This window comes from Derxia lacustris, from assembly GCF_002105195.1.
In the GTDB taxonomy this organism is placed as follows: domain Bacteria; phylum Pseudomonadota; class Gammaproteobacteria; order Burkholderiales; family Burkholderiaceae_E; genus Derxia; species Derxia lacustris.
Map to the genome: position 1 here is coordinate 1 of NZ_MUHU01000008.1, position 454983 is coordinate 454983.

At 69.9% G+C, this 454983-nt stretch carries 388 protein-coding genes, 4 tRNA genes, 1 other RNA gene, 2 pseudogenes and 2 riboswitches (1 of these 397 only partly in view); of the genes and pseudogenes, 232 read left to right on the top strand and 163 right to left on the bottom strand.

The window, feature by feature from the left end:
* From B9P64_RS06825 to B9P64_RS06845, 5 genes are all read right to left on the bottom strand, one after another.
* Positions 1 to 1071: NAD(P)/FAD-dependent oxidoreductase (locus B9P64_RS06825; RefSeq protein ID WP_139826181.1), on the bottom strand; the 1071-nt coding region annotated here is incomplete at its 3' end.
* A gap of 109 nt (positions 1072 to 1180) precedes the next feature.
* Positions 1181 to 1789: a HutD/Ves family protein gene (locus tag B9P64_RS06830; RefSeq protein WP_085315477.1), complete on the bottom strand. Its 609-nt coding sequence runs from the start codon at positions 1787 to 1789 to the stop codon at positions 1181 to 1183.
* Between the two features lie 25 nt (positions 1790 to 1814).
* The gene (locus B9P64_RS06835) at positions 1815 to 2759 is read right to left on the bottom strand and encodes an electron transfer flavoprotein subunit alpha/FixB family protein (protein WP_085315478.1); all 945 of its coding nucleotides are present in this window, start codon (positions 2757 to 2759) and stop codon (positions 1815 to 1817) included.
* 12 nt (positions 2760 to 2771) lie between these two features.
* Entirely contained in the window at positions 2772 to 3527 is a 756-nt protein-coding gene (locus B9P64_RS06840) for an electron transfer flavoprotein subunit beta/FixA family protein (RefSeq protein WP_085315479.1), read from the bottom strand.
* A 24-nt stretch (positions 3528 to 3551) separates the two neighbouring features.
* A complete protein-coding gene (locus B9P64_RS06845; RefSeq protein WP_085315480.1) occupies positions 3552 to 4736 on the bottom strand; it encodes an NAD(P)/FAD-dependent oxidoreductase in 1185 nt (394 codons plus the stop codon).
* 219 nt (positions 4737 to 4955) lie between these two features.
* Between B9P64_RS06845 and folE2 the strand changes: the two genes are divergently transcribed.
* Complete coding sequence (gene folE2 / locus B9P64_RS06850) at positions 4956 to 5759, top strand: GTP cyclohydrolase FolE2 (protein ID WP_085315481.1); 804 nt, start codon at positions 4956 to 4958, stop codon at positions 5757 to 5759.
* A gap of 17 nt (positions 5760 to 5776) precedes the next feature.
* Positions 5777 to 6169 (top strand): cupin domain-containing protein, encoded by a 393-nt coding sequence (locus B9P64_RS06855; protein WP_085315482.1) that lies wholly within the window; start codon positions 5777 to 5779, stop codon positions 6167 to 6169.
* Here B9P64_RS06855 and narL read toward each other — a convergent pair.
* Both narL and B9P64_RS06865 read right to left on the bottom strand, forming a co-directional pair.
* Positions 6159 to 6806 carry a two-component system response regulator NarL gene (gene narL / locus B9P64_RS06860; protein ID WP_085315483.1) on the bottom strand — a complete coding sequence of 216 codons (648 nt, stop codon included), beginning with the start codon at positions 6804 to 6806 and terminating at the stop codon, positions 6159 to 6161. The two genes, B9P64_RS06855 and narL, sit on opposite strands and share 11 nt — an antisense overlap.
* Positions 6803 to 8278, bottom strand: a complete 1476-nt coding sequence (locus tag B9P64_RS06865) for an ATP-binding protein (RefSeq protein WP_217808657.1) — start codon at positions 8276 to 8278, stop codon at positions 6803 to 6805. Before B9P64_RS06865 ends, narL begins: the two co-directional genes overlap by 4 nt.
* Between B9P64_RS06865 and B9P64_RS06870 the strand changes: the two genes are divergently transcribed.
* On the top strand, positions 8268 to 9806 hold the full coding sequence (locus tag B9P64_RS06870) for a PAS domain-containing protein (RefSeq protein WP_217808658.1): 1539 nt from the start codon (positions 8268 to 8270) through the stop codon (positions 9804 to 9806). The genes B9P64_RS06865 and B9P64_RS06870 overlap by 11 nt on opposite strands.
* Before the next feature lie 15 nt (positions 9807 to 9821).
* Here B9P64_RS06870 and B9P64_RS06875 read toward each other — a convergent pair whose 3' ends face one another.
* The 4 genes from B9P64_RS06875 to B9P64_RS06890 are packed head-to-tail and all read right to left on the bottom strand — an operon-like array spanning position 9822 to position 13545.
* A complete protein-coding gene (locus B9P64_RS06875) occupies positions 9822 to 10862 on the bottom strand; it encodes a heme-dependent oxidative N-demethylase family protein (RefSeq protein WP_085315484.1) in 1041 nt (346 codons plus the stop codon).
* Between the two features lie 10 nt (positions 10863 to 10872).
* Positions 10873 to 11829: a PDR/VanB family oxidoreductase gene (locus tag B9P64_RS06880; protein ID WP_085315485.1), complete on the bottom strand. Its 957-nt coding sequence runs from the start codon at positions 11827 to 11829 to the stop codon at positions 10873 to 10875.
* Positions 11826 to 12416, bottom strand: coding sequence for a dimethylamine monooxygenase subunit DmmA family protein (locus B9P64_RS06885; protein WP_085315486.1), 591 nt, complete (start codon positions 12414 to 12416; stop codon positions 11826 to 11828). Before B9P64_RS06885 ends, B9P64_RS06880 begins: the two co-directional genes overlap by 4 nt.
* Before the next feature lie 10 nt (positions 12417 to 12426).
* The gene (locus B9P64_RS06890; RefSeq protein ID WP_085315487.1) at positions 12427 to 13545 is read right to left on the bottom strand and encodes an aminomethyltransferase family protein; all 1119 of its coding nucleotides are present in this window, start codon (positions 13543 to 13545) and stop codon (positions 12427 to 12429) included.
* Between the two features lie 232 nt (positions 13546 to 13777).
* Between B9P64_RS06890 and B9P64_RS06895 the strand changes: the two genes are divergently transcribed.
* From B9P64_RS06895 to B9P64_RS06915, 5 genes are all read left to right on the top strand, one after another.
* On the top strand, positions 13778 to 15142 hold the full coding sequence (locus B9P64_RS06895; protein WP_085315488.1) for an NAD(P)-binding domain-containing protein: 1365 nt from the start codon (positions 13778 to 13780) through the stop codon (positions 15140 to 15142).
* Positions 15135 to 17516, top strand: a complete 2382-nt coding sequence (locus B9P64_RS06900) for a DUF1989 domain-containing protein (protein WP_085315489.1) — start codon at positions 15135 to 15137, stop codon at positions 17514 to 17516. The genes B9P64_RS06895 and B9P64_RS06900 overlap by 8 nt, the downstream gene beginning before the upstream one ends.
* 106 nt (positions 17517 to 17622) lie before the next feature.
* Positions 17623 to 18393, top strand: a complete 771-nt coding sequence (locus B9P64_RS06905; RefSeq protein ID WP_085315490.1) for a TorF family putative porin — start codon at positions 17623 to 17625, stop codon at positions 18391 to 18393.
* Positions 18394 to 18707: 314 nt separating this feature from the next.
* A complete protein-coding gene (locus tag B9P64_RS06910) occupies positions 18708 to 20084 on the top strand; it encodes an ammonium transporter (protein WP_085315988.1) in 1377 nt (458 codons plus the stop codon).
* Positions 20085 to 20100: 16 nt separating this feature from the next.
* Entirely contained in the window at positions 20101 to 20439 is a 339-nt protein-coding gene (locus tag B9P64_RS06915; protein ID WP_085315491.1) for a P-II family nitrogen regulator, read from the top strand.
* A 103-nt stretch (positions 20440 to 20542) separates the two neighbouring features.
* Here the strand turns inward: B9P64_RS06915 and B9P64_RS06920 are convergent, their stop codons facing one another.
* The gene (locus tag B9P64_RS06920) at positions 20543 to 21622 is read right to left on the bottom strand and encodes a sigma-54-dependent Fis family transcriptional regulator (protein ID WP_407919678.1); all 1080 of its coding nucleotides are present in this window, start codon (positions 21620 to 21622) and stop codon (positions 20543 to 20545) included.
* Between the two features lie 210 nt (positions 21623 to 21832).
* Between B9P64_RS06920 and B9P64_RS06925 the strand changes: the two genes are divergently transcribed.
* From B9P64_RS06925 to B9P64_RS06955, 7 genes are all read left to right on the top strand, one after another.
* Positions 21833 to 22864, top strand: coding sequence for a LysR family transcriptional regulator (locus tag B9P64_RS06925; RefSeq protein WP_085315493.1), 1032 nt, complete (start codon positions 21833 to 21835; stop codon positions 22862 to 22864).
* Positions 22865 to 22895: 31 nt separating this feature from the next.
* The gene (gene hutG, locus B9P64_RS06930) at positions 22896 to 23693 is read left to right on the top strand and encodes an N-formylglutamate deformylase (RefSeq protein ID WP_085315989.1); all 798 of its coding nucleotides are present in this window, start codon (positions 22896 to 22898) and stop codon (positions 23691 to 23693) included.
* A 147-nt stretch (positions 23694 to 23840) separates the two neighbouring features.
* Positions 23841 to 24929, top strand: a complete 1089-nt coding sequence (locus tag B9P64_RS06935) for a hypothetical protein (RefSeq protein WP_085315494.1) — start codon at positions 23841 to 23843, stop codon at positions 24927 to 24929.
* Between the two features lie 11 nt (positions 24930 to 24940).
* Complete coding sequence (locus B9P64_RS06940) at positions 24941 to 25336, top strand: type 2 periplasmic-binding domain-containing protein (protein ID WP_085315495.1); 396 nt, start codon at positions 24941 to 24943, stop codon at positions 25334 to 25336.
* Between the two features lie 20 nt (positions 25337 to 25356).
* The gene (locus B9P64_RS06945; protein WP_085315496.1) at positions 25357 to 27657 is read left to right on the top strand and encodes a putative bifunctional diguanylate cyclase/phosphodiesterase; all 2301 of its coding nucleotides are present in this window, start codon (positions 25357 to 25359) and stop codon (positions 27655 to 27657) included.
* Positions 27658 to 27762: 105 nt separating this feature from the next.
* Positions 27763 to 29397, top strand: a complete 1635-nt coding sequence (locus B9P64_RS06950; RefSeq protein ID WP_085315497.1) for a response regulator — start codon at positions 27763 to 27765, stop codon at positions 29395 to 29397.
* A 152-nt stretch (positions 29398 to 29549) separates the two neighbouring features.
* A complete protein-coding gene (locus B9P64_RS06955) occupies positions 29550 to 31184 on the top strand; it encodes a response regulator (protein WP_085315498.1) in 1635 nt (544 codons plus the stop codon).
* A gap of 38 nt (positions 31185 to 31222) precedes the next feature.
* On the opposite strand, the gene B9P64_RS06960 is transcribed toward B9P64_RS06955, so the two are convergent.
* The 5 genes from B9P64_RS06960 to B9P64_RS06980 all read right to left on the bottom strand — a co-directional run bounded on the left by B9P64_RS06960 (position 31223) and on the right by B9P64_RS06980 (position 37078).
* Positions 31223 to 33961: a DEAD/DEAH box helicase gene (locus B9P64_RS06960; protein ID WP_085315499.1), complete on the bottom strand. Its 2739-nt coding sequence runs from the start codon at positions 33959 to 33961 to the stop codon at positions 31223 to 31225.
* Complete coding sequence (locus B9P64_RS06965; protein ID WP_085315500.1) at positions 33958 to 34176, bottom strand: hypothetical protein; 219 nt, start codon at positions 34174 to 34176, stop codon at positions 33958 to 33960. The genes B9P64_RS06960 and B9P64_RS06965 overlap by 4 nt, the downstream gene beginning before the upstream one ends.
* Before the next feature lie 2 nt (positions 34177 to 34178).
* Positions 34179 to 34697: an AAA family ATPase gene (locus B9P64_RS06970; protein WP_085315501.1), complete on the bottom strand. Its 519-nt coding sequence runs from the start codon at positions 34695 to 34697 to the stop codon at positions 34179 to 34181.
* Between the two features lie 2 nt (positions 34698 to 34699).
* Positions 34700 to 36388, bottom strand: a complete 1689-nt coding sequence (locus tag B9P64_RS06975; RefSeq protein ID WP_235839917.1) for a site-specific DNA-methyltransferase — start codon at positions 36386 to 36388, stop codon at positions 34700 to 34702.
* 84 nt (positions 36389 to 36472) lie between these two features.
* Entirely contained in the window at positions 36473 to 37078 is a 606-nt protein-coding gene (locus B9P64_RS06980) for a helix-turn-helix domain-containing protein (protein WP_085315503.1), read from the bottom strand.
* A gap of 169 nt (positions 37079 to 37247) precedes the next feature.
* Here B9P64_RS06980 and glnT point away from each other — a divergent pair, with 169 nt between their 5' ends.
* From glnT to B9P64_RS07000, 4 genes are read left to right on the top strand one after another with little or no spacing between them, the layout of a single operon-like run.
* Entirely contained in the window at positions 37248 to 38645 is a 1398-nt protein-coding gene (glnT, locus tag B9P64_RS06985) for a type III glutamate--ammonia ligase (protein WP_085315504.1), read from the top strand.
* A gap of 17 nt (positions 38646 to 38662) precedes the next feature.
* A complete protein-coding gene (locus B9P64_RS06990; RefSeq protein ID WP_085315505.1) occupies positions 38663 to 39568 on the top strand; it encodes a class II glutamine amidotransferase in 906 nt (301 codons plus the stop codon).
* On the top strand, positions 39556 to 40251 hold the full coding sequence (locus B9P64_RS06995) for a protein glxC (RefSeq protein WP_085315506.1): 696 nt from the start codon (positions 39556 to 39558) through the stop codon (positions 40249 to 40251). The genes B9P64_RS06990 and B9P64_RS06995 overlap by 13 nt, the downstream gene beginning before the upstream one ends.
* Positions 40252 to 40272: 21 nt before the next feature.
* Positions 40273 to 41637, top strand: a complete 1365-nt coding sequence (locus B9P64_RS07000) for an FMN-binding glutamate synthase family protein (protein WP_085315507.1) — start codon at positions 40273 to 40275, stop codon at positions 41635 to 41637.
* Between the two features lie 81 nt (positions 41638 to 41718).
* Here B9P64_RS07000 and B9P64_RS07005 read toward each other — a convergent pair whose 3' ends face one another.
* From B9P64_RS07005 to B9P64_RS07040, 8 genes are all read right to left on the bottom strand, one after another.
* Positions 41719 to 42528, bottom strand: a complete 810-nt coding sequence (locus tag B9P64_RS07005) for a CHAP domain-containing protein (RefSeq protein ID WP_217808659.1) — start codon at positions 42526 to 42528, stop codon at positions 41719 to 41721.
* 130 nt (positions 42529 to 42658) lie between these two features.
* Positions 42659 to 43504: an alpha/beta fold hydrolase gene (locus B9P64_RS07010; RefSeq protein WP_085315508.1), complete on the bottom strand. Its 846-nt coding sequence runs from the start codon at positions 43502 to 43504 to the stop codon at positions 42659 to 42661.
* The gene (locus B9P64_RS07015) at positions 43501 to 45945 is read right to left on the bottom strand and encodes an efflux RND transporter permease subunit (RefSeq protein WP_085315509.1); all 2445 of its coding nucleotides are present in this window, start codon (positions 45943 to 45945) and stop codon (positions 43501 to 43503) included. Before B9P64_RS07015 ends, B9P64_RS07010 begins: the two co-directional genes overlap by 4 nt.
* Before the next feature lie 14 nt (positions 45946 to 45959).
* A complete protein-coding gene (locus tag B9P64_RS07020; RefSeq protein ID WP_085315510.1) occupies positions 45960 to 47030 on the bottom strand; it encodes a WD40/YVTN/BNR-like repeat-containing protein in 1071 nt (356 codons plus the stop codon).
* Positions 47027 to 48382, bottom strand: coding sequence for a DUF1329 domain-containing protein (locus B9P64_RS07025; protein ID WP_085315511.1), 1356 nt, complete (start codon positions 48380 to 48382; stop codon positions 47027 to 47029). Before B9P64_RS07025 ends, B9P64_RS07020 begins: the two co-directional genes overlap by 4 nt.
* A 19-nt stretch (positions 48383 to 48401) precedes the next feature.
* Positions 48402 to 50135: a DUF1302 domain-containing protein gene (locus B9P64_RS07030; protein ID WP_085315512.1), complete on the bottom strand. Its 1734-nt coding sequence runs from the start codon at positions 50133 to 50135 to the stop codon at positions 48402 to 48404.
* A 97-nt stretch (positions 50136 to 50232) separates the two neighbouring features.
* On the bottom strand, positions 50233 to 51000 hold the full coding sequence (locus B9P64_RS07035) for a coniferyl-alcohol dehydrogenase (RefSeq protein WP_085315513.1): 768 nt from the start codon (positions 50998 to 51000) through the stop codon (positions 50233 to 50235).
* Between the two features lie 13 nt (positions 51001 to 51013).
* Positions 51014 to 52492 (bottom strand): aldehyde dehydrogenase family protein, encoded by a 1479-nt coding sequence (locus tag B9P64_RS07040; protein ID WP_085315514.1) that lies wholly within the window; start codon positions 52490 to 52492, stop codon positions 51014 to 51016.
* 261 nt (positions 52493 to 52753) lie between these two features.
* On the opposite strand from B9P64_RS07040, the gene B9P64_RS07045 reads away from it, so the two are divergent.
* Both B9P64_RS07045 and B9P64_RS07050 read left to right on the top strand, forming a co-directional pair.
* Positions 52754 to 54550 carry a sigma-54-dependent Fis family transcriptional regulator gene (locus B9P64_RS07045; RefSeq protein ID WP_085315515.1) on the top strand — a complete coding sequence of 599 codons (1797 nt, stop codon included), beginning with the start codon at positions 52754 to 52756 and terminating at the stop codon, positions 54548 to 54550.
* Positions 54551 to 54607: 57 nt separating this feature from the next.
* Positions 54608 to 55054: a Fur family transcriptional regulator gene (locus B9P64_RS07050; RefSeq protein WP_176256756.1), complete on the top strand. Its 447-nt coding sequence runs from the start codon at positions 54608 to 54610 to the stop codon at positions 55052 to 55054.
* Positions 55055 to 55066: 12 nt separating this feature from the next.
* Here the strand turns inward: B9P64_RS07050 and B9P64_RS07055 are convergent, their stop codons facing one another.
* The 5 genes from B9P64_RS07055 to B9P64_RS07075 all read right to left on the bottom strand — a co-directional run bounded on the left by B9P64_RS07055 (position 55067) and on the right by B9P64_RS07075 (position 57443).
* Positions 55067 to 55735 carry a DUF1826 domain-containing protein gene (locus B9P64_RS07055; RefSeq protein WP_085315517.1) on the bottom strand — a complete coding sequence of 223 codons (669 nt, stop codon included), beginning with the start codon at positions 55733 to 55735 and terminating at the stop codon, positions 55067 to 55069.
* A gap of 138 nt (positions 55736 to 55873) precedes the next feature.
* On the bottom strand, positions 55874 to 56254 hold the full coding sequence (locus tag B9P64_RS07060) for a type II toxin-antitoxin system VapC family toxin (protein ID WP_085315518.1): 381 nt from the start codon (positions 56252 to 56254) through the stop codon (positions 55874 to 55876).
* On the bottom strand, positions 56251 to 56451 hold the full coding sequence (locus B9P64_RS07065) for a type II toxin-antitoxin system VapB family antitoxin (RefSeq protein ID WP_085315519.1): 201 nt from the start codon (positions 56449 to 56451) through the stop codon (positions 56251 to 56253). The genes B9P64_RS07060 and B9P64_RS07065 overlap by 4 nt, the downstream gene beginning before the upstream one ends.
* A gap of 69 nt (positions 56452 to 56520) precedes the next feature.
* Entirely contained in the window at positions 56521 to 56682 is a 162-nt protein-coding gene (locus B9P64_RS07070; RefSeq protein ID WP_085315520.1) for a DUF2256 domain-containing protein, read from the bottom strand.
* Positions 56679 to 57443 (bottom strand): SDR family NAD(P)-dependent oxidoreductase, encoded by a 765-nt coding sequence (locus B9P64_RS07075; RefSeq protein WP_139826182.1) that lies wholly within the window; start codon positions 57441 to 57443, stop codon positions 56679 to 56681. The genes B9P64_RS07070 and B9P64_RS07075 overlap by 4 nt, the downstream gene beginning before the upstream one ends.
* 289 nt (positions 57444 to 57732) lie before the next feature.
* Here B9P64_RS07075 and B9P64_RS07080 point away from each other — a divergent pair, with 289 nt between their 5' ends.
* The 8 genes from B9P64_RS07080 to B9P64_RS07115 all read left to right on the top strand — a co-directional run bounded on the left by B9P64_RS07080 (position 57733) and on the right by B9P64_RS07115 (position 66560).
* Positions 57733 to 58629, top strand: a complete 897-nt coding sequence (locus tag B9P64_RS07080) for a glutamate/aspartate ABC transporter substrate-binding protein (RefSeq protein WP_085315522.1) — start codon at positions 57733 to 57735, stop codon at positions 58627 to 58629.
* A gap of 71 nt (positions 58630 to 58700) precedes the next feature.
* Positions 58701 to 59768 (top strand): type II asparaginase, encoded by a 1068-nt coding sequence (locus B9P64_RS07085; protein ID WP_085315523.1) that lies wholly within the window; start codon positions 58701 to 58703, stop codon positions 59766 to 59768.
* Positions 59769 to 59772: 4 nt separating this feature from the next.
* The gene (locus tag B9P64_RS07090; protein ID WP_085315524.1) at positions 59773 to 60513 is read left to right on the top strand and encodes an amino acid ABC transporter permease; all 741 of its coding nucleotides are present in this window, start codon (positions 59773 to 59775) and stop codon (positions 60511 to 60513) included.
* A gap of 11 nt (positions 60514 to 60524) precedes the next feature.
* Entirely contained in the window at positions 60525 to 61208 is a 684-nt protein-coding gene (locus tag B9P64_RS07095) for an ABC transporter permease subunit (RefSeq protein WP_085315525.1), read from the top strand.
* A gap of 17 nt (positions 61209 to 61225) precedes the next feature.
* Positions 61226 to 61954, top strand: coding sequence for an amino acid ABC transporter ATP-binding protein (locus B9P64_RS07100; RefSeq protein WP_085315991.1), 729 nt, complete (start codon positions 61226 to 61228; stop codon positions 61952 to 61954).
* 8 nt (positions 61955 to 61962) lie between these two features.
* Positions 61963 to 63279 (top strand): Glu/Leu/Phe/Val family dehydrogenase, encoded by a 1317-nt coding sequence (locus B9P64_RS07105; RefSeq protein WP_085315526.1) that lies wholly within the window; start codon positions 61963 to 61965, stop codon positions 63277 to 63279.
* Between the two features lie 16 nt (positions 63280 to 63295).
* A complete protein-coding gene (locus B9P64_RS07110) occupies positions 63296 to 65224 on the top strand; it encodes an ATP-binding protein (RefSeq protein WP_235839918.1) in 1929 nt (642 codons plus the stop codon).
* Positions 65217 to 66560 carry a sigma-54-dependent transcriptional regulator gene (locus B9P64_RS07115; protein ID WP_085315527.1) on the top strand — a complete coding sequence of 448 codons (1344 nt, stop codon included), beginning with the start codon at positions 65217 to 65219 and terminating at the stop codon, positions 66558 to 66560. The genes B9P64_RS07110 and B9P64_RS07115 overlap by 8 nt, the downstream gene beginning before the upstream one ends.
* A 12-nt stretch (positions 66561 to 66572) precedes the next feature.
* Here the strand turns inward: B9P64_RS07115 and B9P64_RS07120 are convergent, their stop codons facing one another.
* Both B9P64_RS07120 and B9P64_RS07125 read right to left on the bottom strand, forming a co-directional pair.
* Positions 66573 to 67484, bottom strand: coding sequence for an MBL fold metallo-hydrolase (locus tag B9P64_RS07120; RefSeq protein WP_176256757.1), 912 nt, complete (start codon positions 67482 to 67484; stop codon positions 66573 to 66575).
* A 237-nt stretch (positions 67485 to 67721) separates the two neighbouring features.
* The gene (locus tag B9P64_RS07125) at positions 67722 to 68375 is read right to left on the bottom strand and encodes a BON domain-containing protein (RefSeq protein ID WP_085315529.1); all 654 of its coding nucleotides are present in this window, start codon (positions 68373 to 68375) and stop codon (positions 67722 to 67724) included.
* 168 nt (positions 68376 to 68543) lie between these two features.
* On the opposite strand from B9P64_RS07125, the gene B9P64_RS07130 reads away from it, so the two are divergent.
* Positions 68544 to 68831: an AtpZ/AtpI family protein gene (locus tag B9P64_RS07130; RefSeq protein WP_085315993.1), complete on the top strand. Its 288-nt coding sequence runs from the start codon at positions 68544 to 68546 to the stop codon at positions 68829 to 68831.
* A 34-nt stretch (positions 68832 to 68865) separates the two neighbouring features.
* On the opposite strand, the gene B9P64_RS07135 is transcribed toward B9P64_RS07130, so the two are convergent.
* Positions 68866 to 70338: a bifunctional enoyl-CoA hydratase/phosphate acetyltransferase gene (locus B9P64_RS07135; RefSeq protein ID WP_176256758.1), complete on the bottom strand. Its 1473-nt coding sequence runs from the start codon at positions 70336 to 70338 to the stop codon at positions 68866 to 68868.
* A 222-nt stretch (positions 70339 to 70560) separates the two neighbouring features.
* Between B9P64_RS07135 and B9P64_RS07140 the strand changes: the two genes are divergently transcribed.
* Positions 70561 to 71289: a Crp/Fnr family transcriptional regulator gene (locus B9P64_RS07140; protein ID WP_085315530.1), complete on the top strand. Its 729-nt coding sequence runs from the start codon at positions 70561 to 70563 to the stop codon at positions 71287 to 71289.
* Between the two features lie 7 nt (positions 71290 to 71296).
* Here the strand turns inward: B9P64_RS07140 and B9P64_RS07145 are convergent, their stop codons facing one another.
* The 9 genes from B9P64_RS07145 to B9P64_RS07185 are packed head-to-tail and all read right to left on the bottom strand — an operon-like array spanning position 71297 to position 80126.
* A complete protein-coding gene (locus B9P64_RS07145) occupies positions 71297 to 73405 on the bottom strand; it encodes a methylmalonyl-CoA mutase family protein (RefSeq protein WP_085315531.1) in 2109 nt (702 codons plus the stop codon).
* Positions 73402 to 74289, bottom strand: a complete 888-nt coding sequence (locus tag B9P64_RS07150; protein ID WP_085315532.1) for a Pnap_2097 family protein — start codon at positions 74287 to 74289, stop codon at positions 73402 to 73404. The genes B9P64_RS07145 and B9P64_RS07150 overlap by 4 nt, the downstream gene beginning before the upstream one ends.
* Positions 74286 to 75584 carry an MSMEG_0569 family flavin-dependent oxidoreductase gene (locus tag B9P64_RS07155; RefSeq protein WP_085315533.1) on the bottom strand — a complete coding sequence of 433 codons (1299 nt, stop codon included), beginning with the start codon at positions 75582 to 75584 and terminating at the stop codon, positions 74286 to 74288. Before B9P64_RS07155 ends, B9P64_RS07150 begins: the two co-directional genes overlap by 4 nt.
* Positions 75585 to 75616: 32 nt before the next feature.
* Entirely contained in the window at positions 75617 to 75901 is a 285-nt protein-coding gene (locus tag B9P64_RS07160; protein WP_085315534.1) for an MSMEG_0570 family nitrogen starvation response protein, read from the bottom strand.
* A gap of 23 nt (positions 75902 to 75924) precedes the next feature.
* Entirely contained in the window at positions 75925 to 76929 is a 1005-nt protein-coding gene (locus B9P64_RS07165) for a sll0787 family AIR synthase-like protein (protein ID WP_085315535.1), read from the bottom strand.
* Complete coding sequence (locus tag B9P64_RS07170; protein WP_085315536.1) at positions 76926 to 77525, bottom strand: MSMEG_0567/Sll0786 family nitrogen starvation N-acetyltransferase; 600 nt, start codon at positions 77523 to 77525, stop codon at positions 76926 to 76928. Before B9P64_RS07170 ends, B9P64_RS07165 begins: the two co-directional genes overlap by 4 nt.
* Before the next feature lies 1 nt (position 77526).
* Positions 77527 to 78636: an MSMEG_0568 family radical SAM protein gene (locus B9P64_RS07175; RefSeq protein ID WP_176256759.1), complete on the bottom strand. Its 1110-nt coding sequence runs from the start codon at positions 78634 to 78636 to the stop codon at positions 77527 to 77529.
* Positions 78560 to 79633 (bottom strand): Nit6803 family nitrilase, encoded by a 1074-nt coding sequence (locus tag B9P64_RS07180; RefSeq protein WP_085315537.1) that lies wholly within the window; start codon positions 79631 to 79633, stop codon positions 78560 to 78562. The genes B9P64_RS07175 and B9P64_RS07180 overlap by 77 nt, the downstream gene beginning before the upstream one ends.
* A gap of 10 nt (positions 79634 to 79643) precedes the next feature.
* Entirely contained in the window at positions 79644 to 80126 is a 483-nt protein-coding gene (locus B9P64_RS07185) for an MSMEG_0572/Sll0783 family nitrogen starvation response protein (RefSeq protein ID WP_085315538.1), read from the bottom strand.
* Between the two features lie 380 nt (positions 80127 to 80506).
* On the opposite strand from B9P64_RS07185, the gene B9P64_RS07190 reads away from it, so the two are divergent.
* Entirely contained in the window at positions 80507 to 81895 is a 1389-nt protein-coding gene (locus B9P64_RS07190; protein ID WP_085315539.1) for an aminotransferase-like domain-containing protein, read from the top strand.
* Positions 81896 to 81904: 9 nt separating this feature from the next.
* Here B9P64_RS07190 and ccoG read toward each other — a convergent pair whose 3' ends face one another.
* From ccoG to B9P64_RS07210, 4 genes are all read right to left on the bottom strand, one after another.
* A complete protein-coding gene (ccoG, locus tag B9P64_RS07195) occupies positions 81905 to 83344 on the bottom strand; it encodes a cytochrome c oxidase accessory protein CcoG (RefSeq protein WP_085315540.1) in 1440 nt (479 codons plus the stop codon).
* Between the two features lie 117 nt (positions 83345 to 83461).
* Positions 83462 to 84880: an aminotransferase-like domain-containing protein gene (locus B9P64_RS07200; protein ID WP_085315541.1), complete on the bottom strand. Its 1419-nt coding sequence runs from the start codon at positions 84878 to 84880 to the stop codon at positions 83462 to 83464.
* Positions 84881 to 84944: 64 nt separating this feature from the next.
* Positions 84945 to 85664 (bottom strand): LrgB family protein, encoded by a 720-nt coding sequence (locus tag B9P64_RS07205; RefSeq protein WP_085315542.1) that lies wholly within the window; start codon positions 85662 to 85664, stop codon positions 84945 to 84947.
* Positions 85661 to 86020: a CidA/LrgA family protein gene (locus B9P64_RS07210; RefSeq protein ID WP_176256760.1), complete on the bottom strand. Its 360-nt coding sequence runs from the start codon at positions 86018 to 86020 to the stop codon at positions 85661 to 85663. The genes B9P64_RS07205 and B9P64_RS07210 overlap by 4 nt, the downstream gene beginning before the upstream one ends.
* 222 nt (positions 86021 to 86242) lie before the next feature.
* Here B9P64_RS07210 and B9P64_RS07215 point away from each other — a divergent pair, with 222 nt between their 5' ends.
* The 4 genes from B9P64_RS07215 to B9P64_RS07230 all read left to right on the top strand — a co-directional run bounded on the left by B9P64_RS07215 (position 86243) and on the right by B9P64_RS07230 (position 89891).
* Complete coding sequence (locus B9P64_RS07215) at positions 86243 to 87952, top strand: nitrite/sulfite reductase (RefSeq protein ID WP_085315545.1); 1710 nt, start codon at positions 86243 to 86245, stop codon at positions 87950 to 87952.
* Positions 87945 to 88433, top strand: a complete 489-nt coding sequence (locus B9P64_RS07220; protein ID WP_085315547.1) for a DUF934 domain-containing protein — start codon at positions 87945 to 87947, stop codon at positions 88431 to 88433. Before B9P64_RS07215 ends, B9P64_RS07220 begins: the two co-directional genes overlap by 8 nt.
* Before the next feature lie 85 nt (positions 88434 to 88518).
* Positions 88519 to 89211 (top strand): Crp/Fnr family transcriptional regulator, encoded by a 693-nt coding sequence (locus B9P64_RS07225; RefSeq protein ID WP_085315549.1) that lies wholly within the window; start codon positions 88519 to 88521, stop codon positions 89209 to 89211.
* A gap of 104 nt (positions 89212 to 89315) precedes the next feature.
* Complete coding sequence (locus B9P64_RS07230; protein WP_085315550.1) at positions 89316 to 89891, top strand: transposase; 576 nt, start codon at positions 89316 to 89318, stop codon at positions 89889 to 89891.
* 29 nt (positions 89892 to 89920) lie between these two features.
* Here B9P64_RS07230 and B9P64_RS07235 read toward each other — a convergent pair whose 3' ends face one another.
* Complete coding sequence (locus B9P64_RS07235; RefSeq protein ID WP_217808660.1) at positions 89921 to 90799, bottom strand: OmpA family protein; 879 nt, start codon at positions 90797 to 90799, stop codon at positions 89921 to 89923.
* A gap of 4 nt (positions 90800 to 90803) precedes the next feature.
* The gene (locus B9P64_RS07240; RefSeq protein ID WP_139826184.1) at positions 90804 to 91184 is read right to left on the bottom strand and encodes a DUF4398 domain-containing protein; all 381 of its coding nucleotides are present in this window, start codon (positions 91182 to 91184) and stop codon (positions 90804 to 90806) included.
* Between the two features lie 203 nt (positions 91185 to 91387).
* On the opposite strand from B9P64_RS07240, the gene B9P64_RS29060 reads away from it, so the two are divergent.
* Positions 91388 to 91522, top strand: a complete 135-nt coding sequence (locus tag B9P64_RS29060; protein ID WP_268877139.1) for a hypothetical protein — start codon at positions 91388 to 91390, stop codon at positions 91520 to 91522.
* 16 nt (positions 91523 to 91538) lie between these two features.
* Here B9P64_RS29060 and B9P64_RS07245 read toward each other — a convergent pair whose 3' ends face one another.
* Positions 91539 to 99980, bottom strand: coding sequence for a GH36-type glycosyl hydrolase domain-containing protein (locus B9P64_RS07245; protein ID WP_085315555.1), 8442 nt, complete (start codon positions 99978 to 99980; stop codon positions 91539 to 91541).
* A gap of 367 nt (positions 99981 to 100347) precedes the next feature.
* Here B9P64_RS07245 and B9P64_RS07250 point away from each other — a divergent pair, with 367 nt between their 5' ends.
* The 3 genes from B9P64_RS07250 to B9P64_RS07260 are packed head-to-tail and all read left to right on the top strand — an operon-like array spanning position 100348 to position 103827.
* Complete coding sequence (locus B9P64_RS07250) at positions 100348 to 100752, top strand: hypothetical protein (protein WP_085315557.1); 405 nt, start codon at positions 100348 to 100350, stop codon at positions 100750 to 100752.
* Positions 100749 to 102227, top strand: coding sequence for an ATPase domain-containing protein (locus B9P64_RS07255; protein ID WP_085315559.1), 1479 nt, complete (start codon positions 100749 to 100751; stop codon positions 102225 to 102227). Before B9P64_RS07250 ends, B9P64_RS07255 begins: the two co-directional genes overlap by 4 nt.
* A gap of 1 nt (position 102228) precedes the next feature.
* Positions 102229 to 103827 carry a diguanylate cyclase domain-containing protein gene (locus tag B9P64_RS07260; protein ID WP_085315561.1) on the top strand — a complete coding sequence of 533 codons (1599 nt, stop codon included), beginning with the start codon at positions 102229 to 102231 and terminating at the stop codon, positions 103825 to 103827.
* Positions 103828 to 103906: 79 nt separating this feature from the next.
* On the opposite strand, the gene B9P64_RS07265 is transcribed toward B9P64_RS07260, so the two are convergent.
* Positions 103907 to 105334 carry an MFS transporter gene (locus tag B9P64_RS07265; RefSeq protein WP_085315563.1) on the bottom strand — a complete coding sequence of 476 codons (1428 nt, stop codon included), beginning with the start codon at positions 105332 to 105334 and terminating at the stop codon, positions 103907 to 103909.
* Positions 105335 to 105498: 164 nt separating this feature from the next.
* Between B9P64_RS07265 and fabI the strand changes: the two genes are divergently transcribed.
* The 8 genes from fabI to B9P64_RS07305 all read left to right on the top strand — a co-directional run bounded on the left by fabI (position 105499) and on the right by B9P64_RS07305 (position 115074).
* Positions 105499 to 106263: an enoyl-ACP reductase FabI gene (gene fabI, locus B9P64_RS07270; protein ID WP_085315564.1), complete on the top strand. Its 765-nt coding sequence runs from the start codon at positions 105499 to 105501 to the stop codon at positions 106261 to 106263.
* Positions 106264 to 106291: 28 nt separating this feature from the next.
* A complete protein-coding gene (locus B9P64_RS07275; RefSeq protein WP_176256762.1) occupies positions 106292 to 109069 on the top strand; it encodes a DUF3141 domain-containing protein in 2778 nt (925 codons plus the stop codon).
* Positions 109066 to 110514 (top strand): bifunctional enoyl-CoA hydratase/phosphate acetyltransferase, encoded by a 1449-nt coding sequence (locus B9P64_RS07280; RefSeq protein WP_085315567.1) that lies wholly within the window; start codon positions 109066 to 109068, stop codon positions 110512 to 110514. The genes B9P64_RS07275 and B9P64_RS07280 overlap by 4 nt, the downstream gene beginning before the upstream one ends.
* On the top strand, positions 110511 to 111770 hold the full coding sequence (locus B9P64_RS07285; RefSeq protein ID WP_085315569.1) for an acetate/propionate family kinase: 1260 nt from the start codon (positions 110511 to 110513) through the stop codon (positions 111768 to 111770). Before B9P64_RS07280 ends, B9P64_RS07285 begins: the two co-directional genes overlap by 4 nt.
* A gap of 28 nt (positions 111771 to 111798) precedes the next feature.
* On the top strand, positions 111799 to 112458 hold the full coding sequence (locus tag B9P64_RS07290; protein ID WP_085315571.1) for a CoA transferase subunit A: 660 nt from the start codon (positions 111799 to 111801) through the stop codon (positions 112456 to 112458).
* 30 nt (positions 112459 to 112488) lie between these two features.
* Positions 112489 to 113145: a 3-oxoacid CoA-transferase subunit B gene (locus B9P64_RS07295; RefSeq protein WP_085315995.1), complete on the top strand. Its 657-nt coding sequence runs from the start codon at positions 112489 to 112491 to the stop codon at positions 113143 to 113145.
* A gap of 40 nt (positions 113146 to 113185) precedes the next feature.
* Positions 113186 to 114400: a CorA family divalent cation transporter gene (locus B9P64_RS07300; protein WP_176256763.1), complete on the top strand. Its 1215-nt coding sequence runs from the start codon at positions 113186 to 113188 to the stop codon at positions 114398 to 114400.
* A 95-nt stretch (positions 114401 to 114495) separates the two neighbouring features.
* Positions 114496 to 115074 (top strand): beta-class carbonic anhydrase, encoded by a 579-nt coding sequence (locus tag B9P64_RS07305; RefSeq protein WP_085315575.1) that lies wholly within the window; start codon positions 114496 to 114498, stop codon positions 115072 to 115074.
* Here the strand turns inward: B9P64_RS07305 and B9P64_RS07310 are convergent.
* On the bottom strand, positions 115071 to 116108 hold the full coding sequence (locus tag B9P64_RS07310; protein ID WP_085315577.1) for a zinc-dependent alcohol dehydrogenase family protein: 1038 nt from the start codon (positions 116106 to 116108) through the stop codon (positions 115071 to 115073). The two genes, B9P64_RS07305 and B9P64_RS07310, sit on opposite strands and share 4 nt — an antisense overlap.
* Before the next feature lie 132 nt (positions 116109 to 116240).
* A complete protein-coding gene (locus B9P64_RS07315; protein WP_085315578.1) occupies positions 116241 to 116879 on the bottom strand; it encodes a class I SAM-dependent methyltransferase in 639 nt (212 codons plus the stop codon).
* A 181-nt stretch (positions 116880 to 117060) separates the two neighbouring features.
* On the opposite strand from B9P64_RS07315, the gene B9P64_RS07320 reads away from it, so the two are divergent.
* The 3 genes from B9P64_RS07320 to B9P64_RS07330 are packed head-to-tail and all read left to right on the top strand — an operon-like array spanning position 117061 to position 120267.
* Entirely contained in the window at positions 117061 to 118899 is a 1839-nt protein-coding gene (locus B9P64_RS07320; protein ID WP_085315579.1) for a PQQ-dependent dehydrogenase, methanol/ethanol family, read from the top strand.
* Entirely contained in the window at positions 118896 to 119798 is a 903-nt protein-coding gene (locus tag B9P64_RS07325) for a quinoprotein dehydrogenase-associated putative ABC transporter substrate-binding protein (RefSeq protein WP_235839919.1), read from the top strand. Before B9P64_RS07320 ends, B9P64_RS07325 begins: the two co-directional genes overlap by 4 nt.
* Position 119799: 1 nt before the next feature.
* The gene (locus B9P64_RS07330) at positions 119800 to 120267 is read left to right on the top strand and encodes a c-type cytochrome (RefSeq protein ID WP_085315581.1); all 468 of its coding nucleotides are present in this window, start codon (positions 119800 to 119802) and stop codon (positions 120265 to 120267) included.
* A 255-nt stretch (positions 120268 to 120522) separates the two neighbouring features.
* Here B9P64_RS07330 and ssrA read toward each other — a convergent pair.
* The 4 genes from ssrA to ompA all read right to left on the bottom strand — a co-directional run bounded on the left by ssrA (position 120523) and on the right by ompA (position 123021).
* Positions 120523 to 120886, bottom strand: a transfer-messenger RNA (tmRNA) gene (ssrA, locus tag B9P64_RS07335).
* A 46-nt stretch (positions 120887 to 120932) separates the two neighbouring features.
* Positions 120933 to 121601, bottom strand: coding sequence for a phosphoglycolate phosphatase (gene gph, locus B9P64_RS07340; protein ID WP_085315582.1), 669 nt, complete (start codon positions 121599 to 121601; stop codon positions 120933 to 120935).
* Positions 121598 to 122296 (bottom strand): bifunctional 2-polyprenyl-6-hydroxyphenol methylase/3-demethylubiquinol 3-O-methyltransferase UbiG, encoded by a 699-nt coding sequence (gene ubiG / locus B9P64_RS07345; RefSeq protein ID WP_085315584.1) that lies wholly within the window; start codon positions 122294 to 122296, stop codon positions 121598 to 121600. The genes gph and ubiG overlap by 4 nt, the downstream gene beginning before the upstream one ends.
* 71 nt (positions 122297 to 122367) lie before the next feature.
* Positions 122368 to 123021 carry an outer membrane protein OmpA gene (gene ompA / locus B9P64_RS07350; RefSeq protein ID WP_085315585.1) on the bottom strand — a complete coding sequence of 218 codons (654 nt, stop codon included), beginning with the start codon at positions 123019 to 123021 and terminating at the stop codon, positions 122368 to 122370.
* Positions 123022 to 123451: 430 nt separating this feature from the next.
* Between ompA and gyrA the strand changes: the two genes are divergently transcribed.
* The 14 genes from gyrA to B9P64_RS07415 all read left to right on the top strand — a co-directional run bounded on the left by gyrA (position 123452) and on the right by B9P64_RS07415 (position 138382).
* Complete coding sequence (gene gyrA / locus B9P64_RS07355) at positions 123452 to 126067, top strand: DNA gyrase subunit A (RefSeq protein WP_085315587.1); 2616 nt, start codon at positions 123452 to 123454, stop codon at positions 126065 to 126067.
* Complete coding sequence (locus B9P64_RS07360) at positions 126064 to 126759, top strand: hypothetical protein (protein ID WP_085315590.1); 696 nt, start codon at positions 126064 to 126066, stop codon at positions 126757 to 126759. Before gyrA ends, B9P64_RS07360 begins: the two co-directional genes overlap by 4 nt.
* Positions 126756 to 127856, top strand: coding sequence for a 3-phosphoserine/phosphohydroxythreonine transaminase (serC, locus tag B9P64_RS07365; protein ID WP_085315593.1), 1101 nt, complete (start codon positions 126756 to 126758; stop codon positions 127854 to 127856). Before B9P64_RS07360 ends, serC begins: the two co-directional genes overlap by 4 nt.
* Positions 127857 to 127863: 7 nt before the next feature.
* Positions 127864 to 128973, top strand: coding sequence for a prephenate dehydratase (gene pheA / locus B9P64_RS07370; protein WP_085315595.1), 1110 nt, complete (start codon positions 127864 to 127866; stop codon positions 128971 to 128973).
* A gap of 1 nt (position 128974) precedes the next feature.
* Positions 128975 to 130096: a histidinol-phosphate transaminase gene (gene hisC, locus B9P64_RS07375; RefSeq protein WP_085315597.1), complete on the top strand. Its 1122-nt coding sequence runs from the start codon at positions 128975 to 128977 to the stop codon at positions 130094 to 130096.
* A 102-nt stretch (positions 130097 to 130198) separates the two neighbouring features.
* Positions 130199 to 131068, top strand: coding sequence for a prephenate dehydrogenase (locus B9P64_RS07380; RefSeq protein ID WP_085315598.1), 870 nt, complete (start codon positions 130199 to 130201; stop codon positions 131066 to 131068).
* 12 nt (positions 131069 to 131080) lie between these two features.
* Positions 131081 to 132415, top strand: a complete 1335-nt coding sequence (gene aroA / locus B9P64_RS24255; RefSeq protein ID WP_139826186.1) for a 3-phosphoshikimate 1-carboxyvinyltransferase — start codon at positions 131081 to 131083, stop codon at positions 132413 to 132415.
* Positions 132412 to 133122: a (d)CMP kinase gene (gene cmk / locus B9P64_RS07385; RefSeq protein WP_139826187.1), complete on the top strand. Its 711-nt coding sequence runs from the start codon at positions 132412 to 132414 to the stop codon at positions 133120 to 133122. Before aroA ends, cmk begins: the two co-directional genes overlap by 4 nt.
* Before the next feature lie 173 nt (positions 133123 to 133295).
* On the top strand, positions 133296 to 134990 hold the full coding sequence (rpsA, locus tag B9P64_RS07390) for a 30S ribosomal protein S1 (RefSeq protein WP_085315602.1): 1695 nt from the start codon (positions 133296 to 133298) through the stop codon (positions 134988 to 134990).
* A gap of 68 nt (positions 134991 to 135058) precedes the next feature.
* The gene (locus B9P64_RS07395) at positions 135059 to 135385 is read left to right on the top strand and encodes an integration host factor subunit beta (protein WP_085315604.1); all 327 of its coding nucleotides are present in this window, start codon (positions 135059 to 135061) and stop codon (positions 135383 to 135385) included.
* Between the two features lie 56 nt (positions 135386 to 135441).
* Positions 135442 to 135726, top strand: coding sequence for a LapA family protein (locus B9P64_RS07400; protein WP_085315605.1), 285 nt, complete (start codon positions 135442 to 135444; stop codon positions 135724 to 135726).
* Between the two features lie 13 nt (positions 135727 to 135739).
* Positions 135740 to 136924 (top strand): lipopolysaccharide assembly protein LapB, encoded by a 1185-nt coding sequence (gene lapB / locus B9P64_RS07405; protein ID WP_085315606.1) that lies wholly within the window; start codon positions 135740 to 135742, stop codon positions 136922 to 136924.
* A gap of 48 nt (positions 136925 to 136972) precedes the next feature.
* Positions 136973 to 137971 carry an ADP-glyceromanno-heptose 6-epimerase gene (gene rfaD, locus B9P64_RS07410; protein ID WP_085315607.1) on the top strand — a complete coding sequence of 333 codons (999 nt, stop codon included), beginning with the start codon at positions 136973 to 136975 and terminating at the stop codon, positions 137969 to 137971.
* A 21-nt stretch (positions 137972 to 137992) separates the two neighbouring features.
* Positions 137993 to 138382 carry a ComEA family DNA-binding protein gene (locus tag B9P64_RS07415; protein WP_085315608.1) on the top strand — a complete coding sequence of 130 codons (390 nt, stop codon included), beginning with the start codon at positions 137993 to 137995 and terminating at the stop codon, positions 138380 to 138382.
* Here B9P64_RS07415 and rnhA read toward each other — a convergent pair.
* On the bottom strand, positions 138379 to 138828 hold the full coding sequence (gene rnhA, locus B9P64_RS07420) for a ribonuclease HI (protein WP_085315997.1): 450 nt from the start codon (positions 138826 to 138828) through the stop codon (positions 138379 to 138381). The two genes, B9P64_RS07415 and rnhA, sit on opposite strands and share 4 nt — an antisense overlap.
* Before the next feature lie 45 nt (positions 138829 to 138873).
* Complete coding sequence (locus B9P64_RS07425) at positions 138874 to 139800, bottom strand: class I SAM-dependent methyltransferase (RefSeq protein WP_235839920.1); 927 nt, start codon at positions 139798 to 139800, stop codon at positions 138874 to 138876.
* Here B9P64_RS07425 and gloB point away from each other — a divergent pair.
* Together gloB and B9P64_RS07435 are read left to right on the top strand one after the other, a co-directional pair.
* The gene (gene gloB / locus B9P64_RS07430) at positions 139799 to 140599 is read left to right on the top strand and encodes a hydroxyacylglutathione hydrolase (protein WP_085315611.1); all 801 of its coding nucleotides are present in this window, start codon (positions 139799 to 139801) and stop codon (positions 140597 to 140599) included. The genes B9P64_RS07425 and gloB overlap by 2 nt on opposite strands.
* A gap of 242 nt (positions 140600 to 140841) precedes the next feature.
* Positions 140842 to 142575, top strand: a complete 1734-nt coding sequence (locus tag B9P64_RS07435; RefSeq protein ID WP_235839921.1) for a transglycosylase SLT domain-containing protein — start codon at positions 140842 to 140844, stop codon at positions 142573 to 142575.
* Positions 142576 to 142634: 59 nt separating this feature from the next.
* Here B9P64_RS07435 and B9P64_RS07440 read toward each other — a convergent pair whose 3' ends face one another.
* Complete coding sequence (locus B9P64_RS07440; protein ID WP_085315613.1) at positions 142635 to 144218, bottom strand: helicase HerA-like domain-containing protein; 1584 nt, start codon at positions 144216 to 144218, stop codon at positions 142635 to 142637.
* Positions 144219 to 144354: 136 nt separating this feature from the next.
* Between B9P64_RS07440 and B9P64_RS07445 the strand changes: the two genes are divergently transcribed.
* The 13 genes and pseudogenes from B9P64_RS07445 (at position 144355) to msbA (ending at position 160493) form a co-directional block, all read left to right on the top strand.
* Entirely contained in the window at positions 144355 to 145080 is a 726-nt protein-coding gene (locus B9P64_RS07445; protein WP_085315614.1) for a YebC/PmpR family DNA-binding transcriptional regulator, read from the top strand.
* Positions 145081 to 145083: 3 nt separating this feature from the next.
* Entirely contained in the window at positions 145084 to 146355 is a 1272-nt protein-coding gene (gene purD, locus B9P64_RS07450) for a phosphoribosylamine--glycine ligase (protein WP_085315615.1), read from the top strand.
* On the top strand, positions 146352 to 147266 hold the full coding sequence (gene hemF / locus B9P64_RS07455) for an oxygen-dependent coproporphyrinogen oxidase (RefSeq protein ID WP_085315616.1): 915 nt from the start codon (positions 146352 to 146354) through the stop codon (positions 147264 to 147266). Before purD ends, hemF begins: the two co-directional genes overlap by 4 nt.
* 73 nt (positions 147267 to 147339) lie before the next feature.
* Entirely contained in the window at positions 147340 to 148242 is a 903-nt protein-coding gene (gene cysM / locus B9P64_RS07460) for a cysteine synthase CysM (protein ID WP_085315617.1), read from the top strand.
* 147 nt (positions 148243 to 148389) lie between these two features.
* Positions 148390 to 148464 (top strand): annotated as a pseudogene (locus B9P64_RS30635) (prepilin-type N-terminal cleavage/methylation domain-containing protein); the annotation flags it as partial.
* A 57-nt stretch (positions 148465 to 148521) separates the two neighbouring features.
* Positions 148522 to 148956, top strand: a complete 435-nt coding sequence (locus B9P64_RS07465; RefSeq protein ID WP_235839922.1) for a GspH/FimT family protein — start codon at positions 148522 to 148524, stop codon at positions 148954 to 148956.
* The gene (gene pilV, locus B9P64_RS07470) at positions 148944 to 149495 is read left to right on the top strand and encodes a type IV pilus modification protein PilV (RefSeq protein ID WP_085315618.1); all 552 of its coding nucleotides are present in this window, start codon (positions 148944 to 148946) and stop codon (positions 149493 to 149495) included. Before B9P64_RS07465 ends, pilV begins: the two co-directional genes overlap by 13 nt.
* Before the next feature lie 47 nt (positions 149496 to 149542).
* The gene (locus B9P64_RS07475; protein WP_217808661.1) at positions 149543 to 150385 is read left to right on the top strand and encodes a PilW family protein; all 843 of its coding nucleotides are present in this window, start codon (positions 149543 to 149545) and stop codon (positions 150383 to 150385) included.
* A complete protein-coding gene (locus tag B9P64_RS07480; RefSeq protein ID WP_085315620.1) occupies positions 150382 to 150891 on the top strand; it encodes a pilus assembly PilX family protein in 510 nt (169 codons plus the stop codon). Before B9P64_RS07475 ends, B9P64_RS07480 begins: the two co-directional genes overlap by 4 nt.
* A 6-nt stretch (positions 150892 to 150897) precedes the next feature.
* A complete protein-coding gene (locus B9P64_RS07485) occupies positions 150898 to 154665 on the top strand; it encodes a pilus assembly protein (RefSeq protein ID WP_085316000.1) in 3768 nt (1255 codons plus the stop codon).
* The gene (locus tag B9P64_RS07490) at positions 154662 to 155105 is read left to right on the top strand and encodes a type IV pilin protein (RefSeq protein ID WP_085316001.1); all 444 of its coding nucleotides are present in this window, start codon (positions 154662 to 154664) and stop codon (positions 155103 to 155105) included. The genes B9P64_RS07485 and B9P64_RS07490 overlap by 4 nt, the downstream gene beginning before the upstream one ends.
* Before the next feature lie 42 nt (positions 155106 to 155147).
* Positions 155148 to 158663 carry a DNA polymerase III subunit alpha gene (gene dnaE, locus B9P64_RS07495; RefSeq protein ID WP_085315621.1) on the top strand — a complete coding sequence of 1172 codons (3516 nt, stop codon included), beginning with the start codon at positions 155148 to 155150 and terminating at the stop codon, positions 158661 to 158663.
* Positions 158664 to 158714: 51 nt separating this feature from the next.
* Positions 158715 to 160493, top strand: a complete 1779-nt coding sequence (gene msbA, locus B9P64_RS07500) for a lipid A export permease/ATP-binding protein MsbA (RefSeq protein ID WP_085315622.1) — start codon at positions 158715 to 158717, stop codon at positions 160491 to 160493.
* On the opposite strand, the gene B9P64_RS07505 is transcribed toward msbA, so the two are convergent.
* The 9 genes from B9P64_RS07505 to nadD all read right to left on the bottom strand — a co-directional run bounded on the left by B9P64_RS07505 (position 160427) and on the right by nadD (position 169831).
* On the bottom strand, positions 160427 to 161554 hold the full coding sequence (locus B9P64_RS07505) for a glycosyltransferase family 9 protein (RefSeq protein WP_139826188.1): 1128 nt from the start codon (positions 161552 to 161554) through the stop codon (positions 160427 to 160429). The genes msbA and B9P64_RS07505 overlap by 67 nt on opposite strands.
* Positions 161555 to 161651: 97 nt before the next feature.
* Complete coding sequence (locus tag B9P64_RS07510) at positions 161652 to 162425, bottom strand: glycosyltransferase family 2 protein (protein WP_085315624.1); 774 nt, start codon at positions 162423 to 162425, stop codon at positions 161652 to 161654.
* The gene (locus B9P64_RS07515; RefSeq protein ID WP_085315625.1) at positions 162413 to 164722 is read right to left on the bottom strand and encodes an O-antigen ligase family protein; all 2310 of its coding nucleotides are present in this window, start codon (positions 164720 to 164722) and stop codon (positions 162413 to 162415) included. The genes B9P64_RS07510 and B9P64_RS07515 overlap by 13 nt, the downstream gene beginning before the upstream one ends.
* The gene (locus B9P64_RS07520) at positions 164701 to 165771 is read right to left on the bottom strand and encodes a glycosyltransferase family 4 protein (RefSeq protein ID WP_085315626.1); all 1071 of its coding nucleotides are present in this window, start codon (positions 165769 to 165771) and stop codon (positions 164701 to 164703) included. The genes B9P64_RS07515 and B9P64_RS07520 overlap by 22 nt, the downstream gene beginning before the upstream one ends.
* 19 nt (positions 165772 to 165790) lie before the next feature.
* Entirely contained in the window at positions 165791 to 167296 is a 1506-nt protein-coding gene (gene rng / locus B9P64_RS07525; protein ID WP_085315627.1) for a ribonuclease G, read from the bottom strand.
* Positions 167293 to 167940: a Maf family protein gene (locus B9P64_RS07530; protein ID WP_085316002.1), complete on the bottom strand. Its 648-nt coding sequence runs from the start codon at positions 167938 to 167940 to the stop codon at positions 167293 to 167295. Before B9P64_RS07530 ends, rng begins: the two co-directional genes overlap by 4 nt.
* Before the next feature lie 15 nt (positions 167941 to 167955).
* Positions 167956 to 168426, bottom strand: a complete 471-nt coding sequence (gene rlmH / locus B9P64_RS07535; RefSeq protein ID WP_085315628.1) for a 23S rRNA (pseudouridine(1915)-N(3))-methyltransferase RlmH — start codon at positions 168424 to 168426, stop codon at positions 167956 to 167958.
* Positions 168427 to 168431: 5 nt separating this feature from the next.
* Positions 168432 to 169184, bottom strand: coding sequence for a ribosome silencing factor (gene rsfS / locus B9P64_RS07540; protein WP_085315629.1), 753 nt, complete (start codon positions 169182 to 169184; stop codon positions 168432 to 168434).
* Entirely contained in the window at positions 169181 to 169831 is a 651-nt protein-coding gene (nadD, locus tag B9P64_RS07545) for a nicotinate (nicotinamide) nucleotide adenylyltransferase (RefSeq protein WP_085315630.1), read from the bottom strand. Before nadD ends, rsfS begins: the two co-directional genes overlap by 4 nt.
* Before the next feature lie 207 nt (positions 169832 to 170038).
* On the opposite strand from nadD, the gene dnaQ reads away from it, so the two are divergent.
* From dnaQ to B9P64_RS07600, 11 genes are all read left to right on the top strand, one after another.
* Complete coding sequence (gene dnaQ, locus B9P64_RS07550; RefSeq protein WP_085315631.1) at positions 170039 to 170740, top strand: DNA polymerase III subunit epsilon; 702 nt, start codon at positions 170039 to 170041, stop codon at positions 170738 to 170740.
* 31 nt (positions 170741 to 170771) lie between these two features.
* Positions 170772 to 170846 (top strand) — tRNA-Val (locus B9P64_RS07555).
* A 128-nt stretch (positions 170847 to 170974) separates the two neighbouring features.
* Positions 170975 to 173110 (top strand): 3-hydroxyacyl-CoA dehydrogenase NAD-binding domain-containing protein, encoded by a 2136-nt coding sequence (locus B9P64_RS07560; RefSeq protein ID WP_085315632.1) that lies wholly within the window; start codon positions 170975 to 170977, stop codon positions 173108 to 173110.
* Between the two features lie 256 nt (positions 173111 to 173366).
* Positions 173367 to 174620 (top strand): urea ABC transporter substrate-binding protein, encoded by a 1254-nt coding sequence (gene urtA / locus B9P64_RS07565; RefSeq protein WP_085315633.1) that lies wholly within the window; start codon positions 173367 to 173369, stop codon positions 174618 to 174620.
* 175 nt (positions 174621 to 174795) lie between these two features.
* Positions 174796 to 176415 carry an urea ABC transporter permease subunit UrtB gene (gene urtB, locus B9P64_RS07570; RefSeq protein ID WP_085315634.1) on the top strand — a complete coding sequence of 540 codons (1620 nt, stop codon included), beginning with the start codon at positions 174796 to 174798 and terminating at the stop codon, positions 176413 to 176415.
* Positions 176412 to 177533, top strand: a complete 1122-nt coding sequence (gene urtC / locus B9P64_RS07575) for an urea ABC transporter permease subunit UrtC (protein WP_085315635.1) — start codon at positions 176412 to 176414, stop codon at positions 177531 to 177533. Before urtB ends, urtC begins: the two co-directional genes overlap by 4 nt.
* Before the next feature lie 50 nt (positions 177534 to 177583).
* A complete protein-coding gene (urtD, locus tag B9P64_RS07580) occupies positions 177584 to 178426 on the top strand; it encodes an urea ABC transporter ATP-binding protein UrtD (protein WP_176256782.1) in 843 nt (280 codons plus the stop codon).
* A gap of 1 nt (position 178427) precedes the next feature.
* The gene (locus tag B9P64_RS07585) at positions 178428 to 179081 is read left to right on the top strand and encodes a LysE family translocator (protein WP_085315636.1); all 654 of its coding nucleotides are present in this window, start codon (positions 178428 to 178430) and stop codon (positions 179079 to 179081) included.
* Positions 179082 to 179096: 15 nt separating this feature from the next.
* The gene (urtE, locus tag B9P64_RS07590) at positions 179097 to 179795 is read left to right on the top strand and encodes an urea ABC transporter ATP-binding subunit UrtE (protein ID WP_085315637.1); all 699 of its coding nucleotides are present in this window, start codon (positions 179097 to 179099) and stop codon (positions 179793 to 179795) included.
* Positions 179795 to 180631 carry an urease accessory protein UreD gene (locus B9P64_RS07595; RefSeq protein ID WP_085315638.1) on the top strand — a complete coding sequence of 279 codons (837 nt, stop codon included), beginning with the start codon at positions 179795 to 179797 and terminating at the stop codon, positions 180629 to 180631. The genes urtE and B9P64_RS07595 overlap by 1 nt, the downstream gene beginning before the upstream one ends.
* Before the next feature lie 99 nt (positions 180632 to 180730).
* Complete coding sequence (locus B9P64_RS07600; RefSeq protein ID WP_085315639.1) at positions 180731 to 181153, top strand: polyhydroxyalkanoate granule-associated phasin; 423 nt, start codon at positions 180731 to 180733, stop codon at positions 181151 to 181153.
* 18 nt (positions 181154 to 181171) lie between these two features.
* Here B9P64_RS07600 and B9P64_RS07605 read toward each other — a convergent pair whose 3' ends face one another.
* Genes B9P64_RS07605 through lexA form a run of 3 tightly spaced genes read right to left on the bottom strand, consistent with a single transcriptional unit; the run spans position 181172 to position 184206 of the window.
* Positions 181172 to 182752: a Y-family DNA polymerase gene (locus B9P64_RS07605; RefSeq protein ID WP_085315640.1), complete on the bottom strand. Its 1581-nt coding sequence runs from the start codon at positions 182750 to 182752 to the stop codon at positions 181172 to 181174.
* Positions 182712 to 183521, bottom strand: a complete 810-nt coding sequence (gene imuA / locus B9P64_RS07610; RefSeq protein ID WP_139826190.1) for a translesion DNA synthesis-associated protein ImuA — start codon at positions 183519 to 183521, stop codon at positions 182712 to 182714. The genes B9P64_RS07605 and imuA overlap by 41 nt, the downstream gene beginning before the upstream one ends.
* A gap of 7 nt (positions 183522 to 183528) precedes the next feature.
* On the bottom strand, positions 183529 to 184206 hold the full coding sequence (gene lexA, locus B9P64_RS07615) for a transcriptional repressor LexA (RefSeq protein WP_085315641.1): 678 nt from the start codon (positions 184204 to 184206) through the stop codon (positions 183529 to 183531).
* A 194-nt stretch (positions 184207 to 184400) separates the two neighbouring features.
* On the opposite strand from lexA, the gene B9P64_RS07620 reads away from it, so the two are divergent.
* The 11 genes from B9P64_RS07620 to B9P64_RS07670 all read left to right on the top strand — a co-directional run bounded on the left by B9P64_RS07620 (position 184401) and on the right by B9P64_RS07670 (position 195397).
* Positions 184401 to 184487, top strand: a tRNA-Leu gene (locus B9P64_RS07620).
* A gap of 87 nt (positions 184488 to 184574) precedes the next feature.
* On the top strand, positions 184575 to 185888 hold the full coding sequence (tig, locus tag B9P64_RS07625; protein ID WP_085315642.1) for a trigger factor: 1314 nt from the start codon (positions 184575 to 184577) through the stop codon (positions 185886 to 185888).
* A 49-nt stretch (positions 185889 to 185937) separates the two neighbouring features.
* Positions 185938 to 186552 (top strand): ATP-dependent Clp endopeptidase proteolytic subunit ClpP, encoded by a 615-nt coding sequence (gene clpP / locus B9P64_RS07630; RefSeq protein WP_085315643.1) that lies wholly within the window; start codon positions 185938 to 185940, stop codon positions 186550 to 186552.
* Positions 186553 to 186589: 37 nt separating this feature from the next.
* A complete protein-coding gene (gene clpX, locus B9P64_RS07635) occupies positions 186590 to 187855 on the top strand; it encodes an ATP-dependent Clp protease ATP-binding subunit ClpX (protein ID WP_085315644.1) in 1266 nt (421 codons plus the stop codon).
* Positions 187856 to 188007: 152 nt separating this feature from the next.
* Positions 188008 to 190452 (top strand): endopeptidase La, encoded by a 2445-nt coding sequence (lon, locus tag B9P64_RS07640; RefSeq protein WP_085315645.1) that lies wholly within the window; start codon positions 188008 to 188010, stop codon positions 190450 to 190452.
* A 106-nt stretch (positions 190453 to 190558) separates the two neighbouring features.
* Complete coding sequence (locus B9P64_RS07645) at positions 190559 to 190831, top strand: HU family DNA-binding protein (RefSeq protein ID WP_085315646.1); 273 nt, start codon at positions 190559 to 190561, stop codon at positions 190829 to 190831.
* Positions 190832 to 190870: 39 nt separating this feature from the next.
* Positions 190871 to 190946: transfer RNA gene (locus B9P64_RS07650), tRNA-Val, on the top strand.
* A gap of 28 nt (positions 190947 to 190974) precedes the next feature.
* Positions 190975 to 191051, top strand: a tRNA-Asp gene (locus tag B9P64_RS07655).
* A 56-nt stretch (positions 191052 to 191107) separates the two neighbouring features.
* Entirely contained in the window at positions 191108 to 192997 is a 1890-nt protein-coding gene (locus B9P64_RS07660; protein WP_176256765.1) for a SurA N-terminal domain-containing protein, read from the top strand.
* A gap of 241 nt (positions 192998 to 193238) precedes the next feature.
* The gene (gene aceA, locus B9P64_RS07665; RefSeq protein ID WP_085315648.1) at positions 193239 to 194528 is read left to right on the top strand and encodes an isocitrate lyase; all 1290 of its coding nucleotides are present in this window, start codon (positions 193239 to 193241) and stop codon (positions 194526 to 194528) included.
* Between the two features lie 101 nt (positions 194529 to 194629).
* Positions 194630 to 195397, top strand: a complete 768-nt coding sequence (locus B9P64_RS07670) for a sulfite exporter TauE/SafE family protein (protein WP_085316005.1) — start codon at positions 194630 to 194632, stop codon at positions 195395 to 195397.
* A 28-nt stretch (positions 195398 to 195425) separates the two neighbouring features.
* Here the strand turns inward: B9P64_RS07670 and putA are convergent, their stop codons facing one another.
* From putA to B9P64_RS07710, 8 genes are all read right to left on the bottom strand, one after another.
* The gene (gene putA / locus B9P64_RS07675; protein ID WP_085315649.1) at positions 195426 to 198638 is read right to left on the bottom strand and encodes a bifunctional proline dehydrogenase/L-glutamate gamma-semialdehyde dehydrogenase PutA; all 3213 of its coding nucleotides are present in this window, start codon (positions 198636 to 198638) and stop codon (positions 195426 to 195428) included.
* 149 nt (positions 198639 to 198787) lie between these two features.
* Positions 198788 to 200095 carry a DcaP family trimeric outer membrane transporter gene (locus tag B9P64_RS07680; protein WP_085315650.1) on the bottom strand — a complete coding sequence of 436 codons (1308 nt, stop codon included), beginning with the start codon at positions 200093 to 200095 and terminating at the stop codon, positions 198788 to 198790.
* A gap of 182 nt (positions 200096 to 200277) precedes the next feature.
* Positions 200278 to 201588, bottom strand: coding sequence for a 4-aminobutyrate--2-oxoglutarate transaminase (gene gabT, locus B9P64_RS07685; RefSeq protein ID WP_085315651.1), 1311 nt, complete (start codon positions 201586 to 201588; stop codon positions 200278 to 200280).
* Positions 201589 to 201628: 40 nt separating this feature from the next.
* A complete protein-coding gene (locus tag B9P64_RS07690; RefSeq protein WP_085315652.1) occupies positions 201629 to 203083 on the bottom strand; it encodes an NAD-dependent succinate-semialdehyde dehydrogenase in 1455 nt (484 codons plus the stop codon).
* Between the two features lie 139 nt (positions 203084 to 203222).
* The gene (locus B9P64_RS07695; RefSeq protein ID WP_085315653.1) at positions 203223 to 204062 is read right to left on the bottom strand and encodes an ABC transporter permease; all 840 of its coding nucleotides are present in this window, start codon (positions 204060 to 204062) and stop codon (positions 203223 to 203225) included.
* Positions 204063 to 204071: 9 nt separating this feature from the next.
* On the bottom strand, positions 204072 to 205349 hold the full coding sequence (locus B9P64_RS07700) for an ABC transporter permease (RefSeq protein WP_407919682.1): 1278 nt from the start codon (positions 205347 to 205349) through the stop codon (positions 204072 to 204074).
* Positions 205350 to 205407: 58 nt separating this feature from the next.
* Positions 205408 to 206439, bottom strand: a complete 1032-nt coding sequence (locus tag B9P64_RS07705) for an ABC transporter substrate-binding protein (RefSeq protein ID WP_085315654.1) — start codon at positions 206437 to 206439, stop codon at positions 205408 to 205410.
* Positions 206440 to 206527: 88 nt separating this feature from the next.
* Positions 206528 to 207625: an ABC transporter ATP-binding protein gene (locus B9P64_RS07710; RefSeq protein ID WP_085315655.1), complete on the bottom strand. Its 1098-nt coding sequence runs from the start codon at positions 207623 to 207625 to the stop codon at positions 206528 to 206530.
* 145 nt (positions 207626 to 207770) lie between these two features.
* Between B9P64_RS07710 and pdxR the strand changes: the two genes are divergently transcribed.
* The 5 genes from pdxR (at position 207771) to ureC (ending at position 212731) form a co-directional block, all read left to right on the top strand.
* A complete protein-coding gene (pdxR, locus tag B9P64_RS07715; RefSeq protein ID WP_085315656.1) occupies positions 207771 to 209273 on the top strand; it encodes a MocR-like pyridoxine biosynthesis transcription factor PdxR in 1503 nt (500 codons plus the stop codon).
* A gap of 147 nt (positions 209274 to 209420) precedes the next feature.
* Positions 209421 to 209723: an urease subunit gamma gene (locus B9P64_RS07720; protein WP_085315657.1), complete on the top strand. Its 303-nt coding sequence runs from the start codon at positions 209421 to 209423 to the stop codon at positions 209721 to 209723.
* Positions 209724 to 209743: 20 nt separating this feature from the next.
* Positions 209744 to 210064, top strand: a complete 321-nt coding sequence (locus B9P64_RS07725) for an urease subunit beta (RefSeq protein ID WP_085315658.1) — start codon at positions 209744 to 209746, stop codon at positions 210062 to 210064.
* Positions 210061 to 210999 carry a GAF domain-containing protein gene (locus B9P64_RS07730; protein WP_085315659.1) on the top strand — a complete coding sequence of 313 codons (939 nt, stop codon included), beginning with the start codon at positions 210061 to 210063 and terminating at the stop codon, positions 210997 to 210999. Before B9P64_RS07725 ends, B9P64_RS07730 begins: the two co-directional genes overlap by 4 nt.
* A 25-nt stretch (positions 211000 to 211024) precedes the next feature.
* Entirely contained in the window at positions 211025 to 212731 is a 1707-nt protein-coding gene (gene ureC / locus B9P64_RS07735; protein WP_085315660.1) for an urease subunit alpha, read from the top strand.
* Between the two features lie 84 nt (positions 212732 to 212815).
* On the opposite strand, the gene B9P64_RS07740 is transcribed toward ureC, so the two are convergent.
* A complete protein-coding gene (locus tag B9P64_RS07740; protein WP_176256766.1) occupies positions 212816 to 213349 on the bottom strand; it encodes an NYN domain-containing protein in 534 nt (177 codons plus the stop codon).
* Positions 213350 to 213503: 154 nt separating this feature from the next.
* Here B9P64_RS07740 and B9P64_RS07745 point away from each other — a divergent pair, with 154 nt between their 5' ends.
* Together B9P64_RS07745 and B9P64_RS07750 are read left to right on the top strand one after the other, a co-directional pair.
* Positions 213504 to 213764, top strand: coding sequence for an antitoxin (locus B9P64_RS07745; protein WP_085315662.1), 261 nt, complete (start codon positions 213504 to 213506; stop codon positions 213762 to 213764).
* Positions 213761 to 214177, top strand: coding sequence for a type II toxin-antitoxin system VapC family toxin (locus B9P64_RS07750; RefSeq protein ID WP_085315663.1), 417 nt, complete (start codon positions 213761 to 213763; stop codon positions 214175 to 214177). Before B9P64_RS07745 ends, B9P64_RS07750 begins: the two co-directional genes overlap by 4 nt.
* A 165-nt stretch (positions 214178 to 214342) precedes the next feature.
* Here the strand turns inward: B9P64_RS07750 and B9P64_RS07755 are convergent, their stop codons facing one another.
* Positions 214343 to 214750 (bottom strand): desulfoferrodoxin family protein, encoded by a 408-nt coding sequence (locus B9P64_RS07755; RefSeq protein ID WP_085315664.1) that lies wholly within the window; start codon positions 214748 to 214750, stop codon positions 214343 to 214345.
* A 288-nt stretch (positions 214751 to 215038) separates the two neighbouring features.
* Between B9P64_RS07755 and B9P64_RS07760 the strand changes: the two genes are divergently transcribed.
* Together B9P64_RS07760 and bfr are read left to right on the top strand one after the other, a co-directional pair.
* Entirely contained in the window at positions 215039 to 216553 is a 1515-nt protein-coding gene (locus B9P64_RS07760; RefSeq protein ID WP_085315665.1) for an AAA family ATPase, read from the top strand.
* A 140-nt stretch (positions 216554 to 216693) separates the two neighbouring features.
* Positions 216694 to 217173: a bacterioferritin gene (gene bfr / locus B9P64_RS07765; RefSeq protein WP_028311062.1), complete on the top strand. Its 480-nt coding sequence runs from the start codon at positions 216694 to 216696 to the stop codon at positions 217171 to 217173.
* Between the two features lie 82 nt (positions 217174 to 217255).
* Here the strand turns inward: bfr and B9P64_RS07770 are convergent, their stop codons facing one another.
* Entirely contained in the window at positions 217256 to 217786 is a 531-nt protein-coding gene (locus tag B9P64_RS07770; RefSeq protein ID WP_235839923.1) for a DUF3016 domain-containing protein, read from the bottom strand.
* A gap of 184 nt (positions 217787 to 217970) precedes the next feature.
* A riboswitch (cobalamin riboswitch) is annotated at positions 217971 to 218215 on the top strand.
* A gap of 66 nt (positions 218216 to 218281) precedes the next feature.
* On the opposite strand from B9P64_RS07770, the gene B9P64_RS07775 reads away from it, so the two are divergent.
* Positions 218282 to 220180, top strand: coding sequence for a TonB-dependent receptor domain-containing protein (locus tag B9P64_RS07775; protein WP_028311063.1), 1899 nt, complete (start codon positions 218282 to 218284; stop codon positions 220178 to 220180).
* Positions 220181 to 220274: 94 nt separating this feature from the next.
* Here the strand turns inward: B9P64_RS07775 and B9P64_RS07780 are convergent, their stop codons facing one another.
* The gene (locus tag B9P64_RS07780; protein ID WP_028311064.1) at positions 220275 to 220694 is read right to left on the bottom strand and encodes a hypothetical protein; all 420 of its coding nucleotides are present in this window, start codon (positions 220692 to 220694) and stop codon (positions 220275 to 220277) included.
* A 204-nt stretch (positions 220695 to 220898) separates the two neighbouring features.
* Between B9P64_RS07780 and B9P64_RS07785 the strand changes: the two genes are divergently transcribed.
* Complete coding sequence (locus B9P64_RS07785) at positions 220899 to 221423, top strand: DNA-deoxyinosine glycosylase (RefSeq protein WP_034410984.1); 525 nt, start codon at positions 220899 to 220901, stop codon at positions 221421 to 221423.
* Positions 221424 to 221508: 85 nt separating this feature from the next.
* Here the strand turns inward: B9P64_RS07785 and B9P64_RS07790 are convergent, their stop codons facing one another.
* From B9P64_RS07790 to B9P64_RS07800, 3 genes are all read right to left on the bottom strand, one after another.
* Positions 221509 to 223122, bottom strand: a complete 1614-nt coding sequence (locus B9P64_RS07790) for a PEP/pyruvate-binding domain-containing protein (protein ID WP_028311066.1) — start codon at positions 223120 to 223122, stop codon at positions 221509 to 221511.
* Positions 223119 to 225152, bottom strand: coding sequence for a hypothetical protein (locus B9P64_RS07795; protein WP_028311067.1), 2034 nt, complete (start codon positions 225150 to 225152; stop codon positions 223119 to 223121). Before B9P64_RS07795 ends, B9P64_RS07790 begins: the two co-directional genes overlap by 4 nt.
* A 113-nt stretch (positions 225153 to 225265) precedes the next feature.
* The gene (locus tag B9P64_RS07800; RefSeq protein WP_028311068.1) at positions 225266 to 225478 is read right to left on the bottom strand and encodes a hypothetical protein; all 213 of its coding nucleotides are present in this window, start codon (positions 225476 to 225478) and stop codon (positions 225266 to 225268) included.
* A gap of 262 nt (positions 225479 to 225740) precedes the next feature.
* Between B9P64_RS07800 and B9P64_RS07805 the strand changes: the two genes are divergently transcribed.
* Both B9P64_RS07805 and B9P64_RS07810 read left to right on the top strand, forming a co-directional pair.
* Positions 225741 to 226769, top strand: coding sequence for a transporter (locus B9P64_RS07805; RefSeq protein ID WP_034410986.1), 1029 nt, complete (start codon positions 225741 to 225743; stop codon positions 226767 to 226769).
* Positions 226770 to 226901: 132 nt separating this feature from the next.
* Positions 226902 to 227717 (top strand): class I SAM-dependent methyltransferase, encoded by an 816-nt coding sequence (locus B9P64_RS07810; RefSeq protein ID WP_139826193.1) that lies wholly within the window; start codon positions 226902 to 226904, stop codon positions 227715 to 227717.
* Between the two features lie 24 nt (positions 227718 to 227741).
* Here the strand turns inward: B9P64_RS07810 and B9P64_RS25620 are convergent, their stop codons facing one another.
* Positions 227742 to 228848 (bottom strand): acyltransferase family protein, encoded by a 1107-nt coding sequence (locus B9P64_RS25620; RefSeq protein WP_176256767.1) that lies wholly within the window; start codon positions 228846 to 228848, stop codon positions 227742 to 227744.
* 252 nt (positions 228849 to 229100) lie between these two features.
* Between B9P64_RS25620 and B9P64_RS07820 the strand changes: the two genes are divergently transcribed.
* The 3 genes from B9P64_RS07820 to B9P64_RS07830 all read left to right on the top strand — a co-directional run bounded on the left by B9P64_RS07820 (position 229101) and on the right by B9P64_RS07830 (position 232043).
* Entirely contained in the window at positions 229101 to 229826 is a 726-nt protein-coding gene (locus tag B9P64_RS07820) for a response regulator (protein WP_085315667.1), read from the top strand.
* Positions 229823 to 231082, top strand: coding sequence for an ATP-binding protein (locus B9P64_RS07825; RefSeq protein ID WP_235839924.1), 1260 nt, complete (start codon positions 229823 to 229825; stop codon positions 231080 to 231082). The genes B9P64_RS07820 and B9P64_RS07825 overlap by 4 nt, the downstream gene beginning before the upstream one ends.
* A 79-nt stretch (positions 231083 to 231161) precedes the next feature.
* Complete coding sequence (locus B9P64_RS07830) at positions 231162 to 232043, top strand: EF-hand domain-containing protein (RefSeq protein WP_085315668.1); 882 nt, start codon at positions 231162 to 231164, stop codon at positions 232041 to 232043.
* Positions 232044 to 232084: 41 nt separating this feature from the next.
* Positions 232085 to 232231, top strand: a riboswitch (FMN riboswitch).
* On the opposite strand, the gene B9P64_RS25625 is transcribed toward B9P64_RS07830, so the two are convergent.
* Positions 232205 to 232360 carry a hypothetical protein gene (locus tag B9P64_RS25625; protein WP_176256768.1) on the bottom strand — a complete coding sequence of 52 codons (156 nt, stop codon included), beginning with the start codon at positions 232358 to 232360 and terminating at the stop codon, positions 232205 to 232207. Its footprint overlaps the riboswitch before it by 27 nt.
* Here B9P64_RS25625 and ribB point away from each other — a divergent pair.
* On the top strand, positions 232359 to 233033 hold the full coding sequence (gene ribB / locus B9P64_RS07835) for a 3,4-dihydroxy-2-butanone-4-phosphate synthase (RefSeq protein WP_085315669.1): 675 nt from the start codon (positions 232359 to 232361) through the stop codon (positions 233031 to 233033). The genes B9P64_RS25625 and ribB overlap by 2 nt on opposite strands.
* 15 nt (positions 233034 to 233048) lie before the next feature.
* Here the strand turns inward: ribB and B9P64_RS07840 are convergent, their stop codons facing one another.
* Positions 233049 to 233834 carry a glycerophosphodiester phosphodiesterase family protein gene (locus B9P64_RS07840; RefSeq protein WP_085315670.1) on the bottom strand — a complete coding sequence of 262 codons (786 nt, stop codon included), beginning with the start codon at positions 233832 to 233834 and terminating at the stop codon, positions 233049 to 233051.
* The gene (glpK, locus tag B9P64_RS07845; protein ID WP_085315671.1) at positions 233834 to 235303 is read right to left on the bottom strand and encodes a glycerol kinase GlpK; all 1470 of its coding nucleotides are present in this window, start codon (positions 235301 to 235303) and stop codon (positions 233834 to 233836) included. Before glpK ends, B9P64_RS07840 begins: the two co-directional genes overlap by 1 nt.
* 242 nt (positions 235304 to 235545) lie before the next feature.
* On the opposite strand from glpK, the gene alaS reads away from it, so the two are divergent.
* The 4 genes from alaS to B9P64_RS07865 all read left to right on the top strand — a co-directional run bounded on the left by alaS (position 235546) and on the right by B9P64_RS07865 (position 239652).
* Positions 235546 to 238173 carry an alanine--tRNA ligase gene (alaS, locus tag B9P64_RS07850; RefSeq protein WP_085315672.1) on the top strand — a complete coding sequence of 876 codons (2628 nt, stop codon included), beginning with the start codon at positions 235546 to 235548 and terminating at the stop codon, positions 238171 to 238173.
* A gap of 16 nt (positions 238174 to 238189) precedes the next feature.
* The gene (locus B9P64_RS07855) at positions 238190 to 238729 is read left to right on the top strand and encodes a GNAT family N-acetyltransferase (protein ID WP_085315673.1); all 540 of its coding nucleotides are present in this window, start codon (positions 238190 to 238192) and stop codon (positions 238727 to 238729) included.
* A complete protein-coding gene (locus B9P64_RS07860; protein WP_085315674.1) occupies positions 238726 to 239286 on the top strand; it encodes an NUDIX domain-containing protein in 561 nt (186 codons plus the stop codon). The genes B9P64_RS07855 and B9P64_RS07860 overlap by 4 nt, the downstream gene beginning before the upstream one ends.
* Positions 239287 to 239382: 96 nt before the next feature.
* Positions 239383 to 239652: a sulfurtransferase TusA family protein gene (locus B9P64_RS07865; protein ID WP_085316008.1), complete on the top strand. Its 270-nt coding sequence runs from the start codon at positions 239383 to 239385 to the stop codon at positions 239650 to 239652.
* A 42-nt stretch (positions 239653 to 239694) separates the two neighbouring features.
* Here B9P64_RS07865 and B9P64_RS07870 read toward each other — a convergent pair whose 3' ends face one another.
* Entirely contained in the window at positions 239695 to 241089 is a 1395-nt protein-coding gene (locus tag B9P64_RS07870) for an APC family permease (RefSeq protein ID WP_085315675.1), read from the bottom strand.
* A 172-nt stretch (positions 241090 to 241261) separates the two neighbouring features.
* On the opposite strand from B9P64_RS07870, the gene B9P64_RS07875 reads away from it, so the two are divergent.
* The 6 genes from B9P64_RS07875 (at position 241262) to B9P64_RS07900 (ending at position 248432) form a co-directional block, all read left to right on the top strand.
* A complete protein-coding gene (locus B9P64_RS07875) occupies positions 241262 to 242503 on the top strand; it encodes an SAM-dependent methyltransferase (RefSeq protein WP_085315676.1) in 1242 nt (413 codons plus the stop codon).
* A 127-nt stretch (positions 242504 to 242630) separates the two neighbouring features.
* Entirely contained in the window at positions 242631 to 243671 is a 1041-nt protein-coding gene (locus B9P64_RS07880; RefSeq protein ID WP_085316009.1) for a zinc-dependent alcohol dehydrogenase family protein, read from the top strand.
* A gap of 119 nt (positions 243672 to 243790) precedes the next feature.
* Positions 243791 to 245911 (top strand): hypothetical protein, encoded by a 2121-nt coding sequence (locus tag B9P64_RS07885; RefSeq protein ID WP_085315677.1) that lies wholly within the window; start codon positions 243791 to 243793, stop codon positions 245909 to 245911.
* A gap of 173 nt (positions 245912 to 246084) precedes the next feature.
* Positions 246085 to 246642: a cytochrome b gene (locus B9P64_RS07890; protein ID WP_176256769.1), complete on the top strand. Its 558-nt coding sequence runs from the start codon at positions 246085 to 246087 to the stop codon at positions 246640 to 246642.
* A gap of 51 nt (positions 246643 to 246693) precedes the next feature.
* Positions 246694 to 248034, top strand: coding sequence for a hypothetical protein (locus tag B9P64_RS07895; RefSeq protein ID WP_085315679.1), 1341 nt, complete (start codon positions 246694 to 246696; stop codon positions 248032 to 248034).
* A complete protein-coding gene (locus B9P64_RS07900; protein WP_235839925.1) occupies positions 248019 to 248432 on the top strand; it encodes a c-type cytochrome in 414 nt (137 codons plus the stop codon). The genes B9P64_RS07895 and B9P64_RS07900 overlap by 16 nt, the downstream gene beginning before the upstream one ends.
* A gap of 82 nt (positions 248433 to 248514) precedes the next feature.
* Here the strand turns inward: B9P64_RS07900 and lplT are convergent, their stop codons facing one another.
* Positions 248515 to 249678, bottom strand: coding sequence for a lysophospholipid transporter LplT (gene lplT / locus B9P64_RS07905; protein WP_085315680.1), 1164 nt, complete (start codon positions 249676 to 249678; stop codon positions 248515 to 248517).
* On the bottom strand, positions 249675 to 251861 hold the full coding sequence (gene aas, locus B9P64_RS07910; protein WP_085315681.1) for a bifunctional acyl-ACP--phospholipid O-acyltransferase/long-chain-fatty-acid--ACP ligase: 2187 nt from the start codon (positions 251859 to 251861) through the stop codon (positions 249675 to 249677). The genes lplT and aas overlap by 4 nt, the downstream gene beginning before the upstream one ends.
* Before the next feature lie 195 nt (positions 251862 to 252056).
* On the opposite strand from aas, the gene B9P64_RS07915 reads away from it, so the two are divergent.
* The gene (locus B9P64_RS07915; protein WP_085315682.1) at positions 252057 to 252515 is read left to right on the top strand and encodes a cupin domain-containing protein; all 459 of its coding nucleotides are present in this window, start codon (positions 252057 to 252059) and stop codon (positions 252513 to 252515) included.
* 21 nt (positions 252516 to 252536) lie between these two features.
* On the opposite strand, the gene B9P64_RS07920 is transcribed toward B9P64_RS07915, so the two are convergent.
* From B9P64_RS07920 to B9P64_RS07935, 4 genes are all read right to left on the bottom strand, one after another.
* A complete protein-coding gene (locus tag B9P64_RS07920; protein WP_085315683.1) occupies positions 252537 to 255689 on the bottom strand; it encodes a DUF2339 domain-containing protein in 3153 nt (1050 codons plus the stop codon).
* Between the two features lie 99 nt (positions 255690 to 255788).
* On the bottom strand, positions 255789 to 256115 hold the full coding sequence (locus B9P64_RS24260; RefSeq protein ID WP_211238058.1) for an EF-hand domain-containing protein: 327 nt from the start codon (positions 256113 to 256115) through the stop codon (positions 255789 to 255791).
* Complete coding sequence (locus B9P64_RS07930; RefSeq protein ID WP_028311083.1) at positions 256112 to 256939, bottom strand: sterol desaturase family protein; 828 nt, start codon at positions 256937 to 256939, stop codon at positions 256112 to 256114. Before B9P64_RS07930 ends, B9P64_RS24260 begins: the two co-directional genes overlap by 4 nt.
* Before the next feature lie 8 nt (positions 256940 to 256947).
* A complete protein-coding gene (locus B9P64_RS07935; RefSeq protein WP_051378364.1) occupies positions 256948 to 257493 on the bottom strand; it encodes a hypothetical protein in 546 nt (181 codons plus the stop codon).
* Between the two features lie 195 nt (positions 257494 to 257688).
* Between B9P64_RS07935 and B9P64_RS07940 the strand changes: the two genes are divergently transcribed.
* Both B9P64_RS07940 and B9P64_RS29860 read left to right on the top strand, forming a co-directional pair.
* On the top strand, positions 257689 to 258474 hold the full coding sequence (locus B9P64_RS07940) for a response regulator (RefSeq protein ID WP_051378365.1): 786 nt from the start codon (positions 257689 to 257691) through the stop codon (positions 258472 to 258474).
* Between the two features lie 476 nt (positions 258475 to 258950).
* Positions 258951 to 259781: pseudogene (locus B9P64_RS29860) on the top strand (HAMP domain-containing protein); the annotation flags it as partial.
* A 182-nt stretch (positions 259782 to 259963) separates the two neighbouring features.
* Here B9P64_RS29860 and B9P64_RS27965 read toward each other — a convergent pair.
* The 7 genes from B9P64_RS27965 to B9P64_RS07980 form a co-directional block, all read right to left on the bottom strand.
* A complete protein-coding gene (locus B9P64_RS27965) occupies positions 259964 to 260404 on the bottom strand; it encodes a cupin domain-containing protein (RefSeq protein WP_085315685.1) in 441 nt (146 codons plus the stop codon).
* Positions 260405 to 260467: 63 nt separating this feature from the next.
* Positions 260468 to 261901 (bottom strand): efflux transporter outer membrane subunit, encoded by a 1434-nt coding sequence (locus tag B9P64_RS07955; RefSeq protein WP_217808662.1) that lies wholly within the window; start codon positions 261899 to 261901, stop codon positions 260468 to 260470.
* Entirely contained in the window at positions 261898 to 263010 is a 1113-nt protein-coding gene (locus tag B9P64_RS07960; protein ID WP_139826195.1) for an HlyD family secretion protein, read from the bottom strand. The genes B9P64_RS07955 and B9P64_RS07960 overlap by 4 nt, the downstream gene beginning before the upstream one ends.
* Entirely contained in the window at positions 263007 to 264650 is a 1644-nt protein-coding gene (locus B9P64_RS07965) for an MFS transporter (protein ID WP_085315686.1), read from the bottom strand. The genes B9P64_RS07960 and B9P64_RS07965 overlap by 4 nt, the downstream gene beginning before the upstream one ends.
* A 110-nt stretch (positions 264651 to 264760) precedes the next feature.
* Positions 264761 to 265855 carry an AraC family transcriptional regulator gene (locus tag B9P64_RS07970; RefSeq protein WP_085315687.1) on the bottom strand — a complete coding sequence of 365 codons (1095 nt, stop codon included), beginning with the start codon at positions 265853 to 265855 and terminating at the stop codon, positions 264761 to 264763.
* Between the two features lie 91 nt (positions 265856 to 265946).
* The gene (locus B9P64_RS07975) at positions 265947 to 269276 is read right to left on the bottom strand and encodes an error-prone DNA polymerase (RefSeq protein ID WP_139826196.1); all 3330 of its coding nucleotides are present in this window, start codon (positions 269274 to 269276) and stop codon (positions 265947 to 265949) included.
* Between the two features lie 7 nt (positions 269277 to 269283).
* On the bottom strand, positions 269284 to 269781 hold the full coding sequence (locus B9P64_RS07980; RefSeq protein WP_425387926.1) for a phage integrase N-terminal SAM-like domain-containing protein: 498 nt from the start codon (positions 269779 to 269781) through the stop codon (positions 269284 to 269286).
* A 370-nt stretch (positions 269782 to 270151) separates the two neighbouring features.
* Between B9P64_RS07980 and B9P64_RS24265 the strand changes: the two genes are divergently transcribed.
* The 10 genes from B9P64_RS24265 to B9P64_RS08020 all read left to right on the top strand — a co-directional run bounded on the left by B9P64_RS24265 (position 270152) and on the right by B9P64_RS08020 (position 280559).
* Positions 270152 to 270712, top strand: coding sequence for a hypothetical protein (locus B9P64_RS24265; protein ID WP_139826197.1), 561 nt, complete (start codon positions 270152 to 270154; stop codon positions 270710 to 270712).
* Positions 270713 to 270819: 107 nt separating this feature from the next.
* The gene (locus B9P64_RS07985; RefSeq protein WP_084544889.1) at positions 270820 to 271374 is read left to right on the top strand and encodes an NYN domain-containing protein; all 555 of its coding nucleotides are present in this window, start codon (positions 270820 to 270822) and stop codon (positions 271372 to 271374) included.
* A gap of 324 nt (positions 271375 to 271698) precedes the next feature.
* Entirely contained in the window at positions 271699 to 272178 is a 480-nt protein-coding gene (locus tag B9P64_RS07990) for a toll/interleukin-1 receptor domain-containing protein (protein ID WP_235839926.1), read from the top strand.
* Between the two features lie 677 nt (positions 272179 to 272855).
* Complete coding sequence (locus tag B9P64_RS24270) at positions 272856 to 273659, top strand: hypothetical protein (protein ID WP_139826198.1); 804 nt, start codon at positions 272856 to 272858, stop codon at positions 273657 to 273659.
* 109 nt (positions 273660 to 273768) lie between these two features.
* Positions 273769 to 274674, top strand: coding sequence for a hypothetical protein (locus B9P64_RS07995; protein ID WP_028311086.1), 906 nt, complete (start codon positions 273769 to 273771; stop codon positions 274672 to 274674).
* Positions 274675 to 274740: 66 nt separating this feature from the next.
* Positions 274741 to 275298, top strand: a complete 558-nt coding sequence (locus tag B9P64_RS08000) for an ECF-type sigma factor (RefSeq protein ID WP_028311087.1) — start codon at positions 274741 to 274743, stop codon at positions 275296 to 275298.
* A 31-nt stretch (positions 275299 to 275329) separates the two neighbouring features.
* Positions 275330 to 277990: a serine/threonine-protein kinase gene (locus B9P64_RS08005; RefSeq protein ID WP_028311088.1), complete on the top strand. Its 2661-nt coding sequence runs from the start codon at positions 275330 to 275332 to the stop codon at positions 277988 to 277990.
* A 34-nt stretch (positions 277991 to 278024) separates the two neighbouring features.
* Positions 278025 to 278441: a hypothetical protein gene (locus B9P64_RS08010; RefSeq protein ID WP_028311089.1), complete on the top strand. Its 417-nt coding sequence runs from the start codon at positions 278025 to 278027 to the stop codon at positions 278439 to 278441.
* Positions 278422 to 279579: a hypothetical protein gene (locus tag B9P64_RS08015; protein WP_028311090.1), complete on the top strand. Its 1158-nt coding sequence runs from the start codon at positions 278422 to 278424 to the stop codon at positions 279577 to 279579. Before B9P64_RS08010 ends, B9P64_RS08015 begins: the two co-directional genes overlap by 20 nt.
* A complete protein-coding gene (locus tag B9P64_RS08020; protein WP_028311091.1) occupies positions 279576 to 280559 on the top strand; it encodes a hypothetical protein in 984 nt (327 codons plus the stop codon). The genes B9P64_RS08015 and B9P64_RS08020 overlap by 4 nt, the downstream gene beginning before the upstream one ends.
* Positions 280560 to 280746: 187 nt before the next feature.
* Here the strand turns inward: B9P64_RS08020 and B9P64_RS08025 are convergent, their stop codons facing one another.
* Positions 280747 to 280938, bottom strand: coding sequence for a YgaP family membrane protein (locus B9P64_RS08025; RefSeq protein WP_028311092.1), 192 nt, complete (start codon positions 280936 to 280938; stop codon positions 280747 to 280749).
* 52 nt (positions 280939 to 280990) lie between these two features.
* Positions 280991 to 281884: an MBL fold metallo-hydrolase gene (locus tag B9P64_RS08030; RefSeq protein WP_085315689.1), complete on the bottom strand. Its 894-nt coding sequence runs from the start codon at positions 281882 to 281884 to the stop codon at positions 280991 to 280993.
* A gap of 92 nt (positions 281885 to 281976) precedes the next feature.
* On the opposite strand from B9P64_RS08030, the gene B9P64_RS08035 reads away from it, so the two are divergent.
* Both B9P64_RS08035 and B9P64_RS08040 read left to right on the top strand, forming a co-directional pair.
* Entirely contained in the window at positions 281977 to 282351 is a 375-nt protein-coding gene (locus B9P64_RS08035; RefSeq protein ID WP_085315690.1) for an ArsR/SmtB family transcription factor, read from the top strand.
* Positions 282344 to 283153 (top strand): sulfite exporter TauE/SafE family protein, encoded by an 810-nt coding sequence (locus tag B9P64_RS08040; protein WP_268877140.1) that lies wholly within the window; start codon positions 282344 to 282346, stop codon positions 283151 to 283153. Before B9P64_RS08035 ends, B9P64_RS08040 begins: the two co-directional genes overlap by 8 nt.
* A gap of 2 nt (positions 283154 to 283155) precedes the next feature.
* On the opposite strand, the gene B9P64_RS08045 is transcribed toward B9P64_RS08040, so the two are convergent.
* Positions 283156 to 284061, bottom strand: a complete 906-nt coding sequence (locus B9P64_RS08045) for a LysR family transcriptional regulator (protein ID WP_085315692.1) — start codon at positions 284059 to 284061, stop codon at positions 283156 to 283158.
* A 101-nt stretch (positions 284062 to 284162) separates the two neighbouring features.
* On the opposite strand from B9P64_RS08045, the gene B9P64_RS08050 reads away from it, so the two are divergent.
* The 7 genes from B9P64_RS08050 (at position 284163) to B9P64_RS08080 (ending at position 291193) form a co-directional block, all read left to right on the top strand.
* Complete coding sequence (locus B9P64_RS08050) at positions 284163 to 284954, top strand: NAD(P)H-dependent oxidoreductase (protein WP_085315693.1); 792 nt, start codon at positions 284163 to 284165, stop codon at positions 284952 to 284954.
* Between the two features lie 84 nt (positions 284955 to 285038).
* Entirely contained in the window at positions 285039 to 285857 is an 819-nt protein-coding gene (locus B9P64_RS08055; RefSeq protein ID WP_085316013.1) for a FadR/GntR family transcriptional regulator, read from the top strand.
* Complete coding sequence (locus tag B9P64_RS08060) at positions 285854 to 287344, top strand: FAD-linked oxidase C-terminal domain-containing protein (RefSeq protein ID WP_085315694.1); 1491 nt, start codon at positions 285854 to 285856, stop codon at positions 287342 to 287344. Before B9P64_RS08055 ends, B9P64_RS08060 begins: the two co-directional genes overlap by 4 nt.
* A gap of 1 nt (position 287345) precedes the next feature.
* On the top strand, positions 287346 to 288485 hold the full coding sequence (glcE, locus tag B9P64_RS08065) for a glycolate oxidase subunit GlcE (protein ID WP_085315695.1): 1140 nt from the start codon (positions 287346 to 287348) through the stop codon (positions 288483 to 288485).
* 1 nt (position 288486) lies between these two features.
* Complete coding sequence (gene glcF / locus B9P64_RS08070) at positions 288487 to 289734, top strand: glycolate oxidase subunit GlcF (RefSeq protein WP_085315696.1); 1248 nt, start codon at positions 288487 to 288489, stop codon at positions 289732 to 289734.
* Positions 289735 to 289862: 128 nt separating this feature from the next.
* Positions 289863 to 290699 (top strand): fumarylacetoacetate hydrolase family protein, encoded by an 837-nt coding sequence (locus tag B9P64_RS08075; protein WP_085315697.1) that lies wholly within the window; start codon positions 289863 to 289865, stop codon positions 290697 to 290699.
* A 23-nt stretch (positions 290700 to 290722) separates the two neighbouring features.
* Entirely contained in the window at positions 290723 to 291193 is a 471-nt protein-coding gene (locus tag B9P64_RS08080) for a GNAT family N-acetyltransferase (protein ID WP_085315698.1), read from the top strand.
* Between the two features lie 8 nt (positions 291194 to 291201).
* Here the strand turns inward: B9P64_RS08080 and B9P64_RS08085 are convergent, their stop codons facing one another.
* The 3 genes from B9P64_RS08085 to B9P64_RS08095 all read right to left on the bottom strand — a co-directional run bounded on the left by B9P64_RS08085 (position 291202) and on the right by B9P64_RS08095 (position 294630).
* On the bottom strand, positions 291202 to 292269 hold the full coding sequence (locus B9P64_RS08085) for a formylglycine-generating enzyme family protein (protein ID WP_407919683.1): 1068 nt from the start codon (positions 292267 to 292269) through the stop codon (positions 291202 to 291204).
* Between the two features lie 11 nt (positions 292270 to 292280).
* A complete protein-coding gene (locus B9P64_RS08090; RefSeq protein WP_085315700.1) occupies positions 292281 to 293957 on the bottom strand; it encodes an arylsulfatase in 1677 nt (558 codons plus the stop codon).
* Positions 293958 to 294126: 169 nt separating this feature from the next.
* Complete coding sequence (locus B9P64_RS08095; RefSeq protein ID WP_085315701.1) at positions 294127 to 294630, bottom strand: SgcJ/EcaC family oxidoreductase; 504 nt, start codon at positions 294628 to 294630, stop codon at positions 294127 to 294129.
* A gap of 160 nt (positions 294631 to 294790) precedes the next feature.
* On the opposite strand from B9P64_RS08095, the gene B9P64_RS08100 reads away from it, so the two are divergent.
* The 3 genes from B9P64_RS08100 to B9P64_RS08110 are packed head-to-tail and all read left to right on the top strand — an operon-like array spanning position 294791 to position 299572.
* Positions 294791 to 296011 carry an efflux RND transporter periplasmic adaptor subunit gene (locus B9P64_RS08100; RefSeq protein ID WP_085315702.1) on the top strand — a complete coding sequence of 407 codons (1221 nt, stop codon included), beginning with the start codon at positions 294791 to 294793 and terminating at the stop codon, positions 296009 to 296011.
* A gap of 8 nt (positions 296012 to 296019) precedes the next feature.
* Complete coding sequence (locus B9P64_RS08105; RefSeq protein WP_085315703.1) at positions 296020 to 298053, top strand: MacB family efflux pump subunit; 2034 nt, start codon at positions 296020 to 296022, stop codon at positions 298051 to 298053.
* Positions 298054 to 298057: 4 nt separating this feature from the next.
* Positions 298058 to 299572 (top strand): efflux transporter outer membrane subunit, encoded by a 1515-nt coding sequence (locus B9P64_RS08110; protein WP_085315704.1) that lies wholly within the window; start codon positions 298058 to 298060, stop codon positions 299570 to 299572.
* 5 nt (positions 299573 to 299577) lie between these two features.
* Here the strand turns inward: B9P64_RS08110 and B9P64_RS08115 are convergent, their stop codons facing one another.
* The 3 genes from B9P64_RS08115 to B9P64_RS08125 form a co-directional block, all read right to left on the bottom strand.
* A complete protein-coding gene (locus B9P64_RS08115; RefSeq protein ID WP_085315705.1) occupies positions 299578 to 300375 on the bottom strand; it encodes a hypothetical protein in 798 nt (265 codons plus the stop codon).
* A complete protein-coding gene (locus tag B9P64_RS08120; RefSeq protein WP_139826199.1) occupies positions 300372 to 301922 on the bottom strand; it encodes a methyl-accepting chemotaxis protein in 1551 nt (516 codons plus the stop codon). The genes B9P64_RS08115 and B9P64_RS08120 overlap by 4 nt, the downstream gene beginning before the upstream one ends.
* A gap of 216 nt (positions 301923 to 302138) precedes the next feature.
* On the bottom strand, positions 302139 to 306956 hold the full coding sequence (locus B9P64_RS08125; protein WP_085315707.1) for an SIR2 family NAD-dependent protein deacylase: 4818 nt from the start codon (positions 306954 to 306956) through the stop codon (positions 302139 to 302141).
* A gap of 240 nt (positions 306957 to 307196) precedes the next feature.
* On the opposite strand from B9P64_RS08125, the gene B9P64_RS08130 reads away from it, so the two are divergent.
* From B9P64_RS08130 to fae (B9P64_RS08165), 8 genes are all read left to right on the top strand, one after another.
* Positions 307197 to 307568, top strand: coding sequence for a 4a-hydroxytetrahydrobiopterin dehydratase (locus B9P64_RS08130; protein WP_085315708.1), 372 nt, complete (start codon positions 307197 to 307199; stop codon positions 307566 to 307568).
* A complete protein-coding gene (locus tag B9P64_RS08135; RefSeq protein ID WP_235839927.1) occupies positions 307565 to 308668 on the top strand; it encodes a beta-ribofuranosylaminobenzene 5'-phosphate synthase family protein in 1104 nt (367 codons plus the stop codon). Before B9P64_RS08130 ends, B9P64_RS08135 begins: the two co-directional genes overlap by 4 nt.
* 125 nt (positions 308669 to 308793) lie before the next feature.
* On the top strand, positions 308794 to 309657 hold the full coding sequence (locus B9P64_RS08140) for an NAD(P)-dependent methylenetetrahydromethanopterin dehydrogenase (RefSeq protein ID WP_235839928.1): 864 nt from the start codon (positions 308794 to 308796) through the stop codon (positions 309655 to 309657).
* 32 nt (positions 309658 to 309689) lie between these two features.
* A complete protein-coding gene (locus tag B9P64_RS08145; protein ID WP_085315710.1) occupies positions 309690 to 310838 on the top strand; it encodes an ATP-grasp domain-containing protein in 1149 nt (382 codons plus the stop codon).
* Positions 310831 to 311835: a methenyltetrahydromethanopterin cyclohydrolase gene (gene mch, locus B9P64_RS08150; RefSeq protein WP_085315711.1), complete on the top strand. Its 1005-nt coding sequence runs from the start codon at positions 310831 to 310833 to the stop codon at positions 311833 to 311835. The genes B9P64_RS08145 and mch overlap by 8 nt, the downstream gene beginning before the upstream one ends.
* Complete coding sequence (locus B9P64_RS08155) at positions 311835 to 312803, top strand: ATP-grasp domain-containing protein (protein ID WP_085315712.1); 969 nt, start codon at positions 311835 to 311837, stop codon at positions 312801 to 312803. The genes mch and B9P64_RS08155 overlap by 1 nt, the downstream gene beginning before the upstream one ends.
* Positions 312800 to 313708, top strand: coding sequence for a triphosphoribosyl-dephospho-CoA synthase (locus tag B9P64_RS08160; protein ID WP_085315713.1), 909 nt, complete (start codon positions 312800 to 312802; stop codon positions 313706 to 313708). Before B9P64_RS08155 ends, B9P64_RS08160 begins: the two co-directional genes overlap by 4 nt.
* A gap of 54 nt (positions 313709 to 313762) precedes the next feature.
* Positions 313763 to 314272, top strand: coding sequence for a formaldehyde-activating enzyme (gene fae, locus B9P64_RS08165; protein WP_085315714.1), 510 nt, complete (start codon positions 313763 to 313765; stop codon positions 314270 to 314272).
* A 122-nt stretch (positions 314273 to 314394) separates the two neighbouring features.
* Here fae (B9P64_RS08165) and B9P64_RS08170 read toward each other — a convergent pair whose 3' ends face one another.
* On the bottom strand, positions 314395 to 314910 hold the full coding sequence (locus B9P64_RS08170; RefSeq protein WP_085315715.1) for a dihydroneopterin aldolase: 516 nt from the start codon (positions 314908 to 314910) through the stop codon (positions 314395 to 314397).
* A gap of 128 nt (positions 314911 to 315038) precedes the next feature.
* Between B9P64_RS08170 and B9P64_RS08175 the strand changes: the two genes are divergently transcribed.
* From B9P64_RS08175 to B9P64_RS08210, 8 genes are all read left to right on the top strand, one after another.
* Positions 315039 to 317174 carry a sigma-54-dependent Fis family transcriptional regulator gene (locus B9P64_RS08175; protein WP_085315716.1) on the top strand — a complete coding sequence of 712 codons (2136 nt, stop codon included), beginning with the start codon at positions 315039 to 315041 and terminating at the stop codon, positions 317172 to 317174.
* Positions 317175 to 317290: 116 nt separating this feature from the next.
* A complete protein-coding gene (locus B9P64_RS08180; protein ID WP_407919679.1) occupies positions 317291 to 317908 on the top strand; it encodes a flavoprotein in 618 nt (205 codons plus the stop codon).
* Positions 317887 to 319287, top strand: a complete 1401-nt coding sequence (locus B9P64_RS08185; RefSeq protein WP_085315718.1) for a DUF6513 domain-containing protein — start codon at positions 317887 to 317889, stop codon at positions 319285 to 319287. The genes B9P64_RS08180 and B9P64_RS08185 overlap by 22 nt, the downstream gene beginning before the upstream one ends.
* Positions 319288 to 319869 carry a DUF447 domain-containing protein gene (locus tag B9P64_RS08190; RefSeq protein WP_085315719.1) on the top strand — a complete coding sequence of 194 codons (582 nt, stop codon included), beginning with the start codon at positions 319288 to 319290 and terminating at the stop codon, positions 319867 to 319869.
* Positions 319869 to 320633: a (5-formylfuran-3-yl)methyl phosphate synthase gene (locus tag B9P64_RS08195; RefSeq protein WP_085315720.1), complete on the top strand. Its 765-nt coding sequence runs from the start codon at positions 319869 to 319871 to the stop codon at positions 320631 to 320633. The genes B9P64_RS08190 and B9P64_RS08195 overlap by 1 nt, the downstream gene beginning before the upstream one ends.
* A gap of 267 nt (positions 320634 to 320900) precedes the next feature.
* On the top strand, positions 320901 to 321788 hold the full coding sequence (locus B9P64_RS08200) for a glycine betaine ABC transporter substrate-binding protein (RefSeq protein ID WP_085315721.1): 888 nt from the start codon (positions 320901 to 320903) through the stop codon (positions 321786 to 321788).
* 27 nt (positions 321789 to 321815) lie between these two features.
* Positions 321816 to 322781 carry a porin gene (locus B9P64_RS08205; RefSeq protein WP_085315722.1) on the top strand — a complete coding sequence of 322 codons (966 nt, stop codon included), beginning with the start codon at positions 321816 to 321818 and terminating at the stop codon, positions 322779 to 322781.
* Positions 322782 to 322954: 173 nt separating this feature from the next.
* Complete coding sequence (locus tag B9P64_RS08210) at positions 322955 to 323446, top strand: SRPBCC family protein (protein WP_085315723.1); 492 nt, start codon at positions 322955 to 322957, stop codon at positions 323444 to 323446.
* 4 nt (positions 323447 to 323450) lie between these two features.
* On the opposite strand, the gene B9P64_RS08215 is transcribed toward B9P64_RS08210, so the two are convergent.
* The 3 genes from B9P64_RS08215 to B9P64_RS08225 form a co-directional block, all read right to left on the bottom strand.
* Positions 323451 to 324158 carry an amino acid kinase family protein gene (locus B9P64_RS08215; RefSeq protein ID WP_139826201.1) on the bottom strand — a complete coding sequence of 236 codons (708 nt, stop codon included), beginning with the start codon at positions 324156 to 324158 and terminating at the stop codon, positions 323451 to 323453.
* Complete coding sequence (locus B9P64_RS08220) at positions 324155 to 325282, bottom strand: hydantoinase/oxoprolinase family protein (protein ID WP_139826231.1); 1128 nt, start codon at positions 325280 to 325282, stop codon at positions 324155 to 324157. Before B9P64_RS08220 ends, B9P64_RS08215 begins: the two co-directional genes overlap by 4 nt.
* Positions 325283 to 325376: 94 nt before the next feature.
* The gene (locus B9P64_RS08225) at positions 325377 to 326429 is read right to left on the bottom strand and encodes an ATP-grasp domain-containing protein (protein WP_085315724.1); all 1053 of its coding nucleotides are present in this window, start codon (positions 326427 to 326429) and stop codon (positions 325377 to 325379) included.
* Between B9P64_RS08225 and B9P64_RS08230 the strand changes: the two genes are divergently transcribed.
* The 15 genes from B9P64_RS08230 (at position 326430) to B9P64_RS08295 (ending at position 343645) form a co-directional block, all read left to right on the top strand.
* A complete protein-coding gene (locus B9P64_RS08230) occupies positions 326430 to 327137 on the top strand; it encodes a HisA/HisF-related TIM barrel protein (protein WP_085315725.1) in 708 nt (235 codons plus the stop codon).
* A gap of 138 nt (positions 327138 to 327275) precedes the next feature.
* A complete protein-coding gene (locus tag B9P64_RS08235) occupies positions 327276 to 328640 on the top strand; it encodes a molybdopterin-binding domain-containing protein (RefSeq protein ID WP_085315726.1) in 1365 nt (454 codons plus the stop codon).
* Complete coding sequence (locus tag B9P64_RS08240; RefSeq protein WP_085315727.1) at positions 328637 to 330331, top strand: formylmethanofuran dehydrogenase subunit A; 1695 nt, start codon at positions 328637 to 328639, stop codon at positions 330329 to 330331. Before B9P64_RS08235 ends, B9P64_RS08240 begins: the two co-directional genes overlap by 4 nt.
* Before the next feature lie 17 nt (positions 330332 to 330348).
* Complete coding sequence (gene fhcD, locus B9P64_RS08245) at positions 330349 to 331263, top strand: formylmethanofuran--tetrahydromethanopterin N-formyltransferase (protein WP_085315728.1); 915 nt, start codon at positions 330349 to 330351, stop codon at positions 331261 to 331263.
* The gene (locus B9P64_RS08250; protein WP_085315729.1) at positions 331260 to 332075 is read left to right on the top strand and encodes a formylmethanofuran dehydrogenase subunit C; all 816 of its coding nucleotides are present in this window, start codon (positions 331260 to 331262) and stop codon (positions 332073 to 332075) included. Before fhcD ends, B9P64_RS08250 begins: the two co-directional genes overlap by 4 nt.
* Positions 332076 to 332238: 163 nt before the next feature.
* Complete coding sequence (gene fae, locus B9P64_RS08255) at positions 332239 to 332769, top strand: formaldehyde-activating enzyme (protein ID WP_085315730.1); 531 nt, start codon at positions 332239 to 332241, stop codon at positions 332767 to 332769.
* Between the two features lie 23 nt (positions 332770 to 332792).
* Positions 332793 to 334727, top strand: coding sequence for an aminodeoxychorismate synthase component I (pabB, locus tag B9P64_RS08260; RefSeq protein WP_085315731.1), 1935 nt, complete (start codon positions 332793 to 332795; stop codon positions 334725 to 334727).
* A complete protein-coding gene (locus tag B9P64_RS08265; protein WP_085315732.1) occupies positions 334703 to 335758 on the top strand; it encodes an AAA family ATPase in 1056 nt (351 codons plus the stop codon). The genes pabB and B9P64_RS08265 overlap by 25 nt, the downstream gene beginning before the upstream one ends.
* 12 nt (positions 335759 to 335770) lie before the next feature.
* Positions 335771 to 336601, top strand: coding sequence for a DUF58 domain-containing protein (locus B9P64_RS08270; protein ID WP_085315733.1), 831 nt, complete (start codon positions 335771 to 335773; stop codon positions 336599 to 336601).
* Positions 336580 to 337473: a hypothetical protein gene (locus B9P64_RS08275; RefSeq protein ID WP_139826202.1), complete on the top strand. Its 894-nt coding sequence runs from the start codon at positions 336580 to 336582 to the stop codon at positions 337471 to 337473. Before B9P64_RS08270 ends, B9P64_RS08275 begins: the two co-directional genes overlap by 22 nt.
* A complete protein-coding gene (locus B9P64_RS08280) occupies positions 337470 to 338546 on the top strand; it encodes a vWA domain-containing protein (protein ID WP_085315735.1) in 1077 nt (358 codons plus the stop codon). Before B9P64_RS08275 ends, B9P64_RS08280 begins: the two co-directional genes overlap by 4 nt.
* A complete protein-coding gene (locus B9P64_RS24275; protein ID WP_139826203.1) occupies positions 338543 to 339181 on the top strand; it encodes a tetratricopeptide repeat protein in 639 nt (212 codons plus the stop codon). The genes B9P64_RS08280 and B9P64_RS24275 overlap by 4 nt, the downstream gene beginning before the upstream one ends.
* Positions 339178 to 340125 carry a VWA domain-containing protein gene (locus B9P64_RS24280; protein ID WP_139826204.1) on the top strand — a complete coding sequence of 316 codons (948 nt, stop codon included), beginning with the start codon at positions 339178 to 339180 and terminating at the stop codon, positions 340123 to 340125. The genes B9P64_RS24275 and B9P64_RS24280 overlap by 4 nt, the downstream gene beginning before the upstream one ends.
* Before the next feature lie 461 nt (positions 340126 to 340586).
* The gene (locus B9P64_RS08290) at positions 340587 to 341930 is read left to right on the top strand and encodes a polysaccharide pyruvyl transferase family protein (RefSeq protein ID WP_176256771.1); all 1344 of its coding nucleotides are present in this window, start codon (positions 340587 to 340589) and stop codon (positions 341928 to 341930) included.
* A gap of 95 nt (positions 341931 to 342025) precedes the next feature.
* Entirely contained in the window at positions 342026 to 343645 is a 1620-nt protein-coding gene (locus B9P64_RS08295; RefSeq protein WP_085315738.1) for a GMC family oxidoreductase, read from the top strand.
* Between the two features lie 62 nt (positions 343646 to 343707).
* Here B9P64_RS08295 and B9P64_RS08300 read toward each other — a convergent pair whose 3' ends face one another.
* Positions 343708 to 344682, bottom strand: coding sequence for a LacI family DNA-binding transcriptional regulator (locus B9P64_RS08300; RefSeq protein ID WP_085315739.1), 975 nt, complete (start codon positions 344680 to 344682; stop codon positions 343708 to 343710).
* Between the two features lie 202 nt (positions 344683 to 344884).
* Here B9P64_RS08300 and hemC point away from each other — a divergent pair, with 202 nt between their 5' ends.
* The 8 genes from hemC to B9P64_RS08340 all read left to right on the top strand — a co-directional run bounded on the left by hemC (position 344885) and on the right by B9P64_RS08340 (position 356370).
* On the top strand, positions 344885 to 345847 hold the full coding sequence (gene hemC, locus B9P64_RS08305; RefSeq protein WP_085315740.1) for a hydroxymethylbilane synthase: 963 nt from the start codon (positions 344885 to 344887) through the stop codon (positions 345845 to 345847).
* Positions 345848 to 345893: 46 nt separating this feature from the next.
* Positions 345894 to 346691: a uroporphyrinogen-III synthase gene (locus B9P64_RS08310; protein WP_085315741.1), complete on the top strand. Its 798-nt coding sequence runs from the start codon at positions 345894 to 345896 to the stop codon at positions 346689 to 346691.
* Positions 346692 to 346697: 6 nt separating this feature from the next.
* Positions 346698 to 347783 (top strand): uroporphyrinogen-III C-methyltransferase, encoded by a 1086-nt coding sequence (locus B9P64_RS08315; RefSeq protein ID WP_085315742.1) that lies wholly within the window; start codon positions 346698 to 346700, stop codon positions 347781 to 347783.
* Positions 347784 to 347790: 7 nt separating this feature from the next.
* Complete coding sequence (locus B9P64_RS08320; protein WP_085315743.1) at positions 347791 to 348999, top strand: heme biosynthesis HemY N-terminal domain-containing protein; 1209 nt, start codon at positions 347791 to 347793, stop codon at positions 348997 to 348999.
* Between the two features lie 321 nt (positions 349000 to 349320).
* The gene (locus B9P64_RS08325; protein WP_176256772.1) at positions 349321 to 351201 is read left to right on the top strand and encodes a DUF1800 domain-containing protein; all 1881 of its coding nucleotides are present in this window, start codon (positions 349321 to 349323) and stop codon (positions 351199 to 351201) included.
* A 13-nt stretch (positions 351202 to 351214) separates the two neighbouring features.
* Positions 351215 to 352660, top strand: a complete 1446-nt coding sequence (locus B9P64_RS08330) for a DUF1501 domain-containing protein (protein WP_085315745.1) — start codon at positions 351215 to 351217, stop codon at positions 352658 to 352660.
* 438 nt (positions 352661 to 353098) lie between these two features.
* Positions 353099 to 354925, top strand: a complete 1827-nt coding sequence (locus B9P64_RS08335; protein ID WP_085315746.1) for a DUF1800 domain-containing protein — start codon at positions 353099 to 353101, stop codon at positions 354923 to 354925.
* Between the two features lie 11 nt (positions 354926 to 354936).
* Positions 354937 to 356370, top strand: coding sequence for a DUF1501 domain-containing protein (locus B9P64_RS08340; RefSeq protein ID WP_085315747.1), 1434 nt, complete (start codon positions 354937 to 354939; stop codon positions 356368 to 356370).
* Here B9P64_RS08340 and B9P64_RS24285 read toward each other — a convergent pair.
* Positions 356357 to 357064, bottom strand: a complete 708-nt coding sequence (locus B9P64_RS24285) for a hypothetical protein (RefSeq protein WP_139826206.1) — start codon at positions 357062 to 357064, stop codon at positions 356357 to 356359. The genes B9P64_RS08340 and B9P64_RS24285 overlap by 14 nt on opposite strands.
* A gap of 240 nt (positions 357065 to 357304) precedes the next feature.
* Between B9P64_RS24285 and B9P64_RS08345 the strand changes: the two genes are divergently transcribed.
* The 6 genes from B9P64_RS08345 (at position 357305) to B9P64_RS08370 (ending at position 367619) form a co-directional block, all read left to right on the top strand.
* Positions 357305 to 359263 (top strand): DUF1800 domain-containing protein, encoded by a 1959-nt coding sequence (locus B9P64_RS08345; protein WP_139826207.1) that lies wholly within the window; start codon positions 357305 to 357307, stop codon positions 359261 to 359263.
* Positions 359264 to 359275: 12 nt separating this feature from the next.
* Positions 359276 to 360712 (top strand): DUF1501 domain-containing protein, encoded by a 1437-nt coding sequence (locus B9P64_RS08350; protein WP_085315749.1) that lies wholly within the window; start codon positions 359276 to 359278, stop codon positions 360710 to 360712.
* A gap of 175 nt (positions 360713 to 360887) precedes the next feature.
* Positions 360888 to 362702 (top strand): DUF1800 family protein, encoded by a 1815-nt coding sequence (locus tag B9P64_RS08355; RefSeq protein ID WP_085315750.1) that lies wholly within the window; start codon positions 360888 to 360890, stop codon positions 362700 to 362702.
* Between the two features lie 13 nt (positions 362703 to 362715).
* Positions 362716 to 364194, top strand: a complete 1479-nt coding sequence (locus tag B9P64_RS08360) for a DUF1501 domain-containing protein (RefSeq protein ID WP_085315751.1) — start codon at positions 362716 to 362718, stop codon at positions 364192 to 364194.
* A gap of 151 nt (positions 364195 to 364345) precedes the next feature.
* Positions 364346 to 366115 carry a DUF1800 domain-containing protein gene (locus tag B9P64_RS08365; RefSeq protein ID WP_085315752.1) on the top strand — a complete coding sequence of 590 codons (1770 nt, stop codon included), beginning with the start codon at positions 364346 to 364348 and terminating at the stop codon, positions 366113 to 366115.
* A 10-nt stretch (positions 366116 to 366125) separates the two neighbouring features.
* Positions 366126 to 367619 carry a DUF1501 domain-containing protein gene (locus tag B9P64_RS08370; RefSeq protein WP_085315753.1) on the top strand — a complete coding sequence of 498 codons (1494 nt, stop codon included), beginning with the start codon at positions 366126 to 366128 and terminating at the stop codon, positions 367617 to 367619.
* A 40-nt stretch (positions 367620 to 367659) separates the two neighbouring features.
* Here the strand turns inward: B9P64_RS08370 and B9P64_RS08375 are convergent, their stop codons facing one another.
* Positions 367660 to 373878, bottom strand: coding sequence for an excinuclease ABC subunit UvrA (locus B9P64_RS08375; protein ID WP_139826208.1), 6219 nt, complete (start codon positions 373876 to 373878; stop codon positions 367660 to 367662).
* Positions 373879 to 374031: 153 nt separating this feature from the next.
* Between B9P64_RS08375 and B9P64_RS08380 the strand changes: the two genes are divergently transcribed.
* Entirely contained in the window at positions 374032 to 375012 is a 981-nt protein-coding gene (locus tag B9P64_RS08380; protein ID WP_085315755.1) for a helix-turn-helix transcriptional regulator, read from the top strand.
* Entirely contained in the window at positions 375009 to 376169 is a 1161-nt protein-coding gene (locus B9P64_RS08385; RefSeq protein ID WP_085315756.1) for a helix-turn-helix transcriptional regulator, read from the top strand. Before B9P64_RS08380 ends, B9P64_RS08385 begins: the two co-directional genes overlap by 4 nt.
* Before the next feature lie 18 nt (positions 376170 to 376187).
* Here the strand turns inward: B9P64_RS08385 and B9P64_RS08390 are convergent, their stop codons facing one another.
* Together B9P64_RS08390 and B9P64_RS08395 are read right to left on the bottom strand one after the other, a co-directional pair.
* On the bottom strand, positions 376188 to 376454 hold the full coding sequence (locus B9P64_RS08390; protein ID WP_085315757.1) for a hypothetical protein: 267 nt from the start codon (positions 376452 to 376454) through the stop codon (positions 376188 to 376190).
* A gap of 25 nt (positions 376455 to 376479) precedes the next feature.
* Positions 376480 to 377289 carry a hypothetical protein gene (locus tag B9P64_RS08395; RefSeq protein WP_085315758.1) on the bottom strand — a complete coding sequence of 270 codons (810 nt, stop codon included), beginning with the start codon at positions 377287 to 377289 and terminating at the stop codon, positions 376480 to 376482.
* A gap of 123 nt (positions 377290 to 377412) precedes the next feature.
* Between B9P64_RS08395 and B9P64_RS08400 the strand changes: the two genes are divergently transcribed.
* Complete coding sequence (locus B9P64_RS08400) at positions 377413 to 377637, top strand: hypothetical protein (RefSeq protein WP_085315759.1); 225 nt, start codon at positions 377413 to 377415, stop codon at positions 377635 to 377637.
* Position 377638: 1 nt separating this feature from the next.
* Here the strand turns inward: B9P64_RS08400 and B9P64_RS08405 are convergent, their stop codons facing one another.
* Together B9P64_RS08405 and hisC (B9P64_RS08410) are read right to left on the bottom strand one after the other, a co-directional pair.
* A complete protein-coding gene (locus B9P64_RS08405) occupies positions 377639 to 377980 on the bottom strand; it encodes a low molecular weight protein tyrosine phosphatase family protein (protein ID WP_085315760.1) in 342 nt (113 codons plus the stop codon).
* A 19-nt stretch (positions 377981 to 377999) separates the two neighbouring features.
* Positions 378000 to 379064, bottom strand: coding sequence for a histidinol-phosphate transaminase (gene hisC, locus B9P64_RS08410; protein WP_085316017.1), 1065 nt, complete (start codon positions 379062 to 379064; stop codon positions 378000 to 378002).
* Positions 379065 to 379307: 243 nt separating this feature from the next.
* Between hisC (B9P64_RS08410) and B9P64_RS29065 the strand changes: the two genes are divergently transcribed.
* The 4 genes from B9P64_RS29065 (at position 379308) to B9P64_RS08425 (ending at position 382259) form a co-directional block, all read left to right on the top strand.
* Positions 379308 to 379436: a hypothetical protein gene (locus tag B9P64_RS29065; protein ID WP_268877142.1), complete on the top strand. Its 129-nt coding sequence runs from the start codon at positions 379308 to 379310 to the stop codon at positions 379434 to 379436.
* Positions 379437 to 379670: 234 nt separating this feature from the next.
* Positions 379671 to 380315 (top strand): Spy/CpxP family protein refolding chaperone, encoded by a 645-nt coding sequence (locus tag B9P64_RS08415; protein ID WP_085315761.1) that lies wholly within the window; start codon positions 379671 to 379673, stop codon positions 380313 to 380315.
* A complete protein-coding gene (locus tag B9P64_RS08420; protein ID WP_085315762.1) occupies positions 380312 to 381055 on the top strand; it encodes a response regulator in 744 nt (247 codons plus the stop codon). Before B9P64_RS08415 ends, B9P64_RS08420 begins: the two co-directional genes overlap by 4 nt.
* Positions 381045 to 382259: a HAMP domain-containing sensor histidine kinase gene (locus B9P64_RS08425; protein WP_085315763.1), complete on the top strand. Its 1215-nt coding sequence runs from the start codon at positions 381045 to 381047 to the stop codon at positions 382257 to 382259. Before B9P64_RS08420 ends, B9P64_RS08425 begins: the two co-directional genes overlap by 11 nt.
* A gap of 22 nt (positions 382260 to 382281) precedes the next feature.
* On the opposite strand, the gene B9P64_RS08430 is transcribed toward B9P64_RS08425, so the two are convergent.
* The 20 genes from B9P64_RS08430 to B9P64_RS08525 form a co-directional block, all read right to left on the bottom strand.
* Entirely contained in the window at positions 382282 to 382968 is a 687-nt protein-coding gene (locus B9P64_RS08430; RefSeq protein ID WP_085315764.1) for an HAD family hydrolase, read from the bottom strand.
* Positions 382969 to 383056: 88 nt separating this feature from the next.
* Entirely contained in the window at positions 383057 to 384571 is a 1515-nt protein-coding gene (locus B9P64_RS08435; protein ID WP_085315765.1) for an oligosaccharide flippase family protein, read from the bottom strand.
* Between the two features lie 179 nt (positions 384572 to 384750).
* Positions 384751 to 384969 carry a TOBE domain-containing protein gene (locus tag B9P64_RS08440; RefSeq protein ID WP_085315766.1) on the bottom strand — a complete coding sequence of 73 codons (219 nt, stop codon included), beginning with the start codon at positions 384967 to 384969 and terminating at the stop codon, positions 384751 to 384753.
* Positions 384970 to 385015: 46 nt separating this feature from the next.
* A complete protein-coding gene (locus B9P64_RS08445; RefSeq protein WP_085315767.1) occupies positions 385016 to 385861 on the bottom strand; it encodes an ATP-binding cassette domain-containing protein in 846 nt (281 codons plus the stop codon).
* Complete coding sequence (locus B9P64_RS08450) at positions 385858 to 387336, bottom strand: LLM class flavin-dependent oxidoreductase (RefSeq protein ID WP_085315768.1); 1479 nt, start codon at positions 387334 to 387336, stop codon at positions 385858 to 385860. Before B9P64_RS08450 ends, B9P64_RS08445 begins: the two co-directional genes overlap by 4 nt.
* Positions 387333 to 388205: a MetQ/NlpA family ABC transporter substrate-binding protein gene (locus tag B9P64_RS08455; protein WP_085315769.1), complete on the bottom strand. Its 873-nt coding sequence runs from the start codon at positions 388203 to 388205 to the stop codon at positions 387333 to 387335. The genes B9P64_RS08450 and B9P64_RS08455 overlap by 4 nt, the downstream gene beginning before the upstream one ends.
* 105 nt (positions 388206 to 388310) lie before the next feature.
* Positions 388311 to 388976 (bottom strand): methionine ABC transporter permease, encoded by a 666-nt coding sequence (locus B9P64_RS08460; protein ID WP_085315770.1) that lies wholly within the window; start codon positions 388974 to 388976, stop codon positions 388311 to 388313.
* 11 nt (positions 388977 to 388987) lie between these two features.
* Entirely contained in the window at positions 388988 to 389767 is a 780-nt protein-coding gene (locus tag B9P64_RS08465) for a methionine ABC transporter ATP-binding protein (protein WP_085315771.1), read from the bottom strand.
* Positions 389768 to 389808: 41 nt separating this feature from the next.
* A complete protein-coding gene (locus B9P64_RS08470; RefSeq protein WP_139826209.1) occupies positions 389809 to 391071 on the bottom strand; it encodes an acyl-CoA dehydrogenase family protein in 1263 nt (420 codons plus the stop codon).
* 19 nt (positions 391072 to 391090) lie between these two features.
* Positions 391091 to 391855 (bottom strand): ABC transporter ATP-binding protein, encoded by a 765-nt coding sequence (locus tag B9P64_RS08475; RefSeq protein ID WP_407919680.1) that lies wholly within the window; start codon positions 391853 to 391855, stop codon positions 391091 to 391093.
* On the bottom strand, positions 391836 to 392630 hold the full coding sequence (locus B9P64_RS08480; protein WP_235839929.1) for an ABC transporter permease: 795 nt from the start codon (positions 392628 to 392630) through the stop codon (positions 391836 to 391838). Before B9P64_RS08480 ends, B9P64_RS08475 begins: the two co-directional genes overlap by 20 nt.
* 97 nt (positions 392631 to 392727) lie before the next feature.
* Positions 392728 to 393717, bottom strand: a complete 990-nt coding sequence (locus B9P64_RS08485; RefSeq protein WP_085315773.1) for an aliphatic sulfonate ABC transporter substrate-binding protein — start codon at positions 393715 to 393717, stop codon at positions 392728 to 392730.
* 27 nt (positions 393718 to 393744) lie between these two features.
* A complete protein-coding gene (ssuC, locus tag B9P64_RS08490; protein WP_139826233.1) occupies positions 393745 to 394536 on the bottom strand; it encodes an aliphatic sulfonate ABC transporter permease SsuC in 792 nt (263 codons plus the stop codon).
* 201 nt (positions 394537 to 394737) lie between these two features.
* Positions 394738 to 395922, bottom strand: a complete 1185-nt coding sequence (gene ssuD, locus B9P64_RS08495; RefSeq protein WP_085315774.1) for an FMNH2-dependent alkanesulfonate monooxygenase — start codon at positions 395920 to 395922, stop codon at positions 394738 to 394740.
* Between the two features lie 75 nt (positions 395923 to 395997).
* The gene (locus B9P64_RS08500; RefSeq protein ID WP_085315775.1) at positions 395998 to 396975 is read right to left on the bottom strand and encodes a sulfonate ABC transporter substrate-binding protein; all 978 of its coding nucleotides are present in this window, start codon (positions 396973 to 396975) and stop codon (positions 395998 to 396000) included.
* 7 nt (positions 396976 to 396982) lie between these two features.
* Positions 396983 to 397936, bottom strand: a complete 954-nt coding sequence (locus B9P64_RS08505; protein ID WP_085315776.1) for a sulfonate ABC transporter substrate-binding protein — start codon at positions 397934 to 397936, stop codon at positions 396983 to 396985.
* 41 nt (positions 397937 to 397977) lie between these two features.
* Positions 397978 to 398565 (bottom strand): NADPH-dependent FMN reductase, encoded by a 588-nt coding sequence (gene ssuE, locus B9P64_RS08510; protein WP_085315777.1) that lies wholly within the window; start codon positions 398563 to 398565, stop codon positions 397978 to 397980.
* A 222-nt stretch (positions 398566 to 398787) separates the two neighbouring features.
* The gene (locus B9P64_RS08515; RefSeq protein ID WP_085315778.1) at positions 398788 to 399231 is read right to left on the bottom strand and encodes a hypothetical protein; all 444 of its coding nucleotides are present in this window, start codon (positions 399229 to 399231) and stop codon (positions 398788 to 398790) included.
* An 81-nt stretch (positions 399232 to 399312) separates the two neighbouring features.
* Entirely contained in the window at positions 399313 to 401094 is a 1782-nt protein-coding gene (locus B9P64_RS08520; RefSeq protein ID WP_085315779.1) for a CHASE2 domain-containing protein, read from the bottom strand.
* Positions 401095 to 401098: 4 nt separating this feature from the next.
* Positions 401099 to 402778, bottom strand: coding sequence for a FecR family protein (locus tag B9P64_RS08525; protein ID WP_085315780.1), 1680 nt, complete (start codon positions 402776 to 402778; stop codon positions 401099 to 401101).
* A gap of 258 nt (positions 402779 to 403036) precedes the next feature.
* Here B9P64_RS08525 and B9P64_RS08530 point away from each other — a divergent pair, with 258 nt between their 5' ends.
* A complete protein-coding gene (locus B9P64_RS08530) occupies positions 403037 to 403339 on the top strand; it encodes a hypothetical protein (protein ID WP_085315781.1) in 303 nt (100 codons plus the stop codon).
* Positions 403340 to 403462: 123 nt separating this feature from the next.
* On the opposite strand, the gene B9P64_RS08535 is transcribed toward B9P64_RS08530, so the two are convergent.
* Complete coding sequence (locus B9P64_RS08535) at positions 403463 to 404881, bottom strand: DEAD/DEAH box helicase (RefSeq protein ID WP_085315782.1); 1419 nt, start codon at positions 404879 to 404881, stop codon at positions 403463 to 403465.
* A gap of 279 nt (positions 404882 to 405160) precedes the next feature.
* Positions 405161 to 405916, bottom strand: coding sequence for a YkgJ family cysteine cluster protein (locus B9P64_RS08540; protein ID WP_085315783.1), 756 nt, complete (start codon positions 405914 to 405916; stop codon positions 405161 to 405163).
* A gap of 410 nt (positions 405917 to 406326) precedes the next feature.
* On the opposite strand from B9P64_RS08540, the gene B9P64_RS08545 reads away from it, so the two are divergent.
* From B9P64_RS08545 to B9P64_RS08565, 5 genes are all read left to right on the top strand, one after another.
* Positions 406327 to 406650: a DUF485 domain-containing protein gene (locus B9P64_RS08545; RefSeq protein WP_085315784.1), complete on the top strand. Its 324-nt coding sequence runs from the start codon at positions 406327 to 406329 to the stop codon at positions 406648 to 406650.
* Positions 406647 to 408308 carry a cation acetate symporter gene (locus B9P64_RS08550; RefSeq protein ID WP_085315785.1) on the top strand — a complete coding sequence of 554 codons (1662 nt, stop codon included), beginning with the start codon at positions 406647 to 406649 and terminating at the stop codon, positions 408306 to 408308. The genes B9P64_RS08545 and B9P64_RS08550 overlap by 4 nt, the downstream gene beginning before the upstream one ends.
* Positions 408309 to 408456: 148 nt before the next feature.
* Positions 408457 to 408633, top strand: coding sequence for a DUF3149 domain-containing protein (locus tag B9P64_RS08555; protein WP_085315786.1), 177 nt, complete (start codon positions 408457 to 408459; stop codon positions 408631 to 408633).
* A gap of 62 nt (positions 408634 to 408695) precedes the next feature.
* On the top strand, positions 408696 to 409082 hold the full coding sequence (gene gloA2, locus B9P64_RS08560; protein ID WP_217808668.1) for an SMU1112c/YaeR family gloxylase I-like metalloprotein: 387 nt from the start codon (positions 408696 to 408698) through the stop codon (positions 409080 to 409082).
* Between the two features lie 3 nt (positions 409083 to 409085).
* Complete coding sequence (locus B9P64_RS08565) at positions 409086 to 410648, top strand: carbamoyltransferase C-terminal domain-containing protein (RefSeq protein WP_085315788.1); 1563 nt, start codon at positions 409086 to 409088, stop codon at positions 410646 to 410648.
* A 66-nt stretch (positions 410649 to 410714) separates the two neighbouring features.
* On the opposite strand, the gene B9P64_RS08570 is transcribed toward B9P64_RS08565, so the two are convergent.
* From B9P64_RS08570 to B9P64_RS08580, 3 genes are all read right to left on the bottom strand, one after another.
* The gene (locus B9P64_RS08570; protein ID WP_085315789.1) at positions 410715 to 412634 is read right to left on the bottom strand and encodes a PhoH family protein; all 1920 of its coding nucleotides are present in this window, start codon (positions 412632 to 412634) and stop codon (positions 410715 to 410717) included.
* A 278-nt stretch (positions 412635 to 412912) separates the two neighbouring features.
* Positions 412913 to 413389 carry a peroxiredoxin gene (locus tag B9P64_RS08575; protein WP_085315790.1) on the bottom strand — a complete coding sequence of 159 codons (477 nt, stop codon included), beginning with the start codon at positions 413387 to 413389 and terminating at the stop codon, positions 412913 to 412915.
* A 67-nt stretch (positions 413390 to 413456) separates the two neighbouring features.
* Positions 413457 to 413828, bottom strand: a complete 372-nt coding sequence (locus B9P64_RS08580) for an Mth938-like domain-containing protein (RefSeq protein WP_085315791.1) — start codon at positions 413826 to 413828, stop codon at positions 413457 to 413459.
* A gap of 146 nt (positions 413829 to 413974) precedes the next feature.
* Between B9P64_RS08580 and alaC the strand changes: the two genes are divergently transcribed.
* From alaC to moaE, 9 genes are read left to right on the top strand one after another with little or no spacing between them, the layout of a single operon-like run.
* Entirely contained in the window at positions 413975 to 415174 is a 1200-nt protein-coding gene (gene alaC / locus B9P64_RS08585) for an alanine transaminase (RefSeq protein WP_085315792.1), read from the top strand.
* Positions 415174 to 415641: a GNAT family N-acetyltransferase gene (locus tag B9P64_RS08590; RefSeq protein WP_139826210.1), complete on the top strand. Its 468-nt coding sequence runs from the start codon at positions 415174 to 415176 to the stop codon at positions 415639 to 415641. Before alaC ends, B9P64_RS08590 begins: the two co-directional genes overlap by 1 nt.
* A complete protein-coding gene (locus B9P64_RS08595) occupies positions 415638 to 416948 on the top strand; it encodes a homoserine dehydrogenase (protein WP_085315793.1) in 1311 nt (436 codons plus the stop codon). The genes B9P64_RS08590 and B9P64_RS08595 overlap by 4 nt, the downstream gene beginning before the upstream one ends.
* A gap of 1 nt (position 416949) precedes the next feature.
* Positions 416950 to 417585: a bifunctional nicotinamidase/pyrazinamidase gene (pncA, locus tag B9P64_RS08600; protein WP_085315794.1), complete on the top strand. Its 636-nt coding sequence runs from the start codon at positions 416950 to 416952 to the stop codon at positions 417583 to 417585.
* A 22-nt stretch (positions 417586 to 417607) separates the two neighbouring features.
* The gene (locus B9P64_RS08605) at positions 417608 to 417799 is read left to right on the top strand and encodes a YqaE/Pmp3 family membrane protein (RefSeq protein WP_085315795.1); all 192 of its coding nucleotides are present in this window, start codon (positions 417608 to 417610) and stop codon (positions 417797 to 417799) included.
* A 4-nt stretch (positions 417800 to 417803) separates the two neighbouring features.
* The gene (thrC, locus tag B9P64_RS08610; protein ID WP_085315796.1) at positions 417804 to 419252 is read left to right on the top strand and encodes a threonine synthase; all 1449 of its coding nucleotides are present in this window, start codon (positions 417804 to 417806) and stop codon (positions 419250 to 419252) included.
* A complete protein-coding gene (gene mobB / locus B9P64_RS08615; protein ID WP_217808669.1) occupies positions 419249 to 419791 on the top strand; it encodes a molybdopterin-guanine dinucleotide biosynthesis protein B in 543 nt (180 codons plus the stop codon). Before thrC ends, mobB begins: the two co-directional genes overlap by 4 nt.
* Positions 419792 to 419798: 7 nt before the next feature.
* Entirely contained in the window at positions 419799 to 420062 is a 264-nt protein-coding gene (gene moaD / locus B9P64_RS08620) for a molybdopterin converting factor subunit 1 (protein WP_085315798.1), read from the top strand.
* A 25-nt stretch (positions 420063 to 420087) separates the two neighbouring features.
* Entirely contained in the window at positions 420088 to 420543 is a 456-nt protein-coding gene (gene moaE, locus B9P64_RS08625) for a molybdopterin synthase catalytic subunit MoaE (RefSeq protein WP_085315799.1), read from the top strand.
* Positions 420544 to 420555: 12 nt separating this feature from the next.
* Here moaE and B9P64_RS08630 read toward each other — a convergent pair whose 3' ends face one another.
* Positions 420556 to 422073: a CoA-acylating methylmalonate-semialdehyde dehydrogenase gene (locus B9P64_RS08630; RefSeq protein WP_085315800.1), complete on the bottom strand. Its 1518-nt coding sequence runs from the start codon at positions 422071 to 422073 to the stop codon at positions 420556 to 420558.
* A 164-nt stretch (positions 422074 to 422237) separates the two neighbouring features.
* On the opposite strand from B9P64_RS08630, the gene B9P64_RS08635 reads away from it, so the two are divergent.
* Complete coding sequence (locus B9P64_RS08635) at positions 422238 to 423179, top strand: LysR family transcriptional regulator (protein ID WP_085316022.1); 942 nt, start codon at positions 422238 to 422240, stop codon at positions 423177 to 423179.
* 6 nt (positions 423180 to 423185) lie between these two features.
* On the opposite strand, the gene B9P64_RS08640 is transcribed toward B9P64_RS08635, so the two are convergent.
* Complete coding sequence (locus B9P64_RS08640; RefSeq protein ID WP_085315801.1) at positions 423186 to 423593, bottom strand: ribonuclease HepT family protein; 408 nt, start codon at positions 423591 to 423593, stop codon at positions 423186 to 423188.
* A complete protein-coding gene (locus B9P64_RS08645) occupies positions 423590 to 425575 on the bottom strand; it encodes a peptidase U32 family protein (RefSeq protein WP_085315802.1) in 1986 nt (661 codons plus the stop codon). Before B9P64_RS08645 ends, B9P64_RS08640 begins: the two co-directional genes overlap by 4 nt.
* 145 nt (positions 425576 to 425720) lie before the next feature.
* Between B9P64_RS08645 and ppk2 the strand changes: the two genes are divergently transcribed.
* The 4 genes from ppk2 to B9P64_RS08665 all read left to right on the top strand — a co-directional run bounded on the left by ppk2 (position 425721) and on the right by B9P64_RS08665 (position 437265).
* Positions 425721 to 426650, top strand: a complete 930-nt coding sequence (gene ppk2, locus B9P64_RS08650) for a polyphosphate kinase 2 (protein WP_085315803.1) — start codon at positions 425721 to 425723, stop codon at positions 426648 to 426650.
* A complete protein-coding gene (locus tag B9P64_RS08655; protein ID WP_085315804.1) occupies positions 426650 to 427366 on the top strand; it encodes a hypothetical protein in 717 nt (238 codons plus the stop codon). Before ppk2 ends, B9P64_RS08655 begins: the two co-directional genes overlap by 1 nt.
* 38 nt (positions 427367 to 427404) lie before the next feature.
* Entirely contained in the window at positions 427405 to 429012 is a 1608-nt protein-coding gene (locus tag B9P64_RS08660) for a peptide chain release factor 3 (RefSeq protein ID WP_085315805.1), read from the top strand.
* A gap of 306 nt (positions 429013 to 429318) precedes the next feature.
* Positions 429319 to 437265: a type I polyketide synthase gene (locus B9P64_RS08665; protein ID WP_085315806.1), complete on the top strand. Its 7947-nt coding sequence runs from the start codon at positions 429319 to 429321 to the stop codon at positions 437263 to 437265.
* A gap of 43 nt (positions 437266 to 437308) precedes the next feature.
* Here the strand turns inward: B9P64_RS08665 and B9P64_RS08670 are convergent, their stop codons facing one another.
* From B9P64_RS08670 to B9P64_RS08700, 7 genes are all read right to left on the bottom strand, one after another.
* On the bottom strand, positions 437309 to 438205 hold the full coding sequence (locus B9P64_RS08670; RefSeq protein WP_085315807.1) for an OmpA family protein: 897 nt from the start codon (positions 438203 to 438205) through the stop codon (positions 437309 to 437311).
* A 17-nt stretch (positions 438206 to 438222) separates the two neighbouring features.
* On the bottom strand, positions 438223 to 438606 hold the full coding sequence (locus B9P64_RS08675) for a DUF4398 domain-containing protein (RefSeq protein WP_085315808.1): 384 nt from the start codon (positions 438604 to 438606) through the stop codon (positions 438223 to 438225).
* A gap of 248 nt (positions 438607 to 438854) precedes the next feature.
* A complete protein-coding gene (locus tag B9P64_RS08680; protein ID WP_085315809.1) occupies positions 438855 to 441359 on the bottom strand; it encodes an esterase-like activity of phytase family protein in 2505 nt (834 codons plus the stop codon).
* A gap of 116 nt (positions 441360 to 441475) precedes the next feature.
* Positions 441476 to 442072 (bottom strand): hypothetical protein, encoded by a 597-nt coding sequence (locus tag B9P64_RS08685; RefSeq protein ID WP_139826211.1) that lies wholly within the window; start codon positions 442070 to 442072, stop codon positions 441476 to 441478.
* 14 nt (positions 442073 to 442086) lie between these two features.
* Positions 442087 to 442614 (bottom strand): hypothetical protein, encoded by a 528-nt coding sequence (locus B9P64_RS08690; protein WP_085315811.1) that lies wholly within the window; start codon positions 442612 to 442614, stop codon positions 442087 to 442089.
* Between the two features lie 27 nt (positions 442615 to 442641).
* Complete coding sequence (locus B9P64_RS08695) at positions 442642 to 443508, bottom strand: hypothetical protein (protein ID WP_085315812.1); 867 nt, start codon at positions 443506 to 443508, stop codon at positions 442642 to 442644.
* A gap of 193 nt (positions 443509 to 443701) precedes the next feature.
* A complete protein-coding gene (locus B9P64_RS08700; RefSeq protein ID WP_139826212.1) occupies positions 443702 to 445252 on the bottom strand; it encodes a methyl-accepting chemotaxis protein in 1551 nt (516 codons plus the stop codon).
* Positions 445253 to 445539: 287 nt separating this feature from the next.
* On the opposite strand from B9P64_RS08700, the gene clpB reads away from it, so the two are divergent.
* Together clpB and B9P64_RS08710 are read left to right on the top strand one after the other, a co-directional pair.
* Positions 445540 to 448128 carry an ATP-dependent chaperone ClpB gene (clpB, locus tag B9P64_RS08705; RefSeq protein WP_085315814.1) on the top strand — a complete coding sequence of 863 codons (2589 nt, stop codon included), beginning with the start codon at positions 445540 to 445542 and terminating at the stop codon, positions 448126 to 448128.
* Positions 448129 to 448144: 16 nt separating this feature from the next.
* The gene (locus tag B9P64_RS08710) at positions 448145 to 448810 is read left to right on the top strand and encodes a DUF1345 domain-containing protein (protein ID WP_085315815.1); all 666 of its coding nucleotides are present in this window, start codon (positions 448145 to 448147) and stop codon (positions 448808 to 448810) included.
* A 7-nt stretch (positions 448811 to 448817) separates the two neighbouring features.
* Here B9P64_RS08710 and B9P64_RS08715 read toward each other — a convergent pair whose 3' ends face one another.
* Positions 448818 to 449108, bottom strand: coding sequence for a hypothetical protein (locus tag B9P64_RS08715; RefSeq protein WP_085315816.1), 291 nt, complete (start codon positions 449106 to 449108; stop codon positions 448818 to 448820).
* Positions 449109 to 449415: 307 nt separating this feature from the next.
* Here B9P64_RS08715 and B9P64_RS08720 point away from each other — a divergent pair, with 307 nt between their 5' ends.
* Positions 449416 to 450609, top strand: a complete 1194-nt coding sequence (locus B9P64_RS08720) for a DUF3734 domain-containing protein (protein WP_085315817.1) — start codon at positions 449416 to 449418, stop codon at positions 450607 to 450609.
* A gap of 10 nt (positions 450610 to 450619) precedes the next feature.
* On the opposite strand, the gene mobA is transcribed toward B9P64_RS08720, so the two are convergent.
* Positions 450620 to 451201, bottom strand: coding sequence for a molybdenum cofactor guanylyltransferase MobA (mobA, locus tag B9P64_RS08725; protein WP_085315818.1), 582 nt, complete (start codon positions 451199 to 451201; stop codon positions 450620 to 450622).
* An 87-nt stretch (positions 451202 to 451288) separates the two neighbouring features.
* On the opposite strand from mobA, the gene B9P64_RS08730 reads away from it, so the two are divergent.
* Entirely contained in the window at positions 451289 to 451765 is a 477-nt protein-coding gene (locus B9P64_RS08730) for a DUF1178 family protein (RefSeq protein WP_085315819.1), read from the top strand.
* Between the two features lie 169 nt (positions 451766 to 451934).
* Positions 451935 to 452222: a hypothetical protein gene (locus B9P64_RS08735; protein ID WP_085315820.1), complete on the top strand. Its 288-nt coding sequence runs from the start codon at positions 451935 to 451937 to the stop codon at positions 452220 to 452222.
* Between the two features lie 134 nt (positions 452223 to 452356).
* On the opposite strand, the gene B9P64_RS25630 is transcribed toward B9P64_RS08735, so the two are convergent.
* Positions 452357 to 452527, bottom strand: a complete 171-nt coding sequence (locus B9P64_RS25630; protein ID WP_176256773.1) for a hypothetical protein — start codon at positions 452525 to 452527, stop codon at positions 452357 to 452359.
* A gap of 236 nt (positions 452528 to 452763) precedes the next feature.
* Between B9P64_RS25630 and B9P64_RS08740 the strand changes: the two genes are divergently transcribed.
* On the top strand, positions 452764 to 454746 hold the full coding sequence (locus tag B9P64_RS08740) for a type IV pilus assembly protein FimV (RefSeq protein ID WP_085315821.1): 1983 nt from the start codon (positions 452764 to 452766) through the stop codon (positions 454744 to 454746).
* A 57-nt stretch (positions 454747 to 454803) separates the two neighbouring features.
* Here the strand turns inward: B9P64_RS08740 and B9P64_RS08745 are convergent, their stop codons facing one another.
* On the bottom strand, positions 454804 to 454983 hold the end of the coding sequence (locus B9P64_RS08745; RefSeq protein WP_085315822.1) for an arylesterase. The gene runs 456 nt beyond the window's last position; 180 of the gene's 636 nt are visible here — the last part of the coding sequence; its start codon lies off the right edge, out of view; its stop codon occupies positions 454804 to 454806.

A 454983-nucleotide genomic window follows, 5' to 3' on the forward strand; every position in this document is an offset into this window, starting at 1 on the left:
GGCGGCGAGCATGCCGCTCTTGATCGCCGCATGGCTGCCCTTGATGCGGCTCGCGTTCAGAAAGCCCGCGTCGCAGCCGACCAGCACGCCGCCCGGAAAGGCGAGTTTGGGCAGGCTCAGCAGCCCGCCGGCGGTGATGGCGCGCGCGCCATAGCCGATGCGCCGCGCGCCTTCAAAAAAGCCGCGAATCGCCGGATGCGTCTTGAAGCGCTGGAACTCCTCGAAGGGGCTGAGCCAGGGGTTCTCGTAATCGAGCCCGACCACGAAGCCGACCATCACCTTGTTGCCGCCCGCGTGATACAGGAACGAGCCGCCGTAGGTGTCGGCATCGAGCGGCCAGCCGGCCGAGTGGATGACGAGGCCGGGCTGGTGCTTGCCCGGGTCGATCTCCCACAGCTCCTTCAGGCCGATGCCATAGCTCTGCGGATCGCGGCCGGCGTCGAGCTTGTACTTGGCGATCACCTGCTTGCCGAGCTGGCCGCGCGCGCCCTCGGCGAACACGGTGTACTTGGCGCGCAGTTCCATGCCGAGCTGGAAGTCGGCCTTGGGATTGCCGGCCTTGTCGAGGCCGAGGTTGCCGGTCGCCACGCCCGTGACCGCGCCCTTGGCGTCGTAGAGCACTTCGGTCGCGGCGAAGCCGGGGAAGATTTCCACGCCCAGTTCCTCGGCCTGCGCTGCAAGCCATTGCACGACCGCGCCCAGGCTGACGATGTAGTTGCCTTCGTTGTGGAAGCAGTCGGGCAGCAGCGGGCTGGCGTGGGCGCCGGTTTCCGTGAGGAAGAGGAAGCGGTCCTCGGTCACGGGCTGGTCGAGCGGGGCGCCGCGCTGCTGCCAGTCGGGGATGAGCTCGGTCAGCGCGACCGGGTCCATGATCGCGCCCGACAGGATGTGGGCGCCGGGCTCGGCGCCTTTTTCCAGCACCACGACCGAGAGTTCGCGGCCGGCTTCCGCCGCGCGCTGCTTGAGGCGGATGGCGGTGGCGAGGCCCGCCGGGCCGGCGCCGACGATGACCACGTCGTAGTCCATCGATTCGCGGGGGCCGTGTTGGGCGATGAGCTGGCTGCTGTCCATGGTGCGGGCGGGAAGGGCGGTTGCGGGGCGGCCTGCGGCGCGGCGGCCGCATGGCGGGCAGGGGGAATGAAACGGGCCGGCCGGGCGGCGGCCGGCGCTCAGGCTGAGTTCAGGCGGGCTGGATGCGCGCGGCGACGAGCAGCGCGCCGGGCGCGACCGGCAGCAGCAGCTGGCGCGCGGCGCCGGGCGCAATCACCAGCCCGGTGCCCGGGCCGAGCCGGGCCGCGTCGCCCTGCCAGCGGCCGGCGATGGCGTGGACGATCCAGCTGCTGCCGGGCTGAGAGGCGAACGGCCGGTCGCGCAGCACGTCCACGCGCACGCGCGCCGCGCCGCGCCGGGTCATGAAGTTGAGCAGCCGCGCCGGGCCGCTGCCGAGCCGCGCGCGGATCGTGGTCTCGCCGGCAAACGCATGGGTCGCGCCGAGCGAGTCGAAACGCAGCGCGGCGTCGGGCGCATGCAGGCAGAGGCCGGGGCCGGCGAGCAGCACGGCTTCGCGGTCGATGCCGGCAAAGTGCGAGAAGGCGCCGTCCTCGAGGATGTCGGCGATGCTGGCGCGCCAGTCGGGTTCGGCGTCGTCGGCGTCGGGCGCGCCGAACCGGCCGGCGGCCACGGTGCGGGTGATGCCGCCGCCGTTGCGCCAGGGCTCCTCGCGCAGGTCGGCGAGGTCGTAGCTGCGGACGTGATCGAGGCTGGGCGGCATGGCGAGGGCGGTGGTCATGGCGGCGGAGGCGGGCGGGTTGGCGTCAGGCCGCGAGCTGCGGCAGTTCGGCGGCGAGGCGCGGCAGCACCTCGAAGATGTCGCCAACGAGGCCGATGTCGGCGATCTGGAAGATCGGCGCGTCGGGGTCCTTGTTGACCGCGACGATGATCTTGGCGTCCTTGATGCCGGCGATGTGCTGGATCGCGCCCGAGATGCCGAAGGCGAGATAGACCTCGGGCGCCACGGTCTTGCCGGTCTGGCCCACCTGGATGGCGTTGGGCGCAAAGCCCGCATCGACCGCCGCGCGCGACGCGCCGACGGCACCGTTGACCCGGTCGGCCACGGCCTCGACCAGCTTCATCTGCTCGGCCGAGCCGACGCCGCGCCCGCCCGCCGCGACGATGCGCGCGCGGGTCAGATCGGGCCGGTCGCCGCCGGCAAGGTCCTGGCCCACGAGGCGGGCGCGGCGCGGCGCGGCGACGGCATCGAGCGCCTCGACCGGCGCGGGCGCGGCGGCAGCGCCGGCCGGCGCGAAGGCCGAGGGCCGCACCGTCAGCAGCAGTCGGGCTTGCGCGGGCTTCACCTCGGCGACCACGCCGCCCGCATACATCGGCCGCACGAAGCGGTCGGGCGCGGGGATGGCGGTCACGTCGGCGAGAAAGCCGGCCTCGGCCAAGGCTGCTGCGCGCGGCAGCGCCGAGCGGGCCAGCATGTCGTGGCGCGCGAGCACTGCGCCGTATTCACCGGCGAGCGCGGCGAGTTGCGCGGCGAGGTCTTCGGCATGCACGACGGCCAGTTGCGGCGCATCGACGGCGCGCACGCGGGCGACGCCTTCGATCAGCGCGGCCTGCGCGGCGATGGCGGCAATGCCGCTGCCGAGCACGAGCACATCGATGCTGGCGCCGAGCTGGCGCGCGGCAGTGACGACGCGCGCGGTGGCGTCGTCGAGTTGCCGGCCGTCATGGGCGGCGATGACGAGGGTGGTCATGAAGTTCTCCAGTCAGGCGGCGCGCAGCGCGGGCAGTTCGCGCAGGCGGGCGATGAGTTCGTCGGTCGAGGCCACGCGGATGCCGGGCAGGCGCTGCGGCGGTTCGGCCATGCCGACCACGTCGCTGAACACGGCGGCGCTGCCGCCGAGGTCGCTGGCGAGCGCTGTGGCGATGGGCGCCTTCTTGGCCTTCATCATCCCGGGCAGGGTGATGTGGCGCGGGTCGCAGAGGCGCAGGTCGACGCTGAGCACGGCGGGCAGTTCAAGCTCGAAGCGGTCGATGCCGGCATCGCCGTCGCAGCTGAGCTTGAGCGTGCTGCCGTCGGCTGCAAGCGCATTCACCGACACCGCCTGCGGCCAGCCGAGCAGGCCGGCGAGCATCGGGCCGGTGCTGCCCAGATCGTCGTCGATGGCCTGCTTGCCGCAGAGCACCAGATCGACGCCTTCGCGCTCGACCAGCGCCTTGAGCAGCCGCGCTTCGGCGAGCGCGTCGGGCGCGCCGTCGGTTTCCACGCGCAGCGCGGCGTCGGCACCGAGCGCGAGCGCATTGCGCAGCACGTCGGCCACCACGGCCGGACCGAAGGCCACGACCGTCACCTTAGTGGCGATGCCCTGCTCGCGCAGCCGCACCGCCTGCTCGACAGCCACTTCGTCGAACGGGTTGCTCGACATCTTGACGCCGGCGGTTTCGACGCCCGAGCCGTCGGCCTTGACGCGCACCTTCACGTTGTAATCGATGACCCGCTTGACGGGGACGAGGATGTGCATGGAAGTCTCCGTTGAAATGCAGGTTCAGCTGACCGCGCCCGAGCCGTACTTGCCGACCAGCAGGTTGCCGGTGCGGAAGCGCTCAAGCGAGTAGGGGTCGAGCGACACGTCGGTCGGCAGGCCGAGCGCGCATTGCGCCAGCACCCGGCCCACGCCCGGCGACAGCTTGAAACCGTGGCCCGAGAAGCCGTAGCCAACGACCAGCCCGTCGATGCCGTTGAGGCGGCCGAGCACCGGATTCCAGTCGGGCGTCACGTCGTAGACGCCGGTCCAGGACGAGGCGAGGCCGGCGGTCTCGTAGGCCGGGAAACGGTCGGCCACCTGGGCGCCGATCTCCAGGATGTAGTCCATGTCGATCTCGCCCTGCTCGTTGTCGGGCTCGGCCAGCGTCTCGCCGGTGATGCCTTCGCTGACGAGCATCTGCGCGCCGCCGTAGCTGCGGCAATACAGCATGCCGGGCGAGCCCAGATCCTTGTAAACCGGCATCTGGAAGGTGTATTTGGCTTCGCACTCCAGCGCGAGCGCGGCATGGCGCTCGGCGCGCACCGGCGTCTCGATGCCGGTCCAGCGCTCGATGTCGCGCGACCAGATGTTCTGCGTGCTCACGACCGTGTTGCTCAGGAAAGTGCCGGCCGAGGTTTCCACTCCGGTCACGCGACCGTTGGCGGTGAGCAGCTTCGTCACCTCGACGCCTTCCATGATCTTCACGCCGAGCTTGCGGGCGGCGCGGGCAAAGCTGGTGGCGACGAGGTAGGCGTCGGCAAAGCCGGCTTCGGGCTCGTAGCCGATGAGGGCGGCGTCGTCGAAGCGCGCGATCGGCAGCAGCTCGGCGGCCTGGGCGGCATCGAGATAGTCGATGGTGATGCCCTTGTCTTCCTGGCCCTTGAGCGAGGCGCGCAGCGGTTCCAGCTTGGCGCTGTCGGGCGAGGCGATGAGATAGCCGCATTTGACGATGCCGCTCGCCGCATCCTCGTCGCCGGTGTAGGCGGCCAGATCGGTGAAGGCGGTCCACGAGCGGCGGGCCAGCTCGACGTTCTCGGCGACCGAATAGTGGGTGCGCAGGATGCCGCTCGATTGCGAGGTGGTGCCGTTGCCGATCTGGGTGCGGTCGAGCACCAGCACGCGCTTCGCACCGAGGTGGGCGAGGTGCCAGGCCACCGAGCTGCCGATCACGCCGGCGCCAATCACGATCGCGTCATAGCTGTCCATCGAATGTCTTTCCGTGGGTGGGTTTTCGATGGAACGCAGTCTGCGAGGCGGTCGGCACCGCGCCGGTTAGCTTCAGGAATTCTGACGCTATGGTTTGGAAAATGCGGCCTTGCGCGGCGCGGCGGAGGCGGGTCGCACCATGCGTCGGCGGATGAATCCGCGCCTTGCGCGCGCCGCTGCCCACCTGCGCCACGACCGTCCCGACGAAAGCCCGCCGCCATGAACCAGCCCGCCGACCTTTCCCTTCACGCCGCCATGCCCGATGTGCAGTCGGCGCGCGACGAGCGCCGGCTGGCGATTGCCCGCGTGGGTGTGAAGGCGCTGCGTCATCCGGCGGTCGTCGCCATCGCGGGCGCGCTGCAACCGGTGGTCGCCACCTGGGAGCTGGATGTGGCGCTGCCGGCCGACGTGAAGGGCACGCACATGTCGCGCTTCGTCGCCTGGCTCGACGGCCGGCGCGACCAGCCGCTCGCGCCCGAGACGCTGCCGCGCGAACTCGACGACCTGCTCGCGCTGCTCGATGCCGACGAGGGCCGCTTCGAGGCCGCATTCACCTTCTTCGTGCGCAAGACCGCGCCGGTATCCGGCGTGACGAGCCTGCTCGACCATCAGGCGCGCTGGATCGTCGAGCGCCGCGCGGGCGCGACGCGGCTGTGGGCCGAGGTGCTGGCGCCGGTCAAGTCGCTCTGCCCCTGCTCGAAGGAAATCTCGGCCTACGGCGCGCACAACCAGCGCTCGCACGTCACCGTGCGCGCCGAGCTGCTCGCGCCGCTGGAGTTGACCGAACTCGTGCGCTACGCCGAGGAAAGCGCGTCGAGCGAAATCTGGCCGCTGCTCAAGCGCGCCGACGAAAAGTGGATCACCGAGCGTGCCTACGACAACCCGAGGTTCGTCGAGGACCTGGTGCGCGAAGTGGCGCTGCGGCTCGATGCCGACGCGCGCATCGGCGCCTACCGCGTCGAGGTCGAGAACTTCGAGTCGATCCACAACCATTCGGCCTTCGCCGTGATCGAGCGCGGCTGAGCCCGCAGGAGCACCGCATGCCCCCGACCTTGCCCGACCTGTTCCACAGCGGCAGCAGCAACCCCGCCGACGGCTGGACGCCGCTGCGCTACACGCTTGACGGCGCCGAGCATGAATTCGGCGAATACACGCTGCTGCGCGAGCGCGGCTCGGAAGGCAGCGTGCTGCAGGTGGGCGTGTGGCGCTGCGACAAGCCCGGCGACACGCCCTTCGCCTCGGAAGACGGCGACGAAACCTTTCTGCTGCTCGAAGGCGAACTGACGATCACCGAGGTCGCGAGCGGCCGGCGCCACCACTACCGCACCGGCGACATCTGCACCTGGACCAAGGGCACGCGCACCGTCTGGACCCTGACGGTGCCGGTGCGCAAGATGTTCGTCATCGCCGATCCGGCAAGCGTCAGCCCGTGATCGGCTGCCGGAAATGCGGGTTCTGCAGCGCCCACACGGCAGCCTCCAGCCGGCTCTTCACATTCAGCTTGCGCAGCAGATGCTTGATGTGAACCTTGACCGTCGCATCGGCAATGCCGAGCACGCGTGCGATTTCCTTGTTGCTGCGGCCGTCGGCCAGCAGCCCGAGGATTTCGCGCTCGCGGTCGGTCAGGTCGCTCGCATCGACCTTGGGCGGCGCGTTGAGCGCCTCGGTCAGCAGGCCCGCAAGGCTGCCCTCGATCACCATCTGGCCCAGCACCGCCTGCTTGATGCGCGCGCTCAGTTCCTCGGGCTCCAGGTCTTTCAGCAGATAGCCGTCGGCGCCGGCGCGCATCGCCTCCAGCACGTCCTGGCCGTCGTCGCTGACGGTCAGCATCACGCAGCGCGAGCGCAGCTTGCGGGCCTTGAGCGCGCGCAGCGTCTCGATGCCGTTCATCTGCTTCATGTTGAGGTCGATGAGGATGAGCGCCGGCTGCAACTGCTCGGCCAGCGCGATGCCGGTGGCGCCGTCGCCGGCCTCGCCGACGAGTTCAAGTTCGGGGTCGGCTCGCACCAGTTGCGCCACGCCGCTGCGGAACAGCGGATGGTCGTCGATGAGCAGGATGCCGGCGGTCATCGCGGCGCTCCCATCGGCTCGGCCGGCAGGCGCTGCGGCACAAAGCTGAGCCGCACGCGGGTGCCGCCGCCGTCGCGGGCTTCGATGCCGACCTCGCCGTCGAGCGAGCGGGCGCGTTCTTTCATGATGCTCATTCCGTAATGGTTGCCCTCGGGAGCAGCGGCGGGCAGGCCGCGACCGTCGTCCTCGACCGTGACCGTGCAGCGGTGGTCGGGACCATAGCGCACGGCCACCCACGCATGCTCGGCGCCGGCATGCCGCACGATGTTGGACAGCGCCTCGCGCACCACCTGCATCACATGGAATTCCTCGTTGATTTCGAGCGGGCAGCGGTCGAGTTCGTGCTCGAAGGCGATGGCGATTCCGCTGCGCTGGCCAAACTCGTCGATGGTGTCCTGCACCGCTTCGCGCAGGCCGCCCGGACCCATGCTCACGCGGAAGGCGGCGATCAGTTCGCGCACCTCGCGGTAGGCGGTGCTCAGGCCGCCGCGCAGGTCGAGCGCGGCCTGGCGCACGCCGGCCGGCACGGCGTCGTCGTCGAGCGCGCGTTGCAGTTGCGCGACCTGGATCTTCATGTAGGCCAGAGACTGCGCGAGCGAGTCGTGCAGCTCGCCGGCGATGGCGCTGCGCTCTTCCATCAGCGCCACGCGGCGTTCCTCATGGCTGCGGCAGACGCCGGCGATGGCCAGCGCGCAGAGCGTGGCGAAGCATTCGGCGAGCTGCACCTGGGCCTCGCCGACCACGGCGTCGGGCGCGAATTCGGCGCTGAGGCTGGCGGGCGGCAGGCCGGCGCTGGTCACCGGCACCAGCAGCGTGCGCAGCGGCAGATCGGGGCCGGGCGGGATGAGCCGCGCGCCGACCTCGCCGCGCGCGTCGCCGGGCAGCGGCAGGGCCAGCGCCGGCTCGCCGTGGGTGCAGAGCAGCGCGCCGGCGCCGAGCAGCTGGCGCGTGTCGGCCGGCAGACGCAGCGCCACGCCGCGCGCGCCGAGCGCGGTTTCGAGCATGGCGAGGGCGCGCAGCAGGACCGGCTCGTTCACGTCGCCGGCGCGCAGCAGGCGGCCGGCTTCGCGCAGGCAGCGCAGCGCGGCGGGTTCGGCATCGGCGACGGGCGTGGGCGGCGCGGCGGCGCGGGCGCGGCCGGCCAGCGCCTCGGGCGCGCGGCGCAGGATGAGCGCGAAGCCGCCCGCCAGCAGCGCGAGGCAGCCGGCTTGCAGCGCGAGCATCGTCCGGCCCCGGCCGCCCAGCGTGCCGGCCTCGACGGCGAGCGCGTCGCACAGCGCGAGCGCAGCGGCGCCGGCCGGCGCGCTGGCACATTGCGCGCCGAGCGCATCGAGCGTGGTGCGCGCCTGCTGCTGCACCTCGACACTGCCCCAGAACATCAGCAGCGCGGCAAGGCTGCAAGCGCCGAGCACGGCGGCCAGTGCGGCCAGCCGGGGCTGGCGATCATGAAAACGAAGAACGGTGGAGATCACGACGATGGCGCTCTACATGTTGTCGGCCTGGATGCTGGCATGGTGCTTCATCTGGCTCGTGGGTTCATGGCATGCGGGCCAGGGTTTTGCGCTGGCCGCGCTCGCGGTGTTTGCGGTGACGACGCCGCTGCTGTTCCTGCGCCGGCGTCGGCCAGCAACGGCGGTGGCCGATGCGCCGCCGTGCCCGGCGCCCGATGCGGTCTGCGCGGTACGCACCGAGGCCGCGCTGCCCGGCGTGCTCGACCAGCTGCATCTGGTGCTGTTCCGCGCTGAAGCCGACGGCCGGCTTGCCTACGTGAACCGCGCCTGGGAAGCGATGTCGGGCCGCGCGGTCGCCGACACGCTGGGCCGCTCGCTTGCCGCCTTCGTGCATCCGTCCGAGGCGGCCAGCATCGAGCGCGGCCTGCTGGCGGTGGCGCGCGGCGAGCAGGATGCGCTCGGCTGCGAACTGCGGCTGGTGGACGCCGGCGGCAAGCCCCTGCGCGCGCTGCTGCGCGCCCAGCCCTGCCTCGCGCCCGGTGGCGCAATCACCGGCCTGGTCGGCACGCTTGAGGAAGTGAGCCGCCGGCGCGGCGCCGACAACCGCAACGGCAACGCGCGCCATCAGGTCAACACGCTGCTCGCCAACGTGCCGGGCATGGTCTACCGCTGCCGCAACGACCCGTCGTGGACGATGGAATTCGTCAGCGACGGCTGCCTCGAACTCACCGGCTACGAGCCCTGGGAACTGCTCGAAAGCCGCCGCATCTCCTACGGCGACCTGATCCATCCCGAGGACCGCGAATTCGTCTGGACCCAGGTGCAGGCGCATGTCGCGCGGCGCGAGGCCTACCAGATCGCCTACCGCATCGAGGACGCTGCCGGCCGTGAACGCTGGGTCTGGGAGCAGGGGCGCGGCGTGTTCTCCGCCCACGGCGAACTGCTCGCGATCGAAGGCTTTGTCACCGACGTGAGCGAGCGGCGCGGCGCCGAGGAGCGCGCGCGCCGGCGCATCTGGTTCGAGGCGCGCACCGGCATGACCGGGCGGCCGATCTTCGAGGCGCTGCTGCCGTGGACGCTGCAATTCGCGCAGCTGTCGGGCCACCCCTGCGCGCTGCTCTGCGTGCATCTGCTCGGCGTCGAGGCGCTGACCGAGCGCCACGGCCATGAGCGCGCCGAACAGGTGCTGACGGCCGTCGCGCGCCGCTTCACGCCGGCCACGGGCGCCGGCGCGGTCAGCTGCTATCTGGGCAACCATCAGTTCGCGGTGCTGGTCGCCGACTTCCGCAGCGTGGGCATTGCGCGCGCCGCCGGTGGCGAGGCGCGCGAGCTGATCCCGGCGGTATCGCGCTACGCGGCGCGGTTGGCCGAGGCGCTGGCCGCGCCGGTGCGCGTGGACGGCGCGCGGCATGCGGTGGAGATTGCCGTGGGCATCGCGATGAGCGACGCGCGCTATGCGGGCGCCGACGCGATGCTGGCGGCGGCCGAGCAGGCCGCCTTGCAGGCCAGGGCCATCGGCCCCGGTACCTGCGAGTTTGCCGACGAGTGAGCCGGCGGACGCCATTTACTCGGCGGCGGTGCCTGCCGGCAGCGCGCGGCCATCGTCGAACTGCGCGAGCCAGTCCACGGCCAGCGGCCGGAAGCGCGTGAGGCCCTTGTATTCGACCAGCGGCGCCGGCAGCGAACCCAGCACGCGATGCAGCCGCGCGGCCCAGTTCGGCTTGGTGGCCAGCTCTTCCAGGCTGGCCAGATAGCAGCGGATGCTGAACAGCATGCCGTTGCTGCGCGGCAGCCGGAACAGCGCCTGCAACTCCACCCGTAGATGCACCTTGCCGGCCACGTTTTCGGGCGTGACGCTGGCGCGGTCCGTGCCCCATTCGGGGAAGGTTTCCGGCGCGGTATCGAGGCGCGGATTGATCGTCATGGTCCAGTTGAGCCGGCGCACCGGCTTGCCCTGCTGGAGCATGAGCAGGTACTTGAGCGCGCGGTCGAACACGCCCATCTCATGCGCCAGCGGCACCGGGCCGTGCCATTGCTGGAAGCTCATGCCCACGTCGAAGGCGAGCGACCAGTCGGCCTGCGAGGTGACCATGCCGGCGTCGGCAAACAGGTTGCCGTCGCGCTGGTCCATCACCACGAAATCGCCCTGGGCCTGGCGCGTGATGTACTCGAACGGGCCGCAGGGCAGGGTGCTCGCATCGCCAAACACGAAGGCCTGCTCGATGCCGAGCGGGCGGTTGGTCCAGGTCCATCGGCTGCCGTCGCGGGCCAGCGCGAAGTGCTGCGGATAGTCGCGCGCGAGCGATTCCATCAGCAGCTCCAGCGTGTCCCATTCGGCCTCGATCATGTGCGGCAGGCTGGCGCAACGGCCGGGGTCGCGCTCCAGCGTGATCGCGCGGTCGCGCACCTCGGCGAGGTAGTGCTCGTCGATGTCGAAGGCACGCTCGAACACCGAGCCCGGCGCGCCCGGCAGATGCGGCTCGATGTTGACCGAGTACATGTACTCGTCCTGCGGGAACGGGAACGGAAAGCGCCGGATCGCCTCGGGCGAGTTGCGATAGCTGTAGTCGTCGCGGAAGGTTTCCTGCTTGAACGCGAGGGTCATGGACTTTCCTTCAGAGATCGAGGGTGAGGCAGCCGCCCTTGAGGCGGGACACGCAGGGCATGATCTTCTTGCCGGCGGCGCGGTCGTCGGCGCCGAGCCACAGGTCGTGATGCAGCAGTTCGCCGTCGGCGGCGAGCACGACGGTTTCGCACTGGCCGCAGGCGCCGCCGCGGCACAGCGAGGTGACGGCGGCGCCGGCAGCTTCGAGCGCATCGAGCAGCGAGGTATCGGCGGCCACGGTGATGCGGCTGCCGCTGCGCGCGAGCAGCACGTCGAAGGGCTCGCCGCCGGCCGGCGCCAGAAATTGCTCGGAATGCAGCGAGCCTGCGGGCCAGCCGAGCGCATGGCCGGCGGCGAGCGCCGCCTCGACCATCGGCGCCGGGCCGCAGATGTAGAAGTGCGTGCCGAGCGGCTGGTCGGCGAGCAGCTCGGTGAAGTCGATGACATCGCCGGCGCTCGCGTCGTGGTGAAACACGCGGCCGGGCGCGAGCGCTTCCAGCTCGTCGGCAAACACCGCGTACTCCGGCGCGCGCCAGGCGTAATGCACCTCGAAATCGGCGCCGGCGCGCGCCAGTTGCCGCGCCTGCGACAGGATCGGCGTGATGCCGATGCCGCCGGCCACCAGCAGATGCCGGCGCGCCGTGCGCACCAGCGCAAAAAGATTCATCGGAGCTGCGACTTCAAGCCGCATGCCGACCGCCGCATGCTCATGCAGCCAGGCCGAGCCGCCGCGCGACGGCGTCTGCTTGCGCACGGCAATGCGCCACCAGTCGCGCTGTTCCGGGTCGCCGAGCAGCGAGTACGGATTGCGCTGGATGCGCCCGTTGACGGGAATCGACACGACCACATGGCTGCCGCCCGAGAACACCGGGAAGGGCTGGCCGTCGGCGCGCGCGAGGCTGATCTCGCGGATGCCCGGCGCAAGGTCGCGCAGGGCGGTGATGGTCACGGCAAGGGTGTCGCTCATGGGTAAAGCCGCTCCACGGCCGGCAGTTGACCGGGCTCCTCGGCGTCGGCCTGGAAGCCCATGTAGGCGCCGAGCCGGCGCGAGAAATGGTCGCGCACGAACAGCGTGCGGCCGCAGCCGGCGCAGGGCGCGAGGTTGGTGTGGACCGCCGGCGTGACCGTCTTGCAGTGCACGCAGTAGACCGGCCGCGCGAGCGTGCCGCAGCGGTGGCGGCGGATTTCGGCTTCGCCGAGGCCGGCGGCGTTGGCGATCTGCGCCGCCGCCCAGATCAGCGGCTCGCTGCCGACCAGATACAGGCGCAGGCCCATCGATGCGCCGGCGAGCAGGTCGCGCAGCAGGCCGAGCGCGGCGGTCTGGTCGGGCGCGGGATGGACGGCGGCATCGGGCGTGGCGCTGGCGAGCGCATGCCAGGCGGCGTCGCCGTCATGGCGCAGCACGATCAGGTCGAGCGCGGCGGGCGCATTCGCCGCCAGCTGCGCGGCGAGTGCCGCATCGGCGGCGCCGGCCAGCAGCAGATGGCGCCGGCCGCTCGCGTCCCAGTCGAGCGCGGGCCAGACCGGCTGGCTCTTGATGGAATAAGCCGACATGGGCGCCTCGTCAGCCGAGCTTTTCGGGATGGGTGCGCAGGCGCATCGGGTCGTAGAACGGCGTGCGCACGACCATCGCCTTGAAGCTGCCGGCCGCGCCCTTCACCGTGAGCCGCGTGCCGAGGTTGGCATGCGACGGCTTGAGATGGACCAGCGCCAGCGATTGCATGAGATAGCGGCTGTAGCTGCCCGAGGTCACTACGCCAACCTGCCTGTCGCCATCGAGGATCACGGCGCCGCCCTCGATGGCCGCCGAGTGCTCGACGATCATGCCGGCCTGCTTCACGCGTTCGCGGCCCTTGAGCGCCAGCACCGCCGGCTTGCCGATGTAGTCGCCGGCCTTGTCCAGGTCGATGGCCCAGTCCATGTTGACTTCCCAGGGCGTGGTGTCGCCTTCGGGCATCTCGAACGGGAAGAACAGCAGCGCGCCTTCCATGCGCGTGAGTTCCAGCGTGTTCCACGACGCCGGGATCACGCCGAAGGGCTTGCCCGCGTCGAGGATGGCGTCCCACAAAAACACGGCATCGGCGGCGGCGCAATACACCTCGTAGCCGCGCTCGCCCGAGTAGCCGCCCCGGCCGAGGACGACGTTGCGGCCGAACAGCGTGGTCTCGGTGTGCGTGAAGTAGCGCAGCTCGGCCAGCTTGAACGGCGTGTGCGGCGCCAGCACGTCGAGCGACACCGGGCCTTGCAGCGACAGGATGTGAACGTCACGGTCGGCCTCGACGCTCACGTTGCGGCCCTCGGCCAGCTGCGCCAGCGTCACCGGCGTGGCGCCGCTGCCATGCGACAGGCGGAAGCGGTCGGCGGCGTCGCGGATCACCATGATGTCGTCGACCAGCGCGCCGGCTTCGTTCACTTCGGCGGCGAGGCGCGCGGTGCCGGGCTTCATCTTGGTGATGTCGATGGTCACGAGCTTGTCGAGCACAGCCTCGGCATCGGGGCCGCTGACGTTGACGATGTTGAGCGCCGACACGTCGTAGAGCGCGGCACGGCTGCGCGTGGCGATCACTTCGTCATGCGCGTCGGTGGCATAGCTCCAGGGCAGCGGCATGCCGTTCCAGGTGTCGCCGTCGAGCTTCGAGCCGAGCTGGCGGTGGCGTTCGTTCAGGATCGAGTTTCGGTTCATCCGCAATACCTCTTTGGCGTGCTTTGGGAGATGACCGAATGCTGGGCGCGCGGGCAGGCCGCGCCAATCCTCACGAGGCAGTACCACCAAGGGAGTAGCCGGCCGACTACCCCCAAGGAGGTAACCACTCATGACGATTGCGGGTGAGGCGGGCGGGAAGAAAACTGGTTTCGAGGCGCCGTGCAATGCGCGGCGCATGACCGCAGTCATCGACACCAGGAGAACAACCCAAATGACCAAGAAGCGAGTTGCAGTGATCGGCGCCGGCCCCTCCGGCACGGCCCAGTTGCGGGCCTTCCAGTCGGCCGCCGCCAAGGGCGCGGAGATTCCGGAAATCGTCTGTTTCGAGAAGAGCAGCGACTGGGGCGGCCTGTGGAACTACACCTGGCGCACCGGCCTCGACGAGAACGGCGAGCCGGTTCATTGCAGCATGTACCGCTACCTGTGGTCCAACGGCCCGAAGGAATGTCTGGAGTTTGCCGACTACAGCTTCGACGAGCATTTCGGCAAGGGCATCGGCTCCTACCCGCCGCGCGCCGTGCTGTGGGACTACATCAAGGGCCGGGTCGAGAAGGCCAATGTGCGCGGCTGGGTCCGCTTCGAGACGCCGGTGCGCATGGTGAGCTACGACGCGGCGAGCGAGCAGTTCACCGTGACCGCGCACGACCTGAAGAACGACGTGATGACGAGCGAGCAGTTCGATTACGTCATCTGCGCCAGCGGCCATTTCTCGACGCCGCATGTGCCTTACTTCGACGGTCTCGACACCTTCAACGGCCGCGTGCTGCATGCGCACGACTTCCGCGACGCGCTCGAATTCAAGGGCAAGGATCTGCTGCTGATCGGCCGCAGCTACTCGGCCGAGGACATCGGCTCGCAATGCTGGAAGTACGGCGCCAACAGCATCACGACCAGCTATCGCAGCAAGCCGATGAGCTTCCACTTCCCCGACAACTGGGAACAGAAGCCGCTGCTGACCCGGGTGGAGAACAAGACCGCCTACTTCAAGGACGGCAGCTCCAAAGAAGTGGACGCAATCATTCTTTGCACCGGCTACAAGCACTACTTCCCCTTCCTGCCGGAAGACCTGCGCCTCAAGACCGACAACCGCCTGTGGCCGCTCGGCCTGTACAAGGGCGTGGTCTGGGAGAACAACCCCAAGTTCTTCTACCTGGGCATGCAGGACCAGTTCTTCACCTTCAACATGTTCGACGCCCAGGCCTGGTATGTGCGCGACATCGTCCTTGGCCGCATCTCGCTGCCGCCGGCCGACACCATGGCCGCCAACAGCGCGGCCTGGCGCCAGCGCGAAGAGGGCCTGACCAACGACGAATCGATGATCCGGTTCCAGGCCGATTACGTGAAGGAGCTGATCGCCGCGACCGACTATCCGATGTTCGACATCGAGGGCGTGATCCAGACCTTCCTGGTCTGGGAGCAGCACAAGCACGAAAACATCATGACCTTCCGCGACCACAGCTACCGGTCGCTCATCACCGGCAAGCAGTCGCCGCTGCATCACACGCCGTGGAAGGACGCGCTCGACGATTCGCTCGAAGCCTATCTGGCCAACGGCGAGAGCCAGGCCAATGGCTGAGGCCGACGCCACCGCGCGCGGCCGGCTCGCGGCGCCGCTCGCGAGCCGCATCCTCCAGCCCGGGCTGGCGGCGCGCGCGGCCGGCACCGAACGTCACCGCGTTGCAGGACGCGGTTCGCTTGTCGTCGCGGTCCAGGCTGGCGACCGGCTGGCCCTCACGGATGTCGAGGGCGGCCAGGTCTGCGAGCTGATGTTCTGTGCCGGCGACGGGCGCTTCGACGCGGCGGCTTTCGGGGCTGCGGACGGTGCGGTCGTGGCCCGGCCCGACGGCTTTCTCGCGCTGATGGCCGAGGGCGATGCCGGCGCGCGCCGCACGCTGGCCGCGCTCGCGCGGCGCGGCATTGCGCTGGCCGAGGCGAGCGGGCTGCGCCTGTTCGGCGCCGGCTCGCGCGCAGGTGCGCAGGCGAGCTTCACCGTGCAGCGCGCGGGCATCGTCATCGTGGCGACGCCGGCGCCGCGCATGGACTTTGTCGCTGGCGACACCGCCACGCCGGTCGCGCTGACCCTCGTGCGCGCCGCCTCCGAAACGTCGGCCGGCGTCATCGCGCTGCCCGAGCCGCTCGCCGATCCGCTGTTCGAGCAGCGCATCGCGCCCGGCACTGCCCACGCCTATGTCGTGAAGGCCGGCGAGTTCATCCAGGTGCTCGACGTGGCCGGCCGGCAATGCTCGGACTTCCAGGCCTTTGCGCTCGCCAAGGTGGAGCGCGGCCTCGATCGCGGGCTCGACGCGACGATGACGCGCACGCTGCTCGGCCAGCTCTATCCGCAGCCCGGCCTGCCGTCGAAGGGGTTCGACCGCGACCAGCAGCCGCTGATCGAAGTGGTGCAGGACACGGTCGGCCGGCATGACGCCTTCGCCAACGCCTGCGGTGCGCGCTACTACGACGACATGGGCTATCCCGGCCATGTGAATTGCAGCGACAACTTCAACGTAGCGCTCGCGCCTTACGGCATCGCGCCGCGCAAGGGCTGGGAAGCGCTCAACTTTTTCTACAACACCTTCCTCGACCACAACCATCAGCTGCATCTCGATGAACCGTGGTCGCGCCCCGGCGATTACGTGCTGCTGCGCGCGCTGACCGATCTGGTCTGCGTCACCTCGTCCTGCCCCGACGACATCGACCCGGCCAACGGCTGGAACCCGACCGACATCCATGTGCGCACCTACGCGCCGCGCGAGAACTTTTCGCGCGCCATCGCCCATCGCATGACACCCGACGCCGACCCCAAGCTCACGCGCGAATCCCCGTTCCACGCGCGCACCTCCGCGCTGACGCGCCACTTCGTCGACTACCGCGGCTGGTGGCTGCCGACGTGCTTTGCAGGGGAGGGCGCGGTGGCCGAGTACTGGGCCTGCCGCGAAGCCGTCGCCGTCATCGATCTGTCGGCGATGCGCAAGTTCGAGATCACCGGCCCCGACGCCGAAGCCCTGCTGCAATGGACGCTGGTGAAGGACGTGAGCAAGCTCGGCGCCGGCAAGGTGGCGCATGTGGCGCTCTGCCATGCCAACGGCAATGTGCTCGACGACGCGCTGCTCTACCGCATCTGCCAGAACAATTTCCGGCTGGTGTGCAGCGAGGATGCGGTCGGCCCCTGGCTGCGCAAGCAGGCCGAGGAAAAGGGCTATCAGGCCTGGGCGCGCGAATCGACCGAGCAGCTCTGCAACCTGGCCGTGCAAGGCCCGCGTGCGCGCGAGCTGATGCGCCAGATCGTCTGGACCGCGCCCGCGCAGCCGAGCATCGACGAGCTGAAATGGCTGCGCTTCGTGCCGGCGCGCATCGGCGGCTACGAGGGCGCGCCCATCGTGCTGTCGCGCACCGGCTACACCGGCGAGCTGGGCTACGAAATCTTCTGCCACCCGCGCGACGCCGAAGCCGTGTGGGACGCGATCTGGCAGGCCGGCCAGCCGCTCGGCCTGAAAGCCATGGGCCTCGATGCGCTCGACCTGCTGCGCATCGAAGCGGGCCTGGCCGCCGCCGGCAATGAATTCGACGAGCGCACCGACGGCTGGGAAGGCTGGGTCGGCGATGCGATCTCGCTCGACAAGCCGACCGACTTCATCGGCCGCGCGGTGCTGGAAGAACGCGCCGCGCATCCGCGCAAGCAGATCGTCGGCATCCAGCTGGAAGGCAGCGATGCCATCGGCCACGGCGACGAGCTGTTCATCGGCCGCGTGCCGGTCGGCGTGGTGACCAGCGGCATGCGCTCGCCGCTGCTCGGCCGCTCGATCGGCATCGCGCGTATCGACGTGCAGCACGCCGCGCCCGGCACGGCGGTGGAAGTCGGAAAGCTCGACGGCCACCAGAAGCGCCTGCCCGCGCACATCACCGCGCTGCCGCACTACGACCCCGAACGGCTGCGTCCGCGCGCCTGAGTCCGGCCCGCCCGCGCCTGTGCGCGCGGCGGGCCACGCCCCGAGTTCTTGCAGCAACCGTCGCGGCCGGCGCGCCGCGCCTTCAACCACTCCAACAGGAGCACTCATGTTCCGTATCACCTCTCGCGGCCTTGTCGGGGCCAGCCTTGCCGCTTCGGCGCTGCTGCCGCTCGCGGCCTTTGCCGAAGAAGCCCCCGCCGCCGAAGCCTCGCCGCTGACGCTCACGGCCAATGTGGCGCTGGTATCCAACTATGTGTTCCGCGGCATCAGCTACACCCAGGACGGCGCGGCCGTGCAGGGCGGCTTCGACGCCGTGCATTCGAGCGGCCTGTATCTGGGCGTGTGGGGCAGCAACGTGAGCAGCAAGGCGCTCACCGACGCCTCGGCCGAGTTCGACATCTACGGCGGCTATGCCGGCAGCGCGGCCGACATTGCGTATGACGTGGGCCTGCTGCAATTCACCTATCCGCAAGGCCGCTTTGCCGGCCAGAGCTACAACACGCTCGAAGCCTATGCGGGCGCCACCTGGAGCGTGCTCAACCTCAAGTACTCGCGCACCCTGACCAACTACTTCGGCTTCAACGACGCGTCGATGGGCGCCGGCGACTCGAAGGGCTCGCAATACGTCGAGGCCAATCTCGCCTACGAGGTGCTGGCCGGCTACACCGCGCAAGCCCACGTCGGCCATCAGAAGGTGAAGGGCTACGGCCAGTACGACTTCACCGACTACAAGCTCGGCGTCGCCGCCGATCTGGGCTCGGGCTGGGTCGCGGGTCTGGCCTGGGCCGATACCAACGGCAAGTCGGCGCTCTACCGCATCGGCAGCGTCGATACCGCCGGCCCGAAGTGGATCGCCTCGCTCAAGCGGACGTTCTGAGTTCGCCAGTCGAAATCGCATCCCAGAGCCGGCGCAAGCCACGCACCGCCACGGCCATCGGCCGCACAGCCTGCGTGCGTCGCCCGCCAGCGCCGCCCCACCCAGGCGCCTCGAAGGCGCCGCAACCGGCCTCGGTCGCGGTGAGTAGAAGGTTTACTTAAACGAACCTTTAATTCTCATCAAGAAACCACGGCACGGCAATTGCAAACGCTGGCAAGGCTTTCGGGACGACCGACAACGATGCGCGTGCCGCCACTCCGGCGGCCGCGCCACCAAGACATCCCTTCCTCTCGACGATCGACATGGAGCGCGAAATGAACCTTCCCTCACGACTGTGGCGCGGCCTGACCGCCGCGCTGCTCTCGACCGCCTCGCTGGCGGCGCTGGCGCAGGACGCGGTGGAGCAAGCCGCCGACGCCGCAGCGCCCGCCGCCACGGCTGCCGCTGCTGCCGTCACGCCGGTGCTCAACAGCGGCGACACGGCCTTCGTGGCCTGCTGCGCGCTGTTCGTGCTGCTGCTGCTGATTCCGGGTCTGGCGCTGTTCTACGGCGGCCTGGCGCGCAGCAAGAATGTGCTGTCGATCCTGATGCAGATCTTCTCGGGCTCGGCGCTGATCTCGCTGCTGTTCGCCATCTACGGTTACAGCTTCATCTTTGTGGATGGCGGCTCGCTGCAAAGCCTGATCGGCGGCTCGGCCAAGGTCTTTCTGGCCAGCATCAACAACGATGCGCTCCAGGGAACCATTCCTGAATGGCTCTATGTGTTCTTCATGCTGCTGTTCGCGGCCATCACGCCGGTCATCATCTGCGGCGCGTTTGCCGAGCGGATCAAGTTCTCGGCGGTGCTGGTGTTTCTGGCGATGTGGTTCACGCTCAACTACGTGCCGCAGGCGCACATGGCCTGGGCCGGCGGCTGGATCTTCCAGCTCGGCGCGCTCGACTTTGCCGGCGGCAATGTGGTGCATGTGAACGTCGGCGCGGCCTCGCTGGTCGCGGCCTGGCTGGTCGGTCGGCGCAAGGGCTTCGGCACGCCGGGTCTGGCGCCGCACAACATGACCATGACCATGACCGGCGGCTCGATCGTCTGGGTCGGCTGGCTGGGCTTCTGCGGCGGCTGCGCCTATGCGGCCAGCGGCTTCGCGATGCTGGTGGTGCTCAACAACATGCTCGCGGCCTGCGCCGGCGCCATGTCGTGGATGCTGGTCGAGTGGTTCCATCGCGGCAAGCCGAGCCTGCTCGGCGCGGTGTCGGGCGCGATCTCGGGGCTGGTGGCGATCACGCCGGCCTGCGGCTATGTCGGCCCGATGGGCGCCATTGCCTGCGGCCTGCTGGTGGCGCCGGTCTGCGTCTGGGCGGTCGAGAAGCTCAAGCCGATGATGGGTCTGGACGACTCGTTCGACGTGTTCGGCGTGCACGGCGTGGGCGGCATCGTGGGCAGCGCGCTGTCGGTGATCTTTGCGCTGCCGGCGCTCGGCGGCGTGGGCTTTGCCGAAGGCCGGGATTTTGCGAGCCAGCTCGGCGTGAATCTGGGCGTGACGGCCTTCACTTTCGTGTATTCGGTGGTGGCCAGCTGGGTCTCGTTCAAAATCGCGGCCATGGTGTGCGGCGGCCTGCGTGTCGACGAGGAACAAGAGGTTGACGGTCTTGACCTTTCCTCGCACGGCGAGGTCGGCTACAAGTACTCCAACTGATCCAACCGGAGAGCTCATGAAACTGATTACTGCCATCGTCAAGCCGTTCAAGCTCGATGAAGTGCGTGAAGCAATGCAAAAGGCCGGCGTCAACGGCGTCACGGTCACCGAGGTGAAGGGTTTTGGCCGCCAGAAGGGCCATACCGAGATCTATCGCGGTGCCGAGTACGTGGTCGACTTCCTGCCCAAGACCAAGATCGAGGCCGCCGTGCCCGAGGCGCTGGTCGATGCGGTCATCGAGGCGGTCACCAAGGCCGCGCATACCGGCAAGATCGGCGACGGCAAGATCTTCGTGAGCGAGCTGGAGCAGGTGATCCGCATCCGCACCGGCGAAGCCGGCGAAGGCGCGCTGTGACGGCGTAAGGCGCAGGCCGGCGCAGGACTGGCCGGCTTGCAAACAAGAAGGGCGCCCGGTTGCACGACCGGGCGCCCTTTTTTCGTGGGCGGCGCGCGGCCGCTCAGTCGGGATCGAGCGCGATGCCGAGCCGCTTCATGCGGCGGTAGAGCGTGTTGCGGCTCACGCCCGCCAGCCGCGCCACGCGGGTCAGGTTCCAGCGCTGCTCGCGGATCAGGTCGAGCAGCGTGTCGCGCTCCTCGGCGGCGATGGCGGCTTCGGCGAGCGGCAGCTGGGCGCGCGCCTGCGCGGCCGAGAACGGCGTGCTGCGCAGCGCCGGCAGATGTTCCACATCCACGGTGCTGCCGTCGCAGAGGGCGGCGGCGGCGCGCAGCACATGGCGCATCTGGCGCAGATTGCCGGGCCAGGCGTGGTTCATCAGCAGCGCCTCGGCGGCCGGCGTTAGCGCCAGCGGCGCGCCGGCTTCCTCGGCCAGCATGCGGTCGATGAGCTCGCGCCGGTCGGCCCGTTCGCGCAGCGGCGGCAGCACGATTTCCACGCCGTTGAGGCGGTAGTACAGGTCTTCGCGGAAGCTGCCTTCGGCGACCAGCCGGGCCAGCTCGCGATGGCTGGCGCTCACCAGCTGAAAGCTCACGGGAATCGATTCCTCGCTGCCGAGCGGCGTGACGCGGCGCTCGTCGAGCACGCGCAGCAGCCGGGCTTGCAGCGCCAGCGGCATGTCGCCGATCTCGTCGAGGAACAGGGTGCCGCCGTGGGCCTGCACGATCTTGCCGCGCCGGCCGTTGCGGTCGGCGCCGGTAAAGGCGCCGGCGCGGTAGCCGAACAGTTCGGATTCGATCAGTCCGTCGGGCAGGCCGGCGCAGTTGATGGCGATGAAGGCGCGGCCCGCGGCGGCGCTGTCGGCATGCACGCCGCGCGCGAACACCTCCTTGCCGGCGCCGGTTTCGCCGCGCAGCAGCAGCGGCGTGCCGCGCGAGATCACCCGCAGCGCGGTGCGCAGCTGGGCCGCGATGACCGGGTCGACCGGCGGGTCGGGCGGGTCGGCGGGCGGCAGGGCGGTTGGTCCGGTGGCGTGGATGGCGGGCGGCACGGCGGCGCGGCCGGGGGCGCGCGGGCCGGCGGTGGCGCCTGCGGCGGGGAGGTCGTCGGCGCGGCGGCGCACGGAACAGAGGGTCGGGCTCATGGGCTTCCCGTTCTTGTGGTCGGCGCGACGGCGGCTGCCGGCGCGGAGGAGGCCGGCCGATTCTGTGGCGCCCGGCGCGGTCTGGGTATCGCCGCGAATGAGTAAGCCTTTGGGAGTAGCGCCGGCCGGCTGACTGCGCGAACGCTTATCCAATGCTTCAGAATCGGTGCATCTTTTGCCGCGCCCGAGGGCGCTCGTCAGGATGCCGCCATGTCCGCCAATCCCGCTCGCCCGCCCGTTTCCGATGCCGTGCCGAGGCGCCATCGCGCGCTGCCCGATCTGCATGCGCTCGAAGCCTTCGTCACCGTCTGCGAGGCCGGCTCGATGGCGCTCGCGGCCCAGCGCCTGGGCGTGAGCCAGAGCGCGGTGAGCCAGCTGGTGAAGGCGCTGGAGACCGAATGCGGCACCCTGCTGTTCGACCGCGAGGTGCGGCCGGCGCGGCCCACGCATGCCGGCCGCTCGCTGCTCGACCGCGCGAGCGCGCTGCTGGAGCAGGCGCGCGCGCTGGTCGAGCAGGTGCGGGCCAGCGCGCGCCAGGACCATGCGCAGATCCGGCTTGGCTGCGTCGACAGCTTTGCCGCCACGGTCGGCCCGGCGCTGATCCGCGCGCTGGCCGGCTCGGCCCGGCAGCTGCAACTGTGGTCGGGCCTCACGCCGGGCCTCGCGGCGCAGTTGCAGGCGCGCGAGCTGGATCTGGTGATCTGCACCGACATCCGCATCGACGACACCCGCATCAGCCAGCGGCTGCTGTTCTCCGAAGCCTTCGTGGCGGTGTTCCCGCGCGAGCACGTCCTGCCCGACGCGCCGCCGGCGCTGCGCGATCTGCCGCGCCTCGCCGGCGAGCTGCCGCTGATCCGCTACACCCAGCGCTCGGTCATGGGCCAGCAGGTCGACCGCTTCCTGCGCCATGCGCGCATCGACGCGCCGCGCCGCTTCGAGTTCGACGCGACCGATCCGATGCTCAGCCTCGTGGCCGCCGGCCTCGGCTGGGCCATCAGCACGCCGCTCTGCCTGTGGCAGTCGCGCCAGTACCTCGACAGCGTGACCGTGCTGCCGCTGCCGCCCACGCGCCTGGGCCAGCGCGATTTCTTCCTGCTGGCGCGCGATGCCGAATGGGCCGGCCTCGACGACGAGGTGATGCGGGTCGCGCGCAGCGTGCTGCGCAACGAGACCGCGCCGGCCATCCATCGCGCCATGCCGGCGCTGCCGCCCGACGCCATCACCTGGCCCGATGCCGGCTGACGCCGATCCCTTTCCCGAACCCGATCCCGCCATGACCACCGTCGACACGCCCATCTACCGCCTCAGGCGCGGCACCCGCCCGCTGCTCATCTCCATCCCGCATCTGGGCACGACGCTGCCCGACGAGGTGCGCGCCCAGCTCACCGCCGAAGGCCCGGTCGTGGCCGACACCGACTGGCATCTCGACACGCTCTATGCCTTTGCCGAGGCGCTCGGCTGCTCGGTGCTCGGCGCGCGTGTCTCGCGCTATGCCATCGACCTCAACCGCCCGGCCGACGGCCAGAGCCTCTACCCGGGCCAGACCACCACCGGCCTGTGCCCGACCGAAACCTTTCACGGCGTGCCGCTGTACGCGCCCGGCGCCGAGCCCGACGCCGCCGAAACCGCACGCCGGCTCGACGCCTACTGGAAGCCCTATCACGCGGCGCTGGCCGACGAGATCGCGCGCCTCAAGGCGGAGCACGGCCGCGTCGTGCTGTGGGAGGCGCATTCCATCGCCTCGGTGCTGCCGCGCCTGTTCGACGGCAAGCTGCCCGACTTCAACTTCGGCACCGCCGACGGCAAGAGCTGCGCGCCCGAGGTTATCGGCGCGGTGCTGGCGGCCATCGAGGCTGCGCCGTTCACGCGGGTGCATAACGGCCGCTTCAAGGGCGGCCACATCACCCGCGCCTATGGCGATCCGGCCGGCGGCGTGCACGCCATCCAGCTGGAGATGTGCCAGAGCCTCTACATGAACGAGGACGCGCCGTTTGCGTACCGGCCCGATCTGGCGGCGCAAGTGCAGCCCTGGCTCGAAAGAATGATCGACGCGGCGCTCGCCGCCGTCTGAACGCCCGGGGGCGATTCAAGCCCGCAGCCGGCGCGCCGTAATGGGAGTCAGGCGCGCCACGGTCTGCCACCGCCGAATCCGGCCGGTGGCGCCGCCGCGCCGCACCTGAAACCGCGAACTCGCGCCCCCGGCGCGGAGACTCCCCGCATGAAATCCCTGGTTCGCAAGGCCGCGCTCGGCCTTGCACTGGCCGGCCTCGCCGCGCTGGCGCATGCCGCCGACGACGATTCGCATTGGAAATTCAGCGGCTTCGGCACGCTCGGCGCCGTCGTCACCAATACCGACGAAGCCCAGTTCCGCACCAGTCCGCGCCAGCCGAACGGCGCCGACCGCAGGCCCGACCTCGGTGTCGACAGCCGGCTCGGCCTGCAAGCCAGTGCCGCGCTCGACGAAACCTTTTCGGCCGTGGGCCAGCTGCTGACCAGCCGGCGCGACGGCGACGAGCGGGTGCAGGTCGAATGGCTGTTCGCCCAGGCCGCCGTCGCGCCCTGGCTCGACCTGCGCATCGGCCGCATGGTGCTGCCGGCCTTCCTCGTCTCGGACTCGCGCAATGTCGGCTATGCCTCGCACTGGGTGCGCGCGCCGGGCGATGTCTACGGCATCTACCCGGCCACTTCCTATGACGGCGTGCAGGCCGAGCTGCGCGGCGACTGGCGCGACAGCCACATCACGCTGCAAGCCTCGGGCGGCAAGAGCCGGGGCCGCGCCTTCCTGCTGGGCCAGAGCCTGGAGGGCGAATCCGACGGGCTGCGCTCGCTGAACCTGGTCGTCGAGCGCGGCAACTGGACGCTGCGCGCCGGCCGGACCTGTGCCGATGCGCACCTGCGCTACACGCAGACCCAGCAGCTGAGCTATGCCGACCACTTCTCGGGCCTCGGTCTTGCGCGCGACGACGGCCGGCTGCTGCTCCAGGCCGAACTGGTCTGGCGCCGCACCAGCGATCGCGGCCTCGACAGCAACAACGGCTATGTCACCGGCGGCTACCGGTTCGGGCCGTGGATGCCGTATGCGACGGTCAGCCGCAACATCTATCTCGGCCGGTGGTTCGGCGACCGGCCCAGCATCAGCAACCATGCCGCCGGCCTGCGCTGGGATGGCTGGCGCAATGCGGCGCTGAAGACCCAGCTCGAATCGGCGCACAGCGACGGGGCGACCTTCGCGCACGCCAGCCCGGCCTTCATGACCGGCCACGGCCACGCCACGGTGCTGACCGTGCTGGTCGACTTCGTGTTCTGAGGCGGCCGGCCATGTTCAAGTCACTGTTGCTGACCGCCTGCCTGCTGGCCGTCGGCATGGCCCGGGCCGGCGAGATCGCGGTCATCGTCAATCCCGCCGCGCCCGAGTTCACGCGCGAGCAGATCGCCGACATCTACCTGGGCCGCGACCGCGGCCAGCAGCCGCTCGACCAGCCCGAGCCGGCCGCGCTGCGCACCGAGTTCTACCAGCGCCTCGCCGGCCGCGACCTGGCGCAGATGAAGGCGCTGTGGTCGCGCATCGTCTTCACCGGCCGTGGTCAGCCGCCGCGCGAGCAGGCCGATTCGGCCGCCGTGAAGCGCGCCGTCGCGGCCAATCCGCGCGCCATCGGCTACATCGAGAAATCGGCCGTCGATCCGAGCGTGAAGGTCGCGCTCATCCTCAATTGAGTCGGCGCCAGGAGCAGTCCATGAACATCAAGCCTCTGTGGTCCGGCACGCTGCCGCACCTGCCGGGCCGGCTGACCGAGCCGCTCTGGCTGTTTCCGGCCATTGCGCTGCTGATGCTGGCGGTGATCTGGGGCGCGGCCTTGCGGCTGGTCGCGGCCGAGCGCACGGCGGCCGAGCGCAGCGCGCTGCAATCCAGCCTCGAACTCGCCGATACCTACGAGGCGCAGGCGTTGCGGGCGCTGCGCGAGATCGACCAGACGCTCAAGCTGGTGCAGTACGCCCATGAGAGCGGCGCGCGCCAGCTGGCGCTGCACAGGCTGGACGAGCGCGGACTGCTGCCGCCCGATCTGCTGTTCTCCGTGAGCATTGCCGATCGCAGCGGCGCGGTCGTCGCCAGCACCCATGCCTCGGGGCGGCGCGGCCAGGTCGATGCGGCCCAGCTCGCCGCCACCCGCGCCGGCGACGGCCTGACCGTGAGCCTGCCTCAGCCCGGGCTGGCGGCCGGCGAATGGACGCTGCATTTCGCGCGCCGGCTGCTGGCCCGCGACGGCAGCTTCGACGGCACGGTCACGGTCTCGGTCGACGCGGCCTATTTCGTGAGCGGCTATGACGCCGCCCGGCTCGGCGCGCATGGCGTGCTGGCGCTGCTCGGCACCGACGGCGTGTTCCGCGTGCGCCGCAGCGGCGAGGCGGTCGCGGCCGGCGACCGGACCGATCCGGCCGCGCTGCTGCTGGCCACCGACGCGGCCCGGGTCGCGCCCAGCCCCTGGGACGGCGTGCCGCGCTACACCCGCGCGCATGAGCTTTACGGCTTTCCGCTCGCCATCGTGGTCGGTCTGGCCGAGGACGAGCAGCTGACCGCCGCGCATGCCGCGCGCCATGTCTACCTGGCCCGGGCCGGTGCGGCCAGCGCGGTGCTGCTGGCGGTCGTCGGCCTGCTCGGCCGGCTCAGCCGGCAGCTGGCGCGGGCGCGCCAGGCGGCGGTGCAGGAGCACATCGCGCATGCCGAGCGGGTCGAATACCTCGCCTATCACGACAGCCTGACCGGCCTGCCCAACCGCAGCCTGTTCAGTCGGCTGCTCGGCCAGGGCATTGCCGAGGCGCGCCGCTACGAGCGCCAGCTGGCGGTGCTGTTCCTCGATCTCGACCATTTCAAGCAGATCAACGACACGCTCGGCCACGACGCCGGCGACGATCTGCTCAAGGAAGTGGCGCTGCGGCTGCGCGGCTGCCTGCGCGAGAGCGACACGGTGGCGCGGCTGGGCGGCGACGAGTTCGTGGTGCTGCTGCCGGTGGTCGAGCACGACCAGCAGATCGCCACCGTGGCGCAGAACATCCTCACCGCCGTGGCCCGGCCCTTCGTGCTGATCGGCCAGGAGTTCCGCATCTCGGCCAGCGTCGGCGTGGCGCGCTTTCCGCTCGACGGGCTCGACGAGCAATCGCTGACCAAGCATGCCGACAGCGCCATGTACCAGGCCAAGGAAGACGGCAAGAACAACTTCCAGTTCTATTCCGAGGCGCGCAGCGCCAATGCGCTGCAGCGCGTGTCGCTCGAAGCCAGCCTGCGCCGGGCGCTGGAGCGCGGCGAGTTCGTGCTGCACTACCAGGCCAAGCGCGACGCCCGCAGCGGCGCCATCACCGGCACCGAGGCGCTGCTGCGCTGGCAGCATCCCGATCTGGGGCTGGTGGCGCCGATGCAGTTCATCCCGGTGGCCGAGGCGACCGGGCTCATCGTGCCGATCGGCCGCTGGGTGCTGCGCAGCGCCTGCGCGCAGAACATGGCCTGGCAGCGCGCCGGGCTGCCGGCGCTGCGCATGGCGGTCAATCTCACCGCGCGCCAGTTCTTCGACGACCGCCTGATCGGCGAGCTGAACGCGGTGCTGGCCGAGACCGGCATGGCGCCCGAGCTGCTGGAGCTGGAGGTCGCCGAAAGCCTGCTGATGCACGACGTCGGCCGCAGCGTCGGCATCCTCAACCACCTGCGCAAGCTCGGCGTGCGCATCGCCATCGACGATTTCGGCGTCGGCTATTCGTCGCTGTCGGCGCTCAAGCAGTTTCCGATCGACAGCATCAAGATCGACCGTTCCTTCATGCGCGACGCTGGCGCCGTGCCCGAGGACCGCGCGCTCACCGAGGCCATCATCGCCATGGGCCGCACGCTCAGCCTGAGCGTGGTGGCCCAGGGCATCGAGACGCGCGAGCAGGCCGACTTCCTGCGCGCCAACGGCTGCAACGAGTTCCAGGGCTATTTCGTGAACCGGCCGATGCAGGCCGAGGACTTCGCCGCGCTGCTCGGCGCGCGCGCCGGCGTCGCCGCCTGAGACGCGGCCGCCGCGTCAACGCCGCACTTGGCCGGCTGATCGAGCGATTCAGCGCGCCGGGCGCTTGCTAGCTTCGGGGCGATCCTTTTTTCGCGATCCGCCCCGATGCCTCCTGCCGACCTCAAGCTCCCCGACTGCCAGGTACTCGTCATCGACGACAGCCGCATCGCGCGCCAGGTTTGCGAAACCCTGCTGCACGACCTGGGCGTGCGCCGCATCACCAGCGTGGGCCGCATGTCGGAAGCCCGCCGCGCCGTCGAGCGCGAGCGCTACGACCTGGTGCTGTGCGACTACCACTTCGACGGCGACGACAGCAACGGGCAGGACCTGCTCGAAGACTGGCGCCGCAACCGCGTGCTGTCCTTCATGACCGTGTTCATCATGATCACCGGTGAATCGAAGTACCAGCATGTGGCCGAGGCCATCGAGACCGCGCTCGACGACTATCTGCTCAAGCCCTTCACCGGCAACACCCTGGCCGAGCGGGTGGCGATGGCCTACCGGCGCCGGCTGGCGCTGGCGCCGGTCTACCACGCCATCGAGCAGCGCGATTACGCCAGGGCGGCCAACCAGTGCTGCGCGGTGGTGGAGGGGGACGGGCCCTATCGGATGTATGCGGCGCGGCTGTGCGTCGAGCTGCTGATCCGCGCCGGCCGCCATGCCGATGCGCGCCGGCTGCTGGAGGAACTCAATCGCGGCCAGATCCTGCCGTGGGCGCGGCTGGCGCTGATCGCGCTCGATGCCGACGAGGACGATCTGGCGCGCAGCCGCCGCGCGCTCGAAGGCGTGGTCACCGACCATCCCGACTTCGCCGATGCGCGCGACCAGCTGGCGCGGGTGCAGTTCGAGCTCGGCGACGTGACCGGCGCGCTCGCGAGCATGAAGCGCGCGGTCGAGCTCACGCCGAGCAATCCGGCGCGGCTGCAAAAGCTCGGCTGGCTCGCCTTCCTGCTCGGCGATACCGAACTGGCGCGCGAAAAGCTCGCGCGCGCCTGGCGCGCCGGCCGCCAGTCGCGCAGCTTCGATCCGCACACGCTGCTGCTGCACATGCTGCTGCTGTTCGAGGCCGGCGAACTGCGCGAGCTGCGCCGGCTGCGCGAACCCTGGCAGCGGCTGCTGCGGCGCTGCGGCGACAGCCCGCGGCTGGCGCGCATGGACCGGCTGGTGGAAGTGCTGACCTGCTTTGCCGGCGGCCAGTTCGAGGCCGGCACGGCCCGGCTCGGCGAGCTGGCCGACTGCCTGCGCCAGCCCGACGCCGACTTCGAATTCGCCTGCGACTTCCTGGCGCTGCTGGTACGCGTGAGCGCGCCCGGCATCGAGCTGCCGCGGGCCGCGCGCTGGGTCGAGCTGATCGGCTACCGCTACAGCTCGTCGCGCGCCAGCACCGCCGCGCTCGGCCTGCTGGTGGCGCGCGACGAAACCCTGGTGCAGCTGCTGCGCACCGCCCACGGCGTGGTCACCCGGCGCTGCCAGGACGCCATGGCCTGCCTGGTCAAGGGCTCGCCCCAGACCAGCGTCGAGATGCTGTTCGACTGCGGCCGGCGCACCCACAACCTCAAGCCGCTCGACATGGCGCGACGTGTGGCGGCGCGCCACATGGCCGAGCTGCCGGCGCTGGCCGAACTCGATGCCGCCATCGCCCGTTTCCGGGAGCGCAACTGCGCCGCCACGCCGCGCAGCGACCTCGGCCTGCCGACCGTCACGCGCAAGATCGTCGCCGGCGCCGTGCTCGACGACTGAGTCGGGCCGAGCCCGCCCCGCCGGCACGACCGGCGGCAGCCGGGCCGGCGGCGCGCGGGACTGGGCGGCAACCGCGCCGCTGTTCGGCCCAATCGCCCGGCCGCCGCGCGACTAGCTTGGCAAGCCCGACGCTCCCGACATGGCGAGGTTGCATGGCTGCTCCCGATCTCAAGTTCGACGAATGCCAGGTCCTCGTCATCGACGACAGCCGCATCGCGCGCCAGGTCTGCGAGACCCTGCTGCGCGACATCGGCCTCAAGCGCGTGACCGCCGTCGGCAAGATGTCCGACGCCCGCCGCGCGGTCGAGCGCGAGCGCTACGACCTGGTCATCTGCGACTACCACTTCGAGGGCGAGGACGGCACCGGGCAAGACCTGCTGGAGGACTGGCGCCGCAACCGCGCGCTGTCCTTCATGACCGTCTTCATCATGATTACCGGCGAGTCCAAGTACCAGCGCGTCGCCGAAGCCATCGAGACCGCGCTCGACGACTACCTGCTCAAGCCCTTCACCGCCAACACGCTCGCCGAGCGGGTCGCCATCGCCTACCGCCGCAAGCTCGCGCTGGCCCCGGTCTACCGCGCCATCGAGGCGCGCGACTACGCAACCGCCGCCACGCTGTGCGAAGCCATCATGCAGAAGGACGGGCCCTATCGCGTCTACGCGACCCGGCTCTGCGTCGAGCTCTACATCCGGCTCGGCCGCCCGGCCGACGCGCGCCGCCTGCTGGAAGACGTGTGCCGGGTGCAGGCCTTGCCCTGGGCCAGGCTCGGCATCGTCACGCTCGACATGGAGGACGGCGACCTGCCGCGCGCGCGCCGGGTGCTCGAAAGCCTGGTCGCCGAGCATCCCGAATTCGTCGACGCCTATGACGTGCTGGCGCGGGCCCAGTTCGAGCAGGGCGACGTGGCCGGCGCCATGGCCACCATGCGCCAGGCGGTCGAGATCACGCCGAGCAATCCGGCCCGGCTCCAGAAGCTCGGCTGGCTCGCCTTCCTGTCCGACGACACCGCCACCGCGCGCGAGGCGCTGAGCCATGCCTACCGCGCCGGGCGCCAGTCGCGCAGCTTCGACTGGCACACGCTGGTGCTGCTCATGCTGGTGCTGTTCGACGCCGGCGACCTGCGCGAGATGCGCCGCATCCGCGAGCAATGGCAGCGCCTGGTGCGCAGCCAGGGCGACAGCCCGCGCGTGCGCCGCATGGACCAGTTCGTCGAAGTGGTCTTCTGCTTCGCCAACCGCCAGTTCGGCCCCGGCGTGGCCCAGCTGCGCGAGCTGGCCGAGCAGCTGCGCCGGCCCGAGGCCGACTTCGAATTCGCCTGCGACATCGCGGCGCTGCTGGCCCGCGTGACCACCGCCGAGATCGTGCTGCCCGACGCCCAGCGCTGGGTCGAGCTGATCGGCTTTCGCTACTGCTCGACGCGCTCGACCACCGAGGCGCTGGCCCAGCTGATGCGCCGGCATGCGAAGTACTCGCAGCTCATGCGCGGCGCCCATGCCAGCGTGGTCAAGCGCTGCCAGGAGGCGATGGCCTGCCTGGTCCAGGGCTCGCCGGCCACCACGGTCGAAATGCTGTTCGACTGCGGCCGCCGCACGCTCAACCCGAGGCCGCTGTCGATGGCCCGGCTGGTGGCCGCCAAGCACATGGCCGAAGTGCCGGCGCTGGCCGAACTCGATGCCGCGATCGCCAGGTTCCAGCACCGGCATTGCGGCAACGGCCCGCGCGTCGATCTGGGCGTGCAGGGCGGCGTGCGCAAGGTGGTGGCGGGGGCGGTGCTGGAGGATTGAGGGGTTAGCTGGCGGTCTTCATCTGGCAAGCGAACCGGTCAGCCAACTTTGAGCTGAGCGTCGATCCAGTCCCAACGCCGATTCGTCACCATCACGAAGCGACAGCGGCCGTCCGACAGATTGGCCCACAGCCCGCCGATGAGTCGGTCGTCCTCGGCGCTGGCCCAGCGGTCGGCGCCCTTGTATTCCACCGCGAGTACCGGGCCGGTCGCACCGTCGCGGTCAGGCAACTGGCATAGGAAGTCGGGATAGAACCGGCCGTCGGCCTTTTGCAAAAAGAACGAACTGCCTTCACGCCGCACGAGATTGCGAATCCAGAACTTGATTCGCCCTTGCTGCGCCAGCCTTTCAAGTTCCACTGCGCATTCGAATTCTTCCTTGCTGTCGAAGTCGCCGATGCGGCCGTGGAAATGGTTCTTGAAATCAGCCGGGCCAAATAGCGAGGTGCGCGGGTCGTAATCACGCGCTGGCGCATAAGCCTGCTTGTTGAATTCAAAGCCGTACTGGTCGGTGACTGCTACGCGGTTTGCGGCGTCATTGCCGAACAGCGTTTCCTGAAAGGCCTGGGTCACGGCCAGCCGCCGCAACTGGCGAATACGCCGCTCAAGCAAATCGCGCAGCAAGAATTTCTGCACGTTGGCGCGGGCAAGCGTGAATTCGGACTGCCGCAGCAATTCGCTTAACCACGCGGCGACAAAGCTTTGCTTGCTCGCGTGCGTGAGCGACGGCTCGGGCAGATTGCGGCAAAGCCAGGTGGCCAGCTTCACCGCGTCCCAGTTATCGGGCGTGTAGGCAAGTTCAAGGTCACGCTGCAAATCAGCGATAAAGCCGGGCACGATCTTGCCGCTGACAGCATCGATGTCGAGCGAGCCGCCCTGCGCGGCCTTCATGCCAGCGCCGAGCAGAGAAAGATCGTCAGCCGTGGGCTTGGCGTCGTAGGGCGACAGCTCCCACGGGTAGTCGAGCACTTCGGGGTCATCGAACAGCAGCAATTCGCCCTGCACGCGCAAGGCCAGTCGCGGCACTGAAAAGCGCTCGCCTTTTTCGGCAGGCGTGCGGAAGTATTCGATGGCCGTGGTGCGACTTTCCACGCCGGCCGTTGCAATTGCAGTCACTGCGGCAGGCGTGGTCACGGTCTGCTGCAAAGCCTCGGTTTCCGCTTCGTCGAGCGGCACGGTAATGGTCAGCGTAGCTGCCTTGGCATTCCATTCGACCTTGTCTCGGATCGATTTCGGCAAGGTTTTGAGATCGGGTTTTTCGGGTAAAGGCACAACTACCGGCCGCACCACTGCCTTGCCGTCCAGTCCCTCCAGATCGAGTCGGCTTTGCTCTTCACGCGCGGCCACGACAAAGCTTTTGATGTCGCGTCGTTCAAAGCCGGCACCTTCCACCAGACGTTCACGCAAGGCGCTTGCGGTTTCGGTAAAGCTTCGCGACGCCACAAACGCATAAGAGCGATTGAGCGCTGCCGTGGGCCGATGACTCGCGCCCGGCTGGCGCAGCACGCGCCCGAGCAACTGCTCGACTGAAGTAGCCGAGTGCAATGCGGCCATGCTTATCAGCACGTACGCAAAAGGGCAGTCCCAACCCTCGGCAAGCGCCTTCTGCGTGATGACGTACTGCACCGGGCAGCGCGGGTCAGCAATGCCAAGTGCGAATTCGGCCTCGATCTTTTCGATGCCGCGCTCTTCTCCAGTGGCAATGACGATGGCTTCGGCCGGCACGTTCTGGTTGCGGATCAATTCATCGCGAATCCGCTCCACATCGATGGTTTCCACGCCAGCGCGGCGCGGTTCGGCCTGAATAAGTGCAATCGGCCGCAAATAGGCTGCACCAGCGCGAGATTCTTCTAATGCTTGGGCTTGCAAGCTGTCGCGCTGCGCAACACCAAGCGCCAGGCATTTCTGCCAGTCCGGCTCGGTTTCGAGCACGACCGGCAGCTTGATCATTTCCTCGGCTTTCAATTCCGCTGCCGACACGCTGTGCAGCACATTGCTCGGCGTGCGCTCAAGGTCGGGTGTGGCGGTCAGTTCCATTACGCCGCAGGGCCGAAAGCGGGCCAGCATTTCAAAACCCAGTTCGGTGCGGCTGTTGTGGGCTTCATCCACGATCACGAATGGGCGCCGCAGCCGTAGCACATTGACGAGCGAGTAGGGCGTGATTCGGTCGGCGCCATCGCCTTCAGTGAGCAAGCCAGCGCGTTCCTCTGGCGTGAGTTGCTCGAAGTGATGCATCAGCGCGCCGCTCGATTGATAGACCTTGCGGCATTCCTCGTCCTCCACCTGAAACGCTTGTCGCGTGGCGACGATGACCACGGTGGATGTATCGAGCGTTGCCCGCGTGAGGCTCTTGGCTTCGTCGAGATCCATTACCGCGACCGGCCCGGCCTCGCGCAAAGCCAAGTGATATGGATGCTCGCGGTCTCTCAGTGCGCGCAGCGTCTGCTCACGGATCGGCTTGCTCGGCACCAGCCACAAAACGACGCTGTGCTCGCTGCGCAGCAAATGTGTATTAGCCATTGCCACGCTGCGTGCCGCCAGCCAAGTTTTGCCGCCGCCGGTAGGCACGCGCAGGCAGAAATAAGGCATATCGGCCGGAAAGCCCTTGAGCGGGCGATACGGAAGGCTCTGTCCAGTCAGCTGTTCAGTCGTGGCCGCAAAGGCCACGGCAGGAGTTGCGTATTCGTGGACCGCGCGGAAATAGGCTTCGACGCTGTCGAGCACGCCGCCGCCATTGGCCGGGTCGTACTGGTACTTCTTGGGGCTGAAAGAGGTCATGCCTTGTCCAGATAACTCACTGTCGGTGCGTGCGCGGCCGGGACGGCTTGTGTCGGCGTGGGCTCGATTTCAGTCACCACGCCATTGCGGCTCACGACCACGCGAGTGCCGGTCTGTGCCGCCAATTCGCGCGCGCGGCGGGCGGCGCGCTGCATGGCCACCATCGACAGGCGCAGATCGGCGTCGTGCGCGGTTTCGATCGGTTGCGGATTCATGGTTATTCCTTCCAGTCGAGCAGGGCTGGCGCATCGCCCGCGTTGTCGTACAAGGCCCAGGCATCGACCTTGGGCGCGTATAGCCGCTCGAAATTGCTGCGGCCGGTTTCAAATCGTCGGCGAATCACCGGCTCGGGAATGTGATGCCCGCCTTGTCGCACGCGCTCGGCAACGCGGGCGATAGCTTCTTCCGCGCTGTCGAGCTGCAAGAAGATGAGCTTTACGCGATAGCCAGCCGTTTGCCATTGCTCGATGAAACGCAGATAGCTGCGACCGGAAAGCGTCGTCTCGAAGGCGAAACTTTCACGTGCGGTGAAATGGCGGTCGAGTTCCTTGAGCATCAGCCGGCCGGCTTGAATGGCTGCCGTTTCTGGCGCAAATGGCGCAAGGCCGGCGGCAATCAGATCGGCATTCACGAATACAGGACAACCGGCTTCGTTGGGCAGGAATTCCCGCGCGAAGGTCGTTTTGCCGGCGCCATTGGGCCCGGCAATGATGATGACGCGCAGGTCTTCGTTCATTTTCAAACGTCCAATGCGTAAGGCGTTTGCTTGAAGGTGATGTTTTCACGCGCCGCCCGACTGCCCATGCGATTGGCAGCGGCGTAAATCACTTTTGGGCCATCGAACGTTGGCAAGGCATGGAAAACCGTACCGGTAAGCACATTGCCGCCGCCGACCGATAAATCCTTGAGAATGCCGTTGTAAAGCAGATAGATCGCGCGGCCTTCGTGAATGCCGATCAGTGAGGAATCGGCGCTGCCGGTATAACCGGTGCCGGTTTCCGCAAACCAGACGAATTCCGCGAGTTGTGCGAAGCGAACGTCGGTGCGGATTTGACCGTCGGCGTCAAAGAGCGGTTCTTGCGAGAGGCGGCAGAATTGGAAGCCGCTATCAAGTCCGTCAATTACATCCCCTTTTGGGGTGGTATATCCGAACGCCGCTTTCTCCAGTCGCACCCTGGTTATGTTGTCAGCAATCTCACGACTCATTTCAACCATAATGAAACGGCGATTTCCAGCGTCGGATAAGTTCTGACGCATAACTGCGTGACCGGTTGTTCCGGAGCCGGCAAAACTATCAAGAATTAAGGCGTCCGGGTCATTTATGATGTTTAAAATTCTCTCGATTAACTCGATTGGTTTTGGCGTGTCAAAAAGGTCTGTCGTACCAAAAATATCCCGAAGCATAGCCTTTGCCTGGCGCATTGTCGGTAAGTCTGCCCAAATACTCGGGTAGGGGCGTGCTGGCTCATTCGGAGCAAATTCGCGCGTGTATGGCTCCCAAACTGACTTATCTTGTCGAAGTCTCTTTTTCCAAATCAATGTGTCTTGTTTCTTATGTTTGGCAATGCCAGTTTTTCCCATTGACCAGCAAGCCTCTTCACCGTTTTCGTGAATTGGATACACGTCGGTACCATCGGGTGCGAGAATTGGAAAAAACATGGTTGGTCGATCTTTGCGAAGGCTATTTCTTCCATTTTTCTTTAAGAGGCGATCTCTAAATTTTCTGCCGTTTTCATCTGTTTTTCCATAGGCATCAATAATCCCAGGGGCGGACATGGGTGCGAGCGAAATTAGTTCCTTGCATTTTGCGTAACTTAAAATCAATTCGTGATCCGGTGTGAGCGCAACCTTATTATCGTTTGGGCTATCAACTTTTTTCCAAATGAAGCTGGTAATAAAATTTTTGCCACCAAAAATTTCGTCCATAAGCAAACGAAGCGTCGCTGCTTCGTTGTCATCGATGGAGATGAAAATTACTCCGTCATCTTTTAAGAATTGTTTTAACAACACCAGTCGCGGATACATCATGCAAAGCCACCGATCATGTCGATCCAGCGTCTCACCTTCCTTGCCCACGGTTTCGCCTAGCCAGCGCCGAATCTCTGGACTGTTCACATTGTCGTTGTAAGCCCAGTCCTTGTTTCCGGTGTTATACGGTGGATCAATATAAATGCACTTCACTTTGCCGGCGTAACGCGGCAGTAATGCCTTAAGCGCGTGAAGATTGTCGCCCTGAACAATAAGATTGCCGTTGTCTTTGTCGCCGCAAGAAAGTTCATCCACCGGTTCAAGTAAACGAAATGGCACATCCTTGTGGTGCTTGACGACGGCGTCCTTGCCGATCCAGTTCAGCGTGGGCATTGGTAATCCAGTTTCTGCTTTGCGTGCAATTGGCAATGGCCGCAGCTTGTTCAAGCGTGCGGCCATGCGAGTTTATATTTGCCTGTAAGGCAAGGGAATGGCTTCAATTATACAGAATTGAAATTGCCCCAATCGGCGGGGCAAATTGAATCAATCACTTTCGATCTTCGGATAAACGATCACCGACAAAAACCTGATCGGAAACCGGTGCAGCTTTTCCGGCCCGTGCGGCACCGTCCCCTGGAAGGTCAGCGAATCCCCCGGCTCCAGCCGGTAGGTCTGCTGCCCGCAGCGATATTCCAGCTCGCCTTCCAGCATGTAGATGAACTCCGAGCCCGGGTGATGGAAGGTCGGATAGCGCTGCGAGTCGTCGTCCATCGTGATGAGGAAGGGCTCGAACAGCTTCACCGGCCCCTGGTCGTAGCTGAGCAGGTGATAGGTGTGGCCGCTCTTGGTGCCGCGCCTCACCACTTCCATGCCCATGCCCTTCTTGATGTGCTGGGCCGACGCGCCGGCCGCGTCGTAGCGACTGAACAGCATGGCCATCGACACGCCCAGCGCCCGCGCGATGCGGGCCAGCGTGTCGAGGCTGGCGGTGGTCTGGCCGGTCTCGATCTTCGACAGCATTCCGCGGCTCACGCCGGTCTGCTCCGACAGCTGGGCAATGGTCAGTTCGTGCCGCTTGCGCAGGTCGCGGATGGTGGCGCCCACATCGTTTTCGAGCGAAGGGGTGTGCAGCTCAGGCGTCTTGTCCATGTGCGCTCCGTGTTCATGAAGTCGGGAATTCAGCGTAAGTAGCGCTGAAGTTTATATTCATTAGAAGAACACTTGTTGCCTACACGGAAACTCAAACCTATTCTCTCGGGCATGGCGGGTCGCTTGATTCGCCACCTCCTTTCCATCCGCCGTCCCGAGGATCGCTTCGATGCAAAACCCGTCAGATACCGCCGCCGGCAGCCTGCCGCCCGGCACGCTGGTCGAAGTCCCGCGCTTCGAGAACGCCGAGGCCGCCAAGGCCTGGTTCGGCGCCCGCAACATCGCCTATGTGCTCGCGCAGTTCGTCGATATCCACGGCGTGGCCAAGGCCAAGGCCGTGCCGGTCGCGCATCTCGAATCGGTGCTCAAGGGCGGCGCGGGCTTTGCCGGCTTTGCCATCTGGGGCGTCGGCATCGAGCCGCACGGTCCCGACTTCATGGCGGTCGGCGATCTCAAGACGATGGTGCCGGTGCCGTGGCAGCCGGGCCTCGCGCGCATCGTTTGCGAAGGCAATGTCGAGGGCAAGCCCTGGCCCTGCGACAGCCGCGTGACCCTGCGCAGCCAGATCGACCGCCTGACCGCGCGCGGCTGGACGCTGTTCACCGGCCTCGAACCCGAGTTCTCACTGCTCCGCCGCAGCGTCACCGGCAAGCTCGAAGCCTGCGATCCGAGCGACACGCTGGCCAAGCCCTGCTACGACTACAAGGGCCTGTCGCGCACCCGCGCCTATCTCGAAAAGCTGTCCAACTGCCTGCGCTCGGTCGGCATCGACGTCTATCAGATCGACCATGAGGACGCGAACGGCCAGTTCGAGATCAACTACACCTATACCGACGCGCTCACGTCCTGCGACCACTACGTCTTCTTCAAGATGGCCGCGAGCGAGATCGCCAACGAGTTCGGCCTGATCTGCTCGTTCATGCCCAAGCCGTTCGCGCATCTGCCGGGCAACGGCATGCACATGCATCTGAGCATCGGCGACGGCAAGCGCAACCTGTTCGAGGACAAGGCCGACGCGCGCGGGCTTGAGCTGTCGGAGCTGGCCTATCACTTCCTCGGCGGCCTGCTGGCGCATGCGCCGGCGCTCACCGCCATCTGCGCGCCCACGGTCAACTCGTACAAGCGGCTCGTGGTCGGCCGCTCGCTCACCGGTGCCACCTGGGCGCCGGCCTACATCAGCTACGGCGACAACAACCGCTCGACGATGGTGCGCATCCCCAAGGGCCGGCTGGAGCTGCGCCTGCCGGACGGCTCGTGCAACCCGTACCTGGCGACGGCTGCGGTCATCGCCGCCGGCCTCGACGGCGTCGAGCGCCGGCTCGATCCGGGCGCGCCGCGCAACGTCAACCTCTACACCTGGAGCGAGGCGCAGCTGAAGGAAGCCGGCATCGGGCTGCTGCCGCAGAACCTGAGCCTCGCGCTCGACGCCTTCGAGGGCGACGAAGTGATCCGGGGCGCGCTCGGCCCGGTCGGCAATGAATTTCTCAAGCTCAAGCGCATGGAATGGCTGGAGTACATGCGCCACGTCTCCGACTGGGAGATCAAGAGCTACCTCGAATTTTTCTGAACTGAAGGAACACGACCATGTGTGGAATCGTCGGACTCCTGGTGAAGAAGCCCGCCCTGCGCGAACAGCTTGGTGCCCTGATGGTGCCGATGCTGATCGGCATGACGGAGCGCGGCCCCGACTCGGCCGGCCTCGCTGTCTTCACCGACCCGCTCGCGGACACGCGCCGCAAGCTCAGCCTCTACTCGGGCATGACCGAAGCCGGCAGCGACTACGACTGGACGGCGCTGGTCGCCGCGCTCCAGACCGTGGCGCCCGATGCGCGCGCCGAGATCAAGGCCAACCATGCAGTGCTCAGCTTCAGCGGCGTGGCCGCGCCCGTGGCTGCCGCCATCAAGGCGCATGACGCGAAGCTGGCCGTGCTGTCGGCCGGCCGCAGCATCGAGCTGTACAAGGACATCGGCACGCCGGCCCAGGTGGCCGAGCGCTACGGCTTTGGCGGCCTGACCGGCAGCCATCTGGTGGGCCATACCCGCATGGCGACCGAATCGGCCGTGACGCCCGACCGCGCCCATCCGTTCACCGCCGGCGAAGACTTCTGCCTGGTGCACAACGGCTCGCTGAGCAATCCCAACGGCATCCGCCGCAAGCTGGAGCCGCGCGGCATCCACTTCGAGACCGACAACGACACCGAAGCCGCCTGCCGCTTTCTGGAATGGCGCCTGCGCGAAGGCGACGAGCTGAAGGAAGCGCTGCAAAAGGGCTTCGAGGAGCTGGACGGCTTCTTCACCTTTCTGATGGGCACGAGCACCGAGCTGGCCCTGATCCGCGACCCCTTTGCCTGCAAGCCCGCCGTGGTGGCCGAGACCGACGACTACGTCGCCATCGCCTCCGAATTCCGTTCGCTCGCCCACCTGCCGGGCATCAAGCACGCCAAGGTCTTCGAACCCGCGCCCGAGGAGATGTACGTATGGAAAGCCTGACCTTCGACCTGGCCTCGTCGCCGGTCACCGAACTCAACGGTTTTCTGCACAAGCGTGCCGCCGCCGAAGGTGTACGCCGCGTGCAGGTTCAGAACCCGGACGGCGCGCACAACATCGCCGTCGGCCTCGATGCCGAGCTTGAAGTGGTGGTGCAGGGCCATGCCGGCTACTACGCCGGCGGCATGAACAAGACCGCCACCGTCATCGTCGAAGGCAGCGTCGGCACCGGCGTGGCCGAGAACATGATGAGCGGCAAGGTGCATGTGAAAGGCTTTGCCTCCAACGGCGCGGGCGCCTCGGCGCATGGCGGCCTGCTGGTGATCGAGGGCGACGCCGGCCTGCGCTGCGGCATCTCGCTCAAGGGCGGCGACATCGTGGTCGGCGGCTCGGTCGGCAGCTTCTCGGCCTTCATGGCCCAGGCCGGCCGCATGGTCATCTGCGGCGATGCCGGCGATGCGCTCGGCGACTCGCTCTACGAAGCCGTGCTGTACGTCAAGGGCACGGTCAAGTCGCTCGGCGCCGACGCGCGCTACGAAGACATGACCGATGTCGACATCGCCGCCGTGACCGGCCTGCTGGCCGACGCCGGCCTGGGCGGCCAGCACGACGCGCGCGACTTCCGCCGCATCGCCTCGGCGCGCAGCCTCTATCACTGGAACGCTGACGCGAACCAGGAATACTGATCAACCCCCGGAGCACATCGCATGGACAGCAAACCGGTTCATTTCAAGAAGGTCTCGCGCGAGGAATCCTGGGGTTACGACCGCAAGACGCTCGACTACATCCAGCACGCCAGCGCGACCGGCCTGTACGAGATCCGCGGTCTGGGCGCCAAGCGCAAGTTGCCGCACTTCGACGATCTGGTCTTCCTCGGCGCCTCGATGTCGCGCTACCCGCTTGAGGGCTACCGCGAGAAGTGCAGCACCAAGACCATCCTCGGCACCCGCTTCGCCAAGAAGCCGATCGAGCTCGACATTCCCATCACCGTGGCCGGCATGAGCTTTGGCGCGCTGTCGGCCAATGTGAAGGAAGCCCTCGGCCGCGCCGCGACCGAACTGGGCACCAGCACCACCACCGGCGACGGCGGCATGACGCGCGAGGAGCGCGAATCGTCGAAGACGCTGGTCTATCAATGCCTGCCGTCGCGCTACGGCTTCAACCCCGACGATCTGCGCCGCGCCGACGCCATCGAAGTGGTGATCGGCCAGGGCGCCAAGCCGGGCGGCGGCGGCATGCTGCTGGGCCAGAAGGTGAACCCGCGCGTCGCCAAGATGCGCACGCTGCCCGAGGGCGTGGACCAGCGCTCGGCCTGCCGCCATCCCGACTGGACCGGTCCCGACGATCTGCTCATCAAGATCAACGAGCTGCGCGAAATCACCGACTGGGAAAAGCCCATCTACGTGAAGGTCGGCGCGACCCGCACCTTCCATGACGTGAAGCTGGCGGTGCACGCCGGCGCCGACGTGATCGTGGTCGACGGCATGCAGGGCGGCACCGCCGCCACGCAGACCTGCTTCATCGAGCATGTGGGCATCCCCACGCTGGCGGCGGTACGCGCGGCGGTCGATGCGCTCGAAGACCTGAACATGAAGGATCAGGTGCAGCTGATCGTGTCGGGCGGCATCCGCACCGGCGCCGACGTGGCCAAGGCGCTGGCGATGGGCGCGGATGCGGTGGCCATCGGGCAGGGCGTGCTGATGGCGCTCGGCTGCAACAGCGACACCTATGTGCACAACGGCGAGCATGTCTCGGCGCTGGCCGAATACGAGGCGCTCGGCACGCAACCGGGCTTCTGCCACCACTGCCATACCGGCAAGTGCCCGGTCGGCGTGACCACGCAGGACGCGATCCTTGAACAACGGCTTGAACCGCTGACCGGCGCCAAGCGCCTGAAGAACTACTTCAAGACGCTGAACATGGAGCTGACCACGATTGCACGCGCTTGCGGCAAGCAGAACGTGCATCACCTGGAGCGCGAGGATCTGGTTGCGCTGACGATCGAGGCGGCGGCGATGGCGCGGCTGCCGCTGGCCGGGACGGACTGGATTCCGGGGTTCAACGGCTACTGAGTTTTCTCCGCCGACGGGCCGGTTTTGCGGCCCGCCTGGCTTGGCCGGCGTCTGTGCAAGCGGGCGCCGGCTTTTTCGTTTTCAGCGGTCCGAGTAGTCGATATAGCCCTTGGAGATCGTGCTCACCTTGCGCACCAGCCGATAGACGCCGCCGCCTTCGTTGGTACCGCTGGCATCGGTGTTGCCCTCGATGGTGTGCAGCAGGCCGCCCTGGACTCGCTCGATGAAGCCGGTGTGTCCATTGACGCCGTTTTTGTCGAGCACGAACAGCATGCCGGGCCGCAGGAGCGCTGGATTGGCGACCGCATCCTCGGCCAGGATGCGCCGCGCGCCCTTGCTTGGCGCGCGGTTCCAGTGATCGAGGCAGCCGGCGGTCCGGACCATAGGGTTGGAGCGGGACGCCGCCTTTGCCGCCTCATCGAAGCACCAGTAGGTGAAGGCGCAGCACCACGCATATCCGGGTGTAGACCCGGCGCGCTTCAGGAACTCGTCAACCTCGGGGCCGCGGTTGGAATTGACGGGTACTTCGCGTACTCGCCGGTCGGCTGCGCGACCCGCGATCGCGAGTACCGCGCCCAGGAACGGATCGGTGGCGGTGTCGATCACCGGCACGGCCGGCGCATCGGCTGATCCGAACAGCGCTTCCCAGGTCAGTGAGCCGACCTGCCCGTCGACGACCAGCGGATGCCCGCTCGTGTCGACATGCCGCGTCTGGAACAGCTCGATGGCCTGTTCCATCTTCGGTCCGAAGTTGGGGTTGTCGGGATCGAGCCTTTGCTCGGGATCGTTGTCGAGCACAAGACGTTCGTTGAGCTTGAGCTTGAGGGCTCGGACCAGGGCGGCGTCGGTTTCGCCAAGGACGATGACACGACCGGGATAGGACACAGACATCACGGGCTCCGTTGCTGGTAAGGGGCCGCCATTGGCGCAGAAGCTGAGCGGCGCCGGCGGAGTTGCCAGATTGATGTCCTAGCCAGGGTGTGATCGAACTTTCCTGAGCCAGCACGCCGGGCCGCTCGCCTCACCCGTCCAATCCGTTCAGAAACCCGCCCAGCTCCCCCGCAAACCGCAGATCGAAGCCGCGCGTGCCGTGCGTCACATGGCCGCAGCCCGCATAGCGCACGACGCGCGCCGCCGGATTGCTCGCCGCAAACCGCAGCTCATGGCCATTGAGAAACGCGGCGCCCTGCGTACCGTCGGCCTGCACGACCAGCGCCGGGCAGCCGAGCGGCCGGGCAGTGTCGAGCGCCGCGAACAGGCGCTCCACGCCGGCGCAGCAGGCCGGGTCGAGCCGCTGCAATGCCGACGCATGGCTGAGCAGCTGGCGCGCGTCATGCCAGTCGGCACCGACGCCGCCGGCCGGGCTCGGGCCCTGCGCCAGCGCGCCGAGCCAGACATCGAGCGGCGCATTGCCGGCGCGCAGCTGGCCGACCATGCCCATCAGCCCGGCAAACATCGGCCCGAAGCCAGAGCGCTCGAACTCGGCCGGCTCGCCCAGATACCAGGGCGGGTCTTCGAGCAGCACGCCGCGAATGCCGAGCGCCGGCTCCTGTGCCAGCGCGCCGGCAATGCAGCCGCCGAGCGAATGGCCGACCAGCACCGTCGGCTTGCCGATGGCGGCCAGCACCGCGCGCACATCGCTCAGGTGGTCGGCAAAGCCGTAGCTGGCGGCGCGGCCCGAGTGGCCGTGGCCGCGCAGGTCCAGCGTCCAGCAGCGGTAGCGGTCGCTGAGGTGGGCGAGGGTTTCGTCCCAGGTGTCGCGGCTCATGGTCAGGCCGTGCAGCAGCAGCACCGGCGCGCCGTCGAGCGGACCGTGGACGGACAGGGCGAGCGACTGGTCGCCGTTGTGCAGGGTCAGATCGGTCATTGCGCGGGCTCCTCGCGGATGGGGTTCACGTTGGCGGCCGGCGCGGTACCGGCGCGGGCCTTGGCGCTGCCTTGCGGCAGCAGAAAGCACGCAAGCGCCGGCAGCAGCACCAGCGCGCCGACCATGTTCCAGACGAACATGAAGGCCAGCAGCACGCCCATGTCGGCCTGGAACTGGATCGGCGACACGGCCCAGGTGCCGACCGCCAGCGCCAGCGTGAGGCCGGTGAGCAGCACGACCCGGCCGGTGAACTTGAGCGCGTGGTGATAAGCATCGGACAGGCTGTCGCCGGCGCGCAGCCGGGCCAGCAGCACCGACAGCACATAGAGCGCGTAGTCCACGCCGATGCCCACGCCGAGCGCGATCACCGGCAGCGTCGCCACCTTCACGCCCATGTTCAGGCCGACCATCAGCGCCTCGCACAGCACCGAGGTGAGCACCAGCGGCAGCACCGCGCAGACCACCGCGCGCCACGACCGGAAGCTGACGTAGCACAGCAGCAGCACCGCGCCGTACACCCACAGCAGCATCTCGCGCATGGCCTGGCCGACCACGATGTTGGTGGCCGCCGCAATGCCGGCCGAACCGGCCGCCAGCATGAAGCGCGCCTCGCCGGCCGGCTGCTCGGCGATGAAGGCTTCGGTCGCCTCGACCACGCGGCTCAGCGTCGCGGCCTTGTGGTCGCTCAGGTAGACGTACAGCGACAGGAAGGAGCAGCCCTGGTTGAACAGCTCGCGCGGTGCACGGGTTTGCACGCCGCCCAGCGCCGCATCGTTGGGGATGAGCTCGAACCACTTCAGATGGCCTTCGTTGTAGCCGACCATCGCGAGCCTGGACAGCGCGGCCATCGAGTTGCTGCTCTCCACGCCGGGCAGCTGCTCCAGCCGCCAGGCCAGGCTGTCGAGCCGGTCGAGCGTGGCATAGCGGGTGCACTGGTCCTCGGGCGTGGACACCATCACCACCAGGGTGTCGGCGCTGGCGGCGTAGTGGGCCGCGAGGTAGTCGTTGTCGCGGTTGTAGCGCGAGTCGGCACGCAGCTCGGGCGCGCCCCGGTCGAGGTCGCCGATCTGCAAATGCTGGCTGACCGCATGGCCGCCGATGGCCAGCAGCAGGCCGCCGGCCAGTGCCGCCAGCGCCGGGCCGCGCCGGGTAAACCGGTCGAGCTGGCGCCACAGCCAGGCGCGCGGCGCATCGGGTTCGGCGGCTTCGTCGCGCAGGCTGCGCAGGGCGGCGGCCGGGCTCACGCCCACATAGCTGAGCAGGATCGGCAGCAGCACGAGGTTGGTGAAGATCAGCACCGCCACGCCGATGCTGGCGACGGCGGCCAGATCCTGGATCACCTCGATGCGGATGATGGCCAGCACCGCAAAGCCGACCGCATCGCAGAGCAGCGCGGTGAGCCCGGCCATGAACAGCCGGCGGAAGGTGTAGCGCGCCGCCACCGCGCGATGGGTGCCGCGGCCGATGTCCTGCATGATCCCGTTCATCTTCTGGGCGCCGTGGCTCATGCCGATGGCAAACACCAGGAAGGGCACCAGCACCGAGTAGGGATCGAGCGCATAGCCGGCCAGCGCCAGCAGGCCGAACTGCCACAGCACCGCCACCAGCGAGCAGGCCACCACCAGCGCGGTCGAGCGCCAGCAGCGCGTGTACGCATAGAGCACGCCGCTGCAAATCGCGATGGCCGCGACGAAGAACGCCAGCATCTGGCGCATGCCGTCGATCAGGTCGCCCATCACCTTGGCAAAGCCGGTGATGTGGATGCGGATGCCGTCCTGCTCGTACTTGGCGCGCAGCGCTTCGAGCTGGCGGCCGAGCGCGCCGTAGTCGAGCGCCTGGCCGTCGGCCGGATTGCGGTCGAGCAGCGGCACGAAGACGAGGCTCGACTTGAAATCGGGCGCCACGATCTGGCCGATCTCGCCCGAGCGCTCGACATTGGCGCGCACCTCGGCCAGCGCCTCGGCCGAGCCGTCGTAGTTGTCGCCCATCACCACATTGCCGTCGAGTCCGTCCTCGGTCACCGCGACCCAGCGCGTGTTGCTGGTCCAGAGCGATTTCATGAACGGCCGGTCGACGCCGGGCAGCAGATAGAGCTCGTCGTTGAGCCGGCGCAGCGTGTCGAGATAGCCGGCGTCGAAGATCGAGTCGCCGCTGGTTTCCACCGCGATGCGCAGCGCATTGCCCTGACCGGCCAGCTCGGCCTTGTGGGCCAGATAGTTGGCGATGTACGGGTGCTGTGCCGGCAGGGTTTTTTCAAAGCTGGCGTTCAGCCGCAGCTGCATGGCCTGCCAGCCGAACAGCGCCGTGAGCAGCAGGCAGAGCGCCAGCACCCAGGGCCGATGGTTGAACAGCAGGCGCTCGGGCAGCGAGCCGGAGCGGGTGTCGAAGTCTTCGAGCCGGGCCACCACGGGCTGGGCATCGAGTGAGGTGTCGGCATGCATGGCGGGGTTCCGGATCAGGGCGCGGCAAGGCGGCGCATGCCGCGCAGGCTGGCGATGGAAAGTCGGCCGTCGGCGGTGGCGGCGAGGCCGGCGGCCGGCACCGCCGCGCCTTCGGGCAGGCGGCGGAAGCTGCGGCCGTCGTCATGGCTGGCGAGCAGATCGCCGGCCTGGCTCAGCAGCAGCAGGCTGCCGTCGTCGCGCTCGATGCCGGCGCCGATCGAGACCGCAAGTCCGGTCTCGACCTTCTGCCAGCTGGCGCCCAGGTCGTCGCTGCGGAACACGTTGCCGCGCAGGCCGCAGGCCAGCAGGCTGCCGGCGCGCGTGGTCAGCAGCGCAAAGAAGCTGCCCTTGTAGGGCGAGGCCAGCGCGACAAAGCTGGCGCCGCCATCGTCCGAGCGCAGCAGCAGGCCCTGCTCGCCGGCGATGAACACCTGCCGGCCCAGGCTGCGCACCGCATACAGATGCAGGTTGCGCGGATTGGGCAGGCGCGGGCTCAGCGGCTGCCAGCTCGCGCCGCCGTCGGTGCTCATCACCGCGAGGTTGTAGGCGCCGACCGCAAAGCCGTGACCGTCGGCGTTGAAGTCGAGGTCGAAGAAGGGCTTGTCCGGGCCTTCGTCGAGCAGGCTGCGGGCGCTGCGCTGGGCGCGCTCGTCGCCGCCGGCCAGCGCGCCGGCCACCAGCTCGGCGGCGCGCACGCCATCGAGCTGGAGCGTCCAGCTCTCGCCGCCGTCCTCGCTGCGCAGCAGGCTGCCCAGATGGCCGGTGGCCCAGCCGTGGCGCGCATCGACAAAGCGCAGCGCGGTCAGGCTGGTGCGCACCGGCACGCGGGCCTGGCGCCAGCTCGCGCCGTCGTTGTCCGACAGCAGCACGATGCCGCGCTCGCCGGCCGCCACCAGCCGGTTGCCGGCGCGGGTCACGGCCAGCGTGGCGGCGCCGGCGGCGCGGGCGCTGGCGAGCGCCGGTTCGGTCAGCGCGGCCGGCGTGTCGGCGGCGCCGGCGCCGGCCGGGGCCAGCAGCGCCGACAGCGCCAGCGCCAGACCGCGCAGCAGCGGCGCGGCGCGCCGTGCAAGCGTTTGCGGCCTCACCGTGCGCCCTCGTTGGCGAGTTCCTCGGGGCTGAAGAAGCTGCGGGGCAGCGGCGGCACGGCGCGGAACTGGTTGCTCAGTTCGTTGCCGGCCATGTTCAGGTAGTAGGCGCCGGTTTGCAGGTCATAGCCGCCCCAGCTCACATGCCCGACCAGCGCCGGCAGCTCGGGCGCCAGCAGCGTCAGCGTGTAGCTGGTGCGCCAGAGCTCGCCCTTGGCATCCCAGCCGTCGAACAGCACGATCTGCCAGCTGTCCTCGTCGATGTAGTACTTGCGCCTGGGCACCACATGGCGCTTGCCGGCGGCGAGCGTGGCTTCCACCTCCCACACCCGGTGCAGCTCCCAGCGCAGCAGCGCCGGGTTGAGCGTGTTGGGCGTGACCAGGTCGGCCACCTTGGCGGCGGCAGCGCGGTTGTTGTTGTAGGGGATGTAGAGCTCGCGCTTGCCGATCAGCTTGAGCTCGTGCTTGTCGAGCGGCCCGAACAGCATGAAAGCCTCGTCGAACAGCCCGATGCCCGAGGTGACCGAATCGGGCGTGTCATAGGCCACCGACGGCGCCTTGCGCACCCGGCGCTGGCCGACCAGGTATTGCCACAGCCCGCGCGGCTTGCTCGCGTTGATGTTGTCGAGCGCGAGGATGGCCTCGCCCGCCTTCGAGCCCGGCTCGCCGGTCAGGAACTTGCCCAGGCTGTGCATGCCGTCGAACTTCTCCAGGCTGCCGGACGGGTCGTAGTACTGCTTGCTGAAGCTCTGCACCCCGCCCGAGGCCATGGCGCGGCGGCCGTCGGCCGTCACCACCCACACGCGCACCTGCGCCTGCGTCGAGGTGCCGAGCCAGGCCAGCCGATGGTTCTGGATCACCTCATAGCCGTCCTTGGGGATCGGGAAGGGGATGCCGCCATAGGCGTTCTCGGTGCCCTGGCCGTCGTCGACCAGCTTCGCCCGCGTGGCATTGCGCAGCGTGTTGTCGTAGACCCATTGCGGCGCGGCGGCGCTGCGGCGCGTGGGATAGACCTCGATGCGGAAGTCGGGGTACTTGGCCATCAGCGCCTTCACGCCGTCGCTCAGCTTGTCGGCGTGCTGGGCCATGTTCCTGGCGTTGACGGTCAGCAGCGGCTTGTCGGCGGCAAACGGATCGGGCCGGGTTTCGCCGGGCTTCCAGGCCGGGTCGACCTTGGTGTAGCCGCCGTCCCAGGCCGGGATGCTGCCGTCCTTGTTGCCGGCGCGTTCGGCGCCGAGCGGGGTGAGCGTGGTCTTGAGGCGGGCGGCTTCCTCGGCCGACACGGCGGCCAGCGCCGGCGTGGCGATGAAGCAGGCGGCAACGAGCGCCGCGAGGAGTGGCTTGCGGTTCATGCGGTTCTCCGGGGGCGCATCAGAAGGTGCGCGAAAGGCTGAAGGCGACGAAGGCGCGGTCGCGCAGCGACTGGCCAAAGCTGAGCTGGCGCGGCGAGCCGCTGCCGGTCACCAGCGTCTGCGTGTAGGTGGCGGCCTTGCCGAAGTAGTCGGTGACGGTGAGCGAGGCGTTCCAGGCGTTCTGGTATTTGCCCTTCACGCCCAGGCTGATGTCGCCGGCATTCGAGGCGCCACCGGCAAAGTTGCCGACCGCCGACGAGCGGCCGCCGAAGTTGTAGCCAAGCGCCACCGGCAGCGAGATGTCGAGCGCCGGCAGCACCTGGAAGTACTGCGGCTCGAACAGCAGGCGCGCGGCGAAGGCGTCCTTGGTGGTGTGCGGATCGAGCCCGCCGATGCCGGCGCTGCTGCCGCCCGGCCCGACCGCAAAGATGTCCCGGGTGACGGACAGCCGGCGGTTGTAGGCCAGCTCGCCGAGCAGCGAGCCGCCCTGCCAGAGCGCGCCGGGCTGGAGCACGTAAATGCCCGAGGCCTGCAAATGCCCGGTGCGGCCCACGGCATAGCAGGGCTTGTCCTTGCCGCCGCAACTGGTCACCGGGCCCAGGCCCAGCACCGCCGGATCGCTGGTGAGCGGCGCATTGGTCCGCACCGAGCCTTCGACCGCCCAGTTGAGCTGGCCGACCGACGAGGTGACGCTGGCGCCGAAGGTGCGGATGTTCTCCGCATAGGCCAGATGCACATCGCCGTTGACGAAGTCGAATACCGGCACCGCCGGCGTCTTGTCGTGGTACTGCGCGGCATAGAAGCCGAACTGGTAGTCGCTGTCCTCGGGCGCCCAGCGCAGCTGCACGCCGAACTGGCCCGAGTCCTTGGGTTGCAGATCGCGCTCGCGGCGGTAGCCGAGCAGCACCGGATTGCCGTTGGCATCGTTGCCGAAGTTGACCGTGCCGGTGCCGACATAGTCCTGGTTCGAGAAATAGCTGCCCACGCCCGGGATGCGGCTTGGCCGCCACTTGAGCTGGTAATAGGCGCCGAGCGTCACGCCCTCGGCCACCTGCAGCGAGCCGGAAATCTGCTCCACCGGCAGCAGCACTTCCTTGAACTGCCAGCCCGGCACCGAGGCGATCTTGGCCACGTCGACCGGGCCTTGCGCATTGGCAATGCCGTTCTGGCCAAAGAACAGGCTCTCGCCCCATTGCAGCGAATGCTTGCCGACGCGCACCGTGCCGCGCATGTCGCCGAGGTTGCCCTTGGCATAGACAAAGCCGTCGAGCAGTTGCGAGCCCTGGCCATGCTGGCGCCGGGTGTCGGGCAGGAACTGGTTGGGCGCCTGGTCGCCGAAATTGCTGGCGCTCGAAATCACCGTGCCGGTCGGCACGCCGGCGGCATAGATCTCGGTGCCGCGATAGTCGTTGCCGTTCAGGTAGACGCTGTCGCGCCAGGTCGTGCCGCTCAGGCGCGCGCCCAGGTTGGGCGTCGATACATCGAGTTCGGCCAGCAGGTCGAAGCGGTTCGAGACGATGCCGCGCCTGAAGTTGTGATCGCCGTCGTCCTCGTTGACCGTGCCCGGGTCGGCCGCCACATCCAGCCGGCTCAATGCCGCCGACGGATTGCGCAGCCGCCAGGCGGTGCTGTACTTGGGCGTGAGGTCGAGCCTGACCTTGAGGTCGGGATCGGGGGTCTCGATGTCGAACGCCTGGACGGCGGGCGCGAAGGCCATGGCCACGGCTGTGGCCACGGCAAGTTGCCGTGTCATGTGGGTCTCCTCTTTCCTCTTTGGTCTGGTACGGACGGCTTGGCCGTCTCTTGTGTGTCAGCCGCCGTTGTGGCGGCTGCAATGGCTTGCAGCGGTGTCAGACGTAGGTCGATGCCAGGCCGCCGTCGACGGGCAGGTTCACGCCGCTGATCCAGCGCGCCGCATCGCTGCACAGAAAGGCGATGGCGGGCGCGATCTCGTCGCTGAAGGCCGGCCGGCGCATGCGCGCCGAGTCGCGCTCGACCCGCTCGGCGCCCAGCATCTGCACAAAGTCGCCGAGGATCGGCGTGAACACCGGGCCCGGCGCGACGCTGTTCATGCGCACGCCGCGCTCCAGAAACAGCGGCTGCGACTGGGTCAGCGTCCAGACGATCAGCGCCTCCTTGAAGTACTGGTAGCAGTGCTCCTGGGCCACCGGATGCTCGTCGAGCCAGCGCAGGCCGGCGCCAAAGCCGCGCGTGGCGGCGAGGGCACGGTGCTGTTCCAGCCGCAGCGGCCATTCATGGCCCAGCACCGAGGCCACGTTGACCACCGCGCCGCCCTCGGGCATGCGCGGCAGCAGCGCCTGCACCAGATGGCGCAGGCCCAGGAAGTTGACCCGCGCCAGCAGATCGACCGGCGCGGTGCCGGGCACGCCGGCGATGTTGGCCAGCGCATCGATGCGCTCGGGCAGGGCGCGCACGGCGGCGTCGATGGCGGCCTCCTCGGCCAGATCGACGCGCACGAAGCCGTCGAGCGTGAGCGTCGGCTCGTTGCGGTCGAGGCCGATCACGCGCGCGCCCGACAGTCGCGCCAGCCTGGCGAAATCGGCACCGATGCCCGAGCAGCAGCCGGTCACGACCACGGTCTTGCCTTGCAGATTCATGTTGGCGCTCCGGTCAGAACGGGAAGGCGGGCAGGGCGTCGCGCACGGTCAGCCATTGCCAGCGCGTGTACTCGTCGATGTCGGCCGGGCCGCCCACGGCGCTGCCGTTGCCGCCGATGCCGGGGCCGCCAAACGGATTGATCGCGTCGTCGTTCACGGTCTGGTCGTTGATGTGGACCATGCCGGCATTGAGCTGGCGGCCAATGGCCAGCGCCCGGCCCAGATCGCGGCCGATGACGGCGGCCGCCAGACCGCCGGCGCCGGCGTTGGCCAGCGTCACCGCCTCGGCATCGCTGGCAAAGGCGATGAGCGATGCGACCGGCCCGAACGGCTCCTCGTCGAAGGCGGCAATGCCCGGGCCGACGCCGGACAGCACGGTCGGCCGGTAGCACAGGCCCTCGTGCGTGCCACCGGCGTCGAGCCGTGCGCCCTGGGCCACCGAGTTCTTCACGATGGCGTCGAAATGCGCGAGCTGCTTCGCATCGACGATGGCGCCGAGCGCGGTGCGGCCGGTCGAGCCGTCGCCGACCGGCAGCCGTTCGGCCTTGGCCACCAGCCGGTCGCGCAGCGCGTCGGCGATGGACGCATGCACCAGCACCCGGTTGGCGGCCATGCAGATCTGGCCCTGATGGAACCAGCAGGCAAACGCCACCGCGCTGGCGGCGGCGTCGAGGTCGGCGTCTTCGAGCACGATGAGGCTGTTGGCGCCGCCGAGTTCGAGCGACAGCTTCTTGAGATGGCGCCCGCCCAGCTCGCCAATGCGCCGGCCCACGGCGGGCGAGCCGGTGAAGGCGATCATCGGCACGCGCGCATCCACGACCAGCGCTTCGCCGGCCTCGACATCGCCCGGAATCATCTGCAACAGGCCGGCGGGCAGGCCGGCGCGATGCAGCACCTCGGCCAGGATCGCGCCGCCCGAGACCGGCGTGCGCGTGTCGGGCTTGAGCACCACCGCATTGCCCAGCGCCAGCGCCGGCGCCACCGAGCGGATGCCCAGCACCAGCGGAAAGTTGAACGGCGAGATCACGCCGATCACGCCGCGCGGCACCCGCTGCGCGATCGACATGCGGCCCTGCGCGCTCGGCAGCACCTCGCCATGCCCGCGCAGCGCCAGGCCGGCGGCCACGTTGCAGAACACCGCCGCCTCGCGCACTTCATGCGCGCCCTTGGCGAGGATGCCGCCGGTCTCGCGCGCGACCGCCAGCGCGAGTTCGTCGGCATGCAGCTCGAACAGCCGGGCGGCGCGCAGCAGCACATTGGCGCGTTCGCGCGGCCCGGTGGCGGCCCAGGCGGCCTGCGCGGCGTGGGCGCGCGCGATGGCGTCACGCATGTCCTCGGCATTGGCCACGGCGCTGTCGGCCAGCGGCGCGCCGGTGGCGGGTTCGGTGACGGCGCGGCGGCCGCCACGGGCGGCAATCCACTGCGCGCCGTCGAACAGGCGGCCGCCGTGGACGGCGGGGTCCAGCAGGCAGGGAGTCTCGGCGATACCCATTCGGGGTCTCCTGATTCAGCAATTGATCGAGCCGGCTTGCGGCAGGCTCTACATCGCAATCGCTGCGCCGGAGCGCGCCGCCGGCAGCCCGGGCAAGGGCCGCCAATAGCGGCATTCCGAAGGAGGATTAAGGAGTTTCCCCAGGGCCCGGTGCGAGCGGCAGCCGGCACCGGTCGTCGGGTGCAACCCTCGACCCGGGTTGATGAATTGATGAACTCGCGCCGACACTGGCCGCCTCGGACTTCGCCATTCCATCGATCGATGACTTCAGCCGCCCCCCGCATTTCCCTTGCCGACGTATCGCGTGCCACCGGCGCGCTGATGCGGCGCGGCGAGGCCCAGCCCGCCGGCATGGCCGACCGGCCCCAGCTTTCCGACATCACCGAATGCCTGTTCTTCAGTCCCGGCGACGGCCGCATCTGGCTCAACGACCAGCGCATGGTGCTGATGCACACGGCGTCGTTCGGCGCGCTGCGGCGCGAGCTGATCGAGACGCTCGGGCTGGAGCGCGCGCGCGGCCTGCTCACGCGCACCGGCTATGCCTCGGGCACGCGCGATGCGCGGCTGGTGCGCGAGCGCTGGCCCGACTCGGATCTGGTGGCGACCTTCATGGCCGGCGTGCGGCTGCATGCGCTCGAAGGCGTGGTCAAGGTCGAGCCGGTCGAGTTCGACATCGACCCCGAGCGCGGCCACTACTACGGCGAATTCGTCTGGCACCACAGCACCGAGGACGATGCCCAGATCGAGGCCTATGGCGTGGGCACCGAGCCGGCCTGCTGGATGCAGCTCGGCTATGCGATGGGCTATGTGACGGCGGTGCTCGGCAAGCTGGTGGTGTTCCGCGAGGTCGAGTGCCGCTCGATGGGCGCGAGCCTGTGCCGCGTGATCGGCAAGGCGGCCGAGGACTGGGGCGACGTGAGCGAAGACCTGCGCTATCTCAACGCCGAGGACTTCCTGGAGACCCGCACCCACGGCAATGCGCCGCGCGCCGTGCTTGGCCCCGATGCGGTGCCGCCGACCGAAGGCGACGGCATGGTCGGCGTGTCGTCGGCCTTCAAGGCCGCCTGCCACATGCTGTCGCGGGTGGCGCCGACCCGGGCCACGGTGCTGTTCACCGGCGAATCGGGCGTGGGCAAGGAGCGCTTTGCGGCCACGCTGCATCGCATCGGGCCGCGCCGCGACCAGCCCTTCGTGGCGGTGAACTGCGCCGCCATCCCCGAGAGCCTGGCCGAGGCCGAGCTGTTTGGCGTGGAGCGTGGCGCCTACACCGGCGCCACCGCCTCGCGGCCCGGCCGCTTCGAGCGCGCCCACGGCGGCACGCTGTTCCTGGACGAAGTGGGCACGCTGAGCATGACCAGCCAGGGCAAGCTGCTGCGCGCCCTGCAGCAGGGCGAGATCGAGCGCGTGGGCGGCGTGCAAACCATTGCAGTCGATGTGCGCGTGGTGGCGGCCACCAATGTGGACCTGCGCGCCGAGGTGCAGGCCGGGCGCTTTCGCGAAGACCTGTTCTACCGGCTCGACGTGTACCCGATCCATCTGCCGCCGCTGCGCGAACGGCGCGAGGACATCCCGCTGCTGCTCAGCCACTTTCTGCATGTGTACACGCGCATGCACGGCAAGCGCCTGAACGGCTATGCGCCGCGCGCGGTGAAGATGCTTCTGGGCTACGGCTTTCCGGGCAACATCCGCGAGCTTCAGAACATGGTCGAGCGCGGCGTCATCAGCGCCGACGACGGCGGCGTGATCGAGCTGGCGCACATGCTGCGCCGCGAGCAGCTCGGCGATGCGGGGCTGCTGTCGGTCGGGCAGGGCGGCGCGCTGGCAGCCGGTGGCGATGCGGCCGCAGCGGCGGCGCCGGCGCCCGAGCCCAGCCTGTTCGACCGGCTTGCCGATGCGGCCTCGGGCAGCATCGACATCGAGGCGATGGAGCACCGGCTCATGCGCGAAGCCGTGGCGCGCGCCGACGGGAATCTGGCGGCGGCGGCGCGGCTGCTCGGGCTGACGCGGGCGCAGCTGGCGTATCGCATGCGCAGCGTGGCGGGGCGCGATGGCGCCTGAGGCGCGCGCTGCCTGCTGCGCTACGCTAGCCGGACCATGACCCGCTCACCCGCTCCCTTGCCCGCTGCCCGCGCCGACGACGACCCGGCCGAACTGCTGCGCGCCCACGGCCTGCGCGCCACGCGCGGCTCGCTCGCGGTGTTCGACTGCCTGCGCGGCAGCGATGGCGCACTCACGCCCGACGAGGTGTTCGAAGGCTGCCGCGCCAGCGGTGCCGACGGCATCGACCGCGTGACCGTCTACCGCGCGCTCGACCGGCTGGCCCAGGCTGGCCTGTGCGACAAGGTGATCGGCGCCGACCGTACCGGCCGTTATCTGGCGCGCGGCACGGCGGTCGGCCCGCTGTTCGAATGCGCGAGCTGCCATCGCATCGTGCCCATCGCCGACGACCGCGCCACCCGCAGCGCGCTGCGCCAGCTCGAACGCCAGCTTGAGCGCCAGGGCCTTCAGGCGCCCGACGCGGCGCTCATGATCCGCGGCACCTGTACCGATTGCCGCAGCTGACGCCGGCGCGGCTCAGAACACCGAATCGATCACCAGCAGCACGCGCGGTGCATCTTCGGCCGCGACCGGCGGTGAGCGATGCAGCACGCCCGGTGCGCGTCGGCCTTCGGCATCGACCCAGGCCGCGCCCTTGAGCAGGGCCACCGTGCCGCGCGCAATCTCGTGCACGCCGGCCGGATCGAGGATGACGCCCGATGTTTCGTCGTCGCTGCCCTGGGCATGCAGCGCCAGCCGGCTGCGGTCGGCGCAGCCCTCGTCGAGCCATTGCGTACCGGCGCCGCGATAGGTGCACAGCAGCCGCAGCCCCACGAAATCGGTGTGAAAGCGCGAGCACATGATGCGATGCAGGACTTCGAGCCGCAGCCGCAGGCGGCGTGCGCACACCAGCCCGGCGAACAGTGCCATCAGCGCTTCAATGTCGGCGGCGAGGGCGTCGCGGCCTTCGGCGGCGGGCAGCAGATCGGGCGGCAGCGGCTCGCCCGCGTCGAGATCGAGCGTCCAGCCACGCCGCAGCAGTCCGGCGGCGGCCGCGCGCTGGAGATAGGCGTCGATGGCCGGATCGGGCGCGCGCGGCAGGAGCGTCAGCGCGTCGGGCCCGGCGATGGCGGTGAACAGCCTGTCGGTCAGGCCATGCAGCGGCGGTGCGGCTGCGGCGACGGCTGCGGAAGGGATGGCGTGCATGCGGGCTGGGGCCGGCAGGCGCCGGCGCTAATGCAAACGGGTTGCACTTTACGTTAATGCAAACGGTTTGCAAATGCGGCGGCTTGGTCAGTCGCCTCGGCTCACGCGCGTGGCGGTATGCCGGTGGATGAGCTGTGGCTAATGCGCCAGCACGTCGAACCTCACCCCGAAGCGCGACGCCAGCCCTGCCAGCCGTCGGTCGAGCGTCCAAAGCTCGGCGCCGGGCGTGATGAGCGTCGACGCCAGCAGCGTGAGATCGACCAGCCCGCAGCCCAGGCCGTAAAGCTGCTCGCGCTCGACGAAGGCGATGACCTCGCCAAGGCTGGCTTGCTGCGCCTGCCGGAGATCGCCGAGATCGGCGAGCGTCTGCACGCGGCGCGGCGGCGTGCCGCAGGCGAGTTCGCCGAGCACCATCGGATGGATCAGCAGCGCATCGCGTTCGAGCAGATCGGCGAGTGCGCTGCTGGCGCGCCGGAAGTGGTCGACCCAGACCGAGGTGTCGACGAGCACGCGCTTCATTCGTCGTCGCCGCGCTGGCGCGGGATGTCCGGCATCTCGGCTGCGCTGCCGCCGAGGGCGGACAGGCGTCGGGCGGCCTGCACGCGAACGAAGGTCTTGACGGCTTCGCGGAACAGATCGGCCTTGTCCATGTCGGGGTCGGCCACTTCGAGTGCCCGCTCGTAAAGGGCGTCGTCGATGGTCACAGTGGTTCTCATGCGGGCTCCGTGCATCAAAGGTGGTGCGACTGTGCATCCATTTTGACGCTTCCGCGCCGATTGCTCCAGTCAACCGCCACGCCGCTTCCGGCAAGCCTCCGAGCAAACCTTCACCGCCTCCCAATTCCTAGCCCAGGCCTTGCGCCAAACCATCGCCCGCCCGCACACCGCGCAAGGCTTGCTCGGCAAGGCCTGCTTGTTGCCCCTGAACCCGCGCTTCGCCTCGCTCACGCCTTCGGCAGCGGATGCAGGCTGCCTTGCCCGCCGCTCACCTGCAGCACCTGTCCGGTGATGTGCGCCGCCGCGTCGCTGAGCAAGAAGCCGATGGTCGCCGCCACCTCGCCCGGCTCGCCGATGCGCCCGCTCGGGATCAGCGCCGCGCTGCGCGCCTCGGCTGCGGGCGTGGCAATGAAGCGCTGCGTCAGCGTCGACCGCGTGAGCCCGGGCGCGACCACGTTCACGCGCACGCCCTTGTCGGCATAGCTGGCGGCGGTGCCGAGCGCCAGCGCCGCGACCGCCGCCTTGGCCGCGCCGATGGCCTCGTGATTGGCGAAGCCGCCGTGCGCCACCACCGAGCTGACCAGCACCGCCGCAAGCGGATGCGGCGCCTTGATCGCGCCCGTCACGCAAAGCTTGAGCACGGTGAAGGCCGTGGTGGCGTTGATCTCGAACTGCTCGCGCCAGTCGGCCTCCTGCGTCAGATGCAGCGGCCGCACTACCGTCGAGCCGACGCAATGCGCAAGCCGATTCACCGGCCGGCCGGCGGCGAGGGCAGCGGCCAGCGCGGCTTGCAGCGCCGGCACCGCAGCCGCCGAATCGCGCAGATCGAGCGCCAGCGTGGTGACCGACGCTGCCGATCCGAGCTGCGCGGTCAGCGCATCGAGCCGGCCGGCGTCGCGCGCGACCAGCAGCAGCGGCGTGCCTGTTGCCGCGAGTTGCGCCGCAAGCGCGCTGCCGATGGCGCCCGTGGCGCCGGTGATGAGGGTGGTCATGTCTGGGTCCTGAAAGAGGCGGGCGGCGACATGACCGGTTGCGGCGCCGGCGAGTTCCCGCGCGGCGCCGTCGTGGCGAACGGAAATCCGTCCGGCCATCCGGCGCCGGCTCCGGGAATCCGTTCATGCGCGGCCGGGCGGAACTAAAAAACCCAATCGAATCAACGGACTGGTGCCGTCGGTAAACCGTCGCGCCCCTGGAACGCCGCCTGCTAAACATTCCCCCGACGCCGGACGCTCCGGCGCAGCAGCCCGCAGCCATTCAGCAGTCCACCAAGGAAAGCCCTCGATGCATCCGATCTTCCGCTCGCTCGTCCTCGCGCTCGGTCTCGTCGCCGCCGGCAGCGCCGCCGCGCAAGACGTGCCACCCACGCTCAAGCGCATTGCCGACACCGGCACCATCAGCCTCGGTCACCGCGAATCGTCGATCCCGTTCTCGTACTACGACGACAACCAGCAGGTCATCGGCTATTCGCAGGAGCTGATGCTGAAGGTGGCCGACGCGGTCAAGGCTGAGCTCAAGCTGCCGGCGCTCAACATCAAGCTGGTGCCGGTCACGTCGCAGAACCGCATTCCGCTCGTGCAGAACGGCACGGTCGACCTCGAATGCGGCTCGACTTCCAACACGGTCGAGCGCGCGCGGCAGGTGAGCTTTTCGAACAGCATCTTTGTCGTCGGCACGCGGCTGATGACGAAGAAGACCTCGGGCGTGAACGACTTTGCCGACCTGGCCGGCAAGAACGTGGTCGTCACCGCCGGCACCACCTCCGAGCGGCTGCTGCGCCGCTACAACGAGGAAAAGGGCCTGAAGATGAACATCATTTCGGCCAAGGATCACGGCGAATCCTTCCTCACGCTCGAAACCGGCCGCGCCGTGGCTTTCATGATGGACGACGCGCTGCTCTACGGTGAGCGCGCCAAGGCCAAGCGCCCCGACGACTGGACCGTGGTCGGCACGCCGATGTCGCAGGAGGCCTACGGCTGCATGCTGCGCAAGGATGACGCCGGCTTCAAGAAGGTCGTCGATGCCGCCATCGCCAAGCTCATGACCTCGGGCGAAGCCGCCAAGGTCTACGACAAGTGGTTCAACAAGCCGATCCCGCCCAAGGGCCTGAACCTGGCCTGGCCGGCGTCGGACGGCGTGCTCAGCCTGTTCAAGAACCCCAACGACAAGCCGCTCGAATAAGCCGTCGCAGCACCGCGCGCCGGCTGCCACCCGAGCCGGCGCGACTTCCTTCATCCATCAGGAGTCACGCCATGTACCAACGTCTTGCCCGCGCCTGGGCCTTCTGCGTTCTTGTGCTTGCCTGTTGCGCGGTCGCGCAGGCGCGCGATCTGCCGCAAATCGTCATCGTCGCCACCGGCGGCACCATCGCCGGAGCCGGCGCCTCGGCCGTCAACAGCGCGAGCTATCAGGCCGCCAAGGTGCCGGTCGACAAGCTGCTTGCGAGCGTCCCGGAAATCTCGACCATCGCCCGCGTGCGCGGCGAGCAGGCGTTCCAGATCGCCTCGGAAAGCTTCACCAACGAGCATCTGCTCACGCTTGCACGCAAGGTGGCGGAACTGGCCGCGCGCGGCGACGTGGACGGCATCGTCGTGACCCACGGCACCGACACGCTCGAAGAAACCGCCTTCTTCCTCAACCTGACGGTGCACACCGCCAAGCCCATCGTGGTGGTCGGCTCGATGCGCCCGGGCACGGCGCTGTCGGCCGACGGCGCGCTCAACCTGTACGACGCGGTGGCGGTGGCCGGCGAGCCGACGGCGCGCGCCAAGGGCGTGCTGGTGGTGATGGACGACTGCATCTGGTCGGGCCGCGACGTGGCCAAGACCATCAACATCCGCACCGATGCCTTCCAGAGCCCCTGGGGCCCGCTCGGCATGATCGTCGAGGGCAAGAGCTACTGGTTCCGCGCGCCGGTCAAGCGCCACACCACCGAGTCGGAGTTCGACATCGCGCGCATCGTCACGCTGCCGCGCGTCGACATCGGCTATGGCAGCGGCAATGCCAATGGCGATGCGTTCAAGGCCTTTGCTGCGGCGGGCGCCAAGGCGGTCGTGAATGCCGGTACCGGCAACGGCTCGGTGTCGGCCGATGTGGTGCCGGTGCTCCAGCAGCTCACTTCGCAGGGCGTGACCGTGGTGCGCTCGTCGCGCGTGGTTGGCGGCGGCTTTGTCATTCGCAATGCCGAGCAGCCCGACGACAAGTACGGCTGGGTCGCGGCGCATGACCTCAATCCGCAGAAGGCCCGCATCCTGACCATGCTCGGCCTCACGGTCACGAGCGATCCGGTTCAGCTCCAGCGCATGTTCTGGGAGTACTGATCCCATGGCCTACCAATGGAACTGGGGCGTCTTCGCGCTCGAGTCCGCCACCGGCGACGGCAGCAGCTACGGCGGCTGGCTCGTCGGTGGGCTGGAGACGACGCTGGTGCTGTCGCTCGCGGCCTGGACGCTGGCGCTGCTGCTGGGCACCGCGGCCGGCGTGCTGCGCACCCTGCCGCAGCCCTGGGCGCGGCGCATCGGCACGGCGTATGTCGAGCTGTTCCGCAACGTGCCGCTGCTGGTGCAGCTGTTCATCTGGTACTTCGTGCTGCCCGAGCTGCTGCCCGAGTCCATGGGCGATGCTCTCAAGCAGACCTCGCCGCTGACGCAGCAGTTTCTGGCGGCTTTCCTGTGCCTGGGCTTTTTCACCAGCGCCCGCGTCTGCGAGCAGGTGCGCGCCGGCATCGAAAGCCTGCCGCGCGGCCAGCGCAATGCCGGGCTGGCGATGGGCTTCACGCTCGGCCAGACCTATCGCCATGTGCTGCTGCCGGTGGCCTTCCGGGTGGTGATTCCGCCGCTCACGTCGGAGTTCCTCAACATCTTCAAGAACTCGGCCGTGTGCTCGACCATCGGCCTGCTGGAGCTGACCGCGCAAGGGCGGCAACTGGTCGACTACACCTCGCAGCCCTATGAATCCTTCATCGCGGTCACGCTGGCCTATCTGGCCATCAACGTCACGGTGATGGCGGCGATGCGCTGGGTCGAGTCGCGCAGCCGCATTCCCGGCCTCGCCGGCCAGCGCTGAAGGAGACCGTCATGGCTTACGAATACGACTGGTCTTCCATCCCCGGCGCGCTGCCGCTGCTGGCTTCGGGCCTCAAGGTGTCGCTCGAGATCACGGCGGTGGCGGTGGTGGTCGGCATTGCCTGGGGCACCGTGCTGGCGATGGCGCGGCTGTCCAACTCGGCGCTGCTGCGCTGGCTGGCCACCGGCTACGTGAATCTGTTCCGCGCCATCCCGCTGGTGATGGTGCTGCTGTGGTTCTTCCTGGTGGTGCCGCAGCTGCTGGGCGCGCTGTTCAACCTCGATTCGCGCACCGACATCCGGCTGGTATCGGCGCTGGTCGGCTTTGCGCTGTTCGAGTCGGCCTATTACGCCGAGATCATCCGCGCCGGCATCCAGAGCGTGCCGCGCGGCCAGACGATGGCGGCCAGCGCCCTCGGCATGACGCGCGGCCAGACGATGCGGCTGGTGGTGCTGCCGCAGGCCTTCCGCAACATGCTGCCGCTGCTGCTCACCCAGGCCATCGTGCTGTTCCAGGACACCTCGCTCGTCTACGTGTCGGCGCTCGCCGACTTCTTTGGCACCGCCTACAAGGTCGGCGACCGCGATGGCCGCATCGTCGAGCTGCTGCTGTTTGCCGGTGTCGTGTATTTCGTCCTGTGCTTCGGGCTGTCGCGCGCGGTGCAGGGCTTCCAGCGTCGTCTCGTCAAGGCCTGAACCCCATGAGCAAAACCATGATCGAGATCGACAAGGTCTCCAAGCACTACGGCAGCTTCCAGGTACTCACCGACTGCAGCACCTCCATCGCCAAGGGCGAGGTGGTGGTGGTCTGCGGGCCGAGCGGCTCGGGCAAGTCGACGCTCATCAAGTGCGTCAATGCGCTGGAGCCGTTCCAGGCCGGCAGCATCAGCGTGGACGGCGTGGCGGTCGGCGACAGCAAGACCGATCTGCCCAAACTGCGCAGCCGCGTCGGCATGGTGTTCCAGCACTTCGAGCTGTTCCCGCATCTGAGCATCATCGACAACCTCAAGATCGCGCAGATCAAGGTGCTGGGCCGCGACAAGGACGAGGCCCACGACAAGGGCATGAAGCTGCTCGACCGCGTGGGCCTCAAGGCGCATGCGCTCAAGCATCCGGGCCAGCTCTCGGGCGGCCAGCAGCAGCGCGTGGCGATCGCCCGCGCGCTGAGCATGGACCCGATCGTCATGCTGTTCGACGAGCCCACCTCGGCGCTCGACCCCGAAATGGTCGGCGAAGTGCTCGACGTGATGGTCGAGCTGGCGAAGGAGGGCATGACGATGATGTGCGTGACCCATGAGATGGGCTTTGCCCGCAAGGTCGCCGACCGCGTGGTGTTCATGGACGCCGGCCGCATCGTCGAGGACGACGCGAAAGACGCCTTCTTCGACCGGCCGCGTTCCGAGCGCGCCCAGTCCTTCCTGGCCAAGATTCTTCAGCACTGAGGCAAGCCATGACCGATCAAGCAAGCACCGCCGCCACGCGCGCCGAAACCGCGCGCCTGCCGTCCTATCTCGACGCCGCCAACCCCGGCCCCTGGGGCATGTTTCTGGAGCAGCTCGACCGCGTCGAGCCGCATCTGGGGCCGCTCGCGCGTTGGATGGACACGATGCGCCGGCCCAAGCGCGCCCTCATCGTCGATGTGCCCATCGAGATGGACGACGGCCGCATCGTCCACTTCGAGGGCTATCGCGTGCAGCACAACCTGTCGCGCGGCCCGGGCAAGGGCGGCGTGCGTTTTCATCCGGGCGTGACCCTGCCCGAGGTGATGGCGCTGGCCGGCTGGATGACGGTGAAGAACGCCGCCGTCAACCTGCCCTACGGCGGCGCCAAGGGCGGCATCCGCGTCGATCCCAAGCTGCTGACGCCCGGCGAGCTGGAGCGCATGACGCGCCGCTACACCAGCGAGATCGGTCTGGTCATCGGGCCTGACCGCGACATCCCCGCGCCCGACGTCAACACCGGCGAGCAGACCATGGCCTGGATGATGGACACCTACTCCATCAACCAGGGCTCGACCCAGCCCGGCGTGGTCACCGGCAAGCCGGTGAGCCTGGGCGGCAGCCTGGGCCGGCGCGACGCGACCGGGCGTGGCTGCTATGTGGTCGCGCGCGAGGCCATGCGCCGCATCGGCCTGCCGATGGAAGGCGCGCGCATCGCCATCCAGGGCTTTGGCAATGTGGGCAATGCGGCGGCGCGGGTGTTTGCGGCCGCTGGCGCCAAGGTGGTCGCGGTGCTCGACGTGGGCGGCGGCATCCATTGCGAAGCCGGCATCGATCCGCAGGCGCTGGTCGAGCATTTGCAGGGCAAGCGCGAGCCGATCACCAGCTTCCCGGGCGTCGAGCCCATCACCGCCGACGAGTTCTGGGCCACCGATTGCGAGGTGCTGCTGCCGGCCGCGCTCGAAGGCCAGATCACCGCCGCCAACGCCGGCCTCATCCGCGCCAAGTTGGTGGTGGAGGGCGCCAACGGCCCGACCACGCCGGCGGCCGAAGATATGCTGCATTCGCGCGGCTGCCTGGTGCTGCCCGACGTGCTCGCCAATGCCGGCGGCGTGACCGTGAGCTATTTCGAATGGGTGCAGAACGCATCGAGTTTTTTCTGGACCGAGGACGACATCAATGCGCGGCTCGACCGCGTGCTGTCCGAGGCCTTCGCGGCGATCTGGGCCATCGGCCAGGAGCGCGGCATCAACCTGCGCACGGCGGCCTTCGTCACGGCATGCACGCGGGTCTTGCAAGCCCGTGCATTGCGCGGCCTCTACCCGTGATGCCAGGCGGCCCGCGTTGAGTCCGCAGCTGCCGCCGCCCGAGCGCCCGCCGTTCTCATGGCGCAATGTGCGGCGCCGCCTGCCCCGGCTGGCGGTGGCCTTCGCCTGCGCGGCGCTGCTGGCCGGCGCAGGCCGGCTCGGCGAGCGGCTCAGCGAGCGCGAGGCGCTGCGTGCCTCGCGCATCGATGCCGATCACCGGCTCGATCTGTTCGCGGCGGCGGTCAGCGCCGAGATCGGCCGCTTCCAGCATGTGCCGGCAACCATCCAGCTCAACCGCGATGTGCTGGCGCTGCTGCGCGAGCCCGGCTCGGCCGAGCGCGCCGACACCGTCAACGACTATCTGCGCCGGCTCAACGCGCATGTGGGCGGCATCGCCATCTATGTGATGAACGAGCGCGGCGTGGTGCTCGCGTCCAGCAACTCCGACGCCGGCGACGACAGTCTGGTCGGCGCCGAGCTGGCATTCAGGCCCTACTTTGTTGAGGCGCTGTCGGGCCGCGTCGGCCGGCATTTCGCCATTGGCGAGCGCAACGGCCAGCCCGGCTATTACGTCTCGCATCCGGTGCGCGACGGCGCGCGCGTGGTCGGCGTGGCGGCCATCAAGATCGGCCTGCGCTCCATCGAGGACGCCTGGCCGATGCTCGGCGCGCCGGCCCTGATCGCCGACGGCAACGAGGTGGTGATCCTGTCGTCCCAGCCCGAATGGCGCTACACCGCGCTGACCACGCTCGACATCGAGCGCCGGGTCGACATGCAGATCAACCGGCTCTACGGCGAGCGCCGCATCGGCAGCTTTCCGATTGGCGCGCGGCTGGTGGTCGATGCCGACAGCGAGCGCATCGACGAGCTGCTGCCCAACGGCGGCCGGGCGCTGCCGCGTGCCAGCGACGGCCTGCTGGTGCTGGGCCGCCGGCTCGACGGCATGGACTGGCGGCTGCTGTCCTTCACCGATCTGCGCGGGCTGCGCGGTCAGGCGCTGGTGGATGGCGTGCTGGCGGCGGTGGCGGCCGGCTTCGTGCTGCTGCTCGGGCTGATCGTGGTGCAGCGGCGCCGCATCCTCAAGCAGCGGCTGGAAGCGCGGCTGCTGCTGGAGCGCGCCAATGCCGAGCTGGAGCAGAAGGTGGCGAGCCGCACGCGCGAACTCACCGCCGCCAACGACCGCCTGCGCCACGAGGTGGCCGAGCGCATCGCGGCCGAGAACACGCTGCGCGCCGCGCAGGACGAGCTGGTGCAGGCGGCCAAGCTGGCGGTGCTGGGGCAGCTGGCCACCGGCATCACGCATGAGCTGACCCAGCCGCTCGCGGCCATCCGCACGCTGTCGGGCAATGCGGCCGAGTTTCTGCGCCGGGGCAATGGCGAGGCCACCGCCGGCAATCTCGAAATCATCGCCCGCATGGTCGAGCAGATGGGCAGCATCATCCAGCCGCTCAAGTCCTTCGCGCGCAAGTCCGAGGCGCGGCCGGCGGCGGTGGATCTGGCGCATGCGGTCGGCAATGCGCTGTTCATCCTCGATGCGCGGCTGCGCGAGCAGCGGGTGGAAGTGCTGAACCGCGTGCCCAAGGGCGAATGCTTTGCCTGGGCCGACCAGAACCGCATGGAGCAGGTGCTGGTGAACCTGATCGCCAATGCCGCCGACGCGATGCATGAGGTGGCCGCGCCGCGCATCGTCATCGAGGCCGGGCAGGGCGCTGACGCGACCGCGCCGCATGTCTTCGTGAGCGTGACCGATACCGGCGCCGGCCTCGCGCCCGCCGTGCTCGGCCGGCTGTTCGAACCCTTCTTCACCACCAAGCCGGTCGGCGCGGGGCTGGGCCTGGGCCTGGCCATTTCGCGCGACATCGCCCGCGAGGCCGGCGGCGAGCTTGTCGCCGACAATGCGCCGGCGGGCGGTGCCCGCTTCACGCTCGTTCTGCCCCTGCCGCCGGAGACCCTGCCCGATGCCTGAACCCCTCAGCGTGCTGATCGTCGAGGACGATCCCAATGTCCGCCTTGGCTGCGTGCAGGCGATGCAGCTCGGCGGCATTCCGGTCGCCGCCGTCGGCAGCGCCGAAGACGCGCTCAAGCGGCTGGCGCCCGGCTTTGCCGGCGTGGTCGTGACCGACATGCGCCTGCCCGGCGCCGACGGCATGGCGCTGCTGCGGCGCGCGCGCGAGATCGATGCCGAGCTGCCCGTGATCATCATCACCGGCCACGGCGATGTGACGCTGGCGGTCGAAGCGATGCGTGCCGGCGCCTACGACTTCATCCAGAAGCCGTTCGCGCCCGAGCTGCTGGTGGATGTGGTGCGGCGTGCCATCGACAAGCGCCGGCTGGTGCTGGAGGTGCTCGATCTGCGCCGCCGGCTGTCGCAGCACGAGGGCATCGAGGGCAAGCTCATCGGCCGCTCGCCGCAGATGGAGCAGGTGCGCGAGCTGATATTGCAGGTGGCCGATTCGCCGGTGGACGTGCTGGTGCGTGGCGAGACCGGCACCGGCAAGGAGCTGGTGGCGCAGGCGCTGCACGAGCGCTCGCGCCGGCGCGACAAGCCGTTTGTGGCGCTCAATTGCGGCGGCATGCCCGACAACCTGCTCGACAGCGAACTGTTCGGTCACGAGGCCGGCGCCTTCACCGGCGCGAGCAAGCGGCGCATCGGCAAGATCGAGTACGCCGAGGGCGGCACGCTCTTCCTCGACGAGGTGGAAAGCATGCCGATGGCGATGCAGATCAAGCTGCTGCGCGTGTTGCAGGAGCGGACCATCGAACGGCTGGGCTCGAACCGCCCGCTGCCGGTGGACTGCCGCGTGGTCGCCGCGAGCAAGGACGATCTGCTCGAAAAATCGCGCGACGGCAGCTTTCGGGCCGACCTGTACTACCGGCTGAATGTGGTGGTCATCGAGCTGCCGGCGCTGCGCGAGCGGCGCGACGACATCCCGCTGCTGGTCGAGCATTTCGCGCTCGCGGCGGCGCGGCGCTACGACCGGCCGCAGCCCGACATCTCGCCCGACCAGATGCGCCGGCTGATGGCGCACGACTGGCCCGGCAATGTGCGCGAGCTGCGCCATGTGGCCGACTGCCTTGCGCTCGGCATCCGCAAGGACATGCTCGGCGGCAGCGCCGCGCCCGAGGATGCCGGCCTGTCGCTGGCCGAGTCGGTCGAGAATTTCGAGCGCAGCCTCATCAGCGCCGAGCTGCGGCGCCAGGGCGGCAGCGTGGCGCGCTGCGCCGAGGCGCTGCGCATGGCCAAGACCACGCTGCACGACAAGATCCGCAAGTACGGCTTGCAGGACCTCACCGCGCGCTGACGCGGCCCGGGCTCAGTGGCCGGCCTTCAGCTCGGCATAAAGCCACTTGATGAAGCGCTCCGACGTCTGCGCCGATTGCGCCACCTGGGCGTCAAAGTCGGCGGTCGGGCGCGCGGCGATCACTTCTTCCACCGTCTTGCCCTGGGCCACCAGCGGCGCCACCTTGTCGCGCACCGCCAGCAGCAGATCGCGCTGGGCGATCAGGCCGGCGCGGTCGGTGATCGGGCCGTGGCCGGGGATGATCCTGGTGGCCGGGCCGGCGCGGCCGATGGTCGCGCCCAGGCCGTCGAGCAGGCCGCGCAGGCTGCCGCCATTGTTCAGATCGACCACCGGATAACCCACGGTGCGGAAGTAGTCGCCGACCGCCAGCACATCGTGATTTGCGAACTGCACCAGCGTGTCGCCGTCGGTATGGGCGCTGCGTACCGGCAGCAGCCGCACATCCTCGCCGTTGAGATGCAGCGTGACCGGGCCGTCATAGGTGATGGCCGGCAGCGCCTGGGCCGGCGCCGGCTTGCCCGGCGTGCCATCGGCGGCCGGGTTGGGGTGCGCCAGCCGCTCGCGCAGCTGGTCGCGGCTCAGCAGCGTGGCGCCGAGCTTGGCGAAGTTCTCGTTGCCGCCGGTGTGGTCGCCATGCACATGGGTGTTGACGAGGAAGCGGATCGGCTTGTCGGACAGCCGGCGGATCGCGGCGACCAGCTTGTCGGTCAGCGGCGCGAACTGCGAATCGACCAGCAGCACGCCGTCCGGGCCGGTCAGCACGCTGATCGCGCCACCCTGGCCTTCGAGCACATAAAAGTCGTCGGCGAGTTTGGTGGTCTTGATTTCCACCTTGCTGAAATCGGGCGCCTGCTGGGCGCTGGCGCTGCCGGCAACCAGGGCTACGGCAAGCGCGATGCGGCGCAGTGCGAGGGCGGGCTTCATGGGATGGCGGTCCTTGTTGTGCATTGGGGGCTGGCAAGTAGCAGCCCCCATGCCCAGCAAAAACGCCAGATCGCGCGGCGCCGAACGGCAGCCAGGGCGATTTGAAACAGCGGCTGGCAACAAGCCAGCAGGCGCGCGGCGACGGCTGCGCGGATTGCAACGGTCGGGTGGCGACGGGCGGCGGCCAGTCCTGATCCGAGAAGCCTGGACCCGCCGCCGCGCATCGCCGTAAAGCTGTCAGTCGGCCAGCGTCATCTCGTCGACGACCCTGGTCACGCCGGCGCTGCCCCAGGCCGAGCGGATCGCCAGCTCGCGCTCGGTCCAGTTGCCGACCTTGCCGCTGAGCGTGACCTTGGCGTTGTCCACGCTCACCTCGATGCCCCTGGAATCGGCCGAGGCCTGGCGCTTGAGCGCCGCCTCGATCTCGGCCTTGACCGCCGCCGACGAGGCGCGCGGCTTGATGGAAATCTGGTCGCTCACGCCGATCACGCCGGCCAGATGGCGCAGACCGTCGGCGGCAGCGAGCTTCTGGTATTGCCAGTCCACATCGCCGAGCAGCGTGATCCAGCCGTTCTCGACCATCACCCGCACCGAGTCGGGCCGCAGCGCGGTCATCCACTCCAGCACGTTCTCGGCCGAGCGCGCGATGTCGGCATCGCTGCGTTCGCCGAACTGGCTGAGCCGCACCTTCAGCTCAATGGCAAGCCCATGCACGCCGGCCACGCGCTGGGCCGCGCGCTCGGCTTCCCACTTTTCGGCATAGCTGCTCACTTCGCCCGACAGCGTGACGACGCCGTTCTTGACCGCCACGCCGACCTGGGCCGACTCGACCGCCGGCTCCCAGCGCAGTTCGGCCATCACATCCTGTTGAAGCTGGCTATCGGTCTTCATGGTGTTTCCCTGTGCGAGTTGAGCGCCGAGCTTGCGGCCGGCCGGCGCGGCGGTCTGTGCGCCAGCGCGCTGTGGCCGGGCCGCCGTGCGCTCGCGTACAGACGCGCGCCGCGACTGCGGCTAACAAGGCGGCTTCGGGCGCGCTGGCGCCTGCCAGCGGAGTCGGCCATGCGCATCGCCCCATCGATTGCCCGAGTGCTGCGGCCGCCGGCGGCCGGCGCCGGCGCGCGCTGGATCGCGCTCGGCATGGCCGGGCTGGCGGTCTGGTCGGTGGCGATGCCGACGCTGCTCGGCGCGGCGCTCGGGCTGTGGCTCGACGAGAGCTGGCCGCGCACGCATTCCTGGACGCTGCTGCTGCTGCTGGCGGGACTGGCGCTTGGCGCGCTCAACGCCTGGCACTGGCGGCTGTGCCAGCGCCGCGCGATGCACGCCGGCCCGCCGCGCGACGACGACTGAGGCAATGCCGCCGCCGGCGCGGCGGCGGGCGCATTCATGCCGCCACGGCTGCGCGCGCCGCCGGCAGCGGCAGGGGCAGCTGCACCGCCAGCGCCGGATCGCCGCCGGCCCGCACCATCAGCTGGGCCAGCGCACACGAGGCGATGGCGCCGACGCCGGTCGCATCGGCCAGCGTCAGGATGACCGGCACGCTGGCGCCGAGCACCAGCCCGGCCACCTGGGCGTCGGCCAGGCAGCGCAGCTGGCCGGTGAGCAGACGGGCCGATTCGAGGTCGGGCGCGATCAGCACATCGGCGGCGCCGGCCACGCGCGCAGCGCTGCCGTCGGCCGGCGTGGCGCTGCCCGCAATCGCCTGCTCGAAGCTGAGCGGGCCGTCGACCAGCGCGCCGGCGATCTGGCCGCGCTCGGCCATCTTGCACAGCGCGGCGGCGTCGAGCGTGGAGCGCATGGCGGCATTGACCGCGCCGCTGCCGGCCAGCACCGCCACCTTGGGCGTGACGATGCCGATCGCATGCGCGAGGTCGATGGCGTTGCGCAGGATGTCGCGCTTGATGTCGATGCCGGGGCGCGGGTTGACCATGCCGTCGGCCATCAGCAGCGGCTTGCTGTAGGCCGGCACGTCGAGCACGAAGGCATGGCTCAGATGGCGGTCGGTGCCCAGGCCCAGCGCCGGATCGGCGATGGCGGCCAGCAGCTCGGCCGCGTCGAGGCTGCCCTGCATCAGTGCCTGCACCTCGCCGGCGCGCGCCATGGCCACGGCCCGGGCGGCGGCCGCATGGCTGTGCGCCGCATCGACGATGCGGTGCTCGCCGAGGTCGATGGCGCCGTCCTGCGCCAGCGCCCGGATGCGCGCGGCCGGCCCGACCAGCACCGGCTCGATCAGCCCGAGCGCGGCGGCTTCCATCGCATCGCGCAGCGCATCGGCCGAGCAGGGATGGACCACCGCCACCGCGATGGCCGGCTGCTGGGCACTGCGCGCCAGCAGGCGGCGATAGCTCAGGCCGCGCCGGGTCAGGCTCACTTCCATCGGCTGCACGCGGGCGCGGCTGATCCTTTCGGTCGGCGCCAGCACCAGCGCGCTGCCGGTAATCACGTCGATGCCGTGCTGGTTGGTGCAGCGGCAGTCGAGCGTGAGCTGATGGTTCTTCTGGTCGCGCGCGGTCACGGCAATGCGTACATCGAGCGTGTCGCCGACATGCACCGGCCGCTCGAAGCGCAGCGTCTGGCCCAGATAGATGCTGCCGGGGCCGGGGAACTCGGTGCCGATCACGGTCGAGATCAGCGCCGCGCCCCACATGCCGTGGGCAATGATTCCGTGGAACTGGCTGCTGGCGGCGTATTCGGGATCGACATGCGCCGGGTTCACGTCGCCCGACATGGCGGCGAACAGCTGGATGTCCTCGGCCCTGAGCGTGCGCAGCAGGTGGGCGCCGTCGCCAATGCGGATGTCGGCGAACACATGGTTCTCGATCAGGTCGGGCAGCGGGGTGGCGATGGACTCATGCATGGGGCGACCTTGTGCGGCGCGCGTTCGGCGAACGCGACCCGACCATCATCCCGAGCCGGCGCCGGCCTCACCGTGCGCCAGCGCACCGAGGCCGGGCCGACAAGGCAAGCCGGCGCCGTCTGTACGGTAACGAACCTACCGGGCCGCAGGCAGCCTCTAACATCGCGCCGCAAATCACTCATTCGGCAATCGCCCGGGGCGGGGATTGCCCAGGAGGCAGCGATGACCCACCCGACCCAACCGACCCGGCCGCGCGACAACCGCCTGCTGGCCGCCTTGCCCGATGCCGCCTTCGAGCGCTGGCTGCCGGCGCTGGAGCCGGTCGACATGCCGCTCGGCCAGGTGCTGTGCGAGTCGGGCAGCCAGCTCAGCCATGTGTATTTCCCGACCACCGCCATCGTCTCGCTGCTCTATGTGCTGGAGGACGGCGCCTCGGCCGAGATCGCCGTGGTCGGCAACGAGGGACTGGTCGGCATCTCGCTGTTCATGGGTGGCGAATCGACGCCGAGCCGCGCCGTGGTGCAGAGCGCCGGGCGCGGCTACCGGCTGCGCGCCGCCGCGCTGAAGGACGAGTTCAACCGCGCCGGCCCGGTGCTGCATCTGCTGCTGCGCTACACCCAGGCGCTCATCACCCAGATGTCGCAGACGGCGGTCTGCAACCGGCACCACTCGCTCGACCAGCAGCTGTGCCGCTGGCTGCTGCTGAGCCTGGACCGGCTGACCGAGGGCGATCTGGTGATGACCCAGGAACTGATCGCCAACATGCTCGGCGTGCGCCGCGAGGGCGTGACCGAGGCCGCCGGCCAATTGCAGAAGGCCGGGCTGATTCGCTATTCGCGCGGCCGCATCTCGGTGCTCGACCGTGCCGGGCTGGAGCACCGCACCTGCGAGTGCTATGCCGTGGTCAAGCGCGAGTACGACCGGCTGCTGCCGGCCCGGATGGCGGTGTAGCCGGGCGTCAGCCGGCGCTGCGGGTGGCGGCCGGCCGGTCGGCCCGGCGGCCGCACAGCGCGACCAGCGCCGGCACGATTTCATGCATGGCGCTGCCCGGCCCGAACACCGCGGCCACGCCGAGCGCGCGCAGCCGCGCCGCATCGGGCGCCGGAACGATGCCGCCGGCCACCAGCGGCAGCCCGGCCGGCAGCAGCGCCAGCAGCGCGCCGATGAGCGCCTCGTGCGCCCCGGCCATTGAGGACACGCCGGCCAGATCCACCTGCCGCTCGCGCACGAAGCGGGCGGCCTCGGCGGGGCTGGCGAACAGCGGACCGCAGGCCACTTCCATGCCGGCGGCGGTCAGCGCCGAGGCGAGCGCGAGCAGGCCGCGGTCATGGCCGTCCTGCCCGAGCTTGAGCAGCGCGATGCGCGGCGCGCGGCCGTGGCGCGCGGTCCAGGCGGCGACGCTGGCGCAGGCGGCGTTCCAGTCGGCATCGGCCGCGCGCGCCTCGGCATAGTCGTGCGGGATGGGCGGCGGCGCGGGCCGGTGGCGCGGCCAGCAGGCTTCGAGCGCGGCGGTGCATTCGCCGACGGTGGCGCCGGCGCGCATCGCGGCGAGGGTCGCGGCGAGCAGGTTGCCGCCGTCGCGCGCGGCGGTGGCGAGGGCGGCGAGCGTGTCGGCCTGGCGTGCCGGATCGCGCGCGAGGCGCAGCCGGGCCAGGTCGCGGGCGCGGCGTCGCGCGAGGCCGGCGGCGTCGAAGGCGCGCGGCGCGGGCGGGCCGTCGGCCTCGGCCGGGTCGCGTGCCTCGTCGCCGGCGCTGCCGACGATGACCCGCTCGCCGCTGTCGAGCGCGGCCTGGGTCGCGGCGGCGCTTGCGCGGATGCGCGCGGCGATGCGGCCGTCGAGCGTTGCGGCCAGCACGCCGCCGTCGGCCTCGATCGCTTCCATCTCGGCCCAGGCGCGCTCGGCCAGATCGGCGGTCAGGCGCTCGATCAGATAGGAGCCGGCCCAGGGATCGGCCACGTCGCACAGGCCGGTTTCGAGCTGGAGGATGCGCTGGGTGTCGCGCGCGAGCCGGGCCGCCGCGTCGGTCGGCAGGCAGAGCGCCTCGTCCCAGGCGTTGGTGTGCAGCGATTGCGTGCCGCCGAAGATCGCGGCCATCGCCTCGATGGTGGTGCGCACGAGGTTGTTGCTCGGCGTCTGCGCGGCGAGCGACCAGCCGCTGGTCTGGCAGTGCATGCGCAAGGCGCGCGCCGCCGGATCGCGCCCGCCCTCGCTCTCGACGAGACGCGACCACACGAGGCGCGCCGCGCGCAGCTTGGCGACCTCGACATGGAAGTCCATGCCGACGCCAAAGAAGAAGCTGAGCCGGCGGCAGAAGCCGTCGACCGCATGGCCGCGCGCGCGCAGTCCGCGCAGGTACTCGCGCGCATTGGCGAAGCTGAGCGCGAGTTCGGTGACCGCGTCGGCGCCGGCTTCCTGGAAGTGGTAGCCGCTGATCGACATCGCGTTGAAGCGCGGCGCATGCGCATGCAGCCACTCGACCACGTCGAGCGCGATGCGCAGCGACGGCCCGGGCGCGAACACATAGGCATTGCGCGCCTGGAACTCCTTGAGGATGTCGTTCTGGATCGTGCCGCTGAGCGCGGCCGGCGCCACGCCCTGGCGCTCGGCGGCGAGGATGAAGGCCGCCAGCACCGGCAGCACCGCGCCGCTCATCGTCATCGACACCGAGACGCGGTCGAGCGCGATGCCGTCGAACAGCCGCGCCATGTCGTCGACGCAGGACAGCGACACGCCGGCGCGGCCGACCTCGGCGACGGCGCGCGGATCGTCGGCGTCGAAGCCGCGATGCGTTGGCAGATCGAACGCGACCGACAGACCCTGGGCGCCCTCGGCCAGCGCGCGGTGGAAGAAGGCGTTGCTGTCCTCGGCATCGGAGAAGCCCGCGTACTGGCGGATGGTCCAGGGCCGCTGCGTGTACATGCCGGCATGCGGCCCACGCAGGAAGGGCGGCGCGCCGGGCAGGCTGTGCAGATGCGGCAGGCCGGCGATGTCGGCCGGCGTGTAGACGGGCTTGAGGTCGAGGCCGGCGCGGCGGCGCGGGCGACCGGGGCGGGCGGCACGGATCATGGCTGGCGGTCGTGGCGGTCGTCGTGGCCATCGTGGCGGGCGGCGGGGCAGCCGGGTGGGCGCGGCGGCGCGCGCCGCGTGATGGCGCGCGCGAGCAGCCGGCCGTCGCCGGCGCGCAGTTCGCAGGCATGGCCGGCGCCGGGGCCGTCGCGGTGCTGGCCGACCAGCGCGATGCGCAGCGTCTCGCCGGCGTTGAGATTGCCGAGGAAGGCGATCTCGCGCCCGGCGGTGGTGACGCCGACCGGCTCGCGCCACCAGGCCCAGGCGGCGCGGTCGAGCAGCGCGGCAAAGCTCGCGAAGTAGAGGAATTCGGCGCCGTTGAAATCGTTGCGCGGGCAGGGCGCGAACTCGAACTCGCGCGGCGTGGCGGGCACGACCAGGCCTTCGGCGCCGAGGTCGAAGCCATCGCGCAGCGCGCGCAGCCGGGCGGCGAGCGGCGCGTCCTCCCGGGCGTCGGCGAGCGCCGCGTCGGCCGGCACGCTGACGCGCGCGACGCTGCGGTTGTCGCCGTCGCTCGCGCGCCGCACGAAGGTCGAGAGCAGCGCCAGCCGGCCGACAGCGCGGCCGGCGACCGACAGCGCATGCAGGCTCAGATGGCGCGCCGGCCCCAGGCGCAGCAGTCGGGTGTCGATGCTCAGGCGGTCGTGCTCGCGCACCGCATCGAGCCGCGCGCCGGTCAGCGCCAGCCCGAGGAAGGCCGCATAGGCGGTGCGGCCCGTGTCATCCGTGAACACCGGATCGGCCAGCCCGAGCCGCGCCGCGAGCGCGCACCAGTGGCGGTCGCCGCATTCGCGCAGCAGCCAGTGCTCGGACAGGCCGGCATGCGCGAGCTGGGGCATGCCGATGCGGACCGGGTCCGCCGGCCGGGTCGGGCCGTCGCTCATGCGGCGAGCGCCACGTCGGCGGCCGGCGCATGCGACGCGACGGCGCTGGCGGCCAGGCGTTCGGCGATGCGCTCGGCCAGATGGCCGGCATCGCGCGCAATGCCCGAGAACCGGCCCGAGCCCCAGGTGTGCAGCCAGGGCAGGCCGAGGAAGTAGAGCCCCGGCTGCGGCGTCACGCCGCGCCGGTGCGCCGGATAGCCGCGCCCGTTGAACACCGGCGCGTCGATCCAGCCATAGCCGGCGCTGAAGCCGATCGACCACACGACCGACGCGATGCCGGCGGCGCCGAGGTCGAGCGATTCGCGCTCGGCGGGCGGCGTCCAGACCGGCGCGTACACGCTCGGCGGCTCGGCGGTCGCGATGCCCTGCTGCGCGATCCAGCCGTCGATGCTGGCGTTGATGCGGTTGTAGACCGCGTCGGCGCCGTCGAGATTGGCCGCCAGCGTCGGCGCGAAGCGCATCACGCCGTCGGCATAGCCGGTGGCCGGGCCGAACAGCTCCATGCCTTCGCGCGCGAACTGGCGCAGGTCGATGTCGCGCCCGCCGTCGCGGCCGGTGACGTAATGGTTGGTGTTGTCGCGCACGCCCTCGCGCAGCGGATGCTGCTCGACCGGCATGTCGTAGTAGCCCATGTCGGCGAGCCAGTCGACCACGTCCTTGCCGCGATAGAAGCGCGCGCAGCGCGGCGCGTCGCCGGTGGCGAGGAAGACCTTGCGCCCGGCCAGATGCAGGTCCTCGGCGATCTGCGCGCCCGACTGGCCCGAGCCCACGACCAGCACCGCGCCCTCGGGCAGCTGGCCGGCGTTGCGGTACTGCGCCGAATGCAGCTGGACCACGTCGGCCGGCAGCCGCTCGGCATAGCGCGGGATCACCGGCGTCTGGTAGCCGCCGCTGGCCACCACCACCTCGTCGGCGGTCCAGCTGCCGGCGCTGGTCGCGACCTCGAAGCCGCCTTCGCGGCGCACCGTCAGCCGCTCGACCGCGACGCCCTCGCGCAGCGGCGCCGCCACCTTGCGCGCGAAGCGTTCGAGGTAGTCGAGGATCTCGGTCTTGTTCATGAAGCCGTGCGGCGTGTCGCCGTCATACGGATGGCCGGGCAGCGCGCACTGCCAGTTGGGCGTGACCAGCGTGAAGTTGTCCCAGCGCTGCTCGCGCCAGTTGTGCATCGCGCTGTCGCGTTCGAGCACCAGATGCGCGATGCCGGCCTGCTGGAGATGCCAGCTCATCGACAGGCCGGCCTGGCCGCCGCCGATGACGAGAACGGGAATGTGGCCCTGGGTGGGGTTGGTTTGCATGGTCGGACTCCGTGATGTGCGGTGATGGGCGGTCAGGCGAGGTCGAGCACCTCGACCACCGCGTCGGGCTGGTCGGCAAAGCGCGCGGCTTCGCGTTCGAGGACTTCGAGCTGGTCGGCGGCGCTGGAACAGGCGTAGCCGTAGACCTCGCGCACCCGCTCCGAGGCGCGCGGATAGGCCTCGCGCGCCAGCGCCATGAACTGCGCGAGCGGATAGCGCGTGTGCGGCGCGAGGTAGTGCCGGATGACGGTGGACGGTGAATGGCAGCGGGCGACGCTGCCGTCGGGCCAGCGCAGCTGGTAGTGGACGGAGGGCATGGATCGGGCCTCGGAAAGCGGGATCAGGCGGCTTGCGCCGGGCGGATGAAGGGCCGGGCGCGCCAGTCCCAGAACGGCGCGCTCGCGCCGGTGCCGGCGGCTTCGAGCACGAGTTGCGAGCCGTCGGTGACGCGGCCGACCGGCGCGGCGACCAGGTCGCGCGCGGTGAAGCGCGCGACGACGGCGGCCACGTCGGCTGGCGCGACCGCGAGCAGATAGCCGTAGCTCGGGAAGGCCGTGAGCCAGCGTTCGAGATCGGCGCCGGGCGGGCGCGGAATCGCGTCGAGGTCGAGCGCGAGGCCGACGCGCGAGCACTCGGCCAGCATCAGCGCGGTGCCGACGATGCCGGCCATGCTGATGTCCTTGGCGGCGCGGCTCAGGCCCGCTTCGGCGATTTCCGGCAGCAGCGCGAGGTCGCCGCGCAGGCGTTCGCCGGGCGCCTCGGTCGCGGCGTTCCAGTAGGGCCAGGGCTCGACCCAGGCGCCGCGCAGGTCGGCGGCCATCACGAGCACGTCGCCGGGGCGCGCGTCGAAGCTGGTGAGCAGCCGGCGCGCGCGGCCGACGATGGCGACCGCGAGCTGGTCGCGCGCGGCGCGGTAGTTGCTGTGGCCGCCGGCAATCGGCACGCCAAGCGCTTCGGCGGCGGCCGTCATGCCGGCGATGATCTCGGCGCCGTGGGCGGCGCTGCGGGCCCAGAGCGCATCGGCCACCGCGAGCGGCCGGCCGCCCATCGCGGCCACGTCGCTCACGTTGACGAGCACGCCGCAGAAGCCCGCAAACCACGGCATCGCCTCGACCAGTTCCTCGACCAGGCCTTCCATCGCGAACAGCAGCCAGCCGTCGCCGGCCGGATCGCGCAGCGCGGCGCAGTCGTCGCCGAGGCCGTTGGCGTCGTCGGCGGGCCGGCCGGGGCGGCGTTCGAGCTCGCCGGCGGCGGCCGCGATGTCGGTCTTGTGCAGCATGCCGCGGCTTGCGCGCAGGCGGTCTGCAAGGGCTTGCAGCGCGGCGGTGTCGAGCGGCGGGTTCATCGTCCACCGCCCGGCCGCACGACGAAGCCGGCCTCGGGATCGGGATGCGGCGGGTAGACGCCGAGGTCGGCGCGCATGCGGCAGTGCGGCCGGCCGTGCAGCGTCTCGCGGTCGAGCGTGGTCCAGCCCAGGCGCCGGAACAGCGGCTCGTTCTGCGCCTGCACCTGGGCCAGGAATTCATCGCAGCCGCGCGCATGGGCGGTGGTGACCGCGAGCCGGATCAGCGTCGCGCCGAGCTTGCCGTGGCGGCGCCAGTCGGCCGCGACCGCAAGCCGCGAGCCCCACCAGCGCCGTGGCGCCGCGCGATGGATGCGCACCGTGCCGACCACCTGCTGCGGCTCGCCGGCCAGGCAGGCGGTCGCGACGATGAGCTCGGCATGGTCGTCGATCGCGTCGCGGTCGTCGCCCGCGAACAGGCCCTGCTCGGCGCAGAACACCGCGCGCCGCAGCGCATGCGCGCTGTCGCGTTCCCACGGCAGCGTGGCGAGCTTGATGCGGAACTCGGCCGGCGACCAGTCGAGCGGCAGCTCGCAATACGGCGCCGGCGGCGCGGCCGTGTCGAGCCGGCGCGCGAGGTCGAAATGCAGGCGCGCCATCTCAGCCTCCGTAGGTGGAGAGCGTCGAGCAGGCGCCGCACTTGCCGCAGCCGGCCTTGCTGTCGGCCGCGCGCAGGCCGGCGGCGGACAGCATCGCGCCGAGCGGCGCGAGCAGTTCGCGCATGAAGTCGGCCGAGGGCGCCGGATGGTCTTCCATCGGCGTGCCGGCAATCGGCACGAAGGGCACGACGAAGGGATAGACGCCGAGGCCGATGAGCCGCTCGCAGGTCGCGAGGATGGCGTCGCGCGTGTCGCCGAGGCCGGCGAGGATGTAGGTGCTGACCTGGCCGCGCCCGAATACCGCCACCGCCTGCTCGAAGCCGCGCCAGTACACATCGAGCGGCACGCCGGCCTTGCCCGGCATCACGCGCGCGCGCACCTCGGGCGAGACCGCCTCCAGATGCATGCCGAGCGTGTCGACGCCGGCGGCATTGAGCCGGTCGAACCAGCGCGCATCGTCGGGCGGCTCGCACTGGGCCTGGATCGGCAGATGCGGCACGGCGGCCTTGATCGCAAAGGCGCTCTCGCACAGGATCGCCGCGCCCCGGTCCGGCGTGGGCGGCGTGCCGGTGGTCAGCACCATGTGCTTGACGCCGTCGAGCAGCACGGCGGCGCGCGCCACCTCGGCCAGCTGCTCGGGCGTCTTGCGCTCGATGGTGCGGCCGGCCGCGAGCGACTGGCCGATCGCGCAGAACTTGCAGGTCTTGCGCCGGCTTTCGTAGCGGATGCAGCTTTGCAGCACGGTGGTGGCGAGCACGTCGCGGCCGTGCAGCGTGGCGATCTGCGAGTAGGGCACGCCGTCGAAGGTTTGCAGCGCCAGAAAGCGCGGCCGGCGCGTGAACTCGATGCGCGCGACCGGCGCGCCGTCGCGCAGCACGGTGCCCAGGCCGTCGGCATCGCGGGTGGCGGTGAACGGCGAGGCCCAGGCGGTCGAGGTGTGGGTCGGCAGCATCAGCGTCACGCCGTCGACCGTCACCGCCTGATGGTCCGACGGGCCGGCGCCGCCGCGCCGGCTGGCGCCGGCCTGGGTCGCGTCAAGCAGCCGCAGCCCGGACGATTGCAGTTCCGTCAGCAGCTGACGGTTCGACGGCGCGGAGAGGTGCGGGCTCATGGCTGGGCATTCCTTGCGGCGGGGTGAAGGAGGCGTCGGGGCGGGCCGGCAATGCGGCGCCGCTGGCGGTGACGAGCGGCCGCGCGGGCCGGTCGTCGAGATGCAGCGAGAGCAGTTCGGGCCGCGCGTAGTGGCCGACCGAATCCATCATTCGCTTGCGCTTGGTGACGAGGGCCATGTCGAGATCGGCGACGACCATGCCTTCGCCCTCGCGCAGCGGCGGCGCCAGATGCACACCCTCGGGCGACACGATGGCCGTGTTGCAGCCGCCGCGCAGCGCCTTCTGCAACTGCGGATCGGGCGTGATCGCGACGATCTGCTCATCGCTGAGCCAGCCGGTCGAGTTGACGACGAAGCAGCCGGCTTCGAGCGCGTGATGGCGGATCGTCACGTCCATCTGCTCGGCGAAGATCGGCCCCACCAGCGAGCCCGGAAACTGCGCGCAGTGGATCTCCTCGTGCTGGGCCATCAGCGCATAGCGCGCGAGCGGGTTGTAGTGCTCCCAGCAGGCCAGCGCGCCGACGCGGCCGACGCGCGTGTCGACCGGCCGCAGCCCGGCGCCATCGCCCTGGCCCCAGATCATCCGTTCGTGATAGGTCGGCGTGAGCTTGCGGCGCTTGAGCAGCAGCGCGCCGTCGGCATCGAAGATGAGCTGGGTGTTGTAGAGCGTGCCGTGGTCGCGCTCGTTGATGCCGAGCACCACCACCATGCCGTGGCGCCGGGCGCGTTCGGCGACCGCGTCGGTGACCGGGCCGGGCACCGTCGGCGCCAGCTCGTAGAGCCGCAGATGGTCCTTGCCGGCCAGCACCGGCGGCCGCACGAACGAGAAGTAGGGGTAGTAGGGGACGAAGGTTTCCGGGAACACGATCAGCTCGACGCCGCGCAGGGCGGCCTCGTCGATCGCGGCGCAGACCTTGTCCAGCGTGCCGTCGGCCGAGTCGAAGACCGGCGCGATCTGCACGGCGGCGGCGCGCACCGTGCGCGGTGTCGTGGTCATCGCGCGCGCCTCAGAGCGTCCAGGTGTCGAGGATCACCGCATTGGCCTTGCGGTGGATGAGCATCAGGTCGAGCACGTCGAGCGGATTGATCGGGCGGATGCCCTCGATCAGCGCGCCCTCGCCGTGACCGTAGAGCGCCTGGAGCGCGAAGCGGCAGGCGTAGACCTTGCCGCCTTCGTCCATGAACTTGGCGATCTGCTTGTTGAAGTTCTGGTGGCCCGGGAAGGCTTCGTCGCCGAGCGTGGGAAAGCCGCGCTGCACGCCGAGCGTGACGCCGGGGCCGTAGAGCAGCACCGAGGTCTCGTAGCCCTTGCGTTGCAGCCGCGTGGCCTGGAGCAGGTTCACGAAGCCGATCGAGCCCTCGAAGGCGACGGTGTGGAAGGTGACGAGCGCCTTCTCGCCGGGCGCGGCCTTGACGTCCTCGAAGACTTTTTCCTCGTAGTCGACGAGGTGATCGCCCTTGACGTTGGCGGGCTTGGTGACTGCGGGCATGGGGTTCTCCTGAAGGATTCGCGCCGGATGTGGCGGGAGTCCTTCAGCAGCGGCCATGCCATCGCTTGCACGCCGCGATGCGATCAATCTGCGATGAGCGAGCAGGGCCGCCGGCCGCGCGCCCGAAAATATTTTTCGCGCGGCGCCGCGCGGGCTGCTGGCCGGCCTTGATCAATCTTCGATCAATCTGGCGCGCGCACCCGGGGCGGGCAGGCCGCACTGCGACGGGGCCGGCGCCGCCCGCCAGCAGCGGCAGAAGCTGCGTTTCGGGCGCATCTTTTGCCATCGAAATGCGATCAATCGCGGCAAATCGAAGCGATCAATTTGGCACGCAATTCGCGTCGCTCCGGCATCGCCGACGGCACTCAGGAAAGCACCGCATGCCCCGCATCACGCGCCAGTGGCGCCAGCGTCTGGCCGACGCCAGCGGTCCGGCCTATCTCACGCTCGTCGATCTGATCGCCGAGGACACGCGCAGCGGCCGGCTGTCGCCGGGCGACCGGCTGCCGCCGCTGCGCGACATGGCGGCGGATCTCGATCTCAACTATTCGACGGTGGCGCGCGGGCTGGCCGAGGCGCGCAAGCGCGGGCTGGTCGATTCGCGCGTGGGCAGCGGCACCTTCGTGCGCGGCCCGGCGCCGGCGATGCAGCTGCGCGACGGCAACGGCGCCGACATGACGATGAACCTGCCGCCCGAGCCCGACGATCCCGAGCTGGTCGCGCGGCTGCGCGACAGCGCCGCCGCCGCGGTGCGCGACGCAGATCCCTATGCGCTGCTGCGCTACCAGGATTTCGGCGGCAGCCCGCAGGAGCGCGAGCTGGGCGCGCAATGGATACGCCCGCGTTTCGCGGAGGTGCAGGCCGAGCGCGTGCTGGTCTGCCCGGGCGCGCATGCGGTGCTGCATGCGCTGCTGAGCCAGCTCGCGCGTCCCGGCGACACGGTGTGCGTGGAAGCGCTGACCTATCCGGGCATCAAGGCCATCGCCGCGCAACTCGGCGTGCGGCTGCTGCCGCTGGCCGACGACGGCGCGCCGCTGCCGGCCGCCTTCCGCGATGCCTGCAAGACGGTGCAGCCGAAGGCGCTCTATCTCAATCCCACGCTCAACAATCCGACCACCCGCACCATCCTGCGCAGCCGGCGCGAGGCGCTGGCCGAGATCGCGCTGGCCTACAGCGTGCCGATCATCGAGGACGACGCCTACGGCCGGCTGGTGCGCAGCGCGCCGCCGGCCTTCGCGAGCCTGGCGCCCGAGCTGACCTGGTACCTCACCGGCCTGTCGAAATGCGTCGGCGCCGGCCTGCGCACGGCCTATGTGCACGCGCCCGGCCAGCGCCAGATGCAGCGGCTCGCGGGCGCGCTGCGCGCCGCGACGGTGATGGCCTCGCCGGTCACGACCGCCATCGCCTCACGCTGGATCGAGGACGGCACGGCCGAGGCGCTGCTGGCGGCGGTGCGCGACGAGGCCGGTCGGCGCCAGCGCATCGCCGAGACCGAGCTGGCCGGCCACCGCTTCGTGCCGCGCGCCGAGAGCTTTCATCTGTGGCTGCCGCTGCCCGCGACCGTCGAGGCCAACGAGCTGGCCGGCTGGCTGCGCGGGCGCGGCGTGCCGGCGGTGGCGGCGGTGGCCTTCAGCACCGGCACCGAGCCGCCGAATGCGCTGCGCCTGTGCCTGGGCGGCCAGCTCACGCGCGAGCAGTGCGCGGCCGGGCTGCATCTGGTGGCCGAGGCGCTCGCGCATCCGGTGCTGCTGCAGGGCGGCTATCTGTGATGCGCGGCCTCAGCGCGGCACGATGAAGGTGCTCGGCTCGCGCACGACCGGGTCGTCGCCGTCGAGCGCATGCACCTCGAACACGATGGGCAGCGTCGCGCCGGCGCTGGCCTGGCTGGCCGCCGGCGCCAGCCGCACATGCACCGGCAGGCTGCGGTCGGCGGTGGCGGCCAGCTCGACCGGCTCGGCTTCCTCGACGCTCAGGCCGGCGGCGCCGACCACGTCGATGCGCAGCCGGCGCGGCCGCTCGGCGCTGTTCATGAGCACCAGCCGGTACACGTTCTCCGAGGCGCCGTCGTCGATGCTGCGCGCCATCACGCCCCGGTCGCGGATCACGTCGACGCGCAGGCTGGGGCGGTTTGCGAGGCTGAGCACGAAGGCCGTCGACAGCCCGATCAGCAGCGCGCCGTAGACCAGCACGCGCGGCCGCAGCACGCGGCGCAGCATGGCGCGCGCATCCAGTCCGTGGGCCAGCGCATTGCCGGTCGTGTAGCGCACCAGGCCGCGCGGCGCGCCGAGCTTGTCCATCACCGAATCGCAGGCGTCGATGCAGGCGGCGCAGCCGATGCACAGGGTTTGCAGGCCGTTGCGGATGTCGATGCCGGTCGGGCAGACCTGCACGCAGAGCGAGCAGTCGATGCAGGCGCCGTGGCCACTCTGGCCCGGCGTGGCGGCCTGCGCCTTGGGGCGCGCGCCGCGCGGTTCGCCGCGCGCGGCGTCGTAGGCGATGACCAGGCTGTCGGGATCGAGCAGCGCGCCCTGGAAGCGGCCGTAGGGGCAGATGTGCTTGCACATCTGCTCGCGCAGAAAGCCGGCGTTGGCATAGGTGGCCAGGCCGTAGAACAGCAGCCAGAAGCTCTCCCAGGGGCCGGTGGACTGCGTCAGCACCGCGCCGCCCAGTTCGCGGATCGGGGTGAAGTAGCCGACCAGCGTGAAGCCGGTCCACAGGCTGAAGCCGATCCAGGCGGCATGCTTGGCGCCCTTGCGTGCAAGCCATTGCAGGCTCGGGCCGCTGCGGTCGAGCCGGATGCGCGCGCCCCGGCTGCCCTCGATGCGCCGCTCGATCCACATGAAGATTTCGGTGTAGACGGTCTGCGGGCAGCTGTAGCCGCACCACACCCGGCCGGCCACCGCCGTGACGAAGAACAGCCCGAGCGCGCACAGCACCAGCAGCCCGGCGAGCCAGACCATGTCCTGCGGCTGGAGCACCAGGCCGAACAGGAAGAAGCGCCGCGCATCCAGATCGAACAGCAGCGCCGGCCGGCCGGCCCAGCCGAGCCAGGGCAGGCCGTAGAACAGCGCCTGGGTGAACCAGACCATGAACCAGCGCAGCCGGGCATGGCGGCCGTGGACTTCGCGCGCATACACGCGGTCGTTGCCGGGCTCGGGCGGCAGCGGCGCGCGCTGCGGCGCGGGGTGGATCGGGATGACGGTTTGTGGCGCACTCATGGCGACTCCAGGCAGCGTCGCCGGGGCGACGGGATGGCGCCGAAACTAGGCGCGCCGGTCCCGCTCGCACAGGTGCAGTCGCGCCGCAAAACGCCGTAGCAGGCGCGGCGCTTGCGCTCAGCCCGGCTGCGCCAGCCGGCCGAGCGTGGCCAGCGCCGTCGCCGCGCGCTCGTCCCAGGCGTGACCGCAGTTGATGCGCAGGCAGTTCCGGAAGCCGCGCGCAGCCGAGAAGATCGGCCCCGGCGCGACGCTGATGCCGGCCGCCAGCGCCCGCCGATGCAGCGCCAGCGCATCGGCGCCCGCGGGCAGCTCGACCCAGGTGAAATAGCCGCCCTCGGGCCGGGTCGCGCGCGTGCCTTCGGGGAAGTGGGCGGCGATGGCGCGCAGCACGCTGGCCTGGCGCAGCCGCAGCGTCTCGCGCAGCCGGCGCAGATGGCGGTCGTAGCCGCCGCGCTCCAGATAGGCGGCGAGCGCCATCTGCGCCGGCGCCGAGGTGGCGATCGAAAAGCTCAGCTTGTGCCGCGCCACCGCCTGCCGAAAACGCCCCGGAATCGCCCAACCGATGCGGTAACCCGGCGCGAGGCTCTTGGAGAACGACGAGCAGTGCAGCACCAGCCCGGCCGTGTCGAAGGCCTTGGCCGGCAGCGGCCGGCGCTCGCCGAACCACAGCTCGCCATACACGTCGTCCTCGATCAGCGGAATGGCATGGCGCGCCAGCAGCGCGACCAGCGCGCGCTTGTTCGGCTCGGGCATCAGCGCGCCGAGCGGATTCTGGAAGCCGGGCATCAGCCAGACCGCGCGCGGCGCATGGCGCGCGATGGCGGCATCGAGCGCGCCCAGATCGATGCCGTCGCGCGGATGCGTCGGCACCTCGACCGCGCGCAGGCCCTGGCGTTCGAGCGCCTGGAGCGCGCCGTAGAAGCAGGGCGATTCGACCAGCACCGCATCGCCGGGCCGCGTGACGGCGGCAAGGCACAGGTTGAGCGCCTCCAGCGCGCCGTTGGCGATGACGATCTCGTCCGGATCGACCGCGATGCCGTCGGCCAGATAGCGCCGCGCGATCTGGCGCCGCAGCCGCGCGAGGCCCGGCGTGAGGTCGTCGACCGTGGCCCAGGGATCGAGCGACTGCGCGGCGCCGGCCAGCGCCTGCCCGAGCCGCGCAAGCGGGAACAGCTCGGGCCCGGGGAAGGCCGAGCCGAAGGGCACGACGGCGCGCGACATGCTGGCGCCGAGGATGTCGAACACCATCGCGCTGATGTCGAGCTGCACGGCGGCGCCGTCGGGCGCGGAGCTGGCGGCCGGCTCGGGCGGCGCGGCGCGCGTGGCCTCGGTGACGAACCAGCCCGAGCGCGCGCGGGCGCGGATCAGGCCGCGCGCTTCCAGCAGGTAATAGGCCTGGAACACGGTCGAGGCGCTCGCCGCATGACTGACGCAGGTCTGGCGCACCGACGGCAGCCGGTCGCCCGGCCGCAGCACGCCGCCGGCGATGGCCTGTTCGATCGCGGCGGCGAGGGCGGCGTAGCGGGTGGGTTTCATGGCGGGCAGGCGCGTCAGCGGGCGGGTGAAGGCGCCCGATGGTAGCGACCGCGCCGGCCCGGGTTCAGCCACCTGCGAGCGCCGGCAGCAGCAAGGGCAGCAGCACGGCGGTGGCGAGTCCGTTGAGGCCCATGGCGAGCGCCGCCATCGCGCCCTCGACCGCATCGACCTGGAGCGCCCGCGCGGTGCCGATGGCATGCGCGCCCATGCCGATGGCAAAGCCGCGCACGGCGGCATCGCGCACTGCCAGGGCTTGCAGCAGCGGCCGGGCGAGCAGCGCGCCGGCGATGCCCGTGAGCGCGACGCCGAGCGCCGCCACCGGCGCCAGCCCGCCGCCGGCCTCGGCCAGCGCCAGCGCGATCGGCATCGTCACCGACTTGGGCGCGAGCGACTGCACGAGCAGCTCCGGCAGATGCAGCCAGCGCGCGAGCAGCACCGCCGACACGATGCCGGCGGCCGATCCGGCCAGCAGCGCCACCGCCAGCGCCCAGCCCAGACGCCGCAGTTGCGCGAACTGGGCATGCAGCGGCACCGCGAGCGCCACCGTGGCCGGCCCGGCCAGCAGCCGCAGCGGCGCGGTCGCCTCGCGGTAGCGCGCATAGGGCAGCCCCGCCAGTTGCAGGCCGAGCACGACCAGCGCCGTGCCGGTGAGCACCGGAATCAGCCAGGGCGAACCGCCGCCGCGCCGATAGGCCGCCAGCGCCAGCGCATAGGCGAGCACCGTGCCGCCGAGGCAGGCAGCGGCCGTGGCCAGGCCCGGCAGATCGGGCAGGCCGGCGTTCATGCCCGGCCGCCGGCGTGGCGCAGGCACAGCGTCAGCACCAGCGCCGACACCGCCATGGTCACCGCCGCCCCGGCCACGCACACCGCCAGCAGCGCCAGCCCGTGCTCGCGCAGCAGCGCGAACTGCGCCGCGACCCCCGCCACCGACGGGATGAGGAACAGCAGCAGATGTCGCAGCAGCAGTCCCGCCACGCGCGCGAGCGGCGCCGGCACCTGGCGCCGCAGCGCGAGCAGGCCGGTCAGCAGAAAGCTGCCGGCCAGCGCATCGGGCAGCGGCAGATGCAGCCCCTGGGCGAGCGAACCGCCGAGCCACTGAAAGCCGACCAGCGCGGCAAAGGCCAAGACGAGCAAGGGCATGACGGCTGACGCCCCGGCGCGCGGAGCCATGGGAGGAGGGAGCGCGAGCCTCGCGCATCGGCGCGCCGCGCGACAGGTGCAGCTGGCCCCGGAATCGACCGGAGCAGACGGGCGCCGCGCAACTGCGCCGGTCGCGCGCGGCGCAACTGCATCTGTTGCGCCGCGCGCCGCCCGCCTAGCCTCGGCCGCTTCTCCCGTGACCGAACCCGAGGCAATCCTTCCATGTACGTCTATGACGACATCGACCAGCGGCTCGTCGATGAACGCGTGGCCCAGTTCCGCGACCAGACCCGGCGCTTTCTTGCCGGCGAGCTGAGCGAGGACGAGTTCCGCCCGCTGCGCTTGCAGAACGGCCTGTACGTGCAGCGCCATGCGCCGATGCTGCGCGTGGCGATTCCCTACGGCCTGCTGGCGGCGCGCCAGTTGCGCAAGCTGGCCGACATCGCCGAGCGCTTCGACCGTGGCCAGGCGCATTTCACGACGCGCCAGAACCTCCAGTTCAACTGGCCGCGACTGGAGGACGCGCCCGAGATCCTCGCCGAGCTGGCGACGGTGCAGATGCATGCGATCCAGACCAGCGGCAACTGCATCCGCAACACGACGACCGACCATTTCGCGGGCATCGCGCCGGATGAGCTGGTCGATCCGCTGGTGTGGTGCGAGCTGATCCGGCAATGGTCGATGCTGCATCCGGAGTTCGCCTTCCTGCCGCGCAAGTTCAAGATCGCCGTGAGCGGCGCGCGCACCGATCGCGCCGCCATCGCGGTGCACGACATCGGTCTGCAAGCCGGCGAGCGGGACGGGCGCATCGGCTTCGCGGTGTGGGTCGGCGGCGGCATGGGCCGCACGCCGATGGTCGCCAAATGCATCCGGCCCTTCGTCGACGGCTGCGACCTGCTGACCTATCTGCAAGCCGTGCTGCGCATCTACAACCTGCACGGCCGGCGCGACAACAAGTACAAGGCGCGCATCAAGATCCTGGTGCGCGACCTGGGCGCCGACGAGTTCGCGCGCCAGGTCGAAGCCGAATGGGCCAGCCTGCGCGGCGGTCCCGACACGCTCGGCGCGGCCGAGCGCGACCGCGTGGCCGCCCGCTTCACCGTGCCGGCCCACGATCCGGCGGCGGTGCACGACGCGCCGCCGGACGAGGCCGATCCGGCGTTCCGGCGCTGGCTGCGCAGCAATGTGCATCCGCATCGCGTCGCGGGCTATGCGGCGGTCACGGTCTCGCTCAAGGCGCCGGGGCAGCCGCCGGGCGACATCTCGGCGCAGCAGATGCGCGCCGTGGCCGACCTGGCCGAGCGGCACAGCCTTGGCGAGCTGCGCGTGTCGCACGAGCAGAACCTGATCCTGCCGGAGCTGCGCCGGCGCGACCTGCCGACGCTCTGGCGCGCGCTCGATGCGCTCGGCCTCGCGACGCCCAATGTCGGCCTGCTGACCGACATCGTCGCCTGCCCCGGCGGCGATTTCTGCGCGCTGGCGAATGCGGTCTCGATCCCGCTCGCCAACGCGATCCAGGAGCGTTTCGCCGACCTCGACCATCTGCACGACATCGGCGAACTGGATCTCAACATCTCGGGCTGCATCAATTCCTGCGGCCATCACCACATCGGACACATCGGCGTGCTCGGCGTCGACAAGGCCGGGGAGGAGTGGTACCAGGTGACGCTCGGCGGGCGCCAGAACGGCGGCCGGCGCGCCGGCGCTGCGCAGGCGCCGGCGGTGTCGAGCGGCGCGGCGGTCGGCCGCATCGTCGGTCCGGCGTTTCGGCGCGACGCTGTGCCGGACGTGATCGAGCGGCTGGTCGGCTGCTATCTGGCGGCGCGCGAACACGAGGATGAACGCTTCGTCGACGTGGTCGACCGGCTCGGGATCGAGCCGTTCAAGCAGGCGGTGTACGCACCGCTCAAGGCGGAGGTGGCGCATGGCTGAGCCAGCTTGCACGACCTGGCCCGCGCTGGTGCGCAACGGCGCCATCGAGCCGGATGCGAGCCGGCTGTTCGCGCCGCAACCGGCGCTGGCCCTGCCGCCGGACGAGCCCGGCTGGTGCCTGCCGCTCGCGCTCTGGGCGCCGGAACGCGCCGCGCTGCGTGGGCGGCGCCATCCGGTCGGGCTGGTGCTGACGCCGGCCGATGCGCTGCCGGCCGACCTCGCGCACGAGGCGCTGGCCTTCATCGCCATCCACTTCGCGGCCTATACCGACGGGCGCGGCTTCTCGCAGGCGCAACTGCTGCGGCGCGCGGGCTGGACCGGCGAGCTGCGCGCCACCGGCGACGTGCTGATCGACACGGTGCATTACCTCGCGCGTTGCGGCTTCGACAGCTTCGTGCCGAAACCCGGCCATGCGCCGGAGCGCGTGCTGGCGGCGCTGGCGGGCTTCAGCGCCAGTTATCAGCGCGCCTATCGGTTCTGACCGGCGCCGCGGCCCGGTGCGCGGCGCCGCGCCTGTGTGCGCCGGCCAACGGTGACGCGGCGCCATCTGCCCCAGGCTGGGCCGCATGCAAAACCATCTCCTCGCGCTGCTGCCCGCAGCCGACCGGCAACGTCTGCTCGCGGCCACCGAGCCGGTCGAATCGCATCTGGGCCAGGTGCTGCGCAATCGCGGCGACACCACGCTGCATGCCTATTTCCCGGCCGGCGGCTTCATCTCGCTGGTGACCCAGGTCGATGCCCATCCGGGGCTGGAGGTGGGCATGGTCGGCAGCGAAGGCATGGTCGGCATCGAGCTGGCGCTGGGCGTGGCCCGGGTGCCGGTGCGCGCGGTGGTGCAGGGCACCGGGCCGCTGCTGCGCATCGACGCGGCGGCGTTTGCCGGCGTGCTGGCGGCCAGCCCGGCGCTTGATGCGCTGCTGCGGCGCTACCTGTATGTGCTCACGGCCCAGCTCGCCACCTCGGCGGCCTGCCTGCGGTTTCACACGCTCGGGCCGCGTCTGGCGCGCTGGCTGCTGATGAGCCAGGACCGCGCCGGCGCCGACCGCTTTCGCGTGACCCAGGAATTCCTCGCCTACATGCTCGGCGTGCGCCGCGCCGGCGTGACCGAGGCGGCCGGCACGCTCCAGGCCGACGGCCTGATCGCCTATCACCGCGGCGAGCTTGGCGTGCTCGACCGGCCCGGCCTCATGGCCGCCGCGTGCAGCTGCTATGCCATCGACCGCCAGACCTATGCCGACCGCTTCGGCGCGCCCGACTGAGCCGCGCCGCGCCAAGGTTCGACACCGCACAGACCGCCCGCCGCCGGCCACGCAATCTCGCGGTTACACGCCGCGACAACAAGTTGTCCGTCGCGGCCGGATCCATGCATCGGGAGTCGATCATCGCCACCTCGCTCGAATCAGGCGCGTCCGGCCTGCCGGCGCACGACAGCCAGCTGATGAAGCTGCGCGACATCATCGACTGGCAGGCAATCGATGCGCGGCTCGCGCCGCTGGAGGCGCGGCCCGCGCTGACCGCGCCGGCCGCGCTGCATGGCAAGGACCGCATGTTCCGCGTGCTGCTGCTGGCGCACTGGCATGGCCTGGGCGACGAGCCGCTGGCCCAGGCGCTGCGGCTGCGGCTCGACTTCCGCCAGTTCGCCGGTTTTGCGGTTTACGAGCGCACGCCCGGAGCCGCCGCCATCGACGCCTTCCGGGCCTGGTTCGCTGCCATCGGCCTGCTGGATGCCGGGCTGGCCGATGTGGTCGCACAGCTCGGCCTGTGCGGGCTCGAAGTCCGCGCCGCCGTCGGCGCGATCGTCGAGTTGACAGTGGTCGATGCGGATCAGGCCGGTTCGGGCGCCTGTGCATCGGCCGGCGCGGTCGTCACGCGCGCTGCGTCCTCGGGGCTGCCGTGGAGCATCGGCAGGTACTTGTCGGCCTTCAGGGCGGTGTCGTAGCCGCGGTTGTGGCGGACCGCGGCGCGCGATCAGCGCGAGACGGTGCTGTCGGGGCTGAACACCACCTCGACGCGGCGGTTCATCTGGCGGCCGGCGGCGCTGTCGTTGCTGGCGGCCGGCGAGTCTTCGCCGAAGGCGCGGGTGCTGAGCTGGCCGGTCGGCACGCCGAGCGCGACCAGCGCGGTCATCACCGAGCTGGCGCGGCGTTCGGACAGCGCCAGGTTGTAGGCGGCGCTGCCGACGCTGTCGGTATAGCCCTCGATGCGGGCATTGCGCTTCGGGTCGGCCTTGAGCGCCTCGGCCAGCTGTTCGAGGCTGTGCGCGGCCTCGGGCAGCAGCCGCGACTGGTCGGTATAGAACAGCACGCCGCCGAGCGACACGACCAGACCGCGGTCGGTCTGCCTGGCGTTCAGGTCCTTCAGCCGGGCTTGCAGCGCGGCGACGGTGTTGGCGCTGCGGCTGGCGTCGGCATCGGCGCGCGCCAGTTCGGCGCCCTGGGTGGCGAGCCGGGCCCGGCCGCTGTCGACTTCGGCGGTGCGCATCGCCAGCCGGGTCTTGTCGCGCTCGGCGGCGGCGCCCACCACCACCGCCTGGGCCGCGCGGGCCACGGCGGCGGCGCTGGCGATGTCGCTGCGCTGACGCGCCAGATAGGCCAGGTGATCGATCTGCGCCGGGCTGGCGTCGTCGGCGGCGGCGCGGTCGGCGGCCGCCACGGCCTCGCTGGCGCGGCGCAGTTCGTCGGGCGCCAGCGCGCTCACCTGCGGATCGGCGCGCGCGGCGCTGTAGCGCTCATGGGCCTGGTCGAGCGCGGCATTGCGCGGCGGTGCGGTGGAGCAGGCCGCGATTGCGGCGGCCAGCAGGGCAAGCGGAAAGAGGCGTGCAAGCGGGTTCATCTGGGGCTTTCTCATGCGCTCAGCGCGGCGCATTGCGGTTGAGTTCTTCGCGCAGGGCGCCGGCGGCGTCCTTCGATTCCTGCGCCGCCTTGCGGGCGCGGCTCGACTGGGCGCGCACCTCGGCCAGCTCGGCATCGACCTCGGCCTGGTCGGCCAGCTGGCCGGCGCGGGCGTAGTTGTGGCTGGTCATGGCCAGATGGGCGCTGGCGAGCTTGTCGATCGCCAGCTGCAATTCGGCCGGCGCGCCGGTCTGGGTGCCGGGCGTGTCGGCATGGGTGACGGCGGCATCGGCGACGGCCAGCTGGCGCTTGGGGCCGGCGGTATCGGCGCAGGCGGCGAGGCCGAGCGCGAGCGCGGCGCACAGGCCGAGCGCCAGGCGGGAAACGGGCGGGGATTGCATCTTGTTGTCGTCCTTCAGGCTGAGGGCGGCGCGCGGCGGGCATTCGTCCGGCGCCGGCAACAAGGCTGGCGGTGAAGGCCGGCGGCGTCTGTGCGCTGGCGTACCGGCCGGACAGGGCCGGCGCAAAGGCGCATCCTCGGGACTGGGGCCGGCACTGCCACACGGGCAGGCCGGCCGCCGAATCAACGATCAGGAGTACTCGCATGTCCAAGCTACAACGCAGCAACAAGGAAGCGAAGAAGCCCAAGAAGGACAAGACGGCGAAGCCGGTGCAGCCGGTTTCCACCATGGGCACGACCACGCCGTCGTTTGCCGCCAAGCCGGCCAAGAAGAAGTGATGCCGCTGCCGGCGCCCTAGCCCGGCGCCGCGCCGCCCGGCCCGATCTCCAGCGCCAGCCGGTGATCGTCGCCATCGAGCGGCAGGCGCAGGCCGTCCGGCCCCACGGCCACCGGCCAGCCGTCGAGCAGGGCGCTCATGCCGGGCATGGCCCGGGGGCCGCCGTTGTTCACCCGGATGTCGTAGCGCCCGCCGCCAAAGCTCACCACCGCGTCATAGCCGGCCCAGTCGGGCGGAATGCAGGGCGCGACGCGCAGAAAGCCGCCCTCGCGGCGCAGACCAAGAATCCCTTCCACGCCGGCGCGGTACATCCAGGCCGCCGAGCCGGTGTACCAGCTCCAGCCGCCGCGCCCTTCATGCGGCGCGACCGAATACACATCCGCCGCCACCACATAGGGCTCCAGCCGGTAGCGCTCGGCCGCCGCGCCGTCGAGCGCATGGTTGATCGGGTTGAGCAGCCCGAACAGCGCGGCGGCGCGCCGGCCCTGGCCGAGCCGGGCCCAGGCCAGCACCGCCCACATCGCCGCATGGCTGTACTGGCCGCCGTTCTCGCGCAGGCCGGGCGGATAGCCCTTGATGTAGCCCGGGTCGTGCGGCGTGCGGTCGAACGGCGGCGTGAACAGCAGCGCCAGGCCGCTGTCGCGCCGCACCAGCTCGCTGTCGAGCGCGGCCATCGCCTGCGCGGCGCGGCCCGCATCGGCGCCGCCCGACAGCACGGCCCAGCTCTGGGCGATGGAGTCGATGCGGCATTCGTCGCTGGCGGCGCTGCCGAGCCACTGGCCGTCGTCATAGGTGGCGCGGCGATACCAGGCGCCGTCCCAGGCGTGGTTTTCGAGTGCGGCGCGCAGGGTGTTGGCATGGTTGCGCCAGCGTCGCGCGCGTTCGCCGTCGGGGTCTTCGGCGCGGTTCGCGGCCAGCGGCGCGAAGCGGCCGATGGCGCTCAGCAGCAGCCAGCCGAGCCACACGCTCTCGCCGCGCCCGCCGCCGACGCGGTTCATGCCGTCGTTCCAGTCGCCGCTGCCCATCAGCGGCAGGCCGTGCGCGCCGCTGAGTTGCAGGCACTGGTCGAGGCCGCGCGCGCAATGCTCGAACAGCGTGGCCGAGAGCTCGGACGACATCGGCTGGAAGAAGGCGCCTTCCTCCTCGGCGGCCAGCGGCGGGCCGTCGAGGAAGGGCAGGCGCTCGTCGAGCACGCCGGCGTCGCCGGTGGTGAGCACGTAATGCGCGGCGGCATAGGCCAGCCACACGCGGTCGTCGCTGATGCGGGTGCGCACGCCCTGACCCGAATGCGGCAGCCACCAGTGCTGCACATCGCCTTCTGGAAACTGCCGGCCGGCGGCGCGCAGCAGGTGGCTGCGCATCAGCGCCGGCGCGGTCAGGCCGAGCGCCATGCCGTCCTGCAACTGGTCGCGGAAGCCATAGGCGCCGCTGGCCTGGTAGAAGGCGGCGCGCGCGGTGATGCGGCAGGCCAGCGTCTGGTACAGCAGCCAGCCGTTGAGCATGAGGTCGAGCGCGCGGTCGGGCGTGCGCACCTGCACCGCGCCGAGCCGCGCGGCCCAGTGCGCCTGCACCGCGTCGAGCAGGGCGGCGACCGGCGTGGCGCGGTAGCGCGCGATCAGGTCGCGCGCCGCGCCGGCCGAGTCGGCCTGACCGAGCAGCGCCAGCACTTCCACCACGCCGCCCGGCGCGAGCGCGACCGTGCATTGCAGCGCGGCGCAGGGGTCGAGGCCGGCGCCGCTGGCTCCCGACAGCGTGGCGCCGGCCAGCAGCGCCGCCGGCGCGGCGGTGCTGCCGCCCCGGCCGAGGAATTCGCAGCGGTCGGCGGTGAACCGGGTCTGGCGGCCGCCCAGATCGGCGAAGGCCACGCGGCTGCCGAAGTCGCCACGCCAGGGGTTGCGCGCCAGCAGCGCGCCGGTGGCGTTGTCGCGCTCGGTCACGATGAAGGGCGCATTGCCGCCGCGCGCCGCGCCGAGCGCCCATTCGACATAGCTGGTCACCGAGATGCGCCGATGCAGCCCGGAGTGATTGCGCAGCGTCAGCCGCGCGACCCGCACCGGATCGGCCAGCGGCACCAGCAGCAGCAGCTCCAGCGCGATGCCGCGCGATTCATGCTCGAAGCGGCTGTAGCCGAAGCCGTGGCGCGCCACATGCCGGCCGCCGTCGCGCATCGGCTGGGCGGTGGCGCTCCAGACCTCGCCGCTGGCTTCGTCGCGCAGATAGAAGGCATCGCCGCAGGCATCGGTCACCGGGTCGTTGGACCAGGGCGTGAGCGGGTTCTCGCGGCTGTTGCCGGCCCAGGTGCAGGACGCGCCTTCGGCCGACACGCTGAAGCCGAAGCCGTCGTTGGCGACCACGTTGATCCAGGGCGCGGGCGTGTTGCGGCCGGCGTCGAGCACGGTGAGGTATTCGCGGCCGTCCTGCACAAAGCCGCCCAGGCCGTTGAAGAACTCGATGCCGGCCGGCAGCGGCGCCGGCAGCGGGCCGGCCGGCGCCGGGCGCGGCGGGCCGCCGGACCAGTTGCGGCGCGCGCCGGCGCCGCTGCCGGGCAGGCCCAGGCTGCGCGCCAGCAGGCCGGCGCCGGCGCCGTCGGCCGGCTCGGCCGGCGCGGGCACTGGCGGCAGCGCGGCCAGCTGGTTGGCGATGGGCCCGCGATGCGCCACCAGCACCACGCGCGCCACCGACAGCAGCAGCGCGCGCGTCTCCACGCTCATCAGGTCGGCGCGCAGCGTGAACACCTGGCCACGCGCCTGCGCCTCGCCGAGGCGCGGACGTGACTGGCTGCTGCGCACGGCGGTCTCGATGGCGCCTTGCAGCTCCTGGGTGTAGGACGAGGCGCGCTCATTGACGATGACCAGATCGACGCCCAGCCGCTTGAGCCGCCAGTACTCGTGCGCGCGCAGCAGCTGGCGCACCTGGGCGATGTCCTCGGCCTCGTCGATGCGCAGCAGCACGATGGGCAGATCGCCCGAGATGGACTGCGGCCACAGGCCCGATTGCGGCCCGGCGCCGCGCGCGATCGCCGTCGGCGGCGCGCGGAAGCGCCGGTCGGCATACAGGATGGGCGCGGCCAGGCGCTGGAAGTCGGCCGCCTCGGGCGCTTCCACATCCAGATGGCGCAGCTGCACCTGGGCCTGGGTCCAGGCCAGCGTCTTGGCGCGGTCGAAGGCGCTGCGGTCCTGATGCCGGTCGATCAGGTCGAGCAGCGCCTCGCGCGTGGTCGCGGCCACGGTCCAGAAGGCCACGCGCACCGCCTGGCCCGGCGGCACCAGCACCCGGCGCCGCAGCGCAAAGATCGGATCGAGCACGCTGCCGACGCTGCCGGACAGCGCAACGCCGTCGGCGATGGCGGCAGACGTGGCCGGTGTGCGGCCGCGCCCGATGAAGCGCGCGCGGTCGGTCTCATGCTGGTTCCGGGCGCCGAGCTGGCCCTCGACCACGGTGAAGTGCGCGGCCCAGATGCGCGGCTCGTCGGCCGAGCGCGGGCGCCGGGTGGCGATCAGCGCGTCGGCCTCGGCCAGATGCTCGGTCTGCACGAACAGCTTGGAGAAGGCCGGATGGGCATCGTCGCTGGCCGGCGTGGCGAGCACGATCTCGGCATAGGAGGTCAGCTCGATCTCGCGCGTGCGCCGGCCCGAGTTGACCAGCGACACCCGGCGCACCTCGCCGTCGTCCTCGCCCGAGACGATGACTTCCATCGTGGTGACCAGGCTGGCGTCGCGCCGGGTGAATTCGGCATGGTCCTCGGCGAAGGCCACGTCGCCGGGCTCGGCATGGCCGGGCAGCGGGCCGGCGGCGGTCGACCAGACCGCGCCGCTCTGCACATCGCGCGCAAAGATGAAGGCGCCCCAGTCGTCGCAGGTCGGGTCTTCGCGCCAGCGCGTGATGGCCATGTCGCGCCAGCGGCTGTAGCCGCCGCCGGTGGCGGTGAGCATCACCGCATAGCGGCCGTTGGACAGCAGATGGGTGGCGGGCGCGCCGGCCAGCGGCAGGTTGAGCCGGCGCAGGGTCGGCGGCTCGGTGTTGGCTTCGGTGCCGGCGACCTTCATTTCCTCGGCGCGCGGGCGGGCGATGGCCACGTCGCGCGGCATGCGTTCATGCAGCAGCAGCTCGCAGGCCTGGATCATCGGCTCGCGGTGAAAGCGCGCGCGCATGCCGCCGTCGAGCAGGGTGTTGGCGATGGCGACCAGCGTCATGCCCTGGTGATGCGCCATGTAGCTGCGCACCACCGCCACGCCGACGTCGTCGGGCAGGCGGCTGCGGGTGAAGTCGAGCGCCTCGTGAAAGCCGTGGCGGCCGTCGCCGCCGAGCGCCGCGATGGCCGCGAAATTGCGCAGTGCGCCGCGCGGATCGACCATCGTCGCGAGGCCCGTGGCATAGGGCGCGATCACGATGTTCTCGGCCAGCCCGCGCTTGAGCCCGAGCCCCGGCACGCCAAAGTTCGAGTACTGGTAGGTGAACTCGATGTCGCGCGCATTGAAGGCCGACTCCGACACGCCCCAGGGAATGCCGAGCGCGCGGCCGTAGTCCTGCTGGCGCGCGACCACCAGCCGGTTGGTCTGCTCCAGCAGGCTGCCGGCCGGCGCGCGCATGACCAGCGACGGCATCAGGTACTCGAACATCGAGCCCGACCAGGAGATGAGCGCCGAGCCCTTGCCGAGCGGCGTGGCGGCCCGACCCAGGCGAAACCAGTGCTTGGTGGCGGCGTCGCCCTTGGCGATGGCGAACAGGCTGGCGAGCCGCGCTTCGGAGGCGAGCAGGTCGTAGCAGCTGGGGTCGAGCCGGTTGTCGGCGGCCGAGTAGCCAATCGACAGCAGCTTGCGGTCGCGGTCGAGCAGAAAGGCGAAGTCCATCGCGAGCGCAAAGGCGCGGGCGCGCGCGGCCAGGCTGGCGAGGCGCTGGGCGAGCAGCTGGGCCTCGTCATGGCGCAGATGCTCGTCGCGGCTGTGCTCGGCGGCGCTGCGATGGGCGGCGTCGTGCCAGTAGCGCGGATCGGGGCTGCGCTCGGCCAGCGCCAGCGCATCGGCGCGGCCGGCTTGCGCGAGGGCGGCGCTGGCGCGCGGATTGGCGCGCCATTCGTCGCAGGCATTGGCCAGCACGATGAGATGGCCGGCCAGATTGCCGCTGTCGACCGAGGACACATAGGCCGGCGCCAGCGCGTCGAGCGTGAGCGTGTCGATCCAGTTGAAGAAATGGCCGCGATGGCGCGCGAGCCGGTCGAGCGTGGCGAAGGTGGCTTCGAGCCGCTCGACCGTGGCCGAGCTGCCGGTCCAGCCAAAGTCGCGCGCCGCCACGGCCGACAGCAGATACAGCCCGATGTTGGTCGGCGAGGTGCGATGCGCGATGGCCGGACGCGGGTCTTCCTGGAAGTTGTCGGGCGGCAGATGGTTGTCGGCCGGCGTCACGAAGGTCTCGAAATAGCGCCAGGTGCGGCGCGCGATCAGCCGCAGCTCCAGCGCCTCGTCCGGCAGCAGTGCCAGCGCCTGTTCCACCGGCGGCGAGCGGCTGGCATGCAGCGCCAGCGCCGGCGCGGCCAGCCACAGCGCGGCCAGCGGCAGCAGCAGCGGCCAGGCGGCCGGCGCGACGAGCAGCGCGCCGCCCGCGAGGCCGAGCGCCAGCAGGCTGCCGCCGGCCATGCGGCGCTGAAAGCCGCGCAGGCTCAGGCGCGGACTGCCGCCCGATTGCGCGGCGGTGGTCCATTCCAGCAAATGCCGATGGCTGACGAACAGCCGCGCGAGCGTGCGCGCGATGGCGTCGAGCGCACGCCAGGCCTGATCGGCCAGAAACGCCAGCGCGAAGGCGGCCTGCAAGCCGGCCAGTCGCAGATCGGCGCCGAAGGCGCGCAGATGGCTGGCCGGCCGCACGCCGGCGTGATGCGGCAGCACCGCATCCAGCAGCGGCAGCGCCGGCGGGATGAACAGCGTGGCCAGCAGCAGCGCCACGGCCACTGGCGCGGCCTGGGGCAGCAGCGCGGCAAACGCCAGCGCCGCCAGCGTGGCTGGCGCCAGCAGCGAGCGGCGCAGGTTGTCGGCCATCTTCCAGCGGCCGATGGCCGGCACGCCGCGCGCGCGCCGGCCGGCGATCCACGGCAGCAGCTGCCAGTCGCCGCGGGTCCAGCGCTGCTGGCGGCGTGCGGCCACGTCGATGCGCGACGGGAATTCCTCGACCACTTCCACATCGGTGACCAGGCCGGCGCGCGCAAAGATGCCCTCGAACAGGTCGTGGCTGAGCAGGCGGTTGTCGGGCACGCGGCCGGCCAGCGCGGCCTCGAAGGCGTCGATGTCGTAGATGCCCTTGCCGGTGTAGGAGCCCTCGCCGAACAGGTCCTGGTACACGTCGGAGATGGCGGCGGCATAGGGATCGATGCCGCTCGGCCCCGAGTACAGGCGCTGGAACAGCGAACCTTCGCGGCCGACCGGCAGCGCCGGCGTGACGCGCGGCTGGAGGATGGCGTGGCCGCCGGTCACGCGGCCGTGCGCCGCATCGAAGCGCGGCCGGTTGAGCGGATGCGCAAGCTTGCCGATGAGACGGGTGACCGCATCGCGCGGCAGCCGGGTATCGGCATCGAGCGTGACGACAAAGCGCACGCCGGCCGGCACGCGCGGCGGCTGGCCGTCGGCAGTGACAAAGCTGGTGTCGCCGGCGCCGCGCAGCAGGCGGTTGAGTTCATGCAGCTTGCCGCGCTTGCGCTCCCAGCCCATCCAGCAGCCTTCGCTCGGGTTGAACTGGCGCCGGCGGTGCAGCAGCAGAAAGCGGTCGCCGTCGGGCCCGGGGCCGTGGCGCCGGTTGAGCCGGGCAAAGGCGTCAGCGGCGAGCGCGAGCAGGCGCGCATCGGCGGCCACGGTTTCGGTCGCGGCATCGAGGCCGTCGACCAGCAGCGCAAAGCTCAGGTCGCCGCCGGCGCCGCTCAGGTAGTGCACCTCCAGCCGCTCGATCTGGGCCATCAGCTCGGTTTCGCTGCCGAGCAGCGTGGGCACGGCCACCAGGGTGCGCAGCGCGGGCGGCACGCCGGCGGCCAGATCGAGCCCGGGCAGGATGACCGGGCCAAAGCCGCGCGTGACGGCGCGATTGACCAGCGCGGTCGCCAGCTCGCCGGCCGGCAGCGCCGCCAGCAGCGCAAAGCCGGCCAGCCAGAGCGGCGCGACGCCGGCGGCGGCCAGCAGCGTGAGCGCCAGCGCCAGCAGCGCGGCGGTCGCGCCGGCCAGCGCGCCCACATAGCCGCCGATGCCCAGCCGAATGACCCAGCGCCGCAGATCGAGCCGCAGCGGCGCGCGAAAGCCCACGATCAGCTCCAGCGCGCGCCGGCCCTCGGCGATCAGGTGATAGCCCGGATCGCTGGCGCGCAGCGCCTGGGCCGGATCGGCCGGACCGCCGGCGGCGGCGCGCGCCGCCTCCTTCACGGCCAGATCGGCGATGTCGAGTTCGGCAAAGCTCGATCCGCGCGCCAGCTGCTCGATCGCGCTGCGGTAGAGGTTGCGCGTCGCCAGGTCCATCGCGGCAAAGTCGCTGCCGGCGCGCAGCCGCGCATCGACCAGGCTCATGGCCTCGAACAGTTCGGCCCAGTCCACGTCCGAGATCAGCCGCATGCTGGTGATGACATTGCGCACCGTCACGTTCGACGCGCCCTGGCGCTGCTGGGCATGGCGCACCGTGTCGTCGATGCTGAGCCCCTGCGCCGCCAGCCGCTCGCGCAGCCAGCCGAGCGCCGGCGTGCTGCGCGGGTCCTGGTCGCGCAGCCGCTTGGCGAGCTGGGCCGCGAACAGCTCCGACAGCGGGCCGGGATCGCGGCTGGCGATGTCGCGCTCGAGCGCGCTGCGGGCGCCACCGGGTGCCAGCAGCCGGTCGGCCAGCGCATCGGCCTCGGCGCGCTCGGCCCGGCCGACGCTGATCTGGTCGGTCAGCCGGCGCAGGTTCTCGACCAGCACCACGCGCAGCGTGATCGCCACCGCCCACAGCTCGCCGATGGTGAGCGGTTGCACGCGCTGGTAGGCGGCGATGAAGCGCAGCAGCGTGTCCGGATCGAAATGGCTGTCGGTATGCGCGACAAAGGCCCAGGCCAGCCCGAGCACGCGCGGATAGCCCACGAAGGGGCCGTCGGCCAGCTTGGGCAGCTGGCGGTAGTAGCCGGGCGGCAGGTCGTCGCGGATCTTGCGGATCTGCTCCTCGACGACGTGATAGTTGTCGAGCAGCCATTCGGCCGCCGGCACCACGGTCTCGCCACGGTCGAGCGCGGCGGCGCTGGCGCGATAGGCCGCCAGCAGCACGGCGGCATTGGTGGCGAGCCGGTGATGCAGCGCCAGCCGCTCGCGCGGCCGCGCGGTGACGCGCTGGGCGGCGGCCAGGCTGGCCGCATGCTGCTCCAGCCGCTCCACGCCAAACAGTTCCTGCCGCACCGGCGCGCGGTCGTTCCAGGGCGGTGCCGGCGGGCGCATCCACGGCGCGTGGACAAAGATGGACTTCATTTACGCCTTCTCCGGCGGGCGCGGACGCGGCCGGACGATTCGACGCTGGCGCGCGCGACGGACTGCCGGGCGCGATGCGGGCGAAGCCCAGTCTGGCCGCGATCGCAAACCGGCGCCGGCCCGACGCACGAACTCACAACTCGACGCCCTGGCGCCACGCGGCGAGGGTATGTCCTCGGGGGCGCAGGCCAGCCGGCGGGCGCAGCCGGACCGACGGCGCGCCGCGTTCCGGGCCGGAGCGCGCGGCCGGTCGCGGCTTGCGCCAGCGCATGAAATGAGCGCCGGCCGCGTCATGGCTGGCGGTTAGCATGGGTCGACGCGATTTCGCGCAGCAACTGGATCGCGCATGCAACTACAGGCGCAACGGATGGAGGAAGCTCTGGCGCGGCTGCTGGCCGCAGGGGCCGATGCGCCTGCGGTCGCGGCCCAGGGCTGCGCCCTGTGGCGCCGGGCGGCGGCGGCGCTGCTGCCCATCATCGGGCGCCAGGGCGTGGCGGCGCTGTTCCGGCGCAGCCTGCTGCAAGCCCGCGCCGACTGGCCGCTGCTGGCCGGCGTGCATGACGCCGCCGCCGAGCCGCTGGACTTTTCCGGGCTGCTCGATGCGCTTGCGCTCGCCACGCCGGCCGATGCCGCGCGCGCCCAGGTGGCGCTGTTCGACGCCTTCTGCACGCTGCTGGCCAGCCTGATCGGCAGCGCGCTGACCGACCGGCTTCTTCTTCCCGTCTGGGAACCGACTTCAACCGACCGCGCCACCCGAGGGCACAGGCAATGACAGCAGGCAGAGCAACCATCGAGCGCCTGAACACCGGCGTGCCCGGCCTCGACGAGGTACTGGGCGGCGGCTTGCCCGAGTTCTCGTTCAACATCCTTGCCGGCCCGCCCGGCTGCGGCAAGACCACGCTGGCGCACCAGGCCATGTTTGCGCTGGCCAGCGAGGCGCGGCCGGCGCTGTACTTCACCGTGCTCGGCGAGCCGCCGCTCAAGATGCTGCGCTACATGCAGCAGTTCGATTTCTTCGACGCGAGCAAGGTCGGCCGCTCGGTGCATTTCATCAATCTGGCCGACGACACGGTGACCGGCGATCTCGACAAGGTGCTGGCGCGCATCGCCGCCGCCGTCGAGGCGCATGCGCCGGCGCTGGTGTTCGTCGACTCGTTCCGCTCGGTCATGTTGGCCAGCCAGGGCGGCGGCCATTCCTTCTTGTCGCTGCAACAGTTCGTGCAGCAGCTCGGCATGCTCATGACCAGCTGGCAGGCCACCAGCTTTCTGATCGGCGAGTACTTCGCCGAGGCCGATCCGAGCCCGGTGTTCACCGTGGCCGACGGCCTGCTGTGGCTGCGCCAGAGCACCCAGGGCAATTCGGTGGTGCGCAAGCTCGAGGTCACCAAGATGCGCGGCCAGGCCAGCCTGCCGGGGCTGCACACGTTTCGCATCGGCAGCGCCGGCATCACGGTGTTTCCGCCGGCGCGCGCCGGGCTGGCGCCGCTGCCGGCCGCCGGCGCGCGACTGGCGATGGGCGTGCCCGGCCTCGATGCGCTGATGGGCGGCGGGCTGCCGCGCGGCCATTCGCTGCTGGTGAGCGGGCCGTCGGGCTCGGGCAAGACGGTGCTGGCCTCGGCGTTTCTGGCCGAGGGCGCGCGGCGCGGCGAGACCGCCGTGGTCGCCGCCTTCGAGCCGCGCCCGGGGCTGGCGCGCGCGCCCGGCATGGCCGAGCTGATCGCCGGCGGCCAGGTGGCAGTGGTCGACACGCGCGGCGCCAATCTGTCGGTCGACGAGATCGCCAGCCTGCTGGTGGCCGAGATCGCCCGGGTCGGCGCGAGCCGGGTGGTGATCGATTCGCTGTCGGGCTTCGAGCTGACGCTGGCGCCGACCTTCCGCGACGATTTCCGCGAGGCGCTGGCGCGCATGGTGGCGGCGCTCGCCGGCATCGGCGCCACGCTGCTCATGACCTCAGAGCTGGAGGACCGCTACGACGATCTGCGCTTCAGCCCCTACGGCACCGCCTTCCTCACCGATGCCATCGTGGTGCAGCGCTATGTGGAGGTGGACAGCCGGCTGCTGCGCATGCTGGCGGTGGTCAAGCTGCGCGGCAGCGCGCATTCCAACGAGCTGCGCGAGTTCAGCATCGGCGACGACGGCATCCGCATCGGCGCGCGGTTGGCCGGATTCGACGGCCTGCTCGGCGGTCGGCCGCAGCGCCGCAAGCGCTTGCAGGGCGACCCGGCCGGCGGCGCCGGCGGGCAGTGAAATGAGCCCGGCCCATCGCAAGGGGCCGTCGCAGCCGGCCGCGCATCAGCTGGCGCTGGTGGCGGCGCGGCGCGCCCGCATGGCCCGCACCGCGCGGCGCGCCTGCGCCGATCTGCCCCGGCTGGCGCCGGGCCAGCGCCTGCCGCTGCTGCTCGAAGCCAATGAGCGGCTGGTGGTCGCGGCGCTCGATGCCGAGGCCCGCGCCCTGAGCGCGCGCCAGGCGCTCGGCGCGCTGATGCGCGTGAACCAGCGCGACAGCCTCACCGGCACGCCGAACCGCGCGCTGATGCTCGACCGGCTGGCCCATGCCATCGTCGGCGCCGAGCGGCGCCAGACCCGGCTGGCGCTGCTGTTCGTCGATCTCGACCGCTTCAAGCAGATCAACGACACGCGCGGCCATGCGATCGGCGACGAAGTGCTGCGCGCGGTCGCGCACCGGCTCGAAGACGCGGTGCGCGCCTCGGACACGGTGAGCCGCTACAGCGGCGACGAATTCGTGGTGCTGCTGCCCGAGCTGGCCCAGCCCGGCGATGCGCTGACCGTGGCGACCAAGATGCTGGCCGGCATCGCCGCGATCCGCAGCGTGGGCGTGCCGCCGGTGGCGATCAGCGCCAGCATCGGCATCGCGCTCTATCCCGACGACGGCAGCGACGGCGCGACCCTGCTGGCCTGCGCCGATGCCGCCATGTATCGCGCCAAGGAGCAGGGGCCGGGCCGCGCCTGCCGCCACGGCGCGGTGACGGTCGATGCGGCCGAGCCGGCACCGGTCGCGCCGCGCGCCGGCGGCGGCCTGTCGCCCGACTTTCTCGACGAGACGCGCGCGCTGCTCGGCGACCTGCGCGAGGCCAATGAGCAGCTGCTGCTGGCCTCGCTGTCGGCGCGCGATCTGCAAGAGCGCGCCAGCGCCGCCCATGCGCGCCAGCTGCGTTTTCTGTCGATGGTGGCGCACGAGCTGCGCAATCCGATCCTGCCGATCCGCATGGCCATCGAATCGCTGCGGCGCGGCCGGGCCGACGAGCAGCAGCGCGGCCAGCACTACGACGTGATCCGTCAGCAGATGGGCAGCCTCGCGCGCATCGTCGACGACCTGACCAGCGACTGCCGGCTCAGCGGCGGCAATTTCCGGCTGCGGCTGGCCACGATCGATCTGGTGCAGGTGCTGGTCACGGCGGTTGAATCGGCCCGGCCGACCATGGCGCAGAAGCATCAGACGCTCAAGCTCAACCTGCCGCTCCAGTCGCTGCCGGTGCGCGGCGATGCGGTACGGCTGGCGCAGATCTTCGGCAACCTGCTCAGCAACGCCTGGAAGTACACGCCGGCCGGCGGCAAGGTCGATGTGACCGCCGCGCTGCGCGGCCGCCAGGTGGCGGTGACCGTGGCCGACGACGGCACCGGCATCGAGCCCGATCTGCTGCCGCACATCTTCGAGATGTTCGTGCGCTCGCCCGATGCCGACGATGTGCCGGGGCGCAGCTTCGGCATCGGGCTGGCGGTGGTGCGCGAGCTGACGGCGGCGCACGGCGGCGAGATCGTCGCGACCAGCGCCGGCATCGGGCGCGGCAGCCAGTTCACGGTGACGCTGGCGCTCGCCGACGATTGAGCGGCGGCGGTTTGCCGGCACGGCGCCGGCGCGGCTGGCATCGGCCGGCGCGGCGGTCGCAGCCGCAGCCCGGCGCCACTCAGCGCGGCGGCGCCAGCAGCTGGGCGCCGGCGTCGGGCGCGAGCCGGCGGCTTTCCACCAGCCCGGCCAGCGCCACCAGCCCCACCACCGCAAACGCGATGCGATAGGCGAGCGCCGGCGTGCCGGCCAGCCCGAGCGCCGGCAGCGCTGCATGGCCGATGCGCAAGGCCAGCGCGCCGAGCGCCACGCCCAGCCCCATCGACACCTGCGACGCGAGGTTGAACAGCGTGTTGGCGCCGCTCATGCGCGGCTGCGCGATGTCGGCAAAGGCCAGCGTGTTGAGCGTGGTGAACTGCATCGACCGGCACATGCCCGAGACGAACAGCACCGCCACCGTCAGCGCCAGCGGCGTGGCCGGCGTCAGCAGGCCGCAGGCCGCGATGCTCAGCGCCACGCCCAGCCCGTTGAGCAGCAGCGTGCGCCGGAAGCCCAGCCGCCGCAGGATCGCCGTGGTGGCCGGCTTGATCGCGATGTTGCCGGCGAACACCACCAGCACCAGCAGCCCGGCATGCACCGCGTCATAGCCAAAGCCGAGCTGAAACATCAGCGGCACCAGAAACGGCACCGCAGCGATGGCGACCCGGAACAGCGAGCCGCTGCGCGCGGTGATGCCAAAGCTCGGCACGGCCAGCGCGCCCAGATCGATCAGCGGCCGGTCGACGCGCCGGAAGCGTCGCCACGCCAGCGCGCCGAGCGTCACTCCGGCCGCGGCGCTGGCGGCGATGAACAGCGCGCTCGGCGCCGGCTGGCCCAGGCTTTCCAGGCAGGCCATGGTGCAGAACAGCGCGCTGCCGGCCAGACCGAAGCCGGCCCAGTCGAATGGCACGGTCGCCGCACCCGGCGTGCGCGGCAGCAGCCGCAGCGCCAGCGCAAACGCCAGCAGCCCGAGCGGCAGATTGAGCAGAAAGATCCATTGCCAGCCGAAATGCTCGGTGATGAAACCGCCCACCGGCGGTCCCAGCACCGGCGCCACCAGCGCCGGCCAGGTGAGGGTGGCGATGGCGCGGATCAGCTCATGCCGGGGCGTGCCGCGCAGCACCACCAGCCGGCCGACCGGCACCATCAGCGCGCCGCCCAGGCCTTGCAGCACCCGCATCGCCACGAACATCGGCAGCGCGCCGCTGGCCGCGCACAGCAGCGAGGCCAGCGTGAACAGCACGATGGCGCCGGCAAACACCCGCCGCGTGCCAAAGCGGTCGGCGATCCAGCCGCTGGCGGTGGCAAACACCGCCAGCGCGATCAGATAGGCGCTGGTGCCCAGGTTGAGGTCGATCGGCGCGACGCCGAAATCGGCGGCCATCGCCGGCAGCGCGGTGACGATCACCGTGCCGTCGAGGTTTTCCATGAAGAAGCTGCCGGCCACCAGCAGGGTGACGGCAAGCGAGGCGCGCGGCGGCGCTGCGGGCGAGGGTGTGGAGCGGGACATTTGGCAAGTGTGCCCGCCGCCGTTGTGCTGCAATGCAGCACCGGCCGTCGGCCGGATCGGGCCCTTGGCTGATCTGCATCAGTTCGGGCCGGCCGTTGACACAGCGGCGTCAGGCGCAGGGCCCAGCTTTCCCATCCATGCAGCAATCAAGCGAGGTTGACCGAATGCAAATGCTCGAAGGACTGAAGGCGCTGGTGGTGGGCGTCGCCAATGACCAGTCGATCGCCTGGGGTTGCGCGCGCGCGTTTCGCGCCGCCGGCGCCGAACTGGCCATCACCTATCTCAACGACAAGGCGCGGCCGCATGTCGAGCCGCTGGCCCAGCAGCTGGAGGCGCCGATCTTTCTGCCGCTCGACGTGGTCGACGATGCCCAGACCGATGCGGTGTTCGCCGAGATCGAGCGGCGCTGGGGCCGGCTCGACGTGCTGCTGCATTCCATCGCCTTCTGCCCCAAGGACGATCTGCACGGCCGCGTGGTCGATTGCTCGCGCGACGGCTTTGCCCAGGCCATGGACATCTCGGTGCATTCCTTCATGCGGCTGGTCAAGCGCGCCGAGCCGCTGATGAGCGCCGGCGGCAGCTGCCTGACCGTGACCTACTACGGCTCGACCCGCGTGGTCGATACCTACAACGTGATGGGCCCGGTCAAGGCCGCGCTCGAAGCGGTCACGCGCGAGATGGCGACCGAGCTTGGCGGCAAGGGCATCCGCGTGAACGCGCTGTCGCCCGGCCCGCTCAAGACCCGCGCCGCCTCGGGCATCGACCATTTCGACGACCTGATGCGGCTGGCCGCCGAGCGCGCGCCGACGCACCAGCTCGCCACCATCGACGACGTGGGCGCCTACGCCACCTTCCTGGCCTCGCCGGGCGCCCGCAACGTGACCGGCACCGTGCCGATCATCGATGGCGGCTTCCACATCACCAGCTGACCTGACCGCAACCGACCGGAGCCCGACCATGAAGACCGAAGCCCTGTTCCAGGCCGACGCCATCGAAGCCTTGCGCGACCAGCTCGGCGACGGCTTCAAGGCCGCGTTCGCGCAATGGATGGACCAGCGCAGTGCCGCCCGCAGCGTCGGCGACATCGCCTGGCAGCATGCCGAGAAGCTCGGCCGCGAAATCCGCCGCCAGAGCGATGCGCTCGAACAGCGCGGCCGTGCCGACGCAGCCCGACTGCCGCAACTGCTGGCGCGCGGCCCCTGGCAGCTCGGCCTCGACTGGATCGCCTATGTGACCGACGCGATGCAGCGCCAGACGCTGGTGGCCGACACGCTGCGCCAGCGCGGCAACACCTATGCAGCGCATCAGGCCGCCGGCATGCCGCCGGTGCTCGACTTTGCCTATGACGTGATCGTCGATGGCCATACGCTGGCGCGGCCGGTGAATTACACGCTGCTGCGCATCCGGCCGCCGGCCGGCACCACGGTCGACGACGGCAAGCGGCCGTTCATGATCGTCGACCCGCGTGCCGGCCACGGCGCCGGCATCGGCGGCTTCAAGGCCGAGAGCCAGGTCGGCGAAGCGTTTGCCGACGGCCATCCGGTGTACTTCGTGGCCTTCCGCCCGGTGCCCGAGCCGGGCCAGACGCTGGCCGATGTGCGCGATGCCGAGATCGAGTTCCTGCGCGAGATCGGCCGGCGCCATCCGGGCGCGCCGCATCCGGCGGTCATCGGCAATTGCCAGGGCGGCTGGGCCACGATGCTGCTGGCCGCCTCGGCGCCCGAGCTGGTCGGCGCGGTGGTCATCAACGGCGCGCCCATGTCCTACTGGGCCGGCCGCGTGGGCGAGAACCCGATGCGCTACATGGGCGGCCTGTTCGGCGGCGCGCTGCCGGCGGTGCTGGCGTCGGATCTGGGCGCCGGCGTGTTCGACGGCTCGGCGCTGGTCAGCAATTTCGAGAGCCTGAACCCGGCCAACTCGCTGTTCCGCAAGCTCTACAACCTGTATTCCGCCGTCGATACCGAGGCGCCGCGGTTTCTGGAATTCGAGCGCTGGTGGGGCGGCTTCTTTTTGATGAACGAGGCCGAGATCCGCTGGATCGTCGAGAACCTGTTTGTCGGCAACCGGCTCGCGCGCGGCGAGGCGCGGCTCGGCGACGAGCGCATCGACCTGCGCCGCATCACCGCGCCGGTGATCGTGTTTGCCTCGCACGGCGACAACATCACGCCGCCGCAGCAGGCGCTCAACTGGATCGCCGACCTGTACCGCAATGCCGACGAGATCAAGGCGCGCGGCCAGCGCATCGTCTACATGCTGCACAAGTCGATCGGCCATCTGGGCATCTTCGTGTCGGGCAAGATCGCCGCGCGCGAGCACGACGCCATCACCGACACCATGCGCGCCGTCGAGGCGCTGCCGCCCGGCCTGTACGAGATGGTGCTGGCCGACGGCGAGGACCGCATGCATGTGCGCTACGAGCCGCGTGACATCGCCGACATCCTGCAGGTGGACGACGGCCGCGAGGACGAGGCGCTGTTCGCCTCGGTGGCGCGACTGTCCGAGCTGGCGACCGAAATCTACGACCTGACCGCGCGGCCCTTCGTCAAGGCGGCGGTCACGCCCGAGGCCGCCGCCGCCGCGCGCGAACTGGCGCTGCCGCGACTGCGCAATGTGCTGTGGTCGGACCGCAATCCGCTGCTGGCGCCGGTGGCGCCGCTGGCCGAGGCGGTGCGCGAACAGCGCCAGCCGGTGTCGGCCGACAACCCCTTCCTGGCCTTCGAGCATCTGCTGGCCGACGGCATCGAGAACCAGCTCAACCTGTTCCGCGACTGGCGCGACGGCTGGCGCGAGACGCTGTTCCACAGCCTCTGGGGCACGCCGGCGGTCAAGCAGATAGGCCGCTCGCTGCTCGACAGCGCCGAACAGCGCCGCGAACAGGATGTGCGCGCGCTGCCGGTGGTGCGCGCCGCGCTGGCCCAGATGAGCGTGGGCGGCGCGGCCGAAGGCACGGTGCGCATGCTGAGCCTGCTGGCGCGGGCGCGCGGCTATGAACGCCGCTCGCGGCTGGAGCGCGAGGTGCTGGCCTTCCGCAACTCGCCGCTGCTGGCCGGCTTTGACGAGCAGGCGCTGGCGCGGCTGGTGCACGAGCAGTCGATCGCGGTCGATTTCGAGCCCGAACAGGCGCTGGCCACGCTGCCGCTGCTGCTCGACACGCCCGAGGAGCGCCGCGATGCGCTGGCCACGCTGCTGGCCATCGCCGGCCCGCGCGAGCAGATGCATCCGGCGGCCCAGGTTCTGCTGGAGCGCTTCGAGGCGATGCTGGGCATGAGCGCCGACGCCGCCACCGAACTGGCCGGCGCGGTCGCGCGCGAGACCGATGCGCTGCTGGCCCAGGCCGCCGCGCCGCTGCCGGCACCGGCCATCGCCGCCATGCCGCTGGAGCGCGCCGCCGCCGCGTACAGCCAGACCGCGTCCCTGCCGGCGCCGCTGCCGGCCCAGCCCGCTGCCGCCGCCGATGACGCCAATGCCGCCGCCACGCCGCGCGCGCCCAGCCTGCTGGTGGCCGTCGGCGCGCCCGACGACCTCAAGGCGCTGCGCGGCGTGGGTCCGCGCATGGCCGACAAGCTCGCCGAGCTGGGCATCACCCAGTTCGCCCAGCTCGCCGCGCTGCAACCGGCCGAGGTGGCCTGGCTCGACCTCAAGCTCGAAGCGCGCGGTCGCGTGCTGCGCGAAGGCTGGATCGATCAGGCGCGCGAGCTGGTCGCCGGCCTGGATGAATTCGAGGACGAGCAATGAACGCACCGGTCGACACCCGCCCCAACCGCACCTGGGACGAGCTGGCCGTCGGCGACGAAGCCAGCGTCGAGCATGGCGTCAGCGCGCGCGACCTCTATCTGTTCGCCCACGCCTCGGGCGATGTGAACCCGCTGCACATGCCCGATACCGACATCGATGGCGACGGCGTCATCGACACCGTGGCGCCGTCGATGTGGCTGGGCGCGCTGGTGTCGGGCGTGCTGGGCAGCGTGCTGCCCGGCGCCGGCACGCTCTACCGCTCGCAGCAGCTCGACTTCGTGGCGCGCGCCCGGGTCGGCGACCGGCTGCGCATCACGGTGCAGGTGCTCGACAAGCTCGAACGGCCGCGCGTGCTGTTCGCCACCGCCATCAGCCGCAGCGATGGCGAGCTGCTGGCCGAAGGTCAGGCCGTGGTCGATGCGCCGCTGCTGCGCGTGCTCAGGTCGGCGCACGAACTGCCGGCGCTGCTGCTCGACCGGCATCAGCATTTCGAGCGGCTGATCGCCGCCGCCGCCAGCCTGCCGCCCATGCCGACCGCCGTGGTCTGCCCCGACGATGCCAACTCGCTCGGCGGCGCCTTGCTCGCGCATGCGCGCGGCCTGATCGAGCCGCTGCTGATCGGCGATCTGCGCCGCATCGAGGCCGCCGCGCGCGAGCTGGACGTGAGCCTCGGCGACCTCGCCATCGTCGACATCGCCGACCATGCGCAGGCCGCCGCGCATGCGGTGCGGCTGGTGCACGAGCACGGCGTGCGCGCGATCATGAAAGGCAACATCCACTCCGACGAGCTGCTCGGCCAGGTGGTCAAGAAGGACGGCGGCCTGCGCTCGGGCCGGCGCATCTCGCATGTGTTCGTGCTCGACGTGGGCACGCTGGCCGAGCCGCTGTTCATCACCGACGCCGCGATCAACGTGGCGCCCGATCTCGCCACCAAGGCCGACATCACGCAGAACGCCATCGATCTGGCGCGCGCCTGCGGCCTGGTGCTGCCGCGCGTGGCGGTGCTGTCGGCGGTGGAAACCGTGAGCCTGAACATCCCGTCGTCGATGGACGCGGCGATCCTGGCCAAGATGGCGGATCGCGGCCAGATTTCGGGCGGCATCGTCGACGGCCCGCTCGCGATGGACAACGCCATCGACGCCGGCGCCGCACGCACCAAGAAGCTGGTGTCGCCGGTGGCCGGCGCGGCCCAGGTGCTGGTGGTGCCCAATCTCGAAGCCGGCAACATGCTGGCCAAGCAGCTCACCTTCGTGTCGCATGCGCGCTCGGCCGGGCTGGTCACCGGCGCCCGCGTGCCGGTGATGCTGACCAGCCGCGCCGACGACGACCAGGCCCGGCTCGCCTCCTGCGCGCTGGCCCAGCTGTACGACTTTTTCCGCCGCGAAGGCCGGCCGGTGCCGGCGCTGGCCGCCGTGGCGCCGCTGACCGAAGGGCTGGCGCAATGAGCACCGCCGCGCTGCTCAGCGCCCGCATCGCGCCGCCGACAGCCGCCGCCGCGCGCCGCCGCGATGGCGCCAGCCTGCTCACGCTCAATGCCGGCTCGTCGTCGATCAAGTTCGCGCTGTTTGCGGCCGACGGCCCGCAGCTCGGCATCGTCGGCCAGATCGAGGGCATCGGCGCGACCGCCGCCTTCCATGCGCACAGCGTCGATGGCCGCATCGACGAGCATCACGCCTGGCAGGACGGCCACGGCCCGATCGACCATGCCGATGCGCTCACCTGGATCATTGCCTGGCTGGCGCAGAAGCAGCCCGGCCTCGATGTGGTGGCGGTCGGCCATCGCGTGGTGCACGGCGGGCTGGCCTATGCCGCGCCGGTGCTCATCGACGACGACGTGGTGAACCGGCTCGCCCAGCTTGAGCCGCTGGCGCCGCTGCATCAGCCGCACAACCTGGCCGGCGTGGCGGCCGCGCGCGCCGCGTTTGGCCGGGTGCCGCAGGTGGCCTGCTTCGACACCGCCTTCCACCGCGACCATCCGTTCGTCAACGACACGTTTGCGCTGCCGCGCGAGCTGTACGACGCCGGCGTGCGGCGCTACGGCTTTCACGGCCTGTCCTACGAGTACATCGCGCTCAGGCTGCGCGAGAGCTTTCCGATGCATGTGGCCGGGCGGGTGCTGGTCGCGCATCTGGGCAATGGCGCGTCGATGTGCGCGATGCGCGATGGCCGCTCGGTAGCCTCGACGATGGGCTTCTCGGCGCTCGACGGCCTGCCGATGGGCACGCGCTGCGGCCAGCTCGATCCCGGCGTGCTGCTTTATCTGATGCAGCACGAAGGCATGCGGCCCGAGCAGATCGCCGAGCTGCTCTACAAGCGCTCCGGCCTCAAGGGCCTGTCGGGCGGGCTGTCGCACGACATGCGCACGCTCGAAGCGGCCGGCACGCGCGAGGCCGACGAGGCCATCGACTACTTCGTGTTCCGCATCAAGCGCGAGATCGGCGGCCTGGCCGCCGCGCTCGAAGGGCTCGACGCCGTGGTGTTCACCGGCGGCATCGGCGAGAACTCGGCGCGCATCCGCGCCCGCGTGCTGCAAGGCATGGCCTGGCTCGGCATCGAGCTGGACGAGGCGCGCAACCGTGCCGGCGACACCGTCATTTCCTCCACCCGCTCGCGCGTGCTCTGCCTGCGCATCCCGACCGACGAGGAAGGGATGATTGCCCGCCACACGCTCGAAGTCGCCTTCGAAGGCGCCCGCGCATGAACCTCAACCTCGCAGCCGGAGCGCGCGCATGAAGACCGCCATTTCGGTGCAAGCCGCCGTTGCCCACATTCCCGACGGCGCCGTGCTGATGATCGGCGGCTTCATGGGCGTGGGCTCGCCGCACCGCGTGATCGACGCGCTCGTGGCCCAGGGCACGCGCGACCTGACCGTGATCGCCAACGACACCGCGCGACCCGGCGTGGGCATCGGCAAGCTGGTGCGCAGTGGCCAGCTGCGGCGCGTGATCACCTCGCACATCGGCCTCAATCCCGAGACCCAGCAGAAGATGTTTGCCGGCGAGCTCGAGGTGGAACTGGTGCCGCAGGGCACGCTCGCCGAGCGCATCCGCGCCGCCGGTTACGGCCTGGGCGGCGCGCTGGTCAGGACCGGCATCGGCACGCTGGCGGCCGAGGGCAAGCAGACGGTGGACATCGACGGCGAAACCTGGCTGCTGGAGCGGCCGCTGCATGCCGACTTCGCGCTCATCCATGCCAACCAGGCCGACTACGCCGGCAATCTGGCCTATCAGCTCACGTCGACCAACTTCAACCCGGTGATGGCGATGGCGGGCAAGGTCGTCATCTGCGAGGCGCGCGAGATCCTGCCCATCGGCATGATCCCGCCCGACGCGGTCGACACGCCGGGCGTGCTGGTCGATCACCTGGTGGCCGTGGCGCATGGCGCCTGACGCGCAACTTCAACGGAGACCGGCATGACGATGAATCCGACTGAACTGATCGCGCGCCGCGTGGCGCAGGAAATCGGCCCCGGCATGCTGGTCAACCTCGGCATCGGCATGCCGACGCTGGTGGCCAACTATCTGCCGCCGGGCCTGGGCGTGTACTTGCAGGCCGAGAACGGCATCGTCGGCTTGGGCGCGCGGCCGCCCGAGGGCATGGAGGACGATGACCTCACCGACGCTGGCGGCGGCTTTGTCACCGCCGTGCCGGGCGCGGCGCGCATCGACAGCACGATGTCCTTCGGGCTGATCCGCGGCGGCCATCTCGACATGACCGTGCTCGGCGGGCTCCAGGTCGATGCGCGCGGCCGGCTCGCCAACTGGATGATCCCCGGCAAGATGGCGCCCGGCATGGGCGGCGCGATGGATCTGGTGGCCGGCGCGCGCCGCGTGATCGTCGCCATGACGCACACCGCCAAGGGCAGGCCCAAGATCGTCGAGCGCTGCGAACTGCCGCTCACCGCCACGCGGCGCGTCGATCTGATCGTGACCGAGCTGGCGGTCATCGAGCCCACCGCCGACGGCCTGCTGCTGCACGAGACCGCGTCCGGCGTGAGCGTGGCCGAGGTGATCGCCGCGACCGGCGCGCCGCTCATCGTGCCGGCGCAGGTGCCGGAGATGGCGCTTGGCGGCTGAGGCCGCAGCACAGGGCAGTGGACGGGCAGGGCGGCAGGCCGTGCCCGGCACGCTCGGCCTGCTCGACCCCGCGCCGGGGCTGGTCTGGGCCTGGGCGGTCAAGGGCGAGTTGTGCGAGCAGGCCGATCCGGTCGAGCTGGCCGACTGGCTCGCCAATCCGGCCAGCGTGGCCGACGGCGCCTGGGTCTGGCTGCATTTCGATCTGTCGGACCGGCGCGCGCCGGCCACGCTGGCGCGGCTGGTCGGCCGCGAGCGGCCCGGCGGCGCGGTGCCGGCGCCGCTGCTCGACAGCTTTCTGCGCCCCGGCGACATGGCCGAGCTGCATTTCACGCAAGGGCTGGTGCACGGCAGCCTGCGCGACCGCGTCATCGACATCGATGGCGCCAGCAGCGACGAGCACGGCCTGCTGCACATCGTCGTGAGCCCGACGGTGCTGCTGACCGGACGCCGGCTGCATCTGCAATCGGTCGAATCGGCACGCGAACTGGCGCGCTCGGCCGGGCTCGGCGCGCATCCGATGCGGCTGCTCGAAAGCTTTGCGCGGCTCGGCACGGTCGAGCATGAGCGTCGGCTCGACGAGCTTTCGAGCGCGCTCGACCGCATCGAGGATCAGCTGCTGACCGAAGCCGGCGCCATCGAGCGCGGCCGCATCCTGCGCATGCGCCATGCGCTGGTGCGGCTGCATCGCGAGCTGGCCGCGCTGCTGCGGCTGCACGGCCGGGTCGACCAGGAAGTGCGCGAGGAAACCGGCCGGCTCGCGCCCGCGCTGCCGGGCGGCGCGGCACCCGGCGTGGACCACTGGGCCGACTTCGGCTCGCTGCTCCAGCATCTGCATGCGCTCGACGAGCTGTGCCTGTCGCTCGGCGAGCGCGCGCGGCTGCTGCAGGAAGAGGCGTCGGACCAGCTCACGGCGCAGACCAATCGCCAGCTCTACGTGCTGTCGATCCTCACTGCCGCGCTCGGGCCGCCGACCATCGTGGTGGGCGTGTTCGGCATGAATACCGGCGGCCTGCCGCTGACCGGCGAGCCGCTCGGCACCGGCATTGCGCTGGCGCTCTGCCTGCTGTCGTCGCTGCTGGTGATCGGCGTGCTGGCGCTGACCGGGCTGATCGCCTCGCCCGACCGCGCCGCCAGGGCCGAGCCGCGCGACGAGCGTCTGCGCCCTGCCGACGGCACGCCGGCCGCGCCCGAGCGGCGCGACGGGCGCTGGCTGCCGGCATCGATGCAGCCGGGGCGCGAGCGCCGGCCGAGTTGAGACTGGCGCGACGCATAAGCAAACGCGCAAGGATTCCAAGTGACCGCCGCCGCGCGCCCTAGCGTGGCCTCCCCAACTGTCCAGGAGCCCGCGCCATGACGATTCTTTCCGAAGTGCTCGCCGCCAATGAGCGCTACGCCGCCGACTTCGGCGCCAAGAGCGAACTGCCGCTGCCGCCGGCACGCCACTTCGCCATCCTCACCTGCATGGATGCGCGGCTCGATCCGGCCAAGTACGCCGGCCTCGCGGAAGGCGATGCGCATGTCATCCGCAATGCCGGTGGCCGCGCCAGCGACGACGCCATCCGCTCGCTCGTGATCTCGCACAAGCTGCTCGGCACCGCCGAGTACTTCGTGATCCATCACGGCGACTGCGGCATGCGGCTGTTCACCGACGACATCATTTCCGGCCTGCTCGAAAGCAGCCTCGACACCGCCGCCATCGACGCCGACGGCTGGCACGACAGCGGTGCCGGCCCCGGCTCGTCGGCCGGCCGCTATGTGCGCTGGCTCACCATCGGCGACCCGGAAAAGGCCGTCGTCGAAGATGTGCAGCGCATCCGCAGCCATCCGCTGATCGCGCCCGAAATTCCGATCTACGGCTTCATCTACGACGTGAAGACCGGCCGGCTCGACGAGGTGAAGGCGGCCACCGAAGCAGGCCGCCCGCGCTAAGCCTCGATGATGACCTTGAGCGCCTGCGTGCTCGCCGCCTTGCCGAAGCAGTCGTAGGCGGCGAGCGCATCGGCCAGCTTGAAGCGATGGGTGATGAGCCGCGCCGGATCGAGCTTGCCGGCGCCCACGCTGCGCAACAGCATCGGCGTGGTCACGGTATCGACCAGCCGCGTGGTGATGGTGATGTTCTGCGACCAGAGCTTTTCGAGGTGCAGATCGACCTTGTGCCCGTGCACGCCCACGTTGGCGATGGTCCCGCCCGGCGCGATGATTTCCTGGCACAGCTCGAAGGTGGCTGCGATGCCGACCGCCTCGATGGCCACGTCCACGCCCACGCCGCCGGTCAGCGCACGCACGGCAGCGGCGGCATCGGTCTTGCCGCTGTCCACCACGGCGGTCGCGCCAAAGGTCCTGGCGACTGCCAGCCGGTTCTCGTCCAGATCGACCATGACGATCTGCGCCGGCGCAAAGAACTGCGCCGTCAGCAGCGCGGCCAGCCCGATCGGCCCGGCGCCGACGATGGCCACGCTGCATCCGGGCGTGACCTTGCCGTTGAGCACGCCGCATTCATAGCCCGTGGGCAGGATGTCGCTGAGCATGACCAGCGCCTCCTCGTCCATGCCGGCCGGGATGCGGTGCAGGCTGGTGTCGGCATGCGGAATGCGCACGTATTCGGCCTGGGTGCCGTCGATGCTGTTGCCGAGAATCCAGCCACCGTCCGCGCAATGCGAATACATGCCGCGCTTGCAGTAGTCGCAGCGGCCGCAGGCGGTGATGCAGGAGATGAGCACCGCGTCGCCGGGCTTGAAGGCGCTGACGCCGCTGCCCACGCTGTCGACGATGCCGACGCCTTCATGGCCGAGCGTGGTGCCGGGCAGGCAGCTGGGCACATCGCCCTTGAGGATGTGCAGATCGGTGCCGCAGATGGTGGTGCGCGTGATGCGCACGACCGCATCGGTGGCCGCGCGGATGACCGGCCTGGGCCGGTCGAGCAATGCCTTTTCGCCCGGGCCCTGGTAGACGACTGCCTTCATCGATCTCTCCTTGCGGAGCGCCGACGACGCCGGCGGATGCCGGCCAGCCGCGCCCTTGGGCCGAGCCTGCGCGCCAGGCGGCGGCTATGCATTTGGTAACGCCGGGCTGCAAGGGTTTGCAGCGGCGCGCGTTCAGCCCGGCTCGCGGCGCCGCCAGACGCTGGCCAGCCAGGGCTGCTGCGCCAGCGGCAGGCCGGGCGGGCGGTAGTAGTGCTCCAGCTCGTCGAAGCCGGCCGTCGTCAGAAACCCGCGCCAGCTTTCGAGATCGTGGAAGGCGCCGTAGCGCCCGGCCTGCCAGCCTTCCTGCCCGTTGCCGCGCGGGTTGGAGGTGAACAGCACGCCGCCCGGCTTGAGCGTGGCATGCAGTTGCCGCAGCACGCGCGGCAGCTCGGCGCTCGGCACATGGAACAGCGAGGCATTGGCGAACACGCCGTCGAAGCGCGCCGGCGGCAGATCGAGCGCGAGCAGGTTCTGCTGCCAGACCTCGCAGCCAGCATGGGCGCGCGCCATCGTCACGAAGCGCTCCGCGCCGTCGAGCCCGACCGGCGCATGGCCGGCGTCGACAAAGGTCTTGAGATCGCGGCCCGGGCCGCAGCCCAGATCGAGCAGCGCCAGCGGCGGCACGCCGACCAGATGGCGCAGGAAGGCGTCGGTGTTCTGGCGCACGTCATGGTCGCGGGTGCCGATCCAGAACTCGCGCGCATTGCTGTTGTAGTGGGCGAGGGTGAGATCGGCGATGCGGTCGAGGTCGTCGGGCATGAGCGGCTGCATTCAGGGGGCGATGGCGAACTGTAGTGCGCGCGCCAGGCAGGCCAGCCCGAACGGCAGGGCGGTGTCAGGCAAGGCCGGACGGACTCCGGAAATAATGCAGAAATTCCCGAGTAATTCGTCCTATTGAATAGAATGTGAAAAAAGCACATTCTTTCGTGACGGATTCACCACGGAGGTCGGCATGAAGGTCACAAGAGCAATTACCCAGCAATCTCGTCTGCAATCGCCGCGCGCTTCGTGGCGCGGCGCAAGCCTGCTGCTGGCGCTGACGACGGCGCTGCCGGCGCTGGCCCAGGCCCAGGTGGTCGGCGCGGGCGCCGACTGGTCCACGCCGTCGGGCACGGCCCAGGCCACGCGCTACAGCTCACTCAACGACATCACGCCGGCCAATGCCGGCAAGCTGGTCGAGGAGTTTTCGTTCGCCACCGGCGTCAAGGCGTCGCACCAGGGCCAGCCGCTGGTGGTGGGCAGCCGCATGTACATCGTCACGCCCTATCCCAACCGGCTGATCGCGCTCGACCTGAGCAATCCGGGCGTCAAGCTCTGGACCTTCAGCCCCAAGGTGGATGAATTCGCGCGCGGCGTGGCCTGCTGCGACGTGGTCAATCGCGGCGCCGTGTATGCCGACGGCAAGGTCGTCTACAACCTGCTCGACGGCTCGACCGTGGCGGTCAACGCCATCACCGGCAAGCAGGTCTGGCGCACCAAGCTTGGCGATCCGGCCAGCGGCGAGACGCTGACCGGCGCGCCCATCGTGGCCAAGGGCAAGGTCATCGTCGGCAATGCCGGCGGCGAGCTGGGCGTGCGCGGCTGGGTCCAGGCGCTGAGCCTGAAGACCGGCAAGCCGGTGTGGAAGGCCTTCAACACCGGCCCCGATGCCGATGTGCTGATCGGCGCCGACTTCAAGGCCTTCTATGCCAAGGACCGGGGCACGGATCTGGGCGCGACCAGCTGGCCCGACCGCATGTGGCAGCAGGGCGGCAGCACCTCGTGGGCCTGGTTCAGCTACGACCCGGGCCTCAATCTCGTCTACTACGGCACCGGCAATCCGGGCGTGTGGAATCCGGACATGCGCCCCGGCGACAACAAGTGGGGCGCGTCGATCTTTGCGCGCAATGCCGATACCGGCGCGGCGGTCTGGGCCTATCAGCTCACGCCACATGACGGCTGGGATTACGACGCGGTCAACGAGAGCATCGTGGCCGACATGACCATCGACGGCCGGGCGCGCAAGGTCATCGTCCATTTCAACAAGAACGGCTTCGCCTACACGATGGATCGCGCTACCGGCGAGGTCATCAATGCCAACAAGTTCGGCGAGGTGACCTGGGCCGATCACATCGACCTGAAGACCGGCGTGCCGGCGGTGAATCCGGGCATGGCCACGCATCAGGGCGACATCACCCAGGGCATCTGCCCGTCGGCGCTGGGCGTCAAGGACTTCGAGCCGGCGTCCTACTCGCCGCGCACCGGGCTGTTCTATGTGCCGGCGATCAACCTGTGCATGAACTACGAGCCGCTGAAGACGCTGTACATCGCGGGCACGCCGTTCTGGGGCGCCGACCTCGACATCCTGCCCGGCTCGGGCGGCAAGATGGGCGAGCTGATCGCCTGGGATGCGGCGACCGGCAAGCGCGCCTGGAGCGTCGACGAACCGCTGCCGCTGTATGCCGGCACGCTGGCCACCGCCGGCGACGTGGTGTTCTACGGCACGCTCGACCGCTGGTTCAAGGCGGTCAACGCCACGACTGGCGAGCTGCTGTTCAAGAAGCAGCTGGAGTGCGGCATCGTCGGCAATCCGATCAGCTACACCGGGCCCGACGGCAAGCAGCGGGTGGCGGTGTACACCGGCGTGGGCTGGATGGCGGGCGGCTTTGCCGGCGGCACCTGTCCGGCCGGCGCCACGGCCTCGTCGGATGCGGCACCGATGGCACGCGCCAGCGCCAGGCTGCCGATCGCCAAGGCCAGCTCGGCGAGCACGGTGACGAGCGGCATGCTCCACGTATTCCGGCTGCCATGAGCGGCGGCCTTGCGATGCATGGCCAGCTGGCCCGGCGCGTGACGGCCGGGCTGCTGGCGGCACTGGCGGCGCTGGCCGCCGGCCTGGGCAGCGGCAATGCCGAGGCCGCCTCGGCCGCTGCGACCGCCGCCGGCCGGCCCGAGCCCCAGCGCGAGCTGGCGGTCTGCGCCGATCCGGCCAACCTGCCTTACTCCAACGACCGCGGCGAAGGCTTCGAGAACCGCATCGCCCGGCTGCTCGCCGACGATCTGCACGCCCGGCTGCGCTATGCCTGGAATCTGCAACGGCGCGGCTTTCTGCGTCGCACGCTCGATGCCGGGCGCTGCGATGTGGTGATCGGCGCGCCGGTCGGCCTGCGCGGGCTGCTGCTGACGCGGCCGTACTACGCGTCGAGCTATGTGTTCGTGACTGCGCGCGAGCGCGGTCTGGCGCTCGCCGGCTTCGACGATCCGGCGCTGCGCGAGCTGCGCATCGGCCTGCAGGCGGTCGGCGCCGAGGGCGGCAACACGCCGCCGGCGATGGCGCTGGCGCGGCGCGGACTGGTGCAGCACATCACCGGCTACCCGATGTGGGCCGGCGAGAACGAGGTCGATCCGCAGGGCCGCATCGTCGATGCGGTGGCCAGCGGCGAGATCGACGTGGCCATCGTCTGGGGCCCGTTCGCGGGCTGGTTTGCCCGGCGCCACGGCGATCGGCTGGCGCTCGCGCCGGTGCCGGCCGATCCGCTCGACCCGGGCCAGCGCGCCAGTTTCGACATGGCGCTCGGCGTGCGGCGCGGCGACACCGCGCTGCTGGCCGAACTGCAAGCCGCGCTCGACCGGCATCGCCCGGAAATCGATGCGCTCCTGCGCGACTACGGCATTCCGCTGCTCGCGGCCAACGACACCGAAGGAAAGTGAAATGAACCAGCCGATGAACCGGATCGCCGCGCTGCTGGCGGCAAGCGTCATGACCGTCGCTGCCCAGGCCGAGGAGCGCTGGGCCGCCACGCCGCAGGCCATCGCCATTCCGCCGGCCGTTGCAGCGCCTGCGCCGAGCTATGCCGCGCCGCCCGCCGACGCGGCGGCGCAATCGGCCCAGCGCGCCAAGCTCAGCCAGGCCGGCGAGGGCCGTCGCGCCTATCTCAAGCTCAACTGCTACTCCTGCCACGGCATGGGCGCGACCGGCGGGATGGGGCCGAACATCGTCCATGCCGAGCGCGGCGATGTGGCCGAGGCGCTGCTCAAGGGCGAGGACGGCGGCATGCGCTCCTACCGGGGCTATGTGACCGCGACCGACATCACCAACATCGCGCTCTACCTGCGCAGCATCGGTACCGTCAACGAGCCCAAGTTCAACGACTGGTGGGTGGCGGTGCCGACCAAGTGAGGCGGGCGGCTGGCGGTCCGGCGCTACCGGTGCCGCTTCGCTGGCGATGCCCCGGGGCTGCAATCGATTCGTGCAATGCCCGGCGGCGAATGCCTGCAGCTGGAAATTCATTTCGCCGGCATTTGCCGTTTGCCGCTGCGGGCGGTTTCGCCCAATTCGCGTCAATCGCTGCCCGACGCTTGCAGTGTCGGCGGCGAAAAAAAAACGGCCACCCTTGCGAGGTGGCCGTCTGAAGTTTTGCAGCGGTGCTGAATCTGGTGGAGGCGGCGGGAATCGAACCCGCGTCCGAAAGTCCTCTACAGACAGTTCTACATACTTAGCCAGCTTGTTTGATTTAGCCCGGCCGTCTCGAAGTGGCACGATCCGTACGAGCGAGTCGCTAAATTTTCGAACCGGACCCCGCAACCTGATCCAGCCTTAGCCTTCGTAATATGACCCCACCACCGGTTTTACCCGGCACAGCCCGAAGGCGAACTGCTGTGAGGCTCACCGGCAATTAAGCGGCGAGGGCGAAACGTTCGTCGTTCGCAGTTACTAATTTCCAGTGGATTTACGAGCTTACTGGTGCTCGGTATGCCCTGCGCTGCTTCGCAACCCTCGTCGAAACCAGGTCGCCCCCAGAGGGAATCGAAGATTAGCACGGCAATCGCCATGCCGCTTCATTCTCAATGGCCGAGATTGGCAAGCGCGGCAATCAATTCGCCCGGTGCGCGAATGATGGCGTCGGGTTTCCACTCGGCCGGATCGGTTTCCGAGCAATAACCGTAGGCGGCGGCAATCGTCGCCATTCCGGCGGCGCGGCCGGCCACGATGTCGCGCTCGTCATCGCCGATGTAGGCGCAGTCCGCCGCTGCAATGCCGAGCTGGCTGGCGGCATGCAGCAGCGGCTCGGGATGCGGCTTGGCCACGGTGAGCGTGTCGCCGGCCACGATCACGCCGGCGCGCGCATGCAGCCCGAGCGCGGTCATCAGCGGCAGCGCGAAGCGGGTGGCCTTGTTGGTGACCACGCCCCAGGCCACGCCGGCCTGCTCAAGCTGCGCGAGCAGCGCATCGACGCCGGCAAACACGCTCGATTCCACCGCGAGTGCGCCCGAGTAATGGTCGAGAAATTCGCGCTGGAGCTCGGCATAGCCGCTGTCGTCGGGGCGCACGCCGAGCGCGGCGCCGATCAGCCCGCGCGCGCCATGCGAGGCCCAGGGGCGCAGCACGGCGAGCGGCAGCGGCGGCAGATCGCGCGCAATCCGCAGCCGGTTGGCGGCGCCGGCCAGATCGGGCGCCGAATCGACCAGCGTTCCGTCCAGATCGAACAGCACGGCACGAAAGCGCAGCGTCATGGCCGGGTGCAGGCGAGCAGGTAATTCACGTCGAGCGACTTGCCGAGCGAATACACGCGCGACAGCGGGTTGTAGTGCAGCCCGATGCTGGCGATCACGTCGAGCCCGGCGGCGCGGGCATAGCCGGTCAGCTCCGACGGCTTGATGAAGCGTTGGTATTCGTGGGTGCCGGCGGGCAGCAGGCGCAGCAGGTATTCGGCGCCAACGATGGCGAACAGATAGCTCTTGGGATTGCGGTTGAGCGTGGAGAAGAACACCTTGCCGCCCGGCTTGACCAGGCGGGCGCAGGCCTCGACCACCGCAGCCGGCGAGGGCACATGCTCGAGCATTTCCATGCAGGTCACCACATCGAAACTGGCGGGCTCGGCAGCCGCTAGTTCCTCGGCCGAAATCTCGCGGTAATCGACCGAAATCCCCGATTCGAGACTGTGCAGTCGCGCGATCTTGAGCGGCTTGCGCGCCAGATCGATGCCGACGGTCGTGGCGCCGGCGCGCGCAATCGATTCGGCAAGAATTCCGCCGCCGCAGCCGATATCGACGACGCGCTTGCCGGCAAGTCCGCCTGCCAGCGATGCAATCCAGTCGAGTCGCAGCGGATTGATTTCATGCAATGGCTTGAATTCGGAGTTCGGATCCCACCAGCGATGGGCCAGCTCGCTGAATTTCTGCAATTCGGCCGGATCGACGTTGCTCATATCTTCTTCGGGGGCAAAAGAAAAAAGGCCCTGCGAACAGGGCCTTTCCAGATCGCGATGAAACTTGCGAATTACTTCTTGACCGGACGGGTACCGACGACTTCGATTTCCACGCGGCGATTCTTGGCGCGGCCTTCTTCGGTCTTGTTGTCGGCGATCGGCTGCTTTTCGCCCTTGCCTTCGGTGTAGATGCGGTTGGTTTCGACGCCCTTGCCGATCAGGTAGGTCTTGACGGCATCGGCGCGGCGAACCGACAGCTTCTGGTTGTAGGCATCGGTGCCGACCGAGTCGGTGTGGCCGACCGCGATGATGACTTCGAGGTTCACGCCGTTGAGCTTGCTGACGAGTTCGTCGAGCTTGGCCTTGCCTTCGGGCTTGAGAACCGACTTGTCGAAGTCGAAGAAGGCGTCAGCGGCGTAGGTGACCTTTTCGTTGGTCGGGGCGGCCGGGGCAACGACCGCTGCCCGAGCCGGCGCGGGGGCCGGTGCGGGCGCCGGGGCAGCGGCGACAGGCGCCGGAGCGGGCGGCAGCGCATCGCCGCACTCGACCGTGCCTTGTTCCTTGGTCCAGGTGGCAGTGCGCCAGCAGAGGCCGGCGCCGCTCTTCACGACGGAGCCGGAGGGGCTCACGGCGTAACCGGCTTCAGGCTTGCCACCGACGGTACCGCAGGCCGAAAGCACGGCGGCGGTGGAGATCAGTGCCGCGAGCTTCAACGACTTCTTCATGTTCTTCCTCTCAAGTTATCCGTTGCGGAATGGACCTCGCACCCGTTTTGAATCTGCCCCGGCTTTGAGCAAGCGTTTCAAAGCCGCATTTGGGGCATTACGTTCTGCGAGGTTGTCCCTGTAAGACTCGCTGGATTCTGCCATACCGGTTTTGACGCCTTCGGGCAGTGCCAAGTAACCAAAAGCTGCTGTCGCGCATCAACAACAACCGACTTCATTCACTCGGGATAGGCCCGGATGGTGCCTTTCCGGTCTTGCCAGATAGAGGGTCGATCCAGGTGCCTCGCGTGCTAAAATCTCCGATCTTTCAACGGCTTAACGGGCTGGATTGGCGCGCGGAATTGCTGGTCATGCTTTAACGGAAACGAAAGCAAATTGACGAGTAGCTGCTTTTCTGCGCTGCCTGGGCCCGGCAAATTACCTCGGTGGCATGGACCAATTCGCTAAAGAAACCCTGCCTGTATCGCTAGAAGAAGAAATGCGTCGCAGCTACCTCGATTACGCGATGAGCGTGATCGTGGGGCGGGCACTGCCGGATGTGCGGGACGGCCTCAAGCCGGTCCATCGCCGCATCCTGTATGCGATGCATGACATGAACAACCATCACAACCGCCCTTACGTGAAGTGCGGCCGGGTGGTGGGCGAGGTACTCGGCAAGTACCACCCGCACGGCGATCAGTCGATCTACGACGCGCTGGTGCGCATGGCGCAGGATTTTTCGCTGCGCTACACGCTGGTGGACGGCCAGGGCAACTTCGGCTCGATCGATGGCGACAATGCCGCGGCCATGCGCTACACCGAGTGCCGGCTCGACAAGATCGCGGCCGAGATGCTGGCCGACATCGACAAGGAAACGATCGACTGGCAGGACAACTACGACGGCAAGGAAAAGGAACCCGTCGCGTTGCCGGCCAAGCTGCCGAACCTGCTCATCAACGGTTCGGGCGGCATTGCGGTGGGCATGGCCACCAACATTCCGCCGCACAACATCAGCGACACGATCGACGCCTGCCTGCATGCGCTGCGCAATACCGATTGCACGGTCGACGAGCTGATCGAGATCGTGAAGGCGCCCGACTTCCCGACGGCGGCCATCATCTTTGGCCTGAACGGCGTGCGCGAGGGTTATCGCACCGGCAAGGGCCGCGTGGTGATGCGCGCCCGCGCGCACTTCGAGGACATCGAGAAGGGCAACGGCCGGCAGGCCATCGTCGTCGACGAAATCCCGTATCAGGTCAACAAGAAGTCGCTGCTCGAGCGCATGGCCGAGCTGGTCAACGAGAAGAAGATCGAGGGCATCTCCGAGATCCGCGACGAGTCCGACAAGTCGGGCATGCGCGTGGTCATTGAGCTCAAGCGCGGCGAAGTGCCCGAGATCGTCCTCAACAATCTGTACAAGAACACCCAGCTCCAGGACAGCTTCGGCATGAACCTGGTGGCGCTGGTCGACGGTCAGCCCAAGCTGTGCAATCTGCGCGAGCTGATCGTGGCCTTCCTTGGCCACCGGCGCGAGGTGGTCACGCGGCGCACGGTGTTCGAGCTGCGCGAGGCGCGCAAGCGCGGCCATGTGCTCGAAGGGCTGGCGGTGGCGCTGGCCAACATCGACGAGTTCATCGCGATCATCAAGGCGAGCCCGACGCCGCCGATCGCCAAGACTGAGCTGATGTCGCGCACCTGGGATTCGTCGATGGTGCGCGAGATGCTCACGCGCACCGAAGGCGGTGCCGCGCAGTACCGGCCCGACGGGCTCGATCCGCAGTTCGGCCTGCAGGACGACGGCCTGTACCGCCTGAGCGACGACCAGACCGAGCAGATCCTGCAGATGCGCCTGCAACGCCTCACGGGGCTGGAGCAGGACAAGATCGTGGGCGAGTACCGCGAGGTGATGGCGGTGATTGCCGACCTGCTCGACATCCTGGCCAAGCCCGAGCGCATCACGCAGATCATTTCGGACGAGCTGAACAAGCTCAAGACCGAGTTTGGCGACGGCCGCCGCAGCGAGATCGTGGCCGACGCCACCGACCTCAGCGACGAAGACCTCATCACGCCGACCGACATGGTGGTCACGCTCTCGCACAGCGGCTACATCAAGAGCCAGCCGCTGTCCGAATACCGCGCGCAGAAGCGCGGCGGGCGCGGCAAGCAGGCCACGGCGATGAAGGAGGACGACTGGATCGACCAGCTGTTCATCGCCAACACGCACGACACGATCCTGTGCTTCAGCAACCGCGGGCGCATGTACTGGCTCAAGGTCTACGAGGCGCCGCAGGGTTCGCGCAATTCGCGCGGCAAGCCGATCGTCAACATGTTCCCGCTGCAGGAAGGCGAGAAGATCAATGTCGTGCTGCCGATCAAGCAGTACGACGCCGATCACTTCGTGTTCATGGCGACGGCGCGCGGCACGGTCAAGAAGACGCCGCTCACCGACTTCAGCAATCCGCGCAAGGCCGGGATCATCGCGGTCGACCTCGACGAGGGCGACTTCCTGATCGGCGCCGCGATCACCGACGGCGCGCATGACGTGATGCTGTTCTCCGACGCCGGTAAGGCGGTGCGCTTCGACGAGAACGACGTGCGGCCGATGGGCCGCAATGCGCGCGGCGTGCGCGGCATGAACCTCGAGGACACGCAGAGCGTCATCGCGCTGCTGGTGGCCGAGGACGAGTTGCAGAGCGTGCTGACCGCGACCGAGAACGGCTTCGGCAAGCGCACGCCCATCGTCGAGTACACGCGCCACGGCCGCGGCACCAAGGGGATGATCGCGATCCAGACCAGCGAGCGGAACGGCAAGGTCGTGGCCGCGACGCTGGTGCATACCGACGACGAGATCATGCTCATCACGACCGCCGGCGTGCTCATCCGCACCCGCGTGGCCGAGATCCGCGAGATGGGTCGCGCCACGCAAGGCGTGACGCTCATCAGCGTCGATGACGGCTCGAAGCTGTCGGGGCTGCAACGCATCGTCGATCCCGAGAACGGCGCCGAGCCGCTCGACGAGGCTGGCGAGGCGGCAGCCGGCGACGGCGAGCAGGCGCCGACGGAATGAAGCTGGCGGCTCGCGTCGTCGCGCTCGCGCTGATGTTGGCGAGCGCATGCGCGCGGGCCGAACCGGTGACGCTCGACGCGATTGCGCCCGAGGTCGTCGAGGCGGTTCGCGCGACCGGGCTGCTTGATGCGGCATTGCCGGTGCGCGGCTTTGCCTGGACCTTCGAGCAGCGCCGGCCGTTTCGCCAGCCGCGCACCACGGTCGAGACCGTGGCCGCGTCGGCCGACGGCGCGAGTGCGACGCAATCGCGCAGCATCCAGGCCGACGGCAAGGTCGAGCAGTCCGATTACGTGAGCGTGCGCGGCCTGCTGCGCGTCGGTCCGGCCGACAAGGCGCTCGGCATTTCGGCCAGTGGTCTGGCGTTGCCGCCGCTGCCGGGCCGGCAGTTCAAGCTCAGCGGCGAGCGCGACGGCATCGTGCTCGATCAGGTCTGCACGGCGCGCGCGCGACTGCCGGCATCGCAGGTGCATGAATCGCTGCCCGGCGACGCGGTGGCCATCGATTGCATCGGCGAAGGCAAGTACCGCGGCCTCACGGCCCAGGTCAGGTCCGAGGTGGTGTGGCTGGCCAAGCTCAACGTGTTTCTCGACCGGCGCGACGTGTTCGAGTCGCAGCTCGGGCGCTTCGAGTTCAGCCGCACGATTCTCGACTTCAAGTTCAACGACTCCACGCAGGAAGGCAGGGCGCCATGACGCGCGCATACAACTTCGCGGCCGGTCCGGCCACTTTGCCGCTCGAGGTGCTCGAGCAGGCGCGGGAAGAGCTTCTGGAATGGCAGGGCACGGGCTGCTCGGTGATGGAGGTGTCGCATCGCGGCAAGGAGTTCGAGGCCTGCAATGCCGAGGCCGAACAAGATCTGCGCGACCTGCTCGGCATTCCGTCCAACTACCGCGTGCTGTTCCTGCAGGGCGGCGCGTCGATGCAGTGGTCGCAGATCCTGTTCAACCTGTGCGGCAGCAATCCGCACGGCGATTTCATCCTGACCGGCGAATGGACGACGCGCGCGGTGGCCGAGGCGCAGCGCCTGCTGCCGCTGTGGGGCGGCAGCGTGAACGTGGTGGCATCGAGCGCCGACAGGAACTTCAGCTACATCCCGGACGAGTCGACGTGGCAGCGGCGCAAGGACGCCTGCTTCATGCATGTCTGCACCAACGAGACGATCCAGGGCGTCGAGTACAACTTTGTGCCCGAGCAGCTCGGCGACGTGACACTGGTGGCCGACATGAGCTCCCACATCGTGAGCCGGCCGGTGGACGTGGCGCGCTACGGGCTCATCTACGCGGGCGCGCAGAAGAACATCGGCCCGGCCGGCGTGACCATCGTCATCGTGCGCGACGACCTGCTCGGCAAGTGCCGCGCCGACACGCCGCGCATGTTCGACTACAAGCTGATGGCCGATAACCATTCGCTGCTCAACACGCCGCCCACCTTCGGCATCTATCTGGCGGGGCTGGTGTTCAAGTGGCTCAAGCGGCAAGGCGGCGTCGAGGCGATCGAGCGCAAGAATATCGCCAAGGCCGAGCTGCTCTACGGCTATCTCGATTCGCAGGACTTCTATTACTCGCCGGTGGCCAAGCGCGATCGCTCGCGCATGAACGCGCCGTTCCGGCTCAAGGACGAGTCGCTCAACGCCAAATTTTTGGCCGAGACCCAGGCCGCCGGGCTGGTCGCGCTCAAGGGCCACAAGGCGGTCGGTGGCATGCGCGCCAGCATCTACAACGCGATGCCGATCGAGGGCGTGCAGGCGCTGGTCGGCTTCATGCGCGACTTCGCGGCGCGCAACGGCTGAGGCGCGCATGACCGACAACACCCAGCCCGCGCCCTCGCTCGACGATGAGCTGAAGCCGCTGCGCGACCGCATCGACACGCTCGACCAGACCATCATCCGGCTGCTCAACGACCGCGCCGGCGTGGCGCTCGAAGTGGGCGAGGTGAAGAAGCGCTACAACGCGCCAGCCTTCCGCCCCGAGCGCGAGGCCGAGGTGCTGCGCAAGATCGTGGCCGGCAATCCGGGCCCGCTGCGCGGCGACTCGCTGCACTTCATCTACCGCGAAATCATGAGCGCCTGCCGCGCGCTCGAAAACACCACGCGCGTGGCTTTTCTCGGGCCGGTCGGCACCTTCAGCGAGGCGGCGGTGTTCGCAGCGTTTGGCAAGAGCGTCGAGGGCCAGCCCTGCGCCAGCATCGACGAGGTGTTCCGCGCCACCGAAGCCGGCACCGCCGACTACGGCGTGGTGCCGGTGGAAAACAGCACCGAGGGCGTCGTCAACCGCACGCTCGACCTGCTGCTGCACACGCCGCTGCGCATCTCGGGCGAGGTCGAGATTCCGGTGCATCACAACCTGATGACCCGCAGCGGCAACATGGACGGCATCGCGCGCATCTGCGCCCATGCGCAGGCGCTGGCGCAATGCGCCACCTGGTTGAGCACGCACTACCCCGACATCGAGCGCGTGCCGGTCGCGAGCAATGCCGAAGCCGCCCGCATGGCGCGCGACGACGCGAGCGTGGCCGGCGTGGCGAGTGCCGCGGCCGCGACCAACTTCGGCGTGCACATCGTGGCGCGCAACATCCAGGACGACCCGCACAACAGCACGCGCTTTGCCGTGATCGGCACGCTCGACACCGCGCCGTCGGGCCGCGACCAGACCTCGCTCGTGGTGTCCACGCCCAACATTCCGGGCGCGGTGCACAAGCTGCTCGAACCACTCGCGCGCAACGAGGTCTCGATGACGCGCTTCGAATCGCGGCCCAACCGCACGCGTGTGGGCACGGGCGTCTGGACCTACTACTTCTACATCGACATCGAGGGCCATCAGCGCGACCCGAAGGTGGCGGCAGCCCTGGCCGAACTGCGCCAGCTCTGCGGCTTCTTCAAGGTGCTGGGCTCCTATCCGCTCACCTGACATGACCGCCGAACTGAAACTGCCCGTCCCCGACTACATCCGCGCGATCGCGCCCTATGTGGGTGGCCGTCCCATCGCCGAGGTGGCGCGCGAGTTCGGGCTCGACGAGGCCAAGATCGTCAAGCTCGCCAGCAACGAGAATCCGCTCGGCCTGCCGGCGTCGGCCGAGCGCGCGATGGCCAAGGTCGCTGCCGACCTCGCGCGCTACCCGGACGGCAATGCGCACGACCTGAAGGAAGGCCTCGCGCGCCGCCTGAACGTGCCGATGGACTGGATCACGCTCGGCGCCGGCAGCAACGACATCCTCATCCTGGCCGCGCATGCCTTCATGCAGCCGGGCGCGTCGACGGTGTACGCGCAGCACAGCTTCGTGGTTTACGCGCTCGCCACGCAGGAGACCGGCGGGCGCGCCATCGTCGTGCCGGCGACGGCCGACTTCGGCCACGACCTGCCGGCGATGCTGGCCGCCATCGAGGCCGACACGCGCATCGTCTTCATCGCCAATCCCAACAATCCGACCGGCACGTTTTTGCCGCCGGCCGAGATCGAGGCCTTTCTCGAAAAAGTGCCGGCCGATGTGCTGGTGGTGCTCGACGAGGCCTACAACGAATACCTCGCGCCCGAGCTGCGCTTCGACTCGACGCAATGGGTGCGGCGCTTTCCCAACCTGATCGTGTCGCGCACCTTCAGCAAGGCCTACGGGCTGGCGGGCTTGCGCGTGGGCTACGGCGTGGCCCAGCCGCAGATCACCGATCTGCTCAACCGCATCCGCCAGCCGTTCAACGTCAATTCGCTGGCGCAGGCGGCGGCCTTGGCCGCGCTCCATGACGACGAATTCCTGCAACGCAGCTACAAGGTGAATCGCGACGGCTATGCCCAGCTCACCGCCGCCTTCGAGCGGCTCGGGCTGCGCTACGTGCCGTCGTTCGGCAACTTCGTGCTGGTGAAGGTCGGCGACGACGACGGCGCCGGCGCGCGCGTGAATCTGGCGCTGCTCAAGCGCGGAATCATCGTGCGGCCGGTCGGCAACTACGGGCTGCCGGCGTGGTTGCGCGTCAGCATCGGCCTGCCGGAAGAGAACGCGGCTTTCGTCGCGGCGCTGGAGGCGGTGCTGGCCGGCTGATCGGCCGCTGGGCCACAATCTCGGGTTTCGCGCGCGGCCGGGTTTCCCCGGCCGCTTTTCATCTGGCGCCGGGCGGCGTTTCACTTTTCAACGGATGTCGGCATGTTCGAACGTGTCGCGGTTTTCGGCGTCGGGCTCATCGGCGGCAGCTTTGCGCTGGCGCTCGACCGCATCAACGGCGCGCGTCGCATCGTCGGCGTCGGGCGCAATTCGCCGTCGTCGCGGGCCAATCTTGAGCGCGCGCTGCAACTCGGCGTCATCGACGAGATCGCGCGCGACGAGGAAGACGCGCTGCGCGGCACCGATCTGGTCATGCTCGCCGCGCCGGTGCAGCAGACCGAGGCGCTGCTCGACGCGATCCAGCCGCATCTCACGCTGCGCACCGTGGTGACCGACGCCGGCAGCACCAAGCAGAACGTGGTCGAGGCGGCCCGGCGCGCGCTCGGCGGCAAGTTCCCGCAGTTCGTGCCCGGCCATCCCATTGCCGGCAAGGAAAGCTCGGGCGTCGAGGCGGCCGAAGCCACGCTCTACGACGGCAAGCGCTGCATCCTCACGCCGCTGGCCGATACCGCCGGCCACGCCTTCGAGCGGGTGCGCGACCTGTGGACCGTGTGCGGCGCCATCGTCAGCCAGATGGACCCGCTCCAGCACGACCGCGTGTTCGCGTCGGTCAGCCATCTGCCGCATCTGCTGGCGTTTGCGCTGGTCGCGGCCATCGCGCGCGAGGACGACGCGGCGGTCAAGTTCGCGCATGCGGGCGGCGGCTTTCGCGATTTCACCCGCATCGCCGCCAGCTCGCCCGAGATGTGGCGCGACATCTGCATCGCCAACAAGCCGGCGCTGCTGCGCGAGCTGGTCGCCTTCGAGCAGGAGCTGGCGCTGCTGCGCCGCTTGATCGACAACGGCGACACGGCGGGCGTGGAGCGCGAGTTCGCGCTGGCCCGCGAGATTCGCGGCAACCTGCGTTTTTGAGGATTTTTTGACATGACGAGTTCCCGTCGCCCGTGGATCGATCTCGGCGTGCAGCCGACGGTTGCGGGCACTTATGCGCTGCCCGGCAGCAAGAGCATTTCGAACCGCGTGCTGCTGCTCGCGGCGCTGGCCGACGGCGAAACGCTGGTCGATGACCTGCTCGATTCCGACGACACGCGCGTGATGCGCGGCGCGCTCGAAGCGCTGGGCGTGGCGCTCGTGCCCGACGGCAATTCGCTGCGCGTGACCGGCTGCGGCGGGCGCTTTCCGCAGCTGCGCGCCGATCTGTTCGTGGGCAATTCGGGCTTGAGCATCCGCACGCTGGTGCCGGCGATCGCGGCGGTGCTCGCCGCCACCGACGATGCCGACGCGGTGGTGTCGCTGCGCGGCATCGCGCGCATGCATGAGCGGCCGATCGGCGATCTGGTCGATGGCCTGGCGCAACTCGGCGCCAGGGTGGAATGGCTCGGCACGCCGGGCTATCCGCCGCTCGCGCTGCATCCGGCGCCGCTCACCGCCGAGCGCGTGAGCGTGCGCGGCAATGTGTCGAGCCAGTTCCTCACCGGGCTGCTCCAGGCCGCGCCGTTGGTGGCGCGCGAGCGCGCGCTGGCGGTGGAAGTCGAGGGCGAGCTCATCAGCAAGCCCTATGTGCACATCACGCTGAGCCTGATGCGGCGCTTTGGCGTGGAGGTTGCGGCCGAGGGCTGGTCGCGCTTCGTGGTGGCGCCGGGGCAGGGCTATCGCGCGCCGGGCCGCATCTCGGTGGAAGGCGACGCCTCGACCGCGAGCTATTTCCTCGCCGCCGGCGCGCTCGGCGGCGGACCGGTGCGCGTGACCGGCGCCGGCCGCGACAGCATCCAGGGCGATGTCCGCTTCGCCGATGCGCTCGAAGCGATGGGCGCGCGCATCAGCTGGGGCGCCGACTGGATCGAGGCTGCCGCGCCCGAAGGCGGGCTGCGCGGCGTCGACCTCGACTGCAACCACATCCCCGACGCCGCCATGACGCTGGCCGTCTCCGCGCTGTCGGCCACCGGCCCGACCACGCTGCGCAACATCGGTTCCTGGCGCGTGAAGGAAACCGACCGCATCGCCGCCGTCGCCGCCGAATGCCGCAAGCTCGGCGCCACGGTGGAAGAGGGCGCCGACTGGATCCGCGTGACGCCGCCCGTCGCACTGCGCACTGCCGAAATCCATACCTACGACGACCACCGCATGGCGATGGCCTTCTCGCTCGCCACGCTCGGCGCGCGCGGCGTGCCGCTGCGCATCCTCGATCCGGACTGCGTCGCCAAGACCTTCCCGGGCTATTTCGACGTCTTCACGCGCCTCGGCGCCGCAACGGCATGAGCACGGTTCCGGTCATCACCATCGACGGCCCGACCGCCTCCGGCAAGGGGACGGTCGCCGTGCGCGTCGGCGCGGCGCTCGGCTTTCATGTGCTCGATTCCGGCGCGATGTACCGGCTGGTGGCGCTGTCGGCCCTGCGCAGCGGCGTCGCGCCCGATGACGAAGCGGCGCTCGCCGCCGTCGCCGACACGCTGCCGGCGCGCTTCGTCGGCGACCGCATCCTGCTCGGCGAACTTGATGCCACCGACCTCATCCGCGCCGAGGCGGTCGGCAATCTGGCCTCGAAGGTGGCGGTATTCCCGGCCGTGCGCGATGCGCTGCTGGCGCGGCAGCGCGCATTTCGCACGGCGCCGGGCCTGGTCGCCGACGGGCGCGACATGGGCACCGTGGTCTTCCCCGACGCACCGCTCAAGGTCTTCCTCACCGCCAGCGTGGAATCCCGGGCCTGGCGCCGGCATAAGCAATTGATCGATAAGGGCTTTTCAGCTAATATCGACGCCCTTCGGCAGGACCTCGCGGAACGCGATGCGCGCGACACCCAGCGACGCAACGCTCCGCTCAAGCCAGCCGAAGGCGCCTTCCAGCTCGATAGCTCCGCAATGCCCGTAGAGGATGTTGTCGGCGCGATTCTCGGCTGGTGGGCACAGGTTCAAGACGCTGCGGCAGGCGTCGTCGGCAGTTCCGGCGACGCGGCGGCAGCGGGTTGAACCAGGCGCCGGCCAGGGCATGAGCCCGGGTCGGCAAACGGCGGTCGGTCGCATCCGCGGCAGGCCATTTTTCAATGCACTTTTTCCGGTGCCGGATCCTTCAAGGCCGCAATGCCTGGTCAAGACCGGGTCGCAGCACCGCCAAAAGCCCCTTTCCCTCAACCCACCCATCCATGACAGATCTGAACTTGGCCGAAGAATCCTTTGCCGCGCTCTTCGAAGAAAGCCTCTCCAAGCAGGAGATGCGCGCCGGTGAAGTGATTACCGCCGAAGTCATCCGTGTCGACTACAACTTCGTGGTCGTCAACGCCGGCCTGAAGTCCGAATCGTTCATCAACATCGATGAATTCAAGAACGATGTCGGCGAAATCGACGTGCAGCCGGGCGACTTCGTCTCGGTCGCCATCGACTCGCTCGAAAACGGCTACGGCGACACGATCCTCTCGCGCGACAAGGCCAAGCGTCTTGCCTCGTGGCTGTTCCTCGAACAAGCCCTCGAAACCGGCGACCTCGTCACCGGCACCATCACCGGCAAGGTGAAGGGTGGCCTGACCGTCATGGTCAACGGCATTCGCGCCTTCCTGCCGGGTTCGCTGGTCGATACCCGTCCGGTCAAGGACACGACCCCGTACGAAGGCAAGACCCTCGAATTCAAGGTCATCAAGCTCGATCGCAAGCGCAACAACGTCGTGCTGTCGCGTCGTGCCGTGGTCGAAGCCTCGCAGGGCGAAGAGCGCGCCAAGCTGCTCGAAACCCTCAAGGAAGGCGCGATCGTCAAGGGCGTCGTCAAGAACATCACCGACTACGGCGCATTCGTCGACCTCGGTGGCATCGACGGCCTGCTGCACATCACCGACCTGGCCTGGCGCCGTGTCCGCCACCCGAGCGAAGTTCTGCAGGTGGGTCAGGAAGTCACCGCCAAGGTCCTCAAGTTCGACCAGGAAAAGAACCGCGTCTCGCTGGGCGTCAAGCAGCTGGGCGACGATCCCTGGATCGGTCTGGCCCGTCGCTACCCGCAAGGCACCCGCCTGTTCGGTCGCGTGACCAACCTGACCGATTACGGCGCATTCGTGGAAATCGAAGCCGGCATCGAAGGTCTGGTGCACGTCTCCGAAATGGACTGGACGAACAAGAACATCGCCCCCAACAAGGTTGTGCAGCTCGGCGACGAAGTCGAAGTCATGGTGCTGGAGATCGACGAAGACCGTCGCCGCATCAGCCTCGGCATGAAGCAGTGCAAGGCCAATCCGTGGGACGAGTTCTCGGCCAACCACAAGAAGGGCGACCGTGTGAAGGGCGCGATCAAGTCGATCACCGACTTCGGCGTGTTCATCGGCCTGCTGGGTGGCATCGACGGCCTCGTGCATCTGTCGGACCTGTCGTGGAACGAGTCGGGCGAAGAAGCCGTCCGCCGGTTCAAGAAGGGCGACGAAGTCGAAGCCATCGTTCTGGCCATCGATACCGACCGCGAACGCATCTCGCTGGGCGTCAAGCAGCTTGAAGGCGACCCCTTCAACAACTTCGCGTCGACCCACGAGAAGGGCACCGTCATCAACGGCGTCATCAAGACCGTCGATGCCAAGGGTGCCGTGGTTGACGTGGGCGGCGACGTGGAAGCCTATCTGCGTGCCTCGGAAATCAGCCGCGACCGCGTCGAAGACGCGCGCAACGTGCTGAAGGAAGGCGAAACCGTCTCGGCGATGATCATCAACGTCGACCGCAAGACGCGCAGCCTGCAACTGTCGATCAAGGCCAAGGATTCGTCCGAGACCGCCGACGCGCTGCAACGCATGAACGAGACCGGTGCCGCTTCGGGCACCACCAACCTCGGCGCGCTGCTGAAGGCAAAGCTGAACGAAAACCGCTGATCGCCTGATCGCGGCTTTTTGAGGCAACAAGGGGCGGGAGCGATCCCGCCCTTTTTCTTGAAGAACGCATGACCAAGTCCGAACTCATCGAACGTCTGGCCGAACGCTATCCGCATCTGGTGATCCGCGATGCCGATTTCGCGGTGAAGACGATGCTCGACGCCATGGCCGAAACCCTGGCCGCCGGGCACCGGATCGAGATTCGCGGCTTCGGAAGCTTTTCGCTCAACCAGCGTCCGCCGCGCGTGGGTCGCAATCCCAAGTCGGGCCAGAAGGTCGAGGTGCCCGCCAAGCGCGTGCCCCACTTCAAGGCTGGCAAGGAGTTGCGCGAACGCGTCGACGAAAAGGTCGGCACGCCGATCATCGACAACGACAAGGGCGGCGACGGCGACTGAGCTGCGCTTATCATCCGCAGCCTGTCCAAGCCCCCAAGGGCCAACAAGCCAAGCGCATGCGAATACTCGTCTGGGTCCTGCGGATCGTCCTGTTTCTCGTCTTCGTGCTGTTCGCGGTCATCAATACCGTGCCCGTCACGCTCAATCTGCTGCTGCTGCGCTGGACCGCACCGGTCGCGCTGGTGGCACTGGCCTTCTTCCTGGTGGGTGTGACGCTCGGCGTCATGCTGACCATGCCGCTGGTGTTCCGGCATCGCGCCGAGGTGCGCCGCCTGGAGCGTCAGCAGGCACTTCCGCCGGCCGCGTCGGCTGCGGTATCCGAGCCGCCCAGGCTCGGCTGAGCCGGAAAGCCTCATGGATCCACAACAACTCCTGCTTCTGGCGGTGCCGGCGGCCTTCATCGCCTTCGGCCTCGGCTGGCTTGCGGCCCGGGTCGACATCAAGCATCTGATCGAAGGCTCGAAGGCGCTGCCGCGCTCCTACTTTCGCGGCCTCAACTTTCTGTTGACCGAGCAGCCCGATCGCGCGATCGACAGCTTCATCGAGGCGGTGCAGGGCGATCCCGACACCATCGAGCTGCATTTCACGCTCGGCGCCATGTTCCGCCGGCGCGGCGAGACCGAGCGCGCGATCCGCATCCACCAGAGCCTGCTCGACCGCGCCGATCTGGCCCAGGCCGACCGCGACCGCGCGCTGCTGGAACTGGGCCGCGACTTTCTCAAGGCCGGCATGTTCGACCGCGCCGAGAACGCCTTCGAGACGCTGCGCGGCAGCACCGTCGAGGCCGAGGCGCTCGGCGACCTGCTCGACATCTTCGAGATCGAGAAGGAGTGGGTGAAGGCGATCGATTGCGCGCGCGAGCTGGAGGCGCGCTCAGGTGCCGAGATGACCCGCCGCATCGCCCATTACCACTGCGAGCTGGCGCAGTTCGCGCTGCTGCAATCGCGCTTCGACGAAGCCGGCCGCGAGATCTCGGCGGCGTTTGCCGCGCTGCGCCAGAGCGTGCGCGCCGGCCTGCTGGCCGGTGAACTGGCGCTGGCGGCCGGGCATGTCGAGGCGGCCATCGAGGCCTGGGCCGCGCTTGGCCGGCAGAGCCCGCAGCATCTGGCGCTGGTGGCCGACAAGCTGATGGCCGCCTACAAGCAGACCGGCCGCGCCGACGAGGGCCTGCGCCTGCTCGAAGGCTCGCTGGCGCAGACGCCGTCCTACGACGTGCTGCTCGTGGTTGCGCGCGAAACCCATGCGACCGCCGGCCCCGATGCGGCGTTTGCGCTGCTGCTGCGCGAGCTGCGCCGCAGCCCGACGCTGATCGGCCTGGAGCAGCTGGTGCAGGCGCGCTTTGCGCAGATGCCGGCCGACCTCGCCGCCGAACTCGACATCGTGCGCACGCTGCTGCATCAGCAGACGCGCCGGCTGTCGCGCTATGTCTGCGCGCGCTGCGGCTTCAAGGCGCGCCAGCATCACTGGCATTGCCCGGGCTGTCGCAACTGGGACAGCTATGCGCCCAGGCGTGCCGAAGAACTCGAAATCTCTTCCTGACAGCCAGCGGGCCGACCGGCCCCGTCTGTCTCAGCCGGAACCTTCCGCATGAGCCTCATCATCACCGGCGCCGCCGGCTTCATCGGCAGCAATCTCGTCCGCCACTACAACGCCCGCGGCGTGACCGACATCATCGTGGTCGACGATCTGACGGCCGGCGACAAGTTCCTCAACCTGCGCGACTGCCAGATCGCCGACTACTTCGACTACCGCGACTTCCTGCCGCGCCTCGAAGCCGGCCAGTTCCCGCGCATCGAGGGCGTGCTGCACCAGGGCGCCTGCTCCGACACCATGAATCACGACGGGCATTTCATGCTCGAAGTGAACTACCGCTATTCGCGCCGGCTGTTCGAGTGGTGCCAGGCCAAGCGCGTGCCGCTGGTCTATGCCTCGTCGGCGGCGACCTACGGCCCGGCCACGGTGTTCGTCGAGGCGCCCGAGAACGAGAAGCCGCTCAATGTCTACGGCTACTCCAAGCTGCTGTTCGACCAGATCGTGCGGCGCGCGGCCGGTTCGCTCACCGCGCCGGTCGTGGGTCTGCGCTATTTCAACGTGTATGGCCCGCGCGAGCAGCACAAGGGCCGGATGGCGTCGGTCGCCTTCCACAACTTCAACCAGTTCCGCGCCGAGGGTCATGTGCGGCTGTTCGAGGGCTCGCACGGTTATCCGGATGGCGGGCAGGAGCGCGACTTTGTCTATGTGGACGATGTGTGCGCGGTGAATTCCTTCTTCCTCGACCGCGCGACCGAGCGCCAGCTGCATGCCATCGTCAATTGCGGCAGCGGGCGCGCCCAGCCGTTCAACGATGTGGCGTCGTCGGTGGTCAATGCGCTGCGCGACAGCGAAGGCAAGCCGGCGCTGAGCCTGCCGGAGCTGGTCGCGGGCGGGCAGCTGCGCTACCAGCCCTTCCCCGAGGCGCTGAAGGGCAAGTACCAGGCGCACACCCAGGCCGATCTCACCAATCTGCGCGCGGCCGGCTACGAGGCGCCGTTCCTGAGCGTGCAGGAAGGCGTGGCGCGCTATGTCAAGACGCTGCTGGCCGCCTGAGCCGGACGATCGGAAATCCGCATGATGAATTCGCGCTTCAGTTTTGCCGGCCGCCGGCCGTCATCCCAAGCAAAGGGCGGGTTCGCCCGTCGTCTGCTGCTCGGGAGCCTGAAGATGTTGAAACGGATGTTGATGATCAGCGTGACCTCGCTGGCGGTGTGGCACGGCGCGTCGGCGGTCGATCTGAATGCGGCATCGCTGGCCGAGCTGGAATCGGCGCGCGGGCTCGGGCCGTCGAAGGCGGCGCTGATCCTGAAGGAGCGCGAGGCCAAGGGTCCGTTCCGGTCCTGGGACGACCTGCACGCGCGCGTGCCCGGCATCGGCGAAAAGACGATGGAACAGATGCGCGCCTCGGGTCTCACGCTGGCGCCGCCGGCCGAGCCGAGCCGGCCGGCGCCGAGCGCGTCCTAGCGCCCGAGCGACGCGCAGCCCTTGTTGGCCAGCGCGTCGGCGCGTTCGTTGCCTTCGTGGCCGTTGTGGCCGCGCACCCATTCCCAGCGCAGTTCATGGCCGGCGCGCAAGGCGTCGAGCTCGCGCCACAGGTCGGCGTTCTTCACCGGCTCCTTGGCGGCGGTCTTCCAGCCGCGCGCCTTCCAGCCGACGATCCATTCGCTGATGCCCTTCTGCACATATTGCGAGTCGGTGAACACCGTCGCGCGGCAGGGCTTGGTCAGCGCCTTGAGCGCGCTGATGACCGCGAGCAGTTCCATGCGGTTGTTGGTGGTGAGCGGCTCGCCGCCGAACAGCTCCTTCTCGATCCATTCCTCACCGCGCCGGGTGCGCAAAATGGCGCCCCAGCCGCCGCGCCCCGGATTGCCCTTGCAGGCACCGTCGGCATAGATCTCCACCACGGGCAGCTCGCCCGATGTTGCTTGCGTCAAAGCGAAATTCCTTCAGCGTGATTAACAGTTGCGCGTTGCCGGCGCGAGGCTGGCGGCGCGCTGGCCTTGCGTCTTCCAGCTGCGGCCGATGAGTCGCATGCCGGCCACGCGCTTGACCGCGACGATCAGATACACGGCGCCGAACACCGGCCACCAGCGGTCGCCGGCCGGCTCCAGCCAGCGCGTGTGATCGAGCCAGGCGTCGGAGCGTACCGGCGGACGGTAGCAGCCGAAGGCGCCGCCCTCGACCTCGAAATTGAGCAGCTTGAGCCAGTCCTTCAGCCGCAGCAGGCTCATGAACTGCGCATGCGTGCCATCGGCCTTGGGCGGCAGCAGACCACCGCCACCCGCGCGCCCGACCATCTGCGCCAAGCCCCAGAACGAGAACGGATTGAAGCCGGTGATGACGATCCGGCCTTCCGGTGCCAGCACCCGTTCCACCTCGCGCAGCACCTGATGCGGATCGGCCGAGAAGTCGAGCGTGTGCGGCAGTGCCAGCAGATCGATCGACTGGCCGGCGAAGGGCAGGGCCTCGAAGCTCGATTCGACCAGCGCGGTGCAGCGCGTGCCGGCCAGCAGCCGGTGACCGTCGAAGGCGTTTTCGGCAGTGGCGAAGGCGAAGGGCATGCGGTTGGTGCGCAGGCAGTCGAGCTCGGGCATGCCGAGCTGGCCGGCGTTGAAGCCGAAGATGTCGCTCACGCGCGCATCGAACTGGGCCTGCTCCCAGGCCAGCAGATAGCGCCCGCGCGGCGAGCTGAAGAAGGCGGCCAGATCGGCGCCGGGCGGCTCGGGCTGATGAAATGGCTGACCGCCCGGCACGGGCTGGCGCGCGGGTGGCGGCACATCTGCGTGATTGGCGGCCTGGGTTAGGCTTGCGCCGCCCATGTGAGCCTGAGTCGGCGCCGTCGCGTCGCGGAACAGGGAACTGGAAACCAGGAGTCGTTGCATGCTTGCCGTTCACGCCCTGCCGGCGTTTGCCGACAACTATCTCTGGCTGATCGAGGATGGTCGCCGCGCCGCGATCGTCGATCCGGGCGATGCCGCCGTGGTGCGGCAGGCGCTGGCCGAGCGTGGCCTGACGCTCGGCGCGATTCTACTCACCCATCATCACGCCGATCACACCGGCGGCGTGGCCGCGCTCGCGGCCGAGCAGCCCTGCCGCGTGCACGGCCCGCGCGCCGAAGCCATCGCCGGCGTGACCGAGCCGCACGAGGGCGGCGAGCGCTTCGAGCTGTTCGGCCAGACCGCCGAGGTGATTGCGGTGCCGGGCCATACGCGCGGCCACATCGCCTATTACCTGCCGCGGCTGGCGGCGCTGTTCTGCGGCGACACGCTGTTTGCCGGCGGCTGCGGCCGCTTGTTCGAGGGCACGTCGGCGCAGATGTGGGCCTCGCTGTCCCGGCTGGCCGCGCTGCCCGGTTCCACGGCGGTGTACTGCGCGCATGAGTACACGCTGGCCAATCTGCGGTTTGCGCTGGCGGTCGAACCGGGCAATGCGGCACTGGTCGAGCGTGAGCGGCTGGTGCGCGGCTGGCGCGCCGACGGTCGCATCTCGCTGCCGTCGAGCATTGCGCTCGAACTGGCGACCAATCCGTTTCTGCGCGCTGCCGAGCCGGCCGTGGCCGCAAGCGCCGAGGCGGCCGCGCAGCTGCCCGACGTGGCGCGCCAGTCGGCGCTGTGGGACGGGCTCGACGGCGCGGCGCGCAGCTTTGCGATCCTGCGCGCCTGGAAAAACGTGTTCGCCTGATGCTGCGTGCGCCGTGTGGCGCATTCCTGCGCAGCCGCAAACCGCGCCGACTGCAGCGGTTTGGCATTCCATCATGCAGAACCGTGGTTTGACGCTCGCAAGAAGCGCTCGTTAGACTCGCCCGGCTCCTTTGCGGGGCTGTCCGGTCGCCTGATCTGGCGCCGACAAACAACGCTATTTGCCGGACCGCGCTGCCGCGAGTCCTTCCGCCGCAGCCGAATGTCCCGCCAAGGATTCCCCGCGTGCCACCTCAGCTTTCCGTCCCGCCGTTCGCCGTCCTTCCCCTGATCCGTCGTCTTGCGCTTGCCCTGGTGGGCGGCGTGTTTGCCATTGCCGCGCTGCCGGCGGTGCATGCCGAGCCTGTGGCGGCCGCCGCCGCTGCCGTCGAGGCGGGCGCGGCCGGCATCGCCATCGATGCAGCCTCGGCCGCCGGCATCGAGGCCAGCGCCGGACGCGGCATTGCGCCCGCCTCTGGCGAAGGCTTCCGGCCCCAGGTCGACAGCTGGGGCGGCAGCGAGTCGCCCCAGGCCGTCGGCGGCGTCGGCTTGTCGCTGCCGGCGTCGGCCATCGGCGGCGCGGGCGGCGTACTCGCCACCTCGGCCGACGTGGCGCCGCCCGACCTGTGGGAGCGCATCCGGCGCGGCTTCAACGTGCCCGATCTGTCGTCGCCGCTGGTCGAGTCGCGCGAGCGCTGGTACGCCGACCGCCCGGATCAGGTCAAGCGCATGGCCGAGCGCGCCTCGCGCTACCTGTTCCACATCGTCGACGAGATCGAGCGGCGCGGCATGCCGACCGAGATCGCGCTGCTGCCCTTCATCGAGTCGGCCTTCAATCCGCAGGCGCTGTCGCCGGCGGCAGCGTCCGGCATCTGGCAGTTCATTCCGGGCACCGGCAAGACTTTTGGCCTGCGCCAGAACCTGTTCCGCGACGAGCGCCGCGATGTGCTCGAAAGCACGCGCGCCGCGCTCGACTACCTGACCAAGCTGCACGACATGTTCGGCGACTGGCACTTGGCGCTCGCGGCCTACAACTGGGGCGAGGGCGCCGTCCAGCGCGCCATCGACAAGAACCAGCGCAAGGGCCTGCCGACCGATTACGCCAGCCTCGACATGCCGACCGAGACGCGCAACTACGTGCCGCGTCTGCAAGCGGTGAAGAACATCGTCGCCAATCCGGGCGAGTTCCGCATCGACCTGCCGCGCATCGACAACGAGCGCTATTTCGCCACCGTGCCCTGCACGCGCGACATCGACGTGGCTTCGGCGGCGCGGCTGGCCGGCATGACGGTCGAGGAGTTCCATGCGCTCAATCCGTCGTTCAACCGCCCGGTGATCCTGGCCGCGACCCAGCCGCAGATCGTGCTGCCGGTCGACCGGGTCGAGGCTTTCCAGCGCGCGCTGGAGGCCGCCGACGCGACGCTCGCCAGCTACACCACGGCGGTGGTCGGCCGGCGCGAGCGGGTCGAGACGATCGCGGCGCGCTACGGCATCGAGTCGAGCGATCTGCGTGCGCTCAACAACATTCCGCGCGGCATGCTGGTGCGCGCCGGCGCGACGCTGATCGTGCCGCGCAACGGCGATACGGCGAATGCGGCCGTCTCGGATGCGGCCATGGCCCAGGCCGGCAACGCCTTCGAGCCCGAACCGACGCCGAGCCGCCGCGTGCTGCTGGCGGCGCGCAATGGCGAGACGGTCAGCGAATTCGCGCGCCGCTCGGGCGTGTCGGTGGCCTCGGTGCGCGAATGGAACAAGCTCGGTTCGTCCGAGCGCCTGAGCGCCGGTCAGCGGCTCGCCGTCTATGTGGAGCAGGCCGGCCGCGAGGCGGTGAAGGTGGCTTCCACCGTGGCGAGCGCGGGGCTGGCCAGCGTGAGCGGCGCCAAGGCAGTCGCCGCCAAGACGGTCGAGAAGACCGCCGTCGTGCATCGCGATGCGAACCATGTGCGCGCGTCGGCGCCGGTGCCGCTGCGCCGGCGCTGATCCGCAGCGCGATTGCGCCGACCTGACGCTTTCGTGAGGTCGGCGCCGGCCCGAAGCGCCTAGCGCCGCTTGCCGAGGATGCTGCCTAGCACGCCGCGCACGATCTCCCGGCCGAGCGACGAGCCCATCGAGCGCAGCGCGCTCTTGGCGACCGTTTCCACCAGCGTGTCGCTGCGGCGCGCCGGAGCACGCGGCTCAGCCGGCGGGGCGCGGCGCGGCTCGCGCAACGGCTCGGCCGGGCGCGGTGCGCTGCGCGGTGCCGGTCGCGCGGCCGGGCTGCCGAACAGCCCGCCCAATTCGTCCTGCATGGTTTCGGCGGCGGTCGGTTCCGGCCGGCGCGCCGTGTCGGCGGGCGCCGGAGCGCTCGGTGCGACGCGGCCGGTCAGCCGTTCATAGGCCGATTCGCGGTCGACCGTTTCCTCGTACACGCCGGCCACCAGTGACCCGGCGATGAAGCCGCGTCGCTCATCCGGCGTGACCGGCCCGATCTGCGAGCCCGGCGGCACGACCCAGCCGCGCTCGGTGATCGCGGGCGTCGCATGCTCGTCCAGAAAGCTGACCAGCGCCTCGCCGACGCCGAGCTCCTGGATCGCCTTCACCGCATCGAGGCGCGGATTGGGCCGCATCGTCTCGGCCGCCGTGCGCACCGCCTTCTGATCGCGCGGCGTGAAGGCGCGCAGCGCGTGCTGCACGCGATTGCCGAGCTGCGCCAGCACGCCGTCCGGAATGTCGAGCGGGTTCTGCGTGACGAAATACACGCCCACGCCCTTCGAGCGGATCAGCCGCACCACCTGCTCGACCTTGTCGACCAGCACCTTCGGCGCCTCGTCGAACAGCAGATGCGCCTCGTCGAAGAAGAAGACGATCTTCGGCTGATCGACATCGCCGACTTCCGGCAGCCGCTCGAACAGCTCGGACAGCAGCCAGAGCAGGAAGGTCGAGTAGAGCTTGGGCGCGTTCATCAGCTTGTCGGCGGCCAGGATGTTGACCACGCCGCGCCCGTCGACCGTCTGCATCAGGTCGTCGATGTTCAGCATCGGCTCGCCGAAGAAACGGTCGCCGCCCTGCTGCTCGACCGCCAGCAGCCCGCGCTGGATCGCGCCGATCGAGGCGCTCGACACGTTGCCGTACTCGGTCGTGAAGCTCTTGGCGTTCTCGCCGACGTGCTGGCACATCGCGCGCAGGTCTTTCAGGTCGAGCAGCAGCAGGCCCTCGTCGTCGGCAATCTTGAATACGAGGTTGAGCACGCCGGTCTGGGTGTCGTTCAGGCCGAGCAGGCGTGCGAGCAGCAGCGGGCCCATGTCGGAAACGGTAGCGCGCACCGGATGGCCGAGTTCGCCGTACACATCCCAGAAGGTCACCGGGCAGGCTTCGGGCACCGGCAGTTCGATGCCGCGTTCGGCCAGCCGCGCCGCGAGCTTGTCGCTCGGGCTGCCGGGCCTGGCCAGTCCCGAGAGATCGCCCTTGACGTCGGCCATGAACACCGGCACGCCGAGCGCCGAGAATTCATGCGCGAGCCGTTGCAGCGTCACGGTCTTGCCGGTGCCGGTGGCGCCGGTGATGCAGCCGTGCCGATTGGCCAGCGCCGGCAGCAATTCGAGCGGCCGGCCGGCGGTGCGGGCGACGAGGATGGGTTCGGTCATGGCGGCGTCGCATGGTCGCAGTCGGCCCGGGTCGGGCCGGCTGCTAAAATGAAAGGCTTTGATTCTACGAACAATTCCCCCGGCAGGCCGTTGCAGCGCCTGCCCGCGGGGACCAAGGAAGGGACAGGTAAGCGCCATGGCCGGACACTCAAAATGGGCCAACATCCAGCACCGCAAGGGCCGTCAGGACGAGAAGCGCGGCAAGGTCTGGACCAAGCTGATCCGTGAAATCACGGTATCGGCCCGCGTCGGCGGAGCCGACATCACCTCCAATCCGCGTCTGCGCCTGGCCATCGATAAGGCCAAGGAACAGAACATGCCGGCGGACAACATCAAGCGCGCCATCGACCGCGGCACCGGCAACCTCGAAGGCGTGGTCTACGAGGAAATCCGCTACGAGGGTTACGGCGTGGGCGGCGCGGCGCTGATGATCGACACCATGACCGACAACAAGGTCCGCACCGTCGCCGAAGTGCGCCATGCGCTGTCGCGTACCGGCGGCAATCTGGGCACCGACGGCTCGGTCAGCTTCATGTTCAAGCACTGCGGCCAGTTCCTGTTCGCGCCCGGCACGAGCGAGGACAAGGTGATGGAAGCCGCGCTTGAAGCCGGCGCGGAAGACGTCATCACCGACGACGAAGGCGGCATCGAGGTGCTGAGCGCGCCGGGCGATTTCGAGGCGGTGAAGAAGGCGCTCGAAGCCGCCGGCCTCAAGGCCGAAGTGGCTGAAATCACCATGAAGCCGCTGAACGAAACCCCGCTCGCCGGCGAGGACGCCGAGAAGATGCAGAAGCTGCTCGATCTGCTCGAAGACCTCGACGATGTGCAGCAGGTCTACACCACCGCGATCCTGGAAGGCTGAGCGATGAAGGTTCTGGTCGTGGGCTCGGGCGGGCGCGAACATGCGCTCGCATGGAAACTGGCGCAGTCGCCCAAGGTGACGGTGGTGTATGTGGCGCCGGGCAATGCGGGCACCGCGCTCGACAAGCGCCTGCAGAACGTGGCGATCACCGATCACGCGGCGCTGGCCGATTTCGCGCTGGCGGAGAAGGTCGGGCTGACGGTCATCGGGCCCGACGCGGCGCTGGCCGATGGCATCGTCGACCTGTTCCAGAGCAAGGGGCTGCGCGTGTTCGGGCCGAGCAAGGCGGCGGCTGAACTCGAATGGTCGAAGGACTTCGCCAAGGGCTTCATGAAGCGTCACGGCGTGCCGACCGCCGCGTATGAAACCTTTACCGATGCGGCCGCCGCGCATGCCTATGTCGAGGCGCAGGGCGCGCCGATCGTCATCAAGGCCGACGGTCTGGCGGCGGGCAAGGGTGTGGTCGTGGCCATGTCGCTGGCCGAGGCGCATGAGGCCATCGACACGATCATGGTCGACGCCAAGTACGGCGCCAGCGGCTCGCGCGTGGTCATCGAGGAATTCATGGCCGGCGAGGAGGCGAGCTTCTTCGTGATCTGCGACGGCAAGCACATGCTGGCGATGGCCAGCGCGCAGGATCACAAGCGCCTGCTCGACGGCGACAAGGGCCCCAACACCGGCGGCATGGGTGCGTATTCGCCGGCGCCCATCGTCACGCCCGACCTGCATGCCAAGGTGATGCAGCAGGTGGTCAAGCCCACGGTGGCCGGCATGGCGGCCGAGGGCCGGCCGTTCACCGGCTTTCTGTATGTGGGACTGATGATCGACGCCGCCGGCACGCCGCGCGTGGTCGAGTTCAACTCGCGCATGGGCGACCCCGAAACGCAGCCGATCATGGCCCGGCTCAAGAGCGATCTGCTGCCGGTGCTCGACGCGGCGGTCGACGGCAAGCTCGATCAGGCCACGATGGAATGGGACCGGCGCACCGCGCTGTGCGTGATCCTCGCGTCCGACGGCTATCCCGACAATCCGCGCAAGGGCGACCCGATCCTCGGCATCCCGGCCGAGACGGCGGACGCCATCGTCTTCCACGCCGGCACGGCAGCCAAGGACGGCCAGGTGCTGACTGCCGGCGGCCGCGTGCTCTGCGTCGTCGGCCTGGGCGACAGCGTCAAGATGGCGCAGCACACGGCCTACGAGGCGGCGACGCCGATCCGCTTTGCCGGCATGCAGTTCCGCACAGACATCGGCCATCGCGCCATCAAGCGCGCATGAGCACCGTCGATACCGGCGCGGTCAAGCGCTATCTGCTGGGTTTGCAGGCCAGCATCGTCGACGGCCTCGGCCGCTTCGAGACCAGGCCCTTCATTGCCGACGACTGGCAGCGCGCCGAAGGCGGCGGCGGCCTCACGCGGTTGGTGGAGGAGGGCAGCCTGCTCGAACGCGGCGGCGTGCTGTTCAGCCATGTGTCGGGCGGCAAGCTGCCGCCTTCGGCCAGCGCGCACCGGCCCGAGCTGGCCGGACGCAGCTTCGAGGCCATGGGCGTGTCGCTGGTGCTGCATCCGCGCAATCCGCATGTGCCGACGGTGCACATGAACGTGCGCTGCTTCGTGGCGCGCGCGCCCGAGGGCAGCGGCGACGCCGACGTGTGGTGGTTCGGCGGCGGCATGGACCTCACGCCCTATTATGGCGTCGAGGAAGACGCGCGCCACTTCCACGCCGTCTGCCGCGATGCGCTCGCGCCGTTTGGCGCCGACCTGCATCCGCGCTTCAAGCGCTGGTGCGACGAGTACTTCTTCCTCAAGCATCGCGGCGAGGCGCGCGGCATCGGTGGCGTGTTCTTCGACGACTTCTCGGAGCTGGGCTTCGAGCAGAGCTTCGCGATGCTGCGGTCGGTCGGCGACGGCTTTCTCAAGGCCTATCTGCCGATCGTCGAGCGGCGCAAAGACGACGCCTACGGCGGGGTCGAGCGCGACTGGCAGGCCTACCGGCGCGGACGCTACGTCGAGTTCAATCTCGTCTGGGATCGCGGCACGCTGTTCGGCCTGCAATCGGGCGGGCGCACCGAAAGCATCCTCGCCTCGATGCCGCCGCTTGCGCGCTGGGCCTATCAATACACGCCCGCGCCCGGCAGCCGCGAGGCCGAACTGCTGCAAACCTATCTGCCGCCACGCGACTGGGTCTGAAGCCGGGCGACAGCCGCGCACGGCTGCGTAAAATCCTCGGCACTCTTCCTACAACGAGCCCGAGGACGCCGCCATGCGCTACAAGACCATCGAAGACACCATCGGCAACACGCCGCTGGTTCGCCTGCAACGCATTCCGGGCGCGGTCGGCGAGCCACGCGGCAACGTCATCCTCGGCAAGCTCGAAGGCAACAATCCTGCCGGCAGCGTCAAGGACCGGCCCGCGCTCAGCATGATTGCCCGCGCCGAGGCGCGCGGCGACATCAAGCCCGGCGATGCGCTCATCGAAGCCACCAGCGGCAATACCGGCATCGCGCTCGCGATGGCCGCCGCGATCCGCGGCTACAAGATGATCCTGGTCATGCCCGAAAACCTCAGCATCGAGCGGCGCCAGGCCATGCGCGCCTTCGGCGCCGAGATCGTGCTCACGCCGCGTGCCGGCGGCATGGAATACGCCCGCGACCTCGCCGACCAGATGGAGCGCGAAGGCAAGGGCCGGGTGCTCGACCAGTTCGCCAACCCCGACAATCCGGTCGCCCACTACGAAACCACCGGTCCCGAAATCTGGCGCGACACCGACGGGCGCATCACCCACTTCGTGTCGAGCATGGGCACGACCGGCACGATCAACGGCGTCAGCCGCTACCTCAAGGAAGTCAGCCCGACGATCCAGATCGTCGGCTGCCAGCCCACCGACGGCAGCAGCATTCCCGGCATCCGCAAATGGCCGGTGGAGTACATGCCGCGCATCCACGATCCGGCCATGGTCGACGTGATGGAGTACGTGAGCCAGAGCGATGCCGAGGACATGGTGCGCAGGCTCGCGGCGGAAGAGGGCATCTTCGCTGGCGTGTCGGCGGCCGGCGCGCTCTGCGTGGCCCTGCGATTGGCCGAACGCGTGGAGAACGCGACCATCGTGTTCATCGTCTGCGATCGCGGCGACCGTTACTTATCGACAGGCGTTTTCCCGGCTTGAATCGGTTCTGACGATTCCGTGATTCCTGTCACCTGAAAAACCTTTCATCCGCGACGAAAGGCCTCCGATCCGTAGTCCTGATCGTCCTTCCGGCCGCTTGTCGGGTGATCGCTAACCTCGCTGCAAATAATTCCAGCGGGAACAGCGATGCATTTCGGGAAGCGAGGTTTCACCCTCGTTGAATTGATGGTTGTCGTGGCCATTTCCGCGATCGCCCTGGGCATCGCGGTGCCATCCTTCCGCAGCGTCATTCAGGGAAACCAGAGCGACGCGGTTGCGATGGATCTGCGTGCTGCAATCAATCTCGCGCGCGAGGAGGCCATCCGCACCCGAGGTGTCGCCGCCCTCTGTCCGCGCGCCGCCGATCGTGCCGGCGAGCCGTATTGCAGCGGCACGGGCGACTGGAGCCACGGCTGGCTGGTGCTCACGCTGCCCAGCACTGGCTCGGTCACCACCTGCCCGACCACGTCCAACACGAATGTGGTGCGCGCCTTCGATCCGCCCGATTCGACTGCACGCCAGATCGCCATCACCGCCAGCAGCGTCCAGAAGAGCTGCCTGCGCTTTGGCGCCACCGGTCTGCCGGCCAGCAACTTTGCCGGCCTGACCTTTACGGTGGCCTTTCCGGGCGACGGCAAGGTGAGCTGCCTGGTGCTGAGTTCTGCCGGTCGTCTGCGCCGCGAAGACAAGACGGGGACCTCATGCAACGGCTGACCCTTTCCTCGCGTCGGCGTGGCTTCTCGCTGGTGGAAGTGCTTGTGACCATGGCGGTGTCGGCCGTGGCACTGCTTGGTCTGGCCGGCATGGAGTTGCAGGGCATGCGCCTGCAGAACGTGGCCAATTTCCGCGGCACGGCGGCGCTGCTTGCCTCCGGTCTGGCAGACCGCATTCGCGCCAATCCGACGGGAGCGTCCGGACTCTCCGCCTATCTCTTCACCAACGACTATCAGGGCACCGAGCCGAACGATCCGCCCTGCACCGACGACTGCACGGCGGAGCAGGTTGCCCAGCGTGACCTGCACGACTGGTGGAACGACGATCTGAAGCGGCAATTGCCGGGTGCATGGTTCCGCATCGACAAGGCGGATGGTGCCTACAAGCTGAGCGTGGTGTGGCGCGAACAGGATCTGGAGGCCTCGGCATCGACTTCGACGGCGGAATCGTTCACCTGTCCGGCGGTACTGCTGTCGAGTGCGGCCTCGGACGTTCAGGTAGCGAATCTGCGGTGCTACACGGTTTCGATCTGGCCATGAGCAAATTAAGGCATAGACATAGCGCCGGCCGCACACTCGTCGAACTCATGATCGCAATGGCCATCGGATTGGGCATGTCGATCGCAGTGTCGTCGCTTTATATCTCGTCGCGCGGCGCGAGCAAGACGAGTGATGCGGCTGTCGAGGTACGCAGCAATGGCCGTCTTGCGCTTCAGCTGTTGACCGAGCAATTGCGCATGGCCGGATATGGCGACTATCTGAGCGGTTGGAACGGCTCGCGCTACAAGGGCAGTACCCGCACCGGATGGAACGCTTCCGGTATCGGCTATGCGGTCAATGGCTGCGATGGTCGTTTCACCAAGGATGTGAATGCACCGGCCGGCTGTGGCAGCGTCAATGCCGATCAGGCATCGATCGCTCTCGCTTATCATGCAGCGACCAGTTCGAGCACCAATGGCGCAAATGTCGATTGCGTCGGCGATGAAGCCGAAACCGATGCGGCCACTGGCTTCCAGACAGTATCCAATACATATTTCATTGCAACGGACTCCAATACCCAAGAGCCGACTCTGTATTGCCAGGGCGGCGGTGGCAGCGGAGTCAAGATGGCTTCACCCCAACCGCTGGTGACCGGGGTCGAGCAATTTGTCATTCGCTACGGTGTCGATATCAACAGTGACTTTTCTGTCGATCGAGTGCTGACGGCGACGGAAATCCGCCATGAAGCAGCAGAAAAATCGCCGAAATACGATTTCTCGAACGTCCAGAGTGTCGAGATTTGTTTGGTGATTCGTTCGAGCCAGAAGGGATCGGTAACGCTTACCGATGAATCGCTGGATTGCAACGAACAGAAATTTGCGAGCGACGGTCGATACAGGCAACGATTTCGCACCACGGTCAACATCCGCAACAAGACATATCGGCCATGAAAACCAGACTGCATCACGGCTTTTCAGCTAAATATGCCAGAGGGATTGTGCTGATCATAAGCTTGGTCATGCTAATGCTGTTGACGATTCTCGGAATCATTGCACTGCGCTCAGCAACAAGCGAGGAGCGGATCGCATCCAACATACGCGATCGGCAATTGGTGTTTGAATTGGCTGAGAGCGGTTTGCGGCGTTGTCAGGACGAACTTCACGGCAATACTTTTTCGCGTACGCCAACACCACGTCCGACCGGCGCAGACCCCAATAACTGGGCGAAGCCAAGCAATTGGACCAAGGAGAACAGTGCCGTGGCGACCTATTCCAAGGACGATGCGGATGTCGTCGTCCAATGCATGGCCGATGAGGTGCTGCTCTTACCTTCTTCGGCACAAATCAGTGGTGGCAACTTGCGTGAAACCAGGAATGGATATCGCGCAACCGTAAAGGCTTATCGCAAGACGGGTGGCGCGACTGTCATGGTGCAATCTGTATTTCCTTCTGTCTGAAAAGTGATGAATACAAGAAAAATCTTGCTGTGTGCCATCGCTACCTGGCTTGCATGCAAATCGCTGCCTACGGTATCCGCTGCCAGCAGCATCAGTCAAAACCCGTTGCTGAATGCAAAGACGCCCGCGCCGAATATCATGTTGGTGATGGACGGTTCTGGCTCCATGTTTTATGAAATGATGCCCGATAGCCTTGGCTTCCCTTATGATGAAGGTTCATTGAGAAACTATAATATTTTTCCTCTACCGCTTCAGACGAGTGAGTCACTTTATATCTACAACGGCTACAACGCGGTCTGCTGTGTCACAAGATTGGGGGTGGTCAACGGAAAGACGGGGTTCATATCGACGCCAATATCGCTTGGTTTTGATGAAGACGATCTATTTGTTGCGCAACGCCGTTCGGCAATGGTGAATCGTATCTATTACGATCCGGAAATACGTTATCGCCCATGGCGTCATGCCGACAACACCGAATGGGCCGAAGCAGCACCTGATGCTGCGTATTGGAATCCAATGCGCCCAGGTGCCGGGGCAGAAAATCTGGCTGCAATAGGTGCCGGGTCAGAAAATCTGACTGTGCGTCATACAACTACTGGCTATTGGTATAACGATAAGTCGCTTGCCAAGCATAGTATCGGCACTGTATCGCAGCAAAGCTATTATCTCGGCACCTATTATGTTCTCAAATATACCGTGGATGAAAAAACCGGGGTGCGGACTTATGCCGACCCGTCGAAAATAGAGTCGTTCACGCGCTACGTAATTTCAAACGAGAATCCTGAAAGTCCCAAGACTTTCCCTAAAGGTGCTGCCCGCGACGACTGTGCTGCGAGTTATTGCACTTATGACGAGGAAATCAAGAACTTTGCCAATTGGTTTGTCTATTATCGTTCACGATATCTGCTTGCGCGCGGTGCAACTGGCGCAGCTCTCGCAGCGCAAGCAGACAATTCTGTCAGGATCGGTTATGCCGATGTGGTTCCGCCCTGGAATGATTCGGGTAAAAGGAACATCGATGGTGTCGTCACGCCCTATATCAAGGCGGGAATACGTTCATTTTCCGGGAGCGATCGGGTTGACTTCTTCGATCGCTTATATAACGCAAAAACCGAAGATAATATTACGGCAACCCAGACTCGTGAGTCGCTCGACTATATTGGCAAATATTTCGAGAGAACTGGAGCTGGTAGTCCATGGACAAACAATCCAGCCGGTGCCGATCAAGACAGTGTCAAGACGCTTTCTTGCCGTCGTTCTTACAGCCTGATCGTATCCGACGGGATGTGGAATCGGGCCGGTGCAGTTGGGGATGCCACTGGAAACATCGACGGTACGGACGGCCCGTCGATCAAGCGTGAAAGCGACGGCAAGGTTCGGCAATACATCGCGGCCAAGCCCTACGCCGACAGCTATTCAGGCACTTTGTCGGATATCGCGATGTATTACTGGAATCGCGATCTGCAACCCGATATTGCAAACAATGTCCAGGATTCAAGCGATAACATCGCTTTCTGGCAGCATCTCTCAAATTATGTCGTTGGCTTGGGGGTTGATGGCTATCTCAACCCTTCGAGCGATCTGCCGTATATTTATTCAGGCGATAAAGTTTGGGCCAGCCCTTATCTCAGCGCCGAAAATCAGAATACCGAGCCATCGCTGGATCCGGCCGCGGTAATCGATGACATGTGGCACGCGGCAGTCAACAGTCGCGGGAAATATTTCTCAGCCAAGAACTACACCGACCTTTCCAAATCCCTGACTCAGGCGCTGAGCGAGATCAGTATCAGCGCAGGTACAACAGGTGGCTCGATGACAGAGTCTGCCATCTATACCAACGATAGCGGGGTGATGTATTCCAGCTATGCGCCGACAAACTGGGCGGGAGACCTTCGCTATTCAACAGCCCAAGACGGGAAGGAGTCGGTCTATTGGGTTGCGTCGAAGCGGGTTCCTATACCGAAATCGCGCTCGATATTCACCAAAGATGCTAATGGTTCAACGGTCGCATTCTTGTGGGATGACTTGTCTGATTCTCAGCAATCGGCGCTGGGTGGTGACAAGGGTATTGTCGACTATCTTCGCGGCGATACGACATGGGAGGTCCGCAATCGTCCAGCAACTCTCGCCGTCAGCGATTCAAAATATGCGCAATATCGTTTCCGGACTCGCGAAACAAAAGTCGATGATGAAACAAAAGTCACGTACGACAATGTACTTGGGGATATTTTGGGGAGTAATGCCGTTTTGATCGGACCATCCGACGATTATGCCTACGACGCCTTGCCAGACACGATCGATGGTCATTCATCCTATCTGGAGGCGCGTGCGGGCTTTAAAAAGCGCACCCCAGTGGTTTTCGTGGGGGCGAACGACGGCATGTTGCACGCTTTCAATTCCCTGGCGAGCAAAGAAGGTGGCGCAGAGGTGTTCGCTTATATCCCGCGGTCGGTTCTGGGTGGGCTCAAATCCTATGCGAGTCCGAATTACGTTCATAGAATGTTCGTCGACGGGCCGTTGGAACCGAGCGATGCCTATTTGACGGTAGGCGACAAGGCTGAATGGCGTACGGTGCTGCTGGGCAGTACGGGGGCTGGTGGTCGGGCAATCTTTGCCTTGGATGTCACCAAGCCTAGCGCGATGACAAAGAATTCGGTGCTGTGGGAGCACGATTCCAGCGAAACCGATTTCAAAGAATTGGGTTACACCTTGTCGGCGCCCCGCATTGGGGTGGTTCAGACGAGTTCCGGTGGTCAATGGGTTGCAGTGGTTCCCAACGGGTACGAAAGCGCTAGTCACACGGCGCAGCTTTTCATTCTCGATTTGCAAGATGGGCATGTACTCAAGCGTATCGATACCGGCGTCGGAAGCGAGAATTCTCCCAATGGATTGGGTTCGGTCGAGGTCAGGGTCGACGAGCAGCGCAGAATCGTTGCCGCTTATGCCGGCGACAAGTTGGGCAATTTGTGGAAGTTCGATCTCTCCGACGTCGACATGTCGAAATGGTCGGTCAGTGGTGGATCCCAGCCTTTGTTCAAGGCGAAGGTTGGAAGCGGCGGTTCGGCAATTGCCCAGCCGATCACTGCCAGGCCATCATTGTGGCGTCTCGATTCCGGTCAGGTCATGGTGGTGTTCGGGACCGGCAAGTTCTTTGAAACCGATGACGACTCGACTTCGCTGCCCGTCAGTCAGACGATTTACGCCGTCGCAGAACCTGCGACTGAACGCGGTCTGCTTCGCTCCGATTTGCAGGCATTGACCAGCTCCAAGGTCTACGATTCATCTGGCATTACCAGTTCCGAGCATCTGACTGGGGTTCAGATTACTGGATCGAAGGTCGATCTTACGGTGAAAAAGGGTTGGTATCTGGATATCGCAAATCTGGCGGGCGAGCGGGTGCTGGCCCAGGCAAACGTTATCGGTGGAATTGTGTATCTGACTTCGTTTGCCCCTTCGTCCGGCTATTGTGAGTTCGGTGGCTCGTCCATTCTGTATGCATTGAATCTTGCCGATGGATCGCAAACCGCCATTCCACAATTCGACAATTCATCCATCGATGCGAGCAGTGCCGCCGATTGCGAAAACGGCAAGTGCCTGAGTGGCCTGAAAATAGAAGGCACGACCAGTGCGCTGAATTATCTTCTGCGGGCGACTGTAGGCAACACGATCGGCGTAACTGCGCTGGGACGAAGCATCAGTCAGAATTTGATCAACAAATCCCTGGGTGGAAGCGTGCGTTACTGGCGCGGCAACTGGCGCGAGATTACGCAATGATTCGGAAAGCAATTCGAAGTCGTGATTCGATCCACGGTGTCACGCTGATGGAACTTGTAGTGGTAATGGCAATCATCGGCGTGCTTTCGGCGATTGCCATACCTCAATATACAAAGTACGTGCAGCGTGGCAATCGTGTTGCAGCGCGCGGCCAATTGCTTGCCGTGGCCCAGTACCTCGAACGCATCCATACCCAGACATTCAGTTATGGTGCGTCGGCGAGCGAATACACGAGCTATCTGTCCAATGTAAATGCCGATTCTGGATTGGTCGGCAAATACACGATTTCGGTCGAATTGTCCGAAACTGCATTCACGCTGAGCGCCACGCCAAACGATCCGGGGCCGAATGCCAGCGACGAATGCGGCACGCTCACCGTCGACCATCGCGGCGTCAAGGGCAACAGCGACGGCAGCTACAACACCTGCTGGGGGCGGTGAGTGCGGGGCCGGGCTGATCGCCCGGCCTTCTACAATCGCGGGATGACCGAAACCGCAGCTCTCGCCCCGTCTTCCGCCGATGCGCCCGTCGCGCCGGCCGCCCGCTTCGTGCACCTGCGCGTGCATACCGAGTACTCGATCACCGACGGTATCGTCCGGGTCGACGACATGGTGGCCAAGGCCGCCGCCGACCGCCAGCCAGCGCTGGCGATGACCGATGCCGGCAACCTGTTCGGCCTGGTCAAGTTCTACAAGGAAGCGCGCGGCAAGGGGGTCAAGCCGATCTGCGGCTGCGACGTGACCCTCGCCAATCCGGCCGATCCCGAGCACCCCTTCGATCTTCTGCTGCTGGTGCAGAACCGCGCCGGCTATTTGCGGCTTTGCGAACTGCTGTCGCGCGCCTGGCTGACCAATCAGGTGCGTGGCCGACCCGAGCTGATGGAGTCATGGCTCGACGACGGCACCGATGGCCTGATTGCGCTGTCGGGCGCGGCGCAGGGCGAGATCGGTTGCCTGCTCGCCCAAGGCAATGCGGCGGGCGCCCGCGCAGCGGCGCAGCGACTGGCGGCGCGCTTTCCGGATCGCTTCTACATCGAGCTGCAACGCAGTTCACATCCCGAACAGCAGCGTCATGTGCCCGAGGCGGCGCGGCTGGCGGCAGAGCTGGGCCTGCCGATCGTCGCGACCCATCCGGTGCAGTTTCTTGAGCCGGACGATTTCATCGCCCATGAAGCGCGCTATTGCGTGGCGGCCGGCGAGCGGCTGAACAACACGCGCCGACCCAAGCCGTTTACCCAGGACCAGTACCTGCGCTCGCAGGACGAGATGGCGGCGCTGTTCGCCGACCTGCCGGCGGCGCTGGAAAACACGCTCGAAATCGCGCGCCGGTGCAGCCTGCAACTGGAACTGGGCAAGCCCAAGCTGCCGCAATTCCCCACGCCCGACGGCTACACGCTCGACGACTGGCTGGTGCATCTGTCGAAGGAAGGGCTGGAGAAGCGCCTCGCGGTGCTGTTCCCGGATGAAGCGGAACGCGCGGCGCGCCGGCCCGAGTACTTCGCGCGGCTGGAATTCGAGTGCGGAACCATCATCAAGATGGGCTTCCCCGGCTACTTCCTGATCGTGGCCGACTTCATCAACTGGGCCAAGAACAACGGCGTGCCGGTGGGCCCGGGGCGCGGTTCGGGCGCGGGTTCGCTGGTGGCCTATGTGCTCGGCATCACCGACCTCGATCCGCTGCGCTACAACCTGCTGTTTGAGCGCTTCCTGAACCCAGAGCGCGTCTCGATGCCCGACTTCGACATCGACTTCTGTCAGGACGGGCGCGAGCGCGTGATCGAGTACGTGCGCGACAAGTACGGCGCCGAGTCGGTGTCGCAGATCGCCACCTTCGGCACGATGGCCGCCAAGGCTGCGTTGCGCGACGTGGGCCGGGTGCTCGACATGGGCTACGGCTATGTCGACAGCATCGCCAAGCTGGTGCCGGCGCCGCCGGGCAAGACGGTCACCATCCGCAAGCGCACCAATCCCAAGGACGAGAAGACGATCTACGCACGCGAGGTCGAGCCGCAGATCGAGGAGCGCGAGAAGAACGAAGAGGAAGTGGCGACGCTGCTTGACCTCGCGGCGCGGGTCGAGGGCATCACCCGCAACATCGGCATGCACGCGGGTGGCGTGCTGATCGCGCCAGGCAAGCTCACCGACTTCTGCCCGCTGTATGTGCAGGAAGGCTCGAACGTCGTCTCGCAGTACGACAAGGACGATGTCGAGGCCGTGGGCCTGGTGAAGTTCGACTTCTTGGGTCTGACGACGCTGACCATCCTCGACTGGGCGGTGCGCTACATCCACCGCCGGCCGGGCCATGAGCAGTTCGATCTGAGCCAGACGCCGCTCGACGACGCAGGCGCCTTCGAGGTGCTGAAGACGGCCAATACCGTGGCCGTGTTCCAGCTGGAAAGCCGCGGCATGCAGGACATGCTCATCAAGGCGCGGCCCGACAAGTTCGAGGACATCATCGCGCTGGTGGCGCTGTACCGGCCGGGCCCGATGGACCTGATCCCGAGCTTCTGCGACCGCAAGCACGGCCGCGAGCGGGTCGAGTACCCCGATCCGCGCGTCGAAAGCATCCTCTCCGAGACCTACGGAATCATGGTCTACCAGGAGCAGGTGATGCAGATGGCGCAGATCATCGGCGGCTATTCGCTTGGTGGCGCCGACCTGCTGCGCCGCGCAATGGGCAAGAAGAAGGCCGAGGAAATGGCCCAGCACCGCGCCTTGTTTGCGGCGGGTGCGGCCAAGAACGGCATCACCGAACCGAAGGCGAACGAGATGTTCGACCTGATGGAAAAGTTTGCCGGCTACGGCTTCAACAAGTCGCATGCGGCGGCCTATGCGCTGCTCTCGTACTACACGGCCTATCTGAAGAAGCATTTTCCGGCCGAGTTCTACGCGGGCAACATGAGCTGCGCGATGGACGACACCGACAAGATCAAGATCCTGTGGTCGGACGCCACGCGCAACAACGGGCTCAAGGTGCTCGGCCCCGACGTGAACCTGTCGGCCTACCGCTTCGAGCCGACCGACGAGAACACCATCCGCTACGGGCTCGGCGCCATCAAGGGCACGGGCGAGGGCGCCATCCTCAACATCCTCGAAGCGCGCAAGGCCGGGCCGTTCACCTCGCTGTTCGACTTTGTGCTGCGCGTGGACAAGCGCTCGGTCAACCGCCGCACGATCGAGGCGCTGATCCGCGCCGGCGCCTTCGACAGCATCACGCCCGACCGCGCCTCCCTGCTCGCCTCGGTGCAGCTGGCGATGGATTTCGGCGAGCAGCGTGCCGCGTCGGCGAGCCAGAACAGCCTGTTCGGCGACGACGACGTGGTGGAAGGCGAACCGCCGCTCGTGCCCTGCGAGCCGTGGTCGCTGCACCAGCTGCTCACCGAGGAGAAGACCGTGTTCGGCTTCTCGCTGTCGGGCCATCTGTTCGACGCCTGGGCCGGCGAGGTGCGGCGGTTTGCGCGCACCTGGCTCGATCAGGTGCGGCCGTCGCGCGAGCAGCAGACGCTGGCCGGCGTGATCTCGGGCGTGCGCATCATGATGGGCCGGCGCGGGCGCATGGCTATCGTCGCCATCGACGACGGCCGGGCGCAGCAGGAAATCATGGTCACGGGCGAGAACCTCGACACCTACCGCAATGTGCTGGTCGAGGACGCGCTCATCGTGGTCACCGGCGTCGTGCGCTCTGACGAGTTCTCGGGCGGCGTGCGCATCATGGTCGACAGCATCGAGACGCTGGCGGCGGCGCGCGCGCGCCATGCCAAGCATCTGCGGCTGGTGGTCGAGCAGCCGCAGGACGGCGCCATCGAGCGCGCGAATGAATTCCTCGGCCGGCTGGAGCCGCTGCCGTCGATGGGCGTGCCGGTGCAGATCGAGGTGCGCAACGGCAGCTGGAGCGGCGTGCTCAAGCTGCCGCCCGACAAGCGCGTGCTGTGCGACGACATCGAGATCAAGCAGCTCGCCCAGGCTGCCAGCGCGCGCGAATGGCAGCTCGTCTACTGAGGCGCGCCGCCGCGAATGCCAGCCCGTCACCGGGCTCACCACAGGATTCCAATGTCTGAAAAGCAAGAGGCGGCCGACGGTCGCAAGCTGTACTTCCGCCTGCTGGCCTATACGCGGCCCTATCGTCCGGCCTTTCTGGGCGCGGTGGCCTGCATGGTCGTGGCCGGCGGCATGGAATGGATGATTCCGCGCGGTCTGCAATTGCTGCTGGAGCGCGGCTTTTCTGGCGAATGGCGCTATGTGTGGCTTGGGCCGCTGGCGCTGATCGCGCTGGCCTTTATGCGCGGCGGCTCCAATTTCGGGTCGAGCTACTTGATGGAGTACGTGGGCAATCGCGTGCTGCAGGACCTGCGGCGCGACATGTTCGCGCGCCTGATCCGGCTGCCGGTCAGCTATCTCGATAGCCACGGCAGCGCCTGGGTCATCAGCCGCATCACCAACGATGTGGGCAATGTGGGCCAGGCGGCGACCGGCGCGGTGATCGTGATGATCCGCGACAGCATCATGATTTCCGGGCTGATCGCCTATCTGCTCTATCTCAACTGGCAGCTGACGCTGGTGGTGATGGTGATCGCGCCGGTGGTGAGCTATGTGGGCAAGCTCACGCGGCGCCGGCTGCGCGCGATGGGCCGGCTGAGCCAGGAGTCGAACCGCGAGATGCTGGGCGTGCTGCAGGAAGCGATCGAGGGCCAGAAGGTGGTCAAGATCTACGGCGGCCAGGGCTATGAGAGCGGGCGCTTCGACCGCACCAATGCGGCGCTGCGCGGCTATGCGATGCGGGCATCGGTGGCCTCGTCGGCGCAGGGCGCGGTGTCGCAGTTTGTCGCGGCAATCGCGCTGGCCATCGTGGTCGGCATCGTGATCTGGCAGGGCACGGTCACGCAGCAGACCTCGGCGGCGTTCGCGTCCTTCATGACGGCGATGATGATGCTGCTGGCACCGATGAAGCGCCTGACCGACGTGAACTCGCAGTTGCAGCGCGGGATCATCGCGGCCGAAAGCGTGTTCACGCTGCTCGATACCGAAGCCGAGCCCGATACCGGCGCGCGCAGGCTGACCGGGGCCAGGGGCGCCATCGAGTTCGACCATGTGACGCTGCAATACGAGCAGGCCGACCGGCCCTCGCTCAACGACGTGTCGGTGCGCATCGCGGCCGGCGAGGCGGTGGCGCTGGTGGGCGCGTCGGGCGGCGGCAAGACTTCGTTTGCCAATCTGGTGCCGCGCTTCTACCGGCCGACCTCGGGCCGGATCCTGCTCGACGGCGTGCCGCTCGACGAGCTTGAGCTGGCCAGCCTGCGCGAGCAGATCGCGATGGTCAGCCAGGACGTGGTGCTGTTCAACGACACGCTCGCGGCCAACATCGCCTATGGCGGCAAGCGCGATGCGAGCCGGGCCGAGATCGAGGACGCGGGCCGCGCTGCGCATCTCGACGACTTCATCCGCTCGCTGCCGGCCGGCTACGACACCGAGATCGGCGAGAACGGCGTGCGGCTGTCGGGCGGCCAGCGCCAACGGCTGGCCATCGCGCGCGCGCTGCTCAAGGACGCGCCGGTGCTCATCCTCGACGAGGCCACGTCGGCGCTCGACTCGGAAAGCGAGCGCCATGTGCAGGCGGCGCTGGAGCGGCTGATGCAGGGCCGCACCACGCTCGTGATCGCGCACCGGCTCAGCACCATCGAGAAGGTGGATCGCATCGTGGTGCTGGATCAGGGCCGCGTGGCCGAGGTCGGCACGCATGCCGAGCTGATGGCGCGCGACGGCATCTACGCCGGGCTGTACCGCATCCAGTACTCGGTCGAGGCGCGCGGCGGCGCATCGGTCGCGCTCTGATCGACGGCGGCGAGGCTGGCCAGGAAGGCGGCCACGACCGCCGTCGGCGCCGACGTGGTCACGCTGTGCATGCGGTGCGGCGCGACCATGCGCCAGCCCGGCTCGATCGGCTTGAAGAAGACCGCGCAGCCCGGCTTGTCGTAGGCCAGCGCCACATGCATCAGGCCGCCGTCGGGGCCGAGAAAGGCGTCGCAGCCGTGGATGACGGCGGCGGTGCTGGCGATGTCGAGCCGGTCGATCAGGTCGCGGCAATGGCGGGCGCGCCAGTCGCCGTCGGGCAGGGTGTCGGCATCGGCGCGCGCATTGCCAAGGCCGAGCAGATGGAAGCGCGGCGGCGGCAGGCTGGCCGGCCAGGCCGCGATCAGCGCCGGCAATAGCACGGCCCAGTCGGCGATGCGGCGGCGCGGATCGCGGGCGCCGAGCGCGACGGCGATCTCGGTGCGCGGACCGTCGCCGGGCTCGGCCTCGATGCGGACCGCCGGCGGCGCGAGCCAGGGCGGCCGGATCGGCGCGCTGCGGCCGAACAGCAGATTGACCCGGCCCTGGGCGAATGCCGGCCGGTTCAGGCATTCGCCGCGCAGGTCGCCAATGACGCCGGCATAGGGCACGCGCGGGTAATGCGTGCGCAGCCAGACGAAGACGCGGGTGTTGTAGTCCTGGACCAGGATCAGGTCGTAGTTGCCGCGGCTGCACTGGGCCGGATCGGTGAACACCTGGCCAAAGCGCGGATCGTGGGCATAGAGCGGCGCGAGGCCGGGGCTCAGGCAGAGATCGACGGTGACGCCGTCGGGCATGCAGTCGCGCGCGGCCAGGTCCATGACCGAGTCGCCGAGCGTGGTCCAGCCGTACATCCACAGCATCCGGCGCACCGGCTGGGTCACGCGGGCGCGGCGCCAGCGCACATGGCCGGTGAGCACTTCGGCCAGGTCGCGCAGAAACAGCCGCCGCACGATGCTGGCGCGGCTGCGCCAGGGCAGCGCGCGGAACTCGGCATGCAGCTCGCCATCCACGTCGCGATCGCACACGGGCGCCCACAGTCGTCGCAGATAGTTGAGTTGCATGGCGTTGGCGAGGAGGAGAGGGGCGCGCAATGCTGGCACGGCAAGGCTTCGGCTTTGCTGCCGGCGGGCAGCGGCGAGCCTACCGCCCGGCGTCGTGTCAGGGCCCGGGTTCGTCGATGAGCGGCTGGCCGGCGCGCTGGATCTCGCGCAGCTTGAGATGCTTGTAGTAGCTGGTCTCGGCATTGACCACGGCGACCATGAAGCCCTCGGCGCCGTCGAGAAAGCCGAGCTTGAACACATAGGTGCGCGCAAACGCCCACAGCCCGTGGCGGATCGCGCCGCCGAGCGAGCCGCGCTTGCCGCGCTCGTGCAGGTCGACCGCGCTGCCCGAGGAGTAGCGGTTCATCTTCTCCAGCACGCTGGCGAGGTCGCGGTAGCTGTAGTGCGTCATCGGCGCGGCCAGGTGGCCGACCGGCTTGTCGGTGGCGAGATTGGCGTGGATGACGTGGGTGGTGAAGCGCGCGCTGCCGCGCTTGAACAGCCGGCGCGTGCGGTCGGGCCACCAGCCGGAATGCTTCATGAAGCGCTTGACGAACAGCGAGCGGCGCGGCACGTCGAACACCTCGAAGCGGCCGGCGGCGATGGCGGCGCGGATCTCGGTGGCCAGCGCCGGCGTGATGCGCTCGTCGGCATCGAGCGAGTAGATCCAGTCGCCGGTCGCGGCGTCGATGGCGCGGTTCTGCTGCGGGCCGTAGCCGGGCCAGTCGGTCGCGAGCACGCGGGCGCCGGCGGCGCGGGCGAGGTCGGCAGTGGCGTCGGTGCTGCCGCTGTCGAGCACCAGCACTTCATCGGCAAAGGCGGCGCTGCGCACCGCGTCGGCGATGTTGGCCGCCTCGTTGCGGGCGGCGATCACGACACTCAGCGTGGGCATGGTGGTGGGGCTTTCGGAAGTACGGTGGCGGCCAGCAGGCGGCGCGCGGCGGCCAGGATGCTGGCGGCGTCGATGTTGTCGACCGGCACCTGACCGCTGCCGTCGGCGGCGGGCGGCGCGATGAGCAGTTCGAGCGCCGGGCAGTCGGGCGTCCAGCGCGCGAGGTTGTCGGGCTGGGGCTGGTACAGCGCCACCAGCGGCCGGCGCAGCAGCGCGGCAATGTGGGCGATGGAGGTGTCGGGCGAGATCACCAGATCGGCCGCGCCGATGACGGCGGCCGATTCTCGGATGTCGGTCGGCGCGAGCAGCCGGGCGCCGGCCGGCAGCAGCGGCTGCACCGCGGCGCGCCAGCCGTCGTTGCCGGGCGCCAGCAGGATGACGACTTCGCCGTCGGCGACCAGCGCGCTGGCCAGCTCGGCGCAGCGGCCGGGCGACAGGCTGCGCAGCGGGCTCGCGCCAAACGGGTTGATCGCGATGCGCGGTCCCGCGCCGGCAAAGGCGTCGGCAGCGAAGGCGCGGGCGCTGGCCGGCAGCGGCCAGTCGAAGCGCCAGTCGGCCGCCTCGATGCCAAACCGGCGCAGGAAGGCGCGGTAGCGCTCGACCACGCGGCCATCCTCGGGCAGATCGAGCCGCTGGAACTGGTTGAAGGCCGGGCCGGCGCCCTTGAGATTGATCGGCGCGCCGAGCACGCGCATGAACAGCAGATCGCTCCAGCGCGCGCGGTCGTTCAGCTCGATGCAGTACTGCGCGCCCAGCCGGCGCAGCGCCAGCGCGGCGCGCAGCACATCGAGCGGATGGCGCCGGCGGCAGACCACGACCCGATCGACGCCGGGCAGATCGGCATAGAGCGCCTGCTGCCCGGGCGCGACCACCACCGCAATCTGGCAGCCGTGGCGGCGCTTGAGCTCGCCATAGAGAAAGCCCGAGACGACGAAATCGCCGAGCTTGCCGTCCCAGCGCAGGAACACCATCGGCCCGCCCGGCGTGCCGAGCCCGGCCGGCCGCGCCGGCACCCACCACAGCGCCCGCGCCAGCGCGATGCGCAGCGGCAGCAGCTGGCGCTTGAGCCAGGTCTGGCGCCGCTGGCGCGCCACCGCATCGGCCGGCAGGCCGGTGGCGGCCGCCGCCAGTTCGGCTTCACGCCGCGCCACCAGCGCCATCAGCCAGGTCAGCGTCAGCGCATGGAAGGCGGCGTTCATCGTCACCGCCAGCATCGATTCGGTCAGCCCGAACACGAGGTAGCAGGCGCAGACCAGCAGCCCGCTGCGACCGGCGCCGCTCAGCAGCGCATCGCGCTGGCGCGCCGCGCGCAGGAACAGCGCGCCCGGCACCAGATACAGCCCGAGCAGCACCAGCAGGCCGACCGCGCCGGTCTCGGCAAAGTGGTTGAGGAAGTCGTTGTGCGCATGACGCTTGTTGGTCAGCGCCGGATCGAGCAGCCCGGCCTGCGCGTAGTCGGCCAGCGTGGGCTGGAAGCGCCCGCGCCCCACGCCGAAGAACGGATGCTCGGCGCCCATGCGCAGCGCCGCGCGCCACAGCGCCAGCCGGATGCCGGTCGAGGTATCGGCATTGCCCTTCTCCAGCTCGGTGAAGTCGGACTGAATCATTTCCACGCGGTGCCGAACGATGTCGTTGCCCAGATAGGCGCCGGCACCGGCCAGCAGCGCCAGCAGAAACAGCGGCAGCGTGATCCAGCCGCCGCGCGACTCGGACAGCAGCGAGGCATACAGCGCCGCCGCGAGCGCGACGCTGCCGAACAGCCAGCGCCCGGCGCGCGGCCGCGCCTCCCACTGGCTGGCCAGCAGCGCCACATAGCCAAGCACCAGCGCCATGTTCCCGAACGGAATCGCGTTGACGAAGGGCAGGGTGCCGCGCTCCAGCTTGAGCAGATGCAGGCCGATCCAGGCCGCGCCGGCGGCACCGATGGCACCGAGGCCGAAGCTCCAGGCCGGCAGTTGCAGCCGGCGCGAATCGATGCCGGCGATGAAGCCGAAGGCGCCGGCCGCGAGCAGATAGCGCACCGTCGTGTCGAGCGCGGCGCCGTTGTGATCGCTGGCCGCGAGCAGCCGCGCGACCGTGAGCAGCGGATAGGCCGCAAGCGCCGCCACGAACCAGCGATAGCGCCGGTCGATGGCCGGCAGCGCCGCCCGCCGCCGGCGCGTGAGCGCATGCGCGATGGCCAGCAGCACCAGCGCGAACAGGCAGGCATTGCTGCTGTGGCGCACGGTCAGCACCAGCGCGGGATAGAGGGCGAGCGCGAGCAGCGCCGCGTTTTTCAGATTGAAGCCGGCAGGCATGGCAGGGCGAGCTGGAGCAGGGCAGCGAGATGGCGGTCGATGTCGGGGTCGTAGTCGACGAAGTGCCGGGCCGGATCGGCGAGCCGATGGCGGCCGGCGCGGGCGCGTTCGACCGCGCTGGCGATGACGGCGGCAAGGCTGGCCGGATCGGCGCGGTCGAAGGTCAGGCAGGCGTCATCGTCGAGCACTTCGGTGCAGGCGATATTGCTGGCCAGCACGGTGGGCGTGCCGCACAGCACCGACTCGATGCCGACCAGCCCGAACGGCTCATAGGTGGAGGCGAGCAGGCTGTAGTCGGCGGCGCGGTAGAGCTTCTCGATGTCGCGCCGGTAGCCGAGGCTGGCGAGGTTGCGGCCGGGCCGGTCGACATCGCGGCCGACCACCGCCAGCAGCACCGGCAATTCCGTGTGCTCAAAGAAGGCACGCAGCAGCGGCAGGCCCTTGCGCTTGTGGCTCGACGACGGAAACAGGAACACCACCTGATCGTCGCGCCAGCCCAGCTCGCGGCGCAGCTCGGCGCGCTCGGCCGGCGCGGGCGGCGCAAACAGCCGCGTGTCGACCGGCGGATGCAGCACGCGCAGCCGGTCGTCGGCCACGCCGTAGAGCGTGCGCAGCTCGGTGGCCATGAGCCGCGAATGCGCGACCACGTAGCGCGCGCCGTCGTAATGCTGCTGTTCGAGCCGCGCCTGGAGCCAGTCGGACGGAGTGCCGAAGCGGCCCTCGGCGCGCAGATAGCCGCGATGCGTGCCGCCGCAGATGGCCAGATCGGCGCCGCGCGTGCGGTTGCAGCCGATCACCGCGTCGAGCCCGAGCTGCGCCTTGTGCCGCACGAGGCTGCGCGAATAGAAGACGTCGCGCAGCTTGCCCGGCACCGGCGGCGCGATGCGCACCGGATGGACCAGCGCGTACTCGGGCACGCTCGTGTCGAACTTGCGCGCGAAGAACCACGGCACCTCGCCGCGGCGCGCAAGCGCGCGCACCAGGTCCATCGCATAGCGCTCGAAGCCGCCGCTCGGGCGCAGCGCATTGCAGGAGATGCCGATCTTCATGCGGGCTCGCGGCGGCACATCACATCAGGATGATGTCGTACTGCTCCTGCGAATACAGCGCCTCGACCGCCAGCGACACCGGCTTGCCGATGAAGTCGCCGAGCGCTGCGAGGTTCTGCGACTCCTCTTCGAGGAACAGGTCGATCACGCCCTGGCTCGCGAGGATGCGGAACTCCTTGGGATTGAACTGCCGCGCCTCGCGCAGGATCTCGCGCAGGATTTCGTAGCAGACGGTGCGCGGCGTCTTCACTTCGCCGCGACCGGCGCAGGTGGGGCAGGGCTCGCAGAGCATGTGGGCCAGCGATTCGCGCGTGCGCTTGCGCGTGAGCTCGACCAGGCCCAGCTGCGAGAAGCCGTTGACCGTGGTGCGCACCCGGTCGCGCGCCAGCGCCTTGCGCAGCTCGCCGATGACCGAATCGCGATGCTCGGCGCCCTGCATGTCGATGAAGTCGACGATGATGATTCCGCCCAGATTGCGCAGCCGCAGCTGGCGCGCGATGGACTGGGCCGCCTCCAGATTGGTCTTGAAGATCGTGTCGTCGAACGAGCGCACACCCACGTAGCCGCCGGTGTTCACGTCAATGGTCGTCATCGCCTCGGTCTGGTCGATGATGAGATAGCCGCCCGACTTCAGGTCCACTCGGCGGCCGAGCGCCTTCTCGATCTCCTCGTCGATGCCGTACACGTCGAACAGCGGCCGCTCGCCGCGGTAGTGCACCAGCTTGTCGACGAGGCCCGGCGTGAACTCGTTGCCGAACTCGGTCATCTGCTGGAAGTTCCAGCGCGAGTCCACCTGGATCGACACCGTGGCGTCGTTGGCGATGTCGCGCAGCACGCGTTGCGTGAGGCTCAGATCCTGATACAGCAGCGCCGGCGCGGCCTGGGTCTGCACGCCGGCGGTGATGCCGAGCCAGGTCTTGCGCAGGAAGGCGATGTCGGCCGCCAGCTCGGCGTCGCTCGCATCCTCGGCCTGGGTACGCACGATGAAACCGCCGTTGTCGGGCTGGCCGTTGGCGCCGCGCGCCTCGGCTGCAAGCTTTTGCACCCGCTCGCGCAGCGCGCTGCGCTCGGCCTCGTTGCCGATCTTCTGCGAGATGCCGATGTGCGGGTCCTGCGGCAGATAGACCAGCATCCGCCCGGCGATCGACAGCTGGGTCGACAGCCGCGCGCCCTTGCTGCCGATCGGGTCCTTGATGACCTGCACCAGCAGGCTCTGGCCTTCGTGCAGGATTTTCTCGATGGGTTTCAGCGGCTCGTCATGCCGGCCGCTGCGCGCCGTGCCGAGCTTGTCGATGAAGATGTCGGCCACATGCAGAAACGCCGCGCGCTCCAGCCCGATGTCGATGAACGCGCTCTGCATGCCGGGCAGCACGCGCTGCACCCGGCCCAGGTACAGATTGCCGACCAGCCCGCGCTCGGCGCCGCGCTCCACATGCAGTTCCTGCACCGAACCCTGGATGACGATGGCGACCCGGGTTTCGTAGGGCGTGACGTTGATGAGGATGTCTTCGGCGTTGGGCTTCATGCGGGCGTGTCGAGGTTGGGGGCGGCAATCCCGAAGTCGCGCAGCAGGGTCGCTGTCTCGTGCAGGGGCAGACCCATGATGCCCGAATGGCTGCCCCGGATCGTCGCGACCCAGGCCGCCATCCGGCCCTGGATCGCGTAGGCGCCGGCCTTGCCGCGCGGCTCGCCACTGGCCACATAGGCGCGGATCTGCGCCGGCGTCATTGGCGCGATGGCGACCGTCGACACGCTCAGCGCGGCGCGCTGCCTGCGCGCGCTCACGATGCAGACGGCGGTCAGCACGCGATGCGTGCGGCCGGCGAGCCGCGTGAGCATCTCGACCGCATGCGCATCGGATTCGGGCTTGCCGAAGATGTCGCGGCCCAGCGCCACCGTGGTGTCGGCGCAGAGCACCGGGCGCGCTTCCAGCCCGCGCGCCTTCATGCGGGCCAAGGCCGACCCGGCCTTCAGCGCGGTCACGCGCTGCACATAGCTGGCGGGCGCCTCGCGGCCGAGCATGGCTTCGAGTTCTTCGAGCGCATGGGCTTCGGCGGCGTCGGCCGGCAGCAGCGTGTCGAAGCCGATGCCGATCTGGTGCAGCAATTCCTGGCGGCGCGGGCTTTGCGAAGCGAGCCAGATTCGGCCTTGAGTGCGCGGCTTGGGCATGGGCATGCCGCGCGATCAGGCGCGGTGATAGGGATGGTTGTTGAGGATGGACCAGGCGCGGTAGAGCTGCTCGGCGAGCAGCACGCGGACCATGCCGTGCGGCAGCGTCAGGCTGCTCAGGCGGATCAGCATCGAGGCTTCGGCCTTGAGCGCCGGATCGAGCCCGTCGGCGCCGCCCACCACGAATGCGGCGTCGCGGCCTTCGCGGCGCCAGCCTTCGAGCTGCTCGCTGAGCGCGACGCTGGTCAGGTCACGGCCGCGCTCGTCGAGGCAGACGAGCAGCGCGCCGCGCGGAATGGCGGCGCGGATGCGCTCGGCCTCGATCGCCATCACGGTGGCGGCGGTCTTGGACGCGCCGCGCGGCTCGGGCTTGACTTCCTTGAGCGCGATGCGCATTTCGGGCGGCATGCGCTTCGCGTACTCGTCGAAGCCCTGATCGACCCAGCCCGGCATGCGCTGGCCGACGGCGGCGATGACGAGCTGCATGCCGCCTACTTCTTGCGGCCGCCCGTCTTCACGACGATGCGCTTGACGGGGCCGCCGGTCTTGGCCGCCGGCGCGCCGGTCTTGCGGGCGGCGGCGGTCTTGCGCGGCGCGGCGGCGCTGCTGGCGGCGGTCTTGCGGCCGGGGCCGGCCGTGGTGCTGCGGGCGGCGGGGCTGGCAGCGGTCTTGCGCGCGGTGCCGGCGGCAGTCTTGGCGCCGGCGGTCTTGCGGCTGGCCGTCTTGGCGGCGGTCTTGGCCGGCGCGGTCTTGCGCGCGGTCGACTTGGCGGCGGCGCTGCGGCCGGCCTTGTCGGCGCCGCGCACCGGCGTGTCGTCGTCGGCGTCGTCCTCGTCGAGCGCTTCCGGCTCGTCATCCTCGGTCGCGAAGCGCGCCTTGCGCGAGGCATCGGCGCGGTCGGCCGAAGCCTTGAGCCGCACCAGCTTGCCGCCCCACACCTCTTCGAGGTTGTAGTACTGGCGGATCGCCGGCTGCATGAGGTGCACGACCGCGTCGCCGCAATCGACCAGCACCCATTCGCCGGTTTCCTCGCCTTCCATGCTGACGACATCGCCGCCGGCCTTCTTCACTTCCTCGCGCACCGACATCGCGAGCGCGCGGGTCTGGCGGTTGGAGGTGCCGGTGGCGATGACGACGCGATCGAACAGCGAGGTGAGATGGGACGTGTTGAAGACGAGCACGTCCTGGGCCTTGACGTCTTCGAGCGCGTCGACGATGACGCGTTGCAGCTTTGTGATGTTCATTCAGCGAGTTTGGGTAAGCGGTAGAGCCGGTGCGCGTCGATGTAGTCGAGCACGTCGGGGGCGATCATAGCGGCGATGGAATGGCGATCTCCGGCGGCCAGCGCGGTGCGCAGCGCGGTCGCCGAAAGGTCGATGGCGGGCATCTCGAAGGACACCGTGCCGCCGGCCACGCCGGCGGGCAGGGTGCGCGGCGGCAGATGGTCGGCCGGCATGCCGGCACGGTCGGCCACCGCGATGTGGGCCAGCGCCGGCAACTCGTCGTAGCGATGCCAGCTCGGCAGGTTGCGAAACTGGTCGCTGCCGATCAGCAGCATCAATACGGCGTCGGGCCCGTAACGCCGTCGCAGCAGCGCGAGCGTGTCGGCGGTGTAGCTCGGGCCGGCGCGGTCGAGTTCGCAGCGCTCGACTTCGGCGCGCTCGCGCAATGCGGCCGGCGCCTGGGCGAGGGCAAGTTCCATCATCTTCAGCCGGTCCGGCGCCGGCGACACGCCGTGCTTCTGCCACGGGCTGCCCGAGACGACGAACAGCAGCCGGTCAAGCTGCAACCGGTCGAGCGCCGCGGCGGCCAGCGCCAGATGCGCGGCATGCGGCGGATCGAAGGTGCCGCCGAACACGCCGATGCGCGGCGCCGCAGTTCCGGCGCTCATGCGAGTTGCGCGCGTCCGGTCGCGCAGCGGATTGGGCCGGGAATGCAGTGCATCGAAGACGCGGTCGGGCAGGGTGGATCGGCGAAAAGGGTCGCGCAGGGTAACAGAGGGCTTCCGTCGCCTTGCGGGCCGTGCGTCGGCGCCGATGCGGGGCGCTGCGCGGCGTCGGCGACAATCCGCGTTTTCGTCCTGAAGTGAGCGGCTTCCATGCGCCAGATCGTCCTCGATACCGAAACCACCGGCCTCAATGCACGCAACGGCGACCGGGTGATCGAGATCGGCTGCATCGAGATCGACAACCGGCGCCTGACCGGGCGCAGCTTTCACCGCTACGTGAACCCGCAGCGCCCGAGCGATCCCGAGGCGCTGAAGGTGCACGGCCTCACCGAGGAATTCCTCGCCGACAAGCCGCTGTTCGCCGACGTGGCCGACGAGCTGATGGATTTCGTGGGGGGCGCCGAGATCGTCATCCACAACGCCGCGTTCGACGTGGGCTTCCTCGATGCGGAACTGGCGCGGCTCAAGCGCGGCAACTTCGGCGCGGCGGTGGCCGGCGTGATCGACACGCTGCACATCAGCCGCGAGCTCAATCCGGGCAAGCGCCACAACCTCGACACGCTGTGCGAGCGCTACGGCATCTCGAATGCGCATCGCGTGCTGCACGGCGCGCTGCTCGATGCCCAGCTGCTCGCCGAGGTCTATCTGGCGATGACGCGCGGTCAGGACGGCCTGCTCGTCGAGACTGCCGAAACCGCCGAAGCTGCGGCGGCCAGGGTCGATGTCTCGGGGCTGGTCTTCAAGGTGCTGCGTGCCAGCGACGAGGAGCGGGCGGCGCATCAGGCGGTGCTCAAGGGCATTGCAAAGGATTGCCGCGGTGAGGCTTTATGGACACAGGTCTTGCCAGAATGAAAATTGCCGCTATACTGCGTGGCTCTCTTCCGGGCGGTTAACTCAGCGGTAGAGTGCCACCTTCACACGGTGGAAGCCACTGGTTCGATCCCAGTACCGCCCACCAGATTCAGCACAACGCCCCGGCCAGCCACAAGCTCGCCGGGGCGTTGTCGTTTCCGGGCCGGTATCCCGCTGGCGTACCAGGGCGAATGGATACAATCGCCGACGAGTATGTCCCCCGAGGAGAAGACCATGTTCGAAGGCCAGGCCCTGCGGCTCACGGCAGTGGAAGACGGCATCGTCGAGCTGCGTTTCGATCGCCAGAAAGAGTTGGTCAACAAGTTCGATGCGCTCACGTTCGGCGATTTCCGACAGGCGCTTGCCGAGCTGGCGGCCTTGCCGGGCTTGCGCGGCGTGCTGGTGACGAGCGCCAAGGACGTGTTCATCGCCGGCGCCGACATCTTCGAATTCCTGCCGGTGTTCGCCCAGCCCGAGCCGCAGATCGCGGCCTGGATCGGCGAGTCCTGCGCGGTGTTCAACGCCTTCTCCGATCTGCCGGTGCCCATCGTCACCGCCATCAACGGCTTCGCGCTTGGCGGCGGGCTTGAGATGGCGCTGGCGAGCGATTTCCGCGTGATCGCCGAGACCGCCCAGATCGGTCTGCCCGAAACCACGCTCGGCATCATCCCGGGCTTTGGCGGCACGGCGCGCCTGCCGCGACTGGCCGGCGGCGCGGTGGCGCTCGACTGGATCACCTCGGGCGCGCCGCGCAAGGCCCGCGTGGCCTACGAGGCCGGCGTCGTCGATACCGTCGTCGCGCCCGACGCATTGCGCGCCGAGGCGCTCGCGCTACTCAAGAGCGCGATCGCCGGCGAGCTCGACTGGCGCGGCCGCCGCGCCACGGCGCATGCTGGCTTCGAGCTGGACGCGGCGCTGGTCGCGAGTGCGCGCGCCGGTCAGGCCCGGCTTGCGGCCCATGCGCCGGCGGCGTCGATCGCCATCGAGCTGCTGGTCGAGTCGGCCAGCCTCACGCGCGATGCCGCGATCCAGCGCGAGAACCTGGCCTTCGCGCGCGTGGCCCGCACGCCGGCGGCGGCGGCGCTGGTGGGCGTCTTCCTCGCCGATCAGGCGGTGCGCAAGAAGGCGCGCGCGCTCGCCAGGACCGGCAAGCCGGTCAAGCGCGTGGCGGTGATGGGCGCCGGCGCGATGGGCGGCGGCATCGCCTACGTCAATGCGCTGCGCGGCTTTCCGGTGGTGATGCAGGACATCGCGCAGAACAAGCTCGAACTCGGCCTGCGCGAGGTCGACCGGCTGCTGGCGCGGCAGGTCGCGGCCGGCAAGCTGTCGGCCGAGAAGGCGGCGACGGTGCGCGCCGCCATCGAGCCCACGCTCGATGCGCGCAAGGTGGCCGATGCCGACATCGTCATCGAGGCGGTCAACGAGGATCTCGGCATCAAGCACCGGCTGCTGGCCGACATCGAGCCGCGCGTCGCGCCGGCGGCGGTGCTGGTGTCCAACACCGCCACGCTCACCATCGCCGAGCTCGATGCACCGCTGTCGCGGCCCGAGAACTTTGCCGGCATGCACTTCTTCAATCCGGCGCCGGTCACGCCGCTGGTCGAGGTGGTGCAGGGGCCGCGCACGCGCGCCGAGGCGCTCGGCACGGTGGTCGGGCATGGGAGCGCGCTCGGCAAGACGCCGATCGTGGTCAAGGACTCGCCGGGCTTTCTCGTCAACCGGCTGCTCACGGTGCATCTTCTGGCGTTCTGCCGGCTGCTGCGCGACGGCGTGGACTACGCGCGCATCGACCGCGTGCTGGAGGACTGGGGCTGGCCGACCGGCCCGGCGGCGTTCTGCGACAGCCTGGGCATCGATCTGCTGCGCTACATCGTCGATGCGGTGTCGCATGCCTACGGCAGCCGGCTGCTGCCCGATCAGGCGCATGCGCTGGCCGTGCTCGACGATGCGCATCGGCTCGGCCGCAAGTCGGGCGCGGGCTTCTGGCGCTACGAGACCGACGACGCCGGCCGCGAGCGCCGTCTGCCCGACGACGCCACGCAGGCCGCGCTGGCGCCGGCGCTCGCCGGCAGCGCCATCGTCATCACCGACGAGCAGATCGCCGAACGCATGATCCTGCCGCTGGTCATCGAGGCCGCCCGCGCGCTCGACGAAGGGCTGGTGGAAACCGCCGCCGAGCTCGACATGGCGGTGATGCTCGGTCTCGGCTTTCCGCGCTTTCGCGGCGGACCGCTGCGCTACAGCGATTCGCGCGGCGCCGCCGGCATCGTCGCCAGCGCCGATCTGCATGAGGCGCTCGGCCCGCTCTATCAGCCCGGTGCAAACCTGCGCGAGATGGCCGCCGCCGGCACCGTGTTCTTCCCCATCTGACGCCATCGCGCCAAGCCCGTGCCCGGCACGGGAACCCTGTTGGTGCCGCAACGCCCCGGATTCGAACCCGGGGCGTTTCTTTTTGTGCGCGCCCGCCCGAAGCCGGTGCCGCGTCGCATTTGCGGGTGAAATCTGTCGCCAGCTGGCAGGCGTTTTGTATCCAATCCCGCTCGCAAACCCTCGGTTTCCAGTGGCATGGAATCTGCAAACAGCCGTCCGGGCTCAGAGCCCCATATCCACAGAGAGGAAACCGTTCATGGATCGTCGGGAGTTTGTAAAGGGCGCCGCCGCTGGCAGCGTCCTCACCTGCACCAGCATTTCCACCGCATTCAGCCAGTCGAAGGAGCCGATCAAGGTCGGCGTTCTGCATTCGCTGTCGGGCACGATGGCCATCTCGGAAACGACGCTCAAGGATTGCGCGTTGATGACCTTCGACGAGATCAACGCCAAGGGCGGCGTGCTCGGTCGTCCGCTGCAACCGGTCGTGGTCGATCCGGCGTCGGACTGGCCGCTGTTTGCCGAAAAGGCCAAGCAGCTCATCTCGCAGGACAAGGTTTCGGTCGTGTTCGGCTGCTGGACTTCGGTGTCGCGCAAGTCGGTGCTGCCGGTGTTCAAGGAGCTGAACAGCCTGCTGTTCTACCCGGTGCAGTACGAGGGTGAAGAGCTGGAGAAGAACGTGTTCTACACGGGCGCGGCGCCCAACCAGCAGGCCATTCCGGCCGTCGAATACCTGATGAGCAAGGAAGGCGGCGGCGCCAAGCGCTTCGTGCTGCTCGGTACCGACTATGTGTACCCGCGCACCACCAACAAGATCCTGCGCGCCTTCCTCAAGAGCAAGGGCGTCGACGAGAAGGACATCGACGAGAAGTACACGCCGTTCGGCCACAGCGACTACCAGACCATCGTGGCCGACATCAAGAAGTTCGCCGCCGGTGGCAAGACCGCGGTGATCTCGACGATCAACGGCGACTCGAACGTGCCGTTCTACAAGGAACTCGGCAACGCCGGCCTCAAGGCCAAGGACGTGCCGGTCGTCGCCTTCTCGGTCGGCGAGGAAGAACTGCGCGGCGTGGACACCAAGCCGCTGGTGGGCCATCTGGCCGCCTGGAACTACTTCGAGTCGATCAAGAACCCGACCAACGACGAGTTCATCAAGAAGTGGAAGGCCTATGCCAAGGCCAAGAACCTGGCCAATGCCGACAAGGCGGTGACCAACGATCCGATGGAAGCCACCTACATCGGCATCAACATCTGGAAGCAGGCCGTCGAAGCCGCCAAGACCACGGACGTGGACAAGGTGATCGCGGCCGCCGGCGGCCAGAAGTTCAAGGCGCCGTCGGGCTTCGAGATCGAGCTCGACAAGACCAACCACCATCTGCACAAGCCGGTGTTCATCGGCGAGATCAAGGCCGACGGCCAGTTCAACATCGTCTGGAAGACGAAGGGCCCGTTGCGCGCCCAGCCGTGGAGCCCGTTCATCGCCGGCAACGAGAGCAAGCAGAACATCTGATGCTCGATGCGGCCGCGCCATCCCCGGCGCGGTCTTGCGAGGCACGCGGCTGCGGTCGGTTCGACCTGCCCGCCGCGTCGCCCGACCCGGCCAGTCGCGCCGGCCAGTCTCCGCAGTCCGCCGCCGTCGCGCGTGCGGGCAAATTCCCTCCGCACAGAACGAGACGCCCACCGCGATGCTCCGCAGACTCCTTCTTCTCGCCGCCTTGCTGCTGGCCGTCGTCGGCAGCGCCCAGGCCGCGCCCGATGCAGCGCTGGTGCTGCAACTCGCCAGCGACGACAGCGATGCCCGCGTCGAAGCCATCGGCAAGCTCGCCGAAGCCGGCGATCCGCGCGCCGTCGCCATCCTTGAAGCGCTGGCCAACGATGCGCTCTATGCCGTGACCGATGCCGACGGCAAGGTGCAGCGCGTTTTCATCGTGGCCGACGACAAATACGCCGACGCCGTCACCGGCGAGGCCGTGAGCCCCGCGCCCGACAATGCCGAGGCGCTCAGCATCAACAACCGCCTGCGCGGCGAACTCGACGCCGGTCTCGCGCTGCTCAAGCTCGGTTCCACCGACCGCGCGGTGCGCATCGCCGCCGCGCGCGCGCTGCAAGGCAGCGAAAACCTCGCGATCCTGCCGGCGCTGCAAAAGGCCACCGAAGCCGAGAAGGACGACGACATCAAGGCGCTGCTGATCGCCGCCGAGGCCGCGCTCGAAATCAAGAGCGACGACCCGGCCGTGCGCGCCGCCGCCGCGAAAAAGCTCGCGCTGGCCGACAGCACCGAGGTGCGCCAGCTGCTCGCCGGCCTGCTCGAAAAGTCGGGCGACAGCTACGCCGAGCCAGACGCAAGCGTGCGCGCCGCGGCCGAAGCCGCGCTCGGCGAAATCAACGGCCGGCTGCGCAAGTACGAGATGCTGGCCAATCTGTTCTCGGGCATTTCGCTCGGCAGCATCCTGCTGCTGGCGGCGCTGGGCCTGGCCATCACCTACGGGCTGATGGGCATCATCAACATGGCGCACGGCGAGCTGCTGATGATCGGCGCCTACTGCACCTACGTGGTTCAGGGCCTGTTCCGCGCCTATGCGCCGGGCGCCTTCGACTGGTATGTGGTCGCCGCGCTGCCGGTCGCCTTCCTCGTCACGGCGGCGGTCGGCATGGTGCTGGAGCGCACCGTGATCCGCTGGCTCTACGGTCGGCCGCTCGAAACCCTGCTCACGACCTGGGGCATCAGCCTGCTGCTGATCCAGGGCTGCCGCACGATCTTCGGCGCGCAGAACGTGGAGGTGGAGAACCCGAGCTGGATGTCGGGCGGCATTGCGCTGGCGGGTGGGCTGGTGATTCCGTTCAACCGCATCGTCATCGTGCTGTTCTCGTTCGCTGTGCTGTTCGCGGTGTGGCTGCTGATCGCGCGCACGCGGCTCGGGCTGTTCGTGCGTGCGGTCACGCAGAACCGCAAGATGGCCAGCTGCTGCGGCGTGCCGACGGCGCGCATCGACATGCTGACGTTTGGCCTGGGTGCTGGCGTTGCGGGCCTGGGCGGCGTGGCGCTGTCGCAGATCGGCAATGTCGGGCCGGACCTTGGCCGCAGCTACATCGTCGACTCGTTCATGGTCGTGGTGTTCGGCGGCGTGGGGCAACTGGCCGGCACCGTGATCGCCGCGCTGGGCTTGGGTTCGCTGTCCAAGTTTCTTGAGCCGTGGACCGGCGCCGTGCTGGCCAAGATCGCGGTGCTGGTCTTCATCATTCTCTTCATCCAGAAGCGCCCGCAGGGACTGTTCGCGGTCAAGGGCAGGAGCGTCGAAGCATGATTGCGCGTCTCTTTTCGCCGGCGGTGTGGTTCGCCACGCTGGCCGTCGCGGCCCTGGTTGTCATCGTGTTGCCGCTGCTGCATCTGGCCGTGCCTGAGGGCAGCGCGCTGCATGTGTCGGCCTTCACCATCTCGGTGCTCGGCAAGTTCATGTGCTACGCCGTGGTGGCGCTGGCGATGGACCTGATCTGGGGCTACACCGGCATTTTGTCGCTCGGGCAGGGCGTGTTCTTTGCGCTCGGCGGCTATGCCTTCGGCATGTACCTGATGCGCGAGATCGGCCATGACGGCGTCTACCAGAGCGATCTGCCCGACTTCATGGTCTTCCTCGACTGGAAGGAATTCCCCTGGTACTGGGCGCTGACCGATCACTTTGCTTGGGCGCTGCTGCTGGTGCTGGTGGTGCCGGGGTTGCTGGCCTTCGTGTTCGGCTACTTCGCGTTCCGGTCGCGCATCAAGGGCGTGTATTTCTCGATCATCACGCAGGCGGTCACGCTGGCCGCGATGCTGGCCTTCTTCCGCAACGACATGGGTTTTGGCGGCAACAACGGCTTTACCGACTTCAAGCGGATTCTGGGTTTCTCGCTTACCGATCCGGCGACCAAGGTCACGCTGTTCGTGCTGACGGGGCTCTACCTGCTGGCGGCGCTGGTGGCATGCCGCTTCATCGTCAAGAGCAAGCTCGGCCGGGTGCTGACGGCGGTGCGCGATGGCGAGTCGCGGCTGCTCTTCCTCGGCTACAACACGCTGTGGTTCAAGCTTTTCGTGTGGACCTTTGCGGCGGTGCTGTCGGCGATTGCGGGTGCGCTCTATGTGCCGCAGGTCGGCATCATCAACCCGAGCGAAATGTCGCCGGCCAACTCGATCGAGATCGCGATCTGGGTCGCGGTCGGCGGTCGCGGCACGCTGTTCGGCGCCATCCTCGGCGCGCTGGTGGTCAACCTGGCCAAGAGCTGGTTCACCGTCGCCTTCCCCGAGTTCTGGCTCTACTTTCTGGGGCTGCTGTTCATCGTGGTCACGCTGTTCCTGCCCCAGGGATTGCTCGGGCTGTTCGCCGACATCGGCAAACGTCTGGGCAAGCGCAAGGCGCTGCCGGCCGCCGAGGAGGTGAGCGCATGAACGGAGGCTTCTTCAGCGGCGTGACCATGCCCGCCGCCATCACGCAAACCATGCATAGCGAAACCGAAACCCGCCCGATCCATGCCGGCACCGGCGCAAGCGGCGCGGGCGCCAGCTACGGCCATGTGGTCGACCGCAGCAAGGTCGACACCTCGCACGGCCCGATCCTCTACCTCGAAGACATTTGCGTGAGCTTCGACGGCTTCAAGGCGATCAACAACCTCAACATGACCATCGAGCGCGGCGAGCTGCGCTGCATCATCGGCCCCAATGGCGCGGGCAAGACCACGATGATGGATGTCATCACCGGCAAGACCCGGCCCGACAGCGGCAAGGCCTTCTTCGGTCAGGTGCACGACCTGACCCGGCTGGTCGAGACCGAGATCGCGCATCTGGGCATCGGCCGCAAGTTCCAGAAGCCGACGGTGTTCGAGCAGCACACGGTGTTCGAGAACCTGGAGCTGGCGCTCAAGACCGACAAGTCGGTCAGGCCGACGCTGTTCTTCCGCCTGAGCGGCGCGCAGCGCGATCACATCGCCCAGGTGCTGCGCACCATCAAGCTCGACGGCAGCGAGCATCGGCTGGCCGGCAACCTGTCGCACGGCCAGAAGCAGTGGCTGGAGATCGGCATGCTGCTGATGCAGGAGCCCGAACTCATCCTGCTCGACGAGCCGGTGGCCGGCATGACCGACGCCGAAACCGAGCGCACCGCCGAGCTGATCCTGGAGCTGGAAGGCAAGCACTCGATCATGGTCGTGGAGCACGACATGGACTTCATCGGGACCATCGCGCGCAAGGTCACTTGCCTGTGCGAAGGCTCGGTGCTGGCCGAGGGCTCGATGGCGGCGGTGCAGGGCGACGAGAAGGTCATCGAGGTCTATCTGGGGCGCTGACATGGTCGAACCGGCAACGCTGCTCATGTTCGTCGCCACGTCGCTGCTGCTGGTGGTCACGCCGGGGCCGACGATGCTGCTCGCGCTTGCCAACGGCATCGCCGGCGGGCTGCGGCAGGCGGTCTGGGGCATGGCCGGCGCGACGTTCGGGAGCCTGCTGCTCATCGCCGCGGTGGCGGTCGGGCTCGGCGCGCTGCTGATGGCGTCCGAGGCGCTGTTCGAGCTGCTGCGGCTGCTGGGCGTGGGCTATCTCGTGTGGCTCGGCATCGGGCTGTGGCGGGCGAAGCCGGTGGCGCTTGCCGCGCAGGTGGCGGGGGCCGATCGCGCCGGTGGGCGGCCGGGCGCGGCGGCGGGCTGGCCCGCGTTCAGGCGCAGCGTGACGGTGCAGCTTTCCAATCCCAAGGCGCTGCTGTTCTTTTCGGCCTTCATGCCGCAGTTCGTCGATACCGCGCGTCCGGTGGCGGCGCAGTACGCAGAACTGGCGCTGGTCTTCACCGCGCTCGACCTGTGCGCGATGCTGGCCTACGCCTCGGCCGGCCGGCAGGCGGTGCGGCTGCTGTCGGCGCGTGGCCTGAGGGTCATCAACCGCGGTTGCGCGGCCTTCATGTTTTTCCTTGCCGCCGCGCTGGCGCTGTTCCGGCGCGGCAACGTCTGATTCCGATTGAGCGCCATGCTGAGACTCGAGAACGTCAACCAGTACTACAGCGGCAGCCACATCCTGCGCGATGTGAGCCTGGATATCCCCGCCGGCGCCTGCACCGTCCTGCTCGGGCGCAACGGCGTGGGCAAGACCACCACGCTGCGCTCGATGATGGGGCTGGTGCCGATCCGCTCGGGTGCCATCAGCTTCGAGGGCCGCAACATCTCCACGCTGTCGCCGTATGAGCGTGCGGCGCTCGGCATCGGCTATGTGCCGCAGGGGCGCGAGATCTTCAACCGGCTCACGGTGGAGGAGAACCTGCTCATGGGCCTGGCGCCGCTGAGCGGCGCGGCCGGCCGCAAGATTCCGGAGCGCATCTTCGAGATGTTTCCGGTGCTCAAGCAGATGCTGTACCGGCGCGGCGGCGACCTGTCGGGCGGCCAGCAACAGCAGCTGGCCATCGGCCGGGCGCTGGCGGCGGGACCCAAGATGCTCATCCTCGACGAGCCGACCGAGGGCATCCAGCCGTCGATCATCAAGCAGATCGGCACCGTCATCCGCCAGCTGGTCGAGGAGGGTCGCATGGCCATCCTGCTGGTCGAGCAGTACTACGACTTTGCCGAGCAGCTGGCCGATCACTATGCGGTGATGTCGCGCGGGCAGGTCACGCACATGGGCCCGGGCAGCGAAATGGCCGAGAAGGGCGTGCGCGACCTGATCGCGATCTGATGCGCGGCGACTGGCAGGCGCGGCTCGATCTGCGTTTCTGGCCGTCGAGTGCGGCGAGCGGGCCGCGCACGCTGCTGGCGCGCAGTCACGAGGGGCCGCTGCGGGTGCAGAAGGCGCTCTATCCAGAGGGCGACGAGCTTTGCCATGTGCTGCTGGTGCATCCGCCGGGCGGCATTGCGGGCGGCGACCGGCTGGCGATCTCAGCCACGGTCGAGCGCGGCGCGCAGGGCTTCATCACCACGCCGGGCGCGGGCAAGTGGTATCGCGCCAATGGCCGCGAGGCCGGGCAGCAGGTGCGGCTCGCGGTGGCGGGTGATCTCGAATGGCTGCCGCAGGAGGCCATCGTCTATGACGCGGCCAGCGTGCGGTCGTCGCTGCGCATCGATCTGGCGCCGGGCGCGCGTTGCCTGGGCTGGGACATCGTGGCGCTGGGCCGACAGGCCGCCGGCGAGCGCTTCGCGACCGGGTGCTTCGGCCAGACCATCGAACTGTGGCGCGACGGGCAGCCGGCATGGATCGAGCTGACGCGACTGGCCGGCGGCGATGAGCTGCTCGCCTCGCCGGTGGGGCTGGATGGTGCGCATGTGTTCGGCTGCTTCTGGGCCTGCGGCCAGACCTGGAGCGATGCGGCGCTGGAAGCACTGCGCGAACGGCTCGCTGCCGAGCCGGCGACCCGCGCGCTGGCGCTGACGCGGCTGGCCGACGATCTGCTGGTGGCGCGGCTGCGCGGCAGTCGGACCGAGGCGGTGCGCGCGGCGCTCGAAGCGTTGTGGTTGGCAGTGCGCGAGCCGGTGCTGGGCCGCGCGCCGCAACGGCCGCGCATCTGGGCCACCTGATGATTGCAGCGACCGGTGTTGCGCAACGCATTGCAACGTCGGCCGCATCGCCCGGCCCGGCCGCGCAGGCTGGGGCTCCCTTTTCAACCGGAGCCTGGCATGGCGAGCGATTTTGGCGGCGTGACCGCATGGAACAACTGGATCAAGGCCTGCGAGATCGGCTGGAGTGCACCGCAGGTGGTGGCGATGCGCCTGGGCGCGATGGCTGCGGCGGGTAGCAATCCCAGCGCACGCGACCGCGCCGAAAACGTCCGCATGGGGCAGGAGAAATTGCAGGCCTTCAGCGAATCGTGGGTGGGCGTGGGCAGCCGCATGCAGCGCATGCAGCTGGACATGGCGATGCGCTGCTGGAAGGAAGGGCTGCGCTGGTGGACCCAGCCGTGGTGGCTCGGCAATGCGCAGGTTTTTCCGCGCCTGGACCTGATGCCGATGAACTACGCGCCACTGTTCAAGGCCGCGCTCGACCCGGTGCATCGCCGGGTGACGGGCAATGTGCGGCGTCTCGCGGCACGGCGCGCCTGACGCTGACGGTGCCGGCCTTCAGGCGAACTTGCCGTGCAGGAACCAGTGCTCGTCACCGCTGCCGCGCCGCTCGCGAAATAGCCAGAGCAGCTCGGCATCGGTGTTCTCTGCGATGAAGTAGTCGCGCACCGCCGGCTCGGCCGGGCGGATTTCGTCCCACCAGCCGCCCTCGACCCGCTCCGGCCCGGCAATCAGCCGCAGATCGCCGTGATGCCAGGGCCGCTCATTGCGTACCCGCAGCCGCACCGGGCGGCTCAGCAGCCAGGTCGGGCGCGGCAGCTGGTCGGCATTGCGCGCCGCGCCGGGTGCCCGCAGGTTGCGGCGGGCGGCAAAGTGGCTGGCCGGTGCCGGCGTGCCGAAGGCATGCAGCGCCTGGGCCGCCTCGGGCCGGTGGTCGTCGAGTAGCGCGATGGTCTGCACCGCGCCGGGACCAAGACGGGCACTGAGCCGCTCGGCCAGCCGGGCGATGGCGAGATCGTCCTGCGCCCGGCTTGGAAACAGCTCGCGCGAGCCGCCGTCGAGCATGTGCAGATCCTGGGCTTCGAGCCGCAGCTGGAAGACCGGCGCCGGCAGCGTGCTGCGCGCCAGATGCTCGCGCAGCAGCAGGCTGAGGTGTTCGAGATCGCGCGTGGGCTCGGACAGGCCGATGACGAGTGGCGTGCAGCGCGGGCCGTCGTCGCGATGGCCTTCGTGATCGAGCTGGAGCACAAAGCCGCGCGTGGCCGCCTGTCGCGCACCCAGCCAGCCGACCAGCTGGATCAGCAGGCGCCGGCCGGCAAACAGCAGCGCCTCGGCATGGTCGACCCGCGCCATCAGTTCGAGGCGCGCCTCGAAGCGCTCGGGCGGCTGCCAGAAATCGCGCGGATCGGGCGCCTCGCCGTAGGCCCGGTCGAGCTCGTGCAGCAAGGCGTTGCCAAAGCGGTGCGCGATGCTGTCGCGCGGGAAATGGCGTAGCGCGCCAAGCTGGCCGCAGCCGATGCCGACCAGCATGTCGACACAAGGCCGGGCCGCATCGAGCAGGGCGCTGGGCAAGGCGTCGAGCGCGCTGAGCGGGTCTTCCTCGGCCACGGAAGCCGGCGTCGTTGCGTCGCCGGCGCGATCGACCGGATGTCGCCCGGCATGCCCGACCTCGGCCGTGGCGCCGTGCTGGGCCAGCAGCCAGGCGCCGGTGGCGGTCGTGAAGGCGGCCGCCTCGGCACTCAGCCCAAGCTCGGCGACCGTGAAGCGAATGGCGTGCAGCAGCGCCTGAAAGCCGCCAAACAGCTTGAGACAGCCTTGCACTTCGAGCAACAGGCCGCGCGTGCCGCCGGCGCTGCGCACGAAGGCCAGGCTGGGCGTGAAGCGCGAGAGCGCGAGTGCCACTTCGCCGAGCGCCAGCACCTGTTCGGTCTCGTCGGCATCGACAAAGTTCAGCTGCGGGCAAAGGTCGAGCGCGAGCCCGCGTTTCTGCCCGAGCCGGATGCCGGCCGCCGCCGCCGCCGGGTTGCAGAGCGCAATCCGGTGCTCACGCGCGAGCGCGCGTGGCGGTGGCGGCTCGGCATCGTTGCGCCAACGGGCTTCAAGCGGCAGCTGCGTAAAGGCGAGGGCGATCCACAGCATGGTCGTACCTGACGGGCTGAAGGGCGGGGAGCGGGCTCTCGATCGGATCGGCCTGACCGAGCGACACGAGCGGCGGCGGCAGTTCGAGGCGCAGGGGCGCATCGAGCCAGGGGCCGCGCCGCTTGAGGATGTCGATTTCGAGCCGGTGCGGGCTGGTGCCGGTCAGCTCGCCGACATGACTGCCGCGCACCGCCTTGCAGGCCAGCCGCAGCGGCGCCGGCGACGACTCGATCTGCGCCGTTTGCGGTCGCATGACGAAGCACAGGCCATCGCTGCCCTGGGCCGCCAGTTGCAGGCGCCGGAGCTGATCGGGGCGCGCCTCGGGCAGCCAGACCAGCAGCGCGCCAAAGCTCGGGCAGCGCAGCGACTGTTCGACGGCCCAGAGTCGGTCGGTGGCCTGATCGGCATCGATGACGAGCAGCCGATCAAGCCGCAGACCGAGCTTTTCGAGCGCCGGTCCGTAAGGCAGATGTTTGCAATCGTCGAGCGCGGGCGGCGCGATCAGCACCATCCAGCGTTCCTCGTCGGCCAGCCGCCGCAGCACCGGTGCGAGCAGCCGCAATTCACCGATGCCGGCGCGCGGCAGCAGCAGTTCGGTCAGCGTCCCGACTGGCCAGCCACCGCCCGGCAGCTCTTGATCGAGACGTCGAAAGCCAGTGGAAACCGTGGGCTGGTCGTCATCCGAAAACTCGTCGCCGGACCACATGAACCGATGCAGCAAGGCGCCGACGCGGCGTCCGGATTCGCGGATTGCGTGGAGGATGGCCATGACCGGCTCAGCGCACGCCGACACGGATCAGGCCCACGGCGAGGCCTTCGATGGCGAAGCTCTCGTCATCGGCCCTAACTTCGATCGGCGTGAAGTCCGGGTTCTCGGGCAGCAGCTCGATCATTCCGCCACGCTTGCGGTAGCGCTTGACCGTGACCTCGTCGCCAAGTCGCGCCACCACGATCTGCCCGGTGCGCGCTTCCGACTTGCGCTGAACCGCGAGCAGGTCGCCGTCGAGGATGCCGGCATCGCGCATGCTCAGTCCGCGCACCTTGAGCAGATAGTCGGGGCGGGCCGAGAACATCGACGGATCGCAGGCATAGCTCGCCTGGATGTGCTCGGCCGCGAGGATCGGGCTGCCCGCCGCGACGCGGCCGACGAGTGGCAGGCTCAGGCCGCGCGACTGGCCTTCGTCGGCGCCCGCCGCGGTGGGATCGACAGGGGCGCACATCCGGATGCCGCGCGACGCGCCGGGTGTCAGCTCGATGACGCCTTTCTTGGCCAATGCCTGAAGATGATCTTCCGCCGCATTCACCGAACGAAAGCCGAGACTGGCCGCGATCTCCGCGCGGGTCGGCGGAAAACCCGACTCGCGCAGCGAGCGAGCAATCAGTTCGAGGACTTCGCGCTGGCGATCGGTGAGCCTGGCGCCGGAAGCGGGGGCGGTGAGTTGGGTTCGAGTCATCGGAATTGCCCTGGAAGTGTTCTTGTCCGGCAGTCATAGCGGCCGACTGCGCATCAACTACTGGATGGATGATCGGTATCTGTAGTTTTGTACAGTATTGCTGACTTGGCAAGACCCACCCCTTCAGCGCTCGAAAAGGGCGGTTCGGACGTTCGGCTAGAATGGCTTCCATCCGTAACGTCGACGCTTGCACTGCGCGGGTGGCGAAATTGGTAGACGCACGAGGTTTAGGTCCTCGCGGTTGAAAGACTGTGCAGGTTCGATTCCTGTCCCGCGCACCAACAATGTCGTCGACGAGGGCATCCGTTTCGTGATTGCGATGGATGCGCCGGGCCGGAACTCATATTCAAGGATCGGTAGTTTCCAACATGCAAATTGAACAAGTCAGCGCGCTCGAGCGTCGCGTCCAGATCAGCGTTCCTCTCGCGGAAATCGCCAAGGAAGTCGAATCCCGTCTCAAGCGTCTGTCGCGCTCGGTCAAGATGCAGGGTTTTCGTCCTGGCAAGGTGCCGCTCAAGCTGGTGGCGCAGAACTACGGATTCCAGGTCCAGAACGAAGTCGTCAGCGAACGAATCAACGATGCGGTGAGCAAGGTGATTTCCGATGCGCAATTGCGTGTCGCCGGTCAGCCGCGCGTCGAGCCCAAGGCTGCGGAAGAGGGCTCTGAAGCCAGCGAAAGCGCCAATTTCATCGCGACCTTCGAAGTGTTTCCCGAGATCGTCTTTGGCGATTGGAAAACGGCGGAAGTCGAGCGCGTCGAATCGCCGGTTACCGATGTCGAAATCGACAAGACGATTGAAATTCTGCGCAAGCAGCGTCAGACCTGGGCCGATGTCGATCGTGCCGCCGAGGATGGTGACCGCGTGACCTGCGATTTCGTCGGCCGTCTTGACGGCGTCGAATTCGAAGGCGGCAAGGCGCAAGACTTTGTTTTCGTGATCGGTGCCAAGCAGATGCTGCCCGAGTTCGAACAAGGTGCGTTGGGCCTCAAGGCAGGCGACTCACGCACTTTCTCGATGAGCTTTCCGGCCGACTATCACGGCAAGGATGTGGCTGGCAAAACTGCCGAATTCGACATCACTATCAAGGCTGTCGCAGGTTCGGTACTGCCTGAAGTGGATGCTGAATTCGCCAAGCAGTTGGGCGTCGAGGATGGCGATCTTTCCAAGATGCGCGATGACGTTCGCACGAATCTCGAGCGTGAAATCGGCAGCCGAACCAAGGCGCGTACCAAAGACAGCGTGATGAATGCGCTGCTCAAGGTCGCCGAATTCGAAGTGCCCAAGGCATTGATCGAACAGGATATCGAGCGACTGCGCGAGATGGCCCGGAACGATCTGAAGCAGCGTGGTATGCAGGTCGATGACAGCCTTCCTTTTCCTGATGAACTGTTTCAGGCACAGGCAGAGCGGCGCGTTCGTCTTGGGCTGGCCATCGGCGAGATCGTCAATCGCAATGGCCTGAATGCCAGCCAAGACCAAGTGAGATTGCATATCGAAGACTTTGCGAAAAGCTATGAAGACCCAGCCTCAGTCATGGCATGGTATTTCAGTGATCGCAAGCGTCTGGCTGATGTTGAAGCTGTTGTCCTTGAAGACAACGTTGTTAATTGGGTGCTTGGCCAGGCGAATGTGACCGAAAAAGCGGTATCGTTTGACGAACTGATGAACGCCGCGAACTGATCCTCCCAGACGCGGACGACTGGTCTTTCAACGGAAGAACGAGGGCAGCATGAATATTGATCCACGCGATCCGCAAGCGCTCGGCATGGTGCCGATCGTCGTCGAGCAATCCGGCCGAGGCGAACGCGCCTACGACATTTATTCGCGCCTGTTGCGTGAACGGATCATCTTCCTCGTTGGCCCTGTGAACGACCAGAGTGCCAATCTCGTCGTGGCGCAGATGCTTTTTCTTGAGTCGGAAAATCCGGACAAGGATATCTATCTGTATATCAATTCGCCTGGTGGTTCTGTTTACGCAGGTCTGGCGATTTACGACACGATGCAGTTCATCAAGCCGGATGTTTGTACGCTCTGCACCGGCTTGGCAGCCAGCATGGGGGCATTTCTCCTGACTGCGGGTGCCAAGGGCAAGCGTATGGCACTGCCGAACTCGCGGATCATGATTCATCAGCCTTTGGGCGGCGCCCAAGGCCAAGCTTCCGATATCGAAATTCAGGCGCGGGAGATTCTGTATCTGCGTGAACGCCTGAATACGATCCTTTCCGAACGCACCGGACAGAGTATTGAGCGTATTGGTCGGGATACCGATCGCGACAATTTCTTGTCTGCCGAAGGGGCTGTCGAATACGGTTTGATCGACAAGGTCATGACCAAGCGCGATTGAGCGACGGTCTTTTCAAATAGCTTGGTAGAGGAAGCAAATGACAGACAAGAAGGGGACGTCGAGCGAGAAACTGCTGTATTGCTCGTTCTGCGGGAAAAGTCAGCACGAGGTCAAGAAGCTCATAGCGGGCCCCTCGGTCTTCATTTGCGATGAATGCATTGAGCTTTGCAACGACATCATTCGCGAAGAGATCGCCCAAGACGCTCCGGCGACGAAGGGCGATTTACCTAGTCCGCGGGAGATTTGTCAAATCCTCGACCAATATGTGATTGGTCAGGATACCGCCAAGAAAATTTTGGCAGTTGCTGTTTACAACCACTACAAACGCCTGAAGCACATGGGGGCAAAAGACGAGGTCGAACTGGCCAAGTCTAATATTTTGCTGGTCGGGCCAACGGGTTCTGGCAAAACGTTATTGGCCCAGACTCTGGCGCGATTGCTCAATGTTCCGTTCGTAATGGCTGATGCAACCACTTTGACCGAAGCAGGTTATGTCGGCGAAGACGTGGAAAACATCATTCAGAAGTTGTTGCAGAATTGCAATTACGAAATTGAGAAGGCTCAGCGAGGAATTGTCTATATCGACGAAATCGACAAGATTTCTCGAAAGTCAGACAATCCTTCAATTACCCGGGATGTTTCCGGTGAAGGTGTGCAGCAGGCTTTGCTGAAGCTGATCGAGGGAACTGTGGCTAGTGTGCCGCCTCAAGGCGGGCGCAAACATCCGAACCAGGATTTTGTTCAGATCGACACTACAAACATTCTGTTCATATGCGGCGGAGCTTTTGACGGACTAGAAAAAGTAATCCGCAATCGATCTGAGCGTAGTGGGATCGGTTTTGGGGCTACGGTTCGTAGTAAAAGCGAAACGGCGGTGGGGCAGTGGTTGCGTGATGTTGAACCTGAAGATTTGATCAAGTTCGGTATTATTCCTGAGCTCATTGGTCGTTTGCCGGTTATCGCGACCTTGGATGAGTTGAACGAGGACGCACTCATTCAAATTCTTGTTGAACCCAAAAATGCCTTGGTGAAGCAATATCAACGCTTGCTTCAAATGGAGGGGGTGGAACTTGAGTTCAGAGCGGATGCACTTCGGGCGATTGCCAAGAAGGCTCTGGCAAGGAAGACTGGTGCTCGTGGCTTGAGGTCAATTATTGAGCATGTTTTGTTGGAAAGTATGTTCGAGTTGCCCACGCTGGAAAATGTAGAGAAAGTGGTGGTCGATGAAAACTGCATTGCAAGCAATGGGGTTCCGTTGCTGATCTACGGTGACCTACCGAAAGTCGCTGCATCAGATCATTAAAGACTGTGATCGAGAAGAAAAGGCCGCATGTAGCGGCCTTTCGTCTATCTGAGTGATGGTACTTCTCTGCCGCAGATTTGCTCAAACAGAGGTACTTGTTTTTGAGCGTATGATCCCAAGGTACCGGAAGAGCAAACCCAAGGATTTTCCACATGTCGACTTCCAATACTCTGCCCGAAGAGCGCATGCAACTGCCGCTACTGCCGTTGCGCGACGTCGTGGTTTTCCCTCACATGGTGATCCCGCTCTTCGTTGGGCGCCCCAAGTCGATCAAGGCACTTGAGGCTGCGATGGAGGCAGGGAAAAGCATTGTCTTGGTTGCCCAGAAGACTGCTTCGAAGGATGAGCCTTCTGCCGAGGATATTTACGATATTGGCTGTGTCGCGAATATTCTTCAGATGCTGAAGCTCCCGGATGGGACAGTGAAAGTACTGGTCGAAGGCGGGCAGCGTGCGCGCATTGATGCGATTGAGGATGTTGAGACTCATCTCGTCTGCGACCTGACGCCTATTCGGCCTGATATTGGTGTCGGCGCCGAAATCGAGGCAATGCGGCGTACGCTTCTTCAGCAGTTTGAGCAGTATGTAAAGCTGAATAAAAAAATTCCTCAGGAAATATTGGCGAGCCTTGGCGGAATCGAGGATTCGGGTCGTCTTGCCGATACCATTGCCGCGCACTTGCTGCTCAAGTTAGAGCAAAAACAAAGTATTTTGGAGATGGCAGGTACTGCTCAGCGACTTGAGCACCTGTTGACGCAACTTGAAACCGAACTCGACATTCTTCAAGTGGAGAAACGCATTCGAGGACGGGTCAAGCGGCAGATGGAAAAGTCGCAGCGCGAATACTATTTGAATGAGCAGGTCAAGGCTATTCAGAAAGAACTTGGCGAAGGCGAGGAAGGGGCAGACATTGAGGAGCTTGAGAAGAAAATCAAGGCTGCTCACATGCCGAAAGAAGCCAAGCTCAAAGCCGAATCTGAATTGAAGAAGCTTCGGTTGATGTCGCCGATGTCGGCTGAAGCGACTGTCGTGCGGAATTACATCGATGTTCTGGTGAATTTGCCGTGGAAGAAAAAGAGCAAGGTCAACAATGATCTGACTCATGCGCAACAGGTGCTCGACTCCGATCATCATGGTCTAGAAAAGGTCAAGGAACGGATCCTTGAATATCTTGCTGTGCAGCAGCGTGTCGACAAGGTCAAGGCACCTATTCTTTGCCTTGTGGGTCCCCCCGGAGTCGGCAAGACTTCATTGGGGCAATCCATTGCCAAGTCGACCAACCGCAAGTTTGTTCGCATGGCGCTAGGCGGTGTCAGGGATGAGGCCGAGATTCGCGGGCACCGCCGCACTTATATTGGTTCCATGCCTGGCAAGATTTTGCAAAGTCTGACCAAGTCGGGAGTACGGAATCCGCTATTTCTGCTCGATGAAGTCGACAAGATGGGGATGGACTTTCGAGGGGATCCTTCGTCTGCATTGCTTGAGGTTTTGGATCCGGAGCAGAACCATACGTTTGCCGATCATTACGTTGAGGTCGATTTCGATCTTTCAGACGTCATGTTCGTTGCGACGGCAAATACGCTTAATTTGCCGCCAGCGCTACTTGATAGAATGGAAATCATCCGTCTTTCGGGATATACCGAAGACGAGAAGGTCAGCATCGCAGAGCGTTATCTTCTGCCAAAGCAGATGCGCAACAACGGCGTGAAGGCAGCTGAATTGGTCGTTACCGATTCGGCGCTGCGTGATGTGATTCGTTATTACACACGTGAAGCTGGGGTGCGGTCACTGGAACGGGAAATCGGCAAGATTTGCCGCAAGGTAGTCAAGGCACTGCTGCTCCGGGAAACTGGTGGCGCCGGCGTTGTTGTGAATTCTGGGAATCTTGATAAATACCTTGGAGTTCGGCGCTTTACCTTCGGTGTCGCTGAAAGTGACAACCAGATTGGTCAAGTAACAGGCTTGGCGTGGACCGAAGTTGGCGGTGAATTGCTGACTATCGAAGCTGTCGCTGTCCCGGGGAAAGGCCGTTCAACGACCACTGGCAAGCTTGGCGATGTGATGCAGGAGTCCATCAAGGCTGCAATGTCGGTAGTCAGAAAGCGTGCCAGCCGGCTCGGGATTCGTGCGGATTTCTACGAGAAGTTCGATATCCATGTTCACGTCCCCGAGGGTGCTACACCCAAGGATGGTCCTAGTGCAGGCGTGGCAATGACGACTGCATTGGTTTCGGTCCTGACTGAAATTCCCGTGCGTGCCGATGTCGCGATGACGGGAGAGATAACCCTGCGTGGCGAAGTGCTGCCGATCGGTGGATTGAAAGAGAAGCTTCTTGCTGCGCTTCGTGGCGGTATCAAGACTGTTTTGATTCCCGAGGAAAACGTCAAGGATTTGGCGGATATTCCGGAGAATGTGAAAAGCAGAATCGAAATCGTTCCAGTCAAATGGATCGACAAGGTGCTTGAACTGGCACTTGAGCGGCAACCGGTACCTTTGCCGGATGAGAAGGACGAAGCTGCTGCCGCAGTCCAGCCGCAGGAACTGCAAAAGGTTGTCGAAGGCAAGGACGGCGGTTCGGATGAGGTTGTAAAGCACTGATGCAATTGCCGGCTTGCAGCATTGATTGGGCAGGCCGGCGATATTGCGATCGCGTTATTGACAGTGCCTACGAGTTTTGTATTGAAATTAAGCAGGGTTTGTTGGTGTGAACAAGACTGAATTGATCGATCATATTGCGAGGCAGGCAGACATATCGAAGGCTGCGGCTGGTCGGGCTCTGGATTCGCTGGTGCTGGCGGTGACTGAATCCCTGAAGGAGGGGCAGAGCGTCACCTTGGTCGGATTCGGGACATTTTCGGTGACGAGTCGGGCGGCGCGCAGTGGTCGGAATCCGAAGACCGGCGAGGCGATTGCGATCCAGGAAGCCAAGGTGCCGAAGTTCAGGGCTGGCAAGGCTTTGAAAGATGCGATAAACTAGCGGTCTCGTTGGATCGATTTGGTTGGCGAAGGCATCAGCGGGTGCTTAGCTCAGTTGGTAGAGCGGCGCCCTTACAAGGCGTAGGTCGGGAGTTCGAGCCTCTCAGCACCCACCAAAGCACAGCCAAGTCTCTTCACGAATTCGGAGTGGTAGTTCAGTTGGTCAGAATACCGGCCTGTCACGCCGGGGGTCGCGGGTTCGAGCCCCGTCCACTCCGCCAGAATGCAAGCGAATCGCTCCCGAGCGGTTCGCTTTTTTTTTGCCATTAACTTTGGAATGACCATGCTTGAATGGATCAGAACCAATAAGCGCTGGGCGCAAGTCATTCTTGCGCTGCTTATCTTGCCGTTTGCCTTTACAGGCATGCAGGGCTATTTCGAGCGCAACGAGCGCAATCGAGGACCGGCGGCGGTGGGAGGTACCGAAATCGCCCAGGCGGAACTCGATCGTGCAGTCAATGCGCAAGTCGATCGCTTGAAGGCGACTTACGGCGACAAGGTTGATCGCGCCATGTTCGACACGCCGGAATTGCGCCGCTCGGTGCTGGATCAGCTCATCGATCAACGGGTTGCGGGCAATGCCGCCCGCGATATCGGGTTGGCGACGCCCGATGAATTGTTGCGTAAGACCATCGCTTCCGAGCCGTCGTTGCAGGAGAACGGAGCGTTCAGCCTGCAGAAATATCGGCAATTGATTGCTGCGCAAGGTGCGACCGAGCGCGATTTCGAGAACCGGATTCGTGAAGGCCTGGCGACCGATCAGTTGGTAAGCGTGCCGACGGCGGCTGCCCGCTTGCCGGCGGCATCGTCGGCGCAGGTTGTCGCGGCTCTCGGGCAGAAGCGCAGTGTTCAGTCGGTGGTGTTTGCGTCGGCCGATCTGGCCAGCGATGTGGTGCCGACCGATGAACAGATCGGCGCCTATTACGAGGCCAACAAGCGCCAGTTCCAGACGCAGGAAACCGTGGCCATCGAATACGTGGTGCTCGATGCAGCCAGCGTCGGGGCGAAGCTGGAAGTGCCCGAATCCGAGCTGCGCAGCTTTTACGAGCAAAACCAGGCGCGTTACGTGTCGCAGGAACAACGCGATGCGTCGCATATCCTGATCGCGGTGGCGGCGGATGCGAAGCCCGACGACATCGCGCGGGCCGAGAAGAAGGCCAACGAGGCGCTGGCCCGGGTCAAGGCGGCGCCGGCGTCGTTTGCCCAGGTGGCGCGCGAACTGTCGGACGATCCGGGTTCACGCACTGCGGGTGGCGCGCTTGGCAGCTTCGGTCGCGGCGCGATGGTCAAGCCCTTCGAGGATGCCGTCTTTGCCCTGCAGGCAGGCCAGATCAGCGGGCTGGTGCGGACCGATTTCGGCTTCCACATCATCAAGCTGAATTCGGTGACGGGCGGCGGGACACGCCCGTTTGCCGAAGTGCGTGCCGCGATCGAGTCCGAGGTGCGGCGTCAGCTCGGCAAGCAGCGCTTTGCCGAGGCAGCGGAGCAATTCGGCAATCAGGTCTACGAGCAGCCGGACAGCCTGAAGCCGGTCGCCGACAAGCTCGGTCTGACCATTCAGCGCGCCGATAAGCTGGCGCGTTCGGGCGGCGAAGGTGTGCTTGGCGAACGCAAGCTGCTCGACGCCGTGTTCTCCGACGATGCGATCAATGCGCATCACAACACTGCCGCGATCGAGGCCGGGCCGGATCGGCTGGTGTCGGCCCGGGTGGTCGAGCATGCCGCCGCGCAGACCCAGCCGCTCGACGCGGTGCGGCCGCAGATCGTCAGCCTGCTCAAGCGCCAGGAGGGTGCCGCTCGCGCGCTGCAACGCGGCCGCGATACGGTCCAGGCGCTCAAGTCGGCGCAGCCGCCGACCCTGGCCTTCGGCGCGGTGCAGGAGGTGAATCGGCTGGCGCCGACCGCCGGTCTGCCGCCGGCGGCCGTTGCCGCGATCTTCAGTGTCGATGCGAGCAAGCTGCCCGCCTATGCCGGTGCCGAGTTGCCGGGCGTGGGTTTCGCTGTCTACCGCATCACCGCGGTTACCGACGGCGCGATCGAGGCGCCGCAGGCCCAGGCGATCGGCGCCCAGTACGAACAGGCCGCCGCGCTGGCCGAAGCCAATGCCCTGGTGGGCGGCTTGCGCAGTCGCGCCAAGGTCGCCATTCACGAGGCGAAGTCGCGCTGAGCTTCATTCGTTGTACCGCGATGCGGAATTGTGATTCCGCATCGCGGTATGCGAAGTCTCAAAAAGACGCCTTCATAATTTCGTATTGTGGATTTTGCTGTCCAAATAATGAAAATTAAAATATAAGCCATTGAATTAAAAAGAGAAAATAATAGTGTTGTTGAGCGATTGCTTATGCTGCTTCGCAATAACTCCTGCCTAAACTGCCTGCTTCGTTTCCCAACCAAAGTAGGAGTTCTCCATGGCATCACGCGAAGAGCAAGCCCAACAACTTCAGAAGGACTGGAGCGAAAACCCCCGCTGGGCGGGCATCCAGCGTGGCTACACCGCTGAAGACGTCGTCCGTCTGCGCGGCTCCCTGCAAATCGAGCACACCCTGGCCAAGCGCGGCTCGGAAAAGCTCTGGAACCTGATCACCACCGAGCCGTTCGTGAACGCGCTCGGCGCCCTCACCGGCAACCAAGCCATGCAACAGGTCAAGGCCGGCCTCAAGGCCATCTACCTGTCGGGCTGGCAAGTCGCCGGTGACGCGAATCTGGCCGGCGAGATGTACCCCGACCAGTCGCTGTACCCCGCCAACTCGGTGCCCGCCGTCGTGCGCCGCATCAACAACACCTTCCAGCGCGCTGACCAGATCCAGTGGTCGGAAGGCAAGGGCGACACCGACTTCTTCGCGCCCATCGTGGCCGACGCGGAAGCCGGTTTCGGCGGCGTGCTGAACGCCTTCGAACTGATGAAGTCGATGATCGAAGCCGGCGCTGCCGGCGTTCACTTCGAAGACCAACTGGCTTCGGTGAAGAAGTGCGGCCACATGGGTGGCAAGGTGCTGGTCCCGACGCGTGACGCCGTCGCCAAGCTCGTCGCCGCCCGTCTGGCTGCCGACGTGATGGGCGTGCCGACCGTGCTGGTCGCCCGTACCGATGCCGAAGCTGCCGACCTCATCACCACCGATGTGGACGACAACGACAAGCCCTTCCTGACCGGCGAACGCACGCCCGAAGGTTTCTTCCGCACCAAGCCGGGCCTGGAACAAGCCATCTCGCGCGGTCTGGCCTATGCGCCCTACGCCGACCTGATCTGGTGCGAAACCGGCAAGCCCGACCTCGAGTACGCGAAGAACTTCGCCGACGCCATCCACGCCAAGTTCCCCGGCAAGATGCTGTCGTACAACTGCTCGCCGTCGTTCAACTGGAAGAAGAACCTCGACGACGCGACCATCGCCAAGTTCCAGAAGGAACTCGGCGCCATGGGCTACAAGTTCCAGTTCATCACGCTGGCCGGCTTCCATGCCCTCAACTACTCGATGTTCAACCTGGCTCACGGCTACGCCCGCGAACAGATGAAGGCTTTCGTCGAGCTGCAACAAGCTGAATTCGCCGCCGCCGACAAGGGCTTCACCGCCGTCAAGCATCAGCGCGAAGTCGGTACCGGCTACTTCGACGCCGTGACCCAGTGCATCGAAGGCGGCCAATCGTCGACGACCGCGCTCAAGGGTTCGACCGAAGACGAGCAGTTCTTCGACAACCACTGAGCTGCCGTTGACGCGCCGGGCCTTGCGCCCGGTGCAGCCAGCGCGTAAAGAGAGCCGCCCCGCCCCCCGGGGCGGTTTTCTTTTGGGCGAACGAAATGCAGATGGATGTGTTGCCGTGGCTGTGCGCCGCGGCGTTCTGTGCCGGCCTCATCGACGCGGCAGTCGGCGGCGGCGGACTGGTGCAGGTGCCGGCGCTGTTCGGCCTGATGCCCGACCGCGTGCCGGCCACGCTGCTCGGCAGCAACAAGCTGTCGGCGGCGGCCGGTACCTGCTTTGCGGTGCGCAGCTATGTGCGCCGGGTGAAGCTGCCGTGGCGACTGGTGACGCCGGCCGCAATCGGCGCGTTCGCGGGCTCGTTCGGTGGCGCTTCCGTGGTGTCGCGCGTGCCGGCAAGCTGGATGCGGCCGGTCGTGCTGGTGCTGATGCTCGTGATGGCGGCCTACACGCTGGCGCGCAAGGACTTCGGCCAGCATCACGCGCCGGCGCGGATCGGTGCACGCCAGCTGGCGACGGCCACGCTGCTCGGCGCGGCCATCGGCTTTTACGACGGCGTGTTCGGGCCGGGCACGGGCAGCTTTCTGATCTTTCTGTTCGTGCGGGTGTTTGCGTTCGATTTCCTGCATGCGTCGGCGTCGGCCAAGGTGGTGAACCTGGGCACCAACCTCGCGGCGCTGCTGTTCTTCGTGCCGACCGGGCATGTGATGTGGGACGTGGCGCTGCCGATGGCCGCGTTCAACATCGCCGGGGCGCTGGCCGGCACGCGGCTGGCGGTGAAGCACGGCACGGGTTTTGTGCGCGTGCTGTTCATCGCGCTGGTGGCGACGCTGGCGGTCAAGCTCGGCTACGACATCTGGCGCTCGGTGGGCTGAAGCGGCCGGGGCTGGCGACGGCGCGCATTCATCGGTGTGGCGCGCCATCGAGCCCCTGCGCGAGCAACGCAGCATTGCCGCCGACCGCCGCCGTGTTCACGCTGGTCGTGCGTTCCTGGGCAAAGCGCAGCAGGTAGGACGGCCCGCCGGCCTTGGGCCCGGTGCCCGACAGGCCGCAGCCGCCAAACGGCTGCACGCCGACGACCGCGCCGATCTGGTTGCGGTTGACGTAGACATTGCCCACGCGCGCCATGGCCTCGATGTGGCGCGCAGTCTCCTCGTTGCGGCTGTGGATGCCGAGCGTGAGGCCGTAGCCGGTGGCGTTGATGGCCGCGATCACGCGGTCGAGATCGGCGGCGGCGTAGCGCACCAGATGCAGCACCGGGCCGAAATGCTCGCGGTCGAGCGCCTCGATGCCGGCGATCTCGAAGGCCACCGGCGCGACGAAATGCCCGTTCAGTCCGGCCGGCAGCGGCGTTTCGGCGATGAGCCGGGCGCTCTCGCGCAGCCGGGCGATGTGCTCGGCGAGGCGGTCGCGAGCCTCGGCGTCGATCACCGGGCCGAGGTCGCTGGCGAGCCGGTCGGGCGGGCCGACGACCAGCTCGGCCATGGCGCCGCGCAGCAGCTCGGTCACGCGCTCGGCGATGTCGTCCTGCACGAACAGCACGCGCAGTGCCGAGCAGCGCTGGCCGGCGCTGGTGAAGGCCGAGGCGACGGCGTCCTTGACCACCTGCTCGGGCAGCGCGGTCGAGTCCACGATCATCGCGTTCTGGCCGCCGGTTTCGGCGATGAGCACGGCGAGCGGCCCGTTGCGCAGCGCGAGACTGCGGTTGATGGCGCGCGCGGTGTCGGTCGAGCCGGTGAAGCAGACGCCGGCCAGGCGCGGGTCGTTGCAGAACACCGCGCCCAGCTCGGCGCCGTCGCCGGGCAGCAGGGCAATCGCTTGCGGCGGCAGGCCGGCCTCGAACATGAGGTCGAGCGTGCGCGCCGCGATCAGGCTGGTCTGCTCGGCCGGCTTGGCCAGCACCACATTGCCGGCGACCAGCGCGGCGGCGATCTGGCCGATGAAGATGGCGAGCGGGAAGTTCCACGGGCTGATGCAGGCGAAAACGCCGCGCCCGTCGTGGAACAGCTCGTTGCGCTCGCCCGTGGGGCCGGCGAGCGTGCGGCGGCCCAGCTTCAGCCGCGCCTCGGCCGCGTAGTAGCGGCAGAAGTCGACCGCCTCGCGCACTTCGTCGATGCCGTCCTGCAACGTCTTGCCGGCTTCGAGCGTGCAGAGCGCGATCAGCTCGGCGCGGTCGCGTTCGAGCAGGTCGGCGAGGCGGTCGAGGATGGCGGCGCGCGCGTCGACCGGCGTGGCGTTCCAGCGTGGCCAGTAGGCGGCGAGGGCGTCGAGCGCGCGTTGTGCGTCGGCGGCGCTGGCGTGGCGCACCTCGCCGATGCTACGGTCCAGATCCCAGGGGCAGACCGCCGGGCCGCCGTGGCCTGCGCGCTGCGCGCCGTCATCGGCGGCATTGCGTCCGATGCCGGCCACGCGCACGCCATCGATGACCGGCGCGGCGCTCCAGCGCCGTTGCCACTGCGGCGCGAGCGCCGCGTCGAGCGCGCGCCAGCTTTCGCCGACATTCGGATTGATGCCGCGCGAATTGCGCCGCGCCGCGCCAAACAGCTGTGCCGGCAGCGGAATGCCCGGGTTGTGCAGGCTGGCCTGACGCCGCAGCGCAATCGCCGGATGCTCGATCAGCGCCTCGACCGGCACCGCCGGATCGACCAGCCGATGCACGAAGGATGAATTGGCGCCGTTCTCCAGCAGCCGGCGCACCAGATAGGGCAGCAGATCGCGGTGCGCGCCGACCGGCGCATAGATGCGCACCGGCCGCCGCGTGCGCTCGACGACCGCGTCGTACAGCGCCTCGCCCATGCCGTGCAGGCGCTGGAACTCGAACTCGCGGTCGCCGGCCAGCGCCAGCACGGCGGCAACCGTATGCGCGTTGTGGGTGGCGAACTGCGGCTCGATGACGCCGCGCGTGCGCTCGCCGAGCAGATAGCGCGCGGCCGCCAGATAGGACGTATCGGTCGCCTCCTTGCGCGTGAACACCGGATAGCCGTCGAGCCCGCGCTGCTGGCTCGCCTTGATCTCGCTGTCCCAGTAGGCGCCCTTGACCAGCCGCAGCGGAATGCGCGCGCCCAGCTCGCGGCCAAGCTCGGTGACCCAAACCAGCACCGGCAGGCAGCGCTTTGAATACGCCTGCACCACCAGCCCGAACCCACCCCAGCCGGCAATCGCCGGATCGCGCAGCAGCTTCTCGAACAGTTCCAGCGACAGCTCCAGCCGGTCGGCTTCCTCGGCGTCGACGGTGATGGCGACATCGAGCCGGCGCGCCTCGGCGGCGAGGTCGCGCACGCGCTCGAACAGCTCGCCGAGCACGCGCTCGCGCTGGGCCGCCTCGTAGCGCGGATGCAGCGCCGACAGCTTGATCGACACGCTCGGGCGCGGCCCGCTGCCTGCCTGCGGCGCGCGGCCCACGGCGGCGACGGCCTTGCGGTAGTCGGCCAGATATTTGTCGGCATCGGCGGCGGTGAGCGCGGCCTCGCCGAGCATGTCGAAGGAGTAGCTGCAGCCGCGTTCACGCAGCGGCCGGGCGTTGGCCAGCGCCTCGGCGATGTCGCGGCCGAGCACGAATTGCCGGCCCATCAGCTTCATGGCCTGGTTCATCGCGGCGCGGATCACCGGCTCGCCGGAGCGATGCAGCAGGCGCTCGATCACGCCGCCGGCGCGGCCGTCGCCAGCGCGGTCGAGCTTGACGACCTTGCCGGTCAGCACCAGGCCCCAGGCGGCGAAATTGACCAGCACGTTGTCGCTGTGGCCGAGGTGGCGGTCCCAGTCGGCGCCGTCGAGCTTGTCGCGGATCAGGGCGTCGGCGGTGGCGTGGTCGGGCACGCGCAGCAGCGCCTCGGCCAGGCACATGAGCATCACGCCTTCGTGCGTGGCCAGGCTGTATTCGCGCAGCAGGGCGTCGAGCGTGTCGGCAGCGTCGCCGCGCCGGCGTACCGCTTCGACCAGTTCGCGCGCGGTGTGGCGGATGACCTCGATCTGCGCCGCGCCCGGGTCGGCCAGCGCCAGCAGCTGCGGCAGATACGCGTCTTCATCGACCGCGTAATTGGCGCTCACCAGCCGCATCAGCTCGGCGGGCGAGGTGGACGGGAAATCGTCTTGCAGCACGCGAGCGGCCGGAAACATGGCGCCCTCCCTTCATCGGCAAATGCGGTCGGGATGGGCGCGGCAATGCCGGGCCCGAGCGCAACTGTAGAAGCGATGCGCCCGGGCGTGCGACCGGAGCAGCGGCGGGAAATTGCAACCGGGCGCCATTCAGACGGCGCCCGCCGGCATCAGAAGCTGACGCGCGCCGAGGTCTGCACCCGGCTGATGTTGCCGGTGTCGCCGGCCTCGGTCTTGCGCTGGCCCCAGATGTATTCGGCGCCCACGTCCACGTTCTTCACCGGCGTCCAGATCACGTTCAGGAAGGCTTCGCGCGTGCTGGCGTTGAGTGCCGAGATGTCGCCGTAGCCGGCGTCGTTGCGGTTCTTGACCTGGCCGTAAGTGAGCGTCGAGCGCCACAGCGGCGCCCAGGCGTGTTGCAGCGCTACGTAGCCGCCGAGCGAGGTCTGCGCGGCGAGGGTGCGGCGGTCGGCGCTGTAGGCAGCGGCGGCGTTGGCGTCCTGGATGTAGCGGCCGATGCCCTGGCCGCCTTGCAGCGTGGCCAGCAGCACATCGTCGGCGCCGAGCTTGAGGCTGCCGCCCGCGCCCAGGCCCCAGCCGGTGCGGCTGGCGGCGTTGTCGCCGCTGCCGTCGTCGGCGCGCAGCGGGCGCACCAGGGCGCGCAGCGAGGCGTGGCCGAAGTCGCCTTCGGTGGTCCAGCGCGCGGCCAGATCGGGGCCGCGATCCACGGAGGTGACCTTGCCGCCCACGTCGCGCGAATCGCTCTGCGGGTTCTCCACGGCGAGGTCGAGCGTGCCGACCGGCAGCGCGGTGCTGTAGCGCAGCTGCGCCTGACGGATGAAGACCTGACCGGTCGGGCCGATGAATTCCAGCGTCTCGGGCAGCGCGTCCACGTCCATGAAGGTGGACCAGGTCTGGCCGACCAGCCAGTGGCCGACCGTGCCGTAGGCATGGCGCAGGCGCGGCCGGGCCGAGTTGGTATAGGTCTCGCTGCCTTCGCTTGTGTAGAAGTCGAACTCGACCCGGGTCTTGACGTCGCCCAGATCGCTCGGCGTGGCGGTCTGGAAGTTGAGGCGCGAGGTGCGCGCGCTGAGCGTGGTGGTGCTGCGGCGTTTGGCATCGGCGCTGCCGTCGAGCGGCGCGTCGGCGAGGCTGACGCCACGGCCCTGGTTGCCACGCGCGTCGAAGACGGCGTCGAGCTGGGCATAGCCGGAAATCTTCAGCGAGGTGCCGCCGGGCAGGCGGATCGAGCCCGGCATGCTGCCGGCGGTGATGACTTCGGCTGCGGGCGCTGCGGCAGCGACGGGCGCGGGAGCCGCTTCGGCGGCGGTCTGCTTGGCTTCGAGCTGGTCGATGCGGGCTTGCAGCTTTTGCAGCGCGGCGCGCAGTTCGTCGACTTCACCGGCGCGGGCGGGCGCGGCGGCGAGCAGGCCAGCGCCGACAAGGGCGAGGACGAGCGGGCGGAGGGCGTGGGACATGGCGTGGGTCTCTGCGTGTTGTGGTTTGGAAGAAAGGCCCGCGCCAGACGCGGGCAAGCCGGCTCCCTGCATCGCGCTGGCGACGCATGCGGAGGCGGGAAAACGGGGAGGTCCGGCGCGAGGCCGGAATGGGCGGCGAAGGGCGCCCGGCCGCCGCGCGGCGACCGGGCAGGCCGAACCGCTTACGCGGCTGCGGCGATGGCGGCGTCGACCGAGGCAGCCAGCAGCGCCAGCCCTTCGGCGAGCGCAGCCGCATCGATGGTCAGCGGCGGCATCAGGCGGATGACATTGCCGTAGGGCCCGCAGCTCAGGATCAGCAGGCCGCGCGCGCGCGCTTCGGCGACGATGGCCTTCACCAGCGCGCCGTCGGGCGCCCAGTGGCCGGCGCCATCCTTGTTGCCGAACTCGATGGCCAGCATCGCGCCCAGGCCGCGCACTTCGGCCACGCGGTCGGGATGGGCGGCGGCGATCTCGTCGAGCTTGTCGAGCATGACGCGGCCGGTGGCCTGCACCTTCTCGCAGAGCTGCTCGTCGTCGACGATGTCGAGCACCGTGAGCGCCGCCGCGCAGGCGAGCGGATTGCCGCCATAGGTGCCGCCCAGGCCGCCCGGCGCGGCCGCGTCCATCACCTCGGCGCGGCCGACCACGGCAGCGATCGGAAAGCCGCCGCCCAGGCCCTTGGCCATCGTCACGATGTCGGGCGCGATGCCCGAATGCTCGATGCCGTAGAACTTGCCGGTGCGGCAGACGCCGCTCTGGATTTCATCGGCAATGATGAGGATGCCGTGGCGGTCGGCGATCTCGCGCAGGCCGCGCAAGAACGGCGCCGGCGCCGGCAAATAGCCGCCTTCGCCCTGCACCGGCTCGACGATGAAGGCGGCCACGCGGCTCGCCTCGATGTCGAACTTGAACAGCGCTTCCACGCCGGCCAGCGCGTCCTCGGTGCTCAGGCCGTGCAGCGGATTGGGGAAGGGCGCGTGATACACGTCGCCCGAGAACGGGCCGAAACCGATCTTGTACGGATCGACCTTGCCGGTCAGGCCCAGCGTGAACATCGTCCGTCCATGAAAGCCGCCGTTGAAGGCGATGATCCCCGGCCGGCCGGTCGCGGCGCGCGCCACCTTCACGGCGTTTTCCACCGCCTCGGCACCCGAGTTCATCAGAAAGCTCTTCTTCGCGCCCGGGCCAGGCATGCGCGCATTCAGGCGCTCGCACAGGCTGATGTAGCCGTCATAGGCCAGCACCTGAAAGCAGGTGTGGGTGAAGTCCTTCATCTGCTCGGCCACGGCGGCCAGCACGCGCGGATTGTTGTGGCCGGTGTTCACCACCGCGATGCCGGCGACGAAGTCGATGTAGCGCCGGCCTTCCACGTCCCACACCTCGGCGTTGAGCGCGCGCTGCGCGACGACGGGATGGGCCTGGCCCACGCCGCGCGGCAGGGCGGCGGCGCGACGGGCGAGCTGGTCGGCGTTGGTGATGGTCTGCTGGGTCATGTCGATGTCCTTTGCTGCGGTGTGAGGAGGCGGGGCGGGCTCAGAGGCCGCCCATCGCGAGGTATTTGATTTCGGTGTATTCGTCGCAGCCGTACTTCGAGCCTTCGCGGCCGAGGCCCGAGGCCTTGATGCCGCCGAAGGGCGCGACTTCATTCGAGATGAGCCCGGTGTTGGCGCCGACCATGCCGTATTCGAGCGCTTCGCCCACGCGCCAGACGCGGCCGATGTCGCGCGTATAGAAGTAGGCGGCGAGGCCGAATTCGGTGTCGTTGGCCATGCGGACGGCCTCGTCTTCGGTGGTGAAGCGGAACACCGGCGCGAGCGGCCCGAAGGTTTCCTCGCGCGCCACGGCCATTGCCGGCGTCACGCCGGTCACGATGGTCGGCTCGAAGAAATTGCCGCCGAGCGCATGCGGCTTGCCGCCGGTGACCACGCTCGCGCCCTTGGCCAGCGCATCGGCCAGATGGCGCTCGACCTTGCTCACGGCCGCGCCGTTGATGAGCGGGCCGAGGTTCACGCCAGCCTCGGTGCCGACGCCGACCTTGAGCGTCGCGACGGCTTCGGCCAGCCTGGCGACGAAGGCGTCGTGGATGCCGTCCTGCACCAGCAGCCGGTTGGCGCAGACGCAGGTCTGGCCGGCGTTGCGGTACTTGGAAACCATCGCGCCGGCCACGGCCGCATCCAGATCGGCATCGTCGAACACGATGAAGGGCGCATTGCCGCCGAGTTCGAGCGACAGCTTCTTGAGCGTCGGCGCGCATTGCTCCATCAGCTTGATGCCGACGGCGGTGGAGCCGGTGAAGCTCAGCTTGCGCACCACCGGGTTGCGGCACAGCTCGTTGCCGATGGCGACCGCATCGCCGGTCACCACGTTAAGCACGCCGGCCGGAATGCCGGCGCGCTCGGCCAGCACCGCCAGCGCCAGCGCCGAGAACGGCGTCTGCGGCGCGGGCTTGATGACCATCGCGCAGCCGGCGGCGAGCGCCGCGCCGGCCTTGCGCGTAATCATCGCGGCCGGGAAATTCCACGGCGTGATCGCGGCGGCGACGCCGATCGGCTCACGGATGACGACCAGGCGGCGGTCGTTCGCGGGGCTGGGAATCACGTCGCCGTACAGGCGCTTGGCTTCCTCGCCGAACCATTCGAGGAAGCTCGCCGCGTAGGCGATCTCGCCCTTGGCCTCGGCCAGCGGCTTGCCCTGTTCGGCGGTCATGAGCGCGGCGAGGTCGTCCTGGTGTTCGAGCATCAGCTCGTACCAGCGCCGCAGCAGCCGGCCGCGATTGGCGGCGGGCAGGGCGCGCCACGACTTCTGCGCCGCTTCGGCGGCGGCGATGGCGCGGCGGGTTTCGGCTTCGCCCAGGTGCGGCACGCTGCCGAGCGAGGCGCCGGTGGCGGGATCGAGGATTTCGGTGCTGGCGCCGGTGTCGGCATCGAGCCAGACACCGCCGATGACGGCCTGATGGCGCCAGAGCGAGGGGTCGTTGAGCTGGGGCATGCGGTTTCTTTCGGCAAGGCGGTGCCCGTGGGCGCGCTCGTGGCGCGCTTGCGGGCGGATGGGGCGGGATGGCTTGCGGGCGCGGCGGCCCGCGCGGTTCAGCGCCGGGGCGGGCCGTGGAAGGACAGGGCGGCGCGCATCAATCCACCCTGGCGGTGCGGATGCGCTCGGCGCGGCGGCGCAGGCCCTCGACCAGCACCAGCGCCAGCGCCGACAGCACGATCAGCAGCGTGGCCACGGCGGCAATCGTCGGGCTGATGTTTTCGCGGATGCCGGCAAACATCTGGCGCGGCAGCGTGGCCTGCGCCGGCGCGGCGAGAAAGAGCGTCACCACCACCTCGTCGAGCGAAGTGGCGAACGCGAACAGCGCGCCGGAAGCGACACCCGGTGCGACCACCGGCAGCATCACCTTGAAGAAGGCGGTGAGCGGAGGAGCGCCCAGGCTGCTGGCAGCCCGCATGAGGTTGTGGTCGAAGCCTTGCAGCGTGGCCGTGACCGTGATGATGACGAAGGGCACGCCGAGCACCGCATGCGCCAGGATCAGCCCGGTATAGCTGCCGGCCAGACCCAGCGGCGCGAACAGCAGATACACCGCCACGCCCACGATGACCGCCGGCACCACCATCGGCGACACCAGCACCGCCGTCAGCAGCGCCTTGCCGGCGAACTCGCCGCGCGACAGCCCGACCGACGCCAGCGTGCCGAGCAGCACCGCCAGCAAGGTGGACGCCGGCGTGACGATGGCGGTGTTCATCAGCGCCTGCCGCCACGGCGCCGACTGCGCCAGCTCCTCGTACCAGCGCAGCGAGAAGCCGGTCATCGGGTACATCAGCATCGAATCGGCGTTGAACGACAGCGGCACGATCACGAGGATCGGCAGCATCAGGAACACCAGCAGCGCGCCGGTCAGCGTCAGCAGCGCGTAGTGCGAAAGCCTTTGCACGGGCGTCGCGTAATCGGGCAGGGAATGGCTTGCCATGACGGTTCCTCAGCGGGCGGCGCGGTTCTGGCGCGGGCGGTTGAAACGGGCGTAGAGCACGTAGAACACCAGCGTCGCGGCGAGCAGCACGCTCGACAGCGCGGCGGCCATGCTCCAGTTCAGCGTCTCGTTGGTGAAGAAGGCGATGAAGTAGCTGACCATCTGCTCGCCCGGGCTGCCCAGCAGCGCCGGCGTGATGTAGTAGCCCATGCCCAAAATGAACACCAGCAGCGAACCCGCCGCCACGCCCGGCATGCATTGCGGCACGTAGACCCGCCAGAACGCCGCGAACGGCTTGCAGCCCATCGACAGCGCGGCGCGCATGAACACCGGCGGCACGCCCTTCATCACCGAGTACAGCGGCAGCACCATGAAGGGCAGCAGGATGTGGATCATCGCGATGTAGACGCCGGTGCGGTTGAACACCAGTTGCAGCGGCTCGCTGGTGATGCCGGCCAGCATCAGCGCCTGATTGACCAGCCCGCTGCCCTGCAGCAGCACGATCCAGGCGGCCACGCGCACCAGCACCGAGGTCCAGAACGGCAGCAGCACGAAGATCATCAGCACATTGCTGATGCGCGCCGGCAGCGTGGCCAGCACATAGGCGAGCGGAAAGCCCAGCAGCAGGCAGATGGCGGTGACGATGCCGCTCATCCAGAAGGTGCGCGCGAACACGTCGACGAACACCGCCTGATCGCTCGCGACAGGCTGGATGCTGCCGTCGGCAGCGGTCTCGCGGTCCATCGCGGCGAGCAGATAGCGCGGCGTGTAGGGCGCGGCATTGGCGGCGATGGCTTGCCAGACCTCGGGCTGGGTCCAGCGCTCGTCGAGCGCGGCGATGCGCTCGCGCGGCGACGGCGTGGCGGCATCGCCGGCGGGCGCTTCATCGGCCGGCGCTTGCAGGCCGCTCGCGGTCTTCATCACCAGCGAGCGCAGGCCCGACTGCTCCATGTTCAGCCGCTTGGCGGCGGCGGCGAGCCTGGGCGTGCCACGGCCGGCGTCGAGGTCGGCCGCGAGCGCGGCGAAGGCGGCGTCGGCCGGCAAGCCCTGTTCGGCCTTCCAGCCCTTGAGCGCCGCCGTCGTGGCGGGCAGCCCGTCCATCACTTCGCGGTTGTCGATGCCGCGCTTGAGCAGCGCGCCGATCGGCCACAGAAAGGCCACGAACAGCAGCACCGCCACCGGCAGCACCAGCGCGAGCGAGCTGAGCTTCTTGCGCCGCTCGGCCAGCCGCAGCTGGCGCTTGAGCGGCATGGCGTCGGCAGGCGGCGTGGCGGCTTGCATCGGCAGTTCCTCGGTCAATTGCGTCATCGCGGCATCCCGGCGAAGTGAAGTTCGGGCGCGGCGTTCAGCGCGCGGCCCAGCTGTTGAAGCGCTGTTCCAGCTCTTCGCCGTGATCGACCCAGAAGCGCGTGTTGCTCTGGAGCGCGCCCTTCAGGTTGGCCGGGGCGGTGGGCAGTTCGGCGGCGATCCTGGCGTCGATGCCGGCGACCGCCTTGGCATGCGTCGGGCCGTAGGGGATTTCGCCCGAGTAGACGCGCTGGTTCTCGGGCTGGGCCACGAACTTGATGAAGCTGTAGGCCAGCTCGCGGTTGGCGCTGCCCTTGGGGATGGCCCAGGCGTCCACGTCATAGATGTTGCCGGCCCAGACGATCTTGAGATTGCGGCCTTCCTTCTGCGCATTGGCGATGCGGCCGTTGAACGCGGCGGCCATCGTCACATCGCCCGAGGCGAGCATTTGCGGCGGCTGGGCGCCGGCTTCCCACCACTGGATGTTTGCCTTGAGCTGGTCGAGCTTCTTGAACGCGCGATCGACGCCGGCCTTGGTGGCCAGTTGCGCATACACCTGCTCGGGCGCGACGCCGTCGGCCATGAGCGCGATTTCGAGCGTGAATTTGGCGCCCTTGCGCAGGCCGCGCTTGCCGGGCCAGGTCTTCACGTCCCAGAAATCGGCCCAGCTCGTGGGCGCCTTGGCGCCGACCTTGTCGGCGTTGTAGGCCATCGCGGTCGACCACACGAAGAAGCCGAGGCCGCATTCGGTCGCGGTGCCGGGCACGAAGTCGCCCTTGGGCGCGATCTTGCTGTAGTCGAGCTTCTCGTACAGGCCTTCCTCGCAGCCGCGCACCAGCTCGGGCGATTCGACTTCCACCACGTCCCAGCTCACCTTGCCGGCCTCGACCATGGCCTTGATCTTGGCCTGCTCGCCGTTGTATTCGCCGGCCACGATCTTGTTGCCGCTGGCCTTCTGCCACGGCTGGTAATAGGCCTTTTCCTGGGCCTTCTGGTTGGTGCCGCCAAAGGAGATGACCGACAGGTCGGCGGCGTGGGCGGCGGTGCTGGCGAACAGGGCGGCCAGTGCGAGTGCGACGGTGGATTTCATGGATGGGCTGCGATGGGTTGTGAGCGCCGGCAGGCGGCGCGGAATCGTCGGCGCGCCGGGCCGGCGCGCCTGCTGGAAAGGCGGGCGCTCAGGCGGCGCGGGTCTCGGCAAAGGCGCGGGCATGCTCGGGTCGGATGCCGACGGCAATGCGCTGCTCGGGCAGCACTTGCCGGTCGAGCGCGCCGGCCGGCAGCTTCACCATGAAGCTGGCGTTGCCGGCCAGATCGAGCCGCAGCCGCAGGTGATCGCCGAGGTAGACCAGCTCCTTCACCGTGGCGGTGAAGCGGCTCGGCGCGGCCTCGGCGGCCTGATCGATCAGCACGCGCTCGGGCCGGATCGACACGGTGGCGGTCTTCTCGCTGCCCAGATCGCCGACGCTGGCGCGCAGCAGGCTGCCGTCGGCCAGCCGCAGGCTGCATTCGCTGCCGTCGTGGCGCTCGACCGTGGCGGCGAGCGCATTGCTCTCGCCGATGAAGCCGGCCACGAAAGCGTTTGCAGGCCGCTCGTACAGCGCGTCGGCGCGGTCGAGCTGCTGGATGCGGCCCTTGTCGAACACCGCGATACGGTCCGACATGGTCAGCGCCTCGCTCTGGTCGTGCGTCACGAAGACAAAGGTGATGCCGAGCGAGTCGTGCAGATGCTTGATCTCCAGCTGCATGTGCTCGCGCAACTGCTTGTCGAGCGCGCCGAGCGGCTCGTCCATCAGCACCAGCTCGGGCGAAAACACCAGCGCCCGCGCCAGCGCAATGCGCTGCTGCTGGCCGCCCGACAGCTGCTGCGGGTAGCGGTCGCCGAAGGCTTCGAGCTTCACCATCGCCAGCGCCTGCTTCACCTTGGCGTCGATCTCGGCGGCGGGCAGCTTGCGCACCGCGAGCGGGAAGCGGATGTTCTCGCGCACCGTCATGTGCGGGAACAGCGCGTAGTTCTGGAACACCACGCCGATGTTGCGGCGCCAGGGCGGCAGCTTGTTGATGACCTTGCCGCCGAGGCGGATCTCGCCGGCGGTGGGCGTCTCGAAGCCGGCCAGCATCATCAGGCAGGTGGTCTTGCCCGAGCCCGACGGGCCGAGCAGCGTCAGGAACTCGCCCCGTTCGATGTCGAGGTCGAGGTCGCGCACGATGAGGTGCTCGCCGTCATAGGTCTTGCGGACCTTGCGGAAAGTGACGTGCGGGGAAGCGGCAGTCATTCACGACTCCTGGCAAAGCGTTGCAACCACGCGAACGTGGCCGGGCGATGAAGCGATGGCGGCGGAGTTTAGGCATTAACGTGTCCCCCCGAAGAACCACCAAACCCCACTTTCAAGGAACCGGTTCCCCCGAACCGGCAGCGTGATGGACCAGCGGCTCCTCGTCGAAATCATCCAGCGCCACTTCGCCCAGCAGCCCGAGGCCGGCATGTTGCGCACCCGGCTCTATCTGGCGCTGCGCCAGGCCATCCTCGGGCGCGAGCTTGCGGCCGGCGAATGCCTGCCCGGCACGCGCAGCCTGGCGCGCGATCTGGCGCTCGGCCGCAACACGGTGCTCTGGGCCTACGACCAGCTGCTGTCCGAGGGCTATCTGGAGGGCCAGAGCGGCACCGGCACCTTCGTGTCGGATGCGCTGCGCAGCGACAAGGCGGCGCCGCCGCGCCGGCTCATCGGCACGCGGCGCGAGGGCATCAGCAAGCGCGGCGCGCTCATCGGCGTCGATGCCGCGAGCAGCCGCATCCAGCAGGGCGCCTTCATGCCGGGCGTGCCGGACGTGGAGCACTTTCCGTTCAAGGTCTGGAACCGGCTGCTGGCGCGCTATCACGGCCCCGGCCATTCGGCGCTGATGCAGTACGGCCACGGCGGTTACGGCCCGCTCAAGGTGGCGCTGGCCGAGTACCTGAACGTGACGCGGATGCTCCAGTGCAGCCCGCGCCAGATCGTCATCATCAACGGCAGCCATCAGGCCTTCGACCTGTGCGCCCGCATGCTCTGCGACCACGGCGATCTGGCCTGGGTCGAGGAGCCGGGCTATTGGGGCGCGCGCAATGTGCTGCGCGCCGCCGGGCTGCGGCTGCAAGCGGTGCCGCTCGACGAGCGCGGCATCGCGCCGACCGACGCGCACTGGGCCACGCCGCCGCGGCTCATCATGGTCACGCCGTCGAGCCAGTACCCGACCGGCATCGTGCTGTCGCTTGACCGCCGGCTGCAATTGCTGGAGCGCGTGGAGGAGTGCGGCGGCTGGATCGTGGAAGACGACTACGACAACGAGCTGCGCTATCACGACCACCCGGTCACCTCGCTGTTCGGCCTGTCGCAGTCGCGCCGCGTCATCTACCTGGGCACGCTGAGCAAGGTGCTGTTCCCGGGCATGCGCATGTCCTACATGGTGGTGCCGGAGGACATGGTCGAAGCCTTCACGCTCGGCAATGCCGAGCTCTACCGCGAAGGGCGGCTGGCCGAGCAGGCGGCGCTGGCCGAGTTCATCGAGGCCGGGCACTTCACGGCGCACATCCGGCGCATGCGCGCCATCTACCAGGAGCGCCGCGACGTGCTGCACGAAACCCTCGACTCGCGGCTGCGCGGGCTGGTGCACAGCCCGCTCACCCAGGCCGGCCTGCAATCGCTCTACACGCTCAACGGCCCGGCCGACGATGTTCAGCTGGCGCACGAGGCGCTGCAACGCCGTATCGTCACCCGGCCGCTGTCGATCTACTACGCCGACCCGCCGCGCGACGTGGCCGGGCTCAACCTCGGCTTCGCGTCGGTGCCGGTCGAGGCGATCCGGCCGGCGGCGATCCAGCTGGCCGAGGTCATCGAGAGCCACATGACCGCGCGGCGCGGCAACCCGCTGCGCCCGGCCGCCTGATTTGCGGGCATTTACCGCTTGCCGGCGGCCACCGGCTGGCACGACGCTCGCTAGCGAACCGGCCGTCCGGCGCGCCGCCCCGGCCGTCTGCACCCTCACAGCGCATCGCGCGCCCATCACCCGCCGGCAACACCGGCCACGGAAGCCATGGAACTGACCCCCCGCGAGAAGGACAAGCTCCTCATCTTCACCGCCGCGCTGCTGGCCGAACGCCGCCGCGCGCGCGGGCTCAAGCTCAACTATCCCGAGGCGGTGGCCTTCATTTCCGCCGCGATCATGGAAGGCGCGCGCGACGGCCGCACCGTGGCCGAACTCATGAGCTACGGCACCACCCTGCTGGCGCGCGACGACGTGATGGACGGCGTGCCCGAGATGATTCCCGACATCCAGGTCGAGGCGACCTTTCCCGACGGCACCAAGCTGGTCACCGTCCACCATCCGATTCCCTGACGCGCAAAGGCTTGCATCCGATGATTCCCGGACAACTCCTGCCGGAAGACGGCGAGCTCGAACTCAACGCCGGCCGCGCCACGGTCACGGTCACCGTCGCCAACACCGGCGACCGGCCGATCCAGGTCGGCTCGCATTTCCACTTCTTCGAGACCAATGCGGCGCTCGCCTTCGACCGGGCGGCGGCGCGCGGCTTCCGGCTAAACATCGCCGCCGGCACGGCGGTGCGCTTCGAGCCCGGCCAGGAGCGCACGGTCGAGCTGGTGGCGCTGGCCGGCGCGCGCGTGGTCTACGGCTTCAACGCCCGCGTCATGGGCCCGCTCGACGCAGCCACGCCATGACGCCCTTCATCCAGGTCTGCGAGGTGTGGGTGCCGCACCCGAGCCGCGACTACCTCGTGCTGCATTCGGGCAGCTACGGCCCGCATGACGAGCTGGCCGAACTGAGCCGCAAGCTGCTCTGGAGTCATGGCGAGGGCCTGCCCGGCCGGGCCTGGGAAACCGGCGCGCCGGTCTTTCTGCACGACCTCAATCCCTCGGTGTTCAAGCGCAGCGACATCGCCCAGCGCCTGGGCCTGAGCAGCGGTCTGGCGCTGCCGGTCTGCGCCGGCGAATTCCTCACCGGCGTGCTGGTGCTGCTCTGCGGCGATGCCGACTCGGCTGTGGGCGCGCTCGAAATCTGGGGCGCCGAGCCCGACGAGCCCAAGTACCTCGGCCTCGTCGACGGCCATTACGGCCGCGCCGCCGGCTTTGGCAAAAGCTCGCAGGACGTGACCTTCGCGCGCGGCTTCGGCCTGCCCGGGCGCGCCTGGGCCAGCGGTCTGCCCGAGCTGATGACCGGCCTCGGCAGCTCGCCCGACTTTCTGCGCGCCGCCATTGCGCGCCAATGCGGCATCGACCTGGGGCTGGCGATTCCCTTCGGCATCGACGGCGAAAGCCCGCGCGTGGTCACGCTGCTGTCGGCGCCGGCCACGCCGGTCGCGCGCCGGATCGAGATCTGGACCGTCGACACGGCGCGCGAGCATCTGGTCTTTCGCGACGGCTGGTGCAACGCCGTGCCCAATCTCGACCGCGTCTACGACGGCGTCCAGCTCACGCGCAGCGACAGCACCGTCGGCCGCGCCTGGCGCTGCGGCATCCCGATGGTCGTGAGCCAGCTCGCGGCCTCCGGCTCGGCGCTGGGCGTCGCAGCCGTGACCGCCGGACTCGACACGATGGTCGCCATCCCCGTCTTCGAGCGCGGCTGGGTCCGCGCCGTCGTCGCGCTCTACCCCTGAATTCCCCATCTTCGGAGCCAGTCTCATGACCCTGCGCATCTCCCGCCAGGCCTATGCCGAAATGTTCGGCCCCACCACCGGCGACCGCGTGCGCCTGGCCGACACCGACCTCGTCATCGAGGTCGAGCGCGACCACACCATCTACGGCGAGGAAGTGAAATTCGGTGGCGGCAAGGTGATCCGCGACGGCATGGGCCAGAGCCAGCGCATGTCGGCCGACTGCGCCGACGTGGTCATCACCAATGCGCTCATCGTCGACTGGTGGGGCATCGTCAAGGCCGACATCGGCATCAAGGGCGGCCGCATCAGCGGCATCGGCAAGGCCGGCAATCCCGACATCCAGCCGGGCGTGACCATCGTGATCGGCGCCGCCACCGAGATCGTGGCCGGCGAGGGAATGATCGTGACCGCCGGCGGCATCGACACCCACATCCACTTCATCTGCCCGCAGCAGATCGACGAGGCGCTGTACTCGGGCGTGACCACCATGATCGGCGGCGGCACCGGCCCGGCCACCGGCACCTTTGCCACCACCGTCACGCCGGGCCCGTGGAACCTGGAGCGGATGCTGCAAGCCGCCGACGCCTATCCGATGAACATCGGCTTTCTGGGCAAGGGCAATGTCTCGCTCGAAGGCCCTCTGCTGGAGCAGGTGAGCGCCGGCGCCATCGGCCTGAAATTGCATGAAGACTGGGGCACCACGCCCGCCGCCATCGACGCTGCCTTAAGCGTTGCCGACCAGACCGATGTGCAGGTCGCCATCCACTCCGACACGCTCAACGAGGGCGGCTTCGTCGAGGAGACGATCAAGGCCTTCCGCAACCGCGTGATCCACACCTACCACACCGAAGGCGCGGGCGGCGGCCATGCGCCCGACATCATCAAGGTGTGCGGCGAGCTGAACGTGCTGCCCAGCTCTACCAACCCCACGCGGCCCTACACGGTCAACACGCTCGACGAGCATCTCGACATGCTCATGGTCTGCCACCACCTCGACGCCGCCATCGCCGAGGACATCGCCTTTGCCGAAAGCCGCATCCGCAAGGAAACCATCGCCGCCGAAGACATCCTTCACGACCTCGGCGCCTTCTCGATGCTCAGCTCGGACAGCCAGGCCATGGGCCGCGTCGGCGAGGTGGTGATCCGCACCTGGCAGACCGCGCACAAGATGAAGCTGCAACGCGGCACGCTGCCCGGCGACACCGCGCGCCACGACAACGCGCGCGTCAAGCGCTACATCGCCAAGTACACGATCAACCCGGCCATCACTCACGGCATCGCGCACGAGGTGGGCAGCGTGGAGGTGGGCAAGTTCGCCGACCTGGTGCTGTGGAAGCCGGCGTTCTTCGGCGTGAAGCCGTTTGTTGTGATGAAGGGCGGAATGATTGCGGCGGCCGCGATGGGCGATCCGAATGCCAGCATTCCCACGCCGCAGCCGGTGCATTTCCGGCCGCAATTCGCGGCGGCGGGTGGGGCGCTGGCTCGCACGTCGCTCACCTTTGTTTCGCAGGCCGGATTCGAGGCGGGAATTGGCGAGCGCTATGGATTGGCGAAGACGATTGTGCCGGTGCAGGGGATTCGCTCGCTGACCAAGCGGGACATGAAGCTGAACGACTATCTGCCGAAGATCACCGTGCATCCGGAGACGTATCAGGTGCATGCGGATGGGCAGCTGCTCGATTGCGAGCCGGCGGTGGTGTTGCCGATGGCGCAGAGGTATTTTTTGTTTTGAGTGTTTTGACATAAAGCCCATGAGTTGATGTACCGCGTGATAGTCAGTTCATGGGGTTTTGTTGATTTTTACTTCAAATTGGCTTTAGAAGCGTTCATGCACCCAGTTGCTTGGCCTGCCTAAATAATCCGATAAGTTGAAGAAAAGATCGCACTCTCGTCGAAGATCTTTGCTAAGTCCATCTTCCAAAAACCATAGTGCAACCTGTTTGCCCATTCGTTTAATCTCACGCACGAGAGGGACGTAGTCGTCATCCCCGGCAACTAGAACAGCTATCTCGTAGTTTCCATTGTGAGCATGACTCAGCATTTCGGTGGCAAGTGTAATGTCCACTCGCTTCGAACGACCATTTGATTTCTTCTTAAAAACTCGCGGATCAGTAATTCCTAGGTTTCTCAATTCATCTGATATCTGGTCGATTCTGCTATCGTCGGCTCGGGCGCACGTATAATAGTGGCTGCGAATAAATGAGCAATTTGCGTGGTGGTGCCAGAATTGAATTCGTGACCAGACATAGATATTTGGCTCATTGATAACATGATCGCTTTGGCTAATTTTATTACTTTCGATTAGATTTTTGAATCGTATGGCAAGATTCTCACCGTCGACAAAAATCATGGCTCGACTGTTGGTTGGAATTGAAGGAGGTAAGTAATACGGCATTTTGACTCCAATTTGCAGGTAGTGCGGTTCGTGAATTCACTTGCCACTTTTAACTTTACTTGATAATTTTGATAGGTATCTTGATATTTACCAAGCTGCTGAGGTTGCCATGCCCATCACCGCCAAACTCTTCACCACCGGCCGCAGCCAAGCCGTCCGTCTCCCGATGGAATTCCGCTTCGAAGGCACGGAGGTCTACATCCGCCGCGATCCGGTGACCGGCGACGTAATCCTGTCGCGTCGCCCGCAGTCGTGGGACGGCCTATTCGCGCTCGACACCACCACCGAAGTGCCGAGCGACTTCCTGACCGAAGCCGACCGCAATCAGGGCAGCCACGACCGCGATCCTTTCGAAGGCTGGCAGGAGTGACGCGCTATCTGCTCGACACGAACATCGTCAGTCATGTAATTCGTGGCGATATCGTCCGGGTGCGCGAACGGTTGGCGGCTGTGCCAATGAGCGAAATCGGCATTTCAGTGGTGACCGAAGCTGAGTTGCGCTACGGCCTTGCCAAACGTGGCAATCCGGCAGGGCTGACGCAGCGCGTACACGAATTCCTGATCCGCGTGGACGTGCTGCCGTGGGACTCCGACGCTGCAATCAGCTATAGCCGTCTACGCACGGATTGCGAATCGGCTGGCATCACACTCGCTTCGCTCGATCTGATGATTGCGGCGCATGCCAAGGCGGTTGGCGCAACGCTGGTCAGTCATGATCGTGTCTTCCAGCGTGTACCTGTTGGCTTAACGGTCGAGGATTGGACCACCGTCGCAACAGATTGACCGGTGAACTCGGAGCATGTGAATCGCGAAAGCGCATGCCCAGGTTATGAGGTGATGACAACCTCCTCACCCACCTGCACTCGTTTGACGAGCCGCGACAGCCGCTTTGCCGCGTCAGAAACGCCCACTCGCATCACGGCTCCCGCGCTCGTCATTGCAATTCCCTCAAACCGTCGCTTCCGCCAGCCAAAGATCGTGCAGATTGCAGAAGCTGGTCGCGTAAATCTTTCCCTTGTATCCCGCCGGCAGGTCGTATTCCGACGCCGGTTCAACATCGCCGGTAAACGTCTTGGCGCCGAGCAGGCTGCCGTCGGCCAGCAGCAGGGTGTGGCGCACGATGAAATGCTCGGCCGAATGACCGTGGCGCGTCACGACCTTGACCTTGCTGCCCGCCACTTCGATGCGCGGCAGGTGGGTGGCGCGGCGGCCGGCGAAGTCGCCCGGGTTTTCGTCGGTGAGCACCAGGTTCTTGGGCGGCAGCGGGCTGCCGTCGGCGGCCTGGGCGCCGTGGCTGACCAGGGCGGTGGCGATGCCGGCGGCGGCCGAATTGACGAAAAAGTTTCTGCGATCCATGGATGAAATCTCCGGTGAGTTTGCTCGGGCATTCACTTTATGCGAGCCCAATTCGCCGGGCAATTGAATTGCCGTGACAGTACGGACCGAATCGCAGAATCGATTCGCGCCTGTCGTTGTTGCAATGGCGAATTGCCAGCAATTGCGCCATTGGCTGCTGCAATTGCGTCCGGCAATTGGCCGGAATCCAGCATTCAACGGTTTGCGGGCGCTTGCATGCCTTGCTCGATGCGCTCGGCGGCGCCCGATCGCCTATCGTCCGGGCTGTCGCTTTCACCGGGTTCCGCCATGCCTCTGCCCACGCTCCGTCAGGCGCTCACCTCGCGCTTTCCGCTTCTGTGCATCGAAACCCATGAGGAGCCGCGCGCCCGCGCCCTCATCCGCCAGCTCGCCGATGAACTCGGCGACGCCTGCTTCGAATGGAGCGTGGCCGACGGCCTGAGCCACAGCAATTTCCGCTGGAGCAGCGGCGGCGGCGGCGGTGGCGGCATGGCGCCGTCGAGCGCGCGGCGCGAATTCCCCGACACCGAAGACTTCGAGGCGGCGCTGCGCTTCATCGACAAGGAAGGCCCGCGCGGCATCTATCTGCTGTTCGACGTCCATCCCTTTCTCGGCGAGGCGGCGGTGCAGCGGCTGCTGCGCGAGATTGCCTTCGACCATCCGGCGCGCAAATGCAGCCTGGTCATCGTCGGTCCGCGCATCGATCTGCCGCCCGAGATCGCGCGCCATGCGCTGTTCGAGCGCCTGCCGCTGCCCGATCTGGCCCGGGTGCGCGACATCTTTCGCGAGGAGCTGGCGGCCTATGCCGAGGAGTCGGGCGCCAAGGTGGCCGGCGAGCGCGCGACCGCCGACCGCCTGGTGCAGCAGCTGCTGGGCCTGTGCGAGGAGGACGCGCGCCGGCTGCTGCGGCTGAGCATCCGCGACGACGGCGCCATCACCGATGCCGATCTGCACCGCGTCATGCGCATCAAGCGCGAGATGCTGGCCGACTCGGCGCTCGACGTGGAATTCCCCGAGGCGGCGCGGCTGGCGGTCGCTGGCATGGCCAATCTCAAGCGTTGGCTGGCGCTGCGCGAAAGCGCGTTTCGCGGCGCCGCGCCCAATCTGCCCACGCCGCGCGGCGTGCTGCTGCTGGGCGTGCAGGGCGGCGGCAAGAGCCTGGCGGCGCGCGCCATCGCCGCCGACTGGAAGCTGCCGCTCGCGCGGCTCGACATCGGCGCCTTGCAGGACAAGTTCCACGGCGAGACCGAGCGCCGGCTGCGCGCCGCGCTGGCCGCCGCCGAGGCGATGGCGCCCTGCGTGCTGTGGATCGACGAGATCGAGAAGGCGATGGCGCAAGGCAATGCCGACGCCGACGGCGGCGTGGGCCGGCGCGTGCTGGGCAGCCTGCTCACGTGGATGGCCGAGCGCGACAAGCCGGTGTTCATCGCCGCGACCGCCAACGACATCCGCGCGCTGCCGCCCGAGCTGCTGCGCAAGGGCCGCTTCGATGAAATCTTCTTCGTCGATCTGCCGGACGCGGCGACGCGGGCCGAGATGTTCGCGATCCACCTTGCGCGGCGCGGGCTGGAGGCGGCGGGCTTCGATCTGCCGGCGCTGGCGGCGGCTTGCGATGGCTTCTCGGGCGCGGAGATCGAGCAGGCCGTCATCAGCGCCTGCTTCGAGGCTCAGGGCGCGCAGGCGCCGGTCGGCGATGCGCTGGTGCTTGCCGAGCTGCGCCGCACCCGGCCGATCTCGGTGACGATGGCCGAGGCGGTAGCGGCGCTGCGGGCCTGGGCGCGGGATCGGGCGGTGCCGGCCTGACCGGCGCCATCCGTGCCAGCGGCGCGACCGTATGGCGGGCGCGCCTGATCCAGATCAAACCCAGCCGGCCGGAGGGGGGACGCGTGCAGGGGCGGCAACCATCATCGGGCGGTCAATTTCCCCTGCCAGGAATGTCCACCATGCAAGGCCACCCAGCCGTCATCGATGCCCTGAACGCGCTGCTCGTCGACGAACTCGCGGCGCGCGACCAGTACTTCATCCACTCGCGCATGCTTTATGACTGGGGCCTGGACGTGGCCGCCGACCGCATCTCGCACGAGATGGAAGATGAGACCGGCCATGCCGACGCGCTGATCCGCCGCATCCTGATGCTCGGCGGCATGCCCGACATGCGGCCCAGCGCGCTCAACATCGGCAGCGACCTGCCGAGCCTGTTCGCCAACGATCTCGCGGTCGAGATCTCGGTGACGCAGAACGTGCGCGCCGCGATCGCCGTGTGCGAGCGGCATTCGGACTTCGTGAGCCGCGAGGTGCTGATTCCGATGCTGGTCGATACCGAGGTCGACCACGCCTACTGGCTGTCGAAGCAGCTCGGCCTCATCGAGCTGGTCGGCCTGCCCAACTATCTGCAAAGCCAGATGCATCCGGTCGCGGCCTGACGGTCGCGGCGGCGGCCGGCGCGCGGGCGCCGGGCTCACGGTTCTCGTGCCATCGCGCCGACCGGCGCGCGGGCGCGTGCCGTCAGGGGCAGAAGCGCCGGCGCAGCCAGCCGCTCAGCAGCGCGCGGTCGTAGCGCAGCGGCGCGCCGTCGGCCCGCACGGCGGCGCCACGCAGATAGTTCATGTCGGACACGCTTTCGCTGCGCGCCGCGAGCGTCGTGCCGTCGGCATCGGCGAGGCGCCAGTCGAGGTCGATGCGCGGCCAGGTGATGTCGCGCATCACGCGGAAATCGGTCGCGGCCAGCAGCGGCGGCGTCTCGCCGGCGAGATCGATGTCGGTGATGCGCACCGTGAGGCTGCTGCCGGCGGGCAGGCAGCCGCGCGCCTGCTCGACGAGATGGGCGCGCAGCAGGTCGAGCACGCTGTCGTCGGCGCCGCGCCCGCCGCGCAGGCGCGCATCGACGAAGCGCTCGGGCTCGACGAACTCGACCGTCACGCGCGGGGCATCGGCCGCGTCGCGCGCGACCGGCTGGCCAGACTGGGCGCAGCCGGCGAGGGCACCGAGCAGCATCGCGGCGACAGTCGCCCCGGCGCCGGCGAGGACGCCGTTCACGACGGGCGCCATGCACCGCGCGATCGGTGACGTGGAGGAGGACGACCAGGGCTTCATTCAGGCTCCTTGCGGGACGGCCGCGATGCTGCGGCGCAGCGGACCGGTGCCGGCCGGCGCGACGCGCGGGGGCGACGGGCGGCAGCCTCGCGCCGCGCGGCGTGCGCGGCCCGGCCGGTTTCCGTCTGTATCATCCGCGCCGCCTGGTGCTCGCCGTGCCTCTCGGTCGCGGCGGTTAAACGGGAAGCAGGAAGCGCCCGATCCACCGGATCACGCCAACCTGCGCTGCCCCCGCAACGGTAAGCGGACGGGGTCCACGACCCCAGCCGGCGCGCTTCGCCACTGGTCAACCTGCCTTTCGGGCGGTACGGCCGGGAAGGCGGCGCCGGCGGTTCCGCCAGCCCGGATACCGGCCAGCAGGTGACCGCGTTCGCGCGCGGTCTTGTCGTCCGGGCTCGCGGGGAGGCGGGTTCCGGCAGTCATCCCGACTTGCCTTTCATGCATTCCAATTCCTCCGCCGGGCGTCTGTGCCCGGTCGCGGCGGCGCTTGCGCTGCTGTCCTTCCACGCACCGGCCGCGCTGGCCGCTTCCGATGATTCGGCCGCACTGCCCCAGGTGGTGGTGACGGCTACCCGCCAGCCGGCGCGCGCCGACGAGCTGATCGCCGACGTGACCGTCATCGACCGCGCCGAACTCGAACGCGCCGAGGGCCGCAGCCTCGCCGACGTGATCTCGCGCCGCGCCGGCGTGCAGGCCGCCACCACGGGCGGCTACGGCAGCCTGAGCAGCCTCTATCTGCGCGGCATGGACGGCCGCCACACGCTGCTGCTGATTGACGGTGTGCGCTACGGCTCGGTGTCGGCCGGCCAGCCGATCTTCGAGAACCTGCCGCTGTCGGCCATCGAGCGCATCGAGATCGTGCGCGGCCCGGCCAGCGGCCTGTACGGCAGCGATGCCGTCGGCGGCGTGATCCAGATCTTCACGCGCGCGGGCAGCCGGCAGGCGACCGACGCGGCGGGCGCCGCCGGCTTCGCGCCGAACGCGGCCGTCACCGCCGGCAGCGCGGGCTTCCGCAGCGCGAATGCCGGGTTCGCGGGCGTGGCCGGCGACGACGGCGCCTTCGACTGGTCGGCTGGCGTGCAGGGCACGCGGCGGCGCGGGCAGTCGGGCAGCAATCCGCGCGCGCCCTTCGACAACTGGCATCCCGACAACGACGGCATGAGCCAGACCTCGGGCAATGCCGGCTTCGGCTGGCGCATCTCGCCCGACTGGCGGCTGCGCGCGAGCGCCATCGGCACGCGCGGCGTAAGCGATTTCGATGACGGCATCGACCCCGCCGCGCCCGACGCCTCGGCCAAGAGCCATCAGCGCGGCCAGGTGATCGCCGCCTCGCTCGACGGCAGCATCACGCCGGTCTGGCGCATGACCGTGCGCGCCGGCAGCAGCACCGACGTGTCCGACACCTACACCGCGGCCCAGTCGTGGAGCCTCGGCAACTTCCGCACGCGGCAGGACCAGGCGGCGATCGACAACCGCTTCGACACGCCGGTCGGCACGCTGCTCGCGGCGGTCGAGCACACCCGTCAGAGCGCGCACAAGGACGGCGCCGACTTCGTCGAGACCTCGCGCGACATCGACGCCTTCGTCACCGGCCTCGACGGCCGCGCCGGCGCGCACGTGTGGCAGCTCAGCGCCCGCCACGACCGCAACAGCCAGTACGGCACGCAGAACAACGGCACCGCAGGCTACGGCTACGAATTCCTGCCGCGCTGGCGGCTGGGCGCCTCGGTGGGCACGAGCTTCGCGGCGCCGAGCTTCAACCAGCTCTACTGGCCGGTGTTCGGCAACCCGAACCTGCTGCCGGAAGAAGGCCGCCACCGCGAATTCAGCCTGCGCTACGCGGGCGCCGGGCATGACCTGCGCGTCGCCTGGTTCGGCAACCGGGTGCGCAACTTCATCACCTCGGGCCGCACGCCCACCAACGTGCCGCATGCGCTCGTGACCGGCTGGACCGCGAGCTGGACCGCCCATCTCGCCAACGACCTCGATCTTGGCGCCACGCTCGACCTGATCGACCCGCGCAACGAGACCACCGACGCCTGGCTGCCGCGTCGCGCCAAGCGCAGCGCCGGCATCAACGCCGACCAGCGCATCGGCAACTGGAGCGTCGGCGCGAGCCTGAAGGCGGTGGACGAGCGCCGCGACACCGACGGCGGCGGCGAGGTGAAGCTCGGCGGCTACACCCGCCTCGACCTGCGCGCGAGCACCCAGCTCTGTCGCGACTGGGCGCTGGATGCGCGCATCGACAACGCCGGCGGCAAGCGCTACGAGACGGCCTACGGCTACAACACCCCGCAGCGCGAGGTGTTCGTGACGCTGCGCTATGCGATGCGCTGAGCCGGCGTGGCGGTCGCGCGGCGGCGCTTCGTCGCCCCGCGAACCCGCCGTGCCCGGCGCGTCGTCGTGCGCCGGGCCGGGCGCGGCGCGTGCATCAAAGCTCGTCGAGCGAATTGCGCGCGCGCGTCACCAGCTTGGCGGCCTCGAACAGCGTGCCCTTGTCGGCATCGATGACGAGCGCGTCGAAGTCCTTGGCCAGCGCGGCGATGACGATGTAGGCCGCCGCGACCTCGCGCGGATCGCCGCCCCACTTGATGGCGATGGCCACGTCGCGCGCGCCCAGCACGGGCCCAAGCGCCTCGCTCTTGCCGGCATGCTCGGCGGCGCTGGCGAAGCGCATGTCGAAGCCGGCGTCCTCGCCGTCGAGGGTGCAGGGCAGGTAGCCGGCGATCTCGAAGGGCTTGTAGTCGTGCTCGACCACGAGCTTGAACTTGAGGCCGGCGATGGCGGCGTTGAGGGCGGTGAGGGCGGGCACCTTGGCTCGCTCGATGAAGGCGATGTTGTTGCGGGGCATGTTGTTCTCCGGAGGTTGGCGCCCGCCGCGCCGGCGGGCCGCTGCGGAGGATAGCCCCGCGCGGCGTGGGGGAATGCGGTCGGCCAGCCGCTGTCGTGTCGCCCATGTGGCGCATGTGGCGGCGCCGGCGCGGCGGCCATGGTCCCGCCAGTCGGCCGCGTCAGCGCGGACAGCGCGCAACCCGGCACGGCAGAATCGCCGGTCATGAAGCCCGTCTCCGCATCGTCTTCCGCCACCCGCCTGACCGGCCTCGCGCCCGTGGTCGGGCCGACGTCGCGGGTGCTCATCCTCGGCAGCTTTCCGGGCGCGGCGTCGCTTGCGGCGGGGCAGTACTACGCCCATCGGCAGAACCGCTTCTGGCCGATCGTGGGCGAGGTGATCGGCCGCGACCTGGTGGCGATGGCCTATGCCGACCGGCTCGCCGCGCTGCTCGACGCCGGCCTCGCGCTCTGGGACGTGTACGCCGCCTGCGAGCGCGAGGGCAGCCTCGACAGCGCCATCCGCCTCGCCGAGCCCAACGATTTCGCGGCCCTGCGCGCGCGGGCGCCCCGGCTCGCGCGCATCTGCCACAACGGCCGCACGAGCGGGAAATTCGCCGAGCACTGGCGCGCGCTCGGCTTCGACGTGCGGGTGCTGCCGTCGACCAGCCCGGCCAATGCGTCGATTCCGCACGCGGTCAAGCTCGCGGCCTGGCGCGACGCGCTGGATTTATCGACGCTGGCGGGCTGAATCGGCGGGCGCGTGCCGGGCGGGCGGTCGGCCGTCAGTCAGGCTGCCAGGCAGCCGGGCCAGACCGGCGATTCAGGCCGGCGATTCAGGCCAACGGGCGGGAGTCGGCGCACTCGCCCGCGCGCAAGGCGGCCAGCCGGGCGAGCAGGCCGGCGTCGGCTTCGGCGCGCGTGGCCAGCGCGCCCGCGTACACCGCGCCGGAATTGCCGTCGAGGGTGATGTCGTCGCCTTCGGCCAGCGTGCGATCGCCGAGGCGCAGGCGGCGCCGGGCCGGGTCGATTTCCAGCCCGTCGCAGCCCACGAGGCAGACCTTGCCGAGCTGGCGCGCGACCACCGCCGCGTGCGAGGTGCGCGCGCCGCGCGCGGTGAGCAGGCCGGCGGCGGTTTCGAGCGCGGCGATGTCGTCGGTCTCGGCGTCGTGGCGCACCAGCACCACGGCACGGCCGGTGGCGGCGAGGCGGCGCGCAGCCTCGGCGTCGAGCGTGATCGCGCCCACCGCCACGCCACTGCTCGCGCTCGGCGCCCGTGCGTCGGGCGTGGCGGCGGAGCCGTCGGCCTGGGCGAGGCATTCGACCGCGAGCGTGCGCGCGTCCAGCCCGGCCACGCGGCGGCGCGCCTCGGCGGCGTCGATCACGCCGGCCGCGTGCAGGTCGAGCGCGATGCGTGCCGCCGCCACCGGCGTGCGCTTGCCGGCACGGGTCTGCAACCACCACAGCCGGCCGTCCTCGACGGTGAACTCGATGTCCTGCATGTCGCCCAGCCCGCGTTCGAGCCGGTCGGCGCCGTCTTCAAGTTCGCGCCAGACCGCCGGAATGCCGGCGGCGAGTGCGTCATGACCGTGGGCGCTGCGCCGGCCCGACACCACGTCCTCGCCCTGGGCGTTGAACAGGAAATCGACCCACAGGCCGGGCGCGCCTCGGGTCGGGTCGCGCGTGAAGCCGACGCCCGCGCCCGAGGCGCCGCCGGCATTGCCGAACACCATGGCCTGCACGATCACCGCCGTGCCCATCGCGTCGTCGATGCCGCGCGCGCGGCGGTACCCGACGGCGCGCGGCGAACGCCAGCTCGCGTACACGGCGGCGATGGCGGCTTCGAGCTGGTCGAGCGGCGCGGCGGGCAGCGGGGCGCCGGCGGCGCGCGCCAGCGCGAGGTTGCGCAGCGCCAGCGCGCGCATGCCGGCCCAGTCGAGCCGGCGTTCGTCGCCGTCGGGGGCGAGTTCGCGCACGGCGGCCTCGAACGGCGCCGGATCGCATCCGCCGACGACCTCGGCATGGCTGGCGACGAGGCGGCGCAGGCTGTCCCACGCGAGCCGGGGATTGCCGGTGAGCCGCAGCAGGCCGGGCAGGGTGGCGTCGCACAGGCCGATGTCGAGCAGCGTGTCCATCATCCCGGGCATCGACACAGGCGCGCCCGAGCGCACCGACACCAGCAGCGGCCGGGCCGGATCGCCGAAGCGGCGGCCGGTGGCGGCTTCGAGTTCGGCCAGCGCGCCGGGCAGGGCGGCGCGCAGTGGCTCGGGCAGGCGCGGGCCGGCGGCGGCCTCGGCGCAATGGCGCGTGCCGAGCACGAAGGCGGGCGGAATGCGCAGCCCGAGCGCGGCCATGCGCGCGAGGTTCCATGCCTTGAAGCCGATGGCTTGCGGGCCGGGCAGCTCGGCGCCGTCGCGCGCCGTGCCGAGGAAGTGCAGGTCGGGCGTCATGCGGAGGCTCCCGGGGCGGCGCCGGCGTCGGCGAGGACGAGGTCGCGCAGTTCGTGGCTGGCGGCGAGCAGGTGGTCGGTGGCGTCTTCGAGATGGCCGGCCAGCTCGACCGCGAGCTGATGGGCGACGGGCGAGCAGGGGCCGGCCAGCAGCGCGCGGCGGACGTCGCGCCAGAGTTCGTCGCAGCGGCGCTCGGCGGCGGCGATGCGCCAGCTGATGTCGAGCAGGGCGTCGGTGTCGTCGGCGCGGCCGGTGGCGGGCAGCTGGCGCGCGATCTCGATGGCGCGGATCCAGTCGCGCACGGCGCCGACGGTGGCTTCGGCCAGCGCGTGCAGCGGGCCGCGCGCCGCGTCGGGCAGGGCGGTGGCGCTCGGCGTCGGTACGCCTGGGCTGGCCTCGCCGGGCGTCGCGGTGCCGAGCACGAGAGCGCCGGGCGGGAGAGCGTCGGGCCGTCCGCCGGCGGACGCGCCGGCGGCCAGGCCGTGGATGAAGGCGGCGGCTTCGAGCGAATCGGCCACGTCGTCGGCCCGGCCGAGGATGTGCGCGACGCGGGCGCGGCGCGGCTGGCGTTCGGCGCCGACGCGGGCGGCCAGCACGCATTCGTCGGCGGCGCGTTCCCAGCGCCGGGCGCGGCGCGCCAGCTCGGCGGCGTCGGCGCCGTGGCCGAGGCAGTCGCCGAGGCCGCGCGCCAGTTCGTGGCACCAGGCGGCGTGGTCGGCCAGCAGCTCCCAGCCGGCGGTGCGGCGCGCCACCAGCCGGGCCAGCAGCACGCGGCTCTCGTCCTCCACCAGCGACACGGGGCGGCCAGCCAGCAGCGCGCGCGCCGCCAGCCCCAGTACCTGGACGAGAAAGTCGCCGGCCGCCTCGGCGCCGAGCACGCCGTCGAGCGTGTCGCCGAGGCGGAACACGCCGCCGTCGATGGCCTGCATGGCCGCGAACACGAGCCGGTCGCCGCCGGCGCGCAGAAAGGCCATGTGGCCGTGGCCGGCCCGGGCGGCGCGGTCGAGCACGGTGACGGCGAGCGGCTTGTCCACCAGCCGGCCCAGCTGCTTGCGGGCGCGGTTCCAGTCGATGAGGAAGACGAGTTCGGCGCCGATGGCGTCGAGCGCGCGGTCGAGCGCGACCGGGCCGTCGGCCTCGAACACGGCGGTGCCGACCACATGGCTGTGGCCTGCGTTGAGGCCGGGCGTGACCGTGCTGCGGGCGGCGGTCCAGCGTCCGCCGGCCGCTTCGAGACGACGGCGGAAGAACTCGAAGCGCGGCGCGTGCAGGTCGGAGTAGGTGAGGCTGACGCGCGCCGGCTCGACGTGGATGACGATGACGTGGGCGTCGTTGGTGCCGATGTCGTTCTGGATCAGCAGGCGGTTGCCGTCGCGGGTGGCGGCGGTATCGAGGCCGGGATGGTCGAACTTGAGCGCGGCGGTGCGGTGCAGGCCGCGCATGAAGGCGCGCACGCGCTCGCGGTCGTCGTCGCCGCCGAGGCGCCAGCCGTGGGCGCCGTCGATGTCCTCGGTGGCGAGGCCGGCGGCGAGCCGGTTGATGGCCTTGTGCATGTCCATCACGAACAGATGGGCGCTGTCGCCGGCGTCGCGGTCGCCGTGCGTGACGGCGGCGATGGCGGCCGGCGCGATGGCGCCGTCGGCCCAGTCGCCGAGGCCGGCGCAAAGGCGGTCGAGCCGCGCCTGCCAGCCGGCGTCGGCGGCGGTGTCGAGCAGCGGGCGCGCCATAAGGCGCAGGTCGGCCGCGATGGCGTCGCGCAGCCGCGCGAGTCCGGGCACGAGCAGCTGGTCGCCGTCGAGGCGGGCTTCGGTGACGAGGGCTTCGGGCCAGGGCTGGGCGATGCCCGTCAGCGCGCGTTCGCGGCTGAAGTCGGCGTTCGCCGGCGTCTGCCCGGTGGCCTGCGCCAGCGCTGCCTGCAGCACGGTGAACCAGAACTTGAGGCGGTCATTGGCCGCCAGCGCGGCGTTGATGCGGCCGGGCAGCAGCAGCCCGGCGGGGCCGAGGCTGGCAACCGCGTCTTCCTTGAGCATGGGCGTCGTCCTGTGAGACCGACCGCGCCCGGGGCGCGATCACGCCGCCAGCCTGACCGACGCGAATGACAGCCGCGCGACGCCGCCGTGCCGTCGCGCGAGCGTCGGCCGCCTCAGTTGGCGAGGCGCGTCGCCTCGACCTCGCCGTTCACGTTCATCGCCAGGAAGGTCAGGCCGTCGGCCAGCCGCAGCGCGGCCCAGGCGTGGTTGGCGACGCCTTCGCGGGCGAGGCGCTTGGCCTCGGCGATGGCCTGGTCTTCGGAGGCAAGCTCGATGCACTGGGCCGGCTGGCGCAGGTCGGTGGCGAAACGCACGGTGTAACTCATGGTCAGTCCTCGCGTTGTGTTGGCTCTGTGGCCGATGCGGGTTGTCTTTGTGTGTCGGGCGTCGCGCTGGCGCCCGTACCTGGAGGCGGGGTGGACGATGCAGTCCGCCCCCCTCGTCGGCAAGCGCGCGCCGGCTCGCGGCGGCTTTTTGTTGCACCGCGATGACGGTCGGCGAGGTGGGTACGGACTGTCATCGGCATGGCATGAAGCCGTGGCAGCTTTTGCGCCCCCTCCGCCCGGGCGCCGTCGGCGCTGCCCCCCGATGAACCTTCCGCTTCCCGCCGCCACCGCCAGCTACGGCGCCGACGACCACGGTCTCATCTGCGGCTGGCATTTCCCGCCCGGCGCCGAGGCTGTTGCGCTGCCGCACTGCACCGATGCCGCGGGCTGGCTCGCGGGCGAGGCGCCCGGCTTCCTGTGGCTGCACTTCAACCTCGCGCATGCGGGCGCCGAGCCCTGGTTGCGCGCCCATGCAGGGCTGAGCGAGGACTTCTTCGACGAATTGCACGGCGGTTCGCGCACCACGCGCATCGAGCGCGACGGCGAATGGCTGTTCGCCGTGATGAACGACGTGGTGTTCGACTTCGCCTTCGACGCCGGCGACGTGGCCACGCTCTGGCTCGCCGCCGGGCCGAGGCTGTTCGTGAGCGCGCGCCGCCATCCGCTGCGCGCCGTCGACCGACTGCGCATGGCGGTGCGGCGCGGCGAGCTGCCGGGCTCGCCGGTGGCGCTGCTCGACCATCTGCTGCGCGACCAGGCCGACGAACTCCAGGCCATCGTGCGTCAGGTGGCCGAGCGCGCCGATGCGATCGAGGACGCGCTGCTCGCCGGTCGCCACGACGGCCAGACCCGCGAGCTGCCGCGCCTGCGCCGGCTCATGGGCCGGCTGCAACGCCTGCTCGCGCCGGAGCCGAACGCGCTCATGCGCATGCTCGCGCGCCCGCCGGCCTGGGTGCCGGCCGCCGACGTGGCCGGGCTCCAAGCCGCGACCGAGGACTTCGCGCTCGTGCTGCGCGACATCGGCGGCGTGCAGGAGCGGCTCAAGCTCATGCAGGACGAGGCCGCCGCCCGCCTGGCCGAGGAGAGCAACCGCATCCTGTTCACGCTCACGCTCGTCACCGTGCTCGCGCTGCCGATCAATCTCGTGTCGGGCATGTTCGGCATGAACGTGGGCGGTATTCCGCTGGCCGAGCATCCGCACGGCTTCCGGGTGATGGCGCTGGTGATCGCGGCGCTCACGGGCGCGATCGCCTGGGGCGTCGGGCGCTGGGTGGGGCGGCGCGGCGGTTGAGGCGGGCGGGGCGGGCGGGGCGCGCGCCGGTCCGGCGATCCGGCGCCGTCCGTCGCCGGGCCGCCGCGGCGGGCACAATGCGCGCCCCGCGCCGGCAGCCCGCCGGCGCGCGCCCATCCGCACGAGCCCGCCATGACCCGCCGATCCCAGCCCTTCCGCCCGCAAGGCATCACCCTGTCCGAGGAGCGCGGCGTGCGCTTCCTGCACTTCGGCACCGAGTGGATCCAGGGCGCGATGCGCATCTCGCGGCCCTGGGAGATCGAGCTGGAATACGTGCGCCAGATGATGAGCTGGCTGCTGTTCCTCGATCCGGCGCGCGCCGGCTTCTCGGTGCTGCAACTGGGGCTCGGCGCGGCGGCGCTGACCAAGTTCTGCTGGGCGCGCTTTCCCTGCGCCGTCACGGCGGTGGAGCGCGATCCGGAGGTGATCGGCGTGGCGCGCAGCATGTTTGCGCTGCCGCCCGACGACGCCCGGCTCAGCGTGCTGGAAGACGGCGCGGCGGAGTTCGTCGCGCGCCAGGCCGAGCGCGCCGCCAGCCGCGCCGGTGCCCGCCACGACGTGGTGCAGATCGACCTGTACGACGCCCAGGCGCGCGGCCCGGTCGAGGATTCGGTCGCCTTCTACGCCGGCTGCCGCGCGCTGCTGAAGGACGCCGGCATCGTGGTGGTCAACTTGTTCGGCGAGCACGAGAGTTTTCCGCGCAACCGGCGCCGGCTGCTGGAGGTGTTCGACGGCCGCGTGCTCTGCCTGCCCGAGATCGACGCCGGCAATCGCGTGGCGCTGTGCTTCAGCGGGCCGGCCATCGACATTCCGCTGGCCGAGCTGCATGCGCGCGCCAAGGTGGTCGAGGCCGAGACCGGCCTGCGCGCGCGGCGCTGGGCCACCGGGCTGTGCGCCGCGCTCGACGAAGCCGGACGCGGTACGGCGGGCGGACGGTTTGCGGTCTGAGGCGGCCGCCGCGGCGGGCCGGGCTCAGGCCGGCCCGGCCGCCGAGGCGGTTGCGCTGGCGCCCGCCGCGCGGCCGCCGCTGGCGCTGCGCGGCGCCGGCAGCAGCCAGCGACCGAGCCAGCGCCAGCGTGCGGCCAGTGCCGCGATGCCGAGCGGCAGCGCCAGCCCAAGGGCCAGCGCCGCCAGCCCGCCGGCCACCGCCGGTACCGGGACCGCATGCCGCTTGAGCAGATAGATGAACACGCCCTGAAACGGCGCATGAAAGATCAGCACCGTGAGCGTGACGCCGCCAAGATGGGAGAAGGCGCGCGTGAGCGCCGGCACCCGCGCCAGCAGCGCCGAGGCGGCCAGCGCCAGATAAATCCCGCTCGCCACCTCGGCGCTGGCGATCCAGAACTGGCCGTAATGGCGCAGGTTGAGATCCAGGCTTTCGTCGAACAGCGCGTGCAGCGTGGCAAAGATGCCCAGCGCCGCCAGCGTCGGCAGCGGCCGGAAGCGGAAATCGAGCACCGGTCGCGCCGCCGCATGGCCGGCCAGGAAGAAGGCCGTGTTCAGCGCCAGCAGGTCGGCGCTGAACGGCAGGCCCACGACCGGCCGGCCGAACCAGGCGGCGGCCGGCGCCGCGATCAGCCCGCTCGGCCCGAGCAGCGCGACGCCCGCCGCCAGCAGCGCCGCCGCCAGACCGGCACTGGTGGCGACTTCGCCGGCGCGGGCAGCCAGCGCCCGCAGCGGCGCGCTGGCCAGCAGCAGCCGGCTCAGGCAGAACACCAGAAACAGATGCGGCAGAAACCACAGCGCGGCCCAGGTGCGCAGCGTCGGCCCGGTGGCCCAGGCCAGCGCCGCCAGCCCTTGCGGATCGAACTGCCGCGTCAGCGCCAGATTGGCCACCAGCACGGTCAGCGCCACCGCCAGATAAGGCTTGAGCAGCGCATCGGCCTTCTGCCGCACCAGCGCCGGCAGCGGCTGGCTCGGCCGGAAGAACACGCCGGCCAGGAACAGGAACAGCGGCACATGAAAGGAAAAGACGATGCGGAAGGCCTCGCTGCCGGGTGGCACCAGCAAGGGGTTGTGACCCAGCACCACCAGGACGATGCCCAGCCCCTTGGCGATGTCGATGATTGGATTGCGCACGTTGGAATGGGGAAATGGAGGAGGCCCCGAGTTTGCCGAGCCGATCGCGCGCGGTGCTGCGCGCCGGCCCCGGACCGTGACGCATGACCGCCCCGGGCTGGACAGATTCGGCCGGCTGCCGCGCCGGCGCCCGCGCAAAGCCCCGAACGCCGCGCGTTTACGGCCGCGTTTCGGCGCTTTGAAGCCCCGGGCAATGCCTAACCTGAGCCGCTGTTGCGGGCACTGCGCCCGCGTCCGTTCAGGAGAAACCGCATGCCGGCGCAGCCGACGATCCTCGTGGTGGATGACGATGCCGACCTGCGCGGTCTGGTCTGCGACTACCTCGCGCGCTACGGCCTGGCGCCGCGCCCGGCCGCCAGCGGCGCCGAGCTGCGCGCCGCCATCGCCGACGAGCGCCCGGCGCTGGTCGTGCTCGACCTGATGCTGCCCGGCGAGGACGGCCTGGCGCTGCTGCGCGAACTGCGCCAGCGCTCCGAGCTGCCGGTGATCCTGCTCACCGCGCGCAGCGAGCCGGCCGACCGCGTGCTCGGGCTGGAGATGGGCGCCGACGACTACCTCACCAAGCCGTTCGAGCCGCGCGAGCTGGTGGCGCGCATCCACACCGTGCTGCGGCGCAGCGGCGTCACGCCGCCGGCGGCCGACGAGGTGGTGCGCTTCGACGGCTGGACGCTGGCGCTCGACAGCCGCCGGCTCACCTCGCCCGACGGCACGGTGGTGCCGCTGTCGAATGCCGAGTTCCGGCTGCTCAACACCTTTCTGCGCCGGCCGCGCCGCATCTTCAGCCGCGAGCAGCTCAGCGATCTGGCGCGCGACCGTGCCGGCGACGGGTTCGACCGCAGCATCGATCTGCTGGTGTCGCGGCTGCGGCAGAAGCTGGCCGACGATCCGCGCGATCCGCGCCTCATCAAGACCGTGCGCGGCGAGGGCTATCTGTTCAACGCGATGGCCGCGCGCTGTGCGCCGGCGGTGCGGATGTGAGCGCCGTGCGGCCGGGCGCGGCACGCCAGCCGACGCCGGCGGCGCCGGTCGCGCGCCTGCTGCCTTGGCTCGGTGCGCGGCTGCCGTTGCCGCGCGGCCTGTTCGGCCGGCTGCTGGCCTTGCTGCTGGCGCTGCTGGCGGTCAGCCATGTGCTGGCGCTGACGCTGATGTTCGAGCTGATGCCGCCGCCGGGGCCGCCGCCCGACGCGTTTGCAGATCGGCCTCTGGCGCCGCATGCCGACGGGTCGGCATTCCCGCCGCCCGGTGCGCCTTTTGCCGGCCGTCCGCCGCCGCCGCCTGGCGATCGACCGCCGCCGCCGCACTTTCCGCCCGGGCTGCTGCTCGACATCGGCGTGCGCGCCGCCGCCGTGGCGCTCGGCGCCTGGATCGGCGCGCGCTGGCTCACCGCGCCGATCCGCCGGCTGGCGCAGGCGGCGGGCGAACTGGGCGCCGACCTGGACAGCGCGCCGCTGGCCGACGACACCGGCCCGGCCGAGGCGCGCGAGGCGGCGCGCGGCTTCAACGCCATGCAGGCGCGGCTGCGCGAGCAGCGCGACGAGCGGCGCCGCTTCGTCGCCGCCGTGTCGCACGACCTGCGCACGCCGCTCACCCGGCTGCGGCTGCGCAGCGAGGCGCTGGCCGACGCTGCCGAGCGCGAACGCTTCCGGCGCGACATCGCCGAGATGGACGCGATGATCGGCGCCACCCTCGACCATCTGCGCGGCGACGCCCGGCCCGAAGCCTTCGCGCCGCTCGATCTGGCGGCGCTGCTGGCCGCGCTGGCCGATGACGAGGCCGACTGCGGCCGGGCGGTGCGGCTGGCCGGCGCCGAGTCCGACGCTGCCGCCGTGGCGCGCGCCGCTGCCGACTCGTCCGCGCCGCGCTACCTCGTCCACGCCCAGCCGGTCGCGCTGCGCCGCTGCGTCGCCAATCTGGTCGAGAACGCGCTGCGCTACGGCGGCTGCGCCCGGCTCGGCCTGACGCGCGATGCCGCCGGCGCGGTGGTGGTGGAAGTGGCCGACGACGGCCCCGGCATCGCGCCCGAGCGCATCGAGGCGATGTTCGAGCCCTTCGTGCGCGGCGAGGCCTCGCGCAACCGCGGCACCGGTGGCGTGGGCCTGGGTCTGGCCATCGCGCGCGACATCGCCCGGCGCCACGGCGGCACGCTGCTGCTGCGCAACGCGCCGGCCGGCGGGCTGGTCGCCACGCTGGCGCTGCCGGCGCTTTGTATCGACGCCGGTACAAGCGGGCAATAGCCCCTGTACATCCGCCTTCGAAACTGACAACGCCCGACCTCGACCTGAAGCCGGGCCTCACCACCGAAGGGGAACAGCAATGAGCACGATCAGCGGGATCGGCGGCGCATCGGCCTGGGGCCGCATGGGCGGCACCGAGCAGGCCGGCGCCAGCCGGATGAAGCAGGCAATGTTCAAGAAGCTCGACGGCGATGGCGACGGCGGCATCAGCAAGTCGGAGATGCAGACGGCCATCGACAGCCTCACGTCGTCGTCGTCATCGTCGAGCGCCAGCGGCTCGACCGGATCGGCCACCTCGGTCGACGATCTGTTCAAGCGCGCCGACAGCGATGGCGACGGCAGCCTCAGCTCCGACGAACTGAGCGCCGACATGGACAGCCAGCGCCAGCAGGCGATGTCGAGCGCCAACTTTGCGCAGCTGCACAACATGACCGCCGGCGGCGGTGGCGGCATGGGCGGCGCCGGCGGTCCGCCGCCCGGACCGCCGCCGTCGGGCGGCCCCGGCGGCCCCGGCGGCGCGGGCGGGCAGGGCGGCCTGAGCGCGCTCGACAGCGACGAGGACGGCAGCATCAGCAAGAGCGAGTTCGGCCTGGACGACAGCAGCAGCACCGACAGCAGCACGAGCAGCAGCAGCACCTCGTCGGCCCAGCTGTCCAAGATCTTCGACGCCATCGACGGCGACGGCGACGGCAGCCTGAGCAGCGACGAGGTCACGAGCTTCGAGGACACGATGAAGTCGATGTTCGACAAGGCCGGCGGTGCCGGCGGCCCGCCGCCCAGGCCCGACGACGATGCCACCACCGGCAGCTCGACCAGTTCGACCAGCTCGACCAGCACCGCCAGCGACGACGGCTCCCGCATGTCGCAGATGCTGTCCGGCATGCTGGCCCAGTACCTCGGCATGGCGTCCGACAGCTACGGCAGCAGCCGCAGCGGCAGCACGCTCAGCCTCGCCGCCTGAACCCCGGGTTTACACTCGGCGCCGCCGGACAATCCTGTCCGGCTGGTCTTCAGGGCGGGGTGCAATTCCCCACCGGCGGTAGGTCGCTGCGGCGACGAGCCCGCGAGCGCCTGCCGTCCCCGGCAGGGTCAGCAGACCCGGTCGGATGCCGGGGCCGACGGTCACAGTCCGGATGAAAGAAGATGCGTCGTCGCGCGCCCGGCCGGGCGGGCGGCGCGTGCGGCCGCGTGCCGCGCGCGTCGCTCGTCGGGCCGGGCGCCGATGGCGTTCGCACCCTGAAATGTTTTTCGCCCCTTTTGCGAGAGCGTTTCAAGCATGAACGAGCAATCCCCCTCCGCCGGCAGCGTCGCTGCCGAACCCGCCGCGCTGCGCATGCAGCGGGCGCTGGCCGATCTGCGCGCCGGCCGTCCGGTCATCGTCTGCGACGACTTCGACCGCGAGAACGAAGCCGACCTGATCGTCGCCGCCGAGACCATGACGGTCGAGACGATGGCGCGCTTCATCCGCGATTGCAGCGGCATCGTCTGCCTCTGCCTGACCGACGAGCACGCCAGCCGGCTCGACCTGCCGCCGATGGTCGCGGCCAACGAGAGCCAGTACGGCACCGCCTTCACCGTGAGCATCGAGGCGCGCGCCGGCGTGACCACCGGCGTGTCGGCGGCCGACCGGCTGACGACGATCCGTGCGGCGATCGCGGCCGGCGCCACTGCCGGCGATCTGGCGCGGCCGGGCCATGTGTTTCCGCTGCGCGCGCGGCCGGGCGGCGTGCTGGAACGGCGCGGCCACACCGAAAGCGCGGTCGACCTCGCGCGGTTGGCCGGGCTGACGCCGGCCGGCGTGCTCTGCGAGCTGATGAACGACGACGGCACGATGACCCGTGGCGCCCAGCTCGACGATTACGCGCGCCGGCATGGCTTCACCATGATTTCGGTGGCGGAAATCGTGGAATGGCGGCTGGCGCAGGAGGGCGCGCCGCGCGTGGCGGCCTGAGCGGCGCAGGCCGGCTCAGCCGCGGATCAGGTCGGGCCTATCGGTGCAGACGGCCACGCCGGCCGCCAGCAGCCGCGCCGCTTCGGCCGCATCGTTGACGGTCCAGGCCATCAGCCCCACGCGCGGCAGCCGGCCGGCGGCCATGCCGGCATGCAGCGCCGCCAGCGCCTCGGGCGTGAAGGCCGAGCGATTGGCATGCAGCGTGGCGGCGTCGAGCGCGGCCACGCGCGCCGGCCAGTCGGGCGCGAGCGCATCGACCAGCAGCCCGCGCGCAATCCCCGGCGCAATCCGGCGCGCGGCGGCGAGCGCGGCGTCGGAAAACGAGCTGAACAGCAGCGGCGCAGGCGCGCCGGTCAGCGCTAGCCAGTCGAGCGCCGCATGCGCGACCGCTGCGCCGGTGGCTTCGGCCAGGTCGGCGCGGGCTGGCTTGATTTCCACGTTCATCCACAGCCCCAGCTCGCCGCAGAGCGCGAGCGCGGCGGCGAAGGTGGGCACCGTCTCGCCGGCAAAGCGCGGGTCGAACCAGCTGCCGGCGTCGAGCGCGAGCAGCTCGTGCGCCGGGCTGTCGGCCACGCCGGCGCCGTCGGCGCGCGCGTCCACGGTGCGGCCACGGTCGGCGTCGTGCATCAGCAGCGGCAGGCCGTCGCGGCTCAGCATCACGTCGAATTCCACGCCGCGCGCGCCGGCCGCATGACCGGCGCGCAGCGCGGCGAGCGTGTTCTCGGGCGCGAGGCTGCCGCCGCCGCGATGCGCGATCACGCGCGGGCCGGGCCAGCCGGCAAGGCTCGGGGCGGCGCGCATCAGGCCCAGTCGCAGACCCGGCCGACCGCCTTGCGCCAGTGCGCCAGCCGCTCGGCCGCCTCGTCGCGGCCGATGGTGGGCTCGAACAGCGTCGAATCGAGATCGCGGTCCTCGGCGTGCTGATAGGTGCCGGTGGTGTGCGCCGCGATCGCCGCCGCGCCGAAGGCCGTGGCCTCGATGTTGGCCGGCCGGCGCACCGGCACGCCGAGCAGGTCGGCCTGCATCTGCATCAGCAGATCGTTGGCCGAGCCGCCGCCGTCGACGCTGAGTTCGGTCAGCTTCATGCCCGAGTCGGCCTGCATCGCCAGCAGCACCTCGGCCGATTGCAGCGCAATGCTCTCCAGCGCCGCGCGCGCGATGTGGGCCCGGCTGGTGCCGCGCGTGATGCCCAGGATGCCGGCGCGCGCGGTCGGGTCCCAGACCGGCGAGCCGAGCCCGTTGAAGGCCGGCACCAGCACCACGCCGCCGCTGTCGGGCACGCTGGCTGCAAGCGGCTCGATGTCGGCGGTGCGGGTGAACAGCCGCACTTCGTCGCGCAGCCATTGCACGACCGAGCCGGCGTCGAACACCGCGCCCTCGAGCGCGAATTCCTTCAGCCGCGAGATCTGCGCTGCACGGGTGGTGAGCAGGCCGTGACTGCTCACGACTGCCTCGTCGCCGGTATGCAGCAGCGCGAAGCAGCCGGTGCCGTAGGTGTTCTTGGCCTGGCCCGGCGCCATGCAGCCGTGGCCGAACAGCGCCGCCTGCTGGTCGCCGGCCACGCCCATGATCGAGACCGGCGCGCCGAAGGCAGCGCAGTCGCCGAAATAGCTGGCCGAAGGCTTGACCGTCGGCAGCAGCGCCCGCGGGATGTTGAAGGCGGTGCACAGCTCCTCGTCCCACACGCCGCGCCGGATGTCGAACAGCAGCGTGCGCGAGGCGTTGGTCACATCGGTGGCATGCACTGCGCCGCCGGTGAGCTTCCAGATCAGCCAGCTGTCGACGGTGCCGAAGGCCAGCTCGCCGGCCTCGGCCAGCTGGCGCGCGCCGGGCAGATGGTCGAGCAGCCAGGCGATCTTGCCGGCGGCGAAATAGGGATCGATGACCAGCCCGGTGCGGCTGCGCACCAGCGGCGCGAGGCCTTCCTCGATGCGGTCCTGGCACCAGCCGGCGGTGCGGCGGTCCTGCCAGCTGATGGCCGGGCCGATCGGCGCGCCGCTGCGCCGGCTCCAGACCAGCGTGGTCTCGCGCTGGTTGGTGATGGCGATGCCGCTCAGCTCGAGCGCGCCGACGCCGGCGGCCAGCAGCGCATCGCGCGCGGCCTCGAATTGCGTCGTCCACAGATCGGCCGGGTCGTGCTCGACCCAGCCCGGCTTGGGGAAATGCACCGGCAGCGGTTTCTGGATCACTGGCGTGTGCTGGCCGTCGGTATCGAAGACGGCCGCGCGCGACGAGCTGGAACCCTGGTCGAGCGCGAGAAAGCGGGCCATGGAGGTCTCCGTTGTCAGGTGTTGCGAACGGCGCGCGAAGGGCTCGCGGAGCCCGGCGCCAATGGCTTTCTTACGGCGCGGGAAGGGCCGGATTGAGTTCGTATAATCGCCGGCTGCCCGAAACATTCCTTTACGGGGAATGCGGCGTTCAGTGCGGTGTCTGTCCAAAGCGGACAGCCGGCTGGCGCCAGCACCCCGCAAGCACGACATCCCGACACCAGTCCGAGCACGAAAGCCCGCAGATGAAAGCCGCCGAGATACGCGAAAAGTTCCTGAAGTTCTTCGAGTCGAAGGGCCACACCATCGTCCGCTCGTCGAGCCTCGTGCCGGGCAACGACCCCACGCTGCTGTTCACCAACAGCGGCATGGTGCAGTTCAAGGACGTGTTCCTCGGCACCGAAAAGCGCCCCTATGTGCGCGCCGCGTCGGTGCAGCGCTGCCTGCGCGCCGGCGGCAAGCACAACGACCTCGAGAACGTGGGCTACACCGCGCGCCACCACACCTTCTTTGAAATGCTCGGCAACTGGTCGTTCGGCGACTACTTCAAGCACGACGCGATCGTCTGGGCCTGGGAGCTGCTGACCAAGGAATTCGGGCTGCCGGCCGACAAGCTCTGGGCCACGGTCTACCAGACCGACGATGAAGCCTTCGACATCTGGACCAAGGTCATCGGCCTGCCGGCCGAGCGCGTGGTGCGCATCGGCGACAACAAGGGCGCGCCTTACGCGTCGGACAACTTCTGGCAGATGGCCGACACCGGCCCCTGCGGTCCGTGCTCGGAAATCTTCTACGACCACGGTCCCGATGTGTGGGGCGGCCCGCCCGGATCGCCCGAGCAGGACGGCGACCGCTACATCGAGATCTGGAACAACGTGTTCATGCAGTTCGACCGCCAGATCGACCCGGCGACCGGCGAATACACGATGACGCCGCTGCCCGCGCCCTGCGTCGACACCGGCATGGGCCTGGAGCGCGTGGCCGCCGTGCTGCAGCACGTTCACAGCAACTACCAGATCGACCTGTTCCAGCGTCTGGTGGGCGCCGCCGCGCGCGAGACCGGCTGCCAGGACCTGGCCAACAACTCGCTCAAGGTGATTGCCGACCACATCCGCGCGACCAGCTTCCTCATCGTCGATGGCGTGACGCCGGGCAATGAAGGCCGCGGCTATGTGCTGCGCCGGATCATTCGGCGCGCGCTGCGCCACGGCTATCAGCTGGGCCAGAAGCAGCCGTTCTTCTACAAGCTGGTGGCCGATCTGGTCGCCGAGATGGGCGCCGCCTATCCCGAAATCGTGCCCGAGCAGGCGCGCATCGAGCAGGTGCTGCGCAACGAGGAAGAGCGCTTCGGCGAGACGCTGGAGCACGGCATGAAGATCCTGGAAGTGGCGCTGCAGAAGGACGGCAGCGTCATCGACGGCGAGACCGTGTTCACGCTCTACGACACCTACGGCTTCCCGGTCGACCTGACGGCCGACATCGCGCGCGAGCGCAACAAGACCGTGGACCAGGACGGCTTTGAAGTGGCCATGAACCGCCAGCGCGAAACCGCGCGCGCGGCCGGCAAGTTCAAGGTCGCGCAGGGCTCGCTCGACTACTCGGGTGGCAAGACGATGTTCGTGGGCTATGAGGCGCTGAGCGCCGAGGCCACGGTCGTGGCGCTGTTCGCCGATGGCGCGAGCGTGGACGCCATCGCGCCGGGGCAGGACGCCATCGTCGTGCTCGACAGCACTCCGTTCTATGCCGAGTCGGGCGGCCAGCATGGCGATACCGGCCGGCTGGTCGCGGCCGGTGGCACGTTCGCCGTGGCCGACACGCAGAAGATCCAGCCCGACGTGTTCGGCCATCACGGCCAGCTCGACAGCGGCACGCTCAAGGTCGGCGACAAGCTGCATGCCGACGTGGACGGCGAGCGGCGCGAGCGCACCAAGCGCAACCACTCGGCCACCCACCTGATGCACAAGGCGCTGCGCGAAGTGCTGGGCACGCATGTGCAGCAGCGTGGCTCGTTGGTCGATGCCGACAAGACGCGCTTCGACTTCAGCCATCACCAGGCGCTGACCGACGACGAGATCCGTCGCGTCGAGGCCATCGTGAATCACGAGGTGCTGACCAACGCCGCGACCGACGCCACCGTCATGAAGTACGACGACGCGATCAAGACCGGCGCGATGGCGCTGTTCGGCGAGAAGTACGGCGACGAGGTGCGCGTGCTGAGCATCGGCAGCACGGTCGAGTTCTGCGGCGGCACGCATGTGGGCCGCACCGGCGACATCGGGCTGTTCAAGATCGTCAGCGAAGGCGGCGTCGCGGCCGGCATCCGTCGCATCGAGGCCGTGACCGGCGACAATGCCGTGGCCTATGTGCAGAAGCAGGCGGCGCAGATCGTCGAAGCCGCGCGCGCGCTCAAGGCCCAGCCCGAGGAAGTGACGGCCAAGGTCGGCCAGATGCTCGACAACGTGCGGGCGCTGGAAAAGGAAATCGCCCGCCTCAAGAGCAAGCTGGCGTCGAGCCAGGGCGATGACCTCGCCGCGCAGGCGGTCGACATCAAGGGCATCAAGGTGCTCGCGGCCACGCTCGACGGCGCCGACGTGAAGACGCTGCGCGAGACGATGGACAAGCTGAAGGACAAGCTCAAGACGGCGGCCATCGTGCTGGCGGCAGTGGAGGGCGGCAAGGTGAGTCTGGTGGCCGGCGTGACCGCCGATGCCATCGGCCGCATCAAGGCCGGCGAGCTGGTCAACTTTGTCGCGCAGCAGGTCGGCGGCAAGGGCGGCGGCAAGCCCGAGTCGGCCCAGGCCGGCGGCACCGATCCGGCCGGTCTGCCGGCGGCGCTGGCCAGCGTGACCGGCTGGGCCGAAGGCAAGCTGTAAGCGGCGGGCCCGGGCGATGACCGATCCCGTCATTCGCCGCGCCACGCTGGCCGATGCGCCCGGCGTGGCCGCCTGCATGGGCGGCGCCGAGAGCTTTCCGATGACGCTCCAGCAGCCGCATGTGGATGTGGCGCTGTGGCAGGAGCGGCTGGCCAAGCCGCTGCCCGGCTCGACGCCGCTGGTGGCGGAGCTGGGCGGTGAGGTGGTCGGCATGCTCAACCTGTTCAAGGTCGATGGCGGCAATCCGCGCCGCGCGCATGTGCTGAGCCTGGGCATGGCGGTGCGCGACGACCGGCACGGGCGTGGCATCGGCACGGCGCTGCTGCGCGCCGCGCTCGAAGTGGCCGACGACTGGCTGGCTGCTCTGCGCATCGAGCTGACCGTGTTTGCCGACAATGCTCCGGCCATCGCGCTGTACCAGCGCCACGGTTTCGAGGTGGAAGGCCGGATGCGCGCGCATGCGCTGCGCGGCGGTGCCTACGTCGATTCGCTGCTGATGGCGCGGCTGCATCCGCGGCCGCCACGCCTGCCCTTGCCGCAAGAGACCACGCCATGACCGATTCACTGCCGCCGCTGCCCGCTGCGCCCGTCTGGCGCTTCTGCCCGCGCTGCGGCGGCGAGCTGGCGCCGCGCGATCACGGCGCCGGCGAGCGCCAGACCTGCTTCGCGCATGAATGCGGCTTCGTGCACTGGAACAACCCCATCCCCGTGGTCGCGGCGGTGGTCGAGTTGAACGGCCGCGTGCTGCTGGCACGCAATGCCGCCTGGGCCGAAGGCGCCTGGGGCCTCATCACCGGCTTTCTGGAGCCGGTCGAGGATCCGCTCGAAGGCGTGCTGCGCGAGGTGGCAGAGGAGACCGGGCTCACCGGCCGGGTCGAGAAGCTGCTGGGCGTCTGGCCGTTCCAGCGCAAGAACGAGCTGCTGATCGCCTATCACGTCGTGGCCGAGGGCGAGGTGAAGCTCAGCGAGGAGCTGGTCGATTACCGCCTCGTCGAGCCGGCGCGGCTGCGGCCCTGGCCGGCCGGCACCGGCCACGCGCTGGCGCTGTGGATGCGCGAGCGCGGTCATGAGCCGGTCTATCTCGAACGGTTTGGCGAGGACCCGGGCTACTGAGGCCGGCGGTCGGCGCCGCCGCTGCGTTTAGCATTGGCCCATTCCCGACCGCGCCGCCCGGCCATGTACCGGCCGGCCTTCCTCCAGGAAACCGCCATGACCGAATCCGCCCAGCCCCTGCCGCCCGTCGCCCGCGAAGTCGATGCGCGCGGCCTGATGTGCCCGCTGCCGATCCTGCGCGCCAAGAAGGCGCTGACCGATCTGCAATCGGGCGAGGTGCTCAAGGTGATTGCCACCGACGCCAGCTCGGTGCGCGACTTTCAGGCGTTTGCCAAGCAGACCGGCAATGCGCTGATCGCCCAGATCGAGACGCCGGCGGCGGGCGATGTGCCGGCCGAATGGGCGCATCTGCTCCGGCGGCGGTAAGCGGCGCGCTGGTGCGCCTTGCGGCCGACCGCGCGGCGGCTGTCAGCGCCGCCGCAGCATCCACGCGCGCAGCAGCAGGCCCGCGAGCACCACGCCCACGCCGGCCAGCGCGCCGGCCTTCACATAGGCCAGGCTCGCCCACAGCACATAGCCGCTCGCGGCCGCGAACAGCAGCGGCAGCCAGGGATAGCCGGGCACGCGAAACGGCCGTGCCGCCTGCGGCAGCCGGCGCCGCAACCTCGGCAGCGCCAGCCCGCTCAGCACCAGAAAGCCCCAGTACACCGGCGACAGGTAGTCGACCATCGTCTCGAAGCCGGCGCGCGTGAGACTGCCGAGCGCCACCAGCAGCAGCGCGACCGCGCCGATGGCCAGCACCGACGCCTGCGGCACGGCGCGCGATGGATGCCATTCGCCCAGATGCGCCGGATCGCCGCTGTCGCGCGCGGCGGCATAGGTGGTGCGCGCGCCGGCGATCAGGATGGCGTTCATCACCGTCAGCGAGGCCAGCGCCACGATGCCGACGATGGCGATCTCGCCCGGCCGGCCGAAGGCGACGCGCATGGTGTCCGCCGCCGGCGCGCTGCTGCGCGCAAGCCCGTCGAGCCCGAGCACGCGCCAGTAGGCCCAGACCGTGGCGAGGTAGAGCGCCGTCACCGCGCCCATGCCGAGCAGCAGCGCGCGCAGCATGCCGCGGCGCGGATCGCGCATCTCGGCCGACAGCGTGGCCGCGTCGCTCCAGCCGCCGTAGGCGAGGAAGACGAAGACCAGCGCGGTGCCGAGGCTGGGCGGATCGGCCGGCTCGGCGCCAGCGGCTGGGCTGGCGGATGCGGCGCCGGCGAGCGCGTCGCCAATGCCGATGGCGCCAATGCCGCCGCCAGGGCCGGCCGAGCCGCCGGTCCACGCCACCCAGACCCCGGCCGCGATCACGCAGCCCAGCCCCGCCAGCACCAGCAGCGCCAGCCCGAGCTGGGTGCCGATCCCGACCCGCAGCCCGCGCAGATTGGCCAGCACCAGCAGCCCGATCGCGCCGGCCGCGAACAGCGCGCTGGTCCACGGCGCGAGGCCGGGCGGCGGCGCCAGCAGCGCATTGGCGTAATCGCCGAGCACGAAGGCCAGCAGCGCCATCGACCCGGTGTGGATCACCGCGAACCGCGACCACGCAAACGCAAAGCCCGCGCGCCGCCCCCAGGCCAGCCGCAGAAACCAGTAATCGCCGCCCGGATCGGGGAAGGCCGCCGCCAGCTCGGCGAAGCACAGCGCGCCGATCAGCGATACCAGCCCGCCGACGGCCCACAGCGCAAACAGCTCGCCGGCCGAGCCGACATTGGCCGCCACCAGCGGCGCGGTCTTGAAGATGCCGGCGCCGATCACCATGCCCACGCAGACCGAGGCTGCGTGCGCGACACCAAGCTGGCGCAGGGGAGGAGAGGGATTCATGCCGGCGAGAGTAGGCGAGCGGGCCGCAGGCCGGAATGGAAAGCCCGCTGAAACCCCCGCGCCGTCCGAATTCCATGCCTAGGCAACCAATCGCAACCGCGAGTCCCCACACCGCGCGGGGAGGCTTATTCCGTCCCATACCGCAACGCGTCATCCGCCCTGGGAGGCCCGCATGTTCTGGGAAAGCCGGCTCGAAAACTTCGTCGCCCGTCTGCGCTCGAACGGGCCGATCCCGCTCGAACTGCGGCTGTGGAACGGTCGCCGCTACGACCTTGCCGCGCCCTGCGGCGGCCCACCGCTCGCGAGCGTGGTCGTGCCGTCGCCGCGCAGTCTCGGCTATCTGCTGTCGCCGTCGCTGTCGAACCTGGGGCGCGCCTATGTGGAGGGCGCCATCGAGGTGGAAGGGCGGCTCGCCGACGTGATCGAAGCCTGCTGGAAGCTCGCCACCACCGCCGTCGAGCCCGAGGGCAGGCTCGGCCGCATGCTCAGGCAGTGGCGCCACACGCGCGATACCGACCGGCGCGCCATTGCCTACCACTACGACGTCAGCAACGACTTCTACCGGCTCTGGCTCGATGAGCGGATGGTCTATTCCTGCGCCTACTTCGAGCGCGGCGACGAGGACCTGGCGACGGCCCAGCGCAAGAAGCTCGACCACATCCTGACCAAGCTGCGCGTCGGTACCGGCGACCGGCTGCTCGACATCGGCTGCGGCTGGGGCGCGCTGGTCATCCACGCGGCGCGGCACTACGGCGCGCGCTGCCACGGCATCACGCTGAGCGAAGAGCAATACGCGCTCGCCACCGAGCGCGTGCGCGCCGCCGGGCTGGCCGACCGCGTGAGCATCGAGCTGCGCGACTACCGCGACCTGCTGCCCGACTACGCCGGCCACTTCGACCGGATTTCGAGCGTCGGCATGTTCGAGCATGTGGGCCGGCAGCATCTGAAGGACTACTTCGCCATCATCCACGGGCTGCTCAGGGACGGCGGACTGGTGCTCAACCACGGCATCACCAGCACCGACCCCGACGACGGCGAAACGCCCTACGGCGGCGGCGAGTTCATCCACGACTACGTGTTTCCGCAGGGCGAGCTGGTGCATATCGGCACGGTGCTGCAGGAAATGCAGCGCGGCGGACTGGAGCCGCACGACATCGAAAGCCTGCGCCGCCACTACGCGCTCACGCTCGATCGCTGGGCCGCCAATTTCGAGGCGCATGCCGACGAGGCGCGGCGGCTGGCCGGCGACCGACGCTTCCGCATCTGGCGCGTGTATCTGGCCGGCAGCGCCAAGGCCTTCCGCGAGGACTGGATCAGCGTGTTCCAGGTGCTCGGCTGCAAGGCCGGCGGCGGCGCAATGAATCCGCTGCCGATGTCGCGCGGCTGGCAGTACGGCCAGCGGACCGGCGACTGAATCCGCGCGCGCCGCTTGCGCCACCTGAAGGCGGCGCGGCGCCGGCTGGGCCACACTCGACCGCAACGCCTTCATTGCGAGCCACCCGATGCCGACCGCCCCCGACCTGCCCGCGCACTGGCGCGCCATGACCCTGGCAGAACCCGGCCGCCCCTTGCAGGCGGTCTGGCGCGACGGCTTGCCCGAGCCCGGCGCCGGCCAAGTGCTGATCCGCGTCTGCGCCTGCGGCGTCTGCCGCACCGACCTGCACATCGTCGATGGCGAACTCGCGGCCGAGCCGCATCCGGTGGTGCCGGGGCACGAGATCGTCGGGCGGGTGGTCAAGCTCGGCGCTGGCGTGACAGGGCCGCTCGCCGTCGGCGACCGGGTCGGCGTGCCCTGGCTCGGCTGGACCTGCGGCGTCTGCGAGCACTGCCGCGCCGGCCGCGAAAACCTCTGCGATCAGGCCCGCTTCACCGGCTGGCAGATCGCCGGCGGCTATGCCGATTACGCCGTCGCCGACGCGCGCTACGTGTTCGCGCTGCCCGCCGGCTACAGCGATGCCGAGGCCGCGCCGCTGCTCTGCGCCGGGCTCATCGGCTGGCGCGCGCTTGCGATGGCCGGCGATGCAAAGCGGCTCGGCATCTACGGTTTCGGCGCGGCGGCGCATCTGGTGGCGCAGGTCGCGCGCCATCAGGGCCGCGAGGTCTATGCCTTCACCCGGCCCGGCGACACGGTGGCGCAGGACTTCGCGCGCTCGCTCGGCGCGGTGTGGGCCGGCGGCTCGGACGAGTTGCCGCCACCGGCCGATCCGGCCGCCGCCAGCCTGCCGCCGGGCTGGGTCTCGTCGCTCGGCGGGCACGTCGAGCTGGATGCGGCGCTGCTGTTCGCACCGGTCGGCGCGCTGGTGCCGGCGGCACTCAAGGCGGTGCGGAAGGGCGGCACCGTGGTTTGCGCCGGCATCCACATGAGCGACATCCCGTCGTTTCCCTACGGCTGGCTCTGGGGTGAACGCAGCATCGTCTCGGTCGCCAATCTCACGCGGCGCGATGGCGACGACTTTCTGCGCTTTGCCGGCGACCATCGGCTGGAGGTGAGCGCCACGCCCTATCCGTTGGAGCGCGCCAACGAGGCGCTCGACGACTTGCGCGCCGGGCGGATCAGCGGCGCGGGCGTGTTGATTCCCTGAGCCGGCACGACCCGGACGCGCGCTTCCGCGCCCGCAGGCGGCCGATGGGCGGTCGCTGACGCGGAGCTGTCATCGACGGTGTCCACCCTCCGCCGGTTTTCAGCCACCGGACTCCGCCCATGCCCCGCCAATCGGCCCACGCCGCCCGCACCACCGCCACGCTGCTCCGCCCGATCCCGCTTGCGCTCGCCACGCTGTTTCTCGTGGCCGGTTGCGGCAGCGACAACCACGACGACGGCCCGACCACCGCTGGCGTGGTCGTCGGCAGCTACTTCCAGAACGCGCTGGTCTGCATCGACGCCAACGGCAACGCCGCCTGCGACAGCGGCGAGACCAGCGCGCGCAGCGACAGCGCCGGCAAGTTCAGCCTGAAGGGCAGCGGCGCCGTGGTGGCCGAGATCGGCACCGACGCGCGCGAGCTCGACCCCGCCACATCGGCCGCCAGCGCCGTCACCGCCAAGCTGGTGCTGCGCGCGCCGAAGGAAGCGCCGGGCGTGGTCAGCCTGCACTCGACCTCGGTCGTGGCCGAGATGGAGAACAACGCGCTCTCCTATGCCGATGCGCTCGCCAAGGTGGCGATTGCGGTCGGCGTGTCCAGGGCCCAGCTGCTGGCCGACTTCAACCTCGAAACCGATGCCGTCGCCAAGGCCGCGCTCAAGAGCGCGTCGGACGACGGCCTCAAGCGCATCGCCAGCGCGCTGGCCGACAATCCGGCCGACCGCCGCGCCGCGCTGGCGCCGGCCACGCTGGTCGACCGCTGGTATCAGACCAAGGCGCCCTACCGGCCGCAGCAGGACGCCGCCAGCTACGAGGCCGCGCCGGCGGGCTATTCGCCGGTCTTCACTCAGCTGGTCGCGCGCCACGGCTCGCGCGGCCTGTCCAGCCTCAAGTACGACGCCGCCGTCTACAACATGTGGAAGCAGGCCGAGGCCGACGGCGCGCTCACCGCGCTCGGCGCAAAACTCGGCCCCGACGTGCTCAAGCTGATGAAGGCCAATTTCCTGCTCGGCTATGGGGTGAGCGGCATCAGCACGCCGGGCTATGGCAACGAGACCCAGGTCGGCATCGATGAGCACACCCAGCTCGCCGCCCGCCTGCTCGCGCGCCTGCCCGGCTACTGGAGCGCGGTGGCCAAGGACGGCACGCGCAAGATCGTGACCGTCACCTCGGGCGTGGACCGGGCGGTGGACAGCGGCAATTTCTTCGTGACCTCGCTCAAGACGCGCCAGCCGGCGCTGGCCTCGCTCATCAGCTACCCGCCGGCACCCGCGCCGTATCCGGACAACGGCAAGCCCGTGGTCCAGCCCGACGGCACCAACCGCTTCCTGTTGTACTTCCACAAGCTCGGCAAGAGCACGGATCTGGTGACCAACACCGCCGACGCCTACTACCCGACCTGGCAGGACAGCCTCGCCTATCAGGCCTACAAGAGCGGCGACACCGATCTGGCCACGACGCAATCGGCGCTGATGGGCACCAGCGCCGCAAAGGCCGCCGGCCGCGCCGTGCTGGAGCGCCTGTTCACCTCGGCCTTCATCGACAAGATCGAGAACGGCAGCTACCGCTTCGCCAACACCGGCAGCTGGACCTATGCCAGCGACGACGGCAAGTTCACCAGCACGCTCAGCGGCGACGGCAAGACCGCCATCACCTCGGCCGCGACCGCCGGCTCGCTGCTGTATGAGCTGTACGTGATCGCCCCGGCCATGAAGAAGGAAGCCGGCGTCGATTTCACGCCCTACCTGCCGATCGCCCAGGCCAAGGCCTATGCCGAGCTGAACGACGGCTCGGACTTCTACGACAAGGGCCCGGGCTTTGCCGAGAAGGGCGACATCACCAGCAAGATGGCCCAGGTGCTGGTGGACGACCTGTTCAACGAGGTCGATGCCATCGCCAGGGGCGACCTGAGCCATGCCGCCAAGCTGCGCTTTGCGCACGCCGAAATCATGCTGCCGTTCGCCACCCGCATCGGCCTCAAGACGGCGGTGCAGCCGCAGCCGGTCGCCACGCCGTTCAGCTATGCGGCCAATCCGTGGCGCGGTGAAACCCTGTCGCGCATGGCCGCCAACATGCAGTGGGACGTGTACCGCAATGCCGCCGGCAGCCTGATCGTCAAGATGTTCTACGACGAGAAGGAAACCGACTTCAAGGCCGCCTGCGACGGCGCCAAGCTGGCCGGCACGACGCATTTCTATGACTACAGCAAGCTCGTGAGCTGCTACGGGCACGTTGCCAAGTAGGTGGTGCAGGCCGGCCGCGCCCAGGGCGGCGCGCGCCGGCCGATTGGCGGTTGCGAATTGTCGGTAGCAGAATTCGCCCGAAATAATTGAATGAGAAAAAATCACACATGAAATGAGGCGGAAAGTCTCGGCTCCCTAGACTCGGGTCGTCATTCACCTTTTTCGGGATGCCCGTGGCCGAACTTCCGACTCAAGACGTCCGCCATCCGGCGGCCGTGCGCTGGCTGCACTGGGCCACGCTGGCGCTGGTGCTGGCGGCTTTCGCGCTGGTGCTGGCGCGCGAACTCTTCGACGGCGGGCCGTGGCGCGCGCTGCTGATGCAGGTGCATCGGCTGGCCGGCGTGGCGGTGATCGGCCTGGCGCTGGCGCGCATCGGCGTGCGGCAGCGGGTCGAGCTGGCGTCGACCGGCGTCACCGCGCTGCCGATGCGGCTGGCGGCGGGCGCGGTGCATCTGGCGCTCTACGGTCTGCTCATCGGCCTGCCGCTGCTGGGATGGGCGCTGACCAGCGCGCGCGGCCAGCCGGTGGCGCTGCCGTTCGGGCTGCTGCTGCCGCCCTTGATCGAGCGCGATCTCGACCTCGCCGACACGCTCGAGTTCTGGCACGAGGCCGCCGCCTGGACGCTGGCCGCGCTGGTCGGCCTGCATGCCGCCGCTGCCGTCTTTCATCACCGCGTGCTGGGCGACGCCACCCTCGTCGCGATGCTTCCGGCCGGCCGCTCGCGCAGCTAGTCCGGCCTTCCCGGACCGGCGTCGGTCCGACTCTCACTACCAACGACTCCGATGACCCACTTCAAGCTTTGCTTGTCGGCGACCGCGCTCGGCCTGGGCATGCTCGCCCTGGCCCCGGCCGCCCATGCCGTGCCCAGTTTTGCGCGCCAGACCGGCCAGGACTGCGTCGCCTGCCACATCGGCGGCTTCGGCCCCCAGCTCACCGCCTACGGCATCCGCTTCAAGCTCGGCGGCTATACCGATACCGACGGCCAGGGCACGAAAGTGCCGCTGTCGGCGATGGCGGTCGGCTCGTTCACGCACACCGGCAAGAGCCAGGACGAGGCGCCGGCCGCCGGCTATCGCCGCAACGACAACGGCACGCTCGACGAAGCCTCGGTCTTCCTCGCCGGCCGGCTGGCCGAGAATTTCGGCGCCTTCGTGCAGGCCACTTACGACGGCGTCGGCAAGTCGAGCGCTCTCGATCAGGTCGATCTGCGCTACGCGCAAACGCTTGCGCTCGGCGGCAAGGATCTGCTGCTGGGCCTGAGCCTCAACAACAACCCGAGCGTGCAGGACCCGTTCAACACGCTGCCGGTCTGGCGCTTTCCGTACACGGGGTCGGCGCTCGGCTTTGGAGGAGTGGAGACCGGCACGCTCCTCAACGGCGGCGTGGAAGGCCGGGTGATGGGGCTGTCGGGCTACGGCTTCTGGAACGACCATCTGTATGCCGAGCTGGGCGCCTATCGCAGCCTGTCGCCGGCGATGCAGACCAAGTTCGGGCTCGGCGCGGCCGACGATCCGGGCCGGCTGCACGGCTCGGCCTACTGGCGGCTGGCCTGGCTCGACGACCGCAAGCGCGACTCCTGGACCGCCGGCCTGTTCGGCTTCAGCAGCTCGCTCCAGCCCGACCGCACGCCGGGCACGCCCAGCAACCGCTATGCCGACATCGGCGCCGATGCGCAGTACCAGTTCCTCGGCACGCGCGAGCATGTGTTCACCGCCGCGACCAGCTATGTGCATGAGCGTCAGACGCGCGATGCCTGGGTTGCGGCCGGCGCGGCCGATCAGCTGCGCGGCACGCTGAATGAATTCCGCGTCAACGCCAGCTATCACTGGCAGCAGACCTGGGGCGTGACGCTGGGCCAGTTCATCACCAACGGCAGCGCCGACAGCCTGCTCTATGCCAGCAACGGCGGTTTCCGGCCCGACACCGCCGGCCAGACGCTGCAAGTGGACTGGACGCCGTTCGGCAAGGAGGACAGCTGGCTGGCGCCCTGGGCCAATCTGCGGCTCGGCGCCCAGTTCACGCGCTACAGCAAGTACAACGGCGCGGCGTCCAACTACGACGGCGCGGGCCGCAATGCGTCGGACAACAACACCTTCTTCCTGTTTGCATGGACGACTTTCTGATGCCGGCCAACCTGATGAACAAGCCCGCCCGACTCCGTCTGCTGCTGATCGGCGCCGCGCTGGCGCTGAGTGTCGGCGCCGCCCATGCTGCCGGCGATGTGAAGCGCGGCAGCGATGTGTTTGCCGAGCAATGCGCCGAGTGCCACAGCGTGAAGGAGGGCAAGAACAAGAAGGGGCCGTCGCTGTTCGCGAGCCTGGGCCGCAAGTCGGCCGCGCTCGACGGCTTTGCCTATTCGGATGCGATGAAGGCGAGCGGCATCGTCTGGAGCGCCGACAGGCTCGCGGCCTATCTCGAAGACCCGAAGAAGGCCGTGCCCGGCGGCAAGATGAAGTACGACGGCCTGCCGGATGCGCATGCGCGGGAAGATCTGATCGCGTATCTGGCGACCTTGCGCTGAGTCTTGCAGCGCGACCGGCACTTGTGGCCGGCCGAGGCGTGCCTTGGGCGGGCGCGGCGCGGTGCCTGCAAGCGCTGCCCGGTCAGGCCCGCTCGGTCTTGCGCCCGAGCATCAACCCCAGCATCGCCAGTGTGAGCGCGCCGCCGACCACCATCAGGCTGGTCGTCGGCGCCATCCGCGATTTTTCGAGCAGCAGATAGCCGCCCACCAGCAGCAGCATCCCGCTGTTCTCGAACAGGTTCTGCACCGCCACCGCGGCACCCGCACCCACGCGCTCGCCGCCGCGTTCCTGCAGCAGCGCATTCAGCGGCACCACGTAGAAGCCGCCGAGCGCGCCGATCACGACCATCGCCGCCGCCGCCGTCCACAGCGAGCCGAGCAGCGCGCAGCCCGCCACCGCCACGCCCATCGCCACGCCGGCCGGCAGCACCTTGTGCGCCGAATGCACCTTGACCAGCTGCCCCGCGATCACCGCGCCGATCACGATGCCGATGGCGGTCGCGCCGTTGAGATAGCCGACTGTCTCCGTGCCCTCGATGTGCAGCGCAAACGGCAGCCAGGCGATGAGCAGAAAGCGCAGCACCGCCGCCGCGCCCCAGAACAGCGCCGTGCCCAGCAGCGACAGCCGCGTGTCGGCGGCGCGGAACAGCGTGACCAGCGACGGCACGAAGCGCGCCAGCATCGGCCCGGGCCGCAGCGGCTGCGGATTGACCGCCGGCAGCCGGGGCACCAGCAGCGTGCCCAGCAGCGACAGCGCATACACGCCAGCCAGCCCCGCCGTGAGCGCCGTGTTGTGCGCATCGGCGAGCGCGCCGCCGGCCACCGCGCCGAGCAGGATCGCGGCGATGGTCGACGACTCAAGCCAGCCGTTGGCCTTGACCAGCCGCGACTCGTCGCAGAGCTGGCCGAGGATTCCGTACTTGGCCGGCGAATACACCGCCGCGCCGGCGCCGATGACGCCGTAGCTGATGAAGGGATCGAAGCCCGCGAGCATCGCCAGCGCGCCGATCAGCTTGAGCACGGTGCCGATCAGCAGCACCCGGCCCTTGGGCAGCGCATCGGCCACCGGCCCGACGAAGGGCGCCAGCAGGATGAAGGCCGCCACGAAGAACTCCTGCAGCAGCGGGAACTGCCACGCCGGCGCGGCCTGCGACTTGAGCAGCGCAATGGCCGCGAAAAGGATTGCGTTGTCGGCCAGCGCCGAGAAGAACTGGGTGACGAGGACGGCGGCGAGTCCGGCGTTCATGCGTTGGCTTCCGGTACGGGTTGGGCGGCGGCGCGCGGCGCGGGCGCCTCGGCCAGCTTCTTGAGCGTGACGTAATCGGTCTTGCCCGAGCCGAGCAGCGGAATCGCGTCGACGCGGCGGATGTCGCGCGGCACGGCCAGCTCGGGCGCGCCGGCGGCGCGGGCGGCGGCCAGCAGCGCGTCGCGGGTCAGCGCCGCGTCGGTGGTGAACAGCACCAGCGCCTCGCCCTTGCCGGCGTCGCTGCGGGTGCTGGCGGCATGCAGGCTGGCGGGCGCGCCGGCCGCGATGGCGAGCTTCTCGACTGCTTCGAGCGACACCATCTCGCCGGCGATCTTGGCAAAGCGCTTGACCCGGCCAAGGATGTGGATGAAGCCGTCGGCGTCGATGTCGACGATGTCGCCGGTGGAGTACCAGCCCGGGCCGGCGTCGGTTGAGGGCGCTTCGAGCACGCCGGGGTTTTCGTAGCGCAGATAGCCGGCCATCACATTGGGCCCGCGCACGCTGAGCACGCCGCCGCGCGCGATGCCGGGCACCGGATCGAGCCGGGTCTCGATGCCGGGCAGCGGCTGGCCGACGGTGCCGCGGCGCGCCGCCATCGGCACGTTGACGCTGATGACGGGCGCGCACTCGGTGACGCCATAGCCTTCGAGGATGCGCAGGCCGAACTTGTCGGCCCAGGTCTCGCGCACCGCGTCGGAGAGCTTTTCGGCGCCGGCCACCACATAGCGCAGCCGGCCAAAGTCATAGGGATGCGCGAAGCGCGCGTAGTTGCCCAGGAAGGTGCTGGTGCCGAACAGCACCGTGCAGTTGCGGTCGTAGACCACCTCCGGAATCACGCGGTAGTGCAGCGGGCTCGGGTAGAGGAAGGCGCGGCTGCCCGACACCAGCGGCAGGATCGCGCCGCAGGTAAAGCCGAAGGAATGGAACAGCGGCAGCGCCACCATGAACTTGTCGTGCGGCATGAAGTCGGCCACCGCGCGCACCTGGGCCACGTTGGCGAGGATGGAGCCATGCGTGTGCACCACGCCCTTCGGCTTGCCCTCGGAGCCGGAGGTGAACAGCACGACGGCGGGGTCGCCGGGCGCGGCGGGCAGCTGGGCACCGCGCGCGAACGGCAGCCTGAACAGCACGGCGAGCTTGTCGGCGAGGCCGAAGCTCGCCTTCAGATCCTCGACGTAATGCACCGCGATGCCGTCCAGCCCCTCGACGATCTGGGTCAGCTTGCCCTTCTCCAGAAAGGCGCGCGACGCATAGATCTGGGTGATGCGCGCCGCGACGCAGGCGGCCTGCAGGCCGTCGCGGCCGGCGGTGTAATTGAGCATGCCCGGCACCCGCCGCAGCGCCGTGAGCGCGAGGACCATTGCAAGCGTTGGCGCGGCATTGGGCATGAGCACGCCGACCACTTCGCCGGGCTGCGTGCGCGGCGCCAACATGCGCTGGATCGCGAGCGTGGTCTTGAGCAGCGAGCCGTAGGTTTCCTCGACGAAGCGCACGTCTTCCACCACGCCAAACCCGCTGCCGAACACGTCGCGCGCATCGAGGAAGGCGCCGTAGAGCGTGTTGGGCGGCGTGGTCTTGACGATCATGTCGGTGAGGATGCGGCGCATCGCCTCGCCGGCCTGACGGCGCCGTTCGCGCGCCGGGCCGCTGCTGGCCGCCGCGATATGCCGCGCCGGCAGCGTTTGCAGGCTGATCCTGGGGAACAGCCGGCGCGGATAGATGCCCGCGAGCCGGCTGAAGAAGGTCTTGGCCGGGCCGCTCAGCCGTACCGGCACCACCGCCGCGCCGGTCTTGGCGGCGGCAAAGCCGGCGCCGTCGTACACCTTCATCAGCGAGCCGGTCACGGTCAGCCGGCCTTCCGGAAAGATCACCACCGGCGTGCCCGATTCGAGCAGCCGCACCACCTGCTTCATCGCCATCGGATTGGCCGGATCGACCGCCAGATAGTCGATGAAGGCGAGCATCCGCTTCATCAGCGGCTGAGCCGCGATCTGGGTGTTGATGACGAAGGTGGCGCGCACCGGCAGGTTGAGCCCGAGCACCAGCCCGTCGAGAAAGCTCTCGTGGTTGGCGACGATGAGGGTGCGCGGATGGCGGAAGGCGCTTTCCGGCGCGTCGATGCGCACGCGGAACAGCAGGTTGATGACGAGCTTGAGCAGCGGTTTGAGCAGGGTCGCGAGCATGGGCGGTAGCGAGGGAGCGCCGGGTTGGCGCGGGGCGCAGTGTGGCGGGTTTGACGCGCCGGCGCGCGCAGCGGGTCAGCCGTGGCCGGGCCGGGCGTCATGTGGTCATTGCCAATCGGTCGATGGCGCGGCGCGCGGCGGGGCGCGGCTGCCGTTAGCGTCGCGGCGCCCCTTTCCACCGGAGACGCGATCTTGATGTCCAAACCCATCCGCCGCGCGCGCCTTGCCGCGCTGGCCTGTCTGCTGATCTCGGCATCCGCCGTCCATGCCGAGCTCGATCCGGCGGCGGTCCGCATCGACCTGCCGGCCTCGGTGCCGTGGAAGGCCGGCCCGAACGGCGGTTCCGAATCGGCCACGCTGGTCGGCGATCCGACCAAGCCCGGCCTGTATGTGGTGCTGGTCAAGTGGAAGCCGGGCAATACCAGCCGGCCGCATTTCCATCCCAACGACCGCTACATCCGGGTGCTGTCGGGCACCTGGTGGATCGGCACCGGCCAGCGCTACGACCCGGCCTCGATGGTGCCGGCGCCGGCGGGCAGCTTCGTCACGCATGTGGGCGGGCAGGTGCATTACGACGGTGCCAAGGATGAGGAGACGGTGTTGCAGATCGTGGGCATCGGCCCGGCGACCGCGACGGGCGCCGAGCTGCGCTGACGCCGGCCGGCCGGAGGGCGCTCAGCCGGCGTCGTCCTCGGCCGGCGGCATCGGCGCCACATAGCCGACCGCCAGCATCAGCAGGCCCACGCCCATGAAGGCGGCGATCCGCTCGCCGCTGCCGGCATTGGCCAGATCGACCAGGAACAGCTTGACCACCGTGAGCCCGAGCAGCGCCGCGCCCGTGCCCCAGAGCCAGCGCGATGCCGCCCGGCGCGCCGCCACCATCAGCACGAAGGCGAGCGAGGTCCAGAGCAGCGCATAGCCCAGCTGCACCAGCGGCGAATGGAACAGCGCCTCGGCATCCCAGGCGATGCCGGCGGCGTGATGCGCGATGCGCAGCCAGGCGGTGTTCACGTCCATGAAGGCGACGAGCGCCAGGATCGGCGGCAGCACGGCCACGCTGCGCGGCGGCGCGAAATCGTCGCTGCGCAGGCACCGCCACCAGAGCGCGAGCGCCACCACGCCGAGCAGCAGCGCGCCATCGACCGGATTGAGCAGCGCAATCCACGGCAGCGGCGGCGTGTCGCCGCGCGCCAGCGGCGCCAGCACGGCATTGCCGAACACGACCGCCAGCGCCACCGGCCCGGCGCCGATCCACAACCAGGCGCGCGGCTGGGCGGCGACCGGCCAGCGCGCGGCGCCAAAGCGATGCAGCGCGACCAGCGCCAGCAGCAGCGCGGCCGGCGCCAGGGCATTGAGCACCGCCGCCCAGTCGTGCTGCCAGAGCCGGTCGGCATCGATCCATTGCCAGAGCAGCCGGCCGACCGCGAGCGCGATGAACCAGACGCTGCCTGCATGCAGCAGCACCGACAGCGGATCGCCGAGGCGGCGCGCGAGCCAGTCGCCGTCCGGCGCTGCGGCGCGCTGGCGGTCGGCGGCGCGCAGCAGCCAGAAATGCGTCGCCAGCACCGCCGGCCAGATGAGCGGCCCGTGGCCTTGGGTGAGCTGCACGCCGTCGCCGATGTTGAAGATCAGCACGCCGAACATCGCCGCGAGCAGCGCGCGCGCCGGCAGCCGGGCCACGCGCCAGTCGAGCCGCTGCGCCGCCTTCCAGGCCGCCAGCGCACAGCCGGCATAGGCCAGCAGCATCAGATGCAGCTGGCTGGCGGGCGCAAAGGCCGGGCGCAGCAGGCTGTCCGGCCCGACGACGCTGCGCGTGATGTCGAGCGCAAACGCCACCAGCACCCAGCCAAAGCCCGCCAGCCACAGCGGTGTCGGCAGCACGCGCTCGATGGCGATCCATGCGCTTTCGAGTGCGCCGGGATCGGGCGTGTCGAGATCGGGCGGGCGCGCGTCGTCCTCGGCGGCGGCGCGGCGCAGCCACCAGGCGACGAGGAAGGCCGCCACCGCCAGCAGCGCCGCGCCGAGGAACAGCCGGTTGGCGAACGGGATTTCCTCCCAGTGCTCGACCGTCACCGAATCGAGAAAGCCGAGCCCGGCCAGCGCCTGCAACGCCAGCCCGGCGCAGCGCGGCAGCAGCCGACGCTGGCGCAGCCCGGTCCAGACCAGCCCGGCGCCTTCGAGCGCCCACAGCGCCGAGGTGACGCCCGAGCCAAAGGCCAGCGGGATCGCCAGCGTGAGGAAGCCGATGCCCAGCGCGAGCAGCGCGTCGGCGAGCAGGCGGAGATCCGGCGCGTCGTTGTCGTCGGTGGCGGTGTGGTCGGCGGTGGCGGCGCGGTCGGGATGGCCCGCGCGCGCCGCCGTGGCCGTCGCGCGCGTGGCGGCCGGACCGGCGTTGGCGCCCACGCGCCGCGCCAGCAGCAGGTAGAGCAGGCCGAGCGCGAGCGCCGACCAGGCGAGGCCGTATTCGGTGTCGTCCACCAGCTTCGCCTGGAGCGCGAAGGCCACGAGCGGCGTGCCGAACACGAGCATGCCGTCGAGCGCGGTCGCGGCCGGCGGCAGGCGCCGCAGCGCCGGCAGCACGCCGGCGGCGGTGAACAGCGCGAAGAACAGCAGCAGGAAGGGCTCGGTGGTGGCGAACAGTTCGGGCCGGTAGCGCAGCACGCCCCAGACCGTGGCGATGGCGAAGGTGGCGATGAAGGCCATGCGCGACAGCGCGCGCCATTGCCGCCGCGCCGCGATGAACATCACCGCGAGGTCGAGCAGCGCGTACCAGCCGAACAGCGCCACATGGCTGCCGTGGCCGGTCGAGGCCAGCACCGGGGCCGCGAAGCCGCCGCCGAAGGCCAGCACCGCGAGGCTCATCGAGTCCTGGCGCAGCGCCAGCACCGTGGCCAGCGCGCAGATGCCGGCCATCACGGTGAACGCCGTGCCGGGCGCGATCAGGTCGTACAGCCGCAGCGCCGCGTAGGCGGTGAGATAGACGATGGCCACGCCCGCGCCCTGGAGCGTCATCGCATAGCCGGGCCGGCGCTCGCGCAGGCGCCAGCCGGTGGCCAGCAGCGCCATGCCCGCGAAGCCCGCCAGCGCGACCCGCGCGCCGACCGGAAACACCGCGCGCTCGGCCGCCCAGCGCACGAGGAAGGCGAGGCCGAGGAAGATCAGCAGCGCGCCGACGCGCACGACCGCGTTGCCGCCGAACAGCCAGTCGCGCAGGCGGGCGGCGAGATCGACGGGTTCGGGCAGCGCGGCGGCGTCGGCTGGCGTCCGCCGGGGGCGTGGCGCGGGCGGCCGGGGCGCGGGCGCGTCGGCGACGGAAGGCGGGGCGACCGGCGGCGGGGTCACGGGCTGACCGGCGATGGCGGGCGGGGCGACGGGCGGGGGCGCGGTCCCGGCCGGGATCGGCGCAGTGGTCGCGGCAGCGTCGGGCGGCGCGGAGGCAAGCGCTTGCGCGGCGGCCGGCGCGAAATCGGGATCGAGGTCGAAGTCGGGATCGGGTGCGGCGCGCGGGGGCAGGGCGGACGGCACCCGGGTCGCGGCCTCCGGCGCGGGGATGTCCGGCCTCGGGATCTCGGGCGCGGCGCTGTCCGGCCGGGGGCTGTCCGGCGCCGACCGCCGCTCCTGCGCGGTGGCGACGGCGGCGGCCTCCGCCAGCGCGTCGGCGCGGGCGCGATGCAGCAGCTCTGCCGTCTGCGATTCGATCTCGCCGCGCACGACGGCGCGTAGCGTCAGTCCGGCCAGCGCGCCCAGTACCGCGCCCGCGACTGCCGACATGAAGCCGTCGGCAATCGCGCCGGCCAGCGCGCCCCAGAAAAGCCCCCAAAGCAGCATCCGTCCACTCCATCGTGTTCTTGTTGGAGCGGCGATGGTGGCACGTGGCCCGGCGGCGGCGCTCGCGGGCGGACCGACGTCGGGCCGCGCCGGCCCGGGTCAGCGCTGGCGGTCGGCCTGACGGTCGCGCAGATAGCTCATCAGTTCGGCGCGCGTGACCGTGCCGCTGCCGTCGCGGTCGATGGCGCCGAAGTTCTGCGCCACGCGCGGCATGGCCTTGGCCTCGGCCTGGGTGAGGCTGCCGTCGTGGTCGGTGTCGGCGGTGTTGAAGCGCTTGTCCAGTTCGGTCAGCAGGCGCTCGGCGCGGTCGGCGTTGGCGCGCGGCGCGGTGCCGTTGCCGGTGGCCGGCGCGTCGTCGGCGGCATGCGCGGGCAGGGCAAGCAGGAGCGCGACGGCGCAGGCGGTTGCAAGGGCTTGCAGGTTCACGGGAGTTCTCCGGGCGGTTGGCGAAGCAGGTTGATGCGGGTGCGCCAGCCGGCGGCGCGGCGCAGGTCGCGGCCGAGCGCGATCCATTCGTGCAGGGCGACGCGCAGCGGATTGCGGCTGCGCAGCGGCGGCAGCAGGCCGAAGTCGCAACGCAGGTCGGCGCGCTCGGGCGTGTAGCTGCCGAACAGCCGGTCCCACAGCATCAGCACGCCGCCGAAGTTGCGGTCGAGATAGGGACCGTTGCGCGCGTGGTGCACCCGGTGCGCCGACGGCGTGTTGACGATGCCCTCCAGCCAGCCCAGACGCGGCACCAGCTCGGTGTGCAGCCAGAACTGGTAGAGCAGGTTCAGCCCGAGCATCCCGAACACGGCGGCCGGCGCGAAGCCCAGCAGCACCAGCGGCAGGAAGAAGAAGCCGGTGCCGGTCAGCCCGCCGGTCCAGCCCAGGCGGTAGGCGCCGGCGAACGTCAGCCGCTCGGGCGAGTGGTGCACCGCATGCGTGGCCCAGAACCAGCGCACCCGGTGGCTCGCGCGGTGGTAGCCGTAGTAGCAAAGCTCCTCGCCGAGGAAGAGCAGGCCCAGGCCCCAGGCGGTGCCGAGCGGCACGGTCCAGAGGCGCCATTGCCAGGCCAGCACGAACAGCCAGCCCCAGACGGCGGCGCCGAGCATGCGGCTGACGGGCTGGCCGGCGGCGATGGCGAGGGAGCAGGCGGCATCGCGCCAGTCCCAGCCGAGGCCGCGCCGGCGCAGCATGATCGCCTCGGTCAGCCCGAGCGCCGCGAGCAGCGGCAGCAGCAGCGCCGGGCGCGGGAGACCGTCGAACATCGCGCGCCTCAGCGGCAGGCGACGGCGTTGCCGGCGGCGTCGGTGCAGCCGCCGCTGTGGGTGACGCTGCCGTTGCTCACCTGGGTGCTGCCGGAATAGCTCGTGCCGTTGGCACCGGTGGCGGTGGTGGCGCGCGAGCCGTTCACGTTGCCGCTCGCGTCGCGGTTGATGCTGCCGCTCGACTGCGCCGTGCCGCCGTTGGCGCCGGTGAAGCTGCTGCTGCCCCCCGCGCTCGCGCTGCCGTCGGCATCGCGCCTGAACTGGCGCTGGCGCAGGCCGGAGGCGCCGCCGGCGGTGCTGAAGCTGCGGTCGGCGGTCGAGCTGGCGTTGCCGGCGCCGTCGGTGGTGGTGGCGCGTTCGCGGGTGAAGCCGCCACCCCGGCTGTTCTGGCCCTCGCGCATGCGGCCGGCACTGAAACCGCCGCCCTCGTTGCGCACGATGCTGCGTTCATGGCTGCCGCCGCGCTCGAAGGCGAGGGCGTCGCCGGCCGCGATGGCAAGACCGGCGCAGGCGAGCAGGGCGGCGAGGACGGGACGGAAGGACGGGGCATTCATGGCGGACAGGCTCGCTGGGGTGGATGGGACGGCGCCCAGTCTCGTCCCGCGGCGCGCGGCGCGGGTTGCGAGCCATGACCGGCTTGTCGCGCCGCGTTTCGGCGTGGCGCGCATGAAATCCGCTGAAACCGAGCCGCCCGCCCGCGCCCGCCGCCGGCGCCCGCTGGCGCCGCGCCGCCGCTAGCATCGTCGGCCATGAACGACACTCCCGCCCGCCTGCTCGTCGTCGATGACGAGCCCGACCTGCGCGCCATGCTCCAGCGCTTTCTCGGCGGCCACGGCCACGAGGTGCGCACGGCGGCCGACGCCGCGCAGATGGACCGCCTGCTGCTGCGCGAGCGCTTCGACCTGCTGGTGCTCGACCTGATGCTGCCCGACGAGGACGGCCTCGCCATCTGCCGCCGCCTGCGCGCCGCCGGCGAGACCCTGCCCATCCTCATGCTCACCGCGCGCGGCGAGGCCATCGACCGCATCGTCGGCCTGGAGATGGGCGCCGACGACTACCTGCCCAAGCCCTTCAACCCGCGCGAGCTGCTGGCGCGCGTCAACGCGATGCTCCGACGTCAGGCCATGACCGGCCGCGCCCCGCTCGGAGCGCGCGCCGGCAGCATCCGCTTCGGCGGCTACCTGCTCGACCCGGCCGCGCGCCGCCTCCTGCGCGGCGACGAGACCGTGCCGCTCAGCGCCGGCGAGTACGCGCTGCTGCATGCGCTTGCAAGCCACGCCGGCCGGCCGCTCGGCCGCGAGCGGCTGATCGAGCTGGCCTACGGTCCCGACCATGACGCCGGCGAACGCAGCATCGACGTGACCATGCTGAGGCTGCGCCGGCTGATCGAGGCCGATCCGGCGCGCCCGCGCTGGCTTCAGACCGTGCGCGGCTACGGCTATGTGTTCGCGCCCGACAGCGGTGCGGCGAGCGGCGAGGCCGGGGATGCGAGCCGTGGCGCCGGGACGAACCCCGGCCACGCGGGCGGCGCCTGATGCGGCTCTATCCGCGCAGCCTGTTCGGCCGGCATCTGCTGCTGATCGGCGTGCTGGTGGCGGTCGCGCAGATCGGGCTGGCGGTGTTCTATCTCGCGGCGGTGCAGCGCCCGCGCGTCGAGCGCTATCTCGACAGCGTGGCGATCGAGGCGCACAGCGTCGGCCTCGCGCTCGCGCGGCTGCCCGAGGTCGAGCGCGCCGGCTTTCTCGACGCGGTGGCGCGCGCGGCCGGGCATGGCGCCGACGGCGCGGCGCCGGCCGAGGCCGGCGCCGGTCCGCGAGCGGGTGCCGCATCGCTCGGCGCGCGCAGCTTTGCCGTGGCGCCGCCGGCCGGCGAGCCGATCACCGATCCGCTGCTCCGCCCGCTGCTGCGCCGGCTGGCCCTGCGTCTGGGCGAGCCGCGCGACGTGGTGTGGCAGCGCGGCCCGCGGCGGGCGCTGTGGATCAGGCTCGTCGACGCGCCCACGCCGATGTGGATGGGCGTTTCCTTCAGCGGCGTGCTGAACGACGTGACCCTGTTCGTGTTCGGCAGCGCGCTGATCGGCTCCCTGCTCGCGCTCGCGGGCGCCTTCGCGATCCAGCGCCGGCTCAACCGGCCGCTCGCGCGCCTCGCCGAGGCGGCGGCCGAAGTCGCCGCCGGCCGCCCGGCGCCCGCGCTGCGCGCGGACGGCCCGACCGAGATCGCGCTCGTGGCGGCGAGCTTCAACCGCATGGCCGAGGCGCTGGAGCGCAACGAGCGCGAGCGCGCGCTGATGCTCGCCGGCATCTCGCACGACCTGCGCACGCCGCTGGCCAAGCTCTGGCTCGGCGTCGAGATGCTGGCCGACGGCCGCGAGCCCGAGCTGATCGCCGGCATGACGCGCGGCATCGAGGCGGCCAACGCGATCATCGACCAGTTCATCGACTACGCCCGGGTCGGCAGCGACGAGGCGGCAGGCGCGGGCGATGTGGTGGCGGTGGCGGTCGAGGCGGCGCACGCGGCCTTGCCGGTGATGGCGACGACGCTCGCCGTGCATGCCGAACCGGTTCCCCGCTTCGCCTTCCGGCAGGTGGCGGTCGGCCGCGCGGTGGCCAATCTGGTGGTGAACGCCCAGCGCCACGGCGCCGCGCCCTTCGAGCTGCACATCGGTCTGGCCGATGGCATCGCACCCGGCGGCTGCGGCCCGGCCCGGCCCGGCGGCTGGGTGCATGTGAGCCTGATCGACGCCGGCCCCGGCATTCCCGACGCGGCGATCGAGCGCGTGCTGCGGCCGTTCGCGCGGCTGGACGCGGCGCGCGGCGGCAAGGGCGGGGCGGGCTGGGGCTGGCCATCGTCGAGCGGGTGGCGCAGCTGCATGGCGGGCGGCTCGCGCTGGCCAATGCGCCGGGCGGCGGGCTGGTGGCGAGCTTCACGCTGGCGCGGGCGGGGGGGTGATGCCGGCGCTCCGCGCGGGCGCCGAGGGCGGCATACCTGCGTCCGTCGCCGGCAGCCCGCAGCCGGCGCGACCGTTCAGACCGTCTCGGCCTTCTTCTCCCACGGCGTCGGCTCCGGCACCGCGCAGGGCCCTTCCACATCCACGCTCTTGAAGTCGGCCGGACCGACGATTTCCAGGTACTCCATGTCGGGCGAGTAGTCGAACAGGTAGTGCCGGATGCCCGGGCGCTGATGCACCACGTCGCCGGCCTCGACGAGAGTTTCCTTGTCCTCGTACATGAAGCGGGCCCAGCCACGGGTCATGACCACGATCTGGAACTCGGCCTCATGACGGTGCCAGCCCGTCCCCTTTTCGGGTGCATTGGCCGCACGCACCAGATGCGCGATGACCTTGCCGTGGGTCGCGGCCGCGATGCCGAGATCGCGGTACTCGAAGAAGTCGCGCAGACCGCCGCTGACGAAGGGCGTGTCGCCGGGTTTGCAATGGCTGAACAGGGTGGGACTGTCGGTGGGCATGAGGCTTCCTCCTTGCGTTGGGAGCCCGAGCAGAAGCATCAAGTATTCCGGTCGGCGCCACCGTCATCGGGCGGCATCGCCCCAGCCGCCGCCGAGCGCGCGATACAGCGCCACGTCGGTCGCGAGCCGGTCGGCGCGCAGTTGCAGCCATTGCTGCTCGACCGCGAACAGGCTGCGCTGGGCCAGCAGTTCGTCGAGATAGGACGCATAGCCCTCGGCATGGCGCCGGGTCGCGATGCGCAGCGCGTCGGCGGTGGCGGCGCGGCGCGCCTCGACCTCGGCCAGTTGCGCGTCGAGCCGGGCGCGGGCGCCGAGTTGCAGCTCGACCTCGGCGAAGGCGGTCAGCACCGCGCGCTCGTAGCCGATGAGCGCCTGGTCGCGGCGCGAGCCGCTGGCGCTGGCAAGCGCGCGCAGCTGGCCGCCGTTGAACAGCGGCGCGAGCACGCTGCCGCCGATCGACCACACGCCGAACGGGTCGCCGCGCAGCACGCTGGAGCCGACGCTGCCGAAGCTGGCGGTCAGGCGCAGCGCCGGCAGCAGCTGGGCGCGCGCCGCGGCGAAGCGGGCGTCGGCGGCGGTCAGCTGCCATTCGGCGCTGGCCAGGTCGGGCCGGCGCCGCAGCAGTTGCGACGGCAGACCGGCGCCGGGCAGCGCGGGCGGGCGCAGCGCGTCGATCGCACGGCCGCGCTCGATCGGGCCGGGCGCACGCGCCAGCAGCAGGTCGAGCGCGCGCTGCTGCGCATCGATGGCCTGTTCCAGCTCGGGCAGGGTCTGGGCGGTGGCGCGCAGTTCGGCGCGGGCCTGGGCCGATTCGAGCGTGCTGCCATAGCCGTTGCGTTCGCGCGCCACGGTCAGCGCCAGCGAGCGTTCGCGCGAGGCGAGGGTGCGGCGCGCGAGGTCGAGCTGGGCATCGAGCGCGCGCAGCCGGAAGTAGCCGCTGGCGACCGTCGCCGCCACGCTCAGGGCCACGGCGTCGCGGGCGGCGGCGAGCGCGGCGCGGTCGGCATCGGCGGCGCGTTCGAGCGCATCGATGCGGCCGCGCAGGTCGAGCTCCCAGGCGGCCTGGAATTGCGCGGCATGGTTGGTGGCGTAGTAGGGCTGGCCGGTGGCGGCGCCGATGTCGCGCAGCCGCTCGACGCCGGCGCCGCCGTCGAGTTGGGGCAGGGCGGCGCCGTGCTGGGCGGCGGCGAGCGCGGCGGCCTCGTCGAGCCGGGCGGCGGCCTGGCGCAGGTCGAGGTTGCGCGCGAGGGCTTCGTCGACGAGGGCGCCGAGCACCGGGTCGCCGAAGTTCTCCCACCAGCGCGCGTCGACGCTGGCCGTGCCGTCGCTGCCGAGCCAGCGCGCCGGGACGGCGGGCGGCAGCGGCGCGGCGGCCGGCGGCGTGGTGCAGGCGGCCAGCGCGGCCACCATGACCAGCGTCGCGGCGCGGGCGGCGCGGGCGGGCAGGCCGGCGCGGGCGCCGCGCCGGCGCGGATCGGGCCGGCGGCGCGCCGTCATCGCGCGCCCTCGGCGGTATCCACGCGCGCCAGCACCGACATGCCGGGCCGCAGCCGCGCGGCCAGCGGCTGATCCGCTTCCAGCTCGATCAGCACCGGCAGCCGCTGCGGGATCTTGGTGAAATTGCCGGTCGCGTTGTCGGCGCGGATGACGCTGAACTCCGAGCCGGTCGCGGGCGACAGCCGCTCGACCCGGCCGCGCAGTTCGGCATCGGCCAGCGCGTCGATGCGCAGCGTGGCGGGCTGGCCCGGCGCCATGCGCGCGGTCTGCGCTTCCTTGAAATTGGCGATCACCCAGACCCGCGCCGGCACCAGCGCCAGCAGCTGGGTGCCGGGCGTGACGTACTGGCCGAGCCGCACGCCGATCTCGCCGGCCTGGCCGTCGCGCGGCGCGCGGATGCGGGTGTTGTCGAGGTCGATCTCGGCCAGCGCCACGGCGGCGCGCGCGGCGGCCACGCCGGCTTCGAGCGCGCGCCGGTTGACGGTGACCGAGCGCAAGTCCTCGCGCGCCACGCGGCGGCCGGCGTCGGCCTGGCGGATGGCGGCGCCGGCCTGGGCGTCGGCGGCTTCGGCGCCGCGCAGGGCGCCGTCGTTCTGGTCGCGCTCGCGCTCGGAGATGGCTCCGTCGCCGACCAGCGCCGCGCCGCGCCGGGCGTCGGCGCGGGTGCGGGCGAGCTGGGCGCGGGCGTTGATCTGCTGGGCCTGGGCGGTGGCCAGCGCCGCCTCGGCGCTGGCGATGCCGGCCTCACGCACGCGGCGCGCCTGTTCGAGGTTGTCGAGCGCGGCCTGCTGGTTGGCGAGCTGGGCGCGCGCCTGCTCCAGCCGCGCGCGGTAGTTGCGGTCGTCGAGCCGCACCAGCACGTCGCCGGCATGCACGCTGGCGTAATCGCGCACCGCCACCTCGGCCACATAGCCGTCGACCTTGGGCGCGATGACGGTGACGCTGCCGCGCACATAGGCGTTCTCGGTGGTCTGCACCGCGCCGGCAAACGGCGGCAGGCGCCAGGCATAGAGCACCAGCGCGATGCCGGCGAGGAAGACGGCGGCGAGCAGCAGCGCGCTGCGGCGGCGCAGCGTGGGCGGCGAGGGAGGCGACGACGGGGCGTTCAAGGCGAGTCCTGAAGGGTGGGAGGAGAAGGCGGCGCGGCGGGTGTGACTGGCGCGGCGGCGCGACCGGCCCGCTCGCGCCGCCAGCCGCGCCAGCCCAGCCAGCCAAGCCAGGGCAGCAGCGCCGCCGCCAGCAGCGCGATGGCGCGGAACAGGTCGTCGTAGGCCAGCACGAAGGCTTCGCGCGTGACCTGCTGGGCCAGCAGCGCCGCGCCCTGGAGCCCGCGCGCGGCCGGATCGCCGACCACCGGCGCGACCGAACGGGCGAGCTGGCCGATCCGCGTCGCCACCTGCGGATCGGCCAGCGACAGGTGCTGGGCCAGCGCCGCGTAATGCCAGCTCTGGCGCTCGGCCACGAAGGTGGCGATCCAGGCCGAGCCGAGCAGGCTGCCCAGGTATTGCGCCGCGCTGAACGCCGCGATGAAGCTCACCAGATTGCGGCTGCCGTCCTGCACCACCGGGCCGAAGCCGAGCAGGCAGGACGCCGAGAAGAACACGCCCAGCGCCAGCGCCAGCAGCGCCTGCGTGGCCAGGAACTGCTCGGGCCGCGACAGCGCGGTGGCATCGGCATCGGCCCAGGCCGCGAGCATCGCCAGCGCCATCGCCAGCGGCGCCAGCCAGGGGCTCGCGCCGCGCGCCGCCAGCGCGATGGCGAGGACGAAGCCGGCCAGCAGCGCCAGGCTCGCCAGTGCGAACAGCAGCCGCATCTGCTCGTTGCTCTGGCCCAGCACGGTCATCAGCCCGACCACGCCCACCGTCTGCTCGGACAGCACCACGCGAAACAGCAGCACCGCCGCGATGAAGCGAAGCATGTAGGGCTGCGCGAGCCAGCGCAGATCGATCATCGGCGCGCGCCGGTGCAGCTCGACCAGCGCATACAGCCCGATGCAGCCGAGCGCCGCCGCCAGGCAGACGCCGAGCCAGGGCGTGTCGGTCCACCAGCGCAGCCGGCCTTGCGAGAGCGCCACGCTCAGCAGCGCCAGCCCGCCGGCATAGAGCGGAAATGCGACCAGATCGCCGCGACTGAAGGCCGGCCGCGTCGGCGCCGGCGCCAGCCGCACGCCGTGGATGGCGGCCAGGCTCATCAGCGCCAGCGCCACGTCGAGCAGGAACAGGCCGTGCCACTGGCCCACTTCGAGCAGATCGGTCGACACCACGCGCGACAGCGGCGCGCCGAGCTGGAGCGTGGCAAAGCCGAGCAGCAGCCCCACCGGCGCGAGGCGCGGCGGGAAGGCTTCGATCATGTAGAGCACGGCCAGCGTGCTGAGCGGCGCGGCGGCCAGCCCGAGCGCGGCGCGCGCCGCGACCGCCGAAACCAGATCGTCGGCCAGCAGATGCAGGCTCGCGACCGCGAGGAAGAAGAGCAGCCCGAGGCTCGCAAACCATTGCAGGCCGAAGTGCAGCCGGAACTTGACCAGCAGCAGCGACGACGACAGCGCGCTGGCGAAATAGGCGGTGCTGAGCCAGCTGGCCTCGGCCGCCGTCGCGCCGAGCGAGCCTTGGATTGCGGCCAGATTGGCGCTGACGAGATTGAGGCCGAAGCCCTGGGTCAGGCCGACCAGCGTGGCGGTGAGCGCGCACAGCAGGCGGCGCAGCGCCAGCGCGGACGGCCGCCCGGGCGCGGAAAGAAGTTGCTCGGCCATCGACGGAGTGGAGGTGACGGGCGGAAAAAACCCGTCGCCGAGTGTTCCGGCAGCCGGCGTGCCGCGACAGGGCCGCGCCGGCCAGATTGCTGATCGCGGCGGCCGCGCGGTCAGTCGTCGGAATCGTCGGCGCCGGCCGCCGGCATGCCGTGCCGCGCGAGCCGGTAGGCGCGCGGCGTGCTGCCCTTCCAGCGCCGGAAGGCATGCACGAAGGAGGCGGTTTCGGAGTAGCCGAGCTGCTCGGCGATGCGCTCGACCGGCAGGCGCGGAATCGCCAGCAGCGCCTCGGCCAGCGATTCGCGCACGCCGTCGCACAGCGCGGTGAAGGTCGTGCCTTCGTCGCGCAGGTGGCGCCGCAGCGTGCGCTCGGACAGGCACAGCGCATTGGCCACGCTGCGCATGTCGGCCAGCGCGCGGGTCTCGGCATGGCTGGCGTGGATGAGCGCGCGCACCCGGTCGGCCAGGCGCTCATGCTGCCGCGCGGCGGCGAGCAGCAGGCGGCAATGCGCCTCGGCCATGCGCAGCGCCATCGCGTTGCCGAGCGACAGCCGCGCATTGGCGTCGGCGGCCGAGAAGACGATGCTGCTGGCCGGCTGGCCGAAGCGCGGACGGCAGCCGAAGAAGCGCTCGTAGAGGCCCGGATCGGCCGGCGCGGCGAAGCTGAAATCGATGCGCTCGGGCAGCAGCGGCCGGCCGAGCAACCCGCCGAATACGGTGAGGCCGACGGCCGTCGTGCGTTCGAGCGCGAAGCGGCGCAGGTCGGGCGGCAGTTCGTCGTCGAGCAGGCGGATGCCGAGCGCGGCACCGGCGTCGGCATGCAGGCTGCGCAGCAGCGACGGGCCCAGATCGCTGTAGCGCACCGCCATGTCGTAGGCGCCGCGCAGGTTGTGGCTGCTGACCATCGCGAAGCCGACCGGGCCGAGCGTGGTGAAGCGGTAGCGCACGCCGGCGTCGATGCCCAGCCCGGGCGGATCGCCGCAATGGCGCAGCAGGTTGCGGATGAGCTGGAACTCCTCGGCCACCGAGTGGGTGCGCGCCGGGTCGTCGAGGTCGCGCGGGCGCAGCGACGTGCCGGCCAGCAGCGCGGCGGTCGCCATGTCGCGCGCCTGCGCCACGTCGGCCAGCACGATGACGTTGTTGATGCTGCGGCGCATCGCGCCTAGGCGGGCGGCGCTGGTGCTGGCGGGCGGGGCAAGGTCGTTCATGGGCGGGGAAGGGGCGCGGAATCAGCCGCGACTTTGCCCGTTTGCGCGGCGGTCTGCGGGCCGGCCGCCGCCGGCCGGCGCGGCACGGCGGTCAATGGAAGTCCCGGCTCTTCGCCACCAGCCCGCCCAGCAACCCCGACAGATCCTCGATGCGCCCGGCAATCAGATGCCTGACCGCGCCGTCGCTCTGCCAGTTGCCGATCACGCCCAGCAGCCGCGCCGACAGCAGCGCCTCGCGCTGCCGCTCGATCAGATCGGGCCGCACGATCACGTTCACCGCGCCGGTCTCGTCCTCGATCGTCACGAACATCGTGCCCTTGGCCGTGCCCGGTCGCTGCCGGCCCACCACCAGCCCGCAGGCGCGCGCCAGCTGGCCGTGACGCCAGAACGCCAGCTCTTCTGCGCTGCGATACCTGAGCGCGCCGAGCCGGTCGCGCAGCAGCGCCAGCGGATGCCGGCCGAGCGTGAGGCCGAGCGTGCGGTAGTCGTCGGCGATGTCGGCGCCCTCGCGCGGCGCGGGCAGTACCAGCGGCGCCTCGTCGATGCGTGAATCCTTGAGCATGCCGGGCAGCGGCCGCACGCCCGCCACCTGCCAGCGCGCCTGGCGCCGGTTGCCCGCCAGCGCCGCGAGCGCGCCCGCTTCGGCCAGCGCATCGAGCGCGCGCTTGTCCAGCTCGCAGCGGCGGCCCAGGTCCTCGACATTGACGAAGGCCAGCCCGCGCGCGGCCAGTTCGGCGCGCACCGCCAGCAGACGGCGCGCGGCGGCCTCCGGCAGGCCGGCGACCAGATGCAGCCCGAGCCGCACCGGCGACAGCGCCGGGGCCGGCGGCGCCGCCGCGTCGCTGCCGGCCGCCGCGGCGTCGCCCTCCAGCGCACTGTCCCAGTCGCTCGTCAGCACATCCACCGGCCGCACCTCCACGCCATGCCGCTGCGCGTCCTGCACCAGCTGGGCGGGCGCGTAGAAGCCCATCGGCTGGCTGTTGAGCAGCGCCACCAGAAACGCATCGGGGTGATGGCACTTGAGCCAGGCCGACACCCAGGCCAGCTGGGCAAACCCGGCCGCATGGCTCTCCGGAAAGCCGTACTCACCAAAGCCCTCGGCCTGCCTGAAGATCGCCTCGGCGAAGTCCGGCGCGTAGCCGCGCTCGACCATTCCGCCCACCAGCCGGTCGCGGAACCGGTCGACGCCGCCCTTGCGCCGCCAGGCCGCCATCGCGCGCCGCAGCTGGTCGGCCTCGCCGGCCGAAAACCCGGCCGCGATCATCGCGATCTGCATCACCTGCTCCTGGAACACCGGCACGCCGAGCGTGCGGCGCAGCGCCGGCTCCAGGTCGGGATGCGGAATGTCGATGGCCTCCAGCCCCTGCTTGCGCCGCAAGTACGGATGGACCATGCCGCCCACGATCGGCCCCGGCCGCACGATCGCCACCTCCACCACCAGGTCGTAGAACTTGTCGGGCTTGAGGCGCGGCAGCATCGCCATCTGCGCGCGCGACTCGATCTGGAACACGCCCACCGTGTCGGCGCGCTGGATCATCGCGAAGGTGCGCGCGCAATCGCGCGGCACGTCGGCCATCGCCAGCGGCCGGCCGGTGCGCGCCGCCAGCTCCAGCGGCGAGGGCGCGCCCGTCGGCGCCGGCCCGGCGCGCCGCAGCTCGCGCGCCGCCACGCATTCGAGCGTGCGGCGGATGGCGGTGAGCATGCCCAGCGCCAGCACATCCACCTTGAGCAGCCCGAGCGTGTCGAGATCGTCCTTGTCCCACTGGATGACGCTGCGGCCGTCCATCGCGGCGTTTTCCACCGGCACCAGCTGGGTGAGCTTGCCGGCCGAAATCACGAAGCCGCCGACGTGCTGGCTCAGATGGCGCGGAAAACCCACCAGCGCATTGGTCAGCTCGATCCACTGCCGCACCCGGCGCGACTGCATCGTGAAGCCGGCCGCCAGCACGCCCTCGGGCCGCACCTGCTTGCCGTCCCACCATTGCTGCGACTTGATCAGCTGCTCCATCGCCGCCTCGTCGATCTCCAGCGCCTTGCCCACATCGCGCAGCGCCGAGCGCGGCCGGTAGCGGATGACCGTCGCCGCCAGCGCCGCCCGGTCGCGCCCGTACTTGGCATAGATGTACTGGATCACCTCCTCGCGCCGCTGATGCTCGAAATCGACGTCGATATCCGGCGGCTCGCCGCGCTCCTTGCTGATGAAACGCTCGAAAAGCAGGCTCTCGGTCTTGGGATCGACCTCGGTGATGCCCAGGCAGAAACACACCGCCGAATTGGCCGCCGAGCCGCGCCCCTGGCACAGGATTCCGCGCGACCGCGCGAAGCGGACGATGTCGTCGATGGTCAGGAAGAAGGCCTCGTAGCGCAGCTCGCGGATGAGCGCCAGCTCGCGCGCGACCTGCTTCCTCACGTTCTCCGGCATGCCCGCCGGATAACGCCCGCGCGCCCCGCGCAGCGTGAGCCGCGCCAGCCAGCTGGCCGGCGACCGGCCCGACGGCACGATCTCGGTCGGGTACTCGTAGCGCAGCTCGCCCAGGCTGAACGTGCATTGCATGGAGATGCGCACCGACTCGTCGAGCCAGTCGGGCCGGTACAGCCCGCGCAGGCGGCGCAGCGGCCGCATGTGGTTCTCGGCATTGGGCAGCAGATGCCAGCCGCATTGCGGCAGCGACAGGCCGACGCGGATCGCGGTCAGCGTGTCCTGCATCGGCTTGCGCGAGCGCTTGTGCATCAGCACCCCGCCCGCCGCCGTGATGCGCAGGCCGCTCGCGCGCGAGGCCCCCAGCACGCCGTGCAGATGCGGCACCTCGTCGCCCAGGTAATGGCGCTCGGCCACCAGCCAGGCGCGGTCGGCGCCAAAGCAGCCGGCGGCCCAGCGCGCCTCGGCCAGCAGCCGGCGCGCCGCGTCGCGCGTGGTGCCGCGCACCGACGGCAGCATCAGCACCAGGCAATCAGGCAGGCCGCGCAGATGCTCGAAGCCGGGCGTGCGGCCTTCGAGGTCGGCCACGGTCAGCGCGTAATCGCCCTTGGGCGCCCGCATGCGCGCCAGCGAGATCAACTCGCTCAGATGCGCATAGCCGGCGCGCGTGCGCGCCAGCACCACGAGGCGCGGCGCCAGCGGCGGCAGGGGCAGCGGCGGGCCGAAGCGGGCCTCCTCGGCGATCACCACCGGCGGCGCGGCCGGATCGGCATCGAGCGCGAACTCGCTGCCCGTGATGAGCGGCAGACCGCATTCGCGCGCCGCCTCCCAGGCGTGCACCACGCCGGCCAGCGAGCATTCATCCGTGATCGCCAGCGCTAGATAGCGCAGCCGCCGCGCCTCGGCCACCAGCTCGCGCGGGTGGGATGCCCCGACGAGGAAGCTGAAGTTGCTGCGCGCGTGGAGTTCGGCGTAGCCGGGGAAGGGGGCGGGGTGGGGCATGGGCGGGTCAGGCGGGGAGGGCGCCCATGCAATCGCGCACGGTGATGCAGCCCCGGTCGAAGTCCACATCCTTCACGCGCAGCCGCAGGCATTCGAGCAGCCGCATGCCCGTGCCGTAGAGCAGGCGCGCAGCCAGCGTCGCGGGCGCGGCGGGCGGCATCGCCCCGAACAATCGCGCCAGTTCCTGCTGCGACAGCACCACCGGCAGCCGCTCGCGAGCCTTGGGGCGGCCGATGTCATCGAGCCAGGGCAGGTCAACGCCAAGCACCTGCCGATACAGGAACAGCAGCGCCGACAGCGCCTGCCGGTGCGTTGACGCCGATACCCCGCGATCTGCCGCCAGATGGGTGAGAAAAGCCTCGACCTCGCCGAGCCCCATCTCCCGCGGATGCCGCAGACCGTGGAAACGCACAAAGGCTTTTTCCCACAGGCAATAGGCGCGCTCCGTCTTGAGCGAGTAATGCAGATAGCGGATGCGCTCGCGTACCTGGTCGAGCAGGCGCACGGATTGCAGCGGCGGGAGCGCCGGCACGGCGCGCGGGCGGTTGGGACGGAAAGGGAGCGGCATGCGGGTGCTGTTGGTGCTGTTTTTAAAAACAGTACATGGTGCCAACGCATTGAAGCAACAGGGATTTCTGCGACCCGATGGGCGGTGTTATTGCGCAGGGGAGGTTTTATCGCGCACGGTCTGATATGGGCGCGGGATTGATGCTGGGTTTGAAGGTAGTTTTAGTACTAGGACTGAAATATCCATAGCGGCGAATGGCCGTGTCGAATCAATGGGTTGTGAAGTATGGTGCGGAGTAGGAATCGTGCTTGGCGGCGTGTTATCAGGCATGGCGTGCACGATAAAACTAGTTGGGGGTCACAAAGCCATGATTCGCTTTGCAGCACAGCTTGCGGCGATAGCCTTAGCCGGAATTGCCAATACTGCCGAAGCACAGGCTGGAAAGCAAATTTTGGGAATTCCTTTTGGTGAACCGCTACGTATGCAGAAGTGTCCGTCCAACACGGAAGCGGCAAAGGCGCCTTGCTGGATCGACAAGCCATTTATATACAAACCCACGGGCGGAAAACTGGGTTCTGTCCACATTCCAAAACCGGAAAGCAGGCCGGAATGGGCCGCTCACGCTTGGTTTGAACTATCTCTGGATAGACAAGACAAGGTGCAACAGATCAAAGTGGAAATTTTTGGGCCTGCCGATCGACAGCAAATCGCCAGTTCCATCAGTCAGCGCTTCGGAAGGCCTACCGAGAATCAACTCGACCGCAGCGATGTATCGTGGGTGAGCTGGTCTACAGCAGAAGGGCGCGTAGAGATGCGATGTCAAGAAAAGTGTTGGATCGAGTTCCGAACACCGTCTGAGCAACTCGCAAGAGAGGCTGAAAAGCGAGAACGCGAGAGAGTAAATGAAAATCGCCCCAAAGCTCCGTAAGCGAAAGCACCCTATGACGCCCAACCCGGCGTTCCAGCGGACCGCCTTCGGCGGCCGCTGAACTAGCACGTTGGGCGTCAAAAAACCATCTACCAACAGGGAGTCATATGAGTAATCCGCTTAACTTCACTTACGTAGACAACTCCAACGTCTTCATCGAAGGCAGCCGCGCCTCGGCTGTGGCCAAGAAAATGGCAGGTGCGGAGACGTATGTAGCGGCGATGAATAATCACGTCACCGACAAGTCTTGGCAGCCTGATTATGGTCGATTGCACGAGTTCGTTTGCGGAGATCGCTCCGAGATTGGGTGTGCGAAACTTTGGGGTTCGCCGCCACCATCGGATACGTTCTGGGACATGGTACGGCGCAAAGGATTCGAAGTAAAAACCTACGAGAAAAATTTCGCTGGAAAAGAAAAGAAGGTCGATGTAGCCATTGCCCATCAGATTACGAAAGACGTGTATTCTGGAAAAATCCGCAAAGGCATGGACGAGGTTACTTTGGTCGCAGGAGATAAGGACTTCGTACCTGTGGTGGAGGATTTGGTAGAAAATGGATACATCGTCCATGTTGTATTCTGGGACAACGCCGCCCCAGAACTCAAGGCAGCGTGTAGTAAGTTCACAAGCCTGAATCCTTTCCTACCTCACCTCACAAAATGACGCCCAACCCGGCGTTCCAGCGGACCGCCTCCGGCGGCCGCTGAACTTCAACGTTAGAGCGCACAGGAAACCACTCGGCATTCTTTAAATAAGGAAAACAATATGGCTCAATGCACGGCCCCCAGATACGGACATCGCACAGCGAGCGGACGCGCGAATTGTCCCGCTTGCGGTGGCGGCGGTTATCGCAGCTTTGGCGGGTACGCTTCCTACTCAACACCGTCTCGCTCTTATCCTGTAACTAGCAGTGGAGGCGGCGGAATCAGCTCAGGCTCATCTCGTGGCAGTGCGCGGCCGCGCTGGTCGAGGGCCGGATCGTCAGTGGTGTATACGCCCGCTGAGGTGCGATCTCTTACACCGATTCGAGAAAGCGTTGAAAGACGCTCTTCATTACCTGACCTCCGAGACGTTTTTCTGTGCCACGCCTGGGACGACCGAAAAGACGCGGCCAAAGAGCTGCATGACCTCCTCGAGTCCAATAACGTCACTGTTTGGTTTAGTGAAAAGGATGTCTTACTCGGCACAAGCCTTCTGCGCGAAATCGACAAAGGACTTGCAAAGTCTCGCGTAGGCATTGTTCTGGTCACGCCTTCGCTTCTGAAGCGCATCTCTGCAGAGGGCATTGCCGAAAAAGAACTATCGGCACTGCTGGCACGCGACCTATTGGTTCCAGTAGTCCATAACACTACCTACGAGGCGCTGCGCGACGTCAGTCCCTTGCTTGGGTCGCGTAGCGGTCTTAGCACTGCCGAAGAGTCAATGGCTGACATCGCGGCCAAGCTCGCCGAGCTGGTTGCTCTGTAGGACAAATAGGGTGCGTTCTAACTCGTCATTGCAGCGGACTGCCTTCGGCAGCCGCTGAACTCCAACTACAAGGACTTCCCTACAAGGGCTTCCCCGCCTGTCAAGAAAAAGCCGGCCCCGACCTGAATGATTTCAGGCGCACAAAAAACCAGCCATTGAATCACGGCATTCAGCCAATCGCTCAATAAAGACTGACAGCGTCGAATCGGCAAGGATAAGACTGCGAAACTACAACCGGTCTTTGCGAGGTAATCGAATCGCCTCTAGCCCTGATGAAAGACGCACGCAGGGGCTTCGATCGTTGGTCGGGCTTGGCAATTGCCCATCGACTGACTTAGAGCCGGTTTGAGAACTCAAAAGCAGCGGCCGGCAGTGTGACTTTAGCGGCATTTCTCAGCAAAATTGCCTAATTCTTGCGCAAAAACAGGGCAATCGAAGCTACGTCCAAGCCGCTTTTTTGACAACTAATTGGGTTTTCAAACGGGCTCTAAGGCCTGTGTGAAATCTCAATTGCGTGTTAAAAGACGTTCGAGGCGCAACTCTCACTCGCGCTCTGTGCAGCCGTTTCTGGATTTTCAAGCAAACTTCCAAGCGGAGCCTTGCCAGCCCGAGTTGTATTGCTCCAGCGTCAATCGCAGCCATGCTGAAAATTGGTCTTTCAAACGGTGGGTAATTTCATGCGTTTTCTATTCTTGCTGATGGCGATGCTGATGTTGGCAATGCAGGCCGCATTCGCCAATGAGTGGATCAATCATTACTACGAACGTCCGACACCCGAGCGCCTCGTGACCGAAGTGCGTGCATGGAGCAAATCGGGGCGAATGTCTGATCCGAAAACAAGCGGGGTTGTCATCGCATTTTTGGCTCAGGTCATGGCCTCCAATCCTGAGAGGATTGAGGGCTGGCTTGATGAACTCGTTGATTTGAATGGGCCTGATCGGCAAGTCTTGCTCACCGCGGCCGGTCAATCAGGCACCAAGGAAGCCCGTGCTTATCTGATGAGGCAGCCAGAAGGCAGGCGGTATCAAGGCAATGGCAGGGATTGGCGGGCGCTTGAGCCCGATAATCCGGTGGTGCTTGACATGTTATGGGCCGATTTTCTCGCGACCGGTGAGGCAGTTCCCGTGCGCCGTGTCGTCAAGGCGCTCAATTATGAAAAATATTCGGGTGCCATCGATCGGTATGCCAGTTCAAAAAAGACGGCGCAGGATCGCAATGACGCAGTTCTGGAAGCCGTGTTCAAGGCGGCTTTGTGGTCACTCAATAGCAATGCCCGACAGCATCGGCGGGTTCGCGACATACTTGAGCAAATGATTGCGACAGAAGAATTGACCTCGTCGGAACAGGCCTGCCTTGCAAGTCTGCTTTTGGCATTGATGCCCGAAAAATATGAAATCGTCCCGCAGGAAAATGGCATGCGGTCTTTCAGACGCAAGCCGGTGGATCAATCGGCGCCAGCTGGTCTGAGCGCCCCGCAATGACCGCGTGGCGCTTCACTGGCGTGCAAGCCGTGCGGCCCATGTCCGGATCGCCGTCCCGATTCCGTTCCCCCTGTCATGGCCCGCCTCGCGGGCGGCTCGGGGGACGGCGATGGATGGGTGGAGCAAGGCGGCGCTGACGGCGGCGGCGGTCGGGCTGGTGATGGCGGTGGCGCGGCGGCGGCCGGCGCTGGCCGGGCTGGTGGCGGCGCTGCCGCTCGTGACGGCGCCGACGCTGGCCTGGATCGCGCTCGATCACGGCGCGGCCTTCGCGGTGCATGCGGCGGTCGGCAGCGTGGCCGCCTGCGCGCTGCTCGCGGCCTTCGCGCTCGGCTACGGCCTCATGGCGCGGCGCGGCGGCGTGACGGGCGCGCTGCTCGGCGGGCTGGCGCCGACGGCGGCGCTGCTGCCAGTCGCGCTGGGCGCCGGCGCCCGGCTCGACGATGCCTTGCTGCTCGCGCTCGGCTGCACGCTGGTCGCGGAGCTGATGCTGGCGCGCCTCGGGGCGCGGGCCGGGCGCCCGGCAGGATCCGATGCGCGGGCGCAAGGGCCGGAGCCGCCGATCAGGGCGAGCGAGGCGTTCGAGGCCATCGAGGCCGATCCGCTGCCGCCCGCGCCGCTCGCGCCCGCCACCGCGCTGTCGATCGGCGCCTTTGCCGCGCTGGCCGACGCGGCAGGCCCGGCGCTCGGCGGTTTCGCCACCGGGCTGCTCGCCTCGCTGCCGATCGTGGGCGCGACGATGGTGGTGCGCGAGCACAGCCGGCGCGGGCAGGGCGCGGCGCGCCTCTTCCTGCGCGGCTATGTGCGCGGGCTGGTGGGCAAGGCCGGTTTTGGCGCGGTGTTCGCGCTCGGCTTGCCGGTGCTGGGGCTGGCGGCGACGCTCGGCCTGGCCTGCGCCGCGTGCTGGGCGGCGGCCTGGCCGACGCTGCGGCGCGGGCGTCGGCCGGCGTGCGAGTCGCGTCCGCCGGACGGTTCGCAACAAGAGCCGCCTGTTGCCGTCAAGCCGTCGATACGATGAAAAACCGGCTCGGACGGAAATTCGTCACGCCTATCATCGGCCGCGATCTGGTGGCAGGTGAGGGCAATGAGCGAGGTGACGGAACTGATTGGGCGGCTGCGCGGCGGCGACCGGGCGGCTTTCGATGGCTTGTATGCGCTGCTCTATCCGGAGCTGAGGCGGGTGGCGCACCGGCGGCTGGCCCGCAACGGTCACGACGGCGGCATGCAGACCACGGCGCTGGTGCACGAGTGCTATCTGCGCTTCCAGGGCGCGGGGCAGGTGGCGCCGGCCGATCGGTCGCACTTTCTGGCCTACGCGGCCAGCGTGATGCGCTCGGTCGTGGTGGATGCGGCGCGCACCGCCGCGAGCCAGCGCCAGGGTGGCGAGGTCGAGCATCTGCCGATCGACACCGAGCTGGCCGGCCGTCTCACCGATCCGGGCGCGGCCGAGGTGCTGGAGCTGCATGCAGCGCTGGCCGATCTGGCGCGGCTCGACGCCCGCCTCGCGCAGGTGGTGGAGCTGCGCTACTTCGGCGGGCTGACCGATGCCGAGATCGGCGAGGTGCTGGGCCTGTCGGTGCGTACCGTCGCGCGCGACTGGGACAAGGCGCGGCTGCTGCTCGCGCACGCCTTGCGGGCCTGAGCATGGCGCGCGACCTTGCCGCCGCCGCGCCATGACGCCGCTCGACGACCTCGCGGCCGACTGGCCCGCGCTCAGCGCGCTGCTCGATGAAGCGCTCACGCTCGCGCCGGCCGAGCGCGCCGGCTGGCTGGCGGCTCTCGGTCCCGAGCACGCCACGCGGCGCGCGACGCTCGCGCGGCTGCTCGATCGCCAGGACGCGATCGAGTCCGCCGCCTTTCTCGCGGCGGCGCCGGCCTTCGGCTTCCCGTTCCCGTCCGAGGGCGAGGCCGCGCCACCGCAGGACTCGGCCTCGGCTGGCCGTGGCGGACCGGCGGGCGCCGGCGCCGAGGCTGCGCGCGGCCCGGCACCGGTCGGCGCCGACGGCATGCGCGCGCCCCAAGCCGCGCCCGGCGCCGTCATCGGCCCCTGGCGCCTGCTCGACCGGCTCGGCGAGGGCGGCATGGCCACGGTCTGGCGCGCCGAGCGCAGCGACGGCCTCATGCGGCGCGAGGTCGCGCTCAAGCTGCCGCGCCTCGCCTGGGATGGTGCCTTCGCCGACCGCCTCGCCCGCGAGCGCGACATCCTCGCCAGTCTCGCGCACGAGCACATCGCGCGCCTGTACGACGCCGGCGTCGATGCCCAGGGCCGGCCCTGGCTCGCGATGGAGCTGGTCGAGGGCCAGCGCATCGACAGCTATGCCGACGCGCGCGGCCTCGACACCCGTGCCCGCGTCGCGCTGCTGCTCCAGGCCATGGACGCGGTCGCCCACGCGCACGCGCGCCTCGTCGTCCACCGCGACCTCAAGCCGGCCAACATCCTCGTCACGCCCGACGGACAGGTGAAGCTGCTCGACTTCGGCATCGCAAAGCTGCTCGGCGCCGACGCGGCCGAGTCTGGCGCCGAGGCCACCGCGCTCACCGAGCTGGCCGGCCGTCCGCTCACGCGCGAGTACGCGAGCCCCGAGCAGATCGCCGGCGCGCCGATCGGCACCGCGAGCGACATCTTCGGCATGGGCGTGGTCGCCTACGAGCTGCTGGCCGGCCGCCGCCCGTGGCAGCGCCAGGGCGCGAGCGCCGCCGAGCTGGAACAGGCCATCACCACGCTCGACGCGCCGCCCGCCAGCAGCCGCGCCCGCGATGCCCTGCGCGCGCGGGCGCTGCGCGGCGATCTCGACGCCATCCTCAATCGCGCGCTGCGCAAGGCACCGGCCGCGCGCTGGCCGACGATGGACGCCTTCGCGCGCGACCTGCGGCGCCATCTCGACGGGCTGCCGGTCGAAGCCCGGCCCGACCGCCTCGGCTATCGCGCCGCGCGCTACGTGGCGCGGCACAAGGTGCAGGTGGGCGCGGGCGCGGTGGCGCTCGCGGCGCTGCTCGCGGGCAGCGGCGTGGCGCTCTGGCAGGCACGCGAGGCCCGCGAGCAGGCCCGCATCGCGCGCAACGAGGCCGCCACCGCGCGCGCCGTGCAGGCCTTCATCACCGGCGTGTTCGGCATGAACGACGGCGACCAGGCCGACCCCGCCGCCGCCCGCAACACCACCGCGCGCGAGCTGCTCGACCAGGGCGCCGAGCGCATCGTCACCGAGCTGCGCGACGCGCCGGCCGCGCGGCTGCAACTGCTGGAACAGCTCGCGCGCATGTACGACGCCCTCGGCGAACCCGAGCGCCAGCTCCAGCTCGACAGCCAGCGCCTCGCCCTCGCGCGCGAGCTGCACGGCCCGGTCAGCACCGAAGCCGCGAGCGCGCTCGGCGGCATGGCCCATGCGCTGCTGCGCGCCGAATCGCGCGATGCCGCCCAGGCCGCGATCGACGAGGGCCTGCGCGTGCTCGACGCCCTCGGCGACCACGGCTCGCAGACGCGTTTCCGCGTGGTGCTCGAACAGGCCTCGCTCGACCGCCGCATGGCGCCCGCACGCGGCGTGGCGCCAGCGCGCGAGGCGCTGGCGGTGGCGCGCGGCCTCGGCGAGCCGGGGCTGGTCTCGCTCGCGCTCGGCATGCTGGCCGACAACGCCTACTACTCGGGTGACCCGCGCACCGCCGCCGACGCCTGGGCCGAGGCCATCGCCATCGGCGAGGCCGACCCGCGCCACGACAGCACCAACCTGCCGCTGTACTACGCGCTGCGGGGCCGGGCACTCGCCAAGCTCGGCCAGACCGAGGCAGGGCTGGCCAGCCTGCGCCGGGGCATCGAGCTGCAACGCGCGCGCGACGAGCCCGACGTGCTGCATCTGAACGAGGCCATGCTCGCGCGCGTGCTCATCGACCTCGGCCGTCTGCCCGAGGCGCTGGCCGTGTCGGCGCCGGCACACGCCTGGGCGCGCGGCGCGAGCACGAGCGAGTTCGGCTCGCTGCCGCTGGTCATCTCGACCACCCATGCCCGCGCGCTCGAACTGGCGGGCCGGCCGGTCGAGGCGCTCGCCATCCTCGACGACGTACTGGCGCGCATCGCGAAGATGGAGTCGGTGCCCGAGTTCGAGGTGCCGGCGCTGGCCTTCCGCGCCCGCGCCCGGACCGCGCTGGGGCAGGGCACGGCGGCCGGCGCCGACCTCGACCGCGCCGAGGCCATCGCCGAGCGCGAGGACTCGGCCGAGCTGCGCGAGCTGATCGCCCCCGAGCGCGAGCACTGGCGCGCCGCGCAGGCCGACGGACGCCGGGCGGTCGTGCCCGTCGTTGCTTCGCCGCCCGGGCTGGCGCCCGCCCCGCGCGCCCGGTGACAATCCCCCGCTCAAACCGGACAGGGAGCGGGAGATGAAGAGGCTTTGGCGTGGCGCGGTCGTGGCCGGCTGCTACGTGCTGTCGCTGTACGGCATCGTCGGCGGCGTGGCGGCGGCGATCCTGCCGGCGCGCGGCGCGACGGCCGTCGCGCTGGCTGGCGCGGTGATGCTGTTTGCCTGGGTGGCCCACATCGTCATGAGCGTGAACTGGGTGCTCGACCGCCGGCTCGGCCGCTTCCTGCCCATCGGCGGCACGGCGGCGGGACTGTTCGGGCTGCTGTACTGGCCGCTGTCGGGCCTGCTGCGCGAGCAGTCGCCGGCCTGGGACGCGCTGCGCTTTCTCGGCGTCGAAGCCCTGCTCGTGCTGCCCTGCCTGCTGCTCGCGATCCATCTCGTGCGTTTCCATCTCGACCGTCCGGCGCGGCGCGTGAATGGACCGCTCGCTGCTTGAACCGGTGGTCGTGCCGGCGCTGGCCTTCGTCGGCATCGCGGTCTGGCGCGCGCGCCATCCGAGGCCGGGCGAGCGCATGCCGGGATGGGGCGCGGCCGCGTGGTGGGCGATCGGGATGGCGATCGCGGTCGCGGTCGGCGTGGCGGCGGTGGGCGCGATCCGGTCGAGCGACGGCTGGGCTGCCTTCCTGCCGTTGCTGCTGGCGCTGGGCGCGTATGGCGCCGCGCTCGTCTGTCTGGCGGGCCTGACCTGGGTGGTGATCGCGCAGCTGTTCGGCCGCGAGCCGCCGCCGGTCCCGGCCTGGTTCGACGAGGATGACGATGCGCCCGCCGCGCCGCCGCCCGAGCCGATGGCGGCGCGGCTCGCGCGGCTGCGGCAGCGCTCGAAGGCGCCGTCCCCGTTGGATCGGGGGACGGGCGGCGCGGCGACGGCCGTGGCGGCACCGGGATGGTCCGGGCTGGCGGGATTGGGATCGGAGCCGAAGGAATCAGCGCTGGCGGTGGCCGGGCCGGACGAGACCTCGGCCATGCCTCGCGCCACCGTCGGTGCGCTTGCGGACGGCCCGGCGCCCTCCGCGGGTGCGACGGCCACCGTCGGCGCGCCAGCTGGCCGGACCGTCCGGCCGATGCCCGTCGTCGCCGGCCCGCTCGACCATCTGAGCTGGTTCGCCGTGCTGGCCACCCTGCTGCTCATGACGATCGGGCTCGGCAAGGGCGTGCTCGATGCGCTGCGCTCGGGCTATCTGCGGCTCGGGCGGCGATCGGCGGGGATGCTGTTCAGCCAGAGCCCGGTGCGCTTCGGGCTGACGCTGACGGTGATGGTTGCGTTCGCGGTCGGGCTGCTGCTGCTGTCGATGCTCATCTGGCGCGACGGGCCGGCGCTGCTCGCGCAACGCGCGCGCGAGCAGCGCCTGGCGCGCATGAAGGCCGAGTACCGGCGCCGGCCGACCATCACGCTGCCCGCCGCCCTGCTGCGGCTGGTGCTGGGCGGGCTGGCGATGCTGGCCTTCGCGCCCTTTGCCCGGCTGCTGTCGGCACTCGTCGGGCCGTCGTTCGGCGGCGGGTTGGCGGGGCTGTGGAACCTCGTCTTCCTGTGCTGGATCGGCCACGGCTTCTGGCGGCTGCGCGGGCGTCGATGATCGTCCCCGACCACTGGGCCGAGGCGCGTCTGCAGCACCGCGCCGGACGCCGCCGCATCACCGTGCGGCGCTTCGGCTGGTCGCAGGTCGATGTCGCCGACGCGCAGGCGATGGCTGACCGCCGCGCCGCCGAGGCGCTTGCCCGCCTCCTCGCCGGTGACGTTGGTGTCGAGCGCCGCGAGCGCCGTCTCGCCTACAACGGCGCCGACGGCCTGCCGATCCGCGAGGAGGTGCTGGCGCGCCACGGCGAGGCCGTCATCACGCGCAATGCCTATGGCGCGCGCTGCCTCAACACGCCGCATGCGCTGTTCGCCGACGTGGACTTCGCGCCGCGCTTGTCGCGGCGGGCGGTGCTGGCCTGCTGGCTGCTGCTCGCGCTGTCCGGGCTCGCGGCCGGGCTGTGGCTGCGCAGCGCCGGCACCGCGATCGCGGCGGTGATCGCCGCGCTGCCGCTCGGGCCGATGCTCGCCAGCCTGCTCACGCGCGCCGGCACCGCGCTCGCCGGTGGGCCGGAGCGGCTTGCGCGCCATCGCGCGGCGCGCTTCGTGGCCCGGCATCCGGACTGGAACCTGCGGCTCTACCGCACGCCGGCCGGGCTGAGGCTGCTGGCGACGCATCGCGGCTTCGACGCGCGCGAGGCCGAGGTCGCCGCCTTCTTCGACGCGGTGGGCGCCGATCCGGTCTATCGCCGCATGTGCATGCACCAGCGCTGCTTCCGTGCGCGGCTCACGGCCAAGCCCTGGCGCGCGGGCATCGCCACGCATCTGCGGCCGCGTCCGGGCGTTTGGCCGGTGGCGGCGGGATTCATGGTCGGCCGCGCCGAGTGGGTGGCCCGCTACGAGTGGGCGGCGGCGGGCTTCGCGGCCTGCCGATTCGTGAGCGAGATCGGCTCGGGCCGGGTGGACGAGGGCCTGCGCGCGGTGATCGAACTGCATGACCGCGAAACGCGCGCGCTCGAAACAGACCTGGCACTGGCCTGACGCGGCCGCGCGCGGCGGGCCGACCGGACCGGAGGCGGCGGCGTTGCGCGTGCGCATCGATGACTGGCGCCAGCATTGCGCCGGCCTGTGCGTATCGCGCCGCGACATGATCGAGATCGAGCGCGAGCTGGCGCGCGAGCCCTGAAAGCCTCGTCCGGCTTGTTGCCCGTCGGGTGCGTTCTCGCCTTCAGGTCTTGCGCGCGCAGCTGTTGATGCCGAACGGCAGATACACCGGGCAGAAGCGGAACAGCCCGGTGGCGAGCGGCACGACGCCGATCCAGCCCCACACGCCGATCACGCCCGCGAGCGTGAGGCCGATGAGGACGAGGCCCGCGACGATGCGCAGGATGCGGTCGATGCCGCCGACGTTGCTGGTCATGAGGTTCTCCTTGATGAAGTGGGTGAGGCGGTGGCCTCGGGCGCGCGCCGCGTCAGAACGCGTCGAGCGGCAGCTTGAGATAGCGCCGGCCGTCGTCCTCGGGCGGCGGCAGTTCGCCGGCGCGCACATTCACCTGCACCGACGGCAGCAGCAGGGTCGGCAGGTCGAGCGTGGCGTCGCGCGCGCGGCGCAGCTGCACGAAGGCGGCTTCATCGATGCCGGCATGCAGATGCAGGTTGCGCGCGCGCTGTTCGGCCACGCTGTGCCAGGCCTGGGGCGCGCGGTCGTCGGGCGGATAGTCGTGGCACAGATAGAGCCGGGTGGCGGCCGGCAGCGCCAGCAGCCGCTGCGCCGAGCGGTAGAGCATGCGCGCATCGCCGCCCGGAAAGTCGCAGCGCGCGCTGCCCACGTCGGGCGCGAACAGCGTGTCGCCGATGAACACCGCGTCGAACGGCGCGGCGGCATCGGCGGCGATGCAGTCGCGCACCCGGTAGCCGGCGTCGGCCGGCGTGTGGCCGTGCAGCGCCAGCGCCTCGATGCGGCTGGCGCCGAGCTCGATGGCATCGCCTTCGTCGAGCACGCGGTCGAACTGGCTGCCGTCGGTGGCAAAGCCCGGCTCCAGGTTGAACAGCCGCTTGAACGTGGCCTGCACCGCGCCGATGCCGGCGCCGATGGCGGTGCGCCCGCCGCGCTGCGCCTTGAGCCAGCCGGCGGCCGACAGGTGATCGGCATGGGCATGGGTTTCGAGCAGCCAGTCGAGCGTGAGCGCCTCGCGGTCGAGCAGGTCGAGCACGGCCTGGGCCGAGCGATGCGCGATGCGGCCCGATTTGGCGTCGAAGTCGAGCACCGGATCGATGACGGCGGCGCGGCGCGTGGCCAGGTCGGCCAGTACATGGGTCCAGGTGCCGGTGGCGGCGTCGAACAGGCTGTGGATGTGGGCGGTCATCGGCAATTCACTCGGCGGCGGATTGGCTTTAGTATTTAACCAAGTACGCAAATAAGCAAACATTCATGCCGCCGCGGCGGCCGGGTTCATCCATGGACATTCTTCCGCCCGAGGCGCTGGAGCAGGTCGCCGCCTATTTTCAGGCGCTGGCCGAGCCGACGCGGCTGCTCATCCTCAATCTGCTGCGCAACGGCGAATGCAGCGTGGGCGAGCTGGCCGAGCGCTGCGCCTGCAGCTCGGCCAACGTGTCGCGCCATCTGGCGCTGCTGATGCGGCACGGCTTCGTGCTGCGCGAGGCGCGTGGCACCAGCGTGTACTACCGCATCGCCGATGCGTCGGTGTATGCGCTCTGCGATCTGGTCTGCGGAAGCATTGCGCGCCAGCTCGACCAGCGCGCGCGCAGCCATGCGGCCTTTGTCGAGGCCAATGCGGCAGCGCTGCCGCCGGGCGCCGCCGACCGTGGCTGACGCGGCGCTGCTGACGCCGCTCTTCGGCGCGCTGATCGGCGCGGTGATGGGCCTGACCGGCGCGGGCGGCGGCATCCTGGCCGTGCCGGCGCTGGTGGTGGGGCTGGGTTTTCCGATGCAGCAGGCGGCGCCGATCGCGCTGCTGTCGGTGGCGGTGGCGGCCTGGATCGGCACCGCGCAGGCGCTGCGCGCCGGCCATGCGCGCTATCGCGCCGCGCAGGTGATGGCGCTGGTCGGGCTGCCGCTGGCGTCGCTCGGCGCGCTGCTGGCGCACCGGCTGCCGCAGCGCGCGCTGATGCTGGTGTTCGCCGCGATCATGTTCATCACGGCCGGCCGGGCGATCGCGCGCCGCTTGGCCGGGCGCAAGGCCGAGGTCGGCGGGCCGGCGCGGCTCGATCCGGCGACCGGGCGCTTCGTGTGGACCCGGCTCACCTTCGCGACGATTGCCGGCATCGGCGCGGTGACGGGCTTCATGACCGGGCTGCTCGGCGTGGGCGGCGGCTTCGTGATGGTGCCGACGCTGCGGCGCTTCACCCCGCTGACGATGCACGGCGTGGTGGCGACCTCGCTGATGGTGCAGGCGCTGGTGGCGAGCGGCACGGTGGCGCTGGCGCTCGCGCACGGGCAGGCGCTGCCGTGGGCGCAGGGGTTGCGGTTTACTGCGGGGACGGTGGTGGGACTGGTTGCCGGGCGGCTGCTGAACCGGCGCTGGTCGGCCGAGCGGCTGGAGCTGGCGTTTACGGCGCTCGTCGTGGTGGTGGCCTTCGTGATGGTGGGGAAGGCGGTGGTGACGGCGGGCTGACCTCAGTCCTGCGCGCCGACGAGTGCGAGCAGGGTTTCGCGCAGCCAGCGCTGGCCGGGGTGGCCGTGATTGCGCTCGTGCCACACCATGCCGACCTCGAATCCGTCGAGCGGAAACGGGCATTCGACCGACTGGAGCCGGTCGGCGCGGCCCTGCATCAGCCGCGCCGGAATCAGCGCGACGAAATCCGACTCGGCCACGATCTCCGGCACCAGCAGGAAGGACGCCGCCGACAGCACGACATTGCGCTTGAGCCCGACCAGCGCCAGCGCCTCGTCCACCGGCGTCGCGAAGCCGCCGCCGAGCGGCGACACGATCACATGCTCAAGCCCCGCGAGCCGTTCGGCCGTGATGCCGGCGCGCAGTTGCGGATGCCCGCGCCGACCGATGAGCACATAGCGCTCGTCGAACAGATGCCGGCTGCGCAGGCCGGGCGGCGCGGCCTGCGGCGTCATGAGCGCCAGATCGACGTCGCCGCGCGTCATCTGCGCTTCGAGCCCGGGGATGTCGAGATTGCGCAGCGCCACCCGCATGCCCGGCGCCGCGGTCCTCAGCTTGAGTATGAGGCGCTTGGCAAGGGTCGCCTGAAGGTAGTCGGTGCAGGCGATCGCCAGCGTGAGCCGGGCCGTGAGCGGGTCGAAGCTGCCGTGGCTGGCCAGCGTGGCGCGGACCTGATCGAGCGCCTGCTGCAAGGGGCCGGCCAGTTCGAGCGCCTTGGCGGTGGGCGTCATGCCGCGTTGCGCAGGCAGCAGCAGCGGATCGTCGAACAGGTCGCGCAGCCGGCTCAGTTGCGCGCTGACTGCCGGCTGGCTCAGGTGCAGGCGGGCGGCTGCCTTGGTCACGTTCTGCTCGGCGAGCAGGGCTTCGAGCGTGACCAGCAGATTGAGATCGAGACGCTTGCTATTCATGGCATGGATGGTAGCCAAGCGATTCCGCGATTTCACCGATGCGTGAGCGCCGACCCAGACTCGGACGCAACCATCACCCGAATCACGCGGAGCCCCGAGTCATGACCAGAAAAGTGCTGATCGTCCATGCCCATCCCGAACCGGAGTCGCTGACTCGCCAGCTGGTCGACGTGGCGGTGCAGGCCCTGACCGAACAAGGCCATGAAGTCCTCCAGTCGGACCTGTACGCCATGCGCTGGAAGGCGGTGTTCGACGCCGACGACTTTCCGGACCGGGCCGATCCAGAGCGCCTGTCCTTCATCGCCGAATCCGGCCACGCCTTCAGCACCGGCCGCCAGACTGCCGACGTGACGGCCGAGCAGCGAAAGCTGCTCGCCGCCGATGCGGTCATCCTGCAATTCCCGCTCTGGTGGTTCGGCATGCCGGCCATCCTCAAGGGCTGGATCGACCGCGTGTGGGCCTACGGGCTTGCCTATGGCTACCAGGGCGCGGGCAACCGCTACCGCTACGGCGAGGGCGGCCTGCGGGGCCGGCGCGCGCTGCTGTCGGTGACGGTGGGCGGGCCGGCGGTCGAGTATTCGGCGCGCGGCATCAACGGGCAGCTCGACCAGCTGCTGTTTCCGATCACGCACGGCACGCTGTTCTTCCCGGGCATGGAGGTGCTGCCGACGCATGCGGTCTACGGCGCGGGCCGGCTCACCGCGGACGACGTGGCGACCGTCAAGCAGGCCTGGCGCCGGCGCGTCGAAGGGCTGTTCGACGACGCGCCCATTCCGTTCCGACATCAGAACGGCGGCGACTATCTCGACGGTCAGGTGCTGGCCGGACATCTCGCGGCCGGGCAGGGCGGCCTGGCGGTGCATCTGGCGCCGGACACGGCGGACAACGCCTGACCCGGGCCGGCGGCGGCGGGCGCGCCCCGCCTTCGGCTACACTCGCGCTCCAACTTGTCAGACAACCAAGTCACCGAGCCAAGCGTGAGCAACCTCTCCGACCTAGCCCCGCTCGCCCGCCCGCATGCGCTCAGCGAGGACATCGCAGCCGAGCTGGCGCGCCGCATCGACACCGGCGAATTCGGCCCCGGCGCGCGCCTGCCGACCGAGAAGACACTCGCCGAAACCTTCGGCGTGAGCCGGCCGGTCGTGCGCGAAGCCATCGCGCGGCTGCGCAACGACGGGCTGGTGGAGACGCGCCAGGGCGCCGGCGCCTTCGTGGCCGCCAATCCGCGCAGCCTGCGGCTGAAGTTCGACGCGCTGCCCGCCGTCGCCATGCCAGTGCCGGCCGCCAAAACCGGCCGCAGCAAGCCAAGGCCCAACGCCACCACCGCCGACAACACCGCCGCCCTGCGCGAAATCTTCGAACTGCGCGCCCTGCTCGAACCCGTCGTCGCCGAACTCGCCGCGCGCCGCGCCCAGCCCGCCGACCTCGCCGCAATGCAAGCCAGCCTCGACGCGATGGACGCCGCGCTCGCCGCCGGCACCAACGCCGCGCGCGCCGACGACGCCTTCCACAACGCGCTCGCCGCCGCCACCGGCAACCGCCGCGTGACCCAGCTGATGGACTTCCTCGGCGCGCATTTTTCCGGCACGCGCGAGGTGGCCTGGCAGGCCGACGCCGACGGCAGCGCGCCTTACTCCGCCGCCGCCCAGGCCGAGCATCACGCGCTGTTTGCCGCCGTTGCCAGCGGCGCCGCACCCCAGGCCCGCCGCCGCTCGCTCGCGCATGTGCGCGGCGTGGCACGGCGCGCCGGCATCGAACTTCCCGCCGACCTCGGCGGCACCCGGGAGAAAGCATGAGCAGCGACCTCGGCGGCTATGTCCGCCAGCAACCCGTCGCCCACGGCGGCGGCGTCATCCCCAGCTTCGATAGCGACCGCGTGGCCGAGCGCCTGCGCGCGGTGCTGCCCGCCAGTGCCGTCTACAGCGACGCCGAATCGCTGCGGCCCTGGGAATGCGACGGCATGACCGCCATCCGCCAGCTGCCGCAGATCGTGGCGCTGCCGGCCACCGAGGCCGAGGTGCGCGCCGTGCTGGCGGTGTGCCGCGAGCTCGGCGTGCCGGTGGTGCCGCGCGGCGCCGCCACGGGTCTTTCGGGCGGCGCCACGCCGCATGCGGTGGGCGTGGTGCTGGGCCTCGCGCGGCTCAACCGCATCGTCAGGATCGATCCGGTCGCGCGGCTGGCGGTGGTGCAGCCCGGCGTGCGCAATCTCGCGGTCAGCGAGGCCGCCGCGCCGCACGGCCTGTACTACGCGCCCGATCCGTCGTCGCAGATCGCCTGCACCATCGGCGGCAACGTGAGCGAAAACTCGGGCGGCGTGCACTGCCTGAAATACGGCCTCACGGTCAACAACGTGCTCGGCCTGCGCGGCATCACGATGGAAGGCGAGGACGTGGTCGTGGGCGGCGCCGCGCTCGATGCGCCCGGGCTCGATCTGCTCGCGGTGCTCAACGGCTCGGAGGGCAATTTCCTCGTCATCACCGAGGTGACGGTGCGCCTCGTGCCCAAGCCCCAGCTCGCGCGCGTGGTGCTGGCCAGCTTCGACGACGTGACCAAGGCCGGCGACGCGGTGGCCGCGATCATTGCCGCCGGCATCATTCCGGCCGGGCTGGAGATGATGGACAAGCCCGCGATCTGCGCGGTCGAGCCCTTCGTGAAGGCCGGCTACGACATGGATGCCGAGGCCATATTGCTGTGCGAATCGGACGGCACGCCCGACGAGGTGGCCGACGAGATCGAGCACATGGAGCGCGTGCTGCAAGCCGCCGGCGCCACGCGCTGCCAGGTGAGCCGCGACGAGGCCGAGCGGCTGCGTTTCTGGGCCGGGCGCAAGGCGGCGTTTCCGGCGGTGGGCCGCATCTCGCCCGACTATCTGTGCATGGACGGCACCATCCCGCGCAAGCAGCTGGCGGCCATGCTGCTGGCCATCGCCGAGATGGAAAAGCGCCACGGCCTGCGCTGCGCCAACGTGTTCCACGCGGGCGACGGCAACCTGCATCCGCTCATCATGTACGACGCCAACCAGCCTGGCGAACTCGACCGGGCGCTGGCCTTCGGCGGCGAAATTTTGCGACTGAGCGTGGCGCTCGGCGGCAGCATCACCGGCGAGCACGGCGTGGGCGTGGAGAAGATCGACGAGATGTGCGCCCAGTTCACGCCCGACGAGATCGCGGCCTTTCACGGCATCAAGCGCGCCTTCGATCCGCGCGCGCTGCTCAACCCAGGCAAGACGGTGCCGACCATCGCGCGCTGCCGCGAATACCGGCTCACCGGCGGAAAGCACTGACATGAATGCGAACGATCCGATCATCGACGGCTGGCGCGCGCAGGTACTCGACGCGGCGGCCCAGGGCAGGGCGCTGACGATCCGCGGCGGCGGCAGCAAGGATTTCTACGGCGGCGTGGCGACGGGCGGCGCGGTGCTCGACACGCGCGCCTACGCGGGCGTCATCGACTACGAGCCGACCGAGCTGTTCATCACCGCGCGCTCCGGCACGCCGCTCGCCGAGATCGAGGCGCTGCTCGCCGGGCGCGGCCAGATCTTCCCGTTCGAGCCGCCGCATTTCGGCGCGGGCGCGACCGTCGGCGGCGTGTTCGCGGCGGGGCTGAGCGGGCCGCGTCGCCCGTCGGCCGGCGCGCTGCGCGACTACGTGCTGGGCGCGCGTCTGCTCGACGGCCAGGGTCGCGTGCTGCGCTTTGGCGGCCAGGTGATGAAGAACGTGGCCGGCTATGACGTGTCGCGCATGCTGGCCGGCAGCCTCGGCACGCTCGGGCTGCTGCTCGACGTCACGCTCAAGCTGCTGCCGCGTCCGGTCGAGGAAGCCACGCTGCGCTTCGAGCTGACCGAGGATCAGGCGCTGGCGCTGCTCAACAGCTGGGGCGGCCAGCCGCTGCCGATCAGCGCCAGCGCCTGGGAGCACGGCGTGCTCACGCTGCGGCTGTCGGGCCAGCGCGCGGCGGTGCAGGCGGCGCGGCATCGGCTCGGCGGCGAAAAGCTGGATGACGCGGGCATCTTCTGGCAGGCGCTGCGCGAACAGACCGCCACGTTCTTTCGCCCGCTGGCCGAGGGCGAGGCGCTCTGGCGCATCGGTCTGCCGACCACGGCGCCGGCGTTCCGGCTGCATGCGACCGCCGCCAATGCGCGCGACGGCGCGGCGCATGGCGCACAGGCGCTCGGACCCCAGCTCATCGAATGGGGCGGCGGCCAGCGCTGGCTGCATGCGCCCGCCAGCGCCGGCCCGGCCTTGCGCGCAGCGGCCACGGCGCTCGGCGGCCACGCCACGCTGTTCCGTGGCCCCGATGCCGCGCGCGCCGCCGGCGCCTTCACCCATCCCGGCGCCGCGCTCATGCGCATCCACGCCGGGCTCAAGGACGAATTCGATCCCAAGCGCGTGTTCAACCGCGCCCGCCTTTTCCCGGAGCTTTGAGATGCAGACCGACCTCGCCCCGCACTGGCGCGACACCGACGACGGCCGCGAAGCCGAACGCGTGCTGCGCGCCTGCGTGCACTGCGGCTTCTGCACCGCCACCTGCCCCACCTACCAGACGCTCGGCGACGAACTCGACGGGCCGCGCGGCCGCATCTACCTCATCAAGGCCGTGCTCGAAGGCCAGCCCGCGACCGAGGCCACGCGCGACCACCTCGACCGCTGCCTGACCTGCCGCGCCTGCGAGACCACCTGCCCGTCGGGCGTCGAGTACCACAAGCTCGTCGACATCGGCCGCGCGGCCGTGGAGGCGGAAGTGCCGCGTCCGCTCGGCCAGCGGCTGCTGCGCAAGGCGCTCGGCTGGGGCTTGAGCGATCCGGGCCGCTTCGGCGCGGGGCTGGCGCTTGGCCGTCTGGCAAAGCCGCTGCTGCCCGCGCATCTCGCCGACAAGATTCCGCCCAGGCCCGCCCAGGCCGGCGACTGGCCGGCACCGCGCCACGCGCGCCGCATGCTGGCGCTCGCCGGCTGCGTGCAGCCCGTGCTCGCGCCCGACGTGAATGCCGCGACCGCGCGCGTGCTCGACCGGCTCGGCATCAGCCTTGTGGAAATCGACAAGGCCGGCTGCTGCGGCGCGCTCAAGTTCCACCTCAACGAGCAGGACGCGGCGCTCGACCAGATGCGCGCCAACATCGACGCGTGGTGGCCGGCGGTGCAGGCGGGCGCCGAAGCCATCGTCATCACCGCGTCGGGCTGCGGCGCACAGGTGAAGGATTACGGCCATCTGCTGCGCGGCGACGCGGCCTACGCTGACAAGGCGGCGCGCATCAGCGAGCTGTGCCGCGATCCGGCCGAGGTGGTGATGGCCGAGCGCGCGCGGCTGCTCGCTGCGCTGGCGGAAACCGTTGTCGCCGAAAGGCCGGTGGTGCGGCGCGTGGCCTTCCAGTCGCCGTGCACGCTGCAACACGCGCTCAAGGTGCGTGGCGTGGTCGAAACCCTTCTCGCAGATGCCGGTTTCGAGCTGCTGCCGGTCGGCGAGGGCCATCTGTGCTGCGGCTCGGCTGGCACCTACTCGATGCTTCAGCCGGAGATTTCCGGCGCGCTGCGCGAACGCAAGCTGGCCAATCTGCAAGCCGGCGGGCCGGATGCGATCGCAAGCGCGAACGTCGGTTGCATGAGCCATCTCGGCGCCAAGGCCGAGGTGCCGGTGCTGCACTGGATTGCGCTGATGGCGCTGGCGCTGGGGCTGTGAGCCGGCGCCGCTGCCGTCCAATCGCCCACGCCGACCGCCGGACCTGATGGCGAAAGGCGACGAACGGCAAGCAGGGGTGAGCGTCGGCTAACGTCGGACAATATCGACACGACCGACAGGATTTGCCCATGAAACTGCTCCGCTACGGCCCGCCCGGCGACGAACGCCCCGGCCTGCTCGACAGCGAGGGCGTGATGCGCGATCTGTCGGCCGTGGTCGGCGACATAGCCGGCTCGGCGCTGTCGCCGGCCAGTCTCGCGCGGCTGGCGGCGCTCGACACCCGCCATCTGCCGGTACTGCCGGCCGGCGTGCGACTCGGCCCGCCGGTGGCCGGCGTGGGCAAGTTCATCGGCATCGGCCTCAACTATTCCGAGCATGCGCGCGAAGCCGGCATGCCGCTGCCCACCGAGCCGATCGTGTTCATGAAGGCCACGACCTGCATCGGCGGTCCCGACGACGATGTGATCCTGCCGCGCGGCGCCAGCAAGCTCGACTGGGAAGTGGAGCTGGGATTGGTCATCGGCACCAAGGCGCAGTACGTCAAGCGCGAGCACGCCATCGCCCATGTGGCCGGCTATTGCGTGGTCAACGATCTGTCCGAGCGCGCCTTTCAGCTGGAGCGCGGCGGCCAGTGGGACAAGGGCAAGGGCTGCGACAGCTTCGGGCCGCTCGGGCCCTGGCTGGTCACGCGCGACGAGCTGCCCGATCCGCAGAACCTCGACCTCTGGCTCGACGTGAACGGCCAGCGCATGCAGACCGGCAACAGCCGCACCATGATTTTTTCCTGCGCCGAAATCGTGAGCTATCTGAGCCAGTTCATGACGCTGATGCCGGGCGACGTGATCGCCACCGGCACGCCGGCCGGCGTGGGCATGGGGCGCAAGCCGCAGCGTTTTCTGGCCGCCGGCGACCAGCTCGCGCTCGGCATCTCGGGGCTCGGCAGCCAGCATCAGAAGGTGGTCTGAGCGGCTTCGCTAGAGTTGCCGGCATGACGCCGACACCTCCGCACATTGCCCTCGAACGCCCCGACCGGCCCGACATCGTCGCGCTGCTCGACCGGCTCGATGCCTATCTCGACGCGCTCTATCCGCCCGAGGCCAACTACATCCTCGACATCGCCCGGCTGTGCCAGCCCGATGTGCTGTTTGCCGTGGCGCGCGATGGCGCCGGCATCGCGTTCGGCTGCGCCGCGATCCGCTTGCATGCCGATTACGCCGAGCTCAAGCGCATGTTCGTGCTGCCCGAGCGGCGCGGCGGCGGCGTGGCGCGGCGGCTCATCGGCTTTCTTGAGGCGGCGGCGCGCGAGCGCGGGCTGAAGCTGCTGCGGCTCGAAACCGGCATCCACCAGCCCGAGGCGCTGGCGCTGTACCGCGCGGCGGGCTTTGTGCCGCGCGGCCCGTTCGGCGACTACCCCGAGCTGGACCTGAGCGTGTTCATGGAAAAGCCGCTGGCCGATTGAACCGGCGCTCAGTCCGCGACCACGGTGCGAAAGCCCGCATGCGAGGTCGCCAGTCCGGCCTCCAGCGGCTGGCGCGACGACGGCCGGTAGCGCACGCAGAAGTCGGGCGAGCACAGGAAGGAGCCGCCCTTCATCACGCTGGCGCGGGCGGCCGGTGCGCGGCCGTCGGGCCGCACGGCGTCGGGATCGTCGGCTGCATGGCTGCCGGTCCAGCCGTCGCGGGTCAGCTCCCACACATTGCCGATCATGTCGTGCAGGCCGTAGCCGTTGGCGGCAAAGCAGCCGACGGGCGCGGTGCCGCGCCAGCCGTCGGCACCGCTGTCGCGCTCGGGAAAGCCGCCCTGCCAGGTGTTGGCGGTGCGCCGCAGCAGGCGCTGGAACTCGGCGGTATTGCCTTCGGCCGCATCGGCGGCGCGCGCCTCGGCTTCGGACTGGCCGCCGCGCGCCGCGTATTCCCATTGCGCCTCGCTCGGCAGGCGCCGGCCGAGCCAGCGCGCATAGGCCTCGGCATCGGCGCGGCTCACCTGCACCACCGGATGATTGGCCTTGCCGGCAAGCGAGCTGCGCGGCCCCTGCGGATGGCGCCAGTCGGCACCGCGAACCAGCTGCCACCAGCTGTAGGGCGGCGCCGGCTGGCCCGGCCGGGGCGCGATGAACACCGCCGAGGCGCCGGTGCGCTCGGCCTCGGTGATGTAGCCGGTCGCGCGCACAAAGGCCGCGAACTGCGCATTCGTCACCTCGTGCGCATCGATGCGGAAGGCCGCCAGCGCGATCTCGCCGCCGCCGCGCTCCTCGGCATAGCCGGCATCGCTGCCGAGCCGCAGCCGGCCGGCCGGCACCGCGCGCAGGCCGGCAAGGTTGGGCGCCTCGGCGCTGCCGGGGCCGAAGCCGGGCGGCAGGCCCGAGGCCAGCGCGCAGGCCCGGGCGGCGGGTGCGGCCAGCGTGCCCGGTGCGGCCGACGCAGCCGCAGCAGCAGCCGTGGCCGGCGCAACCGGGTCGGCGTGCCCGGCAGCGGCGGCCGGCGGGCTGGCCGTCGTCGCAGCAGCCGCAGCGGCCAGCAGCAGCGCCAGCCGCAAGCCCGTGCACCTCATTCCAGGCTCTGGAAATAGCCGTTGATGCCGTAGCGCTCGCCGACGCGGCGCGCCAGATCGGGCACCTCGATCACGCCGTTGCTTTCGGAATAGCGGCGGTAGCCGTCCTTGAGCCGCACCAGCACCTCGGGATTGGCGGCGGCCACGTCGTGCTGCTCGGCGCGGTCGGTCTTCAGATCGAACAGCTGCCAGTCGGCCGGGCCGAACGGCGGCGCGCTGAACACGATCTTCCAGTCGCCCTCGCGCCAGGCCTTCTGGCCGAACAGCTCCCAGCCCTGCTGGAAGGTGGGATGAATCGCCGGCGCCTTGCCCGCCAGAAAGGGCAGCAGCGATGCGCCTTGCAGCGGCGGCACCGCATGGCCCGCGTACTGCGCCGGATAGCGCGCGCCGGCCAGTTCCAGCAGCGTCGGCGCGATGTCGGTCACATGGCCCGGCGCGGCCGAAATCGCGCCGCCGCCCGGCCGCGCCGGGTAGCGCACGATGGCCGGCACCGTCGTGCCGCCCTCGCGGCTATAGCCCTTGAACAGGCTGAACGGCAGCGCGCTCACCTGCGCCCAGTTCGGTCCGTAGGCCACATAGCTGTCGGCGCGGCCCACGTTGGCCACCGCGTTGTTGCGCTGGCCGCCGCGCAGCGCCGGGCTCTGGCCCTCGGCGCCGTTGTCCGACATGAAGACGATGACCGTGTTGTCGTACTCGCCGCTGTCCTTCAGCTCGCGGATCACGCGGCCGATGTTCCGGTCGAGCAGATCGACCATCGCCGCATAGGTGGCCATGCGCCGGCTTTCCTGGCGCTGCTGGCCGGGCGTGAGCGCATTCCACGCCGGCCACAGCGACAGCGCCTTCGCCGGCTCGAAGCCGGCCGGAAGAATGCCGAGCTGGCGCTGCTTCGCGATGCGCGCCTGGCGGATCGGCTCATAGCCGGCGGCATAGCGCGCCTCGTACTTGGCGATCGCGTCTTCCGGCGCCTGCAGCGGCCAGTGCGGCGCGGTGAAGGTGAGGTAGGCAAAGAACGGCGCCGGATTGCCGCGCTGCTCGCGCAGGTAACCGAGCATCTTGCTGGCGTAGAACTCGGTCGAATAGAAGTCGGCCGGCACCGCGACCAGCTTGCCATCCTCGCGGTAGTAGGGCTCCTTGGGGTCGACCACGCTGTTCCACGGCTTGGCGTAATGGTCGTCGGCGCCGCGCAGCAGCGCGAACGAGCGCTGGAAGCCGGCCACGGTCGGGCTGCGGTCCTCGGTCAGGCCCAGGTGCCATTTGCCGGCCATGTAGGTGCGGTAGCCGGCATCGCGCAGCAGCGCCGGCAGCGGCGCCACGCGGTCGTTGAGATAGCCCTCGTAGCCGGGCCGGCCCTTCTGCTCGTCCATCAGCAGCTCGGCCATGCTGCCGAGGCCGGCCACATGGTTGTCGAGGCCGGACAGCAGCATCGAGCGGGTCGGCGAGCAGGTCGCGCCGGTGTGGAAGTCGGTCAGGCGCAGGCCCTCGCGGGCGAGGGCGTCGAGATTGGGCGTGTCGATCTCGCCGCCAAATGCGCCGAGGTCGGAGAAGCCGAGGTCGTCGGCGAGGATGAGCAGGATGTTGGGCCGGCGCGCGGGCGCGTCGGCGGCCTGGGCCGGTGCCGCGAGCGCGGCGACGGTGCCGAGCGCGAGCAGGGCGCGGGCAAGGGTGCGATTCATCGGGAGGGTTCCGCTGGCGTTCTGGAGGGCGCCAGCGAGCGCAAGCCGTGTTCCCGGTCGCCACGGTCGGTTGTTGCTGGCTATGGAGCAGTGGGCCGGCGGCCGGGCGCCGGCACTGCTCCGATCTGCGCAGCCGGCGCGTTGCGGCTGCTGCAAAGCCAGCCGACGCTCAGCGCGGCGGTGCGCCAGCCGGCGCGGGCGGCAGCAGCGAGGAATGGTGATCGACGATCAGCCAGCGCTCGCCAAAGCGCTGGAACACCAGGCTGAAGCGCGCCGGCACCACCCGCATCTGGCCGTCGCGCGGCAGGGCGAAGGCATAGCTGCCGGTATCGATGGCGGTGTCGCCATACACGCGCAGCGATTCCTCGGCGATGGCGACCTTGGGCTTGACCTCGCCGGCGCAGGCGCGCTCGTAATAGGCGCGGATGCCGGCCGGCGATTCGATGAGCTGCGGCGCGACCGTGCCCCAGAGCGCGGCGTCCTGCTCGTACAGCGCGGCGAGCGCTGCCGGATCGCAGGCGTTGAAGGCATCGACCCAGGCCTGCATCGCGGCGGCCGGGCCGGTGGGCGCGCTGCCGCTCATCGCCGGCAGCGTCTTGCAGCCGGCCAGGGCCAGTGCGGCGGCGAGGGCGAGCGCGCCGCCGCACCGGAATGAAGGGGTTGAAATCCGCATGCCGTTCTCCTTGGGGCCGATGGCCGGTCACTGCCGCTGTCTAAGGCCGGCGGCGGGCGCCGGCCGTGCCGGTTACACGCCCTTACGGCCGGGGCATTTTGTGGCAGCACTCGGCGTGCCCAATCCAGGCTGCCGCGTTCTGGCCCCAAGGCCCCTCCCCATGTCCGCCCCGTCCAAGAAGAACATTCCCCGCCGCATCGTCGGCGCAGTCCTTGTCGTGCTGGTGCTGGCCGCCGTCGCCTGGTGGCGGCTGCGGCCACCGGCGCCGCCGCGCCTGCTCACCGCGCCGGTCACCGTGGCCGATGTGGAAGACGCGGTGCTCGCCACCGGCGCGCTGCAAGCGCTGCAGCAGGTGAGCGTCGGCGCCCAGGTGTCGGGCCAGCTCAAGTCGCTCAAGGTGGCGCTCGGCGACACGGTGAAGAAGGGCGATCTGGTCGCCGAGATCGACTCGCTGACCCAGCAGAACGCGCTCAAGACCGCCGAGGCCGCGCTGGCCAATGTGCGCGCCCAGCGCCAGTCGAAGCAGGCCACGCTGGCCCAGGCGCGGCTGGCCTTCGCGCGGGCGCAAACGCTTGCCGCCGCCGACGCCGGCTCGCGCGAGACGCTGGAGGCGGCCCAGGCCACGCTCGACAGCACGCTGGCCGACATCGCCGCGCTCGATGCGCAGACCGCGTCGGCGGCGGTGTCGGTCGATACCGCGCGGGTGAATCTGGGCTACACGCGCATCGTCGCGCCGATCGACGGCACGGTCGTGGCCGTGGTGACCAAGGAAGGCCAGACCGTCAACGCCAACCAGTCGGCGCCGACCATCCTGATCCTGGCCCAGCTCGACACCGTGACCGTGAAGGCGCAGATCTCCGAGGCCGACGTGGTGCGCGTGAAGCCGGGCCAGCCGGTCTACTTCACCATCCTCGGCGAGCCGGGCCAGCGCCGCTACGCCAGGCTGCGCGCCGTGGAGCCGGCGCCCGATTCCATCTCGACCAGCAGCAGCACGTCGTCGTCGAGCAGCTCGACCACCAGCTCCACCAGCAGCGCGACCGCCGTCTACTACAACGGCCTGTTCGACATCCCCAATCCCGACGGCCGGCTGCGCATCTCGATGACCGCCGAGGTGCATGTGGTGCTGGCCGAGGCCAAGGGCGCGTTGACGATTCCGGCCACCGCGCTCGGCGCGCGCCATGCCGACGGCCGGGTGGAAGTGCGGGTGCTCGGCGCCGACGGCCGGCCCGAGCCGCGGCTGGTGCGCACCGGCCTCGACAACAACGTCACGGTGCAGCTGCTCGACGGGCTGAAGGCCGGCGACGAAGTGGTGATCGGCGAGGGCGGCGCGGTGGCCGCGACCGCCAGCACCGGCACGCGGCGGCCGCCGCCGATGTTCTGAGGCGGCTCATGAATCCCGCCCATCAAGCCATCGCCGTGCCCGGCCCGCGCGCCGCCACGTCCACGCTGCTGGAACTGCGCGGACTCGGCCGCGAGTTTCCGGCCGGCGACCAGACCCTGGTCGTGCTCAAGGACATCGCGCTCGACATCCGCGCCGGCGAGATGGTCGCCATCGTCGGCGCCAGCGGCTCGGGCAAGAGCACGCTGATGAACATCCTCGGCTGCCTCGATCGGCCGTCGCGCGGCAGTTATCGCGTGGCCGGCCGCGATACCGCCAGCCTCGATCCGGATGAGCTGGCGCAACTGCGGCGCGAGCATTTCGGCTTCATCTTCCAGCGCTACCAGCTGCTGGCCGATCTGCCGGCGCTGGGCAATGTGGAAGTGCCGGCGGTCTATGCCGGCAACACGCGCGCGGCGCGGCGCGAACGCGCGGCGGCGCTGCTGGCGCGGCTGGGTCTGGCCGACCGGCTGGAGCACCGGCCGGGCCAGCTCTCGGGCGGCCAGCAGCAGCGCGTGAGCATTGCGCGCGCGCTGATGAACGGCGGCGAGGTGATCCTGGCCGACGAGCCGACCGGCGCGCTCGACAGCGCCAGCGGCGCGCAGGTGATGGCGATCCTGCGCGAGCTGCATGCCGACGGCCACACGGTCATCGTCGTGACGCACGACATGGCGGTCGCGGCGCATGCGGCGCGCGTGATCGAGCTGAAGGACGGCGCGGTGATCGCCGACCGCGCGATCGCGCCGGTGGCGCTGGCCGCCGACACGGCCGGCGCGGCGGCCAACGCGCTGCTGGCGCCGCGTGCCGCCACCGCCGCGCCGGCCCGGCTGCGCGCCTTCGGTGCCTGGGCCGACCGCTTCACCGAAGCCTTCCGCATGGCGCTGCTGGCGATGCGCGCGCATGCGCTGCGCACCTTCCTGACCATGCTCGGCATCATCATCGGCATCGCCTCGGTGGTGTCGGTGGTGGCGCTCGGCGAGGGCTCGCGCCAGGCGATCCTGAAGAGCATCAGCTCGATCGGCACCAACACCATCGACGTGATGCCGGGCAAGGATTTCGGCGACATGCGCTCGGGCGCGGTGCAGACGCTGCGACCGCGCGACGCCGACGCGCTGGCCGAACTCAGCTACGTGGACAGCGTGACGCCGAGCGTGCAGACCAGCCTGACGCTGCGCCACGGCAACCAGTCGGCGACCGGCACCGCGCTGGGCGTGGGCGAGCAGTACTTCCGCGTGAAGGGCGTGGAGATCGCGCAGGGCCGCTTCTTCGATGCCGACGGCGTGCAAAGGCTTGCGCAGGATGTGGTCATCGACGAGAACACGCGGCGCGCGCTGTTTGGCACGCGCCAGGACGTGACCGGCGAGGTGATCCTGCTCGGCGCCATGCCGGCCCGCATCACCGGCGTCACCAAGAAGAAGGACAGCGCCTTTGGCAACAGCGAGAGCCTGCAAGTCTTCATCCCCTACACCACGGCGATGGGGCGGCTGACCGGCGCGTCCACGCTGCGCGCCATCACCGTGCGCACCCGCGACGAGGTGCCGAGCGACATCGCCGAGACCGGCATCACGCGGCTGCTGACGCTGCGCCACGGCACGAAGGATTTCTTCACCATGAATACCGACAGCATCCGTCAGACCATCGAGGCGACCACGCAGACCATGACGCTGCTGATCGCGTCGATCGCGGTGATTTCGCTGATCGTCGGCGGCATCGGCGTGATGAACATCATGCTGGTGTCGGTGACCGAGCGCACCCGCGAGATCGGCGTGCGCATGGCGGTCGGCGCGCGCCAGGGCGACATCCTTCAGCAGTTTCTGATCGAGGCGGTGCTGGTCTGCCTGATCGGCGGCGCGCTCGGGATTGCGCTGGCGTTGGCCATCGGCGTGGGGTTTGCGCAGGCCGGCGGCAGCTTCAGCATGGTGTTTTCCACCACGTCGATGGTGGCGGCGTTTGCCTGCTCGACCGCGATCGGCGTGGTGTTCGGCTTCTTGCCGGCGCGCAATGCGGCGCGGCTCGATCCCATCGATGCGCTGGCGCGGGAGTGATGGCATGACGACCGCCCGCATCCCCCGGCTTGCCGTTGCCGCGCGGCTGATCGCGCTGGCGCTGGCCGCCGCCACGCTCGCCGCTTGCGGCAGCCTCACGCGCAGCGACTACACGGCGCCTGCGCTTGCGGTGCCGGCGCAATGGGGCGCCGCCGCCGCGCCCGCCGGCAGCGCAGCCGCCGCAAGCCCGTCTGCCGACGCAGCCGTGCCCTCGGCCACGGTGCCGGGCCTGGCTGCCGACAGCTCGGACAACGCCCGGCTCGCGCGCGCCAGCACGGTCCGCGCGCTGCAACTCGACGGCTGGTGGCGCAGCTTCGGCGATGCCGATCTCGACGCGCTGATCGACCGGCTGCTGGTGCGCAACAACGATCTCGCCGCCGCCACGCTGCGCGTGCGTCAGGCCCAGCTGAGCGCCGGCCTCGCCGCCGATGCGCTGCTGCCGGCCGCGAGCGCCAGCGCCTCGACCACCCAGGGCCGCTATCTCAACGGCAACGGCCGCACGCGCAGCAGCAGCGTGTCGGCCGGCCTGTCGTGGGAAGCGGACCTGTGGGGGCGGCTGGCGGCCCAGCGCGACGCCAGCCGCTGGGAAGCCGTCGCCACCGACGAGGACCGCGCCGCGACTGCGCTGTCGCTGGTCGGCACCGCTGCCACGCTCCACTTCGACCTCGGCTATCTCAACCAGCGCATCGCGCTCGGCGAGGCCAGCATCGCCGACGCGCGCCGCACGCTGGAGCTGATCCAGCTGCAATACCGCGCCGGCGCCGTGTCGTCGCTGGAGATCGACGAGGCGCGCCAGACGCTCGCCGCGCTCGAAGCCGGCCAGACCACGCTGCTGCTGCAACGCGACCAGGACCGGCATGCGCTCGCGCTGCTGTTCGATGCCGCGCCCGGCAGCGTCGAGCCCGCCGAGCCGGTCACGCTGAGCGCCGCCGCGCTGCCCGACATCCCGGCCGGCCTGCCCGCCGGTCTGCTCGCGCGCCGGCCCGATCTGCGCGCCGCCGAGGCCCGGCTGCGCTCCAGCCTCGCCAGCGTCGATGCCACGCGGCTGTACTACTACCCGGCGTTCTCGCTGACCGGCGCGCTCGGCAGCAGCAGCGTGGCGCTGGCCAATGTGCTGAGCAATCCGGTCGCCACGCTCGGCGCCGGGCTGTCGCTGCCCTTCCTGCAACAGACCGAGCGCCAGCTGTCGATTGCCAGCCAGCAGGCGGCGTATGCCGAGGCGGTCGTCAACTTCCGCCAGACCTTCTACGCCGCGCTCGGCGAGGTGGAAGACGCGCTGTCGGCACGCACCCAGTACGCGGCCCAGGCGCGCGGGCTGGAGGAAAGCCTGGCCGCCGCGCGCCGCGCCGAAGCCGCCTACGAGCTGCGCTACCGCGCCGGCAGCGTCGCGCTGCGCGTGTGGCTCGATGCCCAGCGCACCCGGCGCGATGCCGAGGCGGCGCTGGCGGCCAACCGGCTCAACCGGCTGCTCAATCTCGTCACGCTGCATCAGGCGCTGGGCGGGCGCGCCGAGGGCTGAGGCGCTCAGTCGAAGGGCAGGCCGATCAGCGCCTTGAACACGATCTTGTCGTCGCCACCGCGCCAGCCCCGGCCGATGCCGGTGTGGAAGGTGAAGCCCGAGGCGGTCGCCCATTCGGCCACCGCATAGGTGACCTGGGCCGAGCCCTCGGCAAAGCCGGGCCGGCGGACCGGCCCGAGCTGGGCGAAGTGCTCCACGCCCAGCGCCAGCTCGCTGCCCCAGGTGCGCATCAGCTTGCCGAACAGGTCGAGGCTCATCGGCTCGTCGAGCGTGCCGCCGCGGCTGGCCGGCCGGTTGAGGATGGGATTGACCGCCAGCAGCCAGTCGCGGTTGCGCAGGCCGACGATGCCGCGCAGCTCGGCCACCAGCCGGCTTTCCGACAACCGGTGCGCGAGCCAGCTCAGCTCGTAGTTGGCGCCGTAGAAGCCGCTCAGCTCGTCGTCGAGCTGGCGCACCTGCAGATTGGTCAGGCGCAGCTTCAGGCCGTCCACATGGGCCCGATGCGTGTTGCGGTCGAACGAGAACGGCACATGGATGCCGAGATTCCAGTCGGGCGCGATGCCGATGGCGGTCTCGGGCATGGCGCGCAGCACGCGGTTGGGCGCCTGCTCGCCGGGGTACTCGGGCACGCGGCGGCTGCGGTTGACGTAGTTGAGATGCAGCTGATGCGAGACCTCGCCCGGCGCCTCGAACTCGTCGGTGAAGACGGTGATCTCTTCCGGCGCGGCGCGGGCGCCGTGCAGCGGACCGAGCAGGGCGGCGGCCAGGGCGGCCAGGGCGGCCCGGCGCAGCGCCGGCCTCATGACTGCACCGCCACGGCAGCGCCGACGCGGAACACGCTGAAGGTGTCGACCAGCCGCCGGGCCTGGTTCGCCAGCTCGGCGGTGGCGTCGGCGGTCAGCTCGACCAGCTGCGAATTGGCCGAGGTGCTGCGGTCCACCTCGCAGACCTTGTCGTGGACCATGCCGATGCCCACGCTCTGCTCGGCGGCGGCCACGGTGATCTCGTGGATGGTCTCGGTCACCTCGCGCACGCTGGCGACGATCTCGTTCATGGTCTGGCCGGCGTCGCTCACATAGCGCCCGCCGGTCACGATCCTGTCCACGCTCGACGCGATCAGCTGCTTGATCTCGCTGGCCGCCAGCGAGCTGCGCTGGGCCAGGCTGCGCACCTCGCTGGCCACCACGGCAAAGCCGCGGCCTTCGGGGCCGGCGCGGGCCGCCTCGACCGCCGCATTGAGCGCCAGGATGTTGGTCTGGAAGGCGATGCCGTCGATGACGCCGATGATGTCGTTGATCTTGCGCGAGGCGCCGTCGATCTCGGCCATGGTGGTGACGACCTGGGCCACGGTCGTGCCGCCGCGTACCGCCACCGCGCTGGCGGCGCGCACCAGCTGGTCGGCGCGGCGGGCCGATTCGGCGCTGTGGCCGGCGGTCGCGTTGATCTGGTCGACGCAGGCGGCGGCCGAGCGCAGGTCGCCGGCGGTCTGCTCGGTGCGCTGGCTCAGGTCGGTATTGCCGGCGGCGATCTGGGCGCTGGCGGCGGCGATCTCCTGCGCCACCTGCTGCGCCTCGCCGATCAGCTGCGCCAACCGGTCGAGAAAGCGGTTGACCAGCCGCGACACCTCGCCGAACTCGGCCGGCAGCGCCGGCATGCGCAGCGCCAGATTGCCGTCGTCGGCATTGAGGTGCCGGAGCGCGGCCGACATGCTGGCCAGCGGCCGGGCGACGGTCAGGATCGCCCAGGTGCAGACCGCCGCCAGCAGGCTCAGCCCGGCGATCAGCGCGACGGTCATCAGCTGGCCGGCCGAGCGGTTGAACTCGCGCGCCTGGGCCTGCGTGGCATCGGCGTCCTGCTCGATGGCTTCGGAGGTGGCGCCGAGCGTCACGGCCAGCTCGTCGAACACGGTCTGGAAGCGGGCCAGCGGCGCCTGGGCACCGGCCGGATCGGCGCCGATGGCGGCCACCGTGGCGCGCGCCGATTCGGCATAGCGCGCCACGCTCTGGCGGGTGGTGTCGATCTTGGCGTGCAGCGCCGGGCCGGCGGCGGCGCGCGCGGCGACCAGCGCCGCGTCGAGGTCGGCGAGGTCGCGCTTGAGGTCGGCGTCGGCGCTGGCCGCCGCCGCGCGGTCGCCGGCCTGATAGGCCATGGCGGCGCGCAGCACCTCGGCGCGGACCGCGTCATGGGCCATGTCGGCATTGGTGGCCAGCCGGACCGAGCTGACGCTGTGCTCGAAGGCCTCGCTGTTGGCACGCGCCTGCTGCAAGCCGTGAAGGCCGGCGCCGCCCAGCAGCGCCGCGATCGACGCACCGGTGACGGCCAGCAGAAAAAGGCGCGTGCGGATGCTCATCTGGCGCATGCCGTACCTGAAGGTTGGAGTGGAAGGAAGGGCGCGCAGGACGCCCCGATTGGCGAGCGAGTGTGTCCGCTCGCCTCGGGCGGGAAGGGGGGATAAGCCGATGCCGACGCGGGCTGTTGCCGGATTTCAGGGTTGTGCCGGTAGGGGGCGGGCGCGAGCGGTGCGACGGGCGCGGCCGGTGCGCGGGCCGAGCGCCGAAACGCCCGCTCAGAGGCTGTCGTCGCCGGCGCCCGACTCGGCGACCAGCGTCGCCTCGAGCGAGCGGAAGCCGCGCACGCAGGAGAAGTACTCGGCCGCGTTGGCGATCTCGAAGCCGACCCGGATCAGGTCGCGCGCCTGCTGATGCTCGTCGCGCCGCTTGTAGATCTGCGCCAGCGTGAGCAGCGCCTTGGCCTTGTAGAGCTTGAGGTCGTAGAGCGCGGCGATCTCGGCGCTGGTCACCGCCTCGCGCGCCGAGAGCTTGGTTTCGCCCTGGCTCAGCAGCACGCAGGCGCGCACCAGATGGGCGGCGGCCTGGATGCGCGGCATGCCCATGTCGAGCCCGTACTGCTCGACCACCTCGATCTGGCGATAGGACTCGGTATGCGACCGCGACGGATCGGCCGCCGTCCGCAGCCGCACCAGCGTGAGCAGGGCCAGCATGTGCACATCCTCATGGCCGCCGCGCTGGGCCACGGCGATCGCTTCCAGCGCCAGCGCGATCGCCTCCTGGCCCCGGTCGGGCGCCAGCGCCATGTGCAGATCGGCCTGGCACTTGAGCACGAAGGCGGTGGCGCGCGACCGGTTGTGCTTGCGGAAGCCCGCCAGCGCGGTCTCGTAGCGCCGCGCGGCCGAGTGGTATTCGCCGCCCAGATGCTCGATCAGGCCGAGGTGGAACTCGGCGATCAGGCGCGGCACCGGATGCTCGTCATGCCGGCGCGCGATGTCCTTGAGCAGCTGGACCGCCGAATGCGCGCGGCCGCGCTCGATGCGCACCAGCGCCAGTTGCAGCAGCAGCCGGACATGCAGCGGACCGGTGTCGTCGCATTCGATGCCGCGCACCGCGCGCAAGGCCAGGTTGAGCAGCGCTTCGGCGTCTTCCAGCTTGCCCTGGGTCAGGCTCATCACGCCGCATTCGGCATACAGCCAGACCAGTTCGCCGCGATGGAAGAAGCCGCTGCCGCCGGCTTGCGGCTGGGCGTCCTGCAGGGTCTGGGCGCGATGGGTGATCCAGCGGATCAGCCGGCGGTATTCCTCCATGTGGCCGATCGGCTGCTGGCGATCCGAGGAATGCGTCTGCGCCGCGATGTGCGACAGCACGCCGACCGAATAGGTCGAGCGCGCCACGAAGTAGGCGGCGCGCAGGGCCTGGAATTCGCGCAGCCGGTCGCGTCCGGGGGGCGCGACCGCGATGCCGTCGTCGGCCGGCGCGTCGTCGTCGTCCTTCGGCGGATCGACCCAGGCATTGGCATAGCCGGGCGCGAGCGCGTAGCGGCTGAGCGACTTGATGAGCCGGCGGATCTTGCGGTGCGCATCGGTCGACAGCGTCGGGATTTCGTCGGGCTGGGAGGCGTAGAGCGAGGTCGTGAACTGATCCCACTCGATGCCCTCGATGTCGCGCCCGCCCATCATGCGGATGAAGTGGCGCTGGATCATGCGATGCACCGTGTAGCGCGGCGGCTGGTCGTCGTCCGGCGCGATGGGGTCTCCCACATGACGGCGCCGGGTGCCGGCGCCGCCGAGCTGGCGCGGCGCCAGCCGGAGCGCAAGACAGCGGTGGACCGCGATCTCGGTCATCGCGCCGATCAGGGCGGTCAGCTTTTGCTCGATCTTTTCATCGCCGCGACCGTAGCCGGCCGGCGCGGCTCGGAGCTGGCGCAGCCACTCGAGCGCAAGCGTGCGGATCGCCGGGCACTGGTCGAGCACCGCGACTTCGACCGGATGCGAGAACACCGACAGATGCCAGAGGATTTCCTCGGTCAGTCGCCAGCTGATGCGGATCGGCCGGCCGGAAGCGGGCGCGAGCCGCTGGCGCTCTTCCGCCGTGAGCCGCGGGTCGAGCCAGTGGGTCAGGATGGCGCCGCATTCGCCGCCCAGCAGCCAGGCTTCATTGCGCTGATGCAGCAGGGCCCAGCGGTCGTGCACATGGTGGATGGCGACGGCTGGCGTGCGTTCATGGGTGCGCGCGGCGAGCGTGACGGCGGTGGTGTCGAGCCAGCCGACCAGCCGGGCGTCGGCGCGGTCGGCGGTGTCGGAACTGCCCGCGCATTCCTCGGCGGCCAGCGCCAGCAGCAGCGTGAGCGCGATGCGGTTGCCGGCGACCGCGTGATGCAGCTGCACCAGCTTCCGATCGATCTCGCCGTCCGGCGCGACCGGCCCGATGAAGGCAGCGGCCACCTCGCGCGCCAGACTGCGCTGCGGCACATGCACATGCACCGCCGGATCGTTGCGGTCGAGCGGCGCAATGCCGCGCCGGACCAGCCTCGGCTCGCGTTCATAGCGCTCGGCCGTCTCGATGGCGCCGAGGCGACGCAGCGCCTGCGGACCGGCGCCCTCGGCCGGCTGGCCGGACAGCAGCAGGGACTGCGGCACATGGCGGTCGTCGCAGAACACCATGAAGTCGATGGGCAGCAGGCGGTAGCGCGGATCGGTCAGGAGCGCCAGCAGGCGGGCCAGCTGGCCGTTCTTGGGCTGGCCGTCGGCATCGAACAGCACGCCCACGTTGGACAGCACCAGCAGCACGCGCTCGGCGCATTTCTCGCCGGCCCGCCGGCGCTGCCCGTCCTTGACCGCCAGCCGGTCGAGCGCCTGTTCGAATCGTCCGAGCAGATTGCCGATGGCCGGACGCGGCTCGGCGGCGAGCTCAGGATCGATGACGCCGGTCAGCACCTCGACCACGTTCGACACATCGCAGAGGTAGTTGAGGCTGATGAGACCGGTACGCCAGTGGCACTTGCGGCCGCGCGTCGGCGCGAGCAGGTCTTGCAGCGGCATCAGCAGCGCCTCGGGCCGATGCAGCACCAGCTGGTCGAACATGCTGCCCCGGCCGCTGCCGCGCGGAAACGGCAGCAGCAGCAGGCGCCGGCCGTCGTTGCGCTGAAAGCCGGCATGGCTGCGCAGGCTGTCGGCGAGCCGGTGCCAGCGCGGATCGTCCACGGCAATGGCGGCGGTCGGGGCCGACTCCACGGCGCGGAAGTGCATCCGCTCCGGGAGCCCGGCCTGCGACTGCCCTGCCGCGCATGCGGCGAGTGCCGGCGCCATGTGGCAGTACACCGCGGGCTCGCGGTCGCCGGCCGCGATCGGCGCGCGCGTGGCGACCGGATCGGCCGGCCTGAGGGTGCGCCGGGCCCAGGTGGACATGAACCGGGCTTCGGTGACGAGACGGGCGCAGAGAAAGCCGCTCACCACCGAGGAGCTGATCTCGTTGAGCAGCAGCATGAGTTCGCTCGTGCAGTCGCGCGCCTCCTGCGGCCGGTCGATGCACAGATCGACGATGGCATTGAACAGCCGGCATTCGGCGTCGATGGCATGGGCTTCCGAGCCCGGCCGGTCGGTGGGCTGACCGTCCATGTGGCGGGGCGCCCGCAGCGTGAACTTGTCGCGCGTCAGCAGGGGCAGCGGCCCGCTGTCCGCCTTCCACCGCATGAGCGCCTCGAGATGCTTGCGCACCCGCTTGAGCTGGTCGGTGAACTGGCAGAGCCAGCTTTCCTTGCCGGCGTTGGCCGGATCGTCGACCTGCGGGCTGTCATGGCCGTAGTGGATGGTGTGGATGCCGTAGCGCACCAGCGCATCGATCTTGTCGCTGACCAGCTCGCTCGGCTGCAGGGCCGCGGGCATCAGCGCCACGCCCAGCCGGTCGGTGCGGCGTGGCGCAAAGCTCATGAACTCGCGCAGCGGCCGCAGCACGTCGTCCTCCGAGATGCCGGAGCCGATGTAGAGCAGGGGATTGGCGCCGAACAGCGTGCGGATGGCGTTGTCGAGCAGATCGCGGCGCTGAGAAGGCCGCAGATAGCGCTCCTGGTAGTCGCGCTCGGACGCGATGATGGTTCGCGGCTCGTCGATGGCGCCGTGCAGGTGCATCACCATCGCATGCCGGCGCCGGCCTTCGAGCGCGAAGGCGACGGCGCGCCCGGTGTGCTCGGGCGCAAGGCTGAAGCTGTCGTAATGCCGGTCGATCGCATCCTCGGTGGCGTCGGCGGGCGTGCCGGCAGCTGGCCGATTCCAGGCGGCGATGCTGAGCGCGCGTTCGATTTCGAGGTCGTAGTTGGTGGTGGCGAAGCGCCGGATCTGCATGTCGTGCAGCAGTTGCGCGATGGCGGAATCGGCGCGGTTGGAATGCAGCTCGTCGACGGTCCGGGGCTCGGTGTCGGCCTGGCCGGCGATCACGCGCAGCAGGTGCCGGCGCGCCGGCAGCGGCCCTGGCGGCAGCGCGCCGACGCTGGCCTGCAACGGCGCTTGCAAGCCCTTGCTGCCCAGCCGCTTCCAGGCGGCTGCCAGTGCGTTGTCGCGATGCGTGCTGTCCTTCAGCAGCCGGTCGTAGATCTCGGCCAGCGACCGGACCTCCCTTGGGTTGCGCTTGTGCAGCGTTTTTTCGCCCTGGACCGCCAGATCGAGAATGTCGGCGCAGAGCTGGAGCAGCAGCAGCGGCCGCTTGCGCGCATGTTCGGGCAGCGGGTCGGGCGGCTGGCGCTTGCCGTCGCGCGGGCCGATCACGCCGAGGTCGTGCTCCAGCGTGCGCAGCCGCGAGCCGATGCGCGCATGCGTCTGCTCCAGCCCGAGATAGCGCTCCGGGTCGATCCTGGCCACTTCCACCAGCGTCTGGCGCACGAGATCGATCCACGAGATGCGGCCATAGGCCATCGACACGCCGGCCCCCAGAAACGCCACCAGCCGTCCGTTGATCGCGGCGCGCGCGACGATTTCGCGGCCGTGGCGCTCGATGACGACCGGATTGAGCGCGTCGTAGACCTCGTGATCGAGATAGGGCCAGGTCACCTGCGCTTCGCGGTCAAGCGGCGCGCGGGCGGTCTCGACGGGCTTCGTCATGGCGAATCCTCGGGCGCGGCAGGGAGGGGAGCGTCGACGGCGGACGCCGAACAGGCCGGGATCGCGCCTGCAAACGACTATGCCGGCGCTGCTGCACTGCGGCAGCCCGGATGTTTCTGGCCGCCCGGGTTCGCACGCTGCGGGAAGTCCCGCAGCGCGGGACGTCATCCGAGGGCAGGCTCCTTGCTAAATCCCGCACCCGGCAGCCGCATCCGCGCGCGCCGCCATCCGGGGAGCGACATGGAATTGACCGTTTACGACGAGGCCGCCGTCCGCGCCAGGCTGGCGGCCGAGCTGCCGCACTGGACCTACGAAGACGGCTGGATCCGCCGTAAGTACCGTACCGAAGGCTGGAAGGGCACGCTGATGGTGGTGAACACCGTCGGCCATCTGGCCGAGGCGGCCTGGCATCACCCCGATCTGGCGGTGAGCTATGCCTTCGTGATCGTCAAGCTGGTCACGCACTCGCACAAGGGCGTCACCGAGCGCGACTTCGCGCTGGCCCGCAAGATCGAGGAGGTCGTGCTGTGGCAGCCCGGCCTCGACGGCGGCGCGCTCGAAGGCACGCCGGCCGACCAACGTTTCCGATATCTCAAGTACGACGCCGCATGAACGCACTGCTCGACCTCACCACGCGCATGGCGCAGGCCTATGCGCAACCCGAACGACGCCCGCTCGCCAGCGCTCCGGCCGCTGCCGACTGGCCGCTGCCGGCCGCGCGGCCGGCCCAGGTGCGCGCCAGTGCGCCGGGCCGGCTGCATCTGGGCTTCCTCGATCCGACGGCGACGCTCGGCCGGCGCTTCGGCAGCATCGGTCTGGTCATCGACGGCTTCGCGACCGAACTCACGCTTGCGCGCGGGGTCAGCGACAGCTTCAGCGCCGATGACGAAGCGGCACGGCGCGAACTGTCGCGGGCTGAACAGGTTGTAACGCGCCTTCGTACTGTCACGGGCGCGACCGCGCCGCTCGCGCTGCGGCTCCATCAGGTCTTGCCCGCACATGCGGGCTTCGGCTCGGGCACGCAGCTGGCGCTTGCCATCGGTCATGCGTTTGCGCGCTTGCAGGGACTTTCCCTGAGCACGACGCAGATCGCCGGACTGCTCGGCCGCGCGCAACGCTCGGGCGTGGGCGTGGCCGGCTTCGATCAGGGCGGCTTTCTGGTCGATGGCGGCCATGCCGCGTCGGCCGCCGCGGGCGCGCGCGCCGATGCCGCGCCGCCGATCCTGGCGCGCGCCGCCTTCCCCGAGGACTGGGCGGTGATCCTGGTGCTCGACGACTGCGGCCCCGGCTTGCACGGCGAGGCTGAGAAACAGGCCATCGCCACGCTGCCGCCCTTCGGCCGGGCCCAGGCGGCGGATGTCTGCCATCAGGTGCTGATGCGGGTGCTGCCGGGCCTGCTCACGCGCGACTTCGGCGCCTTTGCCGACGGCATCACCGCCGTGCAAAGAGCCATCGGCGAGCACTTCGCGCCGGCCCAGGGCGGCAGCATGTTCACCAGTGCGCGGGTGGCGCGCGCGGTCGAATGGATCGCCACGCGCACCCGCGCCGGCATCGGCCAGAGCAGCTGGGGCCCGACCGGTTTCGCCTTCGTGGAAACCCGCGCCGAGGCCGAAGCCGTGACCGCCGAAGCGCGTGCGGCGGGCCTGATACCGGCCGGTGTTCAGGTCCGGATCGTGCAAGGGCGCAATACCGGCGCCCGTATCGCGGCCTGACTCCGCGAGCCAGCGGCGCCGTTTCATCAGACCGATGCGGGCCGCATGCACGGCACCGCGCCAGCCAAGAGGGACGCCACGTGGAACGCCGCTTCATTCTTCACATGCTCACGCCGGGACGGCAGATGAGCCCCTTCGACGTCAACATGGCCGTCGATGCCGGCTACGAGGTCGTCGTGCCGTATTGCGAGGTGGAAACCGCGCAGGTTCGCGGCCTGGTGCAGGACGCGATCTTTTCGCGCGGGCCCAAGGGCGTGGCCCGGACCGGCGTGTTCATCGGCGGGCGCGACGTGGTCGAGGCGGTCGACATGCTCGACGCTGCACGCGCTGCCATGGTTCCGCCGTTCGAGGTGTCGGTCTTCGCCGATCCGAGCGGCTCGTTCACCACCGCCGCCGCCATGGTCGCGGCCACCGAGCGCCAGCTGCGCAAGGCGCACGGCACCGACTTTGCGGGCAAGCGGGTGCTGGTCGCGGGCGGCACCGGGCCGGTCGGCCGCATCGTCGCGCTGCTGTGCGAGCAGCTCGGTGCAAAGGTTTTCATCGCCAGCCATCGCGGCGCCGCCCATGCGGCCGAAAGCGCCGATGCGACCAATGCGCGCTTTGGCGGCACGGTGCAGGGCGCCGACGCTTCCACCGTCGAGGCGCGGCGCGAGCAGCTGGCCCAGAGCGAGGTGGTGCTGGCCTGCGCCGCCGCCGGCGTGCAGGTGGTCACGGCCGACGATCTGGCCGCTGCCGGCAGCAAGCTGCTGGTGGCCGCCGACGTGAATGCCGTGCCGCCCGAAGGCGTGGCCGGCGTGGGCGTGATGGACGACGGCAAGCCGGTGCCCGGCACGCGCGCGGTCGGCATCGGCGCGCTGGCCATCGGCAACGTCAAGTACGGCACCCAGAACGGCCTGTTCGTGCGCATGCGCGAGGCCGGCAAGCCGCAGTACCTGAGCTTTCCCGAGGCGCTGGCGCTGGCGCGCGAACTCGTCGCCGCCAAGGCCTGACCGGCGGCGTGACCCAGTCGGGGAGGGGAAAGATGATTGCGGTAGCGGGATTGTCGGCGCGTCTGCTGGCCGAGTCGGGCCGGGGCGCGGGCATTCCGGTGCTGGCGCTCGACTTGTTCGGCGACCGCGACACGCTGCGCGCATCGCGGCGCTGGCAGGGCATTGGCGATGCCGCCGGCATGCGCATCTCGCCGCAGGCGCTGGTCGCGGCGCTCAAGGCCGGCCGGCGCGATGGCGGGCTGGCCGGCTGGGTGCCGGGCGGTGGTTTCGAGGCCGAGCCGGCGCTCATCGAGCGCGGTGCGGCGGCGGCCACGCTGATCGGCAATCCGGGCTGGGTCTGGCGCCGCGTCAAGACGCCGTCGATCTTCTTCGTGCGGCTGAGCGCGCTGGGCATTCCGCATCCGGAAACCCGCGCCGACCGGCCGCCCGAGACGGCGGGCTGGCTGCGCAAATGCGCGAGCGGCACCGGCGGCTGGCATGTACAGCCGCTCGACGCGGTGGTCGATGCCGGCGCCTGCGACTGCTTTCATCAGCGCGTCGTGCCCGGCGTGCCGATGTCGGCGCTGTTCCTGGCCAACGGCAGCGAGGTGCGCATCGTCGGCTTCAACCGCCAGCTGGTCGGTCCCTGCGGCGACCGGCCCTTCGTGTATCGCGGCGTGATCGGCCCGGTGGCGCTGCCGGCGCGGCTGGCGGCGCGCATCGGCGATGCGCTGCGCGCGCTGGTCGGCGAGTTCGGGCTGGTCGGCCTCAACAGCCTCGACTTCATGGCCAACGGCGACGACTTCTCGGTACTCGAGATCAACCCGCGGCCCTCGGCCAGCATGGCGCTGCATGACGACGCCGTGCCCGGCGGGCTGCTGCAGGCGCATGTCGAGGCCTGCCGCGCGCGCCGGCTGCCGCCGCTGGCGCTCGCGCCGCGCGACCGCACCGCCATCCGTGGCTGCGAGACCGTGTTCGCGCAGCGCGCGCTGACGCTCGACGAGCCGGCCATCGTCTGGCTGGAGCGGCGCGGCTGGTGCCATGACATCCCGGCCGGCGCGGCCACGCTGCTGCCCGACCAGCCGATCTGCACCGTCAGCGCCGATGCGCCCGATGCCGACACGGTGGCGGGCCTGCTCGCCATCCGCCGCGACGCGGTGCTGAAAACGCTCAACAATTTTTCGGAGCATTCCCATGTCTGATTCCCTCGCCGCCTTTGCCGGCGCGACCAGCAGCGTCAACGCCAATGCGGTGGCCCATGTGCAAGACCTGATCGACCGCGCCGACGATCTCGGCATCGAGGTCGACACGCTCGACAACGGCGTCACCGTGGTCGACGCCGGCATCGATGTGCGCGGCAGTGTCGAGGCCGGGCTCATCGTCGGCCGCATCTGCATGGGCGGGCTCGGCAGCGTCGAGCTGACCGCGCGCGCCGAGCACGGCTGGCCGAGCTGGCTGGAAGTGGCGAGCAGCCAGCCGGTGCTGGCCTGCCTGGCCAGCCAGTACGCGGGCTGGAGCCTGTCGGCCAGCAAGGAGGAGGGCGGCGGGCGCAAGTTCTTTGCGCTCGGCTCGGGCCCGGCGCGCGCGCTGGCGGCCAAGGAGCCGCTGTTCGGCGAGCTGGGCTACCGCGACGAAGTGGGGCCGAGCGCCATCGTGCTGGAGGTGGATCGCCGGCCGCCGCCGATCATCGTCGACAAGCTGCTGCGCGACTGCGGTCTGGCGCCCGAGCAGCTCACCGTGATTCTCACGCCCACGACCAGTCTCGCCGGCACCACCCAGGTGGTGGCGCGGGTGCTGGAGGTGGCGCTGCACAAGGCGCATGTGCTGGGCTTTCCGCTCGACCTGATCGTCGAGGGCAATGCGAGCGCGCCGCTGCCGCCGCCGAGCCGCGACGGCGTCGAGGCGATGGGTCGCACCAACGACGCCATCCTCTACGGCGGCCGGGTGCATCTCACCGTGGGCGCTGACGACACCGCCGCGCGCGATCTGGCGCGCCAGTTGCCGTCGCTCAATTCGCGCGATTACGGCCGCTCCTTCGCCGAGGTGTTCAAGGCGGTGGAGTTCGATTTCTACAAGATCGATGGCGCGCTGTTCGCGCCGGCCGAGGTCTGGGTCAGCAGCCTGGAAAGCGGTCGCACCTGGCATGCCGGCCGGCTCGACATGAACCTGCTTGGCGCGCTCTGGCTGGCGGAGGGCTGATGACTTTAGCGGGCAATCAGGGCGCCGGCCTGCGCGTCGCGATCATGACCGACGAGACCGGCTGGCACACGGCCAAGCTGCAGAAGGCGCTGCGCGCGCGTGGCCATGAAGGCCGCTGCGTCGATCTGGCCGATTGCCGCATCGACACCACGCGCAGCGCGCACGGGCTGGTGATTCCGGGCTTTGGCCGCGAGCTGCCCGATGCGGTGCTGGTGCGCGGCATTGCCGGCGGCAGCTTCGAGGCGGTGACGACGCGGCTCGGCTTCCTGCATGCGCTGGTCGCGCTCGGCGTGCCGGTCTACAACGATCCGCGCGCCATCGAGCGCGCCGTGGACAAGGCCGCGACCAGCCTGCTGCTGCATCAGGCCGCGATCCCCACGCCGCCGACCTGGGTGACCGAATCGCCGGCCGAAGCCCAGCGCGTGGTGATGCGCGAAAGCGCGGCCGGGCATGCGGTGGTGGTCAAGCCGCTGTTCGGTTCGCAGGGCAAGGGCATCGAGCTGGTCGGGCTGGTCGACGGCGTGCACCGGCCGCTGCCCGATCTGGCGGGCTTCGGCCGGCTGGCGTACTTGCAGCGCTATGTGCCGCAGGCGCGCGTGCCGGGCCACGACTGGCGCGTGCTGGTGGTCGGCGGCAAGGCCGTCACCGCGATGAAGCGCGTGAGCGAGCACTGGATCCACAACATCGCGCGCGGCGCCCGGTGCGAGCGCTGCGAACTCACGCCGGCGCTGGCCGTGCTGGCCGAACGCGCGAGCGCCGCGCTCGGCCTCGATTACGCGGGCGTCGACATCGTGCCGTCGGCGGTCGCGGGCGGGCTTCAGGTCATCGAGGTGAACGGCGTGGCGGCCTGGCGCGGCCTGCAGCGCGTGACCGGCTTCGACATCGGCCAGTGCCTGGTCGACGATCTGCTCGACCGCCGGCTCGGCGGGCTGGCCGGCGCGCGCTACGCGACCGGCGCCGGCGCATGAATCCGACGCTGCGGCGCGCCTTCCTGTTTGCCTGCGCGCTCGACGTGGCCGTGGCCAAGCCGGGCAATGTCAGCATCGGGTCGCCCGGCCATGACATGGATGCGCGCATGTTCATCGACAGCGCGCGCGCCGCGCTGCCGGGGCTGCTCAAGCCGGGCGCGCCGGTCGGCGAGCGCATCGAGGCGGCGGTGCGCGCCACGCGTGCGGCGGTCGGCTGCAACACCAATCTGGGCATCCTGCTGCTGTGCGCGCCGATCGCGCTGGCGGTCGAGCGCTGGCAGCCGCCGGCCGGCCCCGAGCCCGACGACGGCCTCATCCCCGACTCGCTGGCCAATGAACTCGACGCGGTTCTGGCCGGTCTGACCGTGGCCGATGCGAGCGCGGCCTACCGCGCCATCGCCCACGCCAATCCCGGCGGTCTGGGCGATGCGCCCGAGCAGAGCGTGCATGCCGAGCCGAGCGTGACCCTGCTCGCGGCCATGCGGCTGGCGGCCGACCGCGACCTGATCGCGGCCCAGTACGCCAACGGTTACACCCAGGTCCGGGGGAGTGCCAACCGCTTTGCCGACGGCCGGCCGGAAGACGCGATGCTCGCCGTCTTCATGGGGCTGCTTGCGCGTTTTCCCGATTCACACATTGCACGCAAGCGCGGAACAGTCGCGGCTCAGATTGTCACGGACGCCGCCGCCGGGCTCTGGCTGCCCGAAAGCCGGCTGCCGTCGTCACGACCGGCATCGGCTCTCGCGGAGTGGGATGCAAAGCTCAAACGCATCGGTATCAACCCCGGAACCACGGCCGATTTGAGCGTTGCAAGCGCTTTCATGGCCGCTTGCGTCGATGCTGCACTGCCCACACGGGTTGGCAGCGATGTCACGGCGCTCATTGGCATGGAAAGTGATTCATGAAGCCTCGACACCGGAATCGTCCGGTGCACCCATAACCAGTAACGGAGATAGCGCATGGCCAAGATCGATCGCATGCTGATTGGTGAATCCCTCGTCGGCGAAGGCAACGAAGTTGCCCACATCGACCTGCTCATCGGACCGCGTGGCAGTGCCGCCGAAACCGCGTTCGCCAACGCCCTGGTCAACAACAAGGACGGCTTCACGTCGCTGCTCGCCGTGGTTGCCCCCAACCTCGTCACCAAGCCCGCGACCGTGATGTTCAACAAGGTCACCATCAAGGGCGCCAAGCAGGCGGTCCAGATGTTCGGCCCGGCCCAGCGCGGCGTCGCGCTGGCGGTTGCCGACAGCGTCGAAGACGGCACCATCCCCGTCGAGGAAGCCGACGACCTGTTCATCAGCGTCGGCGTGTTCATCCACTGGCTTGCCGAAGACGACAAGAAGATCCAGGAATACAACTACCAGGCCACGCGCGAATCCATCAAGCGCGCGGTCAACCGCGAACCCAAGGCGGCCGACGTGGTCGCCAAGAAGGGCAGCTCGCCGCACCCGTTTGCCGCTGCCTGAGCTTGAGCCTGACGCAAGCGGTTGGCCCGGAAGCGGCCGCTTGCCGAAGGACGCAGGAAAAAAGGCCGCGCTCTCGGGCGCGGCCTTTTTTTGCGGCGGCGAGGCGTCGCGCCCCGCCGCTGTCAGCGGGTGCGGCCCGGGATCAGGCCGGCGCCGATCAGCGACAGCACCGAGCCATCGCCGCGCGCAGCCGCCACCGGCGCACGTTCGGCCGGCTGGCTGCGCTCGATGATGACGCCGACCGCTTCCACATCGTCGAACTTGCGCGGCTTGGCCACGCCCACACGGACCCAGCGCGCGCCGAAGTCGACCAGCAGGATTTGCGCGACCCGTTCGGCCAGTGCTTCGAGCAGCTGAAACCGGTGCTCACGCAGCAGGTCCAACAGCACCGAACGCACGACGCTGTAGTCGATGGTGTCGCCGATGCGGTCGGTGTCGCAGGCAAGCGCGCGGGCGACGCCGGCGGCAATGTCGATGCGCACCGGCTGGGTACGATGAAGTTCGTCGTCGTGGATGCCGATGACGGTCTCCCCGGTAAAACCCTCGATGTAGACGATGTCGAGTGGGCCGTTGGCACTGGCGCCGGGCAAGGCCGGATTGACGCTGGCGTCGGCGCGCAGGCTGGCGAGATTGGGCATGTTTGGCTTCTCCGAATACGCATCTGCACTAGCTGTGCGGATGTGAGAAATCACGCAACATCCGCGCCACTGAGACTTGAACCGCCGGCTCGCAAACTGGCTGCCGGCGCAGTGAAGGAGGCAGGTCGATGAGCATTTCCTGGCAGGCGGCCGATGGCCATGCCCACCATATTCTCGATGTCGTGAGCCGGGGCGGCGACAACGCCACGAGCGATTTCGTCATCAGTTCCTGGACCCGCTGCGTCAACGAGTACCGGCTGGACCCGGCCCGTCCGCGCTCGCCCGAGGTGCTCGAAACGGCGGCCTTCACCGAGCGGCTGGAGCGCTCCGGCGATCTGGTGCAGTGCTCGCGGCTGGAGATGGCCACGCTGTACCAGCAGCTGTCCGAGCCCGAGGCGGCGGTGGTGCTGGTCGATGCCGACGGGCTGATCCTGCACATGGTGTCGTCGCCACAGTTCGCGCGCGACGGCAGCGCGATCGGCTTTCGCAAGGGCGCGCTGTGGTCCGAGGATCAGGTCGGCACCAACGGCATGGGCACCTGTCTGGTGGCGCGCGCGCCGCTGGCGATCCGCCAGGACGAGCATTTCTTTGCTCCCTACACCGAGCTCACCTGCGCCGCCGTGCCGGTGTTCGACCACAACGGCCGGTTCGCGGCGGTACTCGACGTGACCAGCCGGTCGCGCCATCACCAGCAGCATTCGCTGGCGCTGCTGAGCATTACCGCGCAGACCATCGAGAACCGGCTCATCGAGCGTGGCCATCGCGACGCCTATCCGATCCACTTTCATGTGCGGCCCGAGTTCGTCAACAGCGCCAACGGCGGCAAGCTGGTGGTCGGCGACGACGGCCGGATCCGCGCCGCCAACCGCGCCTCGCTCGGGCTGCTCGGCGTGAACAGCGTCGACGCGTTGTGTGGCAGGCGGCTCGACGAAGTGTTCCAGGCCACGCTCGACGATCTGCTGCGCGCGAGTGTGGAAAGCTCCTTCCATCCGGTGCCGGTCATGCGCATGAACGCGACCACGCCGGTTCATGCGGTGGCGCAGCGGCCGGCATCGCGGGTGCAGGCGCCGGCGGTGCGGGCGCTGCAACGCGGCGTCGAGCCCACGCCGGTGGCGCGCGGCGCGATTCCGTCGGCCAGCGCCGGCATGGCGGCCGGCGGCATCGCGGTGGCGGGCAGCGCGCTCGCCGGCCATGCCCATCCGGTGCCGATGCAGGGCGTGGAGGCGGCCCGGGCCACCGGGCACACGGTGGTCGAGTACGGCGAGCCGCGGCTGGCGGCCCAGCGCGCAATGGCGCGGCGGGCCATCGCGCGCGGCATTCCGGTGCTGCTGCATGGCGAGACTGGCGCCGGCAAGGAGGTGTTTGCGCGTGCCATCCATGAGGACAGCCCCTGCGCCCACGGACCGCTGGTGGCGATCAACTGCGCCTCGCTGCCCGAGACGCTGATCGAAAGCGAACTGTTCGGCTACAGCACCGGCGCCTTCACCGGCGCCCAGCGCGGCGGCCGGCGCGGCCGCATCGTGCAGGCCAACGGCGGCACGCTCTTCCTCGACGAGATCGGCGACATGCCGCTGGCGCTGCAAGCCCGGCTGCTGCGGGTGCTCGACGAGCGTCAGGTCACGCCGCTCGGCGGCGAGGATCCGATCCGCGTCGAGTTCCAGCTGGTGAGCGCGAGCCACCGCCATCTGCCCGATCTGGTCCGGCGCGGCCTGTTCCGCGAAGACCTGTTCTATCGCCTGTGTGGCGTGGAAGTGGAACTGCCGCCGCTGCGCGACCGTGCCGACAAGGCCGAGCTGGTGCGCCGCCTGCTCGCGCTCGAAGGCGCCGAAATGCGCCTGACGCCCGAGGCCGAGGCAATGGTGCTGCGCCACCCCTGGCCGGGCAATGTGCGCCAGCTGCGTCACGTTCTGCGCACCGCCGCCGCGCTTGCCGACGACGGCCACATCGGCCCCGAGCACATGCCCACGCTCGGCATGGCGCCGCTGTCGCTGCCGGCCACGCTGCCGCCGGCGGCCGGATCGATGCGCGGCATGTACGGCGACGCCGGCCACGAACCGACGCGCGAGCCGGCGCTGCGCGAACCGGCCTTCGTCACGCTCGATGAAGCCGACCGGCCGCTCACGCCGCGCGACGAGCTGCTGCGGGCACTGGAGTTGCATCGCTGGAACATCAGCGCCGTGGCCAAGCACCTCAACATCAGCCGCAACACGCTCTACCGCCGCATGCGCTCGGCCCAGATACCCTTGCAGGCCGAGCCCGAGTGACGGGCGAGCGCGGCCCGCAGCGCCGGCACGGCGCGCGGGCCTGAACCCGGGGGCCGCTCGCGGCGCCGGCATCCCGGGCACCACACCAACTCCCTCCAGCGAGGCCGCCGTCCATCGTGCAGTTCGATCCCGATTACTCAGAAGACAGCCCGTCGCCGGTCGGCGCGGGCGACGGCGAAGGCCGCATTGCCTGGTGCATCACCGGCTCCGGCCACTACCTCAACGAGTCGCTCGCGCTTTGCGAACGGCTGCCCGACGTCGATGTGTACATCTCGGCCGCCGGCGAGGAAGTGCTGGCCATGTACGGCCTGCCGCTCGAAACCCTGCGTCAGCGCGGCCTGCGCCTGTTCCGCGACAAGACCGCCAGCGCCATCCCCGTCGGCCTGCTCTACGAGCGCGTCTATCACACGGTCATCATCGCGCCGGCCACCAGCAACACCGTGGCCAAGTGCGCGCTCGGCATTGCCGACACGCTGCCGACCAACCTGTTCGCGCAGGCCGGCAAGCGCGCCATCCCGAGCCTGGTGTTTGCCTGCGACACCGAGCCGGTGGTGGTGACCAAAAGCCCGACCGAATGGTTCGAGGTGCGTCCGCGCGCCATCGATCTGGCGCATGCCGAGGCGCTGCGGCGCTTCGAGTACTGCACGGTCGTCGGCACGGTTGAGCAACTCGAAGCCGCGCTCGCGCAGCGGCTGGCCGAACTCGGGCTCGCATGGAACATCTCGTCTTCCTGACCGGGCGGCTGGCCGAGCCGGCGCTGCGCCGCGTGCTGGCCTCGCTGCAACCGCCAAGCTTCACCTGGGAAGTGCGCGAAATCGGCCTGCAAGTGGCGGCGCTGATGACGGCCGACATGGTCAGGCGCCGCGTGCCCGCGCCCATCGAGGCCAGCCGGCTGATCCTGCCCGGCCGCTGCCGCGGCGACATCGACATGCTGGCGGCGCACTACGGCATTCCGGTCGAGCGCGGGCCGGAGGACCTCAAGGACATCCCGCAGCATTTCAAGCATGCGGCGCGGGCCACCGACCTGAGCCGCTATCACACGCGGATCTTTGCCGAGATCGTCGATGCGCCGCGCCTGGGCGTGGCCGAGATCGTCGAGCGCGCGCGGCTGCATGCACGCGACGGCGCCGACGTGATCGACCTCGGCTGCCTGCCGTCGACCGACTTCCCGCATCTGGAAGACGCGGTGCGCGCGCTGAAGGCCGCCGGCCTCGCGGTCAGCGTCGATTCGCTCGACGCCCAGGAGCTGCTGCGCGGCGGCCGCGCCGGCGCCGACTATCTGCTCAGCCTGACCGTCGACAACCTGTGGATCGCCGACGAGGTGGCCTCGACGCCGGTGCTCATTCCGCGCGAGCCGAGCGATACCGCCTCGCTGCATGCCGCCATCGAGGCGATGCGCGCCAGGGGCCGCGACTTTCTCGCCGACCCGATCCTCGACCCGCTTCCGTTCGGCTTCACGCGCTCGGTCACGCGCTATCAGGCGCTGCGCGACGCCTATCCCGACGTGAAAATCATGATGGGCGTCGGCAACGTCACCGAGCTGACCGAGGCCGACACCAGCGGCATCAACGCCGTGCTGTTCGGCATCTGCGCCGAGCTGGAGATTGCCGCCGTGCTGACCACGCAGGTCAGCGGCCATGCGCGCCGCGCGATCCGCGAAGCCGACGTGGCGCGCCGGCTGATGTTTGCCGCCTGGACGCAGAGCCGCCTGCCCAAGGGCATCACCGACCAGCTGCTGACCACCCACGCCAAGCGCCCGTTTCCGGACACGGCGGAGGAAATCGCCGTCACCGCGAAGTCGGTGCGCGATCCCAACTTTCGCGTGCAGGTGGCCGAGAACGGCGTGCATGTCTACAACCGCGACGGCCATCGCATCGCGGCCGACGCCTTCGCGCACTGGCCCGACCTCAAGCTCGAAGGCGACGGCGCGCATGCCTTCTACATGGGCGTCGAGCTGGCGCGCGCCGAGATCGCCTGGCAACTGGGCAAGCGCTATGTGCAGGACCAGCCGCTGCGCTGGGGCTGCGCCGTCGATGCGCCGGGCGACAATCTGGACGCCTGGTGTGCGCCCGGCAGCACGCTCAAATCCGCCCCCGAATCGCAGGAGCCCTGATTGCCCTACATCCACGAAGTCGTCATCACCACGGTCGATGGAGACGGCCTGCCGCATGTGGCGCCGATGGGCGCGCGGCTCGAAGGCCGCGAAGTGGTGATCGCGCCGTTCCGGCCCTCGGTCACGCTCGACAACATCCTGGCCACGCGCTGCGCCGTGCTCAACGTGGTGACCGATGTGCGCGTGTTTGCCGGCTGCGTCACCGGCCGGCGCAGCTGGCCCACGCTGGCCACCGAGCAGATCGCCGGCGTGCGGCTGGAGGCCGCGATCGCGCACAGCGAGCTGATCCTGGTCGCGGCGAGCGACGACGCGCAGCGGCCCGAGCTGAGGCTGAGCCGCCGGCATGACGCCACCCATGCCGACTTCGCCGGTTTCAACCGGGCCCAGGCCGCGGTGATCGAGGGCGCGGTGCTGGTCAGCCGGCTGCATCTGCTGCCGGCCGAGCGCATCGATGCCGAGCTGGCGTACTTGCAGATCGCCATCGACCGCACCGCCGGGCCGAGCGAGGCCGAGGCCTGGCAATGGCTGCTCGATGCGGTGGCGGCCTTTCGCGCCGCCGCGCCCCTGGTCCGGGAGGCGTGATGCGCATCCTGGTCAGCGTGCGTGATGTGGCCGAGGCGCGGCTGGCGGCCGCCGCCGGCGTCGACTTCATCGATTGCAAGGAGCCGGCGCAGGGCGCGCTCGGCGGGCTCGATCCGGCGACCATCGCCGCCGTGGTGGCTGAGCTGCGCGCCGCCGGCGCCGGTCACACCCTGGTCAGCGCCACCGTCGGCGACTGGCCGGTCGAGGCGCTCGCCGCCGCGCTGGCGCAGGCGCGCGCGGTCGCTAGCTGCGGCGTCGATTACGTGAAGGTGGGGCTCTGGCCCGGCCCGGCCGGCGCCGACTGGCTTGCGGCCCTGGCGCGCGAGCCCTATGCGGTGGTGCCGGTGCTGATCGCCGATGCCGGCATCGATCTGGCGCTGGCCGAGCAGGCCGGCGCGCTCGGCTTTCCGGCCGTCATGGCCGATACCGCCGACAAGCGTGGCGGCAGCCTGGCGCAGCGGCTCGGGTCTGCCGGGTTGGCGGCCTTCGTCGCGGCGGTGGCGCGCGGCGCGGCCGGGCCGTCGGCGCGCTCGCCGGGCGCCGCGCGCGCGGACGCGGCGAGTGCGACGGCTGTCGGCACGCGCGTGCTGGTCGGCCTGGCCGGTGCGCTGCGCGCTGCCGAGCTGGCCGAGGTGGCGGCGGCCGGTGCCGATTTCGCTGGCTTTCGCAGCGCGGTCTGCGCTGGCGACCGTGCCGGCCAGCTCGATGCCGGCCGGCTGGCGCGACTGGTCGCGGCGGCGCGCGCCGAGCCGCTCGCGGCCTGAGCGGCAGCACCGCGCGCCGGGCCGGCGGGCGCGGTTTTCCGGTCGCCATTCCGGTTTGGCCAGTGCCTGCGTCGGATTCCGCCAATTCACCATCGCAATTGCGACGAGCCAATTGGCGGCAGTGCGACAATTGCCAAATCCGGGTTGCAAGACTGCCGCAGCTGTCGCATGCAGACAGCTTTCTGTCGTTTGCCGGCAATTCGGTAGCGGAATCGAATCGAGAATGGCCGGCGTCACATCCTGTCACGCCAACATTTCCCGGGAAATATGAAGACGATTTCGCGTTTCAAGCGCCGCGTGCTTTGCGGCGCAATGCTGGCGCTGCCGGCATTGCTGGCCGCCAATTCGGCTCAGGCCGAAACCCGCAGCATCAAGATCGGCTGGACCGCCTGGTCCGACGCCGAAGCCATCACCAATATCGCCAAGCTCGTGCTTGAGCAAAAGCTCGGCTACAAGGTCGAATTGGTGATGACCGACGTGGCGCTGCAATACCAGGGTGTGGCCAAGGGCCAGCTCGACGCCATGCTGATGGCCTGGCTGCCCAATACGCACAAGGCGTACATGGAAAAATTCGGCGCCGATCTGGTCGACCTGGGCGCGCTGTACGACAACGCCAAGCTCGGCTGGATCGTTCCCGATTACGTGCCGGCCTCGGTCAAGACCATTGCCGATCTGGCCAAGCCGGAATATGCAAGCAAGTTCGGCGGCAAGATCCAGGGCATCGACCAGGGCTCGGGCCTGATGCGGCTGTCGACCCAGACGGTCAAGGACTACGGCCTCGAAAGCAGCTACAAGCTGGTGTCGGCCTCGGATGCGGCGATGGTGCTTTCCATCGACAAGGCGGTGCGCAAGCAGGAATGGATCGTGGCCACGGCGTGGAATCCGCACTGGCTGTTTTCCAAATACAAGATGCGCTATCTCGAAGATCCGAAGAAATCGCTCGGCGGTGCCGAAGCGATTCATGCGCTGGGCCGCAAGGGCCTCGATGCAGATGAGCCGAAAGCCGCCGCATTCATCCGCAATCTCAAGATTTCGATTTCGGATCTGGAAACCGTGATGCTGAAGGCGAAGGAATCGTCGTATTCCGCCGAGGCGCAGAAATACATCGACAGCCATCCGCAGCTGGTCGACAGCTGGCTCAAGGATTCGCGCTAAGCCTTTTTCCTTCTCCCAAAGACAGACATGAAACTTCTGAAGAATGCCCTGATCGGGGCAGGGGCCGCCGCGTGCCTCGTCGGCGCAAATGGTGCGAATGCGCAATCGACCGTGACGCTTTACGGCTATCTCGATCTGGGGCTGGTCAAGACCAATGTCGGCGGCTGGAAAGTGGATCGCGGCTACAACAATTGGCTCGGCGTGAGGGGCAGCGAGGATCTGGGCGACGGACTTTCGACCACCTTCAATCTGCAAACCCGCTTCAATCCCGATACCGGCGCTTCGGAGCGCGCCAGCACGCTGTGGCAGGGCGAAAGCACGGTCGGCCTCAAGAGCACGAAGTACGGCGCGCTGCGCATCGGCCGGGCGCTGACGCCGCTGTGGCAGCAGGTGTGGAAGTTCGAGCCCTGGGCCAACAGCGGCTTCAATGGCTCGATGGCGGCATTCCAGACCGGCAGCTACACCAGCGACGGCGTGCAGGACGTGGCGCTGGGCTTTGCCAATTTCAGCCGCTTCAGCAACGCGGTGTTCTACGACTCGCCGACGGTCGCGGGCCTGAGCGGCCATGTGGCCAGCGAAGTGGAACGCCGCCCCGGCACCGCCGATCACGGCGCGAGCGGCACGCTGCAATACGGCATCGGCGGCTTTGCCAGCATGCTGGCCTGGGAGCGCAATTCGGCGCGCGACAACATCCGGCTGGCCGGCGCGTCTTATGACTTTGGCCCGACCAAGCTGATGGGCTCGTTCGCCGATGTGAATCTGCAGGCGGTCGGCAAGGAACGTTCATGGGTGGTCGCGGCGACGCAAACCCTGGGCGGCGCCAACGGCCTGCGCCTGGGCTATGGCCGCAACAACCGCACCGACGAGCACAAGGCCAGCCTGGGCCTGACGCACGACCTGTCGAAGCGCACCGGCCTGTACACCGACGTGTGGCGCAACTGGACCGCCAGCGCCACCACCGGCGTGGCGCTCGGCATCACGCACAGCTTCTGATGCCTGCGGGCCGGCGCCGCGATCGGTAGGTCATCGGTTAGGCGCGCGCCGGCACATTGGCTGCCATCGACCGGGTTGATCCGGCCGGTGGCGGCAAGGGCAGCGAATGCGCCCGTCGCTTCACCCGGCACGGGGCTTCGAGCCCGGTTCTTTCTCTTTGGGAGGAGTCGGGAATGAAGATCGAATTCAGGGTGAGCGGCGAGGTCGAGATCAATGCGCTGGCCAGCTCGGTGCTGGCGGCACTGGCCGACGTTGAGGCCAGCGTGACCGCGCATCCGGGGCTGCGCAGCGCGCTGCATGTGGGCACGCATCTCTATCACCTGGAGTTCCGCGAGCGTGAGCTGCTGGGCGTGTACTACACGCCCGAATGCATCGTGCGCTACTCGCTGCAACGCCCGGCCCATGTGTCCTGGAGCACGCTCGACGGCAATCTGCGCAGCGATGGCGACTTTCATGTGCGTTCGACGGCGCGCGGCTGCGCGGTGCGCTATGCGGTGTCCGAGGTGGTCGATCTGCCGCTGGTGCCGCCGCTGATCGCCGGCGCCCAGCTGCTCGGCCGGGTCGAGCTGGATCGGCAGCTGCGGTCGCTGCTCGCGGCGCTCGATGTCGAGTCGCATCCGCTGGCGGGTTTTCCGGCGCCGACGCTGCGTGGCCGTCACGTCTGAGCGATCAGGCCTCGCGCTCGGTCTGTGCGGGCGCGCCGGCTGACGCTGGCGCCTCGGCGGGCCAGAGCGCCAGCGCCAGGCCGGCGGCAGCCACATGCGCGGGCAGGGCGGCATCGACGATGCCGGCGGTGCTCAGTCGTTGCGCAAGCTGGTGCGCGCTTGCCGCCGGTTCGGCGAGCGCGGTGGCGATGCCGTGCTTGACCAGCGCCAGCCGGTCGGCGCCAAGCTGACCGGCCAGCCAGGCGGCGAGGCTGTCGGCGCTGACTTCCCAGCGCGTGAGCGCATCGGGCCGCTCGCGCAGCGCGTCGCGGCCGCACCAGATCGGCAGCCGGCCGTCGGCCCAGGCGGCGGCGATGGCGGCGCAATCGGGCGCGACGGCGAGGCGGGCGGCTTGCGGCTCGGCGGTTGCGGCTTGCGGCGCGGCTTCGGTCTGCGGTCCGGCGCTGGCGCGCGGCAGGCCGGCCATCAGCCGCGCGGTCTGCTCCATCGCCAGCACGGCCATGTTGTGCGCACTCAGATCGTCGAAACGCCAGTGCGCCTGGGCATCGCGCACCGCGTCGGCAAAGCTGCCGCCGCCCGGCACGATGACCCAGCGCCGGCGCGCATCGGCGGCAGCCAGCCGGGCCAGCCGGTCGAGCCAGCCCGGCAGCATCGAGCTGGCGGCATCGCGGCACAGGCTGCCGCCCAGCTTCACCACGGTGATCGGCTTCATCGCCGCGCGCGCGCCTCGGCGCCGACGCTGCTGCCGAGCAGGGCCACGGCCACGCTCGGCGCGCAGACCCGGGCCCAGCGACTGCGCTGTTCATCCACCGCCGACAGCGGCCGATCGAGCCGGGCCATGCGCTCGAAGCCCAGCACATGCCGGCCGCCGGCCTGCGCCAGCCCCTCCACCAGAAAGCTGCCGCAGCCGGCCGCGACCAGCGGCGCCGAGGCCGGCAGCCCCGCCGCCGCCAGCACCCGGCCGAGGTTGAAGCGCAACTCGTCGACGAAGGCGCGGCGCCATTCGCGCGCAAAGCCGAGCCAGGCGTCCTCGCTGGCGTCGCGCGCATCCAGCCCGACCATGCGCGCGAGCCGGGCGCGCGTGGCTTCGGCAGTCTTGGCGCCGTTGTCGGCCGGCGCGTGCTGGTCGTGCTCGGGATCGAGCTCGCCGGTGAGCCGGAACACGTCGGCGCTGGTGGCGAAGAATTCATTCATCACATTGAGGTCGCGGCCGCCGAAGGCGATGCGGCGCGCCAGCGCGCACAGTGGCGTGCGCACCACGCCCAGATAGACCAGTTCGCCGCTGGCGAGGCGCGAGACATCGTCGCGGCCGGCGTCGTGGGCGCCGGCCAGCGCGGCGGGCGGCCGGCCGAGCGACAGCACCTTGCCGTCGCGCACCGCGATCAGGTCGGTGGTGGTGCTGCCGATGTCGACCAGCAGCGCATCGCGCAGATTGCGCGCCACCAGCTCGGCGCTGGCCAGCCAGTTGGCCGAGGCGACCGCATGCCAGTGCGCCTGGGCCTGGGCCGGCGCGATCCAGCGCTCGGGCCCGGCATAGAGCAGCAGGCCGGGGCCGAGCGCGGTCTGCATGTGGCTGGCGATGCCGACCACGCCGGCCTCGCGGTTGGCGAACAGGTCGGTCATCTCGCCGGTCATGGTGACCGCGTGCAGCGCATGGCGCGCGGCTGGCCAGCGCGCGAGCGTGGCCTCGATGGCGTGATCGAGATGGTCGAGCCCCTGCCAGAGCGGGCAGGGCCATTGCACGATGTCGACGATGCGGCCGTCGCGCGCGAGCGCGGCCTTGACATGGGCGCCGCCCACATCCCAGCCGACGACCGACTCACCGTCGTCGAGCATGTGGAGGGGCAGGGTGGCAAGCGGAGCGGTTGGCATGGCGGGCCGGGCGGAGGAAGAAGCCGACAGCATGCCGGCGGGCGCGGCGCGCAGCAGCTCAGTCATGGCGCCGGCCTGCGAATTCGAGCTCGTCCTCGGCATGGGCGGCGCGGTCGGCCAGCGGCGCGCGGCGCCGCGCATGGGCCTGGAGGATGGCGCCGGCCAGATTGCGCCGCAGCAGCCGCGACATGCCGGCATAGGCGCAGGTGACGCGCGGATTCACCTCGATGAGCACCGGCCGGCCGTCGGGCGTCAGTACCGCATCGATGCCGACAAAGCCGAACAGCCCGGGCAGCGCGGCGGCCGCCTGCGCGGCCAGCGCGGCGCAGGCCCGGCCGGCCGGCGAGTCGGGCGCGATGGCGTCGATTTCCACGCCGTCGAAATCGAGCGCGCCGTCGGCCGCCACCGAGATGTGCTGGCGATTGATGGCGAGCAGCTCGGCGCCGGCCTCGGTGACCAGCAGCGACAGGCTGATCGGCTCGCCCTCGACCCAGGCTTCGAGCGTGGCCGGCGTGGCGCGCGCGGCCAGATCGGCCTGGGCCGCCGCCAGCTCGGTGAACACGCGGGTATCGAGCGCGCCGGCGCCGTCGTTGGGCTTGACGATCCAGCGCCGGGCCGCGCGCAGCGCCTCGCTTGCGGGCTCGCCGGCCAGACAGCCGGCGGTGCTGGCAATGCCGCGCGCCGCCAGTTCGCGCGCCAGCCGGCGCTTGTCGGACACGCGCCGGATCGTGGCCGGCGCGCTGCCGGCCCAGCCCGCCTCGCCGACCGCCTCGGCCAGCGTGGCGAGCAGGCCGCCGGTCTCGGGCGCGACCAGCAGCGTGGCGTCATGCGCGCGCGCCTGGCGCGCCACGAACTCGACCGCGCCTTCGCCCGGACGCGGCGCCACATAGGTCACGCCCGCGAGCGGCCGGTCGAAGTGGTTGGCAACGTGGCGCGGCCGCGTGGCCACGCTGATGGCGAGGCCGGACAGGCTGGCAACATCGCCGGCCAGCGCATCGCGCATGTGCAGACCGAGCGGAATCAGCCGGTCCAGCTCGCCCGGCGTGGCGTCGGCATCGCAGCCGCCGCCGCTCACGAATTCATGGATGAACACCCGTTTGCAGAAGGCCATATGGAATTGATCCCTGTCGTCGACTTGATGGCCGGAGCCGTGGTGCGCGGCATGCGCGGCGACCGCGCGCGCTATCGGCCGATCGAATCGGCCCTGTGCGCCGGCAGCGATCCGGCGACGATGGCGGGCAAGCTCGTTTCGCATTGCGCCGCCACCACACTCTACGTGGCAGACCTCGACGCGATCATGCGGGCTTCACCCCAGTGGAGCGCGCTCGAAAGCCTGCTTGCCGCGCTGCCGCAAACCGTGCGGCTCTGGCTCGACGCCGGCTTTGCCGATGCCGATCGGGCCGCCGCCGTCATCGCCCGCCTTGCCGGCGCCGATGCCGCATTGCAGCAGCGCGTGATTCCCGTCTTCGGCACCGAATCGCTCGCCAGCCTGAGCGCCGCCGCCGACTGCCTCGCGCTGCCCGGTGCCGTGCTCTCGCTCGACCGCCGCGCCGGCCACGCGCTCGACCCGGCTGGGCTGCACGAGCGGCCCGAGCGCTGGCCCGAGCGCGTGATCGCCATGACGCTCGACCAGGTCGGCGCCGACGCCGGACCCGACCTGGCCGGGATTGCGCGGCTGCGTTCGCTCAAGCAGGGGCTGTGCCCGTATGGCGCCGGCAGCATCCGCCATGCCGCCGACCTGGATGCCGCCCGCGCGGCCGGCGCGGCGGGCTGGCTGGTGGCCTCGGCGCTGCACGACGGACGCATTCCGCCCGCGTGACACTCTGCCCCGCGCGCAACGCAGTGTGTCGCCGCCCGGCCGACGGACGGCGCGCGCGACGCTGCCGTCGATGGCCAGCGGCGCCCAGGCTCAGGGTTCCCGAGCAATGGCATATGCCTTGCGTTTGAGCCGCTCGCCATGACCAAAAACGCTATCGATTCCGCCTCCGACCGCGCTGCGCGCGACTGGACCTGTCCCTTCTGCTCGCTGCTCTGCGACGGGCTTGCGCTGGCGCCGGCCGACGCTGCCTGGACGCTGGAAGGCAGCGACTGTCCGCGCGCGCTTGCGGCGCTGCGGCATTTCGCGCCGGCTGCAAAGCCTTGCACGCCGGCCTGCCTCATCGACGGCCAGCCGGCCAGCCTCGATGCCGCCATCGCCGCCGCCGCCGAACGCCTCGCACGCTGGAAGCTGCCGCTCTACGGTGGCCTCGCCACCGACGTGGCCGGCGCGCGCGCGCTGTACCGGCTGCTCAACCGCAGCGGCGGCGTGGCCGACCATGCCAACGGCGAGGCGCTCGCGACCGGCCTGCGCGCGCTGCAGGATCGCGGCGCCTTCTACACCACGCTGGCCGAGATCAAGGCGCATGCCGATCTCATCGTCTGCCTCGGCACGCGGCCCGACGACCACTATCCCGAGTTCTTCGCGCGCTGCGGCGCCGACGCGCCGGGCGCTTTCGTCGAGACGCGCGAAGTAGTGGCGGTGGCGCTGCCGGCCGAGCAGGGCAGCGCGCCCATCGCGGCGCGTGGCGCCAGCATCGTGCCGGTCGCCACCGGCGCCGATCTGCATGCCACGGTCGCGGCGCTGACTGCGCTGTGCGCCGGCCGCAAGCTCGCGCGCCCGGCCGATCCGGCGCTCGCGGCCCTGGCCGAACGCCTGCGCGCCGCGCGCTACGCCGTGCTGGTCTGGGAGCCGGGCAGCGTCGCGCGCCACGGCTCGCTGGTGGCCGAGGCAGTGCTGCAATGCGTGGCCACGCTCAATGCCAAGGGCCGCGCGGCGGCCTTTGCGCTCGGCGGCAGCGAGGGCGGCTACACGGTGCAGCAGGCCTTCACCTGGATGTCGGGCCTGCCGCTGCGCACCGCGCTGCGCGCCGGCCGGCTCGATCACGATCCGCTGCGGCATGGCGGCAATCGCCTGCTCGCCGACGATGCGGTCGACGGCGTGCTCTGGGTCTCGTCCTTCGGCCCCACGCCGGCCTTGCCTGGCGCCGCCGCCGCGCCGGCCGTCATCGATACCCGCGCCACCGAGCCGCCCGATCCCGTGCCACCGCTGCCGGCCATCGTGCTCGGCCATCCGGCCCAGGCCGGCGCGCTCGCGGATCGGTCCGACTGCGTGTTCATCCCGGTCGCCACGCCGGGCATCGGCGCGCCCGGCCATCTGTTCCGCACCGAGGGCAGCGTGCTGATTCCGCTCGCGGCCATCGACGCCGACGGCCTGCCCACGGTCGCCGACGTGGCTGCGCGCATCGCGGCCGCCTTCCCGCAAACCACCGGAGCCGCAGCATGACCACCCTGCGCATCAAGGGCGGCAAGCTCTACGACCCCGCCAACCGCATCGACGGCGAAGTGCGCGACCTGTATGTGCGCGACGGCCGCATCGTGGCGCCCGACCCCAACGCCCGCATCACGCGCGAGATCGACGCGACCGGCATGGTCGTGATGGCCGGCGGCATCGACATGCACACCCACATCGGCGGCGGCAAGGTCAACCTCGCCCGCATGCTGCTGCCCGAGGATCACCGCGCCGGCAATGCCCGCGCCGCCGACGCCATCGGCGCCAGCGCGCCCGACTTTGCCGACGCGCTGGCCAGTTGCGGCACTTGCACGCCGGGCACGCTGGCCACCGGCTACCGCTATGTCGAGATGGGCTACACCAGCGCCTTCGAGCCGGCGATGGCGGCGCACAACGCGCGCCATGCCCACATGGAGATGGGCGATGTGCCCATCCTCGACCACGGCGCCTACGTGATGCTCGGCAACGACGACGTGTTCCTCAGCATGCTGGCCGAGGGCGAGGAGTTCGCGCGCATCCGCGACTACGTGGGCTGGAGCCTGAATGCGCACAAGGCCATGGGCGTGAAGGTGGTGAACCCGGGCGGCATCTCGGCCTTCAAGTTCAACCAGCGCAAGCTCGATGTGGACGAGGAGCATGCGCACTACCGCATCACGCCGCGCAATGTCGTGCACACGCTTGCACGCGCGATCCAGGAGCTGGGCGTCGCGCATCCGCTGCACATCCACGGCAGCAATCTGGGCGTGCCGGGCAACATCGCCAGCACGCTCGCCACCATCGAGGCGCTCGAAGGCCTGCCGGCCCATCTCACGCACATCCAGTTCCACAGCTACACCAAGGACGGGCCGAAGAAGTTCGGCTCCGGCGCGGCCCAGCTGATCGAGATGCTCAAGCGCCATCCGGCGGTGTCGATCGATGTGGGCCAGATCATGTTCGGCCAGACCGTCACCGCCTCGGGCGACACGATGCGGCAGTTTGCCAATGCCGGCGTGGCGCATCCGCGCAAATGGGTCGGCGCCGATCTTGAGTGCGACGCCGGCTGCGGCGTGGTGCCGTTCAAGTACCGCGAGCAGAGCTATGTGAATGCGCTGCAATGGGCCATCGGGCTGGAAATCTTCCTGACCATGGACGACCCGTGGCGCGTGGTGCTGACCACCGACCATCCCAATGGCGCGCCGTTCACCAGCTATCCGCATCTGATCCGGCTGCTGATGGATCGCAGCTTCCGCGACGAGCAGATTGCGCGGCTTGGCGCCGATGCCGCCGACGGGCTGGCGCTCAAGTCGATCGCGCGCGAATTCACGCTCTACGACATCGCGGTGATGACGCGCGCCGGCCCGGCCAAGCTGCTGGGCCTGACCGACCGCGGCCAGCTCGGCGAAGGCGCGGCGGCCGACATCGCCATCTACCGCGACGACGCCAACCGCGAAGCCATGTTCACCAGCCCGGCCTGGGTGCTGAAGGACGGCGCGGTGGTGGCGCAGGACGGCCGCATCGTCGCCGCGCCGACCGGCGGCGTGCATTTCGTCGAGCCCGAATTCGATGCCGGCATCGAGAGCTATCTGGGCAAGTACGCGCGCTTCCGCTCGACCGGACTGAACCACGCCACCATCGGCCGCGACGAGCTCTGCGCCTGCGGCAACGGCGGCAGCCTGCTGCCGCATGCCTGCAAGGTGGCCTCGTGAGCGCATCGACCCCCAACATGCAAACCAGCGACATCCAGATCGACGACACCTTCGCCGAAGCATTCCCCATGCGCGTCACGCGCGTGATCGTCACCGCGCACAACGCGCGCTGGGCGGGCATCGCCGGCACGACCATGACCGGCTTTGCCACCAGCGTGATCGGCTGCGGCTGCGAGGCCGGCATCGAGCGCGAGCTGACGCCCGACGAAACCCCCGACGGCCGGCCCGGCGTGGCGGTGCTCATCTTTGCGATGTCGAGCAAGGACCTGCTCAAGCAGCTCGGGCTGCGCGTGGGGCAATGCATCCTCACCTGCCCGACGACGGCCATCTACGCCGGCATCCACGACGGCGATCCGATCGCGCTCGGCAAGAACCTGCGCTTCTTCGGCGACGGCTGGCAGATCGCCAAGATGATCGACGGCCGGCGCTACTGGCGCGTGCCGGTGATGGATGGCGAGTTCGTGGCCGAGGACACGACCGGCATGCTGCGCGGCGTGGGCGGCGGCAATCTGCTGCTGCTGGCGCGCGATACCGATGCCGCACTCGGCGCGGCCGAAGCCGCCGTCGCGGCGATGCGCGCCGTGCCCAACGTCATCATGCCGTTCCCGGGCGGCGTGGTGCGCTCGGGCTCCAAGGTGGGCAGCAAGTACCCGGCCGCCAGCGCCTCGACCAACGACGCCTTCTGCCCGAGCCTTTTCAACCTCACGAAGCGCAGCGACCTCGACGCCGACACCGGCTGCGTGATGGAGATCGTGATCGACGGAATCACCGACACCGACGTCGGCAACGCGATGCGTGCCGGCATGCAGGCCATCCTCGCGCGCGGCGCGGCGGCCGGTTGCACGCGCATCTCGGCCGGCAATTACGGCGGCAAGCTCGGGCCTTATCACTTTCATCTGCGCCGGCTGCTCGGCGAAGGAGCGTCGGCATGAGCGCCCTGCGTCTGCAACTGCGCACCGCGCCGCGCTTTCGCGTGAGCCTGGAAGGCGTGCTGCCTGCCGCCGATCTCGATGCGCTTGCGCTTGGCAAGCTGCCGGTGCTGCACGGCCACGAGACGGTTGCGCTCGGCGAGCTGTTCCGCATCGATGAAGTGGAAGCGCGCGACGCCGTGCCGGCGCTGCTGTTCCAGGGCGATCTGAGCCGCTTCGACCGGCTCGGCGCGCGGCTCGCGGCCGGGCGCATTTCGGTCGAGGGCGACGCCGGCGATTACGTCGGCCTGCAAATGACCGGCGGCGCCATCGAGCTCGACGGCTCGGCCGGCCTGCTGCTCGGCTGCGAGATGGCCGGCGGGCGCATCGACGTGGCCGCCAATGTCGGCGACTACGCGGCCGGCGCCTTGCCCGGCAGCATGGACGGCATGCGCGGCGGCGAGATCGTGATCGGCGGCAATGCCGGCGAGCGGCTGGCCGACCGCATGCGGCGCGGCACGGTCACCGTGCATGGCGATGCCGGCGCGTTCTGCGCATCGCGGATGGTGGCCGGCACGCTGGCGCTCGGCGGTCATGTGGGCGCGCATTGCGGCTATGGTCAGCGGCGCGGCAGCCTGGTGTTTGCCGGCGCCCGGCCGGCCGTGCCCGACACCTTCGTGCCGGCCGAGTACGACCATCGCGTGATCTGGCAACTGCTGGCGCGCAGCCTTGCGAAGCGTGGCGGCGTGTTCGCCGGTCTTGCGGCGCGCAAGCCCGCGCGCCATGCCGGCGATGTGGCGGCCGGTGGCAAGGGCGAGTGGTGGATCGCCGGCTGACCGGCGCGTGCGATCCGGCCGTCGCCCGCGTCGCCTGCGGACAGCCGCATGACGCAAGCGATCCGCCCCGGCCCGCTGCTGCGCGGCAGACTCGCGCGGCAAGTTCTTCGATTCCAACCTGCGCCCGGCGCGCAACCCGTTCAACCCACGACCTGACTAGCTCATGAGCAACTACGTTTTCCACGCTGGCGAAGCCACCGTCCTGGCCGCCGAAGGCCAGTTCACCGACGCGATGCCGGAAATTTTGATCGGCCGCACCGACGGCCCGGTGGGCGCCGCGTTCGCGAACATGATGGCCCAGACCAAGGGCCATACCGCCATGTTCGCCATCCGCGCCTGCAATCAGCTCGTGCGTCCGGCGACCATCATGGTTCCCAAGGTCACGCTGCGCGACATGGTCAATATCGAGCTGTTCGGCGGCGTGGTGCAGTCGGCCACGGCCGATGCCGTCGTCGATCTGCTGATCGAAGGCGTCATCCCCAAGGAAGAGGCCAACAACCTCTGCATCATCAGTCTGGTGTGGATCGATCCGCGCTGCGCGACCGACCCCAATCTCGACAAGAAGGACATGTACCGCACCAACTACGAGGCGACCAAGCTGGCCATCAAGCGCGCGCTCGCCAACGAGCCGAGCGTGGATGAGCTGATCGCCAACCGTCACAGCATCAAGCACGACATGGACGACTGGAGCTGAGCAGCTCCGGCGAGGGAGGCGCGATGAACAGCTTTGTACTGCTCGACGATGCCCGCGCGACGGCCGACAGCCCGAGCAGCCGGCTCTACACCGGCTATGTGCGCGAGCACCGCTGCACCGACCCGGCCACGCTCGACGCCGCATGGGCCGCCGTCGCGGCCGACCAGCGCGACGGCCTGCATGCGGTGCTGCTCGGCGACTACGAGTGGGGCGCCAAGCTGCTCAAGGCCGGCACCCAGCACCTCGCGCCCGACGACGCGAGCGCGCTGCGCGTGCTGATGTTCGAGCGCGTCGAGCACCTCGCCAAGCCCGAAGTCGATGCCTGGCTCGCCGCCGCCGAACAGCGCGCCGAGCCGGTACCGGCCGGCATCCTGGAGCCGCGCGCGAGCGTCAACCAGGCCGAATTCACCGGCGCCATCAACCGCATCCATGCGGCGATCCGCGCCGGCGACACCTATCAGGTGAACTACACCTACCGGCTCGATTTCCAGGCCTTCGGCTCGCCGGTGGCGCTGTACCGGCGGCTGCGGGCGCGCCAGCCGGTCGCCTTCGGCGCCTTCATCGCGCTGCCGCCGGGCGAGGGCACGACCCACATCCTGTCGCTGTCGCCCGAGCTGTTCGTGCGCAAGAGCGGCGAGCAGATCACCGCGCGACCCATGAAGGGCACGGCGGCGCGCATCTCGACGCCCGAGGGCGACAGTGAGGCCGCGCGCATGCTGGCCATCGACGTGAAGAACCGCGCCGAGAACCTGATGATCGTGGACCTGCTGCGCAACGACATCGGCCGTATCGCCGTCACCGGCAGCGTGCGCGTGCCGGCGCTGTTCAGCATCGAGCCCTACACCACGCTGTTCCAGATGACCTCCACCATCGAGGCGCGGCTGCGCGAGGACGTGGACATGCCGACGCTGCTGCGCGCGCTGTTTCCGTGCGGCTCGATCACCGGCGCGCCCAAGCACCACACGATGGAGCTGATCGCCGAGTTCGAGAGCACGCCGCGCGGGCTTTACACCGGCGCCATCGGCTGGATCGATGCCGCCGGGCCGGGCGCGCTGGTCGGCGATTTCTGCTTCTCGGTGGCGATCCGCACGCTCACGCTGGGCGCGGCGAAGGCCGGCTTGCGGCCGGGCCGGCTGGGCGTCGGCGCCGGCATCGTGATGGACAGCGTCGCCGAGCAGGAATGGGATGAATGCGCGCTCAAGGCGCGCTTTCTCACCGCGCTCGATACCGGCCTCGGCCTCATCGAGACGATGGCCGCGACGCCTGCCGGCGTGATGTGGCTCGACCGCCATCTGGCGCGGCTCGCGCGCAGCGCCGGCGAGCTCGGCTTCGCCTGCGACATCGACGCGATCCGGCGCGCCATCGCCGAGCGGCTGCGCGAGGAATTCAGCCGGCCCGCCAGCGAGGACGATCTGGACGACGGCTGGGCGCCGGCCGGCAGCAAGCGCCGCCTGCGGCTGGAGCTGAGCCGCGACGGCCGCATCGCCATCACCGTCGCGCCGCTGGCCGATCTGGGCCCGGGCCCGGTGCGCGTGCTGCTAGCGGCCGATCCGGTCGACCGCGCCGATCTCTTCCTGCGCCACAAGACCACGCTGCGCGGCCGCTATGACCGCGCCATCCGCCGCGCCGAGGCGGAAGAAGCCTTCGACATGCTGTTTTTCGACGGCGAGGGCTTTCTCACCGAGGGCGCGCGCAGCAATGTCTTCGTCTGCATCGACGGCCAGTGGCTCACGCCGCCGCTCGAAGGCGGCGTGCTGCCGGGCGTGATGCGCTCGGTGCTGATGGACGATCCGGGCCTCGCGGCCAGCGAGCGCCGCATCCATCGCGATGAGCTGGCCGGCGCCAGCGCCATCCTCGTCTGCAACGCGCTGCGCGGCGTGCTGCCGGCGGTCATCGCGCACTGCGCGTCCACCAAGGATCAGGCGGTGCCCACATGGCAGGCGACACGGTTGCATTGAACGCGGCGCCCGGCCTGGATGCCGCCGCGCTGGCCGACTGGCGCGCGCGCGCGCTGGCGCTGGAAGCGGCGGTGGCCGGCGCCGTCATCGGCCAGGATGCGGCGATCCGGCTGCTGACGATTGCACTGTTCGCGCGCGGCCATGTGCTGCTCGAAGGCGACGTGGGCGTGGGCAAGACCACGCTGCTGCGCGCGTTTGCACGCACGCTCGGCGGGCCGTTCGGGCGCATCGAGGGCACGGTGGATCTGATGCCGAACGACCTCGTCTATCACGCCTACATCGATGCCGACGGCCAGCCGCGCATCGAGCCCGGGCCGCTGCTGGCGCCGGGCGAGGACATGGCGGTGTTCTTCTTCAACGAGATCAACCGCGCCCGGCCGCAGGTGCATTCGCTGCTGCTGCGCGTGATGGCCGAGCGCAGCGTGTCGGCCTTCAACCGCGAGCACCGCTTTCCGCATCTGACCGTGTTTGCCGACCGCAACAAGGTCGAGAAGGAAGAGACCTTCGAGCTGCCGTCGGCGGCGCGCGACCGCTTCATGTTCGAGGTGGCGGTGACCATGCCGACCGACCCGGCGCTGCGCCGCCGTCTGATGACCGACCCGCGCTATCACGACACCGATGCGCTCATCGATGCGCTGCCGGCCGGCATCGTCGATCACCGCCAGCTCAATGCGGTGGGCGCGGCGATCCAGCGCGAGGTGCGGGTGAGCGATGCGCTGGCCGACTACGCGCTGCGGCTGTGGGACGCCACCCATGCGCCCGGCGCGCTCGGCATCGCGCTCGACCGCGTCGACATGAGCCGGCTGATCCTGGCCGGCGCCAGCCCGCGCGGCATGAGCCTGCTGCTGCGCGCGGCGCGCGTGGCGGCCTGGCTCGACGGCCGCGATTACGTCGTGCCCGAAGACCTGCGCGGCCTGCTCGCCGAGGCGATTGCGCACCGCGTGTTCTTCATGCCGGTGTATCAGGCGCGCGCCGCCGAGCTGGCGCGCGCGCTCATCGGCGAAATCCTGCGCCGCGTGCCGGCGCCCTGAGCGAGCCGCGCCGTGGATGAGTTCGATTACCGCATCCGCTGGCGCTCGGCCGAGGTGCTGCCGGGCGCGCATCGCGGGCTGCGCGACGGCGCCGGCAGCGAATTCGGCGGCCATGTCGGCCTGCTCGGCGCGCCCGATCCGCGCCGGCTCGATCTGCGTGCCAGCATCGCCAATCCGGGCGGCGGCTGGCTGTTCCGGCGCATGCGCCAGCACAGCGGCATCGGCGTGATGCTGCTGCTGGACGTGTCGGCCTCGATGGCGGCGGGCGGCGCGCGCATGGCCACGCTGGCGTGGCTGGCCCGGCTCATCGGCCATTCGGCGCGGCGCGGCGGCGACAGCTTTGGCGCCATCGCCGCCGACGCCAGGCTGCGCGATGCGCTCCATCTGCCGCCCACGCGGGCGCCGGGCGCGGTGGCCGAATTCGCCGCGCGGCTCGACGCCTTCGTGCCCGACGGTCACGGCCATGCCGGCCTGGTCGAGGCTGCCGACAGCCTCGCCGGCCGGCGCCGGCTGGTGTTCGTCGCCTCCGATTTCTGCTGGCCGCTGGCCGACGTCGACCGGCTGCTGCAAGCGCTGGCGCCGCATCAGGTGCAGCCGCTGCTGCTCACCGCCGGCAGCGGCCTGCCGGCCGGGCCCGACGGCCTGATCGAGGTGGACGATGCCGAAGGCGGCGCCGGCCGCGCGCTCTGGCTGCGCCCGGCCCAGCGCGCGCGCTGGCAGACCGCGCTGGCCGACTGGCGGCGCGGTCTGGCCGAACGCTTTGCCGCCCACGGCATCGCGCCGCTGGCCGCCGCCGAGCCGTCCGCCGAGGACATCGGCGAATGGCTGCGGGACAGCGCATGACGCGCCGGCTCGCGCTGCTGGCGCTGCTCGCCGCCAGCGCCCAGACCGCGCAGGCCGCCGACGCCATCGAATGGCGCGCCAGCGAGCCGCGCAGCTACGGCTATCAGCTCGGCGACCTGATCGTGCGCGACATCGAGCTGCAACTGCCGCCCGGCCTCGCGCTCGCCGCCGATGCGCTGCCCGGTCCGGCCCATGTCAACCGCTACTTCGATCTGCTGCGCATCGAGCGCAGCACGCCCGCGCCCGGCCATGAGCGGCTGCGTCTGACCTGGCAGGTGACCGGCGTGCGCGATGCGCTCGCCTTCGTCGATCTGCCCGGGCTCGATCTCAGGCTCGCCGGGCCGGGCGGCGAGCAGACGCTGGCCATCGACGGCCGGCGGGTCGCGGTTGCGCCGGTCGCGCCGGCCGATGCCGAGCCCGAGCTGATCGACGACCGGCCGCCGCGCCGGATCGATGCCGGCCCGGCGCGGCGCCAGACGCTGACCGCGCTTGCAGCGCTGGCAACGCTCGCGCTCGGCTGGCTGGCGCGGCGCCATCTGCTGCCCCGGTTGCTGCCGGCGCGGCGGCCGTTTGCGCTCGCCTGGCGCGCGCTGCGGCGTCAGCGCGGTACCGATGCCAGCCTGGCCGCCGCCTGCGCCACGCTGCATGGCGCGCTCAATGCCAGCGCCGGCCGGGTGCTGCTGGCCGAGGACCTGCCCGACTTCCTGCGCCAGCGCCCGGCCTTCGCGCCGGCCCAGGCCGAGCTGCTGCGCTTCTTTGCCGATTCGCGCCGGCTGCTGTTCGGCGGCCAGCCGCCGGCCGACGCCGCCGCCGCGCGCGCCGCGCTGCTGCGCCTGGGCCGCCAGCTGCGCGATCTGGAGCGCGCCGCATGAGCGCCGCCGGCCTGCATCTGGCCGCGCCGGGCTGGCTGCTGCTGCTGCCGCTGGCGCTGCTGCCGTGGCTGGCGCGCGCCCGCGATGCGCGCTTGCTGGCCTGGACCGCATTGCTGCCGCCCGACCCGGCGGCCGACTGGCTGCTGCGGCTGCGCAAGGCGCTGGCCAGTCTGGCGCTGGCCGCCATCGTGCTGAGTCTGGCCGCGCCCTACCGGGCCCAGGTCGCGGTCGAGCGCGTGGGCCGGGGCAGCGAAATCGTGCTGCTGCTCGACCGCAGCCGCAGCATGGATCAGCCCTTTGTCGAGACGCCGCACAGCATCAATCCCTACTTCCAGGAGAAGCGCGCCGGCCCGCTGTTCAACGGCAACAGCAAGGACGGCAAGGGCCGCATCGCGCGCCGCGTGCTGGCCGACTTTGCGCTCGGCCGGCCGCACGATCTCATCGCCTATGTCGTGTTTTCCAGCCAGCCGATCACCGTGCTGGGCTTTACGCAGAACGCCGACATGGTCCAGGCGGCGATTGCCGCCGGCGACATCGGTCGCGGCTTGCAGGACACCGACATCGGCCGCGCGCTGCTGGCCGGCGCCGCGCTCTGGGACGACCGGCCCTGGCGCGGCTCGCGCACGCTGGTGCTGGTCTCGGACGGCGGCGCCCAGCTCGACGAAGCGACGCGCGCCCACTTGGCGGCCGAGCTGCGGCGGCGCCAGGTGGCGATCAATTTCATCTACATCCGCTCGTACAACAGCCACAGCCTGCGCGAGACGGTGAGCGAGGACGACCTGCCCAAGATTCCCGAGCTGGCGCTGCATCACTGGCTTGGCAGCCTCGGCCTGTCCTATCACGGCTACGAAGCCGAGAACGCCGACGATCTGCGCCAGGCCGTGGCCGACATCGGCGCGCGCGAGAACGCGCCCATCGTCTACACCGAGATCGAGCCGCGCCGGCCGCTGGCACCGGCGCTGCGCTGGCTGGCGCTGGCGGCGCTGCTCGGTGCGTGGCTGCTGCTGCTGCCGGGCGGCGGGTTCGTGCGCCTGCTGCAGCGCGGCCGACCCGCTGCGGAGCCGGCGGCATGAGCCGGCCGTTGTCGGAGTTGCGGCCCGGCCTGCGCCGTGTCGCATGGCGGCTGACGACGGCCGGCCTGCTGCTGTGGGCGGGCGTCGCCGGCTGGCAATGGCTTGCGGCCGAGCGCGTCAATCGCGCCATCGAAGCGCGGCTGACGGCGGCGGCGCCGACAGGCAGCCCGTCACCCGCCGCCAGCGCGCCCGCCACGGCGGCCGATGCGCCGCCCGCCAATCCGCTCGCCGAGCTGGCCGCGCCCGAAGCCGCGCTCGCCGACGGCATCGCCGAGGCCGGCGCCGGTCGCACGCTCGAAGCGCTCGCGGCCTGGCGCAAGGCCGGGCAGGGCGGCGATCCGGCGGTTGCCGCCGATGCCTGGTTCAACACCGGCAACCTCTATCTGCGCCAGGCGCGCGCGCTGGCCGCCGACGGCCGCGAGCTGGATCGCGTGGGCGCGCTCGCCGAGCTGGCCAAGGACGCCTACCGCCGCGCGCTGGCCGTGGCGCCGACCGACTGGGGCGCGCGCTACAACCTCCAGCGCGCGCTGCAATGGTTTCCCGATGCCGACGACGACGGCGCCGCCCTGCCGCCGGCGCCGGCCCGCGAACGCGCGGTGACGACCATGCGCGCCTGGTCGCTCGGCCTGCCGTGAGGGGCGGCGACAGCAGCGCCGGGCCGGGCCGCGACGGCATGGGCGGCCCGCGCGGCGCCGGCCCGGCCGGCCCCGGCAACCGTAGCCGGCGCCGTCTGCGCCTGCTCGGCGCCGCCCTGCTGCTGCTGGCCGGCGCGGTCTGGAACCCCGCCATCACCGTCGAGCGGCCGGTCACCGACGTGGTCGTCGTGCTCGACATCAGCCAGAGCATGGACGTGCCCGACCAGCGCCTCGACGGCCGGCCGGTCAGCCGGCTCGCCTTCGCGAAGGCGGCGTTGCGCGAGGCGCTCGGCGCGCTGCCCTGCGGCAGCCGGCTCGGGCTGGCCATCTTCAGCGAGTACCGCATCCTGCTGCTGACCGCGCCGGCCGAGGTCTGCGGCGCGCATGCCGAGCTGGTCGCGCTGCTCGGCCGGCTCGACAACCAGATCGCCTGGACCAATGCGAGCGAAATCCGCAAGGGCGTGCTGAATGCGCGCGAGGCGGCGCTGGCGCTGCCCGAGCGGCCGGCGCTGGTCTTCATCACCGACGGCCAGGAGGCGCCGCCGCTCGGCCCCGGCCAGGGCCGGCATTTCGACGGCAAGCCGGGCGAGCTGCGCGGCCTGCTGCTCGGCGTCGGCGGCGATCTGCCGCAGCCGATTCCCAAGACCGACAAGCTCGGCCATGCGCTCGGCCTGTGGAGCGAGGCCGAGGTGGTGCAGGGCGCGGCCGGCGGCCAGCATCTGTCGGCGCTCGACGAGCCGCATCTGATCCAGCTGGCGGCCGAAATCGGCTTCGACTATCGCCGGCTCGACCGGCCCGAGGCGCTCGCCGGGCTGCTCGGCGCGGCCAACCTGCGCCAGCCGGCCAGCGGTCCGCTGGCGCTCGGCGACGGCTTTGCGCTGGCCGCGCTCGCGCTGATCGCGCTGGCGTTTTCGGGCGGCTGGCGCCGTTCTGCGCGCCGCTGAATGCCGCGATTCGCGCTGGCGAATCGGGTGATGCCGTGCCGAATGCCGGAAAGCCGAATTGAATTGCGTGCGGCAGTTCACGCAATTTCGGTTGGCAATCGCTTCGCATTTCTGGATTGCGATAACGCCGGCGAAACTCTCCAAAATTGCAATTGCCCCGCCTACTATCCATTTCAATTCGAAACGGAAGGCGGGCATTTGCATTCAATTGCCGGCGTTCGATATTCCGCAATGTGCGAAACAAACCCCATGCAATTGCCGCATGCCGGAATCGTCGTTTCGCATTGCGGATAGGGCGATATTGCAGGATGCAATGCCCGGGGATTATCTTCCGGCATTGGTTTCATCATGCGAAGCCGCCATTGGCGGGAAATGCATCGGCCGCCTGCCATTCCGCTTCGAAATTCATTCATTCCGTTTCATGGGAAGGGCGCTTCAGGCGCCGGATTTCAGGAGTTTGCATGGCAGCAATTGCGGATTCGACCGCGCTCGCGCGGCGCGTATGGCGAAAGTCGGGGCTCAAGACGCGCTGGAAAAGCTGGCGTCTCGATCAGCTGATCGCCGAATGGAGCGCCTTGTGCGCCCACCTCAAGGCACCGGCGGCCCAGGCGGGCGCGCCCGAAACCATCCTGTTCATCCCGCCCGACATGATGTTGCTGGTGGCTTCGCGCGGCGATGAAGCGATGATCTCGGTATTGCAGCGTGAAATGCGCGAGCGCTTTCCGGAAGCCCGGCAATTCGTGCTCACGCATGGTGCCCAGGCCTCGGCGCAGGCCCGTTCATTGGGAATGCGGCCGATCGAGATTCGCCATGAAGGCAAGCTGGCGCAGGCGCTCAAGCTTTGCCTCGATCAGCACGTCACCCATTGCATCACCATCGGCGCCGATGTGCTCGACGGCAGTTACGACCCGGTGTTTTCGGCCGAGCTGCTGGCGCTCACCGACCTGCTGGCACGCTCCGGCGTGCATTGCGCGGTCAATGGCTTCAGCTTCAGCGACCGGCCGTTTCCGGGCCTGGCGCAGTTGTATGAGGGGTTTTCGCGCAATGTGGTTTTCAACCTGCGCGATCCGGTGTCATTCGAGCGTTTCCGTCGTTTCAGTTCGGCCACCGCGCGTCTGACTGCCGATGCGGCATTCCTGCTGCCGCCGGCCAATGCGCTCGAAGGCGTCGGCGATTTCGACGGCTGGATCAATTCGCGCAAGGCCGCCGGGCGCGAAATCGTCGGCATCAACATCCATCCGCTGCTGCTCGAACTGGAGCAGCGCGAGCGCGTGCCCGAGCTGTGCGCGGCGTTCTCGCGCGTGCTCGAAAAGCTCGCACTCGACCGGCCGCTGGCCTTCGTGCTGCTGGAGCACGACTTTCGCGGCAGCTCGTCCGACTACCACTGCATCGACCGGGTCGAGGACCAGTTGCGCGCCACGATCAGCCCGCTGGTCTACCGCTTTCCGCGCGAGCTGAAGGCGGCCGAGGTGAAGCGCGTGGTCGGCGTGCTGGACGGCGTGATTACCGGGCGCATGCATCTGTCGATCGCCACCCTGGGCGCCGGCGTGCCGGTGTTCCTGATCGACTACAAGGCCAAGATGGAAGGGCTGCTCCAGCACTTCGAGCTGGACCGCGAGATGCGGCTGCCGGCCTGCGTGCTGTTCGACGAGGAGGGCACGCGGCTGGCGTTGCTGCGCTTCCTCGCGGCGCTGCCGGCGCTGCGGGCCCAGGTGGTGCGGCGGCTGCCGGCGGTCAAGGCGCTGGCGCATGCCAATCTGGATGCGGTGCTCGATCCGCAGGCCACGGCCGCCGCGCGCCACTGAGCCGGGCGCGGCGCCTGCCTTGAGCATGCAGGCGGTTGTCGGCTGTAATCGCCCGGCTTGCGCGTCCGCTCCGGGGGCGCGCCCACGGAGGCGAGATGCGGGATCTGGGCGACTACGACTATGTGATTGCGGGCGCCGGCGCGGCCGGCTGCGTGCTGGCCAACCGGCTGTCGGCCGATCCAGGCAAGCGCGTGCTGCTGCTGGAGGCGGGCGGGCGCGACAACTGGATCTGGATTCACATCCCGGTCGGCTATCTGTTCTGCATCGGCAATCCGCGCACCGACTGGTGCTACCGCACCGAGCCCGAACCGGGTCTGGGCGGGCGCTCGCTGCTGTATGCGCGCGGCCGGGTGCTGGGCGGCAGCACCTCGATCAACGCCATGATCTACATGCGCGGCCAGGCGCGCGACTACGACGACTGGGCCGAGCTCACCGGCGATCCGGGCTGGAGCTGGGACAGCGTGCTGCCGCTGTTCAAGCGGCATCAGGATCATTTCGACGGCGCGAGCGAGTTTCACGGCGCCGGCGGCGAATGGCGCGTCGAGCGGCAGCGGCTGCGCTGGGATCTGCTCGACCGCTTCGCCGAGGCGGCGCAGCAGGCCGGCATCGCGCCGAGCGCCGATTTCAACTGCGGCGACAACACGGGCGTGGGCGGCTTCGTGGTCAATCAGCGTCGCGGCGTGCGCTGGAATGCGTCGAAGGCCTTCCTGCGGCCGGCGCGGCGCCGGCCCAATCTCACCGTGCTGACTGGCGCCACCATCGACCATGTGCTGCTCGACGGGCGCGAGGCGCGCGGGCTGGCGCTGCGGCTGGGCGGCGAGCCGTGCCGCGCCGGCGCGCGCATCGAGACGGTGCTGGCGGCCGGCGCGATCGGCTCGCCCGGCATCCTCGAACGCTCGGGCATCGGCGCCGGCGCGCGCCTGCAGGCGCTGGGCATTGCGGTGGCGCACGACCTGCCGGGCGTCGGCGCCAATCTGCAAGACCATCTGCAACTGCGCACCGTGTTCAAGGTCGACGGCATCGCCACGCTCAACCAGCAGGCCAATTCGCTGCTGGGCAAGGCGCGCATGGGGCTGGAGTACGCGCTGTTCCGGCGCGGGCCGCTGACGATGGCGCCGAGCCAGCTCGGCGTGTTCGCGCGCTCGTCCAATGCGGTCGATTCGCCCGATCTGGAGTTTCATGTGCAGCCGCTGTCGCTCGACAAGTTCGGCGATCCGCTGCACCGCTTTCCGGCATTCACTGCAAGCGTGTGCGATCTGCGCCCGCGTTCGCGCGGTTCGGTGCACATCCGCAGTGCAGACGCGGCCGAGCCGCCGGCGATCGCGCCGTGCTATCTCAGCGATCCGGCCGACCGGCTGAAGGCGGCGCGGGCGCTGCGGCTGGCGCGCGAGATCGCAGCCCAGCCGGCGCTGGCGCCCTACAACCCGCGCGAGGTGATGCCCGGCCCGGCGGCGCAGAGCGACGAGGAGCTGGCCGAGGCGGCCGGTCGGGTCGGCACGACCATCTTCCATCCGGTGGGCAGCTGCGCGATGGGCCGCGACGACGATCCGCAGGCGGTGACCGATCCGCAGCTGCGGGTGCGCGGCATCGGCCGGCTGCGCGTGGTGGATGCGTCGGTGATGCCGACCATCACCTCGGGCAACACCAGCTCGCCGACGATCATGATTGCCGAGCGCGCCGCCGAGCTGATGCTGGCGGAGCAGGGCGCGGGCTGATCCGGGCGGCCGGCGCGGTCGGTCCGGGCCGGCTGGTGCCACGCCAGCGCCGATCCGGCCGCTCAGCCCGGCGCGCTCGCGCCGGCCACCTGCTCGCACTGCAAGCGCTTGCCGGCCAGCTTGCTGCCCGGCGCGGCGAGCGCGGCGGCGAGCCGCTCGACCGCCTCGTCGACCGCCGCCACGACCGGCAGCCGCACCGTGGCCAGCCCGGCGCCCAGGCCGAGCGCGCCCCAGCCCACGATGGCGACCGTGCCCGGCACGTCGAGCCCGAGTTCGCGGCAGGCGTCGAGCGCGCCGAGCGCCAGCCGGTCGTCGGTGCAGAACAGCGCCTGCGGCGGCCTGGCGCCGGCGAGCAGCGCCAGTGCGGCCCGCCGGCCCTCGTCGACCGAAGACGCGGCCACGTCAGCCAGCTGGGCCGAGGCGCCGCGCACCGCCGCGACGGCGGCTGCAAACGCGGTCACGGCGTCGGCGGCTGGCGTGGCGGTCAGGCAGGCGAGGCGCTTGCGCTTGCCGGCCAGCAGCCGCGCCGCCACCTCGGTGCCGGCGGCGGCCTCGTCGGCGCCGATGACCGGCACCGGATTGCGCGCCGCGCGCTGACCGAACAGATGCAGCGCCGGCACGCCGCTGCGCTGGCAGTCGCGCGCAAAGCCGTCGGGCAGCTCGGCGCCGACGATCAGCGCCGCATCGGCCTGGTATTGCATGAGCAGATCGAGCGCGCCGGCAGCGCCCGGTTCGCTATCGAGCCGCGCCAGCAGCGGATGCAGGCCGTGCAGCTGCAAGCGCTCGACGATGCGGCCGAGCGCCGGCGCCAGCGCCGGCTCGTCGACGCCGGCCAGCAGCACCGCGACCAGCCGGGTGCGTCCGGTCATCAGCCCGCGCGCGAGCTGATTGGGCCGGTAGCCGAGTTGAGCCGCCGCCGCCTCGACGCGGGCGCGGGTTTCGGGCGACACGCTGCCGCCCTCGGTAAAGGTGCGTGATACGGCCGAGATCGAAACCCCGGCGGCGAGCGCGACCTGTTGCGCGGTGACCCGTGGCATCGGGCAGTCCCTTCAGTGTGTTGGAGCGAGGCGCCATGACGCGCCGCAGCAGCCCTAGCAAGGATCGGCCCCGCCGGCTGGCGGGAGCGGGCGAGCGGCTATCATCGGCCGCCTTCGGCGCCACCTGCATGGTGGCGCTTCCTGCGATGCGACATTGCCGGCTCTGCCGCGCCTGCGCCTCGGTTTCTTCCCGCGTCCCGTCATGACCCAGCCCCTGTTTGCTCCGCCCGCCCGTCTTGTCATTGCTTCGCGCGAATCGCGGCTGGCCCTGTGGCAGGCCGAGCATGTGCGCGACCGCCTGCGCGCGCTGTATCCGCAATGCGACGTGAGCATCCTCGGCATGACCACGCGCGGCGACCAGATCCTGGATCGCAGCCTGGCCAAGATCGGTGGCAAGGGTCTGTTCGTGAAGGAGCTGGAGAACGCGCTGGCCGACGGTCGCGCCGATCTGGCGGTGCATTCGCTCAAGGATGTGCCGATGACGCTGCCGGACGGCTTCGAACTCACCGCGATCCTGGAGCGCGAGGATCCGCACGACGCCTTCGTGTCGCCCAAGTACGCCGGGCTGGCCGAGCTGCCGGCCGGCGCGGTGGTCGGCACGTCGAGCCTGCGGCGCGCGGCGGCGATCGCGGCGCGCTTCCCGCAGCTGCGCATCGAACCGCTGCGCGGCAATCTCGACACCCGGCTCGGCAAGCTCGACCGCGGCGAGTACGACGCCATCGTGCTGGCCTGCGCCGGGCTCAAGCGGCTCGGGCTCGAAAGCCGCATCCGCGCCGCGCTGCCGCCCGAGCAGTCGCTGCCGGCCGCCGGGCAGGGCGCGCTCGGCATCGAGATCCGCGCTGGCCGGCCGGAGCTGGCGGCCTGGATCGCGCCGCTGCATCACGCCGCGACCGCCGCCTGCGTCGGCGCCGAGCGCGAGGTGGCGCGGGCGCTCGGTGGCAGCTGCCAGACCTCGCTGGCGGCGCATGCGGTGATCGATGCCGGCCGGCTGCATCTGCGCAGCTGGGTCGCTTCGCCCGACGGTCGCGACAGCCTGGCCGATGCGCGCGACGGCGCGCCGGCCGATGCGGTCGCGCTCGGTGCCGCCAGCGCCGCCAGCCTGCTGGCCCGCGGTGCGGCGCGCTTCATCGCGCCGCCGCTGGCCGAGGAAGGCGCGGCCGAATGACGCCACGCGGCGCCGCTGCCCGGCTCGCCCGCGCCGGCCTGTGCCGATGAGCGCGCGCCCGACCGTCGTCTTCACCCGGCCGCGCGGCCAGGGCGCCGGGCTGCGCCAGCGCCTCGCCGAGGCCGGCTTCGGCGTGCTCGAAGTGCCGGCCTTCGAGATCGCGGCACCGGCCGATCCGGCCGCCGTGGCGGCGCAGCGGGCCCGGCTCGGCGAGTTCGACCTGATCCATTTCGCCAGCGTGAATGCGCTGCGCGGCCTGCTCGATGCACCCGGCGCCGGCGTGCGCCCCGGCGCCTGCGTGGCGGTGATGGGCCCCGGCAGTCGGGCCGAGGCAGAGCGTCATCCCGCGCTGGCCGGCGCGACCATCGTCACGCCGGGCCAGCAGCTGGCCGGCGATCCGCCGGCGCTCGATTCCGAAACCCTGCTGGTCACGCTCGATGCGCTCGGGCTGGCCCGGGGCCGCGCGCTGCTGGTCAAGGGCGACGGCGGCCGCGATGCGCTGGCGCTCGGTCTGGCCGCGCGCGGCATGCAGATCGAGCCGGTCGAGGTCTACCGGCGCCTTTGCCCCGCGCTGACCGACGCCGACCGGGCCGCGCTCGCCGCGCTGATCGGCCAGCCGGCCACGGTGGTCGCCACCAGCAGCGAGGGCATTGCCAACTTCCACACCATGCTCGCGCCCTGGCCGGCACTGGCCGGCTGGCTGGCCGGCACGCCGGTCGTCGTCACCCATCCCCGTGTCGCTCTCAGGGCACAGGCGCTTGGAATCGCCCATGTGCGACTTTGCGCGCCGGGCGATGATGCGATTTTCCGTTTGCTAGAAACCGGCGCCCAGCGCCAGGCCTGACACCGCATGCAAGTTTCCCCCCCTGGTCCCGAAGACTTCGGCACCGTCGCCGCAGCCGCCGCCACCCCGGCGCCGGCGCGGCTCACGCCCCTCAATCTCGCCCTCGCCGGCGGCCTGGCCGTGCTGCTGCTCGGCTGGCAGGTCTGGTCGCTGCACCGCGAGCTCGACAATGTGCAGCGCGAGCTGGCGCGGCGCGTCGACGATGCCGGCGGCCAATCGGCCGCCGCCGCCCAGAGCGCGCGCCAGTCGGCCGATCTGGTCGCCGATCTCGGCGCCAAGCTGTCGCTGATCGAGGCCCGGGTCGGCGAATCCCAGGCCCAGCAGCAGGCGCTGGAGCAGCTGTACCAGGAGCTGGCGCGCAACCGCGACGACATCCAGCTGGCCGAAATCGAGCAGGTGCTGACGACCGCCGCACAGCAGCTCGAACTGGCCGGCAATGTGCAGGCCGCGCTGGTCGCGCTGCAGACCGTCGACATGCGGCTGGCCCAGGGCGATCGGCCGCAATTCCTCGCGGTGCGGCGCGCCGTCGCGCGCGACATCGAACGCCTGAAGGCGCTGCCCGCCACCGACGTGACCGGCCTCGCGTTCAAGCTCGATCAGGCCATCGCCGCTGTCGACGACCTGCCCACGCTGGCCGACGTGGTGCCCAACGACAAGCCCGCACCGGCCGAGCCCGCGAGCCCGGCCAATGCCGACTACTGGCATCAGCTGCTCGACCGCGTCGCCCATGAGGCGCGCGACCTGTTCCGCATCCGTCAGGTCGGCCAGCCCGATGCGCTGCTGCTGGCGCCGAGCCAGGCCTATTTCGCGCGCGAAAACCTCAAGCTGCGGCTGCTCAACGCCCGGCTGCGGCTGCTGGCGCGCAACGAATCCGGCTATCGCGCCGATCTGGCCGTGGCCAGCACGCTGCTGCGCGGCTATTTCGACGACCGCGCGCGCGCCGTCGCTGCGCTCGGCAACACGCTGCGCCAGCTCCAGGCCGCCGAAGTCAGCATCGATCTGCCGTCGCTGAACGAAAGCCTGACCGCCGTGCGCAACTACCGGCCCACGGCCGCCGTCACCGCGCCGCGCGCGGAACCCAGCAAGCGTTGAGGCGGGCATGCGCGGACTGTTCTGGTTTGTCATCCTCGTCGCGGCCGGCATCGGCGTGGGCCTGCTGGCCCGGCTCAATACCGGCAATGTGGTGCTGCTGCTGCCGCCCTGGCGCATCGACATCTCGCTCAACCTCTTTCTCACGCTGCTGCTCGGGTTGTTCGCGCTGTTCTATGCGGTGATGCGAGTGGTCATCAACACGCTCGAACTGCCGACGCGGGTCGCCGCCTTCCGCAAGCGCCAGCGCGAGCAGGCCGCGCTCGACGGCCTGAAGGGCGCGCTGCAAGCCTATTTCGAAGGCCGCTTCGCGCGCGCCGAACGCAGTGCGCTGCTGGCGCAGGAAGTGCCCGGCTATGGCGGCATCGCCGCGCTGGTGGCCGCGCGCGCCTCGCAGAAGATGCGCGAATTCGCGCGCCGCGACGGCTGGATCGAGCGCGCCGAGGCCGACAACTCGGTCAAGACCGCGCGCCTCATGACCCAGGTCGAGCTGCTGCTCGAAGAACGCCGTGCCGACGAGGCGCGCGAGCTGCTCGGCCAGCTGCATGCCTCGGGCGCGCGTCATGTGGCCTCGCTGCGGCTGGCGCTGCAAGCGGCCCAGCAGGTCGACGACTGGGAGGAAGTGCTGCGGCTCGTGCGCCAGCTCACCAAGCGCGACGCCATGCATGCCACCGTCGCGGCCAAGACCAAGGCCGTGGCCTATGCCGCGCTGCTGGCGCGACGCGGCGGCGATCTGCCTGGGCTGCGCAATTTCTGGCTCAGCGTGCCGGGCGAGGACCGCTCCATCGTCGAGGTGGCCGGCCCGGTGGCGCGCGCGGTCGCGGCCCACGGCGATCACCGGCTGGCGGTCGAGATCCTCGAAACCGCGCTCGAAAACCGCTGGGACGACCGGCTGCTGCTGGCCTATGCCGCCGTCAGCTCGCGCGACGACCGGCTGGCCCAGATCCAGCGCGCCGAAGCCTGGCTGAGCAGTCATCCGCAGGACTCCACGCTGTTCTTCGTTCTAGGAAAACTCTGCGAACTGGAAGGGCTGTGGGGCAAGGCGGCCGATTATCTGGAGCGCAGCCTGCGGCTCGAAAAGCGGGTGGATGCGCTGTACGCGATCGGAAATGTGGTTGCGCATACCGGAGACCGAAATAAAGCATGTGAAATTTTTCACGAATGTGCCTCTTTCGCAGCTTCACAACTGGTGGAAAGTCAGACAGCGCAAGGCTCCTGACTAGGACTTCGCCGCAGTCGCGGTGCGGGTGATCGCTCATCCGGCCGCGATCGGACCCGCTGGTGTTCTAGGTGACTTGCCGAGGTTTTCCGAGCGGGCACTCGCCCGGCGCCGCTCGTTCGGTGCCAGCGCCCGCCCGGCGACCGTTTCCAGACCTTGCGGGGTATTTCAAGCCTTGTCCGGGCTTTCAGGGCTGGCACCGCCGGCCCGCTGGCGATCGCCAGCCGGCAAGCGCTGTCGCAGTGGCTGCTCGGTGGCCGTCCGATTCTCGGCTGCACGTTCGCGCTGATGGAATCCGCTCCGTTTCCACGGAGGACTTCCATGACCCAACGCATTCCGGCCAGCGGCGCGCTCGACGCCCTGCGGCTCGCGCTTTCGGCGGCGCTCGCGCTGGCCCTTGCCGCCTGCGGCGGCGGCGGTGGCCTGCCGACCGAGTCGTCCGGCACCGCCACGGCAGCGGCGGCAAGCGCTTCGTCGGCCACCACCAGCCTCGACGGCACGGCGGCCGCCTACATTCCCACCGTGGCCGCCGATGCGGTCGTCACGCCGCGCGCCAGCGCCCAGGCCACCACCACGCTGATGGCGGCGTCGGATGCGGCCCGGCTGGCCCAGCAGGCCACCTTCGGCCCGACCGAGGCGCTGATCTCGACCATCGCCACCCAGGGCGCGAGCGCCTGGATCGCGGCCCAGATGACGGCCGCGAAAAGCGTCTATCCGGCGCTCGGCACCTCGGCCGTCGATACCAACACCAATGCCAGCGCCACCTGGTGCCAGACCCAGGTCGGCTATGACGCGGCGGCCAACTCGACCTGCTGGCGCGACAACATGTCGGTGGTGCCGGTCGGCTGGCAGTTCTATCGCCAGGCGCTGGCCGGCGAGGATCAGCTGCGCCAGCGCATGGCACTGGCGCTGTCCGAGCTGCTGGTGGTGAACAACCGCCAGATCGAGGGCACCTATGCCTTCCGCGACTACCAGCAGATGTTCCGCGACTACGCCTTCGGCAACTACCGCGACCTGCTGCGCGAGGTGGCGCTGAGCCCGGTGATGGGCCAGTTCCTCAACAGCGTCAACAACGACAAGTCGGACCCGAACGAGAACTTCGCGCGCGAGTTCCTGCAGCTGTTCACCATCGGCACCTGCCAGCTCAACCATGACGGCTCGCTCACCGGCGGCACTTGCCAGCCCAACTACGACAACGCGATGGTGCGCAACTACGCCTATGCGCTGACCGGCTGGACCTATCCGGCCGGCGGCGCCAACGGCTGGTGCAAGCCGCTGTGCAACGGCTGGCAGAACCCGCGCTTCCTGCGCGGCCGCATGGTGGCGGTCGACGGCCATCAGGACACCACCGCGCGCACCCTGCTGAACGGCGTGCAGCTGCCGGCCAGCCGCACCGCCGCGCAGTCGCTGGAGCTGGTGCTCGACTCGGTGATGAACCACAAGAACATGGCGCCGTTCATCGCGCGCCGGCTGATCCAGGCCTTCGTCACCAGCAATCCGTCGCCGGGCTATCTGGCCGCCGTGGCCACCGCCTTCGAGAGCGGCAGCTATGCCGGCTTCGGCAGCGGCACGCGCGGCGATCTGGCCGCCACCCTCGCGGCGGTGCTGCTGTCGACCGAGGCGCGGCTCGACGGCTATGTGTGGGGCGACGGCTATGGCCGGCTGCGCGAGCCGGTGCAGCTCTACACCGCCGTGCTGCGCGCCACCGAGGCCAGCACCGACGCGATCTGGTTCAACTGGACCTTTGGCGACGGCCTTGGCCAGGACCCGTTCAATGCGCCGTCGGTGTTCAACTTCTACGCGCCCGACAACGCGCTGCCCGGCACCTCGTATGTGAGTCCGGCCTTCGGCATCGAGAATGCCAGCACCACGCTGTCGCGGATCCAGTTCCTCTGGATCCTGAACAACCCCTGGATCACCAGCGGCCTGCGGCTCGATCCGAGCAGCGGCGTGTCGGGCTCCTGGGGCACCTACATCACCATGAGCAAGTGGCTGCCGCTGGTGACCGATCCGGCCACGCTGGTCGACCGCTTCAATCTGCTGACCACCAGCAACCAGCTCACGCCGACGCAACGCCAGGCGGTGATCGACGCGGTATCGGCCTGGAACTCGACCAACGATCCGACCAACTGGCAGGCGCACCGGGTTCGCACCGCGGCCTATCTCACCTTCCTGTCACCGCAGTTTTCCATCGTCCGCTGAGCCGGGAGCCCGCATGAATCGCAGAAACTTTCTCCGCCTCGGCAGCGGTGCCATCGCGCTCGGCAGCGGCGTGTTCGCCCTGCCGCTGCCGGCCGGCGCCGCCACCGACTACCGCGCCCTCGTGGCCATCATGCTCAACGGCGGCAACGACGGCATGAACACCCTGGTGCCGCTCGATGCCACCCGCTATGCCCAGTACAAGGCGGTGCGCGGCACGCTGGCGCTGAGCACCACCAGCGAAAGCAGCCGCACTACCGGCCCGCTGGTGCCGGTGCTCGGCGGCGGCTGGGGCCTGCATCCGCGACTGGCGGCGCTGCAAAAGTACTTCGACGCCGGCAGCCTGGGCGGCGTGCTCAACGTCGGGCCGCTGGCGCGGCCGACCACGCGCAGCCAGTTCGCCAGCTGGCGCTCGCTGAGCACGCCCAATCTGCTGCCCGAATCGCTGTTCAGCCACAGCGACCAGCAGAAGCTGTGGGAGAACGGCGTGGCGCTGGCCGACACCTCGTCGGTCGGCAACACCGGCTGGGGCGCGCGTGCCGCCGATGCGCTGGGCGCGCCGATCTACTCGTTCGGCGGCAATTCGCGCTTTGGCACCGGCGCCAGCGGCTCGGCGCTGATCCTGCCGGGGCCGGGCATCAACATGGCCGACATGGTGTCGTCGGTGACCCTGGTGACCGACTATGTGCCGGGCCAGAAGCTGACCGCCGCTTCCAAGCTGATGATGGAATCGCCGCGCGCCAACTCGGTACAGATGAATGCGCTTGCAGCGCTGCGCAAGGCCGGCCTCGCGGCGGTCGATGCGCTCGGGCCGACGGTCAAGGCCACGCCCGGCAGCGGCGCCTATGCCGCCATCGACAGCGCTTTCACCGCCAGCTACATGACCAGCGCCAGCGCCACCGCCACGGCCTACAGCCAGGACCTGGGCCAGCAGCTCTACCAGGTGGCCAAGATGATCGCCAACCATGCGGCCATCGGCGGCGCGCGCCATGTGTACTTCGTGTCGCTCGGCGGCTTCGATACCCACAACGGCCAGCTCGCCACCCAGGCGGCGCTGCTGTCGCAGCTGGGCATCGGGCTGGCGTCCTTCATGTCGGCGATGAACATGCTCGGCCTGGCCAGCTCGGTGACGGCCTGCACCATGTCGGACTTCGGCCGCACCTTCAAGCCGAACAACGGCGGCGGCACCGACCATGCGTGGGGCAATTTCCAGCTGGTGGCGGGCGGCGCGGTGAAAGGCGGTGCGCTCTACGGCACGGCGCCCGACTACACGCTCGGCGGCGCCAACGATGCCGGCATCGACAGCTGGGAATACCAGGGCCGCTGGATTCCGACCACCTCGGTCGACCAGTACGCCGCCACGCTGCTGAGCTGGCTGGGTCTGAGCGCCAGCCAGCTGCTCACGGTCTTCCCGAATCTGGCCAACTTCACCAGCCGCAACCTCGGCTTCATGAACGCCTGAAGCCGGCCCGGCCGGCGGCGTGCGCCGGATGCGACTTTTGCCCGCCTCCCGCACCGATGCTGGTCGCGCCGCTTTCCTGCCGCCGGCCCGGGTTTTGGCGCGGCCGACAGCAGGACTTTTCCGGCCAGGCCTCGGTGCCGGCCCGGATCGGTCTGCGGGTTCCCGCTCACCCGGTCGGGCGGCAGTCCGAGCCGATCGGCGTGGCGCCGGAAACTTGATGAAAGCCAAGCGCCGGCTGCCGCAAGCGCGAAGCAATCGCTTGCCCTGTGCATCGGGTCGCGCTCCCCATTGCGGCACCGGTCGGCCGCGCGGCTCGGCCGGCGTCCGATAGCCGAGCGTGGGCTTGCACTGCTGCAATCCGTCATCCACCCGTCCCGGCATTGCCGGCGGCAGCCGCCGCCACCGGGATGGGCGACGACATTGCAGCGAGGGCGACCCATGACGATCGGCAGGCAGGCGGTGCCAAGGCGCGGGCAGGGCGCCGGCATGGGCCGGGGATGGGCGCTGGCGCTGGCCCTGCTGGCGGCGCTGCTCGCCGGCTGCGGCGGCGGTGGCGACGCGACCGCCGCCGCCGACAGCGGCAGCGGCGCCGGCCGCGCCAGCGTGCAGAGCACCGCGAGCGTGGCTGCGCTGGCCGATGCGCCGACCGACAGCGTCGACGCGGCCCGGCTGGCCCAGCAGGCCAGCTTCGGCGCCACCGACGAGCTGATCGCCGAGATCGCCGCGCGCGGTCCGGCCAAATGGGTGGCGCAGCAGATCGCCATGACCATGACCAGCTATCCGGCGCTCGGCGACAGCACGCTCGACCGCTGGACCCGCACCGACCAGAACTGGTGCGACGGCAACTTCGCCGCCGGCACGCTCGCCAACGTGTTCTGCTGGCGCGACCAACTCACCGCCACGCCGGTGGCCTGGGCCTTCTACCGCCAGGCCATCACCGGCCGCGACCAGCTGCGCCAGCGCATGGCACTGGCGCTGTCGCATCTGTTCCCGGTCAGCGACATGGAAGTGCCGGGCACCTACGGCATCCGGCAATGGCACCAGATGCTGCGCCAGATGGCGTTTGCCAATTACCGCGACCTGCTGCGCCAGGTGGCGCTGAGCCCGGTGATGGGCGAGTTCCTCGACAACGCCAACAACAGCAAGACCGATCCGAACGAGAACTTCGCGCGCGAGCTGCTGCAACTGTTCAGCCTCGGCACCTGCCTGCTCAACCACGACGGCACGCTCAAGGGCGATGCCTGCCAGCCCACCTACGACAACGCGACGGTGCGCAACTACGCCCATGCGCTGACCGGCTGGACCTATCCGGCCGGCGGCCGCAATCCCTGGTGCGCCGGCACTTGCAGCGACGGCAGCAATCCGCGCTACCTGCTCGGCAACATGCTGGCAGTGCCGGCGCGCCACGACGGCGCAGCGCGCACGCTGCTGTCGGGCCGCCAGCTGGCCGCCGGCAGCACGCCGGCCGGGGCGCTGGAAGTGGTGCTCGACTCGCTGATGCGCCATCCCAATCTGGCGCCGAGGGTGGCGCGCCGGCTGATCCAGCATTTCGTCACCAGCAATCCGTCGCCGGCCTATGTGGATGCGGTCGCCAGCGCCTTCGACACCGGGCTGCATGCCGGCATCGGCAGCGGCAGCCGGGGCGATCTGGCCGCCACCGTGGCGGCGGTGCTGCTGCATGCCGAGGCGCGCGATCCGGCCGCCATCGACCAGCCCGGCTACGGCCGGCTGCGCGAGCCGATGCAGCTGTGGACCGCCGCGATGCGCGCGCTCGATGCGCGCAGCGACGGCGTGTGGTGGAACTGGGCCTATGGCGACGAGATGCGCGAGCGGCCGCTGAGCCCGCCGTCGGTATTCGGCCACTACCAGCCCGACACGCCGCTCGGCAGCAGCGGCCTTGTCGGCACCGGCTTCGACATCGAGGACGAGACCACCTCGCTCCAGCGCAATGTGCTGCTGCAATACCTCAACTTCAGCGTTGGCGACGATGTGGTGCAGCTGCCGGCGCCGAGCGTGGCCGGCGCCATCGGCACCGTCATCAGCCATGACCGCTGGCTGCCGCAGGTGGCCGATGCGGCGGCGCTGGTCGACCGCTTCGACCTGCTGCTCACCAGCCGCCAGCTCACCGCCGAGCAGAAGGCGGTCATCGTCGCCGCCGTCGCCGTCATCACGCCGGCGACCCAGGGCGCCGGCTGGCAGAACCGCCGTCTGCGCACCGCCGCCTATCTGGTGATGATGGCGCCGCAATTCTCGATCGTCCGCTGAGGAGCGCCCGCATGGATCGCCGACATTTCCTGCGTGCCGCCGGCGCGCTCGCCGGCCTGGGCGGCGGCTGCCTCGACCTGCCGCCGGCGCAGGCCGCGTCCGACTACCGCGCCCTGGTGGCGGTGATGCTCTACGGCGGCAACGACGGGCTGAACACCGTGGTGCCGCTCGATGCCGACCGGTTTGCGCGCTACACCGCGCAGCGTGGCGCGCTGGCCTTGCGCCGCAGCGCCGATGCCGGCCAGTACATCGGCCCGCTGCTGCCGCTGGCCGACGGCGGCTGGGGTCTGCATCCGCGCCTGGCCGCGCTCAAGCCGCTGGCCGATGTCGGCCGGCTCGCGCATCTGGCCAATGTGGGTCCGCTGGCGCGACCCACCACGCGCGCCGACTACGCCAGCTGGCGCAGCGCCAATCTGGCCCGACTGCCCGAGGCGCTGTTCAGCCACAGCGATCAGCAGACGCTGTGGCTCAACGGCGCCAGCCGCACCGAGGGCTCGGCGATCGGCGCGACCGGCTGGGGCGCGCGGCTGGCCGAGCTGCTGGGCGCCGGCAACTACTCGCTGGCCGGCAATGCGCGCTTTGGCTGCGGCAGCGGCGGCAATGCGCTCAATCTGCCGGCGCCCGGCACCAATCTGCGCGCCGGGCTCGACGCCTGGCGCCCGGGCGCCGCCAATCCGGTGCTGGCGCGGCTGAGCGACGGCTTCGTGGCGAGCGCCCGGGCGCCGATCGACAACGCGCTGTTCAACGCGTTTGCGCGCATCCGCAGCAGCGCGCTCGATGCCGCCAGCCGGCTCCAGCCGGTGATCGCCGCCACGCCGTCGAGCGATGCCGGCTATGCCGCGATCGACGCCGCCTTCACCCGCGCTCGGCCCAACGGCGCCGGCAGTCAGGCCGCCTATGGCAGCACGCTCGGCAATCAGCTCTATCAGGTGGCCAAGATGGTCGCGAGCCGGGCCAGCGTCGGCGGCAGCCGGCAGGTGTACTTCGTGGCGCTGAGCGGCTTCGACACCCACGGCGGCCAGCTCGGCAGCCAGGCGGTGCTGCTCGGCCAGCTGGCGGTGGCGCTGGCCGCCTTCTTCGATGCGCTGGGCACGCTCGGGCTGGCCGAGGCGGTGACCGCCTGCACGCTGAGCGACTTCGGCCGCACGCTGCGGCCCAACAGCTCGGGCGGCAGCGACCACGGCTGGGGCAATACCCAGCTGATCCTGGGCGGCGCGGTGCAGGGCGGCGCCTGGGGCAGCTATCCCGAGCTGACGCCGGGCGGCCCGGACGATGCCGGCATCGACAGCTGGGAGCAGCAGGGACGCTGGATTCCGACCACCTCGGTCGGCCAGTACGGCGCCACGCTCGGCCGCTGGCTCGGGCTCGACGACGCGGCGCTGCTGGCGGCCTTCCCCGATCTGGCCAATTTCGCGCAGCGCGACCTGGGCTTCATGAAGCGCTGAGCGGGTCCTTGGCGGGCGCGGCGTCGATGCCGTAGATGCGGGTCGTGCCCAGCACCAGCAGCGGATGCTGATAGCGATTGCTGCGCGGCTTGCGCAGCACGCCGCGATGGTCGTCGAGCACCAGCCGCTCGCAGCCGACCGCCTTGGCCAGCACCAGTCCGCCTTCGTAAAAGCGCACCCGGCGCGGTCGCGGCTCGAAGGCGGTGTAGACGAAGGCCGCCAGATCGGTGAACGGCCGGTGCATCACCAGCCGGCCGTCGCGGTGCGCGGCGAGCCATTCGCGCAGCAGATCGTGGTCGGCCGGCGCGAGCGGCGTCTTGATGCTGTCGGCCAGCTCGGTCGCGCTGAAGAAGGTCGACGAATCCTTGGCCTCGCTGCGCACCAGCGTCACGCTCTGCACGCCGAACAGCACCTTGGGCAGCCGCATCCAGCGCGGCACGCGGCCCCGGCAGCGGTCGTTGATGTGGGCCTCGATCGAGCCGCACAGCGCGATCAGCGATTCGGTCCAGTCGCGCACCGCAGCATCGCTGCCGTGAAAGATCGGCAGATCGTCGACCAGCCGCGCGAGGCCGGGCGGGCCCGGATCCCACCACTTGGCGCGCCAGGCATCGATCCGGGCCGCCGGCGGCGCGTCGGCGAAGGGCTTGGGCGCGGCGGCGCGTGGCGTGCTGTCGAACGGGGCGGGGCTTTCCATGCTGCTGGCTCCGGAGTTGACGGTTCGGTTCGGTGCGCAGGCCGCCGCGGGTGCGGGCTGCGGTCGCAGCTTAGCCAGAGCGGCGGCCGGCGTCGCGGGCACCCGTCTAGGCCAAAGTCCGAGCCGCGCTTCGTGCATTGCAGCGAAGCGACAGTAAGCGCGTGCTTAGCATCTCTTTTCCGCGCGGCTGGCGCCTGGCTGGCGCGCTGCAATCCCTTCCTCCCCCCGGAAGGTGATGCCATGACAACCAGAACTCTTCCCGCGCCGGCAGCGGCCCTGCCGACGGCGCGGCCGCAAGCCTGGCGCCGGCGTGCCGGCCTGCTGGCCGGCGTGCTCGCGCTGGCTGCGGCGCTCGGCGGCTGCGGCGGCGGCGATCCGCTTGCGGCGGCTTCCGCCAATCGCGCCGGCGTCGCGGCCGCCGATCCGGCCACGCGTGATGCCGCCGACCCGACCGCCGATGCCGCCGCATCCGCCGCCCCGAGCGCCGCCGATCCCGGCGCCGCCGTCGCCGATGCCAGCGCCGCGATCGGCCGCGCCACGCGCCAGAGCCTGGCCAGCGTCGCCGCCTCGGCGGCCGAGGCCACCACCACGCTCGACGCGGCCCGGCTCGCCAACCAGGCCACCTTCGGCGCGACCAATGCCGTCATCGCCGAGATCCGCAAGGCCGGCCCGGCCAAGTGGATTGCCCAGCAGATGCTCACCACGCGCAGCGTCTATCCGGCGGTGGGCAGCGATGCCGTCGACCGCTGGACCGGCGCCGGCGACTGGTGCGCCAACCAGTTTGCCGACGGCACGACCGCGCGCCAGTACTGCTGGCGCGACTACTACACCGCCACGCCGATGGGCTGGCATTTCTACCGCCAGGCCATCGGCGGCAAGGACCAGCTGCGCCAGCGCGTGGCCTGGGCGCTGTCGCAATGGCTGGTGGTCAGCGACACCGAGGTCTACAGCGCCTACGGCATGCGCGAATGGCACCAGATGCTGCGCGACCGGGCGCTGGGCAATTACCGCGACCTGCTGCGCGAGGTGATCCTCAGCCCGGTGATGGGCGCCTTCCTCAACAACGTCGACAACGGCAAGACCGACCCCAACGAGAACTTCGCGCGCGAGCTGCTGCAGCTGTTCAGCCTCGGCACCTGCCAGCTCAACCGCGACGGCACGCTCAAGACCGGCAGCTGCATCGCTACCTACGACAACGCCCGGGTGCGCGAATACGCCTATGCCCTCAGCGGCTGGACCTATCCGGTCGGCGGCAGCAACTACTGGTGCGCCGCCAAGTGCGGCTGGCGCAACGTGCGCTACTTCAAGGGCCGCATGGTGGCGGTCGAAGCCCAGCACGACAGCGCCGCGCGCAGCCTGCTGTCGGGCGTGACCGTGGCCGCCGGCAGCAGTGCCGCCGTGGCGGTCGAGCGGGTGCTCGACTCGCTGATGAAGCATCCGAATCTCGCGCCCTTCGTCGCGCGCCGGCTGATCCAGCACTTCGTCACCAGCAATCCGTCGCCCGCGTATGTGGAGGCGGTCGCCACCGCCTTCGAGACCGGGCTGTATGCCGACATCGGTCGCGGCCTGCGCGGCGATCTGGCCGCCACCGTGGCCGCCGTGCTGCTGCATCCCGAGGCGCGCGATCCGGCCGCCATCACCCGGCCCGCCTACGGCCGGCTGCGCGAGCCGGTGCAGGCCTGGACCGCCGCGATGCGCGCGCTCGACGTGCGTACCGACGGCATCTGGTGGACCGGCCTGTTCGGCCGCGACATGGGCCAGGCGCCGTTCAGCCCGCCGTCGGTGTTCAGCTACTACGCGCCCGATGCGGCGCTGGTCGGCACGCCCTATGTGGCGCCGGCGATGGGCATCGAGAACGAGGCCACCACGCTGTCGCGGCTGTCGCTGATCCAGTACCTGTCGATCGGCGCCCCGAGCAACGGCCAGGTGGTGGCGCCGACCGCCACCGTGGCCGGCTCGATCGGCACCACCATCAGTCATCAGCGCTGGCTGCCGGCCGTCGACAACAGCGCGCTGCTGGTCAACCAGATTTCGCTGCTGCTCACCGCCAGCCAGCTCACCGTCACGCAGAAGGCCGCCATCGTCGCGGCGCTCGATGCCATCAACCCGACCACCTTCGGCAGCTACTGGCAGACGCGCCGGCTGCGGGTGGCGGTGTTTCTGGTGATGGCCTGTCCGCAGTTTTCGATCGTCCGCTGAAGGAGCGCCCGCATGGACCGCAGAAACTTCCTGCGCGCCGCCGGCGCGCTGGCCGGCCTCAAGGTCGGCTGTCTCGAACTGCCGGCGGCCGAGGCCGCGACCGGCTATCGCGCCCTGGTGGCGGTGATGCTCGCCGGCGGCAACGACGGCATGAACACCGTGGTGCCGCTCGACAGCAGCCGCTACGACCGCTACTGCGCGGTGCGCGGCAGCATCGCGCTGCGCAGCGCCGCCGATACCGAGCATGTGCTCGGCCCGATCGTGCCGATCGGCGACGGCAGCTGGGGCCTGCATCCCCGGCTGGCGGCGCTCAAGCCGCTGGCCGATGCCGGCAGGCTCGCGCATGTGGCCAATGTGGGTCCGCTGGCCCGGCCGACCACGCGCGCCGACTTCGCCGCCTGGCGCAATCTCAACGATGCCGACAAGCTGCCCGAGGCGCTGTTCAGCCACAGCGACCAGCAGAAGCTCTGGCAGAACGGCGTCAGCCGTACCGACGGATCGAGCGTGGGCGCGACCGGCTGGGGCGCGCGCCTCGCCGAGCGCGCGAGTGCCGGCCTCTATTCGTTCGCGGGCAATTCGCGCTTCGGCAGCGGCAGCACGCGCAGCGCGCTGATCCTGCCCGGCCCCGGCGCGACGATGACCGGCGGCCTCGGCGCCTGGCAGCCCGCCGCCACCTGGGATCCGGCGGTCAAGCTCAATGCCGCCTTCCTCACCGCGATGAAGGCGCCCAATGCCGATCCGCTGTTCAAGGCGTTTGCCAGGCTGCGCGCGAATGCGCTCGATGCGGTCACCCGGCTCGGCGGCCTGATCGCGGCCACGCCCGGCAGCGTGGCCGGCAATGCCGGCATCGATGCCGCCTTCCAGCGCGCCTATGCCTGCGGCAGCGGCACGGTCAGCGCCTATGCCACGGTGCTCGGCAAGCAGCTCTATCAGGTGGCCAAGCTGATCGCCGCCCATGCCACGGTCGGCGGCAGCCGGCACATCTACTTCGTGCAGCTGGGCGGCTTCGATACCCACGGCGGCCAGCCCGACATCCAGGCCGATCTGCTGAGCCAGGTCGGCATCGGGCTGGCGTCCTTCATGGAGGCCATCGACGGCATGGGCCTGACCGACTCGGTCACCAGCTTCACCTTGTCCGACTTCGGCCGGACCTTCCGGCCCAACAACACCCTGGGCACCGACCACGCCTGGGGCAACACGCAACTGGTGCTCGGCGGCGCGGTGCGCGGTGGCGCCTGGGGCAGCTATCCGGAGCTGACGCTGGGCGGGCCGGACGACGCCGGCATCGACAGCTGGGAGTTCCAGGGTCGTTGGATTCCCACAACGTCGGTCGACCAGTACGCGGCGACCTTGGGGGGCTGGCTCGGGCTAGGTGAGGCGGCTCTGTTAGCGCTTCTTCCCAACCTCGGAAATTTCTCGGTGAAACGCCTTGGCTTCATGCAGGTTTGATTGCAGATGCGAATCACGATAACTGGTGATGGGTGTAGTAAGCGTTGCTTTAACAGCACTTAATGCTAATTTGCCTCAGTTTTCACTATGGAAAATGAGCTGGGACAAAAGTTCACCAGGCTGATCTGGCTAGCTTGGTTGGCGGCTTCCGGCTTTCTTTTCCCGCGAGGTAGACATGAGGCAGACATCAATACGCAGCTGGAGCGCGGCGGCGCTCCGGTCAACGGCAGGCATCGTCGCGCTGGCGCTTTCCGCCTGCGGCGGCGGCAGCGGCGGCGACACCGGACTGGCCACGCCAGCGGCCGGGCGCGCCACGGTGGCAGCAGTCGCCACCGGCGGCGTGACAGCGCTTGCAACCGGCGCCGACCAACCCACCACCGACATCGACGCGGCCCGGCTGGCCCAGCAGGCCAGCTTCGGCGCCACCGAGAACCTGATCGCCAGCATCCAGGCTGCCGGTCCGCTCAAGTGGGTGGCGCAGCAGCTGCTGGCCACGCCGAGCGTGTATCCGGCGCTCGGCAGCGACGGCATCGACCGCTGGTCGAACAAGACCGTGAGCTGGTGCAACGCCAACTTCGCCGCCGGCAGCGATGCCCGCGCGAACTGCTGGCGCGACTACTACATGGCCACGCCGGTGGCCTGGCACTTCTATCGCCAGGCGCTCACCGGCGAAGACCAGCTGCGCCAGCGCGTGGCCTATGCACTGTCGCAATGGATCGTGGCCAGCGGCAACGAGGTGATCGGCACTTATGGCCTGCGCGACTGGCAGCAGATGTTCCGCGACAACGCCTTCGGCAACTACCGCGACCTGCTGCGCGCGGTCGCGACCAGCCCGGTGATGGGCGAGTACCTGAACAACGTCAACAACAGCAAGACCGAGCCGAACGAGAACTTCGCGCGCGAGCTGCTGCAACTGTTCAGCATCGGCAACTGCCAGCTCAACAACGACGGCAGCCTGGTGGGCGGCGCCTGCCGGCCCAACTACGACAACGCCACGGTGCGCGAATACGCCTATGCGCTGACCGGCTGGACCTATCCGGCCGGTGGCTACACGCCGTATTGCAGCGCCAATTGCTATGGCTGGCAGAACCCGCGCTATCTGGCCGGACCGATGCAGGCCGTGCCGGCGCGACATGACGACAATCCGCGCAACCTGCTGTCGGGCGTGACCCTGCCGGCCAGCCGCACCCCGGCCCAGGCGCTCGAAAGCGTGCTCGACTCGCTGATGGCGAGCGACAGCCTGCCGCCCTTCGTCGCGCGCCGGCTGATCCAGCATCTGGTCACCGGCAATCCGTCGCCGGCCTATGTGGATGCGGTGGCGACGGCCTTTGCCAGCGGGCGCTATCTGCAATTCGGCAGCGGCACGCGCGGCGACCTGGCCGCCGCCGTGGCGGCCGTGCTGCTCAATGCCGAGGCGCGCGACGCCGGCCACATCAACGACCGCGGCTATGGCCGGCTGCGCGAACCGGCCCAGCTCTGGACCGCCGCGATGCGCGCCGCCGATGCGGTCAGCGACGGCATCTGGTGGGGCTGGGCCTTCGGCGGCGACCTTGGCCAGAACGTCTTCAACTCGCCCTCGGTGTTCAACCACTACGCGCCCGACTACATCCCCGACGGCAGCGACGTGATCGCGCCGGCATTCCAGATCGAGGACGCATCGACCACGCTGCAACGGCTGTGGCTGGTGCAGCACGTCGGCATGTACGGCAGCACCACGCTGATCGCGCCCAACGCCGGCGTGGCCGGCAGTACCGGCACCACGCTGAACTTCGACCGCTACACCGGCAGTGCCGCCGACCCCGTGGCGCTGGTCGACCGGCTCGACCTGCTGCTCACCAGCCGCCAGCTCACCGCAAGGCAGAAGCAGCTGATCGTCGACACCATCGGCGTCATCACGCCCACCAGCCACGGCAGCGGCTATGCGGTACAGCGCGTGCGCACCGCAATGATGCTGACCATGGCCTCGCCCCAATTCTCGATCGTGCGTTGACCGGAGACCCGACATGAACCGCAGACACTTTCTTCGTGCCGGCGCCGGACTTGCCGGTGGCGCCGGTCTTCCGGGCCTGGCCCGGCTGGCCGCCCTGGGCGGCGGCGTGCTGGCCCTGCCGGCCCATGCCGACGGCGGCGATTACCGCGCGCTGGTGGCCGTGATGCTGCACGGCGGCAACGACGGCCTGAACACCCTGGTGCCGCTCGATGCGCGCTACGGCCAGTACCAGGCGGTGCGTGGCGGGCTGGCGCTCAGCACCGCGGCCGACAACGACCGGCTGCTCGGCCCGATCGTGCCGATCGGCGCCGGCGACTGGGGCCTGCATCCGCGGCTGGAGGCGCTCGCGCCCTTCCATGCCGATGGCAGCCTGGCCTTCCTCAACAATGTCGGGCCGCTGGCCCGACCGACCACGCGGGCCAACTTCGCCGCCTGGCGCTATCTCAACGACACCGACAAGCTGCCCGAGGCGCTGTTCAGCCACAACGACCAGCAGAAGCTCTGGCAGAACGGCGCCAGCCGCACCGATGCATCGAGCGTGGGCGCGACCGGCTGGGGCGCGCGCGCCGCCGGCAGCCTCGATGCCGGCATCTATGCGTTTGGCGGCAGTACCCGGTTCGGCGCCGGCAGCGCGCGCAGCGCGCTCAACCTGCCGGGCCCGGGCACCGACCTGCGCGGCACGCTCACCGCCTGGCAGCCCAGCACGCCCTACACGCTCGGCCGCAAGGTCAACGACACCTTCCTGGCGATGTTCGAGGCGCCGAATGCCGATCCGCTGTTCGCCCGGCTGGCCAGCCTGCGCGGCGCCGGGCTCGATGCGATCCAGCGGCTGGCCAGCATCGTGGCCGCCACGCCGGCGAGCGGCAATGCCGCCTATGCGGCGATCGACAGCGCTTTCATGCAGGCGCGCCGCACCACCGGCTCGGCCAGCGTGGCGCCGTATTCGCAGTCGCTCGGCAAGCAGCTCTATCAGGTGGCCAAGATGATCGCCAGCCATTCGGCGGTCGGCGGCGGGCGCCACATCTACTGCGTGCAGATGCTCGGCTTCGATACCCACAGCAACCAGCTGGCGGCCCAGGCGGCGCTGCTGTCCGAGCTGGGCAACGGGCTGGCGGCGTTTGCCACCGCGATGCGCGCGCTGGGGCTGCACGACTCGGTCACCAGCTTCACGCTGTCCGACTTCGGCCGCACCTTCAAGCCCAATGCCACCGGCGGCACCGATCACGGTTGGGGCAATCTGCAGCTGATGCTCGGCGGCGCGGTGAAGGGCGGCGCGAGCTATGGCCTGTATCCCGAACTGGCGCTCGGCGGCAACGACGATGCCGGCACGCTGGTCTCGGAATACCAGGGGCGCTGGATCCCGACCACCGCGGTCAGCCAGTACGCCGCCACGCTGCTGCGCTGGCTCGGGCTCGGCAATGCCGATCTCGCCACGGTGCTGCCCGATCTGGCGCGTTTTGCCAGCACCGACCTGGGCTTCATGAAGGCCTGAGCCCGGGCGCGGCTGGCTTTCGGTCGATGCCGGGAAGTCGCGCGGTCTTGATTTGCGCGATTCCGGCGGCCTGAAGGCGTGACGGAGTTGGCATGGCCGGGCGGGAGGCGCTGCGCACACTGCGCCGCGTCCTCCTGCCCGAAAGCCAACCATGCACCGACTACAAGGCGCCGCCCACGGCGCCGGTCCGGCCCGCCGCTGGATCGCAGCGCTCTGTCTGGCCCTTGCCGCCTGCGGCGGCGGTGGCGGCGGTGGCGGCAACAGCGCCACGCCGGTGACCGGCGCGGCCGCCGTGGCTGCCGCCGCCGACCGCCCCACCACCAGCCTCGACGCGGCCCGACTGGCCGAGCAGGCCAGCTTCGGCCCGACCGAAAGCCTGATCGCCGGCATTGCCGCCAGCGGTCCGCTCAAGTGGATCGCGCGCCAGATGACGCTGCCGGCCAGCAGCTATCCCCAGCTCGGCTCCGAAGCCATCGACCGCTGGACCGACAAGAACCGCAGCTGGTGCCAGGCCAATTTCAGCGCCGGCACCTATTGCTGGCGCGACTACTACACCGCCACGCCGGTGGCCTGGCAGTTCTATCGCCAGGCGCTCGGCAACGACGACCAGCTGCGCCAGCGCGTGGCCTGGGCGCTGTCGCAATGGCTGGTGGCGAGCGACCAGGAGGTGAACGGCACCTATGGCCTGCGCCACTGGGCCCAGCTGTTCCGCGACAACGCCTTCGGCAACTACCGCGATCTGCTGCGCGCGGTGGCGCTCAGCCCGGTGATGGGCGAGTTCCTCAACAACGTCAACAACAGCAAGACCGATCCGAACGAGAACTTCGCGCGCGAGCTGCTGCAACTGTTCAGCATCGGCACCTGCGTGCTCAACCACGACGGTTCGCTCAAGGACGGCAAGTGCGAGGCCACCTACGACAACGCCACGGTGCGCGAATACGCCTATGCGTTGACCGGCTGGACCTATCCGGCCGGCGGCGCGAGCGCCTGGTGTGCAAGCCTGTGCAACGGCTGGCAGAACCCGCGCTGGCTGAGCGGCGCGATGGTGGCGGTGCCGGCCCAGCATGACCAGACCGTGCGCACGCTGCTGTCGGGCGTGACGCTGCCGGCCAGCCGCACGCCCGAGCAGGCGCTCGACAAGGTGCTCGACTCGATCATGGCGCACGGCAATCTCGCGCCCTTCGTCGCGCGCCGGCTGATCCAGCATCTGGTCACCGGCAATCCCTCGGCCGCCTATGTGGCCGACGTGGCCAGCGCCTTCGAGGCCGGCAGCTACCAGGGCATCGGCAGCGGCACGCGCGGCGACCTGGGCGCCACCGTGGCGGCGGTGCTGCTGCATGCCGAGGCGCGCGACACCGCGCATCTGACCGACCGCGGCTACGGCCGCCTGCGCGAGCCGGTGCAGCTGTGGACCGGCGTGATGCGCGCGCTCGACGCGGTGAGCGACGGCCTGTGGTGGGCCAGCGCCTTCGGCGGCGAGCTCGACCAGGCCATCTACGGCGCGCCGTCGGTGTTCAGCTATTACGCGCCCGACTACATCCCCGGCGGCGCCGACGTGACCGCGCCGGCCTTCGGCATCGAGGATGCCAACACCACGCTCAAGCGGCTGTCGTTCATCAACTACCTCAGCTTCACCAAGAGCGATCCGGTCATGCCGGCCAGCGCCACGGTGGCCGGTGCCATCGGCACGGCGCTGAGCTGGAGCCGCTATGCCGACTCGGCCGGCGACCCGGCGGCACTGGTCGACCGGCTCGACCTGCTGCTCACCAGCCGCCAGCTGAATGCGACGCAGAAGCAGGCCATCGTCGACGCGGTGAGCGTCATCAACCAGAGCACCCACGGCGCCGACTGGCCAGCCTGGCGTGTGCGGGCCGCCGTCTTCCTGACGCTGGCGGCGCCGCAGTCTTCCATCGTGCGCTGAAGGAGCCGACATGGACCGCAGAAGCTTTCTTCGCGCCGGCAGCCTTGCCGGCGTTTCGCGCGCCGCCATCGCGGCCGGCCTGCCGGGCGCGGCCCGGCTCGCGGCGCTGGGCGGCGGCGTGCTGGCGCTGCCGGCGGCCCAGGCCGCCAGCGGCTATCGCGCGCTGGTGGCCGTGATGCTCTACGGCGGCAACGACGGCCTGAACACCGTGCTGCCGCTCGATGGGCGCCTGGGCCAGTACCAGGCGGTGCGCGGCGCGCTGGCGCTCGGCACCGCCGCCGACAGCGAGCGCGCCCTCGGCCCGATCGCCAGCGTGGGCGGCGGCGCCTGGGGCCTGCATCCGCGGCTGGAGGCGCTGGCGCCGTTCTTCGACGACGGCAGCCTCGGCTTCGTGAGCAATGTGGGTCCGCTGGCCCGGCCCACCACGCGTGCCGACTACGCCAGCTGGCGCAAGCTCAACGATGCCGACAAGCTGCCCGAGGCGCTGTTCAGCCACAGCGACCAGCAGAAGCTGTGGCAGAACGGCACCGCCCGCACCGAGACCGGCAGCATCGGCGCGACCGGCTGGGGCGCGCGCGGCGCGAGCAAGCTGTCGGCCGGGCTGTACTCGTTCTCGGGCAATTCGCGCTTCGGCACCGGCAGCAACGGCAGCGCGCTGATCCTGCCCGGCCCGGGTACCGACATGCGCGGCGCGCTGTCGGCCTATCAGCCCACGTCCAACTGGGCGCCGACGCGCAAGATCAGCGACGCCCTGGTGACGATGCTGGCGGCGCCGAATGCCGATCCGCTGTTCACCACGCTGGCCGGCCTGCGCGGCAGTGCCTTCGATGCGATGCAGCGGCTCGGCGACATCGTGCTGGCCACGCCGGCCAGCGCCACTGCCGCCTATTCGGTCATCGACAGCGCGTTCACGGCGGCGCGCCGCACCAGCGCCGGCGCCACCGCCAGCGCCTATTCGCAGGCGCTGGGCAAGCAGCTGTACCAGGTGGCCAAGATGATCGCCAGCCACGCCACGGTGGGCGGCAGCCAGCACATCTACTTCGTGCAGCTGGGCGGCTTCGACACTCACGGCGGCCAGGCGGCGATTCATGCCGGGCTGATGTCGCAGCTGGGCATCGGGCTGGCGGCGTTTGCCACCGCGATGCGCGGGCTGGGCCTGCACGACTCGGTGACCAGCTTCACGCTGTCCGACTTCGGTCGCACCTTCAAGCCCAATTCCTCGGGCGGTACCGACCATGCCTGGGGCAATCAGCAGCTGGTGCTGGGCGGCGCGGTGCAGGGCGGCAAGGGCTACGGCAGCTATCCCGAGCTGACGCTCGGCGGGCCGGACGATGCCGGCATCGACAGCTGGGAATTCCAGGGCCGCTGGATTCCGACCACCTCGGTGGACCAGTACGGCGCCACGCTGCTGCGCTGGCTCGGCGTGGCCGAGGCCGATCTCGACTCGGTGTTCCCCAACCTCGCGCGGTTTGCGTCGCGCGACGTGGGCTTCATGAAGAGTTGAGCGGCGCCGGCCGGCGCGGTCGTTGCCGGCCGGCCGGCGTTCAGCCGGCGCGCGCGCGCCGTGCCCGCGCCGCCAGAAACTCGCCGAGGATGGCCGCCGTGTGCGACCGCCCCGGCGCGGCCACCAGCGCCGCCACCGGCCCCTGCGCCACCACCTCGCCGCCGCGCGTGCCGCCCTCCGGGCCGAGGTCCACCAGCCAGTCGGCCTCGGCGATCAGGTCGAGGTCGTGCTCGATGACCACCACCGTGTTGCCCGCATCGACCAGCCGGTGCAGCACATGGATGAGCTTCTCGACATCGCTCATGTGCAGCCCGACCGTCGGCTCGTCGAGCACGTAGAGCGTGCGCGGCGCGCGCTGGCCGCGTCGGGTCACGTCGTCGCGCACCTTCGACAGCTCGGTGACCAGCTTGATGCGTTGCGCCTCGCCGCCCGACAGCGTCGGGCTGGGCTGGCCGAGCGTGAGATAGCCGAGACCGACGTCCTGCATCAGCTTCAAGGCGTGCAGCAACTTCGGATGGTTCTCGAAATAGCCGATCGCGTCGTCGATGTTCATCGCCAGCACATCGCCGATGCTCTTGCCGCGCAGCTTCACCTCCAGCGTGGCGCGGTTGAAGCGCGCGCCGTGGCAGGCCTCGCAGAGCGTCTTCACGTCGGGCAGGAAGCTCATCTCGACCGTGGTCATGCCCTGGCCGTCGCAGACCTCGCAACGGCCGCCAGCGGTGTTGAAGCTGAAGCGCGAGGCGGTGTAGCCGCGCAGCCGCGAATCCTGCGAATCGGCGAACAGCTTGCGGATCTCGTCCCAGATGCCGACGTAGGTCGCGGGGCAGGAACGCGGCGTCTTGCCGATCGGCGTCTGATCGACTTCGAGCACACGGTCGATCACATCGAGGCCGTCGATGAAGCCGCCGCCGCGCGCCAGTGCCAGCGGCGGCGATGCCACCTTCACCGGCACGCCGTTGCGCGCGGTGATCACGCGGTAGGCGTTGTCGTGCAGCACCTCGCGCGCGAGCGTGGACTTGCCCGAGCCCGACACGCCGGTCACGACCGTGAGCCGGCCGAGCGGGAAGTCGGCATCGACCTTGCGCAGGTTGTGCAGGCTGGCGCCGCGCAGCGTGAGGCGCGGCGTGTCGGCGTCGACCGGGCGCGTGGCGTGCAGCGGATGCTGCAACGGGAAGTGCAGGCAGCGGCCGGTGATCGAGGTTTCGGGGTCGAGCTCGTCGGCCGTGCCCTGGCCCACGATCCTGCCGCCGCGCACGCCGGCGCCGGGGCCGATATCGATCACATGGTCGGCGCGGCGGATCGTGTCCTCGTCATGCTCCACGACCACCAGCGTGTTGCCGTTGGTGCGCAGCTTGTCGAGCACGTTGAGCAGCATGCGGTTGTCGCGCGGATGCAGGCCGATAGTCGGCTCGTCGAGGATGTAGCAGACGCCTTGCAGGCTCGATCCGAGCTGGGCTGCGAGCCGGATGCGCTGCGCCTCGCCGCCCGACAGCGTGGGCGCGGCGCGGTCGAGCGCGAGATAGTCGAGCCCGACTTCGGCGAGGAAGCTGAGCCGCGAGCGGATCTCGCTGAGCACGTCGCGCGCGATGGCGGCTTCGCGCGGATTGAGTTCGAGGCCATCGACGAAGCCGGCCGAATCGAGCACCGACTGCGCGCTGAGTTCGGCAATCGACCGGTCGCGGAAGCGCACCGCGAGCGCCACCGGATTGAGCCGCGCGCCGGCGCAGGCCGGGCAGGGCTCCTCGATCTCGCCGGCGGCGCGGGCCGCGTCGGCGAGGGCGTCGGCGGCGTCCTCGGCGGCGTCGCGCCAGCTGGCATCGCCTTGCGCCGACTGGTTGCGTTCGCGCTCGTCGGGCGGCGTGAAGCCGCGCAGCTTGAGCCCGGTGCCGAAGCAGAAGCGGCACCAGCCGTGGCTGCTGTTGTAGCTGAACAGGCGCGGGTCGAGATCGGCATAGCTCTGGCCGCAGCAGGGGCAGGCGCGCTTGGTCGAGAACATCGCGCTGCGCATGCCGGCAGCCGAGCCGGTCGGGTCGTGCGCGATGGTCTCGGCGAAGGAATCGAGGCCGCTGAGCGCGACCACGAAGCCCTTGCCCAGCTCGATGGCGAGCGCGAGCGATTCGCGCAGCCGCGCCTCGTTGTCGGGGCCGACTTCCACATCGGCGACCGGCAGCTCGATGTTGTGTTCCTTGAAGCGGTCGATGCGCGGGAACTTGTCCGTCGGCAGGAATTCGCCATCGACGCGCAGATGGGTGTAGCCCTTGCCGGCGGCCCACTTGGCCAGATCGGTGTAGACGCCCTTGCGGCCGATGACCAGCGGCGCGAGCAGGCCGAGGCGCTGGCCACGGTAGTCGCGCATCAGCCGCGCGGCGATGGTCTCGAAGCTCTGCGCCTCGACCGGCACATTGCAGGTGATGCAGTACTGCGTGCCGAGCTTGACGTAGAGCAGGCGCAGGAAGTGATAGATCTCGGTCAACGTGGCGACCGTGCTCTTGCGCCCGCCGCGCGAGGTGCGCTGCTCGATGGCGACCGTCGGCGGAATGCCGTGGATCGCGTCCACCTCCGGCTTGCCCTGGGGCTGCACGATCGAGCGCGCATAGGCGTTGAGCGATTCGAGATAACGGCGCTGGCCTTCGGCAAACAGGATGTCGAAGGCGAGCGTGGATTTGCCCGAGCCGGACGGGCCGGTAATCACCGTGAACGCGTCGCGCGGAATCTCCACGTCGAGGTTCTTGAGGTTGTGCTCGCGCGCATGGTGGATGCGGATCGAGGTGGGCGGCGCGGCGCGGTGATGGCTGTCGTTGGCGGCCGGCGCGTCGGCCGGTGCGGTCGTGTAGTCGGCAAGCGGCTGGGCGGCGCGCAGCGCGGTGGCGTCGTTGGCGGCGTGGCTGCGCGCGTGCTGGAAGGCGCTGCCGTCGGCGGCGCTGAAGGGCGCGCCGGCATCGGCCACTGCGCTGCCGCTGGCGGGCAGCAGCAGCGCGCGTTCGTAGTCGGCCAGCGCGCGGCCGGTCCAGGTGTCGGTGGCCGCGACCTGCGCCGGCGTGCCTTCGGCCACGATCTCGCCGCCCGCGTCGCCGCCTTCCGGCCCGAGGTCGATGACCCAGTCGGCAGCGCGGATCAGGTCGAGGTTGTGCTCGATGACGACCAGCGTGTGGCCGGCGGTCAGCAGCTTCTCGAAGGCGCGCAGCAGCACGGCCACGTCCTCGAAATGCAGGCCGGTGGTCGGCTCGTCGAACAGGAAGAGCTTTTTCTTGCTGGCGAGCTTGCGGACCTTGGCGTCCTTGGCATGCGCGGCCGCCAGATGGCCGGCGAGCTTGAGCCGCTGCGCCTCGCCGCCCGACAGCGTCGGCACCGGCTGGCCGAGCTTGAGGTAGTCGAGCCCCACATCGACCAGCGACGCCAAGCCGAGCCGCACCGGCGCTTCCTCGTGGAAGAAGTGCAGCGCCTCGTTGACCGTCATGTCGAGCACGTCGGCCACGCTGGCCTCGCGGAACAGGCCGTCGATGTCGGTGCTGCCGACCTTCACTTCGAGCGTCTCGGGGCGAAAGCGCCGGCCGTCGCATTCGGGGCAGCGCAGGTACACGTCGCTCAGGAACTGCATCTCCACATGCTCGAAGCCGGTGCCGCCGCAGACCGGGCAGCGGCCGTCGCCGGCGTTGAAGCTGAAGGTGCCGGCGGTGTAGCCGCGCTTGCGGCTTTCAGGCGCGCGCGCGAACACGTCGCGGATGGCGTCGAAGGCGCCCACGTAGCTGGCCGGATTGGAGCGCGCGGTGCGGCCGATGGCGCTCTGGTCCACCAGTACCGCGTCGGCGATCAGGTCGGCGCCATCGAGCGCATCGAACTCGCCGCCGCGTTCGACCGGGCGGCCGAAATGCTTGTCGAGCGCGCCCATCAGCACGTCGGTGACGAGCGACGACTTGCCTGAGCCGCTGACGCCGGTGACGGCAATCAGCCGGCCAAGCGGCAGCTTCAGGTCGAGATTGCGCAGGTTGTTGGCGCGCGCGCCGCGCAGCGTCAGCCATTGCGTGAGCGCGTCGGGCGCCTGCGCGGCGCGTACCAGCTGGATGCGCTTGCGGCCGGCGAGCCAGTCGCCGGTGGGCGAATGCAGCGCGGCGAGGCGGGCGTCCTCGTCGGCGGAGGGCAGCCAGGCGTCGGCGCCCGGCGCGCCGGTGGCGGCCTCGGCATCGGCGGCACTGCGGCGCGTGCCGAGCGCCTCGGCCAGCGCCGCATCGCCGCCGCCGCGCGCCTGCTCGGGCGTGCCGCGAAACACGATGTTCCCGCCGCGTTCGCCCGGCCCGGGGCCGATCTCCAGCAGCTCGTCGGCGGCCAGCATCACCTGCGGATCGTGCTCGACCACCACCAGCGAATTGCCCGCGTCGCGCAGCCGCCGCATCACCGCGATCACGCGATCCATGTCGCGCGGATGCAGGCCGATGCTCGGCTCGTCGAGCACGAACAGCGTGCCGACCAGCGAGGTGCCGAGCGCCGTGGTGAGGTTGATGCGCTGCACCTCGCCGCCCGATAGCGTGCGGCTTTGCCGGTCGAGCGTGAGATAGCCGAGCCCCACTTCGCCGAGGAAGCGGGTGCGGCTGCGCAGCTCGCCCATCATCAGTTCGGCCGCCTGCGGGCTCAGGTGCGACAGGTCGAGCGTGCCGAAGAACTCGCGCAGCCGGTCGACCGGCACGTTCATCAGATCGTGGATGGTCAGGCCGGGCAGGGCGGCGAGCTGCTCGGGCGTCCAGGCCGCGCCGGCCGGCATGAAGCGCGGCCGGCCGGCCAGCGCCGCATCGGCCGCCGCGCGCGTGCCGGCGCGCCACAGCAGCGCATCGGGCTTCAGCCGCGAGCCCTCGCACACGGCGCAGGGCGTGTAGCTGCGGTACTTCGACAGCAGCACGCGGATGTGCATCTTGTAGGCCTTGCTTTCCAGCCAGGCGAAGAAGCGCCGCACGCCGTACCACACGCCCGGAAAGCTCTTGTCCCAGCTGATCCACTCGGGCTCGCCTTCGAGCACCCAGCGGCGGTCGTGCTCGCTCATGTCGCGCCACGGCGTGTCGATGGCGATGTCGCGCTTGACCGCGTAGCCGATCAGCTCCTGCTGCGCTTCCTTGAAGCTCTCGGTCTGCCACGGCTTGACCGCGCCTTCGCGCAGCGTCTTGCGCTCATCCGGAATCACCAGCCCGAAATCGACGCCGATGCTGCGGCCGAAACCGCGGCAGGCATCGCAGGCGCCGAGCGGCGAGTTGAACGAGAAGCCGGCCGGCGTCGGCTCCCGGTAGTCGATGCCGCAATGCGCGCAATGGAAGCCGGTCGAGAAGCGCTCGACGCGCTCGCTGCCGTCCTCGGCGAGGAAGCGCAACGCGCAATGGCCCTGGCCGGCGGCGAAGGCGGCCTCGATGGCTTCGGCGGCGCGGCTCGCGTCGATGCTGGCGGCGCGGAAGCGGTCCTGCACGACGACGAGGCGTTGCGGCGGCGGTTCGGCGGCGGTCCTGGCGGCCTTGCCGCGCGCGGTCTTGGCGGCCGGCTTGGCAGCGGCGGCCTTGGCCTTGGGCGGCTTGGCGCCGGTGGCCGGCTCGGTGGCGGCTTCGGAAGCGGCCGTTGCCGCGCCGGCCGAAGCGTCGTCCGCCGCGCCGCGCGAGCGCACGTCGTCCGCGCCCGGCGCCGGCTCGTGGATCCGCGTATAGCCCTGCGCCTCCAGAAACGCGCGCACCTCGTCGGCGCTGAAATTGCCCGGCACCTGGGCATCGAAGGTGACCAGCACGCGCGCCTCGGGTGCGGCGGCGGCCTGGGCCAGCAGCGCGGCCAGCACGCTTTCGGGGCCGTCGCGGCGCACCGGCCGCGCGCAGCTGCGGCAGAACAGCGTCGCGGCGCGGGCAAACAGCAGCTTCAGATGGTCGTTCAGCTCGGTCATCGTGCCGACTGTCGAGCGCGAATTGCGCACCGGATTGGTCTGGTCGATGGCGATCGCCGGCGGCACGCCGTCGATGCGGTCGACCTGCGGCCGGTCCTGGCGATCCAGAAACTGGCGCGCATAGGCGCTGAAGGTCTCGACATAGCGGCGCTGGCCCTCGGCATACAGCGTGTCGAACACCAGAGAGCTCTTGCCCGAGCCGCTCACGCCCGTCACCACCAGCAGTTCGCCGGTCGGGATGTCGAGACTGAGATTGCGCAGGTTGTTCTGGCGGGCGCCGCGAATGCGGATGGCGTGACCGAGATAGGCGCCCTGATCGGGCGCGGCGGCGGGGTGCGGGGAGGCTTGATCCATGGTGGCGAGCATAGACCGGGCGATTGCGCCGGCGTTCGCGGCGGCGATGACGCACAACGAGGCACCGTTCGTCGCCCCTAAGCGCTTTTACTCAATGAAACACGGTGCGACCCTTGCTTTTTCCCGGCGGCCTAGGCCTTCCCCTGTCAGCTCATGAACAAAAACGCACTCGAAGATGCCGTTGCCGGGCTTTATCGCGCTGCTGCGGGGCTGGAGGATTGGTCGCATGCCTTGTTCGCAGCATCGGCGGTCCTGCATGACGAAACGGCGACGCTGCGACTGACGCTGGATTGCGGCGCCAGTCAGTTGGCACTGGCTGCCGGCGCACCGTCCGTCGGCTCGATCTGCGACGGCCGCGGCGGCCAGGGTGCCGCCGAGCGCTCGCGCCGCGAAGCCGCCGAGCTGGTCGGGCCGGCGCTCGATGCGCTGTGCGGCGATGCGCTGCCGCTGTCCGACGCGGCGCGCCGCATCGTCTTCCATCTGCGCGAGGCGCTGCTCACGGCCGAGGCCTGTGCCCGCGCCGCCGCGCTCGGCCCGGGCCTGCTCGACCGGCTCACGCTGCCGGTGTTGCTGCTGGATGCGGCCGGCGCCATCCGCTTTCTCAATGCTGCCGCCGCGCGCGAGCTGGCCGGCGCCGGGCCGCTGCTGCGCCGCGATGGCCGGCTCGCCGGGCGCGATCCGCTCGCCGACGGCCAGCTGCATGCGTTTCTCGCGGCGGTGGCGCGCGAGCCGGCACAGCAGCTCGGCGGCCGGCCTGCGGCCAGCGCCAGCGCGCCGGTGCTGACCGGCCCGGCCCGGTCCGGCGGCCCGCGCCGGCTGGCCTTGCAGGCGATTCCCACCGCGCTGGCCGGCCAGCCGCTGCTGCTGGTGCTGCTGCACGATCTGGCCGGCGCGCGCCTGCCGGCCGTCGCCACGCTGATGCGTGTGTACGGCATGACGCCGGCCCAGGCCGAGGTGACGCTGGCGCTGCTGCGCGGCCTGAGCGCCGACGAAGTGGCGAGCGAGCGCCGGGTGTCGAGTCACACCGTGCGCGACCAGATCGCGGCGGTATTCGCCAAGACCGGCGTGAGCCGCCAGGCCGAGCTGGTCGCGCGGCTGGCGGCGCTGCCCACCTCGCTGCTGGGTCTCGAATGAACGACGCCGACTTCGATGCCGCCGTCGCCGGCTTCCATCGCGCCGCGCGCGGCCAGCTGGCCTGGGGCGAGGCGCTGGCGCCGATCCGGGCCGCCTTCGGTGCCGCCGCCGCGGTGCTGATGGGCATGGCCAAGGACAGCGGCGCCATCGCCTTCAGCTATGAATGCGGCACGCTGCCCGAGGCCGCCTCGCTCGACTATCTGCGCAGCTATCACAGCATCGACGTGCGCGCCGCGCTGGTGCTCGACCGGCCGGTCGGCGAATGCGTGCGCTGCTGCGACTACTACGACGAAGCCTTCGTCGCCGCCAACGCCTTCTACCAGGACTTCCTCATCCCCTACGGCGTGCGCCATGTGGCCGGCGCCAAGGCCTATGAGGACAACCGGCTGCTGGTCGTGCTCGGCGTGCAGATCGCGGTCGGCGCGGCGCCGGTCTCGGATGCCGGCATGCGGCTGCTGGCGCGGCTGGTGGCCCAGCTGACGGTGGCGCTGCATGTGTACTGCGCCGCGCGCGGGCAGCGCGGCGAGCCCGGCGTGGGCGCGGCGCTGCTCGACCGCTTGCGCGCGCCGGCCTTCGTGGTCGACGAGCTGCGCCGGCTGCACTACGCCAATCCGGCCGGCCGGCAATGGCTGGCGGCGCCCGGCGGGCTCGGGCTGATCGACGGCCGGCTGGTGGCGGCGCGGCGCCAGGACGATGCCGACTTCACGCTGGCGCTGCGCCAGCTCAAGCTCGACGGCGAGCGCTCCTATCTGGGCGCCGGCGCCGGCCGCGAGCGCAGCCAGCTGCGGCTGTCGAGCCATGAAGTGGTGTTTCTGCACGCGGTGCGGCCCGACGACACGATGGCCGCCTTCGGCACCCGGCCGCTGGCGCTGATGCTGGCGCACGACCTCGGCGCCGGCATCGCGCTCGATCCCTTCGTGGTCGCCGAGACCTTCGGCCTCACGCCGGCCGAGGCGCGGATCGCGGTCGGGCTGGCGGCCGGCAGCTCGGTCGAGGAGATCGCGGCCGAGCGCTGTGTCTCGCTGGCCACGGTGCGCAGCCAGCTCGCGGCGGCCATGCACAAGATGGGCGTGCATCGCCAGCCGGAGCTGGTGGCGCGACTGGCGGCGCTGCCATCGGCCGGTTTCGTGCCGGACGACCGACGGCCGGACGACTGACGGCCCGGCGCGGCTGGCTCAGCGGCCGCTGTCGCAGTCGCGGATCAGCCGGATGCACTCCTGCATGCCGAACAGCAGCCGGTCGCGCAGCTGCTCGTCGGTGGCGCAGAAGATCTTGTCGGAGGCGTTGCGCTCATAGGTGCCGGCGACGAAGGCGTCGTAATCGGCCTTGAGCTTGTAGAGCAGCTCGACCTGCTCCTTGCGCACCTTGGCGACGTGTTCGTCCTCGGTGCAGTCGAGCAGACCGAGCTGGATGCGTTCGCGGGCGGCCTGGCGGACGGTCATGACGGTTCTCCTCTGGCGCGGGCGGTCAGGCGCCGGCCGTGGCCGGAACCACGGGCACCCGATAGCCGAACAGCGGCTGCTTGCCCTGGGACACGCGCTTGCGGTTGAGCGCCTCGGGCGGCGGCACTTCGAGACAGGCCTGCGGCCAGGCGGTGAGCGCGGCGCAGGTCTGCACCAGCATCGCCAGCTCGTCGTAGGCGCCTAGCTCGATCTCGCGGAACACCGGCGCGGGCTGGCCGCCATAGGCCTTGAGCCGGGCCTGGAAGGCTTCGGGGAAGAGGAAGAAGGCCTCGGCATCGAAGCGCTGGATCAGTCCGCCTTCGCGCACCACGCTGTCGCCGGCGACCGGGTAGGGCAGGAACAGGCCGCCAAGGCCGACCTGCCAGTTGCCCAGCTCGGGCATCCAGTACACCGGCACCACGAACACGCCGCCCTGTGGCACCTCGGCGCGTAGCTCGTCGGCGCCCGGGATCAGGCCGAGCGCCGCATCGGCATCCCAGCACAGCGCGATGCGCTTGGCCGACGCGTCGCGCTGGGCGCCGCCGGTGGCGACCGCCATGGCTTCGGGCAGCGCCGGCCAGCGCGCCTCGATGGCGACGATGGGCCAGGGCAGTTGCAGGTCGGCGCGGGTGAGCGCGGATTCGGCCTTGGCGTCGAGCAGCATGCCGCGCTCGGGCAGCAGGAACTTGCTGGCGTGCTCGATCAGCGTGATGACGCCGTCGAGCACCTGGAGCGAATGCCCGGCCTTGGGATCGGCGGCGGCGCGCTGTTCGCGCAGCCCTTCGAGGGCATGCGCGCAGTAGTTGTTGACCTGAATGTCGGGAGTGTTGGACATGGCGAATGCAGTTGAATGGGCGGCTCGGGCGGAGCAAGAACAGTACCGTCGTCGGCAGCGGGGTTTCGGCACACTGCGCGGACATTGCGTTTTCTCAACCCATTTCAAGAAGACAGGCGCGCCATGAGCATCAAGTCCGAAGACATCGAAATCCGTCTCTACATGCTGGAGGCGCTGACCATGGCGCTGGCCAGCACCCATCCCGATGCCGAGGCGCTGACGGCGGCCTTCGACAAGGCGGTCAAGCGCATCCAGGGCTTCATGGAGGGCAACAACATGGCGCCCGAGGTGATCCAGCGCGTGGCCGGCGCGGCCGAGCGCATTCGCGTGCAGATCGAGCCGGAGTGAGTCAGCGCCGTGGCGCGGCCGGCGCCAGATGCGGCCCGACTTTCTTCTCAAGCAGCGCCACCAGCGCCGGCTCCATGAAGGCGTAGTCGTCCGGAATGTCGAGGCAGACGATCTTCTTGCCGCCGAGCTGATGGCGAAACCGCGCCGCGAGCCGGGCGCGATGGCGCTTTTCCATCACGAAGATGAGGTCGGCCCAGGCCAGCAGCTCGGGCTCGACCGGCTGGTCGGCATCGGGCGCGAGGCCGGCCGAGGCGGTTTCCACGCCGGGCCAGTGGGCGAAGACCGCTTCTGCGGTCGGGCTGCGCAGCCGGTTGCGGGCGCAGATGAACAGCACTTTCCTCAAGCGCCGGCCCGGGCTGGGGTCAGGCCAGGATGTCGTCGAGCGCCGCCAGCAGCGCCGCGCATTGCTCGTCCGAGCCGACGGTGATGCGCAGCCAGTTGGCGATGCGCGGCGCCGAAAAGCGCCGCACCAGCACCTTGCGCGCGCGCAGCTCGGCCAGCAGCTGCTCGGCCGGGCGCGTGGCATGGCTGGTGAAGATGAAGTTGGCGGCCGACGGCAGGCTGGTGAAGCCGCGCCGGGCCAGCTCGGCCACCAGCCGCTCGCGCGTGGCGACGACGGCGTCGCGGGTCTGCGCGAAGTAAGGCTCGTCGCGCATCGCCGCCGCTGCGCCGGCCGCCGCGAGCCGGTCGACCGGATAGGAATTGAAGCTGTCCTTCACCCGCCGCAGCGCCTCGATCAGCCCCGGATCGCCGATGGCGAAACCCACGCGCAGGCCGGCCAGCGAGCGCGACTTGCTCAGCGTCTGCGTGACCAGCAGGTTGGGATGGCGCAGCACCAGGCCGGCCGCGCTCTCGGCGCCGAAGTCCACATAAGCCTCGTCGACCAGCACGACGGAGTCGCGGTTGCGTTGCAGCAGCGCCTCGATGTCGGCGAGCGGCAGGGCGCGGCCGGTCGGTGCATTGGGGTTGGGGAAGACGATGCCGCCGTTGGGCTGGGCAAAGTCCTCCAGCGCCAGACTGAAGTCGTCGCGCAACGCCACCGTGCGGTAGTCGATGCCGAACAGCCCGCAGTACACCGGATAGAAGCTGTAGGTGATGTCCGGGAACAGCACCGGCTCGGCATGCTTGAGCAGCGCCAGGAAGGCGAAGCCCAGCACCTCGTCGGAGCCGTTGCCGGCGAACACATGCTCGATGCCCAGGCCGTGGCGCGCGGCGACGGCGGCGCGCAGCTCGGTCGATTCGGGGTCGGGATAGAGCGCCAGCTTCTGCGCCGCGTCGGCGATGGCGGCCAGCGCCAGCGGCGACGGCGGATAGGGGTTCTCGTTGGTATTGAGCTTGACCAGCCCGTCGACCTTGGGCTGCTCGCCCGGCACATAGGGCGTGAGCGAGGCGGTCAGGGCACTCCAGTAGCGATTGGCGGCGTTCATGCGATGCGGATCCGGGGCCATTGATGGCGATGGGCGCGGGCGGAATGCCCGGCGGCCGGGTGCGGCGGGCGGTTCTTGGCGACCGCGGGCGCGCGCGAGGGCGGCCAGCATAAGCGATCGGGCAGGGCCGGCGGCCGGGATGGGCGCGGCTCGGGCTACAATCGCGGGCTTTGGTTTTTCTGCCAGAACAGCCACCATTTCCATCGCCGGCCGCGCGCCGGCACCCACATCCGGAGTTCCAAGATGGCCGACCGCACCCGTACCCGCCGCAACACCCTCGAACGCCGCTGCCTCGGCAAGGCTTTCAAGCGCCTGTTCGTGGGCCGCAACCGCGAAGTGTTCCGCATGCTCGAAAAGATCAAGAAGAACTGATCGCCCGGGCACGCCGGAATTTCCGGCGGCAAGAAAAGGGGAGCTGCCCGCGAGGGCGCTCCCCTTTTTTCATGCCGGTCGGCGGTCGTGGGTTGTCACAGGTCTGTGGCGCTCCAGATGTCGGGTAACCAGCCGTAACGTCTTGCACATCAGCCGGCAAACCCGGCTGCGCACAGTGCAACCGTTCCGCGACGGCCTCCGGGCCTGGCGCGGCAATCCACGGAGGGGAAGCACATGTTCGGTTTCAAGGATTCGAGACTGCTGCGCGGCGCGGCACTGGCCGCCACGGTGGCGCTGGCGGCGGGCGCGATCGCGCTGCCATTTCATGCCGATGCGGCAGCCAAGCGCGCTGCCGGCGAACCCGCCGCCTGCCCGATGGCGGACGGCGGCCCGGCCGGCTTTCATCACGAAGGCCGCGACGGCCATGAAGGCCCGGGCGGTCCGATCGGCGGTCCGCTGCCGGGCCGGCTGCTGCGCGATGCCGGCGCGAGCGACGAGCAGATCGCCCGCATCAGGACCATCTTCGAGTCGCGCCGTGCCGCCGCCGAGGCCGATCGCGACAAGCTGCGCGGGCTGCACGACAAGACGCGCGAGCTGCTGGCCGCGCCGACCGTCGACCGCGCTGAGCTCGACAAGCTGCGCAGCGAGCAGCTGGCGCTGGCCGATGCCGAATCGCGCCGCATGACCGGCGCCCTGGCCGATGCCGCCGAAGTGCTGACGCCGGCCCAGCGCGCCAAGATCGCCACCCTGCTCGCCGACCGGCGCGAGCATGACGGCCATGGTCACCATGACCGCCGCGACGACCGCGGCCCGCGCGACGGCGCCCGCCCCGGTCCCGACAACCGCCCACCCACGCCCGACCAGCCGCCTACCTCATGAACCAGCGAACCGCATCCGGCCTGCACCGCCTGCTCGTCATCGACGATGACGAACGCCTCGTCGCCATGCTGCGCGACTACCTCGCGCCCAACGGCTTCGAGATCACGCTCGCCTTCGACATCGCCGCCGGTCTGGCGGCGCTCGGCCGCGAGCGTTTCGACATCGTGCTGCTCGACCTGATGCTGCCCGACGGCAACGGGCTCGACGTGTGCCGGCAGCTGCGCGCTGCGGCCGGCGCCGAGGCCGACGTCGGCCTGGTCATGCTCACCGCGCGCGGCGAGTCGACCGACCGCGTCATCGGCCTGGAGCTCGGCGCCGACGACTACGTGACCAAGCCCTTCGATCCGCGCGAGCTGCTGGCGCGGCTGCGCGCGGTGCTGCGCCGGCGCCAGTCCGCGCCGGCCGATCCGCAGCGCGAGGTCAAGGTGTTCGGCCGGCTCGAGATCGACCGCGCCGGCCGCTGCGTGCGGGTGGACGGCGAGACCCGCTCGCTCACCTCGCACCAGTTCGCGCTGCTCGACGCCATGGCCGAGCGCGCCGGCCGCGTGCTGACGCGCGACCAGCTGATGGAGCTGGTCCAGCCCTGGCACGGCGAGGAAACCTTCGACCGCTCGATCGACGTTCACATCGCGCGCATCCGCGCCGCCATCGAGGACGACGCGCGCCATCCGCAGCGCATCGTCACCGTGCGCGGCATCGGCTACGTGTTCTCGCGCGAACAGGACAGCCGTGCCGCGTGAGCACCGGCTGGCGCGCCATCTCTGGCTGCGCATCTGGCTGGCGGTGGTCGCCACCGTGCTGCTGTTCGCGCTGCTGGCCGGCGCGGCCTGGCGGCTTTATGCCGACGAGGTGCGCTCCGAGTTCTTCCGCCATGAGCATCCCGGGCCGCCGCCCTGGGCCGACCGTGCGCCGCCCGGCGTGGCGCCCGAGGACTGGAACGACTGGTGGGCCGAGCGCAAGCGCGAGTTCGAACATCGGCCGCCCAAGCCGCCGCCCGGCATGCCGCACGGTCCCTTCGGCCCGCTCGGACTGGTCGGGCTGCTGGGCGTGCTGGCGGGCGGCGTGGCCTTCGGCGCCTATCCGGTGGTGCGCCGGCTGACGCGCCAGCTGGAGGATCTGCATGCGAGCGTGCGGCGCTTTGGCGGCGGCGACCTGCAGGCGCGCGCCACGGTGCACGGCAGCGACGAGGTCGCAGGCGTGGCGCGCAGCTTCAACGACGCGGCCGAGCGCATCGAGGGGCTGGTCGAGGCGCAGCGCTCGCTGCTCGCCAATGCCTCGCACGAGCTGCGGTCGCCGCTCGCGCGGCTGCGCATGGCGAGCGAGATGCTGGGTGCCAGCGCCAGCGCCGGCCTGCGCGACGAGATGCGCCGCAACATCGGCGAGCTCGACCAGCTCATCGAGGAAATCCTGCTGGCGAGCCGGCTGGAGGCGGCGCGCGAAGTGCCGATCGGCGACTTCGAGCCGGTCGATCTGGCCGGGCTGGTGGCCGAGGAAGCCGCGCATGCCGGCGTCGCCTGCGACGCGGTCGCGCTGCAACTGTCCGGCGATGCCCGGCTGCTGCGCCGGCTGGTGCGCAATCTGATCGAGAACGCGCTGCGCTATGCCAAGCCGGCCGCGCCGGCGTCCGGCGCCGATGCCGATTTCGACGACTCGCCCGATGCGCCGCTGGCCCGGCCCGACATCGTGGTGACGCTGGCCCGCAGCGCCGATGCCGAGCGCGCCCGGCTCACCGTCTGCGACCGTGGTCCGGGCGTCGCCGATGCCGACCGCGAGCGCGTGTTCGAAGCCTTCTACCGCGTGCCCGGCGCCAGCGAGCGCGAGGGCGGCGTAGGCCTGGGGCTGGCGCTGGTACGCAAGATCGCGCGCCATCACGGCGGCGAGGCGCGCTGTCTGGCGCGCGACGGCGGCGGCGCCTGCTTCGAGGTGCTGCTGCCGCTGGCCTGAGCCGGGGCGCCGGGCGGCGCGGTCAGCGCGTCGCGTGACGCAGACCGGCCACCAGCGCCGGCAGCTCGCTCATCCGCGCAAACGTGGCCAGCGCGCCGAGCGCACGCAATTTCTCGTCATGCCCGGGCGCCAGATGGCCGCCGCCGACAAAGCCCAGCACCGTCATGCCGGCGGCGCGCGCGGCGGTCACGCCGGTGGCGCTGTCTTCCACCACCAGGCAGCGCGCCGGCGCCACGCCAAAGCCGGCGGCGGCGGCCAGATACACATCGGGCGCGGGCTTGGGCCGGTCGAGGTCGCGGCCGCTGTAGACGCGGTCGTGGAACAGCGGCGCGAGACCGGTGCGGGCCAGCACGCCGCGCACCCGGCGCGCCTCGGAATTGCTGGCCACGGCCAGCGGCAGGCCGGTCGCGGCCAGCGCCGCGCCCACGCCGGGCATCGGCTCGGTCAGGCGGTCGATGGCCACATCCACGCGGTGATGCAGCGCCTCGATGTCGGCCAGCGTCATCGGCGTGCCGAGCAGGGTCGACAGCTCGACCAGCATCGGCACGAACAGCATGCCGAGGCGCGGTCGCAGCAGCGGGACGATGTCGCGCGCGCGGTCGGCGGCGGGAAAGCGCGCTGCCAGTTCATCGGCGGTCATCGCAAAGGACAGCGCTTCGCTGTCGATCAGCACGCCGTCGCAGTCGCTGATGAGATGGGTCGGGCTCATGGGCGCGATCTCGGTAAGGGAGGAGCGCGCCACTCTAGCGGCTGCGACGGGCGCCGGCTGTCAGCCGATGCCGCGTCTGGCGCCGGCGTCAGAGCGTGGTCGGCGGGCCGGCCGGATCGCCCGGCGCGGCGAGCAGGCCGAGCCGGCGCAGGCGCTCGATCAGGCCGCCGAACAGGCGGTGGAACAGCTGGCGGAACAGCACCGGATCGATCAGCCACAGCACCGCCGCATAGATGAAGGCGCCGAGTGCCGCAAAGCCGCCCAGGCGCTCGGGCAGATCCCAGACCGCGCCGACGTCCATGCGCAGCAGCGTCAGCACCGTGGCCATCGCCGCGACCGCCAGCGCCGGCGTGGCCGCGCCGCGCCATTGATCGACCAGCCCGATGCCGCCGATGCGCCAGAGCAGAAACATGTCGACCGGCAGCGCCAGCAGCGGCGCGCCGATCCAGACCGTGCTGGCCAGTCCGGCCGACTGGCGCCCGAACAGCCACATGCCGGCGCCGATCAGCGCGATGGCGCTGGTGGAGATGACCGCCTGCACCACCGGCCGCCCGAGCGCGATGAACACCGAGGTACCGAACATGCGCGCGAAGAACAGCAGCGAGGTGGCCGACAGCAGGCTCACCAGCGGCGCCGCCTCGGCCCAGCGCGCGCCGAACAGCAGCTCGACCACCTCGGGCGCGGTGCAGGCGATGCCGGCAAACACCGGAAAGGTGAGCGCGCAGCACATGCGGGTGGCGGTCGCGTAGACGCCGGCGATCGAGCCGGTTTCATGCCGCGCGCGCGAGAACAGCGTGGTCGACAGATGCCAGATCGGCCCGCTCACCAGACCGCGCAGCGTGTCGACGATGCGGAAGGCCAGATCGAACAGCCCGGCCGTGGCGCTGCCGAGCCCGGCACCGACCGCGATCAGGAACACCCGCGATGCCGCCACGGCGGTGAAGGCCAGCCCGGTCGAGGCGGCACCGAACACCAGCCAGGGGCGGATCGGCGACCAGTCGCTGCGCCAGCGCGGCCGCTCGGGCGCGAGGTAGGCCAGCACCGCCGTGCCGAGCACTGCCATCAGCAGCTGCTGCGCGATCAGGCTCCACAGGCCGGCGCCGCTCAGCACCATCACCAGCGCGACCAGGCTTGCGCCCATGCGCGAGGCCACGCTGCGCAGCGCGAGCGAACGGAATTCGAGATTGCGCCGCTGCACCGCCGCCAGCGTGGCGCCGAGCGGCGTGGGCAGCAGCGACAGGCTTAGCACCGGCAGCAGCCAGCCCAGCCCCGGCTGACCGAGCAGCCGGCCCAGCAGCGGCGCGCCGAGCCAGCACAGCGCCACCAGCGCAAACGCCAGCGCGGTGGCCAGCGAGAAGGCCGCGTCGATCTGCTCGCGCTGCACCTTGCGGGCCTGCAGGATGGCGTCGTGGAACAGGCATTCGACCGGGATGTTGAGCAGCATCACGATGCCGAGCGCCATCGAGAACAGGCCGAACTCGGCCGGCGCCAGCCGGTGCGAGATGAACACCAGCACCACGAAGGCCAGGCCCGAGACGCCGACGCTTTCGAACAGGCCCCAGAGGGCCGCGACCGAGGGACGGTCGGAAGAGGTTGCTGCCATGACACCCGCGCGCAAGTGGGTCGCGCGGGTTGGGTCGGCGCCTCATGGGCGCCGGTCGCCGCCCGCCGACGGGATCGGCCGGGACGAACCGGCCGCGCATACGGGCATTGACGGCAGGGGCCGGCGGCGACTTGAGCGGATCGATCGCCGCGCCGGCAGGGCAAAGCGGGTGCTGCTCCTCAGAGCGCGGCGATGGCGACCTCGGTCGACTTGATGAGCGCGATGACTTCGCGGCCCGGCACCAGACCCAGTTCCTTCACCGAGCGGGTGGTGATGACCGAGGTGACGATGATGCCGGCCGAGGTTTCGACATCGACTTCCGAGACGACCGGGCCTTCGATGATTTCGCGCACGCGACCCCGGAACTGGTTGCGGACGTTGATGGCGGCTATGGACATGCTGGCTCCTTGTGATGGCCGCGAGGCGCGGCGGATGAAAGCGGGTTCAGATCGCCCAGCGCACGGCGGTGGCGTCGGGCGCGGGCTGTTCGGGCGGGCGCGGCGTCTTGAGCACGCGGTCGAGCACCGCTTCCTCGATGGCGGCGAATTCGGGCCGGCCACGCGAGCGCGGGCGGGCCAGCGGCACGTCGCGGTCGAGCGTGATGCGGCCGTCCTCGATCAGCACGATGCGGTCGGCCATGGCCACGGCTTCCTGCACATCGTGGGTGACCAGAACGGCGGTGAAGCCGTGGGTGCGCCACAGGTTCTCGATCAGCGACTGCATCTCGATGCGGGTGAGGGCGTCGAGCGCGCCGAGCGGCTCGTCGAGCAGCAGCAGGCGCGGCCGATGGACCAGCGCGCGGGCGAGGGCGACGCGCTGGCGCTGGCCGCCCGAGAGCTGGGCCGGCCAGTCGTCGGCGCGGTCGGCCAGGCCGACTTCGGCGAGCAGCTCGAGCGCGCGTTTGCGCGCGTCGCTGCCTTCAAGGCCGAGCGCGATGTTGTCGAGCACGCGCTTCCAGGGCAGCAGGCGCGGCTCCTGGAACATTACGCGCACCTCGTCGCGGCGCTGGGCCGGCGCGGCGCCGTCGATGCCGGCTTCGTTGTCGAAGCTTTCGAGGCCGGCCAGCACGCGCAGCAGCGTGCTCTTGCCGCAGCCGCTGCGGCCGACGATGGCGAGGAATTCGCCCGGCGCGATGTCGAGATCGATGCCGTCGAGCACGCGGCGGCTGCCGTAGCGCTTGACCAGATTGCGCAGCCGCACGGCGGTGCCGTCGGCGGCCGGCGAAGGGACGGTGGGGCGGGCCGGCGCCTGGGCAGCGGCGGTGGCGGCGAGCTTGAGCTTGGTTGTCATGTGGCGGGCAGGGCGGGTTCGGCGTGGACGGAGTGCGGCGCGGCGGCGGCGGCCGGCGGCGGGGAAGCGGCATGGGCGGCGCCGGCGCGCGCGGCCCGGACCGCATCGCGCAGCCGGCCGCCGCTGTGGTCGGGCGCGAGCGCGGCATGGCCGAACAGCCGCGCGCGCAGCGGGCCGTCGGCATAGCCGGTGGCATAGGCGCCGCGTCGTTGCAGCTCGGGCACGACATGCTCGATCACGTCGGCCCAGCTGCCGGGCGCAACCGCGTAGGCCAGATTGAAGCCGTCGATGCCGGTGGTGGCGAGCCAGTCCTGGAGCTGGTCGGCGACCTTTTGCGGCCCGCCGACGATGACCGGCCCGCGTCCGCCGATGGCGATGAATTCGGCGGCTTCGCGCACGGTCCAGCGGCGCGATGGATCGGCCTTGCTGAAGGCGGCGAGCGCGGTGCGGCCGGCGTCGGTGTCGATGTATTCGATGGTGGCGTCGAGCGGCAGCCGGCCGAAGTCGACGCCGGTCCAGCCCGACAGCAGCGCGAGCGAGGCGTCGATGTCGACATAGCCGCGGTAGTCGGCATGCTTGGCTTCGGCGCGCGCGTCGTCGGCATCGGTGATGACGGTCGCCAGCGCATAGATGAGCACCGAGTCGGGCGCGCGGCCGGCGCGGGCCACGGCGGCGCGCACATCGGCCACCTGGCGCGCCAGCGCGGCCTGGGTCGGCGCGATCAGGAACACGCACTCGGCATGCGCGCCGGCAAACGCCAGCCCGCGCGCCGAGGTGCCGGCCTGATACAGCACCGGCGTGCGCTGCGGCGACGGCTCGCTCAGATGGATGCCGGGCAGGCTGAACCACGGGCCCTGGTGGCCGACGGCATGCACCTTGGCCGGATCCACGTAGACGTTGCGCGCCACGTCGCGCTGTACGGCGTCGTCGTCCCAGCTGGTTTCCCAGAGCTTGTAGACCGCCTGCAGAAAGTCGTCGGCCTGGTCGTAGCGCTGGTCGTGCGCGGTCTGCTTTACCTGACCGGCGTTGCGCGCGGCGCTGTCCAGGTAGGAGGTGACGATGTTCCAGCCCACGCGGCCGTCGGTCAGATGGTCGAGCGTGGTGATGCGGCGCGCGAACAGCGCCGGCTGCTCATAGCTGGTGGACGCGGTCACGCCAAAGCCCAGATGGCGCGTGACGGCGGCCATCGCCGGCACCACCAGCATCGGGTCGTCGAGCGGCACCTGCACGCCGCCGCGCAGGGCAGCGTCGGGGCTGCCGTTGTGCACGTCGTACACGCCGGTCACGTCGGCCAGAAAGATGCCGTCGAACAGCCCGCGCTCCAGCAGCTGCGCCAGCCCGGTCCAGTAGCCGAGCTTCGTGTACTCATGCGAGCGGTTGGCCGGATGGCGCCACAGCCCCGGCGACTGATGCACGGCGGCCGTCATCGCAAACGCGTTGAAGCGCACCGGCTTGCGGGCGTCGGCGGCGCTCATTTCGCGGCGGCCGTCTTGCCTTCGAGCGCGACCTGCCAGTCGGGCTTCACGAAGCCGGCAAAGCGCTGGTTGGTGGTGGCGAGGAATTCCTTCGACTGCCAGGCCGCCGCGATGTCCTTGACGTACTCGCGGTCCTTGTCGGCGGTGCGCACGGCCACCACGTTCTGATAGGTGGACGTCGTGTCTTCCAGCGCCAGCGCCTCGGTGAGCTTGAGCCCGGACGCGAGCGCGAAATTGCCGTTGATGAAGCTGTAGTCGATGTCGTCGAGCGAGCGCGGCAGTTGCGCGGCCTCCAGCGGCACCAGCTTGATGCCCTTGAGGTTCTGCGCCACGTCCTTCTCCGAGGCGCGGATCGGGTCATAGCCTTCGCGCAGCCTGAGCCAGCCGAGCTTCTTGTCGAGCACCACCAGCGCGCGCGCCGCATTGGCCGGATCGTTGGGGATGGCGACCGTCGTGCCTTCCTTCACCTCGGCCAGGCTCTTGTGCTTGCGGCTGTACACCGCGATGGGCGCGGTCGGCACCTTGAGCACTTCGCTCAGTTCCAGCTTGTTCTCGGTCGTGAACTTCTTGAGATAGACCTCGTGCTGGAACACGTTGGCATCGAGCGAGCCCTGGGCCAGCGCGAAGTTGGGCTGGATGTAGTCGTTGAACTCGACCAGCTTGACCGTGTAGCCCTTCTTTTCCAGCAGCGGCTTGATGCCGTACTTGATCTGGTCGGCATAGGGGCCGGCGGTCGCGCCGAACACCAGTTCCTTCTTCTGCGGATCGGCGGCCTGGGCGGTGGTGGCGAAGACGCCGGCAAGCAGCGCGCTGCCGGCAAGCGCCAGCAGGCGGCGACGGAAAATGGCGGAGTGGAGCTTGTTGTTCATGCGGATTCCTCTGGGCAGAGCGCGAGCCTGGACGCGCGCGGCGCCGGCAAAAAGATTCATTGGGAATGAAGGTATGGCGCGGCGGGGCTTGCGGCCGCGCGGCAATCAGCGGTGATCGAGCCGGCGCGCGATGCGGTTGCCGGCCCACTGGATCAGCTGGACGATGACCACCAGCAGCGCGACGGTCCCCACCATCACGTCGGTCTGGAAGCGGTAGTAGCCGTAGCGGATCGCGATGTCGCCGATGCCGCCGCCGCCCACCACGCCGGCCATCGCCGAGTACGAAAGAAAGCTCACGATCAGCACCGTCAGCGCCAGCACCAGCGCCGGTCGCGCTTCCACCAGCAGCACGCGGCGCACGATCTGCAACTCGCTTGCGCCCATTGCATGGGCCGCCTCGATCACGCCGCGCGGCACCTCGCGCAGCGCCTGTTCCACCAGCCGCGCGAAGTAGGGGATGGCCGCAAAACTCAGCGGCACCGCCGCCGCGACTGGCCCGATGGAACTGCCCGCCAGCACCCGCGTGACCGGCACCAGCGCCACCAGCAGGATGATGAAAGGGAAGGAGCGCACCAGATTCACCACCCAGTTGAGCGCCGTGTGCAGCAGCGGCTGGGCCAGCGACTGGCCCGGCGCGGTCAGCACGATGAGCACGCCGAGCGGCCCGCCCAGCAGCACCGCCACGCCGATGGCAATGGCCAGCATCAGGCCGGTCTGGCCCACCGCCACCCACAGCTCGGGCAGCACCTCGATGAAGTTCTCGAAGAACATTGGCCGTCTCCTCAGGCCGCGACCGACAGCGGCGCCGGTTGTTGCAGGCTGGCGAGCAGTTCGCGCGCAAGGTCGGTGGCCGGCGCATGCGTGTCGGTATCGAGCGCAAAGCGGTCGGCGACGCGGCCGTCTTCCATCACCGCCACCTCGTCGCACAGGCGCCGCACCACTTCCAGCTCATGGGTCACGACGACCAGCGTCACGCCGTGGTCGCGGTTGATGGCGGCCAGCGTGTCGAGGATGGAGCGCGTGGTCTGCGGGTCGAGCGCCGAGGTGGGCTCGTCGCAGAGCAGCACGCCGGGCCGCGTGGTCAGCGCGCGCGCGATGGCGACGCGCTGCTTCTGCCCGCCCGACAGCTGGGCCGGATAGCTGCGCGCCTTGTCGGCCAGCCCGACGATGTCGAGGCATTCGGCGACGCGCTTGGCAACTTGCGCGCGCGGCAGGCCGTCGAGATCGAGCGGGAAGGCGACATTGGCCTCGACGGTCGCATTCAGCAGCAGGTTGAACTGCTGGAAGATCATGCCGATGCCCCGGCGCGCGGCGCGCAACCGGCTGCGCGACAGCGCGGTGAGATCGACGCCATCGACCGTCACGCGGCCGGCATCGGGCCGCTCCAGCAGATTGATGAGTCGCAGCAGCGTCGACTTGCCGGCGCCGCTCATGCCGATGACGCCGAAGGCGCTGCCGCGCGGGATGTCGAGCGACACGTCGCGCACCGCGTGGAACACGCCGTTGCGCGGCAGCACGAAGGTCTTCGACACGGTGTCGAGCCGGATCAGCGGGGCGCTCATGCGCGGCTCCCGAAGGCTTGGGTCTTCATCGCGGCGCCGGCTCAGGAGTAGGCCGTCGGGTCGGGCACGCGGCCGGTGGTCGCGTAGCGGCCCAGGTCGCGCAGCTTGTAGTCGACCGGGTCGTGCAGCGTGTGCACGCGGGCGTTGCGCCAGTAGCGGTCGAAGCCCAGGCGCGCCGACGTGGCGCTGGCGCCGGTGATGTCGAACAGCTGGGTGCCGATTTCGAGCGCGGCGCGGTGGGCCGTGACCTTGGCTTCGGCGACCGCCACCGCCACCTCGCCGCGATGAAGGTCGGTGACCGCGTCGGGACCGAGATCGAGCGTGGCTTGCAGCTTCTGCGCGGCCAGATCGGTCAGCACCTGCGCCGGGCGCAGCAGCACCCAGAGCTCGCCGTAGCGCTTCTGGATGAAGGGATCGTCGAGCGAGGCGGCGACGCCCGAGGCGAACCACGGCCGGGCGCGGTCGCGGCTGTAGCCGGTCGCGGCCTCGAAGGCGCCTTCGGCAATGCCGGTGTAGAGATTGGCCATCACCAGCTGGGCGATGCAGGAGCGCAGCGTGGACCAGGGCGTGGCGGCGATGCCGGGGCGCTGGGTCACTTCGCGATGCTGGATCAGCACCTTGGCGAAATCGACCGTGCCGCTGTCGGTCTGCTTCTGGCCGAAGGCATCCCAGTCGGCATTCACGGTGATGCCGGCGCGGTGCGTGGGAAGCACGCCGATGAGGGCGGTGCCGGTCGGCTCATGCCAGGCCGAGACGGTGAGCGCATCCGAGCCGACCGAGCCCGAGCAGAAGGTCTTGCTGCCGTCGAGCACGAAGCCGTCGGCGGTCTCGACCGCCTGCGTGCGCTTGTCGAGCGGGTTGAGCGCATTGCCCCAGAACAGGCCGTGCTCGATCGTGCGATGCAGCCACAGGCTTTGCTGGGCCGCGTCGCCGTACAAAAACAGCCCGGCGATCTGCAAATGATGAAAGCCGTAGACATGGGCCAGCGCGCTGTCGACGCGCGCGAGGCGGCGCAGCGTCGCGAAGATGGTCGGCCAGTCGCTGCCGGCGCCGCCGTATTCCACCGGCACCGACAGCGTGAGCAGGCCGCTGGCGCGGATGCGTTCGCGCTCGAGTTCGGCATGGCCGCCGCTGCGGTCGCGTTCGACGGCCGTGCGCGCGAGTTCGGCGGCAAGGCGGTCGGCGGCCACGAGCGGATCGGCCGGCGGCAGGACGCGGCCGTGGTTGGGCAGTTCGGCGGCGCTGGGGCGCGCGGCTGCGGCGCCGGTTTCGTCCGGCCGCGTGCTGGCTTGGGCCAGGGTCATGGTGCTTGTCCTCGTGGGATCAGAAGGAATGGATGGCGTGCAGCTCGGTGAGGGCTTCGGCCTTGAGTTCGGCCAGCCGCAGATCGCGGCGGTCGCGCGGATGGGGCAGCGGCACGCGCAGGTCGCGCCGCAGGCGACCGGGGTCGGCATCGAGCACGAGCACGCGGTCGCTGAGGTAGATGGCTTCGTCGAGGTCGTGCGTGACCAGCAGCAGCGCAATGCCGTGACGCCGCGCCACGCCGAGCAGCAGGTCTTGCAGCTTCATGCGGGTAAAGGCGTCGACGGCGCTGAAGGGCTCGTCGAGCAGCAGCAGGCGCGGCCGGGTGTACAGGCCGCGCGCGATGGCGACGCGCTGAGCCTGGCCACCCGACAGCGAGCGCGGCAAGGCTTCCTCGTAGCCGGCCAGACCCACTTCGGCGAGCAGTTCGAGCGCATGGCGGTCGTGGCGACCGCTGCGGCCGGAGTCGAAGGCGACGTTGTCGGCGGCCTTGAGCCACGGGAACAGGCGCGGCTCCTGGAACACGAAGCCGATCTCGCGCGAGATGCCGGCGAGCGTGCTGCCGCCGAGCGCGAGGCGGCCGTCGTAGTCGCGGTCGAGGCCGGCGATCAGGCGCAGCAGCGTGCTCTTGCCGCAGCCGCTCGGGCCGATGAGGCTGACGATTTCGCCGGGCGCGAGCGTGAAGCGGATGGCGTCGAGCACGCGGCGCGCGCCGTAGTGCTTGGCGCGCAGGTCAACGTCGAGGAGTGCGGTCATGGCGGTCTCCTCAGTCGGCGCGGCGGTCATGGGTGTCGCGCCAGGCGAGCGCGCGGTGCTCGATGGCTTGCAGCACCGAATCGCCGAGCTTGCCGAGCAGCGCCAGCAGCACGATGGCGGCCAGCACCACATCCACGCGGCTGGTCTCGCGGCCGTCGCTGAGCAGATAGCCGAGGCCGCGCGTCGAGGCGATGAGTTCGGCCGCGACCAGGAACATCCATGCGAGGCCGAGGCCGCCGCGCAGGCCGGTCATCACCGCCGGCAGCGACGCGGGCAGGAAGATGCGCCGCACCTGCGCGAGCCGGCCGAGGCCGGCCATGGCGCCCACTTCTACCAGCTTGCGGTCGACATCGCGGATGCCCGAGGTGACGCCGAGATAGACCGGAAAGAACGCGCCGATCGCGATCAGCGTGATCTTGGGCAGCTCGTCGATGCCGAGCCAGAGCAGCAGCAGCGGCACCCAGGCCAGACTCGGGATCGCGCGCAGCCCTTGCAGTGTGGGATCGAGCAGCGCCTCGGCGCGACGGTTGAGGCCGACCAGCGCGCCGAGCGCGAGCGCCAGCGCGCTGCCGATGGCAAAGCCCGCCAGCACCCGCACCACGCTGGCGCCGATGTGGCGCGCGAGTTCGCCGCCGCCGGCGAGTTCTGCAAGGGTTTGCAGCAGCTCGCTCGGGGCGGGCAGAAAGCGCGCTTCGATCAGGCCGGCGCGCACCGCGATTTCGACCGCCACGAGAAAGCCGACCGGCAGCAGCAGGCCAATGGCGGCGGTGCGCCAGCGGCGCGCGAACCGGGTCAGCGCAGCCACTGCGGGATGCGGCGCGGCAGGGATGCAGGCGTCGCAGGCGCCGGCCGGGCTGCGTGCGGCCTCGCCGGAAAGCGCTCGGGTGTTCACGGCCGCGGCCTCAGCCGACCTTGGCCGGCGCGGCGATCAGCGGCTTGGCGAAGCCGGTGTCGATCAGCGCGGCGACGGTCTTGTCGAGGTCGGTGCCGGGCTTGACCAGCGCTTCCTCGCGCAGGATGGGCGCGGCGGCGCGCAGCGCATTCACATGCTCGGCCGACGGCAGCGGATTGCTGAAATCGGTGCGCAGCTTGACCTGCAACAGCGCGACCGGAACGCTGACCCTGGCCTCTTCGGCCAGGATGCGCGCCGCTTCATCGAGGTGGGCGAGCGTCCAGGCGCGCGCCTTTTCATAGGCGGTGATGACCTTGCCGACCACCGCCGGATGCTCGGCAAGGAAGGCTTCGCGCGCGCTCAGGAAGTTGTAGGTGTTGTAGCCGACATTGCGGTACAGGAAGCGCGAGCCGGCATCGAGCTCGCTCGCGGCCATGTGCGGATCGAGCCCGGCCCAGGCGTCGACCTTGCCCTGTTCGAGCGCGGCGCGGCCATCGGGATGTTGCAGATGAACGATCTCGACCTCGCCCTTCGGCAGCTTGAATTCGCGCAGGCTGCGCAGCAGGAACAGATAGGGATCGGTGCCCTTGGTGGCGGCGACCTTCTTGCCGCGCAGCTCGGCCACGGTCTTGATCGGCGAGTCCTTGGCCACCAGCAGGCCGGTCCATTCGGGCCGCGAGCCGACGTAGACGGTGCGGATCGGATTGCCGTTGGCCTTGGCCAGCAGCGCGGCCAGACCGGCGCTGGAGCCCAGGTCGATGCTGTTGCCGCCGAGGTATTCGAGCGCGCGGTTGCTGCCGGCGCTGAACACCCATTTCACCTTGGTGCCGTCGGCCTTCAGCGCGTCTTCGAGCCAGCCGAAGCGCTTGAGCACGAGGCTGAGCGGCGAGTAGTAGGCGTAGTCGAGCCGCAGTTCTTCGAGGCCGGCGGCGCGTGCCGCCGGGACGGTGGAGGCCAGCGCAAGGGCGCCGGCGCCCTTGAGGAGTTCGCGTCGTTTCATGTTTTTCTTTGTATGGAGGAAGGACGTTCAGGCGCTGCGGTAGTTCGGGTTCCAGCGCAGCAGCCGGCGTTCGAGCAGCCGGGCGACCAGGTCGGCGAGCTTGCCGAGCAGCGCGTAGAGCAGGATCCCGACGAGCACCACATCGGTCTGCAGGAACTCGCGCGCATTCATCGTCATGTAGCCGATGCCGGCCTGCGCCGAGATGGTCTCGGCGACGATCAGGATCACCCACATCAGCCCGAGCGAGAAGCGCACGCCCACGAGGATGCTGGGCAGCGCGCCCGGCAGGATCACCTCGCGGTACAGCGCCCAGCCGCTCACGCCATAGCTGCGCGCCATCTCGATCAGTTGCGGATCGACCGAGCGGATGCCGTGGAAGGTGTTGGCGTAGATCGGGAAGAACACGCCGAGCGACACCAGGAACAGCTTGGCGCCCTCGTCGATGCCGAACCACAGGATCACCAGCGGAATCAGCGCCAGCGGCGGGATGTTGCGAATCATCTGGATGCTGGTGTCGAGCAGCGTCTCGGCGCTGCGGATCGAGCCCGTCAGCAGCCCGAGCGCCAGCCCGATGCCGCCGCCGACCGCAAAGCCGCTCAGCGCGCGCAGCGTGCTGGTGCCCACATGGCGCCAGAGCTCACCGGTAAAGGCCAGATCCCAGGCCGCCGTGACCACCGCCAGCGGCGCCGGCAACACGCGCGACGACAGCCAGCCGGTCTGCGCCGCGATCTGCCACAGCACGATGAGCAGCGCCGGCACGATCCACGGCTTGAGCGCGACCAGCCGCCGGCCGAGTGCGCGCGCGGCATCGACGATCAGGTCGCCGCCGCCGGCATCGGCCAGCGGCAGCGCCAGACCGGCATCGGCCAGCTCGATGGCGGGTGTCACGGCCGGCCGCGCGCCGGAACGCGCTGCCTCCGCAACGCCGTCCGCCGGGCGAGCGGCCACCCCGCCCGGCGCAGCGCCGAACGTGGCCGCCGCCTCTGCCTGCGGTTTGGTGGCGAATGCAGAACTCATCGCTCAGCCCGCCGAGACGAGGCGTTCGTTGGCGGCCGGCACGATGTTGTTCGCGACGATTTCGCCAAACGGGCCGGTCAGCGAGCCGCCGCGCGGTGCGTCGAGCGTGTTGCCCTTGAAGCCGAGCACCGGGAACAGCAGCTCGGCGGTGCGGCGCGCTTCTTCCAGATGCGGATAGCCCGAGAGGATGAAGCTGTCGAGCCCGAGCGCCTCGTATTCGCGGATGCGCTCGGCCACCTGTTCGGCCGAGCCGACCAGCGCCGTGCCCGCGCCACCGCGCACCAGACCGACGCCGGCCCACAGGTTGGGGCTGATTTCCAGGTCGGCGCGGGTGCGGCCCTTGCCGCCCTTGTGCAGCTCGGCCATGCGCTGCTGACCGACCGAATCCATCTTGGCGAAGGCGGCCTGCGCGGCGGCGACCGTCTTGTCGTCGAGCTTGCTGATGAGGCGTTCGGCGTCGGCCCAGGCTTCGGCTTCGGTCTCGCGCACGATCACATGCAGGCGGATGCCGAAGCGCACCGTGCGGCCATGCTTGGCGGCGGCGGCGCGCACCGCGGCGACCTTCTCGGCGACGGCGGCGGGCGGCTCGCCCCAGGTCAGGTAGAGCTCGGTCTGCTCGGCGGCCAGATCGATGGCGGCCGGCGACGAGCCGCCGAAGTAGACCGGCGGATGCGGCTGCTGGATCGGCGGATAGAGCACCTTGGCGTTCTTCACCTTGATGTGCTTGCCCTCGTAGCTGAACGATTCGCCGGTATGGCTGCGGGTCAGGATTTCGCGCCACACATGGATGAACTCGGCGCTGGCTTCATAGCGCTCGGCATGGTTGAGGAACAGGCCATCGCCTTCCAGCTCGGCGGTATCGCCGCCCGTGACCAGATTGACCAGCGCGCGGCCGCCCGAGAGCCGGTCGAAGGTCGCGGCCATGCGCGCGCCCAGCGTCGGCGTCATCAGGCCGGGGCGCAGCGCCACCAGGAACTTGAGCTGGCGCGTGGCGCCGATCAGGCTCGATGCGGCGACCCACGGGTCTTCGCAGCTCTTGCCGGTGGGGATGAGCACGCCGGTATAGCCGGCGGTATCGGCGGCGATGGCCACCTGGCGGAAGTAGTCGAAGTCGGCGACGCGCGCGCCTTCGCTGGTGCCGAGGTAGCGGCTGTCGCCGTGGGTCGGGATGAACCAGAAGATGTTCATGGTCGGTGCTCGCTTGAAATGAATGGCGGATGGGAAGCGCGGCGGTCTGTGCCGCCGTCGCGTTGGGTACTTGCGTCAGACGGCGCGGGTCGGCTTCCAGACGATGTCGGCGACCTGCACCCGGCGCGGGATCAGGCCCAGTTCGGCGAAGGCGTCGGCCACGCGCTGCTGATCGGCGATCAGCTCGGGCGGTACCGGCTTCACCGGCGCCGGCGGCCGGCGTTCGAGAAAGCGGAAGGTGGTGGCAAGCGCGAGGCCGGTGTAGTCGGCCACCAGCAGCGCGGCCTCCTTGCGGTTGGCCTGCACCCAGGCGTCGGCGCGGCTGAGTTCATCGAGCAGCACGGAAATCGTGCGCGGATTGCGCTGCACGAAGCCGCTCGACGACAGGTAGAAGCTGTTGTTGTTCGACAGCCCTTCGCCGGTGTGCAGTACGCGCGGCAGTGCCTGCGGCGGCGATTCGAGTTCGGCGGCCGCGTAGTACGGGTCCCAGATCGCCCAGGCATCGACCGAGCCGCGCTCGAAGGCGGCGCGCGCCTCGGCCGGCGGCAGCCAGATCGGTTCGATGTCGGTCCAGGCCAGACCGGCCTGCTTGACCGCGCGCAGCGTGAGGTAGTGCGCGCTCGATCCCTTTTGCAGCGCGATGCGGCGGCCCTTGAGATCGGCCAGCGTTTGCAGCGGCGAATCGCTGCGCACCAGGATCGCCGAGGCCTTGGGCTTGGGCGGCTCGGCGCCGACGTACACCACGTCCTTGCCGGCGGCCTGGGCGAAGACCGGCGGCGCATCGCCGGTCATGCCCAGGTCGACGCTGCCGACCGACAGCGCCTCGAGCAGCTGCGGTCCGGCCGGGAATTCGTTCCAGCCGATCTTCACGCCCGGAAAGCGCTGCTCCAGCAGCTTGCGCTGGCGCAGCACCACGAAATGCACCGAGCTTTTCTGGAAGCCGATGCGGATCTGCTCGGGCGCGTTGTCGGCGGCGAGCGTCGGCAGGCTGCGCGCCGCAAGACCGGCGCCGGCAAGCGCGACGAGTTGGCGATGGAACTGGCGGCGGTCCATGGCGGGCTCAGCGGGCCGGCTTCCACACCACGTCGGCGATGCGGATGGGTTTGGGAATGAGCTTGAGCGCGGCAAAGGTGTCGGCGATGGCCTGCTGCTCGGTGGCGACGACCGGCGTCAGCGGCACGATGCCGTAGCTGTAGCGGCTGGCCGACAGCTCAAGCGTCGGCACGTCGAGGCCGGTGAGCGGTTGCAGCAGCGCGACCACGTCCTTCGGATTCTTGTCGGCCCAGACATCGAGCTTGACCAGCTCGTCGAGCACGGCGCGCAGCACCGCCGGCTCGCGTTCGGCATAGCCGCGCGACGACAGGAAGAACTGGTGGTTCGAGACGATGCCCGTGCCGTCGGCCAGCACGCGCGCGCCGAGCTGCTTCTCGGCGGCGGCCAGGAACGGGTCCCAGATCGCCCAGGCATCGACCGCGCCGCGCTCGAAGGCGGCGCGCGCATCGGCCGGCGGCAGGAACACCGGCTGGATGTCGGCATAGGCGACGCCGGCCTTTTCAAGTGCCTTGACCAGCAGGTAGTGCACGTTCGAGCCCTTGTTGAGCGCGACCCGCTTGCCCTTCAGCTCGCTCACGCTCTTCAGCGGCGAATCCTTCGGCACGACGATCGCCTCGCCCTTGGGCGCGGCCGGCTGGTTGCCGACATAGAGCAGATCGGCGCCGGCGGCCTGGGCAAAGATCGGCGGCGCCTCGCCCACGTTGCCGAAGTCGATCGAGCCGACATTGAGCGCTTCGAGCATCTGCGGGCCGGCCGGGAATTCGGCCCAGGTCACCTTCACGCCCTGGGGCGCGAGCGCGGTTTCGAGCGTGCCGCGCGCCTTGAGCAGGCTTAGCGTGCCGTACTTCTGGAAGCCGACGCGCAGCGTGCCGGCGGCAAAGGCGGCGCGCTGCGGCAGGGCGGCGGACAGGCCGGCCGCGATGGCGGCGGCGAGCAGGTTGCGGCGGGTCGGGGAAGTCATCGCGTCAATGCTTTCTTGTTGGTCTGGATGGAGCGGAGCGATCAGGCGGCGGCCGACAGTTCGACCGGCGTGGCGGCGGCGCGGCGCTGGCGCGTGGCGCGGGCCCAGTCGAGGGCTTCGAGCAGCAGGTTTGCGGAGTCTTCGAGCCGGGCGGCGATCTCGGCGTCGGGCTCGTAGCCGCCGTCGTTGCGCTTGCCGATCTGGGCATCGGAGGCATAGACGCTGCCGACGATCCAGCGCGCGCCGAGCGCGGTCAGCACCGGCTTGATGGCGTAGTCGATGGCGAGCAGATGGGCCGGCGAGCCGCCGGTGGCGATCGGCAGCACGACCTTGTCCCTGAGACCGTCCTGCGGCAGCAGGTCGAGCAGGCTCTTGAGCAGGCCGGTGTACGAGGCCTTGTAGATCGGCGTGGCGATCACGACGGCATTGGCGCGGGCCACGCGGCCGAGGGCGGCGGCGATCGGCGGCGCTTCGAATTCGAGGCCGAGCAGGGCGTCGGGCGGCAGTTCGCGGGCGCGCACATCCTCGACGATGGCGCCGTGCGCGACGACGTGGTTGCGCACCACATCGAGCAGCGCATTGGACCGCGAGCGAGCCTGGGGGCTACCGGAAATGAAGGCGATGGGCATGACGCGGAGTCCTGTTGCAGTGGGGTGGGCTGCAACTTAAGGACGCCCGCTTATGCGCGGAACGATGTGTAAGGCATGACTTGATGACCTGAAGTCATCAGTACTGCGTGGTTTTACGCAGTGAGAAGCGCAGGCGGTGGCAAAAGCAGCGGCTTCGCGGCCTGGGGCTGGCGTGGATCGCGCAGTCGCGGCCGGCGCGCCGGCGGCGTCATCGGCGGTCGGTCAGCCGCGTTCGATCGGCAGGCGCAGCTGCAGCCGCTGGCGGTCGGCATCGAGCACGAGCTGGCCGCCGTGGTGGCCGACCACCTGCTCGACGAAGTCGGACGGCATGCCGGCACTGGTCGGCGTGAACTCGACCGACCAGTCGGCATTGCCGGGCCGGGCCGGATCGGCGGCGCTGGCGAGGCGGATGGCGAGGACGCGGTCGGCGCCACGCACCGCATGCGCCACCAGTCCGGCGAGCGCGCGTCGCATCAGTGCCGGATCGCCGTTCATCCAGGCGGGGCCCGGGCCGTCGATCCGCGCCGGCAGGCGCTCGCCGCCGGGCAGCGGGCGCACCTCGGCGAGGGCGTCGGCGAGCAGGGCGGCGAGATCGAAATTGATGCTGACGGTGGCGCCGCTTTCGAGCCGCATCGCCTGCACGAAATCGCCGGACAGGGTCGGCATGGCGGAAGTGGTGGCGGCGTCGAGGCCGGGCGCGGGGCGGCGCGTGGCACATCGGTCTGGGTGACGGTGGTGAGCAGACCGTCAACGAAGGAGGGCGGCGTGTAGGCGCCGAGCGGGCGGGTGCGCGGGCCGGTGTGGTCGGCGTCGGTGCCGGCCAATGCGGGTTCGGCCACCGCGCGACCGAGGGAATTGAGGCAGACCACGAGCGCGTCGGGCCGCGCCTGCCGTCCGAGCGGGCTCACATGGATGCGCTGGGGCGCGAGGCGCGGATGCCGGCCGATGAGGTGGCGCGGGCGGGCGTCCAGGCCCACCTCGTCGAGCAGCGCGGTCCAGGCGCTTGCGCCGCCGGGTGCCAGTTCGCGCAGCAGCTCGGGCAGCTGGCGGCCGGCCAGGGTCGCGGGCGGAAGGGCGTCGTCGCCGGCAAGGCGGGCGGCAAACCGGGCCGGCCGGCGGATTGGCCAGCAGCACCAGCCCCTGGCGGTCGACGACGAAGATCGGGTCGGGCAGGGCGCCAAGTGCGCCGGCGAGCAGCTCGCGGCCGTCGCGCAGCTGCTGGCTGGCGCCGGCCAGGGCGTCGAGCCGGGCTTCGAGCGGACGGGTGCTGCGGCCGGCGAGGCGGCTGCGATCGGCGGGCGCGGCGCTGGCGGCATGGCTGCGCAGGCCGCCGGCCACGCCCAGGTTGGGGCCGGCGGCATGGGCGATGGCCTGCAGCTCATCGTCGACGAAGCGGCTGGCGGCTTCGAGCCGGCGCCAGCTCCACAGCGGGTAGGCGAGCAGGGCGACGCTGGCGAGGCCGGTCGGCGCGAACCACAGGTCGGCGCTGTCGAGCAGCAGCCAGGCCAGCAGCAGGCTGGCGCCGGCGCCGGCAAATGCCAGCACCAGCGCGGCGCGCGGCGGCAGCCGGGTGAGCGCGATGACGAACAGCGCCGTCAGCAGCGCCGAGACGGCGACGCCGGGCAGCTCGGGCAGGCTGCGCGGCGCATCGCCGTGACGCAGGCTGTCGAACAGGGTGGCGACGATCTCGACCGAGGCCATCGGGCTGGCATTGCCCGACAGCGGCGTGGGATAGCCGGCGCCGAGGCCGGTGGCGGTCACGCCGACCAGCACATGGCGGCCGGTGAAGCGGCCGGGCGGCACGCGGCCGAGCAGCACGTCGGCATAGCTCACCTGCTCGAAATGGCCGGGGCCGCCGCGATAGCGCAGCAGCACCGGATCGCTGCGCTGCCAGTGGCCGTCGGCGCTGCCGGCATCGAGCGTCTCGGGGGCGACGCCGGGCCGGCCGCGGGCCGCGTCGAGCAGCGCGAGCGCCACATGCGGCAGCCGGGCGCTGCCGAGGCCGGCATGCAGGTAGTCGCGCCGCAGCAGGCCGTCGGGATCGAGTTCGGCATCGGCCTGACCGAGCCGGTAGCCGCTGCCGAGGCTGGCCGCCGGGCGCAGCTGGTCGAGCGCGCGGCCGCCGGCGGCCGCGACCGGCACCACCGGCAGCACGACCGGCGCGGCGCGTTCCAGCGCCTCGGCGAGCGCCTGATCGTCGGCCGGATCGGCCGAAGGTTCGGACAGCAGCAGGTCGAGCAGGATGGCGCGCGGCCGGTCGGCGGCGAGGCGGTCGAGCAGCTGGGCATGGACCGCGCGCGGCCAGGGCCAGCGGCCCATCGCGGCGAGGCTGGCGTCGTCGATGGCGACGATGACGATGTCGTCGGGTGGCTGGGCGCTGGTGCCGAGCGCCAGCCCGATGTCGTAGAGCGCATCGTCGGCGCGCCGCAGCAGACCGCTCAGGCCCAGTACCAGCACCAGCAGCGCCAGCGCGACCGCGAGTCCGCCGCGTTCGCGCGCGAGGCGGGGCGACAGCGCAGCCAGCGTCATGCGCTCAGTTCGCGGTAGTCAGCAGGCCGGCGCCGCTGCGCCAGCAGGCCGCGCCGGCGCTCTCGATGCAGACCGGCACGTCGAAGCGCTGGACGGCGGTCCAGGGGCCGATGAAGCCGTCGGCATCGATGGCGCGGTAGCGCAGGTAGAAGCGGCCGCCGGGGCTCGGACGCGGCAGCTCAAGTTGCGGCGTGTCGAGCCGGGCCACGACTTCGGGCGCGGCCATGGCGGCGTCGCGGCCAAGCTCGAATTCATAGCGCTGGCCCGGCTCGCCGCGCCAGGCAAAGCGCACGCTGTCGTCGCCGAGTTCGGGCGGCAGCGCGGCGGCTGGCGGCGGCGCCAGCGTGAAGCCCAGCGCATCGCCCCAGGGGCCGTCGGCGCCCTGGGCCGGCAGGCTGGCGAGGCGCCAGAGATAGTTGCCGGGCGCCAGTTCTGCCAGCGCGAGCTGGGTGTCGCCGAGGCGGCGGTCGTCGAGCGGATGGGCGAAGCCGGTGTCGCCGGCCTCGGTCAGCTGAAACCGGTAGCCGGCGCCGGCCGCCGGGTTGGCGGTCCACGCAAAGCTCACGCCGCTGGCGCGCAGCTTGGCGCCCGGCGCGGGCGCGGTGACGAAGGGCGGCTCGGGCTCGGCATGCACATGAAAGGCGCGCGCGGCGTCGAAGCCTTCGAGCCCGTGCGTACCGATGGCGCGCAGGCGCAGCTGCCAGTCGCCATCGGGCAGATCGGCGATGCGGAAGTCGGGCGTCGCCGCCACGGCCTCGCGCTCGACTGCGGCAAAGCCGGCATCGCGCGCGATCTGGAGCCGGTAGCCGCTGGCGCCGGCCACCGGCGGCACGGCGATGCGCAGCAGCTTGCGTTCGAACAGCGTCGGCAGCGCGGCAAGGTCGGGTGCCGGCGGCAGCGCGATCGGCTCGGCCACGCGCTGGCTGGCGTCGACCACGGTGCCGTAGCCCGCCGCGACGGCGCGGTGCTCGGCGCCGCCGGCGACGTCGACGAGGCCGTGCACCACTTCACCGTGGGTTTCGGCGCCGCTGCTGACGCGGAATTCGGTGCCGCGCACCGCCAGCGTGGCCTGCGGCGTGCGCACATCGAAATGCGGCTGGCCGCCGCGCAGCCGGTTCACCAGCGCCTCGACCCGGCCGCGCAGCAGCTTGAGCGTGGCGCCGACGGTATCGGGCGCGGCATAGCTGCGCGCGCGGGCGATTTCGGCGCTGGAGTCGGCCTGCAAGCGCAGCAGCGAGCCGTCGCCGAGCCGCAAGGTCGCATAGCCGTCGGCGCCGGTATCGATGCGGTCGCCCTCGACCAGAAGGTTGCCGCGCGCCAGTGCGAGGGCGCTGCCGTCGGCGCGCAGCAGCCGCGCCGTGCCGACGGTTTCGAGCACCTCGACCGGTAGCGGCTTGGATGCCAGCCGGTCGAGCGGAATGCGCAGCTGGCTGCCCGTCGGCAGCACATCGGGATTGGCCATGCGATTGAGCCGGGCGATCTCGCGCCAGCCAGCCGGATCGGCGAGCAGCCGGCGCGCCACGCCGATCAGCGTGTCGCCGCGTTCGGCGCTGTAGACATGGGTTTCGATATCGGCGACGGGCGGAGCGGCCTCGGCGGCGCAGCACAGGAGGAGCGCGGCGGCAGCCAGGGCGCGCCGGGCGGCCGACGGCAAGGCGTCGGCGCGGGCAGGGCGGAGATGCATTTGAGGGATTTTCTTGGAGGCGTGGCGTCGCGGCCTGCAAGCGCGACGGGGCGCAAATTATGCCGAAGCGCAACTCGCTGCCGTACTTCCGCGACTGGCTGGCGTCCATCGGGCAATGCATTCCGGGGTTGCGTGTGTGGTTTTAAGTAAAATCCCGCCCGCGCTGAAAGGTCTTTCGGTTTTTCAGCGGGCCGGACTCTGCCCCCGGTCTTCACCCGCTTCACATCCTGCACACAACACAAAGCCAAGGAGCTCAATATGGTTCGCGGATTTACTTATCGCGGCGAAGCCTTCCGCGCGACGGTTCACGGCCGTCCCGGCAAGGAAGAAATCTTCATCGTCATGATGGTCGACGACGAAGAAGGCCCGGAAATCTCGATCGACCGTTTCGAAGACGCCGACAACAATCCCGACGACGAACTCGAAGTCATGCTCGCCAAGCTGGTCGACAAGCTGTTCGCCGAACAAAGCATCACGCCGGCCTCGGCCACCGAGCCCTTCGAATGGCTGGCTGCCGCGACCACCGGCGCACGCGTCCACGACGGCGTGCAGCACCACTGAGCACCGTGGCGCCCGCGCGGCGCCATGAAAAAAGCGCCGGACCCGACCGCAGAAGATGCGGAAGGGTCCGGCGCTTTTTGTTTGCTGCCGACTGTCCGAAGGCAGCCGGCGAGCTCGCCGATGTCAGTCGGCGCGACGCGGGCGGAAGCTGCCCTCGCGCCGGTCGGCGCTCGGATGGCCTTCGCGACGCGGGCCCGACGGCTTGGCGCCGTAGCCCGGACGACCGCCGCTGCCCGGCTTGCGCGGGCCGCTGCCCGGACGGCTCGGGCCGCCCGGCTTGCCGTTCATGGGACGCGGCTGACGCTTGGGTTCGAGGCCGACGATGGTCTCGACCGGAATCGGCTGCGACGTGAAGCGCTCGATGCGGCGGATCGCGCCGGCATCGCGGTGCTCGACGATGGTCACCGCGAGACCGCTGCGGCCAGCCCGGCCGGTACGGCCGATGCGGTGCACATAGTCTTCGGCGGTCATCGGCAGACCGTAGTTGATGACGTGGCTGATGGTCGGCACGTCGATGCCGCGGGCGGCAACGTCGGTCGCCACCAGCACGCGCAGACGGCCTTCGCGCAGCTTGGTCAGCGTGCGATTGCGCTGGCCTTGCGGCATGCCGCCGTGCAGGGCGGCAGCGGCGTGACCGTCGTCTTCCAGGCGCTCGGCGAGCCAGTCGGCATCGCGTTGCGTGGACGTGAAGACGATGGCCTGTTGCACGTCGACGCCGCGCAGCAGGTGGTCGAGCAGCGCGTTCTTGTGCTCGATGTCGTCGGCCCAGTGCAGGCGCTGCGAGATGTCGGTATGCACATCGCGGTGATTGGCCAGCTCGATGCGACGCGGTTCGCGCATCAGGCCTTCGGCGAGGCGTGCGACCGGACCGGCGAACGTGGCCGAGAACAGCAGCGTCTGACGATCGGCCGGGGTCGCGTCGGCGACTTCACGGATGTCGTCGATGAAGCCCATGTCGAGCATGCGGTCGGCTTCGTCGAGGACCAGGGTCTTGACGTTGCTCAGGTCGAGCTTGCCGTTGCGGATGTGATCGAGCAGGCGACCGGGCGTGCCGATCACGATGTCGAGGTGGCCGCGCAACTGCTGCAGCTGACGGCCGTAGGGCACGCCGCCGACGATGGTGGCGATGCGCAGCCAGCGCAGTTCGGACGTGAGTTCGAACGTGGCTTGCGCGACTTGCTGCGCCAGTTCGCGCGTCGGCGCCATCACGAGGATGCGCGGCGTCTGAACCTTGAAATTGCGCGATTCGCGCGGGGCCGGGCGGCGGTCGGGGCCACCACGGCGGTCGTCGAAGCGGCGCGAATCTTCGCGCGGCTCGGGCCGGTCGCGGCCCTCGGGCTTGCCGGCTTCAGCGATGGCGTGAAGCGCCGGCAGCATGAATGCGGCGGTCTTGCCGCTGCCCGTGGACGACGAAACCATCAGGTCGACGCCGGTCATGGCGGTCGGGATGGTCTGGATCTGGACGGGGGTCGGATCGGAAAAACCCAGGGCCTGGACGGCCTTGAGCAAAGCGGGATGCAATCCCAGCGTGTCAAATGACATGGACTCTCGCGAACGAAGAGAAGTGAGCCGTGGCGGCGGGGCATCGCCTGCAACCTGCGTGCCCGGTTCGGTAGCTTGTCCACGGAAGCTGTCATTTCGCGAGGGCCGCGAAGACCGTGGAAAACCGAAGGAGGGGGGATAAGGCCGGAGGGGATGAAGATTGCGTAGACGGACGAGGTCAGCTGCGCAAGTCGCGGATTATACGCATGAATCCGACCAACCCGACCGGAAATTTGCTGCGCCGCCCTGGCGCACCGTGGCGGGGCGGCGCAGCGGGCTTCAGGCGGCCTTGATCGCGTCGAAGGTGCGGGCCATTTCGGCGGCGCCGATCTCGTCGGCAATGGTGGCTGCGGCGAGCGGATCGGCGCCGGCAGTCCAGGCCGGTTCGAGGTCGTCGCGCAGCGCCATCGACAGCGCGTGATTGAGTTCCTGCGTGTCCCAGGCGTAGCCGGCATCGCGCAGCGCCGACTGCATCGCGTTCTGAACCAGACTGCGCACGACCATGTGCGGCTCGGAATAGGGAACGCTGTCGGCCCGGCCGGCGGCCGCATCGACGCAGGCACGCACATCGAGCGAGGCATGGCCGCGGCAGGCCAGCGGCCGCACGGCATAGATGAGGCAGGCGCCCTTCTCGATGAACGGGCAGCGCCGGCGCAGCTTGACGCGCGCCGCCTCGTCGAGGCCGCGCGTGATCTTGTCGGCATCGAACACGCGCTGTTCCAGGTCGATGCCCATGCGCGCGAGCGCCGGCCGCGCCGCCCGCATGAAGCGCGCGATCAGCAGCACCTCGGGCGAGGTGGCCGACACGCGCAGCGTGCAGCAGGTGGCGCAGCCCTTGTGGCAGGCGATCTCCGGCTGGCCTTCAGACTGGAGCGCCACATTGCCCTCGAAACTGTCGAAGGCCTGCGACAGCACCGCGTCGATCAGCCTGGGATTGCCGCGAAAGCGTTCGAGGGTCTGGGAGTAGGCGTCGTGCAGTGCCTTGAAGAAGGCGAGCGGGCCGGCATCGTCGGCGGTGAGGGCGGCAGCGGTCATGGGATGGTTTCGCGCAGGTCGTTGATATGTCCGCAGCCAGCCGTCGACGGGGCAACGGTGTATACGGCTTGATAGAGCGCGAGTGTCGCGTGCGCGGCCGCCCGCGCGCAGACCCGGTCGCGCGCGACCTTTGACCTGACGCAACCGAAAGCGGCTTGGCCCGGCCGACACGCATCGGCCTGTCACGCTCGGCTGCCAGCGCGCCGCGCGATCGCGCTTGAATTGAGCGGCCACTTCCGCGCTGCCGCTGGGTCTTTCACTGGGGTTTCCACCCGGTCCATACCAATCAGTACGGGCTTGTAAGCTTTCGTTAAGACTCGGTGCGAATGATCCGCCCAGCCTTGCCATACGCAGCCGAATGGCAGGCGCGGCGCGGCGTCATTCACTACACAAATCACCGGGAGGAAGACATGACCGACAAGGTCTATGCGCGGGTTCGCGCGAATCCGAAATTCGAGCGTCTGGTCGCCAGTCGCGGCCGCTATGCCGCCACCATGGCCGGCATCGTCGGCGTGGTGTTCTACGGCTTCGTCATGGTCGTGGCCTTCAATCCGGCGCTGCTCGGCAAGCCGGTGTCGGAAGGCTCGGCGCTGACCGTGGGCGTGCTGGCCGAACTGCTGATGTTCGCGCTCTTCCTCACGCTCACCGGGCTGTACGTGCATCGCGCCAACGGCGAATTCGATGCGCTGACCGCCGACATCCTGGCCGAAGCGGCCGTGGAGCCGCGCCGATGAAATCCGCCTTCCGCAATCCGCTGGTGCTTGCCGCCGCCTTCGCCGCGCCGGCCCTCACGCTGGCCGCGCCGGCCGTCGAGGCGGCCGAGAAGCAGCCGCTCAACATCTCGGCCATCGCGATGTTCCTGCTCTTCGTGCTGATGACGATGGGCATCACCTACTGGGCCTCGCGCAAGACGCAGTCGGCGGCCGACTTCTACACGGCTGGCGGCGGCATCACCGGCTTCCAGAACGGGCTGGCGATCGCCGGCGACTACATGTCGGCGGCCACGCTGCTGGGCCTGACCGCGCTGGTGTTCGACAAGGGCTACGACGGCTACATCTACACGATCGCCTTCTTCGTCGGCTGGCCGATGATCCTGTTCCTCATGGCCGAGCGGCTGCGCAATCTGGGCCGCTTCACCTTTGCCGACATCACGTCCTACCGGCTCGACCAGGGCAAGGTGCGCACGATGGCGGCGATCTCGTCGCTGGTGGTGGTGAGCTTCTATCTGATCGCGCAGATGGTCGGCGCGGGCCAGCTCATCAAGCTGCTGTTCGGGCTCGATTACGAGCTGGCCATCGTGGTGGTGGGCGCGCTGATGATGGTCTACGTCATCTTCGGCGGCATGATCGCCACCACCTGGGTGCAGATCATCAAGGCCTGCCTGCTACTGGCCGGCGGCACGGCGGTCTGCGTGCTGGCGTTCTCGAAGTTCGACTTCTCGTACACCGAGCTGGTTGCGCGCGCCTCCGAAGCCCACAAGCTCGGCGACAAGCTGATGGCGCCCGGCGCGCTGATGGCCGACCCGATCAATGCGGTGTCGCTCTGCCTGGGCCTGATGTTCGGCATCGCCGGTCTGCCGCACATCCTGATGCGCTTCTTCACCGTCACCGACGCCAAGGAAGCGCGCAAGTCGGTGCTCTATGCCTCGGGCTTCATCGGCTACTTCTTCAACGTGATTTTCCTGATGGGCCTGGCGGCCATCGTCATCGTCGGCAAGGACCCGGGCTTTTTCACCGGCGGCAAGCTGAACGGCGGCGGCAACATGGTCGCGATGCATCTGGCCAAGGCGGTCGGCGGCGATCTGCTGCTGGGCTTCCTGGCGGCGGTGGCCTTCGCGACGATTCTGGCGGTGGTGTCGGGGCTGGCGCTGGCCGGTGCGTCGGCCATCTCGCATGACCTGTATGCGCGCGTCATCAAGAAGGGCACGGCCACCGACAAGGAGGAGATGAAGGTGTCGCGCATCGCCACGCTGGCGCTCGGGCTGGTGGCGGTCACGCTCGGCATCCTGTTCGAGAAGCAGAACGTGGCCTTCATGGTCGGGCTGGCCTTCGGCATCGCGGCGGCGGGCAATTTCCCGGTGCTCATCCTGTCGATGTACTGGAAGGGCCTGACCACGCGCGGCGCGCTGGCCGGCGGCTACGGCGGCCTCGTGTCGGCCGTGACCTTCGTGGTGCTGTCGAAGTCGGTGTGGGTGACGGTGCTGGGCAATCCGGCGCCGATCTTCCCGTATGAGCAGCCGGCGCTGTTCGCGATGCCGATCGCGTTTGGCTTGGCGATCTTCTTCTCGGTCACCGAGCGCAGCGCGCGTTCGCGTGCCGAGCAGCTGGCCTTCGACGACCAGTTCGTGCGCGCGCAGACCGGCCTCGGCGCGGCGGCGGCAAGCAAGCACTGAGCTTGACGTCGGCTCCCGGCAACGGCGGATTTGCGCGCGCGCAAGCCGCATTGCCGGGAGCTTTCAATCGATTGCCGGATTTGATGCAGGTCATCCCCGGAAGTGGCGCCAGGGCGTGCCATGGAGGCTCCCAATCCAGGAGACAACCATGCAAGCCCTCAGCGACTTCCTCACGACCGACTACGGACTGATGAGCGCGGTGGTGATCGCGTTCTGCGTGCTCGGCGCCGGCTTCTTCGTGAACTTCGTGCGCAAGCACATCAAGGAAGACACGGCGCGCGCCGCCGCTGCCGCTGCCACGGCCCGGCCCGGCCACTCGCACTGAGGCTTGCGCGCCGACTGCGCCTGTACCATCGGCCGCATTCTTTCGAGGGGTGCGGCAAGGTGCTGGAGATCAGGTCGGTTCATCACATCGCGATCATCGCGTCCGATTACGGGCGTTCGCGGCGCTTCTACACCGAGGTGCTCGGCCTGCAAGTGATTGCCGAGACCCACCGCGCCGAACGCGATTCCTGGAAGCTCGATCTGGCCGTCCCCGGCGGCGCGCAGATCGAGCTTTTTTCGTTTCCGGCACCGCCCGCGCGGCCGTCACGGCCCGAGGCCTGCGGACTGCGCCATCTGGCCTTTGCGGTGGCCGACATCGAGGCGGCGGTGGCCGCCTTGCGCGCCGCCGGCGTCGAGCACGAGCCGATCCGGCTCGATGAACTGACCGGCCGGCGCTTCGTGTTCTTCAGCGATCCCGACGCTCTGCCGCTCGAACTCTACGAAGCCTGAGCGATGACTGCGCTGCTCGGGCTCAACCTCGGCCGGGATGCGGCGGCGGCGCTGTTCGTCGATGGCCGGCTGGTGGCGGCGGTGGAGCAGGAGCGCTTCGATGCCGATCGGCATTCGGCGGCGTTTCCGGCGCAGGCGATTGGCTTTGTGCTGGCGCAGGCCGGACTTGCGGCGCGCGAGGTGACCGCGCTGGCCATCGGCGATGACCGGATCGACGACGCGCATCGTGCGGCGCTGCTGGCGCTCGGTTTGCCGGCGGCGACGCTGGTGCCGCATGCGCTGGCCCACGCGGCCGGTGCGTTCTGCGGCAGCGGCTTTGACTCCGCGGCGGTGCTCGTGGCCGATGGTCATGCGCATGGCGATGCGACGGCGGTCTTCGCCGCCGATGCGGACGGGCTGACGCAGCTCGCCGGCTGGGGCGATGCGCATGCGCCGGGGCGCTTCTATGCCGAGGCGACCGCGCTCTGCGGGCTGGCGACGCGGCCCGGGCAGGAAGGCAAGCTCATGGGGCTGGCGCCATGGGGCACCGACGGGGCCGGCTTGAAAACGCTGCCGCGCCACTCCGCCGTTGAAGTCGGCAGCGGCAATCCGCGTGACCAGACCGGCGCGCTCGCAGCGCCCCAACTCGCGCCTGCGCTCGTTGCCGCCGCCAACCCGGCCGAACCCTTCGGCGCCGCCTCGCGCGCCATCGCCTTCGCGGCGCAGCAGGCGCTTGAGCAATTCATGCTGGCGCTCGCCCGCCACGCGCTCGCGCTGACCGGCGCGACGCGGCTCTGCCTCGCCGGCGGCGTCGCGCTCAACTGCAATGTCAATGCGCTGATCGCCGCGCTGCCGGGACTCGATGCGCTGTACGTGCAGCCGGCCGCCAACAACACCGGCACGGCGGTCGGCGCGGCGGCCTGGCTGCATCGTGAGCTGACCGGCACGCGCGCCGTCGTCGACGAGCAGGTCTACCTCGGCCCCGCGCTCGACGACAGCGACACCGCTATCGCCCAAGCCAGCGCCGCCGGCCGCATCCGCGCGCGCCGCCTCGCCGACCCCATCGCCGAAGCCGCCGCGCGCATCGCCGCCGGCAAGGTCATCGGCTGGTGCCAGGGCCGCGCCGAGTTCGGCCCGCGCGCGCTCGGCAACCGCTCCATCCTCGCGCTGCCGGCCAGCGCCGCCATGCGCGACCGCGTCAACGCCATCAAGCGCCGCGAGCCCTGGCGCCCGCTCGCGCCGTCGGTGCTGGCCGAGGCGGCTGCCGACTGGTTCGATGCCGCGCGCCCGTCGCCGCACATGCTGCTCACCTTCCAGGTCCGCGCCGACCGCCGCGCCCGTATCCCGGCCGTCGCCCACGTCGACGGCAGCGCCCGCGTGCAGACCGTCAGCGCGCACGACAACCCGCGCTACCACGCACTCATCGCCGAAGTCGGCCGGCTCACCGGCCTGCCGCTCGTGCTCAACACCTCGCTCAACACCCGCAGCAAGCCGATGGTGCTGACCGCGCGCGACTGCATCGACTGCCTGCTCGACAGCGGCCTCGACGCGGCCGTGATCGACGACTGGCTGGTGCTGCCGGCGTAAAAAAACGGGCCGGCGAATCGCTCCGCCGGCCCGTTCCTGTGCAGCAAGCAAGCCTGCATCAGCGCATCACAGCGCCTCGCTCGCGTAATCGGCCAGCCGCGAGCGTTCGCCGCGCGCCAGCGTCACATGGCCCGAATGCGGCCAGCCCTTGAAGCGGTCCACCACGTAGGTCAGCCCGCTCGACCCTTCGGTGAGATAGGGCGTGTCGATCTGCGCGATGTTGCCGAGGCAGACCACCTTGGTGCCCGGGCCGGCGCGGGTGATGAGCGTCTTCATCTGCTTCGGCGTCAGGTTCTGCGCCTCGTCGATGATCAGGTACTTGCTCACGAAGGTGCGACCGCGCATGAAGTTCATGCTCTTGATCTTGATCTTCGAGCGGATCACGTCGGCACTGCTCTGCTTGCCCCATTCGCCGCCGGCATTGCTGCTGTAGGTGCCGCCGTAGCCGCCGCCGGCGCCGCTGGTCTCGCCGCCGCCCAGCAGCACCTCGATGTTGTCGTCGAAGGCGCCCATCCACGGCGCCATCTTTTCTTCCTCGGTGCCGGGCAGAAAGCCGATGTCCTCGCCGACCGGCACCGTCGCGCGCGTCACGATGATTTCGGTATAGCGCCGCGTGTCCAGGCATTGCGACAGCCCCGCCGCCAGCGCCAGCAGCGTCTTGCCGGTGCCGGCCTGACCCAGCAGCGTGACGAAGTCGCACTCCGGATTCATCAGCAGATTCAGCGCGAAGTTCTGCTCGCGGTTGCGCGCCGTGATGCCCCAGATGCCGTTCTTGTTGTGCGTGAAGTCGCGCAGCGTCTGTAGCACGGCCGTCTTGCCGTTCACCTCGCGCACCTGGGCGTAGAGCGGCGCCTCGCCGTCCTTGCCCTCGTAGTACACGAACTGGTTGACCATGAAGGCCGTCACCAGCGGCCCGCTCACGCGATAGAACGTGGAGCCCTGCTGCTGCCAGCTCTCCACGCCCTTGCCGTGGCGTTGCCAGAAATTGTCCGGCAGCGCCAGCCAGCCCGAATAGAGCAGGTCGGTGTCTTCGAGAACATGGTCGTTGAAGTAGTCCTCGGCCGGCAGACTCAACGCGCGCGCCTTGATGCGCATGTTGATGTCCTTGGTCACCAGCACCACCAGCCGCTCGGGCTTGCTCTCCTGCAAGGCGCGGACCACGCCGAGGATCTGGTTGTCGGCCTTGCCGGTCTCCAGCCCCGACGGCAGCAGGTTGGCGAAGATCTGGGTCTGGAAGTAGAGCCGGCCACCGGCGTCGCGGTTGCCCAGACTCGCCAGCGCCAGCCCGCCCTCGATGTCGACCGAGGTGCCGGCCGCCTCGATCAGCGCATCGAGCGTGCGGCTCACCTGGCGCACATTGCGCGACACCTCGCTCATGCCCTTCTTGTGATTGTCGAGTTCCTCGAGCGTCATGATCGGCAGATAGACGTCGTGCTCTTCAAATCGGAACAGCGAGCTCGGGTCGTGCATCAGCACATTGGTGTCGAGCACGAACAGCTTCTTCACGCCGATGTCGGCGCCGTCCTTGATGCCGCCGCGCTTGGTGGTGGTGGCGCGATGGGCGGCGGCCTGGCGCGGCGTGACCGGCGCGACGGGCGGGCGCTCGGCGATCCGGCCGATCGGCGTCTTGCTCCTGGCGACCGGCGGCGGCACCGGAATGCGCGAGCCGCTCTTGGCCGGCGCGCTGCGGGCCGGCGCGATCTTGGGCGCGGTCGCGACATCGAGCGCCTCGGTCAGATCGGCCACATCGGCGATCTCGACGGCGGCGATCGGATCGAGCTCGGGCACGACGGCCGGCGTGGCGGCAATTTCGGGATCGATCAGCGCCAGCGTGGCCTGTTGTGCATCCGCCGCATTGGCGGCGGGCTCCGGCGACGCGACGCTGGCACCGGCAAGCCGTTTTCGCGCCGGTGCGCGACGCGCTTGCGCGGGCTCGAAATCGGTGAGCAGGGTGGCGGGCTTGGTAGGCGCTTTGGGCAGTGGCATGCGTGCGATCAGCTGAAGAGTGGGAAAACGGAGTGCCCGCGAAGGGCCGGCAGCCAGGCGCCAAAAACAAAGCCGCTCGGGACAACGGGGTCCGGAGCGGCTGGGGCGAGCTGCCGTGTGGAAGGTGCTGCGCGCCGGCAACTGAGGCCAGGCGGTCGGCGGCGCGGGATGAACGGGGTGGAACTCAATCGGGTCGCGCCATTCAAGAAAGCTGTGATTTTCGAGTCGCTTCGTCGAACTGCGTCGCGCGCGCCGCCCGCAGGCGACGCGGATTCAACTTAACCAAGCGCCTGCACTTGCGCAAGCACGGCCGCCACATGGCCCGGCACCTTCACGCCGCGCCATTCGGCTTGCACCACGCCTTCGGCATCGATGACGAAGGTTGAGCGCTCGATGCCGCGCACCTGCTTGCCGTACATGTTCTTGAGCTTCATCACGCCGAACAGCTCACAGACCTTTTCATCCGGATCGGACAGCAGCTCGAACGGAAAGGCCTGCTTGGCCTTGAAGTTTTCATGCGATTTGAGGCTGTCGCGGCTCACGCCGATCACGTCGGCGCCGGCGGCCTGGAACTCGGCGTACTGGTCGCGGAAGCCTTGACCTTCGGTCGTGCAGCCGGGCGTGCTGTCCTTGGGATAGAAGTACAGCACCGTGATGCGGCCGCGCGCCTCGGCCGGCGAGAAGGTCTTGCCGCCGGTGAGCGGGGCCGAGAAATCGGGGACGGCCTTGCCGATGAGGCTGGGCGTGTCGGACATGCGGACTCCTGTCGTGATTGTTGGCGAGCAGCTCGGATAAGCATGGCGCAGGCCAGTTGCAGCGCATTCAGCCCAGCAAAAACACGCCGGCCACGCTGCGGCCCTCGGCCATGAGGATGTTGTAGGTGCGGCAGGCGGCCTTGGTATCCATGCATTCCACGCCGATGCGGCGCGCGATCAGCTGGGCGATCAGCCGTGGATGGATGAAGCGCTGCTTCGCGCCCGTGCCGAGAATGACCACCTCGGGCGAATGCGCCAGCACCGCCTCGAATTGCTCGGCCGCGAGCGCCTCAAAGTTGGCGGCGGGCCAGTCCTCGACCGGCGCCGTCGGCGTGACGAGCACCGCCGTTTCATGCCGGCGGGCGTTGATCTCGATGAAGCCGTCGCCGTAGGCGGTGACGGTGTTGAGCGAATTGGGGGCGTCGGTATGCAGCTTCACGCAGGACTCCGGGGAATCGGGGGATTCTAGCCACGCCGGTTTCCCGGCCTGGCGGCGGGGGCGGGGAGTGGGGCGCTTCGGCTAGAATTTCGGGTTCCCGAGCGCATTTTTTGTTCCTCGCGCACGTCAATCCCGGAGTTGCAAAAGTGATCGATTTTCCCCGCATCAAACGCCTGCCGCCCTATGTCTTCAACATCACCGCCGAGTTGAAGATGGCCGCCCGGCGTCGCGGCGAAGACATCATCGACATGAGCATGGGCAACCCTGACGGTTCCACGCCCCAGCACATCGTCGACAAGCTGGTCGAGGCCAGCCAGCGGCCCGATACCCACGGTTATTCGGTCAGCAAGGGCATTCCGCGCCTGCGCCGCGCCATCACCAACTGGTACAAGTCGCGCTACGAGGTCGAGTTCGATCCCGACAGCGAAGCCATCGTGACCATCGGCTCCAAGGAAGGTCTGGCCCATCTGATGCTCGCCACGCTCGATCGCGGCGACACGGTGCTGGTGCCCAACCCGAGCTACCCGATCCACATCTACGGCGCGATCATCGCCGGCGCCGACATCCGCTCGGTGCGCATGACGCCCGGCGTCGACTTCTTCGAGGAGCTGGAGCGCGCGATCCGCGAGACGCTGCCCAAGCCCAAGATGATGATCATGGGCTTCCCCAGCAACCCCACCGCGCAGTGCGTCGATCTCGCCTTCTTCGAGCGCGTCATCAAGCTGGCCAAGGAACACAACATCCTCGTGGTGCACGACCTGGCCTATGCCGACATCTGCTTCGACGGCTATCAGGCGCCGTCGATCATGCAGATCCCGGGCGCGCGCGATGTGGCGGTCGAGTTCTTCACGATGAGCAAGAGCTACAACATGGCCGGCTGGCGCATCGGCTACATGGTCGGCAATAAAGAGATGGTGGCCGCGCTCGCGCGCATGAAGAGCTATCACGACTACGGCACCTTCACGCCCATTCAAGTGGCGTCGATCGCCGCGCTCGAAGGCCCGCAGGACTGCGTCAAGGAAATCACCGCGCAGTACCAGAGCCGCCGCGACGTGCTGGTGAAGGGCCTGCACGAAATCGGCTGGGACGTCGAGGTGCCCAAGGCGTCGATGTACATCTGGGCCAGGATTCCGGAGTTCTACGCCAAGCTCGGCTCGCTCGAATTCGCCAAGCGCATCCTGGCCGACGCCAAGGTGGCGGTGTCGCCGGGCATCGGCTTTGGCGACTATGGCGACGACCATGTGCGCTTTGCGCTCATCGAGAACGAGCAGCGCACCAAGCAGGCGCTGCGCGGCCTGAAGGACATGTTCCGCAAGGACGGTCTGCTGCAAAAGTCGGCGGCCTGATGAGCGCCGGCCTGTGCGTCGTCGATCTGCACGATGCCGACGGGCGCTTTACCGGCGCCGGCTGGCTCGAACGCGCCTGGCCGGTGCATCGGCAGCTGCGGCCGCATCTGGATGAACTGGCGGCGTATGTGCAGCGCATCGAGGCGGTGACCGCCGGCGGCGCGCGCATGGCGCTAGCGGTGGACGACGGCGACGCGGTGCTCGGCGTGGCGGTCTACCGCTGGTTCGCCAACACCCATGACGGTCTGCGCTTCTACGTCGACGATCTCGTCACCGACGAAGCGCGCCGTTCGGCCGGCGTCGGCCATTTGCTGCTCGACTGGCTGCGACACCGCGCCGTCGCGCTCGGCTGCGACAGTTTCACGCTCGAATCGGGCACCCAGCGTCAACAGGCGCACAAGTTCTACTTCCGCGAAGGCATGGCGATCCCGTCCTTCAGTTTCAAGGCAGCGCTCAAAACATCATGAAACCCATCAAAGTCGGTCTGCTCGGCATCGGTACCGTGGGCAGCGGTACGTTCAAGGTCCTCCAGCGCAATCAGGGTGAAATCACTCGCCGCGCCGGTCGCGGCATCGAGATTGCGATGGTCGCCGACCTGAACACCGCTCGCGCGCGCCAGCTGGTGGGCAACGCCGCCACGGTCACCGACAACGGTCGCGACGTGGTGACCAACCCCGAGATCGACGTGGTGGTCGAGCTGATCGGCGGCACCGGCATCGCCAAGGAGCTGGTGCTCGAAGCCATCGCCAACGGCAAGCATGTGGTCACGGCCAACAAGCATCTGCTGGCCAAGTACGGCAACGAGATCTTCGCGGCGGCGCACGAAAAGGGCGTGAGCGTGGCCTTCGAGGCGGCGGTGGCCGGCGGCATTCCGGTCATCAAGGCGCTGCGCGAAGGGCTGACGGCCAATCGCATCGAATGGATCGCCGGGATCATCAACGGCACGACCAACTTCATCCTGTCGGAGATGCGCAGCAAGGGGCTGTCCTTCGACACGGTGCTCAAGCAGGCGCAGGAACTCGGCTATGCCGAGGCCGACCCGACCTTCGACATCGAGGGCATCGACGCGGCGCACAAGATCACGCTGATGAGCGCCATCGCCTTCGGCATCCCGGTGCAGTTCGAGAAGGCGCATGTCGAGGGCATCACCAAGCTCACGCCGGCCGACATCGAGTACGCGGAAGAACTCGGCTATCGCATCAAGCTGCTCGGCATCACGCGGCGCACCGCCGACGGCATCGAGCTGCGCGTTCACCCCACGCTGGTGCCGGCCAAGCATCTGATCGCCAACGTGGAAGGCGTGATGAACAGCGTGCTGGTCAAGGGCGACGCGGTCGGCCAGACGCTGTACTACGGCGCCGGCGCCGGCAGCGAGCCGACCGCCTCGGCCGTGATTGCCGACTTGGTCGACATCGCGCGCACCGCCACCGCCGATCCGCACAACCGCGTGCCGCATCTGGCCTTCCAGCAGGGCGAGCTGGCCGACACGCCGATCCTGCCGCTCGGCAAGATCGTGTCGAGCTACTACCTGCGCATCCGCGTCGCCAACAAGACCGGCGTGCTGGCCGACATCACCCGCGTGATGGCCGACCACGACATTTCCATCGATGCGCTGCTGCAGAAGGAGCCGGCCGAGGGCGAGGCGCATGCCGAGATCATCGTGCTGACGCATCAGACGGTGGAAGCCAACCTCGATGCGGCGATCGCGAAGATCGAGGCGCTGGCGACGGTGGTCGGCCACGTCGTGCGCATCCGCCAGGAAGACCTGAGCTGACATGGCCGCGACGACGACCGCCATCGCCCCGGGCGACGCGCTGCTCGTCGTCGACGTGCAGAACTGCTTCTGCCCGGGCGGCGCGCTGGCCGTGCCCGAGGGCGACGCGGTCGTGCCGGTCATCAACGCGCTCGCGCCGCGCTTCGCCAACGTGGTGCTGACGCAGGACTGGCATCCGGCCGGGCACATCTCGTTCGCGTCGCAGCACGCCGGGCGCCAGCCCTTCGAGACGATTGCGCTGCCCTACGGCGAGCAAGTGCTGTGGCCCGATCACGCGGTGCAGGCCACGCCGGGCGCCGAGCTGCATCCGGCGCTGGCCGTGCCGAATGCGCGGCTGATCCTGCGCAAGGGCATGAACCCGCTGGTCGACAGCTACTCGGCCTTCCTCGAAGCCGACCGCAAGAGCGACACCGGCCTCGCCGCGTGGCTGCGGTCGCAAGGCGTAACCCGCGTGTTCTGCGTCGGTCTTGCGCTCGACTATTGCGTCGCCTGGACCGCGCTCGACGCGCGCGCCGCCGGCTTCGACGTGACGGTGATCGAGAACGCCTGCCGCGCCATCGACGCCAACGGCTCGCTCGCGGCGGCCCGGGCAAGCATGACGGCGGCCGGCATCGCGCTGCTGCCGTCGCTCGACTGACGCCCCCTGTCCGGAGCCCGCCTTGCGCCTGCTGCTCGCCATCCTGCTGCCGTTCTCCGTCTTCTTCACGATCGGTCGCCCGATCGCCGGGATCGTCTGCCTGATCCTGCAAATCACCCTCGTCGGCTGGCTGCCGGCGGCCATCTGGGCCGTCTACGCACTCAGCCAATACAACACCGACAAGAAGATCGAGCGCGCGCTCGGCCACCGCTAAAGCCATGAAGTATTTCAGCACCCGGGGCGCCGCCCATGCCGCGCCCAAGTCCTTCCTCGACATCCTGCTGGCCGGCCTCGCCGACGACGGCGGCCTCTACCTGCCGACCGAATATCCGCAGGTGACGGCGGCCGAACTGAGCGCCTGGCGCGGCCTGAGCTATGCCGATCTCGCGTTCGAGATCATCCGCAAGTTCGCCGACGACATCCCGGCCGACGATCTGCACGCGATCACGCGGCGCGTCTACACGCCCGAGGTCTATCGCAACGTGCGCGACGGCGAGAACGCCGCCGACATCACGCCGCTGCGCGTGTTGGGCGAGGAGGGCGGCACGACGCTGGCGCTGCTGGCGCTGTCGAACGGGCCGACGCTGGCGTTCAAGGACATGGCGATGCAGCTGATCGGCGCGCTGTTCGAGTACGCGCTCGCCAGGACCGGCCAGCATCTGAACATCCTCGGCGCCACCTCGGGCGACACCGGCTCGGCGGCCGAATATGCGATGCGTGGCCGCAAGGGCGTGAAGGTCTTCATGCTGTCGCCCAAGGGCAAGATGAGCGCCTTCCAGACCGCGCAGATGTTCAGCCTGCAAGACCCGAACATCTTCAACCTCGCGGTCGAGGGCGTGTTCGACGACGCGCAGGACATCGTCAAGGCGGTGTCGAACGATCCGGCGTTCAAGGCCAAGTGGGCGATCGGCACGGTCAACTCGATCAACTGGGCGCGCGTCGTGGCCCAGGTCGTCTACTACTTCAAGGGCTATTTCGCGGCCACCAAGGCCAACGACGAGCGCGTGAGCTTCACCGTGCCGTCGGGCAATTTCGGCAACATCTGCGCCGGCCACATCGCGCGGATGATGGGTCTGCCGGTCGCCAGGCTGGTCTGCGCGACCAACGAGAACGACGTGCTCGACGAGTTCTTCCGCACCGGCAGCTATCGCCCGCGCAAGGGCGCCGAGACCTGGCACACCAGCTCGCCGTCGATGGACATCAGCAAGGCGAGCAATTTCGAGCGCTTCGTGTTCGACCTGTTCGGCCGCGACGCCGACGAGTTCCGCCGCACCTGGGTGAAGATCGATTCGGAAGGCAGCTTCACGCTCGACGAAGAAATGCGCGCCCGCATCCGCGACGAGTTCGGCTTTGCGTCGGGGCGGTCGTCGCATGAAGACCGGCTGGCCACCATTCGCGACATCGATGCGCGCTACGGCGTGGTCGTCGATACGCACACCGCCGACGGCATCAAGGCGGCGCGCGAGCAGCTGGAGCCGGGCATTCCGATGATCGTGCTGGAGACGGCGCTGCCGGCGAAGTTCACCGAAACCATCGAGCAGGCGCTCGGCCGGCCCGCGCCGCGCCCGCAGGGCTTCGAGCATCTCGAAGGGCTGCCGCAGCGCTTCGACGTGCTGCCGGCCGACACCGAGGCGGTCAAGGCCTACATCGTGAAGCACGCAACCTGATGAAGGTCTTCGGCATCACCGGCTGGTCGGGCGCCGGCAAGACGACGCTGATCGAGCGGCTGCTGCCGGCGCTGACCGCGCGCGGCCTGCGGGTGTCGGTCATCAAGCACACGCACCACAACTTCGACATCGACAAGCCGGGCAAGGACAGCTTCCGCATCCGCGAGGCCGGCGCGCATGAAGTGCTGCTGGCCGGCGATCACCGCTGGGCGCTGATGCACGAGCTGCGCGACGAGCATGAGCCGCCGCTGGAGGCACAACTCGCGCGCATGGCGCCGGTCGATCTGGTGATCGTCGAGGGCTACAAGCGCGCGCCGATGCCCAAGCTGGAGGTGTGGCGCGCCGAGAACGGCAAGCCCACGCGCTTTGGCGAGGACGACACGGTGGTCGGCCTGGCCTACGACGGCACGCCGCCCGACAATTGCCCGCTGCCGACGCTGCTGCTGTCCGACATCGACGCCATCGCGAGCTTTGCCACGCTGCATGCGCTCGACGTGACGATCGAGGCGCATGCGCGGCTGCTCGGGCCGATCCGCTGAGGCCGACATGAAGATCCGCATCCTCTACTTCGCCGCGCTGCGCGACGCGCTCGACCGCGCCGACGAAACGCTCGACACGCCGGCCGCCAGCGTGGCCGAACTGCGCGCCGAGCTGGCCGCGCGCGGCGGCGCCTGGGCCGAGCGCTTTGCTGCCGACAGCCCGGCCGCGCGCCGCGTGAAAGTGGCGGTCGACCAGAGCATGGCCACCGCCGACACCGCGCTGCACGAGGGCGCGGAAGTGGCCTTCTTCCCGCCCGTGACCGGCGGCTGACACCGCAGCGCCCGAGGAGCCAGCCATGCCCGTCCGCGTCCAGACCGAAGACTTCGACCTCGGCGCCGAGATCGCCGCGCTGCGTGCCGGCGATCCGCGCGTGGGCGCGGTCGCGACCTTCCTCGGCACGGTGCGCGACGCCAATCCCGACCTCGGCGACGGCGTGGTGCGCGAGCTGGTGCTGGAGCACTACCCGGGCATGACCGAGAAGGCGCTCGAAGCGATCTGCGCCGAGGCGCGCACGCGCTGGGACTTGCTCGACATCCTCGTCATCCATCGCGTCGGGCCGTTGCGGCCGACCGATCAGATCGTGCTGGTGGCGGTGACGAGCGCGCATCGCGGCGAAGCCTTTGCCGCCTGCGAGTTCGTGATGGACTGGCTCAAGACCCGCGCGCCGTTCTGGAAGAAGGAACGCACGCCCGATGGCGAGCGCTGGGTCGAGGCGCGCGACAGCGACGACTCCGCCGCCGCGCGCTGGTGATGCCGCGTCGGCCTATTCGGCCACCGGCATGCTGAACTCGGCGCCGCGCGCCGTGCTCTCGGGCCAGCGCTGCATCACGCTCTTCTGCCGGGTGTAGAAGCGCACGCCTTCCTCGCCGTAGGCATGCATGTCGCCGAACAGGCTGCGCTTCCAGCCGCCGAAGCCATGCCAGGCCATCGGCACCGGGATCGGCACATTGATGCCGACCATGCCCACCTGGATGCGCCGCGCGAATTCGCGCGCGATGTTGCCGTCGCGGGTGTAGCAGGCCACGCCGTTGCCAAACTCGTGCGCGTTGATGAGCTCGACCGCCTCGGCGAAATCCTTGACCCGCACGCAGGCCAGCACCGGGCCGAAGATCTCTTCCTTGTAGATGCGCATCTCGGGCGTCACATGGTCGAACAGCGTGCCGCCGGTGAAGAAGCCTTCCTCATGCCCCTTCACCTTGTGGCCGCGCCCGTCCACCACCAGCGTCGCGCCTTCGGCCGCGCCGAGGGCGATGTAGTTCTCGATGCGCTCCAGCGCCGCGCGCGCTACGATCGGGCCCATCTCCACCGCCGGGTCCATGCCGTTGCCGATGCTCAGCGCGCGGGCGCGCTCGGCGAGGCGGGCCACCACGGTGTCGGCGATGTCGCCGACCAGCAGCGCCACGCTGATCGCCATGCAGCGCTCGCCGGCCGAGCCGTAGGCCGCGCCGATCAGCGCATCCACCGCCTGGTCGAGGTCGGCATCGGGCATCACGACCATGTGGTTCTTGGCGCCGCCGAGCGCCTGCACGCGCTTGCCGGCGCGCGCGCCGCGCTCGTAGATCGACTGCGCGATCGGCGTCGAGCCGACGAAGCTCAGCGCCGCCACGTCGGGATGCTCGATCAGCGCATCGACCGCCGCCTTGTCGCCCTGCACCACGTTGAACACGCCGTCCGGCAGGCCGGCCTCGCGCAGCAGCTCGGCCATGAAGATCGCGGCCGACGGATCGCGCTCGCTCGGCTTGAGCACGAAGCTGTTGCCGCAGGCGAGCGCGACCGGAAACATCCAGCACGGGACCATGCACGGAAAGTTGAACGGCGTGATGCCGGCGACCACGCCGAGCGGCTGGCGCAGCGTCCAGTTGTCGATGCCGGTCGAGACCTGCTCGGTGTAGTCGCCCTTGAGCAGCTGCGGAATGCCGCAGGCGAATTCGACGATGTCGATGCCGCGCATCACCTCGCCCTGGGCGTCGCTGAAGACCTTGCCATGCTCGGCGGTGATGATCGCGGCCAGCGCGTCCTTGCGTTCGTTCATCAGCGCGAGGAAGTTGTTGATGACCCGGGCGCGGCGGATCGGCGGCGTGTTGGCCCAGCCGGGAAAGGCGGCCCGCGCCGCAGCCACGGCGGCATCGACCTCGGCCTGGCCGCCGAGCGCGATCTGACGCGCGACCTGGCCGGTCGCCGGGTTGTAGACCGGCTGGCGCCGCGCGCCGCCGGCCACCGGCTTGCCGCCGATGAAATGGCCGATGTCGGCGGTCGAGGTGAAGGCTTCGGGTGCGCCCATGACGGTCTCCTGTGGTTGTCGCAATCGCGGCCAGTGTAGGAAGCGCGCGCCGCTTTGAGAACGCCGGATGGCTGACTACATTGTTCGCCATTCCGAACAATCGTCGGCTCGCGCGGCACCGGCAAGGCAGCGTCCGCCGGCTGCCCCAGCGCCGGCGCGCCGCCATGACCACCGACCGCATCGCACCGCTCGTCGCCGACGTCCATCTGCTCACCGTCATCGGCGAGACGCGCAGCTTCACCCAGGCGGCGCGCCGGCTGAGCCTGTCGAAGGCCTCGGTCAGCGCGCGCATCGCCGAGCTGGAGCGGGCTATCGGCGTGCCGCTGGTGCGGCGTACCACGCGCTCGGTGGCGTTGACCGATGCGGGCCAGCGGCTGGTGGACGACACCGCGCCGGCCTTCGCGCGCATCGGCCAGACGCTGGCCGGCGTGGCCGATCTGGCCGGCGCGCCGCGCGGCCTGCTGCGCGTGACGGCGCCGGTGGCGCTCGGTCGTCAGCATCTGGCGCCGACGCTCGCGGCCTTCTGCGCGCGCTATCCCGAAATCCGGCTCGACCTCGATCTGAGCGACCGGTTGGTCAATCTGGCGCAGGAAGGCTTCGACCTGGCGCTGCGCCACACCCATCAGCCGCCCGACACCCATGTGGCCTGGGAGCTGTGCGCGACCCGCACCGTGGCGGTCGCGTCGGCGGCCTATCTCGATGCGCGCGGCCGGCCGGCCCGGCCCGGCGATCTGGCCGGGCATGCCTGCCTCGGCTATCTGCGCGATGGCGCACTCAACTGGGCCTTCGAGCGCGGCGCCGGGCGCGGCCGGATCGAGCGCGTGAGCGTGGCGGTGAGCGGGCCGCTGCGCGCCAACAACAGCGAGGTGCTGCGCCAGGCGCTGCTGGCCGGCGCCGGCATCGGGCTGCTGCCCGATTTCAGCGTGATGGCGGAGCTGACGGCGGGCCGGCTGCTGCCGGTGCTGCCGGAATGGCGGCCGGTCGGCGTGTTCGGGCCCAAGCTGTATGCGCTGCGGCCCTGGTCGCCGCAGCTGCCGCGCGCGGTGCAGTGCTTCGTCGATCACCTCAAGGCGGTGTTCGCCGCCGGCTTCGGGCCGCCGGGCTGAGCCGGCTCAGGCGGCGCGGCCGCCCGGCGTCAGCGCAAACAGCTCCGGCCGCGCCGCCTTGTAGCGCCGCAGCCAGAGCAGGCTTTCCGGCGCCAGCGTCTTGATCGCCTTCCACAGCTCGATGCGCGCCGCCTCGTCGTCGGCGCCGCTGGCCAGCGTCTCGCCGACCGACCACCACGCATCCCAGTCGATCTTGTCGAAGGCGGCGCGGAAGGCGGGCGGCAGCCGGCGCGCCACGTCGGCCATCAGGCGCAGGCGCTCCTCCACCGCGCGCCGGGCCATGCGCGAGTTGAAGAAGGCCGCGGCATCGGTCTCGTAGGAAAAGCTCAGGATGACCGCGCCGGCGTCGTCGAAGATGCCGAGCTGGGCCGCGACCAGCAGGTCGGGCGCCAGCTCGCCGGGCGCCGCGCTCATTGCGCGACCGCCTTCGGCCGCTTGCCGTGGAACTTGATTTCGGCCACTTCCATCGTGGTCGGCGGCGGGCTCTTGAAGATGCTCTTCTTCATCCTGCCGACCACATGCATCTCGCAGGCCTTGCAGTCGAAGCGCAGCGTCAGCTTTTCGTCGCCGTTCACCAGCGTCATCGGCTCGGCCTTGACCTGACCCTGCACGCCGGTCACGCCCTTGGCCTGCTTGGGGCAGAGGTTGAAGCTGAAGCGCAGGCAGTGCTTGGTAATCATCAGCGACACCTCGCCGGCTTCCTCATGCGCCTCGTAGGCGGCGGCGATCAGCTTGACGCCGTGCCTGGCGTAGAAGGCGCGCGCCTTGTCGTTGTAGACGTTGGCCAGATAGCTCAGCGACTCGTCGGGATAGGCGACCGGCGGCTCGACCGGCGTGGTGCGCGCCGGGCGCCGATAGGCCGCAAGCCGCGCCGCTTCGAGCTTGTCGACCGCATCGCGGCGCAGCGCATTGATCGCCGACGCCGGCAGAAACCACGGCTGCGCGGTCGCGATGCTCACGTCGTGCGCTACAAAGATCGTTGCGCCGAGCTTGCCGAGGCCGTCGCGCAGCGCCTGCTCGGCGCGCGCCGCGTCCTGCGCCGGCTGCCTGTCGATGGCGAGCGTCGCCGTCGCCTCATGGCCGTCGTCGTCGGTGAGCGTGAGCGCCACGCCGTCGCGCGTGTCGGCGAGCCTCATCCACAGGCCAATGCGGCGGTCGGCCGACTTCTTCGCCAACGCCTGCTCGAACAGCACATCGCGGTTGCGCGCGATTTCCAGGCCGATGCGCACATCCTTCAGCTCGGGCACCGGCACATTGGTGTGCACGCGCCAGAACTGGCGGTCGTCGCTCGGCGCGGCGAGCTTTTCGACCCGGTCGGCACGCACGCCGGCGATGTCGCGCTTGCGGTCGGTCCAGCTCAAACCGTCGCCGTTGCGCAGCGCCTCGGTGGTCTCGATGTCGAACCAGGTCGGGCCGACCTTGGCGACCTTGCCGACCGGCAGGCCCACATGGCCCGGCGCGTCGAAGGCGCCGATGTCCTCCTTGCGCCCGGTCACGAAGTAGTCGGTCGTGCCGCGGTTGAAGGTCTTCTCCGGCTCGGGCCGGAAGGTGTAGGTGCAGCGGCCCGACGACTCGCGGTGCAGCTCGGGCCGCGCCTCGATGATCTCGTCGAGCAGCAGCCGGTAGTGCGCGGTGATGTTCTTGACGTAGGCCATCTCCTTGTAGCGGCCCTCGATCTTGAAACTGCGCACGCCGGCATCGACCAGCGCTGCGAGGTTGGCGCTCTGGTCGTTGTCCTTCATCGACAGCAGATGCTTGTCGTAGGCCACGACGGCGCCCGTGCTGTCGGTGAGCGTGTAGGGCAGGCGGCAGGCCTGCGAGCAGTCGCCGCGATTGGCGCTGCGGCCGGTGTGGGCGTGGCTGATGTAGCACTGGCCGCTGAAGGCAACGCACAAGGCGCCGTGCACGAAGAACTCGATGACCGCGCTGCTCGCCTCGGCGCAGGCGCGCACCTCGTCGAGCGTGAGTTCGCGCGCCAGCACGATCTGCGACAGGCCGGCGTCGCCGAGGAAGCGCGCCTTCTCCACGGTGCGGATGTCGCACTGCGTGCTGGCGTGCAGCTGGATCGGCGGCAGGTCGAGTTCGAGCAGGCTCATGTCCTGGACGATGAGCGCGTCGGCGCCGGCGTCGTACAGCTCGTGCACCAGCTTGCGTGCCGGCTCCAGCTCGCTGTCGTGAAGGATGGTGTTGAGCGTGACGAACACCTTGCTGCCGAAGCGGTGCGCATGCGCCGCGAGCCGGCCGATGTCGGCCACCGAGTTGTCGGCGCTGCTGCGCGCGCCGAAGGCCGGTCCGCCGATATAGACAGCGTCCGCGCCGTGGTTGACCGCCTCGATGCCGATGTCGGCGGTCTTGGCGGGGGAAAGCAGTTCGAGGGCGGGGCGGGGCGTGGGCATGGCGGCGGTCCGGCAAAGCTTGAGTCGAACGGTCGAGTGTACGGCGCGCGCTGCGGGCGGCCACGCGTTCATCGGCGCGTCACCTGCCTGTCACCGGCGCGCGGGATCGTCGCGGGCTGTTCATTGCCACGACGAGGCCCGCGCCATGCCCGATTCCAAGCCCACGCCCGACGACGATCTCGTCCAGCGCATCCACCGCGACCTCATCGACGGCTACGACGAGGAGTTCGAGATGGAGCTGGAGGACCGCACCATCGACGACCTCGCCGACGGCGGCATGCGCCCGCTGACCGATGACGAGAAGGACTATCGCCGCCGCTATTTCCGCGAGCTGTTCCGGCTCCAGGGCGAGCTGGTCAAGCTCCAGGACTGGGTCGTGCACACCAAACAGAAGGTCGTGATCCTGTTCGAGGGCCGCGACGCGGCGGGCAAGGGCGGCGTCATCAAGCGCATCACCCAGCGGCTCAATCCGCGCGTGGCCCGGGTCGCGGCGCTGCCGGCGCCCAACGACCGCGAACGCACGCAGTGGTACTTCCAGCGCTACGTCAGCCATCTGCCGGCGGCCGGCGAGATCGTGCTGTTCGACCGCAGCTGGTACAACCGCGCCGGCGTCGAGCGGGTGATGGGCTTCTGCTCCGACGACGATGCCGAGGAGTTCTTCCGCACCGTGCCCGAGTTCGAAAAGATGCTGGTGCGCTCGGGCATCACGCTCATCAAGTACTGGTTCTCGATCACCGACGAGGAGCAGGAACTGCGCTTCCTCGGCCGCATCCACGATCCGCTCAAGCAATGGAAGCTGAGCCCGATGGACCTGGAAAGCCGCCGCCGCTGGGAGGACTACACCCGCGTGAAGGAGGAGATGCTGGAGCGCACCCACATTCCCGAGGCGCCGTGGTGGGTGGTGCAGGCGGTCGACAAGAAGCGCGCGCGGCTCAATTGCATCGCGCATCTGCTCGGCCACTTTGCCTACGAGGAGATCGAGCGCGCGCCCATCGTGCTGCCCGAGCGCGTGCGCCATGAGGACTATCTGCGCCGGCCGGTGCCGCCGGAAATGATCGTGCCCGAAGTGTTCTGATGCGCCGGTCCGCGACTGCCGCCCGCCTCGGCGCGGCGGCGCTGACGGCGGCGCTGCAAGCCGGGCCCGCCTGCGCCGCCCGCCCGATGATTACCGACGACGCGCGCGTGGTGGACCCGCATTCCTGCCAGGTCGAAAGCTGGGTGCGCCGCAACGAGGACAGCAGCGAGTTCTGGGCCCTGCCGGCCTGCAATCTGGGCGGCTTTGAACTGGCGCTCGGCGGCGCGCGCGGCCGCGATGCCGAAGGCACGCGCACCACCGACGTGGTGCTCCAGGCCAAGACGCTGCTCAAGCCGCTCGACGTCAACGGCTGGGGCCTGGGGCTGGCGGTCGGCAATGTCAACCATCCGTCGCTCGACAGCAGCCGCGCCATGATCGGCGACCTCTACGTGAATCTGCCGGCCAGCTTCTCGTTCCGCGACGACGCCTTCGTGCTGCATCTCAACGCCGGTCTGCTGCGCGAGAAGGCCACGGCGCAGGCGCGCGCCACCTGGGGCCTGGGCAGCGAGACGCAGCTGTCGGAGCGCTTCTGGCTCATCGCCGAGAGCTTTGGCCAGGGCGGCAGCCCGGCGTTTGCGCAGCTCGGGCTGCGCTGGTGGCTGCTGCCCAACCGGCTGCAAGTCGACCTCACCGGCGGCGCGCACATCGGCGGGCGGCTCGATCAGCGCTGGATGAGCCTGGGCCTGCGCGTGCTGTCCGACGCCTTCCTGCCCTGACGCCGGGGCCGCCGGGCGCGCCGGTAAACTCGCGCCCCATGACCGACCTCACTCACGAAATCAAACGCCGTCGCACCTTCGCGATCATTTCCCACCCTGACGCGGGCAAGACCACGCTGACCGAGAAGCTGCTGCTGTTCTCGGGCGCGATCCAGATCGCCGGCTCCGTCAAGGCGCGCAAGGCCAGCCGCCACGCCACCTCCGACTGGATGGAAATCGAGAAGCAGCGCGGCATCTCGGTCGCGTCTTCCGTCATGCAGATGGAATACCGCGACTGCGTCATCAACCTGCTCGACACGCCGGGCCACCAGGACTTCTCCGAAGACACCTATCGCGTGCTCACCGCCGTGGATGCGGCGCTGATGGTGGTCGACGCGGCCAACGGCGTCGAAGAACAGACGCTGCGCCTGCTCAAGGTCTGCCGCAGCCGCAACACGCCGATCCTCACCTTCGTCAACAAGATGGACCGCGAGGTGAAGGAGCCGCTCGACCTCATGGACGAGATCGAGCGCACCCTCGGCATGAGCCTGGTGCCGATGACCTGGCCGGTGGGCATGGGCAAGCTGTTCCGCGGCGTGATGGATGTGCAGCACGACCGCATGCGCGTGTTCCGCGCCGGCGCCGACCGCGTGGATGACGCCGATGAAGTCGTCGAGGGCCTGCACAGCGACGCGCTGCTCGAACGCTTTGGCAGCGAGTACGACAAGGCGCTCGACGAGCTGGGGCTCATTCAGGACGCCAGCCCGCCGCTCGACCGGCAGGCCTTCCTCGACGGCCAGCAATCGCCGCTGTTCTTCGGCTCGGCGGTCAACAACTTCGGCGTGCGCGAGGTGCTCGATGCGCTGGTGCAGCTGGCGCCGCCGCCCGGATCGCGCGTCGCGCAGGAGCGCGAGGTCGAGCCGGCCGAGCCCAAGTTCAGCGGCGTGGTGTTCAAGGTGCAGGCCAACATGGACCCGGCGCACCGCGACCGCATCGCCTTCGTGCGCGTGTCGTCGGGCGAGTTCTCGCGCGGCATGAAGCTGAAGGTCACGCGCTCGGGCAAGGAGATCCGGCCGCAGACCGTCGTCACCTTCATGTCGCAGCGGCGCGAGCTGGTCGAGCAGGCGGTGGCCGGCGACATCATCGGCATCCCCAACCACGGCACGCTGCAACTCGGCGACACGCTGACCGAGGGTGAGGCGCTCAACTTCACCGGCCTGCCGTTCTTCGCGCCGGAGTCGTTCCGCGCGGTCGAGATCAAGGATCCGCTGCGCAGCAAGCAGCTGCGCCAGGGCCTGCAGCAGCTTGGCGAGGAGGGCGCGATCCAGGTGTTCCGGCCGCATGCGGGCGGCTCGCTGCTGCTCGGCGCCATCGGCCAGCTGCAATTCGAAGTGGTGCTGCACCGCCTCAAGAGCGAATACGGCGTCGACGCGCGGCTGGAAAACAGCCGCTACCAGCTCGCGCGCTGGATCACCTGCGACGACGCCAACGTGCTGCAGAAGTTCATCGAGACCGAAGCCTTCCGCGTGGCCTGGGATGTGGTCGATGCGCCAGCCTTCATGGCCGCGCATCACAGCGAATTGCAGCTCGCGATGGAGCGCGCGCCGCAGATCAGGTTCCACGCCATGCGCGAGCACGGCGGGCGGGTGTTCCACAAGGAAGCCTGAACGGCGATTCGCCTGCTTTCGGGAGTGAAGAAACGGCCGGTCATCCGGCCGTTTCCGCGTCCGGTCGGCGCTGGCCCGAATGCCGGGCTGCGTCGATTGAATTCGCCGCAGGATCGCGGCGCAATTCGCCTATCCGATCGAACCCTTGACCGACAAGTCCAAGAAGAAATTCCGCAGTCGAGGGAATCGGTGCGCCATCACGGGCAATTTCTGCGGCATGCGGAATGTCCGTGAATAGTTGGGGCGTCGTGGCGGTTGGCAATTCCTTCCGGATCGCATTCAACTCCCCGCCATTGCCGTTCCATCATGAATTCAAGCGATATTCCCCAGGCCGATCCGGCATCTCCTCACGCCATTGCGGTAGTCGGAATTGGCTGCCGCTATCCGGGCGCCGCCGATTTGCGCGAACTGTGGGAAAACATCCTCGGCCGGCGGCGTCAGTTTCGTCGCATGCCCGATGTGCGGCTGCCGCTCGCCGAGTATCACGATGCCGATCCGGCGGCGGCCGACAAGACCTATGGCGACCGCGCGGCGCTGATCGACGGCTTTGCCTTCGATTGGCAGGCGCGCTTCGTGCCGCGTCTGGCCTATGAAACCGCCGATATCGCGCACTGGCTGGCGCTCGATACCGCAATCAAGTGCGTCGAGAATGCCGGACTCACGCGCAAGACCGCGCCGGGAGAAAAGACCGGAGTGATTCTGGGCAATACGCTGACCGGCGAGCACACCCGCGCGACCGCAATGCGGCAGCGCTGGCCATTTGTGCGCAAGGCATTGCGCGCGGCGGCCCGGGCACGCGGCCTGGATGAATCGGCAATTGCCGCGCTCGAATCGACGATGCAGGACTATTACCAGTCAGTATTCGCTCCGACGACCGAGGATTCATTGTCGGGCGGGCTGTCCAACACGATTGCCGGGCGGATTGCCAACTATTTCGACTTTCACGGCGGCGGCTATACGGTGGATGGCGCCTGTTCGTCGTCGCTGATCGCGGTGGCGACCGCCGCCGGCGCGCTCGCCAGTGGCGAACTCGACTTCGCGCTGGCCGGCGGCGTCGACATCAGCCTCGACACCTTCGAGCTGATCGGCTTTGCCAAGACCGGCGCACTCACGCCGGCCGACATGGCGGTCTACGACCGGCGCGCCAGCGGCTTCATCCCGGGCGAAGGCTGCGGCTTCGTCGCGCTGCGCCGGCTGGCCGATGCGCGCGCCGCCGGCGACCGGGTCTATGCGGTGCTGCGCGGCTGGGGCATCTCGTCCGACGGCAAGGGCGGGCTGACGGCGCCCAATCGCGATGGCCAGGCCACGGCGCTGCGGCGCGCCTATGCGCGCGCCGGCTATCCGGCGGCGAGCGTCGATTTCTTCGAAGGCCATGGCACCGGCACGCCGGTCGGCGACCGCACCGAAATCGAGGGCATTGCGCTGGCGCTCGAGGCCCACGGCGCCGAGGCGGTGGCGCGCGCGGCCGGCCAGCCGCGCCGGCACGGGCTGACCTCGTTCAAGTCGCTGGTCGGCCACACCAAGGCGGCGGCCGGCGTGGGCGGCTTCATCAAGGCGGTGCTGGCGGTCAACCGGCGCGTGCTGCCGCCGACCTGCGGCTGCGACGAGCCGAGCCCGGTATTCGCCGAGCGCGCGCCGACGCTGTTCCCGATCGTCCAGGGCGAGCGGCACCCGGCCGACGCGGTGCTGCGCGCCGGCGTCTCGGCGATGGGCTTTGGCGGCATCAACTGCCATGTCACGCTCGAATCGGGCGATGCGCCGGCGGCCGAGCTGGACGGCGCGCTCGACGAGCGGACGCTGATGGCGCATGCGCAGGACGGCGAGCTGTTCGTGTTCGACGCCGCGAGCGCCGCCGGTCTGCGCGCGCGGCTGGCCGAGCTGGTCGCGCTGGCCGACGGCATCGCGCTGGCCGAGCTGGCCGATCTGGCGGCCGAGCTTGGCCGCGCGGTGCAGGCCGCGCCCGCCGGCCCGCGCTGGCGCGCCGCGGTGCTGGCCGCCACGCCGGCCGAACTGGCCGAGCGGCTGGCCGCGCTCGATGCCGCGCTCATGGCGCAGCAGCCGGCGCCGGGCCGGCCCTGGAGCGATGCCGCGCGCCAGCTGTGGTTCGGCCAAGTCGGCGCCGCGCCCCGGCTCGGCTTCATCTTTCCGGGCCAGGGCGCGCAGCAGTTGCAGATGGCGCGCAGCCTGGTCGAACGCCACGGCTGGGCGCGCGAACTGGTCGCGTGTGCCGACCGCTGGCTCGCCGAGGTCGGCGCCGCGCCGGTCTCGCCGCTGATGTTCGTGCCGCTCGACCGCGCCGCCGACGGCGCCAGCCGCGAGGCCTGGGCCGCCGCGCTGGCCCGCACCGAGGTGGCCCAGCCGGCGATCTGCCTGGCCGCGCTGCTCTGGCTCACCCGGCTGCGCCGGCTCGGCCTCGATGCCGAGGTGCTGGCCGGCCACAGCCTGGGCGAGTTGGTCGCCTTCCATGCCGCCGGCGCCTTCGACGCGGAGGCGCTCATCAAGCTGGCCGCGCTGCGCGGCCGCGCGATGGCGGCGCCGGCGGGCACGGCCGGCGCCATGGCCAGCCTGGGCTGCGATGCGGCGCGCGCCGGTGCGCTGATCGGCGCGGTCGGCGGCTATCTGGCCATCGCCAATCTCAACAGCCCGCGCCAGACCGTGGTCTCGGGCGAGCGCGCCGCCATCGACGCAGTGGTGGCGCTGGCCCAGGCCAACGGGCTGACGGCGCGGCTGCTGCCGGTGTCCAACGCCTTCCACTCCGATTTCGTCGCGCCGGCGGCGCTTGCGCTCGAGCATTCGGCGCCGCTGCCGGCCCGGCCGCTGGCGCTGCGGGCCCGGCTGCTGTCGGGCATCGATGCGGCAGCGGTCGGCGCCGAGCTGGCGCTGGCGCCGCACTTCGGGCGCCAGATCACGGCCCAGGTCGATTTCGTCAGGCTGGCCGGCGCACTCGCCGCTGCCGCCGACCAGCTGGTGGAAGTGGGCCCGGGCCGGGTGCTGAGCGGCCTGATCCGCGATTGCACCGGCACCGAGCTGGCGCTGCCGGTGGCCGGCCGCGCGGGCAGCCAGCGCGATCTGCATGCGGTGCTGGCGCGCGCCTGGTGCGCCGGCGCCCGCGTGGACTGGGCCGAGCTGCAGGCCGACCGGCTGCTGCGGCCCTTCGTGCCGGCGGCGGCGCGCAGCTTCATCGACAACCCCTGCGAACGGCCGTTTCGCCCGAGCCGCGACTGGAGCGCCGAACCGGCGCTGGCCGGCGTCGGCGCCGCCGACCGGCCGCAGCGCATCGATGCCGAATTCCTCGCCGGCTATCTGGCGCGGCGGGCCGATTTCCTGGCCCAGGTGATTCGCGCCGATCTGCGCTTGCCGCCGGCACCCGGCACGGTGGCGGCGCCGGTGCTCGCGGCCTCGGCCGTCGGCGCGGGTGCCAGTGGCGGGCCGGTCGGTGCCGCCACCCTTGCTGTCGCCAGCGCCGGCGGCCCGAACGCCGCCGCGCCTGCCGGCCTGCCCGCCGCCGCGTCCCCCGCCGCGCCCGCCGACCCGCGTGCGGTCGTGCTGGCGCGGCTGATCGCGCTGGTGGCCGAGCGCACCGGCTTTCCGGCTGCCAGCATGCCGCCCGGTGCGCGCCTGCTCGACGACCTCAATCTCGATTCCATCAAGGCCGGCGAGCTGGTCGCGGCGGCCGCGCTCGACCTGGGCCTGACCGGCGGCGCGGTCGACGCCAGCCTGTTCGCCAACGCCAGCCTGGCCGAGATCGCCGACGCGCTGCTCGCCGCCGGCGCCGGCCGGACCGCAGTCGCGGCCGCGCCGGCCAGCGTCGCATCCGCCGCCGCATCCGCTGTCGCCGCCGCATCCGCCGCGCCTGCCGCGTCCGTCGGCGCCGCTACCGTCGCGCCGGCCGCCTCCGCCAGCGCCGACCCGACCGGCCTGCTGCTCGACCTCGTGGCCGAGCGCACCGGCTTTGCGCGTGCCGGTCTCGGCCCCCAGCTGCGCCTGCTCGACGACCTCAACCTCGACTCGATCAAGGCCGGTGAGCTGGTGGCCGCCGCCGCGTCGGCGCTCGGGCTGGCCGGCGCGATCGATCCGTCGCTGTTCGCCAATGCCTCCATCGCCGAGCTGGCCGACGCCTTCGCCCGGCTGGCCGGCGCCGAGCGGCCGTCCGCGCCGCCGGCTCCGGCCGCAGCTGAGGCGCCGGCAGCGTCTGCCGCAGCGCCGGCGTCTGCCGTCCCGGCGGCGACCGGCGCCGTCGCTGCGACCGCCCCGATCGCGCCGGCCGCCGCCGCGCCCCGGCCTGGCTGGGTCCGCGCCTTCCGCATGCGGCCGGTCGCCGAGCCGCTCGCCGCCGCGCCGGCCGACTGGACCGGCGCGCGCGTTCTGGTGCTGCACGACCCGGCCGATGCCGCGCTGGCCGCCGCCTTCCAGCGCGCGCTGCTCGCGGCCGGCGCGGCCGAGGCGCTGTGCCTGAGCCATGCGGTCGCGGCAATCCGCCACAGCCATGCCGAGCCCGCCTTCACCCATCGCATCGGGCTGCTGCCGCGCCAAGGCGCCGCTGCGCCGACGCTGGCCGACTGCGTCGCGCGGTTGCAGCCGTTTGCCACGCTGCCGCGCCGGCCGGGGCCGGGCAGCGCGCTGGCGCTGGTGCAGTTCGGCGGTGGCGATTTCGGCGCCAGCGCCGGCGCGCTCGACCAGGTCGGCACGGCGGCATTCGCGGCCAGCCTGCATCTCGAACGGCCCGATCTGGCGCTGCGCGCGATCGATGTCGATCCGGCGCTCGACGACGCCACGCTGGTGCGCGCGGTGCTGGCCGAGCTGGCGGCGCCGGGCGGCTTTGCGCGCGCCGGCTACGACCGCGCCGGCCGCCGCAGCGTGCCGCGTCCGCAGGTCGAACGGCCGGCCGACTGGCCGGCGCGCGGGCTGGACTGGCAGCCGGGCGAAGTGGTGCTGGTCACCGGCGGCGCGCGCGGCATCACCGCCGAATGCGCGCTCGCGCTGGCGCGCCGGCACCGGCTGACGCTGGCGCTGGTCGGCAGCTCGGCGCCCGAGGGCGAAGTGGCCACCACGCTGGCGCGGTTTGCCGCCGAAGGACTGACGGCGCGCTACTTCCGCTGCGACGTGAGCCGCGCCGACGCGGTGAGCGCGCTCGTCGCCGAGGTCGGCGCCACGCTCGGGCCGGTCGCCGCGCTGGTGCACGGCGCGGCGGTCAACCGGCCGCGTCGCGCCGAGCAGGTCGATGGCGCCGCCGCGCTGGCCGAGATCGGGCCCAAGCTCCAGGGCGCGCTCAATCTGCTGGCCGCGCTGGCCGCCACGCCGCCCCGGCTGGTCGCCGGCTTCTCGTCGATCATCGGCGTCACCGGCATGACCGGCAACGCCTGGTACGCCTATTCCAACGAGTCGCTCGACCTGGCGCTGCGCCGCTTTGCCGCCGCCCATCCGGGCACGCAGGCGGTGTCGATGGCCTACAGCGTGTGGGCCGAAGTGGGCATGGGCGCGCGCATGGGCAGCACCGACGCGCTCGCCCGCATGGGCATCGAGGCGATTCCGCCGGCCGCCGGCGTGGCGCATTTCCTCGACCTGATCGAGCGCGATCCGGGCTGCTCGCAGATCGTGATCGCGGCCCGGCTCGGCGGGCTCGACACCTGGGCGCCGGCCTGGCCGCCGCGGCCGGCCGCCGCGCGCTATCTCGACCAGGTGATCGACTTCACGCCCGGCGTGGAGCTGGTGCTGCGCACCCGGCTCACGCTGGCGCGCGATCCCTACGTGGCCGACCACATCTACAAGGGCTCGGCGCTGTTCCCGACCGTGTTCGGGCTGGAGGCGATGGCCCAGGCCGCCGCCTGGCTCACCGGCCGGGGCGAGATCGCCGCGCTGACCATCGAGGACATCCGGCTCGACCGGCCGATCGTGGTCGATCCGGCGCACGGCTGCCTCATCGAGCTGCGCGCCCGCGTCCTCGACAGCGCCGATCCGGGCCAGCCGGCGCCGGTGGAAGTGGGCATCGCCACCGAGGCGACCGGCTTTGCGCGCGCGCATTTCGCGGCGCGCTTCGTGTTCGACGCCACGCCGCCGGCGCCGGTCGCCGAGCCCGAACTGCCGGCCGCGCCGCTGCCGCTGCGGCCCGCCACCGATCTCTACGGCTGGCTGCTGTTCCAGGGCCCGCGCTTCCAGCGCCTGCGCCAGATCTGGCGGCTCGATGCGCGCGAGCTGGTGTTCGACGCCGAGCTGCGCGATCTGGCGCCGGCGCCCGGCCGCGACGAAGCCTGGCTGCTCGGCGATCCCTATTTCCGCGATGCGCTGCTGCAAACGCCCCAGCTCATCGTGGCCCGGCATCTGAGCCTGCCGGTCCACATCGGTCGCATCGAGATCGACGATCTCCGGCTCGTCGAGCCCGGCCGGCGGCGCGGCGTCGCGGTGCTCGACCGGCCGGCCAGCGGCGTCGGCGACCAGATGCTGACCCGCGTCTGGGCCACCGACGGCGCCGGCCGCGTGATCGAGCGCCTGAGCGACTACCGGCTGGCGGTGCTGGAAGACAAGCCCGACGCGCCCACGCCCGACCGGCTCGCCGCGCCCGAGGCGCATGACGCCGACCGGCTGGCGCAGGCGCTGACCGAGGCCGCGCGCAGCCTCGGCCATGCCGCGCCGGCGCTGGCCTTTGGCTGGGGCGACTGGCACGGACTCGACGCGCCGGCGCGGCAGGCGGCGCAGGCGCCGCTGATCGCGCGAGCGCTGGCCGGCGCCGGACTTGGCGCCGCCACCGTCGAGCGCGATGCCGAGCGCCGGCCGCAGCTGGTCGGCGTCGCCGGCGACCTGTCGATCGCGCATGACGAGCACGGCTGTCTGGTAGTGGCCGGCAGCGCGCGCCAGGGCTGCGATCTCGCGCCGCTGCTGCAGCGCGACGGCCGCGCCGGCTGGCTGGCGCTGCTCGGCGCCGCCCGCGCCGCGCCGCTCGACCGGCTGGTTGCCGACGGCGACAGCCTCGATCTGGCCGGCACCCGGCTGTGGGCCGCCAGCGAAGCCCTGCGCAAGGCCGGCGGCGCGCCGCTGCACGATCTGCGTCCGACGGTGCGCAGCGGCGCCGGCGTGCTGCTTGCCGGCAGCGCCGGCGACGGCGTGCCGCGCACCGTGCTCACGCTGGTCTGGCGCGGCATTCGCGGGCCGCAGCGCATCGTGGCCGTGGTGCTGGCCGAGCCGGCGCCGCGCGCGGCGGCAGCGCTGCCGGCGCTGGCCGATCCGCGCTTCGCCGGCTTCGACGGCAGCGTCTACAGCGCCGCGCCGGTCGACGGGCCGCAGGGCCAGGTCGGCTTCGAGCTGCGCTTTCCGCTCAGCTTCCGCGAGACCGCCTATCCGAGCCGCTCGCTCTACTTCACGCATTACGCGGTGTGGATGGGCAAGTTGCGCGAGGCCGCCTGCCAGCCGGTCTACGACCAGCTGGTCGACCAGTTCAGCACCGGCCGCTGGGGCATGGTCACCAACCGCTCCGAGACCCGCGTGCTCGGCAGCGCCAGCGCGCACGACATCGTCGCCGGCCGGTTCTGGATCGACCGGGTGCACGGCAGCGACGGCTCGACGCTGGAACTGTGCTTCGAATGGAGCGCCGAGCGGCCCGACGGCCGGCGCGAGCCGATCGCGCTCAGCCGCATGGGTGCTACCTGGGTCGAGATCCTCGATCACGGCATCGTCCAGGCGCGGCCCTTCCCCGACTACTACCAGCGCTTCATCGACCGCGCGGCGCCGGCCGGCGCGGGCGCGGGCTGGAACACCGGCCAGCGCGCCGATCCGGGCCGGCTGCTGCGCGCCGTGCCGGCCGGGCCGGCCGCCCGCGTGCCGCTGGCCGAGGAGGTGTTCGACACCACGCTGGAAGACGCCAACCTGGTCGGCAACATCTACTTCGCCAACTACTACCTGTGGCAGGGCCGCTGCATCGACCGCTATTTCCAGCGCCTCGCGCCCGACCTGTATCGCGGCACCGCCGAGCAGGGCGAACTGCGCTGCGCCTGGACCCAGGTCGACCATCTGCGCGAAGCCATGCCGTTCGACCGCATCGTCGTGCGGCTGTCGCTCGGCGCGGTGCATGAGCACGGCGTGCGGCTGCTGCTCGACTACTTCCGCGCCGATGCCGACGGCCAGCGCCACAAGCTCGCCTGGGGCGAGCACGACGCGGTCTGGATGCGGCGCGACGCGGCCGGCGACTGGCAGCCGGCGCCGCTGCCCGAGGTGTTTCTCGGCGCGCTGCTGGCGCAGGCGCCGGTCGCCAGCGCGGCCTGAAGCCGGTGCCGGTCGCGCCTGCGGCCGGCACCGGCGGCTGCCGTCAGTTGCGCGCCGCCGCCGCGCTGCGCGACTTGACGCCGCCCTGCTCGTCGCCGATCACCACTTCCACGCGCCGGTTCATCGCGCGGCCGTCGGCGGTGGCGTTGTCGGCCACCGGATAGCTCTCGCCCAGGCCTTGCGTCATCACGCGGTCGGCGGCGATGCCCTTGAGCAGCAGCGCCTGCTTGATCGCCTCGGCGCGGCGCTGCGACAGCTGCTGGTTGTAGCTGTCGGAGCCGATCGAGTCGGTATAGCCCTCGACCGAGATCTTGCGTTGCGGGTTCTCGTTGAGGAACTCGGCCAGCTTGTCGATCCTGGGCGCGGCCGACGGCGCCAGCGCCGCGCTGTTGAAGGCGAACAGCAGGTCGCCGAAGGTCACGACCATGCCGCGATCCGACTGCTGCGCTTGCAGGCTCGACAGCTCGGTCTTCAGGCGCTCGGCCTGGGCTTGCGCCTGGCTGGCCTGGGCCTGGGCCTGCTCGGCCTGCATGCGGGCACGGTCGGCTTCGGCGCCGCGTGCCTGCAGGCGGATGCGGTCGGTCTCGGCCTGCACGGTCTTCAGCCGCTCGGCGTCGGCGCGCGACTGGGCCACGGCCAGCGCCACGGCGGCGCGGCGCGTGGCCAGCTCGCTCTGATGGCTGGCTTCGGCCTCGTCGCCGTCCTGCACCCAGGCGGCGTCGGCGCGCTTGAGCGCTTCCTTGGCGTCGCGCAACTCGTTGGGCGCATAGCTCACGGCCGCCGGGCTGGCGTCGGCGCGCATCACCTCGGCGCGCGCGGCTTCGATCTGGGGATTGGCCTTGGGCGCGGAGGCGCAGCCGGCAAACGCCAGCGACAGCGCGAGGGCGGCGGCACTCAGGGCCAGGCCCGGACGGGCAAAAACGGTGCGATTGGCATTCATGCTGTTCTCCCTGGGCATCAGCGGGCGGCGCCGCGATCGATTTCGCTGCGCAGCGCGTCGAGCGACTTCTGCACATCGGTGACGGCCTGCTGGCTGCCGGCGGCGCGGGCGGCGGCCAGCGCGAGGCGGGCGTCGGCATCGGCCAGTTCGGCCTGGCGGCGCGCGACGACGTAATCCTTGTTGTCGAGCGCGCGGTTGGCGGCGGCGATCTCGTCGCGCGCCCGGCTCAGGGCGGTGGCGGCGACCGGGTCGGTGATGGGCTGGGCGCTGGCCTGGTCGAGGCTGGAGCGCGCGACCGCCAACTGGGCGGTGGGCGGCGGCACGCTGGCGCAGGCGCCAAGGCCGGCAGCGAGGACGAGGCCGCCGAGCAGGCTGGCGGCGCGGACGCGAGAGGCTTCCATGGGCAACTCCTGTTCTTGTGGGGAAAGGTCGCCGATCCGGTGGGATGGGGTGGGCACATGGTCGCGAGACCGGGCGGCGCGGGCTGTCGTCGGCCGGTGCGGCGGGCGGTCGGCCGGCGCCGCAGTGCCGTGTCGGCCGGGCTGGCGCGCGGCACCGGCCTTGTCCTACACGCCGCCGCCATGAAAAAAAGGCGGACCCGCCAGAGCGGGCCCGCCTTTCTCGTGCGTCGCGGCCGAAGCCGCTTCGATCAGTTCGCCAGCTTGAGCGCCTTGCTCGCCGGCAGCCGGATCTTGATGAACTCGTTGTCGTCCGGCGCCTTGGCGCCCACATGGCGACCGACGCTGAACGGATAGTTGTTGTCGTTCATCACCAGCAGCGTCTTGCTGTCGAGCACCAGGATGTCCTCGATGGTGGTGAAGGGCATGCCGAAGGGATCGCCGACGGCCACGTCGCCCGTGAGCGCGCCGACCGCGCCGAGCTTGTTGGGGTCGAGCAGCTTCATCAGGTCGACCAGCTCGGTCTTGGTCACATAGTCGCCGGCGGCGCCGAAGCCGATCTGGAACAGCTTCTTGAAGCCGTTCACATCGCCCTGGCTGGCGTCGCGCTCGATCACGATGCCTTCGGTGGCGTTGAAGGTCGTGAAGTCGCCGATGTTGGTGCCCTTGGCGTCGAGCTTGTACTTCCACTGCTTGCCGGTGTAGGCCTTGGTCGTGACGTTGAACTCGCTGATGAGCAGCGTCTTGCTGTCGGCGCCGGTCAGCGGCTTTTCGAGCAGCGGATAGAGCGTCTTGCCGTCGGGGCTGATGGCCATGCCTTCAAAGCCGCCCGAGGCTTGCGAACGCACCGGATTGCTCACGACGGTCGAGCGGTAGGGCCAGTACAGGCCGGCCATCCACGGCGTGTTGGCGCCGTTCTCGTCCTGCATGTTGGTGCCGTCGTCGGTGTTGGCCGGGTCGCCGTAGATCGGGAAATCGCCGAACAGGTAGACCGTGCGGATGGCCGGGAACTTCTCCTGCGCGCGGATCAGCGTGCGGAAGTCGAAGCTCTGGATGTCGGCGCGGTCGGCCATGTTGTTGGCCAGGATGATGCCGGCCAGCGTGTCGACCATCTGCTCGTAGCCGACGGTGCGGTCCTTGTAGGCGATGCCGTGGGCATCCTTGTCGCTGCGCGGATTGACCTTGGTCTCGATGTTGAAGCGCACGACCTTGGCATTGGCGACGCGCACGGCGGCCTGCGGATGGCTCTTGCCGGCGCCGGTCTCGTAGTAGGCGATGTAGGCCGTCACGAGGTCGAACAGATCCTGCGTGCGCGGCAGCACATAGGGGCTGATGTAGCCCTTGGTCGCGGCCAGCGCCACGCTCACCGGCGACAGCGACAGGTCGTTGACCTGGCCGGCGCCACGGAAGGTCTTGTCGCAGATGAAGGTCGATTGCAGATCGGCGGCGGTGCGGTTGCGGATCAGCACTTCATCGGCAAACGCGTAGGCGGCGCCGTCGGCGCGGCGGCACTTGCCCGATTCCAGATACGGGTCGTGCTTGATGACCGACACGCCGTCGAGCGTGATGCCGCTGTCCGTCTCGATGGTGGTCATGAGGTTGTCGAGCGCCGCCTCGTAGGCCGGCATCGTGTTCTCGGGGCGCAGGTTGCGGCCGCCGCGATGGCCTTGCGCATCGAACTTGGTGATGTCGATGCGGCCGTCGGCCAGCAGGTAGTCGCCGGCCTTGCCGTCGTTGTTGGCGTCATAGGCCGCGACGGCGGCGTAGAGCAGGTCGGGGCGGTCGGAAATCATGCCGTTGACGCCGGCCTTGAGCAGCTGGGTCATCTGGGCGCTGTCGTTCACCGTCCAGGTCACGACCTTGTAGCCGCCCGACTGGATCGAGGCGATGTCGTGGATCTCGGAAGTGGCGACGGTCAGGCCCGGCTGCGGATTGTTGCCGCGCGCGTAATGGGCGTTGGGGTCGCTCTTGACGCCGTTGCGGTTGTACTTGAGCTCGACGTAGTACGGCGAGAACACCGGCGTGCGCGTGCCGCCGTGGGCGAAGGCGTGGGCGCGCACCGCATTCATGATGCGCAGCGGCGTGGCTTCCTCGTTGAGCGGGCTTTGCGGCGAGCGGATCTTCTTGCCGGCGTTTTCGTAGTCGGGCAGCTCGATCGGCGTGTCGAGCACGACGCCGTTGGCATCGGTGTGGATCAGGAAGGGGCCGAACTCGTCGCCGAACCACAGCGTGCCGTCGGCGGCGCGACGCAGCGACTCGATGTCGAAGTCGGCGCCGGTCAGCACGCGGTCGGTCGTGAAGTGGTTGACGATGGCCCAGGGCACCTTCTTGTTCGGGTCGCTGAGCTGGATGAAGCCATTGATCGTGACCTTGCCGCTGCCACCCGAGGCTTCGCGGTAATCGGCCGACACCTTGTAGACGCGCAGGTTGAAGTCGGCCGAGTTCTCGATGCTGCCGTAGCCGTTGTCGGGCATGGCGAGCAAGCCGCCGCTGCCATCGGGGATGACGGCCGAGAAGCCCTGCACCGGCTGCCTGGCGAACGGGGCCACGGCGCCGTTGGTATCGCCGGTGATGTACTGGGCCGACTTGGGGCCGTCGGCGAAGGTGGCGGCGGGCAGCACGGCGCGGCCGAGCAGCGTGGGCGCGCTGACGTCGCTGTCGTTGTTGTCATCGCTCGAACAGGCGGCGATCGACGACAGGCAGACAAGCGCTGCAACAGTCGTGAGGCGCGCCCAGTGCGGATGGGGCAGGGACATGGCTTCTCCTGATGGTCTTGTGACAAAAGTCGCAAGCGTCGGGGGCAGCAATGTCCTGGCAATGAAGGTCTGGCGACAGCCGCAAGTCAGCGGCGGCGGCCGCGCGCCGGATCGACTCAGCGGCCGCGATAGAGCGTGAGCGGGCTCGGCTCGGTGCCGGGCGCGACGGCGTCGACCGATTGCACCTCGAAGCGGGTGCGCGGAGCGTCGGCGCCGCTGTCGGGCACGGTGGCGGCGGGCGCCACCAGCATGCGGGCGCCATTGGGGCCGGTTTCCTCGCGCAGGCCGGCGGGCGGGCTGGCGATGACCGGCGTGCCGGCCTTGCGCTCGGGCGCGGCGGGATCGCGCAGCACGCGCACCGTGCGGCCGTTGACGATGCGGCTGTCGAAGGCGGGCGGCGCGCTGCGGTTTGGTGTCGTGCTGGCGCCGCTCGCGGGCGGAGCTGCGGGCGGCTGGCCGGGCGCGCCGGCTGCCGGGCTGGCGGCAGCACCAGCCGGGCGCTGGCTGGCGGCGGGCGGGTCGAGCACGAGCATGCGTCCGCCCGCAACCGGCACCGCGTGCATCGCCGGTGCTGGCGCCGGCGCGGCCGCCGGACCGGGCCGGGGCGCGGCGGCTGGCGGTACGGGCGCCGTCGGGTTGGGTGCGAGCCTGGGCTCGACCGCACCGGCAGCCAGGCTCAGGCCCGCCAGCAGCGCGCCGACGCCGGCGTGCATCGCGCGGCGCGTGGTCACGGCAGCGTATGACCCGAGATCAGGCCGGTGCAGGTCGCGCGCACGCTGTTGTCGGTGTGGAAGACGTTGAACTGCACGCCGTTGCCGGTCGGCGCGCCGAAGCTGCCCGAATCGGAGAACAGCTTGACCATGGCCGAGCCGGCCCAGTTGTAGCCGCCGAAGGGCGCCGCGCCGAGCCGCACCATGTAGAACGGCACCAGGCTGTAGCCGACGGTGCTGTTCGAACCGACGTTCTGCGTGACCACCAGATAGGGCGTGGTGAAGCTGTCCGCCGCCGACGGCGTGGTGCAGATCAGGCTCACGTATTCGAGGAAATAGCGCTTGCCGTTGTTCAGCGTGAACTGCACGAAGCCGTTCACATAGGGCGTGTCGAGCGAGCCGCTGGCCTGCAGGAGGAAGGGCGTGCGGTCGGGGTTTTCCACGTCGCGCATGGGCGTGGAGTACTGGGCCGACGCTTGGGCGGCGGCGATGCCGAATGCAAGCGCGACGGCGGTCTTGAGCAGATGGGTGGGGCGGACGGGCATGGTCGATCTCCTGGCGGTTGTGATGTTTCAGCGGGCGTTGCGGCGCGAGCGCGCCACCAGCAGCACGGGCAGGCCGAGCGCGAACAGCAGCGCGAACGGCGCCTCGGGCACCGGCGCGGCCAGATAGGCGAGGCCGCCGTTGACGAAGCCGCTGCCGAGCGGCTTGCCCAGATCGCTGAGCGAGCTGGCACCGGCGAGCGAGAAGCCGTACAGCGACGAGGCGCCGAAGCCGTCGTTGGCGATGGTCACGAAGCGGTTGCTGGCGGTGTCGAAGGCGAGCCCGCCCTGAAAGCCGAGGCTGCCGTCGCCCAGGTCGAACAGCGTGGTGACGGTGGGCGTGCCGCCGGCCAGATCGATGCGCGAGAAGCGCCGCTGCACGCCGAATTCGTCGCCGCCGATGGCGTAGAGCGCGCCGGCATTCCAGGTCAGGCCGCCGTAGAAGCCGCTGCCCAGGCCGCCGAGCAGGCTGGCGCCGCCGCTGCCGACGCTGTAGAGCGACGACGCGCCGGCGCTGCTGGAGCCGATGGCATAGAGCTGCGAACCGCTGGCCGCCAGCCCGCCGTAGAAGCCGCTGCCGAGCGCCACCGTGGGCGCCAGCACCGACGGCGTGGTCGGCAGGAAGGACGTGAGGAAGGAGTTGCCGAAGCTGTCGTTGCCGACGGTGTAGGCGCGGCCGGTGCTGGCCAGGAAGGCCAGGCCGTTGAAGGCGAGGCTGCCATCGCCAAGGTCGGTGCCGGCGCCGAGCGGATCGACCGCGCTGAGCGTGCGACCCACGCCGTTGGCGTCGCTGCCGATGGCGTACAGCGTGCCGGGCGAGGTGATGGCATGGGCATCCGCGGCGACAAAACCGGCCGCGAACACGGCAGCGGACAACAGGCTGGACCAGCGCTTCATGGAGTTCTCCGGGCAGCGGCTGGCACGAGTCTGTGTTGCCGCTAGTTGTCTGAATGTGTGAGAAATATCACTAGATAATTCCTATTTTTTGCGGGCGTGGCTTGCATTTCCGATGTGAGGCGAAGGGCGCACCGCCGGTCGGAAATGGGCAGGTCAGGCTTGGCCGGATGTCTGCGCCGGCCGCGGATTCGCGTTAACCGGCCAGCCGGAAGCGTTCGACCAGCAGCGTGAGTGCGCGCGCCTGCTCGGTCAGGCTGTGCGCGGCGGCGGCGGTCTGCTCGACCAGCGCCGAGTTCTGCTGCGTCATGCCGTCGAGCGAGCCGACCGCGCTGCTCACCGCGCCGAGGTCGCCGCTCTGGGCCTGGGTGGCGCCGGCGATGGCGCCGACCAGCGCGTCGAGCCGGGCCACGCCGGCGACCACGCTGTCCATGCTGGCGCGGGCTTCGGCGGCGATGCGGTGGCCGTCGTCGATGCGCTCGACCGAGTCGCGGATCAGGGCGCGGATCTCGGCGGCCGAGTCGGCGGCGCGCCGGGCCAGTCCGCGCACCTCGGTGGCGACCACCGCAAAGCCGCGCCCTTGTTCGCCGGCGCGGGCCGCTTCGACGGCGGCATTGAGCGCGAGCAGATTGGTCTGGAAGGCGATGCCGTCCATCGTGGCCACGATGTCGCCGATGCGGCCCGAGGCGGCCGCGATGCCGCTCATGGTGTCGACCACGCGCGCCACCACGGCGCCGGCGGCGTCGGCATTGCGGGCGGTTTCGGCGGCCAGGCTGCGCGCGGCGGCGGCGCCGCTGGCGTTGTCGCGCACCGCCTGCGCCAGTTGGTCGAGCGAGGCGCCGGCCTGTTGCAGGCTGCCGGCGGCGCGTTCGGTGCGCTGCGACAGGTCGAGATTGCCGGCCGAGACCTCGCCCGCCGCATGTTCGATGCCGCTGGCGCGGTCGTGGATGCTGCCGACCAGCTTGCGCAGCTCGCCGGTCATGGCGCGCAGGGCGTTGAGCAGCCGGGCCACGTCATGCCGGCCGCGCGCTTCGATGGTGAGCGCGAGATCGCCGCCCGCCACCGCCTCGGCGATGGCGATGGCCTGTTCCACCGGCCGCTGGATCGAGCGCGCGATGACCGCGCCGAGCGCGCAGAAGCCGGCCAGCGCGGCCAGCGCAAAGCCGGCCAGCAGCAGCCGGGTGCGCTGCGAGAAGGCGGCGGCCTCGGCGACCGCGCTGGCGGCGGCGGCCGTCATGTCGGCATGCACGGCGTCGAGCGCGGCCTCGGCCACATGGGCCGATTTCTTGGCCGGCTGCACCGCGTCGGCGGCGATGCCGGCGTCGAACAGCCGGCCGGTTTCCACGTCCTGGCGCACCGCGAGGAAGGCGCGCCGGTAGCTCGCCACATTGGTCAGCGCTTCGCGCAGCCGGTCGCGGTCCTGCGCCGGCAGCGCCGGATCGGCGGCCACTTCGGCCAGTTCGTCGAAGCGGCGGGCGGCATCGTCCCAGCGCTTGAGATAGGGCTCGAAGCGCTCGGGGCTGCCGACGCCGAGCAGGATGTCCTTCTCGTAGCGGCGCAGCTGCATGAGCTGCTGGCGCAGGTTGGCGACGGCGTCGCTGCGATGCAGTGCGGCGAGCATCGACTGCTGGCTGGCGTCGAGCCGGCGCAGCGCGTCGAAGCCGACGCCGCAGACCAGCACGAGGCCGAGGGCGCAGCTGCCGAGCAGCAGTGCCAGTTTCTGGCGGATGGAAAGTCGATCGAGCATGGCGGCGGGCAAGGGGAGAGGTCGGGGATCGTCCGAGTCTCGGCTGCGGCGGCCGCCGGCCATGGGCCGAGCAGGTGCGGCGCGGTCCGGCTGTTCGTGGTCTTTGCAGTCAGCGCTTGCCATCGCGCGGTCACACGGTGCGCGCAAGCCACGATGGCGTGGCGCCGGCGGCTTGTCTGCGCTGGCGCAAAGTCGCCGCATCGCGGCCGGCCGGCGTCGCTTGAATTGCCCCTGGTGAGCCGCATCTGCCGTTCATCGAAGACTCACCGGGTCACACAGAACACATCATGCGAATCGACAAGCTCACCACCAAGTTCCAGGAAGCCCTCGGCGATGCGCAGAGCCTCGCGCTCGCGCACGACAACCAGTACATCGAGCCGGTCCATCTGGCGGCGGCACTGCTGGCGCAGAACGAAGGCAGCTCGCGCTCGCTGCTGCAACGCGCCGGCGTCAATACCGGCGGGCTGGCCAAGGCGCTCGATCTGGCGATCGACAATCTGCCGGCGGTCAGCGGCACCAATGGCGAGATCAACCTGGGCCGCGACACGACCGGGCTGCTCAACCTCACCGAGAAGGAAGCGCTCAAGCGCGGCGACCAGTTCGTGGCGAGCGAGATGTTCTGGCTCGCGCTGGCCGACTTCAAGGGCGATGCCGGCCGCGTGGCCAAGGACAACGGCCTGTCGCGCAAGGCGCTCGAAAGCGCCATCGACGCGGTGCGTGGCGGCGACGGCGTGGGCAGCGCCGATGCCGAAGGCCAGCGCGAGGCGCTCAAGAAGTACACGCTCGACCTGACCGAGCGCGCGCGCCAGGGCAAGCTCGATCCGGTCATCGGCCGCGACGACGAGATCCGCCGCGCGATCCAGATCCTGCAGCGCCGCACCAAGAACAACCCGGTGCTGATCGGCGAGCCGGGCGTGGGCAAGACCGCCATCGTCGAGGGCCTGGCACAGCGCATCGTCAACGGCGAGGTGCCCGAATCGCTCAAGAACAAGCGCTTGCTGGTGCTCGACATGGCGCTGCTGCTGGCCGGCGCCAAGTACCGCGGCGAATTCGAGGAGCGGCTGAAGAGCGTGCTGACCGACATCGCCAAGGACGAGGGCCAGACCATCGTCTTCATCGACGAGATCCACACCATGGTCGGCGCCGGCAAGGCCGAGGGCGCGATGGACGCCGGCAACATGCTCAAGCCGGCGCTGGCGCGCGGCGAGCTGCATTGCATCGGCGCGACCACGCTCGACGAATACCGCAAGTACATCGAGAAGGACGCCGCGCTCGAACGCCGGTTCCAGAAGGTGCTGGTCGACGAGCCGAGCGTCGAAAGCACCATCGCCATCCTGCGTGGCCTGCAGGAGAAGTACGAGGTGCATCACGGCGTCGAGATCACCGATCCGGCCATCGTGGCGGCGGCCGAGCTGAGCCATCGCTACATCACCGACCGCTTCCTGCCCGACAAGGCCATCGACCTGATCGACGAGGCGGCGTCGCGCATCAAGATGGAAATCGACTCCAAGCCCGAGGTGATGGACCGGCTCGACCGCCGGCTCATCCAGCTCAAGATCGAGCGCGAGGCGGTCAAGCGCGAGAAGGACGAGGCCTCGATCAAGCGGCTGGAGCTGATCGAGACCGAGATCGAGCGCTTGCAGAAGGAATACGCCGACCTGGAGGAAATCTGGACCAGCGAGAAGGCCAGCGTCCAGGGCTCGGCCCACGTCAAGGAGGAGATCGAGAAGATCAAGGCCGACATCGTCAAGCTGCAACGCGAGGGCAAGTTCGACAAGGTGGCCGAGCTGCAATACGGCAAGTTGCCGGCGCTCGAAGCCCAGGCCAAGGCGGCCGAGGCCGGCGGCGTGCCCAAGCGCGAATTCAAGCTGCTGCGCACCGAAGTCGGCGCCGAGGAAATCGCCGAAGTGGTGTCGCGCGCGACCGGCATTCCGGTCAGCAAGATGATGTCGGGCGAGCGCGAGAAGCTCATCCACATGGAAGACGCGCTGCACAAGCGCGTGATCGGCCAGGACGAGGCGGTGCGGCTGGTGAGCGACGCGATCCGGCGTTCGCGCGCCGGGCTGGCCGACGAGAACCGGCCGTCGGGCTCCTTCCTGTTCCTCGGCCCCACGGGCGTCGGCAAGACCGAGCTGTGCAAGGCGCTCGCGATGTTCATGTTCGATACCGAAGACGCGCTGCTGCGGGTCGACATGAGCGAGTTCATGGAAAAGCACAGCGTGGCGCGGCTGATCGGCGCGCCGCCCGGATACGTGGGCTACGAGGAAGGCGGCTATCTGACCGAGGCGGTGCGGCGCAAGCCCTACAGCGTGATCCTGCTCGACGAGGTGGAGAAGGCGCATCCCGACGTGTTCAACGTGCTGCTGCAGGTGCTCGACGACGGGCGGCTGACCGACGGGCAGGGCCGCACGGTCGACTTCAAGAACACCGTGATCGTGATGACCAGCAACATCGGCTCGGAAATGATCCTTGCCGAAGGCGGCCAGACCACCGACGCCGACTACGAGCGCGTCAAGGGGCTGGTGTGGCAGGAGGTGAAGCAGCATTTCCGGCCCGAATTCCTCAACCGCATCGACGAGGTGGTGGTGTTCCACGGGCTCGACCAGAAGAACATCGAGGCCATCGCGCGCATCCAGCTCAAGCGGCTGGAAGCCCGGCTGGCGCGCATGGAGCTGGGCATCGACGTGTCGGAAGAGGCGATCGCGCGGATCGCGCTGGCCGGCTTCGATCCGGTGTTCGGCGCCCGTCCGCTCAAGCGCGCGATCCAGCAGCAGATCGAGAACCCGGTCGCGCGGCTGGTGCTGGAAGGCAGGTTCATGCCCAAGTCGACGATCCCGGTGCGCGTCGAAGGCGACCGCTTCGTGTTCACCGAATGAACGCGCGCCCGCCGCGATGAGGCTGCTCGCGGCCTTCATCCGCACGCGCCGACGCCTGCTGGCAGGAATGCTGGCAGGCGTTGTCGCATCGGCGCTGGCACCGCCGCACTGGGATGCGGTGGCGCGGCTGCTGCTCGGCTGGAATGCCGGCGTGGCTGTCTATCTGCTGCTGATCTGGCACTTCATGGCGGTCGCCGACGACGAGGGCATCCGGCTGATCGCGCGCAGCCAGGATGCGACCGCGCTGTCGGTGCTGGTGATGCTGACGGTGGCGGCGGTGACGAGTCTGGCGGCCATCGTCTTCGAGCTGGCGAGGGCGGCCGCGGCGCCCGAGGGCAAGGCAATGCCGCTGCTGCTCACGGTGGGGACGCTGGTCGGCTCGTGGCTGCTGCTGCCGACCATCTTTGCGCTGCACTACGCGCACATGTTCCATCTGGCGCCGCCCGAGCGGCGGCCGCTGGCCTTTCCGGAGGACGGCACCGAGCTCGATGTGGAGCCCGACTATTGGGACTTCCTCTACTTCGCATTCACGATCGCGGTGGCGGCGCAGACCGCCGACATCACGACCCGCACCCGTTCGATGCGCCGCGTGGTGCTGGCGCAATCGCTGCTGGCCTTCTTCTTCAATGCGGCAATTCTGGCGGCGGCCATCAACATTGCCGCCGGGATGGTGGGTCGCTGAGCCGGGCTCAGAGGTTGCCGCGCCGCACCAGCGTGCGGCGATAGTGGGCGAACAGGACGTCGGTCGAGACCGGCTTGGATTCGCCTACCGGCGGAGGCTGGAGCGCCTGGTAGCGGGTGCGCATGTCGAAATGGTGGGCGGCAAGCTCGTCGGAGACGATGCGAACCTGAAAACCGGCGACGAATGTTCCGGTGCTCTGGGACATGCCTTCGCTATGTGCATCCATGTAATCGTCGAACAGCCTGGTCAGTGAGTAGGGACCGGCGCCGGGCGGTCGTATTTCGACGCTATAGGCCATCTTTGATTTCCTGGTACTGGGCATGTTGACCGGTTTGTCTGGCTGACATGCCGGAACCACGCATGACCGACTCTACGGAGCCGAATCGGCTTTCAAAAGGTGATTTTTCGCTTGCGATCGGACGCTAAGCCGAAGGTTTCTTATCGCGGAATAGAGAAACCGATTTGATCTCGCATTGTGAACAACAAAACCACGATTGCGAATCTTGGGAGATTTGCCGAGCGGGCAGTTTTGTCGCCATCATTTGTGCATCGCAACAGCGCAGGCTTTTTGCGAATTGCCGATCCAGGTCAAAGGAAATGTGCCCATGCCGCGTGATGACGACCATCGAGAACAGCCACTGACCGCGCTGCCGCGCGCGCGGCGCGAACTGCCTTGGGAAACCGTCTGTCTTGTACTCCAGGGCGGCGGTGCGCTCGGCTCCTATCAGGCCGGCGTGGTCGAGGGGCTGGACGAGGCCGGCATCGAGCCGGACTGGGTGGCCGGCATCTCGATCGGCGCGCTCAACAGCGCCATCGTCGCCGGCAATCCGCGCGAGACCCGGGTGCGCCAGCTGCGCGCCTTCTGGGAGCACATCTGCCGGCCGGCGGTGAGCCTGCCGACGGCCGAGATGTTCCAGGCCTTCATCGAGCCGCTGGGTGGCGAGGCGCGCAAGGCCTTCAACGCCTTCGAGGCCTGGCGCGCGACCACCGAGGGGCAGTCAGGTTTTTTCTCACCGCGCTGGCCGCCGCTGGGGCCGCTCGGGCTGCGGGTGGGTGCCGGCAGCGCCAGCTATTACGACACCTCGGCGCTCAAGGCGACGCTGGAGAAGTACGCCGATTTCGACCGCATCAACGACGGCGCGATGCGCGTGTCGGTCGGGGCGGTCAATGTGCGGACCGGCAACTTCGCCTATTTCGACAACCGCCGCACGCGGCTGCGACCCGAGCATTTCATCGCCTCGGGCGCGCTGCCGCCGGCCTTTCCGGCGGTGGAGATCGACGGCGAGTTCTACTGGGACGGCGGTCTGGTGTCGAACACGCCGCTGTTCGAGGTGCTCAACGCCCGGCCGCGACGCGACACGCTCACCTTCCAGGTGGACTTGTGGAGCGCCATCGGCGTGCTGCCCGACAGCGTGTTCGATGTGCAGGCGCGCATGAAGGACATCCAGTACTCGAGTCGCACGCGGATGGTGACCAATCTGTTCGCGACCGAGCAGCACTACCGCCGCGTGCTGCGCGAGGTGATCGACCGGCTGCCCGAAGGCAGCTGCGACAGCGACGCCTGGTGCCGGCAGGCGCGTGAGCTGGCCTGCGGCAAGCGCTATGGCGTGATCCATCTCATCTACCAGGGCAAGGAATGGGAAGGGCTGTCGAAGGACTACGAGTTCGGCCCGATGACGCTGCGCGAGCACTGGCGCAGCGGGCTCGACGACATCCGCGCCTCGCTGGCGCATGAGGATTGGCTGGCGCTGCCGCCCGACGGACTCGAGTTCGTGGCGCACGATTTCCGGCGCGGCTGAACCGCCGCGTTCAGCTGGCGGCGGCCAGATCGTCGGGCGTGTTGAGGTTGCGGAACGCGGCCGCATCGTCGAACACGGCGTTCACCGCGCCCTGTTCGGCGGCCCAGGCGCCGAGCTTGCGGCGGTCGGCATCGAGCGCGGCGGTCACGCTGGCGGCCAGCGCGCTCGCCACCAGCAGAAAGGCTGGCTCGCGGTGGCCGGCGCATTCGGCCATGACCACGCGGGCGTCGGCCAGCGCGGCGCGCTCGGCCAGGCGGGCGACCAGATCGGTCGGAAAGAACGGCGCGTCGCAGGGAATCATCGCGACCCAGGGCGTGGCGGCGGCGCGCAGACCGGCTTCGAGTCCGGCGAGCGGGCCCGGAAAGCCGGGGCGGGCATCGGCCAGCACCGGCCAGCCGAAGCCGGCGTAACGCGCGGCATTGCGGTTGGCATTGATGAGCAGCGTGCCGACCTGCGGCGCCAGCCGGTCGAGCGCCAGCTGCACCAGCGGCCGACCGGCGAGCTCGATCAGGCCCTTGTCGGCCTCGCCCATGCGGCTGCCGCGACCGCCGGCCAGCACCAGTCCGGTGATGTCGTGGCGGGCGATCTTCATGGCGTCGGCCGGCGCGAAGCCGGTTCGTATAATCGATTCGTTTGCATGGATAGCCGTCGGCTGTCGGCGGATTCGGGTGGGGTGGCAATGATCGTCTTCAATCTGGCTTGCGAGCACAACCATGCCTTCGAGGGCTGGTTCGGGTCGGCTGCCGACTTCGACGATCAGGCGGCGCGCGGCCTGCTGGCCTGCCCGGTCTGCGACAGCCACAAGGTCGAGCGCCGGCTGTCGGCGCCCCGGCTCAATCTGCGCGGCGGTGCCGAGCCGGCAGCGGCGCCGGCACCGGCCGCCGCACCCGCCCGCAGTGCCGGCGCCGCCGTGCCGCCGGCCGTGGCGGGCGAGCTGCACCGCGCCTGGGTCGAGCTGTCGCGCCAGATCGTCGCCAACACCGAGGATGTCGGCGACAGCTTCGCCAGCGAGGCGCGCCGCATCCATTACAACGAGGCGCCCGAACGCAACATTCGCGGCACCGCCACGCCAGAGCAGGCCCGCGAGCTGCGCGAGGAAGGCATCGAAGTGCAGGCGTTCCCGCTCGCGCCGGCCGCCAAGTCGACCTTGCAGTAGCGGGTTCGACCCAGCTTGCGCGCCGGTCTGCCCGAGCGATTGGTAAGCGTTCTTGTCAGTGTTTGTCCTACAGACGGCCTGCGTCATGGCCGACTTTTTCGGCCGGGGCTTCCCGGGATCATCGGCTCATCAAATCCGGACCCGATCGATCCTCTCAAGGAGAAGCCAGATGGCGAACTCGAACGCGCAGTCGAACACCATGGTGATGTCGCCCTTCGCGATGATGTTCCCCGAGGCCGTGCGCGAAATTCTGGAACGGGCGGAAACCCTGCCGCTGCCACGCAAGCGTTTCAGTCCGCTGTCCAAGCCGGCACCCTGGGGATTCGGTCGCGAGGAAGCGGTGGAGATGGCGACCGGCCCCGAACCGGGCGGCGAAGGTTCGGATGTGGAGCGCGAGCTCATCGAATATCAGGAATTGCTGCTCGCCGCCGCCGCCCAGGCCGAGGCGCGTGCCTGATCCGGTCCCTCCGCCCGGATCGCCACGGAGTCGTCCGCAGCCTGCGGTCGGCTCCGTTTGCATTTGCGCGGCGCCATCGCGCTTTTCGGGGCCCGGGCCGCGCGGGTTTGCCGGCCAAATCGAGCTGGCAAAAATCATTCAATCGACAATTTCGATCGGCCGAAAAGCCCGGCAATTCCGGTCAATTTGGCTCGATTGCAAAAACCGGCATGTCTTGCGTCCTGCCGGCAATCGGCTTTTGGCCAGTTCATTTTCGGGTTTTTGGCTGCGCGCAATCCCGGTTCACGATTGTCGTAGCGCCACATCAAGACCTGCCTTTTCGGCGGATCAATGAAAAGCGTCGGATGGGACGATTGACCTGACGCTGGGCAAATGCTTCGTGACTTGCCGGTTTTCACTCTGCGGAAAGTAGTCGACTGGATACAATCGATTACCAGCTCCACCTCCGTGCGTGAAGGCCCGACCGGGCCAGTTGCCGGTCCACCTTGCAGGCCCGGCGCCGTTCCGCAACAGGACCGCAGGTCGTACCCAGATGACATTGATGTCGGCCATCCCAGCCCTCTTTCCGTTCCGTCGCCTCCGCGGTGTCTCGCGCGCGGTCAGCCTCGCGCTTGCGCTTGTATCCACATCGGCATCGGCGCTGGGGCTGGGCGACATCGAGCTGAGGTCGCATCTCGGCCAGCCGTTCCAGGCCGAAATCGCGGTCCGGCTGGCCGAGGGCGAACTGCTCGGCGCCAGCTGCGTCAACGTGCCGCGCGGCGATGGCGGCGACATTCCCGGCATCGGCAGCAATACCGTCAGCGTCGAGACCCGGGGCGGTCGCACGCTGATCCTGGTGCGCGGTCGCGGCCCGTTCAGCGAGCCGGTGGCGCGCATCGTGGTCGAGGCCGGCTGCGATACCCGGGTCACGCGCGAATTCGTGGTGTTCGTCGATCCGGCCGAATTGGCTAGCGCACCGCTCGTGCGCGAGGCGCCCGGCCTGCCGGCGGCAGCGCTGCCGCCGGCCGCACGCGCCACGGCTGCGGCTGCGGCTGCGCCGGCGGCGGCCGATCCGGCGAGGGCGGCCGCGGCGCGCCGGCGCCCTGCGGCCCAGCGCCAGCGCGTGGCGCCGGTCGCCACCGGCGTTCCGGTCGAGGCCGCCGTCGCCGCCGCGCCGCCGGCCAGCCCCCGGACGACCGAACGCACTGCCGCCAGCCGCCCGGCCGGCGACCGTCTGCGCATGGTCAGCCCCGAGGATGCGCAGCCGATCGGCGGCCAGGTGGCGGCCGACCGGCTCGCCGCCGCCGAGGAGGCGCGGGTCGTGGCCGAAGCCCGGCTCGCCGCGCGCGAGCAGGAGCTGGCGGCCCAGATCGTCGCGCTCGGCAAGGAGATCGACGCGCTCAAGAAGCACGCCGCCGTGCAGGTCGAGCATGCGAGCGCGGTGGTCGACGACGGGCTGCCGCCCTGGTGGGCGCTGGCGCTGGCTGCCGGTGCGCTGCTGGCGGTGGCGATCGGGCTGGGTCTGTACCGGCGCCAACGCGAGCTGATGCAGCTGCTGCGCACCGCGCCCTGGCAGCAGGCCACGGCGGACGAGCCGGCTGCCTTCGCTGCCGCGTCTGCCGCCGCTGCCGCCACCGTGGCGCCGCTCGCCGCCTACGACAGCGAGACCGATCCGCGCTATGCCCAGTCGATCCCCGACCTCAGCCGCCGCATCGCGCCGGTCGAGGTCAACTTCCCCGACCGCCTTGGCGAGATCGAGGTCGAGGAACTCAACGGCACGCGCGCGCTGAATGCCCTGCGCACCGAGCCCGAGGCGGTGCCGCGCAGCGGCGTCGTCACCCGCTCCGCCGTGCTCGACCTGCCCGACGAGGAATTCGAGCTGGCGACCACCCAGGGCCAGCCGGCGCTGCAGGCCGCCTCGGTGTTCGATGCGGCCCAGCTGCCACCGCTCGATTTCGACCTCGGCATGCCCGAGGCCGAAGGGCCGATCGGCGCCGGCTTCGGCATGACGGCGACGCTGCCGCTCGGCGACACCGCGCCGGCCGTGGCGCTGGCCGGCGCGCGTCCGGTGCTGGCCACGGGCGAGGCGCGGCGCATCCAGACCCGGCTGCGCGCCACCGTCGACGCGGTCGAGCAGGCCGACAACTATGTGGAAAACGGCCAGTTCGAATCGGCCGCGGTCACCCTTGGCCGCTACATCGAGGAGCATCCCGACGCGCCGCGCGCCGCCTGGCTGATGCTGCTTGAGCTGTATCGCCGCACCGACCGCACGCCGGCCTACGAAAAGCTCGCCGTCGCCTTTGCCGACCGCTTCGGCCGCCCGGCCCGGCCCTGGGATCAGGCCGGCTCGCTCGACCGGGGCGTGGGCCTCGATTCCAATCCCGAGATGCTCCAGTCGATCTGGGCCAAGTGGGGCACGCCCGAGGCCATCGGCCTGCTTGCCGACCTGCTCGAAGACCCGGCCGCCAGCGAGACCGACTACTACAACCTCGCGCTCCAGCGCGACCTGCTCAACTTCGTCAAGATCTGCCCGCTCGACGCCTGACGCGGCGGCGCGGCGGCTTCACCACGGCGGCTGCGGCCGCCGTTGTCGTTTCCGGCCTCAGCGCGCCTTGAGCATCGGCTCCAGCGCCGGCCACACGTTGTCGAGGATGCGCGGCTGGGCCTCGACCGTGGGATGCAGCCGGTCGGCCTGGAACAGGCTGGCATCGCCGGCAAAGCCCGCTAGCAGGAAGGGCACGAAGCCGGTCTTGTGCGCCTGCGCGGTCTGCTCGAACAGCGC

Bases quoted from the DNA above. Each gene is read 5' to 3' on its own strand.
- B9P64_RS06830 (WP_085315477.1), bottom strand. From the start codon at position 1,789: ATGACCACCGCCCTCGCCATGCCGCCCAGCCTCGATCACGTCCGCAGC.
- B9P64_RS06835 (WP_085315478.1), bottom strand. From the start codon at position 2,759: ATGACCACCCTCGTCATCGCCGCCCATGACGGCCGGCAACTCGACGAC.
- B9P64_RS06840 (WP_085315479.1), bottom strand. From the start codon at position 3,527: ATGCACATCCTCGTCCCCGTCAAGCGGGTCATCGATTACAACGTGAAG.
- B9P64_RS06845 (WP_085315480.1), bottom strand. From the start codon at position 4,736: ATGGACAGCTATGACGCGATCGTGATTGGCGCCGGCGTGATCGGCAGC.
- folE2 (WP_085315481.1), top strand. From the start codon at position 4,956: ATGAACCAGCCCGCCGACCTTTCCCTTCACGCCGCCATGCCCGATGTG.
- B9P64_RS06855 (WP_085315482.1), top strand. From the start codon at position 5,777: ATGCCCCCGACCTTGCCCGACCTGTTCCACAGCGGCAGCAGCAACCCC.
- narL (WP_085315483.1), bottom strand. From the start codon at position 6,806: ATGACCGCCGGCATCCTGCTCATCGACGACCATCCGCTGTTCCGCAGC.
- B9P64_RS06875 (WP_085315484.1), bottom strand. From the start codon at position 10,862: ATGACCCTCGCGTTCAAGCAGGAAACCTTCCGCGACGACTACAGCTAT.
- B9P64_RS06880 (WP_085315485.1), bottom strand. From the start codon at position 11,829: ATGAGCGACACCCTTGCCGTGACCATCACCGCCCTGCGCGACCTTGCG.
- B9P64_RS06885 (WP_085315486.1), bottom strand. From the start codon at position 12,416: ATGTCGGCTTATTCCATCAAGAGCCAGCCGGTCTGGCCCGCGCTCGAC.
- B9P64_RS06890 (WP_085315487.1), bottom strand. From the start codon at position 13,545: ATGAACCGAAACTCGATCCTGAACGAACGCCACCGCCAGCTCGGCTCG.
- B9P64_RS06895 (WP_085315488.1), top strand. From the start codon at position 13,778: ATGACCAAGAAGCGAGTTGCAGTGATCGGCGCCGGCCCCTCCGGCACG.
- B9P64_RS06900 (WP_085315489.1), top strand. From the start codon at position 15,135: ATGGCTGAGGCCGACGCCACCGCGCGCGGCCGGCTCGCGGCGCCGCTC.
- B9P64_RS06905 (WP_085315490.1), top strand. From the start codon at position 17,623: ATGTTCCGTATCACCTCTCGCGGCCTTGTCGGGGCCAGCCTTGCCGCT.
- B9P64_RS06910 (WP_085315988.1), top strand. From the start codon at position 18,708: ATGAACCTTCCCTCACGACTGTGGCGCGGCCTGACCGCCGCGCTGCTC.
- B9P64_RS06915 (WP_085315491.1), top strand. From the start codon at position 20,101: ATGAAACTGATTACTGCCATCGTCAAGCCGTTCAAGCTCGATGAAGTG.
- B9P64_RS06920 (WP_407919678.1), bottom strand. From the start codon at position 21,622: ATGAGCCCGACCCTCTGTTCCGTGCGCCGCCGCGCCGACGACCTCCCC.
- B9P64_RS06925 (WP_085315493.1), top strand. From the start codon at position 21,833: ATGTCCGCCAATCCCGCTCGCCCGCCCGTTTCCGATGCCGTGCCGAGG.
- hutG (WP_085315989.1), top strand. From the start codon at position 22,896: ATGACCACCGTCGACACGCCCATCTACCGCCTCAGGCGCGGCACCCGC.
- B9P64_RS06935 (WP_085315494.1), top strand. From the start codon at position 23,841: ATGAAATCCCTGGTTCGCAAGGCCGCGCTCGGCCTTGCACTGGCCGGC.
- B9P64_RS06940 (WP_085315495.1), top strand. From the start codon at position 24,941: ATGTTCAAGTCACTGTTGCTGACCGCCTGCCTGCTGGCCGTCGGCATG.
- B9P64_RS06945 (WP_085315496.1), top strand. From the start codon at position 25,357: ATGAACATCAAGCCTCTGTGGTCCGGCACGCTGCCGCACCTGCCGGGC.
- B9P64_RS06950 (WP_085315497.1), top strand. From the start codon at position 27,763: ATGCCTCCTGCCGACCTCAAGCTCCCCGACTGCCAGGTACTCGTCATC.
- B9P64_RS06955 (WP_085315498.1), top strand. From the start codon at position 29,550: ATGGCTGCTCCCGATCTCAAGTTCGACGAATGCCAGGTCCTCGTCATC.
- B9P64_RS06960 (WP_085315499.1), bottom strand. From the start codon at position 33,961: ATGACCTCTTTCAGCCCCAAGAAGTACCAGTACGACCCGGCCAATGGC.
- B9P64_RS06965 (WP_085315500.1), bottom strand. From the start codon at position 34,176: ATGAATCCGCAACCGATCGAAACCGCGCACGACGCCGATCTGCGCCTG.
- B9P64_RS06970 (WP_085315501.1), bottom strand. From the start codon at position 34,697: ATGAACGAAGACCTGCGCGTCATCATCATTGCCGGGCCCAATGGCGCC.
- B9P64_RS06975 (WP_235839917.1), bottom strand. From the start codon at position 36,388: ATGGCCGCACGCTTGAACAAGCTGCGGCCATTGCCAATTGCACGCAAA.
- B9P64_RS06980 (WP_085315503.1), bottom strand. From the start codon at position 37,078: ATGGACAAGACGCCTGAGCTGCACACCCCTTCGCTCGAAAACGATGTG.
- glnT (WP_085315504.1), top strand. From the start codon at position 37,248: ATGCAAAACCCGTCAGATACCGCCGCCGGCAGCCTGCCGCCCGGCACG.
- B9P64_RS06990 (WP_085315505.1), top strand. From the start codon at position 38,663: ATGTGTGGAATCGTCGGACTCCTGGTGAAGAAGCCCGCCCTGCGCGAA.
- B9P64_RS06995 (WP_085315506.1), top strand. From the start codon at position 39,556: ATGGAAAGCCTGACCTTCGACCTGGCCTCGTCGCCGGTCACCGAACTC.
- B9P64_RS07000 (WP_085315507.1), top strand. From the start codon at position 40,273: ATGGACAGCAAACCGGTTCATTTCAAGAAGGTCTCGCGCGAGGAATCC.
- B9P64_RS07005 (WP_217808659.1), bottom strand. From the start codon at position 42,528: ATGTCTGTGTCCTATCCCGGTCGTGTCATCGTCCTTGGCGAAACCGAC.
- B9P64_RS07010 (WP_085315508.1), bottom strand. From the start codon at position 43,504: ATGACCGATCTGACCCTGCACAACGGCGACCAGTCGCTCGCCCTGTCC.
- B9P64_RS07015 (WP_085315509.1), bottom strand. From the start codon at position 45,945: ATGCATGCCGACACCTCACTCGATGCCCAGCCCGTGGTGGCCCGGCTC.
- B9P64_RS07025 (WP_085315511.1), bottom strand. From the start codon at position 48,382: ATGAACCGCAAGCCACTCCTCGCGGCGCTCGTTGCCGCCTGCTTCATC.
- B9P64_RS07030 (WP_085315512.1), bottom strand. From the start codon at position 50,135: ATGACACGGCAACTTGCCGTGGCCACAGCCGTGGCCATGGCCTTCGCG.
- B9P64_RS07035 (WP_085315513.1), bottom strand. From the start codon at position 51,000: ATGAATCTGCAAGGCAAGACCGTGGTCGTGACCGGCTGCTGCTCGGGC.
- B9P64_RS07040 (WP_085315514.1), bottom strand. From the start codon at position 52,492: ATGGGTATCGCCGAGACTCCCTGCCTGCTGGACCCCGCCGTCCACGGC.
- B9P64_RS07045 (WP_085315515.1), top strand. From the start codon at position 52,754: ATGACTTCAGCCGCCCCCCGCATTTCCCTTGCCGACGTATCGCGTGCC.
- B9P64_RS07055 (WP_085315517.1), bottom strand. From the start codon at position 55,735: ATGCACGCCATCCCTTCCGCAGCCGTCGCCGCAGCCGCACCGCCGCTG.
- B9P64_RS07060 (WP_085315518.1), bottom strand. From the start codon at position 56,254: ATGAAGCGCGTGCTCGTCGACACCTCGGTCTGGGTCGACCACTTCCGG.
- B9P64_RS07065 (WP_085315519.1), bottom strand. From the start codon at position 56,451: ATGAGAACCACTGTGACCATCGACGACGCCCTTTACGAGCGGGCACTC.
- B9P64_RS07075 (WP_139826182.1), bottom strand. From the start codon at position 57,443: ATGACCACCCTCATCACCGGCGCCACGGGCGCCATCGGCAGCGCGCTT.
- B9P64_RS07080 (WP_085315522.1), top strand. From the start codon at position 57,733: ATGCATCCGATCTTCCGCTCGCTCGTCCTCGCGCTCGGTCTCGTCGCC.
- B9P64_RS07085 (WP_085315523.1), top strand. From the start codon at position 58,701: ATGTACCAACGTCTTGCCCGCGCCTGGGCCTTCTGCGTTCTTGTGCTT.
- B9P64_RS07090 (WP_085315524.1), top strand. From the start codon at position 59,773: ATGGCCTACCAATGGAACTGGGGCGTCTTCGCGCTCGAGTCCGCCACC.
- B9P64_RS07095 (WP_085315525.1), top strand. From the start codon at position 60,525: ATGGCTTACGAATACGACTGGTCTTCCATCCCCGGCGCGCTGCCGCTG.
- B9P64_RS07100 (WP_085315991.1), top strand. From the start codon at position 61,226: ATGATCGAGATCGACAAGGTCTCCAAGCACTACGGCAGCTTCCAGGTA.
- B9P64_RS07105 (WP_085315526.1), top strand. From the start codon at position 61,963: ATGACCGATCAAGCAAGCACCGCCGCCACGCGCGCCGAAACCGCGCGC.
- B9P64_RS07115 (WP_085315527.1), top strand. From the start codon at position 65,217: ATGCCTGAACCCCTCAGCGTGCTGATCGTCGAGGACGATCCCAATGTC.
- B9P64_RS07120 (WP_176256757.1), bottom strand. From the start codon at position 67,484: ATGAAGCCCGCCCTCGCACTGCGCCGCATCGCGCTTGCCGTAGCCCTG.
- B9P64_RS07125 (WP_085315529.1), bottom strand. From the start codon at position 68,375: ATGAAGACCGATAGCCAGCTTCAACAGGATGTGATGGCCGAACTGCGC.
- B9P64_RS07130 (WP_085315993.1), top strand. From the start codon at position 68,544: ATGCGCATCGCCCCATCGATTGCCCGAGTGCTGCGGCCGCCGGCGGCC.
- B9P64_RS07135 (WP_176256758.1), bottom strand. From the start codon at position 70,338: ATGCATGAGTCCATCGCCACCCCGCTGCCCGACCTGATCGAGAACCAT.
- B9P64_RS07140 (WP_085315530.1), top strand. From the start codon at position 70,561: ATGACCCACCCGACCCAACCGACCCGGCCGCGCGACAACCGCCTGCTG.
- B9P64_RS07145 (WP_085315531.1), bottom strand. From the start codon at position 73,405: ATGATCCGTGCCGCCCGCCCCGGTCGCCCGCGCCGCCGCGCCGGCCTC.
- B9P64_RS07150 (WP_085315532.1), bottom strand. From the start codon at position 74,289: ATGAGCGACGGCCCGACCCGGCCGGCGGACCCGGTCCGCATCGGCATG.
- B9P64_RS07155 (WP_085315533.1), bottom strand. From the start codon at position 75,584: ATGCAAACCAACCCCACCCAGGGCCACATTCCCGTTCTCGTCATCGGC.
- B9P64_RS07160 (WP_085315534.1), bottom strand. From the start codon at position 75,901: ATGCCCTCCGTCCACTACCAGCTGCGCTGGCCCGACGGCAGCGTCGCC.
- B9P64_RS07165 (WP_085315535.1), bottom strand. From the start codon at position 76,929: ATGAACCCGCCGCTCGACACCGCCGCGCTGCAAGCCCTTGCAGACCGC.
- B9P64_RS07170 (WP_085315536.1), bottom strand. From the start codon at position 77,525: ATGGCGCGCCTGCATTTCGACCTCGCGCGCCGGCTCGACACGGCCGCG.
- B9P64_RS07175 (WP_176256759.1), bottom strand. From the start codon at position 78,636: ATGAGCCCGCACCTCTCCGCGCCGTCGAACCGTCAGCTGCTGACGGAA.
- B9P64_RS07180 (WP_085315537.1), bottom strand. From the start codon at position 79,633: ATGACCACGACACCGCGCACGGTGCGCGCCGCCGCCGTGCAGATCGCG.
- B9P64_RS07185 (WP_085315538.1), bottom strand. From the start codon at position 80,126: ATGCCCGCAGTCACCAAGCCCGCCAACGTCAAGGGCGATCACCTCGTC.
- B9P64_RS07190 (WP_085315539.1), top strand. From the start codon at position 80,507: ATGCCCCGCATCACGCGCCAGTGGCGCCAGCGTCTGGCCGACGCCAGC.
- ccoG (WP_085315540.1), bottom strand. From the start codon at position 83,344: ATGAGTGCGCCACAAACCGTCATCCCGATCCACCCCGCGCCGCAGCGC.
- B9P64_RS07200 (WP_085315541.1), bottom strand. From the start codon at position 84,880: ATGAAACCCACCCGCTACGCCGCCCTCGCCGCCGCGATCGAACAGGCC.
- B9P64_RS07205 (WP_085315542.1), bottom strand. From the start codon at position 85,664: ATGAACGCCGGCCTGCCCGATCTGCCGGGCCTGGCCACGGCCGCTGCC.
- B9P64_RS07210 (WP_176256760.1), bottom strand. From the start codon at position 86,020: ATGCCCTTGCTCGTCTTGGCCTTTGCCGCGCTGGTCGGCTTTCAGTGG.
- B9P64_RS07215 (WP_085315545.1), top strand. From the start codon at position 86,243: ATGTACGTCTATGACGACATCGACCAGCGGCTCGTCGATGAACGCGTG.
- B9P64_RS07220 (WP_085315547.1), top strand. From the start codon at position 87,945: ATGGCTGAGCCAGCTTGCACGACCTGGCCCGCGCTGGTGCGCAACGGC.
- B9P64_RS07225 (WP_085315549.1), top strand. From the start codon at position 88,519: ATGCAAAACCATCTCCTCGCGCTGCTGCCCGCAGCCGACCGGCAACGT.
- B9P64_RS07230 (WP_085315550.1), top strand. From the start codon at position 89,316: ATGCATCGGGAGTCGATCATCGCCACCTCGCTCGAATCAGGCGCGTCC.
- B9P64_RS07235 (WP_217808660.1), bottom strand. From the start codon at position 90,799: ATGAGAAAGCCCCAGATGAACCCGCTTGCACGCCTCTTTCCGCTTGCC.
- B9P64_RS07240 (WP_139826184.1), bottom strand. From the start codon at position 91,184: ATGCAATCCCCGCCCGTTTCCCGCCTGGCGCTCGGCCTGTGCGCCGCG.
- B9P64_RS29060 (WP_268877139.1), top strand. From the start codon at position 91,388: ATGTCCAAGCTACAACGCAGCAACAAGGAAGCGAAGAAGCCCAAGAAG.
- B9P64_RS07245 (WP_085315555.1), bottom strand. From the start codon at position 99,980: ATGAAGTCCATCTTTGTCCACGCGCCGTGGATGCGCCCGCCGGCACCG.
- B9P64_RS07250 (WP_085315557.1), top strand. From the start codon at position 100,348: ATGGAGGAAGCTCTGGCGCGGCTGCTGGCCGCAGGGGCCGATGCGCCT.
- B9P64_RS07255 (WP_085315559.1), top strand. From the start codon at position 100,749: ATGACAGCAGGCAGAGCAACCATCGAGCGCCTGAACACCGGCGTGCCC.
- B9P64_RS07260 (WP_085315561.1), top strand. From the start codon at position 102,229: ATGAGCCCGGCCCATCGCAAGGGGCCGTCGCAGCCGGCCGCGCATCAG.
- B9P64_RS07265 (WP_085315563.1), bottom strand. From the start codon at position 105,334: ATGTCCCGCTCCACACCCTCGCCCGCAGCGCCGCCGCGCGCCTCGCTT.
- fabI (WP_085315564.1), top strand. From the start codon at position 105,499: ATGCAAATGCTCGAAGGACTGAAGGCGCTGGTGGTGGGCGTCGCCAAT.
- B9P64_RS07275 (WP_176256762.1), top strand. From the start codon at position 106,292: ATGAAGACCGAAGCCCTGTTCCAGGCCGACGCCATCGAAGCCTTGCGC.
- B9P64_RS07280 (WP_085315567.1), top strand. From the start codon at position 109,066: ATGAACGCACCGGTCGACACCCGCCCCAACCGCACCTGGGACGAGCTG.
- B9P64_RS07285 (WP_085315569.1), top strand. From the start codon at position 110,511: ATGAGCACCGCCGCGCTGCTCAGCGCCCGCATCGCGCCGCCGACAGCC.
- B9P64_RS07290 (WP_085315571.1), top strand. From the start codon at position 111,799: ATGAAGACCGCCATTTCGGTGCAAGCCGCCGTTGCCCACATTCCCGAC.
- B9P64_RS07295 (WP_085315995.1), top strand. From the start codon at position 112,489: ATGAATCCGACTGAACTGATCGCGCGCCGCGTGGCGCAGGAAATCGGC.
- B9P64_RS07305 (WP_085315575.1), top strand. From the start codon at position 114,496: ATGACGATTCTTTCCGAAGTGCTCGCCGCCAATGAGCGCTACGCCGCC.
- B9P64_RS07310 (WP_085315577.1), bottom strand. From the start codon at position 116,108: ATGAAGGCAGTCGTCTACCAGGGCCCGGGCGAAAAGGCATTGCTCGAC.
- B9P64_RS07315 (WP_085315578.1), bottom strand. From the start codon at position 116,879: ATGCAGCCGCTCATGCCCGACGACCTCGACCGCATCGCCGATCTCACC.
- B9P64_RS07320 (WP_085315579.1), top strand. From the start codon at position 117,061: ATGAAGGTCACAAGAGCAATTACCCAGCAATCTCGTCTGCAATCGCCG.
- B9P64_RS07325 (WP_235839919.1), top strand. From the start codon at position 118,896: ATGAGCGGCGGCCTTGCGATGCATGGCCAGCTGGCCCGGCGCGTGACG.
- B9P64_RS07330 (WP_085315581.1), top strand. From the start codon at position 119,800: ATGAACCAGCCGATGAACCGGATCGCCGCGCTGCTGGCGGCAAGCGTC.
- gph (WP_085315582.1), bottom strand. From the start codon at position 121,601: ATGACGCTGCGCTTTCGTGCCGTGCTGTTCGATCTGGACGGAACGCTG.
- ubiG (WP_085315584.1), bottom strand. From the start codon at position 122,296: ATGAGCAACGTCGATCCGGCCGAATTGCAGAAATTCAGCGAGCTGGCC.
- ompA (WP_085315585.1), bottom strand. From the start codon at position 123,021: ATGAAGAAGTCGTTGAAGCTCGCGGCACTGATCTCCACCGCCGCCGTG.
- gyrA (WP_085315587.1), top strand. From the start codon at position 123,452: ATGGACCAATTCGCTAAAGAAACCCTGCCTGTATCGCTAGAAGAAGAA.
- B9P64_RS07360 (WP_085315590.1), top strand. From the start codon at position 126,064: ATGAAGCTGGCGGCTCGCGTCGTCGCGCTCGCGCTGATGTTGGCGAGC.
- serC (WP_085315593.1), top strand. From the start codon at position 126,756: ATGACGCGCGCATACAACTTCGCGGCCGGTCCGGCCACTTTGCCGCTC.
- pheA (WP_085315595.1), top strand. From the start codon at position 127,864: ATGACCGACAACACCCAGCCCGCGCCCTCGCTCGACGATGAGCTGAAG.
- hisC (WP_085315597.1), top strand. From the start codon at position 128,975: ATGACCGCCGAACTGAAACTGCCCGTCCCCGACTACATCCGCGCGATC.
- B9P64_RS07380 (WP_085315598.1), top strand. From the start codon at position 130,199: ATGTTCGAACGTGTCGCGGTTTTCGGCGTCGGGCTCATCGGCGGCAGC.
- aroA (WP_139826186.1), top strand. From the start codon at position 131,081: ATGACGAGTTCCCGTCGCCCGTGGATCGATCTCGGCGTGCAGCCGACG.
- cmk (WP_139826187.1), top strand. From the start codon at position 132,412: ATGAGCACGGTTCCGGTCATCACCATCGACGGCCCGACCGCCTCCGGC.
- rpsA (WP_085315602.1), top strand. From the start codon at position 133,296: ATGACAGATCTGAACTTGGCCGAAGAATCCTTTGCCGCGCTCTTCGAA.
- B9P64_RS07395 (WP_085315604.1), top strand. From the start codon at position 135,059: ATGACCAAGTCCGAACTCATCGAACGTCTGGCCGAACGCTATCCGCAT.
- B9P64_RS07400 (WP_085315605.1), top strand. From the start codon at position 135,442: ATGCGAATACTCGTCTGGGTCCTGCGGATCGTCCTGTTTCTCGTCTTC.
- lapB (WP_085315606.1), top strand. From the start codon at position 135,740: ATGGATCCACAACAACTCCTGCTTCTGGCGGTGCCGGCGGCCTTCATC.
- rfaD (WP_085315607.1), top strand. From the start codon at position 136,973: ATGAGCCTCATCATCACCGGCGCCGCCGGCTTCATCGGCAGCAATCTC.
- B9P64_RS07415 (WP_085315608.1), top strand. From the start codon at position 137,993: ATGATGAATTCGCGCTTCAGTTTTGCCGGCCGCCGGCCGTCATCCCAA.
- gloB (WP_085315611.1), top strand. From the start codon at position 139,799: ATGCTTGCCGTTCACGCCCTGCCGGCGTTTGCCGACAACTATCTCTGG.
- B9P64_RS07425 (WP_235839920.1), bottom strand. From the start codon at position 139,800: ATGCAACGACTCCTGGTTTCCAGTTCCCTGTTCCGCGACGCGACGGCG.
- B9P64_RS07440 (WP_085315613.1), bottom strand. From the start codon at position 144,218: ATGACCGAACCCATCCTCGTCGCCCGCACCGCCGGCCGGCCGCTCGAA.
- B9P64_RS07445 (WP_085315614.1), top strand. From the start codon at position 144,355: ATGGCCGGACACTCAAAATGGGCCAACATCCAGCACCGCAAGGGCCGT.
- purD (WP_085315615.1), top strand. From the start codon at position 145,084: ATGAAGGTTCTGGTCGTGGGCTCGGGCGGGCGCGAACATGCGCTCGCA.
- hemF (WP_085315616.1), top strand. From the start codon at position 146,352: ATGAGCACCGTCGATACCGGCGCGGTCAAGCGCTATCTGCTGGGTTTG.
- cysM (WP_085315617.1), top strand. From the start codon at position 147,340: ATGCGCTACAAGACCATCGAAGACACCATCGGCAACACGCCGCTGGTT.
- B9P64_RS07465 (WP_235839922.1), top strand. From the start codon at position 148,522: ATGGATCTGCGTGCTGCAATCAATCTCGCGCGCGAGGAGGCCATCCGC.
- pilV (WP_085315618.1), top strand. From the start codon at position 148,944: ATGCAACGGCTGACCCTTTCCTCGCGTCGGCGTGGCTTCTCGCTGGTG.
- B9P64_RS07475 (WP_217808661.1), top strand. From the start codon at position 149,543: ATGATCGCAATGGCCATCGGATTGGGCATGTCGATCGCAGTGTCGTCG.
- B9P64_RS07480 (WP_085315620.1), top strand. From the start codon at position 150,382: ATGAAAACCAGACTGCATCACGGCTTTTCAGCTAAATATGCCAGAGGG.
- B9P64_RS07485 (WP_085316000.1), top strand. From the start codon at position 150,898: ATGAATACAAGAAAAATCTTGCTGTGTGCCATCGCTACCTGGCTTGCA.
- B9P64_RS07490 (WP_085316001.1), top strand. From the start codon at position 154,662: ATGATTCGGAAAGCAATTCGAAGTCGTGATTCGATCCACGGTGTCACG.
- dnaE (WP_085315621.1), top strand. From the start codon at position 155,148: ATGACCGAAACCGCAGCTCTCGCCCCGTCTTCCGCCGATGCGCCCGTC.
- msbA (WP_085315622.1), top strand. From the start codon at position 158,715: ATGTCTGAAAAGCAAGAGGCGGCCGACGGTCGCAAGCTGTACTTCCGC.
- B9P64_RS07505 (WP_139826188.1), bottom strand. From the start codon at position 161,554: ATGCAACTCAACTATCTGCGACGACTGTGGGCGCCCGTGTGCGATCGC.
- B9P64_RS07510 (WP_085315624.1), bottom strand. From the start codon at position 162,425: ATGCCCACGCTGAGTGTCGTGATCGCCGCCCGCAACGAGGCGGCCAAC.
- B9P64_RS07515 (WP_085315625.1), bottom strand. From the start codon at position 164,722: ATGCCTGCCGGCTTCAATCTGAAAAACGCGGCGCTGCTCGCGCTCGCC.
- B9P64_RS07520 (WP_085315626.1), bottom strand. From the start codon at position 165,771: ATGAAGATCGGCATCTCCTGCAATGCGCTGCGCCCGAGCGGCGGCTTC.
- rng (WP_085315627.1), bottom strand. From the start codon at position 167,296: ATGAAGCCCAACGCCGAAGACATCCTCATCAACGTCACGCCCTACGAA.
- B9P64_RS07530 (WP_085316002.1), bottom strand. From the start codon at position 167,940: ATGCCCAAGCCGCGCACTCAAGGCCGAATCTGGCTCGCTTCGCAAAGC.
- rlmH (WP_085315628.1), bottom strand. From the start codon at position 168,426: ATGCAGCTCGTCATCGCCGCCGTCGGCCAGCGCATGCCGGGCTGGGTC.
- rsfS (WP_085315629.1), bottom strand. From the start codon at position 169,184: ATGAACATCACAAAGCTGCAACGCGTCATCGTCGACGCGCTCGAAGAC.
- nadD (WP_085315630.1), bottom strand. From the start codon at position 169,831: ATGAGCGCCGGAACTGCGGCGCCGCGCATCGGCGTGTTCGGCGGCACC.
- dnaQ (WP_085315631.1), top strand. From the start codon at position 170,039: ATGCGCCAGATCGTCCTCGATACCGAAACCACCGGCCTCAATGCACGC.
- B9P64_RS07560 (WP_085315632.1), top strand. From the start codon at position 170,975: ATGTTCGAAGGCCAGGCCCTGCGGCTCACGGCAGTGGAAGACGGCATC.
- urtA (WP_085315633.1), top strand. From the start codon at position 173,367: ATGGATCGTCGGGAGTTTGTAAAGGGCGCCGCCGCTGGCAGCGTCCTC.
- urtB (WP_085315634.1), top strand. From the start codon at position 174,796: ATGCTCCGCAGACTCCTTCTTCTCGCCGCCTTGCTGCTGGCCGTCGTC.
- urtC (WP_085315635.1), top strand. From the start codon at position 176,412: ATGATTGCGCGTCTCTTTTCGCCGGCGGTGTGGTTCGCCACGCTGGCC.
- urtD (WP_176256782.1), top strand. From the start codon at position 177,584: ATGCATAGCGAAACCGAAACCCGCCCGATCCATGCCGGCACCGGCGCA.
- B9P64_RS07585 (WP_085315636.1), top strand. From the start codon at position 178,428: ATGGTCGAACCGGCAACGCTGCTCATGTTCGTCGCCACGTCGCTGCTG.
- urtE (WP_085315637.1), top strand. From the start codon at position 179,097: ATGCTGAGACTCGAGAACGTCAACCAGTACTACAGCGGCAGCCACATC.
- B9P64_RS07595 (WP_085315638.1), top strand. From the start codon at position 179,795: ATGCGCGGCGACTGGCAGGCGCGGCTCGATCTGCGTTTCTGGCCGTCG.
- B9P64_RS07600 (WP_085315639.1), top strand. From the start codon at position 180,731: ATGGCGAGCGATTTTGGCGGCGTGACCGCATGGAACAACTGGATCAAG.
- B9P64_RS07605 (WP_085315640.1), bottom strand. From the start codon at position 182,752: ATGCTGTGGATCGCCCTCGCCTTTACGCAGCTGCCGCTTGAAGCCCGT.
- imuA (WP_139826190.1), bottom strand. From the start codon at position 183,521: ATGGCCATCCTCCACGCAATCCGCGAATCCGGACGCCGCGTCGGCGCC.
- lexA (WP_085315641.1), bottom strand. From the start codon at position 184,206: ATGACTCGAACCCAACTCACCGCCCCCGCTTCCGGCGCCAGGCTCACC.
- tig (WP_085315642.1), top strand. From the start codon at position 184,575: ATGCAAATTGAACAAGTCAGCGCGCTCGAGCGTCGCGTCCAGATCAGC.
- clpP (WP_085315643.1), top strand. From the start codon at position 185,938: ATGAATATTGATCCACGCGATCCGCAAGCGCTCGGCATGGTGCCGATC.
- clpX (WP_085315644.1), top strand. From the start codon at position 186,590: ATGACAGACAAGAAGGGGACGTCGAGCGAGAAACTGCTGTATTGCTCG.
- lon (WP_085315645.1), top strand. From the start codon at position 188,008: ATGTCGACTTCCAATACTCTGCCCGAAGAGCGCATGCAACTGCCGCTA.
- B9P64_RS07660 (WP_176256765.1), top strand. From the start codon at position 191,108: ATGACCATGCTTGAATGGATCAGAACCAATAAGCGCTGGGCGCAAGTC.
- aceA (WP_085315648.1), top strand. From the start codon at position 193,239: ATGGCATCACGCGAAGAGCAAGCCCAACAACTTCAGAAGGACTGGAGC.
- B9P64_RS07670 (WP_085316005.1), top strand. From the start codon at position 194,630: ATGGATGTGTTGCCGTGGCTGTGCGCCGCGGCGTTCTGTGCCGGCCTC.
- putA (WP_085315649.1), bottom strand. From the start codon at position 198,638: ATGTTTCCGGCCGCTCGCGTGCTGCAAGACGATTTCCCGTCCACCTCG.
- B9P64_RS07680 (WP_085315650.1), bottom strand. From the start codon at position 200,095: ATGTCCCACGCCCTCCGCCCGCTCGTCCTCGCCCTTGTCGGCGCTGGC.
- gabT (WP_085315651.1), bottom strand. From the start codon at position 201,588: ATGACCCAGCAGACCATCACCAACGCCGACCAGCTCGCCCGTCGCGCC.
- B9P64_RS07690 (WP_085315652.1), bottom strand. From the start codon at position 203,083: ATGCCCCAGCTCAACGACCCCTCGCTCTGGCGCCATCAGGCCGTCATC.
- B9P64_RS07695 (WP_085315653.1), bottom strand. From the start codon at position 204,062: ATGGCAAGCCATTCCCTGCCCGATTACGCGACGCCCGTGCAAAGGCTT.
- B9P64_RS07705 (WP_085315654.1), bottom strand. From the start codon at position 206,439: ATGAAATCCACCGTCGCACTCGCACTGGCCGCCCTGTTCGCCAGCACC.
- B9P64_RS07710 (WP_085315655.1), bottom strand. From the start codon at position 207,625: ATGACTGCCGCTTCCCCGCACGTCACTTTCCGCAAGGTCCGCAAGACC.
- pdxR (WP_085315656.1), top strand. From the start codon at position 207,771: ATGGACCAGCGGCTCCTCGTCGAAATCATCCAGCGCCACTTCGCCCAG.
- B9P64_RS07720 (WP_085315657.1), top strand. From the start codon at position 209,421: ATGGAACTGACCCCCCGCGAGAAGGACAAGCTCCTCATCTTCACCGCC.
- B9P64_RS07725 (WP_085315658.1), top strand. From the start codon at position 209,744: ATGATTCCCGGACAACTCCTGCCGGAAGACGGCGAGCTCGAACTCAAC.
- B9P64_RS07730 (WP_085315659.1), top strand. From the start codon at position 210,061: ATGACGCCCTTCATCCAGGTCTGCGAGGTGTGGGTGCCGCACCCGAGC.
- ureC (WP_085315660.1), top strand. From the start codon at position 211,025: ATGACCCTGCGCATCTCCCGCCAGGCCTATGCCGAAATGTTCGGCCCC.
- B9P64_RS07740 (WP_176256766.1), bottom strand. From the start codon at position 213,349: ATGATTTTTGTCGACGGTGAGAATCTTGCCATACGATTCAAAAATCTA.
- B9P64_RS07745 (WP_085315662.1), top strand. From the start codon at position 213,504: ATGCCCATCACCGCCAAACTCTTCACCACCGGCCGCAGCCAAGCCGTC.
- B9P64_RS07755 (WP_085315664.1), bottom strand. From the start codon at position 214,750: ATGGATCGCAGAAACTTTTTCGTCAATTCGGCCGCCGCCGGCATCGCC.
- B9P64_RS07760 (WP_085315665.1), top strand. From the start codon at position 215,039: ATGCCTCTGCCCACGCTCCGTCAGGCGCTCACCTCGCGCTTTCCGCTT.
- bfr (WP_028311062.1), top strand. From the start codon at position 216,694: ATGCAAGGCCACCCAGCCGTCATCGATGCCCTGAACGCGCTGCTCGTC.
- B9P64_RS07775 (WP_028311063.1), top strand. From the start codon at position 218,282: ATGCATTCCAATTCCTCCGCCGGGCGTCTGTGCCCGGTCGCGGCGGCG.
- B9P64_RS07780 (WP_028311064.1), bottom strand. From the start codon at position 220,694: ATGCCCCGCAACAACATCGCCTTCATCGAGCGAGCCAAGGTGCCCGCC.
- B9P64_RS07785 (WP_034410984.1), top strand. From the start codon at position 220,899: ATGAAGCCCGTCTCCGCATCGTCTTCCGCCACCCGCCTGACCGGCCTC.
- B9P64_RS07790 (WP_028311066.1), bottom strand. From the start codon at position 223,122: ATGACGCCCGACCTGCACTTCCTCGGCACGGCGCGCGACGGCGCCGAG.
- B9P64_RS07795 (WP_028311067.1), bottom strand. From the start codon at position 225,152: ATGCTCAAGGAAGACGCGGTTGCCAGCCTCGGCCCCGCCGGGCTGCTG.
- B9P64_RS07800 (WP_028311068.1), bottom strand. From the start codon at position 225,478: ATGAGTTACACCGTGCGTTTCGCCACCGACCTGCGCCAGCCGGCCCAG.
- B9P64_RS07805 (WP_034410986.1), top strand. From the start codon at position 225,741: ATGAACCTTCCGCTTCCCGCCGCCACCGCCAGCTACGGCGCCGACGAC.
- B9P64_RS07810 (WP_139826193.1), top strand. From the start codon at position 226,902: ATGACCCGCCGATCCCAGCCCTTCCGCCCGCAAGGCATCACCCTGTCC.
- B9P64_RS07820 (WP_085315667.1), top strand. From the start codon at position 229,101: ATGCCGGCGCAGCCGACGATCCTCGTGGTGGATGACGATGCCGACCTG.
- B9P64_RS07830 (WP_085315668.1), top strand. From the start codon at position 231,162: ATGAGCACGATCAGCGGGATCGGCGGCGCATCGGCCTGGGGCCGCATG.
- ribB (WP_085315669.1), top strand. From the start codon at position 232,359: ATGAACGAGCAATCCCCCTCCGCCGGCAGCGTCGCTGCCGAACCCGCC.
- B9P64_RS25625 (WP_176256768.1), bottom strand. From the start codon at position 232,360: ATGCTTGAAACGCTCTCGCAAAAGGGGCGAAAAACATTTCAGGGTGCG.
- B9P64_RS07840 (WP_085315670.1), bottom strand. From the start codon at position 233,834: ATGCGCGCCGCCCCGAGCCTTGCCGGCTGGCCCGGCCCGCGCGTGATC.
- glpK (WP_085315671.1), bottom strand. From the start codon at position 235,303: ATGGCCCGCTTTCTCGCGCTCGACCAGGGTTCCAGCTCGTCGCGCGCG.
- alaS (WP_085315672.1), top strand. From the start codon at position 235,546: ATGAAAGCCGCCGAGATACGCGAAAAGTTCCTGAAGTTCTTCGAGTCG.
- B9P64_RS07855 (WP_085315673.1), top strand. From the start codon at position 238,190: ATGACCGATCCCGTCATTCGCCGCGCCACGCTGGCCGATGCGCCCGGC.
- B9P64_RS07860 (WP_085315674.1), top strand. From the start codon at position 238,726: ATGACCGATTCACTGCCGCCGCTGCCCGCTGCGCCCGTCTGGCGCTTC.
- B9P64_RS07865 (WP_085316008.1), top strand. From the start codon at position 239,383: ATGACCGAATCCGCCCAGCCCCTGCCGCCCGTCGCCCGCGAAGTCGAT.
- B9P64_RS07870 (WP_085315675.1), bottom strand. From the start codon at position 241,089: ATGAATCCCTCTCCTCCCCTGCGCCAGCTTGGTGTCGCGCACGCAGCC.
- B9P64_RS07875 (WP_085315676.1), top strand. From the start codon at position 241,262: ATGTTCTGGGAAAGCCGGCTCGAAAACTTCGTCGCCCGTCTGCGCTCG.
- B9P64_RS07880 (WP_085316009.1), top strand. From the start codon at position 242,631: ATGACCCTGGCAGAACCCGGCCGCCCCTTGCAGGCGGTCTGGCGCGAC.
- B9P64_RS07885 (WP_085315677.1), top strand. From the start codon at position 243,791: ATGCCCCGCCAATCGGCCCACGCCGCCCGCACCACCGCCACGCTGCTC.
- B9P64_RS07895 (WP_085315679.1), top strand. From the start codon at position 246,694: ATGACCCACTTCAAGCTTTGCTTGTCGGCGACCGCGCTCGGCCTGGGC.
- B9P64_RS07900 (WP_235839925.1), top strand. From the start codon at position 248,019: ATGGACGACTTTCTGATGCCGGCCAACCTGATGAACAAGCCCGCCCGA.
- lplT (WP_085315680.1), bottom strand. From the start codon at position 249,678: ATGAACGCCGGACTCGCCGCCGTCCTCGTCACCCAGTTCTTCTCGGCG.
- aas (WP_085315681.1), bottom strand. From the start codon at position 251,861: ATGCTCGCGACCCTGCTCAAACCGCTGCTCAAGCTCGTCATCAACCTG.
- B9P64_RS07915 (WP_085315682.1), top strand. From the start codon at position 252,057: ATGTCCAAACCCATCCGCCGCGCGCGCCTTGCCGCGCTGGCCTGTCTG.
- B9P64_RS07920 (WP_085315683.1), bottom strand. From the start codon at position 255,689: ATGCTGCTTTGGGGGCTTTTCTGGGGCGCGCTGGCCGGCGCGATTGCC.
- B9P64_RS07930 (WP_028311083.1), bottom strand. From the start codon at position 256,939: ATGTTCGACGGTCTCCCGCGCCCGGCGCTGCTGCTGCCGCTGCTCGCG.
- B9P64_RS07935 (WP_051378364.1), bottom strand. From the start codon at position 257,493: ATGAATGCCCCGTCCTTCCGTCCCGTCCTCGCCGCCCTGCTCGCCTGC.
- B9P64_RS07940 (WP_051378365.1), top strand. From the start codon at position 257,689: ATGAACGACACTCCCGCCCGCCTGCTCGTCGTCGATGACGAGCCCGAC.
- B9P64_RS27965 (WP_085315685.1), bottom strand. From the start codon at position 260,404: ATGCCCACCGACAGTCCCACCCTGTTCAGCCATTGCAAACCCGGCGAC.
- B9P64_RS07955 (WP_217808662.1), bottom strand. From the start codon at position 261,901: ATGACGGCGCGCCGCCGGCCCGATCCGCGCCGGCGCGGCGCCCGCGCC.
- B9P64_RS07965 (WP_085315686.1), bottom strand. From the start codon at position 264,650: ATGGCCGAGCAACTTCTTTCCGCGCCCGGGCGGCCGTCCGCGCTGGCG.
- B9P64_RS07970 (WP_085315687.1), bottom strand. From the start codon at position 265,855: ATGAACGACCTTGCCCCGCCCGCCAGCACCAGCGCCGCCCGCCTAGGC.
- B9P64_RS07975 (WP_139826196.1), bottom strand. From the start codon at position 269,276: ATGCCCCACCCCGCCCCCTTCCCCGGCTACGCCGAACTCCACGCGCGC.
- B9P64_RS24265 (WP_139826197.1), top strand. From the start codon at position 270,152: ATGATTCGCTTTGCAGCACAGCTTGCGGCGATAGCCTTAGCCGGAATT.
- B9P64_RS07985 (WP_084544889.1), top strand. From the start codon at position 270,820: ATGAGTAATCCGCTTAACTTCACTTACGTAGACAACTCCAACGTCTTC.
- B9P64_RS24270 (WP_139826198.1), top strand. From the start codon at position 272,856: ATGCGTTTTCTATTCTTGCTGATGGCGATGCTGATGTTGGCAATGCAG.
- B9P64_RS07995 (WP_028311086.1), top strand. From the start codon at position 273,769: ATGGATGGGTGGAGCAAGGCGGCGCTGACGGCGGCGGCGGTCGGGCTG.
- B9P64_RS08000 (WP_028311087.1), top strand. From the start codon at position 274,741: ATGAGCGAGGTGACGGAACTGATTGGGCGGCTGCGCGGCGGCGACCGG.
- B9P64_RS08005 (WP_028311088.1), top strand. From the start codon at position 275,330: ATGACGCCGCTCGACGACCTCGCGGCCGACTGGCCCGCGCTCAGCGCG.
- B9P64_RS08010 (WP_028311089.1), top strand. From the start codon at position 278,025: ATGAAGAGGCTTTGGCGTGGCGCGGTCGTGGCCGGCTGCTACGTGCTG.
- B9P64_RS08015 (WP_028311090.1), top strand. From the start codon at position 278,422: ATGGACCGCTCGCTGCTTGAACCGGTGGTCGTGCCGGCGCTGGCCTTC.
- B9P64_RS08020 (WP_028311091.1), top strand. From the start codon at position 279,576: ATGATCGTCCCCGACCACTGGGCCGAGGCGCGTCTGCAGCACCGCGCC.
- B9P64_RS08025 (WP_028311092.1), bottom strand. From the start codon at position 280,938: ATGACCAGCAACGTCGGCGGCATCGACCGCATCCTGCGCATCGTCGCG.
- B9P64_RS08030 (WP_085315689.1), bottom strand. From the start codon at position 281,884: ATGACCGCCCACATCCACAGCCTGTTCGACGCCGCCACCGGCACCTGG.
- B9P64_RS08035 (WP_085315690.1), top strand. From the start codon at position 281,977: ATGGACATTCTTCCGCCCGAGGCGCTGGAGCAGGTCGCCGCCTATTTT.
- B9P64_RS08045 (WP_085315692.1), bottom strand. From the start codon at position 284,061: ATGAATAGCAAGCGTCTCGATCTCAATCTGCTGGTCACGCTCGAAGCC.
- B9P64_RS08050 (WP_085315693.1), top strand. From the start codon at position 284,163: ATGACCAGAAAAGTGCTGATCGTCCATGCCCATCCCGAACCGGAGTCG.
- B9P64_RS08060 (WP_085315694.1), top strand. From the start codon at position 285,854: ATGAGCAGCGACCTCGGCGGCTATGTCCGCCAGCAACCCGTCGCCCAC.
- glcE (WP_085315695.1), top strand. From the start codon at position 287,346: ATGAATGCGAACGATCCGATCATCGACGGCTGGCGCGCGCAGGTACTC.
- glcF (WP_085315696.1), top strand. From the start codon at position 288,487: ATGCAGACCGACCTCGCCCCGCACTGGCGCGACACCGACGACGGCCGC.
- B9P64_RS08075 (WP_085315697.1), top strand. From the start codon at position 289,863: ATGAAACTGCTCCGCTACGGCCCGCCCGGCGACGAACGCCCCGGCCTG.
- B9P64_RS08080 (WP_085315698.1), top strand. From the start codon at position 290,723: ATGACGCCGACACCTCCGCACATTGCCCTCGAACGCCCCGACCGGCCC.
- B9P64_RS08090 (WP_085315700.1), bottom strand. From the start codon at position 293,957: ATGAATCGCACCCTTGCCCGCGCCCTGCTCGCGCTCGGCACCGTCGCC.
- B9P64_RS08095 (WP_085315701.1), bottom strand. From the start codon at position 294,630: ATGCGGATTTCAACCCCTTCATTCCGGTGCGGCGGCGCGCTCGCCCTC.
- B9P64_RS08100 (WP_085315702.1), top strand. From the start codon at position 294,791: ATGTCCGCCCCGTCCAAGAAGAACATTCCCCGCCGCATCGTCGGCGCA.
- B9P64_RS08105 (WP_085315703.1), top strand. From the start codon at position 296,020: ATGAATCCCGCCCATCAAGCCATCGCCGTGCCCGGCCCGCGCGCCGCC.
- B9P64_RS08110 (WP_085315704.1), top strand. From the start codon at position 298,058: ATGACGACCGCCCGCATCCCCCGGCTTGCCGTTGCCGCGCGGCTGATC.
- B9P64_RS08115 (WP_085315705.1), bottom strand. From the start codon at position 300,375: ATGAGGCCGGCGCTGCGCCGGGCCGCCCTGGCCGCCCTGGCCGCCGCC.
- B9P64_RS08120 (WP_139826199.1), bottom strand. From the start codon at position 301,922: ATGAGCATCCGCACGCGCCTTTTTCTGCTGGCCGTCACCGGTGCGTCG.
- B9P64_RS08125 (WP_085315707.1), bottom strand. From the start codon at position 306,956: ATGACGAAGCCCGTCGAGACCGCCCGCGCGCCGCTTGACCGCGAAGCG.
- B9P64_RS08130 (WP_085315708.1), top strand. From the start codon at position 307,197: ATGGAATTGACCGTTTACGACGAGGCCGCCGTCCGCGCCAGGCTGGCG.
- B9P64_RS08135 (WP_235839927.1), top strand. From the start codon at position 307,565: ATGAACGCACTGCTCGACCTCACCACGCGCATGGCGCAGGCCTATGCG.
- B9P64_RS08140 (WP_235839928.1), top strand. From the start codon at position 308,794: ATGAGCCCCTTCGACGTCAACATGGCCGTCGATGCCGGCTACGAGGTC.
- B9P64_RS08145 (WP_085315710.1), top strand. From the start codon at position 309,690: ATGATTGCGGTAGCGGGATTGTCGGCGCGTCTGCTGGCCGAGTCGGGC.
- mch (WP_085315711.1), top strand. From the start codon at position 310,831: ATGTCTGATTCCCTCGCCGCCTTTGCCGGCGCGACCAGCAGCGTCAAC.
- B9P64_RS08155 (WP_085315712.1), top strand. From the start codon at position 311,835: ATGACTTTAGCGGGCAATCAGGGCGCCGGCCTGCGCGTCGCGATCATG.
- B9P64_RS08160 (WP_085315713.1), top strand. From the start codon at position 312,800: ATGAATCCGACGCTGCGGCGCGCCTTCCTGTTTGCCTGCGCGCTCGAC.
- fae (WP_085315714.1), top strand. From the start codon at position 313,763: ATGGCCAAGATCGATCGCATGCTGATTGGTGAATCCCTCGTCGGCGAA.
- B9P64_RS08170 (WP_085315715.1), bottom strand. From the start codon at position 314,910: ATGCCCAATCTCGCCAGCCTGCGCGCCGACGCCAGCGTCAATCCGGCC.
- B9P64_RS08175 (WP_085315716.1), top strand. From the start codon at position 315,039: ATGAGCATTTCCTGGCAGGCGGCCGATGGCCATGCCCACCATATTCTC.
- B9P64_RS08185 (WP_085315718.1), top strand. From the start codon at position 317,887: ATGGAACATCTCGTCTTCCTGACCGGGCGGCTGGCCGAGCCGGCGCTG.
- B9P64_RS08195 (WP_085315720.1), top strand. From the start codon at position 319,869: ATGCGCATCCTGGTCAGCGTGCGTGATGTGGCCGAGGCGCGGCTGGCG.
- B9P64_RS08200 (WP_085315721.1), top strand. From the start codon at position 320,901: ATGAAGACGATTTCGCGTTTCAAGCGCCGCGTGCTTTGCGGCGCAATG.
- B9P64_RS08205 (WP_085315722.1), top strand. From the start codon at position 321,816: ATGAAACTTCTGAAGAATGCCCTGATCGGGGCAGGGGCCGCCGCGTGC.
- B9P64_RS08210 (WP_085315723.1), top strand. From the start codon at position 322,955: ATGAAGATCGAATTCAGGGTGAGCGGCGAGGTCGAGATCAATGCGCTG.
- B9P64_RS08215 (WP_139826201.1), bottom strand. From the start codon at position 324,158: ATGAAGCCGATCACCGTGGTGAAGCTGGGCGGCAGCCTGTGCCGCGAT.
- B9P64_RS08220 (WP_139826231.1), bottom strand. From the start codon at position 325,282: ATGCTCGACGACGGTGAGTCGGTCGTCGGCTGGGATGTGGGCGGCGCC.
- B9P64_RS08225 (WP_085315724.1), bottom strand. From the start codon at position 326,429: ATGGCCTTCTGCAAACGGGTGTTCATCCATGAATTCGTGAGCGGCGGC.
- B9P64_RS08230 (WP_085315725.1), top strand. From the start codon at position 326,430: ATGGAATTGATCCCTGTCGTCGACTTGATGGCCGGAGCCGTGGTGCGC.
- B9P64_RS08235 (WP_085315726.1), top strand. From the start codon at position 327,276: ATGACCAAAAACGCTATCGATTCCGCCTCCGACCGCGCTGCGCGCGAC.
- B9P64_RS08240 (WP_085315727.1), top strand. From the start codon at position 328,637: ATGACCACCCTGCGCATCAAGGGCGGCAAGCTCTACGACCCCGCCAAC.
- fhcD (WP_085315728.1), top strand. From the start codon at position 330,349: ATGCAAACCAGCGACATCCAGATCGACGACACCTTCGCCGAAGCATTC.
- B9P64_RS08250 (WP_085315729.1), top strand. From the start codon at position 331,260: ATGAGCGCCCTGCGTCTGCAACTGCGCACCGCGCCGCGCTTTCGCGTG.
- fae (WP_085315730.1), top strand. From the start codon at position 332,239: ATGAGCAACTACGTTTTCCACGCTGGCGAAGCCACCGTCCTGGCCGCC.
- pabB (WP_085315731.1), top strand. From the start codon at position 332,793: ATGAACAGCTTTGTACTGCTCGACGATGCCCGCGCGACGGCCGACAGC.
- B9P64_RS08265 (WP_085315732.1), top strand. From the start codon at position 334,703: ATGGCAGGCGACACGGTTGCATTGAACGCGGCGCCCGGCCTGGATGCC.
- B9P64_RS08275 (WP_139826202.1), top strand. From the start codon at position 336,580: ATGGCTGCGGGACAGCGCATGACGCGCCGGCTCGCGCTGCTGGCGCTG.
- B9P64_RS08280 (WP_085315735.1), top strand. From the start codon at position 337,470: ATGAGCGCCGCCGGCCTGCATCTGGCCGCGCCGGGCTGGCTGCTGCTG.
- B9P64_RS24275 (WP_139826203.1), top strand. From the start codon at position 338,543: ATGAGCCGGCCGTTGTCGGAGTTGCGGCCCGGCCTGCGCCGTGTCGCA.
- B9P64_RS08290 (WP_176256771.1), top strand. From the start codon at position 340,587: ATGGCAGCAATTGCGGATTCGACCGCGCTCGCGCGGCGCGTATGGCGA.
- B9P64_RS08295 (WP_085315738.1), top strand. From the start codon at position 342,026: ATGCGGGATCTGGGCGACTACGACTATGTGATTGCGGGCGCCGGCGCG.
- B9P64_RS08300 (WP_085315739.1), bottom strand. From the start codon at position 344,682: ATGCCACGGGTCACCGCGCAACAGGTCGCGCTCGCCGCCGGGGTTTCG.
- hemC (WP_085315740.1), top strand. From the start codon at position 344,885: ATGACCCAGCCCCTGTTTGCTCCGCCCGCCCGTCTTGTCATTGCTTCG.
- B9P64_RS08310 (WP_085315741.1), top strand. From the start codon at position 345,894: ATGAGCGCGCGCCCGACCGTCGTCTTCACCCGGCCGCGCGGCCAGGGC.
- B9P64_RS08315 (WP_085315742.1), top strand. From the start codon at position 346,698: ATGCAAGTTTCCCCCCCTGGTCCCGAAGACTTCGGCACCGTCGCCGCA.
- B9P64_RS08320 (WP_085315743.1), top strand. From the start codon at position 347,791: ATGCGCGGACTGTTCTGGTTTGTCATCCTCGTCGCGGCCGGCATCGGC.
- B9P64_RS08325 (WP_176256772.1), top strand. From the start codon at position 349,321: ATGACCCAACGCATTCCGGCCAGCGGCGCGCTCGACGCCCTGCGGCTC.
- B9P64_RS08330 (WP_085315745.1), top strand. From the start codon at position 351,215: ATGAATCGCAGAAACTTTCTCCGCCTCGGCAGCGGTGCCATCGCGCTC.
- B9P64_RS08335 (WP_085315746.1), top strand. From the start codon at position 353,099: ATGACGATCGGCAGGCAGGCGGTGCCAAGGCGCGGGCAGGGCGCCGGC.
- B9P64_RS08340 (WP_085315747.1), top strand. From the start codon at position 354,937: ATGGATCGCCGACATTTCCTGCGTGCCGCCGGCGCGCTCGCCGGCCTG.
- B9P64_RS24285 (WP_139826206.1), bottom strand. From the start codon at position 357,064: ATGGAAAGCCCCGCCCCGTTCGACAGCACGCCACGCGCCGCCGCGCCC.
- B9P64_RS08345 (WP_139826207.1), top strand. From the start codon at position 357,305: ATGACAACCAGAACTCTTCCCGCGCCGGCAGCGGCCCTGCCGACGGCG.
- B9P64_RS08350 (WP_085315749.1), top strand. From the start codon at position 359,276: ATGGACCGCAGAAACTTCCTGCGCGCCGCCGGCGCGCTGGCCGGCCTC.
- B9P64_RS08355 (WP_085315750.1), top strand. From the start codon at position 360,888: ATGAGGCAGACATCAATACGCAGCTGGAGCGCGGCGGCGCTCCGGTCA.
- B9P64_RS08360 (WP_085315751.1), top strand. From the start codon at position 362,716: ATGAACCGCAGACACTTTCTTCGTGCCGGCGCCGGACTTGCCGGTGGC.
- B9P64_RS08365 (WP_085315752.1), top strand. From the start codon at position 364,346: ATGCACCGACTACAAGGCGCCGCCCACGGCGCCGGTCCGGCCCGCCGC.
- B9P64_RS08370 (WP_085315753.1), top strand. From the start codon at position 366,126: ATGGACCGCAGAAGCTTTCTTCGCGCCGGCAGCCTTGCCGGCGTTTCG.
- B9P64_RS08375 (WP_139826208.1), bottom strand. From the start codon at position 373,878: ATGGATCAAGCCTCCCCGCACCCCGCCGCCGCGCCCGATCAGGGCGCC.
- B9P64_RS08380 (WP_085315755.1), top strand. From the start codon at position 374,032: ATGAACAAAAACGCACTCGAAGATGCCGTTGCCGGGCTTTATCGCGCT.
- B9P64_RS08385 (WP_085315756.1), top strand. From the start codon at position 375,009: ATGAACGACGCCGACTTCGATGCCGCCGTCGCCGGCTTCCATCGCGCC.
- B9P64_RS08390 (WP_085315757.1), bottom strand. From the start codon at position 376,454: ATGACCGTCCGCCAGGCCGCCCGCGAACGCATCCAGCTCGGTCTGCTC.
- B9P64_RS08395 (WP_085315758.1), bottom strand. From the start codon at position 377,289: ATGTCCAACACTCCCGACATTCAGGTCAACAACTACTGCGCGCATGCC.
- B9P64_RS08400 (WP_085315759.1), top strand. From the start codon at position 377,413: ATGAGCATCAAGTCCGAAGACATCGAAATCCGTCTCTACATGCTGGAG.
- hisC (WP_085316017.1), bottom strand. From the start codon at position 379,064: ATGAACGCCGCCAATCGCTACTGGAGTGCCCTGACCGCCTCGCTCACG.
- B9P64_RS29065 (WP_268877142.1), top strand. From the start codon at position 379,308: ATGGCCGACCGCACCCGTACCCGCCGCAACACCCTCGAACGCCGCTGC.
- B9P64_RS08415 (WP_085315761.1), top strand. From the start codon at position 379,671: ATGTTCGGTTTCAAGGATTCGAGACTGCTGCGCGGCGCGGCACTGGCC.
- B9P64_RS08420 (WP_085315762.1), top strand. From the start codon at position 380,312: ATGAACCAGCGAACCGCATCCGGCCTGCACCGCCTGCTCGTCATCGAC.
- B9P64_RS08430 (WP_085315764.1), bottom strand. From the start codon at position 382,968: ATGAGCCCGACCCATCTCATCAGCGACTGCGACGGCGTGCTGATCGAC.
- B9P64_RS08435 (WP_085315765.1), bottom strand. From the start codon at position 384,571: ATGGCAGCAACCTCTTCCGACCGTCCCTCGGTCGCGGCCCTCTGGGGC.
- B9P64_RS08440 (WP_085315766.1), bottom strand. From the start codon at position 384,969: ATGTCCATAGCCGCCATCAACGTCCGCAACCAGTTCCGGGGTCGCGTG.
- B9P64_RS08445 (WP_085315767.1), bottom strand. From the start codon at position 385,861: ATGACAACCAAGCTCAAGCTCGCCGCCACCGCCGCTGCCCAGGCGCCG.
- B9P64_RS08450 (WP_085315768.1), bottom strand. From the start codon at position 387,336: ATGAGCGCCGCCGACGCCCGCAAGCCGGTGCGCTTCAACGCGTTTGCG.
- B9P64_RS08455 (WP_085315769.1), bottom strand. From the start codon at position 388,205: ATGAACAACAAGCTCCACTCCGCCATTTTCCGTCGCCGCCTGCTGGCG.
- B9P64_RS08460 (WP_085315770.1), bottom strand. From the start codon at position 388,976: ATGTTCTTCGAGAACTTCATCGAGGTGCTGCCCGAGCTGTGGGTGGCG.
- B9P64_RS08465 (WP_085315771.1), bottom strand. From the start codon at position 389,767: ATGAGCGCCCCGCTGATCCGGCTCGACACCGTGTCGAAGACCTTCGTG.
- B9P64_RS08470 (WP_139826209.1), bottom strand. From the start codon at position 391,071: ATGACCCTGGCCCAAGCCAGCACGCGGCCGGACGAAACCGGCGCCGCA.
- B9P64_RS08475 (WP_407919680.1), bottom strand. From the start codon at position 391,855: ATGACCGCCGCGCCGACTGAGGAGACCGCCATGACCGCACTCCTCGAC.
- B9P64_RS08485 (WP_085315773.1), bottom strand. From the start codon at position 393,717: ATGAAACGACGCGAACTCCTCAAGGGCGCCGGCGCCCTTGCGCTGGCC.
- ssuD (WP_085315774.1), bottom strand. From the start codon at position 395,922: ATGAACATCTTCTGGTTCATCCCGACCCACGGCGACAGCCGCTACCTC.
- B9P64_RS08500 (WP_085315775.1), bottom strand. From the start codon at position 396,975: ATGGACCGCCGCCAGTTCCATCGCCAACTCGTCGCGCTTGCCGGCGCC.
- B9P64_RS08505 (WP_085315776.1), bottom strand. From the start codon at position 397,936: ATGACTTCCCCGACCCGCCGCAACCTGCTCGCCGCCGCCATCGCGGCC.
- ssuE (WP_085315777.1), bottom strand. From the start codon at position 398,565: ATGCCCATCGCCTTCATTTCCGGTAGCCCCCAGGCTCGCTCGCGGTCC.
- B9P64_RS08515 (WP_085315778.1), bottom strand. From the start codon at position 399,231: ATGCCGACCCTGTCCGGCGATTTCGTGCAGGCGATGCGGCTCGAAAGC.
- B9P64_RS08520 (WP_085315779.1), bottom strand. From the start codon at position 401,094: ATGACGCTGGCTGCGCTGTCGCCCCGCCTCGCGCGCGAACGCGGCGGA.
- B9P64_RS08525 (WP_085315780.1), bottom strand. From the start codon at position 402,778: ATGCATCTCCGCCCTGCCCGCGCCGACGCCTTGCCGTCGGCCGCCCGG.
- B9P64_RS08530 (WP_085315781.1), top strand. From the start codon at position 403,037: ATGGTTCGCGGATTTACTTATCGCGGCGAAGCCTTCCGCGCGACGGTT.
- B9P64_RS08535 (WP_085315782.1), bottom strand. From the start codon at position 404,881: ATGTCATTTGACACGCTGGGATTGCATCCCGCTTTGCTCAAGGCCGTC.
- B9P64_RS08540 (WP_085315783.1), bottom strand. From the start codon at position 405,916: ATGACCGCTGCCGCCCTCACCGCCGACGATGCCGGCCCGCTCGCCTTC.
- B9P64_RS08545 (WP_085315784.1), top strand. From the start codon at position 406,327: ATGACCGACAAGGTCTATGCGCGGGTTCGCGCGAATCCGAAATTCGAG.
- B9P64_RS08550 (WP_085315785.1), top strand. From the start codon at position 406,647: ATGAAATCCGCCTTCCGCAATCCGCTGGTGCTTGCCGCCGCCTTCGCC.
- B9P64_RS08555 (WP_085315786.1), top strand. From the start codon at position 408,457: ATGCAAGCCCTCAGCGACTTCCTCACGACCGACTACGGACTGATGAGC.
- B9P64_RS08565 (WP_085315788.1), top strand. From the start codon at position 409,086: ATGACTGCGCTGCTCGGGCTCAACCTCGGCCGGGATGCGGCGGCGGCG.
- B9P64_RS08570 (WP_085315789.1), bottom strand. From the start codon at position 412,634: ATGCCACTGCCCAAAGCGCCTACCAAGCCCGCCACCCTGCTCACCGAT.
- B9P64_RS08575 (WP_085315790.1), bottom strand. From the start codon at position 413,389: ATGTCCGACACGCCCAGCCTCATCGGCAAGGCCGTCCCCGATTTCTCG.
- B9P64_RS08590 (WP_139826210.1), top strand. From the start codon at position 415,174: ATGAGCGCCGGCCTGTGCGTCGTCGATCTGCACGATGCCGACGGGCGC.
- B9P64_RS08595 (WP_085315793.1), top strand. From the start codon at position 415,638: ATGAAACCCATCAAAGTCGGTCTGCTCGGCATCGGTACCGTGGGCAGC.
- pncA (WP_085315794.1), top strand. From the start codon at position 416,950: ATGGCCGCGACGACGACCGCCATCGCCCCGGGCGACGCGCTGCTCGTC.
- thrC (WP_085315796.1), top strand. From the start codon at position 417,804: ATGAAGTATTTCAGCACCCGGGGCGCCGCCCATGCCGCGCCCAAGTCC.
- moaD (WP_085315798.1), top strand. From the start codon at position 419,799: ATGAAGATCCGCATCCTCTACTTCGCCGCGCTGCGCGACGCGCTCGAC.
- moaE (WP_085315799.1), top strand. From the start codon at position 420,088: ATGCCCGTCCGCGTCCAGACCGAAGACTTCGACCTCGGCGCCGAGATC.
- B9P64_RS08630 (WP_085315800.1), bottom strand. From the start codon at position 422,073: ATGGGCGCACCCGAAGCCTTCACCTCGACCGCCGACATCGGCCATTTC.
- B9P64_RS08635 (WP_085316022.1), top strand. From the start codon at position 422,238: ATGACCACCGACCGCATCGCACCGCTCGTCGCCGACGTCCATCTGCTC.
- B9P64_RS08640 (WP_085315801.1), bottom strand. From the start codon at position 423,593: ATGAGCGCGGCGCCCGGCGAGCTGGCGCCCGACCTGCTGGTCGCGGCC.
- B9P64_RS08645 (WP_085315802.1), bottom strand. From the start codon at position 425,575: ATGCCCACGCCCCGCCCCGCCCTCGAACTGCTTTCCCCCGCCAAGACC.
- ppk2 (WP_085315803.1), top strand. From the start codon at position 425,721: ATGCCCGATTCCAAGCCCACGCCCGACGACGATCTCGTCCAGCGCATC.
- B9P64_RS08655 (WP_085315804.1), top strand. From the start codon at position 426,650: ATGCGCCGGTCCGCGACTGCCGCCCGCCTCGGCGCGGCGGCGCTGACG.
- B9P64_RS08660 (WP_085315805.1), top strand. From the start codon at position 427,405: ATGACCGACCTCACTCACGAAATCAAACGCCGTCGCACCTTCGCGATC.
- B9P64_RS08665 (WP_085315806.1), top strand. From the start codon at position 429,319: ATGAATTCAAGCGATATTCCCCAGGCCGATCCGGCATCTCCTCACGCC.
- B9P64_RS08670 (WP_085315807.1), bottom strand. From the start codon at position 438,205: ATGAATGCCAATCGCACCGTTTTTGCCCGTCCGGGCCTGGCCCTGAGT.
- B9P64_RS08675 (WP_085315808.1), bottom strand. From the start codon at position 438,606: ATGGAAGCCTCTCGCGTCCGCGCCGCCAGCCTGCTCGGCGGCCTCGTC.
- B9P64_RS08680 (WP_085315809.1), bottom strand. From the start codon at position 441,359: ATGTCCCTGCCCCATCCGCACTGGGCGCGCCTCACGACTGTTGCAGCG.
- B9P64_RS08685 (WP_139826211.1), bottom strand. From the start codon at position 442,072: ATGCACGCCGGCGTCGGCGCGCTGCTGGCGGGCCTGAGCCTGGCTGCC.
- B9P64_RS08690 (WP_085315811.1), bottom strand. From the start codon at position 442,614: ATGCCCGTCCGCCCCACCCATCTGCTCAAGACCGCCGTCGCGCTTGCA.
- B9P64_RS08695 (WP_085315812.1), bottom strand. From the start codon at position 443,508: ATGAAGCGCTGGTCCAGCCTGTTGTCCGCTGCCGTGTTCGCGGCCGGT.
- B9P64_RS08700 (WP_139826212.1), bottom strand. From the start codon at position 445,252: ATGCTCGATCGACTTTCCATCCGCCAGAAACTGGCACTGCTGCTCGGC.
- clpB (WP_085315814.1), top strand. From the start codon at position 445,540: ATGCGAATCGACAAGCTCACCACCAAGTTCCAGGAAGCCCTCGGCGAT.
- B9P64_RS08710 (WP_085315815.1), top strand. From the start codon at position 448,145: ATGAGGCTGCTCGCGGCCTTCATCCGCACGCGCCGACGCCTGCTGGCA.
- B9P64_RS08715 (WP_085315816.1), bottom strand. From the start codon at position 449,108: ATGGCCTATAGCGTCGAAATACGACCGCCCGGCGCCGGTCCCTACTCA.
- B9P64_RS08720 (WP_085315817.1), top strand. From the start codon at position 449,416: ATGCCGCGTGATGACGACCATCGAGAACAGCCACTGACCGCGCTGCCG.
- mobA (WP_085315818.1), bottom strand. From the start codon at position 451,201: ATGAAGATCGCCCGCCACGACATCACCGGACTGGTGCTGGCCGGCGGT.
- B9P64_RS08730 (WP_085315819.1), top strand. From the start codon at position 451,289: ATGATCGTCTTCAATCTGGCTTGCGAGCACAACCATGCCTTCGAGGGC.
- B9P64_RS08735 (WP_085315820.1), top strand. From the start codon at position 451,935: ATGGCGAACTCGAACGCGCAGTCGAACACCATGGTGATGTCGCCCTTC.
- B9P64_RS25630 (WP_176256773.1), bottom strand. From the start codon at position 452,527: ATGTGGCGCTACGACAATCGTGAACCGGGATTGCGCGCAGCCAAAAAC.
- B9P64_RS08740 (WP_085315821.1), top strand. From the start codon at position 452,764: ATGTCGGCCATCCCAGCCCTCTTTCCGTTCCGTCGCCTCCGCGGTGTC.